406 protein-coding genes, 11 tRNA genes and 3 pseudogenes (2 of these 420 running past the window's edge) are annotated in these 461,373 nt (G+C 33.4%); 225 read left to right on the forward strand and 195 right to left on the reverse strand.

Annotated features, from left to right (window positions below):
• Positions 1–1,649, reverse strand: partial view of a S9 family peptidase gene (locus LNP27_RS05235; protein ID WP_229943511.1) — the 5' portion only. It extends 253 nt beyond the left edge of the window; the window shows 1,649 of its 1,902 coding nt (coding positions 1–1,649); it begins with the start codon at positions 1,647–1,649; its stop codon lies beyond the left edge, outside the window.
• A gap of 188 nt (positions 1,650–1,837) precedes the next feature.
• On the opposite strand from LNP27_RS05235, the gene LNP27_RS05240 reads away from it, so the two are divergent.
• Positions 1,838–2,950, forward strand: coding sequence for an NAD(P)/FAD-dependent oxidoreductase (locus LNP27_RS05240; protein ID WP_229943512.1), 1,113 nt, complete (start codon positions 1,838–1,840; stop codon positions 2,948–2,950).
• Positions 2,950–3,690: a monofunctional biosynthetic peptidoglycan transglycosylase gene (mtgA, locus tag LNP27_RS05245; protein WP_229943513.1), complete on the forward strand. Its 741-nt coding sequence runs from the start codon at positions 2,950–2,952 to the stop codon at positions 3,688–3,690. Before LNP27_RS05240 ends, mtgA begins: the two co-directional genes overlap by 1 nt.
• Before the next feature lie 248 nt (positions 3,691–3,938).
• Here mtgA and LNP27_RS05250 read toward each other — a convergent pair whose 3' ends face one another.
• A complete protein-coding gene (locus tag LNP27_RS05250) occupies positions 3,939–5,114 on the reverse strand; it encodes a dicarboxylate/amino acid:cation symporter (protein WP_229943514.1) in 1,176 nt (391 codons plus the stop codon).
• Positions 5,115–5,437: 323 nt separating this feature from the next.
• Between LNP27_RS05250 and LNP27_RS05255 the strand changes: the two genes are divergently transcribed.
• From LNP27_RS05255 to LNP27_RS05275, 5 genes are all read left to right on the forward strand, one after another.
• Positions 5,438–5,514: transfer RNA gene (locus tag LNP27_RS05255), tRNA-Ala, on the forward strand.
• 143 nt (positions 5,515–5,657) lie between these two features.
• Complete coding sequence (locus LNP27_RS05260) at positions 5,658–6,425, forward strand: enoyl-CoA hydratase/isomerase family protein (protein WP_229943515.1); 768 nt, start codon at positions 5,658–5,660, stop codon at positions 6,423–6,425.
• 6 nt (positions 6,426–6,431) lie between these two features.
• On the forward strand, positions 6,432–6,605 hold the full coding sequence (locus tag LNP27_RS05265; protein ID WP_229943516.1) for a hypothetical protein: 174 nt from the start codon (positions 6,432–6,434) through the stop codon (positions 6,603–6,605).
• Between the two features lie 39 nt (positions 6,606–6,644).
• Positions 6,645–7,109, forward strand: a complete 465-nt coding sequence (locus LNP27_RS05270; RefSeq protein WP_229943517.1) for a 6-pyruvoyl trahydropterin synthase family protein — start codon at positions 6,645–6,647, stop codon at positions 7,107–7,109.
• A gap of 4 nt (positions 7,110–7,113) precedes the next feature.
• Positions 7,114–7,866, forward strand: a complete 753-nt coding sequence (locus tag LNP27_RS05275) for a UDP-2,3-diacylglucosamine diphosphatase (protein ID WP_229943518.1) — start codon at positions 7,114–7,116, stop codon at positions 7,864–7,866.
• A gap of 2 nt (positions 7,867–7,868) precedes the next feature.
• On the opposite strand, the gene LNP27_RS05280 is transcribed toward LNP27_RS05275, so the two are convergent.
• The 7 genes from LNP27_RS05280 to LNP27_RS05310 form a co-directional block, all read right to left on the reverse strand.
• Positions 7,869–8,225: a hypothetical protein gene (locus LNP27_RS05280; protein ID WP_229943520.1), complete on the reverse strand. Its 357-nt coding sequence runs from the start codon at positions 8,223–8,225 to the stop codon at positions 7,869–7,871.
• Positions 8,226–8,285: 60 nt separating this feature from the next.
• Complete coding sequence (locus tag LNP27_RS05285; protein WP_229943523.1) at positions 8,286–9,569, reverse strand: MFS transporter; 1,284 nt, start codon at positions 9,567–9,569, stop codon at positions 8,286–8,288.
• The gene (gene recJ / locus LNP27_RS05290) at positions 9,569–11,257 is read right to left on the reverse strand and encodes a single-stranded-DNA-specific exonuclease RecJ (protein ID WP_229943525.1); all 1,689 of its coding nucleotides are present in this window, start codon (positions 11,255–11,257) and stop codon (positions 9,569–9,571) included. The genes LNP27_RS05285 and recJ overlap by 1 nt, the downstream gene beginning before the upstream one ends.
• A 72-nt stretch (positions 11,258–11,329) precedes the next feature.
• Positions 11,330–11,674: a HopJ type III effector protein gene (locus LNP27_RS05295; protein WP_229943527.1), complete on the reverse strand. Its 345-nt coding sequence runs from the start codon at positions 11,672–11,674 to the stop codon at positions 11,330–11,332.
• Between the two features lie 12 nt (positions 11,675–11,686).
• The gene (locus LNP27_RS05300; protein WP_229943529.1) at positions 11,687–12,739 is read right to left on the reverse strand and encodes a flavin monoamine oxidase family protein; all 1,053 of its coding nucleotides are present in this window, start codon (positions 12,737–12,739) and stop codon (positions 11,687–11,689) included.
• On the reverse strand, positions 12,736–13,455 hold the full coding sequence (gene rsmI, locus LNP27_RS05305; RefSeq protein ID WP_229943530.1) for a 16S rRNA (cytidine(1402)-2'-O)-methyltransferase: 720 nt from the start codon (positions 13,453–13,455) through the stop codon (positions 12,736–12,738). Before rsmI ends, LNP27_RS05300 begins: the two co-directional genes overlap by 4 nt.
• A gap of 78 nt (positions 13,456–13,533) precedes the next feature.
• Positions 13,534–14,541 carry a hypothetical protein gene (locus LNP27_RS05310; protein WP_229943531.1) on the reverse strand — a complete coding sequence of 336 codons (1,008 nt, stop codon included), beginning with the start codon at positions 14,539–14,541 and terminating at the stop codon, positions 13,534–13,536.
• A gap of 198 nt (positions 14,542–14,739) precedes the next feature.
• On the opposite strand from LNP27_RS05310, the gene LNP27_RS05315 reads away from it, so the two are divergent.
• Complete coding sequence (locus LNP27_RS05315; RefSeq protein ID WP_229943532.1) at positions 14,740–15,330, forward strand: thymidine kinase; 591 nt, start codon at positions 14,740–14,742, stop codon at positions 15,328–15,330.
• A 136-nt stretch (positions 15,331–15,466) separates the two neighbouring features.
• On the opposite strand, the gene rpoN is transcribed toward LNP27_RS05315, so the two are convergent.
• From rpoN to LNP27_RS05355, 8 genes are all read right to left on the reverse strand, one after another.
• Positions 15,467–16,933 (reverse strand): RNA polymerase factor sigma-54, encoded by a 1,467-nt coding sequence (gene rpoN / locus LNP27_RS05320; protein ID WP_229943533.1) that lies wholly within the window; start codon positions 16,931–16,933, stop codon positions 15,467–15,469.
• 86 nt (positions 16,934–17,019) lie between these two features.
• Positions 17,020–18,456 carry an asparagine--tRNA ligase gene (gene asnS, locus LNP27_RS05325; RefSeq protein WP_229943534.1) on the reverse strand — a complete coding sequence of 479 codons (1,437 nt, stop codon included), beginning with the start codon at positions 18,454–18,456 and terminating at the stop codon, positions 17,020–17,022.
• A 412-nt stretch (positions 18,457–18,868) separates the two neighbouring features.
• On the reverse strand, positions 18,869–19,243 hold the full coding sequence (locus LNP27_RS05330; protein WP_229943536.1) for a GreA/GreB family elongation factor: 375 nt from the start codon (positions 19,241–19,243) through the stop codon (positions 18,869–18,871).
• Between the two features lie 696 nt (positions 19,244–19,939).
• Complete coding sequence (locus tag LNP27_RS05335) at positions 19,940–20,467, reverse strand: DUF488 domain-containing protein (protein ID WP_229943537.1); 528 nt, start codon at positions 20,465–20,467, stop codon at positions 19,940–19,942.
• Positions 20,464–21,159 (reverse strand): SMUG2 DNA glycosylase family protein, encoded by a 696-nt coding sequence (locus LNP27_RS05340; protein WP_229943538.1) that lies wholly within the window; start codon positions 21,157–21,159, stop codon positions 20,464–20,466. The genes LNP27_RS05335 and LNP27_RS05340 overlap by 4 nt, the downstream gene beginning before the upstream one ends.
• Before the next feature lie 185 nt (positions 21,160–21,344).
• On the reverse strand, positions 21,345–21,755 hold the full coding sequence (gene uraH, locus LNP27_RS05345) for a hydroxyisourate hydrolase (RefSeq protein WP_229943543.1): 411 nt from the start codon (positions 21,753–21,755) through the stop codon (positions 21,345–21,347).
• Between the two features lie 17 nt (positions 21,756–21,772).
• Complete coding sequence (locus LNP27_RS05350) at positions 21,773–22,270, reverse strand: GlcG/HbpS family heme-binding protein (protein WP_229943545.1); 498 nt, start codon at positions 22,268–22,270, stop codon at positions 21,773–21,775.
• 377 nt (positions 22,271–22,647) lie between these two features.
• The gene (locus tag LNP27_RS05355) at positions 22,648–25,068 is read right to left on the reverse strand and encodes an efflux RND transporter permease subunit (protein WP_229943547.1); all 2,421 of its coding nucleotides are present in this window, start codon (positions 25,066–25,068) and stop codon (positions 22,648–22,650) included.
• Between the two features lie 195 nt (positions 25,069–25,263).
• On the opposite strand from LNP27_RS05355, the pseudogene LNP27_RS05360 reads away from it, so the two are divergent.
• Positions 25,264–27,572, forward strand: a pseudogene (locus tag LNP27_RS05360) (cation:proton antiporter domain-containing protein).
• Position 27,573: 1 nt separating this feature from the next.
• Positions 27,574–27,903, forward strand: coding sequence for a DMT family transporter (locus LNP27_RS05365; RefSeq protein ID WP_229943549.1), 330 nt, complete (start codon positions 27,574–27,576; stop codon positions 27,901–27,903).
• An 87-nt stretch (positions 27,904–27,990) separates the two neighbouring features.
• Here LNP27_RS05365 and frr read toward each other — a convergent pair whose 3' ends face one another.
• The 3 genes from frr to LNP27_RS05380 all read right to left on the reverse strand — a co-directional run bounded on the left by frr (position 27,991) and on the right by LNP27_RS05380 (position 30,153).
• Entirely contained in the window at positions 27,991–28,554 is a 564-nt protein-coding gene (gene frr / locus LNP27_RS05370) for a ribosome recycling factor (protein ID WP_229943550.1), read from the reverse strand.
• A gap of 44 nt (positions 28,555–28,598) precedes the next feature.
• Positions 28,599–29,306, reverse strand: a complete 708-nt coding sequence (gene pyrH / locus LNP27_RS05375) for a UMP kinase (RefSeq protein WP_229943551.1) — start codon at positions 29,304–29,306, stop codon at positions 28,599–28,601.
• A 67-nt stretch (positions 29,307–29,373) separates the two neighbouring features.
• Positions 29,374–30,153, reverse strand: coding sequence for a patatin-like phospholipase family protein (locus tag LNP27_RS05380; protein ID WP_229943553.1), 780 nt, complete (start codon positions 30,151–30,153; stop codon positions 29,374–29,376).
• Positions 30,154–30,258: 105 nt separating this feature from the next.
• Between LNP27_RS05380 and LNP27_RS05385 the strand changes: the two genes are divergently transcribed.
• Positions 30,259–30,864: a thioredoxin family protein gene (locus tag LNP27_RS05385; protein ID WP_229943555.1), complete on the forward strand. Its 606-nt coding sequence runs from the start codon at positions 30,259–30,261 to the stop codon at positions 30,862–30,864.
• 373 nt (positions 30,865–31,237) lie between these two features.
• Here LNP27_RS05385 and LNP27_RS05390 read toward each other — a convergent pair whose 3' ends face one another.
• From LNP27_RS05390 to LNP27_RS05410, 5 genes are read right to left on the reverse strand one after another with little or no spacing between them, the layout of a single operon-like run.
• Positions 31,238–31,777, reverse strand: a complete 540-nt coding sequence (locus LNP27_RS05390; RefSeq protein ID WP_229943556.1) for a hypothetical protein — start codon at positions 31,775–31,777, stop codon at positions 31,238–31,240.
• Positions 31,770–32,471 (reverse strand): tRNA pseudouridine(55) synthase TruB, encoded by a 702-nt coding sequence (gene truB, locus LNP27_RS05395; RefSeq protein WP_229943558.1) that lies wholly within the window; start codon positions 32,469–32,471, stop codon positions 31,770–31,772. The genes LNP27_RS05390 and truB overlap by 8 nt, the downstream gene beginning before the upstream one ends.
• A 6-nt stretch (positions 32,472–32,477) precedes the next feature.
• A complete protein-coding gene (locus LNP27_RS05400) occupies positions 32,478–33,287 on the reverse strand; it encodes an undecaprenyl-diphosphate phosphatase (protein WP_229943560.1) in 810 nt (269 codons plus the stop codon).
• The gene (locus tag LNP27_RS05405) at positions 33,288–33,530 is read right to left on the reverse strand and encodes a DUF3098 domain-containing protein (RefSeq protein ID WP_229943562.1); all 243 of its coding nucleotides are present in this window, start codon (positions 33,528–33,530) and stop codon (positions 33,288–33,290) included.
• 49 nt (positions 33,531–33,579) lie between these two features.
• On the reverse strand, positions 33,580–34,455 hold the full coding sequence (locus LNP27_RS05410) for a cell division protein FtsX (protein WP_229943564.1): 876 nt from the start codon (positions 34,453–34,455) through the stop codon (positions 33,580–33,582).
• Between the two features lie 170 nt (positions 34,456–34,625).
• Between LNP27_RS05410 and LNP27_RS05415 the strand changes: the two genes are divergently transcribed.
• Together LNP27_RS05415 and LNP27_RS05420 are read left to right on the forward strand one after the other, a co-directional pair.
• Positions 34,626–37,649, forward strand: coding sequence for a leucine--tRNA ligase (locus tag LNP27_RS05415; RefSeq protein WP_229944036.1), 3,024 nt, complete (start codon positions 34,626–34,628; stop codon positions 37,647–37,649).
• Positions 37,650–37,898: 249 nt separating this feature from the next.
• On the forward strand, positions 37,899–38,588 hold the full coding sequence (locus LNP27_RS05420) for a zinc metallopeptidase (RefSeq protein WP_229944037.1): 690 nt from the start codon (positions 37,899–37,901) through the stop codon (positions 38,586–38,588).
• 173 nt (positions 38,589–38,761) lie between these two features.
• Here the strand turns inward: LNP27_RS05420 and LNP27_RS05425 are convergent, their stop codons facing one another.
• Both LNP27_RS05425 and LNP27_RS05430 read right to left on the reverse strand, forming a co-directional pair.
• Positions 38,762–39,511, reverse strand: coding sequence for a uroporphyrinogen-III synthase (locus LNP27_RS05425; RefSeq protein WP_229943565.1), 750 nt, complete (start codon positions 39,509–39,511; stop codon positions 38,762–38,764).
• A 13-nt stretch (positions 39,512–39,524) separates the two neighbouring features.
• Complete coding sequence (locus LNP27_RS05430) at positions 39,525–40,196, reverse strand: DUF4271 domain-containing protein (RefSeq protein ID WP_229943566.1); 672 nt, start codon at positions 40,194–40,196, stop codon at positions 39,525–39,527.
• Between the two features lie 103 nt (positions 40,197–40,299).
• Here LNP27_RS05430 and LNP27_RS05435 point away from each other — a divergent pair, with 103 nt between their 5' ends.
• Genes LNP27_RS05435 through LNP27_RS05445 form a run of 3 tightly spaced genes read left to right on the forward strand, consistent with a single transcriptional unit; the run spans position 40,300 to position 42,882 of the window.
• Positions 40,300–41,025 (forward strand): polyprenol monophosphomannose synthase, encoded by a 726-nt coding sequence (locus tag LNP27_RS05435; protein WP_229943568.1) that lies wholly within the window; start codon positions 40,300–40,302, stop codon positions 41,023–41,025.
• Between the two features lie 12 nt (positions 41,026–41,037).
• Positions 41,038–42,378, forward strand: a complete 1,341-nt coding sequence (locus LNP27_RS05440; protein ID WP_229943569.1) for a dihydroorotase — start codon at positions 41,038–41,040, stop codon at positions 42,376–42,378.
• 12 nt (positions 42,379–42,390) lie between these two features.
• On the forward strand, positions 42,391–42,882 hold the full coding sequence (locus tag LNP27_RS05445) for a DUF4296 domain-containing protein (protein ID WP_229943570.1): 492 nt from the start codon (positions 42,391–42,393) through the stop codon (positions 42,880–42,882).
• Between the two features lie 7 nt (positions 42,883–42,889).
• Here the strand turns inward: LNP27_RS05445 and LNP27_RS05450 are convergent, their stop codons facing one another.
• Positions 42,890–43,897 (reverse strand): NAD-dependent epimerase/dehydratase family protein, encoded by a 1,008-nt coding sequence (locus LNP27_RS05450; protein ID WP_229943571.1) that lies wholly within the window; start codon positions 43,895–43,897, stop codon positions 42,890–42,892.
• Positions 43,898–44,139: 242 nt separating this feature from the next.
• On the opposite strand from LNP27_RS05450, the gene tyrS reads away from it, so the two are divergent.
• Complete coding sequence (tyrS, locus tag LNP27_RS05455) at positions 44,140–45,432, forward strand: tyrosine--tRNA ligase (RefSeq protein ID WP_229943572.1); 1,293 nt, start codon at positions 44,140–44,142, stop codon at positions 45,430–45,432.
• 1 nt (position 45,433) lies between these two features.
• Here tyrS and LNP27_RS05460 read toward each other — a convergent pair whose 3' ends face one another.
• The 4 genes from LNP27_RS05460 to LNP27_RS05475 all read right to left on the reverse strand — a co-directional run bounded on the left by LNP27_RS05460 (position 45,434) and on the right by LNP27_RS05475 (position 51,161).
• The gene (locus LNP27_RS05460) at positions 45,434–46,414 is read right to left on the reverse strand and encodes a LuxE/PaaK family acyltransferase (protein ID WP_229943573.1); all 981 of its coding nucleotides are present in this window, start codon (positions 46,412–46,414) and stop codon (positions 45,434–45,436) included.
• A 125-nt stretch (positions 46,415–46,539) separates the two neighbouring features.
• Positions 46,540–46,878 (reverse strand): T9SS type A sorting domain-containing protein, encoded by a 339-nt coding sequence (locus LNP27_RS05465; protein WP_229943574.1) that lies wholly within the window; start codon positions 46,876–46,878, stop codon positions 46,540–46,542.
• Positions 46,879–46,983: 105 nt separating this feature from the next.
• Positions 46,984–48,195 (reverse strand): hypothetical protein, encoded by a 1,212-nt coding sequence (locus tag LNP27_RS05470; RefSeq protein WP_229943575.1) that lies wholly within the window; start codon positions 48,193–48,195, stop codon positions 46,984–46,986.
• 185 nt (positions 48,196–48,380) lie between these two features.
• Positions 48,381–51,161: a TonB-dependent receptor gene (locus LNP27_RS05475; protein WP_229943577.1), complete on the reverse strand. Its 2,781-nt coding sequence runs from the start codon at positions 51,159–51,161 to the stop codon at positions 48,381–48,383.
• Positions 51,162–51,337: 176 nt separating this feature from the next.
• On the opposite strand from LNP27_RS05475, the gene LNP27_RS05480 reads away from it, so the two are divergent.
• Complete coding sequence (locus LNP27_RS05480; RefSeq protein ID WP_229943578.1) at positions 51,338–52,021, forward strand: response regulator transcription factor; 684 nt, start codon at positions 51,338–51,340, stop codon at positions 52,019–52,021.
• Positions 52,022–53,077 (forward strand): sensor histidine kinase, encoded by a 1,056-nt coding sequence (locus tag LNP27_RS05485; protein WP_229943580.1) that lies wholly within the window; start codon positions 52,022–52,024, stop codon positions 53,075–53,077.
• 92 nt (positions 53,078–53,169) lie between these two features.
• Here the strand turns inward: LNP27_RS05485 and pepT are convergent, their stop codons facing one another.
• Positions 53,170–54,420, reverse strand: coding sequence for a peptidase T (gene pepT / locus LNP27_RS05490; RefSeq protein WP_229943582.1), 1,251 nt, complete (start codon positions 54,418–54,420; stop codon positions 53,170–53,172).
• 663 nt (positions 54,421–55,083) lie between these two features.
• Between pepT and LNP27_RS05495 the strand changes: the two genes are divergently transcribed.
• Complete coding sequence (locus LNP27_RS05495) at positions 55,084–56,109, forward strand: quinone-dependent dihydroorotate dehydrogenase (protein WP_229943584.1); 1,026 nt, start codon at positions 55,084–55,086, stop codon at positions 56,107–56,109.
• Between the two features lie 65 nt (positions 56,110–56,174).
• On the opposite strand, the gene LNP27_RS05500 is transcribed toward LNP27_RS05495, so the two are convergent.
• Together LNP27_RS05500 and LNP27_RS05505 are read right to left on the reverse strand one after the other, a co-directional pair.
• A complete protein-coding gene (locus LNP27_RS05500; protein WP_229943587.1) occupies positions 56,175–56,885 on the reverse strand; it encodes a DUF3307 domain-containing protein in 711 nt (236 codons plus the stop codon).
• Positions 56,882–57,493, reverse strand: coding sequence for an RNA polymerase sigma factor sigma-70 region 4 domain-containing protein (locus LNP27_RS05505; RefSeq protein WP_229943589.1), 612 nt, complete (start codon positions 57,491–57,493; stop codon positions 56,882–56,884). Before LNP27_RS05505 ends, LNP27_RS05500 begins: the two co-directional genes overlap by 4 nt.
• 180 nt (positions 57,494–57,673) lie before the next feature.
• Here LNP27_RS05505 and LNP27_RS05510 point away from each other — a divergent pair, with 180 nt between their 5' ends.
• The 3 genes from LNP27_RS05510 (at position 57,674) to LNP27_RS05520 (ending at position 60,579) form a co-directional block, all read left to right on the forward strand.
• The gene (locus LNP27_RS05510; RefSeq protein WP_229943591.1) at positions 57,674–58,537 is read left to right on the forward strand and encodes a beta/alpha barrel domain-containing protein; all 864 of its coding nucleotides are present in this window, start codon (positions 57,674–57,676) and stop codon (positions 58,535–58,537) included.
• Positions 58,538–58,639: 102 nt separating this feature from the next.
• Positions 58,640–59,191 carry a hypothetical protein gene (locus tag LNP27_RS05515; RefSeq protein WP_229943593.1) on the forward strand — a complete coding sequence of 184 codons (552 nt, stop codon included), beginning with the start codon at positions 58,640–58,642 and terminating at the stop codon, positions 59,189–59,191.
• Positions 59,188–60,579 (forward strand): DUF5723 family protein, encoded by a 1,392-nt coding sequence (locus LNP27_RS05520; RefSeq protein WP_229943594.1) that lies wholly within the window; start codon positions 59,188–59,190, stop codon positions 60,577–60,579. Before LNP27_RS05515 ends, LNP27_RS05520 begins: the two co-directional genes overlap by 4 nt.
• Before the next feature lie 6 nt (positions 60,580–60,585).
• On the opposite strand, the gene LNP27_RS05525 is transcribed toward LNP27_RS05520, so the two are convergent.
• The gene (locus LNP27_RS05525) at positions 60,586–63,090 is read right to left on the reverse strand and encodes a cation-translocating P-type ATPase (RefSeq protein ID WP_229943596.1); all 2,505 of its coding nucleotides are present in this window, start codon (positions 63,088–63,090) and stop codon (positions 60,586–60,588) included.
• A 162-nt stretch (positions 63,091–63,252) separates the two neighbouring features.
• Between LNP27_RS05525 and guaB the strand changes: the two genes are divergently transcribed.
• A complete protein-coding gene (gene guaB / locus LNP27_RS05530) occupies positions 63,253–64,725 on the forward strand; it encodes an IMP dehydrogenase (RefSeq protein ID WP_229943598.1) in 1,473 nt (490 codons plus the stop codon).
• Positions 64,726–65,063: 338 nt separating this feature from the next.
• Here the strand turns inward: guaB and LNP27_RS05535 are convergent, their stop codons facing one another.
• The 8 genes from LNP27_RS05535 to LNP27_RS05570 all read right to left on the reverse strand — a co-directional run bounded on the left by LNP27_RS05535 (position 65,064) and on the right by LNP27_RS05570 (position 76,101).
• Complete coding sequence (locus LNP27_RS05535) at positions 65,064–65,831, reverse strand: carboxypeptidase-like regulatory domain-containing protein (RefSeq protein WP_229943599.1); 768 nt, start codon at positions 65,829–65,831, stop codon at positions 65,064–65,066.
• An 88-nt stretch (positions 65,832–65,919) separates the two neighbouring features.
• The gene (locus tag LNP27_RS05540; RefSeq protein WP_229943600.1) at positions 65,920–67,848 is read right to left on the reverse strand and encodes a DEAD/DEAH box helicase; all 1,929 of its coding nucleotides are present in this window, start codon (positions 67,846–67,848) and stop codon (positions 65,920–65,922) included.
• Between the two features lie 203 nt (positions 67,849–68,051).
• On the reverse strand, positions 68,052–68,630 hold the full coding sequence (locus tag LNP27_RS05545) for a non-canonical purine NTP diphosphatase (RefSeq protein ID WP_229943601.1): 579 nt from the start codon (positions 68,628–68,630) through the stop codon (positions 68,052–68,054).
• A 152-nt stretch (positions 68,631–68,782) separates the two neighbouring features.
• Positions 68,783–69,853: a glycosyltransferase gene (locus LNP27_RS05550; protein WP_229943603.1), complete on the reverse strand. Its 1,071-nt coding sequence runs from the start codon at positions 69,851–69,853 to the stop codon at positions 68,783–68,785.
• Positions 69,854–69,943: 90 nt separating this feature from the next.
• Positions 69,944–70,564: a hypothetical protein gene (locus LNP27_RS05555; protein ID WP_229943604.1), complete on the reverse strand. Its 621-nt coding sequence runs from the start codon at positions 70,562–70,564 to the stop codon at positions 69,944–69,946.
• Positions 70,565–70,639: 75 nt separating this feature from the next.
• Entirely contained in the window at positions 70,640–74,077 is a 3,438-nt protein-coding gene (locus LNP27_RS05560; protein WP_229943606.1) for a hypothetical protein, read from the reverse strand.
• Positions 74,078–74,271: 194 nt separating this feature from the next.
• Positions 74,272–75,528, reverse strand: coding sequence for an aspartate kinase (locus tag LNP27_RS05565; RefSeq protein ID WP_229943607.1), 1,257 nt, complete (start codon positions 75,526–75,528; stop codon positions 74,272–74,274).
• 63 nt (positions 75,529–75,591) lie between these two features.
• The gene (locus tag LNP27_RS05570; protein ID WP_229943608.1) at positions 75,592–76,101 is read right to left on the reverse strand and encodes a GNAT family N-acetyltransferase; all 510 of its coding nucleotides are present in this window, start codon (positions 76,099–76,101) and stop codon (positions 75,592–75,594) included.
• 172 nt (positions 76,102–76,273) lie between these two features.
• On the opposite strand from LNP27_RS05570, the gene fbp reads away from it, so the two are divergent.
• A complete protein-coding gene (gene fbp, locus LNP27_RS05575) occupies positions 76,274–77,293 on the forward strand; it encodes a class 1 fructose-bisphosphatase (RefSeq protein WP_229943610.1) in 1,020 nt (339 codons plus the stop codon).
• 53 nt (positions 77,294–77,346) lie between these two features.
• Here fbp and LNP27_RS05580 read toward each other — a convergent pair whose 3' ends face one another.
• Positions 77,347–77,778 carry a tellurite resistance TerB family protein gene (locus LNP27_RS05580; protein ID WP_229943612.1) on the reverse strand — a complete coding sequence of 144 codons (432 nt, stop codon included), beginning with the start codon at positions 77,776–77,778 and terminating at the stop codon, positions 77,347–77,349.
• Positions 77,779–77,956: 178 nt separating this feature from the next.
• Here LNP27_RS05580 and LNP27_RS05585 point away from each other — a divergent pair, with 178 nt between their 5' ends.
• The 3 genes from LNP27_RS05585 (at position 77,957) to LNP27_RS05595 (ending at position 80,629) form a co-directional block, all read left to right on the forward strand.
• The gene (locus LNP27_RS05585; RefSeq protein WP_229943613.1) at positions 77,957–78,550 is read left to right on the forward strand and encodes a HupE/UreJ family protein; all 594 of its coding nucleotides are present in this window, start codon (positions 77,957–77,959) and stop codon (positions 78,548–78,550) included.
• A 1-nt stretch (position 78,551) separates the two neighbouring features.
• On the forward strand, positions 78,552–78,983 hold the full coding sequence (locus LNP27_RS05590) for a deoxycytidylate deaminase (RefSeq protein WP_229943614.1): 432 nt from the start codon (positions 78,552–78,554) through the stop codon (positions 78,981–78,983).
• A 77-nt stretch (positions 78,984–79,060) separates the two neighbouring features.
• Positions 79,061–80,629, forward strand: a complete 1,569-nt coding sequence (locus LNP27_RS05595) for a S41 family peptidase (protein WP_229943616.1) — start codon at positions 79,061–79,063, stop codon at positions 80,627–80,629.
• Positions 80,630–80,659: 30 nt separating this feature from the next.
• Here LNP27_RS05595 and LNP27_RS05600 read toward each other — a convergent pair whose 3' ends face one another.
• The 3 genes from LNP27_RS05600 to LNP27_RS05610 form a co-directional block, all read right to left on the reverse strand.
• On the reverse strand, positions 80,660–81,265 hold the full coding sequence (locus LNP27_RS05600) for an FAD-dependent oxidoreductase (RefSeq protein ID WP_229943617.1): 606 nt from the start codon (positions 81,263–81,265) through the stop codon (positions 80,660–80,662).
• A gap of 5 nt (positions 81,266–81,270) precedes the next feature.
• Positions 81,271–81,471, reverse strand: a complete 201-nt coding sequence (locus tag LNP27_RS05605; RefSeq protein WP_229943618.1) for a hypothetical protein — start codon at positions 81,469–81,471, stop codon at positions 81,271–81,273.
• Between the two features lie 116 nt (positions 81,472–81,587).
• On the reverse strand, positions 81,588–82,166 hold the full coding sequence (locus tag LNP27_RS05610; protein ID WP_229943619.1) for a MarC family protein: 579 nt from the start codon (positions 82,164–82,166) through the stop codon (positions 81,588–81,590).
• 406 nt (positions 82,167–82,572) lie between these two features.
• Here LNP27_RS05610 and LNP27_RS05615 point away from each other — a divergent pair, with 406 nt between their 5' ends.
• The 5 genes from LNP27_RS05615 to LNP27_RS05635 all read left to right on the forward strand — a co-directional run bounded on the left by LNP27_RS05615 (position 82,573) and on the right by LNP27_RS05635 (position 88,652).
• Positions 82,573–82,893: a hypothetical protein gene (locus tag LNP27_RS05615; RefSeq protein ID WP_229943622.1), complete on the forward strand. Its 321-nt coding sequence runs from the start codon at positions 82,573–82,575 to the stop codon at positions 82,891–82,893.
• An 86-nt stretch (positions 82,894–82,979) separates the two neighbouring features.
• Positions 82,980–83,552, forward strand: a complete 573-nt coding sequence (locus tag LNP27_RS05620) for a DUF3109 family protein (protein WP_229943624.1) — start codon at positions 82,980–82,982, stop codon at positions 83,550–83,552.
• Positions 83,553–83,807: 255 nt separating this feature from the next.
• Complete coding sequence (locus tag LNP27_RS05625; RefSeq protein WP_229943627.1) at positions 83,808–84,785, forward strand: ribonucleotide-diphosphate reductase subunit beta; 978 nt, start codon at positions 83,808–83,810, stop codon at positions 84,783–84,785.
• A gap of 303 nt (positions 84,786–85,088) precedes the next feature.
• The gene (locus LNP27_RS05630) at positions 85,089–87,503 is read left to right on the forward strand and encodes a ribonucleoside-diphosphate reductase subunit alpha (RefSeq protein ID WP_229943628.1); all 2,415 of its coding nucleotides are present in this window, start codon (positions 85,089–85,091) and stop codon (positions 87,501–87,503) included.
• A gap of 366 nt (positions 87,504–87,869) precedes the next feature.
• Positions 87,870–88,652, forward strand: coding sequence for a trypsin-like peptidase domain-containing protein (locus LNP27_RS05635; RefSeq protein ID WP_229943629.1), 783 nt, complete (start codon positions 87,870–87,872; stop codon positions 88,650–88,652).
• Positions 88,653–88,747: 95 nt separating this feature from the next.
• Here LNP27_RS05635 and LNP27_RS05640 read toward each other — a convergent pair whose 3' ends face one another.
• Both LNP27_RS05640 and LNP27_RS05645 read right to left on the reverse strand, forming a co-directional pair.
• Entirely contained in the window at positions 88,748–89,050 is a 303-nt protein-coding gene (locus tag LNP27_RS05640; RefSeq protein WP_229943630.1) for a DOMON domain-containing protein, read from the reverse strand.
• Positions 88,999–89,445, reverse strand: a complete 447-nt coding sequence (locus LNP27_RS05645) for a carbohydrate-binding family 9-like protein (protein ID WP_229943631.1) — start codon at positions 89,443–89,445, stop codon at positions 88,999–89,001. The genes LNP27_RS05640 and LNP27_RS05645 overlap by 52 nt, the downstream gene beginning before the upstream one ends.
• Before the next feature lie 260 nt (positions 89,446–89,705).
• On the opposite strand from LNP27_RS05645, the gene LNP27_RS05650 reads away from it, so the two are divergent.
• The 3 genes from LNP27_RS05650 (at position 89,706) to LNP27_RS05660 (ending at position 92,276) form a co-directional block, all read left to right on the forward strand.
• Positions 89,706–90,149 carry a hypothetical protein gene (locus LNP27_RS05650; protein WP_229943632.1) on the forward strand — a complete coding sequence of 148 codons (444 nt, stop codon included), beginning with the start codon at positions 89,706–89,708 and terminating at the stop codon, positions 90,147–90,149.
• Positions 90,150–90,343: 194 nt separating this feature from the next.
• Complete coding sequence (locus tag LNP27_RS05655; protein WP_229943633.1) at positions 90,344–90,811, forward strand: RDD family protein; 468 nt, start codon at positions 90,344–90,346, stop codon at positions 90,809–90,811.
• A 121-nt stretch (positions 90,812–90,932) separates the two neighbouring features.
• Entirely contained in the window at positions 90,933–92,276 is a 1,344-nt protein-coding gene (locus LNP27_RS05660) for a deoxyguanosinetriphosphate triphosphohydrolase (RefSeq protein WP_229943634.1), read from the forward strand.
• Positions 92,277–92,333: 57 nt separating this feature from the next.
• On the opposite strand, the gene LNP27_RS05665 is transcribed toward LNP27_RS05660, so the two are convergent.
• Together LNP27_RS05665 and LNP27_RS05670 are read right to left on the reverse strand one after the other, a co-directional pair.
• Positions 92,334–93,380: a DUF3078 domain-containing protein gene (locus tag LNP27_RS05665; protein WP_229943635.1), complete on the reverse strand. Its 1,047-nt coding sequence runs from the start codon at positions 93,378–93,380 to the stop codon at positions 92,334–92,336.
• Positions 93,381–93,418: 38 nt separating this feature from the next.
• Positions 93,419–95,200 (reverse strand): 1-deoxy-D-xylulose-5-phosphate synthase, encoded by a 1,782-nt coding sequence (locus tag LNP27_RS05670; protein WP_229943636.1) that lies wholly within the window; start codon positions 95,198–95,200, stop codon positions 93,419–93,421.
• 84 nt (positions 95,201–95,284) lie between these two features.
• Here LNP27_RS05670 and LNP27_RS05675 point away from each other — a divergent pair, with 84 nt between their 5' ends.
• Complete coding sequence (locus LNP27_RS05675; protein WP_229943637.1) at positions 95,285–95,728, forward strand: nucleoside deaminase; 444 nt, start codon at positions 95,285–95,287, stop codon at positions 95,726–95,728.
• Positions 95,729–95,820: 92 nt separating this feature from the next.
• Here LNP27_RS05675 and LNP27_RS05680 read toward each other — a convergent pair whose 3' ends face one another.
• Positions 95,821–98,598, reverse strand: a complete 2,778-nt coding sequence (locus LNP27_RS05680) for an outer membrane beta-barrel protein (RefSeq protein WP_229943638.1) — start codon at positions 98,596–98,598, stop codon at positions 95,821–95,823.
• Between the two features lie 493 nt (positions 98,599–99,091).
• Positions 99,092–100,408: an adenosylhomocysteinase gene (ahcY, locus tag LNP27_RS05685; protein WP_229943639.1), complete on the reverse strand. Its 1,317-nt coding sequence runs from the start codon at positions 100,406–100,408 to the stop codon at positions 99,092–99,094.
• Positions 100,409–100,660: 252 nt separating this feature from the next.
• On the opposite strand from ahcY, the gene LNP27_RS05690 reads away from it, so the two are divergent.
• Positions 100,661–101,296, forward strand: coding sequence for a 4'-phosphopantetheinyl transferase family protein (locus tag LNP27_RS05690; protein ID WP_229943640.1), 636 nt, complete (start codon positions 100,661–100,663; stop codon positions 101,294–101,296).
• 127 nt (positions 101,297–101,423) lie between these two features.
• On the opposite strand, the gene LNP27_RS05695 is transcribed toward LNP27_RS05690, so the two are convergent.
• The 3 genes from LNP27_RS05695 to LNP27_RS05705 all read right to left on the reverse strand — a co-directional run bounded on the left by LNP27_RS05695 (position 101,424) and on the right by LNP27_RS05705 (position 102,775).
• Complete coding sequence (locus LNP27_RS05695; RefSeq protein ID WP_229943641.1) at positions 101,424–101,813, reverse strand: group III truncated hemoglobin; 390 nt, start codon at positions 101,811–101,813, stop codon at positions 101,424–101,426.
• A complete protein-coding gene (locus tag LNP27_RS05700; protein ID WP_229943642.1) occupies positions 101,810–102,100 on the reverse strand; it encodes a hypothetical protein in 291 nt (96 codons plus the stop codon). Before LNP27_RS05700 ends, LNP27_RS05695 begins: the two co-directional genes overlap by 4 nt.
• A 78-nt stretch (positions 102,101–102,178) precedes the next feature.
• Positions 102,179–102,775, reverse strand: coding sequence for a Crp/Fnr family transcriptional regulator (locus LNP27_RS05705; protein WP_229943643.1), 597 nt, complete (start codon positions 102,773–102,775; stop codon positions 102,179–102,181).
• A 57-nt stretch (positions 102,776–102,832) separates the two neighbouring features.
• Between LNP27_RS05705 and LNP27_RS05710 the strand changes: the two genes are divergently transcribed.
• The 5 genes from LNP27_RS05710 (at position 102,833) to LNP27_RS05730 (ending at position 109,183) form a co-directional block, all read left to right on the forward strand.
• Positions 102,833–103,609, forward strand: coding sequence for a phosphoglycerol geranylgeranyltransferase (locus LNP27_RS05710; protein WP_428979012.1), 777 nt, complete (start codon positions 102,833–102,835; stop codon positions 103,607–103,609).
• A gap of 6 nt (positions 103,610–103,615) precedes the next feature.
• Positions 103,616–104,239: a nicotinamide riboside transporter PnuC gene (gene pnuC / locus LNP27_RS05715; RefSeq protein WP_229943644.1), complete on the forward strand. Its 624-nt coding sequence runs from the start codon at positions 103,616–103,618 to the stop codon at positions 104,237–104,239.
• Positions 104,200–106,323: a DUF4301 family protein gene (locus tag LNP27_RS05720; protein WP_229943645.1), complete on the forward strand. Its 2,124-nt coding sequence runs from the start codon at positions 104,200–104,202 to the stop codon at positions 106,321–106,323. The genes pnuC and LNP27_RS05720 overlap by 40 nt, the downstream gene beginning before the upstream one ends.
• Before the next feature lie 10 nt (positions 106,324–106,333).
• The gene (gene arfB / locus LNP27_RS05725; protein WP_229943646.1) at positions 106,334–106,735 is read left to right on the forward strand and encodes an alternative ribosome rescue aminoacyl-tRNA hydrolase ArfB; all 402 of its coding nucleotides are present in this window, start codon (positions 106,334–106,336) and stop codon (positions 106,733–106,735) included.
• A 237-nt stretch (positions 106,736–106,972) separates the two neighbouring features.
• A complete protein-coding gene (locus LNP27_RS05730; protein WP_229943647.1) occupies positions 106,973–109,183 on the forward strand; it encodes a TonB-dependent receptor in 2,211 nt (736 codons plus the stop codon).
• A 55-nt stretch (positions 109,184–109,238) separates the two neighbouring features.
• Here LNP27_RS05730 and LNP27_RS05735 read toward each other — a convergent pair whose 3' ends face one another.
• The gene (locus LNP27_RS05735) at positions 109,239–109,652 is read right to left on the reverse strand and encodes a Rieske (2Fe-2S) protein (RefSeq protein ID WP_229943648.1); all 414 of its coding nucleotides are present in this window, start codon (positions 109,650–109,652) and stop codon (positions 109,239–109,241) included.
• A 161-nt stretch (positions 109,653–109,813) separates the two neighbouring features.
• Between LNP27_RS05735 and greA the strand changes: the two genes are divergently transcribed.
• The 3 genes from greA to LNP27_RS05750 all read left to right on the forward strand — a co-directional run bounded on the left by greA (position 109,814) and on the right by LNP27_RS05750 (position 112,004).
• Entirely contained in the window at positions 109,814–110,290 is a 477-nt protein-coding gene (gene greA, locus LNP27_RS05740; RefSeq protein ID WP_229943649.1) for a transcription elongation factor GreA, read from the forward strand.
• Between the two features lie 65 nt (positions 110,291–110,355).
• Complete coding sequence (locus LNP27_RS05745; RefSeq protein ID WP_229943650.1) at positions 110,356–110,745, forward strand: HIT family protein; 390 nt, start codon at positions 110,356–110,358, stop codon at positions 110,743–110,745.
• Positions 110,746–110,840: 95 nt separating this feature from the next.
• Complete coding sequence (locus LNP27_RS05750; protein WP_229943651.1) at positions 110,841–112,004, forward strand: transglutaminase domain-containing protein; 1,164 nt, start codon at positions 110,841–110,843, stop codon at positions 112,002–112,004.
• Positions 112,005–112,009: 5 nt separating this feature from the next.
• Here LNP27_RS05750 and LNP27_RS05755 read toward each other — a convergent pair whose 3' ends face one another.
• Positions 112,010–113,158, reverse strand: a complete 1,149-nt coding sequence (locus tag LNP27_RS05755) for a sensor histidine kinase (RefSeq protein ID WP_229943652.1) — start codon at positions 113,156–113,158, stop codon at positions 112,010–112,012.
• Positions 113,159–113,333: 175 nt separating this feature from the next.
• On the opposite strand from LNP27_RS05755, the gene LNP27_RS05760 reads away from it, so the two are divergent.
• From LNP27_RS05760 to aat, 3 genes are all read left to right on the forward strand, one after another.
• Positions 113,334–114,209 carry a flavin reductase family protein gene (locus LNP27_RS05760; RefSeq protein WP_229943653.1) on the forward strand — a complete coding sequence of 292 codons (876 nt, stop codon included), beginning with the start codon at positions 113,334–113,336 and terminating at the stop codon, positions 114,207–114,209.
• Positions 114,210–114,236: 27 nt separating this feature from the next.
• Complete coding sequence (locus LNP27_RS05765; RefSeq protein ID WP_229943654.1) at positions 114,237–114,614, forward strand: DUF3127 domain-containing protein; 378 nt, start codon at positions 114,237–114,239, stop codon at positions 114,612–114,614.
• A 131-nt stretch (positions 114,615–114,745) separates the two neighbouring features.
• Entirely contained in the window at positions 114,746–115,384 is a 639-nt protein-coding gene (aat, locus tag LNP27_RS05770) for a leucyl/phenylalanyl-tRNA--protein transferase (RefSeq protein WP_229944039.1), read from the forward strand.
• A gap of 43 nt (positions 115,385–115,427) precedes the next feature.
• Here the strand turns inward: aat and LNP27_RS05775 are convergent, their stop codons facing one another.
• The 5 genes from LNP27_RS05775 to rplM form a co-directional block, all read right to left on the reverse strand.
• Positions 115,428–115,991 carry a DNA-3-methyladenine glycosylase I gene (locus LNP27_RS05775; protein WP_229943655.1) on the reverse strand — a complete coding sequence of 188 codons (564 nt, stop codon included), beginning with the start codon at positions 115,989–115,991 and terminating at the stop codon, positions 115,428–115,430.
• 86 nt (positions 115,992–116,077) lie between these two features.
• Entirely contained in the window at positions 116,078–116,902 is an 825-nt protein-coding gene (gene tsf, locus LNP27_RS05780) for a translation elongation factor Ts (protein WP_229943656.1), read from the reverse strand.
• A gap of 141 nt (positions 116,903–117,043) precedes the next feature.
• Complete coding sequence (rpsB, locus tag LNP27_RS05785; protein ID WP_229943657.1) at positions 117,044–117,841, reverse strand: 30S ribosomal protein S2; 798 nt, start codon at positions 117,839–117,841, stop codon at positions 117,044–117,046.
• Between the two features lie 174 nt (positions 117,842–118,015).
• The gene (rpsI, locus tag LNP27_RS05790; RefSeq protein ID WP_229943658.1) at positions 118,016–118,402 is read right to left on the reverse strand and encodes a 30S ribosomal protein S9; all 387 of its coding nucleotides are present in this window, start codon (positions 118,400–118,402) and stop codon (positions 118,016–118,018) included.
• Positions 118,402–118,857, reverse strand: a complete 456-nt coding sequence (gene rplM, locus LNP27_RS05795; protein ID WP_229943659.1) for a 50S ribosomal protein L13 — start codon at positions 118,855–118,857, stop codon at positions 118,402–118,404. Before rplM ends, rpsI begins: the two co-directional genes overlap by 1 nt.
• A gap of 342 nt (positions 118,858–119,199) precedes the next feature.
• On the opposite strand from rplM, the gene LNP27_RS05800 reads away from it, so the two are divergent.
• Entirely contained in the window at positions 119,200–120,225 is a 1,026-nt protein-coding gene (locus LNP27_RS05800) for a LacI family DNA-binding transcriptional regulator (protein WP_229943660.1), read from the forward strand.
• 127 nt (positions 120,226–120,352) lie between these two features.
• On the opposite strand, the gene polA is transcribed toward LNP27_RS05800, so the two are convergent.
• A complete protein-coding gene (gene polA / locus LNP27_RS05805; RefSeq protein ID WP_229943661.1) occupies positions 120,353–123,214 on the reverse strand; it encodes a DNA polymerase I in 2,862 nt (953 codons plus the stop codon).
• Between the two features lie 360 nt (positions 123,215–123,574).
• Here polA and LNP27_RS05810 point away from each other — a divergent pair, with 360 nt between their 5' ends.
• Positions 123,575–124,810, forward strand: a complete 1,236-nt coding sequence (locus LNP27_RS05810) for a metallophosphoesterase (RefSeq protein WP_229943662.1) — start codon at positions 123,575–123,577, stop codon at positions 124,808–124,810.
• A gap of 74 nt (positions 124,811–124,884) precedes the next feature.
• Complete coding sequence (locus LNP27_RS05815; protein WP_229943663.1) at positions 124,885–125,181, forward strand: thioredoxin family protein; 297 nt, start codon at positions 124,885–124,887, stop codon at positions 125,179–125,181.
• 14 nt (positions 125,182–125,195) lie between these two features.
• Here the strand turns inward: LNP27_RS05815 and LNP27_RS05820 are convergent, their stop codons facing one another.
• Positions 125,196–125,837, reverse strand: coding sequence for a polysaccharide deacetylase family protein (locus tag LNP27_RS05820; RefSeq protein WP_229943664.1), 642 nt, complete (start codon positions 125,835–125,837; stop codon positions 125,196–125,198).
• Positions 125,838–125,964: 127 nt separating this feature from the next.
• The gene (locus tag LNP27_RS05825) at positions 125,965–129,276 is read right to left on the reverse strand and encodes a glycosyltransferase family 117 protein (RefSeq protein WP_229943665.1); all 3,312 of its coding nucleotides are present in this window, start codon (positions 129,274–129,276) and stop codon (positions 125,965–125,967) included.
• Between the two features lie 237 nt (positions 129,277–129,513).
• Between LNP27_RS05825 and LNP27_RS05830 the strand changes: the two genes are divergently transcribed.
• Positions 129,514–129,584: transfer RNA gene (locus LNP27_RS05830), tRNA-Gln, on the forward strand.
• Positions 129,585–129,671: 87 nt separating this feature from the next.
• Here LNP27_RS05830 and LNP27_RS05835 read toward each other — a convergent pair.
• Positions 129,672–130,496, reverse strand: coding sequence for a universal stress protein (locus LNP27_RS05835; RefSeq protein WP_229943666.1), 825 nt, complete (start codon positions 130,494–130,496; stop codon positions 129,672–129,674).
• 177 nt (positions 130,497–130,673) lie between these two features.
• Here LNP27_RS05835 and rimP point away from each other — a divergent pair, with 177 nt between their 5' ends.
• From rimP to infB, 3 genes are all read left to right on the forward strand, one after another.
• The gene (rimP, locus tag LNP27_RS05840) at positions 130,674–131,138 is read left to right on the forward strand and encodes a ribosome assembly cofactor RimP (protein WP_229943667.1); all 465 of its coding nucleotides are present in this window, start codon (positions 130,674–130,676) and stop codon (positions 131,136–131,138) included.
• Positions 131,139–131,151: 13 nt separating this feature from the next.
• Positions 131,152–132,405 (forward strand): transcription termination factor NusA, encoded by a 1,254-nt coding sequence (gene nusA / locus LNP27_RS05845; RefSeq protein WP_229943668.1) that lies wholly within the window; start codon positions 131,152–131,154, stop codon positions 132,403–132,405.
• 112 nt (positions 132,406–132,517) lie between these two features.
• Entirely contained in the window at positions 132,518–135,415 is a 2,898-nt protein-coding gene (infB, locus tag LNP27_RS05850; RefSeq protein ID WP_229943669.1) for a translation initiation factor IF-2, read from the forward strand.
• A 1,349-nt stretch (positions 135,416–136,764) separates the two neighbouring features.
• Here the strand turns inward: infB and LNP27_RS05855 are convergent.
• Positions 136,765–137,154: an SPOR domain-containing protein gene (locus LNP27_RS05855; RefSeq protein ID WP_229943670.1), complete on the reverse strand. Its 390-nt coding sequence runs from the start codon at positions 137,152–137,154 to the stop codon at positions 136,765–136,767.
• Positions 137,155–137,369: 215 nt separating this feature from the next.
• Here LNP27_RS05855 and LNP27_RS05860 point away from each other — a divergent pair, with 215 nt between their 5' ends.
• From LNP27_RS05860 to LNP27_RS15285, 26 genes are all read left to right on the forward strand, one after another.
• Complete coding sequence (locus tag LNP27_RS05860; protein ID WP_229943671.1) at positions 137,370–138,701, forward strand: c-type cytochrome; 1,332 nt, start codon at positions 137,370–137,372, stop codon at positions 138,699–138,701.
• A gap of 29 nt (positions 138,702–138,730) precedes the next feature.
• Positions 138,731–141,787, forward strand: a complete 3,057-nt coding sequence (locus LNP27_RS05865) for a TAT-variant-translocated molybdopterin oxidoreductase (protein WP_229943672.1) — start codon at positions 138,731–138,733, stop codon at positions 141,785–141,787.
• A 37-nt stretch (positions 141,788–141,824) separates the two neighbouring features.
• Positions 141,825–143,228, forward strand: coding sequence for an NrfD/PsrC family molybdoenzyme membrane anchor subunit (nrfD, locus tag LNP27_RS05870; protein WP_229943673.1), 1,404 nt, complete (start codon positions 141,825–141,827; stop codon positions 143,226–143,228).
• Entirely contained in the window at positions 143,221–143,745 is a 525-nt protein-coding gene (locus LNP27_RS05875; protein ID WP_229943674.1) for a DUF3341 domain-containing protein, read from the forward strand. The genes nrfD and LNP27_RS05875 overlap by 8 nt, the downstream gene beginning before the upstream one ends.
• Before the next feature lie 7 nt (positions 143,746–143,752).
• Positions 143,753–144,298 carry a c-type cytochrome gene (locus tag LNP27_RS05880; protein WP_229943675.1) on the forward strand — a complete coding sequence of 182 codons (546 nt, stop codon included), beginning with the start codon at positions 143,753–143,755 and terminating at the stop codon, positions 144,296–144,298.
• Positions 144,299–144,325: 27 nt separating this feature from the next.
• Positions 144,326–145,789: a cation-translocating P-type ATPase gene (locus tag LNP27_RS05885; RefSeq protein WP_229943676.1), complete on the forward strand. Its 1,464-nt coding sequence runs from the start codon at positions 144,326–144,328 to the stop codon at positions 145,787–145,789.
• A 19-nt stretch (positions 145,790–145,808) separates the two neighbouring features.
• A complete protein-coding gene (locus LNP27_RS05890) occupies positions 145,809–146,969 on the forward strand; it encodes a cytochrome c oxidase subunit II (protein ID WP_229943677.1) in 1,161 nt (386 codons plus the stop codon).
• A 30-nt stretch (positions 146,970–146,999) separates the two neighbouring features.
• Positions 147,000–148,796, forward strand: a complete 1,797-nt coding sequence (locus tag LNP27_RS05895) for a cytochrome c oxidase subunit I (protein ID WP_229943678.1) — start codon at positions 147,000–147,002, stop codon at positions 148,794–148,796.
• 78 nt (positions 148,797–148,874) lie between these two features.
• Entirely contained in the window at positions 148,875–149,897 is a 1,023-nt protein-coding gene (gene ruvB / locus LNP27_RS05900; protein ID WP_229943679.1) for a Holliday junction branch migration DNA helicase RuvB, read from the forward strand.
• A gap of 90 nt (positions 149,898–149,987) precedes the next feature.
• Positions 149,988–150,908, forward strand: coding sequence for a tRNA epoxyqueuosine(34) reductase QueG (gene queG / locus LNP27_RS05905; protein ID WP_229944040.1), 921 nt, complete (start codon positions 149,988–149,990; stop codon positions 150,906–150,908).
• Between the two features lie 188 nt (positions 150,909–151,096).
• Entirely contained in the window at positions 151,097–151,522 is a 426-nt protein-coding gene (locus LNP27_RS05910; protein WP_229943680.1) for a CBS domain-containing protein, read from the forward strand.
• A 157-nt stretch (positions 151,523–151,679) separates the two neighbouring features.
• Complete coding sequence (locus LNP27_RS05915) at positions 151,680–153,962, forward strand: NADP-dependent malic enzyme (RefSeq protein WP_229943681.1); 2,283 nt, start codon at positions 151,680–151,682, stop codon at positions 153,960–153,962.
• Between the two features lie 93 nt (positions 153,963–154,055).
• Positions 154,056–154,637 carry a Holliday junction branch migration protein RuvA gene (gene ruvA, locus LNP27_RS05920; protein ID WP_229943682.1) on the forward strand — a complete coding sequence of 194 codons (582 nt, stop codon included), beginning with the start codon at positions 154,056–154,058 and terminating at the stop codon, positions 154,635–154,637.
• A gap of 26 nt (positions 154,638–154,663) precedes the next feature.
• Positions 154,664–161,809 (forward strand): T9SS outer membrane translocon Sov/SprA, encoded by a 7,146-nt coding sequence (sov, locus tag LNP27_RS05925; RefSeq protein ID WP_229943683.1) that lies wholly within the window; start codon positions 154,664–154,666, stop codon positions 161,807–161,809.
• 92 nt (positions 161,810–161,901) lie between these two features.
• Entirely contained in the window at positions 161,902–162,282 is a 381-nt protein-coding gene (gcvH, locus tag LNP27_RS05930) for a glycine cleavage system protein GcvH (RefSeq protein ID WP_229943684.1), read from the forward strand.
• A 55-nt stretch (positions 162,283–162,337) separates the two neighbouring features.
• Positions 162,338–162,658 (forward strand): VanZ family protein, encoded by a 321-nt coding sequence (locus LNP27_RS05935; protein ID WP_229943685.1) that lies wholly within the window; start codon positions 162,338–162,340, stop codon positions 162,656–162,658.
• A 215-nt stretch (positions 162,659–162,873) separates the two neighbouring features.
• On the forward strand, positions 162,874–163,617 hold the full coding sequence (gene deoC, locus LNP27_RS05940) for a deoxyribose-phosphate aldolase (RefSeq protein ID WP_229943686.1): 744 nt from the start codon (positions 162,874–162,876) through the stop codon (positions 163,615–163,617).
• Positions 163,607–165,760, forward strand: a complete 2,154-nt coding sequence (locus LNP27_RS05945; RefSeq protein ID WP_229943687.1) for a capsule assembly Wzi family protein — start codon at positions 163,607–163,609, stop codon at positions 165,758–165,760. The genes deoC and LNP27_RS05945 overlap by 11 nt, the downstream gene beginning before the upstream one ends.
• A gap of 105 nt (positions 165,761–165,865) precedes the next feature.
• Entirely contained in the window at positions 165,866–166,768 is a 903-nt protein-coding gene (gene cyoE / locus LNP27_RS05950; protein ID WP_229943688.1) for a heme o synthase, read from the forward strand.
• Between the two features lie 2 nt (positions 166,769–166,770).
• On the forward strand, positions 166,771–167,358 hold the full coding sequence (locus LNP27_RS05955; protein ID WP_229943689.1) for a cytochrome c oxidase subunit 3: 588 nt from the start codon (positions 166,771–166,773) through the stop codon (positions 167,356–167,358).
• 42 nt (positions 167,359–167,400) lie between these two features.
• Complete coding sequence (locus LNP27_RS05960; protein WP_229943690.1) at positions 167,401–168,378, forward strand: cytochrome c oxidase subunit 3; 978 nt, start codon at positions 167,401–167,403, stop codon at positions 168,376–168,378.
• 19 nt (positions 168,379–168,397) lie between these two features.
• Positions 168,398–168,748: a cytochrome C oxidase subunit IV family protein gene (locus LNP27_RS05965; RefSeq protein WP_229943691.1), complete on the forward strand. Its 351-nt coding sequence runs from the start codon at positions 168,398–168,400 to the stop codon at positions 168,746–168,748.
• A gap of 75 nt (positions 168,749–168,823) precedes the next feature.
• Positions 168,824–169,465, forward strand: a complete 642-nt coding sequence (locus tag LNP27_RS05970; protein ID WP_229943692.1) for a GNAT family protein — start codon at positions 168,824–168,826, stop codon at positions 169,463–169,465.
• An 11-nt stretch (positions 169,466–169,476) separates the two neighbouring features.
• Positions 169,477–170,163, forward strand: a complete 687-nt coding sequence (locus LNP27_RS05975) for an SCO family protein (protein ID WP_229943693.1) — start codon at positions 169,477–169,479, stop codon at positions 170,161–170,163.
• A gap of 2 nt (positions 170,164–170,165) precedes the next feature.
• Entirely contained in the window at positions 170,166–170,705 is a 540-nt protein-coding gene (locus LNP27_RS05980) for a DUF420 domain-containing protein (RefSeq protein WP_229943694.1), read from the forward strand.
• Between the two features lie 91 nt (positions 170,706–170,796).
• Positions 170,797–170,946: a hypothetical protein gene (locus LNP27_RS15285; RefSeq protein WP_346432396.1), complete on the forward strand. Its 150-nt coding sequence runs from the start codon at positions 170,797–170,799 to the stop codon at positions 170,944–170,946.
• 12 nt (positions 170,947–170,958) lie between these two features.
• On the opposite strand, the gene LNP27_RS05990 is transcribed toward LNP27_RS15285, so the two are convergent.
• Positions 170,959–172,359, reverse strand: coding sequence for a DUF4403 family protein (locus tag LNP27_RS05990; protein WP_229943696.1), 1,401 nt, complete (start codon positions 172,357–172,359; stop codon positions 170,959–170,961).
• A gap of 195 nt (positions 172,360–172,554) precedes the next feature.
• Between LNP27_RS05990 and LNP27_RS05995 the strand changes: the two genes are divergently transcribed.
• The 3 genes from LNP27_RS05995 (at position 172,555) to tsaB (ending at position 176,046) form a co-directional block, all read left to right on the forward strand.
• Positions 172,555–173,991, forward strand: coding sequence for a TolC family protein (locus LNP27_RS05995; protein ID WP_229943697.1), 1,437 nt, complete (start codon positions 172,555–172,557; stop codon positions 173,989–173,991).
• A 7-nt stretch (positions 173,992–173,998) separates the two neighbouring features.
• Positions 173,999–175,300: an efflux RND transporter periplasmic adaptor subunit gene (locus tag LNP27_RS06000; RefSeq protein ID WP_229943698.1), complete on the forward strand. Its 1,302-nt coding sequence runs from the start codon at positions 173,999–174,001 to the stop codon at positions 175,298–175,300.
• Positions 175,301–175,377: 77 nt separating this feature from the next.
• Positions 175,378–176,046, forward strand: a complete 669-nt coding sequence (gene tsaB, locus LNP27_RS06005; protein WP_229943699.1) for a tRNA (adenosine(37)-N6)-threonylcarbamoyltransferase complex dimerization subunit type 1 TsaB — start codon at positions 175,378–175,380, stop codon at positions 176,044–176,046.
• A gap of 30 nt (positions 176,047–176,076) precedes the next feature.
• Here tsaB and LNP27_RS06010 read toward each other — a convergent pair whose 3' ends face one another.
• From LNP27_RS06010 to LNP27_RS06025, 4 genes are all read right to left on the reverse strand, one after another.
• Positions 176,077–176,907, reverse strand: a complete 831-nt coding sequence (locus LNP27_RS06010; protein ID WP_229943700.1) for a mechanosensitive ion channel family protein — start codon at positions 176,905–176,907, stop codon at positions 176,077–176,079.
• A gap of 80 nt (positions 176,908–176,987) precedes the next feature.
• Entirely contained in the window at positions 176,988–177,935 is a 948-nt protein-coding gene (locus LNP27_RS06015) for a hypothetical protein (RefSeq protein ID WP_229943701.1), read from the reverse strand.
• A 334-nt stretch (positions 177,936–178,269) separates the two neighbouring features.
• Positions 178,270–178,470, reverse strand: a complete 201-nt coding sequence (locus LNP27_RS06020; RefSeq protein ID WP_229943702.1) for a dodecin family protein — start codon at positions 178,468–178,470, stop codon at positions 178,270–178,272.
• Between the two features lie 103 nt (positions 178,471–178,573).
• Positions 178,574–179,473 carry a NifU family protein gene (locus tag LNP27_RS06025; RefSeq protein ID WP_229943703.1) on the reverse strand — a complete coding sequence of 300 codons (900 nt, stop codon included), beginning with the start codon at positions 179,471–179,473 and terminating at the stop codon, positions 178,574–178,576.
• A 155-nt stretch (positions 179,474–179,628) separates the two neighbouring features.
• Between LNP27_RS06025 and LNP27_RS06030 the strand changes: the two are divergent.
• Both LNP27_RS06030 and LNP27_RS06035 read left to right on the forward strand, forming a co-directional pair.
• Positions 179,629–180,627 (forward strand): annotated as a pseudogene (locus LNP27_RS06030) (PorP/SprF family type IX secretion system membrane protein).
• Between the two features lie 11 nt (positions 180,628–180,638).
• Positions 180,639–181,157 (forward strand): gamma carbonic anhydrase family protein, encoded by a 519-nt coding sequence (locus LNP27_RS06035; protein WP_229943704.1) that lies wholly within the window; start codon positions 180,639–180,641, stop codon positions 181,155–181,157.
• An 11-nt stretch (positions 181,158–181,168) separates the two neighbouring features.
• On the opposite strand, the gene murI is transcribed toward LNP27_RS06035, so the two are convergent.
• From murI to LNP27_RS06075, 8 genes are all read right to left on the reverse strand, one after another.
• Entirely contained in the window at positions 181,169–181,945 is a 777-nt protein-coding gene (gene murI / locus LNP27_RS06040) for a glutamate racemase (protein ID WP_229943705.1), read from the reverse strand.
• 114 nt (positions 181,946–182,059) lie between these two features.
• Positions 182,060–182,560: an OmpH/Skp family outer membrane protein gene (locus LNP27_RS06045; RefSeq protein WP_229943706.1), complete on the reverse strand. Its 501-nt coding sequence runs from the start codon at positions 182,558–182,560 to the stop codon at positions 182,060–182,062.
• Between the two features lie 21 nt (positions 182,561–182,581).
• Positions 182,582–183,796, reverse strand: a complete 1,215-nt coding sequence (locus LNP27_RS06050) for an OmpH/Skp family outer membrane protein (RefSeq protein WP_346432397.1) — start codon at positions 183,794–183,796, stop codon at positions 182,582–182,584.
• A gap of 36 nt (positions 183,797–183,832) precedes the next feature.
• A complete protein-coding gene (locus tag LNP27_RS06055) occupies positions 183,833–186,580 on the reverse strand; it encodes a BamA/OMP85 family outer membrane protein (protein WP_229943707.1) in 2,748 nt (915 codons plus the stop codon).
• Positions 186,513–187,253, reverse strand: a complete 741-nt coding sequence (gene uppS / locus LNP27_RS06060) for an undecaprenyl pyrophosphate synthase (RefSeq protein WP_229943708.1) — start codon at positions 187,251–187,253, stop codon at positions 186,513–186,515. Before uppS ends, LNP27_RS06055 begins: the two co-directional genes overlap by 68 nt.
• Positions 187,254–187,257: 4 nt before the next feature.
• Positions 187,258–187,926: a type IX secretion system protein PorG gene (gene porG / locus LNP27_RS06065; protein WP_229943709.1), complete on the reverse strand. Its 669-nt coding sequence runs from the start codon at positions 187,924–187,926 to the stop codon at positions 187,258–187,260.
• A gap of 162 nt (positions 187,927–188,088) precedes the next feature.
• The gene (locus LNP27_RS06070) at positions 188,089–188,973 is read right to left on the reverse strand and encodes an NAD kinase (protein ID WP_229943710.1); all 885 of its coding nucleotides are present in this window, start codon (positions 188,971–188,973) and stop codon (positions 188,089–188,091) included.
• 84 nt (positions 188,974–189,057) lie between these two features.
• A complete protein-coding gene (locus tag LNP27_RS06075; protein ID WP_229943711.1) occupies positions 189,058–189,717 on the reverse strand; it encodes a CBS domain-containing protein in 660 nt (219 codons plus the stop codon).
• Positions 189,718–189,831: 114 nt separating this feature from the next.
• Between LNP27_RS06075 and LNP27_RS06080 the strand changes: the two genes are divergently transcribed.
• From LNP27_RS06080 to LNP27_RS06090, 3 genes are all read left to right on the forward strand, one after another.
• On the forward strand, positions 189,832–190,545 hold the full coding sequence (locus LNP27_RS06080; RefSeq protein WP_229943712.1) for a pyridoxine 5'-phosphate synthase: 714 nt from the start codon (positions 189,832–189,834) through the stop codon (positions 190,543–190,545).
• 79 nt (positions 190,546–190,624) lie between these two features.
• Positions 190,625–192,898 (forward strand): TonB-dependent receptor, encoded by a 2,274-nt coding sequence (locus LNP27_RS06085; protein ID WP_229943713.1) that lies wholly within the window; start codon positions 190,625–190,627, stop codon positions 192,896–192,898.
• Positions 192,899–192,901: 3 nt separating this feature from the next.
• Entirely contained in the window at positions 192,902–193,756 is an 855-nt protein-coding gene (locus tag LNP27_RS06090; RefSeq protein WP_229943714.1) for a DUF4249 domain-containing protein, read from the forward strand.
• Positions 193,757–193,806: 50 nt separating this feature from the next.
• Here LNP27_RS06090 and LNP27_RS06095 read toward each other — a convergent pair whose 3' ends face one another.
• The gene (locus LNP27_RS06095; protein ID WP_229943715.1) at positions 193,807–195,162 is read right to left on the reverse strand and encodes a hypothetical protein; all 1,356 of its coding nucleotides are present in this window, start codon (positions 195,160–195,162) and stop codon (positions 193,807–193,809) included.
• Positions 195,163–195,407: 245 nt separating this feature from the next.
• Between LNP27_RS06095 and LNP27_RS06100 the strand changes: the two genes are divergently transcribed.
• The 7 genes from LNP27_RS06100 (at position 195,408) to LNP27_RS06130 (ending at position 201,086) form a co-directional block, all read left to right on the forward strand.
• Positions 195,408–196,166, forward strand: a complete 759-nt coding sequence (locus LNP27_RS06100) for an alpha/beta fold hydrolase (protein ID WP_229943716.1) — start codon at positions 195,408–195,410, stop codon at positions 196,164–196,166.
• Positions 196,167–196,218: 52 nt separating this feature from the next.
• On the forward strand, positions 196,219–196,563 hold the full coding sequence (locus tag LNP27_RS06105; protein ID WP_229943717.1) for a phage holin family protein: 345 nt from the start codon (positions 196,219–196,221) through the stop codon (positions 196,561–196,563).
• 320 nt (positions 196,564–196,883) lie between these two features.
• Positions 196,884–197,465 (forward strand): DUF3347 domain-containing protein, encoded by a 582-nt coding sequence (locus LNP27_RS06110; protein WP_229943718.1) that lies wholly within the window; start codon positions 196,884–196,886, stop codon positions 197,463–197,465.
• Between the two features lie 2 nt (positions 197,466–197,467).
• On the forward strand, positions 197,468–198,028 hold the full coding sequence (locus LNP27_RS06115) for an AraC family transcriptional regulator (RefSeq protein ID WP_229943719.1): 561 nt from the start codon (positions 197,468–197,470) through the stop codon (positions 198,026–198,028).
• Between the two features lie 85 nt (positions 198,029–198,113).
• The gene (locus tag LNP27_RS06120) at positions 198,114–200,606 is read left to right on the forward strand and encodes a heavy metal translocating P-type ATPase (protein ID WP_229943720.1); all 2,493 of its coding nucleotides are present in this window, start codon (positions 198,114–198,116) and stop codon (positions 200,604–200,606) included.
• Positions 200,607–200,651: 45 nt separating this feature from the next.
• The gene (locus LNP27_RS06125) at positions 200,652–200,789 is read left to right on the forward strand and encodes a hypothetical protein (RefSeq protein WP_229943721.1); all 138 of its coding nucleotides are present in this window, start codon (positions 200,652–200,654) and stop codon (positions 200,787–200,789) included.
• A 225-nt stretch (positions 200,790–201,014) separates the two neighbouring features.
• Positions 201,015–201,086: transfer RNA gene (locus tag LNP27_RS06130), tRNA-Glu, on the forward strand.
• A 197-nt stretch (positions 201,087–201,283) separates the two neighbouring features.
• Here LNP27_RS06130 and LNP27_RS06135 read toward each other — a convergent pair.
• The 6 genes from LNP27_RS06135 to LNP27_RS06160 all read right to left on the reverse strand — a co-directional run bounded on the left by LNP27_RS06135 (position 201,284) and on the right by LNP27_RS06160 (position 211,535).
• Positions 201,284–202,267, reverse strand: a complete 984-nt coding sequence (locus LNP27_RS06135) for a phosphotransferase (protein WP_229943722.1) — start codon at positions 202,265–202,267, stop codon at positions 201,284–201,286.
• A 70-nt stretch (positions 202,268–202,337) separates the two neighbouring features.
• On the reverse strand, positions 202,338–202,493 hold the full coding sequence (locus tag LNP27_RS06140; RefSeq protein ID WP_346432398.1) for a hypothetical protein: 156 nt from the start codon (positions 202,491–202,493) through the stop codon (positions 202,338–202,340).
• Positions 202,494–202,560: 67 nt separating this feature from the next.
• A complete protein-coding gene (locus tag LNP27_RS06145) occupies positions 202,561–203,070 on the reverse strand; it encodes a hypothetical protein (protein ID WP_229943724.1) in 510 nt (169 codons plus the stop codon).
• Between the two features lie 220 nt (positions 203,071–203,290).
• Positions 203,291–203,803, reverse strand: a complete 513-nt coding sequence (locus tag LNP27_RS06150; protein WP_229943725.1) for a hypothetical protein — start codon at positions 203,801–203,803, stop codon at positions 203,291–203,293.
• 643 nt (positions 203,804–204,446) lie between these two features.
• Positions 204,447–210,257 carry an anti-phage protein ProA gene (proA, locus tag LNP27_RS06155; protein ID WP_229943726.1) on the reverse strand — a complete coding sequence of 1,937 codons (5,811 nt, stop codon included), beginning with the start codon at positions 210,255–210,257 and terminating at the stop codon, positions 204,447–204,449.
• A 15-nt stretch (positions 210,258–210,272) separates the two neighbouring features.
• Entirely contained in the window at positions 210,273–211,535 is a 1,263-nt protein-coding gene (locus tag LNP27_RS06160) for a DUF2130 domain-containing protein (RefSeq protein ID WP_229943727.1), read from the reverse strand.
• A gap of 59 nt (positions 211,536–211,594) precedes the next feature.
• Here LNP27_RS06160 and LNP27_RS06165 point away from each other — a divergent pair, with 59 nt between their 5' ends.
• Positions 211,595–211,858 (forward strand): hypothetical protein, encoded by a 264-nt coding sequence (locus LNP27_RS06165; RefSeq protein ID WP_229943728.1) that lies wholly within the window; start codon positions 211,595–211,597, stop codon positions 211,856–211,858.
• A 66-nt stretch (positions 211,859–211,924) separates the two neighbouring features.
• On the opposite strand, the gene nhaA is transcribed toward LNP27_RS06165, so the two are convergent.
• Positions 211,925–213,076: a Na+/H+ antiporter NhaA gene (nhaA, locus tag LNP27_RS06170; RefSeq protein WP_229943729.1), complete on the reverse strand. Its 1,152-nt coding sequence runs from the start codon at positions 213,074–213,076 to the stop codon at positions 211,925–211,927.
• Between the two features lie 536 nt (positions 213,077–213,612).
• On the opposite strand from nhaA, the gene LNP27_RS06175 reads away from it, so the two are divergent.
• From LNP27_RS06175 to serB, 4 genes are all read left to right on the forward strand, one after another.
• On the forward strand, positions 213,613–214,938 hold the full coding sequence (locus LNP27_RS06175; RefSeq protein WP_229943730.1) for a trigger factor: 1,326 nt from the start codon (positions 213,613–213,615) through the stop codon (positions 214,936–214,938).
• A gap of 311 nt (positions 214,939–215,249) precedes the next feature.
• The gene (gene clpP, locus LNP27_RS06180; protein WP_229943731.1) at positions 215,250–215,924 is read left to right on the forward strand and encodes an ATP-dependent Clp endopeptidase proteolytic subunit ClpP; all 675 of its coding nucleotides are present in this window, start codon (positions 215,250–215,252) and stop codon (positions 215,922–215,924) included.
• A gap of 69 nt (positions 215,925–215,993) precedes the next feature.
• Positions 215,994–217,226 carry an ATP-dependent Clp protease ATP-binding subunit ClpX gene (gene clpX, locus LNP27_RS06185; protein ID WP_229943732.1) on the forward strand — a complete coding sequence of 411 codons (1,233 nt, stop codon included), beginning with the start codon at positions 215,994–215,996 and terminating at the stop codon, positions 217,224–217,226.
• Positions 217,227–217,388: 162 nt separating this feature from the next.
• Positions 217,389–218,618 (forward strand): phosphoserine phosphatase SerB, encoded by a 1,230-nt coding sequence (serB, locus tag LNP27_RS06190; RefSeq protein WP_229943733.1) that lies wholly within the window; start codon positions 217,389–217,391, stop codon positions 218,616–218,618.
• Between the two features lie 111 nt (positions 218,619–218,729).
• On the opposite strand, the gene LNP27_RS06195 is transcribed toward serB, so the two are convergent.
• The gene (locus LNP27_RS06195; RefSeq protein WP_229943734.1) at positions 218,730–220,256 is read right to left on the reverse strand and encodes a GH3 auxin-responsive promoter family protein; all 1,527 of its coding nucleotides are present in this window, start codon (positions 220,254–220,256) and stop codon (positions 218,730–218,732) included.
• A 140-nt stretch (positions 220,257–220,396) separates the two neighbouring features.
• On the opposite strand from LNP27_RS06195, the gene LNP27_RS06200 reads away from it, so the two are divergent.
• Entirely contained in the window at positions 220,397–221,191 is a 795-nt protein-coding gene (locus tag LNP27_RS06200) for a DUF2797 domain-containing protein (RefSeq protein ID WP_229943735.1), read from the forward strand.
• Positions 221,192–221,247: 56 nt separating this feature from the next.
• Here the strand turns inward: LNP27_RS06200 and LNP27_RS06205 are convergent, their stop codons facing one another.
• Together LNP27_RS06205 and sppA are read right to left on the reverse strand one after the other, a co-directional pair.
• Complete coding sequence (locus LNP27_RS06205) at positions 221,248–223,872, reverse strand: AsmA-like C-terminal region-containing protein (RefSeq protein WP_229943736.1); 2,625 nt, start codon at positions 223,870–223,872, stop codon at positions 221,248–221,250.
• A 185-nt stretch (positions 223,873–224,057) separates the two neighbouring features.
• Positions 224,058–225,818: a signal peptide peptidase SppA gene (gene sppA, locus LNP27_RS06210; protein WP_229943737.1), complete on the reverse strand. Its 1,761-nt coding sequence runs from the start codon at positions 225,816–225,818 to the stop codon at positions 224,058–224,060.
• Positions 225,819–225,954: 136 nt separating this feature from the next.
• Between sppA and folK the strand changes: the two genes are divergently transcribed.
• Entirely contained in the window at positions 225,955–227,091 is a 1,137-nt protein-coding gene (gene folK / locus LNP27_RS06215) for a 2-amino-4-hydroxy-6-hydroxymethyldihydropteridine diphosphokinase (RefSeq protein WP_229943738.1), read from the forward strand.
• 53 nt (positions 227,092–227,144) lie between these two features.
• Here folK and LNP27_RS06220 read toward each other — a convergent pair whose 3' ends face one another.
• Together LNP27_RS06220 and LNP27_RS06225 are read right to left on the reverse strand one after the other, a co-directional pair.
• Entirely contained in the window at positions 227,145–227,684 is a 540-nt protein-coding gene (locus tag LNP27_RS06220; RefSeq protein ID WP_229943739.1) for an RNA methyltransferase, read from the reverse strand.
• Positions 227,685–227,753: 69 nt separating this feature from the next.
• Positions 227,754–228,212, reverse strand: coding sequence for a DUF1573 domain-containing protein (locus LNP27_RS06225; protein WP_229943740.1), 459 nt, complete (start codon positions 228,210–228,212; stop codon positions 227,754–227,756).
• Positions 228,213–228,374: 162 nt separating this feature from the next.
• On the opposite strand from LNP27_RS06225, the gene mutS reads away from it, so the two are divergent.
• The 4 genes from mutS to LNP27_RS06245 all read left to right on the forward strand — a co-directional run bounded on the left by mutS (position 228,375) and on the right by LNP27_RS06245 (position 231,889).
• Positions 228,375–230,981, forward strand: a complete 2,607-nt coding sequence (gene mutS, locus LNP27_RS06230) for a DNA mismatch repair protein MutS (protein WP_229943741.1) — start codon at positions 228,375–228,377, stop codon at positions 230,979–230,981.
• Between the two features lie 149 nt (positions 230,982–231,130).
• Positions 231,131–231,203 (forward strand) — tRNA-Gly (locus LNP27_RS06235).
• Between the two features lie 77 nt (positions 231,204–231,280).
• Positions 231,281–231,366: transfer RNA gene (locus LNP27_RS06240), tRNA-Leu, on the forward strand.
• Positions 231,367–231,541: 175 nt separating this feature from the next.
• On the forward strand, positions 231,542–231,889 hold the full coding sequence (locus tag LNP27_RS06245) for a DUF1508 domain-containing protein (RefSeq protein ID WP_229943742.1): 348 nt from the start codon (positions 231,542–231,544) through the stop codon (positions 231,887–231,889).
• A 156-nt stretch (positions 231,890–232,045) separates the two neighbouring features.
• Here the strand turns inward: LNP27_RS06245 and LNP27_RS06250 are convergent, their stop codons facing one another.
• From LNP27_RS06250 to LNP27_RS06265, 4 genes are all read right to left on the reverse strand, one after another.
• Positions 232,046–232,279, reverse strand: a complete 234-nt coding sequence (locus LNP27_RS06250) for a hypothetical protein (protein ID WP_229943743.1) — start codon at positions 232,277–232,279, stop codon at positions 232,046–232,048.
• A gap of 182 nt (positions 232,280–232,461) precedes the next feature.
• Positions 232,462–234,636, reverse strand: a complete 2,175-nt coding sequence (locus LNP27_RS06255; protein ID WP_229943744.1) for a S46 family peptidase — start codon at positions 234,634–234,636, stop codon at positions 232,462–232,464.
• 23 nt (positions 234,637–234,659) lie between these two features.
• Positions 234,660–235,106 (reverse strand): GNAT family N-acetyltransferase, encoded by a 447-nt coding sequence (locus LNP27_RS06260; protein WP_229943745.1) that lies wholly within the window; start codon positions 235,104–235,106, stop codon positions 234,660–234,662.
• Positions 235,093–236,334 carry a 3-deoxy-D-manno-octulosonic acid transferase gene (locus LNP27_RS06265; protein WP_229944041.1) on the reverse strand — a complete coding sequence of 414 codons (1,242 nt, stop codon included), beginning with the start codon at positions 236,332–236,334 and terminating at the stop codon, positions 235,093–235,095. The genes LNP27_RS06260 and LNP27_RS06265 overlap by 14 nt, the downstream gene beginning before the upstream one ends.
• A gap of 232 nt (positions 236,335–236,566) precedes the next feature.
• Between LNP27_RS06265 and LNP27_RS06270 the strand changes: the two genes are divergently transcribed.
• Together LNP27_RS06270 and galE are read left to right on the forward strand one after the other, a co-directional pair.
• Positions 236,567–237,697: a DegT/DnrJ/EryC1/StrS family aminotransferase gene (locus LNP27_RS06270; protein ID WP_229943746.1), complete on the forward strand. Its 1,131-nt coding sequence runs from the start codon at positions 236,567–236,569 to the stop codon at positions 237,695–237,697.
• Positions 237,698–237,729: 32 nt separating this feature from the next.
• Positions 237,730–238,743, forward strand: a complete 1,014-nt coding sequence (gene galE, locus LNP27_RS06275) for a UDP-glucose 4-epimerase GalE (protein WP_229943747.1) — start codon at positions 237,730–237,732, stop codon at positions 238,741–238,743.
• A 356-nt stretch (positions 238,744–239,099) separates the two neighbouring features.
• Here galE and fabD read toward each other — a convergent pair whose 3' ends face one another.
• The gene (gene fabD, locus LNP27_RS06280) at positions 239,100–239,972 is read right to left on the reverse strand and encodes an ACP S-malonyltransferase (protein ID WP_229943748.1); all 873 of its coding nucleotides are present in this window, start codon (positions 239,970–239,972) and stop codon (positions 239,100–239,102) included.
• A 217-nt stretch (positions 239,973–240,189) separates the two neighbouring features.
• On the opposite strand from fabD, the gene LNP27_RS06285 reads away from it, so the two are divergent.
• On the forward strand, positions 240,190–241,833 hold the full coding sequence (locus LNP27_RS06285; protein ID WP_229943749.1) for a hypothetical protein: 1,644 nt from the start codon (positions 240,190–240,192) through the stop codon (positions 241,831–241,833).
• Between the two features lie 19 nt (positions 241,834–241,852).
• On the opposite strand, the gene LNP27_RS06290 is transcribed toward LNP27_RS06285, so the two are convergent.
• Both LNP27_RS06290 and LNP27_RS06295 read right to left on the reverse strand, forming a co-directional pair.
• Positions 241,853–242,188, reverse strand: coding sequence for a DUF6370 family protein (locus LNP27_RS06290; RefSeq protein WP_229943750.1), 336 nt, complete (start codon positions 242,186–242,188; stop codon positions 241,853–241,855).
• Between the two features lie 58 nt (positions 242,189–242,246).
• A complete protein-coding gene (locus tag LNP27_RS06295) occupies positions 242,247–242,609 on the reverse strand; it encodes a DUF983 domain-containing protein (RefSeq protein WP_229943751.1) in 363 nt (120 codons plus the stop codon).
• 90 nt (positions 242,610–242,699) lie between these two features.
• Between LNP27_RS06295 and LNP27_RS06300 the strand changes: the two genes are divergently transcribed.
• A complete protein-coding gene (locus tag LNP27_RS06300) occupies positions 242,700–243,563 on the forward strand; it encodes a helix-turn-helix domain-containing protein (protein ID WP_229943752.1) in 864 nt (287 codons plus the stop codon).
• Positions 243,564–243,652: 89 nt separating this feature from the next.
• On the opposite strand, the gene LNP27_RS06305 is transcribed toward LNP27_RS06300, so the two are convergent.
• The 3 genes from LNP27_RS06305 to LNP27_RS06315 form a co-directional block, all read right to left on the reverse strand.
• A complete protein-coding gene (locus LNP27_RS06305) occupies positions 243,653–245,521 on the reverse strand; it encodes a peptidase U32 family protein (protein ID WP_229943753.1) in 1,869 nt (622 codons plus the stop codon).
• A 313-nt stretch (positions 245,522–245,834) separates the two neighbouring features.
• Entirely contained in the window at positions 245,835–247,022 is a 1,188-nt protein-coding gene (locus LNP27_RS06310; protein ID WP_229943754.1) for a pyridoxal phosphate-dependent aminotransferase, read from the reverse strand.
• 109 nt (positions 247,023–247,131) lie between these two features.
• The gene (locus LNP27_RS06315; protein ID WP_229943755.1) at positions 247,132–248,223 is read right to left on the reverse strand and encodes a fatty acid desaturase family protein; all 1,092 of its coding nucleotides are present in this window, start codon (positions 248,221–248,223) and stop codon (positions 247,132–247,134) included.
• A 106-nt stretch (positions 248,224–248,329) separates the two neighbouring features.
• Here LNP27_RS06315 and rsmG point away from each other — a divergent pair, with 106 nt between their 5' ends.
• Positions 248,330–248,959 carry a 16S rRNA (guanine(527)-N(7))-methyltransferase RsmG gene (gene rsmG / locus LNP27_RS06320; RefSeq protein ID WP_229943756.1) on the forward strand — a complete coding sequence of 210 codons (630 nt, stop codon included), beginning with the start codon at positions 248,330–248,332 and terminating at the stop codon, positions 248,957–248,959.
• Between the two features lie 135 nt (positions 248,960–249,094).
• Here rsmG and pruA read toward each other — a convergent pair whose 3' ends face one another.
• From pruA to LNP27_RS06335, 3 genes are all read right to left on the reverse strand, one after another.
• Positions 249,095–250,723: an L-glutamate gamma-semialdehyde dehydrogenase gene (gene pruA, locus LNP27_RS06325; RefSeq protein ID WP_229943757.1), complete on the reverse strand. Its 1,629-nt coding sequence runs from the start codon at positions 250,721–250,723 to the stop codon at positions 249,095–249,097.
• 293 nt (positions 250,724–251,016) lie between these two features.
• Positions 251,017–251,403 (reverse strand): Co2+/Mg2+ efflux protein ApaG, encoded by a 387-nt coding sequence (apaG, locus tag LNP27_RS06330; RefSeq protein ID WP_229943758.1) that lies wholly within the window; start codon positions 251,401–251,403, stop codon positions 251,017–251,019.
• A gap of 83 nt (positions 251,404–251,486) precedes the next feature.
• Positions 251,487–252,746, reverse strand: a complete 1,260-nt coding sequence (locus LNP27_RS06335; RefSeq protein ID WP_229943759.1) for a type IX secretion system plug protein — start codon at positions 252,744–252,746, stop codon at positions 251,487–251,489.
• A 160-nt stretch (positions 252,747–252,906) separates the two neighbouring features.
• On the opposite strand from LNP27_RS06335, the gene LNP27_RS06340 reads away from it, so the two are divergent.
• Complete coding sequence (locus LNP27_RS06340; protein WP_229943760.1) at positions 252,907–255,717, forward strand: M16 family metallopeptidase; 2,811 nt, start codon at positions 252,907–252,909, stop codon at positions 255,715–255,717.
• 71 nt (positions 255,718–255,788) lie between these two features.
• On the opposite strand, the gene LNP27_RS06345 is transcribed toward LNP27_RS06340, so the two are convergent.
• Both LNP27_RS06345 and map read right to left on the reverse strand, forming a co-directional pair.
• Positions 255,789–256,559: a class I SAM-dependent methyltransferase gene (locus LNP27_RS06345; RefSeq protein WP_229943761.1), complete on the reverse strand. Its 771-nt coding sequence runs from the start codon at positions 256,557–256,559 to the stop codon at positions 255,789–255,791.
• On the reverse strand, positions 256,559–257,377 hold the full coding sequence (gene map / locus LNP27_RS06350; protein WP_229943762.1) for a type I methionyl aminopeptidase: 819 nt from the start codon (positions 257,375–257,377) through the stop codon (positions 256,559–256,561). The genes LNP27_RS06345 and map overlap by 1 nt, the downstream gene beginning before the upstream one ends.
• Positions 257,378–257,540: 163 nt before the next feature.
• On the opposite strand from map, the gene LNP27_RS06355 reads away from it, so the two are divergent.
• Positions 257,541–258,767: a DUF445 domain-containing protein gene (locus tag LNP27_RS06355; RefSeq protein WP_229943763.1), complete on the forward strand. Its 1,227-nt coding sequence runs from the start codon at positions 257,541–257,543 to the stop codon at positions 258,765–258,767.
• A 177-nt stretch (positions 258,768–258,944) separates the two neighbouring features.
• On the opposite strand, the gene gpmI is transcribed toward LNP27_RS06355, so the two are convergent.
• On the reverse strand, positions 258,945–260,462 hold the full coding sequence (gene gpmI / locus LNP27_RS06360) for a 2,3-bisphosphoglycerate-independent phosphoglycerate mutase (protein WP_229943764.1): 1,518 nt from the start codon (positions 260,460–260,462) through the stop codon (positions 258,945–258,947).
• A 141-nt stretch (positions 260,463–260,603) separates the two neighbouring features.
• Positions 260,604–263,021, reverse strand: coding sequence for a DUF5916 domain-containing protein (locus LNP27_RS06365; protein WP_229943765.1), 2,418 nt, complete (start codon positions 263,019–263,021; stop codon positions 260,604–260,606).
• Between the two features lie 367 nt (positions 263,022–263,388).
• Between LNP27_RS06365 and LNP27_RS06370 the strand changes: the two genes are divergently transcribed.
• The 3 genes from LNP27_RS06370 to LNP27_RS06380 all read left to right on the forward strand — a co-directional run bounded on the left by LNP27_RS06370 (position 263,389) and on the right by LNP27_RS06380 (position 264,919).
• A complete protein-coding gene (locus LNP27_RS06370) occupies positions 263,389–264,111 on the forward strand; it encodes a murein L,D-transpeptidase catalytic domain family protein (protein ID WP_229943766.1) in 723 nt (240 codons plus the stop codon).
• Between the two features lie 616 nt (positions 264,112–264,727).
• Positions 264,728–264,800 (forward strand) — tRNA-Gly (locus tag LNP27_RS06375).
• Between the two features lie 46 nt (positions 264,801–264,846).
• Positions 264,847–264,919: transfer RNA gene (locus LNP27_RS06380), tRNA-Gly, on the forward strand.
• 41 nt (positions 264,920–264,960) lie between these two features.
• On the opposite strand, the gene pepE is transcribed toward LNP27_RS06380, so the two are convergent.
• Positions 264,961–265,668, reverse strand: a complete 708-nt coding sequence (gene pepE, locus LNP27_RS06385; RefSeq protein WP_229943767.1) for a dipeptidase PepE — start codon at positions 265,666–265,668, stop codon at positions 264,961–264,963.
• A gap of 147 nt (positions 265,669–265,815) precedes the next feature.
• Between pepE and LNP27_RS06390 the strand changes: the two genes are divergently transcribed.
• The 8 genes from LNP27_RS06390 (at position 265,816) to LNP27_RS06425 (ending at position 272,718) form a co-directional block, all read left to right on the forward strand.
• The gene (locus LNP27_RS06390; RefSeq protein ID WP_229943768.1) at positions 265,816–266,571 is read left to right on the forward strand and encodes a carboxypeptidase-like regulatory domain-containing protein; all 756 of its coding nucleotides are present in this window, start codon (positions 265,816–265,818) and stop codon (positions 266,569–266,571) included.
• Entirely contained in the window at positions 266,561–267,289 is a 729-nt protein-coding gene (locus LNP27_RS06395; RefSeq protein ID WP_229943769.1) for a peptidase associated/transthyretin-like domain-containing protein, read from the forward strand. Before LNP27_RS06390 ends, LNP27_RS06395 begins: the two co-directional genes overlap by 11 nt.
• A complete protein-coding gene (locus tag LNP27_RS06400; RefSeq protein ID WP_229943770.1) occupies positions 267,276–268,055 on the forward strand; it encodes a hypothetical protein in 780 nt (259 codons plus the stop codon). The genes LNP27_RS06395 and LNP27_RS06400 overlap by 14 nt, the downstream gene beginning before the upstream one ends.
• Positions 268,056–268,070: 15 nt before the next feature.
• Positions 268,071–268,823, forward strand: a complete 753-nt coding sequence (bamP, locus tag LNP27_RS06405; protein WP_229943771.1) for a BamP family beta-barrel-assembly machinery protein — start codon at positions 268,071–268,073, stop codon at positions 268,821–268,823.
• Positions 268,820–269,323: a DUF6702 family protein gene (locus LNP27_RS06410; RefSeq protein ID WP_229943772.1), complete on the forward strand. Its 504-nt coding sequence runs from the start codon at positions 268,820–268,822 to the stop codon at positions 269,321–269,323. The genes bamP and LNP27_RS06410 overlap by 4 nt, the downstream gene beginning before the upstream one ends.
• Positions 269,324–269,387: 64 nt before the next feature.
• Positions 269,388–271,631 (forward strand): M1 family metallopeptidase, encoded by a 2,244-nt coding sequence (locus LNP27_RS06415; protein WP_229943773.1) that lies wholly within the window; start codon positions 269,388–269,390, stop codon positions 271,629–271,631.
• A gap of 113 nt (positions 271,632–271,744) precedes the next feature.
• Positions 271,745–272,146 (forward strand): Sec-independent protein translocase subunit TatA/TatB, encoded by a 402-nt coding sequence (locus tag LNP27_RS06420; protein ID WP_229943774.1) that lies wholly within the window; start codon positions 271,745–271,747, stop codon positions 272,144–272,146.
• Positions 272,146–272,718 carry a phosphatase PAP2 family protein gene (locus LNP27_RS06425; protein WP_229943775.1) on the forward strand — a complete coding sequence of 191 codons (573 nt, stop codon included), beginning with the start codon at positions 272,146–272,148 and terminating at the stop codon, positions 272,716–272,718. Before LNP27_RS06420 ends, LNP27_RS06425 begins: the two co-directional genes overlap by 1 nt.
• Positions 272,719–272,860: 142 nt before the next feature.
• Here LNP27_RS06425 and LNP27_RS06430 read toward each other — a convergent pair whose 3' ends face one another.
• Complete coding sequence (locus LNP27_RS06430; RefSeq protein WP_229943776.1) at positions 272,861–273,502, reverse strand: O-methyltransferase; 642 nt, start codon at positions 273,500–273,502, stop codon at positions 272,861–272,863.
• Positions 273,503–273,584: 82 nt separating this feature from the next.
• Between LNP27_RS06430 and rlmN the strand changes: the two genes are divergently transcribed.
• The 6 genes from rlmN to dnaG all read left to right on the forward strand — a co-directional run bounded on the left by rlmN (position 273,585) and on the right by dnaG (position 280,940).
• Positions 273,585–274,628, forward strand: coding sequence for a dual-specificity RNA methyltransferase RlmN (gene rlmN / locus LNP27_RS06435; RefSeq protein ID WP_229943777.1), 1,044 nt, complete (start codon positions 273,585–273,587; stop codon positions 274,626–274,628).
• 78 nt (positions 274,629–274,706) lie between these two features.
• Positions 274,707–275,684: a polyprenyl synthetase family protein gene (locus LNP27_RS06440; protein ID WP_229943778.1), complete on the forward strand. Its 978-nt coding sequence runs from the start codon at positions 274,707–274,709 to the stop codon at positions 275,682–275,684.
• A 245-nt stretch (positions 275,685–275,929) separates the two neighbouring features.
• On the forward strand, positions 275,930–276,490 hold the full coding sequence (locus tag LNP27_RS06445) for an RNA polymerase sigma factor (RefSeq protein WP_229943779.1): 561 nt from the start codon (positions 275,930–275,932) through the stop codon (positions 276,488–276,490).
• Positions 276,477–277,202 (forward strand): hypothetical protein, encoded by a 726-nt coding sequence (locus LNP27_RS06450; protein ID WP_229943780.1) that lies wholly within the window; start codon positions 276,477–276,479, stop codon positions 277,200–277,202. The genes LNP27_RS06445 and LNP27_RS06450 overlap by 14 nt, the downstream gene beginning before the upstream one ends.
• Before the next feature lie 30 nt (positions 277,203–277,232).
• Positions 277,233–278,825 (forward strand): hypothetical protein, encoded by a 1,593-nt coding sequence (locus tag LNP27_RS06455; RefSeq protein ID WP_229943781.1) that lies wholly within the window; start codon positions 277,233–277,235, stop codon positions 278,823–278,825.
• A gap of 129 nt (positions 278,826–278,954) precedes the next feature.
• A complete protein-coding gene (gene dnaG, locus LNP27_RS06460; RefSeq protein WP_229943782.1) occupies positions 278,955–280,940 on the forward strand; it encodes a DNA primase in 1,986 nt (661 codons plus the stop codon).
• Here the strand turns inward: dnaG and LNP27_RS06465 are convergent.
• Together LNP27_RS06465 and nadE are read right to left on the reverse strand one after the other, a co-directional pair.
• Complete coding sequence (locus LNP27_RS06465; RefSeq protein ID WP_229943783.1) at positions 280,937–281,566, reverse strand: response regulator transcription factor; 630 nt, start codon at positions 281,564–281,566, stop codon at positions 280,937–280,939. The genes dnaG and LNP27_RS06465 overlap by 4 nt on opposite strands.
• Before the next feature lie 93 nt (positions 281,567–281,659).
• Positions 281,660–282,460: an NAD(+) synthase gene (nadE, locus tag LNP27_RS06470; RefSeq protein ID WP_229943784.1), complete on the reverse strand. Its 801-nt coding sequence runs from the start codon at positions 282,458–282,460 to the stop codon at positions 281,660–281,662.
• Positions 282,461–282,560: 100 nt separating this feature from the next.
• On the opposite strand from nadE, the gene gldB reads away from it, so the two are divergent.
• Positions 282,561–283,517 (forward strand): gliding motility lipoprotein GldB, encoded by a 957-nt coding sequence (gene gldB, locus LNP27_RS06475; protein ID WP_229943785.1) that lies wholly within the window; start codon positions 282,561–282,563, stop codon positions 283,515–283,517.
• Complete coding sequence (gene gldC, locus LNP27_RS06480) at positions 283,517–283,852, forward strand: gliding motility protein GldC (RefSeq protein WP_229943786.1); 336 nt, start codon at positions 283,517–283,519, stop codon at positions 283,850–283,852. Before gldB ends, gldC begins: the two co-directional genes overlap by 1 nt.
• A 77-nt stretch (positions 283,853–283,929) precedes the next feature.
• On the opposite strand, the gene yihA is transcribed toward gldC, so the two are convergent.
• Entirely contained in the window at positions 283,930–284,550 is a 621-nt protein-coding gene (gene yihA / locus LNP27_RS06485) for a ribosome biogenesis GTP-binding protein YihA/YsxC (protein WP_229943787.1), read from the reverse strand.
• Between the two features lie 25 nt (positions 284,551–284,575).
• Positions 284,576–285,355, reverse strand: coding sequence for an alpha/beta fold hydrolase (locus LNP27_RS06490; protein ID WP_229943788.1), 780 nt, complete (start codon positions 285,353–285,355; stop codon positions 284,576–284,578).
• 379 nt (positions 285,356–285,734) lie between these two features.
• Between LNP27_RS06490 and mraZ the strand changes: the two genes are divergently transcribed.
• The 15 genes from mraZ (at position 285,735) to LNP27_RS06565 (ending at position 302,367) form a co-directional block, all read left to right on the forward strand.
• On the forward strand, positions 285,735–286,208 hold the full coding sequence (mraZ, locus tag LNP27_RS06495; protein ID WP_229943789.1) for a division/cell wall cluster transcriptional repressor MraZ: 474 nt from the start codon (positions 285,735–285,737) through the stop codon (positions 286,206–286,208).
• A complete protein-coding gene (rsmH, locus tag LNP27_RS06500) occupies positions 286,183–287,091 on the forward strand; it encodes a 16S rRNA (cytosine(1402)-N(4))-methyltransferase RsmH (protein ID WP_229943790.1) in 909 nt (302 codons plus the stop codon). The genes mraZ and rsmH overlap by 26 nt, the downstream gene beginning before the upstream one ends.
• Before the next feature lie 5 nt (positions 287,092–287,096).
• The gene (locus LNP27_RS06505) at positions 287,097–287,444 is read left to right on the forward strand and encodes an FtsL-like putative cell division protein (protein WP_229943791.1); all 348 of its coding nucleotides are present in this window, start codon (positions 287,097–287,099) and stop codon (positions 287,442–287,444) included.
• Complete coding sequence (locus LNP27_RS06510) at positions 287,435–289,438, forward strand: penicillin-binding transpeptidase domain-containing protein (RefSeq protein WP_229943792.1); 2,004 nt, start codon at positions 287,435–287,437, stop codon at positions 289,436–289,438. The genes LNP27_RS06505 and LNP27_RS06510 overlap by 10 nt, the downstream gene beginning before the upstream one ends.
• Complete coding sequence (locus LNP27_RS06515) at positions 289,435–290,898, forward strand: UDP-N-acetylmuramoyl-L-alanyl-D-glutamate--2,6-diaminopimelate ligase (RefSeq protein ID WP_229943793.1); 1,464 nt, start codon at positions 289,435–289,437, stop codon at positions 290,896–290,898. Before LNP27_RS06510 ends, LNP27_RS06515 begins: the two co-directional genes overlap by 4 nt.
• 21 nt (positions 290,899–290,919) lie before the next feature.
• Complete coding sequence (gene mraY, locus LNP27_RS06520; protein WP_229943794.1) at positions 290,920–292,149, forward strand: phospho-N-acetylmuramoyl-pentapeptide-transferase; 1,230 nt, start codon at positions 290,920–290,922, stop codon at positions 292,147–292,149.
• Between the two features lies 1 nt (position 292,150).
• Entirely contained in the window at positions 292,151–293,485 is a 1,335-nt protein-coding gene (gene murD / locus LNP27_RS06525; protein ID WP_229943795.1) for a UDP-N-acetylmuramoyl-L-alanine--D-glutamate ligase, read from the forward strand.
• Positions 293,486–293,505: 20 nt separating this feature from the next.
• Entirely contained in the window at positions 293,506–294,795 is a 1,290-nt protein-coding gene (locus LNP27_RS06530; protein ID WP_229943796.1) for an FtsW/RodA/SpoVE family cell cycle protein, read from the forward strand.
• A 22-nt stretch (positions 294,796–294,817) separates the two neighbouring features.
• Entirely contained in the window at positions 294,818–295,909 is a 1,092-nt protein-coding gene (gene murG / locus LNP27_RS06535; protein WP_229943797.1) for an undecaprenyldiphospho-muramoylpentapeptide beta-N-acetylglucosaminyltransferase, read from the forward strand.
• Positions 295,910–295,984: 75 nt separating this feature from the next.
• Positions 295,985–297,334, forward strand: coding sequence for a UDP-N-acetylmuramate--L-alanine ligase (gene murC / locus LNP27_RS06540; protein ID WP_229943798.1), 1,350 nt, complete (start codon positions 295,985–295,987; stop codon positions 297,332–297,334).
• A complete protein-coding gene (locus LNP27_RS06545) occupies positions 297,321–298,043 on the forward strand; it encodes a cell division protein FtsQ/DivIB (RefSeq protein WP_229943799.1) in 723 nt (240 codons plus the stop codon). The genes murC and LNP27_RS06545 overlap by 14 nt, the downstream gene beginning before the upstream one ends.
• A 6-nt stretch (positions 298,044–298,049) precedes the next feature.
• Positions 298,050–299,429, forward strand: coding sequence for a cell division protein FtsA (gene ftsA, locus LNP27_RS06550; RefSeq protein ID WP_229943800.1), 1,380 nt, complete (start codon positions 298,050–298,052; stop codon positions 299,427–299,429).
• A 59-nt stretch (positions 299,430–299,488) separates the two neighbouring features.
• Complete coding sequence (ftsZ, locus tag LNP27_RS06555; RefSeq protein ID WP_229943801.1) at positions 299,489–301,441, forward strand: cell division protein FtsZ; 1,953 nt, start codon at positions 299,489–299,491, stop codon at positions 301,439–301,441.
• 335 nt (positions 301,442–301,776) lie between these two features.
• Positions 301,777–302,226 carry a GatB/YqeY domain-containing protein gene (locus tag LNP27_RS06560; protein ID WP_229943802.1) on the forward strand — a complete coding sequence of 150 codons (450 nt, stop codon included), beginning with the start codon at positions 301,777–301,779 and terminating at the stop codon, positions 302,224–302,226.
• 67 nt (positions 302,227–302,293) lie between these two features.
• Positions 302,294–302,367 (forward strand) — tRNA-Arg (locus LNP27_RS06565).
• Between the two features lie 257 nt (positions 302,368–302,624).
• Here LNP27_RS06565 and rpmA read toward each other — a convergent pair.
• Positions 302,625–302,891, reverse strand: coding sequence for a 50S ribosomal protein L27 (gene rpmA / locus LNP27_RS06570; RefSeq protein WP_026709571.1), 267 nt, complete (start codon positions 302,889–302,891; stop codon positions 302,625–302,627).
• 22 nt (positions 302,892–302,913) lie between these two features.
• Positions 302,914–303,336, reverse strand: a complete 423-nt coding sequence (gene rplU, locus LNP27_RS06575) for a 50S ribosomal protein L21 (RefSeq protein ID WP_229943803.1) — start codon at positions 303,334–303,336, stop codon at positions 302,914–302,916.
• A gap of 234 nt (positions 303,337–303,570) precedes the next feature.
• Between rplU and LNP27_RS06580 the strand changes: the two genes are divergently transcribed.
• Together LNP27_RS06580 and LNP27_RS06585 are read left to right on the forward strand one after the other, a co-directional pair.
• On the forward strand, positions 303,571–304,896 hold the full coding sequence (locus tag LNP27_RS06580; protein ID WP_229943804.1) for a M16 family metallopeptidase: 1,326 nt from the start codon (positions 303,571–303,573) through the stop codon (positions 304,894–304,896).
• A gap of 11 nt (positions 304,897–304,907) precedes the next feature.
• Positions 304,908–306,956: an insulinase family protein gene (locus tag LNP27_RS06585; protein WP_229943805.1), complete on the forward strand. Its 2,049-nt coding sequence runs from the start codon at positions 304,908–304,910 to the stop codon at positions 306,954–306,956.
• A gap of 149 nt (positions 306,957–307,105) precedes the next feature.
• On the opposite strand, the gene LNP27_RS06590 is transcribed toward LNP27_RS06585, so the two are convergent.
• Positions 307,106–307,972, reverse strand: coding sequence for a DMT family transporter (locus tag LNP27_RS06590; protein ID WP_229943806.1), 867 nt, complete (start codon positions 307,970–307,972; stop codon positions 307,106–307,108).
• Positions 307,973–308,078: 106 nt separating this feature from the next.
• Here LNP27_RS06590 and LNP27_RS06595 point away from each other — a divergent pair, with 106 nt between their 5' ends.
• Positions 308,079–308,465, forward strand: coding sequence for a heavy-metal-associated domain-containing protein (locus tag LNP27_RS06595; protein ID WP_229943807.1), 387 nt, complete (start codon positions 308,079–308,081; stop codon positions 308,463–308,465).
• A gap of 135 nt (positions 308,466–308,600) precedes the next feature.
• Here LNP27_RS06595 and gldD read toward each other — a convergent pair whose 3' ends face one another.
• From gldD to mutY, 7 genes are all read right to left on the reverse strand, one after another.
• Positions 308,601–309,164, reverse strand: coding sequence for a gliding motility lipoprotein GldD (gene gldD, locus LNP27_RS06600; RefSeq protein ID WP_229943808.1), 564 nt, complete (start codon positions 309,162–309,164; stop codon positions 308,601–308,603).
• Between the two features lie 6 nt (positions 309,165–309,170).
• Positions 309,171–310,466: a gliding motility-associated protein GldE gene (locus tag LNP27_RS06605; RefSeq protein WP_229943809.1), complete on the reverse strand. Its 1,296-nt coding sequence runs from the start codon at positions 310,464–310,466 to the stop codon at positions 309,171–309,173.
• Between the two features lie 23 nt (positions 310,467–310,489).
• On the reverse strand, positions 310,490–310,930 hold the full coding sequence (locus LNP27_RS06610) for a single-stranded DNA-binding protein (RefSeq protein WP_229943810.1): 441 nt from the start codon (positions 310,928–310,930) through the stop codon (positions 310,490–310,492).
• A 105-nt stretch (positions 310,931–311,035) separates the two neighbouring features.
• Complete coding sequence (locus tag LNP27_RS06615; RefSeq protein WP_229943811.1) at positions 311,036–312,553, reverse strand: hypothetical protein; 1,518 nt, start codon at positions 312,551–312,553, stop codon at positions 311,036–311,038.
• Positions 312,554–312,596: 43 nt separating this feature from the next.
• A complete protein-coding gene (locus tag LNP27_RS06620; RefSeq protein WP_229943812.1) occupies positions 312,597–313,691 on the reverse strand; it encodes a peptidase associated/transthyretin-like domain-containing protein in 1,095 nt (364 codons plus the stop codon).
• Between the two features lie 12 nt (positions 313,692–313,703).
• A complete protein-coding gene (locus LNP27_RS06625; protein WP_229943813.1) occupies positions 313,704–314,489 on the reverse strand; it encodes a GLPGLI family protein in 786 nt (261 codons plus the stop codon).
• A 499-nt stretch (positions 314,490–314,988) separates the two neighbouring features.
• The gene (gene mutY / locus LNP27_RS06630) at positions 314,989–316,029 is read right to left on the reverse strand and encodes an A/G-specific adenine glycosylase (RefSeq protein WP_229943814.1); all 1,041 of its coding nucleotides are present in this window, start codon (positions 316,027–316,029) and stop codon (positions 314,989–314,991) included.
• Between the two features lie 133 nt (positions 316,030–316,162).
• On the opposite strand from mutY, the gene LNP27_RS06635 reads away from it, so the two are divergent.
• Together LNP27_RS06635 and LNP27_RS06640 are read left to right on the forward strand one after the other, a co-directional pair.
• Positions 316,163–316,453 carry an HU family DNA-binding protein gene (locus LNP27_RS06635; RefSeq protein WP_066080765.1) on the forward strand — a complete coding sequence of 97 codons (291 nt, stop codon included), beginning with the start codon at positions 316,163–316,165 and terminating at the stop codon, positions 316,451–316,453.
• Positions 316,454–316,841: 388 nt separating this feature from the next.
• Positions 316,842–318,386 carry an Rne/Rng family ribonuclease gene (locus LNP27_RS06640; protein ID WP_229943815.1) on the forward strand — a complete coding sequence of 515 codons (1,545 nt, stop codon included), beginning with the start codon at positions 316,842–316,844 and terminating at the stop codon, positions 318,384–318,386.
• Between the two features lie 370 nt (positions 318,387–318,756).
• On the opposite strand, the gene rpe is transcribed toward LNP27_RS06640, so the two are convergent.
• From rpe to LNP27_RS06680, 8 genes are all read right to left on the reverse strand, one after another.
• Positions 318,757–319,419, reverse strand: coding sequence for a ribulose-phosphate 3-epimerase (rpe, locus tag LNP27_RS06645; protein ID WP_229943816.1), 663 nt, complete (start codon positions 319,417–319,419; stop codon positions 318,757–318,759).
• Between the two features lie 395 nt (positions 319,420–319,814).
• The gene (locus tag LNP27_RS06650; RefSeq protein WP_007137700.1) at positions 319,815–320,678 is read right to left on the reverse strand and encodes a sigma-70 family RNA polymerase sigma factor; all 864 of its coding nucleotides are present in this window, start codon (positions 320,676–320,678) and stop codon (positions 319,815–319,817) included.
• Positions 320,679–321,044: 366 nt separating this feature from the next.
• The gene (locus tag LNP27_RS06655) at positions 321,045–321,500 is read right to left on the reverse strand and encodes a hypothetical protein (protein WP_229943817.1); all 456 of its coding nucleotides are present in this window, start codon (positions 321,498–321,500) and stop codon (positions 321,045–321,047) included.
• A gap of 219 nt (positions 321,501–321,719) precedes the next feature.
• Entirely contained in the window at positions 321,720–323,861 is a 2,142-nt protein-coding gene (locus LNP27_RS06660; RefSeq protein WP_229943818.1) for a polyribonucleotide nucleotidyltransferase, read from the reverse strand.
• A 239-nt stretch (positions 323,862–324,100) separates the two neighbouring features.
• Positions 324,101–324,367: a 30S ribosomal protein S15 gene (gene rpsO, locus LNP27_RS06665; protein WP_229943819.1), complete on the reverse strand. Its 267-nt coding sequence runs from the start codon at positions 324,365–324,367 to the stop codon at positions 324,101–324,103.
• Between the two features lie 122 nt (positions 324,368–324,489).
• Positions 324,490–325,476 carry an energy transducer TonB gene (locus LNP27_RS06670; protein ID WP_229943820.1) on the reverse strand — a complete coding sequence of 329 codons (987 nt, stop codon included), beginning with the start codon at positions 325,474–325,476 and terminating at the stop codon, positions 324,490–324,492.
• A gap of 73 nt (positions 325,477–325,549) precedes the next feature.
• Positions 325,550–326,518 carry an energy transducer TonB gene (locus LNP27_RS06675; RefSeq protein WP_229943821.1) on the reverse strand — a complete coding sequence of 323 codons (969 nt, stop codon included), beginning with the start codon at positions 326,516–326,518 and terminating at the stop codon, positions 325,550–325,552.
• A 31-nt stretch (positions 326,519–326,549) separates the two neighbouring features.
• Positions 326,550–327,005, reverse strand: coding sequence for a GAF domain-containing protein (locus LNP27_RS06680; RefSeq protein ID WP_229943822.1), 456 nt, complete (start codon positions 327,003–327,005; stop codon positions 326,550–326,552).
• 78 nt (positions 327,006–327,083) lie between these two features.
• Here LNP27_RS06680 and xrtF point away from each other — a divergent pair, with 78 nt between their 5' ends.
• The 9 genes from xrtF (at position 327,084) to LNP27_RS06725 (ending at position 335,987) form a co-directional block, all read left to right on the forward strand.
• On the forward strand, positions 327,084–327,632 hold the full coding sequence (gene xrtF, locus LNP27_RS06685) for an exosortase family protein XrtF (RefSeq protein WP_229943823.1): 549 nt from the start codon (positions 327,084–327,086) through the stop codon (positions 327,630–327,632).
• The gene (locus tag LNP27_RS06690) at positions 327,610–328,053 is read left to right on the forward strand and encodes an exosortase F system-associated membrane protein (protein WP_229943824.1); all 444 of its coding nucleotides are present in this window, start codon (positions 327,610–327,612) and stop codon (positions 328,051–328,053) included. Before xrtF ends, LNP27_RS06690 begins: the two co-directional genes overlap by 23 nt.
• Before the next feature lie 52 nt (positions 328,054–328,105).
• Positions 328,106–328,936: an ATP cone domain-containing protein gene (locus tag LNP27_RS06695; protein ID WP_229943825.1), complete on the forward strand. Its 831-nt coding sequence runs from the start codon at positions 328,106–328,108 to the stop codon at positions 328,934–328,936.
• Between the two features lie 40 nt (positions 328,937–328,976).
• Positions 328,977–330,332, forward strand: a complete 1,356-nt coding sequence (locus tag LNP27_RS06700) for an MBL fold metallo-hydrolase (protein ID WP_229943826.1) — start codon at positions 328,977–328,979, stop codon at positions 330,330–330,332.
• 373 nt (positions 330,333–330,705) lie between these two features.
• Complete coding sequence (locus LNP27_RS06705) at positions 330,706–331,920, forward strand: T9SS type A sorting domain-containing protein (protein ID WP_229943827.1); 1,215 nt, start codon at positions 330,706–330,708, stop codon at positions 331,918–331,920.
• 361 nt (positions 331,921–332,281) lie between these two features.
• Positions 332,282–332,683, forward strand: coding sequence for an HYC_CC_PP family protein (locus tag LNP27_RS06710; RefSeq protein WP_229943828.1), 402 nt, complete (start codon positions 332,282–332,284; stop codon positions 332,681–332,683).
• Between the two features lie 73 nt (positions 332,684–332,756).
• Positions 332,757–334,766 carry a TonB-dependent receptor plug domain-containing protein gene (locus LNP27_RS06715; protein ID WP_229943829.1) on the forward strand — a complete coding sequence of 670 codons (2,010 nt, stop codon included), beginning with the start codon at positions 332,757–332,759 and terminating at the stop codon, positions 334,764–334,766.
• A 55-nt stretch (positions 334,767–334,821) separates the two neighbouring features.
• The gene (locus tag LNP27_RS06720) at positions 334,822–335,163 is read left to right on the forward strand and encodes a heavy-metal-associated domain-containing protein (protein ID WP_229943830.1); all 342 of its coding nucleotides are present in this window, start codon (positions 334,822–334,824) and stop codon (positions 335,161–335,163) included.
• Between the two features lie 143 nt (positions 335,164–335,306).
• Positions 335,307–335,987, forward strand: coding sequence for a DedA family protein (locus tag LNP27_RS06725; protein ID WP_229943831.1), 681 nt, complete (start codon positions 335,307–335,309; stop codon positions 335,985–335,987).
• A 185-nt stretch (positions 335,988–336,172) separates the two neighbouring features.
• Here LNP27_RS06725 and groL read toward each other — a convergent pair whose 3' ends face one another.
• The 9 genes from groL to miaB form a co-directional block, all read right to left on the reverse strand.
• Positions 336,173–337,801 (reverse strand): chaperonin GroEL, encoded by a 1,629-nt coding sequence (gene groL / locus LNP27_RS06730; protein ID WP_229943832.1) that lies wholly within the window; start codon positions 337,799–337,801, stop codon positions 336,173–336,175.
• Between the two features lie 58 nt (positions 337,802–337,859).
• Complete coding sequence (locus LNP27_RS06735; RefSeq protein ID WP_035670228.1) at positions 337,860–338,135, reverse strand: co-chaperone GroES; 276 nt, start codon at positions 338,133–338,135, stop codon at positions 337,860–337,862.
• 137 nt (positions 338,136–338,272) lie between these two features.
• A complete protein-coding gene (secG, locus tag LNP27_RS06740) occupies positions 338,273–338,602 on the reverse strand; it encodes a preprotein translocase subunit SecG (RefSeq protein WP_229943833.1) in 330 nt (109 codons plus the stop codon).
• Positions 338,603–338,605: 3 nt separating this feature from the next.
• Positions 338,606–339,481, reverse strand: a complete 876-nt coding sequence (locus tag LNP27_RS06745; protein ID WP_229943834.1) for a tetratricopeptide repeat protein — start codon at positions 339,479–339,481, stop codon at positions 338,606–338,608.
• Between the two features lie 114 nt (positions 339,482–339,595).
• Positions 339,596–340,099, reverse strand: a complete 504-nt coding sequence (locus LNP27_RS06750) for an LptE family protein (protein ID WP_229943835.1) — start codon at positions 340,097–340,099, stop codon at positions 339,596–339,598.
• 77 nt (positions 340,100–340,176) lie between these two features.
• Positions 340,177–341,433: a sigma-54 interaction domain-containing protein gene (locus LNP27_RS06755; RefSeq protein WP_229943836.1), complete on the reverse strand. Its 1,257-nt coding sequence runs from the start codon at positions 341,431–341,433 to the stop codon at positions 340,177–340,179.
• 92 nt (positions 341,434–341,525) lie between these two features.
• The gene (locus LNP27_RS06760; RefSeq protein ID WP_229943837.1) at positions 341,526–341,783 is read right to left on the reverse strand and encodes a GxxExxY protein; all 258 of its coding nucleotides are present in this window, start codon (positions 341,781–341,783) and stop codon (positions 341,526–341,528) included.
• Between the two features lie 6 nt (positions 341,784–341,789).
• Positions 341,790–341,915: a GxxExxY protein gene (locus LNP27_RS15230; RefSeq protein WP_255673718.1), complete on the reverse strand. Its 126-nt coding sequence runs from the start codon at positions 341,913–341,915 to the stop codon at positions 341,790–341,792.
• A 57-nt stretch (positions 341,916–341,972) separates the two neighbouring features.
• Positions 341,973–343,418: a tRNA (N6-isopentenyl adenosine(37)-C2)-methylthiotransferase MiaB gene (gene miaB / locus LNP27_RS06765; RefSeq protein ID WP_229943838.1), complete on the reverse strand. Its 1,446-nt coding sequence runs from the start codon at positions 343,416–343,418 to the stop codon at positions 341,973–341,975.
• A gap of 490 nt (positions 343,419–343,908) precedes the next feature.
• On the opposite strand from miaB, the gene topA reads away from it, so the two are divergent.
• From topA to LNP27_RS06800, 7 genes are all read left to right on the forward strand, one after another.
• A complete protein-coding gene (gene topA, locus LNP27_RS06770) occupies positions 343,909–346,437 on the forward strand; it encodes a type I DNA topoisomerase (protein ID WP_229943839.1) in 2,529 nt (842 codons plus the stop codon).
• A gap of 3 nt (positions 346,438–346,440) precedes the next feature.
• The gene (locus LNP27_RS06775; protein WP_229943840.1) at positions 346,441–347,592 is read left to right on the forward strand and encodes a formimidoylglutamase; all 1,152 of its coding nucleotides are present in this window, start codon (positions 346,441–346,443) and stop codon (positions 347,590–347,592) included.
• A gap of 126 nt (positions 347,593–347,718) precedes the next feature.
• Positions 347,719–349,119: a T9SS ring complex lipoprotein PorK/GldK gene (gene porK, locus LNP27_RS06780; RefSeq protein ID WP_229943841.1), complete on the forward strand. Its 1,401-nt coding sequence runs from the start codon at positions 347,719–347,721 to the stop codon at positions 349,117–349,119.
• Between the two features lie 46 nt (positions 349,120–349,165).
• Complete coding sequence (porL, locus tag LNP27_RS06785; RefSeq protein WP_229943842.1) at positions 349,166–349,813, forward strand: type IX secretion system motor protein PorL/GldL; 648 nt, start codon at positions 349,166–349,168, stop codon at positions 349,811–349,813.
• Positions 349,814–349,860: 47 nt separating this feature from the next.
• Positions 349,861–351,402, forward strand: coding sequence for a type IX secretion system motor protein PorM/GldM (gene porM, locus LNP27_RS06790; protein ID WP_229943843.1), 1,542 nt, complete (start codon positions 349,861–349,863; stop codon positions 351,400–351,402).
• A gap of 48 nt (positions 351,403–351,450) precedes the next feature.
• Positions 351,451–352,341, forward strand: coding sequence for a type IX secretion system ring subunit PorN/GldN (porN, locus tag LNP27_RS06795; RefSeq protein ID WP_229943844.1), 891 nt, complete (start codon positions 351,451–351,453; stop codon positions 352,339–352,341).
• Between the two features lie 100 nt (positions 352,342–352,441).
• Complete coding sequence (locus tag LNP27_RS06800; RefSeq protein ID WP_229943845.1) at positions 352,442–353,494, forward strand: NAD(P)/FAD-dependent oxidoreductase; 1,053 nt, start codon at positions 352,442–352,444, stop codon at positions 353,492–353,494.
• 1 nt (position 353,495) lies between these two features.
• On the opposite strand, the gene LNP27_RS06805 is transcribed toward LNP27_RS06800, so the two are convergent.
• Positions 353,496–353,879, reverse strand: coding sequence for a DUF983 domain-containing protein (locus LNP27_RS06805; protein ID WP_229943846.1), 384 nt, complete (start codon positions 353,877–353,879; stop codon positions 353,496–353,498).
• A gap of 72 nt (positions 353,880–353,951) precedes the next feature.
• On the opposite strand from LNP27_RS06805, the gene LNP27_RS06810 reads away from it, so the two are divergent.
• Positions 353,952–355,859, forward strand: coding sequence for an ABC-F family ATP-binding cassette domain-containing protein (locus LNP27_RS06810; protein WP_229943847.1), 1,908 nt, complete (start codon positions 353,952–353,954; stop codon positions 355,857–355,859).
• A gap of 35 nt (positions 355,860–355,894) precedes the next feature.
• On the opposite strand, the gene LNP27_RS06815 is transcribed toward LNP27_RS06810, so the two are convergent.
• The gene (locus LNP27_RS06815; RefSeq protein ID WP_229943848.1) at positions 355,895–356,863 is read right to left on the reverse strand and encodes an App1 family protein phosphatidate phosphatase; all 969 of its coding nucleotides are present in this window, start codon (positions 356,861–356,863) and stop codon (positions 355,895–355,897) included.
• A gap of 63 nt (positions 356,864–356,926) precedes the next feature.
• Between LNP27_RS06815 and LNP27_RS06820 the strand changes: the two genes are divergently transcribed.
• The gene (locus tag LNP27_RS06820) at positions 356,927–357,817 is read left to right on the forward strand and encodes a diacylglycerol/lipid kinase family protein (RefSeq protein ID WP_229943849.1); all 891 of its coding nucleotides are present in this window, start codon (positions 356,927–356,929) and stop codon (positions 357,815–357,817) included.
• Here the strand turns inward: LNP27_RS06820 and LNP27_RS06825 are convergent.
• Positions 357,810–358,958, reverse strand: coding sequence for an 8-amino-7-oxononanoate synthase (locus LNP27_RS06825; RefSeq protein WP_229943850.1), 1,149 nt, complete (start codon positions 358,956–358,958; stop codon positions 357,810–357,812). The two genes, LNP27_RS06820 and LNP27_RS06825, sit on opposite strands and share 8 nt — an antisense overlap.
• A gap of 98 nt (positions 358,959–359,056) precedes the next feature.
• Here LNP27_RS06825 and LNP27_RS06830 point away from each other — a divergent pair, with 98 nt between their 5' ends.
• Both LNP27_RS06830 and LNP27_RS06835 read left to right on the forward strand, forming a co-directional pair.
• Entirely contained in the window at positions 359,057–359,341 is a 285-nt protein-coding gene (locus LNP27_RS06830; RefSeq protein WP_229943851.1) for a 4a-hydroxytetrahydrobiopterin dehydratase, read from the forward strand.
• A 279-nt stretch (positions 359,342–359,620) separates the two neighbouring features.
• A complete protein-coding gene (locus LNP27_RS06835; protein WP_229943852.1) occupies positions 359,621–360,475 on the forward strand; it encodes a leucine-rich repeat domain-containing protein in 855 nt (284 codons plus the stop codon).
• A 168-nt stretch (positions 360,476–360,643) separates the two neighbouring features.
• Here the strand turns inward: LNP27_RS06835 and LNP27_RS06840 are convergent, their stop codons facing one another.
• Positions 360,644–361,342: a pseudouridine synthase gene (locus LNP27_RS06840; protein ID WP_229943853.1), complete on the reverse strand. Its 699-nt coding sequence runs from the start codon at positions 361,340–361,342 to the stop codon at positions 360,644–360,646.
• A 500-nt stretch (positions 361,343–361,842) separates the two neighbouring features.
• Between LNP27_RS06840 and LNP27_RS06845 the strand changes: the two genes are divergently transcribed.
• Together LNP27_RS06845 and LNP27_RS06850 are read left to right on the forward strand one after the other, a co-directional pair.
• On the forward strand, positions 361,843–362,010 hold the full coding sequence (locus tag LNP27_RS06845) for a hypothetical protein (RefSeq protein ID WP_229943854.1): 168 nt from the start codon (positions 361,843–361,845) through the stop codon (positions 362,008–362,010).
• Positions 362,011–362,106: 96 nt separating this feature from the next.
• The gene (locus tag LNP27_RS06850; RefSeq protein WP_229943855.1) at positions 362,107–362,619 is read left to right on the forward strand and encodes a PRC-barrel domain-containing protein; all 513 of its coding nucleotides are present in this window, start codon (positions 362,107–362,109) and stop codon (positions 362,617–362,619) included.
• Between the two features lie 298 nt (positions 362,620–362,917).
• On the opposite strand, the gene LNP27_RS06855 is transcribed toward LNP27_RS06850, so the two are convergent.
• The 3 genes from LNP27_RS06855 to LNP27_RS06865 all read right to left on the reverse strand — a co-directional run bounded on the left by LNP27_RS06855 (position 362,918) and on the right by LNP27_RS06865 (position 363,491).
• A complete protein-coding gene (locus tag LNP27_RS06855; RefSeq protein ID WP_229943856.1) occupies positions 362,918–363,175 on the reverse strand; it encodes a GIY-YIG nuclease family protein in 258 nt (85 codons plus the stop codon).
• Positions 363,176–363,228: 53 nt separating this feature from the next.
• Positions 363,229–363,301, reverse strand: a tRNA-Met gene (locus LNP27_RS06860).
• Positions 363,302–363,418: 117 nt separating this feature from the next.
• Positions 363,419–363,491, reverse strand: a tRNA-Met gene (locus LNP27_RS06865).
• A gap of 117 nt (positions 363,492–363,608) precedes the next feature.
• Here LNP27_RS06865 and era point away from each other — a divergent pair.
• Both era and LNP27_RS06875 read left to right on the forward strand, forming a co-directional pair.
• A complete protein-coding gene (gene era, locus LNP27_RS06870) occupies positions 363,609–364,490 on the forward strand; it encodes a GTPase Era (protein WP_229943857.1) in 882 nt (293 codons plus the stop codon).
• 87 nt (positions 364,491–364,577) lie between these two features.
• Entirely contained in the window at positions 364,578–364,742 is a 165-nt protein-coding gene (locus LNP27_RS06875) for a hypothetical protein (RefSeq protein ID WP_229943858.1), read from the forward strand.
• Here LNP27_RS06875 and LNP27_RS06880 read toward each other — a convergent pair whose 3' ends face one another.
• Positions 364,743–365,240, reverse strand: coding sequence for a hypothetical protein (locus LNP27_RS06880; RefSeq protein WP_229943859.1), 498 nt, complete (start codon positions 365,238–365,240; stop codon positions 364,743–364,745).
• Positions 365,241–365,334: 94 nt separating this feature from the next.
• Here LNP27_RS06880 and der point away from each other — a divergent pair, with 94 nt between their 5' ends.
• Both der and LNP27_RS06890 read left to right on the forward strand, forming a co-directional pair.
• Positions 365,335–366,645, forward strand: coding sequence for a ribosome biogenesis GTPase Der (gene der, locus LNP27_RS06885; RefSeq protein ID WP_229943860.1), 1,311 nt, complete (start codon positions 365,335–365,337; stop codon positions 366,643–366,645).
• Positions 366,646–366,739: 94 nt separating this feature from the next.
• The gene (locus LNP27_RS06890) at positions 366,740–369,529 is read left to right on the forward strand and encodes an outer membrane beta-barrel protein (RefSeq protein ID WP_229943861.1); all 2,790 of its coding nucleotides are present in this window, start codon (positions 366,740–366,742) and stop codon (positions 369,527–369,529) included.
• A gap of 91 nt (positions 369,530–369,620) precedes the next feature.
• On the opposite strand, the gene LNP27_RS06895 is transcribed toward LNP27_RS06890, so the two are convergent.
• The 9 genes from LNP27_RS06895 to LNP27_RS06930 all read right to left on the reverse strand — a co-directional run bounded on the left by LNP27_RS06895 (position 369,621) and on the right by LNP27_RS06930 (position 377,419).
• A complete protein-coding gene (locus LNP27_RS06895; protein ID WP_229943862.1) occupies positions 369,621–370,622 on the reverse strand; it encodes a hypothetical protein in 1,002 nt (333 codons plus the stop codon).
• Between the two features lie 117 nt (positions 370,623–370,739).
• The gene (locus tag LNP27_RS06900; protein WP_229943863.1) at positions 370,740–371,852 is read right to left on the reverse strand and encodes a formylglycine-generating enzyme family protein; all 1,113 of its coding nucleotides are present in this window, start codon (positions 371,850–371,852) and stop codon (positions 370,740–370,742) included.
• Positions 371,853–371,935: 83 nt separating this feature from the next.
• On the reverse strand, positions 371,936–373,444 hold the full coding sequence (locus tag LNP27_RS06905) for a sulfatase family protein (protein WP_229943864.1): 1,509 nt from the start codon (positions 373,442–373,444) through the stop codon (positions 371,936–371,938).
• A 343-nt stretch (positions 373,445–373,787) separates the two neighbouring features.
• Positions 373,788–373,919 carry a hypothetical protein gene (locus LNP27_RS15235; RefSeq protein WP_255673719.1) on the reverse strand — a complete coding sequence of 44 codons (132 nt, stop codon included), beginning with the start codon at positions 373,917–373,919 and terminating at the stop codon, positions 373,788–373,790.
• A gap of 171 nt (positions 373,920–374,090) precedes the next feature.
• The gene (locus LNP27_RS06910) at positions 374,091–374,897 is read right to left on the reverse strand and encodes a TPM domain-containing protein (RefSeq protein WP_229943865.1); all 807 of its coding nucleotides are present in this window, start codon (positions 374,895–374,897) and stop codon (positions 374,091–374,093) included.
• Positions 374,898–375,335, reverse strand: a complete 438-nt coding sequence (locus LNP27_RS06915; protein WP_229943866.1) for a TPM domain-containing protein — start codon at positions 375,333–375,335, stop codon at positions 374,898–374,900.
• A 92-nt stretch (positions 375,336–375,427) separates the two neighbouring features.
• Positions 375,428–376,015, reverse strand: a complete 588-nt coding sequence (locus LNP27_RS06920) for a LemA family protein (protein ID WP_229943867.1) — start codon at positions 376,013–376,015, stop codon at positions 375,428–375,430.
• 46 nt (positions 376,016–376,061) lie between these two features.
• Complete coding sequence (locus LNP27_RS06925; protein ID WP_229943868.1) at positions 376,062–376,394, reverse strand: MerR family transcriptional regulator; 333 nt, start codon at positions 376,392–376,394, stop codon at positions 376,062–376,064.
• A 47-nt stretch (positions 376,395–376,441) separates the two neighbouring features.
• Entirely contained in the window at positions 376,442–377,419 is a 978-nt protein-coding gene (locus LNP27_RS06930; RefSeq protein WP_229943869.1) for a M23 family metallopeptidase, read from the reverse strand.
• Between the two features lie 335 nt (positions 377,420–377,754).
• On the opposite strand from LNP27_RS06930, the gene alaS reads away from it, so the two are divergent.
• From alaS to LNP27_RS06950, 4 genes are all read left to right on the forward strand, one after another.
• A complete protein-coding gene (gene alaS, locus LNP27_RS06935; protein ID WP_229943870.1) occupies positions 377,755–380,391 on the forward strand; it encodes an alanine--tRNA ligase in 2,637 nt (878 codons plus the stop codon).
• A 239-nt stretch (positions 380,392–380,630) separates the two neighbouring features.
• Positions 380,631–381,401 (forward strand): hypothetical protein, encoded by a 771-nt coding sequence (locus tag LNP27_RS06940; RefSeq protein WP_229943871.1) that lies wholly within the window; start codon positions 380,631–380,633, stop codon positions 381,399–381,401.
• Positions 381,402–381,552: 151 nt separating this feature from the next.
• A complete protein-coding gene (locus LNP27_RS06945; RefSeq protein WP_229943872.1) occupies positions 381,553–382,509 on the forward strand; it encodes a GSCFA domain-containing protein in 957 nt (318 codons plus the stop codon).
• 2 nt (positions 382,510–382,511) lie between these two features.
• A complete protein-coding gene (locus LNP27_RS06950; RefSeq protein ID WP_229943873.1) occupies positions 382,512–383,132 on the forward strand; it encodes a DUF4230 domain-containing protein in 621 nt (206 codons plus the stop codon).
• A 119-nt stretch (positions 383,133–383,251) separates the two neighbouring features.
• Here the strand turns inward: LNP27_RS06950 and LNP27_RS06955 are convergent, their stop codons facing one another.
• The 7 genes from LNP27_RS06955 to LNP27_RS06985 all read right to left on the reverse strand — a co-directional run bounded on the left by LNP27_RS06955 (position 383,252) and on the right by LNP27_RS06985 (position 391,215).
• A complete protein-coding gene (locus LNP27_RS06955; protein WP_229943874.1) occupies positions 383,252–384,991 on the reverse strand; it encodes an aromatic amino acid hydroxylase in 1,740 nt (579 codons plus the stop codon).
• Between the two features lie 275 nt (positions 384,992–385,266).
• Positions 385,267–386,400, reverse strand: a complete 1,134-nt coding sequence (locus LNP27_RS06960) for an esterase-like activity of phytase family protein (RefSeq protein WP_229943875.1) — start codon at positions 386,398–386,400, stop codon at positions 385,267–385,269.
• A 28-nt stretch (positions 386,401–386,428) separates the two neighbouring features.
• The gene (locus tag LNP27_RS06965; protein ID WP_229943876.1) at positions 386,429–386,827 is read right to left on the reverse strand and encodes a group III truncated hemoglobin; all 399 of its coding nucleotides are present in this window, start codon (positions 386,825–386,827) and stop codon (positions 386,429–386,431) included.
• 61 nt (positions 386,828–386,888) lie between these two features.
• Positions 386,889–388,133, reverse strand: coding sequence for a threonine ammonia-lyase IlvA (ilvA, locus tag LNP27_RS06970; RefSeq protein ID WP_229943877.1), 1,245 nt, complete (start codon positions 388,131–388,133; stop codon positions 386,889–386,891).
• Between the two features lie 216 nt (positions 388,134–388,349).
• Positions 388,350–388,892 (reverse strand): DUF4136 domain-containing protein, encoded by a 543-nt coding sequence (locus LNP27_RS06975; protein WP_229943878.1) that lies wholly within the window; start codon positions 388,890–388,892, stop codon positions 388,350–388,352.
• 38 nt (positions 388,893–388,930) lie between these two features.
• Positions 388,931–390,913, reverse strand: coding sequence for a urocanate hydratase (hutU, locus tag LNP27_RS06980; protein WP_229943879.1), 1,983 nt, complete (start codon positions 390,911–390,913; stop codon positions 388,931–388,933).
• A gap of 125 nt (positions 390,914–391,038) precedes the next feature.
• Positions 391,039–391,215, reverse strand: a complete 177-nt coding sequence (locus tag LNP27_RS06985) for a C1orf53 family protein (protein ID WP_229943880.1) — start codon at positions 391,213–391,215, stop codon at positions 391,039–391,041.
• A 123-nt stretch (positions 391,216–391,338) separates the two neighbouring features.
• On the opposite strand from LNP27_RS06985, the gene LNP27_RS06990 reads away from it, so the two are divergent.
• The 4 genes from LNP27_RS06990 to hemL all read left to right on the forward strand — a co-directional run bounded on the left by LNP27_RS06990 (position 391,339) and on the right by hemL (position 394,862).
• Positions 391,339–391,677 (forward strand): hypothetical protein, encoded by a 339-nt coding sequence (locus LNP27_RS06990; protein ID WP_229943881.1) that lies wholly within the window; start codon positions 391,339–391,341, stop codon positions 391,675–391,677.
• 66 nt (positions 391,678–391,743) lie between these two features.
• Positions 391,744–392,649, forward strand: coding sequence for a 1-aminocyclopropane-1-carboxylate deaminase/D-cysteine desulfhydrase (locus tag LNP27_RS06995; RefSeq protein ID WP_229943882.1), 906 nt, complete (start codon positions 391,744–391,746; stop codon positions 392,647–392,649).
• A complete protein-coding gene (locus LNP27_RS07000; RefSeq protein ID WP_229943883.1) occupies positions 392,642–393,544 on the forward strand; it encodes a glucosaminidase domain-containing protein in 903 nt (300 codons plus the stop codon). Before LNP27_RS06995 ends, LNP27_RS07000 begins: the two co-directional genes overlap by 8 nt.
• Positions 393,545–393,575: 31 nt before the next feature.
• Entirely contained in the window at positions 393,576–394,862 is a 1,287-nt protein-coding gene (gene hemL / locus LNP27_RS07005) for a glutamate-1-semialdehyde 2,1-aminomutase (protein WP_229943884.1), read from the forward strand.
• Between the two features lie 55 nt (positions 394,863–394,917).
• On the opposite strand, the gene LNP27_RS07010 is transcribed toward hemL, so the two are convergent.
• Both LNP27_RS07010 and LNP27_RS07015 read right to left on the reverse strand, forming a co-directional pair.
• Positions 394,918–395,352 carry a DUF4890 domain-containing protein gene (locus LNP27_RS07010; RefSeq protein ID WP_229943885.1) on the reverse strand — a complete coding sequence of 145 codons (435 nt, stop codon included), beginning with the start codon at positions 395,350–395,352 and terminating at the stop codon, positions 394,918–394,920.
• A gap of 147 nt (positions 395,353–395,499) precedes the next feature.
• Positions 395,500–396,732 carry a hypothetical protein gene (locus LNP27_RS07015; RefSeq protein WP_229943886.1) on the reverse strand — a complete coding sequence of 411 codons (1,233 nt, stop codon included), beginning with the start codon at positions 396,730–396,732 and terminating at the stop codon, positions 395,500–395,502.
• Positions 396,733–396,980: 248 nt separating this feature from the next.
• Here LNP27_RS07015 and LNP27_RS07020 point away from each other — a divergent pair, with 248 nt between their 5' ends.
• Entirely contained in the window at positions 396,981–398,795 is a 1,815-nt protein-coding gene (locus LNP27_RS07020; RefSeq protein WP_229943887.1) for a hypothetical protein, read from the forward strand.
• Between the two features lie 234 nt (positions 398,796–399,029).
• On the opposite strand, the gene lysS is transcribed toward LNP27_RS07020, so the two are convergent.
• Positions 399,030–400,727 carry a lysine--tRNA ligase gene (lysS, locus tag LNP27_RS07025; RefSeq protein WP_229943888.1) on the reverse strand — a complete coding sequence of 566 codons (1,698 nt, stop codon included), beginning with the start codon at positions 400,725–400,727 and terminating at the stop codon, positions 399,030–399,032.
• 255 nt (positions 400,728–400,982) lie between these two features.
• Here lysS and LNP27_RS07030 point away from each other — a divergent pair, with 255 nt between their 5' ends.
• Positions 400,983–401,714, forward strand: coding sequence for a hypothetical protein (locus tag LNP27_RS07030; protein WP_229943889.1), 732 nt, complete (start codon positions 400,983–400,985; stop codon positions 401,712–401,714).
• A 144-nt stretch (positions 401,715–401,858) separates the two neighbouring features.
• A complete protein-coding gene (gene lipB, locus LNP27_RS07035; RefSeq protein WP_229943890.1) occupies positions 401,859–402,560 on the forward strand; it encodes a lipoyl(octanoyl) transferase LipB in 702 nt (233 codons plus the stop codon).
• A 60-nt stretch (positions 402,561–402,620) separates the two neighbouring features.
• Here the strand turns inward: lipB and rnhB are convergent, their stop codons facing one another.
• A complete protein-coding gene (rnhB, locus tag LNP27_RS07040; RefSeq protein ID WP_229943891.1) occupies positions 402,621–403,280 on the reverse strand; it encodes a ribonuclease HII in 660 nt (219 codons plus the stop codon).
• 167 nt (positions 403,281–403,447) lie between these two features.
• Here rnhB and LNP27_RS07045 point away from each other — a divergent pair, with 167 nt between their 5' ends.
• The 22 genes from LNP27_RS07045 to LNP27_RS07155 all read left to right on the forward strand — a co-directional run bounded on the left by LNP27_RS07045 (position 403,448) and on the right by LNP27_RS07155 (position 431,536).
• Positions 403,448–406,588: a SusC/RagA family TonB-linked outer membrane protein gene (locus tag LNP27_RS07045; protein ID WP_229943892.1), complete on the forward strand. Its 3,141-nt coding sequence runs from the start codon at positions 403,448–403,450 to the stop codon at positions 406,586–406,588.
• Positions 406,589–406,599: 11 nt separating this feature from the next.
• Positions 406,600–408,069 carry a RagB/SusD family nutrient uptake outer membrane protein gene (locus LNP27_RS07050; protein ID WP_229943893.1) on the forward strand — a complete coding sequence of 490 codons (1,470 nt, stop codon included), beginning with the start codon at positions 406,600–406,602 and terminating at the stop codon, positions 408,067–408,069.
• A 330-nt stretch (positions 408,070–408,399) separates the two neighbouring features.
• A complete protein-coding gene (locus LNP27_RS07055; protein WP_229943894.1) occupies positions 408,400–409,269 on the forward strand; it encodes an ABC transporter permease in 870 nt (289 codons plus the stop codon).
• A gap of 1 nt (position 409,270) precedes the next feature.
• The gene (locus LNP27_RS07060; RefSeq protein ID WP_229943895.1) at positions 409,271–410,533 is read left to right on the forward strand and encodes an ABC transporter ATP-binding protein; all 1,263 of its coding nucleotides are present in this window, start codon (positions 409,271–409,273) and stop codon (positions 410,531–410,533) included.
• A 7-nt stretch (positions 410,534–410,540) separates the two neighbouring features.
• Entirely contained in the window at positions 410,541–411,428 is an 888-nt protein-coding gene (locus tag LNP27_RS07065) for an FkbM family methyltransferase (RefSeq protein WP_229943896.1), read from the forward strand.
• Positions 411,425–412,426, forward strand: coding sequence for a glycosyltransferase family 2 protein (locus LNP27_RS07070; RefSeq protein WP_229943897.1), 1,002 nt, complete (start codon positions 411,425–411,427; stop codon positions 412,424–412,426). The genes LNP27_RS07065 and LNP27_RS07070 overlap by 4 nt, the downstream gene beginning before the upstream one ends.
• Complete coding sequence (locus LNP27_RS07075; RefSeq protein ID WP_229943898.1) at positions 412,420–413,355, forward strand: glycosyltransferase family 2 protein; 936 nt, start codon at positions 412,420–412,422, stop codon at positions 413,353–413,355. The genes LNP27_RS07070 and LNP27_RS07075 overlap by 7 nt, the downstream gene beginning before the upstream one ends.
• Positions 413,356–414,492 carry a glycosyltransferase gene (locus tag LNP27_RS07080; RefSeq protein WP_229943899.1) on the forward strand — a complete coding sequence of 379 codons (1,137 nt, stop codon included), beginning with the start codon at positions 413,356–413,358 and terminating at the stop codon, positions 414,490–414,492.
• Entirely contained in the window at positions 414,476–415,498 is a 1,023-nt protein-coding gene (locus tag LNP27_RS07085; RefSeq protein ID WP_229943900.1) for a glycosyltransferase family A protein, read from the forward strand. The genes LNP27_RS07080 and LNP27_RS07085 overlap by 17 nt, the downstream gene beginning before the upstream one ends.
• The gene (locus tag LNP27_RS07090; RefSeq protein WP_229943901.1) at positions 415,495–416,580 is read left to right on the forward strand and encodes a glycosyltransferase family A protein; all 1,086 of its coding nucleotides are present in this window, start codon (positions 415,495–415,497) and stop codon (positions 416,578–416,580) included. The genes LNP27_RS07085 and LNP27_RS07090 overlap by 4 nt, the downstream gene beginning before the upstream one ends.
• Positions 416,581–416,607: 27 nt before the next feature.
• Positions 416,608–417,702 carry a glycosyltransferase family 4 protein gene (locus LNP27_RS07095; RefSeq protein ID WP_229943902.1) on the forward strand — a complete coding sequence of 365 codons (1,095 nt, stop codon included), beginning with the start codon at positions 416,608–416,610 and terminating at the stop codon, positions 417,700–417,702.
• A complete protein-coding gene (locus tag LNP27_RS07100) occupies positions 417,703–418,377 on the forward strand; it encodes an acylneuraminate cytidylyltransferase family protein (protein WP_229943903.1) in 675 nt (224 codons plus the stop codon).
• Positions 418,364–419,491: an acyltransferase family protein gene (locus LNP27_RS07105; RefSeq protein ID WP_229943904.1), complete on the forward strand. Its 1,128-nt coding sequence runs from the start codon at positions 418,364–418,366 to the stop codon at positions 419,489–419,491. Before LNP27_RS07100 ends, LNP27_RS07105 begins: the two co-directional genes overlap by 14 nt.
• A 201-nt stretch (positions 419,492–419,692) precedes the next feature.
• Entirely contained in the window at positions 419,693–421,087 is a 1,395-nt protein-coding gene (locus LNP27_RS07110) for a glycosyltransferase family protein (RefSeq protein WP_229943905.1), read from the forward strand.
• A 52-nt stretch (positions 421,088–421,139) separates the two neighbouring features.
• Positions 421,140–422,573 (forward strand): MBOAT family O-acyltransferase, encoded by a 1,434-nt coding sequence (locus LNP27_RS07115; protein ID WP_229943906.1) that lies wholly within the window; start codon positions 421,140–421,142, stop codon positions 422,571–422,573.
• A 192-nt stretch (positions 422,574–422,765) separates the two neighbouring features.
• The gene (locus LNP27_RS07120; RefSeq protein ID WP_229943907.1) at positions 422,766–423,644 is read left to right on the forward strand and encodes a hypothetical protein; all 879 of its coding nucleotides are present in this window, start codon (positions 422,766–422,768) and stop codon (positions 423,642–423,644) included.
• A gap of 99 nt (positions 423,645–423,743) precedes the next feature.
• Complete coding sequence (locus tag LNP27_RS07125) at positions 423,744–425,126, forward strand: hypothetical protein (RefSeq protein WP_229943908.1); 1,383 nt, start codon at positions 423,744–423,746, stop codon at positions 425,124–425,126.
• 1 nt (position 425,127) lies between these two features.
• Positions 425,128–426,279, forward strand: coding sequence for a glycosyltransferase family 4 protein (locus LNP27_RS07130; protein WP_229944042.1), 1,152 nt, complete (start codon positions 425,128–425,130; stop codon positions 426,277–426,279).
• Positions 426,280–426,456: 177 nt separating this feature from the next.
• A complete protein-coding gene (locus LNP27_RS07140; protein ID WP_229943909.1) occupies positions 426,457–427,572 on the forward strand; it encodes a glycosyltransferase in 1,116 nt (371 codons plus the stop codon).
• A complete protein-coding gene (locus LNP27_RS07145) occupies positions 427,572–428,651 on the forward strand; it encodes a glycosyltransferase family 4 protein (RefSeq protein WP_229943910.1) in 1,080 nt (359 codons plus the stop codon). Before LNP27_RS07140 ends, LNP27_RS07145 begins: the two co-directional genes overlap by 1 nt.
• On the forward strand, positions 428,648–429,991 hold the full coding sequence (locus LNP27_RS07150) for an O-antigen ligase family protein (RefSeq protein ID WP_229943911.1): 1,344 nt from the start codon (positions 428,648–428,650) through the stop codon (positions 429,989–429,991). The genes LNP27_RS07145 and LNP27_RS07150 overlap by 4 nt, the downstream gene beginning before the upstream one ends.
• Positions 429,992–430,141: 150 nt before the next feature.
• Complete coding sequence (locus tag LNP27_RS07155; protein ID WP_229943912.1) at positions 430,142–431,536, forward strand: sugar transferase; 1,395 nt, start codon at positions 430,142–430,144, stop codon at positions 431,534–431,536.
• 14 nt (positions 431,537–431,550) lie between these two features.
• Here the strand turns inward: LNP27_RS07155 and LNP27_RS07160 are convergent, their stop codons facing one another.
• Positions 431,551–432,690, reverse strand: a complete 1,140-nt coding sequence (locus tag LNP27_RS07160) for a lipoprotein N-acyltransferase Lnb domain-containing protein (protein ID WP_229943913.1) — start codon at positions 432,688–432,690, stop codon at positions 431,551–431,553.
• Between the two features lie 285 nt (positions 432,691–432,975).
• Positions 432,976–434,046, reverse strand: a complete 1,071-nt coding sequence (locus LNP27_RS07165) for a putative type IX sorting system protein PorV2 (RefSeq protein ID WP_487318929.1) — start codon at positions 434,044–434,046, stop codon at positions 432,976–432,978.
• Between the two features lie 216 nt (positions 434,047–434,262).
• Here LNP27_RS07165 and LNP27_RS07170 point away from each other — a divergent pair, with 216 nt between their 5' ends.
• Complete coding sequence (locus LNP27_RS07170) at positions 434,263–434,973, forward strand: CDP-alcohol phosphatidyltransferase family protein (protein ID WP_229943914.1); 711 nt, start codon at positions 434,263–434,265, stop codon at positions 434,971–434,973.
• Between the two features lie 6 nt (positions 434,974–434,979).
• On the forward strand, positions 434,980–435,843 hold the full coding sequence (locus LNP27_RS07175; RefSeq protein ID WP_229943915.1) for a glycoside hydrolase family 25 protein: 864 nt from the start codon (positions 434,980–434,982) through the stop codon (positions 435,841–435,843).
• 9 nt (positions 435,844–435,852) lie between these two features.
• On the opposite strand, the gene LNP27_RS07180 is transcribed toward LNP27_RS07175, so the two are convergent.
• The 5 genes from LNP27_RS07180 to LNP27_RS07200 all read right to left on the reverse strand — a co-directional run bounded on the left by LNP27_RS07180 (position 435,853) and on the right by LNP27_RS07200 (position 439,080).
• Positions 435,853–436,080: a DUF5808 domain-containing protein gene (locus tag LNP27_RS07180; protein ID WP_229943916.1), complete on the reverse strand. Its 228-nt coding sequence runs from the start codon at positions 436,078–436,080 to the stop codon at positions 435,853–435,855.
• Between the two features lie 56 nt (positions 436,081–436,136).
• Positions 436,137–436,877 carry an LPS export ABC transporter ATP-binding protein gene (gene lptB / locus LNP27_RS07185; RefSeq protein ID WP_229943917.1) on the reverse strand — a complete coding sequence of 247 codons (741 nt, stop codon included), beginning with the start codon at positions 436,875–436,877 and terminating at the stop codon, positions 436,137–436,139.
• A gap of 85 nt (positions 436,878–436,962) precedes the next feature.
• Positions 436,963–437,307, reverse strand: coding sequence for a carboxymuconolactone decarboxylase family protein (locus tag LNP27_RS07190; protein WP_229943918.1), 345 nt, complete (start codon positions 437,305–437,307; stop codon positions 436,963–436,965).
• Positions 437,300–438,115: a twin-arginine translocase subunit TatC gene (tatC, locus tag LNP27_RS07195; protein WP_229943919.1), complete on the reverse strand. Its 816-nt coding sequence runs from the start codon at positions 438,113–438,115 to the stop codon at positions 437,300–437,302. The genes LNP27_RS07190 and tatC overlap by 8 nt, the downstream gene beginning before the upstream one ends.
• Positions 438,115–439,080: a KpsF/GutQ family sugar-phosphate isomerase gene (locus LNP27_RS07200; RefSeq protein ID WP_229943920.1), complete on the reverse strand. Its 966-nt coding sequence runs from the start codon at positions 439,078–439,080 to the stop codon at positions 438,115–438,117. Before LNP27_RS07200 ends, tatC begins: the two co-directional genes overlap by 1 nt.
• A gap of 85 nt (positions 439,081–439,165) precedes the next feature.
• Between LNP27_RS07200 and recQ the strand changes: the two genes are divergently transcribed.
• Complete coding sequence (recQ, locus tag LNP27_RS07205; protein ID WP_229943921.1) at positions 439,166–441,361, forward strand: DNA helicase RecQ; 2,196 nt, start codon at positions 439,166–439,168, stop codon at positions 441,359–441,361.
• Positions 441,362–441,441: 80 nt separating this feature from the next.
• On the opposite strand, the gene LNP27_RS07210 is transcribed toward recQ, so the two are convergent.
• On the reverse strand, positions 441,442–441,681 hold the full coding sequence (locus tag LNP27_RS07210; protein ID WP_229943922.1) for a hypothetical protein: 240 nt from the start codon (positions 441,679–441,681) through the stop codon (positions 441,442–441,444).
• Between the two features lie 169 nt (positions 441,682–441,850).
• Between LNP27_RS07210 and LNP27_RS07215 the strand changes: the two genes are divergently transcribed.
• On the forward strand, positions 441,851–443,413 hold the full coding sequence (locus tag LNP27_RS07215; RefSeq protein WP_229943923.1) for an NAD(P)/FAD-dependent oxidoreductase: 1,563 nt from the start codon (positions 441,851–441,853) through the stop codon (positions 443,411–443,413).
• 106 nt (positions 443,414–443,519) lie between these two features.
• Here LNP27_RS07215 and msrA read toward each other — a convergent pair whose 3' ends face one another.
• Both msrA and msrB read right to left on the reverse strand, forming a co-directional pair.
• On the reverse strand, positions 443,520–444,146 hold the full coding sequence (msrA, locus tag LNP27_RS07220) for a peptide-methionine (S)-S-oxide reductase MsrA (RefSeq protein WP_229943924.1): 627 nt from the start codon (positions 444,144–444,146) through the stop codon (positions 443,520–443,522).
• A gap of 2 nt (positions 444,147–444,148) precedes the next feature.
• A complete protein-coding gene (msrB, locus tag LNP27_RS07225) occupies positions 444,149–444,709 on the reverse strand; it encodes a peptide-methionine (R)-S-oxide reductase MsrB (RefSeq protein WP_229943925.1) in 561 nt (186 codons plus the stop codon).
• 368 nt (positions 444,710–445,077) lie between these two features.
• On the opposite strand from msrB, the gene idi reads away from it, so the two are divergent.
• From idi to LNP27_RS07260, 7 genes are all read left to right on the forward strand, one after another.
• Positions 445,078–445,617 (forward strand): isopentenyl-diphosphate Delta-isomerase, encoded by a 540-nt coding sequence (idi, locus tag LNP27_RS07230; protein WP_229943926.1) that lies wholly within the window; start codon positions 445,078–445,080, stop codon positions 445,615–445,617.
• A 34-nt stretch (positions 445,618–445,651) separates the two neighbouring features.
• Entirely contained in the window at positions 445,652–446,062 is a 411-nt protein-coding gene (locus tag LNP27_RS07235) for a 6-pyruvoyl trahydropterin synthase family protein (RefSeq protein WP_229943927.1), read from the forward strand.
• On the forward strand, positions 446,062–446,520 hold the full coding sequence (locus LNP27_RS07240) for a peroxiredoxin (RefSeq protein WP_229943928.1): 459 nt from the start codon (positions 446,062–446,064) through the stop codon (positions 446,518–446,520). Before LNP27_RS07235 ends, LNP27_RS07240 begins: the two co-directional genes overlap by 1 nt.
• 29 nt (positions 446,521–446,549) lie before the next feature.
• On the forward strand, positions 446,550–447,518 hold the full coding sequence (locus tag LNP27_RS07245; RefSeq protein ID WP_229943929.1) for a type I phosphomannose isomerase catalytic subunit: 969 nt from the start codon (positions 446,550–446,552) through the stop codon (positions 447,516–447,518).
• 68 nt (positions 447,519–447,586) lie between these two features.
• The gene (locus tag LNP27_RS07250; protein WP_099713324.1) at positions 447,587–447,853 is read left to right on the forward strand and encodes a hypothetical protein; all 267 of its coding nucleotides are present in this window, start codon (positions 447,587–447,589) and stop codon (positions 447,851–447,853) included.
• A gap of 78 nt (positions 447,854–447,931) precedes the next feature.
• Positions 447,932–448,005 (forward strand) — tRNA-Thr (locus tag LNP27_RS07255).
• Between the two features lie 125 nt (positions 448,006–448,130).
• A complete protein-coding gene (locus LNP27_RS07260) occupies positions 448,131–448,586 on the forward strand; it encodes a hypothetical protein (RefSeq protein WP_229943930.1) in 456 nt (151 codons plus the stop codon).
• A 196-nt stretch (positions 448,587–448,782) separates the two neighbouring features.
• Here the strand turns inward: LNP27_RS07260 and LNP27_RS07265 are convergent, their stop codons facing one another.
• Positions 448,783–449,742, reverse strand: a complete 960-nt coding sequence (locus tag LNP27_RS07265; RefSeq protein ID WP_229943931.1) for a fasciclin domain-containing protein — start codon at positions 449,740–449,742, stop codon at positions 448,783–448,785.
• Positions 449,743–450,098: 356 nt separating this feature from the next.
• On the opposite strand from LNP27_RS07265, the gene LNP27_RS07270 reads away from it, so the two are divergent.
• Entirely contained in the window at positions 450,099–450,815 is a 717-nt protein-coding gene (locus LNP27_RS07270) for a toxin-antitoxin system YwqK family antitoxin (RefSeq protein ID WP_229943932.1), read from the forward strand.
• Between the two features lie 140 nt (positions 450,816–450,955).
• On the opposite strand, the gene LNP27_RS07275 is transcribed toward LNP27_RS07270, so the two are convergent.
• The 11 genes and pseudogenes from LNP27_RS07275 to LNP27_RS07325 all read right to left on the reverse strand — a co-directional run.
• A complete protein-coding gene (locus LNP27_RS07275) occupies positions 450,956–452,179 on the reverse strand; it encodes an alginate export family protein (RefSeq protein ID WP_229943933.1) in 1,224 nt (407 codons plus the stop codon).
• A 45-nt stretch (positions 452,180–452,224) separates the two neighbouring features.
• Entirely contained in the window at positions 452,225–452,893 is a 669-nt protein-coding gene (locus LNP27_RS07280) for an SCO family protein (protein ID WP_229943934.1), read from the reverse strand.
• Positions 452,890–453,696, reverse strand: a complete 807-nt coding sequence (locus LNP27_RS07285) for a formylglycine-generating enzyme family protein (protein WP_428979013.1) — start codon at positions 453,694–453,696, stop codon at positions 452,890–452,892. Before LNP27_RS07285 ends, LNP27_RS07280 begins: the two co-directional genes overlap by 4 nt.
• 26 nt (positions 453,697–453,722) lie before the next feature.
• Positions 453,723–454,004, reverse strand: a pseudogene (locus LNP27_RS07290) (c-type cytochrome); the annotation flags it as partial.
• A 134-nt stretch (positions 454,005–454,138) separates the two neighbouring features.
• Positions 454,139–455,608 (reverse strand): copper-containing nitrite reductase, encoded by a 1,470-nt coding sequence (gene nirK, locus LNP27_RS07295; RefSeq protein WP_428979017.1) that lies wholly within the window; start codon positions 455,606–455,608, stop codon positions 454,139–454,141.
• A gap of 116 nt (positions 455,609–455,724) precedes the next feature.
• On the reverse strand, positions 455,725–455,976 hold the full coding sequence (locus LNP27_RS07300) for a cytochrome C oxidase subunit IV family protein (RefSeq protein WP_229943936.1): 252 nt from the start codon (positions 455,974–455,976) through the stop codon (positions 455,725–455,727).
• A gap of 3 nt (positions 455,977–455,979) precedes the next feature.
• Positions 455,980–456,561 carry a cytochrome c oxidase subunit 3 gene (locus LNP27_RS07305; protein WP_229943937.1) on the reverse strand — a complete coding sequence of 194 codons (582 nt, stop codon included), beginning with the start codon at positions 456,559–456,561 and terminating at the stop codon, positions 455,980–455,982.
• A 20-nt stretch (positions 456,562–456,581) separates the two neighbouring features.
• Positions 456,582–457,547, reverse strand: a complete 966-nt coding sequence (locus LNP27_RS07310) for a DUF438 domain-containing protein (RefSeq protein WP_229943938.1) — start codon at positions 457,545–457,547, stop codon at positions 456,582–456,584.
• 7 nt (positions 457,548–457,554) lie between these two features.
• Positions 457,555–459,330 carry a nitric oxide reductase activation protein NorD gene (locus LNP27_RS07315; protein WP_229943939.1) on the reverse strand — a complete coding sequence of 592 codons (1,776 nt, stop codon included), beginning with the start codon at positions 459,328–459,330 and terminating at the stop codon, positions 457,555–457,557.
• A gap of 202 nt (positions 459,331–459,532) precedes the next feature.
• Entirely contained in the window at positions 459,533–460,312 is a 780-nt protein-coding gene (locus LNP27_RS07320; RefSeq protein ID WP_229943940.1) for a CbbQ/NirQ/NorQ/GpvN family protein, read from the reverse strand.
• Between the two features lie 174 nt (positions 460,313–460,486).
• Positions 460,487–461,373 carry the 3' portion of a cbb3-type cytochrome c oxidase subunit I gene (locus LNP27_RS07325; protein WP_229943941.1) on the reverse strand. Its footprint extends 463 nt past the window's final position, so 887 of the gene's 1,350 nt are visible here — the last part of the coding sequence; its start codon lies off the right edge, out of view; its stop codon occupies positions 460,487–460,489.

Below are 461,373 nucleotides of genomic sequence, written 5' to 3' on the forward strand. Positions count from 1 at the left end.
GCAGCAACATTATCTTTTTCCCAATAGGCTCCACCAAAATCCCAATTGTTAAAGAATACCTCTTCAGTAGTTCCGAACATGCTTTGAGTATTGAAAACGCCATCATGAGCAATGAATGTTTTGAAACGATTGTTGTGAATTCCTGCTAAATAAAATGCAGAATAACCTCCATAACTGGCACCAACACATCCCAAACGATCTGCATCAACGTATTTCTCTTTGGCAACATCGTCAATAGCTGATAGATAATCTGGCATTACTTGTCCACCCCAATCTTTACTAATTTGCTCATTCCATTCTACACCATGACCTTGCATTCCACGACGATTTGGCGCTACAACTACATAACCGTTAGCGGCCATCAACTGAAAATTCCAACGGAAAGAATAGCTTTGTGTTAATGGTGATTGTGGTCCACCTTGACAATATAATAAGGTTGGGTATTTTTTAGTAGCATCAAAATTAGGTGGAAGAATAACCCAAACTAACATTTTTTTACCATCAGTTGTAGTCACATATCTTCTTTCGGTTTTGCTTAACGCCAAAGAATTATAAGTGCTTGTATTTACATTAGTTAATTGGTTCCAATTTTTTTTCTTCAAATTATAAGAGAAAATTTCGGCAGCATGATTCATATCCGTTCTAGTTACAATCACGTTATCTCCAGAAAAACCTACGATTGAATTTACATCAAAATCACCATTTGTAATTTGGCGAACAGTAATGGCAATTCTAGTTACTCCAGGGAAATTAACTTCAAATAATTGTTTTGTTCCATCGATTGGTGCTACAAAATAGATTTTGCTTCCATCTTTACTCCACATAAAACTATCTACTGTTCCGTCCCAATTAGCAGTCAAATTCATTTTCATGCCTTTGAAACTTACAATTAGATCGTTTTTGTCCGCTTCGTAACCATCGCTCTTCATTTGTAACCAAGTCAAATTTCCTGTAGGAGAAAATTGTGGTCCCATATCATAACCAAGATTTCCTTCGGTTCTGTTTATCGTTTTTCCAGTTTCTAGATTGTACTCGTAAATGTCTGTATTGGTAGAAGTCGCGTATTGTGTTCCTGCTTTTTTCTTAGATACATAAAGAATACTTTTACTGTCTGGCGACCAAATATAATCTTCATCTCCGCCAAAAGGTTTTTGCGGACTATTGAAGTTTTCTCCTTTAAGAAGATCAATTCCTACAGCACCTTCTTTGTTTTCTTTATAAAAAACGTGATTAAATTTACCTTCATTCCAAGTGTCCCAATGACGATAATCTAGTGCATCGTAGATTTGAACATCTGATTTTTGTAAGTCAGGATAAAAATCTTTTCCAAGAACCTTGTCTATTTTTACTTCTTCGTTGTAAACAATATATTTTCCATCAGGAGAAATATTTTTGTCTTTCAGTAACGTTTTTGTATCCTTTACTTCAGTTGGTTTACCACCATTAATAGGTATAGTATACAGTTTGTTTTCTGATTTATTTTCAGCTACAGAGGGGTAATTTACTTGATAAACGATATTTTTTCCATCGTTAGAAAGACCTAAAGGAGTTATCCTTCCTAATTTCCAAAGCAATTCGGGTGTCATCACATTTTGTGCCATGGCGCTTAAACTCATCATTAATAATGGCATTAACAGTAATTTTTTCATTTTAAAAAAAGTTTTATTTCGAAGGATAAAATTAGCCAATTTTTTTCGATCTTTCTTGGTTTAAGTGAATGCTTTTTAGCCGCGATAGAAGCGGAAATCCTTTGTTTTTTTCTTTGAAAAAAAACAAAGATTATAGCGGATAGCGGGATTAGCTCCAGAAAATTATTATTTTTATAAAAATTTCAGATATGAATTTGAGTTATTGGGAATTGAAAAATTGGTTTACAAATGTAGATTATACTATCGTGGGAAGTGGGATAGTTGGTCTGCACGCCGCATTACGCTTGCGCGAAAGATTTCCAGAAAGCAAAATTCTAGTTCTAGAAAAAGGAATGTTGCCACAAGGCGCGAGTACTAAAAATGCTGGTTTCGCTTGTTTTGGAAGCATCTCCGAAATTATAGATGATTTAAAATCTCATTCAGAGGAAGAGGTGGTTCGGCTGATTCAAAAACGTTGGGAAGGATTACAATTGTTGCGAAGAAGGCTGGGTGATGCAACTATAGATTTTAAACCCTATGGAGGTTATGAACTTTTTTTAAAGGAAGATGAAAACGGTTACAATGATTGTATTAGAAAGCTACCTTTTATTAATGAAATTTTAAAGCCACTTTTTAAAAGTGATGTTTTTGCAAAGCAAATTGACCGTTTTGGGTTTGCTGGTATTCAGGAATATTTAGTGTTTAATCCTTTTGAAGCACAGATTGATACGGGTAATATGATGCAGGCATTGTTGAAAAATGCATTTTCTGAGAATATTTTAATTTTAAATCAACAAACGGTAACTGCTTATTTAGATAAAGGAAATGAAGTTGAAGTTACGCTTGATGATTTTACTTTTAAAACAAAAAAAATATTGTTTGCTACAAATGGTTTTGCGAATTTCTTGACTAATGCCGCTGTTCAACCTGCAAGGGCTCAAGTATTGATAACGGAACCTATTGAAGATTTAGACATAAAAGGAACATTCCACTTGGATAAAGGCTATTATTACTTTAGAAATATTGGCAATCGTATCTTACTTGGTGGCGGAAGAAACTTAGATTTTGTGACGGAAAATACTACCGAATTTGGTCAAACAGAAATAGTGCAAAATAAATTGGAACAATTATTAAAAGAAGTAATTTTGCCGAATCAAAATTTTCAAATTGCCCATCGCTGGAGTGGTATTATGGGTATTGGCAATAGCAAGAATCCGATTGTTTCTCAGTTATCGGATAACGTATATTGTGGAGTACGATTAGGCGGAATGGGTGTAGCGATAGGAAGTTTAATAGGAACAGAACTAGCAGATTTAGTATAATGGCAACGAAAATAACCTCAAAAAAAACAAAGCAACCCGTTACAAAAGAATCGACCTCTTTTATGAGCAAATTATCTCATTTTTTATTCAAAGCATTATTGTGGTTCCTTGGGATCTCCTTGTTTTTTGTCGTGCTTTTCAAATTTGTTCCTGTTCCATTTACACCTTTGATGGTCATTCGGGCTATCGAAAACAAAACGGCTGGCAAGGAATTACACTTTAGTCATGACTGGGAACCAATTAAAAACATATCCATGAATCTTCAAAAAGCGGTAATAGCTAGTGAGGATGGAACTTTTTTGACACATAACGGTTTTGATTTTAAGGCAATGCAAAAAGCTTATAAAGGAAATGAAAGAGGTCGAAGAATAAAAGGTGGAAGTACCATATCACAACAAACGGCAAAGAATGTATTTCTTTGGCAAGGACGCAGTTATCTTAGAAAGGGGTTAGAAGCTTATTTTACTGTTTTGATTGAAATCATTTGGGGCAAAGAACGCATCATGGAAGTGTATTTGAATAGTATTGAAATGGGCGATGGTGTTTACGGAGCGCAAGCAGCAACACAACATTGGTATCGTAAAGACGCAACTAATCTAACACCAATTCAAGCTGCAGGAATAGCAGCAATTTTACCTAATCCAAGAAAATTTAAAGCGACAAGCTCCTCTTCGTATATTAATAATAGAAAGTCTAAAATTGTTCGAATAATGAGAACTGTTGGGAAAATTGAGTATTAATTTCGGTTGTAATCCTGGCTTTTTTGAGCTTTTGTATATTAAAATTTACTATAAATTGAACTTTTTTTATCAATTGCTGTGTGCTATTCTCGATCAAATGTGCTGTTTTGTAAAAACACATGGTGATTGCTTATGGAAAAGTTCAAAGGAATTCTTTTAATTAAAACCTGTGAATAAACTTCAAAATCTCGGTGTTCCAGGATTTTGAAGTTTAAATCAAATATAGTTTGTACAATTGAGATATGGAATTATGAAATCAATTTTTCTTTAGTGATTCTGTCCACAACTAATGCAATGGCACCATCTCCAGTAACGTTACAGGCAGTACCAAAACTATCCATTGCAATATATAAAGCAATCATTAATCCGATCATCTCATCGTTAAAACCCAACATAGATTGCAATATTCCCACAGCCGCCATTATGGCTCCTCCGGGAACTCCAGGCGCGGCGACCATTGCAATTCCTAGCATAAAAATAAAACCAGCAAATAACGTAAAATCAAATGGCATTCCTTGTAAAATCATTAGTGCAATTGCACAAGATGTAATTTTCATAGTACTTCCAGAAAGGTGTATTGTTGCACATAACGGAATTACAAAACCAGCAATTTTTTCAGAAACTCCATTTTTAAGTGTTTGTTCTAAGGTAACAGGAATTGTAGCGGCTGATGATTGTGTGCCCAATGCAGTGAAATAAGCAGGCATCATTCTTAGTAATAATTTGAAAGGATTCTGCTTTGTAACTATGCCCGCAATAGTGTATTGTAGTAGTAATAAGATAATGTGTAAAGCGAAAATCACACCAATAATATTTATAAATACAGAAAGAATTGAGAATACTTTTCCGCTAAAGGACATGCTTGCAAATATACCTAGTATGAACAATGGCAATAGGGGAACAATTACATTTTCTATTAATTGCATGATGATTGTTTCAAAATCTTTTACCACTAATTTCAAGCTTGATTTTTCTTGATAGGACAATCCTAATCCAATTACAAAAGCAAAAACTAAAGCAGTCATCACATCTAAAGCTGGAGGGATTGTAATAGTGAAATAAGGAGTTAGTTCTGGAGCTGAACTTCCAATTTCAGCTGCAGTAGCAATATGAGATTCTAAAAGTTGTGGGAATATACCCGATGCAACAAAGTAAGTCATAAAGCCCGAAAATAAAGTCGAACCGTAAGCAATTGCAGCGGTGAGTAAGAGTAATTTACCAGCACCTTTTCCTAAATCGGAAATAGCTGGCATAATTAGTCCCATTATAATTAATGGAATCGCAAAATTTAAAAACTGTCCGAAAAAAGCATTAAAAGTGGTGAAAATTCTATTTACAGATTCCGGTAGATACAAGCCGAAAATAATCCCCAGTACGATGGCAACAAAAACTTTAAATAGTAGGTTTGAGAATAAACGCGTCATAATATATTGATTAGTAAAAGACTGTTAAAGTCTTATTTTAAATGATTTTTAAGTTTGCGAATATACTGCCAATGTTGCGAACAAGCGACTGATGATTGATTTTTCTTCAATTATTAACATTAATTATGTCTTTATAAATTGAATTTTATAACTCTTTCTATTTTTATATAATTGGTTGTTTCTGTTAAACGTCATCTCATTATTCAGTAATTTAATAGTTACAATCGTTTTAATTTTGAAAAATTTATAAGTACTACTTCATTCGATATTTAGGATATATTTTTAGTTTTAAAACAATAATATACTATATTTGCTACATAATTGGGGGATTAGCTCATTTGGCTAGAGTGCTTGCCTGGCAGGCAAGAGGTGATCGGTTCGAATCCGATATTCTCCACCACCAAGAGAATGAAAGGCTTTGCAATTTTGCAGAGCCTTTTTTATTCCATGTTTTAAAAGTGACTTGTATAAGGCACTTCTAATTCTTTATAAAAAAGGGGTCTTTCATCTTAATAGTTTTAATTTTAGACTAAAAATATTGATATGCCATCAGAAAATACAATTGGTTCTCTTACTACAACCATCGAAAATAAAATTGCTACAATTACATTTGGTCATCCTGCAAGTAATTCTTTTCCAAGAGAATTATTGGACAGATTGACAGCAGAATTCAATAGTTTAAGTTCTAATCAATTAGTTTCGGTTATTGTTTTGCAAAGTGAAGGTTCAGGCGCTTTTTGTGCTGGTGCCTCATTTGAAGAGCTTTTAGCGGTTTCTAACGAGTCAGAAGGAACTCATTTTTTCTCTGGTTTTGCTCATTTAATTAATGCAATGCGATCGTGTTCTAAATTGATTATCGGTCGCATTCATGGTAAAGCAGTTGGCGGTGGTGTGGGAATTGCGTGTGCTTGTGATTATACTTTGGCTACCAAAAATGCATCTATAAAACTTTCAGAACTCGCAATAGGAATTGGTCCATTCGTTATAGAACCTGCCGTTTCTAGAAAAATTGGAAAGACTGCAATGGCCGAAATGACTTTGGCAGCACATGAATGGAAATCAGCTGATTGGGCTTTCTCCAAAGGATTATATGCAAATACATTTGAAACTATCGAAGAACTCGCTGTTGCGATTACTGATTTTAGTTCCAAATTATCGAGTTACAACCCTGAAGCTTTGACAGAAATGAAAAAAGTTATATGGGAAGGAACCCAAGAGTGGGATACGCTGTTATTAGAACGCGCTGCTATTTCTGGGAGATTAGTCCTTTCAGATTTTACTAAAAATGCCTTATTACAATTCAAAAAGTAACTCATCATGACAATTCTTTCGCTTGTTCAAAAAGTAAATATTGAAGAAAAATTAAAAAATGCAACGGACAGTGGCTATCAAGTAGGTGTAATTATAGGATCTTTTATTCCTTTTGTAGTATTAGTTTTGTTAGCGTATTGGATGTACAGCAGTGCCAATAAAAGAGACAAAGAACTTTAATTAATTATTTATTAAATTTGTACCAAAATTAAAACTCCGATGAGCAATATCAGAATCACAAAACAATTTAGTTTCGAAACCGGACACGCTTTATATGGCTATGACGGGAAATGTAAAAATGTTCACGGGCATAGTTATAAATTGTCAGTAACCGTGATAGGATCACCAATTACGGATCGTTCTAATGTAAAATTTGGAATGGTGATTGACTTTACAGATTTAAAGAAAATTGTAAAAGAGGAAATCGTAGATCAATTTGACCATGCTACAGTTTTTAATGGCACAACGCCACACATAGAATTAGCTAACGAATTAATGACTCGAGGCCATCATGTTATTTTAGTGGATTATCAACCAACGAGCGAAAACATGGTTGTTGATTTTTCACAAAGAATCATCAATCGATTGCCAGAAGGAATCACTCTTTTTTCTTTAAAATTACAAGAAACTGATTCTTCTTTTGCGGAATGGTATGCTTCTGATAATATGAAATCTATACTATAACTTCATGCAGTTACCCAACAATAAAAAAATTTATTTCGCTTCTGATCAACACTTTGGTGCACCAACACCCGAATTGAGTTTTCCCAGAGAACAAAAATTTGTCGCTTGGCTTGACGAAGTAAAGAAGGATGCTGAAGCTATTTTTCTATTGGGCGATTTATTTGATTTTTGGTTCGAATATAAAACGGTTGTTCCAAAAGGATTTATTCGTGTTCTTGGCAAATTAGCCGAAATTCGTGATAGTGGTATTCCTATTTATTTCTTTGTAGGGAACCACGATTTATGGATGGAAGATTATTTCCAGAAAGAATTGAATATTCCCGTTTTTCATGACAATCAAGAATATACTTTTGGAGATAAAACATTCTTAATTGGCCATGGTGACGGAAAAGGTCCTGGAGATTTAGGATATAAACGGATGAAAAAGGTATTTACTAATCCTTTTTTCAAATGGCTTTTTAGATGGGTTCATCCAGATATTGGCGTTCGTTTAGCGCAATACCTTTCGGTAAAAAACAAATTAATTTCTGGTGATGAAGATGTTACTTTTCTGGGTGAAGATAAAGAATGGCTTATTTTATATTCCAAAAGAAAGCTAGAAACCAAGCATTATAATTATCTTGTTTTTGGTCACCGCCACTTACCAATGAAATTAACGGTAGGAGAAAATGCTGAATATGTCAATCTGGGCGATTGGATTAGCTATTTTACCTATGGCGTTTTTGATGGTGAAAATTTCGAAATCAAAAAATTCTAAAACTAATTCATTCCTACACCAAATAAATAATCGTCTAAATTAATTTTAAATAAAGTGCCTTCTACAAGGTCTTTTACTTTATTTAATTCTTCAATTGTAACGGCCAAATCAATTTGAGAAAAAGGTGTTTTTAATAAAAATTTGTAGCATTTACTCTTTAGTTCACAATCAGCACAATCACTGTTTACAATATAGCTTTCTTGAATACACTCTTTGAATTGTTCAAGTTCTAATTTGTTGCAGTAAAATCCCATCTCTCTGAAAACCAATTGTACTTTGTCAAGGATGATTTTATTATCTTTTCTCCAGTAAAAGGAAGTTCCAAAATCATTTATATAGATCTGTTTTATTGCTTGCATTTGATAAATTTTAAAACAAATATAGTTATTATTTATAATAATTATAAATAATAAAATAATTTATTCCCCGTTTTCGTGTTCCTCTAAATCTTTTCTCAAATCTAGTTTTCTAAAAGTAGGCGAAATAATTCCAGTAGTTAAAACGACAAGCAGCGTCATGCTTCCACCAAAAACAACTGCTGTTACAGTTCCCATTAATCGAGCAGTTAGACCACTTTCAAAAGCGCCTAATTCATTAGAAGAACCAACAAACATTGAGTTTACAGCTGAAACTCGACCACGCATATGATCAGGAGTTTTTAATTGTAGGATAGTTTGACGAATAACTACAGAGATTCCGTCGAAAACGCCACTAAAGAATAAAGCGATCAGTGAAACCCAGAAAATGGTGGAAAGTCCAAAAACAATGATACAAATTCCGAAAGCAAATATGGCGGATAGCAATTTTAGTCCTGCATTTTTACTCAAAGGAACATAAGCCGTGATAATCATGGTTAAAAATGCGCCCACCGCAGGAGCGGCTCTTAAAAAACCGAAACCTTCAGGACCTACTTTTAAAATGTCTTGTGCAAAAATAGGCAGTAAAGCGATAGCGCCACCAAAAAGAACGGCGACCATATCAAGTGTGATAGCTCCTAAAACTGTTTTATTATTGAATACAAATTTTATTCCTTCGGATAAACTTTGCATTACAGGTTCTCCAATTTTAGGATTCAGAATTGGTTTTTTCTTTATTTGTGACAATGCTAATAAAGCGAAAATTGAGCAAGCAAAAACAGTACACATCGACCAATGCACTCCTATAAGCGTAATAGAAAATCCTGCAAGTGCTGGTCCAGCTACTGAGGCAATTTGCCAAACAGAACTACTCCATGTCGCTGCATTAGGATATACTTTTTTAGGTACAAGTAAGGATAATAGAGAAAAGATGGTTGGTCCAAGAAAAGCCCTGACTAAACCACCAAGAAAGACCAAGAAATAGATAGAATATAAAATAGTTTGTGTCGATATATCCCCAATTACAACTGGCCAAGTCAGTAAAAATAATCCAAAACTGATGACAGAGAATGCTAAGATACATTTTACTAATAATCCCTTTTTTTCTTTCTGATCAACAATATGTCCAGCAAATAATGCCAATGAAATAGCTGGAATTACTTCCATTAAACCGATAATTCCTAAAGAAAGAGGGTCTTTAGTAATACTGTACACTTGCCATTCGATAATGATGAATTGCATCGACCAAGCAAAGACCATAGCAAAACGCAGCAGTAAAAAAGTATTGAATTCCTTAAATCGTAAAGCGGCGTATGGATCTTTTTTTAGTGGCTTTTCTGAGCTCATTACTTGATGCTTTTTAATCTTAGTTGGATAGAAACTTTTCCGTTCCACTCATTTTCGTCAATACAATACGCTACTTGAAAAGGTTTTTGGTTGGTAGTTAAATCAAATTTATCTCCTAGTCCAAAACCAATCGCCGCAATGCCTTCACTACCATTTTGTTTTACAAAAAGGCGTAAATGTTCCTCTTCCTGTCCCATTAGTTTTCCGTAGCCTGTATCTTTAACCTCTTTTGTCAAAAAAGTAGGAGTCATGTTCAAAGGTCCAAAAGGTTCAAATTGTTTCAGAATGCGGATTAATTTTGGAGTGATATCAGAAAAATTGATTTCAGCATCAATCGAAATTTCTGGAACCAACATATCGGGATGTATGGTTTTTTCGACCTCTTTTTCGAAAGCTTCTTTAAATAATAGATAGTTCTCTTCTTTTAAAGTCATTCCAGCTGCATACATATGTCCACCAAATTGCTCTAAATGTTCCGAGCAGGCTTCAAGTGCATTATAGACATCAAATCCTTTTACAGAACGAGCCGATGCTGCATATTTATCGCCACTTTTTGTGAAAACTAATGTTGGACGATAATAAGTTTCTATCAGTCGAGAAGCCACAATTCCGATTACACCTTTATGCCAATCTTCTTGAAAAACGACAGAGGTAAATCGCTCTTTCTCCTTGTTTTCATCGATTTGTTTCAAAGCCTCTTTGGTAATTAGTTTGTCTAAATCTTTGCGCTCTGAATTATAGGCTTCAATTTCGGAAGCAAATTGTTGTGCTTGTTCAAAATCAAATTCGGTTAATAATTCAACGGCATGATTACCATGTTTGATACGTCCAGCCGCATTAATTCTCGGTGCGATTATAAAAACGACATCGGTAATATCTAACGTTTGTTTTTTTATTTGATGGATCAATGCTTTTATTCCAGGTCTTGGATCGCTATTGATAACTTGTAATCCAAAATGTGCTAAGATCCTATTTTCTCCCGTCATAGGAACAATATCGGCAGCAATGGCGGCAGCAACTAAATCTAAGTAGGGAACTAGATCACTAATAGTTTGATTTCTGTTTATTCCTAAAGCCTGAATCAGTTTGAAACCAATGCCACAACCACACAATTCATCATAAGGATACGTACAATCATCCCGTTTTGGATCGAGAACGGCAACAGCATCAGGTAATGTATCTCCAGGTCTGTGGTGATCGCAAATAATGAAATCAATGTTTCGTTCTTTTGCGTAAGCGACATGATCAATCGATTTTATACCGCAATCTAAAGCAATAATTAATGAAAAACCATTGTCATCAGCAAAGTCAATTCCCATAAAGGAAACGCCATAGCCTTCTTTATAACGATCCGGAATATAAGTAGCTACATCAGGATGATAGCTTTTTAAGTAAGAAGAAACGAGCGAGACCGCCGTGGTTCCATCTACGTCATAATCACCGAAAACAAGAATTTGTTCCTTATTCTCTATTGCTTTTTCGATTCGCTTCACCGCTTTTTCCATATCCTTCATTAAGTATGGATCATGCAAATGGTCTAAAGAAGGACGGAAAAAATTCTTGGCATCCTCAAAAGTTTCAATGCCTCGTTGTACTAATAATTGCGCCACAAAATCTTCCACATTTAAGGCTTGCGCCAAATGTTTGATTTTCTCTTCGGAAGGTTTGGGTTTAATAGTCCAACGCATATGATTTTTGATTGAGGATTAACGATTTTTGATTTTAGATTTTGTATTCTGAAATCAAAATTATTAAATAGTTTACTTTAATTGTAAAGGACTTCCGTAAAATGCAATTCCTTCCCAACCCGTTTTCATAAAGTTACGAATGTTTTGGTGATTGGTTCCATCAGGATTTTTTAATACTTCATCGTAATAGTATGCTCCAAAACAAGATAATGTTGCTGCTTCAGATAAGTTTTGCAATTCCGCAAAAGCGAATAATTTACAAGAACCTGAATTCTCTCCCGCCACATTGTGTAATACTCCATTTTCGAAAGCTGTTGGTTCGAAAGTATAGTTTTCCTCAATTATCGCAATGGTTTCTGTGAAAGCAATAGTTTCAGGAGTTTTATTTAATTTTTCTAAAAAAGAATCTATGTTCATCTGCTTATTTCGTTAAAATTGTGAGACAATATTTTTGGCGGCCACTATTGCTCCTTCCATATATCCTGGATTTTGAGAAGCAGTTTCGGAACCAGAAATATATAATTTGTTGTTCAAAAATGGTGTTTTATAATCTGTGTGACCATTATTCTCATGTCCCATAACTAATTGTTCGTATGGGAAAAAAGTAAGTGGTTCTTCACGCCATATTTTTTCATGATATTCAATATAATTTTCGGCTTCGTTGCCAAAGAGTTTTATCAATTGGAGAATCACTTTTTCTTGTCGTTCGTCTTTTGACATTGTATAGGTGCCGCCGTTTAGAAATCCTTTTAAGGCAAATCCGGAATTGTCAGCTGTACTGTGATCGTACATTTCCTGAATGATGCTAGCTTGGCTATATAGCGCTCCAGAATAATTATTTTCTCTCCAAAATGGACTTGCATATTCTACAGCAAATTTTATCGATTCGCCCATCCACGTATGTGTTTTTTTGGCTAATTGCTGAATGTAATCAGGTAAATTAGGCTCGAATTTTATAGTTTGAACCAACAAATGCGGGGGTAAAGTACTGATGACTTTTTCTGCTGTATATTTAATTCCTTTGTAATCTGTAACTTCTAAGTAGTTATCAACTTCCTTTATAGTTGTTACTTTAGTGTCAGTTTTGATGTTTTGAATGCCAATTTTTTCAACTAATTTTTCAATTAATTTTGCTGTTCCACCAACTATTCGAAACGAAGATTCTTCACTATCTGAAATTTCAAATTTTTGTGGAGGCACAAAAGACATCGTTTCAAAAAAAGAAATACCTTGAGTGTGTTGTTTAAAATAGGGTATTTTAAACCCTTCTAATAATGCAATAAGATTTTGATGCGGTTTACTGAAGCAAGTGGCGCCCATTTCCATTGTTGCTCCGTTAGAACCAGTAAGAGTTTCTATACGGCCACCAATACGACTTTCAGCTTCCAATATAATAACTTCAAATCCTTTTTTTTGAAGCAAATAGGCCATCATTAAACCAGACAAGCCGGCACCGATGATTATAATTTTTGCATTATTCATATTTCTTCGTCTGGTGAAAATTTAGATTTTTTAGCTTCTTTAACGATGGTTTTACCAGCTACAACGACAACGATTTCTCCTCTTGGCGCTGTTTTTTCAAAATGAGCTAAAACTTCTTTTGCAGTTCCTCTTCGGTTTTCTTCATGCAATTTAGACAGTTCTCTAGAAACACAAATTTGGCGGTCTTCGCCAAAATAAGTTACAAATTCAGCCAGTGTTTTGACTAATTTATGAGGGGAAACATAGAGTATCATGGTTCTAGTTTCTTCGGCTAGTTCTAAGTAACGGGTTTGACGTCCTTTTTTCTCAGGTAAAAAACCTTCGAAAATAAATTTATCATTTGGCAACCCACTATTCACTAACGCTGGTACAAAAGCAGTAGCTCCAGGAAGACATTCCACAGTAATTCCATTTTCAACGCAGGCACGAGTCAGTAAAAATCCAGGGTCTGAAATCGCTGGAGTTCCGGCATCAGAAATTAACGCAATGGTTTCACCAGCTTTCAATCGGGAAATTAAATTTTCGATTGTTTTGTGTTCATTGTGCATGTGATGGCTGTGCATGTGCGTGCCAATTTCGAAATGCTTTAATAATTTTCCGCTCGTACGCGTGTCTTCCGCAAGAATCAAATCGACTTCTTTTAGAATCCGAATGGCTCGAAAAGTCATATCTTCAAGATTGCCGATGGGTGTAGGAACGATATATAATTTTGACATAAATGCTATATTAAATTTCTAATTCCAAAACGTTTTTTGAAATTATGGAACTGCTTGTTAAGCAAAGCTGAAATGAGTTTACAAGAATTTTTTCTCTATGATATCCATAAATCGTTCTTCATATTCTTGTTTCCCTTCCCAGTTATTATAGTCTGGCTTTACCATTTCCTGAACAAAATCTCTTGTTTCGTAGAAGGTGTCAAAAGTGATTAATTGACTTAAAACGCGATTATAATCCTCGCTGCTATTCCCGAAAAGATGTTTTATAAAAGCAAGTCTGTCATTTAAATCAATGTTAATTCCTTTAGATAATTTGTCGTTTAGAGACACTGCTTTTGGTTCTAATTTTTCAGTGTTTTCCGTTTGGATTTCCTCTAATTTTGGCGACTGAATTGGCTCGTCCACTTTCGGAGTTTCAATTACAACAGCAGTTGGAATGTTCTCAATTTGTTGCTTTTTGACAAAAAAAGTGTCATTGTAATTTCCGCCTAATAAATCTTCAAAAGAAATTTGTACCACTTCCGCTTTCTTAGGTGTTTCCAGTTCTGTTTCGATTTCGTCTACTGGAGATATTTGGAAAGCTGGAATTATTTCGTCTTCCTGAATTTCTTCAATTTCCCCTTGGGTTTCAGTTGCAACTTCCTCAATAGTTGTTGCTTCAGTTTTTTGTGAAGAAATTTCTTCAATTGCTACTTCTTCCTGCTCTTCTTCGGTTTCTATTTCATTTTCTTCCTGCCCCTCAGATACAGGCATTACCTCTTCTATTTCTTCTGATGCAGTTTCTGCTATTTCTTCAACAACACCATTTTTGGAGTCGGTTTCTTCAATAACAGTTTCTTCTATTTCAAATGAAGGCTCAGTAATTGTCTCAGGTCTATCAAAAATAGATGCAATTTTACTGTTTATTTCTGTGAGTCCAATAGTTGGTTTTACTTCACCAAAATTTTCATCTACAAATCGTAGTACAGCTAATTTCTCATATAATTTCTGAGTTTCTAAATACAATTGATTGATGTCAGATTTATTTTTTAACTGTAAAATTCTGTGCGCAATGCTGATTAAATCGGCTTCCAATTTTCTTTTCATAACTTTGAAATTATAGTGTGTTAGGCTGTTTTTTTTGAATATATTTCTTCCAAGGTACTATTTTAGCATGCGGAAGAAGTGACCTTTTAATAAAAATGTCATACTTTTGAAACGACGTAAAAGTATAAAATTTTTAAGTCGGATTCTCTAGCACAAAGTAATAAAAACTAATCATTTTTTAAGTTAGAAAAATATAAAATGTTTCTCGAAAATACAGTAAATCATAAAGAGCAATTTGGTTGGATCGAAGTCATTTGTGGGTCTATGTTTTCGGGTAAAACCGAAGAGCTGATTCGCCGATTGAAAAGAGCACAATTTGCAAAGCAAAAAGTAGAAATTTTCAAACCAGCAATCGACACGCGCTATGACGAAGAGATGGTTGTGTCGCATGATGCTAACGAAATTCGTTCGACACCAGTTCCTGCTGCTGCAAATATTGCTATTTTGGCACAAGGTTGCGATGTAGTTGGTATTGATGAAGCGCAGTTTTTTGATGACGAAATCGTGAAAATTTGTAACGATTTAGCTAATCAGGGTATTCGCGTTATTGTTGCTGGTTTAGATATGGATTTTAAAGGGAATCCTTTTGGACCAATGCCTGCGCTTATGGCTACTGCCGAATATGTAACTAAAGTCCACGCTGTTTGTACTCAGACTGGAAATCTTGCTAATTACAGTCATAGAAAAAACAATAGTGACAAACTTGTAATGCTTGGTGAAACCGAAGAATACGAGCCTTTAAGTCGTGCCGCTTATTATCATGCAATGCGTAAAGATTCAGAGAAATAATCCTCACTCAAGCCCTCTCCAAAGGAAAGAGAGACCAAATTAATGTTCTTCTTTGAATGTTGTAAATGATCACCCTGCTATAGATACAAACAATAAACCCGACAAGTTTTTAAAATCTGTCGGGTTTGCAAATAATTTATATCTTCTTCCTCATTCTAGCCACAGGAATATCAAGTTGTTCTCTGTATTTAGCAATTGTTCTTCGAGCAATAGGATAGCCTTTTTCTTTTAGAATATCTGCTAATTGATCATCTGGAAGAGGTTTTTTCTTGTCTTCTTCTTCTATAGTATTCTGCAGAATTTTTTTAATTTCTAAAGTAGAAACATCTTCTCCTTGATCGTTTTTCATTGATTCTGAGAAAAATTCCTTAATTAGTTTTGTGCCGTAGGGCGTTTCTACATATTTACTATTGGCTACACGTGAAATTGTCGAAATGTCAAGGCCTACCATATCGGCAATGTCTTTTAGGATCATTGGTTTCAGTTTAGTTTCGTCGCCATCTAAGAAATATTCTTCTTGATAATGCATAATTGCATTCATCGTTACAAAAAGTGTTTCTTGACGTTGTCGTATCGCATCGATAAACCATTTAGCCGAGTCTAATTTTTGCTTAATAAACTGAACTGCATCTTTTTGCTGTGCTGATTTATCACGTGAATCCTTATAAGTCTGCATCATTTCCTGATAATCTTTGGAAACGTGTAGAGTAGGAGCATTTCTGCCATTTAAGGTAAGTTCTAATTCACCATCTACAATTCTAATAGCAAAATCAGGAACTACATTTTCGGTAATTTTATTATTTCCAGTAAATGCGCCACCTGGTTTTGGATTTAGTTTTTCTATTTCGTGAACCGCCTTTTTAAGTTGTTCGTTTGAAACACTGTATTTTTGAATTAACTTATCGTAATGTTTTTTCGTAAAAGCATCAAATTGATTTTCGATGATATCAGTAGCAAGTTCTACATATTCTGTTGGAGTTTTATGCTTTAATTGCAGCAATAAACATTCTTGTAAATCACGTGCTCCAACACCTGAAGGTTCCAATTCATGAATGACTTGCATCATTTTTTCGACCATTTTCTCATCGGTGTAAATACCTTGAGTAAATGCCATGTCATCTACCATGTCAGCCACGCTGCGACGAATGTATCCCATATCGTCGATGCTTCCTACTAGAAATTCTGCAATTTCACGCTCTTCATCATTCAATATGAATGTGTTCAATTGATTGATTAAATCCTGGTGAAAACTTACTGGTGCCGCAAAAGGTGTTTCGCGATCTTCATCGTCGTCACTATAATTATTGGTTTGCGTTTTATAATCTGGAGTTTCGTCGTTACTTAGATATTCATCTATGTTAATGTCTTCGGCGTCAATTCGCTCTGATTCGGCGTCATCATAATCATCGTAATCTTCGTTTTCAAACTCGTCATTTTCGAATTCATCTTCCTCTTTTCCAGCTTCTAAAGCAGGATTTTCGTTCATTTCTTCTAATAAGCGTTGCTCAAAAGCTTGCGTAGGCAATTGAATTAGCTTCATCAACTGAATTTGTTGAGGAGATAATTTCTGTGATAATTTTAAATTTAAGAATTGCTTTAGCATTTTTATTGTTTAAAAAGTTTAAGATTTAAGGTTTAAGGTCGCAGAAAATTTAAACAACTTTAAACCTTAAAACTAGAAACAAATTTTTAAAATTCAGCGTTTTGTGGTGTTCTAGGGAAAGGAATTACATCTCTAATATTAGTCATTCCAGTAACAAAAAGTACCAATCTCTCGAATCCAAGTCCAAAACCAGAGTGAACTGCTGAACCAAAACGTCTAGTGTCTAAATACCACCATAGTTCTTCTTCGTCAATTCCTAATGCTTTCATTTTTTCAACCAAAACATCAAAACGTTCTTCTCTTTGAGAACCTCCTACGATTTCGCCAATTCCTGGGAAAAGGATATCCATCGCGCGAACTGTTTTTCCGTCTTCGTTCAAACGCATGTAAAATGCCTTGATATTAGCAGGATAATCAAACAGGATTACTGGGCATTTAAAGTGTTTTTCAACTAAATAACGCTCGTGTTCAGATTGCAAATCAGCTCCCCATTCGTTGATGATGTAGTTGAATTTTTTCTTTTTATTTGGCGTACAATCTCTTAATATATCAATCGCTTCAGTGTAAGAAACACGTTTGAAATTGTTATCTAAAACAAAATTTAATTTTTCCAAAAGTGCCATTTCGCTTCTTTCCGCGGCTGGTTTTGATTTTTCTTCATCTAATAAACGACCTTCTAAGAATTTTAAATCCTCAGGACACTTATCAATTGTGTATTTAATCACGTACTGAATAAAATCTTCAGCTAAGTCCATGTTGTCATTCAAATCATTGAAAGCCACTTCTGGCTCAATCATCCAAAATTCCGCAAGGTGACGAGAAGTATTTGAGTTTTCAGCTCTAAATGTTGGTCCAAAAGTATAAATTTGACCCAAAGCCATAGCAAAAGTTTCGCCTTCTAATTGTCCAGAAACCGTCAAGTTGGTTTCTTTTCCAAAAAAATCTTGTTTGTAATCTACTTTACCATCTTCGGTTCTAGGTGTTCCGTCAAATGGTAAAGCCGTAACTTTAAACATTTCACCAGCGCCTTCCGCATCAGATCCTGTAATGATTGGCGTATTTACATAGACAAATCCTTTTTGTTGAAAATAACCATGCACTGCGTATGACAATACGGAACGCACTCTCATAATCGCTCCAAAAATATTAGTACGCACTCTTAAATGCGCATTTTCACGCAAGAAATCAAGACTAGGTTTGTTCTTGGGTTGAATAGGGAATTTCTCCGCATCCGAATCTCCAAGGATTTCTAATTTTGCTACTTGAATCTCAAATTTTTGTCCTGCACCTTTGCTTTCAATCAAAGTTCCTGTTACAGATATTGCCGCTCCAGTGGTAATTCTCTTCAAGGTTTCGTCTGGCGTGTTCTCAAAATCTACCACACATTGAATATTGTCAATGGTTGAGCCATCGTTTAACGCAATAAATTGATTATTTCTAAAAGTTCTCACCCATCCTTTTGCATTTACTTCATGAAGTGTCGAGGTGCTGTTTAGTAAGTCTTTAACCTTTGTATGTCTCATTTTATGTGTATAGTTGATATTAAAAATTGTCTTGTAATTTAACTGCAAATATAATTGATTTGTTTCTATTTTTAAGTTGGGAATTGATGTAATCAGGAGCTATTTCCCGCTATTCGCTATATCCCCACCCAAAAGCGGGGGATGTCGCTACTAACGGGGCTATGTCGTGGCAGGAATTCGGCTATTTTGTAGGAAATTGTTTTTTTTTGTGGTTATCTGTTTTCTCAATATAAACTGCTCCAATTCTCATGCTAAAAGCATCTCACTAATCTAGGGTGCTTTTATGGGATTTAATTATGAAGTAAAAATTAAAGTAAAACAAGTTATAATTTTAAAACAAAAAAAAACAGTTTCAACATTAAATTTGAAACTGTTTTTTTTGGGTAATCTGGAATTGAAAAAGAGCTAGAAATTAGATTCTCTCTACTTTAAGTAGTTCGATTTCTTTTTCACCTTCTTCAAATGACCAAGTAAGTTTGTCCCCAGCTTGGTATCCTACTAATGCAAGTCCCATTGTTGACATGATAGACTCCGTATTGTTTCTTCTTTTAGCCTTGTCTGGTGCTACAAATGTAAAAACTTCTTCTTCATTATTATCAAGATATTTTACTGTTGCACGAGTATCAATATTCACAACATCTTCCGGAAGCTCTTTTCTAGTTACTTGTTTTGCACTTTTAAGTTGCGCAAGTAAAGTCGCCTCTTGAATTGGAGTTGCTTTTTTTCTTTTAACATGATCCTTAATCATATCATATATTCCTGTAGTTAAAATTAAACTTTTTGACATTTTGTTTTGTTTTATTGCAATTCTTTAGGAAGTTTTATTAAACCCAAATATCAAACACCCACACTATTGAAAGATGAGATTTGACCATGAAAAACTTCATCAAAAGATTGATGCGTTATTTTATAAAGATAAATTGAATAGTAAAGTAGTCCCTGTCTTGGGTAGCGACAGGGTTTAAGATATAAACTCTTTTGAGCTCTTTAAAAAAGCATCGTCTTGTTTATACTGCAAAGACATAACAAGACCCAACTTGTGAGATTTTTTATATAAAAAATAGGTATTGTTCATTGTGTTGCTTTTTGCTAAAGGCTAAGATAGATTAAATAATAGTGATTTCAAAACCTTTACTTGATCCGTTAGTGCTATTAACAATTCATTGGCAATTTTCAATATCCTTGTTAAGCTATATTTAAGAATTAGGGCGATTTTATAGTTTTAGTAGGCATTAATTCTTGGTTTAATACGTTCCTTTTGTGTGTTGCAATATGATCCTTCTTGCTGCTTTTTATTTTATATTGCAGTTCTTCTTCATTGGCGTGATGAATATACCCTTTATAAATAAAATCATTGGTGTGTATTTTAATGATTGTTCTAGTTGCAGCTCCCGCTTACTTTATCACCTATTTTGAATGTGGTTTTTATAAACTAATTTTTAATTAACCGGAATATTTTTGGCTACAGCCAAAAATAAAAATATTAATGCTGCTCAGCGTAAAGTAGTTCTCCATTTACAATTCTTGCTGGTGCTGTATATTTATGTTTTTGAACTTTATTGATTCCCATAATGTGCAATATGTTCCATCCTTTTACTTTTAAATAATCAGAAACCATCGAGCGATGGCATCTCCACCACAGCGCTTCAGAACACATGTAAGCTGTGGTTTGCTGTAAAGCGATTTCTTCTAATTTGATAATAGCAGTTGCAAATACAGCAGTTTCCATATAATCCGCGTAGCCTCTAAAAGATTCATTTTTCCAAATCGTGTTTTTAGAATCATTATTAGGTTTTCTTCGTCCGCCTAATTCAAGCATGGAAACGTATTGTATTCCCACTGCCTCTAACGCTATTTTTAAATTATGTTGATCAAATTGTGGAAATTTGCGAGAGCCAGGAAATCGGCGTATGTCCACGATAGTTTTAATGTCAAAAGATTGTAAAATTGCTATGAAAACTTCAATTTTGTGAGTTGAATGTCCTATAGTATAAGTTACATGTGGTTTCATAATATCTTATTTAAGGTTAAGATATACTTGTCAATATAAAGTTGTTTCTCTTTTGATTTGTATTGCTGGATATAACGTGGATGTTCTAATACTTTCAATTGGTCAAATAAATGCGCCTCTTTATTTAATTTCTGAATGAATATCGCATTTTTCTTTCCTAGTACATATACTTCAGAAGTGTCTAATCCTAAACTGATATGTTTTTTTAGCGTTAAAATCATGAAATCTTTAACCATTTCAAACAACTTATTATCATCATAGTAATTAGCATTAAGCCATTTTCCTTCTTTTGTTTTTTGAACAATAGCTAACGGAAATGGAGAATTTATATAAAACTGTTTGTAAAAAGCTGAAGCACCGCCATATTCCCGAATCATATCATACATAAAAACAGAAGATATTTCGTGCGTATGTGCCGAGTCCATTTTGATTCCGCAAATGGTTTCCAGTCTCTTAGTGTCTGTAAACGGCACTCCTGTTACACCAGCGCCATGACGACTAGGGTTTATGCCTACTATGAATTTTCTTTTTTCATAATCAGCATAAAATTTGTTATAAAACTGAATCATTACGTCCATGGTTTCAGGATTGTCCATATACGGATTTATTACTTGAAAGCCTTCTGGAAGTGCTTCTGAAAAAATCAGATTGCGGTTAAAATCGATGACATTATCTCCAAAATTTTTTGACATACAAATTCGAATTATTTTAGTAAAATTGTTTTCAATTAAAAAACTGGTCTCTCGTAAAGTTAGCGAAAAAAGATTTTACAAAAAAAAAGAGGATTCAAATTCCGAAGTTAATCGGGATTTGAATCCTCTCAATTTTATTGAAGCAGCAATGTTATATTGCACTTATTCACAATAATATTCGCAATTTAATTTCCTCTATAAGTGGAGTAACCAAAAGGAGAAAGTGTGATTGGAACATGGTAATGCTCATTATCTTTCAGTTCAAATACAATTTCGATAAAAGGATAAAAGGATTTCTGTCCCGCTTTTTCGAAATAAGGCTCTGTGTGGAATGTTAACTTATAAATTCCAGTATGATCTTTTCCGTCTGCCTTAATGAAATCTCCAATACGTCCGTTTTTGTCCGTAAGTTTTTCATCGATATTTGTCCACTTTGCATTCTTATCTTGTTTTGATAAAGTGATTTTAACATTAGGAGCTGGTTTTCCTTGTGTGATGTCAAGAATATGACTTGACAGTTGGTATTTTGCTTCTTGAGCAAATGAAATACTTGCAGTAGCAAGAAATAATACTAGTAAGAGATTTTTTATTTTCATTGTAATTTAATTAGAGATTATTGACTTATTTTAAAACCTAGATTTTCTACTGCTTTAATAGCTATGTTGTTGTCGTTTTCTGATCCACCGCCACCAGAAACGCCTATGCTTCCTACCAAATTTCCATCTTTCCAGATTGGTGTTCCTCCACCTAATAGCAGCAATTCAGGCAAAGTATTCAAATTTTTAGCATCTTTGCTTTCTTCAGCATTCTTCATCAGCTGCAAACTTGGGGTTTTAGTAGATAATGAGGTGTATGCTTTTCTTCGTGATGCTTCTGTGTTATGCGGACCCACTGAGTCACCTTTAAGCAACAAAATAGTAACACCTGACGAATTCAAAACAGCAACAGAAACTTTCTTGTTGATTTTTTGTGCTTCTAAGTTGGCTTGTTTTGCAATTTCTAATGCGCCTTCTTGATTTAATTCACTCGATTTTACTATGTATTGTGCTGATGCAGAATAAGCGAAGAGTAAAAAAAGAGCGCTTCCTAAGATTTTTTTTCTATTGTTCATACTATATAATTTGATTACTTAACGTTTCAAAAGACTACTTCTTCACTTAAAAAAGTTGATTTTAATAAAATACTTTGTTAACGCTCTGCAAAGGTAATTGGATTGTCTTTTGGAATGAATGCCTATTTTAAATAAGTTAACAGCTGTTAATGCAACTTTTATAGAACTTAAAAGCTTGTTTGTTTATTTGTATAAATTAAAGGAATAGGTTAGCGTGGCGCTATATAGCTGTATTATAGAGGTGTTTATAGCTGATTTGCTTATTTTAGAGCAGCACTAAATTGATTTAAATAATAATACAAGTCAGCTTACATCAATTTAGTGCTTTTATCATTTCACAATACAATCATAAAATTATAAAGCAATTTCGCTACATTCTATTTGGTTATATCCAGATCTTCATGATCCTTTTCATTTGGATTATTTAAAATATCAATAGTTGGTTCCATAAATTCTTGTTTGTTAGCTAAAGATTTATTTAGTGTTAAAACTAAACAAGGCAATAACATCAAGTTAGACAACATACCAAAGGCGAGCGTTACTGCAATCAAACCTCCAAGAGCGACAGTTCCGCCAAAATCAGATAACATGAATACAGAAAAACCAACAAATAAAACTACCGAAGTATAAAACATGCTTATTCCAGATTCCTTAATAGTAGCAAAAACGGATTTTTTAATTTTCCAATTATTTTTCTTTAACTCCTGACGATATTGTGCTAAAAAGTGAATCGTATCATCTACTGAAAGTCCGAATGCAATACTAAACACTAAAATGGTAGACGGCTTTAAAGGAATGCCAAAATAGCCCATTAATCCAGCAGTAATTACTAATGGCAGTAAATTTGGAATCAAAGAAACCACAACCATTTTGAAAGAACGGAACATGAAAACCATTAATAACGAAATCAAGAATACCGCAAATAGTAAAGAAGTAACTAAATTGTCTAGTAAGTACTGTGTTCCTTTTTCAAAAACTAATGCTTTACCAGTCATAACTACATTGTAGCGTTCTTTGGGGAAAACTTTATTAGCTTTCGCCCAAAGTTCGTTCTCGATTTTAGCCATATTTCCCGTGCCAATATCTCGCATAAAAGTAGTAATTCTAGCTACTTGTCCTGTGCTATCCACATAGCTTTTCATCAAGTTATCCTTGCTGTTTTTAGTAGCATTTTTAGCATAACTTAAAATAAAACTTTGCTCTTGTGAGGTAGGTAAGTCGTAATATTCAGGATTGCCGTTATAGTAGGCTTGTTTTGAATATTTAACCAAATTTAGTATTGATACAGGCTTAGAAAGTTCTGGAATTTCTTCTATAGTTTCTTGAAGTTCGTCCATTCGTTTTAAGGTAGACAAATTCATGACACCCTTTTTTCTTTTGGTATCAACCGTAATCTCAAGCGGCATTATTCCTTCAAATTCTTTTTCGAAAAATAAAATGTCTTTGTAGAAACTAGTATTCTTAGGCATGTCTTCGATTAAACTTCCAGAAGTTTTAATCTTTAGCGCACCTACTGTACTTACTACAAATATAATTAGGGCAACGATATATACGTACTTCCTGTTGTATTTTACTGTTTTTGCAATCCAGTTGATAAATACGCGAGTATAATTACGATTTAAATGCTCTAAGTGTTTTTGTTTAGGAACGGGTTGGTAACTGTAATAAATAGGAATCACTATTAAGCATAGAAAGAATAGTGACACAATGCTCAGTGATGATATAATACCAAACTCCTTTAATAATTGACTACTTGTGATTATAAAAGTTGCAAATCCGGCTGCGGTTGTTAGATTAGTCATTAAAGTTGCTGTTCCTACTTTAGTAATGACGCGCTGTAAAGCTCTTGCCTTATTTTTATGAGCACTGTATTCTTGTTGGTATTTATTGGTTAGAAAAATACAATTGGGAATGCCAATCACGATAACCAATGTTGGGACAAGTGCAGTAAGAACAGTAATTTGGTAATTAAATAGACCTAACAATCCAAAAGTCCACATAACACCGATAATTACAATTACAATCGCAATTAATGTAGCTCTGAACGAGCGGAAAAAGAAGAAAAATATTAGTGAAGTAAGTAATAATGAGGCACCAATGAATAAACTAATTTCGTTTACAATACTCAGCGCGTTCAATGTGCGGATGTATGGCATTCCGGAAACGCGTAAATCAATACCAGTCTCTTTTTCGAAAGCATCAATTTTTGGGATAAAATCTTTAACTATATAGTCCTTACGATGTGCCGTATTAACTATTTTTTTGTCTAAGTATATTGCTGAACGGATGCTACCACTCTTTTTATTAAAAAGTAATCCTTCATAAAAAGGCATGTTTTCAAACAAGTCTTTTTGGATGCTCTTCAAGTATTCCGGATTACTTGCTTTGTTGGTATCAATAAAAGGCAGGAGTTCAAAAGTTTTTAGACTATCATTTTTTTTAAGTTGCTTAAGATCGTTGACAGATATTACTAAGTCAACCTCTTTTTGCACTTTGATCTCTGACATTAATTTGTTCCAAGCAGCAAAAGCTTTTGGTGTGAAGAAAGCGTCATCTTTTACGCCAACAACAATTAGGTTGCCTTCTTCTCCAAATTTATCTAAAAAAGCATTGTATTCTTTGTTAACGATATGATCGTCCGGAAGTAAATTAGCCTCTGTAAATGAAAACTGTATGTTTTTCCACTGTAATGCTAAAAGAGCTGTTATCACGACAAGAATGGATAACATTAAAATTCTGTTTCTGAGGACAATTCGAGCTACTAGTTCCCAAAATCCTAAACTAAACCATTTAATCATAAATAATATTTAAAGGGTGCAAAGGTAGTTAAAACCGCTCTAAGTCATTGGTTTTGACGTATTTTTTTTTATAATTTTAGAATTTATTTCTTGTTGTTGTTTTTTTTTTACCTAAGAAAAATATTAGAATTTAAATGATATATTTGGATGCTCTTAGTCAGTATTTGAATTAGAGATTATTAGTGAAAATTGTGTATGAAAAAATATAAAAACACGGCTTTTTATTTCGGTGTAACAGGTGGTTTTTCTGCTTTAATTTATTGGATTATTAGTAAAGGCAAGTTGTTAGAAGCAAGTAAAACTATTGAAACTCCCGAAAGTGGCAACGGTTCTTGGAATGATTTTTTAGCTTCCATGCAGCATAATTTTCAAGATCCTCTAGCTATCCTTTTGGCACAAATTGTAACTATAATTCTTGTTGCTCGTTTTTTTGGATGGGTTTTTAAGAAAATTGGGCAACCGTCCGTTATCGGGGAGATTATAAGAAAATTGGGCAACCGTCCGTTATCGGGGAGATTATTGCTGGAATTGTACTAGGTCCTTCTTTGTTAGGTATGTATTTTCCAGAATTTTCAGCGGCTCTATTTCCGGTAGAATCTTTAGGGAACTTAAAGTTTTTAAGTCAGATAGGTTTGATTCTTTTCATGTTTGTAATTGGGATGGAATTATATATGAAAGTCTTAAAAAATAAGGCGAATGAAGCAATAGTGATTAGTCATGCCAGTATTGTAATCCCTTTTGCGCTGGGAATTGGTCTGGCTTATTTTGTATATGATCAATTTGCTCCCGAAGGAGTGAAGTTTCTTTCTTTTAGTTTATTTATGGGAATTGCGTTAAGTATCACTGCTTTTCCCGTTCTAGCTCGAATCGTGCAGGAAAGGGGAATTCATAAAACAAAATTAGGAGCGATAGTAATTACCTGTGCTGCCGCAGATGACATTACTGCTTGGTGTATTTTAGCAGTTGTAATTGCCATTGTGAAAGCCGGAACGTTCGTTAGTTCCTTGTATATTATTTCGCTTGCAATACTGTATGTGATGGTTATGATTTTCATCGTTAAACCATTTTTAAAAAGGATAGGTGATTTATACGGTTCAAAAGAGAGTATTGGTAAACCTGTTGTTGCTATCTTTTTCTTAGTATTAATTATGTCTTCGTACGCAACCGAGGTTATAGGGATTCATGCACTTTTTGGAGCATTTATGGCTGGTGCAATTATGCCAGATGTTCCTAAATTTAGATCTATTTTTATTGAAAAAGTCGAGGATGTTGCTTTAATTTTATTACTTCCTCTGTTTTTCGTTTTTACTGGTTTAAAAACAGAAATTGGATTGTTAAACGATCCATATCTTTGGAAAGTAACTGGATTTATTATTTTAGTTGCTGTTACTGGAAAATTTCTAGGAAGTGCTTTAGCCGCTAAATTTGTTGGACAAAGTTGGCGCGATAGTTTAACAATTGGTGCCTTAATGAATACTAGAGGTTTGATGGAATTAATCGTTTTAAACATTGGATTAGAACTTAAAGTGTTGACTCCTGAAGTTTTTACTATGATGGTTATCATGGCATTAGTAACAACATTTATGACTGGTCCAGCTTTAGATTTGATTAATTTTATTTTTAAAACGAAAGATGGCGATCAAGTTATTCAAGCCGCAAATTTTAGTAAATACCGAATCTTAATTTCGTTTGGAAATAATGAAAAAGGAAAATCCTTATTGCGATTAGCGAATAGTTTTATAAAAAAACAAAAAGGAGAATCTTGTATTACTGTTATGCACTTGTCGTTGAGTGATGAGGTGCATTCTTTTAATTTAGAAGATAAAGAGAAAATTATTTTTCGTCCTATTGTTGAACAATCAAAATTATTAAATCAAGAAATAAAGACAATTTTCAAAGCGGCAGTTGATATAGAGAGTGAAATTGCTGAAGTTGCAAATCAAGGAGATTACGACTTGTTGTTAGTTGGTTTAGGGAAATCAATTTTTGAAGGAACTATTCTGGGAAAAGTTATTGGATTCACAACCAGAATTATTAATCCGGATCGATTGATTGATAAGTTTACCGGAAAGGAAGGTTTGTTCGAAAACTCTCCTTTTGATGAAAGAACAAGGCAGATTATTTCGAAAACTAAGATGCCAATAGGGATTTTGATCGATAAGGATTTACAAGCTGTCGAACGTGTTTTTATCCCAATCTTTCGTACCGAAGATTCATTTTTGATCGAATATGCGCAGAAATTAATTTTTAATAACAATTCCGAAGTTGTAATTTTGGATGCAAATGGACATCTTCAAACTAATTTTGTTATGAAAAGCGCGCTCGATTCTTTAGAGCAGAAATACCCGAATAACATAAGTTTGATTTCTAGTCAAAAAATTGAAAAGGAATTTTTAGAGCAACAGGATTTAATGTTAATTAGTCTCGAAAGTTGGAAGCAATTAGTAGATTCAAGAATAATCTGGCTGAGTGAAGTACCTTCAGTCTTAATTTTAAAACAGTAATATGAATTGGATTTTATTGATTATTGGTGGTCTTTTTGAAGTTGGTTTTGCCACCTGTTTAGGGAAAGCCAAAGAAACTTCGGGTACGACATCAACGTTGTGGTTGTTAGGATTTTTAACATGTTTGGCGATAAGTATGCTATTGCTTTATAAGGCGACACAAACACTACCTATAGGAACGGCTTACGCGGTTTGGACTGGAATAGGAGCCGTAGGAACAGTGTTAGTTGGGATTTTTGTATTTAAAGAACCTGCTGATTTCTGGAGAATATTTTTTATCACAACACTAATTAGTTCAATAATTGGACTGAAATTTGTTTCAAATACGTAGGTTTTTGCGTGATTGAAAATGCAAAAAAAATCCGTCTTTAAAAACTTAAGTTTTATCAAGACGGATTTTTTAATTATTTCAAGTTGCTTAAACCTTCATGATTTCAGCTTCTTTTTGAACTAGCAGTTCGTCAATTTTTTTGATAAAAGCATTAGTTAAGTTTTGAACTTCTTCTTCAGCACTTTTGCAAATGTCTTCAGATGTTCCGTCTTTTTCTAATTTTTTAATATCAGTATTAGCATCTTTACGAGCGTTTCTGATACCTACTTTAGCATCCTCAGATTCTACTTTAGCTTGTTTAGCAAGTTCACGTCTTCTTTCTTCAGTTAATGCGGGAACACTAATGATAATTACATCGCCATTGTTCATTGGGTTAAACCCGATATTTGCAATCATAATTGCTTTTTCGATTGCTTGTAGCATGTTTTTTTCAAAAGGCTGCAAAGTAATTGTTCTCGCATCAGGAACGCTAATTTTAGAAACTTGTGAAAGTGGAGTTGCTGATCCGTAATAATCTACAAAAACACTCCCAAGCATTGCCGGAGATGCTTTTCCAGCACGGATATTCAAAAATTCCTTTTCTAAATGCGCAACAGAACCTGTCATAGATTCTTTGGTACTATCTAATATAAATTCAATTTCTTCAGTCATTTCTTTAAAATTTTAGCTCTTTATATTCTAAATCTATTTAATGATTAAATGTTTACTACGGTTCCTATGTTTTGTCCTTCGCAAATTTTTAATAGATTCCCTTCAGTGTTCATGTCAAAAACAACAATTGGTAGTTTGTTTTCTTGGCTCAAGGTAAATGCAGTGGTGTCCATTACATTAAGTCCTTTTTTAAGTACGTCTTCAAATGAAATAAAATCAAATTTAACAGCACTTGCATTTTTTTCTGGATCACAATCGTAAACTCCATCTACTCTTGTTCCTTTTAGGATAACATCAGCATTGATTTCTATTCCACGTAAAACTGCAGCAGTATCTGTTGTAAAATAAGGATTTCCTGTTCCTGCTCCAAAAATTACAATTCGCCCTTTTTCAAGATGACGGTCTGCTCTTCGTTTAATGTATGGTTCAGCGATAGACTCCATTTTTAACGCAGTTTGTAAACGGGTTTTCATCCCTTTTCCTTCTAATGCGCCTTGTAATGCCATTCCGTTGATAACAGTTGCAAGCATTCCCATGTAATCTCCTTGCACTCTGTCCATTCCTGCACTTGCTCCAGCAACTCCTCTAAAAATGTTTCCACCACCTATAACAATAGCGATTTCAATTCCTTTCTCGTGGATTTGCTTGATTTCATCAGCATATTCATCTAGTCTTTTAGGATCAATTCCGTATTGTAAATCACCCATTAAGGCTTCACCACTTAGTTTTAGAAGAATTCTTTTATATTTCATTTTGTGTTGTGTTGATTGGTGCAAATATAGACATATTCTGATTTTTAAAAATAGTGTTCCTTAAAATTTATAAATTAAGTTTTTCGTAGGATTCTTTTGCGGCTTCATAGCCAATTTTAAAAACCGCATCCATCTTAATTTTGTTAGTTTCAAAAGTGCTATAAAGCGACAAATCCTTTGGCTCAATAACCCAATCACAATTATTAAACTTATGCATATTTGAGTTTGCTGATAGTATGTCGAAAGCTCTAGTGGTAACTGCTTTTATCGAATTCAAATCTTTTGCTTCAATTTTTTGAATAGGACTTACATAGATACCTATTAGAGTTTCGCAGTGTCCTTGTAGGATATCCGTTGGAAAATGATTCAAAATGCCTCCATCACTGTATAAATTTCCTTTGATTTCGTACGGTGACATGATTCCAGGAAAGGCAGAAGAAGCTAATATGGCATCAACGATTTTAGTATCTGGACCAAAAACTTTTAATTTACCTCGTACCATATCGGTAGCAGTAATTTGTAACGGAATTTTTAATTCGCCTAATACGGCATCTTTAAAAATACTGTAAAAATAATGCTTGAATGATTCGGAGTCAATTAAGCCTGCTTTTTTAAAAGTGAGGTGTTTCCAGTGAAAAAGATAGATTGATTTAAAGAAGGTGAGAATTTCTTCGGGTGTTTTTCCCCAAGCGTATAATGCGCCAACGATTGAACCTGCACTCGTTCCAGCTATGCGATCTGGAATGATGTTTTGTTCTTCTAAAAACTTAATTACTCCGGCGTGTGCCAAACCTTTAGAACCGCCACCAGAAAGTATCAGTCCTATTGACTTTGTTTTTAAATCCATAATCTTTGTTTGGTATAAAATTACTCATTTTGTAGCTTTGAAAGTGATAAATATCACCTTTTAACCTCATTTTTATGGTAACTTTGTAAAAATTAATCTTGAATTATGAAAACTGCAATAGCTAAGGCATTATTTAATAGTCACCCTTATTTAGAATATAGAAAATTAGTTTCCGATTTATTATTGGAAAATAAATCAACAGGTAATGAACAATCGGATGATTTAACTAATTACAGTACACTGAACGAAACGAGAATGAATCGTTTAGATAAAACAATGAAAATAACAGATGAAAATAGTCTTAAACTAAAATCTTTAGAGAGAGAATATATCTGGTTGGTAATTTCGGAGGGCTGGTGCGGTGATGCCGCTCAATTGTTGCCAGTTGTTAATAAAATGGCAATAGAATCAGGAAAAATAGAGTTAAGAATTGTTTTGAGAGATGAGAATGAGGATTTAATGAATTTGTTTTTGACGAATAAATCAAAATCAATTCCAATCGTTATTATTGTTGATAAACAAACAGGAGAATTAATGGGCCATTGGGGGCCAAGACCTCAAGGTGCGATTGCTTTAATACAAGATTATAAAAAGGAGTTTGGTGTTGTTGACGAAACCGCAAAAACTAATTTACAACTGTGGTATTTACACGATAAAGGATTGAGTAGTCAGAAAGAAATAATTGATATGATGTTAGAAATAGAGTCGTAAACAATTATTTTTAGCAAATTAATATTTCAATGTAGTGATCGTATTTTATTTTTAAAATCAAATATTATTTCATAACTTAGTGATTTCTAACCAAGTCTATTATTTGATTTACTTTTTTATAGGTGTTTAAGTATTGTTTAACAATTTGAAAAACATCATTATGAAAAAATTATTCGAAAAAATTTATGATTACGTGTCCTATTTGCTATTCGGAGGTAAAAAAGTAGCAAATTATTAATCATGTTTCAATCTATTTAAAAAGGGAGAGTATGAATTAAAACTACTTTGATTTTTTACTAAAAAAAAACACATTGCAAATTCCTTTAGAGAGTTTGTAATGTGTTTTTTGTTTTTCTTAGTAGTCAAGCCTGATTTAAAAACTGATTAACGATATTCCTAAACTTATATTTCCGGAGGATTTTTGTTTATTTATAGGCAGAGCATAATGGTTCAGTTCGATAAAAAGTAATAAATCATCATTCTGTAGGCCTAGACTTATTTTTTTGTAGTCACCCATCAAATCTCCTCGACCTAAGGCTATAGCTTTTCCAAGCCCTAACTGTAGAGTAATTCTGCTTTCTTCTCCCACTTGTGGACTTAATCGAAAGTTGGCAAAAACAGGAACAACAACTAATTTGTCAGTCCATTCCCAATTGATTCCGCTGTGAATTCCTAGGCCAAGCCATTTTTTATAATGAACCCCATAACCCAGTTTTGTTCCTAAACCGTCAGGAACAAACCAAGAACCTTTTTTTTGGGTGTATTCATCTACGACATTCGCATCTGGATTTCCACGTAAAGCGATTGTAACGTCAAATTGCGTATAAATGAATTTGTTGCTTTGAGAATAAGCATTAAAACTTAATAGTATAAATAAAATTATAATTTTAAAGAATCTACGGGTTTTAAACATCCGTCGTCAAACTATCTTCAAAAGCGGTAACATCGATTCCGTCAATAACGTTGTAATCGCCAATTTTTGTTCGACGTAAAGCCGTTAAATGAGATCCTGAATTCATCGCTTTTCCAAAATCATACGCTAATGAACGTATATAAGTTCCTTTGCTACAAACTACCCTAAAATCGATTTCTGGAAGCGCAATTCTAGTTATTTCAAATTCGTGAATGGTAGTCTTTCTGAACGCAATTTCAATAATTTCTCCAGCACGCGCGTGTTCGTATAATCGAACACCATCTTTTTTTATCGCAGAATAAATAGGCGGTTTTTGATCTATTTCGCCAAGAAATTGTTTAATTGTTTCATGAATCAAATCCTCGTCAATGTGTGAAGTAGGATAGATTTGATCAATTTCAGTTTCTAAATCATATGATGGAGTAGTGGCTCCGATATAAAATGTTCCAGTATATTCTTTTGCTTGACCTTGAAGTTCAGTAATTCTTTTAGTAAATTTTCCGGTGCACACTAATAACAATCCAGTTGCTAGAGGATCTAAGGTTCCGGCGTGACCAATCTTAAATTTTTTTGGCAGACCAAGTTTGTTAATCAGCGCATATTTTAATTTATTAACTGCCTGAAAAGAAGTCCAATTCAAAGGTTTGTCAATAAGTATAATTTGGCCATTAAGATAATCTTCAACTGTATTCAAAGGAAATTATTTAAAATATGAAAAGTAAATCAATAGAAATAAACCAACAATGATTCGGTACCATCCCCAAGGTTTGAAACCGTATTTTTTGATAATTTCAATGAAAAATTTAATTGCGATAACGGCAACTATAAACGCAACGACATTGCCAATAAGGAATAACTGAATGTTCTCGTTAGACTTTAAAATCAATTCGTAACCCTTCATTTGTGAAGTTTCGTAGGTTTTCAAGAAAAGAGAATAACAAGTAACTGCCATCATGGTAGGTACTGCTAGAAAAAAAGAAAATTCTGCAGCTACATGACGCGTTAATCCTTGTTGCATTCCGCCAATTATTGATGCTGCTGAGCGACTTGTTCCTGGCATCATTGCTAAACATTGCCAAAAACCAATAGTTACTGCTTTTTTTATAGTAATATCTTCTTCTCTAACAACAGTTGGGTTTTTAAAACGACTGTCGATAAAAAGTAGAATTATTCCGCCTAGAATTAATACAATAGCAATAGGAATAGGATCTCCTAAAACGGCTTCGATCTTGTCATCAAATAATTTCCCTAATACTAGAGCTGGGATTACAGCACAAACGAGTTTAATATAAAAATTAAATTTAGTGAAATCGAAAAATTTCTTCCAGTACAAAGCAACTACAGCTAGAATGGCTCCAAATTGAATAGAAACTTGGAAAAGTTTTACAAAATCATCTTCTTGAATTCCAAAATAAGAACTAAGAAAAACCATGTGTGCAGTTGAGGAAATAGGAAGATATTCAGTTAATCCTTCTATTATAGCAATTAAAAATGCTTGTAAAGTATTCATTTATGCTTTTTTTGGATTTTTAAGAATGGCATAAATGGTTATCCCAAAACCTATTAAAACAGTGGTTGGTGCTAATCTAATTCTTCTGAAATTAAAGATAGCATCACTAAAAACATTTGGATCATCACTTCCGCCGCCTGACATTAGGATAAATCCTAAAGCGATAACTGCAATTCCAACTAGTAGAATTTTGTAATTTATGTTGTTAAATAGAAATTCAGATTTCTGTTCGTTATTTTTCATAATATCATTTAGAGGAATTAAGCAATCTCATTCCTAATTTTTAAATTATTTAATAAAGGTCGTCAGTTCTTAAATTCAAGAATCGTTGTGTTGCAGAATACGTGCTTAACCAAGTAATTAATACACCAACTCCTAAAACAGCTAGTAAAATCATTCCTATAGAAGCTTTATCATCTAATATACCAAGACCTGGAAAGTTGCTTTGTACATAAAGTAGTACTCCTATCAATGCTAAAACTGCTAAAACTGCTCCAATCATTCCTAATTTAATACTTCGCATTACAAAAGGTTTTCTGATGAAAGACTTTGTCGCACCAACCATTTGCATCGTTTTGATAATAAATCGATTTGAGTGAATAGATAAACGCAGTGAACTATTAATAAGTAGAACGGCGATTATAGCAAGAAATCCGCTGATTATTAAAATCCAAGAACTTACTTTTTTGATATTATCATTTACTAAATTCACTAATTGTTTATCGTAAACAATATCTGAAACCATAGCATTTTTACGTAAACTAGTTTCAATTTTTGCAATACTGTCCTTAACTACGTAGTCTGCTTTTAAGTGAATATCATATGAGTTTTGAAGTGGGTTTTCGCCAAGGAAGGTCATAAAGTCCTCGCCAATGATATCTGTATGCTGTTTTGCAGCTGCATCTTTTGCAACGAAATTGTAAGATTTTACAAAACGATTTGCTTTTAATTCCGTTCCAAAATTTTTCAAAATACTATCGTTAGCTTCATTTTTGAAAAATACTGTCATGGCAATATTTTCTCTGAAATCGTTAGCTAATTTTTTAGAATTTATGATAAAAAGACCTAAAATTCCCAATAGAAATAAAACTAAGAATACACTTAGTACTACTGAAAAATAGGAGGAAATTAATCGGCGTTTTTGAAAATTATCAAAGGAAGAGCTCATAGTTTATTGAAATTATTGGGTAAAAATAACAAAGAATTTCTTTATTTAAAGTTAATAACGCCCAAAGTTTCAACTTTCGTACAATAAACGTAAATTTGGCACCTGAAAATAGTCATTTCCAGAAATAAATGAAGCAAATGAGTAATTCTGTTACTCTGAATCCTATTATTATGAAGTACAACCCGAACGAAATTGAAGCCAAGTGGCAAAAATATTGGTTAGAAAATGAAACCTTTAAAGCCGAAAATAATTCAGAAAAACCAAAGTACTATGTACTAGATATGTTTCCTTATCCATCGGGAGCAGGATTGCACGTAGGACATCCACTTGGATACATCGCTTCTGACGTGTATTCTCGTTATAAAAGACACCAAGGTTTTAATGTTTTGCATCCAATGGGTTACGACAGTTTCGGATTGCCTGCGGAACAATATGCAATACAAACGGGTCAGCGTCCGGAAGATACGACTTCGGTAAATATTGACGGAGGCGTGGATAAAGAAGGAAATGAAATTGCCGGATACAGAAAGCAATTGGACAAAATTGGATTCTCCTTCGATTGGAGCAGAGAAGTGCGTACTTCAAATCCAGATTATTACAAACACACGCAGTGGATTTTTATCCAATTATTCAATTCTTGGTACAATAAAAACAGCGATAGAGCCGAAGATATTTCGACTTTGATAGCTATTTTTTCAGCAGAAGGAAATGCGAATGTCAATGCAGTTTGCGATGACAACATTCAAGAATTTGCTGCAAGTGAATGGACTGCTTTCGCAAAAGAACAACAAGAGAAGATTTTGCTGCAATATAGATTGACATATTTGGCCGAAACTGAAGTAAACTGGTGTCCGGGATTAGGAACCGTTTTAGCGAATGACGAAATTGTAAATGGTGTTTCAGAGCGTGGTGGTTTTACCGTAGTTCGAAAAAAAATGACGCAATGGAGTATGCGAATTTCAGCTTATGCAGAACGTCTCTTGCAAGGTTTGAATGACATTGATTGGAGCGAAAGCATCAAAGAAAGCCAAAGAAACTGGATTGGGAAGAGTGTTGGAGCGATGGTTTCGTTTAATGTGAAAAATCACAATGAAGTTATTTCTGTTTTTACAACTCGTCCTGATACCATATTTGGAGTAACGTTTATGACATTGGCACCAGAGCATGAATTGGTTGCAAAAATAACCACTCCAGATCAAAAAGGAGCTGTAGAATCCTACATCGAAAAAACATCAAAACGATCTGAAAGAGAACGTATGGCTGATGTAAAAACAATCTCGGGAGTTTTTACAGGAGCTTATGCTGAACATCCATTTACTAAAGAAGCAATTCCAGTTTGGATTGGAGATTATGTTCTCGCAGGTTACGGAACAGGTGCTGTGATGGCGGTTCCTTGCGGTGATGAGCGTGATTATGCTTTTGCCAATTTCTTCAAAGGTCAAAACGGAATGCAAGACATCAAGAATATTTTTGATAAAGATATTACTGAGGGCGCTTTCGGTTCTAAGGACGGATTTCAATTAATAGATTCTCATTTTTTAGACGGATTAGGATATAAAGAAGGAACTCAAAAAGTAATTGAAGGATTAGAAAAATTAAACCAAGGAAAAGGAAAAACCAATTACCGTTTGCGTGATGCCGTTTTTTCTCGTCAGCGTTATTGGGGAGAACCATTTCCAGTTTATTATGTGAATGGTTTGCCTCAAATGATTGATGCGAAATATTTGCCAATTGTTTTGCCAGAAGTAGAGAAATATCTTCCGACCGAAGATGGTTTGCCGCCATTAGGAAACGCAACTGTTTGGGCTTGGGACAATGTAAATAATAAAGTGGTTGATACGAATTTGGTCGATAACAAAACCATTTTCCCATTAGAATTGAATACCATGCCAGGTTGGGCTGGAAGTTCGTTTTACTGGATGCGTTATATGGATGCACACAACGAAAATGAGTTTGCTAGCAAAGAAGCCTTGTCGTATTGGGAAAGTGTCGATTTATATATTGGAGGAAATGAGCATGCAACAGGACATTTATTGTATTCTCGTTTTTGGAATAAATTCTTAAAGGATAAATGCTTTGCACCAACAGAGGAACCATTCAAAAAGCTGATCAATCAAGGAATGATTTTGGGAAATAGTGCTTTTGTTTATCGATTAAAAATTCAATTTTTAATTCAAAATGGAGGGAATACGGAAGATTTTACTAATATCTATCCAATTTTTATTTCTAGAAAATATAGAGATTTATTAACACATGGTCAAATTATTTCTGGGATTTCTGACAGATTAGACTCTTTACTTAAAATTTTAGAAACTGATTTTAGAAACGATTATAAAAACATACAAAGCTTTGAATCAATTATTTCATTTGATTCATTACATGTTGACGTTTCTTTTGTAAATTCTTCTGATGAACTGGATACACTTGCTTTTAAAAACTGGCGTTCAGATTATTCTGACGCAGAATTCATCACAGAAGAAAATGGAAAATACATAGTAGGTCGAGAAGTGGAGAAAATGTCAAAATCGAAATACAATGTAGTAACTCCGGATGATATTTGTAATGAATATGGAGCTGATACGCTGCGTTTGTATGAAATGTTCTTAGGACCATTGGAACAAGCAAAGCCATGGAATACCGCAGGAATTTCGGGAGTTTTTGGTTTTCTTAAAAAATTATGCCGTTTGTATTTTGATGATAATGGTATGGTTGTTACTGATGATGTACCAACAAAAGACAATTTAAAATCATTACACAAAACCATCAAAAAAGTAGCTGAAGATATTGAGAATTTCTCATTCAATACCTCGGTATCGCAGTTTATGATTTGTGTTAACGAATTGTCAACTCAAAATTGTCATTCTCGTGCCATTTTAGAGCCTTTAGCAGTTGTGATTTCGCCTTATGCACCGCATATTGCTGAAGAGTTATGGTCGTTATTAGGCCACGAAGGTTCAATTGCAACAGTTCCTTTTCCGGTTTTCGAACCAGCACATTTAATAGAAAGTGAAAAAGAATATCCTGTTTCTTTCAATGGAAAAATGCGTTTCACAATCAAATTGCCTTTGGATTTAACCAAAGAACAAATTGAGGAAATCGTAATGAAAGATGAAAGAACGCAAAAACAATTAGAAGGTAGAACACCAAATAAAGTAATTATCGTTCCAGGAAAAATTATAAACTTGGTGGGTTAGTACGACTATAAATTTGCTAAAGCTGTTAAAAGTATAAGTTTTTGACCACAGATTGTGCTAATTTTTATAAATTGGTATAATCTGTGGTTGTTTTTTTTTACTAATTAAACAAGAATTGATTCATTAGATTGATCGAAATGTTTTTTTAGTATCAATTTAACGAATGTCAATATGGCATTTTTTAAATTTGGTTCACAATTTGATGGTTTATTTGCAACTATAAAAATAAAAATAAAAAAAAACAGAAATATGGGAATGGGATATTTGATTCTTGCTGGAGCAATTATGCTTTTCAGCTGGTTAGTAAGTTCGAGGCTAAAAAGTAAATTCGAACATTATTCTAAATTGCAACTGCAAAACGGGATGTCAGGTGCTGAAATTGCTGAAAAAATGCTTGCTGATAATGGAATTCGTGACGTGAGAGTAATATCAACTCCAGGTCGTTTGACGGATCACTACAATCCTGCTGATAAAACAGTTAATTTGAGTGAAGCGGTTTATAATCAGCGAAATGCTGCTGCTGCTGCAGTTGCAGCGCACGAATGTGGACACGCTGTGCAACATGCTGTGGGTTATCAATGGTTAACTATGCGTTCTAAATTAGTGCCAGTAGTTAACGTAGCTTCGACGTACATGCAGTGGATTCTACTTGGCGGAATTTTGATGATGAAAACTTTTCCACAATTATTATTAGTGGGAATTATAATTTTTGCAGCAACTACTTTATTTTCAATTGTAACTTTACCGGTCGAATATGACGCGAGTAATCGTGCATTAGCTTGGTTAGAAAACAAAAGAATGCTTACAACACAAGAGCAAGCTGGCGCAAAAGACTCGCTAAAATGGGCTGCTAGGACTTACGTTGTGGCTGCTTTAGGGTCTATTGCAACGTTATTGTACTACGTGTCAATTTATATGGGAGGAAGTAGAAGAGACTAGTCCTTTACTATTCACAATTGCATAAAATCCAAACTCCACTTTGCTGGGGTTTGGATTTTTTTTATGCTAAAAAGTAAGAGATTTTTTTTAGAAAGAAATCTACAATTTTAAAACAAAAAAAAAGCCATTCGTATTAGGAGTGGCTTTGATTTATTTTAAAAAAAAATATTTTTTTATTTAGTTTTATTTGCTTCAACAATGTATTTTTCTAATGCCATTGTCATAGAAGGTGTTGAAGGCGTAGGAGCAAGAATATCAACTCTTAAACCATGATCCAATGCTTCTTTTTGAGTAGTACTTCCAAAAACTGCAATTCGTGTATTGTTTTGTTCGAAGTCTGGAAAGTTCATAAATAGCGACTTGATTCCTGTTGGACTAAAGAAAGCTAAAACATCATAATAAACATCAGCAAGATCAGATAAGTCACTCATTACTGTCTTGTAAAAAACAGCTGGTGTCCAATCTACTTTTAATGCATTAAGTGTTACTGTTGCGTCAGCATTTAATTGATCTGAAGCAGGTAGTAAGAATTTTTCGTCCTTGTATTTTTTTATCAATGGAGATAAATCAGCAAAATCTTTTGGTCCAACATAGATTTTACGTTTTCTATACACTACATATTTTTGCAAATAAAAAGCTATAGCTTCTGATTGACAGAAATACTTTAATCCTTCAGGTACTTTAAAGCGCATTTCATCCGCTACTCTAAAAAAGTGATCAACAGCATTTTTACTTGTTAAAATAATTGCAGAGTAATTATTAAGATCGACTTTTTGAAGTCTAATCTCTTTTGCATTAACTCCTTCTACATGAATAAAAGGTCTGAAATCAATTTTTACTTTATGCTTTTGTTGAAGTTCAAAGTAAGGTGAATTTTCGACCTTAGGTTCAGGTTGTGACACCAAAATTGTTTTCACTTTCATATTTTCACTTTTTCTAAGCATTTCCTTTTGTAAACCAATAATACATAAAATAATAGGGTGCTATTTCAAGAGCGCAAAGATATAAAATAAAGTAAAACAACTTACTGAATATTAGGTTTTGATAATTTTTTATTGAAATCAAATAAGTTAACATGTTTATTATCAATATTATAGCAATAATAAGAAGTGGAATATTTTTTGAAATTGAATCGTAATAGAAGAGAATTATGTTAAACGGCAGTATAAATAGCCCAATATAGGTTCTGTAAGTAACTTTTTGGAGATTGAATTGCTCCATAAATTCTTCAATATTAAACGATGTTGCGATTATTTTTTCGATCAAGTATTTGGATAAAATAAAGAAAACTAAAAGCGTGACTATCTGGATATATAATAGCCAATCTGTTTTTGAGGCATGGCCAAAATAACTAAGGGTTATTTGTATGAAAAAGGCAAGAGAAATAACTTGAACTAGAAACAGAGATAAGGTGAAGGTGCTTTTTAAATTGGTACTGTCTTTATAAACTTTAATATATTTGTTTGAATAAATTAGGTTCGCGAAATCAGCAAATCGATTTTCAAAAACAGATTTTGTAACTGCTATTATAGCAAATGATAAAACAAAAAGTACTGTTGCCCAGTCTTTGCTGTCTAATATTCTAGGATGAAGTATAGTTTCGATCATAACGCTGCAAAATTACTAATTTTTCTATCATTCTTTTTATTATAATTTTATTAAGGTACAAATGGCATAAAAAGTTTACTTTTGCGGTGAAATTAGACCATATATGAATGATTGTATTGTTATAATCCCTACCTATAACGAAATTGAAAACATTGAAAGCATTATTCGATCGGTGCTTTCGCAACATAAACTTTTTCATATTCTAATTATTGACGATAATTCACCAGATCATACTGCTGATAAGGTTATTTTACTTCAATCGGAGTTTAAGGGAAGGTTGTTTTTGGAAAAAAGAGAAAAAAAATCAGGTTTAGGAACTGCTTATGTTCATGGTTTTAGATGGGCATTAGAAAGAAAGTATGAATTTATTTTCGAAATGGATGCAGATTTTTCTCACAATCCAAGTGATTTAGAAAAACTATACAACGCATGTCATTTTGGTGATGCAGATTTATCAATTGGATCTCGATATGTTACCGGAGTAAATGTTGTAAACTGGCCATTAAGTCGAGTGTTGATGTCGTATTTTGCTTCAGTATATGTCCGACTGGTAACTGGAATGAAAATTCATGACGCAACAGCCGGTTTTGTATGTTACAAAAGAAAAGTTTTGCAAGAAATAAATTTAGATAAGATAAAATTTGTTGGTTACGCCTTTCAAATCGAAATGAAATACAGAACGTATTGTAAAAAATTTCAAATTGTTGAGGTTCCAATTATTTTTACTGATAGAACAAAAGGGCAATCTAAAATGAGTAATTCAATTATTGTTGAAGCTGTTTTTGGAGTTATTGCGCTTAGATTAAAGAAATTAGTTAACACATTATAAGAAATAAAAACGATGAACAGGGTTTTAATTAAGAATGCCAAAATAGTAAATGAAGGGGTGATTTTTGAAGGCGATGTATTAATTGAGGATGACTTAATTGTTGAAATTTCAGAGACGATCAGTGCTAAATCACCTGATTGTAAGATTATCGATGCTGAGGGAAATTATTTAATTCCTGGTGCAATTGATGATCAAGTACATTTTAGAGAGCCAGGATTAACGTATAAAGGAGATATAGAATCAGAGTCTAGGGCTGCAGTTGCGGGAGGAATTACTTCGTTTATTGAGCAACCTAACACGGTACCTAATGCCGTTACTCAAGAAATATTAGAGGAAAAATACCAGTTAGCTGCTGAAAAATCATACGCGAATTATTCGTTTATGATGGGAGCTACTAATGATAATTTAGATGAGGTTTTAAAAACGAATCCTAAGAATGTTGCTGGTATTAAAATATTTTTAGGTTCTTCAACTGGAAATATGTTAGTGGATAATGAAGCTACTCTTGAAAAAATATTTTCAAGTACTCCAATGCTTATTGCGGTACACTGTGAGGATGAAACTACAATAAAAAATAATTTAGAAAGGTATAAAGAAGAGTTTGGTGAGGATATTCCAGTTACAGCTCATCACTTGATTCGCAGTGAAGAAGCGTGTTATATCTCATCATCTAAAGCTGTTGCATTGGCAAAGAAAACAGGTGCACGTTTGCATATTTTCCACCTTTCGACTGCTAAGGAAATGGATTTGTTTACCAATAAAATCCCATTAGAAGACAAAAAAATTACTGCTGAGGTATGTATTCATCATTTGTGGTTTACTAATGACGACTATGCGACAAAAGGGAACTTGATTAAGTGGAATCCTGCTGTAAAAAGTGAAAATGACAGAAAAGTGCTTTGGGAAGCATTACTAGACGGTCGAATTGATGTGATAGCCACGGATCATGCTCCGCATACTTTAGAAGAGAAAAAACAGTCTTATTTAAAAGCTCCTTCTGGCGGTCCATTAGTGCAACATGCTGTTGTGGCTATGTTTGAGTCTTTTCATAGAGGACAAATAAGTGTAGAGAAAATTGTGGAGAAAATGTGTCACAATCCTGCCAAGATTTTCAAAATTGAAAAGCGTGGTTTTATTAAAGTAGGGTGTTATGCAGATTTAGTAATTGTAAATTCTGGATTACCTTGGAGTGTGAAAAAAGAAAATATTTTAGCTAAATGTGGATGGTCTCCATTTGAAGGGTTTACTTTTAAATCCAGAATTACTCATACTTTTGTAAATGGACAGTTAGTTTATACTGCGTTTAAAGTCAAAGATATTCGTGCAGGTAAACGCTTGTTATTTGAACGATAAAAGATAAGTTAGATGAGAAAAATAATCGTATTCTTAGCGGTATTAGCTCTTTTTGTAAGTTGTAAAGAGGAGCTAATAAAAAAACCAGAAAATCTTATTGACAAGAAGGTTATGGTAGATATTATCTATGATATTTCAATTTTAGATGCGATTCGAAATCAAAATCCAACGTCGATTGATAGTTTTAAAATTAATTCAAGAGATTTTATTTTTAAAAAATATAAAGTAGATAGCCTACAGTTTGTTAAAAGTAACGTGTATTACTCTGCTGATTATGAGAGCTACAAGCTAATGTTTGATGAAGTTGTAAAACGGGTAGATAAACAGAAAGTGGTTGCAGATTCCTTGGTTGTATTGGAACAAAATAAGAAAATAAAAAGCATTAAAAGCAAAAAACTTCCGAAAGCAGAAATAGCTATCGACACCGTCTCTAAAGCTAGAAAACCATTGGTGAGAAAAAATTTGGTAAAGGAATCGATTCTTAAAAAAGAGCCTTTAGAATAAAATATAATTAAGCTTTCAACTTTGAAATTACTTTGATATATTCCTTTATATCTGTAAATTCAATATGTAACGTGTCTTTTATTTTTTGATTGGAATATAGACTTTTTGAATAAGATGCTTTTGCCGTGGCTTTGGTAAATTCTCTTTTTTGTCCAAATACAATAGATAAAATCCAATCTATCCTCCAGACTAGTTCCATTAAATAAGGCTTCGCATGTTTTGTGGGTTTTTGCACTTGCAAAGCATCTGCGATACTATTTAAGATGTCTCTAAAAGTTATGTTGTTAGCAACTAGAGCAAATCGTTCGTTTTTGATATCGCTATTCATTAATGCGTTACAAATTCGCACTACATCGCTAACTGCTACAAATCCAGTAGTTCCAAGCGTGTAAAATGTCAGTCCTTCAACTACTTTTTTAAACAGTAATCCACTTCCTTGTTCTTGGAAACCTGGGCCAATAATTACACCTGGATTTATAATTAGTATTTTTAATCCTTCTTGTTGACCACGCCAAATCTCCATTTCGGCACCGTATTTAGAAATAGCATAATCGCTATGCGGTTTTTCTGGGTTCCATTCCGTTTCTTCGGTGATAATGGTTTCGTGTGCTGCTAAATCGCCAAGTGCCGCTATTGAGCTGAGATAACATAGTTTTTGAATGGAATTACTAAGGCAGAAATTGACAATATTAGCAGTTCCTTCAATATTAACTTTCCGAATTTTTTCTTCATCTTTTGGATCAAATGAAATAATTGCAGCACAATGATATACTTGAGTAATTCCGATAAAAGCAAGTTCCAAAGACGGAATATCAATGATGTCGGCTTGAATCCATTCGATAGCATCAAATAAATTGTTTTTTTTGTAAAGCTGAAACAACGACCTCGTTTTATTGATGCTTTCAGGAGTTCGGTATATGGCACGAATTTTCTCGCTCCCGATATTTCGAGATTCAATCAAATGAAGTAATAAATGTGCGCCTACTAAGCCTGTTCCTCCTGTTACTAAAATCATTTTGTAAATGTAATAAAATCATATGCAATGGCAATATCAAGGACAATAATCAATGGCAATTTTAAAAATTAAAAGTTTAAGCTCAACTTTATTTTAATTAGAATCTATTAGTTCTTTCCATGTGATTAATGATATTTATTTTTGAAATTGTCACTGAAATTGAATTTTGCCGCTGATATTATTATCTTTGCGAACACGAGGCCTTAATGGCTGAATTGACGAAAGTAAATTGATTAAAAAAGATGAAAAATTTTATTGAAGAAGTGACTTGGAGAGGAATGCTCCACGATGTTATGCCAGGCACAGAAGAACATTTGATGGAACAAATGCGTGTGGCGTATGTGGGTATTGACCCAACTGCCGATTCATTGCATATAGGGCATTTAGTTGGAGTAATGTTATTGAAGCATTTTCAATTGTCTGGACACAAACCATTAGCTTTAGTAGGTGGTGCAACAGGAATGATAGGTGATCCGTCAGGGAAATCTAACGAAAGAAATTTATTAGACGAGCCAACTCTACGTCATAACCAGGAAGCAATTAGAGCGCAATTGAGTCGTTTTCTTGATTTTACTTCGGATGCAGCAAATGCAGCTGAATTAGTAAATAATTACGACTGGATGAAGAATTTTTCTTTTCTGGATTTTATTCGCGATGTGGGTAAACATATCACTGTAAATTATATGATGGCCAAAGATTCAGTGAAGAAGCGTTTGACTTCTGAAGCTGCTGAAGGAATGTCGTTTACAGAGTTTACGTATCAATTAGTTCAAGGATATGATTTTTTGCATTTGTACAGAGATAAAAAATGTACGTTACAAATGGGTGGAAGTGACCAGTGGGGAAATATCACTACAGGAACTGAATTGGTGCGCAGAATCGCTAGTGGAAAGGCGTATGCTTTGACTTGCCCGTTGATTACAAAAGCAGATGGAACTAAATTCGGTAAATCTGAAGGAGGAAATATCTGGTTGGACGCAGCACGTACTTCACCTTATAAATTTTACCAATACTGGTTGAATACTTCAGATGTTGATGCTGAGAAATACATTAAGATTTTTACCTTTTTATCGAAAGAGGAAATAGAAGTTTTAACGGAGAAGCATAGAGAAACACCACATTTACGTTTGTTACAAAAACGTTTGGCTGAAGAAATTACAGTAATGGTACACTCAGCAGAAGATTTGGAAAATGCTATAAAAGCCTCAAATATTTTATTCGGAAATTCAACTTCAGATGATTTGAAACAATTGGACGAAGCTACTTTCTTAGATGTTTTTGACGGTGTTCCACAAGCTGAAATTGTAAGAACTGAAATAGAAACTGGAATTAATATAATTGATGTTTTAAACGAAAAAACAGGATTTTTTAAATCAAATGGTGAAGCAAGACGCGCTTTGACAGCTAATTCTATCTCAGTAAATAGAGAGAAAGTTGCAGAAGACTTTATACTTTCGAATAAAGATCTAATCAACAACCAATTTGTATTGTTGCAAAGTGGTAAGAAGAATTATTTTGTGGTTAGAATGGTTTAATTTACATTACCATCAAATTACAACCTCGAATATCCGAATTATCAAAACGTCCCAATACCTCGAAAGAGTTGTTGGGATTTTTTTTGCCCAAATCCTGAGTCGCTATAAAGGAACAAGAGTTAATATTAGCTAAGTCAATCACGTTGATTCCTCCTGTTTTTCCTTGAGGAATATAAGTCAAAGCATCTTCGGTATCGCGTATGAGTATTTGTATCCAAGAAGGGCATTCAAAAACCCCTTCGCGAAGAGAATAAGCTTGCGAAAGCAATTCGGTCATTCCGTATTCCGAATGAATAACCGATACGCCAAAGCCTTCGCAAAGTTGCTGATGCAATTCTTCTCGGATCATTTCTTTGCGTTTGCCTTTCATACCGCCAGTTTCCATGATGATAGTGTTCTGCAACTGAAATTGCTGTTTCTCGATTAGATCTAATAAGGCATAAGTAACTCCAATAAGAATTACATTTTGTCCTGCCTGATCTAATTCAATTAGTTTTTTAATCAATTCGTCATGATTGTGTAGGTAAAAACCACTTTCGGAATGATTGGAAAGTCGGATCAAATCTTCAACCATATAAATTAGAGAAGAACCTTCTCTTTCTAAATAAGAGGGTAACAAAGCTAAAACTACATAATTCTCTATGTTTCCATAAAACTGTGAGAAACCTTTACGGTAACTTTCTTCGTAAATTGAAGCATCAGTTACCAGATGTTTACTAGTTATTGTTCCAGTTGTTCCGCTGCTAGTAAAAGTTTCTTCAATAGCGTTAGTATTCGAAACTACGTTGTGACTTTTGAAAAATTGTATTGGCAAAAATGGAATTTGCTCTAGTGATTTCACTTTATGAGAATCTGTGTTCAAAAGTTCACAAAATTCACGATACACTATGTTGTTTTCGTACTGATAACGAAACACTTTTAAGGCAATCTTTTCAAATTGTTTTTGACTTGAAATAGCAAATATATCGGAGGTTGAAATCAAAATATTTTTTTTGCAAAAGTAATCAAAAAATGTCTTGGGTTTTTAGAAACGGATATTCTGATCGTAATTTATCCATAAAAAAAACTCTAAAATTAATTAGAGCTTTATTAATATTTTTTGGAGTATTATCGTATAATTAATTTCCGAGTAGCCGATGCTTCTTTTTCATTAATTTTTATAATGTAAACACCTGGACTCAAACTAGACACATTTAGTTCTCTTGAGCTCAATATCGTTTGTAGTACTTTCTTACCTAAAACATCAAAGATAATTATTTCTTTGTCAAAGTCATTTTTTGTAGAAATGTAAACTTTTCCATTACTCACAGGATTTGGGTACAAGTTTAAACCCTCTATTGTTGCGGTTTCTTGCGTTTTTGGTTGTTGCTTAATTTCTTGAGAACTAACGCTCATAGAAAATAAAAAAACCAATAAAGTAATAATATAAAAGTAGTTTTTTGCCATCAGATTAGTTTAAATAGTAAATATACAAAATAATATTCAAATATTGTACCAAAAAAAACATCCTGATTTCTCAGGATGTTTGATATAAATTAATCGGTGTGTTTTTTATAAATTCTCTAATAAATTAACGCCATCAACAATTGCCCATGCTCCAGGAGTCAATACTGCTCCAGAGGCTGATGTACTTGTTGTGAAGTTTGCAGGTAAAAATGAAACTGTAAAAAGTGCACCAGCACCCCATTGAGAAGTATTACTGTCTGTAATTTTTACATTTAGCATTTTTATTTTACCGGTAAGAACTTGATTAGTGTTTGTAGCAGCATCTTGTATTCTTACAGCAACAGCATTTGTTGTTGTAGTTCCTGAAGTTACACTATTTGTGTATCCTGAAATTACTACATTACTATATTCTCCATTTCCTTCTTTTTTGAATTGAATTGCATCAATTTCAAGTGGATTTCCAGCTTCAGTTGCAGTACCAGCAGCTCTTCTTAAAGTAATGTTAGATACTTTTGGGAAGAATGCATTGTTCACACTTTTTGACTCGATTTCCATTCCAAAATTTCCAGCTCCGGTTTGATAAGCATACCAGTTAGTATTTGCTTGACCTTGCCATCCATCTTGCCAGTCAAAAGAATCATCTGTGTTTCCGTAAGAAATAAGGTTTTTAGCACTTACAGTTCCACCGTAAAATTCAAAACCATCATCAGCTCCTTTGTAAGAAACAAGATTTTCTAATACAGTTCCTGAACCTACTGAATAAAATGAGAAACCATTCATCTCAGAGTTTCCGTCAAGGATTTTTTTACCTGCATATTCTACTCTTACATATTTCAAAGAACCACCATTATGAGCAGCATTTGTACCACCGTAAACAATGTTTGTTCCGTCTTCAGAAGTTGCGGTTGTAATAGGAGTTCCGTCAGCTGTTTTTCCAGAAACGATAGGAGCATCACCAAACATTATTATACCACCCCAAGAACCTGCAGTTTTAGATTTTTCAGTAAATACAACAGGTTCTGCTGCAGTTCCAGAAATATTTAATTTTCCGCCTTTTTCTACTAATAAAGCATCTGCACCGTCAGCTACATCAGCAGTGATAACTGAACCAGCTTCAAAAGTTAAAGTAGCATCACTTTTTACTCTAACAGTACCTTTTAGAATATATACCCCTTTTTTATAAGTTTTTGCTGCTGTGATATCTCCTGTGATTTCACCCGTTGCAGTCGGTGGAGTTGTTACTACATCGCCATCACTTGAAGTACAACTTGTAAAAACCAAGCTTAATAATGCAAGACTGAATACTAATTTTTTCATTTTTAATGATTTTAAAATTATAAGTTTTTTTGTTAATTATTTATGTCAAAAGTACTTCTGAGCTTCTGAAATTTAGTTATGTAATTGTTATTAAAGTATTATATAACAATGAATTTGATGTAAAGTTTATGTTACTTATGTAAACAATAAAAAAGAGCCATGACGGCTCTTTTTTATTGTTGTTTTTAAAACGTATATCCTATGTTAAAGGAGAAGCCCACACCTTTTTTGAATTCTCTTAAAATTAAAGAGTCTTCGGTAATATTTAAAGTGCTTTTGCTTCCCAGCTCTTTCTTATAACTTGGATTTAAGATGTTATCCACACCAAATTTAAGTTCGATACTTTTTGAAATTGAGTTCGTCCAAACAAAATCTAATTTACTAAATGATTTTTCGTAGATGTGATCAATTCCTGATGAACCTACAGCAAAAATACGATCTCCATAAACGTTGTAAACCAATGTCATTGAGTTTTTCCAATCTTTATTAAGGATGAAATCATACTTTAAATCAGAATTGATTAACCAGCTTGAAGCACCTTGCAGTTTACGGTTTGTACTGTTTTCTAGTTCATTCCCTTGTTTTTTAAGGTCAATTTTAACATCAGTACTCATTAATGATGTATTGAAACCTAAAGAGAAATTAGAAAGAGATTCGTTTATTCTGCTCAATTGGAAAAGCATTTCTATTTCGGCACCATAAATAACCGCTTGCTCTGAGTTTTTGAAAGTTGTGATTTGACCACCACTATTTGCAGTTGGTTTGAAAACTCTTTCAATTGGATCATTAATCATTTTTCCAAATACACCTACAGCAAACATTTCTTTGTTGTTAGGAAACAATTCATATTTGAAATCTACATTATAGTTTTCACTGTCTTTTAAATCCGGGTTTCCACTTTCTGAAGTTCCATCGGCATTGATGTAATTTATTGGTAACAACTCCATGGCAACTGGACGAGTTATTGTTTTTGCCAATGACACTCTCAAATTACTATTTTCATTCAAAATTCGTTTCGCGTTTATAGACGGTAAAATGTCAAGCTTGTCATCTGTCTTTTTGCGGTAAGCACTTCCAAAAGGATCCCCTTGTTCTCTGTATTTTATAGTACGAGTTGAACTTTCGCCTCTAATCCCAGCATTCAAATCCCATTTTTCTCCAAGATTCATAAACAAATTGAAGTATCCGGCATTAACAAACTGATTTAGTTTTACTTTATAATCTCCGTTAGACTCTTCTTGAACGTAAACAATTCCGTTATTGATGTCTTCGTTGATGTTTTGGCTAATTGTGCTTAAATCGGCAGTGTAGTTTTTCTCTAAATTTCTTCTTCCAGAAAAGAAACGGTAAGAAGATTCCATGTCATTCAACGAACTGTTGTATCCAATTGATAATTTGTTAGACTCTTCCTTGTCTCCAAATTTTAAATTATATTCTAAAAGTGAAGAGTAATAGAAGTTTCCTTTTACATCAAGGAATTGACGGTTCAAATTATTACCACCATAAGACATGTTTATTTGGCTATCACTTACTTTTACACCAGTGATAAATTTTCTATCCGGTTGTTGAAAAGAAGTTTTTACATAAGAACCTCCAGCTTTTAAACTGTGTTTTCCGTCTTCTGTTAATTTATAATCTCCGTACAATTGTGTGTTCCAATAGTTAGATTCTTCGTATTGGTTTAATCTGATAAGATTATTTGTCTGATTTGCTAAACTGTTTGTGTATCCTAACTGATCTTGAATTTTGCTTTCAGTCGCTTTAATCAAGAACGTATTAAAGTTTAAATTAAAACGGTTTGTCTTGTATTTTAAACCTGCTAAACCAGAAAAAGTAGTTTGGTAGCTGTATTGCGTATTGTATAAATTATTGTCGTAGTTCCCTTGTCCAAGATTAAAAGTTCTATCTACACCTTCTCTGTAAGAATATTTATTGTCAAAATTGAAAGACATGATGTAGCTAATGTTTCTTTCTTTTTCAAGATTGAATTTTTGAGCATGTAAAAATCCAATGCTAGAATTTAAAGGGCTTTTTGTATTGTTAACATCCCAAGATTTTTTACCAAATCCATTTTCATACTCAGCAGGAGAAAGTTTTTGTCCGCTTGGAACTGATCCAAAAATACTAGGAAGTGCTCTGTCGTTGCCAATTATTCCTAAAGTTCCCTTAGTAGAATTTGCATCATCAGAAAGTAAGAATTCTTGCAGATTATTGTTAGTTGTATATCCAAAACCAATATTCAGTTTAGTGATGTTTTTTGGTTGAGGTGTTTCAATGTTAACAGTTGCTCCTGCAAAATCTCCAGAAATATTAGGATTGAATGTTTTGTAGATATTTAATACTCCCACAACATCAGTAGGAAATAAATCTAACGGAATAATTTTCTTGAAAGGGCTGTTTGACGGGGATTGTAAATCGTTTATCAATAAGTTATTGTATCGGTCTTCTAAGCCTCTAATGAACAAGCCTCTACCGTCAACTTTAGTAATTCCGGTAATTTTTGTCAAACCTTCCTCAACATCACTAACTCCTTTTCGGGCCATTTCTTGAGCGCCAATACTTTGTTTAATTACGACAGCTTGCTTTTGATCTAGTAAAAGTGCTGTTTCCTTTTCTCTACTTGCCGTGTTTTTTACAACAACATCTTTCAGAGTATAGCTGCCAGAACCTAGTGCTTTGTTAATAGTTACTGTTTTATCAGCAGCTACTGTCACAGGAATCTCTACAGATTCATAACCTACGAAACTAAATTGTAAAGTGTAACTTCCAGGTAGTATTGTTATGGTATATTTACCATCAATATCAGTATTGGTTCCTATATTTGTTCCTTTGATAAGAACGTTAGCAAAAGGTAATGACTGATTATTAGCATCTTTGTCTGTTAAGATTCCGGCTATCGTTCCTTTATTCTGTGCGAAAGAAACAGCAGTTATAAATAACGTTAAAAATAGTAACTTGAATTTCATTTGGTTTAATTTTTTTGCAAAGTAACGCCTGAAATGTAAAATGTAAGTTACTGGCTTGTTATGGTTATGTTTTGTTTTAGGTCCAAAAATGAACCTAATATTAAATTACGGTTAACAGCTTTTCAATACCCCATTTATTGTTACATTTACAATTCAAAAACAATTTTTGGCGCTTTATGAAGAAAAAACACAGGAAGATTCTATTAGTAGACGACGAACCGGATATCTTAGAAATTGTAGGGTACAACCTCTCTGAGGAAGGATACCAGATCTTTACGGCGAGCAACGGGAAAGAAGCTGTAGCTATAGCTAAAAAAGAAATTCCAGACCTTATTATAATGGATGTTATGATGCCAGAAATGGACGGAATGGAGGCTTGTGAAAATATTCGTAAAATCCCAGAACTTAGCAATGTCCTTATTACGTTCTTGACTGCCAGAAGTGAAGATTACTCCCAAGTTGCCGGTTTTGATGCTGGTGCTGATGATTATATTACAAAACCGATTAAGCCAAAAGTATTAGTAAGTAAAGTAAAAGCGTTGCTTCGTCGTTTAAATGATAAGGAACATAATATTGATACACTTAATGTCGGTGGCATCGAAATTAATAGAGAGGAGTATAAAATTGTCAAAGATAATATCGAGATCGTACTACCTAGAAAGGAATTTGAGTTGTTCTATTTGTTAGCTTCAAAGCCAGGTAAAGTTTTTAAAAGAGATGAAATTCTAGATAGGGTTTGGGGTAATGAAGTAGTTGTAGGCGGCAGAACAATCGATGTGCACATCAGAAAATTACGCGAAAAAATTGGTGAAGAATTATTCAAAACAATAAAAGGGGTGGGCTATAAGTTTGAAGTATAGATGAATATCAATTTTAAAAAAACATATCGATTTGCTATAAAGTCAGCACTGTACATTACTCTTTTTTCTACAGGATTAGTTGGGTTTTTAACGCACTTATTTTTTACTTTCTCGTATCAGTTTTGTTTTACTTTTGGACTTTCTATTGCTACTTTTTCCTTTATTGTTATTCAGTATCGGGTGGAGCGGTTTATCTATAAAAAAGTAAAAAAAATCTATGATGATGTTGCACTGCTAGAATCTAGCACTTTTGTGAATCAGCCCATAACTACGGATATGGCAACACTAACTAGAGAAGTTAAAAAGTTTGCCACCGATAAAAAATTGGAAATTGAAACACTAAAAGTAAGAGAGGCATACAGAAGAGAATTTCTTGGTAATGTTTCTCATGAGCTCAAAACACCTCTTTTTATGGTTCAAGGTTATTTATCTACCTTACTTGATGGAGCGATGAGCGACAAAACAATTCGGAAAAAATACTTAGAACGCGCCGAAAAAGGGGTAGAAAGGCTCATATATATTGTACAAGATTTAGATATGATTTCTAAACTGGAAATAGGAGAGCTAAATTTAGAGATAACAACATTTGATATTGTTAAGCTTATTGAGAATGTCTTTGATTTGCTGGAAATGAAGGCTTCCAAAAAAGATATCTTACTCATGTTTGATATGAAATACAGCAGTCCCATAATGGTTGTAGGTGATCAAGAGAAGATTCAGCAAGTGGTTATGAATCTTGTGGTAAACTCAATTAAGTACGGGAAAGTCAATGGTTCAACTGAAGTAAGTATCGAGGATTTGACTGATAACAAAGTAATCGTTCGTGTGACAGACAACGGTGACGGTATTGTAAAAAAGAATATATCTAGACTGTTTGAACGTTTTTATCGCGTGGATAAAAGTGGCGCAAGGACAGAAGGTGGTTCTGGTTTAGGACTCGCTATTGTAAAGCATATTATTGAAGCACACGAGGAAAAAATTTATGTCGATAGTACATTTGGTGTAGGCTCTGAGTTTTCTTTCACACTTGAAAGAGCTAAATATAAAAAGAAATAAAAGTAAATAACTTGTCATAAAAAAACCGATTCAGTTAATTAACTGAATCGGTTTTTTTATGAATTAAAGATTAGAATAAAAGAGTTCTAACTTTATTTAGCAGTTTTTACAGCTGCGGTTAATTCAGCAATTTTTACAATTACTTCTACTGCTTTCTGCATGCTTTCTGCTGGAACATATTCGTATTTGCCATGAAAATTATGTCCTCCTGCAAAAATATTAGGACAAGGCAATCCTTTGTACGATAATTGAGAACCATCTGTTCCACCTCTAATTGGCTTAATTAGTGGTTTTATTCCAATTTCTTTCATTGCTTTTTCCGCAATATCTACAATATGTTTTACAGGTAAAACCTTTTCTTTCATGTTGTAATATTGATCGTTTATTTCTGCTACCGCTATGTCTTCACCAAATTGCTTCGCAAATTTCTTGTTGATTTTACGCGTAATTTTTTCGATAAATTCTTTTCTTTTTTCGAATTTTTTCTTGCTATGATCGCGAATAATTAGTTCTAAAACAGTTTCTTCAATATTCCCTTTTAAATGATGAACGTGGAAAAAACCGTCATAACCTTTCGTTTCTTCTGGTGTTTCTTCTGGTGGTAATTTACTGATGAAGGCGTTTGCAATCAACATAGAGTTAATCATCTTACCTTTAGCATAGCCAGGATGTACACTTTTACCTTTAAAAGTAATTTTTGCACTAGCAGCATTAAAATTTTCATATTCTAATTCTCCTACTTGGCTTCCGTCCATGGTATAAGCCCAAGAAGCTCCAAATTTCTCTACATCAAAATGATGCGCACCACGGCCAATTTCTTCATCTGGCGTAAAACCTACTCTGATTGTTCCGTGCTTAATTTCTGGATTATTGATAAGAAATTCCATTGCCGTAACAATTTCTGTAATTCCCGCTTTATCATCAGCGCCTAATAATGTTGTCCCGTCAGTTGTGATCAAAGTCTGCCCTTTGTAAAGCAATAAATCTTTGAAATAACTAGGTGATAAAACGATATTTTTTTCTGCATTTAAAATGATATCTTTTCCATCATAATTGGTTACAATTTGTGGTTTTACATTTGCTCCGCAAAAATCAGGTGAAGTGTCAAAATGAGAGATAAAACCAATAGTTGGTACCTCATGATCCACATTGCTTGGTAATGTTGCCATGATGTATGATTTATCATCTATCGTGACATCTTGCATTCCAATAGTTTTTAATTCCTCAACTAACTTGTTTGCTAAATCCCACTGTTTTTTTGTGCTAGGTGTGGTTTGTGAATTTGGATCAGATTCTGTGTCTATAATTACGTAACTGATGAAACGATCTATGATATGTTGCATGAATTTTATATGTTTTTAATTGTAACAAAGATATAAAATTGAAAAGGATAAGAAGGTAAGTCTCTAAATTATTAATTCTTTCCAAACGTACCGTAGGGGTCGTAAGGCGATGCAAGTATCTCTATATCGTCTATTTCACCATCTTTATCAATGTCAGTTTTCAAGGAAAAGATTAAATTATTTTCATCTAAAAACAGCACTCTATAGGTTAATGCAAGTTGAGTTCCAACGTATAGAAATATTTCATCCTCCTTAATTTTCCATTCTAAATTAGTGCTGTTATTAGTGCAATGATCATTTGTAAACACAGTTTCATTGAAATAATAGGGTTGTGTTGGACGATTTACAAATCCAAAAAAATCATTATAACACTTTGGATTATGCTCGAAATTGTAAGAGACGCTATTTATTTTTAACTTATCATACCGCCATCCTTTTAGTAAATAATCTACATTAAATGAAGGTTGATGTATCGTCCCTATTATTTCATTATCTGAGGAACAGGAAAAAGTAAATAAAATTAGTGCTAGTAAAATTGTTTTTTTTCATTTTGTATATTTTACTTCAATAATACAAAAGCAAAATGAATTAGATGTAATTATTCGATATTTTGTAGTTAAGCATCAACAATTTTCTATTTTTGCACAACACAACAACACACTCATGTATAAAACATTTATTCGTCCATTGCTTTTTAGATTTGACCCTGAAGAGGTTCATTATTTTACCTTTTCATTGATCCGTTTTTTATCAAAAATCCCTGGTTTTTCTGCCATTTCGAAATCACTTTATGAAGTAGAAGATTCTCGATTAGAGACTGAAGTTTTTGGATTAAAATTTAAAAATCCAGTGGGATTGGCAGCTGGTTTTGATAAAGATGCTAAGTTGTATAAAGAATTATCGAATTTCGGTTTTGGTTTTATCGAAATTGGGACACTGACTCCAGTTGGACAAGAAGGAAACCCTAAAAAACGTTTGTTCCGATTAAAAGAAGATTCAGCGATCATCAACAGAATGGGCTTTAATAATGGAGGGGTGAAGGAAGCAGTAGAGCGATTAAAGAAAAATAAAGGCGTATTAATTGGAGGAAATATTGGTAAAAATAAGGTGACGCCAAATGAAGCTGCCACGTCTGATTATGAAATTTGTTTTGAAGCACTTTTTGATTACGTAGATTATTTCGTAGTCAATGTAAGTTCTCCAAACACGCCTAATTTACGTGAATTACAAGAAAAAGAACCGTTAAAACAACTATTAAATACGCTCCAAAATAAGAATTTGGCTAAGCTAAAACAAAAACCAATACTTCTAAAAATTGCTCCAGATCTTACTGATTCACAGCTTTTGGATATTATTGAAATTGTAAATGAAACCAAAATTGCAGGTGTAATTGCAACTAACACGACACTTTCTCGTGAAGGACTTCAATCTGAAAATAAGTCAGAAATGGGTGGATTGTCTGGAAAACCACTAACAAGTCGTTCTACAGAAGTAATTCGTTTTCTTTCTGAAAAAAGCAATAAATCATTTCCTATTATAGGAGTGGGAGGGATTCATTCTGCTCAAGATGCTTTAGAAAAACTAGAGGCTGGAGCGAGTTTAGTGCAATTGTACACCGGCTTTATTTACGAAGGTCCAAAGTTGATAAAAGAAATTAATAAAGCATTGCTTGATAAAATTAATAAGTAATTTCAATTGAAATAGAGTTATACAGACTTTCAATTAATAATTTGTGTATTCTTACTTGATTTTTATTATGAGCTAATACGAATTCCGAATTCAACTAAAAGCCCAGTCAATAAAGCAATTCCGAAACTTAATAGTGTGCCAATTAATACGTATTCTGTTAGTTTTCGGTCTTTGGCTTCTTTCAGGTCTCCAAATCTAAAGATTGATTTAGCAGCTAGTAGAAAACCTATAGCTTCAAAATGTCCTGTCAGTATAAAACAAAAAATAAAAAGACGTTCTAGAATCCCGATGTAATTTCCCGCATTTTGAAGTGATTTGTCGTTGCTCTTATTTTCTGGTGTCCAAATCGAAATTGTATTTTTAATAATTAGCGATGTAGGTTTTGTAAGCAGAATTAGAGCTGTTAGTGTAATCCAGAGCTGACTGCTAATATTTGTGAAGTGTATCTCTGTTTTAGTGTACATTAAACTAATACAGATGAGTACAGCTAAATGCAAAAGTTGATCTATAGAAAACCAGTTGCGTTTTGTTTTTGCGTTTTGATAATGCAGTTTTAAAAAGTCTATAAAACCATGCAAAATGGCTAAAGCTAATGCAAACCAGCCGAAAGCTAATTCTCCAACTAAAATCCAAGCCAAAATAAAGTGTAAAAAGATGTGCAGATATAAGTAAATACTTTTGTGCTTTTTATTTTCTTTATCGGTAACCCATGAAGTAGGCTGCAATATAAAATCGCCAATTAAGTGTGCTAAAAGTAGTTTTACAAATACAATCATAATTCAAGTATTTTGATTTTTTTTCTAAAATACAAATCTAATTCTTTTATCAATTCGTAGTTAGCGCGCTTCTGTCTTCGGCTAACTGCTGCTTGGTTTATACCTAATAGCGTTCCGATTTCTTCTTGTGAAAGTGTAGGGTTTTGTGTCGCAACTAAAACAAATTCAGCGGATTGCTGTAGCCAATTATCCATAAAAGATAAGCTTAATTTTAGCATTAAATTTAATTCTTCGTCAAAAAATGCATCACCAGAATTGATTGCTAAATTCAGTTTCTTTTTTTTTAACGTGTCAAATGTTTCACCTGAACGGATAAAAGCACTTCCATTACTTTCTGTAATTTTTCTTGCTTTGTATGTTCTCTCGCCAAAACCTATGCTTATTCTTATATCTAAATTGATACATTTGAAAAATGCTTTAAGTTGATAAGCGACTAATAAGGCATCTTCAGGATTTCTAATTTCTAATTGAAATTCATCTCCACGGTAAATTTCCCAATCATTTGGAGATTTTCCAAATGTGTTTAAAAAAGCTTTTAAATCAGCCATCCATTTTTTGGAAGAAAGCTTTCTAGAATTGATTATATCAGCCGTAAGTATCGCATTCATAAGTCAAATGTAATGAAATTGTTTTGTAAAATTACAATTATTATCAAAAAGCGTAATATTATCAATTATTACTTAAAAGTGTAATATTTAATTTTATTACCTAAATGAGTAATAATTTGTTTTATGATAATATAAAAAACGATTTCGTAAAAACAATTTGTTTAGTATCTTTGGCTACCTATGGAGCCAATTAAAATTATAGAATGTCCACGTGATGCTATGCAAGGTATTAAGCCGTTTATTCCAACAGGAAAAAAGGTGACTTATATACAATCTTTGTTGCGTGTGGGGTTTGATAGTATTGATTTTGGTAGTTTTGTTTCGCCTAAAGCAATTCCGCAAATGCAAGACACAGCCGAAGTTTTAGCACAACTCGATTTGTCTAAAACTCGAAGTAAATTACTAGCGATTATTGCCAATACTCAAGGTGCTACATTAGCTTCTGTTCATCCTGAAATTCAATATTTAGGTTTTCCATTTTCGATTTCTGAGAATTTTCAGATGCGAAATACCCACAAAACCATAGCCGAATCATTAATCACACTACAAGAAATTCTGGAAATTGCTGATAAAGGCAACAAGGAAGTAGTTACATATCTGTCAATGGGTTTTGGTAATCCCTATGGTGATCCATGGAATGTGGAAATAGTAGGAGAGTGGACTCGTACATTAGCAGATATGGGAGTGAAAATCCTATCCCTTTCAGATACAGTGGGAAGTTCTACTCCTGATGTAATCTCTTATTTATTTTCAAATCTGATTCCAGCATATCCTCAATTAGAATTTGGAGCCCACTTACACACAACACCGGATAAATGGTTTGAGAAAATTGATTCGGCCTATAAAGTGGGTTGTCGTCGTTTTGATGGTGCTATTCAGGGTTTTGGCGGTTGTCCGATGGCTACTGATAAACTAACGGGTAATATGCCTACTGAGAAATTATTGTCGTATTTTACAGCGCAAAAAGAATTGACTAATATGAGTCCAATGAGTTTTGAAAGTGCTTATAACGAGGCTTCTATGTTATTTGGAGAATATCATTAAAAATGAATGCGTATATTTTTACTGATCTTCCGTTTTTAGAAAATAATATAGTTAATTTTAAGGTGTTCTTTAAAATATCCAAAATCACTTTTTTGAATAGTTATGAAATTACGAAAATTACATAGGTTTTTAGCGACAGTATTTTTGCTACTTTTTTCGTTTTCATGTGCTAGTGATTTAGACCTTGATCAGGTTAATGATTTGAAACTAGAACCTGTGGTTGTTGCTAATTTGGCCTATTTTAATATTGAAGCTAAAGATTTTGCTAGCAGTGGCTCAGGGGAAACAGTACTTAGTAAGGAAACTACATCAGATATTTTTAATGATTCGTTTTTTAGACGCCGAATTAAAAGAGTAGATATTCTGTTTGAACTTGAGAATACAATAAATAGAGCGTATATAGTAGATTTATTATTTTTTGACATAAACGGTAATGTAATTCACAATACTAATCTCAATATGCAGCCCTATACAGGTATAGAGAATAAAGTGGCTAAAACCGAAGTGTTTCAGGATGCTAACCTTGATATATTAAAACAAACTACAAAAATTGTTTTTAAGTTAAGGATGCTTGCAGGAACGTCATTGAGTCCAAGTAGTCCTGGTGGTTTGAAATTCCGTTCTGGTGTAACGGCTTATATTGTAGTAGAATGATAAAAATAGTATGGGTAGTTCTTCTCTTGTTTGTTATAAATAGCTTTTCACAAAATAAGCAAATCCTATATAATCTCACCTCTGTTCCTCAGTCCTTACTGACTAATCCTGGTTCCGACTTTAAATACGATTGGTATATTGGTGTTCCTTTGTTATCTGGAATTTCGGCAAATGTAGGTTCTAGTGGTTTTTCTGCTTATGATTTATTTTCTAGTAATGGTGTCGATTTTAATCTGAAATTGCGGAATGTAGTTTTCTCTGCTTCAGCTAACGATAAGCTCGCAATCAACGAACAAGTAGAATTTTTGAATGGTGGTTTTAGGATAGCGGGAGAACAAAATGATACTTATGTTTCGTTCGGGGTGTATCAAGAATTTGATGCGTTAAGTTATGTTCCAAAAGATTTAGCCATTTTAGCTTTGAAAGGTAATTACGAGTACGTAGGTAAAGTTTTTAATTTAGGCGATTTGAGTGCAAAAGCTGAAATGTTATCTGTTTTTCATCTTGGGTTTCATAAAAACATCAATGAGAAATTTATTTTAGGATTACGGGGAAAGATTTATTCTAGTATATACAACGCAACTTCTACTAATAATTCAGGATATATTTATACGATTTCTTCAAATACAGGTGTGTATGAACAAAGAATTTATTCTCAATTACAAATTAACACTTCTGGAATCGCTAAATATGATGATAAAGGTTATGAGGTTGATGTTGTAAAGGATATAACTAAAAGAGCTTTGTTAGGTGGTAATTTAGGTTTGGGTTTTGATGCTGGGTTTACCTATTATCCAGAGAAAAACGTACAACTTACTGCTAGTATCATAGATGTTGGTTTTATAAGACATACTAAAGAAGTGGAAAGTCTGTCCTTAAGAGGAGTGTATGAATACAAAGGGGTAGTGCCAAAATTTAACTCTGGCGAATCAATTGAAAATGCGTATGAAGAGCTTAAAGGTGCAATTCCTGCAGAAACTTTCTATTCAAACTATACCACTTGGAGACCAGCTAAATTTAATACTTCAATTCAATTTTCATTTGATGAGGACAGATCAGAGGATTGCGATTGTTTCAATTATACTTCCGAAAAGATTTATAAAAGTGCAGTTGGCGCACAGTTGTTTGCTATGACTACTCCAAGAACGCCATTTATTGCTTTTACAACTTATTATAGAAGAAAAATCTTCAATGCATTACAGATGAAAGCTACTTACACGCTAGATTCCTATTCGTATAAGAATATTGGTTTGGGTTTATCAAGCAACCTTGGTCCTGTGAATTTTTATGTTCTTGCAGATAATCTTTTAGAATACACAGATGTAACTAAAGCCAATAGTCTTTCTTTTCAGTTTGGTTTTAATGTTATTTTTAAAAATAGTAAATAGTAATTACTAGTTTGCATAATGCACTTTTCTCCTTTTAAGAGTTTTGTAAATTTCTATCCACAACACCGAAACAAAACCAATAATAATACTCAAACCGATTTGGAAAACAGAAACGCTTTCGAATTGGAAAAAACGTGCTAAAGCTGGAATAAATAGTAAGCACGCTATCATTATAATTGTTACACTTATTATCATTAAAACTAAATTGTTCTTGTAGCGTAAAGTGGTGAAAATCGAGTAATAAAAGGAACGATTGGTGAGTGTTAGGAAAATATTGGACGAAATTAGAGTCAAAAAAACCACGGTTCTTGTAGTAGCTTCAGAGCAATTTGTAGCGACACAATATTGATAGACAAACAATAAGCCGATTGTAATAATTATTCCTTGAATAATACTAATGGTAATTTCTTTTAGTTTAAAAAAGGTATTTGTCATTGGTCTTGGTTTCTCTAACATTAAATTGCGTTCCATCGGTTCGTTTTCATATATTATAGAACAAGTAGGTCCCATGATAATTTCTAAAAAGATAACGTGTACAGGCGAAAAAATATTGGGATACACCCATCCTAATGCTAGTGGTATAAAGACAATTAGAATGATTGGGATGTGTATGGAAATAATATACTGTATTGCTTTTTTTAAATTGCTGTATATTTTTCTACCCATGGCGATGGCATCTATCATTTTAGAAAAATCATCGTCAACAAGAACCAAATTAGCTGCTTGTTTAGCAATTTCGGTACCTTTTTTCCCCATGGCAATTCCAATATGAGCTGATTTTAAAGCTGGTCCGTCATTTACTCCGTCTCCAGTCATGGCTACAATTTGATTATTGTCTTTTAACGCTTTGATAATTTTGAGTTTTGCTTCAGGAAACATTCGAGTGAAAATGGCAGTTTCCATAACTCTTTTTCTTAGGGTTGATTCATCCATCACCATTAATTCATCGCCATTCAATGTTTTGTCTGCATTTCTAAAGCCTATTTGCTTGGCTATTGTAGCGGTAGTTTCTGCATTGTCGCCAGTAACTATTTTTAACTGAATTCCGGCATTGTATAATGTTTCGAAAACTGCTTTTATATTCCCTTTTGGAGGATCATAAAATGCAATTAATCCTTTAAAATCAAAATCAAATTCCTGCTGTTTTTTAGGATAATCATTTCCAGAAAATTTAGCAATACCTACACCTAAGACCCGATAACCTTCTAATGCCATTTTCGTCATCGCTGCTACAACTTGTTGGGTTTCTTTTTCTGATAAATTGGAAGTAGCAATTAAAGCCTCAGTTGCGCCTTTCGCAGCGATAATTCTATTTTCATTTTGATTTTCAAAAACATGAGTCATCATGGGTGGTTTTCCGTCTAATGGGTATTCATGTACTAGTTTAAAATTTGGTCGCTCGTCTGTTGTTTTTAATTTAGAATAAGCATCATGAAGTGCTATTTCCATTGCATCAAAAGGAATAGGTTCGCTTGCCCACATGGCAATAGTTAGTAATTCTACACTATTCTCATCGGAATAATTCTCTTTGATAGTGTCATCTGACAAAGTGTAGCATTGCGCCAGACTCATTCTGTTTTCGGTAATAGTTCCTGTTTTGTCCGTACAAATTACATCAGCGCTTCCTAAAGTTTCAACCGTTTTAGTTTGTTTTACAATAATTCCCATTTTCATTAATCGCCAAGAACCAAGTGCCATAAATGTGGTGAAAGCAACTGGAATCTCTTCGGGAATGATGCTCATTGCTAATGTCAGCGCTTTTAATAAGCTGTCTAGAATAGCTTTTGAATTGTAATAATTGATAGCCCAGACGAATCCAAAAACGACTAAACCTACAAGAGACATTTTTTTTACAAAGTTCCCCATCTGGACTTGTAAAGGTGTTTTTTCTTCGACAATATCTTCCAGGCTTTTTCCGATTTTCCCTAATTGGGTTTTATTTCCAATTGCGGTTACTTTGCAAATTGCTAAGCCACTTGTAACTATGGTTCCAAGAGAAACGGTATTGTTATCGGTAGTTTCGCTTTTAAAAACAGCCATTGATTCACCTGTGAGAATGGATTCGTTAACTGCAAAATCGTTAGACTGAATAATAATTCCATCAGCAGGAATGAAGGTGCCTTCTTCAGTTTGTATCAAATCTCCAACAACAATTTCTTCACTTGGTATTTCTGTTGTTTCGCCGTTGCGAAGTACTTTGCTTTTGGGTTGTGAAAGTTTTTTTAAATCGTTTATTGCAGACCTACTTTTCGATTCTTGGTAAAGTGAAATCGCAGATACTAATAGTATAGCGGCAGACATGAAAATTCCATTTCCATAATCGCCAGTAATAAAATAGATGCTGGTTGCTGTAACTAATAACAAGAACATAGGCTCTTTGACCATTTCGAATACTGAATTCCAAAAAACATTTTTTTTCTCCTGAATTATAGTATTCGATCCAAATTCTTTTCTGGCGATCACTACTTCTTCGCTTGAAAGTCCATTTAATTTTTGCTGATTTTCTAACATTTTGAATAAATTAATTGGAAATATTTATTGGAAAAGTTGTCGTAAAATGGCGTCAAATAATTGACTTTGAACTGCAATTTAATTATTTATTCGGTAAGAAGTCTGTTTTTCTCCTTAAGATTGTTTATATTTGCACGCAATTAAACACCAACTACAATTGCAATGATCGCACACAACTCTAAAATTATCGGTGAAGGATTAACTTACGATGATGTTTTATTAGTTCCCAACTACTCAAATGTGCTTCCACGCGAAGTGAGTATCAAATCTAAATTTTCAAGAAATATAACACTTAATGTTCCTATAGTATCTGCAGCTATGGATACTGTTACTCAAAGTGCTATGGCAATTGCCATGGCTCAAGAGGGAGGGATTGGTGTTTTGCATAAAAATATGACTATCGAGCAGCAAGCTGCTAAAGTTAGAAAAGTAAAACGCGCAGAGTCAGGAATGATTATCGATCCTGTTACATTACCATTAACTTCTACCGTAGCAGATGCCAAAAATGCGATGAAAGAATTCGGTATTGGTGGTATTCCAATTGTGGATGAAAACAAAATTCTAAAAGGAATTGTTACTAACAGAGATTTACGTTTCGAAAAAAATGGTGGAAGACCTATTGTTGAGGTAATGACTACTGAAAATTTGATAACTGTTCCTGAAGGTACTTCACTTGAAGAAGCAGAAATTGTTTTGCAAGGTCATAAAATCGAAAAATTACCAGTCGTAAATAATAAGTATGAATTAGTTGGTTTAATTACCTTCAGAGATATTACTAAATTGACGCAAAAACCAAACGCTAATAAAGATAAATTTGGACGTTTAAGAGTTGCTGCTGCCTTAGGTGTTACTGCTGATGCAGTAGAAAGAGCAACGGCATTAGTAAATGCGGGAGTTGATGCTGTAATTATTGATACAGCGCACGGACATACAAAAGGTGTTGTAGATGTTTTAAAAGCAGTAAAAGCTAAATTTCCAGACCTAGATGTTATCGTGGGAAATATTGCTACTCCAGAAGCTGCTAAATATTTAGTTGAAAATGGAGCAGATGGTGTGAAAGTAGGAATTGGACCAGGTTCAATTTGTACGACTCGCATCGTTGCTGGTGTTGGTTTTCCTCAGTTTTCAGCTGTTCTTGAAGTAGCTGCGGCTATAAAAGGTACTGGTGTTCCTGTTATTGCTGATGGTGGAATTCGTTACACAGGTGATATCCCTAAAGCAATTGCTGCAGGTGCTGATTGTGTAATGTTAGGTTCATTACTTGCTGGTACTATGGAATCTCCTGGAGAAACTATTATTTTTGAAGGAAGAAAATTCAAATCGTACCGTGGAATGGGTTCTGTTGAAGCGATGCAAGAAGGTTCAAAAGATCGTTATTTTCAAGATGTAGAAGATGATGTTAAGAAGCTAGTTCCGGAAGGAATTGTAGGGCGTGTGCCTTATAAAGGGGAATTGAATGAAAGTATGCAACAATTCATAGGTGGTCTTCGTGCCGGTATGGGTTATTGTGGTTCTAAAGATATTCCAACGTTGCAGGAAACAGGTCGTTTTGTTCGTATTACGGTAAGTGGAATCAATGAAAGTCACCCTCATAATGTGACTATTACTAAAGAAGCTCCTAATTATTCGAGATAAATTAAGCTCAAAATATTAAAAAGGCTGTTAAGAGTATTAAAACTCTAGACAGCCTTTTTTATTAGGAATTAGTCTCTTTTCGGAGCGTTTTTTTTATCTCTTTTTTCTTCTTTCTTTTCCTTTGCTGTTTTTAAAGGCTCTTTTTTCGCAGTTTTCTTTGCGTCTTGACTCTTTGCCATGATAATAGATATTTAAAATTAGTTTTATTGTAGGTAAATATATAGCATATTTTTTGATTTGGACTTAAGAATGATTTTGAAATAGAAATTCTCAACTACTTAGCGTAATTGAGAATTTTATAGGTTGAATTTTTAAAAAAAATGAGATTTTGTTTCTTTCTAATTTTTCTTTAAAACTTTATACTCTTCGTAACAACCGCTTATAGCATCCATAATTTGTAAATCATTTGCTGTTTGTATAAATGATTCAGAATAGTTGCAACGTTGCAGAATTTCAGCTATTTCGTTTTTGTCAACTCCTAAAAGAACAGCGATCATTTCTCTGTCAAACTTAGATTCTAAAAGATTCCTAACAGTGTCATCCTTTTTCATCTCTTTTAGCTTCTTGAGTTCTTTTGGGTTTTTACCAAAGAAGTTATAGAGGACATCTGCAGGATTGAATATGGATCCAAGGACTCTTCCAAAGGCATTTGGAGAATATTCTCCAGCTTCGTAGCCTTGGGTTAAACCCGAAATACTGTATCTGAAATTTTCTTTAACCGGTATGATTTTAGTATCTACTTCAAGGTATCCCGTAAGATTGAAAGGTCGGATAACCACTTCTTCTAGTGCAATGGCTTTTTCGGTAAGTTGTATTTTGGTACTTTTATTTTTTAGCCAGTCATTCGTAACACGTACGCGTAATGATTGAAATCCTAGACTGGTAATATGAAGTGTATCATTTACTTGGACATCGAGTTCAAAGTAGCCGCCTAAATCAGTAGTGGCGCCTCGCACTTTGTTGACATTGATAATGTTAACTCCAGACAAAGGTTCTTTAGTAGTATTGCTGATGATGATACCATTAACTTTCTGGGAAGGTTCTTTAACTTGCCCAATTGCAGTTATAGAAATGACTAAAAAAAAGAGAACTACAAAATATTTCATATGCTAATTTAAAACTTTAAAAGTAATAAATCAAGTTTGAATATTTTGTAGTTCTCTTATATAATTATAAGAAGATTAACATAGAATGTTAGTCTCTTCTTGGTCTTCTTGGTCTTGGTGAATCACCAAAGCTTTCAGAACGTCTAGGTGCTCTGTCAGAAGAACCTTCAGTTCTAGGTCTGTCAGATGTAAAACCACCTTCTCTTCTTGGAGCAGAAGAACTTCTTGGACCGAAACCACCTTCTCTTGGAGCTGAATTTCTATCACTTCTGAATCCGCCACCTGAAGAACCTTCTCTTCTTGGAGCAAAATTTCCTTCTCTTCTTGGAGCAGAACTTCTTCCACCACCAAAACTTCCACCAGAGCTTCTTCCGTTATGATCGCGTCTTCCGCCACCGTCATTTTTAGAAATTTCAACATTGATTCGACGTCCTTCTAGTTGTACGTTGTTCAATACTTCCATTACTTTATCAGTGTGTTCTGGGTCAGTGTTAAAGAAAGAGAAACCTTCTTTCACATCTACTTTGAAAACGTCATCGCGACCTAGGTCTAATGTTTCTTTCAAATAGTCTTTTAATGACATCCAATCGAAGTTATCTCTTGAACCTATGTTTACGAAATATCTTGTTGCACCACCATTGTTGTTTTCTCTTGGAGCACCATCTCTATCATCACGCTCGCGTCTTTCGCCAGATTGAGTAGAAATATCTCTAGTTTTCTTATAATAGTTGATAAAACGGTTGAATTCAACTGATACCATTTTCTTGATCAATTCCTCTTTCGATAAACCTTCAAGAACGCTATTAATTGCTGGTAAGTAGTTGTCAATTTCGTGATCAACTTCTGTATCTTTAATTTTAGTAGCTAAGTGTAATAATTGAATTTCGCAGATTTCAATTCCTGAAGGAATTGTTTTTTCTTCGAATTTTTGTTTGATAATTCTTTCGATAGAAGAGATCTTACGCAATTCACTTTTAGTGACAATTACGATAGAAGTTCCTAATTTACCAGCACGACCAGTACGACCTGAACGGTGGTTGTAAGTTTCGATTTCATCAGGTAACTGGTAGTTTACTACGTGAGTAATGCTATCAACATCAATTCCACGTGCTGCAACATCAGTAGCTACAAGCATCTGGATTTGTCTTCCACGGAACGATTTCATTACACCATCACGTTGCGCTTGAGATAAATCCCCGTGCAATGCAGCAGCGCTGTAGCCATCTTCAACTAATTTTTCAGCAACAGCTTGTGTATCACGTTTTGTTCTACAAAAAACTACTGAGAAAATGTCTGGATTAGCATCAGCTAAACGTTTCAATGCTTCGTAACGGTCACGTGCATTTACTAGATAAAATTCGTGAGAAACTGTTGACGAACCTGAATTTTTAGCTCCAACTGTAATTTCAATTGGATCCGTCATAAATTGTTTTCCAATACGTGCTACTTCAGCAGGCATTGTTGCAGAGAATAACCATGTGTTTTTGTCGTCTGGCGTAGTTGAAAGGATGTTTACGATATCTTCGTAGAAACCCATATTCAGCATTTCGTCAGCTTCGTCAAGAATACAATAGTTAATTTGAGAAATGTTAACCAATCCTCTATTAATCATGTCTTGCATTCTTCCTGGAGTTGCTACAATAATTTGTGCGCCTCTCTTTATGTCTCTCGCTTGGTCTGTAATGCTAGCTCCACCGTAAACTGCTACCACATTAATACCTTTTTCGTATTTAGAGTAGTTTTTAATTTCGTTGGTAATCTGCAAACAAAGCTCGCGTGTTGGAGATAAAATTAATGCTTGTGTGTTTCTGTTGTTAGCATCAATTTTTTGGATAACTGGAAAACCAAAAGCTGCCGTTTTCCCTGTCCCTGTCTGAGCCAACGCAACCATATCTGTATCTTTTTCCAATAATAGGGGAATCGCTTTCTCCTGTACTTCAGTCGGACTTTCAAATCCTAGATCTAAAATCGCCTTCAGTAACGATTCACTCAATCCTAATTGTTCAAATTTATTCATATGTATTTTTAAAATAGGGTGCAAAATTACTCTAAATTATTTATATATACTAATGGTATTTTAAGAATTAATGATTTATTGTGATTTGATTATCAGAATGTTATGTTTTTTATTAGGATTTTAGGTGTTTTCTTTAAGCAATTTTGTGCGAAAATACTATTTGGAATCGCGCACTTTGATCTAAAAAAACGGTTTTTTACTATTTATAGCGTCTTTTTTAGAAAATTTATCAATTTTTGTGTCGCTTTTCCTCTATGACTAATTTCGTTTTTTATTTCCAAAGATAATTCCGCAAAAGTTTCTTTGTAACCCAATGGTTGAAAGATGGGATCGTAGCCAAAACCTTTAGTGCCAGTTTTTTCAGGTGTTATTTCTCCTTCGGCAATTCCAGTAAACAATTCTTGTTTGCCATTTATATTCAATGCGATAACTGTTTTGAACTGCGCCTTTCTATTATTTTTATCGGATAAATTGTCTAATAATTTATTCATATTGTCATCAGAGTTGCGTTGCTCACCAGCATATCTTGCGGAGAATACTCCTGGTTCACCATTCAAAGCTGCCACTTCAAGCCCAGTATCATCAGCAAAACAATCGTATCCATATTTTTTACTAATATAATTCGCTTTCAAAATTGCATTGCCTTCAATAGTAGCAGCGGTTTCAGGAATTTCTTCATGACAACCAATTGCTTCTAAACTTAGAATTTGGATAGTTTCAGGAAGCATGCTTTGAATTTCGGAGATTTTATTTTTATTGCTGGAGGCGAAGACAAGTTGCATTTTCTTAGAATTTTATATTGGATATTTCAAAGGTACATTTTTTTACTTTTAGGTTAGGAATACCAGAATAAAATTAAAAAATTGGTAGTTTAACATCAACTTTTTTTAGATGTAAAAGGAGCTTAAGGTTGCTGTGGTTTGTGAAAAATTTATTATTCGGTCTCAAAAACCTGAAATAAACATTTCCAGTTGATTTCCGAATCAATTTGAGGTAGTCCTCTATAGTTATCAATTTCTTTGATATTCTCCATCGTAAAATCATCTTGAATTGCATAAGGAGCTAAACCTTCCGCTTTATATTTTTCAGCTAAATATTCCTGTTCGTATTGTCCAGGCGTTGGAATAAAAAAAGCCTTTTTTCTCAGTTTTACTAGATCCATTACGGTGGTATAACCAGAGCGACAAAGAACCATTTCACTTTCGTTAAAAGCTTGTTCTAATTCGATTGAGCTCATGAAATTATAATAGGTTACATTATCTACTTGTTCTTTTATTTGATTTTTTTCGACCACTCCTTTGATGAAGATTGTTTGTCCAGAAAAGTTTAAAATTTCTATTTTTAATTTTTCTTCTAAAATTCCTCTTTGGGGTTCAGGTCCAGAGAGAAGAACCATCAAGTCATATTTTTTATCTATTTCCTTTTTTTGCAACCGACTTAGTGGGCCAATGTATTTAAGGTTTAAGTTAGTCTTTTCTAAATGACCAAGTTCGCCAGTTAAATTAGGAGTGCCTTCCATGTCAGGAATCCAACATTCAGTATATTTTTTTATAATATTTTGGTGTATTTTACTCGTTAACCAAGCGGTATTTCCAGAAAGAACATTCAATTGATGTGTTATATAAACTGATGTAACTTTATTGCTAAAAGCGCCAAGTCTATTATCTGAAATAATTCCATTTATATTATATTTTTCGATCCAATTTTTAATGATTTTTTTCTCTTGCTGTATGGCTTTAACGGTTTTTAAACTATTTTTTAATAATTGCCATTTCAGATTTTCTCCTTTTTTGGAGTATTCTATTTTGTAAGAGGGAAGTTCTAAGATCTCCAAAGTAGGAAATTCTTTTTTTAAAAGTGCTAATGCAGCTCCGTCAGTTGCTAGTATGGGTTTGTATTGCTGTTCTAATAAAGCATTGATTATAGGGATGCATCGAGCTGCATGACCTAAACCCCAATTTAATGGTGCAATCAAGATTGTTTTTTTATTAGTAATTATATTCATTAATGCGATAAAGATATTTTTATTTCTACTTCAAAATAAAGGGGACGATTGTTTAGAAAGTCCCCAATTGTTAACTATTTTTAATTAGAATTAGTCTTGAATGTATGTTTTATTTCCGTTCTTATTGATGTAGTATTTTCCCCCTCGAGGTCCTGTATACACTTTTTTACCGTTATATTCTCCGGTGATTTTATCGGCTACTTTTGGTGCTTTCTCAGATGTCTCTTTGATTTTTGTGACAGCTTTTTTAGTAACAGTTTTGGTAGATGGTACTTCTTTTTTAATATTATTAGTTTTTTTCTCGACTTTAGCGGCTTTGTCCTCCACCTTAGCGGCTTTAGTTTTTACTTCACTTTTTGTTTTGTCTGCCTTTTCTTTTGTGTCAGCTGCCTTAGCTTTTGTTTCAGCTGCAGTTGCTTTTGCCTCTTTAGCTAATTTAGCTTCATTTGCTTTAATTTTAGCTGTGGTTTCGTTTACATCCGCTTTAGCTTTAGCGGCTTTCTCTAATCTTACTTCAGCTGCTTTCACTTTAGCATCGGCCTTTGCTTTCGCTGTTTTTTCTTTTGCATCAGCTACTGCTTTTGCAGCTTTCGCTTCCTTAGCTTTTACAGCTTTTTCTGTTTTTGCCTTCTTTTTTTCTAGCGCTGTTTCTTGTGCGTAAAAATTTGTAGATAAAAGGAATACAAAGCTCAATAATAATAGTTTTTTCATAGTGTTTTTTTTATTTTATTAATGCTTACTAGATATAAAATTAGTGACTATTTTATTAATTAAAATGTTAAAAATTTAAAAATAAGCTCTCAACTGCATGTTTCCTGTATGAATAGCTTTATTTGTTTCGCTTTTTCTTCCTTGATAAGTAAAATTGATGTCTAAAAACTGCGTAATGTTTTTTTGGAAAAGTAATTTCCATGTTAAATTTTGCCCTGTTTGCAATCCTTCCAGCATTTGAAATCCAACAGATGAATATTCATTTCCGTCAAATTTATTTTGGTAAAAAGAAACTTCACCGTTCATCGTAAACTTTTTATCACTTGCGTAAGAGAAAGCAGTCCCAAACCGATTTTGAATTAATTTTTCGAAAACACCTATCTGATTATTTTTATTTTGTAATTCATAAAACAGGTCTAGGCTGGTGTTTTTAGAAAATAAATAGCTAATCTTTGGCGCTAATTGATAGCCTGTAATCGTGTAATTTTTTTCGGGAAAACTCTCTGAGTCAATAGCTGTACGGATGGTTTTAGCAAAAAAACTTACTAGCCAACTTTTCTGGTATAAGTGTGCATATTGTAGTTGGTGGGAACTGTTTCTAGCTTCCTGTGAACCTATCGATAATAGATTTTTAGTCTTATTTTCGAAATAAGTATAAGTAATTGAGTGATTTTGTTTTCCACGATTATAAAACAAGCTGTTTCTTATGTTCGCGTTTAGTCCTAGAACATCATTATTGGATCCGGTGAAAGGATTTAATTCAAAATTACTGCCGTTATTTCGATTTTTTCTATCGATAATAAATGCAGTTTGATTGTAAAAATAGGATAGTAATTTCTTGAATCCTATTTCGTTTTGCCATTGATTTGGATTTAATGTTACTGATTGTGAAAATTTATTTTGATGCGTTCGTATATATATTCGATTAGGTAAAAAGACCCGAATGAATTTTGCTTGATCTATGAATGGCGACACTTCAAATTCTTGTAATTCCTGAATTCCGTTGTTATTATAGTCGTTCCAAGTGTAAACGCCTTGTCCTACCGGAACTTCTAAGTAAGTAAACTCTTGTTGCGGGATGCTTCCCGAGTTTGTTTCATAAACTGTAGTGCTTTGAATTAACTGATTAAAAAAGCGATCGGTGTAAATTATTCTTGAATTAAGTGAGGCTTCTTTTTTTCTAGAAGGATCCACAAAATGTAAAGTTCGGTAATTAGCATAAATAGATAAATCACTTTTTTTAGTTTGAATCAATTTAGATTTTAATTGAAATGTTTGCGAGGTATTTACTCTTTGGATTAATCCATTTTGTAGGCTGTCATTATTTCTCCTTAAATATCCTAATTCAACAAAAACTTTAGTACTATCACCTCGACCAGTATAAAATCCGTATTCGGTAAATTTTTGGCTTAAAGCCGAAAACTGATTCGTTATTTTATTCTTTTCCTGATTGTCTTCGAGTCTCAGACTAGAGCCTATCCAGTTTTTATCAAAATGGAAACGAATGTGAGATTGGTTTCTGATAAATTGAGACGACATAGTACTTGCATCACTTTTTAGTACACTTCCTTGAGTATTAAAAGTCCAGTTTTTTAACTGAAAACGGCCATTCAAAATATATCTCTTACCGGAAAAATTATCAGAGAAATCTAATTTTTCAAATTGATACAGCATCAACCCTTTGTCGAAGGTATTTGGTTTCGGATTCAAATATAGTTCTAATCCTGAAACTAGTAAACTTTGATTACCTATTCCTGCGGTTCCTATATTCCAGTCACGGTCAAATTCTATTGTATACAATCTTTCAACTGATCTAAAGTTACTTTGAATAAATTGATAATTAGTAAACGCATCTAAGGACCATTTTTTAGAAAACAAGCGCTGTTTGGCATTTATTTTTCCTGCTAAACCTTTATTGTCGCCATCATCTATAGATGAAAATAAGTTTTTATCATTGTTGCTAATGCCAATTTCAAAATCGACTGCTGTTTTTTCCGTGGGCTTATATTTCCCTAATAAAGTAGCAACTTGGATTTTTGTAGGCGCTATAAGTGGAATTATGGGTTCATAATTTCCTTGCGGAATTCCATTTATTGGCGCTATATATTCGTAAACTCGGGTGATAGTGGCTGAATTAGTTACAATATAATTACCATTATTTGGACCTACTAAAGTGAATCTAACATTGAATAATTCTTCAAGTTTGTCATTTGAATATTCATAAACCTCAACTGCATTAATGATTGTTTTACGATACAACACTTTATTTTCAGAGTAGCTATCTGAATAAGCAGAAGGAGCAACCATTGATTTCTGATTGTCTCCTGCATTAACTAATATTTGCGCTTGTTCTGCTGATAGATTTTGTTGCAAAGGCTGGTTTTTTTGATCATTTTCAGAATATATGTAGCCGCCAAAGGTCCATGATTTGCTTTCATGAGTAGCACCTGCGTATGTGACAAAACGGTTGTAATTTCGATCAGAATATTGATATTCTATCGCAATACGCATTTCAGAAGTAATGGTAAAAAGTGGGGTGAAAATAATTTCACCAGCATTATAATCTATAGTATAATCATTATTTTCTCCTCGTTTTAATAAAATTCCATTTACATAAACTCGCTCCGAGCCCGAAATAACTAGAACGTACAATTCTCCGTTTTGGCCTTTTAATTTATATGGACCTTGATTGCCTTCTTGTCCTGCAATGGTGCTTTTTGCGTACTGTCCGCGAACTAAAGCTGCAGATGCGAATACATTAGTTTTATTTGTTTCCGTACCAAAGTCGAAATTCGTTGCTAATCCTTGGACTTTTTTATTAAAGATCAAGAACTGTGATTTCTTATTTTCAAGATTAATATCTCCAGCGCGAATATTCCATTCGTTGCTAAATAACTCCATAAAAATATTGTCAAACTGATCTAGTTTTTGTGAATAGCCTCCATCTTGAAGCGGAATATTGCTGTCTTGAATCGAAGCTCTTAAGCTTAGTTTGTCTGATATTTTACCTGTGATTTGTAAATCTAAATTAGAGTTTAAAACCGAGTTTTGATTATTTCCTATAGTTATGCCACGCGTAATACTCCCAGAAGTATCCAAGCCGTCAAAAGGGATGTTTTTGTTTTTATTTTTATTTTTATCCTCGATTTTATATAATTCCCCTTTTTCAGCTTCATTACTTACCACTCTACTTGGATCATAAATGCGATATTCTTTAGTTAAAAATTGGGGAAACTTTAAATATTGAAGTGTAAGAGAATCTGAATCAAAGAAATTATTTTCCTTAAGTAGTAATGTCCCTTTTTTGAAGTTTACTTTGTAAAAGACAGTGTCTATTGGTTTTCCATTACTATCAAGTAGTTTGAAAAAACTTGAGTTAAGGCTCTCTTTTTCGATAAAAATCGTATCTAGAGTAGTACGAACTTTTTTAGTTTTGTATAGCGAATTAATTTCCTGTGCGTGAAGCCCAGAAAAATAACTGATTATAATCCAAAAAAGTAGTTTTTTTAACATAAATACATTAACTCCAAAGTATCAAAAGTAGTATTTATAATTTGATTATTTTTCGAAAGCCTTAATCGCGGTTCACGTCAACCTTTTCATGCTTTTTAAACTAATTAATGGTTCTGTATTCTGATTTTTTTCATACAAAAAAAGGGAACCAAAATAAATTTTGATTCCCAGTACAAAACAATATATAACAATTTTTAAACTTCTTTAGTTACCACTTGCATCGTCTCGCGACTCACTTGTTTTAATAAAACTAATTTGTTTTTTTCTACAGTTTGAGATGCAGCTTCATCAAAGTGTCTAATAGTGTATAATGTTACATTTTCATTATAATCTACTTTGAATTTTTTAGATAGAATAGCATTCATTTCTTTGAAATTGCCAAATTTATCTTCGACACAAACAGAAAAACTTATCGCAGAATTCTGAATTAGATTTACCTTTAGTTTGAATTGGTGAAACAAGGCAAAAATTTCACTTATATTTTCTTCCATTATAAAAGAGAAATCTATCGATGAAAGAGAAATCAAAAGTTGGTTTCTTTTTACGATAAAGCAGGGTAAATGTGGCTCTAAATCTGCTCCTCTAGAAACGCTGGTTCCTTTTAATAACGGATTGATAAACGACTTTACATATAAAGGAATTTCCTTTTTTTGTAAAGGTTGTAGCGTTTTTGGGTGAATTACTGTTGCGCCATAGAAAGCTAATTCTATCGCTTCTCTGTAGGATATTTGGTTCAGCAAGCTCGCATTTTCAAAATATCTTGGATCGGCATTCATTACTCCTGGAACGTCTTTCCAGATAGTAACACTCTCAGCATTCAAGCAGTAAGCAAAAATAGCAGCTGTATAATCAGAACCTTCACGACCTAAAGTTGTAGTGAAATTGTTTTCGTCAGATCCCAAAAATCCTTGGGTAATATTTAGCGTTTTTCTTTTTACGTTTTTAGAGATGTTTTTCTGAGTTAGATCCCAATCTACTTCTGCATCTCTGTAATTAGCGTCTGTTTTTATAAAATTACGAACGTCTAACCATTGTGTTTTGATCCCCATGAAATTCATGAAATGACTCAAGATAGTAGTCGAAATTAATTCTCCGTAGCTTACAATTTGGTCATAAACAAAGTTGTAATTTGGTGACTTATTGTGCGCTAAAAAATATTCTAAATCCGCAAATTGTGAATTTACAGCTGAGAAAACTTCATTTTTTTCGTCCTCAAATAAATCCATGAGGATTTGGTTGTGGTATTTTTTTACCTCTTGAACAGAAGAATTAAGTTCAGCAGATTTATCAAAATAATTTTTAATAACTACTTCAAGAGCATTAGTAGTTTTTCCCATTGCAGAAACTACTAATAACACATCTTCGTAGCCCACTTTTTGTAAAACGTCATACACGTTTTTAATCCCTTCAGCATCTTTTACTGACGCTCCACCAAATTTGAATACTCTCATAATCTTAAAAACTCCAATATTTTAAATTCCAAATTATACATTCCATTTAGTATTGGAATTTATTTAATTTCTTAATTTATTTTCTACAAAATAGTTGATTCCTGCTTCGTCCATTTGAACTACTTGCCAGTCTTTTAATATTTTGGCTCCAGATTTTTCATAAAATTCGATCGCAGGCGTATTCCAGTCTAATACGTTCCATTCCACTCTTCGAACATTATCTTTTTTGCCTTGTTTTAAAATTTCAGAATACAAAGCATACCCCAGTCCGGTTCCGCGCATTTTCTCTTTTACCACTAAATCTTCTAGATGGATTGTTTTTCCTTTCCAAGTAGAAAAACGGTAGTAATACAGTGCCATTCCTACAATTTCTTTAGTTCGTTCACCATTGTCTAAATCATGTTCAACTTCGGCAACAAAAACTTGAAATAAAGGATTTTGGCCAAAACCGTCACGTACTAAATCATGAACGGTAACAAGAACAGCATCTGGTTCGTTCTCAAAATTAGCTAATTCTTGGATCAGGCCTAATACAGCCTGCATGTCATCCCGATTTCCTTTTCTGATATTCATAAATCCTTAATTTTTATCGGTTTTTAATGAGTGAAAACCATAGTTTTTATTTCGAAAATTAGCATTTTTCAGAGCAAATATACAATACTGGCAAACTAAGTAAATATTATTCAATTCATTTTCACAAAAAAAACGATATTTGTGACTTCAAATTAACTACAACGATTTCGCTATGAAACAACGCAACAAAACACTAGGTGAATTTATCATCGAAAACCAAAATGCTTTTCTATATTCGTCAGGTGAATTATCTCGAATTATAAACTCCATCCGACTAGCTGCTAAAGTGGTTAATTATAAGGTTAATAAAGCTGGATTAGTAGATATAGTAGGTGCTGCAGGCGAGCAGAATATTCAAGGTGAAGATCAACAGAAGCTAGATGTATACGCCAATGAAGTTTTTATTCAAACTTTAATCAATAGAGAAATTGTTTGTGGCATTGCTTCCGAAGAAAATGATGAATTCATCACTGTAGAAGGTAGTGATAAAAGCCATAATAATAAATATGTAGTGCTAATGGATCCGCTTGATGGATCATCAAATATTGATGTTAACGTATCAGTAGGAACAATATTTTCTGTTTACAGAAGGGTAACTCCAATAGGTACGCCGGTTATGTTAGAGGATTTTTTGCAATCAGGAGTTAACCAAGTAGCTGCTGGATATGTAATTTATGGCACTTCTACCATGTTAGTTTACACTACTGGACATGGCGTAAATGGATTTACTTTAAACCCAGCTATTGGAACTTTTTATCTATCGCATCCTAATATGAAATTTTCTAAAGATGGTCCAATTTATTCTATAAATGAGGGTAATTATGTGCATTTTCCGCAAGGAGTAAAAGATTATATTAAGTATTGCCAAACTGAGGAGGAGGATAGGCCGTATACTTCTCGTTATATAGGAAGTTTAGTTTCAGATATTCATAGAAATATGATCAAAGGAGGGATTTATATTTATCCTACAAGTTCTAAGGCTCCTAAAGGGAAATTACGTTTGTTATACGAATGTAATCCTATGGCGTTTATTGTAGAACAAGCAGGAGGAAAAGCGTCGGATGGTTTTAGCAGTATTTTGGAAATTGAGCCAACTGAATTGCATCAACGTGTTCCGTTCTTTTGTGGCAGTTATAATATGGTTGAAAAAGCAGAGGAGTTTATGATGAAGGCTAAATTAAGTAAATACTAAAATTTTACTTATATAAAAAAAGCTTCTCGATTGAGAAGCTTTTTTTATATCTATTATTGATTCATGTTTGTCATTTCAAAGACAAAAGTATCTAAGTCAACTTTTTTATCTACTAGTTTCAGTGATTTGTCAACAATGTAATCTACGTTGTCAATATTAAATCCTAATGCTATACAAAATTTTCTCAGAAGTATTTCCTGCTTATCGCCTAAATGATGGTCAACATGAACTACACGAGCCAAGTCAAATAAACGCTCTAGTCGAAGTTCATGCGAATAGGGAGCGTTAATTGGGTATTTTAAAGGGTTTTCTAAAATCTCCTCATATTCTGCTGGAGAAATTTCTAAGCGAACTGATAGTTTGTCTAAAAATGTTTTTTCTTCTGCAGAAATTTTTCCATCAGTAAGTGCCACACGAGCAATAGCTGAAAAATGACCTTTATTCCTTAGTTGGAATCCGCTATCAAATAAATCTGAAAATGACATAGTTGTTGTTTTTTAACCCACAAAGATAAATCTATTTTTAAATTTATTGATTTTAATCTTTTAATTTTTTTCTTTCTAAAAAGTTCGCTTTTAAGTCAAGTTTATTTATGCATGCAAAACAATCATTTTCAAAATTAATCGTAAGTTTACAACCCCTTTATCAACCTAATTATTTGCTATGTCAGAATTTTGGATTTACTTTCAAATAGGATTAAAACATGTTTTAGATATTCACGCCTATGACCACGTTCTTTTTTTAATAGCGCTAGCAGTTCCGTTCTCTTTTGCAGACTGGAAGCGAGTAGTGCTCTTGGTAACTTTATTTACCATTGGGCATACGATGGCTCTTATGCTTTCAGTTTTTGAAATTGTGGCTATAAAAGTGAATGTTGTTGAATTGCTGATACCAATAACGATTTTAATAACGGCATTGTTTAATCTTTTTACGGCGGGAAAATCAAATAAGAAAGAAAGTATAAACCTAGTGTTTTTTATCACGCTTTTCTTCGGAATTATTCATGGTTTGGGATTTTCAAATTATTTCAAATCAATTCTCGGCGGAAGTACAAGTTCTAAAATACTGCCGTTAAGTGAATTTGCATTAGGAATTGAAGCGGCACAGATTGTGGTGGTTTTTGTGGTATTAGTGCTTTCTTATATCGTTCAAACTATTTTTAGATTCTCAAAAAGGGATTGGACACTGGTAATGTCAGCATTTGTGATAGGAGTGGTTATACCAATGATTGTTGAAAGCGAAATCTGGAATAGATAAAATGAACGAGAAAAAATTAAATAAATACGATAAAGCATACCTTAGAATTGCTAAAGAATGGAGTCTTTTGTCGTACTGTAAACGCAAGCAAGTAGGTGCTATTATTGTACGTGATCGTATGATAATCTCCGATGGTTATAACGGAACTCCAACAGGTTTTGAGAATTGTTGCGAGGATGATGAGGGATTAACTCGTTGGGATGTTTTGCACGCTGAGGCAAATGCAATATTGAAAGTAGCACGTTCGACACAATCTTGTGAAGGAGCAACCTTGTATATTACTTTATCGCCTTGTAAGGAATGTAGCAAATTGATTCATCAATCTGGGATAAAAAGAGTAGTGTATCACAGTGGATATCGCGACGATGCTGGAATCGCATTCTTGATAAAGGCAGGAGTTGATGTTGAGCATATTCCAGTATTAGAGGAGTAAAAGCAACTATTCTTTTACTTTAGTTTTTTAGGGAATAAATGCCGGTGTATTCCAAATAAAATAAATAGGATTTCCAAATGAAATTTAATACTAAATACCTACCCATTCTAATTTTTGCAGCGCTCGCTATGGGTGTTGTATTGGGTGGCATGCTGAATTTTCCTAACACAGCCGATTATTTAGTTAAAAACAACTCTAAAAGTAAACTCAACAAACTGATCGATTTTATAGACACTGAGTACGTGGATGAAGTGAATACTGATTCTATTGTAGATCTTACTGTCAATAATATTCTCGCAAAATTAGATCCTCATTCCGTTTATATGCCACCAAGTGAACAACTTCGCGTAGCTGAAAGTATGAAGGGGAATTTCGTGGGCATTGGAGTGAATTTTTATATGTATAAGGATTCCGTTGCGGTGATAAAACCAGTTGCTAATGGCCCTTCGGCAAAAGCTGGAATTGAATCTGGTGATCGTATTCTGTATGCGGGTAAAACGAAATTGTACGGACGAAAATTGCCAAGCGACAGTTTGTATACTAAGCTCAAAGGTACAGTAGGTTCTAATGTTGAACTTACCATTTACAGAAAATCAGTAGGAAAGCAGCTGAAGATTATAATTAAGCGCGATGTTATTCCGATTAACAGCGTAGATGCCGCAGTGCTTTTAGACGCAACAACCGGTTACATCAAAATCAATCGGTTTGCAGAAACTACTTATAGCGAATTTATGACTGGTTTGATAAAGCTTAAAGAGCAAGGAGCAAAAACGCTTGTTATTGATGTGCGCGACAATGGAGGTGGTTATATGGAAGAAGCAATTGCAATTGCAGATGAATTATTACCAAACAAACAATTGATTGTTTTTACTAAAAATAAAAATGGTAATGTTGATAAGACTTTTGCGACAGAAAAAGGTGTTTTTGAAAAAGGCAATGTCTTTGTTTTAATTAATGAAAATAGCGCGTCAGCGAGTGAGATCCTAGCTGGTGCTGTTCAAGATAACGATAGAGGTACTATTGTAGGACGTCGTTCTTTTGGAAAAGGATTGGTGCAACGGGAAATGGATTTTGCTGATGGCTCCGCTGTTCGTTTGACAATTGCTCGATATTACACGCCTACGGGTCGTTCTATCCAGAAGCCTTATTCAAAAGGGAGCGAAGCGTATTTTAAAGAGGCAGAAGCACGTTTTGATAATGGTGAGTTGTTTGAAAAGGACAGTATTAAGATTGCTAAAACAGTAAAGTTCAAAACTAAAAAGGGTAAAATTGTATATGGTGGTGGTGGAATTGTTCCTGACGTTTTTGTTCCTCTCGAGGTAGAGCACGGTAATGAAGGTACTGCTTATTTATTGCAGTCTGGAATTATTGGTAATTTTGCTTTTGAACAATTGGATAAAGATAGAAGCGTTTTTAAAGGCCTAACTTTTGAGCAGTTTAAAGCTAAAATGGATCAAACTGATGTGTATTTCAATTCTTTTCAGAAATTCGTTTTTGGCAATGGAGTAGATTTAAATTTTGGAAAAAATAAACCTTTAGTAAAACGATATTTAGTGGCTGAATTTGCCCGACAATTATTTGGTGAAAAATACTATTACGAAATCGTCTTGAAAGACGATGCGATGATCAAAGCTATTTTGAAGTAATTGTTTTCGAGTTTGAAAATTGATTCAATTCTATCGAATGCTGTCGTGCGAGTGAGTTTGTGTACCACCATTCCATAATGTTAGAATATCTGTGGCTACGGCAGCGCCACTTCCGGCCGCAATCGCTAATTGGCTTCTCCAGCCTGCGAGTGTTCCTATGACGTAAATTCCTTCAGCAACTTTGTGGTCGTTATTTTTGAGTTGAATTCTTTGTTTTTCAGGTAATGATTTTTGGTGTGGTTCTACATATTGAATCAAACCTTGGATATCAAATGTATTTGCTGCGCCAATCCCAACAACAATTAGCCTAGTTTTGTAACTTGATTTGTTTGTAGTAACAGTAAACTCAGGAAAATGCCCTTCTATTTTAAGGACTTTTTCGTTTGGAATTTGTGCAATATGCGGATAAGTAGTGCTAAGTTGCTCAGTACTTTCTTTTAATAAATCAGATCCTAGTTTTCCAGCAGGAATTCCGTACGCATTGTTGAATAGAGCTTCTTGAAGTGAAGATGCTTTGTGATGGGTGAAAATCCCAATTTTTTTATCGGTTACAAAAGGTTTCTTATTTGCAGAGCCCAAAACAAGTGAGCATGACATTCCGGAAACGCCTCCTCCAATAATTAAAACATCAAACATTAAGATTATCTTTCGTTAGTTTTCTCTTCGATTCTTTTAGATATTTTAAAAATCAAAAGAATCATTACAGCACAAAAAGAAGCTGCAATACCAATAAAAGCAACAACACTATCCCCTTGGAATGGATTTCTGAAATCAAGTAAAGTAACATTAAATAGGATTAGAGCGATTGCTAAAAACACTAATACGTTAGTAAAAATTTTCATAATACATTATTTTTTAGAAGTAACAGATAGTTTATTTTATGTCCTAAAATGAAAGTAAGTAGCATCTACTTAGTTTCAAGTTCTAACATAATTCGGTAAATTTAAGTAAATAAATGTTAGACAAACAAACCTTTAACATTCGCGGCGAATAATTTAACAGCTATAGCTAAAAGCACTACACCAAAAGTCTTTCTTATTACTCCAAGTCCATTTTTTCCTAACATTCTTTCAATTTTGGAAGAGGATTTTAAAACAATGTACACTATAATGATGTTGAGGATAATAGCAATTATGATATTTGCAGTATGAAATTGGGAGCGCAACGAAAGCAAAGTTGTCATAGTTCCCGCGCCAGCGATAAGCGGAAATGCAATAGGGACAATAGAGGCGGAGCTAGCTTCTTCATCGCGGTAAATGCGTATTCCTAAAATCATTTCTAGTGCAAGAAAGAATAAAACAAATGAACCTGCAACGGCAAATGAATTCACATCAATGCCTATTAACTTCAAAATTTCCTCTCCTATAAATAAGAAAGTGATCATAATTACTCCAGATACTAAAGAAGCTTTTTCTGATTCTATATGTCCAAATTTAGCTCTCAGACCAATGATAATGGGTATTGAGCCGATAATATCAATTACGGCAAAGAGCACCATTCCTACGGTTATAATCTCTCTTAAATCTAATCCTAACATATTCTTTCTAATTTGTTACAAAAGTATGTAAATTACTTTGGTTGTACGCTATGTTCATTTTTAATTTCTTGCCACGTTTCTCTGTTTGTTCTGGAAATTTTTTTGTTCCCAAGTTTCATTCTGATTTTCTTTAATGAATATTGCAACTATCTGTAAATCAATTTTTAAATGTGCATTTAATTTGAAATCTAGAATCATGAAAAAGATAGTAACTGTATTTAGTGTGTTGTTGTTACTTCAGTCTATACTAAATGCAGAAGCGTAAATTTTAAAGAAATTAACTAAAAAAAAATCCAAGATAAAGCGCTTTCAAAAGCAATTGAGAAAGATGCTTTGCGTAATGAGGATTCTAATACTTCGATAAATGGCAATTTGATGGACATGTTGTATGGTAAGAATAAAGTTGATGTTTCGATCATACCTAATTCCTAGCAAAGTCATTATGGGATTTAATTGGAAAAGTATTCAAGCTAAAAGTGCTGATTTTGTAATGGTTTTTTATTACACGAGTGAGGTTAAAGTGAGATTTTCAGATTTATTTAAAACACAACAAAAGCAGTCGATTTCAAATGCTTTGAAAAATTATTTTAAAGCTGTTGATAATCCTTTGATGATGACAATGGCAATGAAAGATTTTAAAAATAAAGCAACCGTAACTACAATGAAGGGCCTTGATTTAGTTAAAAAACTAAATGAATTCAAAAAATCAGACTATGCATTTATGTAGTTTGGTTATCAATTGATTCCGTTTTTGTTTTGGAATTTATGATTTGCTGGGGTACTTTTGTGAATTACTTTGAATACCTTTGCCAAATGTTTCAACTAGGAAAAACCATCGTCTCAGAAGACTTGCTCGAAAAAGATTTTGTATGCAATTTGACTGCTTGTAAAGGCGCTTGCTGTGTAGACGGCGACGCTGGAGCGCCATTAAGTATTGAGGAAACTCAAATCCTCGAATCTATATACCCAAAAGTAAAACCTTTTTTACGCAAAGAAGGAATTGCCGCTATTGAAGCGCAAGGAACTTGGATAACTGGTGTTGATGGTGAACTTGAAACTCCTCTTATTGATGGTAAAGATTGCGCTTATGTAATGTTTGATGGTAAAACTGCTTTATGTGGTATCGAACAAGCGTACAATCAAGGAATAATTGACTGGAAAAAACCTGTTTCTTGTCATTTATACCCAGTTCGAGTAAAAGATTTTACTGAGTTTGCAGCCGTTAATTACGACAAATGGGATATTTGTGATCCTGCTTGTTCGTTAGGGCAGGAACTTGAAGTTCCGGTTTACAAATTTGTCAAAGAAGCGCTAATTCGCAAGTTTGGTGAAGATTGGTACATGGAGTTAGAGCAAGTTGCTCAAGACTTAAAAAATCAAAAATAGAAATCTACTTTTTTCATTTTTTCTGATTTTATAAACCCTATATTTTACGGTGCTTTAGGTGTGTTGAGTTTATTCAATCGATTGAAAATCAATATTTTGAAAAACAACTTTAAATAATTTATATTTGTGTCCTTTGTTCAAAACTAGGGCGGATTGTGGATAAGTTTGGCTTTTAATTTCCGCAATATTTCACAACCTTTGTAAAGCTCAAAAAGCAAAATAAAACGTTAAACGCATAAAAAAATAACTACCGCAATGACACAAGTTGAACCAATTTTACAAGAGAATAAAAATCGTTTCGTAATTTTTCCTATCAAACATCATGATATTTGGGAGTTTTATAAATCAATGGAAGCTAGTTTTTGGACTGCGGAAGAAATCGATTTATCTCAGGATTTGAATGATTGGAACAATAAGTTGAATGATGATGAGCGATATTTTATCAAACATATTCTTGCGTTTTTTGCTGCTTCTGACGGAATTGTAAATGAGAATTTAGCCGAAAACTTTGTGAATGAAGTGCAATATGCTGAAGCTAAATTTTTCTATGGTTTCCAAATCATGATGGAGAATATTCACAGTGAAACGTATTCTCTACTAATTGACACTTACGTAAAAGACGAAGCAGAGAAAGATGATTTATTCAATGCTTTAGAAGTTTTTCCAGCTATCAAGAAAAAAGCGGACTGGGCTTTGAAATGGATTGAGTCGGATTCTTTTGCTGAAAGATTGATTGCTTTTGCAGCGGTAGAAGGAATTTTCTTTTCAGGAGCGTTCTGTTCTATTTTCTGGTTGAAAAAACGTGGCTTAATGCCGGGATTAACATTCTCTAACGAATTAATTTCTCGTGACGAAGGTGTTCACTGTGACTTTGCAGTGCATTTACATAACCACCACTTAGTTAATAAAGTTCCGAAAGAAAGAATTAGAAGTATCATCGTTGATGCTTTGAATATCGAAAGAGAATTTATTACAGAATCACTTCCGGCAAGTTTAATAGGAATGAATGCAGTATTGATGACTCAATATCTAGAGTTCGTTGCTGATAGACTGTTAGTGGAACTTGGTTGTGATAGAGAATACAATACTACAAACCCATTTGATTTTATGGACATGATTTCGCTTCAAGGAAAAACAAACTTCTTTGAAAAGAAAGTGGCTGAATATCAAAAATCTGGGGTGATGAATACTGATGTTGACGCTCAAAAAATATCTTTTGACGCTGACTTTTAGTCGATAGCCTTAAAGACACTAAGCCGCAAAGAAAAAAATGTTTTTGTCTAAGTTTATAGATTTAAAATGTTTATTTGTCCTGTTTACATCTTGATTTTAGACCGAATTTCTCCCTGCTACTGTAGCTCTAGCCCAGATAGCAGTGGAAATCCCACGCCTTTTGGCGTGGATTGCAACGGATAGCTGGAAACAGCTCCAAAAAAAATGAGGAAATGATGTAGCATGAGATTGCATTATTCCTCGCAAATACAAACAACCAAAAGCAGCAAAGGGATTTGTTGTTTTAAAAAAAACAAAAAATTTATGTACGTAGTAAAAAGAGACGGTCGCAAAGAGCCTGTAATGTTTGACAAAATCACAGATAGAATTAAAAAACTATGCTATGGTTTGAATGATTTAGTAGATGCTGTAAAAGTAGCTATGCGAGTGATTGAAGGACTGTATGATGGTGTTTCTACGTCAGAATTAGATAATTTAGCTGCCGAAACTGCGGCTTCAATGACCATTGCGCATCCTGATTATGCACAGTTAGCAGCGAGAATAGCGATTTCGAATTTACATTCGAATACAAAAAAATCATTCTCGGAAACAATGAACGATATGTTTCATTATGTAAATCCAAGAAATGGTCAAGACGCTCCTTTATTATCAGAGGAAGTTCATAAAGTGATCATGGAAAATGCTGAATTTTTAGACTCGCATGTAATATACAACAGAGATTTCAACTACGATTATTTTGGTTTTAAAACACTAGAACGTTCTTATTTGCTTAAAATAAATGGTAAAATTGTAGAGCGTCCGCAGCATATGTTGATGCGTGTATCTGTAGGGATTCACTTAGGCGACTTAGATTCAGTGATTGAAACATACGACTTAATGTCTAAAAAATTCTTCACGCACGCTACGCCAACATTGTTCAATGCGGGAACTCCAAAACCTCAAATGTCTTCTTGCTTCCTTTTAGCAATGCAGGATGATAGTATTGACGGAATTTATGACACGTTGAAGCAAACGGCTAAAATCTCGCAATCAGCTGGTGGAGTTGGTTTGTCTATTCATAATGTTCGTGCAACAGGATCTTATATTCGTGGCACAAACGGAACTTCAAACGGAATTGTTCCTATGTTGAGAGTTTTTAACGATACGGCAAGATATGTAGATCAAGGTGGTGGAAAACGTAAAGGTAGTTTTGCGATTTACATCGAAACTTGGCATGCTGATATTTTCGAATTCTTAGATTTGAAAAAGAATACTGGTAAAGAGGAAATGCGCGCTAGAGATTTATTCTTTGCCATGTGGACATCGGATTTATTCATGAAACGCGTACAAGAAGACAGCTATTGGACATTGATGTGTCCTAATGAATGTCCAGGTTTGTATGACGTACATGGTGAGGAATTTGAAGCGATGTACATTGGTTATGAAAAAGCGGGTAAAGGTAGAAAAACTATCAAAGCACATGAATTGTGGGAGAAAATTCTAGAATCGCAAATAGAAACTGGAACGCCTTACATGTTGTATAAAGATGCAGTAAATAGAAAATCGAATCAGAAAAATCTAGGTACTATTCGTTCGTCGAACTTGTGTACAGAGATCATGGAGTTTACCTCTAAAGATGAAATCGCGGTTTGTAACTTAGCGTCTCTTTCGTTGCCAATGTTTGTGGAAAACAAAAAATTCAACCACGAAATGTTGTACACCGTGACTAAACGTGTGACTAGAAACTTAAATAAAGTAATTGATAGAAATTATTATCCTGTAATTGAGGGAGAAAATTCTAATAAGCGCCACAGACCTATTGGTCTTGGAGTACAAGGATTAGCAGATGCATTTATTATGTTGCGTTTTCCGTTTACATCTGACGAAGCTAAAAAACTGAACCAAGAAATTTTTGAAACCCTTTATTTTGCTGCTGTAACCGCTTCTATGGAAATGGCAAAAGAAGAAGGTCCGTATTCTACTTTCGCAGGATCACCCATGTCTCAAGGGGAATTCCAGTACAATATGTGGGGAATGAAAGATGAGGATTTGTCAGGTCGTTGGGATTGGGCTTCATTAAGAAAAGAAGTGATGGAGCACGGTGTGCGTAATTCCTTATTAGTAGCGCCTATGCCAACAGCTTCAACGTCTCAAATTTTAGGCAACAACGAAGCTTTTGAGCCGTACACTTCTAATGTATATACACGAAGAGTACTTTCAGGAGAGTTTATCGTGGTAAACAAGCATTTATTGCATGATTTAGTAGAGCGTGGCTTGTGGAACGAAACCTTGAAGCAAGAATTAATGCGTAATAACGGATCAGTTCAAGATTTGAATATTCCGCAAGATTTAAAAGAATTGTACAAAACAGTTTGGGAAATGTCAATGAAAGATATTATTGATATGTCACGTCAACGTGGGTATTTTGTAGATCAATCACAATCATTGAACTTGTTTATGCAAAACGCCAATTACTCTAAATTGACATCGATGCATTTCTATGCTTGGCAATCTGGATTAAAAACGGGAATGTATTACTTAAGAACAAAAGCAGCGGTGGATGCGATTAAATTTACATTGAACAACGATAAAAAAGCAGAACCAATCGAAGTAGAAGCTAAACCGATACAAGTAGCAGTTCCTGCTGCTCCAGTGGAAATGAGCTCTGAGGAATATAGAACGATGATCGAAATGGCTAGAAATTCTGATCCTGAAGATTGCGAAATGTGTGGATCGTAATTTCACACTTTTCAAGAACGACGATTTTATATAATTAGAAAACTGCCGTTCTCCTTTTTGTGAGGAGAATGGCTTTTTTGTGACGAGCTGTTTCTTGAGGAGCTTTTCTAGTAGCTATTTCCTGCTATTTGTTTCAATCTTTTTCGCCGAACTACGGCAAAAAAGGATTTTCACTGCTATCAGGGCTAGGGGATTAGTATTATAAGACACATTTCTTTTGACAGTTATAATTTATGAAATAATTAATGTATGAGAAAAAACACATTAACACATAATTGTTAATCTAGCCAGAAGTAGTTTTGTATGCTATTTTATTCCCACTATTCAAATATTGTCCCAAATCAGAACCCAAAACAAACCGTAAAAATGAATAATAAAATCATAATTTTAGTACTAAACTTAATATTTATTTCATCAATGGAAGCTCAAAAATCAGAAAACAATATTATCCTAACAGCCGATCAATTGACAATATCAGTTGTAAATCTTAGGAAAGAAATAAGCCCTGGTAATGAGTCCACAGGGACTGGAAGTTTTATATCAAAAAATGATGAAATTTATATTGTAACAGCAACACATGTTTCTAAAAATATGGATGATTCAGCTTACGTAATAATTCAAGGTGAAAATAATTTACCAATTAAAATTGAATTGAAAAAATTATCAAATCCTATAAAGTGGATTGATCATCCAATTGCAGACTTATCAGTATTAAAGTTAAATCCGGAAAAAGAAATATTGGAAAAGTTTTTGCAAAACCGTTTTGTTCCATTTGAAATGATCGAAATCTCAAAAAAAGCAATATCAAGAAATACACAACTCACTATAATAGGTTTTCCTTTAGGTCTTGGAATTTATGGTCTTTTCTCACCTTTAACATATCGAACTTTTCCCTCTAGTAGTTTAATAGATCTTAATAGATTTGATAACAAAACTCCTCAAACTTTTATTATTTTAGAAAATCCAAGTATTGGCGGATATAGTGGCGGTCCAGTCTACGACCTATCAATTATAGAATCTGGAGTAATAAAATTGACAGGTAGCGGAACAAAATTACATGGATTTATACACGGAACTATTTCAGATGAGACTGGAGGAAAATTATCAGCTATTACTCCTGCTTATTATTTAACGGATATACTAAAATAAAAAAGGCTCTCGCTGGCGCAAGCGTCCCGCTTGTGCCCACAATCAAAATCAACATAAAGAAAGTCCCTAAAAAGAATTCTTTTTTACAAAAACAATTAATTCACAAACTTGAATTCTGCAAACTCAACTGGTTGATGAAAACCATATTTTTTGCTTTGGTACGGTTTTAAGGATTGGTATTCTTTACTTTGCCCGTAGTCAATTCGGAATAAATTTCCTTTCCATGTGGTTCCATTTTTTGGGGTTTTAAAATGGCCATTTGTAATTTCGTTTAAACTTGAAAACGGAATAGCAATTTCAACGTTAAATCCAGATTTAGTAATTTTAGATGCTGTTTGTAATCCTTTTATGTAACTGATAAATCCGATTTTCTTTTGGCACAGTCGCCTCCAAGGCATTGAATATGGATGTCGTAATTGCTGTTAAAAGCATTTACACCAATTTCAATATAGTTTTTAGCATCTCCAGCGGGATCAATAAAAATTTCTACTAAATCATCAGTGTTGAAAATAGGATGGTCTTTTTTTCTAGTAGTTCCTACAATTTCAGAATCAATGCAATTGTAGGCTATATATAAGAATTTTTTATCCCAAGAAAGAGATGCGATTGTTGATTGCGTTACTTTTTTTCCAGAGTTATGAATAACAAATTCTTGTGAAAAAGGGTTTTTCCAGTCCGATAAATCACCGTCAATAACTATTGGTTGGTTCGTTTGTTGAACTAAGATAGCTTGTGATTTAATTTGCTGCGCACTAACAATTAGAAATAGGAAAGCAATAAGGGTATATTTCATATTTTACTTAAATATGTTAATGTGGAGCATAGCTTTTATCAAATCAGGTTTTGGAACAGTTTTTTCAATCCAAATATATCTGTTTTTTGGCTACATTGTGGATTTTTGTTTAAAATAATGAGTATTAATAATGAATGTTTTTCTGTTATCTAAAGTTAATAAAACATGTACTGTATTTGAATTGCATAAATCTCTCTTAAAATAGTGTAACTATAAATGCCTCACGCTGAGATATATTTGTAATATCAAAAGACATTATTATGAAAGCAATTGAATATACAAACAAAGTAAGTAGGAATATTTTACATTTATTATATTCTACCTGTACTAATGATTTAGTTATACAGTCAAAACAAGCAAGTATTATTGAGGATTTTCTGTTTGCATTTTGCATCGAGTTCAATCGTCTGTTTATTGCTGATAGTCTTTTGATCAATGTGTTGAAAAAACAGCTAATCGCAAAAATGAAAATGAATTTTACTGAAGCAATTACTCTTTGTAAAAATAATATTATAGAAAATACGAGCGTTGTTTTAGAGTTTTTTAATGCTGATACTAAGTCTGGCGTTTTTAATACTGTGACGATGTTTGATAGAAGCAACATTGAAATTTTTTGGTTACCAAAGTTGTTCAACTCCTTATTTTTAAACACTAAAGAAACACTGCAGTTGATTCCCATTTATAAAAATAAAAATTGGCGGTAGAATTATGAAGTTTTATAGTTTTTGAGGCTATTACACGCTTGCTAATATAAGATTCTCGATTTTAATCTTTACTCTAATTGCCATTTATAGTTATGACAAACTAAAAGAGATTAGTCTTTATTTGTTGAAAATCATTATATTTGAGATAGTTAGTGGTTTTGAATCTTATTTTATAATATTAAAAAAAAACATAAATGGAAACTAAAGAATTTACAATTACCAATGATTTATTAGCTTCTAAATGGCAGCGATTCCTGAACTTTATCATTGACTTATTTGTAATTTATTTAGTGACTATTGGGATTGGTGCGACGATAAATATTATGGGACAATTAATGGGTAATTATAAAGTATCAGATTGGATTATCTCATTAACATTGCTCGAAAATATATTCTTTGGATTGATCGTTTTATTTTTTTACTACGCCATTATGGAAATGTATTTATCGAGAACCATTGGGAAATATTTCACCAAAACATTAGTGGTAAAACATAACGGTACCAAACCGGAAGTAAAAAGTATTATTGTTAGAACATTAGTTAGAGTGATTGCTTTTGAAGGATTCTCTTTCTTGAATGATAATGCAAGAGGTTGGCATGATACTTTATCAGTTACGTATGTAGTAAAGAAACATGAGTTTGTTGCAAAAATGAAGATGTAAGCAATTTATTTTCAAATTTTAAATAGGATAGCTGTCATTTTTGGCAGCTATTTTTATTTCAACTGGTTTCTTTTTCTTTATATTCGCTCCTTATAAATTTAGAATAATATATCTATCAAAAATGAACTGGGAACAACTTTTATCACTAAGAAGGCAAGGCGACAAAGGCAAAAGATTGCGTGTAGAACAAGACGATACGCGTTTGGGTTTTGAAGTAGATTATGACCGAATTGTTTTCTCTGCAGCGTTTAGAAGTTTGCAGGATAAAACACAAGTGATTCCACTTTCAAAAACCGACTTTGTACATACGCGATTGACGCATAGTTTAGAAGTTTCGGTTGTGGGACGTTCTTTGGGACGATTAGTTGGTAAAAAAATTATTGAAAAATATCCGCACTTAAAAGAAGTTCATGGTTTTCACATGAATGATTTTGGCGCTATTGTAGCTGCGGCTTCATTGGCGCATGATATTGGAAATCCACCTTTTGGACATTCAGGAGAGAAAGCTATAGGTGAATATTTTTCTATTGGAAACGGACAAAAGTACAGAGGACAAGTCACAGATAAAGAATGGCAAGATTTAATTGATTTTGAAGGAAATGCGAATGGTTTTTCAGTTTTAACAGCTAGCCGCCCTGGAATTGAAGGCGGTCTCCGAATTTCCTACGCTACTTTAGGTGCTTTTATGAAGTATCCAAAAGAAAGTCTGCCCAAAAAACCAACGAGGAATATTGCCGATAAAAAATATGGTTTTTTTCAAACTGATAAGAAGTTTTTTGAGGAAGTAGCTACTGATATGGGTTTGATTCCAAATAAAGATGGAAATGATATTGGTTTCGAAAGACATCCTTTGGCTTATTTAGTCGAAGCTGCTGATGATATTTGCTACACCATTATTGATTTTGAAGACGGAATAAACTTAGGTTTAGTTTCTGAAGATTTTGCGCTAGAATATTTGATTAAACTAGTAAAAGATAGCATTGATACTTCAAAATATAAAACATTAACTACTAAGGAGGATAGAATTAGTTATTTGCGTGCTTTGGCAATTGGTAGCTTGATTAATGATGCTGTAAAGGTCTTTGTTGAAAATGAAGAGGCTATTTTGAATGGTAAGTTTCCATATTCACTGACTGATAAGAGTAAGTACAAAGTACAGATGGATGATATTATTAATATTAGCGTCAATAATATTTATCAGAGCAGAGAAGTGATTGAGAAAGAAATTGTAGGTTACCAAATCATCCAAACGCTATTGGACAAATTCATAACGGCGTTTAATAATAAATACAACGGTAATGAGTCTAATTATGATTCGTTAATCTTGAAATTACTACCTGAGAAACATCATCTGGAGAAAGAAAACTTATATGAACGAATGCTTCATATCTGTCATTTTATTTCCATGCTAACGGATGGAAATGCTTTGTTGTTTTATAAAACGATAACAGCAGTTAAAAATTAAAACGCCATTTACGCAGTAAAAAAAAGTCCTGAAAATATTTTTCAGGACTTTTTTTTATTAGAAAACGTATTGCAAACCTACGCCAATCGCTTGTCGAACTTGTGCTTTTGGTCCTTCTGTTACTTGTACGCCAGCAACCTCTTTTTTTGATTTAATATCATCGTCGTAAATTACGTGTGCTCCAATATTTGCTCTTACGTATTGATTTACTACAAGCTCCACTTGTAAGTCGCAATTGACATCTACATTTCCAAAATGATTTAGATAATCAGAATATAAACTCAGACGATTTTCTAAAATAACATTCTTAACAACTTCTTTTTTGTACTTATTAGTAATTAAAAAACCAAATTCTGTTCTTGCTTTTTTTCCTTCGGTAATTAAATTTTTGTCTTCATCATAAATTGCTTTAGGTACTCCAAAAGCACCTTGATTAGCTAATGTTTGATCTAAAACTAATGTAGTTTTAAAAGTAAATGGCGAAATGTATAAGGTTCTGTTTTTTTCTTTATTAATGTTTTCAGCTCCCATTCCTAGGAAAATATATGCTGGTGCAAAGGGTTTTGAAATGGCTCTGGTAGTATTTGGATAGGCATAACCATTGGTAAATTGGGTACTAAAGTTAAATTTAGCCGAATGAAACCAGTTGGATTTAGGATTGTGTCTGTAACCAAATGTTGAATTAATTTGAAGAGCGTCATCCGTTTTTTTCATGTCTTGACCGTCTTGCTTGTTGACGCCATATCTAAAAATTAGTTCGTTTGACCAATTTGCATTAAGATTGGTATAATTCTTTGTGAACTGACCTTTCAATAATCCAGAGATTGAAGTCGTTCCACCCGCATTCCAGTTAAAAAAAGCTACTTCAGAAATATCAAAACCTAAAGTATTTTTGTTACTCCAGTGAGAAAATGGAAGAAAATGTGTCTTAGTCTGTATTTTTAATTTTTGCGACATGGGCTTAACTGCAGCTAATAAAATTTTTGCTGGTCTTAATGTATCGTAAATTGACAATTGAATGGAGTCTTTTACTTTTGTTTGCGAAAAACTATTGTATGTTACTGAAAATGTAAGCAATAATAAGAGGTATAATCGTATTTTCATTTAGGCGCGTTTAGGTTTAACTTGGCAAAATAATTATTTTAATAGTTTGAAAAAAGTATTTCAAGACTTTTAACGTCAATTTTGCAGTATTGTTGTAATTCGGCTACATTTCCTTGCTGAATAAATTTATCGGGAATGCCAAGAACTTTTATTTTTGATGTGTAATGGTGCAGAGCACTGAATTCAAGTATCGCACTTCCAAAACCACCTTGCACTATTCCATCTTCGATTGTGACGATATTTTCGAATGTTTTAAAAATAAAATGCAATTGATTTTCATCCAATGGTTTTACAAAGGCAAAATCATAATGAGCAATTGTTGCCGGATTTTTTATTTTGGCTAAAGCCATAGTTACATTGTTAGCAATCGTTCCATTTGAAAGAACAGCTACTTTAGAACCTTGTTTCATACAGCTGCTTTTCCCAATGGCTATCTCCTGATATTTTCCTAGATGAAGTGATTGCCAATCTTGAATGATACCGCGACCACGTGGGTATCGAATGGCGATAGGATGATTTAGTCCTAACTGTGCGGTGTACAATATGTTTTGTAGTTCGATTTCGTTTCTAGGTGAGTAAACAATCATATTGGGTATGCAACGCAAATAAGCTAAATCGAAAACTCCGTGATGGGTTGCGCCATCTTCACCCACCAAACCAGCTCTGTCAAGACAAAAAATCACAGGCAAATTTTGCAAAGCAACATCATGAATGACTTGGTCATACGCTCTTTGTAAAAAAGTGGAGTAAATATTACAATAGACTATCATTCCTTGAGTGGCCATTCCAGCAGCTAATGTAACGGCGTGTTGCTCCGCAATCCCTACATCAAAAGCGCGTTCTGGAAATTCATCCATCATAAAGTTCAATGAACTTCCTGACGGCATTGCTGGAGTAATTCCAATAATTTTTTCGTTTTTTCGGGCTAAATCTAACAGCGTAAGTCCAAAGACGTCTTGGTATTTTGGAGGAAGATTTTCTTCTATTTTCTTATGTATTTCTCCTGTAGACGCGTCAAATTTTCCAGGAGCGTGGTATTTTACCTGATCTTCTTCAGCTTGTTTTAATCCTTTTCCTTTTGTGGTAATTACGTGAAGGAATTTGGGACCTTTTATTTTTTGTAATCGTTTTAATTCCTTGATGACTGCAAAAATATCATGACCGTCAATAGGTCCTGAATAATCAAAATTCAATGACTTAATCATGTTATTTTGTCGAGGATTCTTTCCTTCCTTAACCGCAGTGAGGTATTTTTTTAAAGCGCCAACACTTGGATCAATCCCAATGGCGTTATCGTTCAGAATTACTAATAAATTAGCATCAGTAACTCCAGCGTGATTCAGTCCTTCAAAAGCCATTCCTGACGCTATGGAGGCATCGCCAATAACTGCGATATGTTGCTTGTCATAATCTCCTTTCAAATTAGAGGCAATTGCCATTCCTAAAGCAGCAGAAATAGAAGTAGAGGAGTGGCCTACGCCAAAAGTGTCATAGATGCTTTCACCTCTTTTTGGGAAACCAGAAACACCACCTAATTGTCTGTTGGTATGAAAGCTTTCTCTTCTTTCTGTTAGGATTTTATGTCCGTACGCTTGATGACCTACATCCCAAACCAATAAATCGTTTGGCGTGTCAAAAACATAATGCAACGCTATAGTAAGTTCTACAACTCCTAAACTAGCACCTAAATGCCCTTCTTTTGCCGCTACAACAGCTATGATAAAATTACGTAGTTCTTGCGCAACTTGAGGAAGTTGAGCTTCGTCGAGTAGACGTAAATCAGTTGGAGAATTTATGTTTTGGAGTAAATTAGCAGACATAAAGCAAATGTACGATTTGAAATTGTATTTTTACAATCGTTAAAAACTTGTTTCAAAAAGAATTAAAATTTTCCTTCCAACACTATGATAAATCCTTTCACTGACGAATATTTCATGAAAAAAGCTTTGCAAGAAGCAGAAACTGCTTTTGATAAAGACGAAATTCCTGTGGGTGCAATTATTGTAATTGATAATAAAATTATTGCAAGAAGTCATAATCTTACGGAGTTGCTAAATGATGTAACGGCTCATGCCGAAATGCAATCTATTACTGCTGCAGCTAATTTTCTTGGTGGGAAATATTTAATAGGATGTACACTTTATGTAACACTCGAGCCGTGCCAAATGTGTGCCGGCGCTTTATATTGGAGTCAAATTTCGAAAATTGTGTATGGCGCACGTGATGAAAATCGTGGTTTTGTAAAAATGGGAACGAAACTACATCCTAAAACCACTGTCGTTTCGGGAGTTTTAGCTGATGAAGCAGCCGATGTAATGAAACGCTTTTTTGCTGAAAAGAGAAAGTAGAATATATTCAAATTAGATTGATTTAAAACAAACAAAGCCCTTGACTTGGTCTCAAGGGCTTTGTTTTGCAATTATCTGAATTAATAATAATTTTACATGTCTATAGGTGTAGCTCTCATTCCGCCTCCTCTATTATTTCGGCCACCAGGAGGATTTTTCATTCCCGCGAAATTTTGAATTTTGTAGGTCAATGAAAACATAGCATAACGTTTCAAAATAGTATTTTCTTCGTCACGAATCGAAGTGTCTGAAATAGTTCGGGTGGTACTTTGGTTCTGATTTAAAACATCATATACTTTGATCTTTGCAACAAAATCTTTGTTGAAAAAACTGTATGACAAACTAGTGTTCCACAAGTAGAAATCTTTTTTGAATTCTGATGATAATCTTGAGTTATAAGTGTATCCAAAATCATTTCCCCACGTCCAATTTTTTGGCCAATAGCTCGTAGTTTGAATGTTGAATCTGTGAACGTAATTTGAACTCGAGTTAGTTAGGTAGTTTTCATATTGTGTTTCATTATAAGAGAAATTATAAGAAGGTGCTAGAGTGAAAAATTCGCCGTAATCATAGTTCATATAAATTCGAGGGCTTATTCCTGTTGATACTGCATCAAATAAAATCCCATCAGTAAAACCTTTTGAAGTAGAAAAACTACCATTTAATGAAATTCCGTAACGTAATAAGTTAGATTCTTGCTTGATCGATTTATTCCAACTTCCTCCTCCAGAAATAGCATAGGTTCCTGAGATGTTTTCGTAAGTTGTTGTTCTTTTTCTATCAACATCATAGATAGTAGATGTTATGATTTCGCTAGCGTAAAAATCAGCATTCGCGTACATATTATACCCTGAACGGGTACGGAAATCAAAGTTTCTGTAATTAATGTTAGCACTGTGCTTTTCGTTTGGTTTTAAATCAGGGTTTCCAGTTATGGTATTCAAAGGGTTTGACAAGTTGACAATGGGAAGCAACTGATTAGATGATGGTAACGAAACAGAATAATTGTATCTCGTTGTAAGTGTTTTAGAACGATCTATCTTGTATCGTACTTGTCCGCTTAAGTTAGGTAAAATGTACTTTTTATTTAAGTCGGTAGCTTGATTTAGATAATTTGAGAAATTATCATATTGTACAATCGAGGAGGAGGAATTAATGTCAACTGAGAATTTATTTTTCTCAAAACGAATTCCTGCTTTTGGAGTAATACTGTTTTGTGTCGAGGTTGTATAATTAGATTGAAAGATATTCAGGTCTGAGTATGCTTGATCTGTAGTGTTAAAATTATAAGTTTTTGCATCATTAACAGAATTGCTGTAATTGTATTCTAGTCCTATTTTGAATCGGATAGAATCAGTAACAGGCTCTGTATATTCAATTTCAGCTGAGTAAGAGTCGTTTGAATTGTCAGAAAGGTTGTTTTGATTTCTCTTATCGCTGGTTTGCGTAGTATAATAATTAGTTTCTGATTGTGTTATTCCGTTTGAATTTGATTTGGTGTTATTATTATTCAACACAACGCTTAAGTTTCTTGTCTTTTTTTCAAATGACTTATTAAAATTGATAGAATTACTAAAGTTGTTTGATTCGTTTTCTGAACTCGATTTTGATTTTGAATCATTTTTCAGTGTTCCATTTTCTTCGCGAGAACTATTTTCTGATTCAGAAAAATTATTTGATCTTGAATTAGAGAATCTTGGAGAAGCAAAAATTCGGATACTTGGAATGGCTTTATATTCTAATTCGAAACCAGCTTTGTTGCTCGTATTCTCATTTTTAGTTTTGGACTGCGATTCCGTGGTGAAATTCCCAGTTGGTAAGAAATTAATTGTTTTTGATTTAGATAAATTCTCTGTATCAGTATTCGAAAAATTGTAATTTCCAGAGGCTTGCAATCCTTTAGCCCATTCATCAGAATAATTTAACCCTATTAAATTTGATTGTGTTATTCCTTTACCTACAGCTCTATTGGTACCTCCTCTACTATTTCGGCCTCCTCCCATATTATCAAATACTTCATCCATAGAAAAACCAGGAGCGTTGATGTTATTAGAAGAACCTAAAAGGCTTATTTTTCTGTTGTTGTTAAATAGATTTACAATAAAACTAGATTCATAACGATCATCAGTTCCATATCCGCCTAAGAATTTACCAAAATAACCTCTGTTTTTCTCTTTATCAATAGTTAAGTTAATACTAGAATTATCTGAAGTTGATTCTGATTTAGAGTATTCTTCTTTTTTTGTTTTATAATCTGAAACCTGTACCTTATTAATCAGTTCAGCAGGTAGGTTTTTTAAAGCCATTGTACCATCACGGTCAAAGAATGGTTTTCCGTTAACTAAAACTTGGTTCACTTCTTTTCCGTTTACGGTGATTTTTCCATCACTGTCTACTTCAAAACCAGGTAGCTGTTTTAATAAAGTTTCTACATTTGAATCCGGACGAACTTTAAACAAAGATGCTTTGAATTCTATAGTGTCATTTTTTACTCTGATAGGCGGTTCTTCTGCAATTATAGTAACGCCAGAAAGCATATTTGCTGACTCTACAAGAGGAATAGTCTTAAATTCTCTATTAGCAGTAATCTCTTTTACTTCTTCCTTATGTGTTTCAAATCCCATATAGGTTACTTTCAAAAAAGTGGGTTTATCTTGTTTTTTAACATTAAAAACAAAATCTCCGTTTTTGTCAGTTAAAGTGTATTCTAACATTGTGGAATCTTTTACAGTTGTAAAATAAACAGTAGCTGATTCTAAAGGGAATTTGTCATTAGCCCCAATTACTTTACCTTTTATGGTGTATTTTTCTTGTGAAGTTGCGAATAGGGAAAAAAGTAAAAAGAATAGAATAGAGTAAGACTTTTGCATATTGAATTTATTTGACTTCCATTAAGATGTCAAATAGGTAGAAAGGTTTAATTATAAAGTTAAAAATTTGTTTAATTTTTAGAGTATTGGTGTGGAGTATTAGAGATATAGGATCTGCTCTTTTAAAAAGCGGATGTTTTTATTATAGGGATTTAAATTTAACGAAGAAGTATTTGTCGTTGTAAGTAATCGATAGTTGTTAACTTGCGCAGTTAGTTAAACACTACCGCATAAGGAAAAATTTCGTTGATTTCGGTAAAAATTATTTTGTAAAAAATAATCCAAATCATTGAAATTATCGCTAATATGAAAACTATTTTATCGGTATTGAATTCTAACTTTTTTACCATTGCGATTGTATTAAAACATTTGAACATGGGTTATTTCCTTAAATATCTGAAGATATAATTTGTTTTCTAAATATTAAAACCAAAAAACCCTCACATTGCTGCAAGGGTTTAGATTCTTCCTATCGTCAGAATGACAAATTGGATTAATATCTGTAATATTCTGGTTTGAATGGTCCAGCAACTTCAACACCAATATAAGCAGCTTGATCGTCACGTAACGTTTCTAATTCAACGCCTAATTTAGCAAGGTGTAGGAAAGCTACTTTTTCATCTAAATGTTTTGGTAACATGTACACGTCATTGTTGTATGCCGCGCTATTTTTCCACAATTCGATTTGAGCTAATGTTTGGTTTGTAAAGGAGTTACTCATTACAAAACTTGGGTGACCTGTAGCACAACCAAGGTTTACTAAACGACCTTCAGCAAGGATTAGAATATCTTTACCAGCGATAGTATATTTGTCAACTTGTGGTTTGATTTCAATTTTAGACGCACCGTGGTTTTTGTTCAACCAAGCCATATCAATTTCGTTATCAAAATGTCCGATGTTACAAACGATAGTTTTGTCTTTCATTTGTTCGAAGTGTGAACCTAGAACGATATCTTTATTTCCAGTAGTGGTGATGATAATATCAGCATTTCCAACAACTGTATTTAATTTTTTAACTTCAAAACCGTCCATTGCAGCTTGTAAAGCGCAAATTGGGTCAATTTCAGTAACTGTTACAATAGATCCAGCACCTCTAAACGAAGCAGCAGTTCCTTTTCCTACGTCACCGTATCCACAAACCACAACTCTTTTACCAGCAAGCATAATATCTGTTGCACGACGAACAGCATCAACTGCTGATTCTTTACAACCGTATTTGTTGTCAAATTTCGATTTAGTAACCGAGTCATTTACGTTGATAGCAGGCATTGGTAAAGTTCCAGCTTTTACTCTTTCATACAATCTATGCACACCAGTTGTAGTTTCTTCACTCAATCCTTTGATTCCAGCAACTAATTCTGGGTAACGGTCAATCACCATATTGGTCAAATCTCCACCGTCATCAAGAATCATGTTCAATGGTTTTCTATCTTCACCAAAGAATAAGGTTTGCTCGATACACCAGTCAAAATCCTCTTCGTTCAAGCCTTTCCAAGCGTAAACTTGAATTCCAGCAGCAGCAATTGCAGCAGCAGCTTGATCTTGAGTAGAGAAAATGTTACAAGATGACCAAGTAACTTCAGCTCCTAAATCGATTAAAGTTTCGATCAAAACTGCAGTTTGTATAGTCATGTGCAAACATCCTGCAATGCGAGAACCTGCAAGCGGTTGTTCGTCTTTATATTCAGCACGAAGCGCCATTAAACCTGGCATTTCAGCCTCAGCTAGTTCAATTTCTTTTCTTCCCCAAGCCGCTAGAGAAATGTCTTTTACTTTGAAAGCCACAAAAGGCATAGTTGTAGTACTCATTTATAGTATATTTGTAGTGTAAATTTTTTGCAAAATTACGTAATTAAGTTATGATTTTAAAAGGATTCCTAAATATTTATGAATTGTTTAATTTTGTAATCTTTTAAAAATCAGTAAAATAATTTTTTTAAACTGAATTGTTTTTAGTTTAAGGAGCTATTTCCCGCTTTACATTACAATCTTTTTTTCCTCGCAAAGGCGACTCAAAAAAGGATTTTCATTACAATCGGGGCTAGGGATCACGATACTAACATGCCATTATTCAAGACTATACACTACAACGCTACGACACAAATTCTAGTTTGGAAGATTACAGAAACTTTCGAAGAATTATTTGATACCGTAGTTTTAAACGAAAACAATAGTATCCGACTTGCCGGAATGAAATCACAATTACACCAACGCGCTTTTCTAAGCGTGCGCAAATTGTTTTATTTGGCTGGCTACACTGACTTCGATTTGTATTATGATGAATTTGGAAAACCGCATCTCAAAGATGGTAAATACATTTCCATTACCCATTCTCATGAGTTTTCAGCAATTATTCTCAGCAACGAAACTGTTGGAATCGATATGGAGTTGCAAAGAGATAAAATCATTAAAATTGCAGATAAATTCTGTGATTCCGAATTTCAATATTTAACTGATAACGAAGAGTATATTCGGAAACTTACAGTGATTTGGGGCGCTAAAGAAGCTATTTTTAAAATCCGAAATGAAAAAGGAATAAGTTTCAAAAATCATATCAAAGTCAATTCCTTTGAATTAGAAGCGAATGAAACTGTAGCCGAATTGCATTTTGATGATTTAACCAAGGATTTCAAAATCTATTTTGAAGAAATAGAGGGTTTTACTCTTGTTTACGCTTTTCAAGAAATTAAGGATTGATTTTTTGCCGCAAAGGCACAAAGGCTCATTGTCTTTTAGTTTTAAAAAAATCAAGATAATCTTAAATTTTGTGCCTTTGTGCCTTCGTTGCACTATTTCTTATCAAGTAATCTTCAATTGAAAACAATTACTCTTTTCGTCTGCTTTCAAAAATATTCATAAATAGGAAAGTACTCATCTTTTGAGCTCTGCGTTTTAGAATTTCAGCATTTTCGCCTATGAACATTTCGTCAATTGTTGCAAACCATAAATTCAGCCAAATTCCAAAAATGTTAGAAGTAATCTTCTGGTCAAATTTTTTATCTACTGCATTATGCGCTACAATTGGGTTTCCAGTAAATTTTCGGGCACCAAATATATTCATTTCCCAAAAATCAGTCAATTTATCTAAGTGTTCTTCCCAGTCTGTAATCGTTTCATTAAAGAAAAAACCAATTTCTGCATCAGCTCTGATCTTAGTATAAAAACGTTCCACAAGAAGTCTGAGGTCAGCGCGGTTTTCAATTTCTTTTATCATCGGATAATCAAAGTGTTTATAATAATAAAGAATACACTAGAAATTACGCTTAAGATTGTAAGGTTAAAAATAACTTTATGTTTCATCTGCGCTAAAATGGCGCAGTTTACAAACATGCAAATTAGTACAATTACGCCTAATTGAAACATTTGTATCAAACTTGTTCCATTTCTGAGTATATTCATTGCTGCTGCAGAGCCTAGACAACTTTGTCCAATAACGATTAAAGTTGAAAAACCAATAAAATTGTTATTGAAATCAGCGAGTGTTTTTTGATATAGTGACATACTAGTTAAATTTTTCGTTACTACAAATTTACAGCCACTTACATTCAATTTTTTATGACCTACATCATAAAGGAAAAATCAACGGTACACTTTTCTATTAATGATTTTTAGTTCGCCTTTTTTCTCTAATGTTTTTATGGTTCTGATAACAGTTTCTACGCGAAGACCAGTTAAATCACCCATTTGTTGTCGGGTCAAGTCGATGTGATAGCCATCTAGTTCTTTTTTAAAATTAAAATAAGTAATCGAATAGTCAAATAATTGTAAAAGACGGTGCTCCGAATCTTGAGTGGAAATCTCTGCAGCCATAACCGATTTATAATGCAGTCGTTGTGCTAGATTTTCAATCATAATGATGGAAACTTCGGGGTTTTCAGCCATTAGTTTCAGGAAATTAGCTTTAGAAACACATATTAATTCACAATCCTCTACTGCTTCAGCATTTGCGGGATAGGTTCTGTCTAAAAACAAAGGAGGTTCACCAAAACACTGCTTAACTGTGAAAAAGCCTTGAATAAATTCCCGACCTTCATCATTGAAATTATTCATTTTTACTGATCCAGAAATGATTTGATAATAATGTGTGGCTAACTTATCCTTCTCGAAAATGATTTCTGATTTTTTATACAACCTTCTTATGGCATCATATTTTTCGAGTATATCTATTTGAATCATGTGATTTTTAGGGTAAAGTTTCTGAATAGTTAAACAAAGATAAGTTTTCTTAAAGTAATGCTCACTTTCAAAAAAACGTATACTTTTACGCTGATTATGAAAAGTAAAGTGCAGCACATATACAGCCAAATACTAGAAGCTAAGGCGAAAAACCATAAGTTATTAGCGGTCTTACTAGATCCAGACAAAATTATTTGGTCTAAAATTGATTATTTAATTGATAGAATAAATCGGTCGCCTGCTACTCATGTTTTCATTGGCGGAAGCCACGTAGAAAGTAATAGTACAGATGAATTGATTTTAAAAATAAAACAAAATTGCCTGTTGCCAATCGTACTTTTTCCGGGAAATCCATCACAAATTTCGAAAGAAGCTGATGGAATTTTATTTCTTTCGCTCCTTTCTGGTAGAAACGCGGATTATTTAATAGAACATCAGGTGAAAGCTGCTCCAGTTTTAAAACAATCGCAACTTGAAATTATTTCTACCGGTTATATTCTAATAGAAAGCGGAAGTGAAACTGCGGTTGAGCGCATCAGTAAAACAAAACCAATTCATAGAGAAAATATAAATTTAGTATTAGCAACTTCTCAAGCTGGCGAAATGCTAGGCAATAAATTAATTTATTTGGAAGCGGGAAGTGGCGCTAAACAAGCCGTTCCCTTGAATGTGATTGAGTTAGTTTCTAGAAATATAGAAATTCCCTTAATTGTAGGTGGCGGAATTGTAAGTTTGCAAGGAATCGAAAATGCTTACAAAGCCGGGGCTGATTTAGTAGTGATTGGAACTGCTTTCGAAAATAATTTGGAATTTTTTAATTTTGATAAAATATAATCTTGTATGTTTGATTACTTTTTTGCTCAATATCATGATTATCCAGTGCATGAGGTTTGGTTAGAACTTGTTGGTGTGTTTTTTGGACTATGTAGTGTTTGGTATGCCAAAAAAGACAATATTTTGGTTTTTCCCACGGGATTAATTAGCACCTCCATTTACGCCTATTTGCTTTGGCAGTGGAGCCTTCTAGGTGATTCAATGATTAATGTTTATTATTTTATAATGAGTATTTACGGTTGGTATCATTGGACACGTAAAAAGGATGATGTAGATGAGTTCCCCATTTCGTTGATGACTAAAAAAGAGAAAGCAATGGCAGCTATTCTCTTTATAATCACAGTTGTTTTTGTTGTTCTTGTTTATCTTTATTTTAATAAATTTACCAGTTGGTATTCCTATCTAGACACAATATTAACTGGATTGTTTTTTGTAGGAATGTGGTTGATGGCAAAACGCAAGATTGAAAACTGGATATTTTGGATTGTTGGAGACCTACTTTCCATCCCACTATATTTGGCAAAGGGATATACTTTTACTAGTTTGCAATATATAGTTTTTACAATTATTGCCGTATATGGCTATTTAGAATGGAAAAAAATCTTAAACAACAACAGTCAGCAATTGTGAAAATTGCTTTGTTTGGTCCTGAAAGCACCGGCAAAACGACTTTAGCAAAACAACTCGCTGCACATTATGATACGGCTTGGACTCCTGAGTTTGCTAGAGATTATCTTCAGCAAAAATGGGATAAAGAGCAAAAAATATGCGACCTAAGTGATATGCTGCCCATTGCGTACGGTCAGGTGCAATTGGAAAATGAAAATTTGGCTGTAGCCAATAAATATCTTTTTTGTGACACTAATTTACTAGTAACAAAGTTGTTTTCGGAAGTGTATTATAATTATTGTGATCCATTGCTACAGAATGCAGCGCAAGAACATGAATATGATTTATTTTTCCTTACTGATATTGATGTGCCATGGGAAAAAGATGATTTGCGAGATAAACCAGAAGGAAGGGAATCTATTTTTGCGGTGTTTAAACAATCTTTAATCGATAATAACAAGCCATTTATAACACTTTCTGGAGATAAAGAGTTGCGTCTTAAAAAAGCAATTACGATAATTGAAGATTTAGCTAAAGCCAAAACGCTCGGTTTTACGTCGAGGGATTTTGTGCAAATGTACAATCACGGGATTTCGGTGGCGGCAATTCAAAAACAGTTAGAATTTTGCAAAAATGGAATTCCTAAAACCTCTTTGGTAGAACCCGCTGTGATAAAGAATGGAATTCTAAAGCTTTCCAAAATAGATTTAGAAATTAAAGCTGCCTTTTTCGATAGTAAGAAGGACGCATTAAAACTGTTAAAATTCGTTCCTGCTTCAGGCGCAGCGACGCGAATGTTTAAGTTTTTGATTGCTTTTTTAGAAGAATTTGACATTGAAAATGATACTATAAACGGATACATCAATAGGAAAAAAGACACTGAATTGTCGATGTTTATTATCGCGATGGATAAATTTCCTTTTTTTGATGCAGTTAATGAAAAGTTGCAAGCAGAATATCCTGAATATGATACTTTAACTGATGATTATAAAAATTATTACTTTATAAAATTACTACTTTCAACAGTTCATTTTGATTTTGGTAATAAACCAAAAGGTATTTTGCCATTTCATCAGTGTGAAAATAAAATCGCTACTCCAATAGAAGAGCATTTGTATGAATGCGGTATTTATGCTAGTTCAGGAGGAAATTCTAATTTGCATTTTACGGTTTCTGAAGCTCATCAACAGCAATTTGAAACTATAATAAGCTCGATAAAGAAGAAAGTCGAAATGGAGTCTAATACGACTATTGAAGTTTCGTATTCCTATCAAAACAAAAGTACTGATTCATTGACTGTTGATTCAAACAATAAAATATTTCGAGATAAAAATGGTCACTTGGTTTTCAGACCCGGCGGACATGGAGCGCTCATTAAAAATTTGAATAGGTTAGACGCGGATGTTATTTTTATTAAAAACATTGACAATGTAATGCTTAAAAGCAAAAGAAAAAGTGCATTGTGTAAAAAAGCTTTAGCAGGAATTCTTGTCGAATTGCAACAGCAAATATTTACGTATTTGAGATTGTTTGATGCTAAAGCTATAAACAATGATGAAGTAGGTGAGGTTACTACTTTTATAAAAAATAAATTGAGCGTAGAAATCCCTTCGGACTTTGATAGGTGGATAATAGAAAATAAAGTAGACTTTTTCAAAGCCGTTATGAACAAGCCTATACGCGTTTGTGGAATGGTGAAAAATGAGGGAGAACCTGGTGGAGGACCATTTTGGGTCAGAAACAGTCAGGGATTGGTTTCTTTGCAAATTGTTGAAAGTTCGCAAGTTGACTTATTTAATGAAGATCAAAAAAACATTCTTAATGCAGCAACACATTTTAATCCTGTTGACCTAGTTTGTGGCACTAAAAACTATAAAAACGAACTATTTGACTTGGATCAATTTGTAGATAATACGAGCGGATTTATTGTTGAAAAAACAGTAGCTGGCAAAAATATAAAAGCCTACGAGTTACCGGGATTGTGGAATGGAGCAATGGCTAATTGGTTGACTATTTTTGTCGAAGTGCCGTTGATTACTTTTAACCCCGTAAAAACAGTTAATGACTTGTTGAAAGCGGCGCATCAAAATTCGAAGTTAAAATAATTTGGTGCCAATGGAAATTGAAAAAATTATATCTGAATTAAATTACAAAGCCGTCCGAAGTAGTGGAGCAGGTGGACAAAATGTGAATAAAGTTTCGTCAAAAGTAGTTTTGAGTTTTGATTTGAGAAATTCTAAATTTCTTTCTGATGATGAAAAGCTGTTATTAGAAACAAATTTGTCTTCACGACTAACAACTGATTTGGTTTTAATTCTAAATTGTGATGAAGACCGAAGTCAATTTAAAAATAAAGAGATTGTTACAAAGCGTTTTTTAGAACTGATGAGAAAAGCTTTAATTGTGCCCAGAATCAGGAAGGAAACTAAGATTCCAAAATCTGCAATCAGAAAGCGGATTAAAAATAAAAAGACTATTTCCGAAATAAAGAAAACCAGAAAAAAGCCAGATTTTTAATTTTTTTGGAATTTGTATTTTGATTTTTGGAATTTTAAGGTTTATCTTTGCGCCGTCTCAAAGGGGTGCTCTAAATAACGAGCTGAGATCATACCCAACGAACCTGAGCAAGTAATGTTGCTAAGGGAAAAAACGACACAATCGTAGAGTGCACGCTATAATTTTGTCGTAAGAAACAATCATTTATTAATTTAACAAAAAGAATAATTCCCCCTTTTATTCGTAATTTTTTTACGGATGAAAACTATTTGCAATTTTTCTAGCCGCAAAGGCTCAAAGACACAAAATATAACTTTTTTAGTGTCTCTCTTCTTTTTTCTATCTATTATAGGTTCTTTCGCGCAAGTAAAAGACACTACTAAAGTCAACCAGTTAGACGAAGTTCTAGTTTCGGCAGTTCGTGCCACTACAAAAACGCCTGTTAGTTTTAGCAATTTGACCAAGAAAGATATCAAATCTCGTAATCTTGGTCAGGACATTCCTGTTTTAATGAATTATTTGCCCTCAGTTGTTACCACAACTGACGCCGGTAACGGAGTAGGATATACTGGAATCCGAGTTCGTGGTAGCGATGCCACGCGCGTCAATGTAACAATCAACGGAATTCCGTATAATGATTCCGAAAGTCATGGAACTTTCTGGGTAAACATGCCTGATTTCGCTTCTTCAGTAGAAAGTTTGCAATTGCAGCGAGGTGTGGGAACTTCAACCAATGGCGCTGGTGCTTTTGGTGCTAGTTTAAATATGTTGACTGATGCATATTCAAAGGAAAGTACGGGGGAAATCTCAAATTCGTTTGGGAGTTTTAATACTAGAAAACACACCGTTAAATTCAGTACGGGCTTGATGAACGATCATTTTGAAATTGCAGGACGTCTTTCGGCGCTAAAATCAGATGGCTATATTGACAGGGCTTTTTCTGATATGAAATCGTATTTTTTGCAAGGAACCTATTTTGGTAAAACTACTTTGGTTAAAGCTTTAGCTTTTGGAGGAAATCAAAAAACCTACCAAGCCTGGAATGGTTTAGAAGATTTAGATAAATTAGAAAATGACCGGACATTCAATCCTGCAGGAATGTTTACGGATGAATTTGGTGAAATTCGATTTTATGACAATGAAACCGATAATTACCAACAAGATCATTATCAGTTGCATTGGAACGAAAAAGTAGCTGAAAAATGGAGTACGAATCTCGCTTTTCATTACACAAAAGGTGTTGGGTTTTATGAAAACTACAAAGAAAATGCTAAATTCTCAGCCTACGGACTAACTCCAATACTTATTAATGGAACAACTATTAATAAAACAGATTTGATTCGTCAGAAGTGGTTAATCAATGATTTTTATGGAACTACTTTTTCGGCAAATTACAAAGAGGAAAAGCTCAATGTGATTTTTGGAGGAGGTTATAATAGATACGAAGGTGATCACTTTGGCAGAATAATTTGGGCGCGTTATGCCTCAAAATCAGAATTAGATGATCGCTTTTATGATGATTCTGCTTCTAAAACAGACGGAAATGTTTTTGCAAAAGCAAATTATCAAATCACTGAAAAGCTGAATTTATTCGGCGATCTGCAACTTCGAAACGTATCTTATAAAGCTGATAGTGCCGAAGCAGGCTTGGTCAACGATAGTTTTAATTTCTTCAATCCAAAAGCGGGTTTGAATTATGAAATTAATGCTAACAACGCATTGTATTTTTCGTATGCACGAGCGAATCGCGAACCCAATAGATCCGATTATGAAAACGGAAGTCCACGACCAGAGAAATTAAACGATTTTGAACTAGGATTGCGTCATGTAGATTCAAAAGTAAAATTGAATGCTAATATCTATTATATGGCATACAAAGATCAATTGATTGTAACTGGAGCTTTAGACGATGTAGGTGCGCCAATACGTGAAAATAGCGGTGATAGTTACCGTTTAGGAGTTGAACTTGATGCAACGATTTCGATTTTGGATAATTTATTTATTAGACCAAACGTAACAGTAAGTACCAATAAAAATAAAGATTTTTTCTTTAAGAGAGATGGTGTTTTAACTTCATTAGGAAATACAAATATTGCTTTTTCTCCTGATTTTATTGCGGGAAATATCGTGAGCTTTGTACCGGTGGAGAAACTTCAAATATCGTTTCTGTCCAAATTCGTAGGGGAACAATATATGGCAAACATAGATGCTGAAGGCTCTAAGCTGAAATCTTATTTTACAAATGATTTGAATGTTTCTTATGAGATTATTCCAATATCAGTTTTTAAATCGATTTATCTTTCTGCTTTAGTAAACAATATTTTCGATTATAAATACATATCGAATGGTTTTTTCTATACTTATGATGATGATTATACTAATCCTCCCGCGATTGCTACAAAAGAAGGAGCTGGTTATTACCCACAAGCGGGAATCAACTTTTTAGTAGGAATGACGCTGAAGTTTTAAAATTAAATACTCTATTCTACTAAAAAGGCTGAAAGTTATAAACTTTCAGCCTTTTTTAATTATAAACTCTAATCACATCACCGTTAACTTGAACACGATATTCTTTCAATGGATATTGTAATTTTCCTTGACCGCTAAACAAGCTGTATTCTTCTTTATCGCATGGGCAAACGAGAGTAATGCCTTTTAAAGTCATTGTTGAGCAGGAAGCTAAAGCCTGATTAGGGCAAGCAATATCAAAGGCTTTGTAGCCACTTCCAGTATTGAAAACTACAACACCACGCACTCCTTTTGCGGGAATTAAAACCGCATTACTCACAAACTTTAGATTTGAGTATTCAGGTAAATTTAAGTTGAGGTCTATAAGCACAGAATAATTAGGTAAGTACGGGTTATTACTCCTAATGCCAGAATCGCTACAAGATAAAAATAAAGGAAGGAGTAAAAAAAGGGCAGCGTATTTTTTCATTTTAAAATGTGTCAAACTATTAGCGAAACAAATTTAATTTATTTAACTTTGAATTATATATGATTAACATATAATTATAGACGAAAAAAAAATAGTAGTATCTTTGTGGAAAGAAATCCCGTTCCGATGGGATTTTTTCTATTTATATAAATAAGGAAGTTATGAGTACAGTATCGTATTACACCGCTGATGGTTTAAAAAAATTAAGGGAAGAGTTAGATTATTTAAAAAGCGTTATGCGTCCAAAAGCCTCAGCTGATATAGCAGAAGCAAGGGATAAAGGGGATCTTTCTGAAAACGCAGAATATGATGCCGCTAAAGAGGCGCAGGGAATGCTTGAAATGCGTATTGCTAAATTAGAGGAAGTACATTCTAACGCTCGTTTGATTGATGAAACCCATTTAGATCTTTCTAAAGTTTTGGTATTATCTAATGTGAAAATCAAAAACCAAACTAACGGAATGGAAATGAAGTACACTTTAGTTGCTGAAAGTGAAGCCGATTTAAAAGCTGGGAAAATCTCTGTAACCTCACCAATAGGGAAAGGTTTACTAGGAAAATCATTAGGAGAAGTTGCTGAAATTACGGTTCCAAACGGTGTTTTGAAATTCGAAATTTTAGAAATAACAAGAGACTAAACTAGTAGCAGTTTAGCAGCTCTTTTTCTAGTTATTATTCTATTCTAAACATAATTATTTTCACTATGTCAAGTATTTTTACCAAAATAGTTAACGGAGAAATTCCTTGTTACAAGATTGCTGAAGACGAAAACTTTTTGGCCTTTTTGGATGTAAATCCTAACGCTAAAGGGCACACGCTTTGTATTCCAAAACAAGAAATCGACAAGATTTTTGAAATTGAAGACGATTTGTATATTGGATTAATGCAATTTTCTAAAAAAATCGCAAATGCTTTAGAAAAAACGGTTCCATGTCTCCGAGTAGGAATGGCCGTTGTTGGTCTTGAAGTGCCGCACGCTCACGTACATTTGATTCCGCTGAATGAAATGGACGAAATGCGTTTTCAAAATAAAGTTTCATTATCTAAAGAAGAATTTGAAGTTTTAGCACAAAATATAAAAGAGAATTTATAGTATTTGTAGAAATAGAATAAATTGGTATGATTTTCGTTAAAAGGGAATAGGTGAAAATCTATTCCCTTTTATTTTATTTGAACCTACACATAATTATGAGAATTACAGTCTTACTCCTTTCTTTATTTTTTTCATTCCTAAGCTTTGGACAAGTCAAAACTGAATATAGTTATGTAGATGCCAAAATAGCTACTATTCCAGATTATGCAACTACTTCTACTACGTCAATTGCTAACTTTATTCAATCAAATTTTAAAAGTGATAGTGATAGAATTAGAGCTGCTTTTTATTGGACTGCTTCAAATATAAGGTATGACTTGAAAGACATGAATGTCACTAGATATAGTGAATCTAGAGAAGATAAAATTAATAGAGCATTAAAATCAAAAATGGGGGTTTGTAGTCACTACGCTGCAATTTTTAATGAGCTTGCTGAGAAAATGGGAATACAATCCTATGTAGTTGAAGGTTACAATAAGCAAAATGGTAAAGTGACAAATTTAGCACACGCATGGACTGCTGCAAAAATTGATAGTAAGTGGTATTTATTTGATCCTACTTGGGGCGCTGGTTATGTAAACAACGGGCGGTTTTTTAAGAAATTCAATAATTCCTATTTTAAGGTAGAGCCTAGCAAAATAATTAGTACTCACATGCCATTTGATTATTTATGGCAGTTCCTGAATTATCCTGTTACTAATGGAGAGTTTTATGAAGGGAAAATTCACGTAAATAAATCTAAAAAATATTTTGATTTTGAGAGAGAAATTGCAAAATATAATAATTTGTCTCAAACGGATCAATTATTTGAGTCAGCTCAGAGAATTGAGAAGAACGGATTGAAAAATGCTTTGATTATAGAGCGTTATGATGGGAAAAAGAAGCAGTTAGTTCATTCGCGTAAAAACACGAATATAGACAAGCTGAATTCCATTGTCATTGAAATGAATGAGGCTGTGGCATTGTTGAATGACTTTATTCATTATCGAAACCAACAATTTAAACCCACTTTCTCCGATGTTGAAATTAACAATATGATTCAAACGCCAAGACAGAAATTAGTGAAATGTCAAAATGATATTTACGCAATTGGCGATGTAGGTGATGAGAATAGGTCTAATTTATTAGTAATCAAAAAATCTATCATTACCACTTTGGCGAGAGCCGAAGAGCATGCTTTATTTGTACAAAACTATTTGAGTAAGTCTAAACTAGCACGGAAAACAATGTTCTCAAAGTCATCGTCGTTTAGGGTTTAATCACGCTAATTGCTTTTTTTATAACTTACTTGCATCGTAGTTCCTTTGCCTATTTCAGAATATAAAACTTTAATGATTCCTTTATGATATTCCTCTACAATTCTCTTAGTTAAGGAAAGTCCTAATCCCCAACCTCTTTTTTTAGTGGTGAAACCGGGTTCAAATATAGTACTAAACTGGTTTTTCTGAATTCCGGCGCCGGTGTCAGAAACATTTATTTTTACGTAGTCACCTTCTTGTTCAATTTCTAAGGCTAATTTCCCCTTTCCTTTCATAGCATCGATAGCGTTTTTTACAAGGTTCTCTATTGTCCAACTGTGTAAAGTTGGATTTAAAGAAACCATAACAGCAGACTGTGGTGCTTTAAATGAAAATTCAATTTGTTTTGAAAAGCGAGATTGTAAATAATCGTAGGATTGCTGTGTTTCTGAAACAATATCTTTAAGTTCTAATTTAGGTTCTGAGCCTATTTTCGAGAATCGATCCGTAATAGTTTGCAATCGGTCAATGTCTTTTTCGATTTCTAAAGTAGTGCTTTCAGCCACATCTTCTGATTTTAAAATCTCAACCCAGCCAATTAAGGAGGAAAGCGGAGTGCCTATTTGATGCGCTGTTTCTTTAGCCATTCCCGCCCATAGTTTGTTTTGAGTAGCCATTTTTGTAGTTCTGTAAAAATTGTACACTAAGCCGCCAAACAATACAATTATTAGTACTAATGCAATAGGGTAATATTTAAGTTTATTCAATAAGGAGGAGTTACCGTAATAAAGTTTCTGAAATTTTCCGGGGACGTATTCAATGACGATTGGGTCATTCTCGGCTTTTAGGTCATGTAGAAAATCGATGGCTTTTTGCGGATCTTTTATTATAAGTTCATCAATATTCACAGTATTTATAATACTGTCATTTTCTGTAAGTATAATTGGTATTGAGGTGTTATTGCTAAAAATCAGTAGCGGTAGTTCTACATCAGTGTTTTCGCCAGCGTTGATGAATGTCTTTTGTGCATTGGCCCAAAGATTCATTTTTAAACGTTCTTCATTTTTAAAAATTTGAAAAAAGGTATAGGTATTCCACAGAATTAAGGAAATTATAAAAAAAGAGGCGAAAATTATGACCCAGCGGGTTGTGTTTCTTCGTTCAGAAAACTTCATAAATAGAATTTTGAGGTATAAATATAACGAATTAAATAAGGAAGTATTTTAGTTTTGATTAAAGTATTTTATTTTGAAAAAATGAGCAAATAATTTCATCGTAATTGTAAAGTTCTATCTTTAAAATTTAATTGATTTGCCTACTTTTGTAACGATAAGCGATAAATTAATAAGTATGATTACTATTGACCCTAAAAGTATAGAAACGGCAAAATTACAAGGGTATTTGCAGGGCTCTGTTGGTCCGCGACCTATTGCCTTTGCGAGTACCATGGACGCTCAAGGCAATCCAAATTTGTCGCCTTTTAGTTTCTTTAACGTGTTTAGCGCAAATCCTCCCATTCTCGTATTTTCCCCAGCTAGAAGGGTACGAGACAACTCTATAAAACATACGTTGATCAATGCCGAAGCAACGGGTGAAGTGGTTATTAATGTCGTTAATTATGATATGGTGCAGCAAACCTCGCTTGCCAGCACGGAGTATGCAGCAGGTGTTGATGAATTTTTGAAATCCGGCTTTACGCCAATAGCATCTGAGGTAGTAAAACCTTTTAGAGTTAAGGAATCACCTGTTCAATTTGAATGTAAAGTGACTCAAATTATTGCGCTGGGAACAGAAGGTGGAGCAGGAAATCTTATTCTTTGTGAAGTAGTGCGAATTCATCTAGATGAAAGTATTTTAGATGAAAATGGGGCGATCGATCAGTATAAAATTGACTTAGTATCCAGACTAGGAGGTAATTGGTATTCTAGATCCAATCAAGGACTTTTTGAAGTGCCAAAGCCATTAACTACTTTGGGGATTGGAGTAGATGCAATTCCTAATTTCGTGAAGCACAGTACAGTGTTTACAGGAAATGATTTAGGCATGCTTGGAAATGTAGAATCCTTGCCAACTCTTGAAGAAATTACTATATTTGTAAAAGAAAATTTTGAAGTAAAAGGGGTGCTAAGTGCTGATGACGAAGAAAAAAAACACCAATTAGCTAAAGAATATTTGAATAAAAGTGAAGTACTAACGGCTTGGAAAGTACTTTTAGCAAAAAAATAATAGGTCCAAACAATTAAAATAGAGAAGATGGAAGTTACAGGAAAAATTAAAATGATTGATCAAACTAAAGAAGTTGGATCTGGCGGTTTCAAAAAGAGAGACATAGTTGTTACAACTGATGAGCAATATCCACAGCATATTCTAGTTCAATTTGTTCAAGATAAATGTGATTTATTAAATGGTTTTCAAGTAGGTGAGCCAGTAAAAATTGATATTAACTTAAGAGGTAGAGAATGGACAAATCCACAAGGAGAAACTGTTTATTTCAATACAATTCAAGGATGGAGAATAGCTAAAGCGCAAGGAGATGCTCCTGCGGCTCAAGCACCTCCAATGCCTGCTGCACAGGCTTTTGCTCCCGCAACAAACTTAAACGAAGAAGACGCAGACGATTTGCCATTCTAAGATATATTTTTTTAATTTTTAAAAACCAAATTCCAAATTTAGCCTGTCTGAAAATTGGAATTTGGTTTTTTTTATTAAATTGAATTTTGCATTATCGCTGATTTTTAATATTACTATTGAAATTGAACAAAGTGTATTACGTAACTAAAGATTTATTTTTCCCGCCTGTTTCCCAAGCCAACCGCGATGGGATTTTGGCTATTGGTGGAGATTTATCTACAGAGCGCTTGTTACTTGCCTACAAAAGTGGAATTTTTCCTTGGTTCGATCCAGGAGATCCTATTTTGTGGTGGTCTCCTAATCCCAGAATGGTTTTGTTTCTAGATGAGTTAATTGTTTCTAAGAGCATGCGAAGCATCTTGAATAGAAATGTTTTTACAGTTACATTTAATCAAAACTTTCGAGATGTAATTTCTAATTGCCAAAATGTCAAAAGGAACGGTCAAACCGGAACTTGGATTACTAATGACATGATTGAAGCGTATTGTAATCTCAACGAATCAGGAATTGCGAAATCAGTTGAAGTCTGGCAAAATGACGAATTAGTTGGTGGGTTATATGGAATTGATTTAGGAACTATATTCTGTGGTGAAAGTATGTTTTCATTAGTTTCAAATGCATCAAAAGTTGCTTTTATCACTTTGGTAGAACAATTAAAAAAGGAAAATTATAAATTACTTGACTGTCAGGTTTATAATCCACATCTTGAAAGTTTAGGTTGTCGTGAAATTAAACGTATAGAATTTTTACGAATTTTAAAAAGTGAATAGTTGGGCTTGCTATTTTGTCTGATTCAAGTTCAACTGTTACCTCTTACTGTTTTCTCGTCCAACAATCTTCCACATGATCATTCACCATTCCAGTAGCTTGCATGTGTGCATAAACAACAGTAGAGCCTACAAATTTGAATCCACGTTTTTTTAAGTCTTTGCTAATGGCATCCGAAAGTGAAGTAGTTGCAGTAACCTCTTTTAGTGTTTGGGGTTTATTGTCAATGGGTTTGCCATCAGTAAAAGCCCATATGTACGTTGAGAAACTACCAAATTCCTCTTGGATTTTGATGAAATTTTGAGCGTTAGTTACGGCAGAATATACTTTAAGTTTGTTACGGATGATCCCGGCATCTAAAAGCAATTCTTGGATTTTATCTTCTTGGTATTGCGCTATTTTTATGTAATCGAAATTATCAAAAGCGACTCTGAAGTTTTCTCTTTTTTTTAAGATAGTGTGCCAACTTAATCCTGCTTGGAAAGTTTCTAATATTAAAAACTCAAATATAGTGGCATCGTCATAAACAGGAACTCCCCATTCTTGGTCGTGGTATTTTCTGTATAAATCATCTTTTTCGCACCAAGTGCAACGTAGTTTACTTTCCATATATAGGTTTAGGATTCAAATATAAAAGAAAAATCCCATTTCAAATTGATTTGAAATGGGATTTTTAATATGAAGTTCAAGATAGATTATCCTAAAGCAGCTCTTTTGAAACCTGTAACAGTTAAGTTACCATCAACAGATTTTACATAAGCAGCAACGTTCATAGAACTATCTTTAATGTAATCTTGGTTTACTAAAGTGTTGTCTTTGTAAAAACGTTGGATTTTTCCTTTAGAAATGTTTTCTAACATTGCTTCTGGTTTACCTTCTTGACGTAACAAATCTTTAGCGATTTCAATTTCTTTTTCGATAACAGCAGCATCAACTCCAGCTTCGTTCAAAGCAATTGGGTTCATGGCAGCTGCTTGCATAGCAACGTTTCTTGCAGCTTCATCAGCACCAGCAACGTTAGCAGAAAGAGCAACTAAAGTAGCGATTTTGTTACCTGAGTGAATATAAGATCCAACGAAAGCACCTTCTAATTTCTCAAAAGTTCTGATTTCTAATTTTTCTCCAATAACTCCTGTTTGCTCAATTAATTTTTCAGCAACAGTGATTCCGTTGAAATCAGATGCTAAAAATGCTTCAATTGTATCATAGTTCAATGCTTGATTAGCCATTTCAGTAGCCATTTTTACAAAGTTCTCATTCATACCTACGAAGTCAGTCTCACAGTTTAATGTGATAACAACTCCAGCAGTTTTGTCAGCATTAACAACAGCAATTGCAGCACCTTCAGTAGATTCTCTATCTGAACGGTTAGCAGCTACTTTTTGTCCTTTTTTACGTAGGTTTTCGATTGCTAAATCAAAATCCCCGTCAGATTCAACTAAAGCTTTTTTGCAGTCCATCATTCCTGCGCCTGTAGCTGTTCTTAATTTATTTACGTCTGCAGCAGTAATTGTTGCCATGTTTTTTATATTTTAAATTAAAAAATAGTTTTAATAAAAAAAATCCAAACCTAAAATTCCAGTTTCCAATTAATAAATTAAATCATTGCTGAGGTTAATTTTTGGAATTTGGAATTTTAGAATTTGGAATTTCTTTTTGTTTTATTCTTCAGTTGCAGTTGGAGCAGCAGTTTCTACAGCAGGAGCAGCCTCTACAGCTTCAGCAGCAGGAGCAACAACTTCTGTAGTAGCTTCACCTTCTTTATCAGAACCTCTATCAGAAAGTCCTTCAGTAATAGCAGCTGTGACTAAAGTTAAAATTTTGTCAATTGATTTAGAAGCATCATCATTTGCAGGAATTACATACTCTACTTCACGTGGATCAGAGTTAGTATCAACCATTGCGAAAACTGGAATGTTTAATTTTTGAGCTTCTTTTATTGCGATGTGTTCTGCTTTAATATCAACTACGAACAAAGCAGCTGGTAGTCTAGACATGTCAGCGATTGAACCTAAGTTTTTCTCTAGTTTAGCACGAAGACGATCAACTTGTAAACGCTCTTTTTTAGAAAGAGTCATGAATGTACCATCTTTCTTCATTTTATCAATAGTAGCCATTTTTTTAACAGCTTTACGGATTGTTACGAAGTTAGTTAGCATTCCACCAGGCCATCTTTCAGTGATGTAAGGCATGTTTGCAGCTTTTGCTTTTTCAGCAACGATGTCTTTTGCTTGTTTTTTGGTAGCAACGAATAATATTTTTCTACCTGATGCAGCGATTTTTTTCAAAGCGTCATTTGCTTCTTCAATTTTTGCTGCAGTTTTATATAGATTGATAATGTGAATACCATTACGTTCCATATAGATGTAAGGAGCCATGTTTGGATCCCATTTTCTAGTCATGTGTCCAAAGTGAACACCTGCTTCTAGTAAGTCTTTAACTTCTATTTTGTTTGCCATTTTTGTTCTAGTTTACGTTCTGTTGATTAGCAATGCATAAATGGCGGTTTCCCGGCTATATACATTTAGATGCTAAACTATTTCCTACCTCGGTAGGAGAGCAACAACAACTGTGTTTTTAAATTCAATAATAAATTGATGCTGTCCTGTACATAGTGTACAAGACAGGTAATATTAACGTTTAGAGAATTGGAATCTCTTACGAGCTTTCTTCTGACCGAATTTCTTACGTTCAACCATTCTTGGATCTCTTGTCAATAAACCTTCTGGTTTCAATATCCCTCTGTTTTCAACATTTACTTCGCACATTGCACGAGCTAATGCCATTCTTACAGCTTCTGCTTGACCAGTTGAACCACCTCCATAAACATTAACTTTAACGTCAAAGTTAGTAGCGTTCTCTGTCATAGACATTGGTTGCATAACTTTGTACTGTAAAGTAGCTGTTGGGAAGTAAGTTGCGAATTCTTTTTTGTTTACAGTGATAACTCCTGTTCCTTCTGAAACATATACACGTGCAACAGCGGTTTTTCTTCTACCGATTTTGTGAATAACTCCCATTACTTAAGATCGTTAAGGTTAACTGTTCTCGGTTTTTGAGCGCCTTGTTTGTGCTCAGAACCTACAACAACATTTAAATTTCTGAAAAGTTCAGCTCCTAATTTGTTTTTAGGTAACATTCCTTTTACTGCTCTTTCTACTAATAATGCAGGGTTTTTTGATTGCAATACTTTAGCAGTTAAAGTTCTTTGTCCTCCTGGATAACCTGTGTGACGGATGTAAGTCTTCTCGTCCATTTTGTTTCCTGTAAGGTTGATTTTTTCTGAGTTGATAACGATTACGTTATCTCCACAGTCAACATGTGGTGTATAACTTGCTTTGTATTTACCTCTAAGGATCATTGCGATCTTTGAAGCCATACGTCCTAAGTTATGCCCATCAGCATCAACAACGATCCACTCTTTTTTAACGGTGGCTTTGCTTGCTGATTGTGTCTTGTAGCTTAATGCGTCCATAATATTATTTTAATTAAACATTCCATCCCCAATAAAGGGGTTGCAAAAGTACAATTAATTATTTTAAATGCAAATACCTTAAAAGATTATTTTTTACTTGTTTTAGTGCTGATTATCAAATGTATATTTAAAATATGTTTCTCTGTTCCAATTTAGGATTGAAGCAATTCGAATAATGTCTGCGTGATAGTAGAATAATTATTTAATTTTATTGAGTTTTTCTCAATTTTAACATCGAAATTATATATTATAATTGCTATTTTTGTCTATTGCATAAATATTATTCTTAATAGTACTATATTATGCCTTGTTACATATCATCAATTACAATAAATTTTCTTTATGAAAGCTAAAGCTACGTTAAAACAAATCGCAAAAGAACTTAATGTTTCTGTTTCAACAGTTTCAAAAGCACTAAATGATAGTCCGGAGATTAGTGAGTTAACTAAAGTTAAAATCAAAGAATATGCAAAACTTAAAAATTACAAACCCAATGTTATTGGTCTGAATCTTAAAAACAGAAAAACAAAAACCATTGGAGTTATTATTCCCAATATATTAAATTCTTTTTTTGCCAAAGTATTTAGTGGAATCGAAAAAGTAGCCGACGAAAAAGGCTATAATGTTATTATGTGTATTTCTAATGAGTCTCTAAAAAAAGAAATGCATACACTTGAGATGCTTAGTAATGGAACTATTGATGGTTTTATTGTCTCCGTTTCAGAAGAAGCTCAAAAAAAGCATCAGTACGACCATTTTTCTACTATAATTAATGATGGAACTCCTATTGTCATGTTTGATCGCATTGCCGAAGATATCGATTGTGATAAAGTTATAGTTGATGATTTTGATTCTGCTTTAGATTCGACGCAACATTTAATTAATCTAGGTTGTAAAAATATAGCCTTATTGTCTTCTATAGATAATTTAAGTGTTGGGAAATTAAGAGCAGAAGGCTATCTTAAAGCTTTAGAGGTAAATAAAATTGCAATAAAAAATGATATAATCTTAAGGACTGATTCAGAAGATGATTTGAATGAAAAAATAGAAAATTTTAATGATGATAATACTATTGACGGAATTTTTGCTCTGGACGAAACCGACTCAGTTGCTGCGTTAAAATTTGGTCTGAAAAAAGGATATAAAATTCCAGAGGAGCTTTCAATAATAGGTTTTGCAGATGGAATCTTAGCATCCAGAAGATTATCGCCACGACTGACAACAGTAAGTCAGCACGGAATAGAAATAGGTGAAGTAGCTGCTAAATTACTAATTGATAGACTAGAATCTAAAGAAGAACATATACCTTATGAAACGAAGGTTATTAAAACCAAGTTAAAAGAAAGAGAATCTACAAGAAAGTTGTAAAAAGTAAAAAACCATCGAAATGATGGTTTTTTTTGTGATTACTTTCATTGCTAGGAACGACGCAATGAAATTTAGTTTTAGTCCTTTCTCGTACTGAATTACTGAGCGCTGCCAACTGAATACTCTTTTAATGTGCTTCCAGCCAGTTTTTGCCTACTCCAATTTCTATGTCTAAAGGAACGTCTAGTTTGAAAGCATTTTCCATTTCATGCTTAATCATAGGTTGGATTTTTTCTAATTCTGAATTATGTACATCAAACACAAGTTCATCATGTACCTGTAATAACATTTTTGACTTCCAATTGTCCTCAATTAGTTTTTTATGAATATTGATCATTGCAATTTTGATAATATCAGCAGCTGAACCTTGAATTGGAGCATTTACAGCATTTCGTTCTGCACCACTTTTTACCATCATATTTGCAGAATTAATATCTTTTAAATAACGACGTCTTCCTAAAACGGTTTGTACATAACCATGCTCTCTGGCAAAATCAACTTGGTTTGCCATATACGATTTTAGCTTTGGATACGTTGCATAGTAGGCATCAATCAAATCGGCACTTTCTTTTCTCGAAAGTGAAGTTTGATTAGAAAGTCCAAAGGCGGAAACGCCATATATAATTCCGAAATTTACCGTTTTAGCATTACTTCTTTGTTCTTTAGTGACTTCATCTAATGGAACATTAAAAACTTTAGCTGCGGTGCTTTTATGAATATCTTCTTTATTTTGAAATGCTTTAATCATGTTTTCTTCACCCGATAAAGCAGCGATAATTCTAAGTTCTATTTGAGAATAATCGGCAGAAAGTAAGGTGTAGTTTTCGTCGCGAGCGATAAATGCTTTTCGAATCAATCTTCCTTTTTCTGTTCGAATTGGGATGTTTTGCAAGTTTGGATTGGTAGAACTCAATCGACCTGTAGCTGCAACTGTTTGCATATAATCGGTGTGAACGCGACCTGTTTTTTTGTCCACTTGATTAGGTAACGCATCAATATAGGTGCTTTGTAATTTTACCATTTGGCGCCATTCCAGAATATCACGAACAATTTCGTTGTCATTTGCTAAATAGGATAGTACTTCTTCACCAGTGGCATATTGACCAGTTTTGGTTTTCTTTTGTTTGGCTCCGCCAATTTTCATTTTATCAAAAAGAATATCACCTAATTGTTTTGGAGAAGCTAAGTTAAATTTCTCACCAGCAGTTTCATAGATTTTTTGTTCTAGAGCGTTGCTTTCAGCTGCCATTTCAACAGACATTTTTTTCAAGAAATCCTCATCTAAATTAATGCCTTCTAATTCCATTGCCGCTAAAACTGGAACTAAGGGAATTTCGATTTCATTAAATAATTTTTTAGTTTCGGCTTTATCTAAAATTGGACTAAAAATTTCTTTTAGTTGTAATGTTACATCGGCGTCTTCGGCAGCATATTCCTTAATTTGTTCTAAAGAAGCGTCTTTCATCGATAACTGATTTTTGCCTTTTTTACCAATTAAATCTTCAATGGGTTTTGGTGAATATTTTAAATAAGTTTCACTTAAAACATCCATATTATGTCGCATGTCAGGATTGATTAAGTAATGTGCAATCATCGTGTCAAATAATTTTCCTTTGATTTGAATACCGTATTTAGTCAATACTTTTAAATCATATTTTATATTTTGGCCAATTTTTTCAATGCCTTCGTTTTCAAAGAAAGGTTTGAATTTGTCAGCTAATAGTTGCGCTTCCTCGCGATTTTCAGGGAATGGAATATAAAATGCTTTTCCTTTTTCCCAAGAAAAAGAAATACCAACTAACTCCGCATTTTGAGCGTCAATTCCAGTTGTTTCGGTATCAAAACAAACAGCATTCTGATTGTTTAAGTTTTGTAAAAACAATTTCAAACCTAAATCACCTTGAATACTTTGGTAATTATGATCAGTAGTTTCTAATGTGGCATAAAATGAATTTGTATTTGGCTCATCAGATGTTTCATCAGAAAATCCGAATAAATCAAATTGATCTTCACTTGATTTTTTTGTAGAAACTTTTTTTGCAGGCTGTGGCGTTTCGCTTGACGTTACATTTCCGTTGGTGTCAATCTCGTCATATTCTTTACCTGTTCCAAAATATTTATCGAACTGTGCTTTCATCTGACGAAATTCCAATTCGTTGAATAATTCGTCTGTTTTTTCAACATCAGGTTTTGAAAGCTCAAAATCAGCTGCGTCAAAAGTTACAGGACAATCGAGCAGAATAGTAGCTAGTTTTTTAGACAAGATTCCCAATTCAGCATTGGCTTCAATTTTGTCTTTTATGGCACCTTTTAATTGGTGCGTATTAGCCAGAAGATTTTCCATTGAGCCATATTCTTTCAAGAATTTTTTTGCTGTTTTTTCACCAACTCCTGGTAATCCTGGGATGTTATCGGCAGCATCGCCCATCATTCCTAGAAAATCGATAACTTGTTCTGGTCGATCGATTTCAAATTTTTCTAAAACTTCTGGAATTCCCCAAATTTCGATACCGTTACCCATTCGTGCTGGTTTGTACATGAAAATATTTTCAGAAACCAATTGTGCAAAATCCTTATCAGGAGTTACCATAAACACTTTGAAGTCTTCTTTTTCAGCTTGTTTAGCCAAAGTCCCAATCAAATCATCAGCTTCAAATCCTGCAACTTCAATAATAGGAATATGCATCGCTTTCAATAATTGTTGAATGTATGGAACAGCAATCTTAATAGCTTCAGGTGTTTCGTCACGATGTGCTTTGTATTCTTGGTACATCTCGTAACGGTAGTCGCTTCCGCCTTTGTCAAATGCAACAGCTAGATGATCTGGTTTTTCACGTTTGATGACATCCATCAAGGCATTCATAAATCCCATAATAGCGGAAGTATCCATTCCTCTTGAATTGATTCTTGGGTTTTTTATGAAGGCAAAATAACCGCGGAATATGAGAGCGTAAGCATCAAGAAGGTATAGTCGTTTTTGTTCTGACATGAGTAATGTTTTTGATAGTTTTCAAAAGTACAAAATTGGTCACATAAAGAGCGGGCCTAGCTGGATATTTATGTTTAAATGCAATTTTAATAATGATTTTTAAAATTTTGCTCTTCGCAATTCGGTTATATATCATTTAGTGCGTGTTCATTGGATTGCTTTTTATTTTTGGCGAATGTTTTGTTTAACGAAAAGAATCACACGCGTGCAGATGGATGGGTCTTAAATCGCTTTTTTAGTCTATTTTATATTTTTAAATGAATAGATTCAATTTGGTTTAGCTTAATTTTAGTTAAATTTAGATTAATAAAAAGAGATAGTCTTTTCTTAATTTGTTATTTTGTTTAAAATCCAATTAAAATGATCTTTCGCGTTGTATTTCTTTTTTTATTTCTACTTATTATAGAAGTCTATTCTTTTCAGGCATTAAAAACTTTGATAAAATCAAAAAAAGTATTGTTTTTGATTGAGTGTGTGAGCTTAGTGTTTTTATGTTACATCATTTATACCGTTTTGCAATTTGATCGAAGTGTAGGACAAACACAGCAATTGATGAGTGGTATGGGGCTGTTGTTGATTATATATGTTCCAAAATTAATTTTGACACTCGTATTGCTGAGCGAAGATATTTTAAGATTAGGTGCGGGAATAGTTAATTATTTTGTGAATCGTGATAAGAAAGAAGATTTTTTTGCTTCTAGAAGAAAGTTTGTTAGTAAGGTAGGATTGGGTTTAGCTGCAGTTCCTTTTCTATCATTAATTTACGGAGTTACCGTAGGAAAATATAATTTTAAAGTAATCAAGCAGCGTATTTTTTTTCCTGATTTGCCTGACGCTTTTGATGGTTTTACCATTACACATATATCAGATGTTCATAGCGGAAGCTTCGACAATGCAGAAAAAATTAACTATGCCATAGATTTAATTAACGAACAGAATTCAGATTTGATTTTGTTTACTGGTGATATTGTTAATACGGCTGCTAAAGAAATGTATCCTTGGCTAGAGACATTTAATAGAATCAAGAAACACGAATATGGTAAATATTCGGTTTTAGGAAATCACGATTATGGAGAATATGTTACGTGGCCAACGGAACAAGCTAAAGAAGCTAACTTTGAAGCTATAAAAAATTTATACGGTCAAATTGGTTTTAAACTAATGTTAAATGAACATACCTTCATTCAGAAAGGGGATGATAGAATAGCGTTAGTAGGCGTCGAAAACTGGGGGCATAACTTTAAGCAAGTGGGCGATTTGATGAAAGCTGCTGGAGCGCTAAAGAAAGAAGAGTTTAAAATCCTGATGAGTCATGATCCGTCGCATTGGGATCGAGTTGTACAATATGATGAAAAAAACTTCCACTTAACACTTTCAGGGCATACGCATGGAATGCAGTTTGGCATCGAAATTCCAGGTTATTTTAAATGGAGCTTAGCACAATATGTGTACAAGCAATGGGCTGGATTGTATGAAAACCTGGGCAGGTATATTTATGTCAATAGGGGATTCGGATTTCATGCTTATCCAGGGAGAGTTGGTATTATGCCTGAAATTACAGTAATTCAACTAAAAAAAGGAGTTAATGTAGCATAATACGTTAAAAATGCTACATTTGTAAAATAGATATCTCTTTTTAATAAATTTTTAAAAATTAAACTTTAGGTTTTATGTCAAAATTTGGAGAACTTATAAATACTCAAGTGCCTGTGTTAATTGACTTTTACACAGATTGGAATGAATCTTCAGTGTCAATGCATCCTGTTATCAGAGATGTAGCAGCAGCTCTTGGTGATAAGGCAAAAGTTATTAAAATCGATGTAGATAAAAATCAAGAATTAGCTGATGCTTTACGCATAAAAGGGCTGCCAACATTGATGATTTACAAGCAAGGTCAGATGATTTGGAGACAATCTGGAGAGTTGGACGCTAATACTCTTATTGGGATTGTACAGGAGCAGTTGTAAAAACGGTTTTCCATTCATAAAGTCTTGCAATTAAAATTGCTTTTTTTTAGAAAATCCAGTGTTTTTGGCAAAACGTATTCAAGATTTTTGAATGCTTTTATACTATCGTGAAAAACTATTATACTTCCTGGCTCTATATGTTCTAATACGTTTTCTAGACATTTTTCCTTAGAAATAGTCGTGTCAAAATCAGCGCTAAGCACATCCCACATTATTATTTTATATCCTAATTTTCGCAGTGCTCTTGATTGCCTAGTTTTCAATTTACCATAAGGAGGTCTGAAAATTTTAGTGTTTAAATTGGAATCACTATATTTTTTAATTATATCTTCACACAACTTTATATTTTCGATATAAGCTACAGTGTTAGTTTTCCAACCGTTGTAATGGTTGAGAGTGTGGTTTCCTATAGCATGGCCGTCATTAATTACCTTTTTGAAGATATTTGGATTTTTGTTGATATTATCGCCAGTACAAAAAAAAGTAGCTTTAGCATTGTATTTTTTTAGCTCTGCTAAGACAAATTCTGTTATTTCGGGAACAGGGCCATCATCGAATGTGAGGTAAACAGTATTGTGTTTACTTGCGACACTCCATGTATAATTAGCGAAAATTTTTTTTATAATCCAATTTGTTTTAACCCAGTAGAATTTCATAGTTTACAAAAATGTGAATTACACTATTTGTAAAGTTATAGATTTCTAAATTAAAAATGGGCTAATTAGAAAACTTATATAGTAATAAATTTTCAAATTAGCCCATTTCAAATACTGCCTAATTTTACTATTCTAAATCACGTTCAAAACGCTCAAACATTTTAATGTAAGTGTTAAATACGATTTTATGTTTATTGTAAAATTCCATATCCTCATTATCTTTCATGGTATGCAGGAGGCTTCTGTAACGCTCAATATCGATGATGATAGGAGTCGCAATACTACTTTGGTCTGACGGTTTCATTTTGCCATAGTAGTTTAAGTTTTCCTGATACTTATTGATCAACTTATCAAGCAATTGATGTGCTTTAGTTTTATTCCCTATTTTGTAATAGCCATCAGCAAAAGGTTCAAGCAGCGAATAGTAGCCATATTGCTCTAAAGGCATTTTTGTCATAGCAAGATCGATGATATTTTTTGCTTTTTCGTTTTGACCTTCTTTAATCAGCTGATTCATTAATCTCGCAAGATTTGTTCTATAGGTAATGCTATTTCTTCTAGTCTCTGGGTCGTGATAGATTTTTAAACTTTCGCTATTTCCCCAGTCCCATTTCATAACCTTGGCATACATTTTATCACTATCAATTTGTCCCATCTCGAGAGGTCCGCCATCTTTAGGTAAAGCGGTTCGCACTGGGACTAATTTATAGACCATACCTTCAAGCTGCAGGTATTCTTTCATCCAGATATAATCTTCATTATCGAATGCGCCTCCACTAAAGTAAATAGGTCGTTTCCAGTTGTTATTAGCTACAATATCAAGCATCATTAACCTATTTTTATAAATGGCACTTCCTTTTATATCCACATCAATATAGGGAACAATAGAATCGTTGTATTTAGCAGAAACAACTTTATTTTTTATAATAATGTCTTTATCTACAGGGATCCTAATTTTATTAGTAGGGTAAAAATGTATCGTTTGGCCATTTTGAAGTTCAACCGTTGCTTTTGGATTTTTAATAAAAGCAATAAAATCTTTGATATCCCAACGGCTTTCCACTTTAGGAATATAAGCCACATAATCGCGATTATCACCTACATATTCGTCATGTGTGAAAGAAATAGGAAGTGGGTCTGATTCGTAAGTTTTAGTTTTCATTTGGTCGATATACCAATCCGTCATAAATAAACTAGTATTTACGATTTTAACATCTGTTCTAATGTTCTCAATTTCTTGAGCGTACCAAAGCGGGAACGTATCATTGTCGCCAATAGTAAATAAAATTGCATTTGCATCACAAGAGTTAAGATATGCTTTTGCCATTGCTACAGCGGTATATTTTCCGGAGCGATCGTGGTCATCCCAGTTCTGGGAAGCCATAAGTACTGGTGCAGCTAGTAAACTAGCAGCGATAACTATAGGTCCAGCAATTTTTGGTGCTACGTATTTCTTTACACTCTCGTAAAGCGCATAAACGCCAAATCCAATCCAAATTGCAAATACATAAAAGGATCCAACCAAGGCATAATCCCTTTCACGCGGTTCAAAAGGTCTTTCGTTTAAGTAAATTTTAAGTGCTATTCCTGTAAATAAGAACAGCGCTAGTAGTACATAAAAACTTTTTAAATCCTTGTTTGCATGGTACATTATTCCAATAAGTCCAAGGATGAAAGGAAGGAAGAAGTATACATTTCTACCTTTGTTGTTGAGTACATCAGAAGGGAGATTTTCTTGACTTCCTAAGTGTAGTGTGTCTATAAATGAGATTCCACTTAGCCAATTGCCGTCAAGGTAATCATAACGTCCTTGATTGTCGTTTTGACGACCAACGAAATTCCACATTAAATACCTCCAGTACATGTATCCAAACTGGTATTCAACCATAAAGCCTAGGTTGTCAACTGTTGTAGGTTTTTCAACTATTAAATAGTCACCATAGCTTTTTAGGAATTTAATATATCCTTCGTTGTCAATTTGCTTTTGTGCGTATGCTTGTCTAAACTCATTTATTGTCTTTTCAGTCTCTTGTTTAAGTTGTGCTATCGCTTTATTGTAATCTTCTTCGCTTAACTGGCTTGGATCTATACCGTATTTTTGTAAATCATCCTCGTAAGGATAGTTAGGATTCATTTTGAATGCAGGTGGATTTGTGAAATTCATATAGTTTTCCATGTGATCGCCGCTCCACATTCTAGGTAATATAGTTTTTTGATTATCATCTGTATTTTGCTCCGCATTTTTGAAATTATTTACAATAACGTATTTGCCAGTTTTATAATCTCTTTCATAGTTGGGTGCTTTATCCAGATAAGGATTGTTTTTGTCTAAACCTGAAAACGCTTCGGTGTACTGTGGGCCGTAAAATAGCGGATTTACTCCATATTGCTCTCTATTGTAGTATGCTAAAACTTCGCGCGCATCTGAAGGTTTATTCTCGTTGATTACCGTGTTAGCATTAGCACGTATTGGCAACATAAGCCAAGTAGAAAAACCAATTAGTATAAAAAGAATACAAAGTATTAAAGTGTTATAAGTTACAAGGCCTTTGTTTTGAGTGTATTTTAATCCAAAGTAAAATAAGGTAACTAGTAAAATTGTAACAAATATAGTTCCTGAATCAAAAGGTAATCCTAAGCTGTTAACCATGAAAACTTCGGTTAGACCGAAGAATCCCATAGTCATAGGAAGTAATAATTTGAAGATAAAAAGGAGAACAGCTATAACTACAATGTTTGCAATTATGAAGTTTTTTATTGTGACGTCTTTATAATTTTTGAAATAATAAAGAAAACCAATAGCTGGAATAGTCAATAAAGCCATGAAGTGAACTCCAAAAGAAAGACCTACAACCAGTGAGATTATTAGTAGCCATCTATTCCCTCTAGGTTTGTGCATGTCTTGTTCCCAGCGTAATCCCAGCCAAAATAGTAGTGCAATAAGTACGGATGCCATTGCATAAACTTCTGCTTCTACTGCGTTATACCAGAAGCTATCAGAGAAAGTATAGGCAAGAGAGCCAACAAATGAACTTCCTAGTATTACAATTTCATTGCTTTTGGTTAACTCATTCTTTGGTTCAGCTTGATGATCTGATGCTGAAAAACGAGTGACTAATTTTCTTAAAATCATTGACGATGACCAGAACATGAATAAGATCGTGAATGCGCTTGAGAAAACGGACATCATATTTACCATTAAAGCAATCTTTGTGACGTCTGTAGCGAACATTGCGAAGAAAGCTCCAATCATTTGGTATAAAGGTGCGCCTGGAGGGTGGCCGACTTCTAATTTTGCAGCGGTAGCAATATATTCACCACAATCCCAAAAACTCATTGTAGGTTCAACGGTCAAAGTGTAGGTTAATAATGCGATTCCAAATGTAAACCAACCAATAATTGTATTCCACTTATTAAAATTGAAACGAGCTTTATCCATGATTAAAATTTAATGTATATATAAGCTACAAAGAAAATGTTTTTTTGTTAATCGATGTAGTCATTAACAAAATTTTCTGGAAAAGTAACTTAATTTATTAACGTGTTGATTGTGAGAGATGTTTGTTGTTTTTTGAAATGTTTTTTTGAAAAAGTTCAATTTTTGTTCAAAAAAAGCTAAAAAAAGTTTGTGTAAACAATAATTTAGTTTAAATTTGCACTCGCTTAGCAGCAATGCTGGTCTATGGTGTAATGGTAACACAACTGTTTTTGGTGCAGTCTTTCAAGGTTCGAGTCCTTGTAGACCAACGTAAAACCCCTCTTTTGGAGGGGTTTTTTTATGGAGTAAATCTTAAGTGATACGATTTTCTTTTTGCAGATTGTAATTTAAGAAAATTAAATTTTGAAAGTAATAACGGGTTTTGTTGCGTGATTTACTAGGTCTTCGCTAATGCTTCCATTAAAAAAGTGAGCTAACCCAGTTCTACCATGTGTGCAAAGTCCAATTAGATCCGCATTTACTTTTTTAGAAAAATTAATGATTCCATTTTCTATATTGGTATCATTGAAAATATTTAAGGTGTAATTCTGAATCTCGAAATTTTTTACAAATTTTTTCATTTTTTTTTCAGCATCAATTGTGTTTTTGAAGCTATTGGGTGTAGAGATCATAACTAAAAATAGTTTAGCGCTAAAAATTTCAGCAAATTCAATCATTTTTTCAAACGGCTGTTTTGTTTCCTCTGAAAAATCGGAAGCGAATACAAAGTTTTCGAAATGCAACTCATTTATATTTTTTTTTAGAATCAGTACTGGTATCTCAGATAGTCGTACAACTTTCTCGGCATTTGAACCTATTAATAGTTCTTCAATGCCTGAAGTTCCGTGTGACCCCATTACTATTAAGTCGATTTTATTACTTTTAGTAAATGACATAATACCGTTAAAAGCTTTTTCGAATTGCACTGATGTACTTACTGTGATTCCCTCTAGATAGGGTTGTTCTGTCGTTTTTTGAAGTAAGTCATTTGCTTTATTTATAAACAGCATCACCTCGGGAACACTACTTCCTGTTGTCATTGCGTCGTTCATCTGGCCAGGTAGTTCTAATAAATGCAGTAAAAATATTTCAGCGTTATTTTTTTTAGCAAAAATAGCAGCTGCTTTTAATGCATTTTCAGCATATTCAGAAAAATCCATCGGAACTAATATACGTTTCATAATTAGCAGGTGTTAAATTGTCGTAAATATCGTTGTTTTGACTGCTAATAAAGGTAACAAATTATTTTACAGCATTCGTTTATTTTAGTTTATAAAAAAAAACACTATATTTGCACCGTTATTTATTAAAATCTAGATAATGAGGGGACTAATATGTCCCCTCTTTTTATAAAAAGTATGACATTTAAAGAAAAAGTAAGTACAGTATTAGCAGAATGCCTTTTAGAAAAGCCATCGATTTTTTTGATAGAGCTAGTAATCACTGATGCTTTCAAGGTTATCGTGAATGTAGATGGTGATGAGGGAGTCGCGCTTCAGGATTGTATTGATGTGAGTCGTTATATGGATGCACACTTGGATCGTGAAGAACAAGATTACTCATTGGAAGTCGCTTCAGTAGGGGTTGGGTCGCCATTGAAGTTAGTAAGACAGTATAAAAAAAATGTAGGGAGAACATTAATTGTTAAGACTGGAACAGAAACAATTGAAGCAGAATTAGTGGAAGCTACTGATGATTTTGTAATTTTGTCGTGGGAAGCAAGAGAACCTAAGAAGATAGGAAAAGGGAAGGAAACGGTTCAAAAAGAACTTAAACTACCTTATGGAAATATAAAAGAAGCAATTGTTACAGTAACATTTTAATTAAAGAATTCGCATGGAAAACTTAGCATTAATCGATTCATTCTCTGAGTTTAAAGATGATAAACTTATTGATCGTGTAACGCTTATGGCAATTTTAGAAGATGTATTTAGAAATGCCTTGAAAAAAAAATACGGATCAGATGATAATTTCGATATCATTATAAATCCTGATAAAGGAGATATGGAGATATGGCAAAGAAGGGTAATCGTTGCTGATGAAGACCTAGATTTTGATCACCTTGAGATTACTTTAACGGAAGCTAGAAAAATTGAGCCTGATTTTGAAATCGGTGAAGAGGTTTCTGAAGAAGTTAAATTAATTGACTTGGGAAGAAGAGCAATTTTAGCTTTGCGCCAAAATTTAATTTCAAAAATTCATGAACACGACAATACAAATCTTTACAAGCAATTTAAAGATTTAATTGGCGATATTTATACTGCTGAAGTACACCATGTGCGTCCTAGAGTTGTTATTTTAGTTGATGATGAAGGTAATGAGATCGTTTTGCCTAAAGAAAAACAAATTCCTTCTGACTTTTTTCGCAAGGGAGATAATGTTAGAGGAATTATTGAAAGCGTTGAATTAAAAGGAAATAAACCGCAAATTATTATGTCTAGAACTTCTGAGAAGTTTTTAGAAAAATTGTTTGAGCAAGAAATTCCTGAGGTTTATGACGGTTTGATAATGGTTAAGAAAGTAGTAAGAATTCCTGGTGAAAAAGCAAAAGTAGCCGTAGATTCTTATGATGATCGAATTGACCCAGTAGGTGCATGTGTGGGAATGAAAGGTTCTCGTATTCACGGTATCGTTCGTGAATTAGGAAATGAAAATATAGATGTTATCAATTATACTAGTAATATTCAATTGTTTATTACTAGAGCATTGAGTCCAGCTAAAGTTTCTTCGATCAAAATTAACGAGGAAACTAAAAGAGCAGAAGTTTTCTTGAAGCTTGAAGAGGTTTCAAAAGCTATTGGTCGTGGTGGGCATAATATTAAATTAGCTGGTTTATTGACTGGTTATGAATTAGACGTTATTCGCGAAGGTGATGTTGCTGGTGCAACTGCTGATGAGGATGATGTTGAATTAACTGAGTTTTCAGATGAAATTGAAGGCTGGGTTATTGAAGAGTTTGCAAAAATTGGTTTAGATACTGCAAAGAGTATTTTGAAACAAGATGTAGACGATTTAGTGAGAAGAACAGACCTAGAAGAGGAAACAATTCTAGATGTAATGAGAATATTGAAAGAGGAATTTGACAGTTAGTCACTAATTCTTCAACGATAACCATGCCGCTTTACAATAAATTCTTGCTCGGTAGGTATCGAGTTGGGAGTAAAGCGAGGAATAACAAAAAAGATAATAATAAAAAGGTTTTATGTCTGAAGAGAGAATTATTAGAATAAACAAAGTTTTAAGGGAATTGAATATTTCTTTGGAAAGAGCTGTGGATTATCTAAAAGATAAGGGGATTGCTGTTGAGTCAAATCCAAACACAAAAATTTCTGATGAAGTATACAAAGTCTTGTGCGGTGAGTTTGCAGGCGACAAAGGGAATAAAGAAGCTTCTAAAGAAGTAGGGGAAGAAAAAAGAAAAGAGAAAGAGGCTTTGCGTTTAGAACGTGAGAAAGAAATTGAGGACAAACGTAGAGCTGAAGAAGATCGCCTTAAACAACAGGAAGTTATAAAAGCGAAAGCAGTTATATCAGGTCCAGTTCAAGTGGGTAAAATTGACCTTAATCCTAAGAAAGCGACTATTATTTCGCCGGTTAAAGCGGTAGAAAAAGTGGAAATTCCAGTAGCTAAAGTTGCTGAAGTAAAACCAACTGTTACTGAAGTACCTGCTGAAAAACCTGCGCAAGAACAACCTTTAGAAGAAAAAGTTGTTTCAGATAAAAAAGTAGAAAAACCTATTGTAGGTATTAAAGAAGTGAAAGCGGAAACAGTATCGGAAGTTCCTGCTGAACCAAAAGTAGCTGCAAAAACTGAAGTAGTTAAAACGGATGAAGCGCCAGTTGATGAAACAATCACTACGCAATATCAAAAGTTGTCAGGGACTACTTTAACAGGTCAAATAATTGATTTATCTCAATTTAATAAACCAAAGAAGAAAAAAGAAGAGCCTAAGATTACTCCAAATAAACCGGGAGCTCCAGGATCTGCTGCTGCAAATGCAAATAAGAATAAACGCAAAAGGATTGCTCCTAAGCCAGGTGCTCCTAGACCACCTGCAACACCAGGAGTTCCTGGTGCGCCAAATCCTAACAAGATTACTCCTAATGTAGGAGGCGGTGGATTCAATGCGAATAGAAGTGCAAGACCAGGATTTGTTAAAGGAAATAGGCCTGCAATTGTTGCCAAAGTTGAGCCAACAGAAGAAGAAGTTAAAAATCAAATTAGAGAGACTTTAGAGAAGCTACAAGGTAAAGGTGGAAAATCTAAAGCTGCTAAATATAGAAGAGATAAAAGAGATACGCACCGTCAGAAATCTGATGATGAGCAAAGAGCTATCGATGAAGGAAGTAAAACTATTAAGGTTACTGAATTCGTAACAGTAGGTGAAATTGCAATCATGATGGATGTTCCAATTACTAAAGTTATTGGAACGTGTATGTCACTTGGAATCATGGTTACCATGAACCAGCGTCTTGATGCAGAAACTTTAACTATTGTAGCTGATGAATTTGGTTATGAAGTTGAGTTTATTACTGTAGATATTGAAGAAGCGATACAAGTTGTAGAAGACAAAGAAGAAGATCTAGTTTTTAGAGCGCCTATTGTAACAGTTATGGGGCACGTCGATCATGGTAAAACATCTTTACTGGATTATATCCGTAAGGAAAACGTAATTGCAGGTGAGTCTGGAGGAATTACACAGCATATTGGTGCGTACGGAGTAACATTAGATAACGGACAAAAAATAGCATTCTTAGATACTCCTGGTCACGAAGCGTTTACAGCCATGCGTGCACGTGGAGCTCAAGTTACAGATATTGCTATTATTGTAATTGCTGCTGATGATGATATCATGCCGCAAACAAAAGAAGCAATTAGCCACGCGCAAGCAGCTAATGTTCCTATTATTTTCGCTATCAACAAAATTGATAAGCCTAACTCTAATGTAGAGAAAATAAAAGAGAAATTAGCAGGTATGAATTTACTTGTTGAAGATTGGGGTGGTAAAATTCAATCACATGATATTTCTGCGAAAGTAGGAACAGGTGTTAAAGAATTATTAGAAAAAGTATTATTAGAAGCAGAGCTTTTAGATTTGAAATCAAATCCAAACAAAGCAGCTTCTGGTACCGTAGTTGAAGCTTTTCTTGATAAAGGGAAAGGATATGTTTCTACGATTTTAGTACAAAACGGAACTTTGAAAGTAGGAGATTATATGTTGGCTGGTAAGCATCATGGTAAAATTAAAGCTATGCATGACGAAAGAGGAAATATTGTAACTGTTGCAGGTCCTTCAACTCCGGTTTCAGTTTTAGGTCTTGATGGAGCGGCTACCGCTGGTGATAAGTTCAATGTGTTTGAAGAAGAAAAAGAAGCAAAACAAATTGCATCTAAACGTTCTCAATTAATGCGTGAGCAATCAGTACGTACACAACGTCATATTACGTTAGATGAAATTGGACGTAGAATTGCATTAGGTCAATTTAAAGAATTGAACATTATCCTTAAAGGAGATGTTGATGGATCAGTTGAAGCATTATCTGATTCATTCTCTAAATTATCTACTGAAGAAATCCAAATCAACATTATACACAAAGGTGTTGGTGCAATTACAGAAACTGACGTAATGTTAGCTTCCGCTTCTGATGCAATTATTATTGGATTTAATGTTCGTCCTGCTGGAAATGCAAGACAATTAGCTGATAAAGAAGAAATCGATATCCGTTATTACTCTATTATTTATGCTGCTATTGATGACTTGAAAGATGCAATGGAAGGAATGTTAGCTCCTGAAATGAAAGAAGAAGTTCTGGGTACAGCTGAGATTAGAGAGATATTCAAAATTTCTAAAGTGGGTTCAATTGCGGGTTGTATGGTTATGGATGGCAAAATTGTCAAAAATGCTAAAATGCGTATTATCAGAGAAGGAGTTGTTGTCTTTACAGGTGAGTTGTTAGCGTTAAAACGTTTCAAGGATGATGTAAAAGATGTAGCTAAAGGATATGATTGTGGTATCCAAATAAAAGGATATAATGATATTGAAGAGAGAGATATTATTGAGTCGTATCATGAAGTTGCTATTAAAAAGAAATTGAAATAGTATTTTACATATATAAAGTTAAAAATCCCGATTCGTCGGGATTTTTTGTGTTTTAAAATAAAGCTTATTTCAATTTGTTGAGAGTGTAAATTTATGACTCGAAAAAAAAAGTCTAAAATAAAAGTGTTGTTTTTTGATTACTAATTGTACAAAGTACGCCGCTGGAATACGGAAATTATTAAGCAGAATGACCATCATTTTTTTTGTTAATTGTGGGGATTTCCACTTTCTATATACTCAACAAAATAACAATTGCAAATGGTGTTTGTCTATGTACTAAAATAAAAATATTAAGTGATTCCATACGGGTGCAAAGTGGAGCAAACACTTTTATTTTATGTCTCTGTTTTTGTTACTATTTGTTCAGAAGAAATAGTAATGAAATTATCAAGCATTCTTAGTACTTAACTTCCAATACAAAGACTTCAAAATATTAAATTATTTGCTTGACTTGTTCATTATAGGGACGGTTTTTCCTCTTATTTAGATTGTAATTTTAGTAAGAGAAAGCCAAATATTTTTTTAAAATAGATTTTGTTTTTATTTAGCCGACATGCTATTCTATTTGAAACATATAAAGCTATTGATTTCTCACATAAACTACTCCCAGCGTGCGAAGTTAGTACCTATAGCGTTGTGTTACTTGCAAGAGTAGGATGAATATTAAATAGTATTTCTTAAAGTAATGAGAAGATAGTAGAAGCTTTTGTAACGAATTTTGTAAAAGGGAACAGTTGCCTTTTCGACCGAATTTGAGTTTAAAATACAGTGGTTCTTTTCTAATACTTCGCTATTTAACATAGAGTAATTAAATATGGAAGAACTCTTAGGTAAAATTTTATACCTTTTGGAGCTTAGCAGAAACGAAAGTCGGCTGTAGTAGAATCGAGGTAAAGAGTGGTAAATTATTTGAATGCAATGGATTTAATTCAATATAGGATCTGCATGATGCAACTATAAATTTTAGTGGTTGGGTAAGCGACGAAATTTTACATTTTTCCCTTGGATAAAAGTCATCTTAAAATTCGTATTGATAGACTTAAAGAAGATCTAACCGGGAAATTGCCTTCAAAGTCTTTGACGAATGAAGTGATAAAATGGCCGGTATTAGTACTTTTGTTGTAACTAAAAATATTTTTTTAACAACTTGATCAAGGAGGTTTGTAAAAGGAATGTTGTCTTCTATTTTATAAAAATTCGCAATTGTATAGTATCATTGATAGCCCAGCCAGTGACAAGTTGCATTTTGGTATTATGTTACCTAATATTCATTAAGCTTTCTGCTGAAAAAACTATTTGACAAGAAAAAACCACTTTTTACAGTGGTTTTCTCTGCTTAAATAAGTAATCTAATTCTTTGGTTTTATCAAATGAACGTTGCTGTATCTTTTTCTAAATTCAATTAAATTTCGTTCTGCCTCTATACGCGATTTATAATTTCCAACCCATACTTTGTAATTAGGTGTGAAAAAAAAGATTGTTCCGTCAGTATCTTTAAATTCTTGTCTAAATTCATTTAAGATGGTTTTTGCCTTTTCACTTTCGCCACTGTAAATTTGAATTTGATATCTGTCATTTATACTATTCGAAATATTACTTTTTCTCTTCTCATTTAGTAATTGTTCGAATTTAGAGTCTTGTTTTACAGTTATATTTGATGTTTGTGCATTGGCAAATAAACAAGGAATGCAAACAGTTAAGGTGATAAAGAAAGCTTTCTTAGTGGCTAAAATTCTCATAATGTGATTGTTTTTGTGTAAAAATAATATTTTAACATTGATGCCGAACGGTAAAAGTTATTTAGAATTGATATAAATTGAAATTAAGACTATTTTAAGGTTTTGAGAATAGTTCTTAAGTCGTATTTTTGTCGAAGTTTTAAAATAAAGGACTAGTTTTTATAAATCAATTAGAAAAAACTGTGCCAATTTTTATTAGATAATCATTATATAATATGAAAAAGGTGGGTAACCATAATTCGATCGCAAGGAAATTATTTTTAGGCTTGGCCTTATCGCTAATTTTTTCTTTAACTTCATTCGCTCAAGATGCTGCTCCTGCAGCTACTGATGATGCTGCGGCGCCTGCTGCAACTAGTGGTGGAGATGCTTTAAAAGGTAAAGAATTGTTTAATGCAAATTGTGCTGCATGTCACAAAATGGATGCTAAAGCTACTGGTCCTGCGCTAAGAGGTGTGGCTGACAAGTATGATACTCCGTGGCTTTACAAATGGATTAGAAACAGTTCTGAATTAATTAAATCTGGAGACGCTCAGGCGGTTAAAGTATTTAATGAAAACAATAAGGCAGTAATGTCTGCTTTTCCACAATTATCAGATACTGATATTGATGATATATTAGCTTATACATCAGAGCCTAAAGCTGAAGCTGCTGCTCCTGCTCCAGGTGTTGAAGCTGTTCCTGGAACTGCTCCTTCAGATAGTGGTGTGTCGAACAATATTATTTTAGGTGCATTAGCACTTGTTATGATTGTTTTGGTTGTGATGCTATTTTTGGTAAACAAAGTTTTATCTAAAGTTGCTAAAGTTAATGGAATTGAAGTTGCGCCGAAAACGCCAACAACTCCTATATGGAAAGCTTTTGCTAAAAATCAATTTTTAGTTTTAGTTACTGCAATCTTTTTGCTTCTTGCTAGTGCTTATTTTGTATATGGTTTCTTAATGCAAATTGGTGTAGATAAAGATTATGCGCCTATTCAGCCAATTCACTTTTCACACAGAATTCACGCTGGTGATAACGAGGTGAACTGTAAATATTGTCACTCTGCTGCTAGAGTAAGTAAAAATGCAGGGATTCCTTCGCTGAATGTTTGTATGAACTGTCATAAAAACATAGGAGAGGTTGCTGAAACTACTGCAACTCCAGAGTACAGCAAAGCATTCTACGATGAGCAAATCCAAAAATTATATACTGCTGTAGGTTGGGATTCAGAAACTCAAACTTACACTGGTAAAACGGAGCCTGTAAAGTGGGTTCGTATTCATAATTTACCTGATTTTGTTTATTTTAATCACTCTCAACACGTAACTGTTGCTGGAATCGAATGTCAAACTTGTCACGGTCCAGTTCAAGAGTATGAAATTCAAAAACAATTTGCTCCATTGACTATGGGTTGGTGTATTGATTGTCATAGAAAGACAGAAGTGAAGATGGAAGGGAATGAATATTACACTAAAATTCACGCTGAGCTTTCTAAAAAATACGGAGTTGAGAAATTGACTGCTGCTCAAATGGGAGGTTTAGAATGTGGTAAATGCCATTATTAATCAAATTATTAAGATTTTAATATTTAAATATGTCATCAAACAAAAAATACTGGAAAAGTGTTGAGGAACTAGACCAAAATAGTTCTATTGTTGAGGCGCTTAAAAATAACGAATTTGTTGAAGAGATTCCTACTGATGAGTTTTTAGGAAATAGCGATGCATTGTCATCATCTTCAACATCACGTCGTGATTTTTTAAAGTACGTTGGTTTTAGTACTGCAGCGGCAACGCTTGCGGCTTGCGAGGGTCCTGTAAACAAATCAATACCTTACGTTCTTCAGCCAGAGCAAATTATTCCTGGAGTTGCTGATTATTATGCAACTTCCGTTTTTGACGGATTTGATTTTGCTAACTTATTAGTAAAAACTCGCGAAGGTCGTCCTATTAAAATAGATAATAATACTATTGCTGGGGCTAAGTTTAGTGCTAATGCAAGAATTCATGCGTCTATATTGTCGTTATATGATAGTATGCGTTTGAAGGAGCCTAAAATTGGAGGAAAAGCTGCTAACTGGTCTACTGTTGATGCTCAAATTAAATCTAGTATAGCTGATGCTGCTGCAAAAGGTGGGCAAGTTGTACTTTTGACAAATACTTTAGCTAGCCCGTCAACTGAGAAGCTTATTGCTGACTTTTTATCTAAAACGGCAAACGCTAAGCATGTTGTTTACGATGCAGTTTCTGAATCTGAGGCATTAGATGCTTTTGAAGCAGTTTATGGAGAAAGAGGTTTAGTTGACTATGACTTTTCTAAAGCATCATTAATTGTTTCTGTTGGAGCTGATTTTCTTGGCGATTGGCAAGGTGGTGGTTATGATTCCGGATATGTTAAAGGTAGAATTCCTAAAGCTGGAATGATGTCTCGTCATTTTCAATTAGAGTCTAATATGACTTTGTCTGGTGCTGCAGCTGATAAGCGTGTTGCAATGTCAACTGCTAATCAAAAACAAGCATTAGTTCATATATATAATGTCGTAACTGGTTCTTCTGTAGGTGTGAGCTTAGATGCTGCCTATAAAGCAGAAGTAACTAAAGCTGCACAACAATTGAAAGCTGCTGGATCTAAAGGTTTATTAGTATCTGGTATTCAAGATAAAAACGCACAATTGTTAGTTTTAGGTATTAACCAAATGTTAGCAAGTGAGGCTTTCACTACGTCAGGAGTTAGACAAATTAGAAAAGGATCTAACGCAAATGTTGCTCAATTAATTGCAGATATGAAAGCGGGTAGCGTTCATACTTTGATTATGAGTGGTGTTAATCCTGTTTATACTTTGGCAGACACTAATTCTTTTGTAGAGGGACTTAAAAAAGTTAAAACTTCTGTTTCTTTTTCTTTAAAGGAAGATGAAACGGCTTTAGTTAGTACTATTGCTGCTGCTGTTCCTCATTATTTGGAATCGTGGAATGATTTAAGTATTACTAAAGGTACTTATAGTATTACACAGCCTACAATACGCCCGCTTTTTATTACAAAACAGTTTCAAGATGTTTTAATGTCTTTGACAGGTCAAGCGGGTACTTTTTATGATTATATCAAATTAAATGCTTCGTCTATAATTACTGGTTCTACTTGGAATAAAGTATTACATGACGGATTATATGTTGGTGCTTCTTCAACTCTTTCTGGTGGTTCAGCTGATTTTAGTGGTGCTGCTAATGCGCTAGCACAGTCAAAAGGGGTACAAGGATTAGAATTAGTATTGTATACTAAAACCGGTATGGGTGATGGGCAGCAAGCTAACAATCCTTGGTTGCAAGAATTCCCAGATCCTATCACTAGAGTTTCTTGGGATAACTACGTAACTGTTTCTAATGCTGATGCTAAGAAATATGAACTTCATAATGAAATCGTTGCTAATGGTGGTTTGAACGGAAGTTATGCCACAATTACTACAGCAGATGGTTTGAAATTAGAAAATGTTCCGGTAATCGTTCAGCCAGGACAAGCAGTAGGAACTGTTGGTTTAGCTGTAGGTTACGGTCGTAAAGCTGCGCTTAAAGAAGAAATGATGGTAGGTGTAAATGCTTACTCTCTATATAAAGGTTTCAATAATGTACAGTCTATAACTTTGGCTAAAGCTGGAGGAGAACATGAGTTTGCTTCTGTTCAAGGACAAAAAACATTAATGGGAAGAGGTGATATTATTAAAGAAACATCTTTAGAGATTTTTAATACTAAAGACGCTAAGGAATGGAATCCACAACCAATGGTTTCATTGGATCATAAACAAGTTGAAGCTACAACTGTAGATTTATGGGGTTCATTCGATCGTTCTACTGGTCACCATTTCAATTTATCTATTGACTTAAATGCTTGTACTGGATGTGGTGCTTGTGTAATAGCTTGTCACGCTGAAAATAACGTTCCGGTTGTTGGTAAGTCAGAAGTAAGAAGAAGTCGTGATATGCACTGGTTGCGTATTGACAGATATTATTCTTCTGAGAGCACTTTTGCAGGAGATAATGAAAGAAAAGAAAATATAGCAGGTTTGTCAAGTTCATTGTCTACTTTTAATGAAATGGAAGAGGCTCATGATAATCCTCAAGTTTCTTTCCAGCCTGTAATGTGTCAGCACTGTAACCATGCGCCTTGTGAAACTGTTTGTCCTGTAGCGGCTACATCTCACGGTCGTCAAGGTCAAAACCAAATGGCTTATAATAGATGTGTTGGTACTCGTTATTGCGCTAATAACTGTCCTTATAAAGTACGTCGTTTTAACTGGTTCTTGTATAACAAAAACAGTGAATTCGATTATAATATGAATGATGATCTAGGACGTATGGTTTTAAATCCAGATGTTAATGTTCGTTCTCGCGGAGTTATGGAAAAATGTTCTATGTGTATCCAAATGACACAAGCAACAATTTTGAAAGCTAAAAGAGAAGGAAGGGTCATTGTTGATGGTGAATTCCAAACTGCATGTTCAAATGCTTGTTCTAATGGAGCAATGAAATTTGGCGACGTAAATGATTCTGAAGCTGAAATTACTAAATTAGCAGCTGACGATAGAATGTATCATTTATTAGAGCATGTTGGAACAAAACCAAATGTGATTTATCACGTTAAAGTTAGAAATACCTAGTACAAAATAAATTAATTAAGAATCAATATAAAGGATTATGTCGTCTCACTACGAAGCAACCATTAGAAAACCCTTAGTTATAGGTGATAAAACGTATCACGATGTAACTGTAGATGTAGCTGCACCTGTTGAAGGGAAAGCAAACAAACAATGGTGGATTGTATTTTCAATCGCATTAATAGCCTTCCTTTGGGGATTAGGCTGTATTATATACACCGTCTCTACGGGTATTGGTACATGGGGACTGAATAAAACTGTTGGATGGGCTTGGGATATTACCAATTTCGTTTGGTGGGTTGGTATCGGTCACGCAGGAACGTTAATTTCTGCAGTATTATTACTTTTCCGTCAACGTTGGAGAATGGCGATTAACCGTTCTGCAGAAGCAATGACAATTTTCTCAGTTATTCAAGCAGGTTTGTTCCCTATTATACACATGGGTCGTCCATGGTTAGCGTATTGGGTATTACCAATTCCGAATCAATTTGGTTCGTTATGGGTAAACTTTAACTCACCTTTACTTTGGGATGTATTTGCGATTTCTACATACCTTTCAGTATCATTAGTTTTCTGGTGGACTGGTTTGTTACCTGATTTTGCAATGTTACGTGATAGAGCTATAACTCCGTTTAACAAAAGAGTATATTCGATATTAAGTTTTGGTTGGAGCGGTAGAGCAAAAGACTGGCAACGTTTTGAAGAAGTATCTTTAGTGCTTGCAGGTTTAGCTACTCCACTTGTACTTTCGGTTCATACTATTGTATCGATGGACTTTGCTACTTCAGTAATTCCAGGTTGGCATACTACTATTTTCCCTCCTTACTTTGTTGCTGGAGCAGTTTTCTCAGGATTTGCGATGGTTAATACCTTGCTTATTATTATGAGAAAAGTTTCTAATCTTGAAGCTTACATCACGGTTCAACATATTGAATTGATGAATATTGTAATCATGATTACCGGATCTATAGTAGGTGTTGCGTATATCACTGAATTATTTGTTGCATGGTATTCAGGAGTAGAGTATGAACAATATGCTTTCCTTAATAGAGCAACAGGACCTTACTGGTGGGCTTATTGGTCAATGATGACTTGTAATGTTTTTTCTCCTCAGTTCATGTGGTTTAAGAAATTAAGAACAAGTATTATGTTTTCATTTATAATTTCGATAGTTGTAAACATCGGAATGTGGTTTGAGAGATTTGTAATTATCGTAACTTCGTTACATAGAGATTATTTACCATCTTCATGGACAATGTTCTCACCGACATTTGTTGATATTGGAACTTTCATAGGAACAATAGGTTTCTTCTTTGTACTGTTTTTATTATATGCTAGAACTTTCCCTGTGATTGCTCAAGCGGAGGTTAAAACGATTTTAAAGGGAACAGGAGATAATTATAAAAGAGAAAGAGAAGCAAATAAAGATTCACACCATGAGTAATAAAGTAATTTACGCATTTTATAATGACGATGATATTTTGATGGATGCGGTAAAAAAAACCAGAGCAGCTCATCACCATATTGAGGAAGTTTTTTGCCCATTCCCAGTGCACGGTTTGGACAAGGCAATGGGGCTTGCGCCAACTAGATTAGCTATTTGTTCATTCATTTATGGATGTATTGGTTTATCATTTGCAGTTTGGATGATGAATTATATCATGATACAAGATTGGCCACAAGATATTGGTGGAAAGCCAAGTTTTAGCTATATTGAGAACATGCCTTCTTTTGTTCCAATTATGTTTGAGCTTACAGTATTTTTTGCTGCTCACTTAATGGTTATTACTTTTTATATGAGAAGTAGATTATGGCCATTCAAAGAAGCTGAAAATCCTGATGTTAGAACTACAGATGACCATTTCTTAATGGAAGTTGCAATAAAGGGTAATGAGGAGGAGATGGTATCTTTCTTTCAAAACACGGGAGCTGTAGAAGTTAAAGTAATAGATAAGCATTAAATTAGATATGAAAAGCGTATATAAAATAACACTTTTATTTGGTATAACTATTTTAGTTTCATCTTGCCATAATACATCGGCACCAAACTATCAATATTTTCCAAATATGTACGAATCTGTGGGTTATGAAACTTACTCTGAGTCGGATGCATTTAAAGATGGTAAAGAAGGTCAGCTTCCAGCTGAAGGATCAATAAATAGAGGTTTTGAGCCTTTTGAATACGAAAATTCTACTGCAGGTTATGAGTTAGCTAAAGCTAATCTTAAATCTCCTCTTGATTCTTTAACTACAAACCCAGAGAAAGGTAAAGAGTTATACGAGATTTATTGTATGACTTGTCACGGGTCTTCTGGTAATGGTAAAGGTAAATTGGTAGAGAAAGAGAAGTTCTTAGGGGTTCCTAGCTATGCTGATAGAGTTATAACTGCGGGTAGTATTTATCACGTTATAACTTACGGATTAAACTCAATGGGTTCGCATGCGAATCAATTGAATCCACAAGAACGTTGGTTAGTTGCTGACTATGTTCTAAAACTAAAAAGCGAATTATAATTGTTGAACAAACTGATCGTAATAGATATGTATACATTTTCAAGTAAATTAAAAACATTCTCTTTTATCTTAATGGCCTTAGGTTTATTAGGAATTGGATATGGTTTTTATACTGCACCAAAGGATATTCAAGAAGTTGAAAAAATTCTTGCCGCGCAAAGTCATGGTGGACATGGTGAGGCAGCACATGAAGCTTCGATGCCTACTGAAGCTTCTCACGAAGCTACCGCCGTTGATACCGATGTGATTAAAGGAGATGCTGCTGTAGCAGTTTTAACTACCGAAGACACTACTAAAGTCACAGAAGAAGTACAAATAGAGCCAATTAGTGCACAACCGATTGTAAAAAAAGAAAGTCATGTAGTTAGTGAAGAGGAAGCTCACGCTGAACATTTGAATCATGTTTTACATCAGTTGCAAAATAAGCCGTGGTCGGCATTTTATGTAGCATGTATCTTCTTTATGTTAATTTCTCTTGGTGTATTAGCGTTTTATGCTATTCAGTACGTATCTCAAGCAGGATGGTCTCCTGTTTTGTTTAGAGTTATGCAAGGTATTACTGCTTATTTACCTGTTGGATCTGTAATATTTTTTATTTTCTTAGTGCTATCAGGTCTTCATCTTAATCACTTATTTGTTTGGTTAGATCCTGAAGTGGTTGCCACTGATAAATTAATTGCAAATAAATCAGGTTATTTAAATTTTCCTTTTTGGATTATTAGAGCTGCTATATTTCTGATTGGTTGGAATCTTTACAATTATTACACTAGAAAAAATTGTTTAGCGCAAGATGAATCTAATGATAATAGTAATTATAAAAAGAACTTTAATATTTCGGCAATATTTCTTGTATTCTTTATTGTAACTGAATCTATAATGTCTTGGGATTGGATTATGTCTATTGACCCACACTGGTTTAGTACATTATTCGGGTGGTATGTTTTCTCAAGTTTCTTTGTTAGTGCTATAACTACAATTGCTTTAGTTACATTATACTTGAAATCTAAAGGAGTATTAGAATTTGTAAATACGAGTCACATACATGATTTAGCTAAATTTATGTTTGGTTTTAGTGTTTTCTGGACGTACTTATGGTTCTCACAATTCGTGTTAATATGGTATGCTAACATTCCTGAAGAAGTAACTTATTTTATTACTAGAATTGAAGTGTATAACCTTCCTTTCTTTGCTGCGGTAGTAATGAACTTTGTATTTCCTTTATTAATTTTAATTAATACTGATTTCAAAAGAATTACGTGGGTTTTAGTTATGGCAGGAATAGTTATATTGATGGGACACTATCTTGATTTCTTCCTTATGATTATGCCAGGAACAGTTGGTGATCAGTGGTTCATTGGTGTTTCAGAGATTGCATCAGTTCTTTTCTTCCTTGGATTGTTTATTTATGTTGTTTTTACAGCATTAACAAAAGCTCCTTTGTTACCGAAAAGAAATCCTTTCATTGACGAAAGTAAACATTTCCATTATTAATATTTAAAGAAGATAACAGATGACAAGTTTGTTGGTAATTATAGTTTTAGTTTTATTAGCTGTTGCTCTATGGCAATTGACTAAAATATTCGACCTAACGCAAGTTGGATCCAATGTAGATAAATCAGAAGTTGCGACTGATGATGATAATAATGTACAAGGTTATATCATGTTCGCCTTTATCGCATTTCTATATATCTTTACGATATATGGTTTATTTAAGTGGGGCCCATTAGTGCTTCATACTCCAGCATCTGAACATGGTGCAGAAGTTGATAATCTGATGAATATTACTTGGATTCTTATTTTTATAGTACAAGCTATTACTCAAGTGTTATTGCATTATTTTGCTTTCAAATACAGAGGTAAAAAAGATCAGAAAGCATTGTATTTTGCTGATAACAATAAGTTAGAAGCAGTGTGGAGCGTAATTCCAGCAGTGGTTTTAGCAGGTTTAATTTTATATGGTTTATATGCTTGGACAAACATTATGTTTGTTGATGAAGACGAAGATACAATTGTTATTGAGTTGTATGCACAGCAATTTAACTGGAAAGCAAGATATGCAGGTGAAGATAATGTATTAGGTAAAGCTAACGTAAGATTGATTGAAGGAGTTAATAGTCTTGGTGTTGATATGGCTGACCCGTACTCTCAAGATGACATCGTTGTAACTGAATTACACATTCCTAAAGGAAAAAAAGTTCATTTTAAAATGAGATCTCAAGATGTTTTACACTCAGCTTACTTTCCTCATTTTAGAGCTCAAATGAACGTAGTGCCCGGAATGGTAACTGAATTTGCTTTTACTCCGGTTTATACTACTGCAGAATACAGAGAGTTACCTTATATGATTGAAAAAGTAGCTCACATTAACGATCTAAGAGTTAAGAAGAGTGCGGAGTTAGTGGCAAAAGGTGAGACAGCTTTAGATCCGTATACTTTTGATTACCTTTTACTTTGTAACAAAATATGTGGTGCATCTCACTACAACATGCAAATGAAAGTTATTGTCGATACTCCTGAGGATTATAAAAAATGGATCAGTGAACAAGCGCTTTTAGTTACTCAAGTTAAAGAAGCTAGCGCTGCTGCTTCAGCTCCAGTTGATGGTGACGTGAAGGTCGATTCTACTAAAGGTGGTGATACCACGGCTGTTGTTAAAATGGCGATGAAATAATATAAATAAGAAAATTTAAAGTAAACATATATGTCAGCAGAAGGTCACGATCACGCAATGGATCACGAACACGAACACCACCATAAAGAAACTTTTATTACTAAATATATCTTTAGTACTGATCATAAAATGATTTCTAAGCAATACTTGATTACAGGTATTATCATGGGAGTTATTGGAGTACTAATGTCACTTCTGTTTAGAATGCAACTAGCATGGCCAGAAGAATCATTTAAAATTTTTAATTTACTTTTAGGTGATAAATTTGCTCCAGGTGGAGTTATGGCTAATGATATTTATTTGGCCCTTGTTACTATACATGGTACAATAATGGTATTCTTTGTTTTAACTGCTGGTTTGAGTGGAACATTTAGTAATTTATTAATTCCATTTCAAATTGGTGCTCGAGATATGGCGTCAGGCTTTATGAACATGGTGTCTTACTGGTTGTTCTTTTTGTCAGCTGTAATTATGTTATCATCATTATTTGTTGAGGCGGGTCCAGCTTCATCAGGATGGACTATATATCCGCCATTAAGTGCATTGCCACAGGCAATTCCAGGTTCTGGTGCAGGTATGACATTGTGGTTGATTTCGATGGCAATATTTATTGCTTCTTCATTATTAGGTTCATTAAACTACATTGTTACTGTAATTAATTTAAGAACTAAAGGAATGTCTATGACAAGATTGCCATTGACAATATGGACATTCTTTGTAACTGCAATTATTGGAGTAGTTTCATTTCCAGTTTTATTATCTGCTGCGTTACTTTTAATTTTCGATAGAAGTTTTGGAACTTCTTTCTTCTTGTCAGACATCTATATTGCTGGTGAAGTTTTGCATTATCAAGGTGGATCTCCTGTTTTATTTGAACACTTATTCTGGTTCTTAGGGCATCCTGAAGTATATATTGTTATTTTACCTGCAATGGGTATTGTTTCTGAAGTTTTAGCGACGGGTTCTCGTAAGCCAATCTTTGGATACAGAGCAATGATTATGTCTGTTTTAGCTATTGCATTTTTATCAACAATAGTATGGGGGCATCATATGTTTGTATCAGGAATGAATCCATTTTTAGGATCTGTATTTACTTTTACAACCTTATTAATTGCGATTCCATCGGCTGTTAAAGCATTTAACTGGATTACTACATTATGGAAAGGAAATTTACAATTGAATCCAGCTATGTTGTTTTCTATTGGTATGGTTTCTACATTTATTAGTGGTGGTTTAACTGGAATTATATTAGGAGATAGTACATTAGATATTAATGTACATGATACTTACTTTGTTGTAGCTCACTTTCACTTAGTAATGGGTATTTCTGCACTTTATGGAATGTTTGCTGGAGTTTACCACTGGTTCCCTAGATTGTACGGAAGAATGATGAATAAGAATTTAGGCTATATTCACTTTTGGGTTACTGCTATTTGTGCTTACGGAGTATTTTTCCCAATGCACTTTATTGGATTAGCTGGTTTACCTAGACGTTATTACACAAATACAAGTTTCCCTTTATTTGATGATTTACAGAATGTGAATGTACTTATTACTACTTTTGCTTTGATTGGTGGCGTTTTTCAATTGGTTTTCTTATATAACTTTTTCAGTAGTATATTCTTCGGTAAAAAAGCGGTTCAAAACCCTTGGAAATCGAATACTCTTGAATGGACTGCTCCAGTAGAACACATTCATGGAAACTGGCCTGGTGAGATTCCAGAAGTTCATAGATGGCCTTACGATTATAGCAATCCTAACCATGATGAAGATTTTGTACCTCAAAATGTACCAATGAAACCAGGTGAAGAAGTTTTACATCACTAGTTTCTTTAAATATTTAAAATGCCTTTCTATTCTGAAAGGCATTTTTTTTTACATGTAACTTTATTCTATCTTTGCTATATGAATGAAAATTTAGATCCAACATCAAACGGATACAATGCGGAAGAACTTGATCTTGAAAAAAAATTAAGACCACTTTCTTTTGATGATTTTGCAGGTCAAGATCAAGTATTAGAAAATTTAAAAATATTTGTTCAAGCGGCTAATCAGAGGAATGAAGCGCTTGATCATACTCTTTTTCACGGTCCTCCAGGTTTAGGTAAAACTACATTAGCTAATATACTTGCTAATGAATTGCAAGTAGGTATAAAGATCTCTTCAGGACCAGTACTTGATAAGCCCGGGGACTTAGCAGGTTTGCTAACTAATCTTGAAGAGCGCGATGTTTTATTTATTGATGAAATACATCGTTTAAGTCCTATTGTAGAAGAGTATTTATATTCTGCAATGGAAGATTTTAAGATTGACATAATGATCGAGTCTGGACCAAATGCGAGGACTGTGCAAATCAATCTCAATCCATTTACATTAATAGGCGCTACTACCAGATCGGGGTTGCTTACTGCTCCAATGCGTGCCCGTTTTGGGATAGCTTCACGTCTGCAATATTATACAACTGAATTGCTTACAGCAATCGTAGAACGAAGTGCTTCTATCTTTAAAATGCCTATATCAATGGAAGCTGCTATTGAAATTGCTGGTAGAAGTCGCGGTACACCCCGTATTGCTAATGCGTTATTGCGTCGTGTTCGTGATTTTGCGCAAATTAAGGGAAATGGAACTATTGATATTGAAATTGCTCGTTATGCTTTAAAAGCTTTAAATGTCGATGCTTTTGGTCTGGATGAAATGGACAATAAAATCTTAACCACAATTATTGAAAAGTTCAAAGGAGGTCCAGTTGGTTTGTCCACTTTAGCAACAGCTGTTTCTGAAAGTAGTGAAACTATTGAGGAAGTTTATGAGCCCTTTTTGATACAGGAAGGTTTTATTATGCGCACTCCCAGAGGTCGCGAAGTTACTGAGAAAGCTTATAAACATTTAGGAAAGATTAATTCTAATATTCAAGGTGGTTTGTTTTAAAATATTGTTTTTTAAAATAGGTCGAGCTTTTTGCTTTATCAGATTTTAATTGCTGCTTTTAATTTTTATATTTATCCTATAAATACGGTAATCATTTTAAAATCTCAATATACTCAATTCATCAAATCCGAGGCTAAGCGTCTCGGTTTTTTGTCTTGTGGGATATCTAAGGCTGGTTTTTTAGAAGATGAAGCACCACGTTTAGAAAATTGGTTAAACAATAATCGAAACGGGCAAATGTCCTATATGGAGAATCATTTTGATATGCGGCTAAATCCAACATTGCTTGTTGATGATGCTAAAAGCGTAGTTTCACTTTTGTTAAATTATTATCCAGAGGAAGTACAAAACTCGGAATCCTTTAAAATTTCTAAATACGCTTATGGGGAGGATTACCATTTTGTTATCAAAGACAAACTGAAGGAGTTTTTATTTTCAATTCAATCAAATATTGGTGAGGTGTCTGGTCGTGCGTTTGTGGATTCAGCTCCCGTTTTAGATAGAGCTTGGGCCGCTAAGAGTGGATTGGGGTGGATTGGTAAAAGCAGTAATTTAATCACCCAAAAAGTAGGCTCTTTTTATTTTATAGCTGAGCTCATTATTGATTTAGACTTAGAGTACGATAATCCGACTACAGATCATTGTGGGTCGTGTACTGCATGTATTGACGCCTGTCCCACAGAAGCAATTGTGGCTCCTTATACTGTTGATGGCAGTAAATGTATTTCCTATTTTACAATAGAGCTGAAAGAAAATATACCAACAGACATGCGAGGTAAGTTTGATGATTGGGCTTTTGGATGTGATATTTGTCAGGATGTTTGTCCGTGGAATAGGTTTTCAAAAGCACATAGCGAACCATTATTTAGTCCTAATCCTGAAATGTTATCGATGTCTAAAAAGGACTGGATAGAAATTACTGAGGAAACATTTAGGACTGTATTTAAAAAATCACCACTTAAAAGGGCAAAGTTTCACGGTTTAAAACGCAATATCGATTTTCTCAAGTAAAATTTATTTTACTTGATAGAAATATTTCTATTTATTTCAATATTCTTTATTGGTGATTTTTTTATTGTAAAACATAAAGAATTTATAAAGGAATTTATTTGTTTCGTGATTTATTTTCGTTCTATCTATGTTTTTATTGTTTTTATCTATATTTTTTTTAACTTTATCATTCACTAAATGAAGTAATTATGACAGTTAATCAAATTTTAAGTACAAAAGGAAAGGAAGTTTATTCGATACTTTCAACTAACACTGTATATGAAGCATTAACAGTGATGAGTGAGAAAAACATAGGAGCAATTCTTATTATTGAAGATACGATATTGAAAGGTGTTTTGTCTGAGCGAGATTATGCTCGCAAAATTGTACTGAAATCTAAGTCTTCTAAAAAAGCCTTTGTTCATGAAATTATGGAGACTGATGTGGTAACCGTAAGTCCATTGGACAATTTAGATTTTTGCATGGAGCTTATGAGTACTAAAAGAGTGCGTCATTTACCAGTTTTAGAAAATAATACTGTAATTGGAATCATCTCAATTAGTGATGTTGTAAAAGCGATAATTGATATGCAAAAAGATACTATTCAACATCTGAATTCATATATTACACAGTAAACTCAAATAACTTAAATTTTAATATAGCTGCAATTTTTGCGGCTATTTTTATTGTTATTTGCTAATTATCACCTAGTTTTTGTAAAAGAATAGTATAAAAGTTATCTTTTTAGAGCAAGTCTTCTATCTTTGCGATTGCGAATAAAATCTAAAATCCATGAATAAAGATAGTAAAAGAAGAGAAGCATTATTATACCATGCAAAACCAACTCCTGGTAAAATTCAAGTTGTTCCAACTAAGAAATATGCAACACAAAGAGATTTGTCTTTGGCCTATTCTCCTGGTGTAGCTGAGCCTTGTTTAGAAATTGCAAAAGACGTAAACAACGTATATAAATATACTGCTAAAGGAAACTTGGTAGCGGTAATCACTAACGGAACGGCAGTTTTAGGACTTGGTGATATTGGACCAGAAGCTTCTAAGCCGGTAATGGAAGGAAAAGGATTATTGTTTAAAATCTTTGCTGATATTGATGTTTTTGACATCGAAATTGGAACTAAAGATATCGAAGAATTTATTCAAACGGTTAAAAATATTGCGCCAACTTTTGGTGGAATTAACCTTGAAGATATTAAAGCACCGGAATCTTTTGAAATCGAAAGAAGATTAGTAGAAGAATTGAATATTCCAGTAATGCATGATGATCAGCATGGTACTGCTATTATTTCCTCAGCAGCTTTGTTGAATGCATTAGAGTTAGCAGATAAAAAAGCGGAGGATGTTAAATTAGTAGTGTCAGGTGCTGGTTCAGCTGCTATTGCCTGTGCTGATTTATATATTTTACTAGGTGTGAAGCTAGAAAATATTTTAATGTTTAATAGCAAAGGGTTGTTAACAAAAGATAATCAAAAACTGTCTGATTTACAATTAAAATATGCGAAGGACATTGAGCCTATTACTCTTGAAGAAGCATTAGTAGGCGCTGATGTTTTCTTAGGATTATCGACAGGAGATATCATGTCGCCACAAATGTTGTTAGGAATGGCTGATAATCCAATCGTTTTTGCAATGGCTAATCCTAATCCGGAAATTGATTACAATTTAGCGGTTGAAACACGTAAAGATGTAATTATGGCTACAGGACGTTCTGATTTTCCTAATCAGGTTAATAATGTTTTAGGATTTCCATATATCTTTAGAGGAGCGCTTGATGTTCGTGCTACAACTATCAATGAAGCTATGAAAATGGCGGCTGTTAAAGCATTGGCTTTGCTAACAAAAGAATCAGTACCAGAGCAGGTAAATGTGGCTTATGGAGCAACAAAACTGAATTTTGGTCGTGAATATATAATCCCTAAACCATTTGATCCTAGGTTAATTACTATTGTTGCTCCGGCTGTTGCCAAAGCGGCAATGGACAGTGGAGTGGCACTAAATCCTATAACAGATTGGAATAAGTACGAAGAAGAACTTATGGATCGTTTAGGAAATGATAATAAAATGCTTCGTTTGATTGTAAACAGAGCTAAAATGGATCCTAAAAAAATCGTTTTTGCAGAAGCAGATCATTTAGATGTTCTAAAAGCTGCTCAAATTGTTTGGGAGGAAGGAATTGGATTTCCAATTTTATTAGGGAACAAAGAAATTATTTTAGAATTAAAAGAGGAAATCGGTTTCGATGCTGCTGTTGAAATCATCGACCCGAAAACTGAAGAAGAAGAAGGTAGAAGAAATAAGTTTGCTAATACTTACTGGTCTTCTAGAAAAAGACGTGGTATTTCTTTCTTAGATGCACAAAAATTAATGCGCGAGAGAAACTACTTCGCTGCAATGATGGTCAATGAAGGGGAAGCAGATGCGCTAGTAACAGGTCATTCGAGAAGTTATCCTTCAGTGGTTAAACCAATGTTGCAGTTAATTGATAAAGCTCCAGGAGCTTCTCTAGTGGCTACTGCTAATATGATGATGACGGCTCGTGGGCCAATGTTTTTATCAGATACAGCTATAAACATTAATCCATCAGCTGATGATTTAGCTAAAATAGCTATCATGACTGCTACTACAGCAAGAATGTTTGGTGTAGAACCAGTAATAGCAATGATCTCATTTTCTAATTTTGGATCTTCAACTCACGAAAGTGCTAGTAAAGTTAGAGAGGCAGTCGCATATTTGCATAAAAATCACCCTGATATGATTGTTGATGGTGAAATTCAAGCTGATTTTGCTCTGAATCCTGAATTATTGAAATATAAATTTCCGTTTTCTAAGCTTGCTGGTAAAAAAGTAAATACGTTAATTTTTCCAAATTTAGATTCGGCAAACATCACCTATAAATTATTGAAAGAATTAAATAAGGTAGAATCAATTGGACCTATAATGTTAGGAATGGGAAAACCAGTTCACATCTTTCAATTAGGAGCTAGCGTGGAAGAGATGGTAAATATGGCTGCAATTGCAGTAATTGATGCTCAAGAAAAGCAAATAAAAAAAGCAAAATAAAGGCATCTGCAAGTAGAGAAAAGCATTGTTAAAATCCTGAATTTTAGTTAATCCTCTGTTAATTTTATTATATTTGGAGATAAATTATTATTCATGATAGCACATTTACAAGGTAAGTTAGTCGAGAAATCACCCACGCAAATAGTTATTGATTGTGGAGGAGTAGGTTACCATGTTAATATTTCTTTACACACTTATTCTTTATTGCCAAATACAGATTTTATAAAAGTGTATACGCATCTTCAAATCAAAGAAGATGCGCATACACTTTTTGGTTTTATGGAAAAGTCTGAGCGGGAGATTTTTAGATTGTTACTGTCCGTTTCTGGAATAGGAGCAAGTATAGCGCGAACTATGCTTTCGTCGCTAGATCCAAAACAAATTACTAATGCAATAGCCACTGCTGATGTAGTTACTATTCAATCTATAAAAGGAATTGGAAGTAAAACTGCCCAGCGAGTAATATTAGATTTAAAAGAAAAAGTATTGAAGCTGTATGACTTAGATGAAGTTTCTATGTCAAAAAGCAATACAAATCGAGATGAAGCGTTATCAGCTTTGGAAGTTTTAGGGTTTGTCCGAAAAGCATCTGAAAAAGTTATCGAAAAAATTGTCAAAGAAGACCCAGATGCTTCTGTTGAATCAATTATTAAAAAAGCATTAAAAAGCCTTTAGGAGGATATTTAAGAAACACGAGTTATATGCACAAAATTTGTATTTTTTTGCTTGTTTTATTTTGTGGCTATACAACACGCGCACAAGTAAAGGAAGTACTTCAGGATACCGTTAAGGCGGGGTTTTCTGTTGGGAAAATTCAGTTGAAAAACCCTCAAAGCATTCTTGCTGCTTATACTTATGATCCAGTGACGGATCGCTATGTTTATACCAATTCAGTAGATGGATTTTCCATCAATTACCCTATTATCTTAACGCCAAAAGAATATGAAAAATTAGTCTTAAAAGAATCCATGCGCGATTATTTTAAGAAAAAAGTAGATGCTGTTGATGGTAAAAAAGAAGGTAGCGAACTTGCAAAAAAGGATTTATTACCAAGGTATTATATCAAATCAGGTCTTTTTGAATCTATTTTTGGAAGCAACACTATTGATGTAAAGCCAACAGGGTCTGTAGAAATGGATATGGGAGTACGCTACACAAAGCAAGATAACCCTTCGTTTTCTCCAAGAAACAGATCTAATATGTCATTCGATTTTGATCAAAGGATCAGTATGAGTTTGATGGGAAAAGTGGGTACCCGGCTTAATGTTAATGCAAATTATGACACCCAATCGACCTTTGCTTTTCAAAATTTAATAAAATTAGAATATGCTCCTTCTGAGGATGACATCATTCAAAAAATTGAAGTTGGAAATGTAAGTCTTCCTTTAAATAGCTCGCTTATTCGAGGAGCGCAAAGTCTATTTGGTGTTAAAACAAAGTTGCAATTTGGAAAAACAACAATAACAGGTGTTTTTTCAGAGCAAAAATCACAGACTAAAAGTTTAGTAGCTGAAGGTGGGGGAACCATCGAGAATTTTGAAATGTTTGCATTGGATTACGATGCGGATAGACACTTTTTCTTGTCACAATATTTTAGAAATAGGTACGATAAATCGTTAGCAAATTATCCTTTTATTGATAGTAGAGTGCAGATTTCTAGAGTTGAAATTTGGGTTACTAATAAGCAAAATAGAGTAGCGGTTACTAACAACAACCTTAGAAATATTATTGCGCTACAGGATTTAGGGGAATCGCAATTGACGGGATTGCCAGATAGCGAAATTGTAGTTTTGAATCCTTCAGCTGGAATTTTTAATAATCTTCCAGACACGCCTTCAGACAATTCAAATAACGATTACGATCCAGCACAAATAAATACTGGTACTGGTTTGTTAAATCCTAATATTCGTGAAATTGTAACTGCGAATTCAGGTTTTAATGTTACAGTTAATGAAGGTCAGGATTACTCTAAATTAGAAAATGCGCGAAAACTAAACCCGAATGAATATACGTTAAATCCACAATTAGGTTATATCTCACTGCAGCAACGATTAGCTAATGATGAAGTTTTAGCAGTTGCGTACCAATATACAATTGGAGATAAAGTGTACCAAGTTGGAGAATTTGGAAATGATGGTGTTGATGCTACGGTGGTTACTGGAAATAGCCAGTCTACAACAGCTATTATTTCGCAAAGTTTGGTTTTGAAAATGCTAAAAAGTAATTTGACGAATGTCAAAAATCCTGTTTGGAATTTGATGATGAAAAATATTTATCAAATTCAAGGTGGTTACCAATTGCAGCAACCAGATTTTAGATTTAATATTCTCTATACTGATCCTTCACCATTAAATTATATTACAGAGGTTGCAGGAACACCCTTTCCCGCTAATCCATCAAAAGGGAATGAAGTAGCTGAAACTCCACTATTAAAAGTATTCGATTTAGATAAATTGAATTACAACAATGACCCGCAAGCGGGCGGCGATGGTTTTTTCGATTTCTTACCGGGCTTAACAATTGACTCACAAAATGGAAGAATAATTTTCTCAACCAAAGAACCTTTTGGTGAATTATTGTTTTCTAAATTAAAAAATGCTGGCTCAGCAGAAGATTATAGTAATACAGCAACCTATAATGAAAATCAAAGAAAATACGTTTTTAGAAGTATGTATCGTAACACACAATCGGGTGCGTTGCAGGATAGCGATAAAAATAAGTTTCTTTTAAGAGGGAAGTATAAATCAAGTGGTGGAGACGGAATACCTATTGGTGCATTCAATGTACCGCAAGGTTCTGTTGTTGTCACCGCTGCTGGAAGAATTTTAGTAGAAGGAATAGATTATAGTGTTAATTATCAACTTGGTCGTGTGCAAATTTTAGATCCTTCATTGCAAGCATCTAATACTCCTATCGAAGTTTCTTTGGAAAACAACTCCATTTTTGGTCAACAGACGAGACGATTCATGGGCTTGAATGTGGAACATAAAATATCTGATAACTTTGTAGTAGGCGGAACGTTTTTGAAAATGTCTGAAAAACCATTTACTCAAAAGTCAAGCTTTGGACAAGAATCAGTAAATAACACAATTTTTGGCTTCAATACTAACTTTTCTACTGAAGTTCCTTTCTTAACACGTTTGGTCAACAAGTTGCCTAATATTGATACTGATGTACCTTCTAATCTTTCGGTTAGAGGTGAGATAGCTTTCTTAAAACCAGATTCGCCTAAAACAGATAATTTTCAAGGAGAATCAACTATTTACGTTGACGATTTCGAAGGATCTCAATCTACTATTGATATGCGATCTGCGTATTCATGGAGCTTAGCTTCAACACCTGAAAGAAATGCAAGAAGCACTTATGATTTCAATGCTAGCGCCAATGATTTGAGTTATGGCTTCAAAAGAGCTAAACTGGCTTGGTACTCTATAGATCCCATTTTTTATACGCAAAAACCTTCAGGAATTTCAAATGAAGATTTGTCACTCAATAAAACCAGAAGAGTTTTTAGCAGAGAATTATATCCGGTTACTGACATCGCACAAGGACAAACTCAGGTTATAAGCACATTGGACTTAACTTATTATCCTTCGGAAAGAGGGCCTTATAATAACAGTTTAAATACTGCTAGTGATCCAATAAGTAATTTTGGAGGTATTATGCGTGCTATAAATTCAACAAATTTTGAACAAGGAAATGTAGAATATATTCAGTTTTGGGTTTTAGATCCTTATGTTGGAAAAGGAGAAACTCCGCTATCAAATTCTGGAAAGATCTATTTCAACTTAGGAGAAATTTCTGAAGATGTGTTAAAAGATGGAAGAAAACAATACGAGAACGGACTAGGACCTGATCAAATTCTTGCTAATCCAAGACCATTATGGGGTGATGTTCCTGCTTCTCAATCATTAATTTATGCGTTTGATGGTAATGTTGAAAATAGAAAGAATCAGGACGTAGGTTTAGATGGTTTGTCTAATAGCAATGAAGGCTCGGTATATACTAATTTTGCTTCGGAATTAGATCCAGCTGCTGATGATTATACCTATTATTTGAATACTAATGGTGGGATTACAGATAGATATAAAAACTACAATGGTACTGAAGGAAACTCGCCTGTAAATATCAATGATCCTAATCGAGGGTCAACTACTTTTCCTGATGTTGAAGATATCAATAAGGACAATACTATGAATACTATCAATGCGTATTACGAGTATAGTGTTGATATACAACCAGGGATGACCGTAGGGCAAAATAACATTACTGATATTAGAAACACGCAAGTGACTTTACCTGATGGTTCAAGTACTGACGCAAGATGGTTACAATTTAAAATACCGGTTTCTCAGCCGGAAAATACAATTGGAAATATTTCTGATTTTAGATCCATTCGTTTCATGCGAATGTTTATGACAGGATTTAGTTCAGAAGTGACTGTTCGTTTTGGAGCATTAGATTTAGTACGTGGTGAGTGGAGAAGATACACTAATACACTTGACTTTAACGATACAAATGTTGCAGATGATAATACTAATTTAGATGTTTTAGCTGTAAACATTCAGGAAAATAATGAAAGATGTCCTATTAACTATGTGACGCCACCTGGCGTGCAAAGAGAGCAACTATATAATAACAATTCTATAATCAATCAAAACGAACAATCATTATCGTTGAGAGTTTCGGGCGACGGATTAGAGCCGCAAGATTCTAGAGCAGTTTTTAAAAATGTAAGTATTGATATGCGTCAATTCAAGAAATTGAAAATGTTTTTGCACGCTGAATCATTGCCTAATGAAATTGCGCTTCAAGACGATCAGATGGTTGGATTCATTCGTTTTGGTAATGACTTTACCCAAAATTTTTATCAAATAGAGGTTCCTTTAAAGGTAACTGTAGCTAATTCTGTATCTAATTCTGATTGCGGACCTTTGAGTGCCGAAGCAGTTTGGCCAGATGCAAATGAGATTGACTTACCATTAGAATTACTGACTCGCATGAAAGTTTTAGCAATGAGCATTGACCCAAGCTCATTACCAATTGATGGGATTTATTACCCGGATGCTGATCCTAATAAACCAGAAGGTGATGGTAGCAGTACTTTACGATTAGGAATTAAAGGAAATCCTAATTTTGGATTAGTACGAACGCTTATGGTTGGTGTAAAAAACAGTGACCTTCGCAATGATATTAAAGGTGAGGTTTGGTTTAATGAACTACGCTTAGCTGATATGGATAATCAAGGTGGAATGGCTGCTTTATTAAATGTAGATACAAATTTAGCTGATTTTGCTACTGTTTCTGCATCAGGTAGAAAGAGTACGGTAGGTTTTGGAGCTTTAGAACAGGGACCAAACGAACGTAGCCGTGAAGATACTCAGTTGTATAATATTGTGACTAATCTAAATCTTGGGAAATTATTGCCAAAAAAATGGGGAGTAAATCTTCCTTTCAACTATGCGATAGGCGAAGAAATAATTACACCGGAGTATGATCCTTTCAATCAAGATATAAAACTAAAACAGTTGCTTGATAACACCTTTGATCAAGCTAAAAAAGATAATATAACTAATAGAGCTATTGATTATACAAAACGAAAAAGTATCAATTTTATCGGAGTTAGAAAAGAGCGTCAAGCAGAGCAAAAGCAACATATTTATGATGTAGAAAACTTCACTTTTTCTCAATCTTTTAACCAAGTGGAGCGTCATGATTTTGAAATAGAAGATTATGTAGATCAACAAGCAAATTCATCCGTGGATTATGGCTACACTTTTCAGTCTAAACCAATCGAACCGTTCAAGACGACTAAATTCATGAAGAAAAGTGCGTATTGGAAGTTACTAAGTGATTTTAACTTTAACTATTTGCCTTCTAATATTTCATTTAATAGTTCTATCCTTCGACAGTATAATCGCCAGCAATTTAGACAAGTTGAAGTGCAAGGAATAGGTCTTGATCCTTTATATCGTAGGAATTTTGCTTTTAATTATCAGTATGGTTTTAATTATAACTTGACAAAATCACTAAAATTGAATTATACAGCATCTTCAAGTAATATTGTAAAAAATTATTTGAATGAAGATAATGAGCCTATTGATAGTTTTACTATTTGGGATAGCTACTGGGATATTGGTGATCCAAACCAGCACATGCAACAATTAGTTGTAAATTATGAATTACCAATTAATAAAATTCCATTATTTAGTTTTGTTAAAGCGACCTACTCCTATACAGGTGATTACAGTTGGCAACGCACCTCAAACGCATTGTCTCAAATAGAAATCAATGGTACAGAATATAATTTAGGAAATACAATTCAGAATGCAAATTCAAATAATTTGAATGCTACGTTCAATATGGATATGTTGTACAAATATTTGGGAGTAGATAGAAGTGCGAATAAAAATGTGCCAAAACCTAAAATGGTTGCGCCAAAACCTGGTGAAAAAATAGTAAACACAAATGCAAGCCAAATTCAAAAGAACAATCCGTTTGTTGACGGCTTAATTGGTGTTTTGACGAGCATTAAGAATGTGCAGATGAATTATACTTACAATAGCGGTACTTTATTGCCGGGATATACGCCAGGTGTTGGGTTTCTAGGTTCGTCAAGACCAACATTAGGATTTATATTTGGTAGTCAAGATGATGTGCGTTATGAAGCTGCTAAAAACGGATGGTTAACGAATTATCCAGATTTTAACCAGAACTTCACGCAGGTGACTAATAAGTTATTTAAGGCTACAGCCAATATCGATTTGTTTCCTGATTTGAAAATTGATTTGTCATTAGACAGAGCTTTTTCTGAAAACTCTTCCGAGCAATATGATGTTACTAATGGTGTTTATAATCCTAGATCACCTTTTAGCACTGGTATATTTTCTATCTCAGCGGTGTTGATAAAAACGTCTTTCTCTGCAAGTGATGAATTTGGGTCGGCTGCTTTTGATGATTTCAGATCTAACCGTCTTACTGTAGCGAATCGTTTAGCAACTCAAAGAGGAATAGATATCAATAATCCTAGCAACAGAGATGCGGAAGGGTTTCCTATTGGTTACGGCAAAAATAATCAAGCCGTTTTGTTGCCTGCCTTTTTAGCAGCTTACTCAGGAGGAGATGCATCTAATGTTTCTCTTGGTATATTTAGAAATTTCCCTATACCAAACTGGGCTGTTAAATACAATGGTTTAATGCGATATGGAGTTTTTAAACAAAACTTCAAGCGTTTCTCATTGCAGCATAATTACAGAGCTTCTTATACTATAAATGCTTTCAGATCTAATTTTGAATATGACAATACGCCAAATGGAGTAGATGCTAGTGGTAATTTTTACAATCAAACCATTATGTCTAATATTAACTTAGTAGAACAATTTAATCCGCTTATCAGAATGGATTTTGAACTAAAAAGCTCTTTAAAAGTTCTGACAGAAATTAAGAAAGATAGAGCGTTGTCAATGAGTTTCGATAATAACTTACTGACTGAAGTAAAAGGAGTTGAGTACGTTGTAGGACTAGGGTATCGTTTTAAAGATGTGATTTTCTCGTCGAAGTTAGCTGATAATCCTAGTGGAATAATAAAAGGAGATATCAATTTTGCGGCTGATGTTTCATACAGAAACAATAGCACTATCGTACGTTATTTGGATTATGACAATAATCAATTAGCGGGTGGACAGAATATTTGGTCTTTGAAACTTAAAGCTGATTATTCTTTTAGTAAAAATCTAACCGCAATTTTCTATTATGACCACTCCTTTTCAAAAGCTGTCATCTCTACTTCATTTCCTCTGACCAATATTCGCTCTGGATTTACGCTGAGATATAACTTTGGAAATTAATTTTTTAAGTTTGAAGCAAGATTTGAATAGAAGATTATTACATTTGTAACAGAAATTTCAACAATCAATTATTAATTACAATTACAATTTAAATGAACATACCAGCAAATTTAAAGTACACTAAAGATCACGAATGGATTAGTATTGAAGGCGACGTAGCAACAGTAGGAATCACTGATTTTGCACAAAAAGAACTAGGAGATATAGTTTACGTTGAAGTAGAAACATTAGATCAGACTTTAGAGAAAGACGAAGTTTTTGGAACAGTAGAAGCGGTTAAAACAGTTTCTGATTTATTTCTTCCATTAGCAGGAGAGATTATTGCTTTTAATGATGATTTAGAAAGCAAACCAGAAAGCGTAAATTCAGATCCTTATGGTGCTGGATGGATGATTAAAATAAAAATAGCAAACATGGATGAAGTAGAAGGTTTACTTTCTAGTGATTCATATAAAGAATTAATAGGTGCCTAAACAACTTTATTTTTGGGCCGTTTTATTGTGGTCTGGAGTAATTACTTTTTTTTGTTTGGCAAAATTTAATAATGTTCCCTTAGGTAATGTTCCAAATTTTGATAAGGTAGTTCATGCTTTTTTCTATTTTGTTTTAACAACATTAAGTTTTTTGTTTCTAAAAAACAGGAAGAGTGGCGTAAGTACTTCAAGATATCTTATTTTTTCGTTCCTGTTTTCTGTTGTTTTTGGAATAGGAATCGAGATTATTCAAGGATACTTTACTGAAAATAGGCATGCAGATGTTTTCGATGTCATAGCAAATACATCAGGAGCGGCTCTATCAATACTGCTAATTGTTTTATTTGGTTTGAATAGAGTAAAATCAAAGTTTTAAAATATGAAAGTCCCGCTTTAGTGGGACTTTTTGTTTTTATTACCTTTCGTGTTAGTTCGCAGTTGTCTTTCGTATTGCCATTTTTACTAATTAATTGATAGTTTTATTTCTATTGTAAAAATAAATATTTTCCAAAGTATAATTTATAAAGAATGTTTAGATAAAATGTATTTTTGTGTTTTACAACCTCACATAATTCAGTAACAGTATATTCGATGGATATCAAGCAATATTTAGATTCGACCTATTTAAAAACAGCGGAACAAGCAGGAGTCACTGACGAAGAAAATATTTTAATAGCTCAGGAACTCATTCAAGAAGCTATTGAAGAAAATTTCAAACTTATTATGATTCGGCCAAATCGTGTTGCTTTGGCTAAGGCAATGATTTTGAAGGCTAAATCGACTGTGCAAGTTGGAACCGTGATTGATTTTCCGGAAGGTAAATCGGAGGTTGAAGAAAAGCTAAAAGAAGCAGTTCAAGCAATACATGATGGAGCAGATGATTTAGATTTTGTCTGTAATTATGAAGCCTTTAAAAAAGGGGATATTGATTTAGTTAAAAAGGAAGTTTTGCAGTGCACTCAGTTAGGTCTTGCTAATAAGAAGGTAGTAAAATGGATTATTGAAGTCGCAGCGCTTGCTGATAAAGAAATTATTCAATTATCAAGTTTGATAAAAAATGTGATAGTTTCTAATTTTGAGCAAGAACTTTTTTCTAGAGTTTTTGTAAAATCGTCGACAGGTTTTTATAAAACACAGAACGATTTGCCAAACGGTGCAACTGTTCCAGCGATAAAGATGATGTTAGAAAACGCATCACCGCTCCCTGTGAAAGCAGCAGGAGGAGTTCGTACGTATGGAGAAGCAATTGAAATGATTGAAATGGGTGTGAAGCGAATAGGAACTTCAGGCGCTAAAATGATTGCTAACGGTCAAAATTTTAATAATGAATATTAAATTGAAAAAGAAAACACGCATAAATAAAGGGATTTTTACATTATTTTTAGTTTTCTATTCCGTTGTTATTTCTGCTCAGGATATTACAAGCGTTACGGTTCAATCTAGTAATTCAGCAGAGCGTTTTCCTGTATTTTCTGATTGCGATACTTTACAATCTAAATCATTAGAAATATGCTTTTATAATAAAGTTCAGGATTTTGTATTTAATAATTATCAAGTTGCCGACTATTTAAAACAAAATAATTTTAAAGGAATTGTAAAAGTTCTTTTTGAAGTAGATGCCACTGGTGTTTTTAAAGTGCTGTATGTTGATGTAAGTGAGGAAGAATTAATTTTGGAAACTAAAAGAGTTTTTGGCCATTTCCCAAAAATTCAACCAGCAACTTATAATGGAAAGCCTACTTATGCTAAGTTTACTATGTCTATTTCAGTTCCTTTGAAATCTCGAGAGGTAATAGCAGAAGAAAATTTAGTGCAAACTCAATTTGTGCCAAATAAGACCAAAAAACTAACAGAGCTTGATAATATTGTTTATAAGAAGTTTGATAATCCAGAGTTTGAAAGTCATTTAAACATACCTTTTTCACATAGTTATTATTCGCATTTTGATGCTTCTTTAAATCAGATGGGAAGCAATAATCATACGGCTTCAAAACCATATACGTATGCTGAAGTTTCAAAATATTATAATTTACAAGCGGTTAATGCCTCTTTAAAAAAGAAAGGTGACACGTGGTGGGAGAGAAAATTATGGAATGAAAATACAGTTGAAATTAAGGGTGAAGACTATTGGTTTACGCTAAATCCTATCTTTGATTTACAAGTAGGAACGGCATCAAAAAGTAAAGTTTCCAGTACTTTTGTTAACACACGAGGAATAAGTTTCCGTGGCGGATTAGGTTCTATGCTTAATTTTACCACAACTATTTTTGAAAGTCAAGGACGTTTTGCCGATTATTATAATCGATATGCGGAGTCAATTAAGCCAGCAGGAGGTAATCCTGCAATAATTCCAGGAATGGGAATTGCAAAAGATTTTAAGACTGATGCGTATGATTTTCCATTGGCAGAAGCTAATTTGACTTTAGCTCCAAGTAAATTTATCGATTTGCAATTAGGATATGGCAGGAATTTCATCGGCGATGGATATCGATCATTGTTAGAAAGTGATGGTGCGAGTCCTTATCCTTACTTTAAGTTGAATACAAATTTTTGGAAAATAAAATACACGAATACGTATATGTGGCTCAAAGATGTTAGACCAGACGTGACAGTTGAGCGAACTTACGCCACAAAGTTTATGGCAAACCATTATTTGAGTTGGAATGTTTCTAATAGATTAAATCTTGGTTTTTTCGAATCAGTAATTTGGACAAATTCAAATGATAGAGGATTTGATGTGAGTTTTGTAAATCCGATAATTTTTTATCGTTCGGTTGAATTTGCTTCTTCTGCAAGAAGCGGTAATGCAGTTTTAGGGTTGACTTATAAATACAAATGGAGTAATCAAATTAATTTTTACGGACAATTTATTTTAGACGAGTTCTCTCTTGGCGATGTTAAAAAAGGGGATAACAGTTGGAAGAATAAATATGGTTATCAATTAGGCGCTAAGTATTATAATGCGTTCAAGGTAGATAATTTACTATTGCAATTAGAATACAATCACGTTCGTCCTTATGTATATTCGCACAGTATGCCAATCACGAACTATGGTCATAACAATCAGAGTATAGGTCATCAGTGGGGAGGTAATTTCCGAGAGTTAATTGCAATTGCTCGTTACCACAAAGGAAGGTATTTTGCTGATGCAAAAATAACTATGGGTACGCGTGGATTGGATTTTGACACTGCAGAGAATAACTTAAATTACGGTGGAAATATTTATAAAGATTACGATGAAAATAGAGCTTTTAATAGTGGTGTAAAAGTTGGGCAGGGTAATGAAACTTCGATCTTTATAGCTGATTTTCATGGAGGATATCTAGTTAATCCAGCAACTAATTTGAAATTATTCGGTAGTTTTATTTACAGAAGTTTTGATCCAACTAAAAACACAGCAACTACTTTTAATGAAAGCACAAGTTGGTTTAGTGTAGGTTTGAGAGCTGATATCTTTAATTGGTATTTTGATTATTAATTTATAATTGTGGTTTAAAGATTCTTTTTATGAATTGTTTTTTGCCAAATCCCTTTTGATAACCTACTTTTGCAAAAGTTTTTACAAAGCAAATAATCATTAGCATTGAACGCAACACAAAGTACCTTTTCATTAAAATCAGTTTACGTTGATTTCCGCGAGATTACAAAGGCTCGTCTAGCCGTTAGTGTAGTTTTTTCGTCTATAGCTGGATTCATGCTTGGGATATATGACTTTCATTCATTAGATTGGATGGTGTTGTTGAAGCTTGCTATCGGAGGTTATTGTATGGTAGGAGCTTCTAATGCTTTTAATCAAGTTATCGAGAAGGACTTAGATGCTTTGATGGATCGTACAAAAAACCGTCCTGTTCCGGCTGGAAGAATGTCTAAAAACGCTGCTCTTGTAGTGGCTAGTTTTTTGACTATTCTTGGAATTGTGTTGCTTTATACAATCAATCCAAAAACAGCAATGTTTGGAGCGATTTCAATATTTTTATACACAAGTGTTTACACACCTTTAAAAACGATAACTTCTTTGTCTGTTTTTGTGGGTGCTTTTCCTGGAGCAATACCGTTTATGTTAGGGTGGGTAGCTGCAACAGGGGAATTTGGAATCGAAGCAGGAACTTTATTCTTGATTCAATTCTTCTGGCAATTCCCTCATTTCTGGGCTATTGGTTGGTTTTTATATGAAGATTATGAAAAAGCAGGTTTCTTTATGTTGCCAACAGGTAAAAAAGATAAAGGCACGGTATTACAAATTATTTTGTATACAGTTTGGCTTATATTAGCTTCTCTTTTACCAGTCTTAGGCTTTACTGGTCGCTTTTACATTACGCCGGTTACTGCAGTAGTGGTGTTTTTATTAGGTCTTTGGATGCTGTTTTATGCGGTCCGATTATATAAGGTAAGAACGGCAAAAGCAGCTCGGACTTTAATGTTGGTTAGTGTTTTGTACATTACATTGTTACAATTAGTTTATATATTAGATAAATTTTTAAGATAGTTATGGAAACGATAATGATAGCAGAGGAACAAAAATCCAGAACAGCGAGATCATATAAATTGATATTGTTGTTTTCCATGGTAAGCATGACCATGATGTTTGGTGGTCTTACCAGTGCATTTGTAGTAAGTAAGTCGAGGGTAGACTGGTTGAAAGATTTTCAATTGCCATCGGCGTTTTATATTAGTACTATTGCAATTATTGGGTGTAGTTTGACTTTTTATTTAGCGAAGAAAGCTATAATGAAAAACAATCGCGCTAAAACAACAGTTTTTCTTTTGAGTACATTATTTCTAGGATTATTGTTTGTAGTTTTACAATTTGTAGGATTTCGACAAATTGTTGATGCGGGTTATTATTTTACAGGAAGTGGTAGCTCTATAACTTCTACTTTTTTATATGTTGTCACGATTGTGCACCTTATTCACCTTGCTGGTGGAGTGATTGCGCTATTAATTATAATTTATAATCATTTTAAACAAAAATACAACTCAGCTCAAACCCTTGGAATTGAACTAGGTGCGATGTACTGGCACTTTTTGGACTTATTGTGGGTATATTTGTTTTTATTTTTATATTTCTTTAAATAAGAAAAAAACGTAAATTTGTGAACTTTTTAACGAATAACTTATATGGAATCGACAGTTACTACTGCTAATATTGAAGAGAAAACTTGGGGAGGCAACAATGAGCCAATGGGGGCAAGTTATGGTAAATTAATGATGTGGTTTTTTATCGTATCAGATGCTTTAACTTTTTCTGGTTTCCTTGCCTCTTATGGCTTTTCTAGGTTTAAATTTAGTGAAACATGGCCTATTGCTGATGAAGTGTTTACTCACTTCCCTTTTATGCATGGCGTTTCTGCTCCTATGTTTTATGTCGCATTAATGACATTTATTTTAATTTTCTCATCTGTAACAATGGTTTTAGCAGTTGATGCAGGTCATCAAATGAACAAAGGCAAAGTTACTCTATACATGTTTTTGACTATTATAGGAGGTTTGATTTTCGTAGGTTCTCAAGCGTGGGAATGGAAAAACTTCATAAAAGGTGAGTATGGTGCTATTGAAACAAAAGGAGGTAGTTTGCTTCAGTTTGTGGATAAAGACGGTAAGCGTGTAGCCTTAGCAGACTTTGCTGTAAATTTACACGATGAAAGAGAGCAACTAACTAGAGATAAAGGAACATGGTTCATGGGCGAGTCAGCTTTGCCTTCATACTCTGTTGCTGAAGTACAAGCGGGTTTTAAAGCGCATCCTGAACTTTTGATTAGAACTGAGGTTTTGAATAAACAAAAACAAAAAACAATTCTTACTAGAGAAGAATCTGTTGCAAGGTTAGCTGACGCTCACTACGTAGTTGAGGGCGCTAACTTAGTTAGAAATGAATATGGTAATAAATTATTTGCTGATTTCTTTTTCTTTATTACAGGTTTTCACGGTTTTCACGTTATTTCAGGAATCATAATTAATATTATTATTTTCTTCAATGTGCTTATTGGAACATATGAGAAAAGAAAAAGTTATGAAATGGTAGAAAAAGTAGGTCTATATTGGCACTTTGTAGATTTAGTTTGGGTTTTTGTATTCACTGTTTTCTATCTAGTTTAATTTCAAAAAAGTATTTATCATGTCACACGAACACGTATCAAACATAGGTAGAATCTGGAAAGTTTTCGGAATATTGTCTGCCGTTACAATAGTAGAGGTTTATCTAGGAATAGTAAAGCCAGATTTCCTTTTTATGAATAACTTTTTAAGTATGAATTTGCTTAACTGGGTTTTTTATATACTAACAATCTACAAAGCATATTACATTGTATGGGCATTTATGCACATGGAAGGCGAAAAAAGTACTTTACGAAGTGCAGTGGTTTTCCCAGTAATTTTTCTGATTTTATATTTACTCTTTATTCTTTTGACTGAAGGGGATTATATTTTTGAGGTTTTTAAAAATTCTAGCATTAAATGGAATTTTTAACTAAATATTAATTCATTAAGAGGGTATTCGTTCTAGCGGATACCTTTTTTTATATGTTAAAATTGAAGTAAAGTAATGAAAAAAAATATTGTCCTATTCGTTCTTTTTATTTTACCTATTGTTGCCTATTTGTTTTTTGCTTCAGGCGTAAATGGCTATACCAAATTACCAACGTTGACTACAAACACAGCTGACTTCGGAAAATGGAAAACGCTTGATGGAAAAGAAATTACATTGACTGGTAAAGTTACTATCTTGGGTTTTTCTGGGACTAATCTTTTAGAAAACAGGGGTAACTTTTTTAACCTAAATCAAAAAATTTATCAAACCTATCATAAGTTTACAGACGTTCAGTTTGTTATACTTTGTCCCCTTGGAACTGAAGATGATGCTAAAAAAGTGGTGGATGCTTTTGCAATGTTTACTGATGTTGCGCAATGGCGCTTTGTTTTTGCATCGCCTGAGGAAATAAAAACTTATTATTCGCAATTGCAATTGGTTGAGCAGCTAGACGATAAGTTAGGAACTTCAAAAGTATATATCGTTGATAAGAATAGAAATCTGCGTGGTAGAAAGTTAGTAAAAGGTGCTAAAGAAGGTTATAATACGTTTCATCCTGCAGAGTTGAGTAATGAAATGTTAGATGATTTTAAAGTTATACTTTATGAATATCGCGCTGCTTTCAAAAAAAATAAAAACGCAAGTAGAAAAATTTAATTTGCACTATTATGTTTAAGAATAAATCCTACATAGGTATTTCATTTATAATTTTAATTTTCGGAATTTACGCTATTCCTAAAATTGTAGAAAAAATTAAAAATGATAAAATAGTGCAAGGAGATCGTCTAGATCGCGCTAAACCAAAGGCTGCTGATGATCAAAAATTAATCAAAATAGGTGCTGTGCCGAAATTTGAATTAATGAATCAGGATAATGTTAAGGTCTCAAATGATACATACAAAGGAAAAGTATACGTTTTAGAATTTTTCTTTTCTAAATGTCCAACTATTTGTCCAAAGATGAATGAAAGTATGCTTCTTATCGAAAAGAAATTTTTTGGTAATCCAAATTTCGGGATTGTTTCTATCACTATCGATCCAGAACATGATACGCAGGAAGTCTTAAAGGCTCATGCAGAATTGTTAGGTGTGAAATCTACTAATTGGAATTTTCTCACAGGCGACAAAGATTATATTTTTAACTTGGCTAACAAAGGATTTAATCTATATGCAGGTGAAAATAAAAAAGTTGCTGGCGGTTTTGAACACTCGGGATTGTTTGCGTTAATTGATAAAGATGGAACTATTCGTTGCAGAAAAGATCAATATGGGAATCCAATTTTGTATTATGACGGTTTGGATAAAAAGGGAGTTCGAGACATTCAACAAGATATTAATATTTTACTACAAGAATAAAGATGGAAGATAATTATTTAGAAAAGAAATATAATACGCTAATTATAGTAGTATCAATTATAATCCCTATTGTTGTTGCAATTCTTTTTGGCGTAAAACTAAAAGATTTTGGTTATGATGTTGCTCCTCTTTCTTTTTTACCGCCAATTTATGCTACCACAAACGGTTTTACAGCTGTTCTTTTAATTTCGGGAGTCGTGGCAATTAAGAATGGTAAAAGGAAATTACACGAAAGAATGATGACAAGTGCAGTTGCATTATCTATAGCTTTCCTCGTAATGTACGTCGCCTACCACATGACAGCTGATTCTACAAAATTTGGAGGAGTAGGTGCTATTAGGTATGTTTATTTTTTTATTTTAGTTACGCATATCGTTTTATCTATTGTAATTATTCCTATGGTTTTGATCACTTACGTTCGTGCATTGGGTAAAAATTTTGATAAACATAAAAAAATTGCGCGCATCACTTTTCCAATTTGGTTGTATGTCGCGGTTACTGGAGTAGTTGTTTATCTAATGATTTCACCTTATTATGTATAGTAAAACAAAAATTTATAGCAAGAAGTTTAAGGTTATTGCCACACTACTTCTTTGTAGTCTATTTTCAATATCAGCAAATGCGCAATGCGCTATGTGTCGCGCTGCATTAACAAGCGAAGGGAATACAACAAAAGCAGCCGCTATTAATGATGGAATAGTTTACTTAATGGCGATTCCATATATTCTTGTTGCGATAATAGGTTATATCGTTTATCGAATGAAAACCAAAAAAGCGACCTAGTAGTTCCTTTTTTTATTTCAATCCATTTACCGACACATTTACTAGACCTTTAACTTTTATAAAGGCAATAATTGCTTGGTTAGTCAACTGAATTTTTTGAAACTGTATCTCATCGATTTTTCCGTTGATGAATACGCCTTGCATAGGAGAGTAATTTTTTAAATAAGTCATCATGCTTTTTTGACCTTCTTCTAAGTTCGGTTTAAGAGAGTATCGGCAACTTTGCTCTATTTTTTTTAGTACAATTCCTTCTGCGAGCCAATTTGCAGTTCGCATTAATTTATTTTTTGTGTCTAATACGTAGTTCAATTGATCAAAAAATATTTCTTTGGTTTGTTCATTATATTTTGGAAAACCGGACAAATAAATTGTTCCATTTACAGAGCCTAAAAGATCTAGTGTAATTATCATTTTGCCGTTTTTGTGCCAGATAGCTACCTTTTGAACTTTTACTTTTTTTGACCCTGAGCCAAATTCCTGTCCGTAGAAGTTTTTAGTAATGATTTTTGAAGCCTCCGCGTAAGTTGAAATGGCAACAATATTAGCAGTAATATCTTCTGGAATTTTTGAGACAGACTTTATACTTATTTTGTTTGGGCTAAATTTTGATTCTGGTTGTTTTCCTATCAATGTCTCCATGTTGCATTTCATTCCCATGTCTAATACAAATGCGTCATTTTTTAATTTAGCATTAGTCGAGTAAATTTCGATAGGTACAATTCTAAGCCAACTTTCATATGCATCGTTCATTAAAAAAGGAGTGCAGATTTTTTCTAACGCGGATAGTACGTTAGGTTTAAAATCCAGAGATTTGGCTATAACATCATCAATTTTGTTTTCGATTTTTGATTTAAAAAGTTTTATGCCAGGATTGATTAAATAGGTAATGGGAACATTTTTTCCAAATACTGTCATGGTAGGGCTTTCATTCCAGTCTAGAGATTTTAGTTCGGTTTTAGTATTTAGTTTCCAATTTGATAGTGATACATCACTAAGAAGTGTTACAATACCATCTAAATAAAATTCACGAGTATCATACATTTCAACTCCCATTTTTTTGGTGCCAATTCTGTATTTTATAACTGCTTTTAGAGGTAAAATTGTTTTTATTTTCTGCCCTTTGTCTGCTAATATAGTGATAGGGGCTTGTTTCCAAATTTTCATTTCTATGTCATCATCTTCAATCGTGTTGTCTTCGTAAATTAAACCGCTTAGTGCTATATTTGTTTGATTTTCAATATCTTTCAGTTTTACATTAATTGGTAGATTTATAAAGGAAGCTACATTTTCATAAACTAAAGGCGTTGCGTCATCTGGTTCGGGTTTTAATGCGTCTATTTTATTAGTAGTTGCACATCCAGAAATTAATAGGAATGAGCAGATTAAATAAAGATTAGTAAAGATTTTTAGCATTTTTTGTTTAGTTTAGCGAAACAAATTTAGTGAAAGAATTCTTTTTTTAGGATTTTTTGTAACAAATGCTAAATTCGAAAGTCTAATTGTTTTATAAAAGATTAGTGTGCCATTTTTTTATAATTGCGCATTGAATTTTATTAGAAAAACTTAAATTTGTTTTGTGGCGGTACTGCGCTTTTATTCAAAAAAAATATGAAAAAAAGATTTTTTCTCAGTTTAATTACCGTTGTAGTTGCTAGCATGGCTATGCAGGGGCAAACTAAAAAGTGGACATTAGAAGAATGTGTGCAATACGCGATAAAAAATAATATTTCTATCAAACAAGTAGAATTAGATTCACAAACGGCACTAATTGATAAACGAGGTGCTTTCGGAAATTTTCTTCCTTCGCTTAATGCAAGTGCTTCACATTCTTGGAACATTGGTTTAAACCAAGACATCACAACTGGACTTCTTCAAAATCAAACTACACAGTTTACTTCTGCTGGTGCAAATGTTGGAATCGATATTTATAGAGGATTACAAAATCAAAACAATTTGCGCAAAGCAAATCTTGCGATAATAGCGAGTAAATATCAATTAATAAAAATGCAAGAAGATGTAGCTTTGAATGTTGCAAATGCTTTCTTGCAAGTGCTTTTTAACAAAGAAAACCTAAAGGTTCAGAAGGTACAACTTGAAATTAATGAAAAGCAATACAATCGATCAGAAGAATTAGTTAAAGCGGGATCCATTCCTCGTGGCGACTTACTTGATGTTAAAGCTACTGTTGCTTTGAACAATCAAAATGTAATTGTTGCTGAAAATGCACTTTTGATTTCTAGGTTAAGTCTAGCGCAGTTGCTTCAGCTTAAAGATTTTCAAAACTTTGATGTAGTTGATGATACTGATGCGAATGATGAGAATAACATTTTGTTACAATCGCCTGCGGTTATTTACCAAAAAGCACTAGAAAATAAAATCGAACTTAAAATTGCTCAAACTAATTTAGAGATATCTGAAAAAAATGTTGCGATTGCACAAGGTGCTTTTCAACCTACTTTGCAAGGATTTTATAGTTTTAATTCAAGGGTTGCTTACAGTGATAGGGTTGCTGGAGTGGTGCCAAATACTACTAATCCAACATCAGTTGTTGGTTTCGTAGAAGGAACAAATCAAAATGTATTGACTCCAAATTTCACAAGAGTTTTAGGTGGGCCTGCGCCATTTTTCGATCAGTTTAGTGATAATAAAGGACAGTCTTTTGGTATTCAGTTATCAGTTCCAATTTTTAATGGATTTTCAGTTCGTAATAATGTAGATCGTTCCAAAGTAAATTTAGAAAAGTCTAAAATTGCGTTAGAGCAGCAAAATTTAGATTTACAGCGTAATGTTTTTACCGCTTTTGCAGATGCAAATGGAGCGCTTAATACTTATAAGTCATCTGTTGTAGCACTTGAAGCAAGACAAGGCGCATACAATTATGCTAAAGAAAAATATGATGTCGGTTTAATGAATTCTTTTGATTTCAACCAATCACAAACTTTGTTAACTAATGCGCAATCAGAAGTTATTAGAACAAAGTATGATTATATTTTTAAAATTAAAATACTAGAATTCTACTTTGGAATTCCACTCATTAAAAATTAAATTAATTATGTCTAAAAAAACAATTTACATCCTAATTGGTGTAGCTATAGTACTAATTGCTGGTCTTGTAATACTTTCGAAAAAAGGAGTTATAGGTAATAAAGATGAGGGTACTGAAGTTGAAATAACTCAGGTTGCACCCATGACTATTGTTGAAACGGTTTCCGCTACAGGAAAAATACAACCGGAAATTGAAGTCAAGATTTCCTCAGAAGTGTCTGGAGAGATTATTTCTTTGAATGTCAAAGAAGGACAAGTGGTAAAAAAAGGAGATTTATTAGTTAAGATAAATCCTGATTTATATACTTCAGGCTATAATCGTTCTGTTTCTAATTTATCTGGAACTAAAGCAAATTTAAGTCAGGCTGATGCATCATTTAAAGAATCGAAGTCTAGTTATGATAGAAATAAAACACTTTATGATAAAGGAATAATATCTAAAGCTGATTGGGATAAAGCAGTAGGTGCGTATGAAGTGGCAAAGGCCGCTAAACAAACTGCTTTTTTTAATGTTCAAAGTGCATCAGCGACAGTTAATGAAGCAAAAGATAATTTGGGCCGTACTACGATCTATGCTCCTGCAGATGGAACTATTTCTATGCTGAATGTTGAATTAGGAGAACGTGTTTTAGGAACGCAGCAAATGACAGGGACTGAAATATTACGAGTAGCCAACTTAAATAATATGGAAGTAGAAGTAGATGTGAATGAAAATGACATCGTGAAAATTAAAGTAGGAGATGAGGCTAATGTTGAAGTTGACGCCTATTTGAAAAAGCAATTTAAGGGAACTGTCACTAGTATCTCGAATTCGGCTAGTTCTACTTTAACAGCGGATCAAGTAACTAATTTTAAAGTTAAGGTACGAATTCTTAAAGAATCCTATCAAGATTTATTAGAAGGTAAACCTAATACTTATTCGCCATTTAGACCTGGAATGACTGCAACTGTAGATATTATTACGCAAACGAAAAGCGATGTTTTAGCAGTGCCAATTAGTTCTGTAGTTGTAAAATCAGATACTACTGCTGTAAAAGATATTGTAATAGTTGATCCCAATGAAGAGCAAAAAGGAGTTCCAAAAATCGATAAGAAATTCGAGTGCGTTTTTGTAAAAGTAGGCGACAAAGCTAAAATTAGAATTATAAAAACTGGAATCCAGGATGATACTAATATCGAAGTATTAACAGGCCTGCAAAAAGGTGATGTTGTCATTATTGGACCTTATGCAACAGTTACAAAAGATTTGAATTCTGGAGATAAAGTAGCGCTTAAAACAGAAAATGACAAAGCAAAGAGTAAAAAGTAATCGATAGCAATATCAATTTTAAATCACAATTATAAGTTTTTTATAATTGTGATTTTCATTTTAAAAAAGAATCGAAAGTGGAATATATATTAAACATTGAGACTGCAACTAAAAACTGTTCTGTTGCTCTTGCAAAGGAAGGGAAAACAATTCTATGTAAAGAAATAGCCGAGGAAGGGTATTCGCATGCGGAGCGTCTTCATGTTTTTATTGAGGAAATTATAAAAGAGGCTGGAATTAGTTTAAACGATTTATCAGCGATTGCAGTAAGTCAAGGACCTGGTTCTTACACAGGATTGCGTATAGGAGTTTCTGCCGCAAAAGGGCTTTGCTTTGCTTTAGGAATTCCATTGATCGCCGTTGATACTTTACAAGTTTTGGCTTCGCAAGTAAATGTTACTGAAGGTTTGATTATTCCTATGATCGATGCACGACGAATGGAAGTATATAGCGCGATTTTTAATCCAAAATTTGATAAAAAAAGAGAGATTCTTGCGGAAATTATAGATCAGAATTCCTTTTCTGATATTGGAGAAAAACTATATTTTGTAGGTGACTGCGCTGAGAAATGCAAAGCGATATTAACCAAGGAAAATCATGTGTTTTTAGAAGATATTAAATATCCATCTGCTAAAGAAATGAGTGTTTTAAGTTTTGAAAAATTCAAAATAAACGACACTGTTGATGTCGCTTATTTTGAACCTTATTATTTAAAAGATTTTATGGTCACTACTCCAAAGAAATAAATTTTTATGAATTTCATATAGTATAGTGGTTTACACTATTTCTTTTTTTGAATATTCCATTATGTAAGGTTGGATGGTAATTCCCGCTGCGTCAAACGCTTTTTTGCAGTCTTGTAAAGTATCAGAGTACACAGCCCAGAAATCCTCATTTTTAGCCCATGGTCTAACCGCAAGTTGAATACCGCTATCCGTCAGACTCTTTACCGAGACTTCGGCTGCTGGTGTTTTTAATATTTTTGGGTTACTATTTAGCACTGAAGTAATTATTTCCTTCGCTTTTCTGATGTCTGTATTATAGGAGATGGCGATATTTAAATCTGCTCTTCTGTTTTCAAGAAGCGAATAATTGATGATGGTGCCATTGGATAAAGATCCATTAGGTATAAAAATGGTCTGGTTGTTACTAGTGGTTAATTTAGTGACAAATATTTGAATCTCACAAACAGTTCCTGACACTCCTTGCGCTTCAATGAAATTGCCAACTTTAAATGGTTTGAATAAAATGATTAGCATTCCGCCTGCAAAATTAGATAAAGATCCTTGAAGTGATAATCCTATCGCAAGTCCCATAGCACCAAGAATAGCAACGAAAGAGGAGGTGCCAATTCCCAGCTTGTCGATAAACGCTACAAATAATAGTATTCGTAATATCCAAAGTAAAATATCAGCTAGAAATTTAGTTAATGTAGGTTCTAAATCCCTGCTAATCATTAATCTTCTAATGAACCTATTAATTAGTCGAATAGCATAAAGTCCAACGAATAAAATTATAAACGCAGATATTAATTTTGGGGAATAATCAATTAACACTTTTATGAAATGGCTGGCGTAGTCTGTTATTTTTTCTGGATTTAAATTCATTTTTATTAAAATAGAAAACCTTCCCAAATGAGAAGGTTTGTGTTAGAAGTACAAAAATACAAATAATATTTTTTAATAAATTATTTTGTATCTTCTTCTGCTTTATTTATAGTTTTATTAGCAATTGACTCTGCCTCATTTGCAACATCATCTGCAGCAGGACTTATTGCATCAACTATGTTCTCTGCTTTGTCTGAAATAGTATTTTTTGTTTCGGTAGCAAGATCTGTCGCGTTAACTTTTAGATCGGCTACCTTGTCTAAAGCATCATGCTTAGTTTCATGAGCAATGTCTATTGTATCTTCTTTTAGAGCTTCTGCTTTGTCTGAAATAACTGTTTTAGCATCGTTTGATACATCTGCTGTACTGTTTTTTATTTCTTCTATTTTTTCTGCAATTTCAGTTGTAGCTTCATTAGTTATTTCGTCTGCTTTTTCTGTAATAACAGTTTTAGCTTCTGTGATAGAATCTACAGTTTCTGAAATAGTGAACTTAGCGTCATTTTTTATTTCTTGAGCTTTTTCTTTTATTGTCTCGGCAGCATCAGAAATAGTGGTTGAAGTAGTGCTTGAAAGTTCTTCTGCTTTATCTTTAGATAGTCCTGCTTTGTCCTTTACAACATCCATTATCTCTTCTATAGATTTTCCTGCCTTTTCAGAGTATTCACTTATCGTTTCTTCAGCTTGTTTAGCATAGTTTTCTGCTTTTTCAATTATTGGAGCGGCAGTTTCTTTTACTCTGTCTATGGTTTCATCCGCAAAATCTTCTGCTTTCTCTAAATATGGCGCTACTGTTTCTTTCGCTTTTTCGAATGTTTCGTTGGCGAAATTTTGTGCATTATCCAAGTGAGGCGTTGCGATGTCTTTAGCTCTTTGGATAGTATCATCTGCGAAATCTTCTGCTTTTTCTAAATAGGGTTCTGCAGTTTCTTTTGCTTGTTGAAAAATATTTTCTGCTTTGTTAGCTTCTTCATTGGCTGTTTCCTTAGATGCGCCAAATAGATTTTTAAAAAATGATAATAGTCCCATGTTATTTTTGTTTTTTTACTCTTACAATAATACTATTTTTTTTGATGATTACGTCACTAAGTATGTAATAATTTATTGATAATCAGTGTTAAAAGGTCTAGGGCTCCTTCTTTGGTTAAATAACAATTTTTAAAATTCAGTATAAAAAAATAAAGAAGTTTTTGAGTCATGTTTATTGCTTGTGAAAGAAGAGTACTATCTAATGATGTACTAATAATGTATCAATTTTATTTTTGAGGAGTTGAGTTTAGGAATGTTTATAAATGCATTAGCTACTTACTTAAATAAAAAAAGCGTTTCAAATGAAACGCTTTAAATAATATCTATAATAAATTTATTCTAGTTGGAAAGTAATTTTCATGTTTACTCGGAATTCCGTAATTCCGCCATTGCTGACTTTAGCACTTTGTTCTTTGACATAAACAGAACGAATGTGTTTTATAGTTTGTGATGCTTTTGCAACACCTGCACGTGCAGCATCTTCCCAACTTAACTCTGAGCTTGAAAGGACTTCTATAACTTTTAATACTGACATAGTTTTTGTTCTTTAGTTAATTATAAAAGTACAAATTAAATTAGCGTTTAGCTCTTAGCTTGATTTTTATTTAACATAAAAAACTGATTATCAGTGCTATTTTTTATCCGTTCGCTGCTTCAACTTTTATGCTTTCATCATTCAACATGCTTTTTAACATGTTTTCGATTCCGCTTTTTAGCGTGAAAGTAGAAGATGGACAACCGCTGCAAGCACCTTGTAAAATTACTTTTACCGTCTTATCTTCTTCATTGTACGATTCAAAAGCTATGTTTCCACCATCAGCTTGCACTGCTGGTTTTACATATTCTTCAAGTATGTTAATGATTTGTTGTGATGTTACATCTAGATTATCAAATGCTGCAGCCTTAGTGTCTTCTTCAGCTATTACTGTCGCAACGTAATTTTCGTCTAAAACAGTTCCGCCATTTTCAATATATTGTTTGATAAAACTTCTTAATTCTAAAGTTATTTCTTGCCAATCGTTAATCTCGTATTTAGTCACTGAGATGTAATTTTCATCAATAAAAATTTCTTTCACATAAGGAAAGTTGAATAGCTCCCTTGCTAGTGGTGACGCAGATGTTTGATCGATATTTTTAAATTCGATTGCATTTTTAGTAAGCATTTTGCTAACAACAAACTTTAATGCTGAAGGATTAGGAGTCGTTTCACCGTATACAGTAACAGGCTGTTTTTTTGTTTTATTCTCGTCGACGGTAATGATTGTTCCGCCATCTGTTAAAAATTTTTCTATTTGTTCTGCTACGGCATCTTTTACATCATCCCATTCCACAATGCTATACTTTTCAATTGCTATGAAATTACCTGAAATGTAAACTGTTTTTACAAATGGTAAATAAAATAATTGCTGAGCAAGTGGAGATGCTTTTGCGTCATCGATATTTTTAAATTCAAAACTTTCGTTCTGAGTGATAAAGTCTTGAAATTCAAACTTTAATATGGTTGGATTTTGGGTCTCTTTTACGGTAACTTTATTCATGGCTTTTCAAATTTTTACAAATTTAGTAAAGTTATTTTCTACGAATAACTATATTTGGTTTTTTAATGAATAAATTAACTTTAATTAGGACATTTGATTGTTTTTAGAGGACTTATTTAGAATTTAAATTGTTCATATTTATTTAAAGTATTTCAATGTCTCAAAATTTAAGAATTTTAGCTGCGATTTTCTTTGTAACTTACTGTTCTTTCGGACAGGAAGGAGTTCCGGTATATTCTGATTATTTATCAGATAATTATTATTTGATACATCCGTCAATGGCCGGAGCTGCTAATTGTGCGAAAATCAGGTTGACCGGACGCAAGCAGTGGTTTGATCAAGCGGATGCGCCAGAATTACAAACACTTAGTTTTAATGGTAGAGTTGGAGAGAACACTGGAGCTGGAGTCATTCTTTTTAATGATAAAAATGGGTATCATTCGCAAAAAGGTGTAAAATTCACTTATGCGTATCACTTGATGTTTTCTAGGGACGAAATTGATTTGAACCAATTGTCTTTTGGTATTAATGCTGGATTTATTCAAAGTCAGTTAGATGAAACGGAATTCATCCAATCGGGTGATTTTGATCCTATCATAAATGGTACAATAGTTCAGAAGGACGCGTACTTTAATGTCGATGTGGGAGCTTCTTACAATTTTCTCAATTTCTACGCTCATGCTACTGTTAAAAATGCGATCGAGACAAGGAGAGATATTTACACAGTGTACGAAAGTGATAATTTACGTAAGTATTTATTAAGTGCCGGATATGTCTTTGGCAATAGAGATAGGATGCTATGGGAGCCTTCTCTTTTGTTTCAGATGGTTGAAAAAACAGGAGAAAAGGCGATCGACATTAATCTCAAGACTTATAAAAATTTGGATTTTGGAAGAGTTTGGGGTTGATTGTCTTATCGAAGAAGTTTTGATGGTGCTCAATATAGTACTGGAAGCGGTATTTCGTCACAAAAACTACAGTATATTACACCAATAGTGGGTGTTAATTTTAAAAACTTTATGTTTGCTTACACTTATTCACAATTGTCAGGAGCGGTAAAGTTTGATAATGGTGGTTATCACCAAATTACTTTAGGAATAGACTTGTTTTGCAAACCTGTAAAATACGACTGTAACTGTCCTGCGATTAATTAATTATTATTTTTATGCTAATAAAATCTGTAAATGGCAAAACACCTACAATTCCTGAAGATTGTTATGTAGCCGAAAACGCGACTATTGTTGGAGATGTTACTTTTGGAGCAAACTGTAGTGTTTGGTTCAATGCGGTTATAAGAGGTGACGTGAATGTCATAAGGATAGGGGATAAAGTTAATATCCAAGATGGAGCGGTAATTCATTGTACCTATCAAAAACACCCTACAATTATAGGCAACAATGTATCTATAGGTCATAATGCAATTGTACATGGCTGCGTTATACTGGATAATGTGTTAATAGGAATGGGTGCAATTGTAATGGATAATTGTATTATAGAAAGTAATGCAATTGTAGCGGCGGGTGCTGTAGTTACTCAAAATACCGTTGTTGCTGCTGGGACAATTTGGGCTGGTGTTCCCGCCAAGAAAGTAAAAGATATTGACCAATCTAATTTTGCGGGAGAAATCGAGCGTATTTCTAATAATTACGTAATGTATTCCAGTTGGTTCAAAGAGGAAGAATAGTTCTTTTTGATCTAGAATTCTTTTTGTTCAACATTATATTTACATCCTAAAATTTCATTTAAGACTTTTGGATTTGTATTACTGTAAAAGGTAGGCTCATTATTGGTTGCCGATGTAAATCCTATTTTTTCCTTTAATAATTTTTGGGTTTGTTTCGCTACAGCTTGGCCAGAGTCTATAATGCGAATGTGTTCCGGAAGAATCTTCTTTATCTGAGGTATAAGGTAGGGATAGTGACTACATCCTAATACTAAATAGTCGATATTAGCTTTGATCATCGGTTGAAGGTACGATTCTAATAGTTGAGTCATTTCAGGTGATTCTATTTCACCATTTTCAATCAACTGAACTAATCCGTGTCCTACTTGTTCTATTATTTTAGTATCCTGATACTTTTCAGCGGTTTTATTAAAAAGCTCACTGTTCAAAGTGCCTTGAGTAGCAAGTATCCCTATGATTTGTGTTTTAGAGTGGGTTACAGCTGGCTTTATTGCAGGTTCAATTCCTATGAAGGGAATGTCATATTTTGCTCTTAATTCACGAATTGCGTTGGTTGTTGCAGTATTACATGCTACTACGATTAACTTGCATTTCATGTTAATCAGAAAATCTACATTTTTCATGCTTAACATTATAATCTCTTCTTTTGACTTTTGGCCGTAAGGAGCATTTTTGCTATCTGCAAGATAAATTGTTTTTTCGTACGGGAGTAGCTCATGTATAGCATTCCAAATAGAAGTACCGCCTATTCCTGAGTCGAAAATTCCTATAGCCTGATTGTTTTCCATTAAAACAAAGTTAAGTGCTCTTTGTTAATTTTCCTAAAAAAATATACGATCAAAAAAAAACCGCTCAAGCCAAAATTTTGGTTGAGCGATTTGTTTCATGAAAATTTCTATATGCTAGAAACCTAAATCTTTTTTTACATCTGCAGTCAAGTTTGGACCATCTGCAAGTAAAAGTGTAGATCCATCAAGTACGTATTGGAATCCTTTTGCTTTACCCACTTTTTGGATAGAAGCTCTTACTTTTTCCATTAAAGGCTTAACGATATCTGATTCTTTTTGTTGTAATTCTTTTTGAGCGTTGTCTCTATAGTCAACAATTCTTTTTTGCATGTCCTGAACTTCTTTAGAACGATCTCCATTTATTGCTTCAGTAACGGTTGCTGCTTCAGCTTCGTATTTTTTTAATTTTGCTTGGTATTCTTCAACCATTTTTTTGTAGTCAGCATCATAAGTAGTACTCAATTTCTCTAATTGTTTTTGAGCATCTAACATTGCTGGCATTTTCGTCATAATCTCACTTACATCAACATGAGCTGTCTTTGCTTGTGCGGTAATTGTTTGGTTTGCTCCTAACATTAAGATTGCAGCAATTAATAGAGTTTTGATTTGTTTCATTGTGTTTAAAATATTAAGTAATTAATTATTGTTTGTATTTTCTTTTAATTTTTCTTGTTTTGCTTTTTTTAAAGCCTCTCTTTCTTGTATCGTTTTTAATCTTTTTGCTTCCAATTCTTTTTTGCGATCTTCAATAATTTTTTTTCGATCTTCTACTGTCTTTGCTTGTACTTCCGCTTGTTTTTCTTTAGCTTCAGTAATAGCTTCTTTTATGGTGTCAGAACTTGCTGTTGGTACAACAGCGGCTTCTTTTTTAACATTTGCAGAAACCGTGCCACTTTTTTTTGCTTCTCTTTCTTCAAGAGTTTGCTGTCTTTTTTCTTCTAATTCTATTTTACGGTCTTCTATAACTTTCCTGCGGTCTTCTAAAGTTTTTGCTTGTGCTTCCGCTTTTTTTTGCTTAGCATCTTCAAAATTTTGCTTTCTCGCTTCGGCATCTTCTGCTGGGTCTACTTTCTTCGCGTTACTAGGTACTGTGCCATTTTTCTTAGCCTCGCGATCTTCTAGAATTTGTTTTCGTTTGTCGTCAAACTCTTTCTTTTTCTGCTCTTGCAATAATCTTCTATCCTCTAGAATTTTTTCTCTAGCTGCTTTTTTGTCATCTAAGAGCTTTTGTCTTTCTGCTAATGCTGGATTGTCATCGATTGCATCTTCTTTACTTTCTTTAGCTTCAAGTTCTTTTTGTTGCTTTTTAGTAAGTTGTTCTCTTTTATCTGTACGATTTAGTGCTTTTAAAACTTGTTCACTAATGTCAAATCTTTTTGCAGCAAATAACATTGTTAAGTCCGATGTTTTGTCAAATATGAAATCATATTTCAGTCGCTCTGCAATATCCTGAACTGCCGTGAATACTTGATCTTGGATGGGTTTTACTAAAACTGATTTTTGAGTAATCAAATCCCCATTAGCACCAAACCTTTTTTGTTGATATTCTAGATTTTCATTTTCAAGAAATGTAATTTCTGCTTCTCTTTCTTCAATTAATTCCTTTGTTAATAAAACTTTTTCTGCTTTTAATGCATCTTTTAGTTTGTTGATTTCTATTTTTTTAGTTTCAATTTCTAATTTCCACTTCTGAGCTTTTTGTTCTAATTGAATTTTTGCTTCACCATAATCAGCTACATTTTCTAAAATGTATTCCATGTCAATGTAGCCTAGTTTTGTACCTCTGGCTTGAGCGTTAATTGTAGCTGTTGTAATTAAGGCTAAAAATACATACAAAAATTGTTTTTTCATAAAGTCGCTCTGTTAGAAATTTTATTTCATTATTTTCTAGAATTGTTGTCCAATAATAAAGTGAGTTTCCCAACCATTTGGTTTAGTTTGTCCTGGTAAAGCGTCAAATCCGTGCCCGAAATCAATACCCAAAAGACCAAATGCTGGCATAAAAACACGTAAGCCAACTCCTGCTGATCGGCTTAAGTCAAAAGGATTATAGCTTTTGAAATCAGCATAAGACGAACCTGCTTCTGCGAATGCTAATGCATAAATGGAAGCCGATGATTTTAATGTTATAGGATAACGTAATTCCATTGAAAACTTGTTATATACGGTTGCCCCAATTTGTTGTCCAAATCTAGGATCATTTTTATCCTCAATTGTAGGTGTTAATGAATTGTTTGGATAACCTCTAAGCTGAATCGTTTCTCTACCATCCATCGAGTAGTTAGCTAAACCATCACCACCAAGGTAAAATCTTTCAAAAGGAACTGATCCTCTTTCTTGATTGTAAGAACCCATAAAACCAAATTCTGCTAATGCTCTAAGAACTAATTTACCATAAAGTTTAGTATAAGTATCCGCTTTAAATTTTATTTTATAATATTCTAACCAATTAAATCTTTTTTGATCCACTTTACTTACATCTTCAGCCGCTAGATTAAAGCTGTTTACCTTATTACCGTTAGCGTCTATGTAATCCCCAATGTTTACAATGTTTCCATTCGCATCAGGTACGTTTTGTCTGTCAACTGTATTCTTTAATTTATACTCTGCTTGATCGCCTAATGTTGCATAATTAACTCCATTAAATAATGAATATGGAGGTGTTAATTTAGCACTTAAACTAAATTCCGAACCATATGTTGGGAATATAGGATTAAGACCTTTACTACTTCTTGTAAGTCCTACTGTATAGGCTAGGTTTCTTGAAGTACCATTTCCGAATGTAAACAATCCAGTATTATAGTTATTTAAAGCATAATGCTGGTAACTTATCGCTTGTGATAATACAAAATAATCATCTGGCACCGTAAGTCTTTTAGCAATACCAACAGATAGCGTTAAGATATCAAAACTTTTTGATTTATCTGCTCTCTGAGTGATATAGTCATTCAAATATTGCTTACTGTAAGATAACGAGGTGCTAAATGATACTGGTTTTTTACCACCAAACCATGGTTCCGAAAAGGAAACACTATACGTTTGAAAGTATGTACTTGCTTGTAAACGCAAAGATACTTTTTGCCCATCACCCATAGGCAGTGGTTTATACGCTTCCTTGTTTAATAGGTTCCTAGCAGAGAAGTTGTTGAATGATAGACCAAGCGTTCCTATGAAACCACCACCGCCATAACCTCCTTGAAGTTCAATTTGGCTTGATCCTTTTTCAATAAGATTGTATTCAATATCGACTGTTCCTGCTCCTGAATCTACATTTTTAAATTTTGGATCAATTGCTTCCGGATCAAAAAATCCTAATTGACCAATCTCTCTTATTGTTCTTACTAATTGATCTTTACTGTATTTTTCACCTGGCTTAGTTCGTAATTCGCGGTATATTACACGGTCATTTGTTTTGTCATTTCCTACAACTGTGATTTTGTTGAAATAAGCAATTGGGCCTTCTGTAACTCTTATTTCAAAATCAATAGTGTCATTTGCTGTTTTTACTTCCACTGCATTTATGTTAGAAAATAAGTACCCATTGTTTTGATACAAGTTGGTAATATCTTCTGCATCTGGTTTAGACTTGTCAGCAATTCTTTTTTCAAGTAAAACCCCATTATAAGTGTCTCCTTTTTTAACTCCTAATATTTGAGAAAGTCCTTGATCAGTATAGATAGTATTTCCTAAAAATTTAATGTCTCCGAAATAATATTTATTTCCTTCTTCTACATTGATTTTTATGTCTAAAGCATTTTTTTCCTTATTATAAGCAACAGAATCGGAAACTATCCTAGCATCACGATATCCTTTTTCTTTATAAACTTCAATTACTTTTTCTAAATCTTTTTTGTACTTGTCTTTTATGAATTTAGATGCTTTTAAAACGCGAAAAACATTTTTTTGTTTCGTGTCTTTCATTGCTTTGCTCAAAGTCTTATTTGATAATTTAGTGTTACCTACAAAATCAATCTTGTGGATTTTTACTTTCTCACCTTTATCAATAGTAACAAGCATATTGACCTGGTTTGCATTTGCGGTATCCTTAACCGTGTTGATGTTTACTTTTGTGTTAAAAAAGCCATCTTTTTTATACTTATTTTCAATGTAGTTTTTAGTAGTTGTGATCAAGTTTTCATTGACTACTTTTCCTTTATTTAAGCTATTGTCTTTAATTAAAGCTTCTACTTTAGATTTTTTAACTCCTACAAATTTTACTTCGCTTAATTTAGGTAATTCAACGATGTTTAAATCAAGATAAATACTATCGTTTTGTATTCTGTTTACATAAAATGAGATTTCATCAAAAAGACCTAATTTTCCAAGTTTTTTGATGGCTGTACTAATTTCTTCACCAGGAATTGTTATTTGTTGTCCTTTTTGTAATCCAGAAAAAGTAACTACAGTTTGTGAATTGAAGCTAATGTCTCCAACTATTGCAACATCTGCTAAAATATATTTTTTGCCCTGATCAAAAGGAACTCTTTCTTGGGCTTTAACTGCTGTAAAACTTCCGAAAATTAATACAGTAAGGGCTATCTTTATACTTTTATTTAACACTAAAAAATTATTTAATTTGTTCACTTGTTTTTCCGAATCTTCGTTCTCTTTTTTGATAACTAATGATAGCCTCATATAAATCTTGTTCTTTAAAGTCTGGCCATAATATATCAGTAAAATACAATTCTGCGTAGGCAATTTGCCATAACAAAAAGTTACTTATTCTATGTTCTCCACTTGTTCGTATTAATAAATCTACGTCTGGTAAATTTTGCGTGTAAAGATGCTCATTAATAATGGAATCGTCAATAGTGTCTATTGAAATTATATTATTTTTAACTTTACTACATATATTTCTTACCGCATTGACAATTTCGTCTCTAGAGCCGTAGCTTAACGCTAAGGTTAGCGTCATTTTAGTATTGTTTTTCGTTTTTTCAATAACATCGAGAAGTTCTTTTTGTGCTGATTTAGGTAATTGCTCTAAATTACCAATAGCACTAAGCTTGATGTTGTTTTTCTGAAGTGTTGTTAATTCCTTTTTTAAGGAGTTTATAAGTACTCTCATTAAGGTTTCTACTTCCAGTTTTGGTCTGTTCCAATTTTCGGTTGAGAACGCATATAAAGTCAAAAACTCAATTCCTAGTTTCGCACTTGCTTCTATGATAACTTTTACTGATTTAGTGCCACTTTCATGGCCCAAAGCTCTTAAAAGTCCTTGCTGTTTTGCCCAACGTCCATTACCATCCATAATGATAGCAAGGTGTTTTGGCAGTCTTGTTGCGTCAATATTCTGTATTAAATTCATTTATTTATTGTGCACAATAACACGGTTTCTCGCCAAAAGTATACGTTAAAGTAACTCCTGTAAATACATACCAATCATTGTTATTTATATTTCCAAAATTTTCATAAAAACTTCCGTCTATATTGTCTGTCAGTGTATATCGTGCTCCAGTTTCTAAAGCAAGGATAAAGTGAGGTGTTATGTTACTTTTGATTCCTACAATCATTGGTATTGCAATTGATTTTCTTCTTTCTGTTCGTCCTTCTACGACTGAGCCTGGTAAGTCTAAATTGTATTTACTGAAAAAATAACTTACACCTGATGAAACATAAGGTGTAAGTTTAGTATTCAGTTGATGAAGATTAAAATCAAAAAAGTTGAATTCTAAACCTACTGAAAGCTCCTTTAAATCATTGTCAAATCGATATTCTCTAAGATTTCTGCTACTCTCTTGTGAAGCTCTATCATTTGAAGTGATTTGAGATTGTATATAAGACACTTTATAAGAATGTCTAGGACTTTTATTCCACTTATAGAGCAAACCAAAAGCAGCTTTGTTTGGCGATACATAAGTCGTAGGACCTATATCTCCTATATAGTTGCTTCCACCTAGAAAAACACCAACCTCATGTATCTGTGCTTGGGTATTAACTAGGGAAAAAAAGCAAATAAGTAAGTAGAAAATCTTTTTCATTAAATCAAAATTGCGTGCAAATATAATAATTATCATTTCGTTTCAATACCCATTGAGTTAAATCTCTCTTTTTTTTGCGGTTAGTTAGCTAACACAAAACGAGTACCTGTATTATTTAACGGTAAAACGTGATAAAATCGTATCGCAATGCACTTAAATGATTTAATTTCTCTTGTCCTCTCCCCAAAGTAATTTGTTACGCAATGTTTTTACAAAAGTTTCTTGCGGTATTTCTACCATATTAATTTGAAAAGGAGTTTTATTTAATGTCAAGATAGATTCATTTTTTACTGATGTAACTCTTGAGTCCAGGGAAACGAGATAGTTTGGTTCTCGTCCTGAAACTTTTAATCTGATTTCTGTATTATCCGGAACTACCAGTGGTCTCGTTGTTAGATTGTGTGGAGCAATTGGTGTAATAACTAAACTTTTTACGTCGGGAGTTAGGATTGGTCCACCGCAACTCAAGTTATAGCCCGTAGTTCCTGTTGGCGTTGAAATAATTAATCCGTCCGCCCAATAGGAGTTTAAATATTCGCCATTTAAGTAGGTGTCAATCGTGATCATGGCAGTAGTATCTTTTCTGCTAACCGTAATTTCGTTCATCGCAAAATTCATTTCTTCAATGGATTCATTAGGTGTTGAACAATTTATGCTTAGTAAGGCTCTTTTCGAAAGAGTGTACTTTTTATCTAAAACAGATTGCAGGAATGATGCAATGTTTTCTTTTTGCACACTTGCCAGGAAACCAAGTCTCCCTGCATTAATACCTAAAATAGGAATTCCAGAATCTCTTACTAATGTTGCTGCTCTTAAAATTGTTCCGTCTCCTCCAATACTGATTAGCATGTCAAAACTAGAATCAAGTTCTGTGTGTGAACTAAAAGTTTTATATTGATTCTCTACCAGCTTGCGCTCGTAAATCATGGATAAAAAATTAGCTTCAATGATCATTTCTACATTGTTTTTAGTAAAAAAAACAAAGATGTCGTTTATGATGGGTTGTGTACTGTTCTGATAATATTGACCGTAGATAGCTACTTTCATTTTTATTTAAATTAAATAATGAGATAATTAGAAATGAACATAATAGCGTGATTTGCCTATTGAAGCATTCCCAACTTCACTTTGTTATACATTAAGGTATTTATCGAGATATTCTGAGCGTTCCTTTAAATTGTTGATGTAATTATCTTCTTGATGTTCCGAAATGATTTCGTAGTCATATCTTCTAAAAGTTTGTACTATTTCATTAATGGCTCCCAAACTTATTTTCAAAGTCACTTCGACACTATTTACATCAGCTTCAGATATAAATATTCCTAAAACTTTACCATTATTGCTTTCTACAATTTGAGCGATTTGACTCATCGAATAATCTAGAACTGCTTTCTTAACAATAATAATTGCTCCTGGCTCTTTTAAAAATGGTGTCTCATGAAAAAATTTCATGATATCTTCTATTTCGTAATAACCTACATAAGCATTATTTTCGTCTAAAACAGGAACTAGATTAGTGTGGTTTTTTGCAAACACTTCCAATACATCTAACCAAATAGTTGTGGTTCGGGCAAAAAAACCTTCTAATGTGAAGCGATAATCCGTTACTTTTTTATCAAAATCAAATGTTTCAATATCTTCTGCGGCAATACTCCCAATGTAAATTCCCCCTTCGATTATTGGAAAATGTGAAAAGTGCATATCCTCAAAAAACGTTTGAACGTCAGATATGGTATCGTGACTATCAATCGCTTTAAAATCATTGGAAATATATTCTGTAATTTCTGTCATAAATCAATCCTCAATATTGGATGCAAAATAATCAAAAATAAGCAAAAACTCCTAGATTTTACTTTGTATTTTTGCTTCTAGTAAATTGTAGTATCAAAATAAAAATCAGTTTTTATGACAAAGTTAAGCGTTAACATCAATAAAATAGCCACTTTACGTAATGCTCGTGGTGGTAATGTTCCAGATTTATTAAAAGTAGCCACTGATATTCAGAAATTTGGTGCGCAAGGAATAACCATTCATCCGCGTCCTGACGAGCGCCACATTCGCTACCAAGATGCGCGCGATTTAAAACCAATTGTTTATACCGAGTTTAATATTGAAGGTAATCCCCAGCATAATTTTATTGATTTAGTTCTTGAATGTAAGCCAGAACAAGTAACGTTAGTGCCTGATGCCATTGGTGCCATTACTTCATCGGCGGGTTGGGATACGGTAAAAAACCAAACGTATTTAACAGAGATGATTCAAGAGTTTCAGCGTCATGGTATTCGCACCTCTATTTTTGTAGATCCTATTCATGAAATGATTGAAGGCGCTAAAAAAACCGGAACGGATCGAATCGAGTTGTATACAGAAGCTTTTGCGCATCAATACAGTCTTGGTAACGAACGAGGAATTGATCCTTATATAAATGCAGCGATTTATGCAAATGAGTTGGAGTTGGGAATCAATGCCGGTCACGATTTAAGTTTGGATAATATTCAGTTTTTTAAACAAAATATTCCCGGTTTACTCGAAGTTTCTATAGGTCACGCATTAATTTCCGAAGCTCTTTATTTAGGGTTAGAAAACGTGGTGAATATGTATTTGCAAAAACTAAAATAAGAAAAGAATTAAAACAATTGCAAGCTGATATAATTGGCTTGTAATTGTTTAATTTCGCACTTTTCTTAAAAATGATGTTTTGAAGCCAATTATTATCCTGTTTTTCTTATGTTTTTCGAACTTATTAGCGCAATCCAAGGCTACAATTGTTGGGGATGTGAAATCTGCTGAAAATGAAAGTTTAATAGGTGCAAACATTTCTTTCGATGCAAATAATCAGCATTTCTATGCTGTAAGTGATTCTCTGGGTCACTTTACTAAAAATCTTCCTTTAGGTTTTGTTAAAATCACTATCAATCATTTTGGTTATCTTGAAAAATCATTCCGTTTTGATTGTAAAAAAGATACCCTAATTTCGGTTGTTTTAGAAAGAGACATTTCAATTTTAAAAGAAGTGGTTATCGCTAATACTAAGAAAAACAGTATTACAAATCTTTCTGGCGGTAAATTGTCTTTTGATTTAAAAGCATTAGGGGCAGTTCCAACAGTTCTGGGAACAACAGATATAATCAAGATTTTACAACTAACACCAGGTGTGCAAAATTCTGGCGATGCCAATGGCTATTTGTATGTAAGAGGTGGTGATCCCGGGCATAATTCGATGTTGTATGATGGAACGCCAATTTATGGAATGTCACATTTATTAGGTATTTTTCCTTTTTATAATACAGACCATATTCAGGAAGTCGAGTTTGATAAATCAAGTGCGAATGCAAAACATGGAGGTCGTTTGAGTTCGACGACTTTATTGATTCCTAATAAAAAAGCACCTTCGGAGTTTATGGTTCAAGGTAATATGGGCATATTGGCTTCTCAGCTCACTTTGGCTGTTCCAATCCATAAAAAATCAGGTTTTTTTATCTCTGGCAGAAAAACATATATAGATGAAATTATTGCTCCAATATTAAATTCAGGTTCAAAAAGCAACGATGTTCAGGATATGAAATACAGATTTTCGGATGGGAATCTAACTTTTATTTCTGAAATTTCTAAAAGCAACTTGTTGACCGTTTCTGCTTTTTCCAGTGGTGATAAACTTCTTGTAAAAGACGGTAATTTAGCATTAAGAACCAGTTTAAAATGGGGTAATTTTGCGGCTTCTTCTAAGCTTGTTTCTACATTATCTTCAAAAATAACTCTGTCAAATGCGATTTATTTTACGCGATATACCAACGAATTAAGTATGGAGCAAGCTACCATTCAAATGGGCGTTTCTTCCTTTGTAGAAGATTTTGGATTTACAAATTCGATTAATTATTTGGTCAAAGAAACACCTTTCGAATCGGGTTTTCAGTATGCGTATCACAACTTGCAACCGCAAAAAATAGATATTGAAAACCTGAGTACGAGTACAAATCCCGCGCAAAATAGTTTAATTAAGGCTAATGAATTTGCTGTTTTTACAACTGCAAAACCCAAATTTGGAGATTATTTTGTAGCCGAATTAGGCTTGCGAGTGAACTATTATAATTCAGGTTCAAAATCGTATTTGCATTTTCAACCGCGTATGGTTCTGAATTATTATTTGGACACGAATTACTCCTTTTACGCATCGTATAACAGACAAAATCAGTATTTGAATTTAATAACGACTTCAAGTGTAGGGATTCCTACTGATTTTTGGGTCGCCAGTTCTGATGGAATTCCTGCACAATCTTCTAATGAGTTTTCAATTGGTTCAAACCAAACTATTTCGAAACGTTTTAGCTCCTCATTTGGCGCATTTTATCGTTCGATGAATCATTTACTGGAATATCCTTACGGTGTTACCCAGTTTAATGAAATTTCGACATTAAAAAAAGATTTGCTGGAAGGAAACGGAAAAGCGTATGGCTTTGAATTTATGCTGAAAAAAAATAGCGGAAAATTGAAAGGTTGGCTCAGTTATACCTTGAGTTGGTCCGACAGAAATTTCGAAAAACTAAATAATGGAAATACCTATTGTGCAAAATACGACCGTCGCCATAATTTAGCATTGGTTGGAACCTACGATTTAAATTCAAAATGGAATTTTGGTATCACGCAGATTTTCAGTTCAGGGAATCGTTTTACAATGCCAACTTCCTGGTATTTTATCAACAATAATCCGGTGAAAGAATATTCGGAATACAATAATGCACAAATGCCTAATTATATTCGAACGGATCTATCGGCGAATTATTTTTTTATAAAAACAGCCAAAAAAGAAAGCGCTCTCAATTTCTCTATTTATAATACCTTCAATATCGAAAATCCTATTTATGTTGTTTTGAATGTGATTGTCAATGAGGATAAAGATAGTGTGGTTGTGAAACCAGAAAAAAAGGTTTTGTATAAAATGCTTCCTTCGATAAGTTGGAGATTTAAATTTTAAAAGATGAAAAAATACAGTCTGTTTTTTTTGATGATTATAGCGTATAGCTGTACTAATGACACGTTTAGTGACGGAATTAAGTTAGAATCAAAACTAGCCGTTGAAGGCTGGATTGAAGAAGGAGATGTTCCGCAGGTAATATTATCCAGTACAATACCAATAAATGATGTTGTTGACTCTACAAATGTGTTGGATCACGTAATACGTTCGGCAAAAATAACGGTTTCTGATGGAGAAACGACAGAAGTGCTGAGAGTAAAAAGTGACGACAACAGAGTGCCTCCGTTTATATACTTTGGTAGTGAAATAACAGGAAAAGCTGGGAAGACTTATACGTTGAAAATAGAATACTTAAATAGAATTGTAGAAGCGACTACCTGTATTCCGAAATCGGTTTTGTTGACCACTGCAGCGTATAAAAAAAATAATGCAGCAGATACTACGGGCTATGTTTTTATAAAATTTGATGATCCTGTAAATGAAAAGAATTATTACCAAATTGCTACAAGAATAGACAAGCAAGAACCCATTTTTGTTCCCGCTTTTTATGGAAATCTTGACGATGAAAAATTCAATTCCAACTCCATTGCGATGCAGGTAAATAAGGGGATTTTACTTTTCCCTAAAACGAAGTTTAAGCCTTATTTTACCGATGGAGACTTGATTTTTGTGAAATTAAGAACCATGAATAAAGAAGCCTATGATTTCTGGAACAGCTGGCAAAACGAAATTGTAAACAGCAGAAATCCTATTTATCCATCGAATACAAGTTTGAAAACAAACATAAAAGGCGGGGTTGGTATTTGGGCGGGTTATGGACAAAGTACAATACTAGTTCAAACGCCTCCAAAAAAATAAAGCCGATTTGAATTATTTTCAAATCGGCTTTAAATCAATTTTAATTATTTCTATCTTTCAAAAGCTTTCAAGAAATCCTCAAATTTTGTTTCAAGTTTATCAAATCCTGTTGAAAAATAGGAGCTCATGGCAACTTCAGTGTTGTCGTTAAATTTTAAGTAAAGTACTTCGTCGTAATACTGAAAAGTAAACATCTCACCTTTACCATTGTTTGTCCAATATCCTCCATTAGTATAATATGCATCTTTAACCCATACTGGTAATTCAGTATTATAGCTGTCAGCTTTTTCTGAACGGTAAACAACTTCAGCTATCTTAGTGCCATCTTTTTTAGACACTAAAATCAGTTTCGTGTTTTTATTGGTATTAGCTACACTACCATCAGAATGTTTTTTATTATATGTATTTTGAGCGGTGTAATATGCTTTGTAGTCAGCTTTAGGGCTATTGTAATCAGGGTAATCAGGATAAGCCAAGCTTTTCTCTAAAGCTTCCTCATCTTTAGTTAGTGTAGCGATATCCATATCGGCTACAATGATAAAGTTATCCATGATTTGAACCAAACCATTTGCTTTACCTTGGTATTGAATAAGGTCTTCATCTTCTATTAAAGCATCTATATCAGCAGTGCTTCCTGCGGTAAATGAAACTAAATTTTTCCCGTTATAGGTAAAAGAAGATTTAGCCGTGTTTGCAGTCGCTTTCTTACTCCCGCTGATTTCATAAGTATAGCCATCGTTTAAAACCATTTTGAAGCTAGATTCATCAGGCGTTTCTACAGTACCTGTGTACTTTGCAGTTGTTGCAAAAGTAGCGGCTGGCTTAGCATCAATTGTTAAAGTTGCATCTACTGAAGTTGGTAAATAAAACTGATCATTTATTGTAGTTCCAGTTTGCCAATTATAACTGTCTTCCAGTTTTACTTTTATGGTTGAAGAAGTGCTTTTAGAAGATAATATTGCGTTATTAGCCTTTCCTGTTGCTGTTGCTGGAAAAATAAATTTTAACTCTGTACTTGAAACAGTTTTAACCCAGATTTTTGTTGAATTATTCCAAGTATAAATACCATATACATCAGAAACGTTCAATATTTCTGCTATTTCGTTACCGTTTTTTCCTCCAAAAACATCAACGCCATCAATGTTTAATAATTTTTCTAAATTCTGAATGGCTTCAATAGCTCCGGATGTTTTGGATTTGTCCATTTGAACAAGCATTACATTGGCTTCAGCCTCTAGTTTTACTTTTTGTTCTGCTGGAGTTAATTTTGAATAAGGCTGTTTAATAATGTTTGCAATTTGTTCCGTTAAGCTTCCTTCAGGAACATTAGTAGGTTCATCATTACTGCTGTAAGAGACGATAAGTTGCGAAACAATTACTGAAAACAAGAGTGTTTTTTTAATCATGATAAAAGGTTTAATTTAGGGGTTTAATCAATCTATTTGATTGGTATAGTTATGTTTAGATTTATTTGTTTTGAATTAAAACAAAAATCTAAATGTTTGCTCAAAATTAGTGCTATTTAATGATCTCACAATACCTACTTTTAGTGATATTTATTCGTAACCTAAATATTTGGAATATTCGTTGGATGAAATTAGTTTATTTATCTTTGTAAGATTTCTAAGTAATAAATTTTAATATCTTAAAAATGTTATATTCAAAAATAGAAGGTTCCGGTCAACCGCTATTAATCCTTCACGGCTTTTTAGGAATGTCTGATAACTGGAAAACACTTGCCACACAATTTGCGACTAATTTCGAAGTTCATACACTTGATTTGCGCAATCACGGTCGCAGTTTGCAGTCGGAAGAGTTTAGTTATGAAGTCATGGTTCAGGATGTTTTCGAGTATTGTCAAGCGAATAATCTTACAAAGATATTTATCATCGGTCACTCCATGGGTGGAAAAGTAGCGATGCTTTTAGCAACGAGACATCCAGAATTAGTAAGTAAATTAATTGTTGCTGATATTGGTCCAAAGTTTTATCCTCAGCATCATCAAGATATTTTAGCAGGACTTAATGCTGTGGATTTCTCTATTAAGCCAAGTCGAGCTGATGTGGAAGAAATCATGAAAAGGTTTATTCCAGATTTTGGAACACGCCAGTTTCTGATGAAAAATTTATATTGGCAAGAGCCAGGACAATTGGCTTTCCGATTTAATTTGGCTGTTTTTAATCACAAAATGGATGAAATTGGGGTGCCGCTTCCTGAAGCGTTGGTGTTTAGCAACCCAACTTTATTTATTCGTGGTGGAAGTTCCAATTATATTTTAGATAGTGATTTCGAAAACATAAAAGAGCATTTCCCTAAGGCAACTATAGAGACGATTCCAAATGTTGGGCATTGGCTTCACGCCGAAAATCCGGCAGAATTTCATCTAAAAGTGATGTCTTTTTTAGAATAAAATCATAATTTTAAATTTCACTATATTTATTAAAATTTTAAAACTTAAAAAAATGAATCTATTAATCAAAATTATAATTACAGCAGCTTTAGTTTTGCTAATATCAAACTTTATGTCAGGCGTTCGTGTGGAAAGTTTTACTACTGCATTATTTGTTGCAATCGTATTAGGATCACTAAATATTTTTATCAAACCAATATTGGTGATCTTTACATTGCCAGTTACAATCTTGACATTAGGATTGTTTTTATTGGTGATAAATGCGCTGATAATTATATTGTGTACTAATATCGTGGGCGGATTTAGCGTTGATTCTTTCTGGACGGCCCTGCTTTTTAGTATAATCTTATCTTTATTACAATCAATAATGAATGGAATATTAGGAGAAGGAAAATAGAAAATTGAAGTTTTACTATATCAAAATGCTTGTTTCTAAAAGATTCCAAGCATTTTTTTTAGCTATAAAACTAGATGGGGAATTGGATTTACTGTAAAAAATAATACCGCTGATTCTCAGATTTTAAAAATCTAATCATTACGAGAATCTACGGTATATTTCTGATAATTAATTTATGGCGAAATTTTGACGATTATTTATTTGAAAATGCTAAAGTATAAACGGAATAGTAATTTTGTTTTAAAATCATTAAATTTAGAGTCAAATATAATTTAATTCTAAATATTGCATTTTAATCTAATCTCAAAATCAATAAAACTATGATCACAATAAAAGACACATTAATAGCAATGATCGTATTGTTTTCAATATCCAATGCGAACGCAACAATCAAAAATCATCAATCAGCCAAATTTGAAATTGATAAACAAAACAGTTTGTCAAAACTTACGATAGACATTAATAAAACAGATAGTAAGTTAAATGTTGTTTTTGAAAATTATTTTTTATTAAAAGATGAATTAGTGAAAACAGATGGCGTAACGGCTGCTGCCAAAGCCAAAGCTTTATCTACTTCTTTGAATCAAGTAAAAATGAACGAACTCTCAAAGGATGTTCATAAAGTGTGGATGAAAGTAATGAAAGTCTTAATGGCTGATGCCAAAGGGATTGCAGTAACAGAAGACGTTAAAAAGCAAAGAGTACTTTTTGTGTCTTTATCCAAAAAGATGTATGATTTGGTAAAAGTAGCTAAGTTTGAAACTCCTGTTTATTATCAGTTTTGCCCAATGGCAAATGACGGTAAAGGGGCCAATTGGTTAAGTAAAGAAAATGCAATTAAAAATCCATATTACGGTTCTAAAATGCTAAAATGTGGTGAAGTTGTGGGAACAATAAAATAAAAATGCAGTTACATATAAAAAACATGGTTTGCAGCAGATGTATTATGGCGGTGGAGTCTGAACTGGAAAAGTTTGGACTTCATCCTATTTCTGTTGAACTGGGAATTGTAGAAATTTCTCAAAATTTAGACAAAGAGCAAGAACAGAAACTCAATTCAAAATTAGTTAATTTAGGTTTTGAAATTATCGATGATAGAAAAAGTAGAGTAGTAGAAAAAGTCAAAAACCTAATTACAGATTTAGTTTATTTTAAAGACAACAACTTCAAAACTAATTTGTCTGATTATATAGTAGCGGCCATAAGTCAAGATTATAGCTACATCAGTAATCTATTTTCGCAGCAAGAAAACGCCACTATTGAACACTATTATATTCTTCAAAAAATAGAAAGAGTCAAGGAATTACTAGTTTATGATGAATTGAGCTTGAATGAAATTGCTTTTCAGCTCCATTACAGCAGTCCATCGCATTTGAGTAAACAATTCAAAAAAGTTACCGGTTTTACTCCAACTGCCTTTAAAAATTCGAAAGAACAAAAACGACAACTTATAGAAAATCTATAAATGATGCACAACAGCACCATAATTGTATAAGTATATTTGTCATCGTTAATTGTAATTTTGTACCTCAATACAACTCCACATTATAATGACATATAAATATACAATTACAGGAATGTTTTGCGATGGTTGCCGAACCAAAGTAGAAAAAGCATTAAATGCTATGGAAGGGATAGAAGCGACGGTTACTCTAGAACCGGCTATTGCTACTATAACTATGCAAAAACCAATTCAGACCACTCAGTTTCAGGAAATACTTAGTGAAGCGGGAAAATATTCAATAAAGGTTTTTAATCCAAATGATTTAAAATTACCAGCAGAAGAAGTAGTCATTGAACACCCCAAAAATACAGCTGGAAAATATTACTGTCCTATGTTTTGTGAGGGCGATAAAGTCTATGACGATGCAGGCGATTGTCCTGTGTGTGGGATGGATTTAGTAAAATCACCTGATTTAACGACAGTAAAAATGCAATATACTTGCCCGATGCATCCAGAAATAGTACAGGATGGACCGGGTTCTTGCTCAATTTGCGGTATGGATTTGGTTCCAATGGAGCCCACAGATAGCGAGGAAAATAAAGCCTACAATGACTTGATGAAAAAAATGAAAATCGCACTACTTTTTACCGTGCCTATTTTCATAATTGCTATGTCAGATATGATTCCGAATAATCCTTTGATGCAAATCATGGATATGGAATACTGGAATTGGGTGCAACTAGCATTATCCTTACCAGTTGTTTTTTATGCAGCGTGGATGTTTTTTATTCGCGCTTGGAAATCAGTAGTAACTTGGAATCTCAATATGTTTACCTTAATCGGAATTGGTTCTGGTGTTGCTTTCTTATTTAGTGTTTTCGCTCTTTTTTTTCCAGATGTTTTTCCAGCAGAATTCAAATCCGAAGAAGGAAGTGTTCATTTGTATTTTGAAGCAACCACAGTGATATTAACACTAGTTTTATTAGGTCAATTATTAGAAGCTAGAGCGCACAGCCAAACCAGTGGTGCGATAAAAGAATTATTAAAATTAGCGCCTACAGAAGCTACTTTGGTGGCTGGTGGTGAAGACAAAGTAATAGCGATTCACGATATTAAAAAAGGAGATTTATTGCGTGTAAAACCAGGAGAGAAAATTCCAGTTGATGGTAAAATTACCGATGGAGAAAGTACCATTGACGAATCGATGATTTCGGGCGAACCTATTCCAGTGGATAAAAAAGTGGATGATGCCGTTGTTGCAGGCACCATAAATGGGAATAAATCATTTGTGATGGTGGCCGAAAAAATTGGTTCAGAAACCTTGCTTTCGCAAATTGTTCAAATGGTTAATAATGCGAGTCGATCGAGAGCGCCAATCCAAAAATTAGCTGATAGAATTTCGAAGTATTTTGTGCCAATTGTAGTTGTTGTTTCAATAATTACTTTTTTTGTTTGGGCAAAATTCGGACCGGAACCTAACGCTTTAATCTACGGGTTTATCAATGCCGTTGCGGTTTTGATAATCGCTTGTCCTTGTGCGTTAGGATTAGCAACTCCTATGTCTGTAATGGTGGGCGTAGGGAAAGGCGCACAGTCCGGAGTTTTGATAAAAAATGCCGAAGCGCTAGAAAATATGAATAAGGTAAATGTTTTAATTACTGATAAAACAGGAACTATTACTGAGGGGAAACCATCCGTGGAAAAGGTTTTTTCTACTACGAATCAAGAAAATGATTTGCTGCAAAATATCGCTTCACTGAATCAATACAGTGAACACCCTTTGGCGCAAGCCGTAGTTAATTTTGCGAAAGCGAAGGAAGTTTCATTAATTGAAGTCAAAGATTTTGAATCCATTTCTGGAAAAGGAGTAATAGGAACGGTAGCAAATAAAAAAGTAGCATTAGGGAATAAGAGTTTAATGGAACAAGTTGGAGCAACTATTTCTTCTGAAATTGAAAGTAGAATTATTGTAGAACAGAAGCTAGGTAAAACGGTCTCCTACATTTCTGTTGACAAACTAGTTTTGGGTTATGTAAGCATCACAGATGCCATAAAAACGACTAGTGTAGCTGCTGTAAAAGAATTGATGCGTCAAGGTGTTGAGGTAATTATGCTGACGGGTGATAACAAAAATACAGCAAAATCGGTAGCCGATGAATTGCAGTTGACTTCATTTATTGCGGGTTGTTTGCCAGAGGATAAACTCAATGAAATCAAGCGTTTGCAAGCCGAGGGTAAAATTGTGGCTATGGCTGGTGACGGTATTAATGATGCACCTGCTTTAGCGCAAGCGGATATTGGAATTGCCATGGGAACTGGAACAGATGTGGCGATTGAAAGTGCCAAAATTACTTTGGTAAAAGGTGATTTGCTAGGAATTGTTAAAGCTAAAAAGCTGAGTCATGCCGTCATGAAAAATATCAATCAGAACTTATTCTTTGCCTTCTTCTATAATGCGCTGGGAATACCTATTGCTGCGGGAGTTTTATATCCGGTTTTTGGAGTTTTACTTTCTCCGATGATTGCGGCTTTGGCAATGAGTTTTAGCTCTGTTTCCGTTATTGGGAATGCCTTGAGATTGCGAGGATTAAAATTGTAATAAAATAAAAATTAGTAATAGAGTATAAACCTAAACCTAAAAGCTATGAATAATAATGGAAATGAAGCAATGCACATGGAATCCTATATGTTTATGGGAATGCACATTTTTTGCTGGGTCTCTATTTTGGTTTTTGCGCTAATAGTATTGGCAGTGGCTCACCGCTATAGAAAAAGGAAATAATTTATTCAGAAATTTAGTGTTTGGATAAAAAGCTATTCCATTAAAAAAAAAAAGAATTGTGTCTATATTATAATAATAAGTGCAATTCTTTTTTACGCTAATTACCTATTATGAATTGATTGCATGTTTAATATGATAAAAAGAAAGTTTTTTATCTTTAGTTTTTGGATTTGACTTTGTGCATAGCAAAAATAGTTTTACTTTTGCAGTCGAAATGAAAAATAAGGCCCGTTCGTCTATCGGTTAGGACGCATGGTTTTCATCCATGTAAGAGCGGTTCGATTCCGCTACGGGCTACAATTTATAATTGGTGATTTGATTTTTATTCGAAAATAAAATTCACTAATTGAAGGTATAAATGAATTATCAATTTGACTTTTAAAAAAATAAAAAAAGCCTCGAAAAGTAAAATTTTCGAGGCTTTTTTTATTGATGGCTACTCCTTTTTTTTTGTATTTGAATAATGAAACACTTTAACTTTTTAGAAGTCTGGATTAATCTTTTAAATCATTGTATGTGATCCACGACTGCATTCTGCCAACATACATTTTTAAGTAATTTTCAGTCAAAAATATATTCGACCAGTCAAATCGTTGGGATTGTACACCAAGGTAGAAAATCCAAATTGCCGCAGCGGCTTCTGGAATTAATTTGATTTCCTCACCAGCAAGCGTTCGAATGCTTTGATAGCCCTTTAAAAACTGATCCTTTTTAAGTTCATATGCGACTTTATCACTTTCTATATGGAATAATTGTTTGCAAAAATACGCTACATCCAAAATCAACATGCCGCTACCACAAAAGTCAAAATCGAAAAGGGTGATTCCGTTTTGTTCTGTAACACTCATGTTGTCATACCAAATATCCAAATGGATAATCCCTTTTTGAACTTTTGTAAAGTCGATTTTTTCAAAAGTCTGACTTATTTTTTTGCTTTGTTTTTTTACAAACTGCATTTCTAAATTCGATTCTGGAAAATGATTTATAGCATATTTATAAGGCAATTCAAGTAAAGTTTCTGAGTTGTAAACTATACGTTTAGTGTTTTTGTTAGCGGTTACTGTATGGATTTTGGCCATTAGCGCACCAATCGAAAAACAAGTTTCTGGATCCATGAATCTTATTTTTCCACCTTCGGCAAAAGAGAAAAGTACCGCGTGACGCAATCCTTCGGGTGCATTTATGTCTTGTATGAATTCGCCTTTTTTGTCGGGAATAGGAAAAGAAATGCTAAGTTGGTTCTCCTTTAAGAGTTGCAACAATTTGATTTCTTCTTCAATTTCAGATTTCGATCGCCAGTTATAACAATACACGCGTAACACATATTTTGCCTCGTTGTCCATTATGAAATAAGTGTGATTCATTCCTGTTCTGTACAATTGGCAAGTGCAAGTTGGGCTCAAACCATATTTTTCTATGACCAATTTTCCTAAGGCTGTTGCGGACAAGATGGAGCGTGTAACTGGAAAATGTGTCATTTTTTTAATTTTTAACTGGATTGCAAAGCCACAGTATCAGATGTGATTTTGGGTAAGTGTTGGAACTAAATCAATCTTTTTTATCCTGTTGCTCTGTTTGAGTTCGTTTATTATGAGGCATGGTGTCTCCTATATTCATTCCAGTTGCCATTCCAATCATGAAGGCAGTTAGGATTAAAATTATTTTTCTTTTAGCCCAAAGAATAGGGCGCTTGGATTTCTCCAAACGGATTTTGTTGTTTTGTTTATACAAGCTGTTTAAGAGATAATCAAATAATTGGCAGTAATGGCTGTTACTTATTAATGTAATATTCCACTTTTACCAGTTTCACGGATTTTGTAAAACCTACATTTAAATTTAAAGCAAATTCCTTATCATAACTTATAATACAGCTTGACTTGGCTTCTAATTGTTCACAACCATTAGAGCGATAGCCACCTGTAACAACGACTCCATCAGCATCGGTTGTTAGGATTGGAAATCCTTTTACAATTTGATTACTCAAGTTGTTGATTTTAATTTTGTATTCTAGTCTTGAAGTGTTTTTTCCTGTGTCAGGTGTAAATGTAAACTGTTGGACTTCATAGCTAAAATCTTTAAGCCTTGCTTGTTCTTCAATTGGAGTTAGTACGTAATCGCAAGGCACTACTTGCTGGTATGCTGGTCGATACGAACTTCCTGTAGGTGTTTGTATTGTTAAGGCTGGAATTGTGATTTCCTTTGTGCAATTGTCATTATTGGTGCAACTTAAAACACTAAGGACTGAAAGGGTAATTAATGCTGATTTGGTGATTTGATTCATTTTTGATTAGTAGTTGATTTTTTAAAGATTTTATGTGTTAAGGAGCGGGACGCTTGTGCTTACAAATTAAATCATTATTTCTATTATAAAATATATAATTTCTAGCTAAATTTTAGGTCCATGCAAAGGAACTATTTTTATTATAAAACATTTAGAATAAGCATTTACCTTACTTTTAGTTTTATCGATCCGAAAATGCGTACAATATTTCAAGGGTTTTTTAAATTGTAATTATCTGGTATGATAAAACAATTCTTGTATGCTTTAAAAAATGTATTTCTAGATAGTCATTTTTAGTTAAATTAGTGCAATCGTCTTTGTTAAACAAAAACTTCTTATTTAGTTTTTTAGGTCTTTCAGTAATTATCATTTCAAACTGGTTATTTCCTCTCCAAGCTTTCTCTGTAATTTTAGTGCTGTAAACGTATTTGTAACCCTCTTCGATGTCTTTGTTTAGGCAAATAATTCCTTTATAATATAATGCATAGATTATAAGTCCCATGAAAAGAGCTGCGAAAATTACAGCACTTTCATAATCAATATGTCTTATAGGCATGTGTCTACGTAAAAGATCATATCTATTCCCCATAAATGGCGTTATTGGAATTATTAAAAAGATTATTAAACAGCCAATATAGGTTGCCTTTTTCTCTTTAGGTGCTATTTCATAAGTCAACAAATTGATATCTTCTTTAGAAAATATTTTTTTATCGATATTTATTTTTTGTTCCATTTTTTTGCGAAATTTTGTTTTTTGTAATGGATCAAACTTTATTTTAATTGATTCATTGTTAATAGAGTATATGTAGAGTTTAGCGGTTTGTCCCTTTATTTGATTCGCATTTATAATTAGAGAATATTAAAATTGCTATAAAATAGTTGATGGTTTTTTAATTTAGGTAGTATTTCTTTCGTAACGGAAATCAAAATCTAATGCTCCTTGTTTTTTATAAAAGTTAATTTAACTAAATTCTGCAATATCAACAAAGTTATTTTGAATTAAACTTTCAGCAGAACTAATGTCGATTTTTTATTATCCTGTGTAGATAACTAAAATCCATTTTTATGAATATAGAAAAAGTATTCTGATGTTTTAAGAGAAAAAAAACTCTCAAACAAGAGAAATGATAAGTTCCGGATTTGAGGAACTTTTATGCCTGCGGATTAAACGGGATGACAGAAAATATTTAAAAACGAAGCAGAAACTATAGAAAAAAAGGACAATAGATTCTCCTTTTGATCGCTATCAGGACTGTCAAAATTTTACCATAAATGCGGGTATTCCAGTTCCTTTCCTTACAGCTTTCATTTTTCTTGTGCAACTAGGGCTTAGGTGTTCTTCGGAGTTTTTCCTTTTGGTCGTCCAATATATTTGTTCATTTGTCAGCAAGTTTTATTCTATCGTTTTCCCTTTTAACCTTACCTTGGTTTACCGCTGTATCAATAACATTACGCAATAGCATATCAATCTGTTTCCCTACTTTGGCAAAACCAAAAGTCCGAGCTAAGTAACGAAACAGTTCATTTTCCTCAATACTCAAATTATTTCCTACAACCTCCTGTAATGCAACTAAAACTTCTTCAGGTGCAATGTCCTCCATGTTACGTTTTTCTAAGTCGTTACTACGGTAATATTTTAAAGAGGTGTTGTTGTTCCAATAAAATGGCTGATGATGTATTGTCTGTACTATATTCATCTCTTTGATAATTCCTTCCAAGTGCTTTTCCAATCTTACCCCTGCACGGCTGGTATTCCAACCTTGCAATACTTTTTTATACAATAAAATTTTGCTTATTGGAGCTTCAGTTTCCACTAATGTTTGTATCTGTTGTTTGATAGTGTTTCTGTTTTGAAACTCATATATCGTTTCACTATTGGCATTAGATACAGAAATTAAAACAGAAGAAACATAAGGAATTTGTTTACTTGTAATACTAATTTGTACAACATCTTCCTGCATTCCTTTAATTGGTTCAAATGCAGGTTCGACTATTGGTTCAGCAATACTTTCTATTGTAACTTCGGGATGCGTTTGCAGCTGCTTTACTTTGTCAATTATTACATCAATAATGTTATCTGAGTTTTCATGCCAATCAATTGTCCAAATGCGATGAATGTTCCAGCCTAACGCCTTAAGCACAGAAGGCATTACCATTTCTCTGTCATTGGTTGTGCGAGCATTATAGTAGTAATGACCGTCAACCACAATTCCCAAAATATATTGTTGCGGTTTATTTGGGTCAACAATTCCAATGTCTACTTTAAAACCCGAAGTACCAATATTACACTTTACCTCTAATCCTTTTTCCTGTAATTTTTTGCTAATAGATGCTGATAAGTGCTGCTTGTTAAAGGTTTCTTGAACATCTTCTGGACGAACGCTTAAATGCCCTTTATCTGCAAATTGCAAAAATGCTTTCAGACCCGCCACACCTTCGGCTGATGTTCGACTTAAATCTATTTGGTCTGCTTGCAATGTGGCGAATATATGCATTTCATATCGAGCACGAGTTACAGCTACATTTAATCTTCGCCAACCGCCATCACGATTTAATGGGCCAAAATTCATACTCATTTTACCTTCTTCATCAGGAGCGTAGCATACTGAAAACAGAATGATATCACGTTCATCACCCTGAACATTTTCTAAGTTTTTTACAAACAATGGTTCATTACTTTCATTGGCAAATTCTTCTAATTTCGGGTCAGACATAAAGAGCTTTTGTAACTTGTCTTCTATTAGATTCTGCTGTGTTTGACTGAATGTAACTACGCCCAAACTCAACTTCCGTTTTTGCGAATTGAGGTAATGCAATTTAATGTATTGCACAATCTCATCGGCTTCAAATTTATTGGTGCGCGTTTTTCCTTTGTCATAAAATCCCATGACATTATGATATTTCACTTTGCGGTTTAAATCATCATATGAAGGAAATGTTAGTAATTTATTTTCGTAATAATTCACATTACTAAAAGCAATTAAACTTTCATGTTTGCTGCGATAATGGCGTAATAAATATTTAGAAGGAACAGATAATGATAAGCAATCATCTAAAATGCTTTCTAAATCTTCCACATCCATATTTTCTTCATCCAATTTTACAGTGCTGAAAAATGAGGTAGGCGGCATTTGTTTCGGATCACCTACAATAACACATTGGTTTGCTCTTGCCAAGGCACTTACTGCTTCGCAGGTTGGTAATTGCGATGCTTCGTCAAAAATAACAATGTCAAAGTGTTTCGTGTTTACATCAAAATACTGTGCTACCGAAATTGGACTCATCAGCATACAAGGTGCAATACGCGGCAATAACACAGGAATTTGGTCAAACAGTTTTCTAATACTCAATCCTCTACCTCTATTTTTAATGGCGCGTTGTAAAATACCAATTTCGGAACTTTGCATTGCTTCTGCTGTAGTGTTGGGTAATTCTGCCGCTAACTTTACTCGCAATTCCTGTATTGTGAGATTTTGAAAGTCTTTGGCAATTTTTTTATACTGTTCAATTTTACTTTCAAACAAGCCTACATTGAACAAACTTAATGACTCATGTTGCGAAATAATGCGTTGTATCACGGAAGCGTGAACGGTGTAATTAAAGTAATCATTAATATTTTCAGAACCACACAATTTATTTTCATAAGCACTTATCAGCCATTGCAAACTCAAGCTCTCGCCTTGATTACGAAGTTGAACATAGTTTATCCAATTTCTTAATTGAGGGAGATGTACCTGTATATTTTGTAATTGAGCTACCCTTTCATTTAGCCAGTTTTCTTTTTGTTGGAAATTAATTCCTGTAAGCGTTTCGTAAATTTTATTTTGCTCGTTGAACGTTGTTGTTAGTTGTATAAACTCTGTAATTGCAGCAAAGTTACTTTGCTTGATTTCATCAGAATACTGCAGTTTTTTTTCTTGCCAAATTTGAACCAATTTACCAAGTCCATTACGCTCCCAGTTGTTTGTTATACTGCTCAGATGCTGAACCAATGTAGCTTTATTATTAATGTCGGATAAATCTGTTTGTTCTTCTTTAAACAAATTTTTCAAAGCCAATTGGACAACACTAAAACGGCTTTGTTGTAAAAGACTTTTCACTTCTTGCAATTGATTGTTAAAAGAAAAAAGTTCTTCTAATTCACCGTCATCATTAAAAGGCGTATTTCTAAAAACGACTAACTGCTTTTTGATTTTTCTTTTCTGTAACCATTTCGGCAAGAACCAACTTTGTTGTGCCTGTTTCCATTCTATTTCTATTGCTAAAATATTTGCAGATAAAACATTACGATTGTAATTTTTTAAAACATTTTTTAAAACAGTCAGATAGTGATCATAGGCCTTACTCCATTCTTCATACACATTATAGTTTTCTTTATCTGACAAATAAACTATCAGTTCCAAAGAAATATCAGGCAAATTTTGCAACGCATTTATTAACTTAATAAATTGTTGCCATTCTCTTTTAGATTGTATCGAAAAAGGTAAATGTATTGCCTTAGCTAATGATTGCGATTTACTTTGTAAATCAGGTAAAAATTGCAATAACTTTTGTGTTTGTAATAAAATCTCATCATTTACCGAAGGCGAATACTGTGGTAGATTCAAAGCCGTCAATGCATTTTCAGATGGATGTATGAGAAGCTTTGTAATGGATTGAAATTGTGGAAACCAATCCGTCCATTGTTGCCAAAGTGTTGAATTTAATTGTTGAAGAACAGTTTCAGAAATGAAATTTTTAGAAAAATTCTTGTCGCTGTAATTTTCTAAGGCAGTAATACTGTCATATAAACTCCAACCAAATTCTTGCTTTTGGTGTAATATATTTACATAATCACTAATCGCTTTTTTAGCAGCATCTAATCGTTGTGCTTCTTGTTGAAAATCGGCTGTTTCTGCAAGTTTAGCCGTTTCAATAGATTTTGACATTTGCACCAGCACATCCGACTTTTTAGATTTATTGGAATGTAATTCTAACGTAAATGGTGCGAGCCCAATTTGTTCCAATCGCCTATGCACAACATCCAATGCGGCTTTTTTTGCTGCTACAAATAATACTCTTTTTCCACGATACAAGGCATCCGCAATAATGTTGGTAATGGTTTGAGATTTTCCTGTTCCCGGAGGTCCATGCAAAACAAAACTACGTCCTTGCTGTGCGGCAAGCACCGCCTCCATTTGTGATACATCGGTTGGTATTGGCAATACTACAGACTGTGAGAGAACAGTATCAAAATCGTTTGCAGTATTTGCTTCGTTATTTTCATTGAATACTAATTTGCCCTCTACCAAACTACGCACCATATCGCTTTTTAACAACTCTTCCTGATGCATTACAATGTCTTTCCAGAGAATTAATTTGCTGAATGAAAAATTGCCTAAGACTAATTGTTCTTCAACGTCCCAACCTTTCAACTGCATAACTGCTCTGCGAAGTATCCCCATTACTTTTGCTACATCAACTCCTTTTTCATCAGTAGGAAGTTGTTCCAATGCTCCCAAATTTAGTTCATACTCTTGCCTAAGAAATTCTACCAAAGTAATGTTGATCATGGTCTCTTCTTCGCGACTTTTCAATACAAACTTACTGTTTACAGACCTACGACTAATTTCTACAGGCACTAGTAACACAGGTGCGTACCGTGCTTGCTCTGGAGTTTTTCTGTCATACCATTTGAGAAGCCCTACGGCAAGATATAGAGTACTTGAACCGTTTTCTTCTATTGCTTGCTTTGCATTTTTATGAATGTAAGTGAGAATACTATCTAAATCCTGTTGATGATAATGTGTTAGTAAACGATTGTACTTCAATTCATCATTTGCCAATTGGTATAATGGCGATGAGTGATGAAGTGGCTGATTAAACAAATTATACTTTCGCAAAACCTCTGCATTCGAGTTGGGCATAATAGAGAAACTTTTCCCATCGGATAATGTGTCCTCTAAATTACTTATGTCGATATCTACCAACTGTAGCATATTGCGGGTTACATGTAGATTCAGTAAGTTGTTACGAAGTGATAAATCTAAAAGCTTGCGTTCCCATATTTTTTGCTTGGTTTTTGGTTGTTTTCCTTGTAATAATTCGTCTTGATAAATGGTGCCAAGCTCAAAACGGTTTTCCATGGTAGCCGTTTCTGTTTGCTTTATTGCTTCTTCATCTAATTGCGTTCCTGTAGCATTTGTTAGCAAAGGTAACGGGCGAATACGGAGAGTTCTTGCACGTTTTATATCTACTGATAATAAAAAATCTTCTTTTTGTACTAACTGTGCTTCGCCCGTATTCAGTGCATCGCTAAACTTGATATTGTTTGCTTTACAAACACTTGTTGCTTCAACAGCTGCTATTTCACGAATGCCTTTAGAAAGACGTTTAGTTATAGCAGTTTTATCATCATTGATGGTTTCCGAAAATTTATCGTCTTGCAACCAACAGCCAACAAAAGCATGACCACGTACAATAATCAGAATTGGATTTAAGTCAACCGCTTCTAAACAAGCAGCAAACAATAAACTAATATCAATACAGTTTCCAAATTTTTCCAGCTGAATGGTATTCAATAAACGTAACCTTTGTCCTGTTTCTTCATAGCCTGGCGGCAAAGAACTGTATACAATTTCCTCGTTTTGAATAGCCGAATAAAATGCTGAGATGATTTGCAACACACGTTCAGGATCATTGCTCTGATAACCTTCAAATGCTGCTTTTAATCCTTGCTTTTCTAATATTTCAATTGCCTTTCTTTTAATGTGATAAATATAAGGATGATTGGGAGTAATATAAGCTGCGATCAGTTCAGGCAACATTTGAAATCCTCCAAAATGTTCTAGTGGATGAACATTTATAGAAATAGTTTCACTAATTAGTACTACCTCTTTTTCAATAACTTCTATAGTGATGTTTGCTTTTTCGGTTTCGGAAAGCTTGTTAAGAAAATCGCGGTTTACTTTTAAATTTTCTAAAGGAATTTTTACTTCTTTGTTAGCGGGAACGAGTGGAACACTGTAAAGAAATGGCTCAATGCACTTCAGATCAGCTGTTATCTTTATTTCAAGTTGAACAATATCTATTTCAGAAGTGTTTTCAATGGTCACCGACTGAATGGGCTTAATATCGTTCAGATACGAAGAAATATTTAAAAATGGTAATGTCTGTTTATGTAGTATAAGAGTAGATTGTTCTTGCATGATTTATTTAAGCTATTAAAGTTCGTCAAATTTTGCTTTCATCGTCGGGTTGCTGTGCGTTAGTTTTTTAATGGTTAAATCTTCCGTTTTTTCATTTGCAAGTTGAAGATTATTTTCAGACGACAACAAAGCAGCTTTGGTTTTTTCTAGTTCTTTTATGGTTTTATCTATTCCATCAATTGCATCTTTAAATTTACGACTTGCTAAATCATAATTTCGTGCAAACCCATCTTTAAACTTGTTTATTTTTTCTTCAAAATTGGTGATGTCAATATTTTGACTTCTTACCAACGCAAGTTCTGCTTTATACTGAATGGAGTTCATAGCCGCATTGCGGAGCAATGTTATAATCGGTATAAAAAATTGAGGACGCACCACATACATTTTACTGTATCTATGAGACACATCTACAATTCCCGAATTATAATATTCGCTTTCTGACTCTAAAAGAGATACTAGAACAGCGTATTCACATTTCTTCTCGTTACGGTCTTTGTCTAGTTCTTTTAGAAAATCCTCATTCTTTTTTTTGGTAGCAGTTTGATCTCCCTCATTTTTCATTTCAAACATTATCGAAATAATTTCGTTTCCCGCTTCATCAGTCTCTCTGTAAATAAAATCACCTTTACTCCCAGATTTTGAATCATTGTCTTTTTCAAAATAAGCTCTTTGAAAAGCTGTTGCTCTAAGTTTGTTAAACTCGGTCTCACAATGTTGCTCAAGTGTTTCGCCTATCATTTTTGTAGATAGTTTCAACTTCATATCTTTTCTAAGTGTAATTTCTTCATCCTTTAGCTTAATGATGTCGTCTTTTGTTTTTAGTTCAGACGAAAATTTTTCGTTTAATGATTTTTCAAGAAGTTGTTTTTCGGTGTCTTTTATTTTTAAATCGTTAGCCAAATTATCACGTTCTTTTTCAGCTTTTTGGGTGGCTTCGTTGACAGCAAGTTTTTTCTCAACTTCTGCATTTTCTATTTTGGATTTGAGTTGTAATAGCTCAGTTTCTTTTTGGGCTAATTTTTGAAACAATTCAATGTCCTTTTGAGCGTTGAGTTCAGTCAATTCCTTGTCTTTCTTTGCGAGTTGTTCTTGCGCAGAATACCTAACATTTGCCTCGGCTAATTTTACTGCACTTTCTTTCTCCTTTTCGGCAAGATTTAGTCGTGTTTGTATTTCTTCTTCAAATTGATGGTCACGAACCTGTTTAAGTATGTCAGCAAAACCAGCTTCGTCAACTTTAAAAGCTTTTTTACAATGTGGGCAAATTATTTCATTCATGTTGTTAAATGTTTTATTGTAGTGTCCTGTCAGTTTAATGATTGCACGGTCGCCAATAAATGACTGATAACTTCAGTATGCAACGCATCAATGGAATTTCGCGTAACCAAATGAGAATTTTTTCTTTAGAATCTATCATTACTCCCGTTAATCCCATCCGATTCAGCTATACTTATTCATTTTTTGAATTACCCGTTTTTTGCTGGATTTCTATCTTGATTTTTTCAGTTGTAATATTAGCAGCTGAATATTTGTATCTAAAAGGAAATAGTATCAATACGAATAGAATAGCGTTTGTTTTTAGTAGCCATTATGAGATTTAAATAGGAAAATAACTGTCTTAATGGTTATGTAAAATTTTATTGTTGACTTTTTTGTGTTTTTTAAAACTAAACTTCCTCTTTTGAATTATTTTTTAATGTAAATTTTAAGAAAAGGAATCCTAATAGTCCTGCGGTTATAGAAGCCAGTATTATCGCGATTTTAGAACTATTTATTAGTGCAACATCATCATAAGCAAGAATAGTAATGAAAATGGACATCGTAAATCCTATTCCTCCTAAAAATCCAACCCCTATAATATTTTTCCATTGCAATCCTTTTGGGAGTTTACACAATCCGAGTAAGGCTCCAGTAAAAGCAAAAGCTACAATGCCTAAAGGTTTACCTAAGATAAGACCTGTCAGAATTCCAATACTGTTTGCTTCGCCAAGTCCATTTTGCCAGTCTGTACCTATGGTAATGCTTGTGTTGGCAATAGCAAAAAGTGGTAGAATTATAAATGCGACGGGTTTGTGTAAGAAGTGTTGTAATACATAAGAAGTAGATTTTTCATCACCGTTGCCAAACGGAATTGCAAAAGCCAGTAGGACTCCTGTTATTGTAGCATGGACTCCTGAATTATACATAAAAAACCACATTGCAGCGCCACCTAAAAGGTAAGGAATTAGGTTTTTAACTTTGAGGCGGTTAAGTATTAGTAGTACTACAAAAACTGATAGAGCAAGTAATAAGTTAGTCCAGATGATAGTTTTTGTGTAAAATATTGCGATAACTATAATGGCAATTAAATCATCAATTACAGCTAGAGCAGTTAGGAATATTTTTAGTGATGTGGGAACTCTATTTCCTAATAAGGATAAAATACCAATTGCAAAGGCAATATCTGTTGCCATCGGGATTCCTGCTCCTGATTGAGTGGCAGTTCCAAAGTTAAATAATAGAAAAATACAAGCGGGAATGATAAAACCGCCCATTGCGCCAATAATAGGGAAAGAAGCATTTTTTATGTTAGAGAGCTCGCCTTTGTAGATTTCACGTTCTAACTCTAATCCTATTAGTAAAAAGAAAACTGCCATTAAAGCATCATTTATCCAATGGGTAATGCTATGACCACCCATATCGAACTGCCAAAAAGCAGTGTAACTAGAGTGTATAGGAGAGTTGGCTAAGGCCAATGAAATAATAGTGACAAAAAGCAGAATTAGACCTCCTGCCTTTTCACTTTCGTAAAACTCCTTGAATAATATAGATAACTTCATTTAGTATTGACTTTTTTTTGGTAAAGCAATAACTAAAAAAAAAGGGACAATTCCTATTCAAACCTAATATGATTAGAGTTTTATGATATTTGTGAATAGGTTTAAATAAAAGTTAAAGCGGTCATTTCGCATAAATTAGTACGTTCTAGTTGTTGTATTTTACTTTTTTTCTAAAATGATTAAAATCAATTACCTAGAAGATTAGTTTGGCAACAGTCACACATTTTTATAAATATATAATAATTATCTTATAAATTGTAAGCGGGCATTTATCGTTGTCACTTTCGCGTGAAGGATGGCAGTGGAGCTCTGTTTTGTTTTGTCCCGCAGGGCAAAACAATACAAGCGGGAACGAACAGCCTGAACCGAAGTTTTTACGAAGGGGCACGCCCAAAACAGTTGGCTTTTTAAACTGCGAATATTGACTAATAATAACCTAAAAGTCAATCCTGAAGGTTCGGGGATAAAAACTTGGTTGGCTTGTAAAAATTTTATAATTTTGCAGTCCGAATTTATAATGTAAATTAAAGAAGAAGATGGATATCAAAAGAGTAGCAATAGACGCTGTAAACGAGACAATTGTAATGACTGTAGTTCACATGGATTACAAAGGTCAAGTAGCAAAAAGAATAAACGAAAAAATGCCTTTGGCAACCGTTAAAGGATTTAGAAAAGGCGCTGTGCCTAAAGATCTTGTTGAAAAACAATACGGAAAAGCTATCAAACAAGAAGAAGTTCAGAAAGTGGTTGACTTAGCTCTTGAGCGTTTTGTGCAATCAGAAAGATTAAACCTTCTTGGAACTCCGCTTCCTAAAGTAAACGAGAATTTTTCTTGGGATGCTGAAGAATTGGTTTTTGAATATGAAATTGGACTAGTTCCTGACTTTACTTTAGATTTAGAAGGTAAAAACGACGTAGTAAAATATGTGGTTACTGCTGATGATAAATTAATCGATGGTCAAGTAGCACGTATCCAAAAACAATTTGGAACTGCAATTCCTCAAGAAGTTGTTGTTGCAGATTCAGATATTACTGGAACTTTCGCAAACGAAGAAGCTGGAATCAATAACGCAACTACTATTGCTTTGGATATGTTCAAAGACAAAGCGACTGCTGATAAATTCATCGGTAAAAAAGTAGGTGACGTTGTGACTGTAAATACTAAAGATTTATTTGAAGACGCGCATCAATTGATGGACGTAATGAAAATAGGCCATGATGATGTGCACACAATTGCTGTTGATGTAGATTTTACAATTGAAGCAATCAACGGAGCTGAACTTGCTGAATTAAACCAAGAATTGTTTGATAAATTGTTTGGTGAAGGTAAAGTAGCTACGTTAGACGAATTGAAAGCAAAAATCAAAGAAGATGCTGAGGCTCAATTCGCGCAACAAGCAGATCAAAAATTATTAGCTGATGTTCAAGATTTCTTGATCGAAAGCACAAAATTTGATTTGCCAGCTGAATTTTTGAAAAAATGGTTACAAACAGTAGGTGAGAAAAAATTGTCTCCTGAGGAAGCTGAAGTAGAATATGCAAGATCAGAAAGAGGATTGCGTTTTCAGTTGATCGAAGGTAGAGCAATGGCTACAAACGAAATCAAAGTTACTTTTGAAGACTTGAAAGCGTTCACTACAAAAAATATTCGTCAACAAATGGCACAATTTGGTCAAACAAATCCAACGGACGAAGAAGTTCAAGGAATTGTGGCTAGAGTTTTGTCTAACCAAGACGAGGTAAAAAGACTTTCTGAGCAAGTGGTAGGGGAGAAAATGCTTGAATTGTTTAAAGAAAAAGCAAATCCAACAACTAAAGAAGTTACTTACGAAGAATTTATTGCCGCTTCATACGGAGAATAATTTCTAAAAAAAATAAGTATATTTGAGCGTCAAAAGAAATATTTTTTGGCGCTCTTTTTATTTAAAATAATGTCAGGAGCCAATCCAGCTATCCGTTGCAAGTTTTTTCATTGTGTTTGCTTTTTTCTAAGCAAGAAAAGGAGCTTCTTCCAGTCGCTCTTTTCGGGCAAAAAAAAATGCAACACGATTTCAAAAAGCTTTTCACTGCTATCTGGGCTAAAAACGAGACATATTGACATTAACTATAAAGAGGTACGACCTTTGCAATAGTAAGGGAACTAGAGATAACGTAAAACTTAGAACAAATAAATATGAACTACGGTAAAGAATTTAAAAAGTTTGCTACAAAGCACCAAGGAGTTAATTCAATGTATTACGATAAAATCGTAGGTGCAATGACTCCTAAAAACATGACTCCTTATATTATTGAAGAACGTCAGTTGAATATTTCGCAATTAGACGTTTTCTCAAGATTGATGATGGATCGTATTATTTTCCTAGGAACAGGAATCGACGATCAAATTGCAAACATCGTTCAAGCACAATTATTATTCCTTGAAAGTGCTGATGCATCTAAGGATATTCAAATCTATTTGAATTCTCCTGGTGGAAGTGTTTACGCAGGATTAGGAATCTATGACACGATGCAATACATCAAACCTGATGTAGCAACTATTTGTACAGGAATGGCAGCATCAATGGGTGCAGTGCTTTTGTGTGCAGGAGCAGCAGGAAAACGTTCGGCATTACCACATTCGAGAGTAATGATTCATCAACCGTCAGGAGGAGCGCAAGGAGTTGCTACTGATATGGAAATCAACTTACGTGAAATGTTGAAATTAAAAGATGAATTATACCACATTATTTCACAACACTCAGGACAAACATTTGATAAAGTGCATGCTGATAGTGAGCGTGATTATTGGATGATTGCTGAAGAAGCAAAAGCATACGGAATGATTGATGAGGTTTTAATAAGAAAGTAAAATAGTTACAAGTTTAAGGTTTTAAGGTTGCTACGGGAATTTTAAATTTTAAACTTTAAACAAAAAAAGATGGCAAAAGTAGTATTAGAATGTTCGTTTTGTGGAAGAAAGAAACCAGAAACCAATTTATTGATTGCTGGAATCAATGCACATATATGTGATAAATGTATCGAACAGGCACACGGAATTGTTTTGGAAGAATTAAAAGCTGGCGGAAGTTCAAAACTCGTTGGTGATTTGATTTTGAAAAAACCAAAAGAAATCAGAGCGTTCTTAGATCAATATGTAATTGGACAAGATCAAACTAAAAAAGTAATGTCGGTTGCGGTTTACAATCACTACAAACGTTTGATGCAACAGCAATTAGACGATGAGGTAGAGATTGAAAAAAGTAACATCATTATGGTGGGACAAACAGGAACAGGAAAAACTTTGGTGGCAAAAACCATCGCTAAAATGTTAGATGTTCCTTTGGCTATCGTTGATGCAACGGTACTTACAGAAGCTGGTTATGTGGGAGAAGATGTCGAAAGTATATTGACTCGTTTGTTACAAGCTGCTGATTATGATGTTGCAAAAGCAGAACGCGGAATTGTATTTATTGACGAAATAGATAAAATTGCTCGTAAAAGCGATAATCCATCTATTACACGTGATGTTTCGGGTGAAGGAGTGCAACAAGCTTTATTGAAACTATTAGAAGGAACAGTTGTAAACGTGCCACCAAAAGGAGGACGCAAACACCCAGACCAAAAATTTGTTGAGGTAAACACACAAAATATATTGTTTATCGCTGGTGGTGCTTTTGATGGTGTAGAGCGAATTATCTCTAAACGATTAAATCGTCAGGCAGTTGGTTATTCTACATCTAAAAATGTAGATAATATTGATAAAGACAATTTGTTGCAATACATTATTCCAAAAGATATCAAAGATTTCGGATTGATTCCAGAGATTATTGGGCGTTTGCCGGTTTTGACACACATGGATCCTTTAGACAGAGAAACTTTGCGTGCGATTTTGACACAACCTAAAAATGCATTAATCAAACAATACGAGAAGTTGTTTTTGATGGATGAAGTAACTTTTACCATTACAGATGAAGCATTGGATTTTATTGTGGATAAAGCTTTAGAGTATAAATTAGGTGCTCGTGGATTGCGTTCTTTATGTGAAGCTATCTTAACGGATGCGATGTATGAACTGCCAAGTTCTGATGATAAAACATTAGAAATTGACGTTGAATACGCTAAAGAAACGTTGAATAAAAATTTATTGAAACGTTTGGAGATTGCATCTTAAAAATTGCATTTTTCTCAAAAACACAAACCCGTTCATTCAATTGAACGGGTTTTTTTATGCCGTTTTTACACTATTTGTTATTGTTTGAAAAAAGGAGCATTATTTTTTTTTATCAACGTCAGATTGTCGATTTTTGTCTATTCTAAAATAAATAAGTAGGGCATGCAGGTAGAAGATAAAGAGATAATTTTATTAAAAGTTTCAGGTCAAGACAAACTTGGTGTAACCGCGGGTTTAACCGCAGTTTTGGCAAACTATGATGCTATTATTTTAGACATAGGGCAAGCTGATATTCATGAAACCTTATCGCTAGGAATTTTATTCGAAATTGCAGCAGGTGCTTGTTCTGGTCCCGTTTTAAAAGATTTATTGTTCAAAGGTTATGAATTAGGGATAAAAGTAAAGTTTGTTCCCATTTCTATAGAAGATTATGAAAGTTGGGTCAAAACACAATCTAAGCAACGCTATATTATAAATATTCTAGGCGAAACATTAGCAGCAAAACAAATAGCGGCTGTGACCAGAATAATGTCAGATCAAAGCTTAAATATTGATTCTATCAAAAGATTAACGGGCAGAGTTTCTGTAGTTGATCATGACGAATATCCACGTTCTTGTGTGCAGTTATCGGTGTCTGGTATTTTGGCAGATAAGAAAGAGATGACTGCTAAATTTATGGATATTTCTAGATCTTTAGATGTAGATATTTCTTTTCAGGAAGATAATATGTACAGAAGAAACAGACGACTAGTTTGTTTTGATATGGACTCTACATTAATACAAACGGAAGTAATTGATGAGCTGGCAGAATTAGCAGGCGTAGGAATGCAAGTACGCACTATCACAGAATCAGCTATGAATGGCGAAATTGATTTTAAAGAAAGTTTCAAAAAACGTATGGCATTGCTGGAAGGTTTAAGTGAAGATGTTTTGCAAAATGTAGCGATCAATTTACCAATAACAAAAGGAGCGCATCGATTGATGAGAGCTTTAAAATACTACGGATATAAAACTGCGATTCTGTCAGGAGGTTTTACCTACTTTGGTAATTATCTACAAAAAGAATTAGGCTTTGATTATGTTCACGCCAACGAGTTAGAAATTATTGACGGTAAATTGACTGGAAATTATATTGGAGAAATAATTGATGGTGATAAAAAAGCGGAGCTTCTAAGAACTATCGCTGAAAAAGAGGGAATTCACATCAATCAAACTATAGCAGTAGGAGATGGTGCAAATGATTTACCTATGCTAAACTTGGCTGGATTAGGAATTGCTTTTCATGCAAAACCTACGGTGAAAGAAAACGCTGAAAGTTCAATTTCTAGTTTAGGTCTGGATGGTGTTTTATACTTATTGGGTTATCACGACAGACATATCGATATGATGTAGTTTTACTATTGAATGTCTACTACTAAAAATCGCTATATATCTGTAGCGATTTTTTTATTATTTCTAGAGAATACGCTACGAATTATCTTTAGTTTTTAAGAAACTAGTTAGTTATATAATTATACTAACCTGCATATTCTTCAACTGCTCTAAATAGTCTCTTTGATTGGATAATCTCGGGATTTTATGTTGTCCTCCTAATTTATTGCGATCTTTCAGCCAGTCGTAAAATAGATTTTTTCGGGCAATATTTACAGTCAAAGGATTTAAAGTCATATTGTTACAACGCTTAGCTTCGTAATCAGAATTTAATGATTGTATGGCTTCGTCTAATGTTTTTTCGAAATAGCTTATATCAACTGGATTTTCTTTAAATTCAATCATCCACTCGTGAGCACCTTTTTCCTTACCTTCCATGAAAACTGGTGCAACGGTATAATCTACTACTTGTGTGTTAGTTAATATGCACGCTTTAGCAATGGCCTGATCCGTATTTTCGACCATTAATTCTTCGCCAAAAACATTGATATGATGTTTGGTTCGCCCAGTAACCCGAATTCTGTAAGGATCCAATGATGTAAAACGAACTGTATCTCCTATTAAATAACGCCACAAACCAGAATTAGTGGTAATTACTAAAGCATAATTTTTGAACAATTCTACATCGGCTAATCGAATTACTTTTTGATTAGGTGTTCCAAAAGTATCCACTGGAATAAATTCATAAAATATTCCGTAATCTAACATTAACAATAAATCACTGGAATTATTCAAATCCTGAATGGCAAAAAATCCTTCGGAGGCATTGTATATTTCGTAATACTTGAAATCTTTTTTCGGCAGTATTTTTTTGTATTGTTCGCGATAGGGTTCAAAATTTACACCACCGTGAAAATACACTTCTAGGTTGGGCCAGATTTCAAGTAAGTTTCCTTTTCCAGTTTCTTCTAGCATTTTGTTCATCAAAACTAACATCCACGAAGGAACTCCTGCAAAACTCGTTACATTTTCATTTTTAGTTTCATTAATAATGGCAGCAATTTTACCTTCCCATTCACTCATTAACGAGATTTTGTTGCTTGGCGTGCTACTAAATTCAGCCCAAATAGGCATATTTTCGATTAGAATAGCAGATAAATCTCCAAAGAAAGTATCGTTGTCTTCATATATCTGTGAGCTTCCGCCCAATCGAAGGCTTTTACCAAGAAATAGTTGGGAATCTTCATTGTTATTTAAATATAAACACAACAAATCTTTACTTCCTTTATAATGACAATCTTCCAGCGCTTCGTTACTTACCGGAATAAATTTACTTTTAGCATTGGTCGTTCCACTGGATTTGGCAAACCATTTTATGGGTTCTTCCCAAAAAACATTTTGTTCTCCTTGACGCGTTCTTTCGATTAAGGGTTGCAGTTCTTCGTAAGTAGCGATCGGAATTCGCTCTGCAAAAGTAGCGTAGGAATTTATGGATGAGAATTCGTATTTCTTGCCTAAAACAGTGTTTTTTGAGCGCTGAATTAAATTCATAAGCAATTCTTCCTGAACTTCATTTGGATATTTCAAGAATAGTTCGATTTGATGGATTCGTTGTTTTAGAACCCATGAAGCAAACGAATTGATTATAGTTAGTGGCATGAACGGTTGTTGATTTTAGATTGTGGTTTGCTGATTTAGATTTGAATATTGACTGACAAATACTAACTTTACAACTTTACCAAAAATAACATTTTTTTTTAGATTTTAAAATCTAATATTAAATATCCCAACTTTACTATATGACTTACGAAGGTGTACTGACCAAAATGCAAACTGAATTTGGAAATCCAATTCAATATTATCTGGTTTTTGAAAATAGTTTTTTGAATGTGAACCAATTACTAGATAAAAATATTGAAATTAACTTTGTTGGTTACCAATGTTTAAATTGCGGGAAAAAGAAAAAAATATTCCGCCAAGGATTCTGTTATGATTGTTTTTATTCGAGTGCAGCAGTTGGAGATTGGATTATGAAACCGGAATTAAGTACTGCGCATCTTGGCATTGCCGACAGAGATTTAGTTTATGAAGAGAAAGTACAATTGCAGCCACATATTGTTTATTTAGCGTTGTCTAGCGAGGTAAAAGTTGGTGTAACCAGAAAAACTCAAATGCCAACACGATGGATTGATCAAGGTGCTAACGAAGCAATTTCGATTGTAGAAGTTCCTAATCGATACTTGGCTGGAATTACCGAAGTAGCTTTAAAAAATCATTATGCCGATAAAACCAATTGGCGGAAAATGCTAATTAATTCTGTGGAACACGTTGATTTGATTGCTGAAAGATTGAAACTTGAAAATTTAATTCCAACGGAAGTTCAAAAATATTTCTATTCTCAAAAAAATGATTTGTATGAAATGCATTATCCAGTTTTAGAATATCCTAAGAAAGTAAGCAGTTTAAGTTTAGATAAAACGCCACAATTTGAAGGAAAGCTCAAAGGCATAAAAGGGCAGTATCTTATTTTTGAAGATGGAACCGTTTTTAATGTCCGCAGTTCTGAAGGATATATTGTCAACATAAAAGTATAAAAAAAGGGCGAAAAAGTAATTTACTTTTTCGCCCTTTTTTTGTAGTAACAAAATAGTTAATTCACTTTTGTAGTGTCAGCTACTTTTTTCTTTTTGTTGAATAGTCCATTCAGCAAGTCAGTTGCCTTTGTTTTTACCTCTTCTTTAACTTTCGTTTTTACTTCCTCTTGCGTTTTAGGAAGTACTGTTTTAGTGGTGTCTCCCGGCTTTTTGTTTTTATTAATTAAGTCTGTCAATGCTGAGGTTCCTTGTTTTACTAATCTTTCTTTTTGCTGTTGTATCAGTTGATTAGTCAAGTTAGTAACTGCCGTTTTTATATCAGTTGAAATTTTCGGATTTGAAAAATTACCTGCTAAAATAGCACTTACAGGAATACTTTCTAATTTAACAGCGTCAGCAGGAGATAATTTTGCGATTAACTCATTGGCCTCCGAGCCTAAATATTTAGCGGGAACATCAAATTTTAAACTGTAATTCATACTTTGATCAAAACCATGTGTTCCACTTATCGTTGCTTTAATATCTTTATACTTGATGTCAAAAGGTTTAACATTGACTTTGCCATCCTTGAAAGTAATAGCCGCTTTTATATCATTCAAATTGATTTTGCTTACATCAATAAATTTTATGTTTGAAGCCACCGCAGTTAATAAAGTTGAATTAGCCGAATTTACTGTAGTTGAAAGGAGTTGACCCAATAAATCACCAGTCAAAGTTTTTAAATCAGGACTCATTGATTCCGTAAGATTTCCGTTTAATTTAATGGTGGAGTTTAATTTCCCATTTACGATTCCCGCAATAGGCGCAATTTTTTTCAACATGTCTAGTTGTGTGAAAGATTGTGCAATGTCGACTTGATTTAATTTTAAATCCATATCAAAAACAGGAACTTTACCTTTAGTAGAAACAGCTCCATTCACACCAATCGTTCCACCAAAAATAGAGGTTTTTACATTTTCTAAAGTAACTTTTTCGTCTTTAACAATAAGTTTTCCTGAAACATCTCTCAAGGTTAAATTATCATATAGTACAGTGTTGGCTTTTGCGGTAAGTGAACAATTCAGGAATGCTGGAATTTTCATTGCATCTGGTTTTTTACCATCGGCTTTACTATCATCTCCTGCAGTCATAAAATCAGCTACAGCTAACTGTTTAGAGTTCATGAAGAAGTTTCCTTTTAATTCTTGATTTCTAAAAATGAAGCCATAAAAATTCTCTAAAACACCCGTTATGCTAATGTCACTTTTACCGGTCGTTGCATCAAATTGTTTTAGATTGACTTTACTTGGATTAAACTGAACTAATGCAGTGCTTATGTTCATCGTTTTACCATTTTCGTCGGCATAATTAAAACCTGACAAACTCATTGTTCCGGCATTATTAATTTTTTGATACTCACTTTTCTCTACTGACGCCATATCAAATTTAGTAGTTACATCCGCTTTTAGAATTCCAGATAATGGTTTTGCTAATTTAATTGGATAAGCCTTGGTCAAGTTAGCTAAATTGATTGTCCCTTTTAAAGCGGCATCAACTATAGCATTTTCAGTAACATTAGTAATCTTTGCTTTAGCGTTGAAAACATCTTGATCGATTTGAAAAGAAAGTTGATCTAGATTAACGTAAGTATCGTTGAGAATTCCTGTTTCATTTATTATTTTAGTGTCTATAGTAATATTCTGAACAGTTTTTGGCAAATCAGGATATTTGAATGACGCATTTTTTGATGTGATATCAATATTAAATTTTGGAACCGTTGTTTCAGAATACAAACCTTTAGCAAAACCAATAATGGTAAAATCTCCCGTTGTTTTTACATTATCTAAACTAGCAGCATACGCAGAAGGAATTACGCCTAAGAAGTTTTTGAAAGAAGAAGTTGGTGTTTTAAATTTCAAATCATATTCCTGTCCTGCATCAACAAGCTGAATAAATCCGTCAAATTCTAAAGGCAATTGATTGATAAGTGCTTTATTTTCTTTAAAAGTATATTTGCTTTTTTCTAAATCGATTCCTAAAACAGCATCTAATGTCAAAGCTACATTTTTCATATAGTTGACTTTGTCCATGTCTAAAGACACCTTTGCAGTTGATTTTGTTACTAAATCTAATTTTGATGCAGCAAAATCTCCTGTTCCTTCATGGTTCAAGCTATCGATTACCATTTTTATTTTTGACGCTTCGTCGAAATACTTAAATTTGAAATTTTCAATTTTATAATTTTGAATATTTAAATTAAGCGGCTTGCTTTTTTTGTTGTCTTTACTTGTATTGTCTTTTAATGCAATGTCATAATTACCTACACCATCTTTATTGAAAATAATATTGATTAATCCATTTTTAGAACTAATTCCGTCAATTTTTATTCCTTCATTTTCGCCTTTAAACAGTTCTTTTATTGACATTTTTAAATTCAACTCGCCAAGAGAAACTAAAGTGTCGCCTGCAAAAGGGGCTTTATTGATAATGACCAGACTGTCAAGTGAAACGGTAGCGTTAGGGAAATTCTTGATTAAACTCAAATCAGCATCAGAAAAAGCAACTTTAGCATCTACTTTTTCATTTATAGCTTGGGCAATTTTAACTTTTATTTGATCCTTAAAAAAGTAAGGAATAGTAAATAAGGCGATTAAAAATATAATTATTAGGGCTCCAATAATCTTTAAAATTGTTTTTAGCATAATTTGATTGTCTTTAGATTTATAAATTTAGCAAAAATAGTGCCTAGTTTCTGCAAAAATAAGGATTATAGTTTAAGTAGTTTAAAATGCTTTTACTGCAAAATAAACTTTAGATCTTATTATTTTTTAAATGTAAAAATCCGCTTAAACTCGCGCTTAAACGGATTTTTATCTATATTTTAACCTTAGTTAATGTTTATTTCATAAGGCATTATGGCTTGTATTCCAGTTCGTGTTTGCAGTTTTTTAATTTCTTGCATGATACGGTAATTCTCTTCGCCAATTTCTTCTTTTATAAAACTTGATTTTGATTTTGCGAAAGGTAGATTAGCAAATAAATCATCAAAGTTTTTCTCGTATTCAGGATAGTTTTGAGTGCTGTATTTTTTTATTTTTGCTAACGAAGCTGCTTTTGCAATAGCGTCCTTCAATCCGCCAATTTCATCAACTAAACCAATTTTTAAAGCTTCAGAGCCAGTCCAAACTCGACCTTGAGCAATGGAGTCCACTTGCGCGAAAGTCATTTTTCTGCCTTCGGCAACGTGCGTTACAAAGGTTTTATAAATATGTTCTACTCCTTCTAATGTAACCGCTTTGAAGTTTTCATCAATTGGTACAAATGGGCTGTAATTAGCTGCATTTTCATGTGTTTTTACTTGCTCCGTACGTATCCCTATTTTAGTTGCTAATGGGGTGAAGTTTGGTAAAATTCCAAAGACTCCTATAGAACCTGTAATGGTGTTCGCTTCTGCAAAAATGGTATTTGCATTACAGGCGATGTAATAACCACCAGAGGCTGCATAGTTCCCCATAGAAACTACAATAGGTTTTACTTTTTTAGTTAATTCAACTTCTCTCCAAATCAAATCAGAGGTTAAAGCACTTCCACCGGGACTATCAATTCGAAGTACAATTGCTTTTACGTTTTTATTTTTTCGAGCTTGTTGTAAAGAACGACGCATTGAGCCTTCGCCAATAATATTGACATCACCTTCTCCACTCATGATTTCACCTTGAGCATAAATAATAGCGATTTGATCGTTGCTACTAGAGGATTGCGAAGTAGTGATGAATTTTTGTGTATAATCAGTAATGGATACTTTGTTGTAATCGTCATTATCAGCAACTTTCAGCGATTTTCTAATAGCGTTGTGATAGATGTCCTCGTAGGCTACAATGTCTACTAGTTTGTTTGCTTTAGCCATTTCAGGGGTTCTAGCTAAAAGTCCGTTGGCGATTTCGTTCAATTTTTCTACCGAAATATTCCTGCTTTTAGATATATCTGTCACAATAGAATTCCAAACTGAATTTAATAATGCTGTAGTTTGTTCTCTATTAGCGTCACTCATTTCATTTTCAAGAAAAGGTTCTACTGCACTTTTGTATTTTCCATGGCGAATCACTTCCATTTTTAAACCTGATTTTTCTTGAAAATCCTTGAAAAACATGATCTCAGCAGAAAGCCCTTTAAAGTCCATATCGCCCACAGGATTTATGTAAATTGTATTAGCTACAGAATTCAAGTAATATTCTTTTTGAGAATAGGAATTGGAGTAAGCCATAACGAACTTACCTGATTTTTTGAAATCTTCCAGTGCATTTCTCAACGCTTTACTTTGTGCCATTCCTAAAGAAGAGTTGCCATTTAAAATAGATATTCCCTTTATATCGCCATCAGTTTTTGCATTTTCGATAGCGTTTATAATGTCAGTTAATCCTATTTTTTTTCCTTCTGAAAAAATATTCACCCAAGGGTCCTTATATTTTCCAGCATAATCAGCACTTATTTTATCTAAATTCAATTCGATTACCGAATTACTTTTCACGGTAACAGTTTCTGAGTCACCACCAAAAATAGCCCCTATCATTAGTATTCCAAAAAAGAACAGCATAAAGAAAACGAATATCCCTATGATGGTAGCCATCACATTTCCTAAAAATCTCATATTTATATTTTTTTAATAAGTCTCAAACGACCTCACGATGTTACAAATTTAAGGGATATAATTCTAAAATTAGTTATTAACAGTCTCAATAAAGATACTCCTATTTTAAAATTGTTTTAGTTAATTTGCGTTTAATATGAAATCACAACATCAGGTCATTTTATCGCTGGGTACTAATGAAGGCAATCGATTAGAAAATATCGAAAATTGTATAGCATTAATTCACCAGGAAATAGGAACGGTCATTAAAGTTTCTAAATTGTATGAAAGTCCTTCTTGGGGTTTTGATAGTGATGCTTTTTACAATTGTGCTGTGCTTATTCACACAACAAGCTCCGCCCAAAAAATTTTGTCGCAGGTTTTAAAAGTAGAAAAAAAGTTAGGAAGAGTTCGCACGAATAAATTAGGATACCAATCCCGACTAATAGATATTGATTTAATTGCTTTTGATGAAGAAATTATCGAATCAGAAAAACTCAATATTCCGCATTCATTAATGCAGAACAGAAATTTTGTTTTGTTGCCACTTCAAGATTTGAATTTAGATTGGAAACATCCTGTTTTGAAAAAAACAATTTCAGAACTATTAAATGATTCTGAGGACGAAAGTGTTTGTAAAGTGGTTCAGCAATTAAAAAGTCCTTTGCAATCTATTGTTTTGGAGCAATTTAATTATGTTGCTTTTGAAGGCAATATTGGAGCAGGAAAAACAACTTTAGCTACTAAAATCGCAGAGGATTTTAATGCTAAAACTGTTTTAGAACGATTTGCTGATAATCCTTTTTTACCTAAATTTTATAAAGATCAAAACCGATATGCGTTTCCTCTCGAAATGTCATTTCTTGCAGATAGATACCAACAATTATCAGATGACTTAGCACAATTTGATTTATTTAAAGATTTTATTGTAGCTGATTATCACATTTTTAAATCATTGATTTTTGCTAAAATTACATTGGCAGAAGATGAATATCGTTTATATCGAAATCTTTTTGATATTATTTACAAAGAAATGCCAAAGCCTGATTTGTATATTTATCTGTATCAAAATTCAGACCGACTGCTGCAAAACATTAAGAAACGAGGAAGAAGTTATGAGCAAGAAATTCCTGCTGATTACTTAGAAAAAATCAATAGCGGTTATCTAGATTACATTAAATCCCAAACGGAACTTAATGTTTTAATCATTGATGTTTCTGATCGTGATTTCGTCAAGAATCAAGAAGATTATCTTTTTGTTTTAGAGGAAATTCAGAAAAAAATAGATAATTAGAAAATGTAAAGAGTTTGTTGTGTTGTTTATGGATGTTATAATCAATATAGTTTCTAATTTACTATTTGGTTAATTTTAGAAAATAAATCCCAAACAACAATTCCTGCACTTACTGAGATATTCAAAGAATGTTTAGTTCCTAGCTGTGGAATTTCAATACAACCATCGCAAATAGCAACTGCTTCTTGCGAAACGCCATAAACTTCATTCCCGAAAACTAAAGCATATTTTTTGTCTTTTTTGACTTCAAAATCTTGAAGAAAAATAGCACTTTCTACTTGTTCAATAGCAAGAGTCGTTACATTTTCTTTTTTTAAAGTCTCAATAACTTCAATAACACTATTCTTATGTTCCCAGGTTACTGTTTCGGTGGCGCCAAGAGCTGTTTTGTGAATTTCTTTGTTGGGTGGAGTGGCGGTGATGCCACATAAGTATATTTTTTCGATCAAAAAAGCATCAGCAGTTCTAAAAACAGAACCAATATTATGCAAACTACGGATGTCATCTAATACGAGAATAATAGGCGTTTTTTTAGATTCTTTAAAAGCTTCAATAGATTTTCGATCTAATTCACTGTTTTCAAGTTTTCTCATTTTATGGAGGTTATTCAAAAAAAAAGCTTCCTAAGTTACAGGAAGCTTTCATTTTATGTTTATTCAAATTTAGCTTTTTGGAGCATCCATGGCTAAAACATTTCCTTTTATTGTAAGCACTTTGGTTGGTTGTACAGCGTTAGTTGTCAAAGTGATGGTTTTTGTAAAAGCTTGACCGGCTCTTGAAGTGTCATAATTTACTCCAATAACTCCTTTTGCTCCTGGCGCAATTGGTTCTCTTGGGTATGAAGGCACTGTGCAACCACAAGAACCTTGAGCGTTAGTTATAATTAATGGCTTGTTACCATTGTTTGTAAATGTAAATTCACGTTTTCCATTAGAGTTGTAAGCAACTGTTCCATAATCGATAGTTTCACTTGCAAAAACCATTCCTGCTCCATTAATTTTTTGAGTAGGAGCTGCAGTAGTTTTTGCTTTTATCTTCTTAACAGCTTTTGATGTTTCTTGTGCATTAGAAGCGGTAACTCCTAAAACTAGTAGTAATCCTAGTGTAAGTATTTTTTTCATATTCTTTGTTTTTTGATTTGTATGGCAAATTTAAAGAAAAAATCATGCCAATACCTTAAATTCAACTTAAAACTAATTAATTTTTTTGAAACTCCGTTAATTGCCGATAAATCTATAAATTCGCTGATAGATTTTTTATTCATTTTTTAAAAGACAATTAAGTTGGCATCAAAAGAGAAACAGGTTAAGGAAACGCCGTTAATGAAGCAATATAACGAAATCAAAAGGAAGTATCCTGATGCTTGCTTGCTGTTTCGTGTAGGAGATTTTTATGAAACTTTTGGTGATGATGCAGTCCGTGCTTCTAAGATTTTAGGAATTACTTTGACTAAAAGAGGCGCTGGATCTGAAACAGAAACTGCTCTAGCAGGTTTTCCGCATCATTCTATAAACACCTATTTGCCTAAGTTGGTCAAAGCGGGACTTCGCGTAGCTATTTGTGATCAGTTAGAGGATCCTAAAATGACTAAAACTATTGTAAAACGAGGAGTTACAGAGCTTGTGACTCCAGGGGTTTCTATGAATGATGAGGTTTTACAATCAAAAACAAATAATTTTTTAGCAGCCATATATTTTGCTGGTAAATCGATAGGGATTTCCTTTTTAGATGTATCTACGGGTGAGTTTCTTACAGCACAAGGAAATGCAGAGTATATTGATAAGCTCTTGCAGAATTTTAATCCAAGTGAGGTATTAATTCCAAAAAATAATAAAAATGATTTCCGAGAAACATTCGGTGAAGATTTCCATAATTTTTATCTGGAAGATTGGATTTATAAAGAAGATTATGCTTTTGAAACCTTAACTAAGCATTTTCAAACTGTTTCGCTAAAAGGTTTTGGAGTAGAAGAGCTCAAAGAGGGAATTATCGCCTCGGGAGCAATTTTATATTATCTCTCAGAAACACAGCATAACCGAGTGCAACATATTACTAGTATTCAGCGCATAGCCGAGGATGCCTATGTTTGGATGGATCGTTTTACCATACGAAACTTAGAGTTGTATCACAGTTATAATCCTAATGCAGTTACATTATTGGATGTGATTGATAAAACGCTTTCGCCAATGGGTGGTCGTTTGCTGAAAAGATGGTTGGCTTTGCCATTGAAAGATAGTAATAAAATAAAAAGTCGTCATGAAGTGGTTTCTTACTTGAAAGACAATAAGGACGTTCTGAAAAATATTCAAAATCAGATCAAGCAAATATCAGATTTAGAGCGTTTGATTTCTAAAATTGCTGCTGGAAAAGTATCTCCACGCGAAGTAGTTTATTTGAGAGAGTCGCTGGATGCGATCATTCCCATTAAGAATTTAGCATTACAAAGTCCGCAAGAAGCGGTAAAAATTATTGGGGACAGTTTGCATAGTTGCGAATTGTTGCGTGAAAAGATCAAAACAGTATTGAACCAAGATGCTCCTGTGGCTATAGCAAAAGGAAATGCTATAGCTAAAGGGGTGCATGCGGAATTAGATGATTTGCGTGCCATATCGACATCGGGTAAGGAGTTTTTAGATGGTATTGAAAAACGAGAATCGTTAGCAACAGGAATTTCTTCTTTAAAAATTTCTTTTAATAACGTTTTTGGATATTATATCGAAGTTCGAAACATGCATAAAGACAAAGTACCTGCGGAATGGATTCGTAAGCAAACTTTAGTCAACGCCGAGCGCTATATTACGGAGGAGTTAAAAGAATACGAAACAAAAATTCTTGGTGCAGAGGAGAAAATTCACAAAATCGAAGCGGAGTTGTTTGAGCAACTAGTGAGTTGGATTACTACTTATATCAAGCCAGTCCAGATGAATGCTAATTTAGTGGCACAGTTGGATTGCTTGTGCTCTTTTACGCAACTCGCCATCGAGAATAAATACGTATGTCCTGAGTTAGACGAAACATTCGAATTAGAAATTAAAAACGGAAGGCATCCTGTTATTGAGAAACAATTGCCTGTGGGAACGCCGTATATTGCCAATGATGTTTTCTTGGATAGAGAAACGCAACAGCTTATTATGATTACCGGGCCTAACATGTCTGGTAAGTCGGCTATTTTACGCCAAACAGCGCTTATTGTGCTCTTGTGTCAAATGGGGGGTTTTGTGCCTGCAGAGAGCGTAAGAATGGGTGTTGTCGATAAAATATTCACTAGAGTAGGAGCGTCAGATAATATTTCGATGGGAGAATCGACTTTTATGGTTGAAATGAATGAAACAGCGTCTATTTTGAATAATATTTCAGACCGAAGTTTAGTACTACTGGATGAAATTGGACGAGGAACGAGTACTTATGATGGAATTTCAATTGCGTGGGCAATTGCAGAGTTTTTACATGAGCATCCTTCCAAGCCAAAAACGTTGTTTGCTACGCATTACCATGAGTTAAATGAAATGAGTGAGTCTTTACCTCGCATTCAAAATTATAATGTAGCTGTAAAAGAATTAAAAGACACTGTTCTTTTTATTCGAAAATTGGTAAAAGGGGGTAGTGCACATAGTTTTGGAATTCATGTGGCAAAAATGGCAGGAATGCCTCAGATCGTTATCTTGAAAGCGCAGAAGTTATTAAAGAAGTTAGAAAAGAATCACTCGAGCGACGCTTTGAATGGAATAAAAGATTCAAAAGAGGAATTGCAAATGAGTTTCTTCAATTTAGACGATCCTTTATTGGAAGAAATCAAAGATGAGATTTTAAATTTAGACATAAATACCATTACTCCAATGGAAGCGCTGATGAAACTGAACGAAATTAAAAGAATGTTGACTAAAAAATAATTATTTTTAATTTTAAATAAAAGGTTATCAGGAGGTTAGTTTTTTTATTAAAAGTTTTTATAAAAAAGGCTTGTTTAACTCAATAAAAGTCCTAAATTTGCATCCGCAATACAGAACAAGTATCGCGGTTCGTTCTAAGAATTGAAAATGCGAAAATAGCTCAGTTGGTAGAGCGCGACCTTGCCAAGGTCGAGGTCGCGGGTTCGAGCCCCGTTTTTCGCTCGAGACCACATAATGCTCGGATGATTGGTTTGATTTATTTTTATAAAAAATTAACCAACAACATAGCAGAATATCATGCTCGGATGGTGAAATTGGTAGACACGCTGGACTTAAAATCCAGTGAACAGCAATGTTCGTGCGGGTTCAAGTCCCGCTCTGAGTACTAAAGCCTCTTCTTTTGAAGAGGTTTTTTTTGTTTATAACATTCTGGAAGTTGTATGTTGAAAGCGCGGAAGAGTTTGTCTGTTTGGTTTTGTTATAATGTCTGAATTCTTCTCAAGAGTTAGTTTGCGTTACTAAAAGATAAACTAATTCAAGAATCTAAAATCTAAAATTTCATGGGTGCTTTTGTGATTAGTAAAAGATTTAATGATGAATATAAATTTGTTTTTACTTCAAGGAAAGGTAAGGTTGTTTTTACTAGTTTAAGTTATGAATTAAAGTTCGAATGCGAGGAAGATATTGAGAAGTTTAAGCGTGAGATAGATTCAGCGGATTTCTTAAAATTTAAGTCTTCCAGTGGGAAATTCTATTTTAAGTTGTTGTTAGGTGGCAATCATTTTGCAACTAGCAGAAAATACACTACGTCATTGCGTTTGCAAAAAGGAATTGATGAGATTTTAAGGTTTGGATCAACTTCGGAGATTTTAGATTTCTCCGTAGGCGATGTCGTCTTTTTGGATTAGTTGTATAAAATGAAAAAAGGAAGAGCGTTTTGAATATTCAAAACGCTCTTCCTTTTTTTAGAATATCTGCTATTTAGCGAGAATTAAATAATAGGTAATAAAAAAGCCATCTCGCTTGACGGGATGGCTTTAAAATTTTTAGAATTTAAGTTCTAATTATTTTTTTACTTCAGCAGCAGCTTCAGTAGCAGTAGCAGCAGCATCAGTTGCAACAGCAGCAGCAGAATCAACTACAGTAGCAGCAGAATCAACAACAGCAGCAGCAGAATCAACAACAGCAGCAGCAGAATCAACAACAGCGTTAGCGTCTTCAGCGTTAGCGTCAGCTTTTTTACATGATACAACAGTTAATACAGCAACAGCAGCTAAACTTAAAAATACTTTTTTCATCTTAATTTAATATAAAGGTTAATTATTAATTCGTGGCAAAGATATAAATTTTTTAATATGTAATTTATTTTTTTGATTTATTTTTTAAAAAATAATATCTTTTATCCACAACCGAACAAAATGCAATAATTATGCCATATTGTTCTATCGGTTGATCTCTTCTTATTTACGGCGTTTTACCACTATTTTTTACTTAAACTTTTCTTTTTCAGTGGTTTAGTTTTTTTAGGGTGAACTAGTTTTAATTCGCTAATTAAGTTTTTAGCACCAGCATATTTATCCATAATAAATAGAACATAACGGATATCAACCATTATATTTCTACAAATACTAGGGTCGTAATAGATGTCGCTCATTGTTCCTTCCCAAACCCTGTCAAAATTAAGTCCTATTAAGTTACCATAGGCGTCAATTGCTGGGCTTCCGGAATTACCTCCAGTAGTATGATTTGTTCCAATAAAGTTGACAGGCATTTTGCCATTATCTCCATATGGGCCATAATCTTTGGATTTATATAGCTCAATTAATTTTGCTGGAACATCAAATTCGTAATCTCCAGGTATGTATTTTTCCATTACGCCCTCTAAGTGTGTTATTGGAGTGTAAATGGTAGCGTCTTTTGGTTCATATCCTTTTACTTTTCCGTAAGTAACTCTTAAAGTACTGTTAGCATCGGGGAAAATTCGGCTATCCGTATTCAATTCTAGTTGAGCTTTCATATAAGTACGTTGCAATGCCGTAATCTCTAAGTTGATCTCATCGTATTTTGGTGCAATTTCTTTATTGTACTTATCTGATAATTCTTTTACTAAAATGAAAGCTGGATCAGCATTTAAGTTTGCTACAACAGTTTTTGCATCGCCTGAAAGTAGTTTTTTCAAGCTATCATAATCTTTAAGTTTGGATTTAATATAAATTTCTGAAGCTAAATTTTTAGCATTGATATTGGTCAAGCCCTTTGGTAAAAACTGTTTTGAAGGTTGATTTGCGTACAATTCAATTAATTGTTCAAAAACTTTTTCATCAACAGATGCGTTAAAGTTTTTGTAGAAATCAGCTAAAGTATTAATTAAATTAGTTTTTCTATCATTGAAAGCCTGTTCTCCTCTGGCGTTATATACTTGTTCTAATTGATATAATTTAAAACCAGTAGTTAGCAATTCAGTATTGCGTTGTACTGTTTCCATGAAGTATTCTCTTGCCAATGCATAAGGAGCAATCGCTGTGTAGTTTTTTTCGAAATCAGCTAATAGTGTTCCGTATTCTTTTTCTTTACCTGCTTTTGTTATTTTTTGCTGAAAAGCTTGTTCAGATTCTCTTTTTACAGCTACGGCATTTGATTTTTTTAATCCTTGCGTTTCTCCAATCCATTTCTTCCAATAATTAGCAATTCCAGCATATTTTGAAGCATATTGAATTTTGATAGCTTTGTCTTTTCGCATAAAACCATCAGCCACTTTCAAAGCTTTATCTCTAATCTCAATTTTTGCAGGATTTAGTTCGTTTACAATTTGTTCAATTGCAACAGCAGGTAAATACTCATTTGTTTTCCCTGGATAACCAAATACCAAAGTGAAATCATCCTCAGCTACACCGTCAAGTGAAATAGGTAAAAAGTGTTTTGGAGTGTAAGGAACATTGTCTTTCGAATATTTTGCTGGACGATTGTCTTTGTCAGCATAAATTCTAAATAAAGAAAAATCTCCTGTGTGACGTGGCCAAACCCAGTTGTCAGTATCAGAACCGAATTTCCCTATTGATGTAGGTGGAGCGCCCACCAAACGAACATCAGTAAACGTTTCCGTTACAAAAAGCATGTATTGATTTCCTTCGTAAAACGTACGAATTTTATTTTCTTGCCAACTTTCCTTTGGTAAAGAATTGCTTAAAGCTGAAATATTCTCTTGAATTTTTTTCTGTTTTTCTGCTTCGTTTGTAAGTGTAGCAGTTCCGTTCAATACAGCTGTTGTTACATCTTCAATTTTTACAATAAATGTTACAGTCAGATTTTCATTTGGTAATTCATCTTCCATTTTGTAGGCCCAAAAACCATCCGTAAGATAATCGTGATCTACAGTAGAGTGCGATTGAATTTGAGAATAACCGCAATGATGATTGGTTAAAATTAACCCTTTTGGAGAGATTACTTCTGAAGTACAGCCACCGTTAAAATGGGGAACGGCATCTTTGATGCTTGAGTTATTTACATCGTAAATCTCTTTCACAGACATTTTCATGCCTAGATTTTTCATTTCGGTTTCGTTCATTCCTTTTAGAAGCGAAGGAATCCACATCCCGCCTTGCTGGGCTTGTGTCTGAATGACAAATAATAATAGGAATAGTTTTAAAAATTTCATGATTATATATTTATTTTACAATTTTATCTAGTTTTGTATGCCATTAATTTTCGATTATGTAATTCAAAACCGCTGGCAATATACAATTTTTGTGCGTTTTGATTGTGGTTTTCTATTTCTAAGTAGATTAATTTTAGCGATAATTTTTTACTTTCTTCTATGATGAAGGCTACGGCTTGACTTCCAATTCCTTTACCACGCGCTTTTTCGGTCAGATATAATTCGTCTAAAAAAGCAATTTTGCCTTGATATTCAAAACTGAAAATAAAAGTTAGAATCACGTAACCTACAATTTCATCTTCATTTAAAATAAGCCATGACTTTCCTAAATTTTTATCTGCAATAAATTCATGAAATAAAGATTTGGAAATTTCGATATCAATAGGATAGTTGTCGATGGCGTAGAATTCCTGCATCATTTTTACAATGATATCTATGTCGGATATAACTAGTGGTTTAAATTGTATCATTCAAAATATATTTTAAAATTATAGCAGTAGCGCCTTTATTCATTTGGACAAAAGAGCTGCAAATATGCCCTTTTTCATTCCTGATATCATCATTTCTGATCAGGCTTGTAAAGGCTTCGTTTAATTCGTTCTCGTTTTTTATCACGCTGCATCCTTCCATATTAACTAAAGCAGTTGCTTCGGCAAAATGCGAATAGTTGGGACCAATAACAATTGGAACTCCAAAAGTGGCTGGCTCTAATATATTGTGAACTCCTGGATTCCCAAAACCACCACCTACATACGCAATGTCAGCATAGCTGTAAATCTTTGTCAGAATACCAATGGTATCAATAATAAAAACATCAAAATCAGCTAAATTTTTCCCTTCTTTTTCAGTAAATAAAACTGTTTTTTTAGTGATTCTGTCTCTTAATTGTTGAATTTGTTCTGTCTTGATATTATGTGGCGCAATTATAAATTTGATAGTAAAGGCATTCGAGTTGATGAAATCGATGAGGAGATTCTCGTCTTTTGGCCACGAACTTCCTGCAACTATTGTTTTTGTGTTGTCTTTGAATTGGGAAATAAAATCTAATGAATTGTCTTTTTCTAATATAGTAGCTACTCTATCAAAACGGGTGTCACCAGAAACTGATACATTGTTTTTGCCTAATTGTTGTAAAAGTTTTTTAGAACCTTCATTTTGTACAAAAAAGTAGGTAAAAGTATTTAAGGCTTTTCTGTAAAAGCCACCATACCATTTGAAAAACAGTTGGTTTTTTCTAAGAATTCCAGAAATTAAATAGGTTTTAATGTTTTGTTTTTTGAGTTCGGCTAAGTAATTAGGCCAATATTCATATTTAATAAAAAAGACTAAATCAGGATGAACTTTTTTTAAAAACTCTTGAGCGTTTTTCTTGGTGTCCAAAGGTAAGTAAACCGTAACATCAGCTACTGTATTGTTTTTTCGTACTTCATAACCTGATGGGGAGAAAAATGTAACAACAATTTTGTGAAGAGGAAATTGTTTTTTTATTTTTTCAATAACGGGTAAGCCTTGCTCGTATTCGCCTAAGGAAGCAGCATGAAACCAGATTGTTTTGTCAGAAGGTTTTATTTTTTGTTCCAATGTTGGAAAAACAACTGTGCGGCCTTCTACAAAAAGTTTCATTTTTGGGTTGAAAAGCGCTATGATTTTTAATAAAAAACCAGCAAATAGGACTACTAAATTATAGAGAAAAAGCATCATTTAAATTTTGGGGCTAAAATACGTTTTCTTTATTTTAATTTCTTCCAAAGAAAAATTTAAATTTGGCTTGTCAGTAGGTTATTTTTCGGTTTTATTGCAATAATAACTTTATTTTAATGAGGCTTTCATTGGTTGGAACTCATTAAATAACTATTTTTGTTATTCGTTTTAAGGAATAGTTTTTCGTGTTTAGAAACTACAGCCTTTCGAAATTTAAACAAAAAAATCAATGAAGAAAATTCAAATGGTTGACTTGAAAAGTCAATATGATAGAATAAAAGATACCGTTAATGCTTCTATTCAGGAAGTTTTAGATACCAATACCTACATCAATGGACCTCAAGTTCAGCAGTTCCAAAAATCTTTAGAAGATTATTTAGACGTAAAACATGTAATTCCTTGTGCTAATGGAACGGATGCGTTGCAAATTGCAATGATGGGTTTAGATTTAAAGCCAGGAGATGAGGTAATTACTGCTGATTTTACTTTTGCAGCAACTGTTGAAGTTATTGCTTTGTTGCAATTGACACCGGTTTTAGTTGATGTTGATATGTACAATATGAATATCTCTATCGAAGGAATTAAAAAAGCGATTACTCCAAAAACGAAAGCGATTGTACCAGTTCATTTATTTGGACGTGCGGCTAATATGGAGGCAATTATGGCTATTGCCAAAGAGCATAATCTTTATGTGATTGAAGATAATGCACAAGCGATTGGAGCTAATTGTAAATTTTCTGATGGAACGAAGAAGAAAGCTGGAACTATTGGACATGTAGGAGCAACTTCTTTTTTTCCTTCTAAAAATCTAGGATGTTATGGCGATGGAGGTGCAATCTTTACAAATGACGATACTTTAGCGCATAAACTTCGCGGAATTGTAAATCACGGAATGTACGAACGTTACCACCATGATGTGGTAGGTGTGAATTCTCGTTTAGATAGTATCCAAGCCGCCGTTTTGAATGCTAAATTACCTTTGTTAGATCAATATAACAAGGCAAGACAAGACGCAGCTAGAAAATACTCAAAAGTTTTTGAAGGTCATAAAAATATCATTTGTCCAGCGATTTGTGATATTTGTGATTGTCACGTTTTTCATCAATATACATTGCGTATTATTGCAGCAGATAGAAATGGGTTGATGCAACATCTATTAGATAAAGGGATTCCATGTGCAATTTATTATCCAATTCCATTGCATTCACAAAAAGCCTATTTGGACGCTAGGTATAAAGAGGAAGATTTTCCTGTAACGAATCAGTTAGTGCAGGAGGTTCTTTCTTTACCGATGCATACGGAGCTGGATGACGAGCAAATTAAATTTATTACTGATAGTATATTAGAATTTTTAAAATAATTAACTCTCTAAAAAAACAACAAATATAAAGGATGAAAGTACTAGTAACAGGTGGTTTGGGTTTTATTGGATCTCATACTGTGGTAGAGTTGCAAAACGAAGGTTTTGAAGTGATAGTTGTGGATAATTTATCAAACACTTCGTTGAACGTTTTAGACGGAATTAAGAATATCACTGGGCAAGTTCCAGCGTATGAAAATATTGATTTACGTGAAAAAGAGAAAGTACAGGATTTTTTCAAAAGACATCAGGATATTTCTGGTGTAATACACTTCGCAGCTTCAAAAGCAGTGGGAGAAAGCGTTGAAAATCCATTGTTATATTATGAAAACAATATTAACGCACTAGTTTATGTTTTGCAAGAATTGCAACAAAAACCAGAGGCTAGTTTTATTTTTAGTTCTTCTTGTACTGTTTATGGTCAAGCCAAAAAAATGCCAATTACTGAAGATGCTGAATTACAACAAGCCGTTTCACCTTATGGAAATACAAAAGCAGTAGGAGAGGAAATCATATCTGATACTGCGAAAGTGACAAATATAAATGCTATTTTGTTGCGTTACTTTAATCCTATTGGTTCTCATCCTTCAGCTGAAATAGGCGAATTACCTATTGGTGTTCCTCAAAACTTGGTTCCGTTTATCACTCAAACTGGTTTTGGGTTAAGAAAGGAATTAGCAGTTTACGGAGACGATTATCCAACTCCTGATGGAACAGCCGTACGCGATTATATTCACGTAGTAGATTTGGCGAAAGCCCACGTAATTGCTTTACAGCGATTATTAAATAAAAAAAATACTGCGAAAGTTGAGACTTTTAACTTAGGAACAGGAACAGGAAGTTCTGTTTTAGAGGTTATAAATACTTTTGAAAAAGTAAGTGGTAAGAAATTGCCATACAAAATTGTAGGACGTAGAGAGGGAGATATTACTTCAGCATACGCCAATACCGATAAAGCGAATAATGTTCTAGGATGGAAAGCACAATCTACCCTTGAAGAAGCGATGGCAAGTGCCTGGAAATGGGAACAGAAAATAAGAAGTTAAGCTAAGAAATTAGTTTTTAGCAGAAATTCAAAACCCCAAAGTATCTTAGATAATTTGGGGTTTTTTGGATTTACTTTTTAATGTCTTTCTTTAATTTTTCGGTAGCTTTATCTATTTTTTGGTTCTACTTCGGTACTGATTTCCTCCGAAGTATCTTCCATTTTTTCTTTTGTGTTGTCCTGATACGAAATCATTAAAATAGCAACAAATGCTAGTGTGAAAATTATTTTTTTTATTTTTTGGGTTTTAATGTTAATGGTTAGAATGATTTATTATGGTGTAATCCAAATATAATAAAAAAATCCTCACAAACTTAAGTCTGTGAGGATGTACTATATTTTGAAAAACTATTTTAATTAAGCATTTGCAGTCGCAGCTTCTTTGTCAATTTTTCCAATTAAACCAGCTAATACTTTTCCAGGTCCAACTTCAGTAAATAAAGTTGCACCGTCAGCAATCATTTGTTGTACCGATTGTGTCCATTTTACTGGAGCAGTCAATTGGATAATCAAGTTTTTCTTAATTTCCTCTGGTGATGAAACTGCGTTAGCAGTTACATTTTGGTAAACAGGACAAATAGGAGTAGAAAAAGTAGTTGCTTCAATAGCTGCCGCTAATTCTTCTCTTGCAGGCTCCATCATAGGCGAGTGAAATGCGCCACCTACTGGTAATAATAACGCTCTTTTTGCTCCAGCTGCTTTCATAGCTTCGCAAGCTTTTTCTACTGCTGTAGTTTCTCCCGAAATTACTAATTGCCCCGGGCAGTTATAGTTTGCTGCTACTACAATTCCGTCAATTGAAGCGCAAACTTCTTCAACAATGTTATCCGCTAAACCTAGAACTGCTGCCATAGTTGAAGGTTTTATTTCGCACGCTTTTTGCATTGCCAAAGCTCTTTGTGAAACTAATTTTAGACCATCTTCAAATGATAAAGTCCCATTAGCCACTAATGCCGAAAACTCTCCTAAAGAATGACCTGCTACCATTTCTGGATGAAAATCCTCTAATGTTTTTGCTAAAATTACCGAGTGCAAGAATACTGCTGGTTGCGTAACTTTAGTTTCTTTTAATTCTTCTGCAGTTCCCTCAAACATGATGTCTGTGATGCGGAAGCCTAATATTTCGTTGGCACTTTCAAACAATTCTTTTGCTAATGGAGAATTTTCATATAAGTCTTTGCCCATTCCTGTGAATTGCGCACCTTGACCTGGAAATACGTATGCTTTCATATTTACTTTTTTATTGTTTACTGATTCATTTTACTAAAAAAATGAATCGGCTGCAAAAATACTATTTTTTACGGTATTTGAAACAATGTGTTGGCTTTCCATTTCGCTAAAATTTTTTGAATGTAAAATTTTAAATCTCCAGCGTTATTCTAATTAAGTTTGCTTTGTTTGTAACAGATTTCGTATTTTTATACTAATGAGACATAAGAAGAAAGTTATGAAGAAAATTTTATCCCTTTTATCCCTTGCAGTTTTAGCCTTTGTATTGTTTTATATCAATTTACCAGTAATTAACTACGGTTTTACGGGCTTTGCTTTTATTTTATTAGTGTTAGTTATTGTTGCAATCGTATTTTCAACTGGGGTTACTGTTTCGCAAAAAACTAAACAAGTACAGCTTGCTGCTATGCCGAGTAAGTTTTTATATGTTTTGGCAGCAATACTTTTAGCTTATTGTATCGTACTTCCTATTGCTACTAGTTTGAAAATGTTTAGAACTGATTCCTATCAAAAGCTAATAGGTGATGTTAAAAATGGTGAAAAAATCACCAATCATATTGCGCCAATTTCTATTGATAAGATAAGAGTAGTGGATGAAAATCTAGCTTATCTTTTGGGAGAAAAAATATTAGGTTCACAACCTGCTTTGGGAAGTCAGGTAGAGTTAGGGAATTTTTGCATCCAAAAAGTGAATGATGACTTGTACTGGGTTGCTCCGTTACTGCATTCGGGATTTTTGAAATGGTTTAATAATCAAGAGGGAACTGCTGGATATGTTATGGTTTCTGCAACGAATGAACGTGATGTGAAATTAGTACAGCATGTAGGAGGGAAAGCCATTAAGATTAAATACCAGCCAGGTGCTTATTTTAGTAGTGAATTACATCGTCATACTTATTTTAATGGATATGCCAATGATGGCTTGACCGATTTTAGTTTCGAAATTGATGATGCTGGAAATCCATTTTGGGTGATTACTAAATATGCTAAAAAAATTGGTTTTTCAGGAAAAGACGCTACTGGAATTATTGTGGTTGATGCGCAATCTGGAGTGATAACTGAATATTCAATTGCCGAAACGCCAAAATGGGTCGACAGAATTCAGCCTTTGGATTTTATCGAACATCAATTGAATGATTGGGGAGAATATGTTCATGGATATTGGAATTTCTCTAATGCGGATAAACTTCGCACAACGGAAGGTTTGACTTTGGTTTACGGAAAAGATAACAAATCCTATTGGTACACTGGGTTGACTTCTGTAGGAAAGGATGAGTCTGCGGTAGGTTTTGTCTTAGTCGATACCAGAACAAAAGAAGCAACATTTTATAAGCAAAGTGGAGCGACAGAATATGCTGCTCAGAGCTCAGCCGAAGGGAAAGTTCAGGAAAAAGGGTATAAAGCTTCATTGCCTATCCCATATAATATCAATAATATTCCGGCTTATGTTATGACGCTTAAAGACGATGGTGGTTTAGTCAAAATGTTCGCTATGGTTGATATTTCAGATTATACCATTGTAGGCGTAGGTAACACCATGCGAGAAACATTGACGGCTTTTAAAAATGTCTATAATATGGCAGATAATAAAATAAATCCAAATAGTGTTTCCAATAAAAAAACAGTAAAATCAATTGTAACCCGAATTCAAAATGATGTTAAAAACGGAAACAGTTTTTATTATTTTAAGGTGAAAGATTATCCAAATATATTTGTGGGTTCTTCCCAAATATCGAATCAGTTACCCGTAACGATTATTGGAGATAGTATCGCCGTTTCTTTTGATTTAGATTTAGAAGAAGTCATCGATATTTCCACTTTTGAAAATATCAATTTGAAAGGGAGTATGAAATCAAAATAAAAAAAATGGCTTGCAAAAATTATTGCAAGCCATTTTTTTTATTTTTCGGTACTAGTTTAAACGAAGTAACTTTAAATCTATTGGCAACTATTTCTCCAACGACTTCGGCTTTTCTTATTTTAGCACAAAAGCCATCGTCCGCATGTGCATCTCCGTGAGAGTCGATTGTGGTTCCATCTACAAAATAGGTTTTTCCATCGATACGAACGGCTAAATCACAACCATATCCTTTCATCTCGAATTGGCATTGTCCGCAAGCGGCTTCTACAATTTGTGGTTTTATTTCTTCTTTTTTGTCCTGAGCATTTGTTAATAGGATTGAGAACAAGAATAGTGAAGTAATAATTTTTTTCATCTTTTTTTAATTTATTACGGCTAATATACTTATTTTTTATGTTCTCCTTGTCATCGTTTTAACGGGAATAGTTTTTGAATATATAAATCCATATTAATCTCGAGAGACGAATATTGAGCGAGGCTAATGCAAGAATAACAATGCCAATAATAGCAATAATTCTTAAATCGAAGGTTTTGTCAAAGAAAAACTGTGCTATGACATAAGTAGCAATACTCTGTGCCACAGTTAATCCATAACTAATATACATAGCGCCAAAAAAGAATCCAGGTTCCTTTTCGAATTTAAATTTACAATGGGAGCAAGATTTATTCATTGTTGGGAATCCAAACATAAAAAAAATGTTTTTTTCATTGAAAACCTTTCCTTCATGGCAATTTGGACAATGATTATTCAGAATATGGGTAATAATATGTGACATCTTTTTTTCTTTCAAAGGTATTTATTCTCTATATCTAAGATGTTTTCTATATTCGCTTATTATAGCACAATAAAGACATTGAGTTACATTATGAAAAAATATCCTATTTATCCTATTCAGCGCTTTAATTGTAATTCAGTTAACAGTGATTTGTATATTAGTAGTTTTAGGAACCACTTAATTAAGCATAGCTTTGTAGAAGAACCACATAGACATAATTCGTATGTATTGGTTTTTTTTACCAATGGATCAGGTACGCATGAAATTGATTTTAATAAATTTACGATTCAATCGGGAAGCATTTTTTTTATACAGCCCGGGCAAATACATCATTGGGAGTTATCTGATGATATAGAAGGATTTGTAATTTTCTATTCACAGGAAATGTATAATCTCTATTTTCGACAAAAAACTATTGAGGATTATCCCTTTTATTCTTCGGTATACAATACACCCGAAATGGTTTTTGATGAATCTAAGTTGAAGGCAATTTTACCCTATTTTGAAAGTTTGATTCTCGAAGCTCAAATGAATAAGATGCTTGGCAAAGATTTAATTATGAATTTATTAGATACTATTCACATTCATATTGCCAGAAAATATAGCGAAACGCATTTCGGTAACACGCATTCATATAATGTAAAAATTAAAAATTTTAAAATGCTTTTACAGCAAAATTATAAAACAGAAAAAGCACCTTTTTTTTATGCAACAAAACTTTCGATTACGTTAAAACACTTGAATAGAATTTGTAATGAAATCCTGCAAAAAACAACTACTGAGGTAATTACAGAAAGAGTTATTCTCGAGGCCAAAAGGATGCTGATTGATAACAAGTTTGTTATAAATGAAATTGCAACGGAGTTAGGTTATGATAATTATTCGTATTTTACAAGATTATTTAAAAGACATACTGGTATGACTCCAACAGATTTTCGTATTTCTAAAATGTAATTGCTTAATGGTTTTTTAGGAGTAATAAATGATTTAGTAAAATGGATTCATAAAAAAAACCGATACTCAGTAAGCATCGGTTTTGGTTTTTAATGGAAGTGATCTTCTTCAATTTCGAATTCAGCATCTTTTTCCCAAATTTCCATTTCGCAAGGTTTACAATTGAATTTCAATTTGTATTCCAGTTCGCCTTGTTTTAGTACTAAAGGTTCTTTTAACTTCTCGCCCATAATATCTTTTTGATGTATTGGACATTTTTTTAATTCGTATTTGATGCAATATTTAGTAGTCATTACACGTGATTTTCCTGGATCCCATTGTAATTCAAATGCTTTTTCAATTTCGGTAACGCCATGACGTTCGTAAAATTTGCGTGCAAATTTGTTAGATACATTGTACATGAAATCTAACTTAGTTTCTGGATATGGATGAGAAGTTTTAACCATTTGGTGTTCCTCAACTTTGTAACCAGCCAGACGAATTTCTGATAATTGTTCGAAAACAGTTCGTCTCATTTCATTGATTTTTGAAATAGGAAGGAACCAGTTTTGTGAAAACATCACATTTATTTCGTCAGCTACATAAGGAGTAAATCCTGTTTTAGCTAGTTGTGTTTTTATATTTTCGGCACTAGATTCGTTATTTTTAGTTTGCTCTTTGGCATGAACTAAATTTACAGTGCTCACGAAACCATCTTCATCAGTAGCGATTAATTCGAAACCATTTTCATTTTCAGTAAGCAATAAAGTAGTGCTTATTTTTCGAACAGCACTGTCTTCGCGCTCCACAATTTTGATAAAGGCAGCGTCGTTGTTGCGATAAATAAAAGTACCTTCTTTTAATTCCTTTAAAACATTTGGATAGGCTAAGCCATTTTCGACTTTGTTTACATAAATCCCATCTGCTTCGTTGTTTTCATTGATGTAGCATAGACCATCTCCATTGTTAAGTAATTCGCCGTTTTCAATTTGGTATGCATTACCAATTGTTTTGATCAATTTACCAATGTATTGTCCTTTTGATTTTGGACTTTCCCAAGAACCTATAGATTGGTCTCTTCCGTTTACAAAATAATCAGTGTACCCGCGATTGAAACTTTTGTTTAAAGCAGAATCGAAAGTAAAGGTGCATTTTCCCGAAGAAGCTTTAGCATAGCTGTCATTTCCTTCGAGAAAAGCATCCAGTTTTTGTCTCAGGTACGAAACATTGTTTTTTACATATACAATATCTTTCAATCGACCTTCGATTTTAAAAGAGCAAACTCCCGCTTCGATTAGATTTGGAATTTGGTCAGAAACATCAAAATCTTTGATAGAAAGTAAGTGACTATTTTTGATTAAAGTCTCACCGTGTCCGTCAATTAAGTTGTAAGGCAAACGGCAGTTTTGAGCACAAGAACCACGGTTTGCACTACGTTCTCCATTAGCAACACTCATGTAGCAGTTTCCACTAAAAGAAACACATAGTGCACCTGTTACAAAAAACTCCAATTCAACATCCGAAGCAGAGCTGATATCTTTGATTTGGTGAAGGTTTAATTCACGAGCCAAAACGACACGTTTCATTCCTGCATCTTTCAAAAATTTAATTTTATCAGCGTCTCGATTGTTCGCTTGTGTACTGGCATGCAGGACGATTGGCGGTAAGTCCATCTCCATAATTGCCATATCTTGAACTATAAGTGCGTCTACTTTAATATCATACAATTTCCAGATCATTTGACGGCAAGTTTCAAGCTCGTTATCGTATAAAATGGTGTTGATCACAACAAAAACTTGTGCATGGAATAAATGGGCGTATTTTACTAATGCAGCTACATCTTCGATAGAGTTAGTCGCATTAGAACGGGCTCCAAATTGTGGTGCGCCAATATACACTGCATCGGCTCCACTGTTAATGGCCGCCATTCCGTGAATTAAATCTTTTGCAGGAGCTAGTATTTCTATTTTCTTTTTCATCTAGTTGATGATAAATTGTTAATTTTTAAAACTTTAGTTTTTTTGAGCGTTCCCTCAAAAAAGTCTGCAAAGGTCTAATTAATTATTCAAGATTTCTAATGATTAGTATATTATTTGGGAATAATTAGTTTAAAAAAATCTTATTTTGGAGGTTTGAGTTTGAGTTGGTTTTTGATTTGTATACTGTTAAGCTAGATTAGGTATTTCTTAAGGGATTGAAATAGTGAAATATTGATGTCAACTCATCATGCTAAGAAATAAAAAAAGCCCCAAGAAAATCTTGAGGCCTTACTTGTATAGTTTGAATCTTGAATTATGCTACTGCTTCTTTTATTCTGCGTAAAGCTTCTTTTAAAATATCTTCGCTAGTTGCGTAAGAGAAACGGATACAGTTTGCGTTGCCAAATGCTTCACCAGTAACTGTTGCTACGTTAGCTTCGCCTAAAAGGTACATAGAGAAATCATTTGCATCTTTGATTAAAGTTCCTTTTAATGTTTTCCCGAAGAACGCAGAAACATCTGGGAATACATAGAAAGCACCTTCTGGAACGTTAATTTTCATTCCTGGGATTTCTTTGATTAATCCTACTACTAAATCTCTGCGGCTGTGGAACGCTTGAACCATTTCGTTTAATACTGAAGGATCAGCGTCAACAGCAGTTATTGTAGCACGTTGAGCGATACTGTTAGCCCCACTCGTTACTTGACCTTGAATTTTTGTACATGCTTTTGCAATAAATTCTGGTGCTCCAATGTAACCAATTCTCCATCCTGTCATAGCGAAAGCTTTTGCAACTCCGTTTACAGTAATTGTTCTTTCTAACATTCCTGGAATAGAGGCGATGCTACAAAAAGTTCCAGAGAAGTTGATGTGTTCGTAGATTTCATCTGCAACTACGTATACATGCGGGTGTTTTTCTAAAACTTTAGCTAATGCTGTTAGTTCTTCTCTATTGTAAACAGATCCACTTGGATTACAAGGAGAACTGAACCACATCATTTTTGTTTTTGGTGTGATAGCTGCTTCTAATTGTTCTGGTGTGATTTTGAAATCAGCTTCTACAGATGTAGGAACTTCTACAGGAACTCCACCTGATAATTTTACGATTTCGAAATAAGAAACCCAGTAAGGTGCAGGCAGAATTACTTCGTCACCATCGTTTAGCATTACTTGCGCAATGTTGTATAAGGATTGTTTTGCTCCAGTTGAAACAACAATTTGAGATGGTTTGTAATCTAAATTGTTATCTCTTTTGAATTTTCTGCATATTGCTTCTTTCAATTCAACATATCCTTCTACTGGAGAATAAGTGCTATAATTTTCGTCAATCGCTTTTTTAGCAGCTTCTTTGATAAAGTCAGGTGTGTTGAAATCGGGTTCGCCTAAACTTAAACTGATGATGTCTTTTCCTTGAGCTTTTAATTCTCTGGCTAAAGCAGCCATTGCTAATGTTTGTGAAGTAGCCAGGTTGTTAATTCTGTCTGAAAGTGGATTGTTCATTAAAAATTGTGTTGAATGCCCTGAATTTCTGTAAAAATAAGGGAGGTTAATACTAGTTATATGATTTTGATAAAAGACATTTTAGTGTGTTTATATCATTTTTTGTTGTTTATAATGCCGGTTTCATTCCCAATTCTTTCAAATGCTTAAAGTGTGCGATTACTGCACTTCGCATTGTTTCGTACTCGTAGTACGGCAAGTTGCACTCTTGAGCCGTTTCCTTTACAATTTTTGCAATTTTACCATAATGTACGTGACTAATATTTGGAAAAATATGGTGTTCAATTTGGTGATTTAAACCTCCAGTATACCAGTTTACGATTTTGTTTTTTGGAGCGAAATTAGTTGTGGTAAACAGTTGATGAATAGCCCAAGTATTATCCATTTCGCCTAATTCATTAGGAGAAGGATTCGTAGTTTCTTCAACAACATGAGCTAACTGAAATACAACACTAAGAATTAATCCAGCAGTATAATGCATAACAAAAAAACCAATAAGTACTTTCCACCATGTAATTCCTATAACGATAGGAAGAACAATCCAAATAGAAACGTAAATTATTTTTGTAATGATTAGCGTAGTCCATAGTACTTTTGGGCTTTTTGGCTCTCCATATGATAATTTTCTTTTAAGATAATTACGCATTTGTTTAAAGTCAGTCGTTATCGCCCAGTTAAATGTAAGTAATCCATAAAGAAATACAGAATAGTATTGTTGAAAACGGTGAAAGTTATACCATTTAGCATCTTTAGTAAAACGAATTACACGGCCTGCATCAAGATCTTCATCATGTCCAGGAATGTTAGTATATGTATGGTGTAAAACATTGTGTTGTACTTGCCAGTTGTGTACATTTCCAGCCAGAACATAAATAGTTCCTCCCATGAACTTATTTACCCAACTTTTGTTAGAATAAGAACCATGATTCCCGTCATGCATTACATTCATTCCAACTCCAGCCATCCCAATTCCCATAACGATGGTTAATAATAGATGTGCCCAAAAAGGCATACCAAGCGTTAGGATTAAAAAATAAGGAGCTAGGAAAACGGTAAAAAGAATTATTGTTTTTAAATACAATTTCCAATTTCCTGTTTTTTGGATCTTGTTTTCTTTGAAGTAGTTGTTAACCCGTGAGTTAAGTGTTCTGAAAAATTTCAGATTATCTTGCTTTGCAAATGTTGGTGCGTTATTAATCATAAGTGTGAAATAAGTTTCAAAGGTAATTATTATAAATTTTTGGATATGCAAAATTGAGATAAATATTTTAACTCTAAAGTGTTACTTTTGTTAAAAAAAATTAAAGATGGACGAGATTCTTAAGTATTTTCCTAATTTGACAGCTCTTCAGAGAGAACAGTTCGAAAAACTAGATTTTTTATACCACGATTGGAATGAAAAAATAAATGTTATTTCTAGAAAAGATATAGATGCTTTGTATACCAAACATGTTTTGCATTCTTTGGGAATTGCCAAAATAATGAAATTTGAACCTGGAACTTATGTATTGGATGTGGGGACTGGCGGTGGATTTCCTGGAATTCCATTGGCGATTCTATTTCCAGAAACTCGTTTTCATTTGATTGACATCATTGCTAAGAAGATAAAAGTAGTTCAAGGTGTTGTAGATGCTTTAGAATTGAAAAATGTTAAAGCAGAACAACTACGCGCTGAGAATGTCAAAGGGGATTTCGATTTTATAGTGAGCCGCGCTGTGACAAATATGCCTGATTTCGTTTCTTGGGTGAAAACCAAAATCAAGAAAAATAATAAGCATGAGCTTAAAAACGGAATACTTTATCTGAAAGGTGGAGATTTAACCGAAGAATTAAAAGATTTTCCAAAGGCCACAGAATATAATTTAGCTGATTTTTTTGAAGACGAGTTTTTTGAAACTAAAAAAGTAGTGCATTTGCCATTGAAGTTTGTGGTATAGTAAAAAGTCTTAAAGTCGAAAGAAAGGCAGAGTGAAAAAACGAAATGTAAAAAGCCGAATCTAAAAATTTAGATTCGGCTTTTTTATGATTGTAAAGTTCTTTAAGACTTTCGACTTTCAAACTTTAAGATTTATTTACTCTCCTAAAAAAGGGTATCTGTAATCTACTGGAGTTACAAAAGTTTCTTTTATAGTTCTTGCAGAAGTCCAACGCAATAAGTTTTGCATAGAACCAGCTTTATCATTTGTTCCTGATCCTCTTGCCCCACCAAATGGTTGCATTCCTACAACTGCTCCAGTTGGTTTATCATTGATGTAGAAGTTCCCTGCAGCATTTTGCAATTTTACTGTAGCTTCTTCAATTGCGTAACGATCTTGACTGAAAACAGCGCCGGTTAAAGCGTACTCAGAAGTAGTATCTACTAGTTCTAAAGTCTCTGCCCATTTAGCATCTTCATATACATAAATGGTTACTACAGGTCCGAATAATTCCGTTTCCATTGTAGTGTATTTAGGGTTTGTTGTCAAAATAACGGTTGGTTCAATGAAATATCCTTTAGATTTATCATAGTTTCCACCAATGATTACTTCAGCATCAGTATCTTTTTTAGCTTGGTCAATAAATTTTGCTAATTTGTCGAATGAAGCTTCAGAAATAACAGCAGTAATAAAGTTACTCATGTCTTCTGGAGAACCCATTTTCATCGATTTTAAATCGGTTTCTAATTGCACTTTCACAGCTGGCCACAAGCTTTGCGGAATATATACACGAGAAGCAGCACTACATTTTTGACCTTGGTACTCAAAAGCACCGCGAGAAATTCCTGTAGTTACCTGTTTTGGGTTAGCTGATGGATGTGCGATAATAAAATCTTTTCCACCTGTTTCTCCTACAATTCTTGGATATGTTTTGTATTTGCTGATGTTTGTACCAATTTTTGCCCAAATATCATTGAATACTCCTGTTGAACCCGTAAAGTGAACTCCTGCGAAATCTGGACTTGCTAATAACGTTTCCGTTACCATTCCTGAATCTCCCATTACCATATTGATTACACCATCAGGTAATCCTGCTTCTTTAAAGATTTGCATCAATAAGTTAGCTGAATATACTTGAGTTGCTGCCGGTTTCCAAACTACTACATTCCCCATTAATGCTGCACTTGCAGGTAAATTCCCAGCAATAGCAGTAAAGTTAAATGGAGTAATAGCATATACAAAACCTTCTAATGCTCTGTATTCAACACGATTCCACATGTCTGAATTAGATTTTGGTTGCTCGCTATAAATTTGGGTCATGTACTCTACGTTGAAACGTAAAAAGTCAATTAATTCACAAGAAGCATCAATTTCTGCCTGATAAATAGACTTAGATTGTGCAATCATTGTTGCGGCATTTATTTTAGCTCTATAAGGCCCAGCAATTAATTCAGCTGCTTTTAAGAAAATTCCAGCACGTTGTTCCCATGCCATTTTTGTCCAAGCTGTTCTAGTTTTTAGCGCTGTAGCAATAGCTCCTTCGATATGTGATTTTTCAGCTAGATGATAGGTTCCTACGATGTGTTGGTGATCGTGAGGCGCTGACATTGTTTTAGTGTTTCCAGTTCTAATTTCTTCGCTTCCAATGTAAAGAGGTACATCTATAGTAGCGTTCCACATTTCTTTGTAAGCTGCAAGTACAGCTGCTCTTTCTGGTGAGTTAGGTGCGTAGCTTTTTACAGGCTCGTTTACCGCTTTAGGTACATGAAAAAATCCTTTTAACATAGTTGTAAAATTATAAAATTAGAATATTGCGTTGTGTGTTTACTTATAAAACACAAAAGTACAAAGGATTCTTTAAAATAATGATGTTTTCAGTGCTAAAGTAAATACAATATTTAATGGTACTTGTGTTTTAGCCCTGATAGAAATGGAAAGCTTTTAATGGTGTCGTTATATTTTTTCTTGTAAAATAAGAGCGACTTTAGAAGCTCCTTATTTTACTTAGAAAAAAATAGACGAGAATATAAAAACTTGAAATGGAGAGCAGGACTAGCTCCTGAATTAAATTCTAAAATCTAGTTTAAGGCAAACGGAGCGCACAATCTAAAAGAGGGCACTATTACTTTAAAGTTTCTAGTGGAGGTGAAATTAATCATGTTAAAATGGCCTTTCATAGCACCATAAGGCGATGCTAGCAAGCAACCAGAGATGTAGGTATGTAGTTCTCCAGGTTTTAATACTGGTTTTTTTCCTATAACTCCTTCTCCGTCAATGGTTTCTATGTCGTTAAGAGAGTCAAAAATTTCCCAATGGCGAGAAATAAGTTGCACGGAATCTTTACTGTGGTTTTCAATAGTTATTTGATAACTAAAGGCAAAGTGAATCTTGTAGTTTTTGAAGTAGGTTCCTTCAAAACTAGTCAGTACTGATATTTTTATGCCTCGTGTTATTTGAGAAACCATAATTATTGATTGAATTCGTTTTTTGCTTGTGTCAAAATTACAAAAAATTGATGTTGCTTTGCCAAATTGCAAGAAAGATTTTTTTAGTTGATTATATTCAATGAATTGGCAGTTCCTTTACCAATAACTCTGTCATAACGGTCTATGCCGGCTCTGTAATACACTAAGATCGAATAATCATTTTCGGTTTGATAAAAATTACCGTCAATAGCATTTTCATAATCTATAACTCCTTTCTTATCAGCGATTGTGTATTGAAAGTTTGTAAATCCTTGTTTTATCAGAATAGCCTTTTCATAAAGTGCTTTTATGGGATTGTACTCCATTTTGTATTCAGAGGTAAAGCTGTAATTGTTGAACATACCGGTTACATAAATGTCTTTGTTACTTCTAAAAGTAGGTGCCGAAAGACTAAAATAAACCCATGCATAGTCCGCTTCTATTTCGCTATTTGCAGCATTAATGTTTTTAACTACAAAATTCCCATTGACGTCTTGGTTGTTAGTATATTGGAAATTAGCTCTAGCTGCACTTGTAAATAAACGAGATCCGTAAATTGCTTTATTGGCATCTATTTTCGCAATATTATTTGCAGCTGCTTTTATGTCTTTATTTTCAAAATACAAAAATTCGTTACCCGCCCAAAATTGGGTCTCAGTATCGTATTTATAGATTAAATCATTGCCAATAGTATATTGAGGAACTATATTTTGAATTACATTGTTAAGGTTGCCATTTTGCATCAAAACCACTTTTACATTTTTCATTGGGTTTTGAAAAGTAATGCTATTGGATCTCACTGTGAAATCTAGATTTTGCTTTGTTTCTATCGTGCTTACTACTCTTGCGCGTTTTACTTGGATGGGAACAGTAGCTTGATCTTCGTACAAAATTAGTTTTCGGGAGAATACGACATCTTTATTTTCGTCTAGAATTTTGATCATATAGTTTCCGCTTATTTTTAAACGCAGCGTAAACTGATTTGGAATAGATAATTTATAGTGCGAGTAGATTTGTAAGGTGTTGAAAGAGTTGGTATAATCTTGAATTCTTTGGTTGTCAAAACCTTCTACGTATTCGGCTTTAGGCAGTCCTGATGGATTCCAATTGTAGTCACAATGGACAATTTCGTAATAGTAATTTGCTTCATTGCCAAAGAGATCATCAAATTGTAGTTGAAAGCCCTCACCTAAATTCAAAATTGGAATTATATTTTGTTCGTTTTGTACAAATGAAATTGTTTTGATATTATACGGTGGTGCTACTTCTTTCTCTGCTTGCGCAAATAAGGCGTTGGCAGTGAGAACAAGAATTATAACTACTTTTAATAATAATTTAAACATTTTGTAGTGCTTTAGATTTTGTAAATATAAGGAATAGTCCTCTTTTTTGTGATTAATTTATTTTCAAATAAATAATTACGGGTGTGTTTTTCTTAATTTAAGCGTACTATTGTTACCAATTAGCGATAAGCTCATTTTTCTGACCTCACGTATATTATTTATGAAGAAAATCTATACTTTAATAATTGGCCTTTTGTTATTTCCAATATTTAGTTGTGCACAACAATTGGATTATTCAAAACCAATTCCTTTTGATTCGACCGTAAAAACTGGAAAGCTAGAAAATGGATTAACTTACTACATCAAGAAAAATGCCAAACCACAAAATAAAGTAGATCTCCGATTAGTGGTTAATGCAGGTTCGATTTTAGAAGGTGAGGATCAACAAGGATTGGCGCATTTTATAGAACATATGTGTTTTAATGGAACTAAGCGTTTTCCTAAAAATGAATTGGTTGATTATCTCCAAAGTATTGGTGTTAAGTTTGGGCAACATTTAAATGCATACACCAGTTTTGATGAAACCGTTTATTTTCTGCCGCTTCCATCTGATGATCCAGAAAAATTAGAAAAAGGATTTCAAATTATCGAGGATTGGGCCTTTAATACCGTGCTCACATCAGAGGAAATAGATAAAGAAAGGGGAGTTGTTCTTGAAGAATATCGATTAGGATTAGGTGCTCAAAAAAGAATGGAAGCACGTTACCTTTCTAAAATGATGTACGGCTCTCATTATGCGGAACGTTTGCCAATAGGCAAAAAGGAAATTTTAGAAAACTTCAAATATCAGTCATTAGTCAATTTCTATAAAGATTGGTATCGTCCAAATTTAATGAGCGTAATTGTTGTGGGTGATATAGATATAGCGGAAATGGAGAAGAAAATTACTTCCCATTTTTCAGGATATAAAAACCCTATTAATGAAAAACCACGAAAGATATATGAAGTACCCAATCATAAAGAAACTTTTGTAGCGGTCGAAAATGATAAAGAAGCGCCAGCTTCGCAGGTTTTATTACTTTATAAAGATTACGGCGCTCCCAAACCAGTTGTAAATATAGGAGATTATAAACATACTATTGTTGAAGGACTTTTTGCATCTCTTTTGAACAAACGATTGGAGGAACTTACTAATTCTGCAACGCCTCCATTTACGTATGGATATTCATTTTATGGAGGAACTTTTGCCAGAAACAAAAAGGGATATCAATCTATGGCAATGACTCAAGAGGATAAACAGTTAAGCGCCTTGAAAGTATTAGTTACTGAGAGCGAAAGAGTGAAGAAATTTGGTTTTACACAAGGAGAATTAGATCGATCAAAAGCCCAATTTCTTGCTTCTGTTGAAAAAGCTTACAAGGATAAAAATAAAATAAATTCAGTGAGTTATGTGGGAGTATATCAATCCAATTTCTTGGAAAACGAACCCGCTCCTGGAATAGAATGGACGTATCAAACCATGAAAAAATTGATACCCTTGATTGAGTTAAAGGATGTAAATAGTTTGATTACAGATTATTTAAAAGAAGATAATCGAGTTGTTATTCTTACTGGTCCTGAAAAAGAAGGTTTAAAAAAGGTTACAGAACATCAAGTTCGTGATGTATTAAAAATGGATACAAATGCCATTAGTCCTTATAAAGAGGAAGACGCTGCGGTTAGTTTAATTAGAAATGATGTTAAAGCGGGAACAATAGTGAAGCATGAAACTAATAGTAAAATTGGTACGAAAACATTGATTTTGTCTAACGGTGTGAAAGTTACTTATAAAAATACTGATTTCAAAAATGACGAAATCCTTTTTGAAGCCATCAGTTTTGGCGGAAGCAATATGTATTCTGATGCTGATATGAAAAAAGTTCAATTTGCTAATGGAGCATTGACCGAAGCGGGTTTCTCAGGATTGCAATTGAATAGTATCAATAAATTTATGACCGGAAAAATAGCGCGAGTAAAACCTTACATTGGTATAACAGCAGAAGGATTGAAAGGGAATGCAACGCCAAAAGATTTAGAATCCTTGTTCCAAATGACGTATGCTTATTTTACAAATTTGAATTTTGACCAAAGTGCTTTTGAAGGTTACAAGCAAAAACAAGAAGCTTTTTTTAGCAATATGCTATCGCAACCTAATTTTTATTTTCAGCAAGAGTTTTATACGTATTTGAATACAAACAATCCAAGATTTAATGGTTTGATACCTACTGCAAAAACTTGGCAAGAAACAGATTATAGCTTAGCATACAAAAAATACAAAGAACGATTTGCTAACGCAGCTGATTTTGAGTTTTACTTTGTTGGGAATATCGATGATAACACCATAGAATCGTATGCAACTAAATACTTAGCATCATTGCCTGCCTCTGAAAATCGAGAGAAAGCACTTGATTTAGGATATCGCATGTTAGCTGGAGATTTGAAAAAAGTAGTGAATAAAGGAATTGATCCTAAAAGTAATGTTTTAATTATGTATTATGGTGATGCTCAATATTCAGATAAAGATGCACTGACTATGCAAGCGCTTGGAGAAATAGTAACAATAAAACTAACAGAACAACTACGGGAAATTGAAAGTGGTGTTTATGCCGTTTCAGCAAAAGGCGCTCTAAATAAAGTTCCAAATAGCTCTTACAGTTTTACAATTGGTTTTCCTTGCGGACCAGATAATGCTGAAAAATTAACAGCCTCTGCTTTAGAAGAGCTTCAAAAAATTATTGATAATGGGCCAGACGAAAAAGATTTAGCTAAATTTAAAGAAGGAGAATTATCAGATTTTAAAAATAGTATCAAAGAAAATAGTTATTGGTTATCTAACTTTACAAGGTCGTACATTAATGGAAGTAGTCCTGAAGATGTTTTGGATTATGAAACTTTTGTAAATGCTATTGCAGCGAAAGATATTCAGAATATTGCTAAAAAATACCTAACTAAAGACAAAGCAATTGGTATTCTAATGCCAGAAAAAAAATAAATTCAAATGAATATGAGCTAAAAAAAAGCTGCTAGAACTATTAGTTTTAGCAGCTTTTTTTATGCATTAGCTTATTTAAAGCAAACAGGAATAATTTCTCCTTTTGCCAAACAATATTTCTCTACTAATTCAGGTGCAATTTTATTTGTATAATCTTCTTCAATTACTTTGAAACCAATACTTCTTAATTTATCGAAATAATCTCTTCCGTAAATACGAACATGATCATATTGTCCAAATATTTTAGCACGCTCTTTTTGATCAGTGATGGTGTCATCAGCAAAAGTAGTTGCTCGTGATAAGTCTTGAGGAATTTGCAAAATTGCCAATCCGCCAGGTTTCAAAACGCGATATAATTCTTGCATGGCTTTAGTGTCATCTGGAATGTGCTCTAAAACGTGATTACAAAGTATAACATCATACTGATTGTCCTCGAAAGGCAAATTACAAATATCTGCTTTTACATCCGCAAGCGGCGAAAATAAATCAGTTGTAGTATAATCTAGATTTTTCTGATTTCTAAATAACTTATAAAAAGCTTGTTCTGGTGCAAAATGTAACACTTTCTTTTTCTCTTTAGAAGTGAAAAAGTCGGTTTCTTCATTTAGATACAACCACAATAAACGGTGTCTTTCTAATGAAAGTGTACTTGGTGAAAGCACATTATTGCGTTGCGTTTCGTATCCATAAGGCAACATCGATTTAAAACTTTTTCCATCAATAGGATCGGTGTATTTGTCTCCTTTTAATGAAAAAGCAATTATTGGGCGTGCAACATAACTTAAACGAATAAGTAATGGGCGAGGAATGCTATTGAGAATAAGTTTAAAAAGTTTCTTCATTACAGAACTAAAGGAGTTTTTCTAAATTCATCTTCTTCATTACTTACAATTCCTAATGCTTTATAGATGTAAGCAAAAGTAGAAAGAATCTCTGGTTTGCCATCAATTATAGCTACATCATGCTCAAAATGGGCACTTGGTTTTCCGTCAGCAGTCGTAATTGTCCAACCGTCTTTATGTTGTTTGATGTTTCTGGTTCCAAGGTTGATCATCGGTTCGATTGCTACAACCATTCCTTCAACAAAAAGTTTTCCTCTACCTTTTTTTCCATAATTAGGCATTTCAGGATCTTCGTGCATTTTTTGCCCAACACCATGACCTACTAATTCGCGAACCACACCGTAGCCATGAGCTTCAGTGTATTTTTGAATAGCATTACCAACATCCTCTACGCGATTTCCAAGTTTGAATTCTCGGATTCCTACATATAAAGATTCTTTTGTAATCTGTAATAATTTTTTAGTCTCTGGCGCTACTTCTCCAATTTCAAAAGAGTAGGCGTGATCACCATGATACCCATTTTTGTAAGCACCACAATCTACAGAGATAACATCGCCACTCTCCAATGGTTTGTTATTTGGAATTCCATGAACAACTTGAGAGTTTGGACTCATACATAGCGAGTTTGGAAAATCGTAAAGACCTAAAAAACTTGGAACAGCCCCGTGGTCACGAATAAATTCTTCTGCTAGTTTGTCTAAATATAAAGTGGTAACTCCTTCTTTTATTTCAGAAGCAACCATTCCTAATGTTTTTGATACGATCAACGCGCTTTCGCGCATTAATTCTATTTCCTCACGTGATTTTACAATAATCATAATTCTATTTTTCAGTTTGCAAAAGTACAATTTTATAATTATTTATTTCGGTTTGATAAAGCAATTGTCAGATGTTACTTTATTAATAAATTAGGGTTGGTATAAAGAGTTATAAAAAACAAATCGTTAAATTGGTCTATTATAAAAAGTATAAAGTAGCGTAATGGATAATACTGAAACTAAAAAAGCGAATTTAAAGAACATGAAAAATATTGCCCTATGTGTTTTAGGGATTGCTGTCATAGTCTTTTTTGTAGCGCATCACTATAAAATAGGTTGGCTAAAAGCGATTAGCGAGGCGGCGATGGTTGGTGGAATTGCAGACTGGTTTGCCGTGGTGGCGCTGTTCAGACATCCTCTTGGAATTCCTATTCCGCATACGGCATTAATTCCCAACAATAAAGATGCTATTGGTCAGAATTTAGGCAGTTTTGTGTCTGATGAGTTTTTAATTAAAGAAAAATTAGAAGTGAAATTAGATGAATTTGACTTTGCATCAAAAGCAACTAATTGGCTGAAAGAGGACAAAAATGCGAATACAATTGCATCTTTGGTGGTTGAAAATGTAATTCCAGGAGTACTAAAAACTATTGATGATGCTGATGTAAAAAACTTTATTCAGCAACAATTTGAAATCAAAATGCAGGAATTAAATTTTGGTGAATGGATTGCATCAGGACTAGAAACCTTATCTAAAAGTGACAAGCAAGCACAATTAATAACAAATGTTTTGACCGTTTTAGCAACTGAATTGGAAGCTAATAAGGCAGAGATAAATGAAAAAGTTAAGAAGTCTACACCTTGGTATACTTTAGGAGTTGCTGATAAAAAAATTGCGGAAGGTGTTTTTAATGGACTTTACGAGTTTTTAGATATGGCAAAAGAACCCGATAGTTCAATTCGTCAAAAGATTGATTCTTATGTGTTAAAATTTATCGAAGATTTAAAAAGTTCGCCAGAAATGCAACTAAAAATAAGTTTATTAATTATTGAATTTACTCAAAAAGAAGAAGTTCAAGATTATATTGGTTCGATTTGGCAGGAAGTAAAAAACGCTGTTCTAGCTGATTTAGAAAATGGAGAGCAGTCCAAAATTAAACTGAATTTGTCGCGTATGATTGGAAACTTTGGTACAACAATTCAAAATGATATAGTGATGACAACCAAGATTAATAATTTTATAAAAATCGATTTACTAGGTATTTTACTTCGAAATAAAAAAGCTATTGGAGATTTAATTGCAAACTCTGTACGAAGCTGGGATAAAAAAGAAATTGCTGAAAAATTAGAGTTGGAAGTAGGGAAGGATCTTCAATTTATAAGAATCAACGGAACGGTAGTAGGCGGTTTTGTTGGGCTTATCATTTATTTAGTAGAGCAATTTATATAACGTTTGAAATGGTCTACTACGTTATTTGTAGAGATTTTTTTATGAGTTTATCACTCTGGAAGTGTGTCATTAAATTTCCTCTCGAGAGTTGAGAAGCTTTCAGTTTGGCAAAAATAGTAGCTTGTATTAAAAAAAAAATGCTGTCTTTTGGGACAGCATTTTTGTATGTAAGCATTCCTATAATAAAGAATGACACGTCATGACTTCTGGTTTTTCTATTCCCATTAATTCTAAGATTGTTGGGGCAATATCTCCAAGAACACCATCGTGGATTTCTTTTAAATCTCTGTCAACCAAAATAATTGGCACTGGATTAGTAGTGTGTGCCGTATTTGGACTTCCATCAGGATTAATCATCGTTTCACAGTTACCGTGATCCGCAATTACAATAGTAGTGTAATTATTTGCTAGAGCAGCTGTAATAACTTTTTCGACGCATTTATCAACTGCTTCGCAGGCTTGTATTGCAGCACTCATTATCCCTGTATGTCCTACCATATCGCCATTAGCAAAGTTAAGACAAACGAAATCTACTTCTCCTTTGTTTAATTCTGGAACTAATGCATCTGTTAATTCAAAGGCACTCATTTCAGGCTGTAAGTCGTAAGTAGCTACTTTTGGGGAGTTTTTTAGGATACGGCTCTCTCCTTCAAAAGGTAATTCTCGCCCACCAGAAAAGAAGAATGTAACGTGAGGATATTTCTCTGTCTCAGCAATACGAATTTGCTTTTTGTGCGCTTTCTCGATAACTTCGCCTAGTGTTTCTGTAATGTTATCTTTATTGTAAACGACTTTTACGTTATTGTAAGTTTCGTCATAATTAGTGAGCGTGACATAGTACAAATTAAGTTTGTGCATGTTGTGTTCATGACAATCCATTTGTGATAAAACTTCGGTCAATTCACGTCCTCTATCCGTTCTAAAATTGAAGAAAATCACAACATCATCTGCCTCAATTGTAGCAAGTGGTTTGTCAAATTCATCCACCATAACCGTAGGATGTATAAATTCATCGGTTACGTCTACTTCGTAACTTTCCTCGATAGAAGCAACCGCATCAGTAGAATGTGTTCCAACTCCGTTTACTAATAAATCATAAGCTAACTTTACTCTCTCCCACCGTCTGTCGCGGTCCATAGCGTAATAACGACCAATTAATGAAGCCACTTTTACAGAAGTGTTAGCTATATAATCTTGTAGATCTTGGATATAATGCTTGCCTGATTTTGGATCAACATCACGACCATCGGTGAAGGCATGCACAAAAACTTTTTGCAAGCCGTATTCTTGAGTTGCATCAATCAAACCTCGTAAATGTGAAGTATGTGAGTGTACACCACCATCAGATACAAGGCCTAAAAAGTGAACTTTTTTGTTATTTACTTTGGCATAAGTAAAGGCGTCCACTAATACGGGTTCTTTAGCTAAAGTATCATTAGCAACAGCGAGATTAATTTTAGCTAAATCTTGATATATAATTCTACCAGCACCTAGATTCATGTGTCCCACTTCACTGTTTCCCATTTGTCCTTCGGGCAGACCTACATTTAAACCATCGGTTCGAAGTTGAGCACTTGGGTAATTTTTGTATAAACTATTTATAAAAGGGATATAGGCATTATCGATAGCAGAAACTTTTGGATCTGGAGATTTTCCCCAACCGTCCAAAATCATAAGAATTACTTTTTTATTCATCACAAATTTATTTTAAGCAAAGATAAAGCATTTCTAAAAATCTTCTAGCCAATCAAAATCACTATTGCATATTCAGAGGTTAACAATAACAAAAAATGATTATTTTGTTGCAGAAGGTTCTCTTTTTTTTTATTAATGCATTTAGAATTTATTCTTAACTTGATTGTAATCTATGAAATAGCGTACACTGATTGAAAAAACATGATTTAAAGCATCATTTGTCAATAAATTAGTAACATTATTTCTAAAGTCTTTATTGATGTTTCTTTCAAAAGCACCTGCGTTATTTCGGTATAAAATAGAGAGTTGACTTCCGGGTGCAAACCACCACGAATAGGACAAATCGGTATTCCATGAGTAAAAACTTGAGTTTTTATTAGTTGTATATCCCGTATAATCAGTCAAGGTTCCGTTTTGTTCTAATGATAATACATTGCTATTTTCGGCAAATGACCAATAATAACGTAATGATATGTTGAATGTCATTTGGCTGTTTAGAGAATACTTTCCAGAAAATGAATTTGAATAAGTAATTACGTTTCTATTGGCGAAAATGATAGAATTTGGTGTAGACTCATTCAAATCATCATCAATACTGTCTATAAAACCTTTATTGTTATTTTGTCTAAAAAAATTGAAGTTGTAATTCATTGATAATTTATCATTGAAACGGTATCGTGGACCAACAGAAAAGCCGTAGGAATTCCTACCAGTTTCATTATAAACAGCATAAGAAGGATTGAAATCAAAAGCGAAGCTTTTATTGTAATTGGACGATATGTATATAAATCCACTAATTTTTGCAGGTATAATTACATACCTATCGGCTGTCCTAGATTCATAGTAGTCATAGGTTTCAATTGGATTAGCATCTATGCCTATACCAAAGTAATTGTTTTTTTTGGTGTTTGAATTAATTTGGAAATTGATGTTTCCTGTCTGAATTTTACCAGTCTCTTTTTGGAATTGTGAGTACGCATTTAGTCGCGCGTTGAAGCTATTGAAATACTTGCTTGGATTCAAGATTCGGTAGCTAGTATTGCCATAAATGCTATAATAATTGGTTTCAAAATTAATTCCTAAATCATTATTATCAAAATCCTTAGTGGTGATATCAGCACCAATGCCATAGCGGAATTTTCCACTGGTTTCAGAAAAATTCAATTGGGAATTAATTCCTTTTTTGTCTTCTATTGCATTTATATAACTGTATTTAAAGTCACCAGAAAGACTGTAGGTATTTTTTTTAGTATTTAAGTCCCAAACTAAGGCGCTCACATTTCCATCGCGAAAATTCCCATTTCGAGTTACATTTGTGTTCACGAATGAAATGGAGGAGTTTTTGCGGAAGCGTTGGTCTAAAACTAAAACACTATAATTGACTAGGGGTTCTACTATTTCTTTTCGGACTTGCTGAGTATCATTATTTCTGATGATTGCTGCAGTTTTTTCGGTAACGGCATTTAAAATACCTACTCCCAATCCGTTTTTAGTTCTTCCTGATATTTTTAAAGCATTAATAAGGTTTATGTTTGCGGGATTGTCAATAATTTCTTCATTACTTTCAGTTTCCGGATATTTAGTTGGAATTCCTCCAATACGTCTCGAGTAAACCAAATTTCCTTTGCTGAACAAATCTGTTCCCTCTGTAAAAAAAGGCCTGTTCTCATTAAACTGTTGTTCAAATGGACCCAAATTTAGAATTTGATCATCATATTTTGTTTGTCCAAAATCAGGAACAAGAATCATATCTAATGTAAAAGCATCATTTATTCCGTACTTTATATCCAGCCCACCTTTCAGCGTTCCGTTTGTTTTTTGACGGTTATTTGCATTTACATAAAAGGACGAATACGGCAAAAGAAAAAGTCTAGTAGGAGGTTTAATGTTTTCGATTCCTTCGAGGATTCCAGTTTGTTGGGTAAAAGTTCCCAATTTAGAATCAATAAAATTCCAAGTATATTTTTGTCGGTCTCTTTTAATTTCTCTGAAAAAATTAAGACCCCATGTCTGTTTGTTTTCACCCGAAAAGCGCAAAGCAGCATAAGGAATTCTCATTTCCACGACCCAACCTTTGTCTGTTATAACGGCTTTGCTTTTCCAAACAGCGTCCCAAGAATAATCCTCTCCATTAGTATCAGTTGTGATGCAATCAGCCTGACCGTCTGCGGCGTTTACAAAAAATTGAAAATCTTGTTGCCCGTCATTAAATCCATTGATGAATACGCCAAATAAATCTGATGTTCCAAAACTGTCGCGTTGCGTAATTTCTTTTAGAATTTTTTCAGGATTTTCATCGTACATTACTGCACCTATATAAATAGCGTCATTATCGTATAAAACTCGAATTTCGGTTTTTTTGTTTTCTGGAATCTTTTTTCCATTGTCCGGATCAAACATGATAAAATCCGTAGCTATTGGTACTGATTGCCAAATGGCTTCGTCGAGCTTTCCGTCGACTTCTATTTTTTCAGAAGTGAATTTAGTTTGTAAGATTTTTTTTTGGCTATAGCCAAAGACCGACAGCAATAGCGAACAAAATAACAGTTGATTTTTCATGTAACGATTGATTGATGATGATTTAAAAAAAAACTAAATAGCGTAATGGCAATGAATCAACATCTTGCGTAATAGTTTGTTTTAATAGACTCGCTTTTCTAGTGATTGTTACACTATTTGATTTAAGCTTTCAAAAGATGTTTACTGTTCTAAATTGTTTTTATTTTATTTTAACAGTGAAAAATAGGTTTTCATGTAGTGGAATAGTAAGCAGGTGATTTATTAACCATTAAATTTTGTAATATTTATCCAATAAGTTATAATAATATTCGTTGTAATATCAATAAAATTTTGTTAAACGACTTTTCAATTCTATTTTTTTAAGTACGTTTGCAATCCCAAACAATTAGTAACTAAAAGAGATTCAATGATTTATACAATAATTCCTACTATTTTTTTTCTATTAGCATCTTACACTTCAAATCCAGTAACTCCTTCACCAAATAATACGGTAAAACCTAAAGTTTATGCTAGAACTGTTGAGGTTACTGTCGAATCGAAAATTGAATCGGCCTATAATAATTTACATTCCGATAAATTTGCATTACCAAAATTAGAAAGCTTTGCTGTAGCATTGAAAGGATATTATGCCTTAAAAGAAAAAGGATTAGTTAAGAAAGAGATTCTAACCATAATCGATTTTAGTATGTCCTCTAATTCTAAAAGACTTTGGGTAATTGATTTAATTACGGGTGATGTGCTTTTTAATTCCCTTGTTGCACATGGTAGAAATACTGGCGAGGAATTTGCTTCTAATTTTTCAAATGCTAACGAATCTTATAAAAGTAGTTTAGGATTTTATTCAACAGGCGAAATTTACAATGGAAAACATGGAATGTCTCTGCGCTTAGATGGCTTAGAAAAAGGAGTTAATGATAATGCAAGAGCAAGAGGTGTTGTAATGCACGCTGCGGATTATGTGTCTGATTCTTTTATTAAAAACAATCATAGATTAGGAAGAAGTCAAGGTTGCCCTGCAGTTCCAGTGGCTCTATCTAAAAAAATTATTAATGTGATAAAAGATAAATCTTGTTTCTTTATTTATCACCCTTCAAGAGATTCTAAATTTAGTGCAAAATCAATTTCATAAATTATAGGTATTTCTAACTTCAATACTATTTTCAATGCCGATTAAGAGATTTTAAATCTCTTAATCGGCATTGAAGTTTTAAGTAGATATTGGCTTTTTAATATTCAAAATTTCAAATCTCACAATGAAATCTGATAACATTTATACAAAAGCGGATAATTTGCTTTTTCAAATTAAATTCTAAAATGTAGTTCGCCATCAATAGACCTTACTGTTTTGACTGAGGCTTTATAATTTTTAGTTAAATATTTACACTGTAAATCTAATTTTAGATCAAAAAAAAACGCGTTCAGTAATTAGCAAACTCGAAAAGAATAATTGAAATCATCTTTCCTCCTTTACTTTAATCATCCATATGATGTTTTTCAGACTGTTTTTAGATTTCAAGAACAAAATGGGTTACTAAAAATCGCTCAAAAAGGCTACTTGTTTACATTTTTAAGGCCGGTTTTTAAATTATTTTTGTTTAATTCAAAAGCTATAATATTTTCATAATAAATTATTTACGTATTTTAACTGCAATGTTAAACGTAGTTGTAATAGTAAGTTTGTGACTTTTTAGAAAAAAAACTTGCATTCAAACAAACTTATTAATTATATTTGCACCGTTGTTAATGCGAAAGTAGCTCAGTTGGTAGAGCTCCAGCCTTCCAAGCTGGTTGTCGCGAGTTCGAGCCTCGTCTTTCGCTCTAAGTTTCAAGATTTAGTTTGAAATTTTAATTTACTGTTTATAATGCGAAAGTAGCTCAGTTGGTAGAGCTCCAGCCTTCCAAGCTGGTTGTCGCGAGTTCGAGCCTCGTCTTTCGCTCTTCAAAGCCGAAACTTAATTGTTTCGGCTTTTTTTATGGGCTATTTTAAAAAACTTAGGTCGGATCCGGTTTCTAATTCTTCAGGACTATTATTTTGTTTAAAAAGGCGGGCAGTCAAATTCCCTTTTAAAGTGATTTTGTCACCTTTTACATCTAGCCAGCTGCCTTCTCTTAATCCTAAAACAGGTAGCGAATTATAAGCATGGAACTCTTTTATTCTGGTTTCACGTGTTTCACCCATATGATTGGAGTTGGGATCTGGATCTAAATAATGAGGATTTAAGTTAAAAGGAATTACACCTAATGTTTGAAAACTAGATGGATATACAATAGGCATATCATTAGTAGTTTGCATGGTAAGTCCACATATGTTACTACCAGCACTTGTCCCTAAATAGGGTGTTCCGTTTTTTATGACGTCAGAAAGGATTCCCATGATGTTGTTTTTATGCAATTGCGATACGAGCACAAAAGTATTTCCTCCTCCTGTAAAAATACCTTCAGCATTCTTTATTGCCAGTGCTTCCTCTTCAAACTCATGAATTCCGATTACTTTTTTATTTATTTTGGTAAAAGCCAAGCCAACTTTGGCGGTATATTCTTCATGAGAAATTCCGCCAGGTCGTGCATAAGGAATAAAAAGGATGGTCGTGCAGTTCTGAAAATGCAATTTTAATTCAGGTAATAAATAATCAAGATAATCTTCATTGGCAAGTGTCGATGTACTTGCGATCAGTATGTTTTTCATTTTTTAAATGACTTAAGTTATGCTAAAGGTATTGATACCGTTTTTATATTTCAAGTTTTTAATTAACATTTTTTTATCAAGTCGTTAGTAGTTAATTTAGAATGCATTAAGATACTTTTACGGAGTATCAATAAGCACTTTCAAAAAATGATTAGAATTGTGTATTTATTTTTGGCTTTTGCGGCAATGCAAGTTATAGCTCAAGAAAACCCTCGAATACTTTTGAAAGGAAGACTGACTGCTGATTTTTCTGTTTTGGAAGGTGTTTATGTGATAAATAAAAAAACGGAAAAAGCATCGATTACGGATCAAGAAGGTCATTTTAAGGTACAGGCAGTTGTTGGTGATACTTTATTGTTTTCGGCAACTCAGTTTCGAGAATTGAAAATGGTTTTGACGGCAAAGGATTTTGAACAAGAAATGATTCTTGTAAAAATGAAGCCTGTTGTAAATCAATTGCATGAAGTTATTGTGAGAAACGGTATTAATGCAGTTTCAATGGGGATAATTCCAAAAGGGCAAAGAGTATATACACCAGCGGAACGACGATTAAACACTGCTAATAACCTTAATGCCTCTGCAAATATGGGAACGATGATGGGAGGTTCTGTTTCGGCGGATCCTTTATTGAATTGGATTTCTGGAAGAACTAAGATGCTTAAAAAAGAAGTTGCTGTTGAAAAGAAAGAATCCTATTTGAGGCAGTTAGAAAATATGTTTTCTGATGACTATTTTATAAGTAAATTGAAAATCCCGTCGGAATATGTAAAAGGATTCGAATATTACATTGTGGATAATGAGCAATTTGTGAGGAATCTAAAATCTAAAAATAATGCAATGATTGCTTTTTTGTTAACAGAATTAGCAGTCAAGTATAAAGAAATTATCGCTAGTGAAAATTAAAATTACGCTACAGTTAGTACTGTTCTTTTTGGTTCAAGTTACTTTTGGACAAACAGAAAAGATACAGGAAATTCGAGGAAAAATCAGTGCCGACTCTGTTGCAGTTGACCGCGTTAATGTATTAAATCTAACTTCAGAAAAAGCAACAGTTTCAGATGCCTCAGGTTTTTTTGTATTGCCAGTAAAAACAGGTGATATACTGGTTTTCTCTGCTGTTAATCTAGAAACGCTTCGAAAAAAAATTGGTCTACAAGATCTATCAAAAGAGATTATCATTATACAGATGATTCCGAAAAGTATTATTTTGAAAGAGGTAGTAGTTAATGAATCGGCTATTTCAGCAGAGAGTTTAGGAATTATTCCCTACGGTCAAAAGAAGTACACTCCCGCTGAAAGAAAATTATATACAGCAACTTCTGGAGGAGGAATTGATGGATTGCTTAATGCTATTTCTGGACGCAAAGCCATGTTGAAAAAAGAAATTGCAGTCGAGAAGAAAGAACAATTATTAGCGCGAATTGATGTCCTTTTTGAAGATAAATACTATACTGAAACTTTAAAAATTCCTTCAGAATATATTAAAGGATTTCAATACTATTGTGTTGATGATGTTCCTTTTGCTAATGCTTTAAGTACTAAAAACAAAACTTTAGTAATGTTTTTGATTGTTAAACTTGCTGAAACTTACAACGAAATAATTGCTGTTGAAAATAAATAGAATTATTTTAGTTTTTTTATTGTTAGTGTGCCAAATTACTTTTGGACAGACTATGCATGAAAAGCTACTTCATGGAAAAATTACGGCAGATTCTGTTAGTGTCAATGGAATAAAAGTCTTAAATTTAAGGAATGAAAAGACAGCTGTTACTAGCCATGAGGGTGAGTTTTATATTTTTGCTAAAGTTAATGATGTTTTAGTTTTTTCAGCTTTAAATTTAGAATCCTATAGATTAGAAATTGGTACAAGTCTAATAATGTCGGAGTTGTTGTCAATAAAGATGTTTCCTAAAGTAACAAAATTAAGGGAGGTGATAGTTAATAAAAATCAGTTTTCAGTACTTTCATTAGGAATTGTGACCAAAGCTCCTGTTAACTATTCTCCAGCAGAGCGCAAATTGCAAACGGCTGGAGATTTTAAGCCAATTATGTTATTAGGTATGTTAGGAGGAGCGATGCCGCTTGATCCTTTGATAAATAAGATCAATGGAAGGACAAAAAAGCTGAAAAAATTAGTGGTTTTGGAAAAAAAAGAAATGAACATAAAGTTGATTTCTGAATTGTACGATGATGAATATTTTACAAATCGATTAGGAATTGGTACTGAGTATGTTAATGGTTTTAAATATTACATCGTAGAAAATGACAGTTTTTTAAAAGTTCTAGAATCCAAGAATAAAGAAAAAGTTTCTTTTTATTTGGTTAGTTTAGCTCAGGACTACAAAGCTTTATTAAACGAGGAAAGTCGTACGGACCTTAACAAATAACTTAAAACACCCCAAATGAAAAATAGAATCGGAATAATTTGTTTGATTTTCTTTACTCAATTTATTTTTGCTCAAAATGAAAATAGGCAGTCTCTGCACGGTCAATTTATAAATGAATTTGCTTTGGTAGATAATGGTTACGTTTTTAATTTGAATTCAAAAACGCGTACTTTTATTAGCGATCAAGGCTTTTTTGATATTTTGGCCAAAGCCAAAGATACTTTGTTAGTTTCAAGCGCTTCTTTTAAATCTAAAAAAATTATACTTCAAGATAAAGACTTTGCTAAACCTCTATTTGTTGTCAATTTAGAATCACAAACGACGTTGTTAAACGAAGTTTTAGTGAAAGGTAAAACAGAAATCAAGCCTGCAATACCCAGTTCGCAAGGAATTGTAGATATGAAATTTACAGATGATGTGAAATCTTCTCCTAAGAATAGAAGCATGTTATCGGATGGATCCATTGAGAACGGAATGGATTTTGTCAGAATGTACAAGATGGTTTCTAAATTGTTTAAAAAAGAAGCTGAAAAAGCAGTAGCTAATTCTAACGTACGTTTTTCAGAGGCGGTTTCAAAAGGAATAGATTCTTATTTTTTTACCAATACATTGAAACTAAAGAGTAATGAAGTTGGACTTTTTCTAGATTATTGTGAAAATGACCCAAAATCCAAAACACTTTTGCAAGAGAAGGATGAATTTATGTTGATTGATTTTTTAATCACCAAGAATGAAGAGTTTAAAAGATTTACTACTTTTGAAAAATGAAAAAAAGAATTTTAATAGTTTTTTTTGGATTGCTATTTTTAACATTAACATCTTTTAGTGTGCACAAGTTTTATGTGGCATTATACCAGGTTAATTATGCTCCAGAAAAAAAAATGCTTCAGATAACAACTCGACTTTTTATAGACGATTTAAATAATGCATTAGAAAAAAAACACCAAAAGAAAATCAATTTAGGTTCAGAAAAAGAAACGGAAGAGGATTTGAATCTTTTTAAGAAATATTTTGCTGAAAAATTTACTATTAAAGTTAACGGTCAAATAAAACCACTACTGTTTTTAAGCAAAGAAATGGAAGGTGATGTGCTCATTTGTTATTTTAGTTGTAAAGATATTCATAAAATTAATACACTAGAAATCTACAATTCGATAATTACAGATAATAATTCTGAACAACAAAATATTATGCATTTTAATGTTTCAGGAGTTAAGAATACCTTACTTTTAACCGAATCTAACTCAAAGGGATTGTTAAAATATTAATAAATTTAGATAATTTTGTTTAAAATTATTATTTTCACCCACTGAAATAACGACAACCTAACCTATGAGAAAATTATCCATACTATTATTTATTCCTGCTTTGTTATTGGCACAGGAAAAAACACCTTCGACAGCAACTAAGCAAACAGGTAGGTATGATAATAATAAGTTTAGCCAAATGTACGATTTGTTGGCAACACCAAACATGTTTCGCACGGCATCTGGAGCGCCAGGACCAGCTTATTATCAACAACAGGCAGATTATAAAATAGACATAGAGTTAGACGATAAAAACTCTAGTATTAAAGGATCAGAAGTGGTGACATACCATAATAATTCTCCTGATATTTTAGAGTATTTTTGGGTGCAATTAGATCAAAATCAAGCAGCTAAAACATCAGAAACACCATTGGCGGAAAGCCAAAGAATGGAGCAAGTTTTTCCAGCAGTAAACTTTGCTAATAAATTTTTGAAACAGGATCTAGAGCGCGGTTTCAATATTGAATCGGTAAAAGATGCTGCCGGAAAGCCTTTGTCGTATACCATCAATAATACCATGATGCGTATCAATTTAGTTACACCAATGAAACCGGGAGAGAAGTTTTCTTTTGCAATAAAATGGAATTATAATATTAATAATTACAGAGTAGAAGGTGGGCGTTCTGGATATGAATTATTCGAAAAAGACGGAAATAAATTGTACGTAATTGCTCAATTCTATCCTAGAATGGCAGTATATAATGATGTCGAGGGATGGCAAAATATGCAGTTCTGGGGAACAGGGGAATTTACATTGCCTTTTGGGAATTTTGATGTGAATATAACAGTTCCTGCAGATCACGTTATGGAAGCTACAGGAGATCTTATGAACAGAAGTGAAGTTTTTACTCCTGAGCAAGTAAAAAGATATAATTTGGCTTTGAAAACTTACGATAAGCCTGTTGTTATTGTTACTCAAGCAGAAGCAGAAGCAGCTGAAAAAGGTTTTTCTAACAAGAAAAAGACATGGAAATTTAGCGCCAAGAATGTTAGAGATTTTGGAATTTCCACTTCAAGAAAATTTATCCTTGATGCGATGGCAGTTAAATTAGGTGAGAAATCAGTTATGGCAGTTTCAATATATCCTAAAGAGGCAAACCCTTTTTGGGGAGAAACAGCAACAAGAACTGTAGCGCATACTTTAAAAAGTTATTCATCACACACTTTTGATTATCCTTATCCTAAGGCAGTTTCGGTATCTGCAGAAGATCAAGGAATGGAATATCCTATGATTTGCTGGAATTATGGTCGTCCTGATGAAAATGGAGTCGTAAGTGAGCGAATTAAAAATGGAATGATTGGGGTGACAATACATGAAGTAGGGCACAACTTCTTTCCTATGATTGTAAATTCTGATGAGCGCCAGTGGTCATGGATGGATGAAGGATTAAATACATTCATGCAGTATATGGCGGAACAGGAATTAGGGACCAATTTTCCTTCAAGTCGAGGACCAGCTAGCAAGATCGTTCCTTATATGAGTGGAGATCAAAAATTCTTAGAGCCTATAATGTCTAATTCTGAAACAATTGCTCAGTTTGGTGCCAATGCTTACGGCAAACCCGCTACTGGGTTGAATATTTTGAGAGAAACTATTATGGGAAGAGAATTGTTTGATCATGCTTTCAAAATCTATGCAAACAGGTGGAAATTCAAGCATCCAACACCGGAAGACTTTTTTAGAACTATGGAAGATGCTTCTGCAGTCGATTTAGACTGGTTTTTTAGAGGTTGGTTTTATTCTACTGATTTTGTTGATATTGGTATAAATGAAGTAAAACAATACTATGTTTCTGAAACGGCAACAACAGAATTAAAAAATGCAATAGTTCGAAGAGGTCGTTTTGGTGAGGAAAAAGGACCATTCGTGTATTTAGTACCAAGTACAAGTGGTGAGTTAGCTGCAAAAAATAAAAAAGCACTAAAAATTGAAGATATCAGTTTACTTGCAGATTATGTAAATACAAAATTTACAGCTGAAGAAAGATCAAAATTAAAATCGCCTAAATATTTCTACGAAGTAGAGTTTAACAAACCTGGTGGAATGTTGATGCCTATAATTGTTGAGTTAACTTATGAAGACGATTCGAAAGAAGTATTTAAATATCCAGCTCAAATTTGGAGAAAAAACAATGATACTGCTAAGAAAGTATATGCTACTGAAAAGGCAATCAAGAAAATTCAAATAGATCCTAAATTAGAAACAGCGGATATTGACGTTAGTAATAACACTTGGCCTAAAGAACAAGTAAAATCTAAATTTGACTAAAGAAAGGTACAATCTAAAAAGACTCTGCGAAGAGTCTTTTTTTTATTTTATGAAATATTTAAAAGCCCAAGATTCAAAATTTGGTATATTTGTAGCAATAAAAAACAAAACATATGTTTGGTATAGGTGGCGGCGAATTAATTTTCATCATGTTTATAGTATTGATGCTTTTTGGATCTGATAAGGTTCCTGAAATTGCGCGTACAATGGGTAAAGCTATGGCGCAATTGAAAAATGCTACAAATGATATAAAAAGTGAAATCCAAAAAGGAGCGGAAGCCAATGGATTTGACCAACAATCTTTATTTGATTTACAAGGCAATATAACATCCGAAATAAATAAAGTGAAAGACAATTTACTAGGCGATACTTCTCAATTCACGGATATAACTGGCAATATTAGTTCAGAGATTAATAAAGCAAAAGATAGTATGTTAGGAGAAGTAAACACATCTCTAGAAGGTACTAAAGAGGTTATAGAAGATGTTTCTGGCCCAATAAAACGCCAGATGTAATGTTAGAAAAAATACTTTCTTTAGATACAGAACTTTTTGTTTTTTTAAATGGTTTAGGTTCTCCTACGTACGATGGACTTTGGTTATTCATAACAAAGCAAAGCAATTGGATTCCACTTTTCTTGCTATTACTTTATGTTATTTATAAAAAATTAGGGGGTAAGCAAACTCTATATCTACTTTTATTTGTTGCTCTTTTAGTGACTTTTACGGACCAAATGACGAATGTGGTTAAAAACAATGTTCAAAGGTTACGTCCCTGTAATAATGTTGAAATTGCTTCATACATACGAATTGTGAAAATGAGTAATGCCTTTAGTTTTTTCTCTGGACATGCTGCAAATTCAATGGCTGTTGCTGCTTTTATATATTTTACTTTGCGATCTTATTTTAAGCACTTTGAATTGATTTTTTTGTGGCCATTTATCTTCGCTTATAGCAGAATTTATCTAGGATTACATTATCCAGGTGATATTTTAACTGGCTATTTTTTCGGATTTATTTTTGGTTTCTTGATGTTTAAATCATATAAAATTTTACAAAAAAAATATTTTCCACAACCCAATTTGTGATTTTTTAGGAGCTATTTCCTGCTGTGCGCTGTATCTTTTTATGAGTTTTCGAGCTAAGATTTCAAAAAACTCAGCCCGAAAACTCATAAAAAGGATGACACTTCCATCAGGGCTAAGGATTTGTTTTCGACAGAACTTTTGATTAGAGAACGCGACTCACGGTCAAACCATCACGAATGGGCAATAATACCGTTTCTACTCTCGAATCAGTTGCTAGTAATTCATTGTATTTCATCAATACTTTTGTGCTTAAATCATTTGGGTGTACTGGCTCTAGGACTTTTCCGCTCCATAGTACATTGTCTGACAGTATAATTCCTCCTTTATTCATTTTTGGTAAAATCAATTCAAAATAGTTGAGGTAGTTTTCTTTGTCAGCGTCAATGAAAACTAAATCAAATTTGGATTCAAGACTTGGGATAATATCAACTGCTTCTCCTAAATATTGAAAAATTTGCTTTCCCCAAGGTGATTTGTCGAAATGCTTTCGCTGAAAATCAACTAACTCTTCTTTGATGTCAATGGTGTGAAGCGTTCCGTTTTCTTTCATACCTTCGCACAAGCACAAAGCAGAATATCCGGTATATGTACCAATTTCTAGAATATTTATAGGACGAATAAGTTTAGAAAGCATACTCAAAACACGACCTTGAAAATGCCCGCTTAACATTCTTGGCAGCAAAATTTTTTGGTAGGTTTCTTTGTTTAATGCTGCTAATAAAGCAGGCTCCTTTTCAGAATGTTGCTCAATATAGTCCTCTAGTTCTTGGGAAATGAAATGCATTTTTTTTTGATTTTCTTGATTTTCTGCAAAGTTATCAAATTATCAAATCAAGAAATCAACAAATTGTCATTAAATTTGCACCATGGAAATTGATAAAAAAGACATACGAGCCTTATCGAAAGAACAATTGCGAGATTTTTTTATTGCCAATGGCGATAAAGCATTTCGCGGCAATCAAGTTTACGAATGGTTGTGGAGTAAAGGTGCGCATAGTTTTGAGGATATGACTAATGTTTCTAAGGGAACACGTACGATGCTTGAAACAAATTTTGTCATCAATCATATCAAGGTAGATACGATGCAACGCAGTGAAGATGGAACTGTGAAAAATGCAGTTCGTTTGCATGATGGATTAGTCGTTGAGTCAGTTTTAATACCTACTAACACGAGAACAACAGCTTGTGTTTCTAGCCAAGTGGGTTGTAGTTTAGATTGTAATTTTTGTGCAACAGCGCGATTAAAAAGAATGCGTAATCTTGAACCTGCTGAAATTTATGATCAAGTGGTTGCTATTGACAAAGAAAGTAGGTTGTACTACAATCATCCTTTATCAAATATTGTTTTCATGGGAATGGGAGAACCGCTTATGAATTACAACAATGTGTTGAAAGCAATCGAAATGATTATTTCACCAGAAGGTTTAGGGATGTCTCCAAAACGAATTATGGTTTCTACTTCAGGAGTGCCTAAAATGATTAAGAAATTAGCGGATGACGATGTAAAGTTCAAATTGGCCGTTTCTTTACACTCTGCTATTGATGAAATCCGTTCTAGAATAATGCCTTTTAGTGCTAATTTTCCTTTGGCTGATTTGCGGGAATCATTAGAATATTGGTACCGAAAAACAAAAAGCAAAATTTCCTACGAATATGTCGTTTGGAAAGACATTAACGATAATAAAGCTTCAATAGATGCTTTGGTGAAGTTTTGCAAATACGTTCCTTGCAAAGTGAATCTTATTGAATACAACCCAATCGATGACGGGGAATTTCAACAAGCTTCCGAAGAATCTATAAATGCCTATATAAAAGCGCTAGAAGCAAGTGGAATCGTCGTAAAAGTACGACGAAGCCGCGGAAAAGATATTGACGCAGCTTGTGGACAACTGGCAAATAAGGAAGCTTAATTTTTTCTTTTCTAAAAACGCTCAAAACACACTAAGCACTTGTAGGATTGTAGGCTAAAATTGTATCTTTGGATTCTAATGAATATTACTTCACAAATAAAACAGCCCATATTTAGAGAAATGGAACTTTTTGAAAAAAAGTTCTATGAATCGATGACTTCGCAAGTGGCTTTGTTGAATAGAATCACTTACTACATTGTAAATAGAAAAGGGAAGCAAATGCGACCTATGTTTGTTTTTCTTACCGCAAAAATGGTTTCTGGCGGTGTGGTAAATGAACGAACCTATCGCGGAGCTTGCGTTATAGAGTTGATTCATACGGCAACATTAGTTCATGATGATGTTGTAGATGATAGTAATCGGAGAAGAGGTTTTTTCTCTATTAATGCGCTATGGAAAAATAAAATTGCCGTTTTAGTTGGCGATTATTTATTATCAAAAGGTTTACTACTGTCTATAGATAATGGCGATTTTGATTTGCTTCGAATTATTTCTGTTGCTGTACGTGAAATGAGTGAGGGCGAGCTACTTCAAATAGAAAAAGCCCGAAGATTAGACATTACAGAAGATGTTTACTATGACATCATTCGAAAAAAGACAGCAACACTTATTGCTGCCTGTTGTGCTCTTGGTGCAAAATCAGTTATTGAAGATGAGTTTCAGGTTGAGAATATGCGAAAATTTGGTGAGCTGATTGGAATGGCTTTCCAAATAAAAGATGATTTATTCGATTATACTGACGAAGCCATTGGAAAACCTACTGGAATTGATATCAAAGAGCAAAAAATGACTTTACCGCTGATTCATGTCCTGAATACCTGTACTTCAAAAGAAAAAAGCTGGTTAATCAATTCCATTAAAAATCATAACAAAGACAAAAAAAGAGTTAAAGAAGTTATTGCTTTTGTAAAAGATAATAATGGTTTGGCTTACGCTGAAAATAAAATGGTCGAATTCCAGCAAGAAGCACTTTTACTTTTAAATAATTTTCCTGATTCTGAGTTTAAAGACGCTTTAGTCTTGATGGTCAATTACGTAATTGAAAGAAAAAAATAATTTATTTTAAAATAATTTTCTTATAAGCATTTGATTGTTAGTTTTTTATAAACTCCTCAATTTATCTTTAGAAAAAATAGAACATATCATGCAACCTTTTTGTACTGATAAGCGTCTATGTTTATAGAAGTCTGATTCAATATCATTTTTGGACGATACTTTTAATAACTTTAGTTGGAGTGTTATTATAAATTAGTTTCTCTGAGAGGTGTGATCGAAATGCAACTTTTCCATTTAAAATTTTTATGAAAGTAATCTACTTACATCATCAGGAAAATGAATTAATTAAGTTAGCCACCGAAAATAATCGGCAGGCTCAACAGCAAATTTATACTCATTTTTCTCCAAAAATGTTAAGTGTATGCCGTCAATATGTAAAGGATATTCATCAGGCTGAAGATATTATGATTACCGCTTTTATGAAAGTTTTCGTTAACATTAAAAACTTCGAAAATAAAGGAAGTTTTGAAGGTTGGATTAGGAGAATAATGGTCAACGAATGTATTTCTTTTATTCGAGTGGAGAAGAAGATAAAGTATATTGAAGATGAAACTTATTTTGAAGAGAGTTTTAATAACATCGAAAGTCAATTTTCAACAGATGATATTCAGTCTTTGATTGATAGTTTGCCGGATGGTTATAAAATGGTTTTTAATTTATATGCTATTGAAGGTTTTAAGCACAAGGAAATTGCAAGTATGCTGGAGATAAATGAGGGGACATCGAAGTCGCAATTGTCGCATGCTAGGAAAACACTTCAAACGCAGATTAACAAGTTAAAAAATTACGAGTATGGAACCGAATAAACTAGATCTTGAAATAAAACAAAAGTTGGACGCTAGAACGATTCAGCCTTCTGCGCAAGCTTGGGATCGATTGAGTGCTAAGCTTGACATTGCCGAAAAAACTAAAAGTAAGCGAAATTATAAATGGATATATTTTGCTGCAAGTTTTGTTGGTTTTTTACTGATAGGAACTGTTTTTTTTACTGTTTTGGATGCTGAAATAATAGATAACAATTTACCAGCAGTTGTTTTAGAACAAAAAAAGGATGTAAATAATTCTGACGAGTCAAAAGCTAATAATCCGAATGTTTCACCTCGTTCGACACAAAATAAAGTACTTAATGAACCCCAGTTTATTGCTAATAATAGTATTAAAAAACAGTCAATTGAACTTTTAAATAAAGAAGATACCGTTTCAATTATCAATCAATCAAAAGAGAATAACGCAGTTGTGAATGTTGCTGAAAATAGCAATTATCAATCGGTTAGTAAAAACAGATATATTTCAGCAGAAAGACTATTGGCGGAAATTAGTAATAATAAGGTGGATAAGACCTCTTCTAAAGTATCGACGGAAAGGTATAAATCAGGAATTGCAGTAAATGCAAATAGTTTATTGATAAATGCTGAATCAGAATTAAATCAATCTTTTAGGGAAACTGCAATAGAAAAAATAAATAAAAATTATAACAGTATAAAAGCCGTTTTGGCAAATAGAAATTATCAAGAATAAAAATCAATCATCAATCAAAAAACGAAAATCATGCAAAAAATTATTTTATTTACGGCTATTATGTTGGTCGCTATGGTCACAAAATTAAATGCTCAAAATAACGGAAGCTATAAATATGTTTTAGACTGGTCGTATTGGGAACCTGAATCACCAAATTATAATATGAGTTTTGAAAAAGATTCAGAGTTACTCGATCAGAATATTTTCACTATAAAATCAATTAAAAGTAAAATTGATGGTTTTGGAACTCTTATGAAAACTGTTCAGTCAGATTCATTCAAAGGGAAAACAGTAAAAATGAGCGGTTTTGTGAAAACTGAAAAAGTAAAATCATGGGCTGGACTCTGGATGCGTGTTGATTTTTATAAAGCTCAAGTTCTTGCTTTCGACAATATGCAGAATAGAGGAATAAAAGGTACAAACGATTGGATGAAATATGAAATTGTACTGTTTGTTCCAGAAGAAGCGACATCAATCTCATATGGAACTTTGTTGGACGGAACAGGTCAGGTTTGGTTCAAAGATATAACCCTAGATGTAGTTGACAATTCATTAGAAGAAACGGGTTCTATAAAAGGCAGAAAAAACAAAACAATTTCTTTTGAAAAACGAGCAAAAGCAATTGCTGATGAAATTAAGTCAATAACTGATGGTGAAAAAAAGGCATTAAAGTCTGAAGTTGAAGCTGTCGATCAGGATTTGTCAAAGGGATTGATCTCAAAAGAAAAAGCTGAAGTATTGAAGTTAGAGAAAGCATCAGTTCGTGCTGCTACTATTGAGTCAAAAGTTGCTATTGAGGAAGCGAAGCTAAATCAATTAATTCAAGACAGAGTTGATGGTAAATTAGAAGATGAAACTAGTAAAAATGGTGGTAGAATGATTATGCTTGGTGGAAGTAATACAGAAATTGGAAAAAATCAAACAGAAATTAACATTGCATCCTTGAAAGTATATGATGGTAATGAAGATAAGAAAAATCGTCAATCTAAGCGTACAACGAGTCAAATGGTTTTTGCGGCAGGTTTAAATAATGTGGTGACAAACGATAAAGTTGACAAATCTGATTTCAGGTATTTAGGGTCTCATTTCTATGAATTGGGTGTTACTTACAATAGCAGGATTTTAGAAAATGATAATCTTTTGCATGCAAAATATGGTTTGTCAGTGATGTATAATAATCTTCGTCCTACTGATAATCGCAGTTTTGTGGTCAATGGAAACCAAACTGATCTTGTTTTGAATACTAAAGATTTAAGCGATTCTCGTTTTAGAAATGTTTATTTAGTAGCGCCAGTTCATTTAGAATTTGATTTTTCAGGTAATAAAGATTCTAATGGAAAACCATTTTTCAGAACACATAATAGTTTTCGTTTAGGTGTTGGTGGATATGCTGGAATCAATTTAAAGTCTAAGCAAATTCTTAAATATGATGATAATAATCTTAATACTACTGAAAGGCTAAAAGGAGATTTCAATACTACTGATTTTATTTATGGCTTGAGCAGCTATGTAGGTTATAAGTCTACCAGTTTGTATTTAAAATATGATTTGAATCCTCTGTTTAAAGATAATGCTGTTAAGCAAAATAATGTTTCTTTAGGATTGCGTTTCGATTTTAATTAATATTTTGATTTAGTTAGTTACTTTAAAAAGTGCTTCGAGAGAGGCGCTTTTTTTACTTTAGATTTGGAAATAAGAAGTTTGATTTGTGTATTTTTGCAGTCCTTAAACAATTAAATTTTTCCTCATATTTTGATTTCAAAAGCCACGATAGATATTGTTTTCGAAACTGCTCGAGTAGAGGAGGTTATAGGTGATTTTGTTAATTTAAAACGTGCAGGAAGTAATTTCAAGGGTTTAAGTCCTTTTTCTGAAGAGCGTTCTCCTTCTTTTATGGTTTCGCCAGCCAAGGGAATTTGGAAAGATTTTAGTTCTGGGAAGGGTGGGAATTCTGTTGCATTCTTGATGGAACATGAACAATTTACGTATCCGGAAGCCATTCGATATTTAGCTAAAAAATACAATATCGAAATTGAAGAAACGGAGCAGTCGGATGAAGAAAAAGCAAATACTGACATTCGAGAGAGTATGTATTTGGTTTCTGAGTTTGCAAAAACCTATTTTCACAATACACTTTTAAATTCAGAAGAAGGCAAGGCTATAGGTTATTCTTATTTTAAAGAACGTGGCTTTACTAATGAAACGATCAAGAAATTTGGATTGGGATATTCACCTGAAGCTTGGGATGCTTTTACTAAAGAAGCGTTGGGAAAAGGGTATAAATTAGAATTTCTTGAAAGTACTGGATTAACTATCCCTAAAGACGACAGGCCATTTGACCGTTTCAAAGGGCGAGTTATGTTTCCTATTCAAAGTATGTCTGGAAGAGTCCTAGGTTTTGGAGGGCGTATTTTGACTAACGATAAAAAAGCAGCAAAATATCTGAATTCTCCTGAAAGTGATATTTACCATAAAAGTAAAGTTCTTTACGGTATTTACCATGCTAAACAATCTATTGCTAAACTAGACAACTGCTATTTAGTTGAAGGATATACGGACGTAATTCAGTTCAACCAAGCAGGAATTGAGAATGTGGTTTCGTCATCTGGAACCGCACTTTCATCAGATCAAATCCGATTAATCAATAGATTGACAAAAAACATAACCATGCTTTTTGATGGTGATGCGGCAGGATTGCGTGCTTCCATTCGAGGAATCGATTTGATTCTCGAAGAAGGGATGAATGTCAAAGTATGTACATTTCCTGATGGAGAAGATCCTGATAGTTTTGCTAAAAAAACCTCGCATGATGACTTAGTTATGTATCTTGAGAATAATGCTAAAGACTTTATACAGTTTAAAGCGTCGCTTTTAATGAATGAAGCTAAGAACGATCCTATAAAAAAAGCCGATTTGATTCGGGATATGGTAGTGAGTATTTCTAAAATTCCAGACCGCATTCAGCGAGAAATTTACATACAGGAATGTTCACGAATTATGGATATTTCGGAGCAAGTTTTGCAAAGTACTTTGGCACAGTTAGCACAAAAAGAGGTTGTCGATGTTGGTAAAAAACAAAAACAAGCACAAGATTCTGGGCAAAAAGCTTTTGAAGTTGTTAAAAATGAAAATCCAATAGGAACTGAAAAAGTTGATATTCTTTATCGCTTGGAAAGGAAAATAATAGAAATTCTTTTATTGTATGGAAACAAGATGGAAGAATTTGAAGATACTTTTTTGAAAACTAGTGAAGATGGCGAAATAGCAACTTTTACAGAAAAAAAGGAGTACAAAGTATATCAAAGAATTTATCTTAGTTTGCAAGAAGATGAGGTTGAACTTGCCAATCCTTTGTTTAGAGAAATATTCAATGACTTGATAAATTTTTATCATCAGCAGGAAAATTTTAGTTTAGAGCAATATTTAATGCGTCTCGAGCCTAATTTTGCTCAAGAGGTAACGGATATCTTAATGGAAGATGAGCGACTTGTTTTGCACGATTGGCAAGGGCAAAATATTTTTCCGAAATCAAAAAATGACACTATTGCACAGAATGTTTCCGAAACGATTCTAACTATGAGATGGTATTTGGTTGGGATGATTATCGAAGAATTAAAAAACTCTGTACTATCAGAATCAAATTCAGATAATACAGAGTCTATATCGATGATAATGGATTACAATGTTTTAATCCATTCTTTTTCTAAAAAACTAGGAAGAGTAATGTCTAGATACTAAACAATCTCTAATTTTTTAGCTTTGTCTACTAAATCTACAAGATTAGTAACGTTTAGTTTTGTAAGCAAACGCAGTTTGTAAGTACTGATAGTTTTTTCGTTGAGATTTAAAATTTCAGCAATTTCATGATTCTTTTTCCCCCCACTTAAATAACGTAATACTTCAACTTCACGATTAGATAGTTTGCGATACAAACGTTCACTCTTGCTTTGTTTAGCAATAAGCGCTAAGTTTTTCTTTACGGTTTCATTCATTATTATTTTGCCTTGTTGGACTTTAATAATGGAAATACCTAAAGTTTCTAGTTTTTCTGATTTATGCACAAAGCCAGAAACTCCAGCTTTTATGGCATTTGGCGCATAAATTTGTTCTGAAAGACCACTGTAGATAATAATCTTAGTTTTTGGAAAATTTTTCAAGATTGCTTTAACCTCAAAAATACTGGAAAGACCTTCCAGATCCAAATCCACGACTAATACATCAATGTCTTTTGTTTGTAATATATCTTGTACCATCGCGAAATTGCCGACATTGGCAACTATCGAAATGTCTGCATTGTCTTTGAAGTACGATTTTACCCCAAAATGCACGACAGGATAATTATCTGCAATACATACTTTGATCATAATTTTTTATTTTTAGAATTATTTGTAATTGGAACTGTAAATTTATAAATAAATTCTGTAAATAATTGCAAATCAATATAAAATATGAGTTGTTTAATATTTCTCGATATGACAAATTGGAATTGGAATCATTTTATGTTGATTATTTGTGTTTAATCTCTTATAAATTCCGAAAACAATTCTCTCTCTTCCAGAAAAATCATCACTATTTCTTTGAGCTTCATCTTGAAGCATTGCCCATTCTAATTCGTCGTAACTAGCTCCAAGTTGGTCCTCATCAGTTCTATCATCGCCAAATAATCCATCAGTAGGAGATGCTTCTAATATTGATTTTGGTATGTCTAAATAATTGCCTAATAAAAATACTTCTGATTTCATTAAGTCAGCAATTGGACTCAAATCTACTCCGCCATCGCCGTATTTTGTATAGAAACCAACTCCAAAATCTTCGACCTTGTTCCCCGTTCCTGCAACCAGTAAACCGTGAATTCCTGCGAAGTAATATAAGGTGGTCATTCGCAATCGCGCTCTGCTATTGGCAAGTGCTAAGTTTAATTTGGTAGTGTCTTCCTCTGTAGGAACTGCCATTTTAAATGTTTCAAAAGTACTAGTTAGGTCAGCTTCTACGCTACTCACATTTGGAAACCGTTGTTTTAATTGCTCAATATGTTCACGTCCTCTGGAAACATGACTTTCTGCTTGATGAATTGGCATTTCAACACATAAAACTTTTAAACCAGTTTGGGCACACAAGGTTGATGTAACTGCTGAATCAACTCCACCAGAAATACCTATCACGAATCCATTTACTTTTGAGTTTTCAGCATAGCTTTTTAGCCAGTTTACAATTTGAGTGTTTACTTTGTCAACTTGAATTGTACTTTTTTTAGTCATAATAATTTACGTTTTAAGAAGCAGGAATGTATATTTGCAAAATCAATTTGAAATGCGTTTGTTTCCAATGATTCTTTAGAAACAAATTTAATTAATATATATGAAAAAATATCTGTTTCTCGTAGCCTTTTGTCTCTTTGTTTTAGCTTGTAAAAAGGAAGATAAAGTAGAAAGTGCTGTGGCAGAAATTCCTCTGGAAATTAAAGTAGAACGTTTTGATAAAATATTTTTTGAAACGCCTCCAGAAGACTTAGAAAAAGTTAAAAAAGAATTTCCGTTTTTCTTTCCTGTTGGGAACGATAATAGCGTCTGGTTGGATAAAATGAGAAGTCCGCTTTGGAGAGAGGTTTACGATGAGGTTCAAAAGAAATACGGTGATTTTAAACCTGAAAAAGAAGTTTTAGAAACGCTTTTTAAACGTATCAAATATTACTTTCCAGAAACAAAAACACCTAAAGTGATAACAGTAATCTCAGAGATGGATTATAATAATAAGGTTATCTATGCAGACAGTCTGGTAATTGTTTCACTTGAATTGTACTTGGGGAAAAACCATAAATTTTATGAGTTTCCAAATTACTTAAAAGAAAATTTTGAGCAAAGACAAATCGCTCCGGATATCGTTACGAGTTTTTCTGCTAGTAAAATCCCAGGTAGCTCAGATAAGACTCTATTGGCTCAAATGATTTATTCTGGAAAGCAATTGTACTTGAAAGATTTACTCTTGCCTGATTATTTAGATGCTGAGAAAATAGGATATACAGCCGAACAAATAAAATGGTGTGAAGAAAATGAAAATTATATGTGGCGCTATATTATCGAAAGAGAAATGCTTTACAGTAACGATCAGAAATTAATACCAAGATTTATAAGTCAAGCACCATTTTCTAAATTCTATTTGGAGTTAGACAACGAGTCTCCCGGAAGAGTGGGAGCTTGGTTAGGCTGGCAAATTGTGCGAGCGTACGCAAAAAACAATGAAATCCCTATCGGAGATTTGTTGAAATTGAATGCAAAAGAGTTATTTGAAAAATCTAAATACAAACCCAAAAAATAATGTCGAATAAAAATACATCAGAAATTAAATTTCTAGTCGAATTAGATGATAATCGTGTTCCAGAAAAATTAATGTGGTCCGCTCAAGACGGCGGAGTTGAAGCTCAAGAGGCGAAAGCTATTATGTTATCCATTTGGGATAGCAAAGCTAAGGAAAGCATGCGAATTGATTTATGGACAAAAGATATGCCAGTTGATGAAATGAAAATTTTCTTTCATCAGACTTTAGTTGCTATGTCTGAAACATTCAAGCGTGCAACAGATGATGAAAAAATGTCGGACACTATGAAAGATTTCTGCGATTACTTTGCTGAGAAATTAGATCTAGTGAAATAAAAAGTAGTCAAAACAAAAAAATCCAAATTCCAATGTTAAATTAGAATTTGGATTTTTTTGTTTTAGAATTTCTAGCTTTAAAAACCGCTGTTGTTCTTAAAAACTTCTTGATTTACTTCGTCTATATAGCCTAATAATTCTTCTTTTCCTGTAGATTCAGTCGCTGACGTTACAAAATAAGGTGGCATTTCGGCCCAATTGTTAGCGTACATTTTCTTTTTGTAAGCGGCAACATGAGAGTCTATTTTTACTTTACTGATTTTATCAGCTTTTGTAAAGATGATGCAAAAAGGAATTTCGCTTTCGCCCATGTAAGACATGAACTCAATATCTATGGTTTGTGCTTCAAGACGAATATCTATCAAAACGAAGGCGCATACTAATTGTTCTCTTGTCTCGAAATAGTCAGTAATAAATTCTTGAAAAATAGACTTTGTCTTTTTTGAAACTTTGGCGTAACCATATCCAGGTAAATCGACAAGATACCAATTGCTGTTAATCAAGAAATGATTGATCAATTGCGTTTTTCCTGGTCTTCCAGATGTTTTTGCTAGTTTTTTATGATTTGTTAGCATATTTATCAAAGAGGATTTTCCCACATTTGATCTACCTATAAATGCGTATTCTGGCAAAAAGTCTTTTGGACATTTGCTTACTTCAGAGTTGCTAATAACAAATTCGGCGGTATTAATTTTCATTGCTTTGTGTTGTAAAATTCTCTCTTTATGCTTTTTGAACAGCTAAATGAGTGTTTGTTAACCAATCCTCTAATAAACGATTGAACTCTTCTGGATGTTCCATCATGGCTGCATGACCGCATTTGTCAATCCAGTACAAGCTAGAGTTTGGCAATAGATTATTAAATTCTTCTGCTACTTCAGGTGGTGTAACCTTATCATTTTTACCCCAAATGATGCAAGTTTGAACGTGCATTTTAGGTAAGTCTTTTGCCATGTTGTGACGAATGGCGCTTTTAGCGATCGTCAATGTTTTTATAAGTTTTATTCTGTCGTTTACAGACTCGTAAACTTCGTCAATCAATTCTTTAGTTGCTACTGCTGGATCGTAAAAAACATCTTCTGCTTTTTTCTTGATGTATTCGTAGTCACCTCTTTTTGGGTAGCTATCGCCCATAGCGCTTTCGTAAAGGCCAGAACTTCCAGTTATTATAAGTCCTGCTACTTTTTCAGGATACATTTTAGTATGGTATAATGCAATATGACCACCTAATGAATTTCCTAAAAGGATCACGCGATCTAATCCTTTGAATGTGATAAAATCCTTAACATATTTTGCAAAACTCTTTACATTAGTTTTTAAAATATTTTGGGTGTATATAGGTAAATCTGGAATGATTATTTTGTAACCTCTTGTAGAAAAGTGACTAGCAACAGCATCAAAATTACTAAGTCCTCCCATCAGACCATGTAAGATGACAATTGGTGTTCCTTCACCAGCTTCAAAATAGCTGTATCTACCTTCTTTTTTATAGTGTTTTTCCATGTTTTATGAAACCGAATTTTCAATTTTGACAAATATATGATTTAATAAATAAAAATTAATTCTTACAACAATTTTTAATTGGAAAAATAATGGAGTGTTAATGATGAATTCTCCTTTTTTGTCACAATAATTAGCTTTTTTTAACCTTTTTTGTTCTAATGATTGTGTTTGGCCACGCAAATATTTGTGTCTTCGTGAGTTATTTTTATTTTGTATTATTTTTCGTATAAAATAAATAAAAGAAGCCTAATACTCTGAGTGTTTAAAAATTAATCGTTTTTAGGTGTAAGTGGGTAAACTTATTAACAAAGTGGTATATAGTGGTAAATAGTGGTAATATTTTTTATATTTTTGCTCTATATCATCAAATACTTTTTTCTTGGATACAATTGTCGGGACATATGAATGTAAAGTCGATGCTAAAGGAAGGCTGCTTATACCAGCACCTTTAAAAAAGCAGTTGGCTACTTCACTTCAAAACGGATTCGTTTTGAAGCGTTCTGTTTTTCAACCGTGTCTAGAGTTGTATCCTATGAAAGAGTGGGATTTGATGATGCTTAAAATTAATAAGCTAAATCGCTTTGTAAAAAAGAACAATGACTTTATACGTCGCTTTACTGCTGGTGTAAAGGTGGTTGAAATAGATGCTTTAGGGCGGCTATTGATTCCTAAGGATTTAGTTTCTTTTGCTAGTATTAGTAAAGAGGTAGTTTTTTCTTCAGCAGTAAATATTGTGGAGATTTGGGATAAAGAGTTATACGAGAAATCAATAAGTGGTGATGATGTAGATTTTGCAGATTTAGCCGAAGATGTAATGGGTAATATAAATGACGACGACAATGGAATATCATAATCCTGTTTTGCTTCACGCATCAGTAGATGGTTTAAATATTAAGCCTGATGGCATTTATGTAGATGTTACTTTTGGTGGAGGAAGTCATTCAAAAGAAATTTTGAGTAGACTTGGTCCAAACGGAAAGTTATTTGCTTTTGATCAAGATGAGGATGCATTGGCAAACGCATTGGATGACGAAAGGTTTACGCTAATCAATGATAATTTTAGATTTATAAAAAGATTTTTACGCTTTTACGGAATAAAAAGTGTTGATGGAATTCTAGGTGATTTAGGTGTTTCATCGCATCAGTTTGATGTTCCTGAAAGAGGTTTTTCTACTCGTTTTGATGCAGGCTTGGACATGAGAATGAGTCAGAAAAATGATTTGAATGCTTATAAGGTTGTTAACGAATATGATGAAGACAATTTGAAAAGAGTGTTCTTAGATTATGGCGAATTAAAAAATGCACCAGTTTTAGCTCGAACTATATTAGAAGCAAGAGAGCTGAATCCTATCAAGACTACTGACAAACTAAAGGAGGTTTTGGCGAGACATTTGCCTGATCGAGTTAGAAATAAAATCTTGGCTCAGATTTATCAAGCCATCCGAATTGAGGTAAACCAAGAAATGGATGTTTTGAAAGAGTTCTTAGAACAATCGCTTGAAATTTTAAATCCAGAAGGAAGGTTAAGCGTAATCTCTTATCATTCATTAGAAGATAGATTAGTGAAAAGGTTTATGAAGAATGGAATGTTTGAAGGAGAACCTGAGCGTGATTTTTTTGGTAATTTCTCAGTTCCTTTTAAAAGTGTTGGTAAACTAATTGTTCCTGATGCTGCTGAAATTAAAGAAAATAATAGAGCTAGAAGTGCCAAATTAAGAATAGCTGAAAAGAAATAATAGCGATGAAAAACGGGGTTTACAGTTTGTTGAAAGCAAAGTTCTTGAATAATGAGGACGCATTGAAAAACTGGCGCTTTATTGTTTTTATAATTTTATTGGCCATTTTGATGATTGCTAATACACAGCGATTTGAACAGAAAGTCTTCAAAATTGTGGCGTTGACAAATCAAGCAAAAGAACTTCGTTCGGAATTTGTAGATAGACGCTCAGAATTAATGAAATTAAAAATGGAGTCTACTGTGTCTGCAAAAATGGTTGAAAAAGAAATTTTCCCATCGACAGTTCCTCCAGTAAAAATAAAAGTTAAAAAAGAAAAAGAGAAAACCTTTTTTCAAAAGTTATGGCAGTAGAAGATAAGCAAATATCATACAGAATTTATACGGTCGCTATTGGCATTTTTGTCATGGCAATGGCTATTGCTGTCAAATTAGCTAATATTCAATGGGTTGAAGGTGATTATTATCGAAAATTAGCGAAGGAAAGAACAGTCAAGAATTTTGTTATTCCTGCTAATAAAGGAAATATTTATTCTGCTGATGGAAGCCTTTTAGCTACTTCAATTCCTAATTATGAGATTCGTTTCGATGCTCTTGCTCCAAAGGCTGAAGCTTTTGAAAAAAATGTGAAGTCATTATCAGATTCACTTGCAACAGTTCTAGGCAAGTCTTCTAGTTTTTTTGAAAATGAACTACGAAAAGCCAGAGCTAACAAAAATAGATATTACTTGCTAGCTCGGAAATTAAGTTATACGCAGTATTCTAAAATCAAAGGATTTCCGCTATTTAATTTAGGTGCTTACAAAGGCGGAATCATTGTACAACAAGAAACGGTACGTGAGCATCCGATAGGTAAAATTGCTGAAAGAACTATTGGTTATGAGCGTACTTCGTCGAATGGGAAATCTGATGGAAAAGGAATTGAATGGGCATATAGAAAATATTTAAACGGTAAAGACGGGAAAATATTAAAGCAAAAAATTGCAAAAGGGCAGTGGAAACCTATCCGTGACCTTAATGAAGTAGATCCACAAGATGGCTACGATGTTATTTCGACAATAGATGTATACATTCAGGATGTTGCGCATCATGCTTTATTAAAGCAATTGCAAGAATTTGAAGCAGATCACGGTTGCGTAGTAGTAATGGAAACGGAAACTGGTCACGTAAAAGCTATAGCTAATTTAGGGAGAGCGAGTGATGGAACCTATTATGAAACTACAAACTATGCTGTAGCTGAATCTCATGAACCAGGATCTACATTTAAATTAGTCGATATGATGGCTGTTTTAGAAGATAAGGTGGCTGATACAAGTACGGTCTACAACACGTTTGGTGGAGAAATTCGTTATTCAGGTAAGGCTGTTCGTGATTCACATAGAGGAGGATACGGAAAGATATCTTTAGCTAGAGGATTTGAATTGTCTTCTAACACAGTAATGGTTCAAGCGGTTTATGATAACTATAAAAACCAGCCTTCTAAATTTGTTAAGCATGTTAATGCTTGGGGATTCAACAAGAGATTAAACATGGATTTTGAAGGGGAAGGTCGTCCTTTCATTCCGCAACCTTCAGACAAACGTTGGAGTAATATTTCGTTGCCATGGATGGCTTTCGGTTATGGAGTTTCTATTACACCTATGCAAACATTGACATTTTATAATGCTGTTGCAAATAATGGTGTGATGGTTAAGCCTCAGTTCATTTCTGAGATAAAAGAGTGGAACAAAACGATTGTAAAGGTTGAGAAAGAAGTTATCAATCCCAGAGTTTGTTCACCTGAGACAATAAAAAAATTAAAAGTAGTACTGGCTAACGTAGTTAAAAAAGGAACAGCATCTAAGTTGTACTCAAAAGACTTTTCTATGGCTGGTAAAACTGGAACAGCTCAAGTGAATTACGGAAAAAGAGACGGTACTAAAATGCATTATGCCTCTTCTTTTGTAGGGTACTTCCCAGCAGATCATCCTAAATATTCTTGCATTGTGATAGTTCATAAACCAAGTACGGCAAAAGGAGATTTTTATGGAGCTGGCGTTGCAGGACCTGTTTTTAAAAGGATTGCACAAAAAATATTTACTGATGCTCCATCTACAAATGAAATTAAAAACTTAGATAAAAAGATACCAAAACAAGAAAGCGATTACGATTCTTATTTTGCAAAAACACAAAATAAACTGAAGGTAATTCCTAATTTGAAAGGAATGTCAGGAATGGATGCAGTGGCTTTACTAGGTAATTTAGGTTTGAAAGTAAAAGTTGTTGGCGTAGGAAAAGTAAAAAAACAGTCACTAGAAGCAGGACAAAATTTAGTTAAAAATACAACGATACTATTAGAATTATCATGAGTACACTAAAAGATATATTGTATAAAGTAGCAATCGAGGCGGTAAAAGGACCAACTGATATTGCTATCAATAAAATAGATTTTGATTCTAGAAAAATCGAAGCTAATGATGTTTTTGTGGCTATTCGTGGTTCAATTTCTGACGGTCATGATTTTATAGAAAAAGCGATCCAGAAAGGGGCAACTGCTGTAATATGTGATGCTTTTCCGGATACTATTAATAATGAAGTTACTTACGTTCAAGTAAAGGACACCAATTCAGCTTTAGCTTTTATGGCTGCTAATTACTTTAGTGAACCTTCTAAAAACTTGAAATTAGTTGGAATTACAGGAACAAATGGCAAAACTACTATTGCCTCTTTATTGTTTCAATTATTCCAAAAAGCGGGTTTTAAAGTAGGTTTACTTTCAACGGTAAAAATTGTAGTTGACAAAGTGGAGCATAAAGCAACGCATACAACTCCTGATTCAATTACCATAAATCATTATCTAAAAGAAATGGTAGATAATGGAGTAGAGTACTGTTTTATGGAAGTGAGTTCGCATGGAATTCATCAAAAAAGAACAGAAGCTTTACATTTTGTAGGCGGGATATTTACAAATTTATCTCACGATCACTTAGACTACCATCCTACGTTTGCGGAATATAGAGATGTCAAAAAAACATTTTTTGATAATTTGCCAAAATCAGCTTTTGCATTGACAAATAGTGATGATAAAAACGGACAAGTGATGTTGCAGAATACTGCGGCAAGAAAACGTACCTATGCTTTGAAATCATATGCTGATTATAAAGCACAGATTCTTGAAAATCAATTGTCAGGGTTGCTACTGAAAATCAATGGAAATGAAGTTTGGGTAAAGTTAATAGGAACATTTAATGCATATAATTTATTAGCTATTTACGGAACGGCTGTCGAGTTAGGAATGGAAAGTTTAGAGGTTCTTCGTTTATTATCAGATTTAGAAAGTGTTTCTGGTCGTTTTCAGTTTATAGTTTCTGCTACTAATATTACTGCGATTGTTGATTATGCGCATACTCCAGATGCATTAGATAATGTGCTCAGGACAATCAATGACATTCGTACTACAAATGAACAATTAATTACAGTTGTGGGTTGCGGAGGGAATAGAGATAAAACAAAACGCCCAATAATGGCTGATATTGCTACAGCTTTGAGTGATAAGGCAATATTGACGTCAGATAATCCTAGAGATGAAGATCCTGAAGTTATAATTAGTGAAATGGAAAAGGGTGTCGCGCCTCAAAACTATAAAAAGTTACTGGCTATTACAGATAGAAAGCAAGCTATAAAAACGGCTTGCCAGTTAGCTCAGCCTAATGACATCATATTGATTGCTGGTAAAGGTCACGAGACATACCAAGAGGTGAAAGGCATTCGTCAGCATTTTGACGATATGGAAACGGTAAAAGAAATTTTAGAACAGCTTAATAAATAACCAAATAATCCATAACCTAATATGCTATATTATTTATTTGAATATCTAGACAAAACATTGGATGTTTCCGGTACAGGAGTTTTTCAGTACATTACTGTTAGATCTGCGTTGGCTTTTATGCTATCACTGCTATTATCCACTATTTATGGAAAAAGAATTATTCAGTTTTTGCAGAGACAGCAAGTTGGTGAAACCGTGCGTGAACTTGGTTTAGCAGGTCAAAATGAAAAAGCAGGAACACCTACTATGGGTGGATTAATCATAATTTTTGCTACGCTTGTTCCGGTTATGCTTTTTGCCAAGTTGCATAATATTTATATTGTTATGTTGATAGTTACTACACTTTGGATGGGAACTATTGGTTTTATTGATGATTATATTAAAATTTTCAAAAAAGATAAAGAAGGTTTAAAAGGGATATTCAAAGTTGTTGGGCAAGTCGGGCTGGGGTTAATTGTTGGTTCAGTACTCTATTTCAGTCCAGCAGTTACAGTACGACAAGATACTGGAAAGATTAATATTTTTAATGTAACAACTGAAAATGTTATCGCTCCAGCGCCAGTAGAGGAGAAATCGACTGTTACTACAATTCCTTTTTTTAAAAATAATGAATTTGACTACGCTGAATTATTGGCTTGGACAGGTGATGGTTATCAAAAATGGGCATGGTTGGTTTTTATCCCTGTTGTAATTTTTATAATAACGGCCGTATCTAACGGTGCTAATTTAACTGATGGAATAGATGGACTTGCTGCTGGAACTTCTGCGGTGTCAGTCCTCGCTTTGGGAATATTTACGTTTGTTTCAGGGAATATTATTTTTTCCAATTATCTAAATATAATGTATATCCCTAATTCAGGGGAAATGACCGTTTTTATAGCTGCTTTTGTTGGTGCACTCATCGGTTTTTTATGGTATAATTCCTATCCTGCTTCTGTTTTTATGGGTGATACTGGTAGTTTGACTATTGGAGGAATTATTGCAGTTCTCGCAATTGCCGTTCGTAAAGAAATGTTGATTCCATTATTATGCGGAATTTTTCTAGTCGAAAATTTCTCTGTGGTTCTTCAAGTTAGCTATTTTAAATACACAAAGAAACGCTTTGGCGAAGGCCGAAGAATATTTTTAATGTCGCCGTTGCATCATCATTATCAGAAAAAAGGATACCACGAAAGTAAAATTGTGACTAGATTTTGGATTGTTGCCATAATGCTAGCCATATTATCAATTATTACTTTAAAACTAAGATAGTATGAGGCTCGTAATTCTAGGCGGAGGAGAGAGCGGTGTAGGTACTGCAATTCTGGGTAAGAAAAAAGGATACGATGTATTTGTGTCTGATTTTGGAAAGATAAAAGGGAATTATAAAGAAGTTCTCCTTATAAATGGAATTCAATGGGAAGATGAAAAACACACGGAAGATCTGATTCTGAATGCTGATGTTGTAATGAAAAGTCCCGGAATTCCAGATAAATCACCAATAGTGAGGAAGCTGAAAGAGAAAGGAATTCCAGTCATTTCAGAAATTGAGTTTGCAGCACCTTTTACAAATGCAGCAATTATTGGGATTACAGGTAGTAATGGTAAAACGACAACTACGATGCTAACCCACCACTTGCTTAAATCGGCAGGATTAAATGTTGGATTGGGAGGTAATATAGGAAAGAGTTTTGCTTGGCAAGTTGCTGAAAATAAATATGATTCCTATGTGTTAGAGTTAAGTAGTTTTCAGCTGGATGGCATTAAGAATTTCAAGCCGCATATTGCCATAATTACAAATATTAGCCCGGATCATTTAGATCGATACGATTATAAATATGAAAATTATATTGATTCGAAATTTAGAATATCAATGAATCAAACTGAGGAGGATTACCTCATATATGACGCGGATGATGAAGCTATCGAACACTGGCTGAGCACGCACAAAGTAAAAGCAAAATTAATTCCTTTCTCATTGACTAAAACTTTCAACGAAGGAGCATACATAAACAACAACAGCAAAATGGAAATTAAAATCAGTCAAGACGAGTTTACAATGGATACAGAATACATTGCCTTAGAAGGAAAACATAACATGAAAAATGCAATGGCAGCAACATCTGTAGCAAAATTAATGCAAATAAGAAAGGCTACAATTAGAGAAAGTCTTTCAAATTTTCAAGGAGTAGAACACCGTCTTGAGAAAGTTTTGAAAATTCAAAATGTTCAATATATAAACGATTCAAAGGCAACTAATGTAAACGCTAGTTTTTTTGCTCTTGACAGTATGAATACACCAACTGTTTGGATTGTTGGAGGTGTTGATAAAGGAAATGATTACAATGAGTTGATGTCGCTAGTTCGTGAGAAAGTGAAGGCGATTATCTGTCTTGGTGTTGATAATAAAAAGATCATTGATGTTTTTGGAAATGTTGTTGACATTATGGTTGAAGTTGATAATATGAATGATGCTGTAAAAATGGCACAACGTTTAACTGAAAAAGGAGATTCAGTATTATTGTCACCTGCTTGTGCAAGTTTTGATTTATTTGAAAGCTATGAAGACAGAGGAAATCAATTTAAACAAGCGGTTAAGCATTTGTAGTCAATTTTAAAAATATAAAAATGAAGCAATTAATAGGTAATTTAAAAGGAGATAAAGGGATCTGGTCATTCGTGGCCTTACTAGCCTTATTTTCGTTTATGCCTGTTTTTAGTGCGAGTAGTAACTTGGCCTATTTAGGACATGGAACAGGAAATACTTTAGGGTATTTAATGAAACATTTAGGACATATTTGTTGCGGTTTTGCAATTATATATTTTATTCATAAAGTTCCTTATCATTATTTTAGATCAATATCAAAATGGATATTGCCGGTTGTATGGCTTATTTTGGCCTTTACAATGATAAAAGGAACAGTGATTGGTGGGGCAAATGCAAGTAGGTGGTTACAAATTCCATTTGTTGGTATTTCGTTTCAACCATCCGCTTTTGCGGCATTAGTATTGTTTGTTTTTGTAGCGCGTTATTTATCAAAAACAAGAGAGAAGCCTATTGATTTTGTAGAGTCTTTGAAAGAGTTGTGGCTGCCAGTTTTTATAACTTTAATGTTCATTCTTCCTTCAAATTTTTCTACTACAGCATTAATATTTTCGATGATATTAATGTTAGTATTTATTGGGAAGTACCCCATGAAATACATTGCAATCATTGTAGGCTCTGGGATTATCTTTCTTGCTTTCTTTATTTTGATTTCGAAAGCTTTTCCAGATGCCAAATTTTTTAATAGAGTAAGTACTTGGGAAAGCCGTATTGAAAATTTTAGCACTGATAAACCAGATGAAGATGATTATCAAATAGAGAAAGCAAAAATTGCTATTGCATCTGGTATGATTTATGGATTAGGGCCTGGTAAGAGTATTCAAAAGAATTTTTTACCTCAATCTTCTTCGGATTTTATTTATGCAATTATTGTTGAAGAATATGGCTTAGTAGGTGGATTACTCGTTTTATCATTGTATTTACTATTGCTTTTTAGATTTGTAGTTGCTTCTCACAAAGCCAATACGCTATTTGGAAAACTTGTAGTAATAGGTCTTGGTTTCCCCATGATTTTTCAAGCGATGATCAATATGGCTGTAGCAGTAGAGCTGCTGCCAGTTACGGGACAAACCTTACCCCTGATTAGTAGCGGTGGAACTTCTATTTGGATGACTTGTATCGCACTAGGAATTATCATTGGAGTAACCAAGAAAGAGGAGGAAATTACGCAGGAACTAAAAGATGCTGCTAAAAGGGAAGAAGCGCTTCAGAAATTAATCGATAGAGAATTAGAACAGGATGATGTTTTAGGCGAGGAGTATTCAATCGCTGACAATTCGAAAAATCCAATGCAGGCAGTTTTAAATAAATAATAAACGCAGTAATAAAAAGAAAATGAAACCATACAAATTCATATTAAGCGGTGGCGGAACTGGCGGACATATCTATCCGGCAATTGCTATTGCAAATGAATTAAAATCTCGTTTTCCAGATGCTGAATTCCTTTTTGTAGGAGCCAAAGATAAAATGGAAATGCAAAAAGTGCCTCAAGCTGGATATGCTATAGAGGGACTTTGGATTGCAGGGTTACAAAGGCGGTTGACATTTGATAATGCTGCTTTTCCAATAAAACTTTTAATTAGTCTGTGGAAATCGAGAAATATTATAAAAAAATTTAAACCAGATGTTGTCATTGGAACAGGCGGTTTCGCAAGCGGGCCACTTTTACAAATGGCAAATAGTTTGAATATTCCGACAGTTATTCAGGAACAAAATTCATTTCCAGGAATTACTAATAAGTTGTTGAGTAAAAAAGCAAACAAGATTTGTGTTGCTTACGAGAATTTAGAGCATTTTTTTCCGAAGGAAAAAATGATATTAACTGGTAATCCAGTTCGTCAAGATGTGTTAGATATAGATTCTAAAAGAAGTGAGGCAATTTCGTATTTTAATTTAGATGACAATAAAAAGACGCTATTAATTCTTGGCGGAAGCTTAGGCTCTAGAAGAATTAATCAGTTAATCGAAAAAGAATTAGATTTTCTACTAGCGCTAGGAATACAAATTTTTTGGCAATGTGGGAACTTTTATATGGCGGAGTACAAACGTTTCTCTGATAAAGAAGACGTACAAGTAGTTTCGTTTATTGATAGAATGGATTTGATTTACGCAGCTGCTGATTTTGTCATTTCTCGTGCAGGAGCATCGTCAGTATCGGAATTGTGCTTAGTTGGAAAACCAACAATTTTTATCCCTTCTCCAAATGTGGCTGAAGATCATCAGACCAAGAATGGCAAAGCAATTGTAGATAAAAAAGGGGCATTGCTGATTAAAGAAAACGAATTAGACGAAAAATTTGAATCGGTTTTTAATACGTTAATACACGATGAAAATTTGCAGACTAATTTGAGTTTAAATATGAAGAAATTAGCAAAGCCAAATGCAACAAAAGATATCGTTGAAGAGATAATAAAATTAATAAAATAGTCAGTCAAGAATTCAGAAATCAACACTAATGTTGAAAATTGAAAGTCCCATTGAAATTTTAAATTTAAATTGTAAATGAATTTGAACCAAATAAATAACGTCTACTTTATAGGAATCGGAGGAATCGGGATGAGTAATCTTGCGCGCTATTTCAAGAACTTAGGAAAAAGAGTTGTTGGATACGACAAAACACCGTCTGCTCTTACTGATGAATTAATTGCAAGCGGAATTTCTATTCACTTTGAAGATGCTATTGATTTAATTCCTAACGATTTTTATGTCGAAAATACGTTAGTGGTCGTTACGCCTGCAGTTCCTATTACGCATTCAGAGTGGAACTATTTCACAGAGAGAAATTTTGAAATAAAAAAGAGATCGGAAGTTTTAGGATTAATTACTAAAGATACTTTTTGTTTTGCAGTAGCTGGAACGCATGGTAAAACAACAACATCGGGCATTTTAGGACACATTATGTACGAAAGTGGAGCTGATGTCACTGCGTTTATTGGTGGAATAGTAGAAAATTACAATTCGAATTTAATAGGTAGTGGTAAAACAATAACTGTAGTCGAGGCGGATGAGTTCGATCGTTCTTTCCTGCATTTGCATCCTAATATTGCGTGTATTACATCAATGGATGCAGATCATTTAGATATATATGGGACTAGTGAAGCAATCGAGGAATCTTTCGTCGAATTTGCTAATAAAATTGAGGATAAGTCACATCTCTTTATCACAAATGAATTGCCAATTGAAGGTGTAATTTGTTCAGTGAATGAAGAGGCTATTTACAAAGCGTTTAATGTTAGAGTAGGAAACGGTAGTTACATTTTTGATGTGCAAACCCCTACGGAAGTGATTAAGGATTTACATTTTGGCTTGCCAGGACGACATAATTTAATGAATGCACTTATGGCTATTGCAATGGCTAATTTATTCGGCACCCCAACCGTTGAAATTGCAAAAGCCATCGCTTCATTTAAAGGAATTAAAAGAAGATTTTCATACCAAATAAAAACAGAGTCTAAAGTTTATATAGATGATTACGCACATCATCCTACAGAGATAAATGCTGTATATCAGGCGGTTCGAGAATTATATCCAGGACAAAAAGTGCTTGCTGTTTTTCAACCGCATTTATTCAGTAGAACAAAAGATTTTGCTGACGATTTTGCAAAAAGTTTATCAGCATTTGACGAAGTCATATTATTAGACATTTATCCAGCTCGTGAATTACCTATGGAAGGAATAAATTCGAAATGGCTTATGGATAAAATGACAAATAATAGTAAAAAATTAATTACAAAAAGTGATTTAGTTTCATCGATTTTAGCGAGTGATGCAAGTATTATTGTGACGATTGGTGCAGGCGATATTGGAGAATTAGTACCCACAATTAAAAAAGCGATAAATGAAACTCTTTAATTGGACAAATATTAGGCTATTGCTGATGTTCGTTGTGGTGATTTTTTTATTTTCATTTACGTCAAAACGAAATTTAAATAGAAAATTAACCAAATGTACAGTTGCTTTTGTAGGGGATAACGCTCCTTTTGTTAAGCAAGAAACGGTTAATAAATTGTTAATAGAATATAATAGTGAGGTGTCCAGCATTCAAAAAGTTAATTTAGATTTGAATAAGTTGGAAAAAAGCCTCAATTCGCAAGAAATGATTGAAAAATCAGACGTTTTTGTGAGCATTGATGGCGTGTTAAAAGCAGTAGTAAAACAAAAAACTCCTATTGCTAGAATTTTTGATAATGATGGTTCTTTTTATGTTGATTATAAGGGAAATAGAATGCCGTTATCAGCTAATTTTACAGCTAGAGTTCCGCTTGTTTTAGGAGAGATAAATAAAAATAACAATGACGATTTAGCTGAATTATTTCGCATAATTTATGATGATCCCTTTTTGAAGAAAAACATCATCGGAATTGAAATTATGACGGATGGTAGCTTAAAAATGCACAACAGAAATTTTGATTATCAAATAGATTTCGGTAAATTGAATAATGTTGAGCATAAGTTTAAAAATTATAAAGCTTTTTTTCAAAAAGCAGTTTTAGATAGTTCGTTGTATAAATATAAAAAAGTTGATCTCCGATTTACGGAACAAGTAGTTTGCACTAAATAATAGATAATGGAAAAAGAGAATATTGCAGTAGGTCTAGATATTGGGACAACTAAAATAGTTGCCATGATAGGTAAAAAGAATGAATATGGTAAACTTGAAATTTTAGGTATTGGAAAATCTAAAAGTTTGGGAGTGGCCAGAGGTGTTGTAAATAACATTACTAAAACCATACTATCTATACAGCAAGCAGTTCTAGAAGCAGAGAATAACTCTGGTTATAAAATAAAAGATGTGGTAGTTGGAATCGCCGGTCAACACATTCGTAGTATTCAGCATACAGACTACATTAGTAGACACAATCCTGAAGAAGTAATTGGAGGAAACGATATTCAACTCTTGATAGATCAAGTTAATAAATTGGCTATGTTGCCTGGGGAAGAAATTATCCACGTTTTACCTCAAGAATTTAAAATTGATGGTCAATCTGAGATAAAAGAACCTATAGGAATGTATGGCGGACGATTAGAAGCAAGCTTTCACGTTGTGGTTGGGCAAGCAGCATCAATTCGTAATGTAGGTAGATGTATTCAAAGTTCAGGAATTGAATTATCAGGATTAACATTAGAGCCATTATCATCAGCTGATGCGGTGTTAAGTCAGGAAGAAAAAGAAGCAGGTGTTGCGTTGATTGATATAGGAGGAGGAACTACTGACTTAGCCATTTTTAAAGATGGAATTATTCGTCATACTGCCGTAATCCCTTTTGGAGGTAATGTAATTACTGATGATATTAAGGAAGGATGTTCTATAATTGAAAAACAAGCCGAATTATTGAAAGTAAAATTTGGTTCAGCTTGGCCGGGAGAAAATAAAGACAACGAGATTGTTTCTATTCCTGGATTGAGAGGGAGAGAGCCCAAAGAAATTTCTTTGAAGAATCTTTCTAAAATAATTCATGCTCGGGTTGTAGAAATTGTTGACTTGGTTTTTACAGAAATAAAAGCGTACGGTCATGAAGATCCACGTAAAAAGTTAATCGCAGGAATTGTACTTACTGGTGGTGGAGCAGAGTTGAAGCACATCAAGCAATTAGTGGAGTATATAACGGGAATGGATACAAGAATTGGATATCCAAATGAGCATTTAGCTGGAAATTCAGACGAGGAAATCTCAAGCCCTTTATATGCAACTGTAGTAGGACTTGTAATGAAAAGTATTGAGAACAACACACAGAGTGCGGTTAGATTAGATGCTATTGAGCAACCAAAAGCACCTGTTTATAGACCGGCTGTTGTTCAAGCTCCAGTTGAAGAGGTTTATAAGCACGAAGATGAGGAGGAGCAAATTTCGAATGAAAAGCAAAATTCTACAGTTAATAGAATTCAGCGCAATTTCTTTGATCGTTACGTAGATAAGATCAAAGACTTTTTAGATAATGCAGAATAAAAGGTTAGGTCTAAAAAAAATAAGAATTAATAATATAGCAATTTCAAAAACCAAATAAAATGATGAGCGACTCAGAATTTGGAAGTATTTCATTTGATTTACCAAAGAATCAATCAAATGTAATAAAAGTTATAGGTGTAGGTGGAGGCGGAAGTAACGCTATAAATCACATGTTCAAGCAGGGAATAAAAGGCGTAGATTTTATCGTATGTAATACGGATTCTCAAGCTTTGCAGAGTAGTTCTGTGCCCAATAAAATTCAGTTAGGAGTTCACTTAACAGAAGGACTTGGTGCTGGAGCAAACCCTGATGTAGGACAGCAATCGGCTATTGAAAGTATTTCTGATATTGAAAAAATGTTGGACCGCAATACTAAAATGGTGTTCATTACTGCAGGAATGGGTGGTGGAACTGGAACTGGTGCTGCGCCGGTAATTGCACAATTAGCTAAAGAAAGAGATATTCTTACGGTAGGAATTGTAACATTACCTTTCTTATTTGAAGGCAAAGTACGTCAGGAACAAGCGTTAATTGGTATCGAAAAATTGCGCAAGCAAGTGGATTCGCTTATCGTTATCAATAACAACAAGTTAAGAGAAGTATATGGTAATCTTGGTTTCAAAGCAGGATTCTCAAAAGCAGATGAAGTTTTAGCAACAGCCTCAAGAGGAATTGCTGAAGTAATTACACATCACTACACTCAAAATATCGATTTAAGAGACGCTAAAACGGTATTGTTTAATAGCGGAACTGCTATTATGGGTTCGTCTGTTTCTGCAGGCGAGAACAGAGCTAAGGAAGCTATTATTGCGGCTTTAGATTCACCTTTATTAAATGATAATAAAATTACAGGTGCTAAAAACGTATTGTTGCTTATCGTTTCTGGTACTAATGAAATTACAATTGATGAAATTGGTGAAATCAATGACCATATCCAAGTAGAAGCAGGTCACAATGCTAATATAATCATGGGTGTTGGTGAGGATGAGTCGCTAGGGGATTCTATTGCAGTTACAATTATTGCAACAGGATTTGATATCGAGCAACAAAATGAAATTGTAAATACAGAGCCTAAAAAAATAATCCATACACTGGAGGATGAACAAAGAAGTGTTTATAACCTAAGTAATAAATCGGTCACTGCATTTGATTTGAATACTGAAACGCCAATTTCAAATTCAACTGAAAGAGTAGTATTTGATCTATTAGAAGATACAGTTGTAGCTCCTGCACCAGTTTTCGCTCCTGAGCCAGTAGTTACAGAGCCTACAGTCGTAAAAGATGACTTAGTGGTTATGTCTGAATTTATCAAAAATTTAGATGTTACTTTCGAAATTGTTTCTCCAATTACAGATATTGATTTTACAATTTCTTCACCTGCAGCTGAAGTAAAAGTACCACAACCAAAGGTGATCGAGAGACAAGAGCAAACTGCTTTTTCTTTTGATTTGCCACTTTTCAAAAGTGAGCCTGTCGAGCAAGTGCAAGAAAAAAAAGTTGCATTCGAATTAACGACTGATATTCATGATATGAAAGTCAATGATGCAGTACAATTTGTTCCTGTAACTGAGTTGAGTGACAAAGGTATCATCAAGTATTCTCTTGAAGAGTTTATGGACGAAGAGCCTGAATTTACAGCGAAGCCAGTTGCAAAAGCCCCTGAAGTTGTAATCCCAGCTGAACTGAACATCACTATGAAGCAAGTAGAGAAATCAGTACATACAGCAGCTGATTTCGAACCAATTTCTCCTATGGAAATGACTATTGAAGAGTCATTGCGTATGCGTGCAGATGAGAGACGTAAAAAACTAAAAGAATTCAACTATAAGTTTCATAACAATGTTTCTAAGATAGATGAGTACGAAAAAGAGCCTGCTTACAAACGATTAGGAATAGATATATCAAACAATCAAGCAAACAATTCAAACTCAAGAATCTCTGTTGGTACTGACAGTAATAATGATTTGCAATTGCGTTCAAATAATTCCTATTTACATGACAATGTAGATTAATGAATTCAAGTTTAAAAAAAATAACCCGAAAATTCAATTTAATTTTCGGGTTATTTTTTTATATAATTAGAGGGGCTCAATATATTGTCAGTTCCAGTAAATTTTTCTAAATTTGTCGGGCCTTAATCCAGCTGATATTACAAGCTTTTTATCGAAAATGCTTTTTTCTAAGTACTTAAAAGAGCTTCTAAAGTCGCTTTATAAGTCCAAGAAAAAATACATTTTCTCATAAAAAGGCTTTTCATTTACATCTGGGGCAGTACTTTAGTGTTCCGCTTAAAGTGTCGCTTAAAAAAAGGAAAATCCAATTTCAAAAATCTAAAATTCAAAATACAATGAGTTTATCAGTATTAATCATGGACGATATTAAAGCCGCCATGAGAGCAAAAGATACAGTAGCATTAGAGGCACTTAGAGCTATCAAATCTGAAATATTATTAGCACAAACAGCATCAGGATCAAAAGAGGAAATCTCTGCTGATGACGAAGTAAAATTGCTACAAAGATTAGTAAAAACGCGTAAAGAAAGTGCTAGAATTTTTACAGAGCAAAACCGTTTGGATTTGGCCGAACCAGAGTTGGCACAAATCGCAGTAATCGAAAAATTCTTACCAGCCCAATTAACAGAAACAGAAGTTGAAGCAGTAATTGCAAAAATCATCGCTGAAACTGGAGCGTCAGGAATAGCATCAATGGGAAAAGTAATGGGATTAGCTTCGACACAATTAGGTGGAACAGCAGAAGGAAAAACTATTTCTACAATTGTAAAGAAATTATTGGTTTAGGTATCAGTTGATTAACAATTTTAAATCACAGATCTAATATTATTAGTCAATAATCTAAAATCAAATTGGCTGCGTAGTTCAACTGGATAGAATATCAGATTTCGACTCTGAGGGTTGCAGGTTCGAACCCTGTCGCGGCCACTAGGAACTTAAAAAGCTTCTAAAATAACTTGTTATTATGCTTAAAACGCTCTATTTAGGGCGTTTTTTTATGTCTAAAATAAACGAGTCAGTATTTTTTAATCCAATCTCAGATTGTAAGTATTGAGTGTTCTTTTTTAGAAGCAGTTTGTTATGCTAGAGGCGACTCAATTAAAATATAATATGTCGCTCAAATTTCCATAAAAAAAAACCTTTAGATTTCTCTAAAGGTTTTTTTTGTCTCGAAAACAATTCAATTATGCTTCAACTTCAAATGGAAGTATAGATACATACGATTTGTTGTCTCTTTTCTTTTGGAACTTAACAACTCCATCTACTCTTGCGTGTAGTGTGTGATCTTTACTGATGTAAACATTTTCACCTGGATTGTGTTTTGAACCTCTTTGTCTTACGATGATGTTCCCAGCAATAGCAGCTTGACCACCAAAAATCTTAACGCCTAAACGTTTTGATTCTGATTCTCTACCATTCTTCGAACTACCGACACCTTTCTTGTGAGCCATGACGTATTAGTTTATTTTGTTATTATTCTTTAGTATCTTCTTTTTTAGCTTTAGCTACTTTTTTCTTAGGAGCTTCTGCTTCTTCTGTGCTTGCTTCAACTGCTGCTTTTTTAGGAGCTGCTTTTTTAGCACCTGCACCAGTAATACCTTCAATTACAATTTGAGTAAGATATTGTCTGTGACCGTTTCTCTTTTTGTATCCTTTTCTTCTTTTCTTTTTGAAAACGATAACTTTATCTCCTTTTAAGTGTTGTAACACTTTAGCTTCTACTGAAGCACCTTCTATAGCTGGGGCGCCTAAAGTGATTGCTCCGTTGTCATCTAATAAAAGAACTTTGTCAAATGAAACACTTGAACCTTCTTCATTAGTCAAACGGTTAACATAAACCTTTAAGTCTTTGCTTACTTTGAACTGTTGCCCTGCTATCTCTACGATTGCATACATACTGAATTGTTTTAATAATTTTTAAGGTTGCAAATATACAATTATAAATTTAACTTGCAATCTGTAAAATAAAAAATATTGATTATCTCTAATAGGCTGATTTATTGTGTTGTAATATCTTACTCGAGAAAGTAGAGATGAACAATTGTTAAAGTAGAGTTACGTGTCCTTTTTTGATGTAACAAAAACAGAAAAGCGCTACTTATTCAGGATATCAATAAAATTATTAACCTTATGAAAAAATCATTAATGGCGTTAGGTGCTTTGTTTATGCTAGGAGGAGTGGCTTCTGCTCAGAAAGTTACATTTGAGGAGTACAAGTTGGATAATGGCTTACATGTTATTTTGCACAATGACCCGTCCGCTCCTACAGTAATTACATCTGTTATGTATCACGTGGGTGCGAAAGATGAAAATCCAGAACGTACTGGTTTTGCACACTTTTTTGAACATTTACTGTTTGAAGGTACGGAGAATATAAAACGCGGCGAATGGTTTAAGATTGTTACTAGTAACGGTGGAGTGAATAATGCTAATACCACTGACGATAGAACATACTATTATGAAGTTTTTCCGTCTAATGGTTTAGAATTAGGATTATGGATGGAAGCTGAAAGAATGTTGCACCCTATTATTAACCAAATTGGAGTGTCAACGCAAAATGAAGTAGTAAAAGAAGAGAAAAGACTTCGTGTTGATAATCAGCCGTACGGAAGTTTTCTTGCAGAAGTAAAAAAGAATATATTTAAAAAACATCCTTATCGTTGGGCCACTATCGGTTCTATGGATCATTTAGATGCTGCTACATTAGAAGAGTTTCAAGCTTTCAACAAGAAATTTTATGTTCCTAACAATGCTGTTTTAGTTGTAGCGGGTGATTTTAAAAAAGAACAAGCTAAAGAGTGGATTCAAAAATATTTTGGACCTATCAAAAAAGGGGCTGCTATTAAAAGAGAAACTTTTGTTGAAGAGCCAATTACTCAAACAATTAGAGCTAAATTTGAAGATGCTAACATTCAAATACCTGCAATTGTAACAGCGTATAGAACGCCCTCTATGAAAACTAGAGATGCAAGAGTGTTAGATTTGATTTCTTCAATATTAACTGATGGGAAAAGTTCTAGATTGTACAAGAAAATTGTTGACGATAAGAAGATGGCTTTACAAATAGGTGCTTTTAGTATTAGTCAAGAAGATTATGGTACTTATATTATTTACGGCCTGCCTCAAGCTCCAAATACTGCAGAAGATATTCTTAAAGAAATGGACTTGGAAATTGTAAAACTACAAACCGAATTAATTTCTGAAAAGGATTTACAGAAGCTTCAAAATAAATTTGAAAACCAATATGTAAATGATAACTCAACTATCGAAGGAATTGCAGATAATTTAGCTTCTTTTTATTTATTGTATGGTGATGTAAACTTAATCAATACTGAAATTGATATTTATCATTCTATTACTCGCGAAGAGATTAGAGATGTTGCTAAAAAATATTTGAATCCAAACCAGAGATTAGTTTTGGATTATGTTCCATCAAAAGATAAAGCCCAAAACTAAGATATATCAAAATGAAAAAATCAATATTAATTTTATCAAGCTTGTTCCTAACGATAATTATGCAAGGACAAATCATCCCTCAGCCAAAACTTGGAGTAGCTCCGACAGTACAAATTGGAAAGCCATTGATCTTTGAGTTAAAAAATGGGTTAAAAGTTATGGTTGTCGAAAACCATAAATTACCTAGAGTATCTTTTAGTCTTACCTTAGATAATGATCCGTACATTCAAGGGGACAAAAAAGGAGTTGCTGAAATGACAAGCACGTTATTAGGTAGCGGAACTTCTAAAATTTCTAAAACAGCTTTTAACGAAGAAGTAGATTTTTTAGGTGCAAATATCAAATTTGGTTCAAATGGGGCTTCAGCAAGTACCTTATCTAAATATTCAGGTAGAGTTTTAGAATTGATGGGCGATGGTGCATTAAATCCAAATTTTACTCAAGCAGAATTCGACAAAGAAAAAGAGAAACTTATTGAAGGCTTAAAAGCTAATGAGAAAAGTGTATCTGCTGTCGCTAGACGTGTTGTCGACGTTTTGACTTACGGTAAAAATCATCCTTCGGGAGAATATTTAAGTGAAGCTACACTTAAAAATGTAACTCTAGAAGATGTAAAGTCAAATTACAGCACCTATTTTGTTCCCAATAACGCCTATCTTATTATTGTAGGAGATGTAAAATTTAAGGAAACCAAGAAAATGGTTGAGAAACTCTTTGGTTCATGGAAGAAAGCAATTGCTCCTTCTGTTATTTATAATGACCCAAAAGATGTTGCACAAACTCAAATTAACGTTATTGATATGCCAAACGCAGTTCAGTCTGAAATTGCTGTTGTAAATATCTCTAATCTTAAAATGACTGACCCTGATTATTTTGCTGTTTTGATAGCTAACCAAATCCTTGGTGGTGATTTTAACAGTTATATCAATATGAATTTAAGAGAAGTTCACGCTTGGACCTATGGCGCTGGAACATCTATTAATGGTGACAAACGTGTTTCTACTTTCAGTGCTTCGACACAGGTTCGTAACGCTGTAACGGATAGTGCGGTTGTTGAAATAATGAAGGAATATAAGAAAATCAGAACTGAAAAAGTTGCTGAAGATATGTTAGCTAGCGTAAAAGCGGGATATATTGGTCGTTTCGTAATGCAAATTGAAAAACCACAAACAGTTGCCGGATATGCATTAAGAATTCAATCACAAGGTTTGCCTGGTGACTTCTACGAAAACTACATCAAAAATATTAGCGCAGTAACTGCAGATGATGTTTTGCGAGTTGCGAATAAATATTTCTTAATAGATAATAGTAGAATTGTAATCGTAGGAAAAGCATCGGATGTAGCACCTGGTTTAGAAAAACTCAAAATGCCAGTTTTCTACTTTGACAAATACGGTAATCCAACTGCTAAACCAGAATTCAAAAAACCGGTTCCAGCTGGAGTAACAGCAAAAAGCGTTATAGATAATTACCTAAAAGTTATTGGTGGAGAAAAAGCAGCTTCGGCGGTAAAAACAATTGCTATGAGCGGTACGACAACTATTCCTCAAGCGCCATCTCCGTTAAGTTTTACTTCAAAAATTGATGCTAAAGGAAAGCTTATGGTTGAATTAGCGATGGGAACGATGAGCTTGATGAAACAAGTTTTAAATGACAAAGGTGGCTATGTAATGCAACAAGGACAACGTCAAAATATTGAAGGGGTAACACTTGCAGAAATGAAAGCGGCTGCTGTACCATTTGAAGAATTATCTCTTGCTAAAAAAACGGGATTAACAGTAGAAAGCATCGAATCAATCAATGGTAAAGACGCTTATGCTATCAAAAATGGCAAAACAACATTGTTTTATGATGTTACTTCAGGTTTAAAACTGGCAGAATCTAAAATAATGGAACAAGGTGGAAAGAGTATTACTCAAACTACTAATTATAGTGATTACAAAGAAGTAAAAGGAGTTAAAGTACCTTTTAATATTATACAAAATGTTGGTTTTGAATTAGACATAAAAATGTCTGATGTAAAAATCAATGAAGGTGTTTCTGATGCTGATTTTCTATAATCAATTTCAGAATTAGCAAACAAAGGCTGTCTATATAGATAGCCTTTGTTGTTTTATGCTCAAAATATAAATCACTTTTTAGCACCTAAAGTTTTAAAAACTACAGACTTCCTACTAAAAACCGAATACTGTTTACTGAATAATGAAAACTACTTCTTAGCGGATAGATAAACGCCAATAAGAATTATGAAAGCTCCAAAAAACTGAATAGGAGTAAGAGCTTCGTTATCTAATAGTCCCCATCCAAAAGCAACTACCGGAATCAAATAAGTGACAGAAGTGGCAAAAACAGGCGATGACATCTGGATCAATTTAAAGAACAATATATTTGCAATTCCTGTTCCAACAACCCCTAAAATAATAATAAATAAAACGGATTTTTGCACCTGTACTTCTTGAGCTACGTCAAAAAAACCGGAGAAAAACAACACTAAAAAAGCAGGAATAAATAATACGGTAAAATTACCCGTTGTAATACTAACCGGACTTAAATCATGTAGATGTCTTTTTATTAAATTTACATTTAAGGCATAGCATATTGAAGCAATTAAAACTAAGATGGCATAATAATGATTTTGTTCTGGATGGTTCGCAGCGCCATTTAAAACAAGTAGAATGCTTCCTGCTAAACCTATTAGAATTCCAAATATTTGATTTCTCTTAAATTGTAATCTAAATAGTAAAGCTCCTAAAACTAGAGTATTCAATGGAGTCAAAGAATTCAAAATAGAACTTATTGAGCTGTCAATTTCAGTTTGAGCTATTGCAAATAGATAAGCGGGTAAAAAAGTGCCAAAAAGTGAAGTTAAAGCAATATATTTCCATTTAGAAGCTGGAATTTTTGGAAGACTCTTAAATCCTATTAAAAGCAAAAAAACAGAAGCGAAAATAATTCGTAAAGACCCCAATTGTAATGGGTTTAAACCAACAAGTCCCTTTTTTATTAATATAAACGAGCTTCCCCAGACTAAAGACAGAGCCGTCAAATACACCCATTTTATATGCTTTGATTCCATAAAGATAATTTTGGCCAAAATTGTAACTATTTTGTGAAATACTCCGTCTTTTTTTGATTAATTTTGTAGTATAAATAATGAACTAAATCTTTTAAATTATACTAAAATGAATTTCAAAAAATCAATACTCACTTTAGCTTTCGCAAGTATTTTATTTGTAGGATGTAAGGAGAAAACTAATGAAACAGAAGTAAAGGAAATGGCTGAGACAACTGAAGCTGCTGCTCCAAAAGTTAAAAAAGAAATTGCAGCCGCTAATCTTCAAAAAGCAAGTTTCGCTATTGAAGGAATGACATGTGCTATGGGTTGTGCTAAAACGATTCAAGATGATTTAGCAGATCTTGACGGTGTTCAAGAGGCTACAGTGGATTTTGATACAAAATTAGCTACGGTGTCTTTTGATAAAACAGTTCAAACTACTGAAACGCTAACTAAAGTTGTTGAAGCTGCAGCTGATGGTAAAACGTATAAAGTTAAGGATATGAAAATCTAATATTTTTTTAATCTTTAAACAAAAAAAGCATTCGTTAGTCGCGAATGCTTTTTTTTTGTGAAAAATATCGAGATGATTTAAGTTTTTTTGTTTTGAAGCGCTATTGCACTTTATAGAATTATATTAATAAACAAATTATTTCCATTTCAGAGTCTCCATTAACCGTCGCATATCGTTTTGTATATAGCTTGCGGCTGGCATAATTGAGTCATAGTTAGGTTTTGCATAAAAATAAACGGAAGCAGTTATGAAGTTTTTTGTACTATCTGTTGCGTAAAATTGCGCATTTGTAGCTGCATTTCCTTCCACTTGATAAAACATTCCATATACTTTTTTGTCTGAATTCAAATACGGTTGCTCCAGAATATCATCCGCTTTTATCACGTGTTCATAAGTCAATTTTTGCGCATCACGCAACAGTTCATTAATATTTTTTGTGACTGGTTTATAGGTGAGATAAATGGTCGCTTTCATTTTTGGATACGTAATCGTGAAACCACAATCGGTCTCTTTTTTGATAATGGCATCTGAATTCATTTCGAAAGTATAAGGACATTCATTTTCAAAACTCATGTATTTTGCTTCTGGATAATCCAATCGCAAATAACTTGATGGTTTTGGCAGTACTTCGTTCTTACAACTAAAATTTAAGAATGTAGCGGAAATTATTATCGAAAAAGCGATTATCTTTTTTATCATTTTTACCTATTCAATCGTTACTTTTATTTGCTTAACTCTTTTCTGGTCAACGGTTTCTATCGTAAATAGACAATTTTCAAACGATATTTTCTGGTTTTTCTTTGGAAAATTACCTAAAATTTCAAGAATAAAACCCGCTAATGTTTCTGCTTCTCCTTTTCTGTTTTCGAATAATTCTTCATCAACATCAATGATACGATAAAAATCCTTTAGATTTATTTTTCCCTCAAATAGGTAGTTTTTATCATCAATTTTAGAAAAATTAATATGTTCATCATCAAATTCATCACTGATATCGCCCACAATTTCCTCGATTACATCTTCAAGAGAAACTAATCCTGAAGTTCCACCGTATTCGTCCACAACTATGGCAAGATGGCTTTTCATGCTCTGAAAATCCTTTAATAAGTTATCTAGCTTTTTATTCTCAGGAACAAAGAACGGTTCTCTCAAAAGGGATGCCCAGTCAAAATCATTAGTATTAATATATGGTAATAAATCTTTAACATATAAAACGCCTTCTATTTGATCTATATTGTCGCGATATACTGGAATTCTGGAAAATCCTTTCTCGATGATTTTTGGACAAATTTCTACAAAGGGTTCGTTTATTTCCAACGCAAAAATATCAATTCTAGGACTCATCACTTGCCGAGTGTCTGTATTACCAAAGCTTACAATGCCCTCTAAAATTTTTTGCTCTTCAGTGGATGTTTCATCAGAACCAGTAAGCTCAAGTGCTTGTGAAAGCTGGTCGACAGAGAAATTTGTTTTTTGTTTCCCTAATTTATTGTGCAAATAAATCGTAATCGCTCGCATTGGTAAGCTAATAGGAGAAAGTAATTTGTCCAGTAAACCAAGAGGGTAAGCCACTAGCATTACAAATTTTATTGCATTACGGCTTGCATAGACTTTAGGTAATACTTCTCCAAACAATATTATTAAGAAAGTGATGGAACTTATTTCCACAATAAATTTTAATAACGGAATTGTGATGGCTACGAAAATATTTTCGCCAACAAAGGAGAAGAATAATATTATAGTAATATTGATAAAATTATTAGCAATCATAAGTGTAGCTAATAGTTTTTTTGGTTTTTCTAAAAGTTTAGAAATTAAAGTTCCTTTAGAATTGTTATCCTGCGTTATTTGGACAACGTCATTTTGTGACAAAGAAAATAAAGCAACTCCGGCACCTGAGAGTAATGCGGAGCAAAATAATAAAAGGAGTATTCCTAAAACTCCAAATGCTAGATTAGTGTCAATAGCATATAAAAACGGCAAACTGGGCTCTGGGTCCAAATTGATAAAGATTAGTTAGACAATCAAAACGGCAAGTCATTTATTGGCAAGACGTTTTTTTCTGGCTCAAAATTAGTGTTTTTTGGGATATCAGCTGCAGGAATTTCTTTGTTGTTTTCGCTATCCTTTTTTGTAGAAAGAAAAGTAAATTCAGTTACTTGAATTTCGCTAGTATGCTTTGTACTTCCATCTTCTGCTTGCCATTGACGTGATTTTATGCGTCCTTCCGCATATATTTTGTCTCCTTTTGACAGGTATTTTTCGCAAAGTTCAGCCGCTTTATTTCGGACAACTAAGTTGTGCCACTCCGTAGAAGTGATTTTTTCGTTAGTTGTTTTATTGATGTACACTTCATTTGTAGCCAGTTGAAATCGACCAATACAATTTCCTCCTTCAAAATAATGCATTTTGATGTCGTCGCCAAGATAGCCTATTAACGTTACCTTATTTACTGTTCCGTTCATTTTAAAATTTGGTATTTATATCAAAGATACATTTTTTTGGAACTATTTAATTTAATTCCTTTTCAATATAATTATGAATCACAATTGGTAGAGTTTGAAATTAGATTAAAATGAGAAAGAAACACCGAAGTTTAAAAACCCCGACAATGAACTAAATTGAGTTTGCTCAAAATAAGAATTTTGGTTATCAACTTTTAAGCGAATATTATTATTCCTTATGTTTAGAATATTAACACCTCTTAGTGTAAAATTCCAATTTTTGAATTTATATTGAATACTAGGATTTATTTCTAAAATGTATTTTTGCAGTGTATTATTAGAAGAGAAATAAATGTACTTAGAGTCTAATTCCCAATTTAATTTTTCATTAAATACTAAACCATTTAGTTTTAGAAAAGCTGTAGTTTTACCTAAAGTGTTTTTTACATTATTAGAATTATTGATTGAATTATTTACAAGATATTCCCCACCAAAATTCATATTGAAGTCATTCGATTTAAAGTAAGACAAGAAACTAATTTCTGCTCTACTTTGAACAGCACTAAAGGTATTGCTCAAATTATTAATGAAAGATTCCCGATTAGAGTACGATTGCAGTGTTTCTAATTTTGCTGACCAAGGAATACTTTTCAATTTTTTTTCAAGAGTAAAAAACAAATACGAAGAATCATCTAAATCTATAAAATCATATTGTCTAATAGAAAGGTTGTTTGTGTTTATGAAATTAAATCCTATTTCTTTTAATTTATTAGTGTAAACCAGACCAAAAAAAGAAATGAAATTAGTTTGCAAATCCGTATAAGCGCCGTTTAGACTTATTGTGTTTTTTGGCAGCAACGCATCATAAAAAACAGCACCATTTTTTATAATAGTTCTATAATCTTCAATAAACAAACCTGGCATAATTTTATCTATTGAAACATTTGAAAAGTCTCTTTTGTAATTCAAACTAATATTCGCTTTCTTAGAAATTTCATAAGAAAAATTTACAAAAGGCAGAAAAGTCAGGTTGTTTTCTTTTTTAAAATCATATTGGAACTGTGCTTGAACAAACCTAAATCCTATAGAATAATTAAACTTATAGACCTTTTTTTTGCTAAAACTTGTTCCTATATAGTTCTTGGTGTTTAGTAAATTTAATTCTGAATTAAATTCCGGATTAGATTCATTTACAAAAATAGTTAAGGACTCATTATTGTTAGACGAGCCTGCATTTAAAGTAAAAGTCCCTAGTTTACTTTTAATTGTAAGTTTCGAATTAATCCCAAAAGAATTTGCATACCCATCCGTTTTTTGGAAAACCGCAAAATCATCCTTGAAATTTAAGTTCAAAAAAGAATCATTTGATTCTAAATCGATATTTTTACGATAACTTGTAAAATCGTTAAATAAATTATATTCAAATAAATAATTGTTGTTTAATTTTATTTTATGTGTAAAAAACTGACCAATATTAGTACTGGAACTTCCTTTGTTTTCATCAAAATTAGTCTGATTTGAGATTGATTGATTATCAATAACACTATTTTGATTATCCTTATTATAATTTACGGTCAAGATATAATTATAATAGTTTCTTTCATTGGGTTTTGATTCAAATTGAATTTTATTTGTATTAAACAACAATGCCCCTTCAACATTTGAATTTTTATCTATAACTATATCATTACCAGCAAAAAAAAGTTTGTTTTGACTTTAGAAATTCACTTTGTTTTACATAATTCAACATTGAAAACCCTTGGATTTTACTCGTTTTTGAAATTTTGTCGCTAAAATTAACTGAATAAAATTGAATGTCTTTTTTATTTACATTATCCGTAGAAAACAAAAACGAAGGTAAATTTTCCTCTACAGCCATTGAATTAGAAGCCGTTTCGTTTAATATTTCGCGTTGAACTCCTTTTTTTAATTCTAAATAATCATTGACTGTAAAAACCAAATTGTTAGTATTATTAATATCTGAAATAAAATTAACTTTAGCTTTACTGGCAAAATTATAGATATTAGTATGTTGTCTATAGCGCTTTTTATAGCCATACTCGGCTTCAACATCTCCTTTAATCGTGTTTTTATATGCTTCCTTTATAGAAACATTCAAAGCCGTTCTACTTGTATTATTAAATCCTACGATAGAAGATAAATTTTGAAAATTTTTTAAAACTTCTATCTTTTCAATCATTTCAGATTTTATATTTTCGGTAGCTAACTGATGCTGATTTCCATAGAATTCATCTCCTTCAATTAATAAATCGTCAATTTTTTTCCCCTTGTATTTTATCTTACCATTGTCGTCTATGCTAAGTCCTGGGAGTTTTTTTAGGACATCTTTTAGCTTCTGCTCGGATCCGTTAAGTAGTCTTTTTAGGTTAAATGTAATAGTATCGTTCTTTTCAGCAACATCCCGAAAATCAGCTTTAATGATAACCTCTTTCATGGCTACAACATCATTTTTTAAAATAATGTTTTTCTCAATAATTGAACTATTACCATCAATACTAAATTCAAAAATAAAAGGCTTATATCCCAAAAAGCTTGCCTTGACTAGAAAACTTTTAGTTTCAGCATCAGGACAAACCAATTCAAATTGTCCCAAATTATTGGACTGTTTGAAATCGATAAGTGCATTATCCAGTTTATTATACAATCGTACATTTACAAGTGACACTGGATTTTGCAATGAATCTTTTATTGTTCCTTTTATACTGGTTTGACTTTGAATTTGGAGGAATGAAAAAATAAAAAAAAACAATATGATTCGCATAAATGGTATAGCCTATTTTATAATAATCGTAGATCTGGTAGTGGTTGTATTTCCATTTACTGTAGTTGTAGAACTCGATTTCAATTTACTTACTTTCTCTTTTACGAAACTCTCTACTTCCGCCATGGTAACGGTTTCTTTTGGTGTTTCGGGTTTTACTATTATTATTGGATTTTCATCAATTTTCACACTAGTGGCTACAAACTCAATTCCTCCTGTGCTTAGATATAATATGAGCCCCGGAAGTCCATCAAATTTTTCCGGACCTGCACTTATCGCAATATCTTCAGTAAACCAAGCTGTAAAAAAATAACCAAACGCATCAGATGTAGCTTTTTTACAAGTGAAACCATTCATTTCTTTAGTTTCATTGGTGATTTGCCAATTCCAATTTAGTAAATGATCTTTACCAAAGAAATCTTTATTGCCATTAAAAAACCTAAAGAGTAGTTCATTACCAGCTATATCTTTATAGTAGTATTTCTCCTTTGTTTTGTCTGTTATTCTATAAGTAGCAGTATTTTTATGAACTCCCCCTCCATCATTTGTTTCATTTGCAATTTCATTTACTGAATTTTCGGTATTTTTCGTTTCGGAACTATTTTCATAAAGCGAAATTCCATTCTGATATTTTAAAGTATAATTATACGATGCTAAAATATGCTTTCTAGCAAATTCCAGTGTAGCTTCCAGCTTTTCTTTACTGATTATTCTTTTTTCCGAATAATTCACTGTAACTGCTTGCGAATATCCTATTAGAGACAGGAAGAAGAAAAATACTAAAGGTTTTATTTTCATTATATTTTCATTATTAAAAGCAAATTGTTTCTAGAAAACAATTTGCTTTTTGGTTTAGTTTAAAAAATTAAGTAGCAGATTTAATAACAAGTTGTTGTAGTTTCTACATCATATATTTCATAATAACCTTGCATATCATAACCCGATTCAACAAACCAATAATTTGTACGAGTAATACAGAAATCAACTAAAAGTTCTGAATCTCCGTCTTCTTCAGATAAGCTAACTTCTTTCGTGTTAATTTCTTTAATTTGATTAGGAATTAAAGTTTTTGTTCCTACCTCATTTGCACTAGCAAATAAAGAAACAGATAAAAATGCAAATAAAAAAATGGTTTTTTTTCATGGTTTAAAAGTTAAATTAACAAATTGATTCGTTTGGTATACCGAGAACAAATAAAAAATAATAAAACAATATAACCAAATGTTTTCTTACATTCTATTAAATTTAGTTAAAAAAAAACTTACAATAAATAGGAGTGGGTAATAAATTAGTAGAATTACATCTCTTCCTTTTCAATAAAATTATGAATGACAATTGGAAAAGGAAAAGTTTTCAGCGTTTCTTGATTTATCCCTTCCTTAATAGAACCGTCCAAAGTTACTTTCCAAAACTTAATATGTAAATGCTGGTGCGATAACTTATGGATAATGCTCTTGTCGGAAGTTTCTAAAATGCTTGAAATAGTATTTTCTTTAAAATATTCATTTTGTATTTGCTCTGAAACAAAATCAAAATTTTCTTCTTTTTCAGTTTCTAGTAATGGAAACTCATATAAATTATGCCAAATCCCTTTTGATGTTCGTTTTTGAATTATAGTGTTTTCATTTTCATCGGCAACAACCAAATAATTAAAGAATCGGTTCCTCACTTTTAGTTTTTTGGATTTCACGGGCAATTGATCGACTTTATTTTTTTGCAAAGCGGCGCAACTTTCGTTGAAAACACAAATGCCACAATTCGGACTTTTAGGAACGCATTGCAAAGCGCCAAACTCCATAATGGCTTGATTGAAAGTTGCAGGGTTGTCTTTTGGCATGACTTCGAAAGCCAAAGCAGCGAATTCCTTTTTGGAGGAAGCCTGAGCAATATCAGTCTCTACATCGAAATAGCGAGACAAAACCCGAAACACATTTCCATCAACAACAGGAACTACTTCATTATAAGCAAAAGAAGCTATTGCAGCAGCCGTATATTCGCCAACGCCTTTTAATTTTAACAAGTCTATATAGTTGTCTGGAAATATTCCGTTTAATTCTGTTGCGATATACTGAGCCGTTTTATGTAAATTTCGAGCACGTGAGTAATAGCCCAATCCTTGCCAGAGTTTTAACACTTTTTCTTCATTGGCTTTTGCCAAATCAAAAACGGTTGGAAAAGCGGTTGTAAAAGATAAAAAATAGGGCATTCCTTGAGCAACTCGCGTCTGTTGTAACATGATTTCCGAGAGCCAAATAGGGTAAGGGTTAGTCGTGTTTCGCCATGGTAAATCGCGTTTATTTTGTAAGTACCATTTTATCAGTAGGTTAGAGAAATTCATCTTTAAATATTAGACTACAAAAGTAAAAGTTTATGTGATTAAAATTTAATGAATTAGCTTGAATAATTGTTTTTTAAATTCCTATATTTGCAACCTCAAAAAAATAGTACAACATAATATAATAGGAAAGAAAATGACGAAAGCAGATATCGTAGCGAAAATTTCAGAGAAATTAGGTCTTGAAAAAGGGGATGTTCAGGCAACTGTGGAGACTTTTATGAATGAAGTAAAAAATTCATTAGAGACTGGAGACAATGTATATTTAAGAGGTTTTGGAAGTTTTATTGTTAAAACTAGAGCTGAAAAAACAGGTAGAAATATCTCAAAAAATACAACAATAAAAATTCCTGCACACAATATCCCTGCATTTAAACCTGCAAAAGTTTTCGTAGAAGGAGTTAAGACAAATAACGAAGCAAAATAATAATATTAATTAATCATAAAATCGATAAGATATGCCAAGTGGTAAAAAAAGAAAGAGACATAAGGTAGCGACGCACAAACGTAAAAAAAGAGCGAGAGCTAACCGTCACAAAAAGAAAAAGTAGTTTATAACTACTTTTTTCTTTTTAAAAGTTCATTGAAATTGAAAATTAGTAATCAGAGTTCAGTATTTAGTGCTCAGTTAGCTGCAAGCTGAATACTGTAAACTGTGACCTTGTTTTCTCCGGGTACAATACCTGTTAAATTATTGTTTAATCCATCCTTACAATTTAATTATAGATTGTAGATTGTAGATTGTAGATTTTTTTTAAAATCTTAACTCTAAAATCTTAATTCTAAAATCGAAAAGTGCGGATAAAAATTTACAGATGAATAAAGAATTAATCATTAGATCTAGTTCTGAAGCCGTAGATTTTGCCTTATTAAAAGATGGAAAACTAATTGAATTACACAAAGAAGAAGAAGAAAGTAACTTCCAGGTTGGCGATATTTTTATTGCTAAAATAAGGAAACCAGTTGCTGGACTTAATGCTGCTTTTGTAAATGTTGGCTATGAAAAAGATGCCTTTTTACATTATCACGATTTAGGACCTAATTTAGCTTCTCAACTGAAATTCATAAAACTTGTAAGCGCAGGTAAATTAAAAGATTTCTCCCTAAAAACCTTTCAGTTTGAAAAAGAAATAGACAAAGATGGTACCATTACTGATGTATTGAGTGCTAATCAATCTGTTTTAGTACAAGTCGTCAAAGAACCTATATCTACAAAAGGCCCAAGAATAAGCGCTGAGCTTTCACTTGCCGGAAGATTTATAGTTTTAGTTCCGTTTTCTGACCGCGTTTCTATTTCACAAAAAATAGAAGACAAAAAAGAAAAAGAACGTTTGAAACGATTGGTACAATCCATCAAACCAAAAGGATTTGGTGTTATTGTTCGCACAGTAGCCGAAGGCAAAAGTACAGTAGAATTAGAAAAAGATTTGCAGAACCTGCTTAGCAGATGGACTGCAATGTGTAAAAAATTACCAACTGCTCATCATCCGTCTAAAGTTTTAGGAGAACTCAATAGAGCTTCTTCAATACTAAGAGACGTGTTTAATGATACCTTTAGTGGTATTCAGATTGATGATGAAGAGTTGTACAACCAAACAAAGGATTACTTGCAAGAAATTGCTCCATCCAAACAATCAATTGTCAAGTTTTATCAATCTAAAGACACTCCCATTTTTGAGAAATATAACATAGAGAGACAAATCAAAACTTCTTTTGGAAAAACCGTATCCATGAGTAAAGGAGCATATCTTATTATTGAACATACTGAAGCGTTACACGTTATCGACGTAAACAGCGGAAACCGTTCTAATAAGGCTACCAACCAGGAAGATACAGCCATGGAAGTAAATATGATTGCTGCCGCTGAAATCGCTAGACAATTGCGTCTACGTGATATGGGCGGAATCATAGTTATTGATTTTATCGACATGTCTAATCCCGAAAATCGTAAAGTCTTGTTCGATTTCTTGAAAGAAGAAATGAGCGATGATAAAGCAAAACACAAGATCTTACCTCCGAGTAAATTTGGATTAGTCCAAATTACGAGACAAAGAGTAAGACCAGAAGTAAATATTAAAACTAGAGAAGAAGATCCTAACAATGAAAGTGGCGAAATTGAAGCGCCAATTCAAATCATTGATAAAATCAATTTTGACCTAGAAAGAGTATTAAAGAACCACAAAGATGTTGTGCTTAATGTACATCCATTTGTGGCCGCATACCTTACCAAAGGTTTTCCATCATTACGTTCAAAATGGTTTCTTGAACATAAAAAGTGGGTGAAAATCATACCTCGTGATGCTTACACGTATTTAGAATATCATTTCTACGACAAAAAAGAAAATATTGTTATAGAATAAAGTAAAAAACCGCCATTCGAAAGAGTGGCGGTTTTTTTGTGGCTTATGGTTATTACAGAATACAATAATATGTCTTTTTTTATAGCTTTTAACATTCAAAAGGATGGAATCATTCATAGAGGGAGGGAAGGAGGTATTCACCTCGATTGTAACCGAAATATGATTGCCTTAATTGTAATTTGTAGAAGCTATTCCAGCTATCCGTTACAATCTTTTGTGCTTCCCGGAGCTTCGCGAGGTACAAAAGGGTTTTCTCGTCTAGCTAGGATAGGTTTTAGTTTTTAGATGGTGTTTCTTAATAAGAATATTATTTAATTAGGTTTACCAAAAAACTATTGTAAAAAAAATGGCGCCTTGAGCGCCATTTTTTTTAGAAACTAGTTAGTTTCTTTAAATCGTGTATTGTTTGTGTTGGATTTTCAGCTTTAAAAACAAAACTTCCTGCTACTAGAACATCGGCTCCGGCTTCAACAAGTTGTTTTGCGTTTTTGTTTGTAACGCCGCCATCAACTTCAATAAGTGTTGTAGCTCCTTTTTTAGTGATTAAATCTTTTAATTTTTTAACTTTTGCATAAGTGTTCTCAATAAAAGATTGACCTCCAAAACCTGGATTTACACTCATGATGCAAACTAAATCAATATCATTAATTACGTCTTCTAGTAAATCAATGTTAGTATGTGGATTAATTGCTACTCCAGCTTTCATTCCTTCCGCTTTAATAGCTTGCAACGTTCTGTGAAGGTGCGTGCATGCTTCATAATGTACGCTTAATACATTAGCGCCTAATTCAGCAAATGTTTTAATGTAGCGATCAGGATCAATTATCATCAAGTGAACATCAACCGTTTTTGTTGCGTGCTTTGTAATTGCTTCTAAAACTGGCATTCCGTAAGAAATATTAGGAACAAAAACACCATCCATGATGTCAATGTGAAACCAGTCAGCTTCAGAATTGTTAATCATTTCAATGTCGCGTTGTAAATTTCCAAAATCAGCGGCTAATACTGATGGGGCAATAAGTGTGTTCTTCATTGTGTAGTTGTATTGTTTGTGCAAAAGTAGTTTTTTTAGAGCAATTGGCGAAAGTTTTTTATCGGAAGAGAAAGCTCGTTAGTTGGGTGTTTTGCTTGCGTAAGGGATTGCAGTGAAAATCCTTTTTCTTTTATGTAGCGATAGTAGAATAAAGGAAAAAGATTGTAACGTAAAGCCCGACCCGAAGTTTTTACGCAGGGATACGCCATAAAATAGAAAAAAGAAATCAGATTAAAAAAACAAAACTCCGGAAACTCGAGCATTTGCGAACTGACCGGATTTTTGCTGAAAAAGCAAAACTCCGGTAATCAGCCGGAGTTTCAATCATCAATCAAAAAACGAACAGTCAATCAAACTGTTGTTTACTGTGTAATTCCATTGCTGGAATTGATATATTATCCTAAATATGTTTTAAGGATTTTACTTCTTGAAGTGTGTTTCAATCTGCGGATTGCTTTTTCCTTGATTTGGCGCACACGCTCACGAGTAAGGTCAAAAGTTTCTCCAATTTCCTCTAAAGTCATTGGGTGTTGATCACCTAAACCAAAATACAAACGAACAACATCAGCTTCTCTTGGTGTTAATGTTTCTAATGAACGCTCAATTTCAGTACGTAAAGATTCGTGGATTAATTCTCTGTCTGGATTTGGAGACTCACCTGAACGTAAAACGTCGTAAAGGTTAGAATCTTCTCCTTCTACAAGAGGTGCATCCATTGATAAGTGACGACCAGAGTTTTTCATAGACTCTTTTACATCATTTACAGTCATGTCAAGCTCTTTTGCAATTTCCTCAGCAGATGGTGGACGCTCATTAGATTGCTCTAGTAAAGCGTACATTTTGTTGATTTTATTGATAGAACCAATTTTATTCAAAGGCAAACGAACGATACGAGATTGTTCAGCTAATGCTTGTAAGATAGATTGACGAATCCACCAAACCGCGTACGAAATGAATTTGAAACCACGTGTCTCATCAAAACGTTGTGCTGCTTTTATTAATCCTAAGTTTCCTTCGTTAATTAAATCAGGAAGTGTAAGTCCTTGATTTTGGTATTGTTTAGCCACCGAAACAACGAAACGTAAATTAGCTTTTGTCAATTTTTCTAGGGCTTTTTGATCCCCAGCCTTAATTTTTTGAGCCAATTCTACTTCTTCGTCTGCTGTAATAAGATCAACTTTTCCAATTTCTTGTAAATATTTGTCTAATGATGCAGTTTCACGATTCGTTACCTGCTTGGTGATTTTAAGTTGTCTCATGTTTTTGTCTCCTCAGTTTTAAGTGTACAAGTAGTTATACGTATGGAGTTGCAAAAAAGTTACACTAATTTGAAAATAATTTTTTAGAATATTTTTTGGGCGTTATCACAAGGGTTGGGTTATCCACCCCCTTTTTTTTAATTCCCTAAAAATCGGGTCTTAAAAAAAGAGCTCCGCTACACACGAGCGAAGCGAACTGGCGTAGCAATCCCTAACGCGATTTACGGAAAATAGGAAATTTTATTTTCAAAAGACAATTTCTGAAAAAAAAATAGGACAAGATTTAATTTAATTGTTTTTCTATTTCAAAAATCCATTCGCTCTAATCTCTTTATGTATGGCAGCAATATTATCAGGAAATTCGCCTTAAATTAACCAATTTACGTCTAATTCGTTGTCAATAGCAGTGCGCATAAGAAATGGATTGTCGTAAATTAGTTTTCCTAAAGCAGAAAGGTCTTCTTTGAAATCTAAAAAATAATCTTCATCAATTGCTTTTATTAAAAGTAAAATTTTAAATGTTCTTGAAATAATGTAAATACACAAAGTATACGCTTTAAAATAAGTTGAAGATTGAATCCTTTCATTATTAATACGTAAAAGATGGATTAGCATTTTCATGTTTAAACTTATTTCCCCAAATTTATCTTTGGTGATTTTTACATGATTCGTGATTTCGCCGCTTAAAAACCGTGTGTCTTGAAGTAAATAGCCAACAGAGTAAAACCGTTCTGAAAAATAGTTGATTTTCTTTAGTATTTCTGTTTCAAAAGCGATTCTCTTCTCTTCAACAGTTTCTGTATCTACAAGTTCAAAATGCAAGCGGTTAGCTAAATCTAGATCTCTTTTTTAAAGTCTAAAGATTAATTTGTCTTTCTCGTTACTTGGCAACTCTTGTATTGCTTTTTTGAATTCTTTAGAAAACATGCTTTTTTAGTTTAGAATTTAAATATATTATTTTTATGTTAAAAACAAAAACCCCAATTCAACTAAATGAATTGGGGTTTTCTATAAATAAACCTTTAGTAAACTAAGATCTGATTACTCTTTTTTCTCCTCACGAGGAGGTCTTGGTAAAAGTGCTTTTCTTGACACTTTTTCTTTTCTAGTTTTCGGATCCATACCTAAGTATTTCACTTGGAAAACATCGCCCATGTTTACAACATCAGCAACATTTTCTGTACGTTCCCAAGCTAGTTCAGATACGTGTAACAAAACTTCATTTCCTGGAGCTGAAGTATATTCTACAACTGCACCAAAATCTAGCATTTTGATTACTTTCACTTCGTAAGACTCATTCATTTGAGGTTTGAAAGTGATTGACTTAATTTTAGCCAATACTGCTTCAATTCCAGCAGGATCAGTTCCTAAAATTTCAATAACTCCTTCTTCAGTAGTTGGGTCTTCATTGATAACTATTGTAGTTCCAGTAGCTTTTTGTAATTCTTGAATCACTTTTCCACCAGGTCCAATTAATGCACCAATAAACGCATTAGGAATTCTTCTTGTAATAATTTTTGGAGCATACGCTTTAACATCTGCTTTTGGCGCTGCTAAAGTTTCGATTAATTTGCCAAGGATATGCAAACGACCATCACGAGCTTGCGCTAATGCAGCTTCCATAATCTCGTATTTCAATCCGTCAATCTTGATGTCCATTTGACAAGCAGTGATTCCTACAGAAGTTCCAGTTACTTTAAAGTCCATATCTCCTAAGTGATCTTCATCACCAAGAATATCAGACAATACAGCAAAACGCTCTCCGTCAGTAATCAATCCCATTGCAATTCCAGATACAGGACGAATCATTTGGATACCAGCATCCATTAATGATAATGTTCCAGCACAAACTGTTGCCATAGAAGATGAACCGTTAGATTCTAATACTTCAGATACTACACGAATTGTGTAAGGACAATCAGCAGGAATCATGTTTTTCAACGCTCTTTGAGCTAAATTTCCGTGACCTACTTCTCTTCTTGAAGTTCCTCTTAAAGGACGTGCTTCACCAGTTGAGAAAGGAGGGAAGTTGTAATGTAAGTAGAATTTTTCTTCACCTTGTTCTGATGGAGAATCAATTTGGTTTGCTTCTCTAGATGTTCCTAAAGTGGCTGTTGCTAATGCTTGAGTTTCTCCACGAGTAAACAATGCAGATCCGTGTACAGATGGCAAGTAATCTACTTCACACCAGATTGGTCTGATTTCTGTAGTTTTTCTTCCGTCTAAACGTGTTCCTAAATCTAGGGTTACGTTACGAACTGCTTCTTTGTTTGTTTTTTTGAAATATTTAGAAACTAAGTCTCCGTCTGCTGCTAATTCTTCTTCAGTGAATAATGCTTTAACTTCTTCTTTAACTTCATCAAATGCAGCTGTACGCTCCTGTTTAGAAGAGCCTTTGCTTGCAATAGCATAAATTTTATCGTAAGATGCATCTTTTACTTTAGCGTAAATAGCTTCGTCTTCTTTTTCTCCTTCGTACGTACGAACTTCTTTTTTTCCAAAAGCAGCTTGCAAACGCAATTGAGCAGAAATTTGATTTTTGATGTGTTCGTGAGCGAATTTAATTGCTTCTAACATTTCAGCTTCTGAAATTTCTTTCATCTCTCCTTCTACCATTGCGATAGAATCCATAGAAGCTCCAATCATCATATCAATATCTGATAATGCTAATTGAGCGCGGCTTGGGTTGATGATGAATTTTCCGTCGATACGACCAACTCTTGCTTCAGAGATCAATGTTTCAAAAGGAATGTCAGATAAAGCCAAAGCTGCTGATGCTGCTAAACCTGCTAGAGCGTCTGGCATTACATCTTCGTCATAAGACATTAACTGAATCATAACTTGCACTTCTGCATGATAATCATCTGGGAAAAGCGGACGCAATACACGGTCAACTAAACGCATTGTTAATACTTCGCTATCACTTGGTCTTGCTTCTCTTTTGAAGAAACCACCTGGGAAACGTCCTGCTGCAGCAAATTTTTCACGATAATCTACCGTTAACGGTAAAAAATCGATTCCTGGACTTGCTTTTCTTGAAGAAACAACTGTACCTAAAATAACAGTTTTTCCTATTCTTACTACTACAGATCCATCCGCTTGTTTAGCTAGACGACCTGTCTCGATTGTGATGTTTCTGCCATCACCTAAATCGATACTTTCTACAAATAATTGTGGAATCATAAATTTAATTTATTAGTTAAACATGGGTTCTAGTTGTGTTGTAGTTGTTGTTTTGCGTAGTTAATGCCTAAAACCCAATGAAAAACCGAACTTTTTTTATTTGTCAATTACCAAGTGATAATGTGACTTTATGGAGAAGTCTTGATTCTAATCCCTTTTGTGTCAGGACAAAAATAGAATTTTGAGACTCTAAATTGTAAAATAAAAAAGAGGCACTTACGCACCTCTTTTTATATTGATTATTTTCTGATATTCAATACTTTGATAATTTCACGATATCTGTTGATTTCAGTCTTTTTCAAGTAATCTAACAAAGATCTTCTTTTACCTACTAACAATACTAACGAACGCTCTGTATTATAATCGTGACGATTTTTTTTCAAGTGCTCAGTCAAGTGAGTGATTCTGTAAGTGAATAAAGCAATTTGCGCTTCAGCTTTTCCAGTGTTTGTTTTTTCTCCGTGTTGTGCGAAGATCTCTTCTTTAATCTCTTTAGTTAAATACATTCCAATATTTGTTTAATGATTTTTATGTATGTCATACATCTATTGTAAGACGGGTGCAAATGTAGATAATAATTATTAGTTATTAGTTATAAATTCAGATTATTTTGAATGGGTATTTCGTTCTATCGTGGTGGGTTGGTAGTACGAATTGTTATGGGTAGAGAATATATGGTTCTGATGGGAATTCCTCTAATTTTTCCCGGTAACCAATTTTTAGCAGCATTTATAATGCGGATTGCTTCTGTTCCTGTTCCATAACCTATATCTCTGATGACTTTTGGCTCAATTAATTTTCCTTCTTTGTCAACGACAAAAGTCAAATAGATTTGGCCTTGAAGGCCTTGTACTTTTGGAGTGTTGTAATTTTGGCCGATATACTTATAGAAACTGTTAATTCCATTTTTAGCCATCGGTTTTTGCATAACTTCGGTATAGTTGTAGCTTATATTGTTTTCGTCGGTGCTTGTTCCGCTAATCAATTTACCATTTTCGTAGCTTTCTGTAAATGTGATTTTTAATTTTAATGATTTACCTGTCCAAATACCTTCTCTAACGCCATTTTTTATTTCGCCCTTTTCACCAAAAAAAAATATCTCGTTTTTATCAATTCTAGTTAATTCACTTTGATTATCGTAAGTTCCATTACCATCAATGATGTTTTGATTATTATTCTCATCCCAATACTGTATGACTTTCTCAGTGCTTTCTTTTTTAATTGGATCAAAAGTAAATTCTTTTACAAACTGCATTTTTCCATTTTCGTACCATTTGAATTGTTGTCCATTCAAATAAGTGGCAGTGTAGTTTGAGGCAACTTTTTTATTGCCATTTTCGTAGTAAGATATAGCGTTTCCATCTAAAATGATCCTGTCCTTATCCTTTGTTGCTCCCCGTAATGCTATTTTACCAGAACTATAATATTCTGAGAAATCATAACGCTCTTTGTTAGAGTTATAATCTTTAATAATTCGATAGTATTTATGGTTTCCCTCTGCAGTTTCATTTTTTAATGAATCTAGAAAAATTTTTAGGCTGAAATTTTTAGTTGATTGCGCGTAGGTTAAGCTTGTGATTAGTATTAATGTAATTATGCGTAACTTGTTTTTCATAAATGGTATTGTAATTTGACAAATAAAATAAACTAGAAGGATGTTGTTTGTAATAGGAATAAAACTTAAATATTTAAAAGGTTCTATTAATTGCTGTTATTATAATTGGTAAGCTGTGTTCCTTTGCTGTCTCTATACCTCTAATTTTTGCAGGAATCCAGATGCCGCAGTTTTTTAATGTATTTAGAACTTCTTTGTCTAATGTTTCATCAAGTCCTTTGAAAACTTTTAAATTAGTTAAATTTCCATCTTTTTCAACGGTAAATAAAAAGTAAATCTTGCCTGAAAGCTTAGTTTTTTTGACTACTTGAGATTTCATTAAAGCTTTTGAAATATGAATCTGAAAATCTTGAAATCCTTTTTTGGGTTTCCCTTCTTCGATTAACCTTTTATAGGATAACTTTCTTCCAGTTGAGTCAATGATTTTTCCTGAAATAAATTTACCATTTTTGTATAAATCAGTAAATTTTAATCCAGTGTATTCAGGTGAGCCTGTCCATTGTCCGTCTTTGAGTCCGTTTTTAACTTCTCCTATTACAGGGATTCCTGTTATGTCATATGTTTCATATTCCCCATTCCCATCAATTACTTTATGTTGGCGCTCTTTATTCCAAAACTGGACTATCTTATACCTCTCTTCAAATCCTATAACGTTTTCAATAAATTCAATTTCAGATTCAATAGTGCCATCTTCAAAAAAACGAAATTCTTTACCAATTTGTCTATTACTTTTGTAATTTGAAATTGATTTTCTAAGTCCGTTTTCGTGATAAAAAATAAATGTACCGTTTTTTTGAAGTTTATATTTGCTAGAAGAGAGTCCCTTCATTTGTATACTTCCCGATTTGTAATAATCATTAATTTCGTAGTGATCGCTGTCAGAAGAGTAGTTTCTAATAATTCTATAAGATGTGTGGTTCCCCTCTGAAGTTTCATTCCCAGATGAATCGAGAAAAATTTTTCCACTTATATTTTTAGGTGATTGTGAAAATACTAAGCTAGTAATAAATAATAGTATAAATCTGTAGAGTTTGTTTTTCATATCCGCTTAAAAATAAATTACCTTTTGGAATTTAAAACAACTTTGCAATTTCTTGATTTACAAATTCTAAAAAGCGTTCGTCTTTCTCTGTAAAAGGATCGATTACGTGACTGTCTATATCAATTTGACCTATGTTTTCTCCATTTACAAATAAAGGGACTACAATTTCAGACTTTACCGTAAAACTACATGCGATATAATTATCTTGTGCGGCTACGTCAGGAACTACAAAATTATTGTTAGAAACTGCCACTTGCCCACAAATTCCTTTGCCAAAAGGGATTACGGTATGATCTGTTTCTGCTCCTACATAAGGGCCTAAATGCAAAGTTTTGGTGTCTTGATTAGCAAAATAAAATCCAACCCAGTTGTAATAGGAGATAGAATCGCTAAGCAATTGACAAATAGTTAATAGCTTTTCATCGCGTGAAAGGTCTGTGTTTAAAGTTATTTCGGTTACTTTTGGTTGTAATTCTTGAAATGTCATCGTTTTGTTTTTATTTTGTAAAAGTATTTAAAAGAAGTTTCGAAAATTACATATATTTCTTTAGAAAAAAGACTGACCTTGAAAAAATATTTTATCATCTACAAGCCCTTTCTAGTTTTTCTAGCTAGCTTTTTTTTGACATATATCATTTTGACTTTCTTGTATCGAAACTACCTTAGTAATTTTGAGGAAAATAAATTAGATTCAATCACAAAAATAGTTGGTAGAAATACGGAGCAGGTTTTGCTATTGTTTACTAATGATGCTTCCGTTCAGGAAGTTGCACCAGAACCTTATTTAAGACTCGTTTACCACCAGAAATATGTAGCCCGACTAGTTGAAGGTTGTAATGCTGTAAGTGTGATTATATTATTTGTTTCTTTTGTAGTTGCTTTTTCAGGAAAATTAATAGCAACACTACTTTTTATTTTTGGCGGAAGCCTGCTTATTTATTTGTTAAATGTTCTCAGGATTGCTGCTTTAAGTGCTCTTATTTTCTATTTTCCCAAACAAGAGTCGTTATTGCATGGTGTTATTTTTCCATTATCTATTTATGGTGTTGCTTTTATTTTGTGGTTAATCTGGGTCCGTAAATTTTCAAAGTATGCTTCAAAAAACACTAAATAATAAACTCCGAATAGTACAACTAATTATTTTGGTAGTACTATTAGCTTTGATTCGTGCTTTTGAAAATGAATTATTTTATGATCCTTTTTTAGCTTTTTTCAAGCAAGACTTTACCAATTTATCTTTACCAAAGGTGGACTCCTTTCTGCTTTTCTTAGGTTTGCTTTTTCGATATGCACTAAATACTGCTTTGTCATTAGGAGTTATTTATATTATTTTTAAAGAAGTGACTATGGTGAAATTTGCTTTGGTACTATATTGTTTTTTCTTCTTGATTTCCACAATTGCTTTTTTCTATATCGTGCTTTTTACCACTGAAAATTACAATTGGATTCTTTTTTATGTTCGAAGGTTTCTCATTCAACCCATTTTTCTCCTCTTATTTATTGCAGGATTTTATTATCAAAAACTCAGCAATTAGCTACTATTTTTTCGTATCTTTATTTGTGTAATTTATTTATTATCAAATATATATGAAAATAGTTAAGCATTCTGGCGATATTGTTGAGTTTAGTCCTGATAAGCTTAGAAGCTCACTGATGAAATCTGGGGCTAGCGCGAGTGTTATTGATGACATTATGAAAAGGATTCAAAACTCAATCTACGAGGGAATTTCTACTAAGAAAATCTACAAAATGGCTTTTGCTTTATTGAAAAAAAAAGCTAATTCTCATGCAGCACGCTATAATCTTAGAGAAGCGATTCGTTTATTGGGACCTGCGGGTTTTTTCTTCGAAAAATATATAGAACGCCTTTTTGCATCTGAGGGGCATAAAACATTGACAAATTTAACTTTATTCGGGAAGTGCATTTCTCATGAAGTTGATGTCGTAATCAAAAAAAATGACGTTGTTGCAATGGTCGAATGTAAATTCCACATGGGTAGAGAGGCCGTTTCTGATGTGAAAGTTCCTATGTATATCTTGTCTCGATTTAATGATTTAAAAGAAAGGAAGCATCCCATCTTTACTGAAAAAGATATGGTTTCTAAATGTTGGATAGTTACTAATAATCGGTTTACTACAGATGCGATTGATTTTGCTAAATGTACAGGGCTAAACCTCTTGAGTTGGGATTATCCTCACAACGATAATTTAAAAACAAAAAATGACACTAACGGATTGTATCCCATCACATGTTTGACCACTTTAACACTTGCCGAAAAAGATAGATTATTGAATTTAGATATTATTGTAGTGCGGGAACTAGCTTATAGTTCGGAGTTATTAGAGAAAATTGGTTTGAGTCCAATTCGTATCAAAAAAGTTTTGCGAGAAACATCAGAGTTGTGTAGAAATATTTAAAAAGAGAAATGTTGCAATAGTTTAATTTAAATCGAACAAAATGAAAGTCACATTTATAGGAGGTGCTGGAACTGTTACAGGTTCTAAAACATTAATTGAAAGCAAAGGAATTCGGATTTTAATTGATTGTGGTTTGTTTCAAGGGATCAAGCCTTTACGTGAACTGAATTGGGGGCCATTGCCTGTTTTGCCTTCAACTATAGATTTTGTTCTATTGACTCATGGTCACTTAGACCACTGTGGATGGTTACCAAGGTTAGTTAATCAAGGTTTCAAGGGTAAAATTTATTGTACTAGTCCCACGGTAGCTATTACGAAACTCATTCTATTGGATAGTGCTAAGATCCAAGAAGAGGAAGCTAATAAAGCGAATGATGGAAAATATTCTAAACATGAAACTGCTGAGCCTCTTTACACGGTGGAACAAGCAGAAAAAGTCTTTCCTCTTTTTAGGGTGATCAAAATCAATGAGCCTATTCCTTTAGATGCTGAAATTGAAGCAGTTTTTACAAATGCAGGACATATTCTAGGAGCTTGTACCATTGCGGTAACGCTTGAAAATAAGACTTTAGTTTTCTCAGGAGATATTGGTCGCGATGATGATTTATTAATGTTTTCGCCAATTAAACCTAAAAAAGCGGATTATGTTTTTCTCGAAAGCACTTATGGAAACCGACTTCATCCACATTCTGATACCAAAGCGGAGTTAGAAATGTATATTAATAATACAATCAACGTGGGTGGTACAGTCATTATTCCCAGTTTTGCGGTTGAGCGAGCGCAAGTGATTATGTATTTGTTATGGCAGCTAAAGCAAGAGAGAAAAATCCCTGATGTTCCCTATATCATTGATTCACCAATGGGAATTAGTGCTTTGAATATTTTTAGAGATAATCCGAAATGGCACAAATTATCTCCTGACGAATGCAATAAAGTGAGTGAAATGTTTATACTGGTTTCTGATTATCAGGAAACGAACGAGATTATTTTAGATCCCCGACCTAAGGTGGTTGTTGCTGCCAGCGGAATGATCACGGGCGGTAGAGTACTCAGTTATTTACAACACTATATTGTAATTCCAGAGACAACTATAATCATGGTTGGCTATCAAGCAGAAGGAACACGTGGCAGAAAATTATTAGAAGGATCAAAGGATATTAAAATTTATGGTCAGTATTATCCTGTAAAAGCAAAAATTCTAGAAATTCAAGGATTGTCAGCGCACGGAGATCAAAAAGACTTACTGAACTGGCTTTCTGAATTAGAAAATAAACCAATAAAAGTGTTTTTGGTTCATGGTGAAAACCAACCTGCGGATGAATTGCGTATAAAAATCCAAGAAAAATATGGTTTAGCTTGTAAAATTCCATTGATAGGACAAGAATTTGAATTGTGATTTCTTTAATTAAAATAGTTTTAACTCGTTTTCATCGCTTGTTTTACCTAATCTGGCAGAATTTTCTATAATTATAGTTGAATCATATTGTATTTCTTTCCGAATTTTTTCCATGAGCATCGCTTTGAATTTTGCTTACCCCTGATCTTTTAAGATATCTTTTTTTAATTTTCATCGTGCAGTAGATTCTATTTCTCTGAGGTTTAATTATTTGGTTAAACCTGAGATTCGAACGAAAAAAAATAAAGATTTAATTTATTTTATATGAATTCTGAAAGAAAAATACACATAAAGTGCTGATATAAAGTATTTTAATGTAATTTTATAGTGCGACAAAGTACTTTGTTTTTTTAATTTTTAAAGAAAATAGACTATGAAAAAAATTACATTACTCATGTTTATCGTTTTTTGGGCGATTGCATTGCAAGCACAAAACAAATTATTATCGTCTATTGACGAGTATTATGACGGCACTTCTTGGCAAATTTATGCTGGAAACAATTACGAATACGATAGTAATAACAATCTAACTAAGGAAACATATTATAATTATGACTTTCTAACTGGATTGTGGAAAATTTCTTATACAACATCTTATGCCTATGATGGTAACAATAGGGTGATACAAACAATAGATCAGAATTGGATTTCGGCCACTAATAAACTTGAAAATTCATATAGAGAAACTGCAACTTATGTAGGTGGGAAATATGCAGAGTCAATAGGCGAAGAATGGGATGATTCAAGTTTAAGTTGGGTGTACAAATGGAAAGATGTTTTCAGCTATAATGCTAGTAATTTGATTGAAAGCTCCTTATCCTATAAATGGGATGGTTTACAATGGGTAATCGATTTTCGTGGAACTTTAACTTATAATGGTAGTACTAAAATAAGTGCTTTATTAGAGGAAAAATGGGTTAGTTCACAGTGGGTTAATTCAACCAAGACACTACTTACTTATGATGCAAACAATAAAATTGTAACGAACAGAACTGCTGAGTGGGATGTTTTTAATGATATTTTTAAAGAAAATGATGGAACAGACTATGTTTTGGATGCAACCGGCAACAGAATTAGCGAAACTAATGTTTTTACTTATAATAATGTAGCTAATAATTACAAAAAAGAGTATAGCTATGACTCATCGAGTCTTATGTCTAGCTTTGCTAATCCTTTTAAAGATAAAACAGGAATTGATTATCTTTTTGAAGACTTTCCGCATGTAAATAAGCCTTTAGGGTATAATTATTTTACTTATGATAATGCAACAAGTACTTATGAAAATACGAGTAGAACTAAGTATGATTATACGAATTCTATTCTTTTGGCTACAGAACGATTTGAAAAAGCAAATGCGACCATAACTTTATTCCCAAATCCAACGAGTGATTTGCTAAATATTGAATTAGCAGTTTTCTCACCAGCGACACAAATAATAATTACTGACATACTGGGGAAAAAAATTTATTCTCAAAAAGTAGAATCTGTTAATACAGCTGTGAATACTAGTGGCTACGCCAAAGGTGTTTATTTAGTTGCTATTATAGATAGTAATAATAGGGATGTAAAAAAACTGGTGATAAAGTGAGGTTTCTGAAAATAACTTTTGGAAAAGCTTTAGCGTATTAGATAGATGGATAATTACAAACAAAAAAACTCTTTCGGCTATAAAGCCTGATAGAGTTTTTTTTGCTTCTTCGATAAATCAAAAGTTGTTTAACTATGGTTGTGTTTGAATGTGTATTGTCTTTTCAATGATGAAAATTTTAAAATAGATTTGTAACATACAGCTCGTTTTCCTGAAAACCTACCTTTGTTTAATGACTATTTGACAATCAGCAATAACTGTGTTTTTGATTTTGAAACACCACTAATTGGGCAAGAATTTTGAATTGTGATTTTAACAATCTTTTAGTTTTCCGAATCGGTTTATTTACTAATTTTGCAACATGAATATTAAAAAATGCACTGGTCTATTTTTAGCTTTTCTACTGTTGGTTTCCAATGTGGGATTAGCTTTTAATGTGCATTATTGTGGAGGAGAAATCGCATCGGTTTCTGTGAAACCAATTGCTTATCAGAAAGCTGAAAAATCCTGTTGCTCGAAAAAAGTTGAAAAAGAAGAAAGTTGTTGTAAAGACAAAGTCGTTAATTTTCAAAAAAAATCAGACAACACGGTACTTAAAGTATTCTCGATCGATTCTCCTTTTTACTTCATTATAAAGGAATCGCAAACCTTTGTTTTTTCTTCGGAAGCAAATTTAAAAAGCGCTCAAGCCACATCTTATTTTTGTGCTGCTAATGCGCCTCCACTCTTTAAGTTGTATAGTCAATATATTTTTTACGCCTGATTTTAATGTTTTAAAAGTCGGATCACTTCTTGTGATCTCAATCTACTTTTCATAAACATTAAATAACTTTATAATGAATAAAATAGCAATGCTCTTTATTGCGATTTTTGTATCATTTCCTGTTTTCGCTCAAGAAAATTTGAAAGAAATAAAAATCACAAAAAAGCGAAAAGGAATTCAAAAGTCATACACCGTAACCGGAAATACTACAATTATAACGAGTAAAGAATTGCTGAAAGCAGCTTGTTGTAATCTCGCCGAAAGTTTCGAAACAAATCCATCGATTGATGTCAATTTTACAGATGCATTGACAGGAACAAAACAAATCAAAATGTTGGGATTAACAAGTCCTTATTTGATGATTACTGAAGAAAATGTTCCTTCTGTTAGAGGCGCTTCGCAAGCCTATGGTTTGTCATTTACACCAGGAACCTGGGTTGAAAGTATCCAGATAACCAAAGGTGCAGGAAGTGTAGTGAATGGTTACGAAAGTATTTCGGGACAAATAAATACTGAGTTAATAAAACCGATTAGTGATATTCCGTTTTTCTTGAATGCGTACGGTTCTACTGATTCTCGATTTGAGTTGAATACGCATTTCAATACTAAATTATCAGATAAATGGAGCAGCAGCTTGTTTTTGCATGGCAATACTCGGGTTTCTAAAACTGATATGAATAGTGATGGATTTCTAGATAATCCATTGGCAAAACAAATTAATGTTCTCAATAGATACCAATATTATAATGAAGAAAAAGGTCTTGTAAGTTTTATTAATTTCAGGTATATGAATGATAAAAAGCAAACTGGAGAATTAGATTTTGATAAAAATACAGATCGAGGCACTACCAATTATTGGGGTTCTGAGATTAATACGGAAAGGCTAGATCTTTCAACAAAAGTGGGTTATGTTTTTAAAGATATGCCGTATCAGAGTTTAGGATTCCAAAATGCTTTTAATATTCATAATCAGCATTCTTATTTTGGTTTAAACCAATACAATATCAAACAAAGTAGTTATTATTCGAACTTAATTTTCAACTCCATAATTAGCAATACGATGAATAAGTTTGCTACGGGTTTGAACTTTACGTATGACAAATACCAAGAATTTGTAAACGTAAACGACTACAGTAGAATTGATAACTCTGTTGGAGCTTTTTTCGAATACACCTATGACAATGATGATGATTTCAGTTTAATCCTGGGTGGTCGAATAGATAATCACAACCGTTTAGGAACATTTGTTACGCCTAGACTTCATGCACGTTACAATCCATGGGAAAAAGCAGTTTTACGTTTTTCAGCAGGAAGGGGAAAACGTTCTGCTAATATTTTTGCTGAAAATCAACCGTTATTTGCTAGTGCTAGAGCATTCGAAATTTTAGATACTAACGGTAAAGTTTATGGATTAAATCCGGAAATTGCATGGAATTATGGAGTTAGCTTTGCACAAAAGTTCTCGCTTTTTGGTAAAAATGCCGATGTTGGTTTTGATGTGTACAGAACTGATTTCCAAAACCAAGCGGTAGTTGATTTGATGCAAAGTCCACAGCAAGTTTTGTTTTATAATTTAAAAGGGAAATCTATTGCAAATACGATGCAATTCGAATTTAATTATGAATTAGCAAAACACCTTAATTTGCGTTCTGCCTATAAATTTTACGATGTAACAACTGATTATCTTTCGGGAACGTATCAAAACCCGTTGCAAGCAAAACATAGATTTTTTGGTAATTTAGAATATGAAACCCACATTGGAGAAAAAGGAAAACAATGGAAATTTGATTATACATTTAATTGGATTGGTCAACAGCAATTGCCAAATACGATGTCAAATCCTGTGAATGATAGATTACCTGAATTTTCACCATCCTATTCGTTGATGAATGCTCAAATCACTAGAACATTTTCTTCAACTTTCGAAATGTATATTGGTGGAGAAAACATAGGAAACTACAGGCAGGAAAAATCAATTCTTGGTAGTGATAATCCTTTTGGCTCCACTTTTGATGCTACGATCGTATATGCTCCAGTTTTTGGTCAAATGTATTATGCTGGACTGCGTTTTAAAATTAAATAGTCAATTGCAAAGGCAGTTAAAAAAGTCAATTTCAATAACAATTAAAAATAAAAAAATGAAAAATTTAATTACAATTTTTTTACTTGTTTTAGTCGGGTTTACAACTCAAGCACAAGAAAAAAAGAATAAAAATGCTAAATATGTTACTGAGGTGAATGGCAATTGTGAGCAATGTCAAAAACGAATTCAAAAAGCGGCTTATGCAGTTCCTGGAGTAAAATCAGCATCTTGGAATATTGAAACGCATCAGCTAAGTTTAATAATTAACGAAGAAAAAACAACCGCATTAGGTGTGAAAAAAGCAATTGCAAAAGTGGGACATGATACAGATGAAGTGAAGGCGACAAATGAAGATTATGAAAATCTACATCATTGTTGTTTGTATGAGAGAAATTAGTTATCGAATCCAAGGTTTCCAGCCTTGGATTTTTTCTTTAAATTATTTAGTTAATAAAACTTTAAATTGCCTCATTAAATTGTCGTTGAACTAAATTATTATTACTTTCACGAACTTATACACCTTAACAAAAAAATACATTTATGAATAATTTTGACTGGACTCAGTTAATCAACCCAGAGTTTTATATTTCAATGAGTATTGGGGGAGTTCAAATTGGCTTATATATCGTTTTATTTATAGTATTTGCAGAAACTGGTCTTTTTGCAGGTTTTTTTCTTCCAGGTGATAGCTTGCTTTTTTTAGCAGGAATTTATAGTGGTGAGTTGATGGCTAATGTTATTTATATCCCTAGTGATTTTATGAATGTTTTGTTACTTTCACTATTAGTTGCTCTTATGGGAATTTTAGGGAATATGGTTGGATATTGGTTTGGAGCCAAAAGCGGTTATTACTTATTTAAAAAAGAAGATACTTTTTGGTTTAAGAAAAAATATTTACTTCAATCAAAAGATTTCTTCGAAAAATATGGAGGCAAAGCTATTATTTTTGCCCGTTTTTTACCAATTTTTAGAACATTTGCACCTATAATAGCAGGAATTGTATCAATGGATAAAAAGAAGTTTATGTTCTTTAATATATTAAGTTCTTTCTTATGGTCTTTTATTTTAATTTTTGCGGGTCATTATCTATATGGTATTTTCTTAAAGCAAGGGATTGATTTAAAACACCATATTGAATATATCATTATCATTATCGTATTGATTTCTACATTTCCGGTGTTGGTAAAATTGCTAAAAAAGAGACCTGCTGATAAAGTATAGTTTAAATAGAAAAGTCCGAAGATTGAATCTTCGGACTTTTTTTTGTTCTATCAAGAGTATAAATTTTTATTCTTTGTTATTTTGATGCTCTAGTTGGATTATAATTTCTCTAATATTGTTGTTTAAAGCAAAAAAATCCGTTTACTTAACGTAAACGGATTTAATATATAATTTTGGATAGATTGTTACATCATTCCTGGCATACCACCACCCATTGGGTTTCCGCCACCATTATCTTCTTTGATGTCGATCAAAGCGCATTCAGTAGTCAATATCATTCCCGCAACCGAAGCAGCGTTTTCTAAAGCTACACGAGTCACTTTTTTAGGATCAATAATTCCTGCTTTCAACATATCAACGTACTCATCTGTTTTTGCATTGTATCCAAAATCACCTGTTCCTTCAGCTACTTTAGCAACCACGACTGAACCTTCAAGACCTGCATTTTCAACGATAGTTCTTAATGGAGATTCTACAGCACGAGATACGATTTGGATTCCTGTAGCTTCATCAGCATTGTCAGGTGTGATAGTAGAAAGCGCATTTTTAGCTCTTAAAAGTGCAACACCTCCACCAGCAACAATTCCTTCTTCAACCGCTGCACGAGTTGCGTGAAGTGCATCATCAACTCTATCTTTTTTCTCTTTCATTTCTACTTCAGAAGCAGCTCCTACGTAAAGAACAGCAACACCACCAGCTAATTTAGCCAAACGTTCTTGCAGTTTTTCTTTGTCATAATCAGAAGTAGTAGCTTCCATTTGACCTTTAATTTGGTTCACACGATTTTTGATCATGTCAGCTTCACCAGCACCACTTACAATTGTAGTGTTGTCTTTATCGATAGTTACTTTCTTAGCAGTTCCTAACATTTCTAAAGTGGTGTTTTCAAGGGTATAACCTCTTTCTTCAGAAATTACAGTTCCACCAGTTAAGATAGCAATATCTTCAAGCATCGCTTTTCTTCTGTCTCCAAAACCAGGTGCTTTTACAGCAGCGATTTTCAAGGCACCACGTAATTTATTTACCACTAATGTAGAAAGTGCTTCGCCATCAACATCTTCAGCAATAATTAATAATGGCTTTCCAGATTGTGCAACTGGTTCCAAAACTGGTAATAATTCTTTTAAAGAAGATACTTTTTTGTCATACAAAAGGATGTAAGGACTTTCCAATTCTACTTCCATTTTTTCTGAATTGGTAACAAAATATGGAGAAAGATATCCTCTGTCAAATTGCATTCCTTCCACAACATCTACATAAGTATCAGTTCCTTTTGCCTCTTCAACAGTGATCACACCTTCTTTTCCAACTTTTGCGAAAGCAGTAGCGATTAACTCACCAATTACTTCGTCATTATTAGCAGAAATAGAAGCAATTTGCTTGATTTTTTCAGAGTCGCTTCCTACTACTTTAGCTTGCTTAGCTAGGTCAGCAACAATAGCCTCAACCGCTTTGTCAATACCGCGTTTCAAGTCCATAGGGTTTGCACCAGCTGCAACGTTTTTCAAGCCTTCTTTTACGATAGCTTGAGCTAATACTGTAGCAGTTGTTGTTCCGTCTCCGGCTAAATCATTGGTTTTGCTCGCCACTTCTTTAACCATTTGAGCACCCATATTTTCTAATGGATCTTTCAATTCAATTTCTTTTGCAACAGTAACACCATCTTTAGTAACATTTGGTCCACCAAAAGATTTTCCAATAATTACATTACGACCTTTTGGTCCAAGAGTTACTTTTACTGCATTTGCTAATGCGTCAACACCACGTTTTAATCCGTCACGTGCTTCAATATCAAATTTTATATCTTTTGCCATTTCTTGTTTTATTAAATTTTAGTTGTCTTAATACTTAATTCTTTCGACTTAATACTAATTATATTATCGCAAGAATATCATCCTCACGCATAATTAAATAATCTTTTCCTTCTAGTTTCAATTCAGTTCCAGCATATTTTCCGTAAAGTACAGAATCTCCAATTTTTACTGTCATTGTATGATCTTTTGTACCATTTCCAACGGCAACAACAGTTCCTTTTTGTGGTTTTTCTTTTGCTGTATCTGGAATAAAAATCCCTGACGCAGTTTTTGTTTCAGCCGCAACGGGCTCGATAAGAACTCTGTCTGAAAGTGGTTTGATGTTTAAAGCCATGATTTTATATTTATTTTATAGTTTTAATGAATGCTTATTGGATTTCAGAAATTGTGCCAGCCTACTAAAACTGACACATTTGCTTAAAAAAAATGCCAGCTTTGACAAGCTGGCATTTTTAAAATAGTATATATAATTTATTTTGCTGGAGTTGGTACAGCAGGTGTATTTTGTACAGGTGCTACTGGAGCAGTTGTAGGGGCATTGTTGATGATTTTTGAATCAGTATCACTCAATGAACCAGTAAAACTTAAGCTTGAAAGAAGGATAAGTGCAATCAGTATAGTTGCTAATGTCCAAGTACTTTTATCTAAAAAGTCAGTTGTTTTTTGTACTCCTCCCATCATCTGAGAACCGCCTAGTGTAGAAGATAATCCGCCACCTTTAGGGTTTTGAACCATTATAACCACGATTAATAGAAAACAAACTATAGTTATTAAAACTAAAAAAATTGAAAATGTGCTCATTGTTTAATTATTGTTATGTTGTAAAATCTTTATATCCGTTATGCGGTCTGCAAAGAAACTACTTTTTTCTGGATATTTCAAAATTAATATTTCATAAGCTTGAATCGCTTTTTGATATTTTTTTTGTTCCAAATAAACCCTTGCTAAAGTCTCTGTCATCAGGTAAGAATTGTCAGAAGCATTTAGGTCAAAGCTAACTGTAGAGGGTACTCCGTGCTTGACTGGTGGAATTTTCGGACTGTTTTCTATGAACTTATCGATTAACGCTAACTTTTTTTGTTTGTCGGGATCAATAATAGGTGCAGTTTGGTTGTTATCTAACTCGTTTTCTCTTTTTATAGGTTGAGTTCTTGAAAGCTGAAGCCATTCTTGAAAGGAATGTTGTTCTTTTTTAGAAAAATCTAAAGGTTGACCTATCTCCAGTTTTTCTTCAACTGTTTTTGAAGTTTCTTCAATTTTTATATCTGCAGGTTCTTTAATTTGTACAGGTGAAGCTTCTTTTATTGAAGTTAGTATCGATTGCTCCAATTTGTTTATTTTAATCGCTTGCTTTTCCTCAGGAACTAGGATTTCGCTACCATGGACGTAAATATCAAGAATCTCAAGTGCTTTTCTTTCGTATAAATTTTTATCAATTGAGATAAAAGTATCTGAAGTAATAAAATCAAATAAAACTGATCTATCCGTTGTATATGCTGCTGTAGTTTTTAAAGCTGCATTGTATTTATAACTGTTCTGATTGTATAATCCTTTTAACTGAATTGCACGCGCACTTTGAAAATACGGAAATTCTTCTAATACTTTCGCTAAAGCTTCTGTTTGCTTTTCGTGAATTAGATCCGGTTTGTTAATTAAATAAGTATAATCAGTAACATTCATATTTTTGAGTAATCAGTTTGTAGTGCTTGGTGCTCAGTAATCAGATTTTAGTGTTCAGTAATGTTAGTGTAGTTAACGGAATAGTAAAAATTGTCAACTACCTAAGTGGCTCATTTACCATTTAGCTAAAGATTCATTGAATATATCTTGCGTTATTCTTTCGAAAATATCTTTCAAGGCAGAGTTTAATGTAGCGCCTGTCAATTGCTGTTCAGCTGGGTAATCATAGAAAAATGAGAATGATTTTTCAAAATCGTCTTTTTCCGTTTTCTTATTGGTAAAACGAACAATTATTCTGATGGTTAATCGATTTTGAGCAGCTCTTTGATCTGCAGTAGCAGTCATCGGACTAATTCTATAATCTACAATTTCTCCTTCGTACGATAAATCAGCACCATTTTTAACTAAATTCAGATTTGTCTGGTTCTGAATCAAATCTTGAAGTTCTAATGTAAATCTTCTATCAATTCCTGGTTCGATTAGTTCCGCATTATTTTGAAAAAAGCCAACTTGAAATGTTTTGGCGTCAATTTTTCCGGTTCCCGTAAAGTTATAAACGGAACAGCTATTTGTTACCAATAAAACGATGAAGAGTGCTAAGAAATGTATTTTTTTCATATTAATTTAGTAAAAGGCTGGTGGCTTTAATTTACTTTTCAAAAGTAACCTTATTTTGGGATTTTGAATTTATTATTTTATAAATCAAATTGCTTTATTTTTCGATATAATGTTCGTTCAGAAATCCCTAATTCATCTGCTGCGGCTTTTCTTTTTCCTTTGTTTTTTTCTAATGATTTTTTGATCATTTCAATTTCTTTTTGCTCTAATCTTAAAGTTTCTTCTTCCTCTATAGTTTCTGCAAAAAGATAGTTATCATCATTTTCTTGATATAAATCTTGATTGTTTTGAGAGGTAATCAAAGCGCCTCTTGGTTCTTCTTCAAAATCAATTTCACTATCATTTTCTTTAGATCCGTATATTTTTTTAATCAAATTCTGATTTGCCTCTTGTACTTTAGAACTTCCGTTTTGAATCAGTTCCAATGTTAGTTTTTTCAAATCATTCAAATCACTTTTCATATCAAAAAGTACTTTGTATAAAATTTCTCTTTCTGTACTAAAATCACTTTCGCTCTTTTTATCCTTAATTACAGATGGTAGATTACTGCCTTGTTCTGGAAGATACGACTGTAAAGTCGCGGCAGATATGTCTCTATTGGTTTCTAAAACAGATATTTGTTCAGCCACATTTCGCAATTGACGAATGTTTCCACTCCATCTAAATTTCTGTAATACGGGAATTGCATTATCGTCTAATTTCAAAGGTGGCATTTTATACTTATGTGCAAAATCAGCTACGAATTTTCTAAATAACAAATGAATATCATCTTTTCGATCACGCAAAGGTGGTAATACAATATCAACTGTGCTTAAACGGTAATACAAGTCCTCTCGGAATTTGCCTTTTTCGATAGCATCAAATAAATTCACATTTGTAGCAGCTACAATTCTCACATTCGTTTTTTGAACCTGTGATGAACCCACTTTGATAAATTCTCCATTTTCTAGAACACGAAGCAAACGCACTTGTGTAGTAAGAGGTAATTCGCCCACTTCATCTAGGAAAATAGTTCCTCCATCAGCCACTTCAAAATAGCCTTCTCGAGTATTTGTTGCACCTGTAAAAGCACCTTTCTCATGTCCGAAAAGCTCACTATCAATAGTTCCTTCCGGAATTGCACCGCAGTTTACAGCAATATATTTCCCATGCTTTCTATGTGAAAGCGAATGGATAATTCTAGGCATATTCTCTTTACCCACACCGCTTTCTCCCGCAACTAGTACCGTAATATCAGTGGGAGCAACTTGAATTGCTTTTTCTATCGCACGATTAAGCTTTGGGTCATTCCCAATAATCTCAAATCGTTGTTTTATGTTTTGAACTGTTTCCATATGTCATTGCGAGGAGTTGCAAGGCACAAAGCAAAGCAATCTCATTATTATTTCTTAACCACAAATTACACAAATTTTCGTAAATTGTGTTTTTAACTGTTTATAAGTCTTTTATGAACTAAAGATTTGTTTTGGAAGTTTGCGATTATTCCAATGGGAGTATCTGCTAACTTCATATAATTTAGGATTTGTGCAAGATGATCATTGCTAATCTCTTTTACTGATTTTACTTCAAGTACAATATCATCATAAACGACAAAATTAGCATGAAATTTATGCGGTAGAATAATTCCTTTGTATTCTACATTATATTCTTTTTCTCTTTCGTAAGGAATATTATTGTTTTTCAATTCTATTTATAAAGCGTCTTTATATACAATTTCTACCAAGCGTGGGCCAAGTATTCTATGCAATTCCATGCAAAGACCTACTATTTCATAGTTTTCATTTTTCTTGTAGTAATATTCATTAGTGTCGCTCATATTCGATTTTTATAAGAATGAATTTGCGGAAATTTGCGTAATCTGTGGTTGTACTTTTTAATTCATCTCACTCAATCCAACAGCTTCTCCCTTTAAAGTTCCACTAGTACAACTCAAGATTTTCACATTCACAAAATCACCAATTTTATAATTCTCTTTTGGGAAAACCACTGTAATACTCTGTGAATTTCTTCCAGAAAACTCCTCAGTTGATTTTTTTGACACTTTTTCAACCAAAACTTCAACAGTTTGTCCAATGAATTCCTCAGAGCGCAACCAAGCATGTTTTTGTTGCAAATCGACAATTTCTTGTAATCTTCGTGCTTTAGTTTCTTCTGGCACATCATCTTCCATTTTTCTTCCTGCCAATGTTCCCGGGCGTTCTGAATACGAATACATATAACCAAAATTATATTTCACATATTCCATCAAACTCAAGGTGTCGTGGTGATCTTGCTCAGTTTCCGTTGGAAAACCAGAAATCATATCTTGCGAAATCGAACAGTTAGGAATGATACTTCTTATTTTATCAATCAAAGTCATGTATTCTTCACGCGTATGTAAACGGTTCATTTCTTTTAGAATTCGGTTACTTCCTGATTGAACAGGTAAATGTATGTGCTTACAAATATTAGGATGTTTGGCAATGACATGCAATATGCTTTCGTGCATGTCCTGCGGATTTGAAGTCGAAAATCGGATTCTCATTTTTGGGAAACCTACTGCAACCATTTCCAGCAATTGGTCAAAATCTACTGCCGTAGCTTTTTGCATTTCAGTAGCATTGTCAAAATCTTTTTTCAATCCGCCACCGTACCATAAATAACTGTCTACGTTCTGGCCTAAAAGGGTTATTTCCTTAAAACCTTTTGACCACAAATCCTGAATTTCTTTCATGATACTTTGTGGCTCACGGCTGCGTTCTCGTCCGCGAGTAAAAGGTACTACACAAAACGTACACATATTATCACAGCCACGTGTGATAGAAACTAGTGCGGTAATTCCGTTACTCATCAATCGAACAGGAGAAATATCGCCGTACGTTTCGTCTTTAGACAAAATAACGTTTATAGCATCTCTTCCTTCCTCAACTTCGCTCAATAAATTAGGTAAATCTTTGTACGCATCAGGACCTACAACTAGATCTACTATTTTTTCTTCTTCCAGGAATTGACTTTTCAAACGTTCTGCCATACAACCTAGGACTCCCACTTTCATTTTTGGATTAATACGTTTAACAGCATTGTATTTTTCCAGTCTTTTACGAATTGTTTGCTCTGCTTTATCCCGAATAGAACAGGTGTTTACCAAAACCAAATCAGCTTCTTCAAGTTTTTGTGTCGTATTATATCCGTTACTCGATAATATGGAAGCTACGATCTCACTGTCCGAAAAATTCATCGCGCAGCCGTAACTTTCTATAAATAGTTTTTTAGTATTCTCAGGTTTATGTTCTAGGACAAGACTCTCGCCTTGTTTGCTTTCTTCAATAATCTTTTCCATCATCTAGTTTAAAGTGCAAATATAAGTGAATTCAAATAAATATGACAAGATGTCAGACTAAGAATTAACAAAAATTAAGGGAATTGATGTGGCGCTTTTATAATCGATCTAAAATCAAATATCGTTTTTCTAAATTCTAAAATCATCGGCAGCTATTTCCAGCTTTCCTTTGCAAGTCCTCACTAAAAAAGTAAAGTTTCCAAAGTCCTAGAAAGAGCTTCTTGAAGTCGCTTTTCTAGAACTGGAAACTTTTACTTTTTTAATTCTGGGCTTTTTACTTCAATCTGGGCTATGGGATTTCAGTTAATAAAATAATAAAGGGTTAGAAATATGCTTTTTGATCACATTAATTAAGGATTAAATATTTCTGAAAATTATTGAATTTACGATATCTCAAAGTTTTATTTCAACGCTTATTTTGACTTTTAAAATTTAAAAAACTCAAAATTTAAAAAAATCATATACTTTTGCCGACACAAACAAACGGGATATGGCAAAGAATTTAGTAATAGTAGAGTCACCAGCAAAGGCAAAAACAATCGAGAAATTTTTGGGAAGTGATTTTCAAGTGGAGTCCAGTTATGGGCATATAGCCGACTTGCCTTCAAAGGAAATTGGTGTAGATGTTGAAAATGGTTTCAAACCTAAATACGAAGTTTCTGCTGATAAAAAGGCTTTAGTTACTAAATTGAAAGGATTAGCTAAGAAAGCTGATATGGTATGGTTAGCAAGTGATGAGGATCGCGAGGGTGAGGCTATTTCTTGGCATTTAGCCGAAGAATTAAAATTAGACAAAAGTAAAACAAAACGTATTGTATTTCACGAAATTACTAAAACTGCGATTCTAAAAGCGATTGATAATCCACGTGAAATTGATTATAATTTAGTCAATGCGCAACAAGCGCGACGTGTATTAGATCGATTGGTTGGGTATGAATTATCTCCGGTACTTTGGAGAAAAATAAAAGGAGGACTTTCTGCCGGACGTGTTCAATCGGTTTCGGTTCGTTTGATTGTGGAACGTGAAAGAGAAATTCACAACTTTAATGCTGTTGCAACATATTCTGTTGTGGCGGAATTCACTAACGAAGCTGGAAAGTCATTTAAAGCTAAACTTCCTAAAAATTTCAATACTAAAAAAGAAGCTGAAGATTTTTTAAATAAAAATATAGGTTCTACATATAAGGTAGCTGATTTAGAAACGAAGCCTACCAAAAAATCGCCAACTGGTCCATTTACAACTTCTACTTTGCAACAAGAAGCAGCGAGAAAATTGTATTTGCCTGTTGGAATTACCATGCAACTCGCACAACGTTTGTACGAAGCGGGACTTATCACGTATATGAGAACGGATAGTGTGAACTTATCCAAAGATGCGATGGAGGCTGCTCAGGCTGAAATTATCAAATCGTATGGAAAAGAATTCTCTAAACCACGAACATTTGTCAATAAAAGTAAAGGCGCACAGGAAGCACACGAGGCGATTCGTCCTACGGATATGTCTCGTCATACGGTAGATATTGACAGAGACCAAGCGCGTTTGTATGATTTGATTTGGAAAAGGACGTTGGCTTCGCAAATGAGTGATGCGCAATTAGAACGTACCAACGTGAAAATTGAAGCAAACAATCACAGTGAAATTTTCACGGCATCTGGAGAAGTGTTGCTTTTTGAAGGTTTCTTGAAAGTGTACTTGGAAGGTCATGATGACGATGAAGAAGAGCAAGAAGGAATGTTACCTGCAATGAAAGTCAACGAAAAATTACAAAATAATTACATTACTGCGACAGAGAGATATTCTCGTGCAGCTGCAAGATATACTGAAGCTTCCTTGGTGAAAAAATTAGAAGAATTGGGTATTGGTCGTCCTTCTACTTATGCACCAACGATTTCTACGATTATCAATAGAAATTATGTAGAGAAAGGAAATCTTGACGGACAAGAACGTAATTATACGCAATTGACGTTACAATCCGGAAAAGTAGGAGAGAAGCTATTGAAAGAAAATACCGGTTCTGATAAAGGGAAATTAGTTCCTACCGATATTGGAACAATTGTTACAGATTTCTTAGTTAAGAATTTCGGAAATATTTTAGATTATAATTTCACTGCAAAAGTGGAACAGGATTTTGATGAAATTGCTGAAGGAAATATCGTTTGGACGAAAATGATGCAAGAATTCTATGATCAATTTCACCCAATCGTGAAAGATGTAGAAGCGAATGCGGATAGAGAAAGTGGGGAGAGAATTTTAGGAATAGATCCAAAAACAGGGAAACCGGTTTCAGTTCGTTTAGGGAAATTTGGACCCATGGCTCAAATAGGTGCTGCTGATGATGAAGAGAAAAAGTTTGCGAGTTTGATGAACGATCAAAACATTGGAAACATCACTCTCGAAGAAACATTGAATTTATTTTTATTACCAAAAAATTTAGGTGAATATAAAGGAGAAGAAGTTGAAGTGAGTAATGGCCGTTATGGTCCTTATATTCGTCACGGTGCTGCTTTTGTTTCTTTGCCAAAAGGTGAAAATCCATTAGATGTAGATTTTGAAAGAGCTCAGGAATTAATCGATGAAAAAGCACTAGCCGATGCACCGATTGCAGTTTATAAAGGTGAAGGTGTTCAAAAAGGTGTGGGTCGTTTTGGTCCTTTTATCAAATGGGACGGCTTGTTTATCAATGTAAGTAAGAAATATAATTTTGATAATTTGTCTCAAGCAGATATTGAAGCGTTGATAGAAGATAAATTGCAAAAGAATATTGATAAGGTTTTGCATAACTGGGAAGAAGAAGGAATTTTAGTTGAAAAAGCCCGCTGGGGTCGTTCAGTTATTACAAAAGGTAAAATCAAAATTGAATTAAGCAAAGATGTTGATGCTACAAAATTGACATTAGAAGAAGTTCAGGAAATGATTGCCAAGAAAACGCCGGCTAAAAAAGCAGCTGCTAAAAAAGCACCTGCGAAGAAAGCACCTGCTAAGAAAGCAGTAGTTAAGAAACCCGTAGCAAAAAAGTAAAAAATGGAATTTGATTTTCTTAAACCCCTAGATGATGAGATCCTAGAATATATTGATGGATTGACTTCTCAGCAACTAGGAAGTAAAATTGTTTTACATACTAACGAGCAATTTCCTGATTTAAATAAAATTAAAATTGCAATTATTGGTGTTTTCGATAATCGCGGCGATAAAAATGCAATTTCGGATATTGACTTAATTCCTGTACGAAAAGAATTGTATGGCTTGTTTCCTGGAAATTGGGATGCATCTATAGCTGATCTAGGTGATATATTGGCAGGTAATTCTATTCAAGACACTTATTTTGCTGTAAAGAAAGTTGTAGCAAGTTTAATCAAAAAAAAAATTATTCCAATAGTAATTGGAGGTTCTCAAGATCTTACCTATGCAATTTATAGAGGTTATGACGATTTAGAGCAAATGGTTAATTTAGTTTCCATTGATAATAAGTTCGATTTTGGAAAAGAAGACGAAACGATGTCTTCAACTTCATATCTGACCCAGATAATTATAGATGAACCCAACAATCTTTTTAATTATTGTAATATAGGGTACCAAACTTATTTTAATTCACAAGAAGAGATTGATTTAATCGAGAAACTTTATTTTGATGCTTACAGGTTGGGAGAAGTTTCTAATAACATTGCTATTTCAGAACCTGTTTTTAGAGATGCTGATTTAGTGAGTATTGATTTAAATTCAATAAAGTCAGCTGATTCTGGTAATTTTGTTTCATTTCAACCTAATGGTTTCAACGGGAAAGAAATATGTTCTTTAGCTCGATATGCTGGGATAAGTGATAAAGTATCATCTTTCGGACTTTTTAATCATAATAATTTGGCGCAAGAATCAGTGCTTATAGCTCAGATCATTTGGTATTTTATAGAAGGATTTCATTATCGTTCGAATGAGTATCCTTTTGGTAGTAGAGAAAATTATTTAAAATATATTGTACCCCTGGAAGAAGAGGAGTTGATTTTTTATAAAAGCGACAAAACAGATCGTTGGTGGATCGAAATACCATTTATTTCCAATGGTAGTAATAAACTAAAAAGAAATACGTTATTACCATGTTCTTATGATGAATATTTATTAGCGTGCAATCAAGAATTACCAGAAAGATGGTGGAAAGCGCAAAGAAAAAACATCATTTAGAGTATTTTTTTATCTATTTATGATTCTTTTATAAAAAATATTTTGTTTAGTTCAAAAAAATTGTTTTTTTAAAAAAAAATAAATACGTTTACAGCCTTAAAAATAATGAATAGAAACCAAATTTACATGAAGAAGTTCATAGCTTTTGCGACAATTTTAACTCTTATAATTAGCTGTGGTAAATCAAGCGATAAAGGAGAATTAGTTGGTATTAATGGAGGAAAATGGCATCCCGAGAAGCCATACGGTATGGCATTAATTCCTGGCGGTGCTTTTATCATGGGTAAATCAGATGCTGATTTAGCTAACGTTGAAGACGCTCCTACAAAAACAGTTACCGTTCGTTCTTTCTACATGGATGAGACCGAAATCACCAATAGTGAGTATCGTCAGTTTGTTGAGTGGGTAAAAGATTCAACAATCAGAGTTAAGTTAGCTATTCTTGCTGATATGAGTGGGTTAAAACCTGGATCAGGTAAAGGCAAAAATGCGGGTAGTATTGGTGACTATGCATTTGATGATTCAGATCCTGCAAAGATGACCGCTTATGATAAATATATGTATGATAATTATTATAGTATAGGTACTGTTGATGATGAATATGCAGGTAGAAGACTAAATAAAAAAATAAAATTAATCAAAGATACAAAGTTGTATCCTGATGAGTATTACACTGAAGTAATGGATTCTATGTACATTCCTATAGAGGAATCATACAACGGGCTTCGTACTATGGATGTAAATAAATTGAAGTTCCGTTATTCTTGGATGGACATTCAAGCTGCTGCTAAAGCAAAAGAAGGAAAGAGAAAAGAATTTATTAAAACAGAAGAGGTAAAAGTTTATCCAGATACTACAGTGTGGATTAAGGATTTTGCTTATTCTTACAATGAGCCGATGCACAATGATTATTTCTGGCATAAAGCATATGGTGACTATCCAGTAGTAGGTGTTAAGTGGACTCAGGCAAAAGCTTTTTGTGCTTGGAGAACTTTAAATAAAAACACATACATCAAATCAAAGAAAAAAGGTCGCGACTTAGTTAACAGTTTTAGATTGCCTACGGAAGCTGAATGGGAATATGCTGCCAGAGGTGGATTAGAATCTGCTACTTATCCTTGGGGAGGTCCTTATACTAAAAATGACAGAGGGTGTTTCTTAGCGAATTTCAAACCTAATAGAGGTGATTATGCTGCTGACGATGCTTTGTACACTGTTGAAGCAAAGTCTTTTGAACCTAATGGTTACAACTTGTATAACATGGCAGGAAACGTGTCTGAATGGACTGATTCCTCTTATGATTCAAATGCGTATGAATACGTTTCTTCAATGAATCCAAATGTTCAAGATGGATCTAATCAGCGTAAAGTTTTACGTGGTGGATCATGGAAAGATGTTGCTTATTTCCTACAAGTAAGTACCAGAGATTATGAATATGCCGATTCAGCAAGGAGTTATGTTGGTTTTAGAACTGTTCAAGATTATATGGGGGTTCAAACTACCGTAAACAAAAAAAATAAAAAGTAAAAAATAAACCAAACCAAATCTATTAAGTAAATAAACAAAAATTATTATGGCATTATTGAGCAAAAAAACGATGAATTTCGCATACGGTATGGGAGCAGCAGTTGTAATCCTTGGAGCATTATTCAAAATAACACATATTGAATTTGGATTTTTAACTGGTAACTTAATGCTTACTGTAGGATTAGTAGTAGAGGCAGCTATTTTTGCTCTTTCTGCATTCGAACCAGTTGATAAAGATTTAGACTGGACTCTAGTGTATCCAGAATTAGCTAATGGCCAAGCTAGACCTGCAGCTAAAAAAGTTGAAGTAGCAACAGAAACACAAGGAATGTTATCTCAAAAATTAGATGCCATGTTGAAAGACGCTAAAATTGATGGAGAATTAATGGCTAGCTTAGGAAATAGTATCAAAAACTTTGAATCAGCTGCTAAAGGTATTGCGCCAACTGTTGATTCTATTGCATCTACAAAAAAATATAGTGAAGAATTGACTTTGGCTGCTGCCCAAATGGAATCTTTAAACAGTCTATATAAAATTCAATTACAAAGCGCTTCAAGAAATGCTCAGATCAATGAAGAAGTTGCTGAAAATAATCTAAAATTAAAAGATCAAATGCAATCTTTGACTTCTAATCTTACGTCTTTGAACAGCGTATATGGAGGAATGCTTTCTGCAATGAATAATAAAGGATAATTAGTTTCAAGCAATTAAATTAACAACAAACTAATTATTAAAAAAATATGGCAGCAGGAAAATTAACCCCTAGACAGAAGATGATTAACCTAATGTACTTGGTTTTCATCGCGATGTTAGCATTAAATATGTCCAAAGAAGTGTTATCTGCTTTTGGATTAATGAATGAAAAATTTGAAAGTTCTAACTCTTCAGCTGAATTGTCTAACACTCAGATGTTAGCTGGTTTAGATGCTAAAGCATCTGAAGCAGGTGGAGAATTTGCAGCGGCCTCAGCCACTGCGCACAAAGTAGAAGAAATAACTAAGAATTTTTACAACTATATTGGAAAGATAAAGTCGGATGTTTTAGTAGGAACTGAAGTTGATCCTGAAACAGGGAAATTGCCTTATGAGGCAATGGACAAGGGTGATAACATCGATAATTTATGGTTTAGTGCAAGTGGCTATTCCGCTAAAGGAAAAGAAGTTATAGCAACTATCGAAAAATATAAAGCTGATATGAAATTAACTTTAGGTGATAATAAAAAATTAGCACCTATTTTAGCTGAGGTTGATAGTAAATTTGACCTTTCGAAAGTTAAAAACAAAGATGGTATCGCGATTGATTATTTAGATTATCATTTTAAAGGTTTTCCAGCTGTTGCATCGTTAGCAAAATTATCTGCTTGGCAAAATGACGTTAAAAAAACGGAAACAGATGTTTATAATACTTTATTAGGTAAAGCTGCTGTTGCTGCTGCATCTTACAGCAATTATGAGGCAATTGTAGTTCTTGATAAAAATGCTTATTTTCAAGGAGAAAAAGTGACAGGAAAAGTAGTTTTAGGTCGTTATGACAAAAATACTAAACCAACATCATTTTCAGGTCCGGGACAAATAGTAAATGGTCAGGCTGTAATTTCTATGACTGCTGGAGGTGTTGGTGAGCAAGCTATAAATGGTCAGTTTACTTTTATGGAGGATGGAAAAACAGTTCCACTTAAATTTAAAGGGAACTATGTTGTTGTGCCTAAACCAAACTCAGCTACAATTTCTGCTGATAAAATGAATGTGGTTTATAGAGGGGTTGTCAATCCTATATCTGTTTCATTTGCAGGTATTAGTGCTGATAAAGTATCGGCTTCAGCTCCAGGTTTGAGCTCAGCTGGTAAAGGAAAGTATAATTTATCGCCAGGTGGAGGTGACCAAGTAACTATTGTTGTTACAGGAACTTTGCCAAACGGTGAAAAAGTATCGGATAAAAAACAGTTTAGAATTAAAGGTATTCCTGGTCCAACAGGAACTATTAGAGGAGAAACAGGTATTGTAAAAGGGCCTAAATCAAATCTTGAAATTGCTACTATAGGTGCTAAATTAGAAGATTTTGATTTTGAAGTTGGTTTGAATGTTGTTGGCTTTAATCTTAAAATTACTGGTCAACCTACTGTTGTAGTACAAGGTAATAGATTGAATGCTCAATGTAAAGCGGTGCTTTCAAAAGCAGGAAAAGGAGATCAAGTTACCATTTCTGAAATTAAAACAAAACTTGTTGGAGCGGGAAGCTATTTGTTGCCAAGAACTGCACCAGTAATTTTTGAAATACAATAATAAGTAGGTTTATTTTAACTTACTTCAATATCTTATTTAGATAACATTATGAACATAAGAAATTTTTTAATCGCTATTTTCTCTATTGCTGGAAGTTTTGCGTCATTTGGTCAATCAAATTTGCTTAACGCAAAAACTCCGGATCAAATAGGACTTAAAACTAAAGCACAACTAAATTCTGATAACGATAAACCGTTAGCATACGGTTATGTGCATGATAGGGATGTTTTGATGGGTAAGACAGTATGGGAGATTATTGACTTAAGCGAAAGAATTAACTTTGCGCTGTATTTTCCTATTGATGCTGCGAATATTGGTTCAGATAGAAGATCTTTATATGATGTATTGACTAAGGCAATGAAAAGTGGGGAAATTACGGAGGTATATACCGACAGTTATTTCAATACTAAAAAATCGTTAAAAGATATTGAAGGCTCATTAAGCCGAATAGATACTACTGATGCTGGTAGAGAGCAAATAAATGCAGGCAAAAAAGTCTCTGAAGAGTATGTTTTAAGACAAGATTTAACAGCTGCAGATGTTACTCAGTATAAGATAAAAGGGTATTGGTATTTTGATAAGCGTCAAAGTGAATTAAAATATCGCTTATTAGGGATTTGTCCTGTAACTCCAGATGTTTACACGATGAACAATGATGAGAAAGATTATATTGAGTTATTCTGGGTATTTTTTCCAGCTGCGAGAGAAGTATTGCATGAAGCAAAAGCCTTTAATGAAAAAAATTCAGCAATGCCAATCTCGTTTGATCAAATTTTGAATTCAAGACGTTTTAATAGTGTTATTTACAAGGAAGAAAATGTATATGGTGATAGAAATATCGACGATTATATGAAAAATAATGCTCAAAATCAGTTGCTTGAGTCGGAGAGAGTCAAAGAGAAAATTCGAAATTTCGAATCTGATATGTGGAATTATTAAATTTTATTTTAAATACATAAATCAAACTCTTACTGTAACGGTAAGAGTTTTTTGGTTTTAATACGCTTATCTTTGTTTATTTATAAAATTGAATATTGTAATGATTGATTATTTAATAGTAGGTTCTGGTTTAGCTGGGATTTCATTCTCAGAAGTTGCTTTGCAAAATGGTAAATCCATACTTGTTTTGGATAATGACTCACAAAATTCTTCTAAAATTGCAGGTGGACTTTATAATCCAGTTATTTTAAAACGCTTCAGCGAAGTGTGGAAAGCTAAGGAACAGTTAGATGTAATGGCTGATTTTTACCCTGCTATTGAAAAAAAGATAAATTGCAAAGTAGATTTCAAAAGCCCTATTTTGAGAAAGTTTTTTTCGGTTGAGGAACAGAATAACTGGTTTGCCGCTTCGGATAAAATTGCATTAGCTCCATTTCTATCTTCGCAAATCATTTCAAAAAAATATCCAAGTATAGATTCGCCTTTCGGTTATGGTGAAGTTTTGCAAACTGGTTATGTAGATACCGCTTTGCTTTTAAATAAATACAGAGAATACTTAAAAAAAATCAATTTATTTCAAGGGGAAAGTTTTGATTACGAAGCTTTACAGTTTGAAGCAAATGCTATTCGTTATAAAGATGTTCAAGTGAAGCATATCGTTTTTGCAGAAGGTTTTGGCATGCATGCAAATCCATACTTTCAAGATTTACCATTAGATGGTACCAAAGGAGAGCTTTTTATAATAAAAGCACCTGAACTAGATTTGGATGTGATTGTAAATACTAGCGTGTTCATTTTGCCACTTGGTAATGATTTATTCAAAGTTGGCGCTACTTATAACTGGAAGGATAAGACTGACTTACCTACTGAAGAAGGAAAAGCAGAGCTAGTAGATAGAATTAAAGAAATTATAAACTGTGATTTTGAAATAATATCGCATTTTGCTGGCGTGCGTCCTACGGTTAAAGATAGAAGGCCGCTAGTAGGAACACATCACGAACATCTAAATATTCATATTCTTAACGGTTTAGGAACACGTGGGGTAATGCTTGGGCCTGCAATGGCTAAAGCATTATTTGATTATATTGAATTTCAAATTCCGTTAGATCCTGTTATTGATATAAAAAGATGCAACAAGAAAGTCCGAAAATAATTTAGTTTAAATTCGTTTTTGGATCGTAAGAGACAAACATATTGATGTAAATATTCCTCGACAACCTTAATACTATGGCAAATGAAAGTACAATCGCAGCAATAATAACAATAAATGCAACTTTAAGGCTTGCGCCAAAAATCAAAAACGAAATGATAAAAGCGGCAATTCCTATAGCAACGTTTAGTCCATAGCTAACATACATTGCGCCATAAAAAAAAGAAGGTTCAATTTGGTATCGCAAACCACAATGACTGCAGTTCTCATTCATTTTTAATATTTTATCTAAATGAAGCATGTTTTGATCGCAATACATACTCTCATTCTGACATTTAGGACAAGTTCCTGTTAAAATACTATTTAATTTGGATCCTTTTTTTAACATTTGCAAAAAATTTAATTTTTCCTTTTTAGAAGTACAAATTTACGGATTCAAAAAGGAATAAAATCACAATACATGCTTAATATACATAATTTATCTGTTTCTTTTGGCGGTACTTATTTATTTGAAGAAGTTACCTTTCGACTGGGTGCTGGAGACAGAGTTGGTCTTGTAGGAAAAAACGGTGCTGGTAAATCTACCATGCTTAAAATTTTAGCAGGAGATTTCAAACCAGATTCTGGTCAGATTGCTACAGAAAAAGAAGTTCGTATGGGTTTCCTTCGTCAAGATATCGATTTTGAACAAGGGAGAACTGTTTTAGAAGAAGCCTATGAAGCATTTACAGACATTAAAATTGTAGAAAAAAAGCTAGAGCAAATTAATCATTTATTGGTTACTCGTACTGATTATGAAAGTGAGGAGTACAGCCAGATTATAGAAGACTTATCTGATTACACGCACCGATTTGAATTACTTGGTGGTTATAATTATGTAGGTGATACTGAGAAAATTCTTCTTGGTTTAGGATTTAAGAGAGAAGTTTTTGATAATCAAACCGAAACTTTTTCTGGTGGATGGAGAATGCGTATTGAATTAGCTAAATTATTATTACAAGCTAATGACGTATTGCTGCTGGATGAGCCCACGAATCACTTGGATATCGAAAGTATCATTTGGTTAGAAAGTTTCTTGCGTAATTATGCTGGAGTAGTCGTGATCGTATCGCACGATAAAATGTTCCTCGATAATGTGACAAATAGAACTATCGAAATTTCACTTGGAAAAGCGTACGATTTTAATAAACCATATTCAGAATATTTAGAATTGCGTCATGAAATTCGTGAAAAGCAATTAGCAACGCAAAAGAATCAAGCGAAGAAAATTGAAGAGACTGAGAAGTTAATTGAAAAATTCCGTGCGAAAGCCTCTAAAGCCTCGATGGCACAATCTTTAATCAAAAAATTAGATAAAGTTGAGCGTATCGAAGTTGATGAAGATGATAATTCAGTGATGAATATTACATTTCCAGTTTCAAAAGAACCAGGAAGAGTCGTAATTGAAGCAGAAAATGTTACTAAGAGTTACGGCGATAAAACGATTTTAAAAGATATTAATCTTTTAGTAGAGCGTGGAAGTAAAATCGCTTTTGTTGGACAAAATGGTCAAGGGAAATCGACTTTTATCAAAGCGATAGTGGATGAATTTGAATACCAAGGAAATATTAAACTAGGGCATAATGTGCAATTAGGCTATTTTGCTCAAAACCAAGCGGAATATTTAGATGGTGAAATTACCTTGCTTCAAACCATGGAAGATGCAGCAGCAGATACGAATCGAATGAAAGTACGCGATATGCTAGGTTCATTTTTGTTTAGAGGTGATGATGTCGAGAAAAAGGTGAAAGTGCTTTCTGGAGGCGAAAGAAACCGTTTAGCGCTATGTAAATTGCTTTTGCAGCCCATCAACGTTTTACTGATGGATGAGCCTACTAATCACTTGGATATTAAATCTAAGAATGTTTTGAAAGCAGCTTTGCAAAAGTTCGGTGGAACCTTATTATTGGTATCTCACGATAGGGATTTCTTGCAAGGAATGTCAAACTTAGTGTATGAGTTTAAAGACCAAAAAATAAAGGAATATTTAGGAGATATCAATTATTTCTTGGAACAACGCAATATGGAGAATATGCGTGAAGTGGAGAAGAAAGATGCTCAAAAATCGGTTTCGCCAAAAGAAAGTAATAAGACTTCTTACGAAGATCAGAAAAAAGGGAAGGCTTTGCAAAACAAATTAAGTAAGGTTGAAAGTCAGATCAAGCAATTAGAAAGAGACATTCAGCATGATGATAAAATGCTAGCTTCTAATTATGACAAGCATATTGAGGATGCTAAGTTCTTCACGGCATACAACAAGAAAAAAGCAGAACTAGATAAATTACTATTGGATTGGGAAATCGTTCAAGAAGAAATTGACAATGCATAAATAAAACTTAAGAGCTCTAATTTAGGGCTCTTTTTTTATTCAATTATACCAATAGATTTGGAGTGTTCAATTGCTTCGATACTATGTTTAAAATAGCAAACTGAAACTTGTAAGGTCTCTAGATTTTGCAAAATAGCATTTACTTTTTCTTTTTGGCTTGAGCCTGTTTGTCTGATGTAAACTGCTTTTACAGTCACTGGGAAAATTTTACAAATTGCTTCGTACAAAAAAGCGTCTTGCTGCGAATCGTCGCCAAGTAGCACATATTCTAGATTAGGATAGAACTCTAATATGTGTTTGATTTTTTCAAATTTATGATTGTGGTCTCCATTGCCAGTCCAGAAAAAATCGGCCAGACTCGTTTTGATATCCTTTAAAAGTAAAACTGCTTTAGGCAGACGGTGCATTTCGGTAAATTTTGTTATGAATCGATATAAGTTCCATTCACTACTGGAGACGTAAAAAAAAGCATTAAATTCTGTTTTGTTATCTCGACCCGCAGTACTTAAAGATTGGTAGTGCGCAACAACATCATCGTAAATCTTGCGTTTATTTATATTTTTAAACAGTAATACATATAGTTTTTTTAATGGATTTCGAGTGTGCGAAACTAAAAAGGTGTCGTCTATATCAGATATAATTCCTAAGTTCCCCTTGTGTGGCCTAATGTAGCTCTCTTTTGTAACTATAACTTCATTTTTATGAACAATACTCACATTATAATCAATCCATCCATAAGTGCTGCTTTGGTCTAGAGGAACGCAAAATTTAAAATAGCCATCTTTTAAAGTTTTGGTATGAATTTTTGAATTGTCATGCTCTAAATAAACATCTGCATTTGCTTGCGTTTTTAGTTGAAACATTTTAATAACTGAAGTGGCATTTTTTAGATTCTTTTTTTGAAAATTATATTCCGTTTTCGTTGTTGGCTTAAAGACATGTCCCATGACAATTAATTCTTGTTCATTTGCGTAGCCGCGATATAATTTTAAAATTGGTTTCATATATTGTATTACTTTTGAGAGAAGTTGAATTTAGTGGTTTTAAATAATAAAATGAAATAAACTTTGAAAAAAAATAGTATTTTAGTTGTAAATCCCATTTCAGGAGGACTTAATAAGTTAGAACTTATCGAGGCTTGCACTGCTTTTGCTGTAGAAAAAAATATAAATTTGGTTATTTACGAAACATCAGGCGATTCAGATGATAAGGCTATCGAAGATTTGTATCTTGACTTAAAACCGGAGCGAATTATAGTTGCAGGTGGCGATGGTACTATAAAAATGGTTGCTGAAGCTATGGAAAATCACGATGTAATTATCGGAATTTTGCCTGCTGGTTCTGCTAATGGGTTAGCTGTCGATTTGAATTTACCACAGACCATTGCTGAAAATTTAGAAATTGCTTTTCACAATGATTTCATGGAAATGGATATGATTTCCATTAATGGAAACAAAAGCATTCATCTGAGTGATTTAGGGCTAAATGCTGAAATGATTAAGAATTACGAAAATAGTGATATACGTGGGAAGTTGGGTTATGTTTTGCAAACCGTTAATACCCTAATTGATTTAGAAGATCCTTTCGTTGCAACGATTACAGGAGATTTTCCAACGATAGAATCTGAAGCAAGAATGATTGTCATTGCTAATTCCCAGAAATACGGAACTGGAATTTCCATAAATCCAAATGGACTGATGGACGACGGAAAGTTTGAGTTGGTTATTCTAAAAAACGTGGACTTGATGGTTCTTGGTAAAATCATAACAGGCAACATGCCTTTAGACAAGAATGATGTAGGAATTATTTCGACTGATAAAGCGGTAATAACAACAAATTTTCCAGTTTGCTTTCAAATTGACGGAGAATATTGCGGAACAGAAACAAAACTTAGTATTGAAATTCTCCCCAAACAAATGAAAGTTGCAATTCCTAAGCCTTTGAGTAAAATCACTTAAAAGGATTTCGCTGCTGCCAGATGGTTTTAGGTTCTAAATACTTGAATATTATAGACATGTATGGATTTACTAACGGATTAGTATGGGATATGAGTCCATACATTTTTATTGGTTTTGCTCCAACAGAGCTTTTGATTTCCAAAGCTGTTCGTGCAAATACAATTTCCTTGAAATCTTTTTTAATAGAATAAGCAATCATGTCGTAAAGCATGTTCAAGTACAGCATGTTTTCACGTTGAATACTGTCATCATATCCTAGGAAATAGGTGTCCATTACTTCACCGTTCTTTATTAAAGTGTTGAAACCAATTAGTTTTTCGCCAATAAAGTAGCCATAGAAGAGAAATTTTTCTTTAAAGATTTCTTTAAAAATTCTAAAATGATTTTTAGGAAGGAAAAAAGTATTAAAAGGGGCATTTTTTGCTACGTGAAAATACAAATCATTAATAGTATCTTCTAATCGAATAATTTCTTCGAGATTTAGTTTCCTTTTCTCTATTCCGCTCGCTTTTTTTCGGGAACGTTTGTATTGATCTCTATATTTTTTTGAAAGAGAATCAATATAATCTTGTTCTGACTTCCAATTTTCATGGATTGAAAAAACCATATTGGGTTGCGTTGAAAACTGATAATACTTTTTGAAAGCAGGTGTTTCAAAATGTTTAATTTCCTCGCTACTAAAATCTTTGTAGGTCGTTATGTGGATTGTAATTCCTTTCGATTTAAATATTTTTTTCAACTGATTTGTCGCGTCATATAAGGCCTGAGTGGCTTTCTTTTTATCAATTGAATTTGCAAAAGCATAAGCATTTTGACCTGTCAGCATATTGTTTCCGATGATTAAAACATGGGAAGCAAAGTTTCTAAAAACGATATTCCGAATCGCAGTTTTAACACATTTATCTCGGTCTCCGAATGATTCTAATTTGTTCAAATTTAGAAATTGAGAAACAGCAATACCAACTAATATTTCATTATCGAAAATGCCAATATAATTACAAAGCATGTTCTCAGGAGATGATTGCTCTAAAACCTCAAGATAACTTTTAGATAAAAAAACGGTTGAAACTGCTAAATTATCCCAGTAAGGAGGAAGCTCAGCGGTAGAATTATAAATGGTAAAAGAATAAAATGAATTCAAATTTCAGAATGATATTTTTTTTAAAATAATCAATAAAATTAAAGTGTTTTTAAAGATCTCGAAATTAACTAACTTTATGGAAATAAAATATAGAAATCATGAAAAAATATTCTGAAGAAAACATCAAGTCTGAATTGAAAGAACTTAACGAGTGGAGATTTATCGACAATAAACTTGAGAAGAAATTTAAATTTTTAGATTTTTCAGAAGCATTGGGGTTTATTGTTAGAGTAGGATTATTGGCCGAAAAAAATAATCATCATCCAGAGTTGTTCAATGTTTATAATAGAGTTATAATTCGCTTGACTACTCATGATGCTGATGGTGTTACTGATAAAGATATTGATTTAGCTCAAGACATAGAGAAGATAGTAGGAAAATAGTGTCTGAAGGATAGGTAAAACAATCAATTTGCAGAGGTAACAATTTGATTTTTGTATTTAAGATGTAGGAATTTCAATTTTATACTAGCTTGTAAACAGTAGTGATTATTTTTTTTAAAAGTGAATGTGAGGAGATCAAATAATTTATTTTCAATTAAGAAGTAATTTTAAAGTAAGTTATTTCTGTTAAATAAAATATAATTATGTTGTTTGACGATTTTATTTGCTCATAAAAGAGAATATAAGTAGTTTAGAGGTAAGAAAGTAAAACTCTAAATTATGAAAAAGTTATCTACTGCATTTTTAACTATCTTATTTTCCATTTCGATGCTTGCAAATGTTTCTGAAATAGAAAAAGATGCATTGGTGAAATTGTTTGAATCAACGAATGGTAAACAATGGAATGTTAAATGGGATTTATCCACATCCGTTGCGACATGGTATGGTGTTAAAGTTGAGGATGATAAGGTAGTTTCTGTTCATTTGCAAAATAATAATCTAGTGGGTGAAATCCCTGCTGAAATAGTAAATTTAAAAAATCTTCGAGAATTAGATTTACACAAAAATCAAATATCAGGCATAATCCCAACTAACATTGGTTACTTAAGGGAATTGAAAGTTTTAAACCTGTCCTTCAATAGATTGTCAGGAGTAATTCCCGCTTCTGTTTGTGAAATGACAAATTTGAAGAACTTAGAATTGTATATGAATTCACTTTCAGGTGAGTTGCCGATGCAAATAGGTGCTTTAAAACATTTAGAAACATTATCATTGTTCAATAACGAAATAGAAGGTAGGATTCCAAATTCGCTTTATGAAATTACAACAATAAAAATACTATTGTTGAATAGTAACAAACTTGTAGGTGAATTAAGTAAGGATGTAAAGAAATTGACATCACTTGAGAATTTAAGTTTGTTCGATAATAAAATGAATGGTGCTGTTCCGATGGAATTAGAGCGATTAAATAGTTTAAAAGAAATGAATATTTCTTATAATAAATTTAATGGTTTTGTCTCTAGAGATTTAGCTATTTTGGATACTTTGAATATGACAATGTTGAATGATGAAGGGTTAGCAGTGCTTTTAGATGTAAAAGCGGATAGAAATACAGCTATTGCTTCAGAAGATTAATTTTTTTTTCGTAATTGGTTAAAACCTGTTTGGCTTGTTGCTAAGCAGGTTTTTTTGTGTCTTACAATGAAATACTCTATTTTAAGAGGGAAAAACCTGTAGATCTCTGAAGCTTTTCTAGTACGGGAAGCGATGAAATGTCTAACCCATTTTTTGAGGATTATTATCCTATTTATACATATTCAAATCTAGATTGAGAATAGTGCCTACTCTGCTAAACTCTTCATTAATCTTTGCATTCAAGATTATTTGCTCGTTTTTTATTGGATGATTAAAAATTAACTGGTGTGCATGAAGCATCATTCCTTTCAGATCATGATTTTCTAGCCATAATTTATTTTGTTTGTTACAACCATGTGGACGACTTCCTAAAATGGGATGAAAAATATGTTTGAAATGTTTTCGTAATTGATGCATGCGTCCAGTTTCAGGAATCGCTTCGACCAAACAATATCGTGATGTGGGCTTATTATTAAATTCTAACGCAATTTCGGTATTTTGCAAACGATGAAAGTAAGTTATTGCATTTTGTTTTATATCATCATCATTGGTTAAATCATAATCTATCGTTAGTTCATCGGGTGACCAACCACGTAAAATTGCCAAATATTTTTTTTCGACTTCGCGTGTGGCAAAACGATCATTCATAATTTTTAGAACCTCTTTGTTTAATGCAAATAACAAGACACCTGATGTTTTGCGGTCTAACCGATGAATAGGGTAAACATGTTGTCCTCCTATTTGATTTCGCAGTTCTTGTATAGCATACACTTTTGCGTCCCGCGCATAAAATGATTTGTGAACCAATAATCCACTAGGTTTATTGATTGCTATAATATATTCGTCTTGATAAAGAATTTCTAACATTTGGCAAAAATAAAAGAGATTTTGTTTACAATCATTCGTGTGACTTATTTATTTTTATTGTTATATGGGAGTTGTGTCAGATTGCTATGTGAATATCTTTTGATTTTGTGCAGAGAATCTTTAAATGGTTAGTAAAAAAATATATTCATTGGATCATGTTTATATGTTTTTGAAAGTAAATAAATGAAAAAAGGCTTCTTACGTATCCTAAATACTTTATGATCATTCATAAAATCTTCTAGTTTTTATATTATTTTATAGTGGTTTTTAATTCAAGTAAATTTTGACTCCAATCTCAATCTTTGTTTAAGATTAAAATAGCGTTGATGGTATTTTTGAATATCAACTTCAATTTTCGCAAAAGAGATTCAATATGTAATTTTTAGGTTGCTGGGAATTATGTAACTTATAGTTGAAATTAAATAGTTTATAATCTATTCTGCTTTGTACCTTTAATTATCATATAAGTGAAACATTATTAATTATAAAGAAAAATAGTTATGGCAGAAATTAAAATAGAAAAAAAGAAGCCAATATGGCCATGGATTATTGCAATATTGGTACTAGCAGCACTTATTTATTTCATCTTTTTCAAAGACAATGGAGTGCAAGTACAAAACACAACAGTGATCGAAAATAGTACAAGTGTGGATACTACTGCAAATTAATTATTAAAGTTGCGGTAATAACTACACTCTTTTATGTGAATTCTTTAAAAAGATTTAGAAAATAAATAAATTGATACTACTAAAATAATAGAACGTATGGAAAATGACAATAGAAATTTATACCGACTAGATGAACTTTCTGATTATAAAGTGTCCTCAGACTATTCGGACGTAAGAGGTTGGAAAATTGTAGATGCAGAGAACCGAACTATAGGTAAAGTCGACAATCTATGGGTAAATAAAGATATGCAACGCGTAGTTTATTTAGATGTCAATGTCGATAAAGGATTAATAGAAGAAAGCAAAAATGAGGTTCATGAGGCTATAACAAACGAAAGTGTAAATGAGTTTATGTACAAGGATGGAGACAGCCATATTATTATACCGATTGGATCTGTGACCATAAATAAAGACACAAAAATAGTTATGGCTAATAGTATAGATTATAATACTTTTAGAAAAACAACACGATATAATCGAGAGCAAAATTTTGACAGGAATTATGAGAAAAAAGTATTTGATTCTTATTATCCGAATCATGAATCAAACGAGGTTTCTGACAGCGATAATGACGATTTTTATAACCGCAGAGAATTTGATGGGCACTAATTATTCTTCTTTTTTAGCAGTAAACCAATATGCTTTCAAATTTATTAAAAAAGGTCAAACATTTAAGAATGTTTGGCCTTTTTTTGGTTTCATAACAAATTGCATGATGTTTAAAACAACTAAATGTCTATTAATACTGTGTGAAGATGTCCTAATTCCATAATTGCAATCATAATCATTTATGCTTATCAAAAAGTATATACAAACAAAAAAAGCTCCAGATTTCTGTGAAGCTCCTCAAGTAGTCCGCCGCGGCGGAGACTCGAACCTGAGTCCGCCGCGGCGGATATGAGCTCTCCTAACTATTATTTTTGAATAAAATTTTGATGAACTTTCTTCCACTTCCTGTTTTTAGGAATTTTTCTCTTTTCATTGCTTCGGATTTTAAATCAAAAAATTCGACATGAATCACTTTCCAAGGTCTAAATTTTAAAGTATAACCTTTGATTCCAAGTTCATTGTGAGATTTGAAACGCTCTATTAGATTAGAGGTAAATCCAGTATAGTTTTTGTCAAATTTTTCAGAATATAAAATGTAAACTACCAATTCTTCCATTATAAAAAGCTTTAAAATGAAAAAACCATTAACGAAAGTTAATGGTTTTTTAGTAGCGGGAACAGGACTCGAACCTGTGACCTTCGGGTTATGAGCCCGACGAGCTGCCTACTGCTCTATCCCGCGCTATGTGTTTTGCAATCTTGGTTGAACTTGTGTCCGCCTTGGCGGATATGAGCCCGAATAGCTGCCTACTGCTCTATCCCGCGATGTGCGTTTTGTAATCTCAATAAGGCTACTTAGTAGCGGGAACAGGACTCGAACCTGTGACCTTCGGGTTATGAGCCCGACGAGCTGCCTACTGCTCTATCCCGCGTTGTTTCGGGTGCAAATGTACAACTAAATTTAAGAAAGTCAAACATAAATTTAAAAAAATGTTTTATTTCATCTATTGACTTGATATAACTACCTTTGCAAAATAAATTATATTAAAATGTCACATAAAGCAGGTTTTGTAAATATCATAGGAAATCCAAACGTTGGGAAGTCCACCTTAATGAATGCATTCGTGGGAGAAAGATTGTCTATCATTACATCTAAAGCGCAAACAACACGTCATAGAATTCTTGGAATTGTAAACGGAGAAGATTTTCAATTAATCCTTTCGGATACTCCGGGAATCATCAAGCCAGCATACGAAATGCAAGCATCGATGATGAACTTCGTTAAGTCTGCCTTTGAAGATGCTGATATCTTGATTTACATGGTTGAAATTGGTGAGCAGGATTTGAAAGATGAAGCTTTTTTTAATAAAATCATTCATGCTAAAATTCCTGTCCTTTTATTATTGAATAAAATTGACAATTCTAATCAAGAACAATTAGAAGAGCAAGTGGCTTTCTGGACTGCTAAAGTTCCAAATGCTGAAATTTTCCCAATATCAGCTTTGCAAAATTTTAATGTTCCTGAAGTTTTTGGAAGAATTATAGAATTGTTGCCAGAATCTCCACCTTATTATCCAAAAGATCAACTGACTGACAAACCGGAACGGTTCTTTGTAAATGAAACCATACGTGAAAAAATATTGTTGAATTACAGTAAGGAAATTCCTTATGCGGTAGAAATCGTTACTGAAGAATTTTTCGAGACGGATGATATTATCAGAATCCGCTCGCTGATTATGGTAGAAAGAGATACTCAAAAAGGAATTATAATAGGCCACAAAGGAGCGGCGCTTAAGAAAGTAGGAATGGAAGCTCGTGTTGATTTAGAGAAATTCTTTGGTAAGCAAATACATATTGAACTATACGTGAAGGTCAACAAAAACTGGAGAAGTAATGCTAATATGTTAAAAAGGTTTGGTTACAATCAGTAATTTAGTGTTCAGTGTTCAGCTTATTAGTGTTCAGTAAAAAGTAGCTGGCTGTAAAATATATAAAATCAGTATAAGAGTTTTTCTCTAATGCTGATTTTTTTTTTTAGCCCAGATCGAAATGAAAACCCCGCAGTGAAAAAAGGTATTGTTGCTGTGGTTGCAGAGCGACCGGAGGAAGCTCCTGCAAGCGCATTGCAACAACTCCTTTATGAACGAGGAGTTGCAATGGAGTGCTGGATTAGCTCTTTATAATTATGACTCGAGAATTTCTAAGAATACTTTTTCGAGCTCGTGTGTTTGATTGTTTCCATTGCTTCGGATTTGTTTTGCAATAAAATAAAGTAGGAACCAAAAGATGACCATTAGCACAAGTACAACTAAATCCAAAGTGTAACTTTTGTTTAAAACAGAGTTGGAGTAGGCAATGCCGCTGAAAATCAAAAATACTCCTGCAATGATAAAATGTAGAAACATAAAGAATGTCCATAAGGTGGGATCTGGACCAAATAGACCTCGAATGTGTGTTTCGTTTTCACTTTTAGCTTCTAGTTCTAAATGTAAATGGGGCGAATAATAGGATTTTTTGTCGCCTTTTATATTTATCCAAATATGAGTTCCTCTTGTTTTTACGGCATAATCAGTTGGATTTGATTTTGCAAAATCTGCGAATTTTTGACTTAAAATAGAGGTGTTTATCATCACATCTTTGTAAAACCGTAAGCGAAGTCGCAGTTCATTATTAGTATCCATAAAATTAAAATTGGTTAGTCCGCGCTAATATATCAAAAAAATTGATAGTCAATCGATTTAACACTACCTTTGCAAAATATTTGAATAAATACTTATGAATAACATTGTTGCGATAGTAGGAAGACCTAATGTGGGGAAATCAACCCTTTTTAACAGGCTGATACAAAGAAGAGAAGCTATTGTAGATTCAGTTTCTGGAGTTACCAGAGATAGAAACTATGGTAAAAGCGAGTGGAACGGAAAAGAGTTTTCTGTGATTGATACGGGAGGTTATGTACGTGGTTCTGATGACGTTTTTGAAGGAGAAATCCGCAAACAAGTAGAATTAGCCATTGACGAAGCCGACGTAATTATATTTGTAGTTGATGTTGAAGAAGGAATAACACCAATGGATGATGTTGTTGCCCGATTGTTACGCAAAGTGACTAAGCCAGTTCTTTTAGCTGTAAACAAGGTAGATAATGCCATGCGCGAGAAAAATGCTATTGAATTTTACAACCTTGGTTTAGGAGAATATTATACGTTTGCAAGTATATCTGGAAGTGGAACAGGTGATTTATTGGACGCATTGATTGATGCTTTCCCCGTAAAACCAGAACCGGTTCAAGAAGAAGTAGTTTTGCCACGTTTTGCAGTTGTAGGTCGTCCTAATGCTGGGAAATCTAGCTTTATAAATGCGTTGATTGGTAAAGAACGTTTTATGGTAACGGATATTGCGGGTACAACTCGTGATGCTATTGATACAAAATTTGACCGTTTTGGTTTTGAATTTAACTTGGTTGATACTGCGGGAATTCGTCGTAAAGCTAAAGTTAAGGAAGATTTAGAATTTTATTCGGTTATGAGATCGGTTCGTGCGATTGAGCATGCTGATATTTGTATCTTGATTATTGATGCTACTCGTGGTTTTGAAGGTCAAGATCAAAGTATTTTTTGGTTGGCTGAAAAGAACAGAAAAGGAGTTGTCATTCTTGTAAACAAATGGGATTTAGTTGAAAAAGAAACTATGTCTACACGTGATTACGAAGATAAGATTAAAGAAGAGTTAATGCCATTTACGGATGTGCCTATTCTTTTTGTTTCTGCTTTAACAAAACAACGTTTATTGAAAGCATTAGAAGCAACAGTAAAAGTGTATGAAAATAGACAACAACGTATTGCTACTTCAAAATTCAATGAGTTTATGTTGAAAGTAATTGAAGCATATCCGCCACCTGCGACTAAAGGTAAGTACGTAAAAATTAAATATTGTATGCAATTGCCAACGCAAACGCCTCAGTTTGTGTTTTTTGCTAATATGCCACAATATGTAAAAGAACCGTACAAACGTTACCTTGAAAATAAAATTAGAGAAAACTGGGACTTCTCAGGAGTGCCGATTGACATCTATATCAGAGAAAAATAAATGTTAAATTTAATGTAAGAAATTACATTCTGTAAGAATAAATAACTTAATTCGCTGTTGATTTTGAAATCATTAACAGCGAATTTTTTTATTTATGAAAAAAAAGTACTTTTTTATTCTGTCGTTCTTTTTAAGCGTTGCGTCATTTGCACAAAACAACATTACTATTAAAGGTAAAATCTTAGATAAAAATAGCCAAAATCCTATCGAGGCTGCTACTGTTTTCCTTACTTCGGTTAAAGACTCCACTGTTATCGATTATACAATATCAGATAAAAATGGTTTCTTTAAAATGGATACCAAAAAAATCACTAAACCCTTCTTCTTGAAAATTTCTTATTTGGGTTACGAGACTCTTAAAAGGGAAATGGCATCTATTTCAGAAAGTAAAGACTTTGGAGTTTTGTCATTGATAGAAAATCCAAATACCTTAAATGAAGTGGTTATAAAAAACGATGCGCCACCTATTCGAATTAAAAAAGATACCCTAGAATTTAATGCTTCTTCATTTAAAGTCCGCCCTGATGCGAATGTGGAAACTTTATTGAAACAATTACCTGGAGTAGAAATAGGGACTGATGGTAAAATCACCGTAAACGGAAAAGATGTAAATCAGATTTTAGTAAATGGAAAACCATTCTTTGATAAAGATGGTAAAATTGCATTGCAAAGTTTGCCTTCGGATATTATCAATAAAGTCCAAATTACAGATACTAAAACCAAGAAAGAGGAATTGAGTAAGGAAGCTTCGACTTCTAATAACGCTAGTATTAATTTAACTATCGATGAGAAGAAAAACAAAGGTTTCTTTGGACGATTTATGGGCGGTTATGGTACGGATGATCGTTATGAGAGCAGTGCTTTAATGAATTATTTTAAAGGCAAAAGAAAAATAAGTGTGCTGGCTTCGTCCAATAATATCAATTCCACAGGTTTCTCTATGGATGAAATTTTTGATAATATGGGTGGTGGTAGAAATAGTTCTATGTCCTACAACTCTAATGGTGGTGCATTTTCAGTTAATGGAAATCGTTTTGGTGGTGGTAGCGGAATTACCCGATCCAATATGGTAGGTATAAATTATGCTGATGAACTGATAAAAGATATGGAAACTAGCGGAAGTTATTTCTTCTCCAATTCAAATTCTGATAATTTAAACAGAAGTAAAGTAATTACTTTTTTATCAACAGGAAACATTACTAAGGAATCAGAAGCGACAACACACGGTGAGAATTTTGGACATAACTTAAGTTTTCAAGTAGAATATAAAATAGATTCGACTGCGACAATTTTTGTTGGACCAAAATTCATGAAATCGAATTCAAAATTCAGTAATGATTCTTTTGAAAAATCTTTCAATGACAGCGGACAACTGGTAAATGATAGTAAAGCTCAAGTTTTTGACGATAGTGATAGAGGAAGTTTCAGCAATGCGATTAACTTCAATAAAAGATTTAAACGTATAGGTCGTTTTTTAAGTGCGTCATTCGATAATGATAATTCAAAAGAGGAATTAAGCTCTTTAAATAAAAGTAACACCATATTTTATCAAGGTACAAATGCAAACATAGTTCGCGATCAGATTAGAAAAAACAGAAATATAGTTGATAAATATGTTGCTGAAATAGAATATTCGGAGCCAATAACGGATTCTTTGAATGTAAAAGTTGGAATGAACTACAGTAACGAATTCAAATCTGATGATAGAAACACATTTGACTTTAATGCGGGTTCTCAATCGTATTCTGATTTAAATCCAGAGTTAACTAACTATTTGACATCGTCTACTAAATCATTTCGTCCTCAAGCAGGCTTTTCGTTGAATAAGAAAAAATATGATGTAAGTGCTACTGTAGGTCCTTCGATCTCACAATTTGACAACAATTCATTTTATCTGGGTTTGCCTACAACTTTATCTAAAAATTATGTGTTGCCGTATGCGAATGCGAGAGTGGGATATCGTTTTACTAAATCAAAATCAATCTATTTGAATTATAGTTATGATGTTGATTTTCCTAATGCTAACCAAGTTTTGCCTGTGGAAGATTTGTCAAATCCGTTGAGCACTGTTGTAGGAAATGTAAATTTAAAACCGAGCAGCAATCAATGGGGTTATTTTAGTTTCCGAAATTTTGATTATGCTACTCGTTCTGGTTACTCTATTTATATTGGAGGGAATTTATATGGTGATCAAGTAGTTTCTTCAACACTTTATGATGCTAATATTAAGAGCAGTACAACTTTTGAAAACGTTTCTGGAACCTATTCGGGATGGTTTGGAGCAAACTGGAATAAGTCAACAAAAAGAGAAGCCCATAGTTTTAAATATGGTGTTGGTTTTAGCGGTAATTACGGTTTGTCAAAAGGATTTGTTAACGGAGAAATGTTTGAAGCCAATACATTAAGACTGAATCCAAGAGCCAACTTTACGTATGATTACGGGGAATTACTTTCGATAGCGCCTACCTATAATTTTACTTATAATGATTCAAAATATACCAATTATAGAACAACGGGTGCTTCAAGTGTGATTCATCGTTTTAATATACAAACAACAAATTACTGGCCAAAAAACTGGGTTTTCGGGAATGATTTTGGATATACCTATAACTCTAATATTGCAGATGGTTTTAAGAAAGATTTTTATTTATGGAACACTAGTTTAGCATATAGTTTTTTTGATAAAAAAATGACGGCAAAAGTAAAGGTTTATGATTTGTTAAATCAGAATCAAAGTGCTACTAGAACTATTTCGCCAACTAATATTCGCGACGAAGAAAATACAGTTTTAAAGAGATATGTAATGTTTTCATTAACTTATAAACTGAATAAGTTTGGTATGAAGGAAAAGCCTTCTGGAGGTAATAGAATGATTTTTCACTAGAATAAATACACTTTCTTTATATAATTATTGTGTAGAAACGAAAAAGTCCCGACGAAAATCGGGGCTTTTTTATGGAAAAAAGTGATGTATATTATTTACAATTAATCTTAATTTTAATAGAGTAGTTTGGATCTATTGGTTCATTTGTTTGAGCTAAGCGTTGCGAGCCTGTATTTGCAGGACAAGCTATATCGTTTGTCGCATCATAAATGATTTTTTTTCCAGAGGCAATCAACTCTTTTGGGACATAGATTTGGACTTTGGTTCGTGAATATCCCGAAGGAAAATATCGGATGTAATAGCCATCAGGATGCAAAGTCCAAATGCCGCTAGGTACATCAGTTCTTTCAGGAGCCATGCCTGCTATTATAGCATATTTCTCCATATCAGCATAGGTGTAATTACCTGAAGCAACTAGTTGACGGATTTTGTTTTCGGCTTCAAAAACACTTTGTATTCCATCAGGAAGTTTAGATTTAGCTTTATTCATCAAACTCGCAGGTAAAACGCCTAACATTCCACCTTCAAGTTGTGTTAATTCTAGCGGACTTAACAAAGAAACAGCTGTAAGTTTTACTTGCCCACTATAATCCGCAAAGCGTGCTCTAGCAATAATAGTCCAAAGAAGAATCTGGATATCATGCTGACTAATTTCTGGATGATTTTCAGCTTTTTTGAGAATGGTTGTTACAATTTCTTGTTTTGGACCTAGAGTAGGAGCATACATATAACCATCACCTTTTGAAGGTTGAAATGTTCCCGCATGAAGACAATAACTTTTATTAGTCATTTCAAAAAAACCATCACATAATATATAACCGCCTGTAATCGCTTTAGGAAGTAAGTATAAAGGTTGTGCGTTTTTCACCATTATTAAATCAGGAAATTTGGATTCTGATATATTTACATCTTCAAAAGAGGTTGTGATTGCTGCGGGTTTTTTGAGAACATCATCAAGGCCTAGTTTTTTTGCTCCAAGGGAAGTTCCTACTTCTAGTGCTTTTTCTTTCCATCCGCTAAACTGCGAATAGCTAGTCAAAGTGTAGAATAAGAGTAGCATGGAAAATATTGAAATTAGTTTTAAATTTTTCATTTTAAAAAACTTTAGTTTATAATACACAAATATAAAATTAAAACAAACAATAATGGTTTCTAAATATGTAAAAACTTATAAGTCATAATATTACAGATTATTTTAATTTGACACTTTTTATTTAATGTCTGCCACGCATCTAAAACCGGTATGATTTAAACCTGTATCAGGAGATGATTTCATTCTTGCTGTTACTCGATATCCTTTGCAGTAAGAAGCATTACATAAAAAAGAACCTCCTCTAACCACTCTTTTAGGAACAGTTGGTTCCATTGGATCATAACTTTTAGAGGGTCCCTTTGGATTGTTTGTCGTGCTGCTATACAATTCTTTGTAATATTCAGGAGTGTACCAATCGCTACACCATTCCCAAACATTTCCTGCCATATCATATAATCCGTATTTATTAGGTGCAAATGATTTTACTGGAGCGGCTCCAACGAATTTGTCTTGATTTGTATTAAGATAGGGGAATTTTCCTTGCCATATATTTGCTTTTGGTTTTCCTCTTTCTGGATCTTCATTTCCCCAAGAATATTTTTGATCGTTCAATCCGCCTCTTGAAGCAAATTCCCATTCCGCTTCTGTTGGTAATCTTTTACCTGCCCATTTTGCGTAAGCATTAGCATCATCCCAAGAAATATGCACTACAGGATAATTTTCTCTTCCTTTAATGCTACTTTTAGGACCTTCTGGATGTTTCCAACTTGCATCTGTTGTCCATTTCCACCATTTTGAAGCGTCATTCAAATCGACGGCTGTTTTTGTAGGAGTAAAAACTAATGAAGAGGCTACTAATAGAGTCTCATCAGGTCTTGGAGTTCCTGCAGGCAATTGTTTTTTTATTTCTTCCCAATCTGGTTTTATCTCAGCGGTGGTAACATATCCAGTTGCTTTTACAAATTTTTCAAACTGAGCGTTTGTCACTTCGGTGGCATCCATCCAAAAGCTATTTAATTTTACCTTATGTTGCGGGTACTCATCTTGTCTGCCTTCATCATCAGAGGCGCCCATCAGAAATTCACCAGCAGGAATTTGTACCATTCCGTCATAGGAAACTGTTGTTGATAAAGCTATTGAATCCGAATTATTGGGTGCTGAAAACCTTGATGGAAGAGAGGATTCACAACTCATAGTTTCAGCTGAGCCCATTGCGGTTTTGTTTTCTTCTTTTTTGCCACAGGCACTTAGCGAAATCAATATTACAAGGATAATCGTTTGATATTTCATATTATGTTTTATTATCCAGTTTTCTTAAATTAGAAAAATTTGAAATGTTTAGCTTTTAATTTATTTACAAAAATAATTAATCTTTAGTCTTTTTGAGCTTTTATTTTTTGCAATAAGCTTGCCAATTCATTCGTGATTTCTGGCTTTTGTGCCGCAAGATTATTTTTTTCTCCAAGATCATTTTGTAAATCATACAATTGCGGTAAAGGATTATTTCCTAATTCAGTATTGGTTAATACATTTATTGTTGGGCCTTTATTTGGCTCGATATATTTCCAATGATCTTTTCTAATTGCTAAAGAGTTGATTCCTTGTTCAACAAGTACAGTTCTTCCTTTGGTTGATTTGCCTAACAACACGTTTAGCATATCTTCACTGTCAGTGATTTCAATATCCTTAGGTTTTATATTTAGCATTTTGGAAAAAGAGGACATAAAATCAATTTGGCTAACCATTGCGTCAGAAACTGCTGGTTTCGTTTTTGAAGGCCAACTTACAATCAATGGAACTCTTGTTCCACCTTCGAAAGTGCTGTATTTTCCACCGCGTAAAACACCAGCAGGAGTATGACCGTTTAACTTTGAAACTGCTTCATCTTCATAACCGTCATCGAGTACTGGTCCATTATCACTGCTGAAAATAATCATAGTGTTTTTGGCTATGCCTAAACTTTCCAGTTGTTTCATGATTTCCCCTACCGTCCAGTCCATTTGTAAGATAGCATCGCCGCGATATCCCAGATTACTTTTTCCTTTAAACATAGTTGAAGGCATTCTAGGAACATGCGGCTCTGTTAAGGTGTAATAGAGAAAGAAAGGTTGTTTTTTATTATTTTCAATAAATTCTTTGGCTTTCGCCAAAAAAGTCAAAGGCATTTCTTCATCTGTCCATCTAGCTTTGTTGCCACCGCTCATGTAGCCAATGCGACCAATTCCATTTACGATTGTGTTGTTATGACCATGATTGAGTGAAGAGCGCATTTTTAATAGTTCTGGATTTTCTTTTCCAGTTGGATCATTACCCACTTTTTTATAATAATCCACCTGAATAGGATCGCTGGAATCTAAAGCAACAACTTTATGGTTCTCAACAAAAACGCTTGGTACACGATCTGCAGTTGCTGGAAAAATAAAAGAATAGTCAAAACCTACTTCATTAGGGCCAGGTTTTAGTTCACCATTCCATTCTTTTTCGAGTTGATCACCTAATCCCAAATGCCATTTTCCAACTATCCCAGTTTGGTATCCCGCTTTTTGAAATAGGGAAGGTAAGGTGGTTTTGTCTGTTGGAACAATTAGCGCTGCATCGCCAAGTAAGATTCCAGTTCCGGCTTTTCGCCAAGCATAAATTCCGGTCATCAGCGCAAAACGAGAAGGCGTACAAGTTGCTGAGGTTGCATGTGCATTGGTGAACCGAATTCCTTGTTTTGCTAGTTTGTCAATATTTGGCGTACTGATTTTGGTAGCGCCATAGCAACTTAGGTCTCCATAACCTAAATCATCAACATAGATTAGAACGACATTAGGTTTTTGCTGCGAAAAAATGGAGCTTGATAGTAAGCAGCAGATGATTATAGATTTGATTTTATGCATATTTTTATTTCGAAAAGATTTATAATTATCCTTATTTTAGCTTGATAAACGCTGGAATTTTATAGTATAAGAATGATACTCTATTCTTGTTAAAAGTTTCAATTTCTTTATCCTGTATTATTGAGTAATTATGATAAGGTGAAATTTATTATTCTAAATAATTGACAGTGAGTTCCAAAAATATGACAATTACTTAATAATATATACTAGTTCCTACCAGTTTGTTTATGAGCGTCACTATAGTACAGCATTAAAAAGTAGTAACACCACTGAAGAAGTCTACAGCGATTATAAATTTGAAATAGTATTTAGAATTGCTTTAAAGAATAATAAAAATTACTAATTATTGCTCTTCCTCTAGCGTATTTTTGGGATGGTTTTCATACCAGTCTTTAAATGTTTTAGTGCTAGAATAATGATTTTTCAGGACTTTATAGACCATAAATAACACTAATATTTGTCCTATTATAAACATAGTTGTTAATCTTGGTATAGCTATGTTAGTTTGACAAAGGAGTGACTTTTTTTTGTAATATTAGTGACTAAGTTTATGAGAAACTGTTTGAGCAAGAAAAACTTTGATTTATGAATAAAAAAAGAGCTGCAAATTTGCAGCTCTTAGATCATTTTTTTTGAAAATCATTGGTTACCAGCCTCCGCTAGATCCGCCACCAGAGAAACCTCCGCCGCCAAATCCTCCACCGAAGCCACCTCCGCCAAATCCACCGCCAGAGGAACTTCCACCGAAACCACCTCCGCCACTTCGACCAAGGTTGCTCAAAATGATCACATCCAATAAGCTTGGACCGCCACCACCACTATTTCCAGAATTACCACCACCGCCTTTATTTCTTGATAGTAACACCAATATAACGACGATAATAATTATGAACGGAAGAACTGGAAAATCATTTTTTTGTTTTGCTTTTTTTCGTTCACCTTTATATTTCCCTTTAAAGACATCAATTAGTGCATCGGTTCCTTTGTCTAGTCCTTTGTAAAAACTCCCAGCCTTAAACTCAGGGATGATAATATTTCTTATAATTTCACCACCAAGACCTGCTGTAAGTCGATCTTCTAATCCGTAGCCTGGATTTATCGCTATTTTTTTTTCGGCTTTAGCCAATAATACAATAACTCCATTGTCATCTTTCTCAGTTCCGCCAATTCCCCAAGTTTGCCCCCATCTGGTTGCAACTTGACTCACGTCGTCTCCTTTTAGACTTTCAATTGTTATTACGACAATTTGAGTGGTAGTCGAATCTGAATATTTGATTAGTTTTTCCTCTAATTGCGCCTTCTCTGTTGCACTTAGCACATTAGCGTAATCGTAAACCGAAGTCTGTAAGCTAGGTTTTTCGGGAATTGTAAATTGTGCAAAGCTAATCTGTGTAAGTAATAAACAAACAAATAACTTTAAGAAGATTAAGGCATTCTTTTTATGTAGTAACATTTATCCTTTTGATATTTCGTTAGATAATTCATTCGTATCGCCCTCTAAATAAGGGAAGTACTTTTTTAATTGCTCTCCCGCTTTAGTGATTCCATCAATAAGTCCTTGTTTGAAATTACCATTTTTAAAATGTGAAACAATAACGTCTCTTGTAGAGTTCCAGAATTCATAAGTAACAAGATCATTGATGCCTTTGTCTCCACAAATTACAAAATTGCGATCTTTCACTGCGACATAGATCAAAACCCCATTTTGAAGTTCAGTTTCGTCCATTTTTAGTTCATGAAAAACTTCCAATGCGCGATCATAAGGATCAAGAGATGTTGTTTTTTCTAAATGAACTCTTATCTCGCCAGAAGTATTTTTTTCAGCCATACAAATGGCTGCGACGATTTGCTGTTCTTCTTCTTTGGTTAAAAAATCTTCTACTTTTGACATGGGAAAAATTTATGAATGAAGACTAACGATTTTTGATTTCAAAAATAATAGGTGAAATCAAAAATCGTTAATCAAAAATCTGAAATAGTTATTTAGAATTTTACTTCAACTGGCTTATCAGCACCTTCAACAGCATTGAAATAAGCTTTTTCTTTAAATCCAAACATGCCTGCAAATAAGGTGTTTGGGAAAGTTTTAATATGAGTGTTGTAAGGTTTAACAGCTTCGTTAAAACGTGTTCTTGCTGTCAAAATTTGATTTTCTGTGCTTGCTAACTCGTCTTGTAATTTCAAGAAATTAGCATTGGCTTTCAAATCAGGATATTGCTCAACAGTTACTAATAAACGAGACAGTGAACTGCTTACGCCGCTTTGCGCTTTGTTGAATTCTGCTAATTGTTCTGGTGTAATATTAGCCGGGTCAACTGTTACTTGTGTCGCTTTGGCACGTGCTTCAATTACAGCAGTCAAAGTTCCTTTTTCAAATTCAGCAGCACCTTTTACGGTATTTACTAAATTCCCAATAAGGTCATTTCTTCTCTGGTAAGCCGTTTGCACGTCACCCCAAGATTGTTCTACGGTTTGATTTAATGTTACTGCTGTATTGTTAATTCCCTTAACAAAGCTGTAAATTCCAAAAATTACTACTGCTCCAATAATCCAAGGCAAAAATCTTTTCATGTTTATTTAATTTAGTGTTTATTATTTATTTTTATTTAATGTAATTCTAAAGTTCGTTTTTAATATTTGTTAACTGCGTTTTTATAGTTTCTAACTTTCTAATAATATCAAATTTATCTAAAGTTTTCTTTTGGCCTTCTTTCAAATGTGTTTTTGCGCCTTCCAGCGTAAAACCTCTTTCTTTTACAAGATGATAAATCAATTGTAAATTTGTAATATCCTCAGGAGTAAACATTCTGTTACCCTTCGCGTTCTTTTTTGGTTTTAAAATATCAAATTCATTGTCCCAAAAACGAATCAGCGAAGCATTTACATTAAATGCTTTTGCTACCTCACCTATACTATAATATCTTTTATCTTTTGAAAGTTCGATATGCATGTTTGTTGTACTTTATAATTTTTCTGCTCTTTAATTATCCTAAAACATTAATCGAGCGATTGATTTTCTTGATTTGCGAGATGCGCGATAGCGACATACTCCACAGCTGATATATTTCCGTAATAAAAATTAAGCGGATTGACTACTTTTCCATTTTTATGAACCTCATAATGTAAATGAGGAGCTTCAGACCGACCAGTACTACCTACATATCCTATGATGTCACCACGATTTACTTTCTGTCCAGCTTTAGCATTGTACTTGCTTAAATGGGCATACAATGTTTCGTATCCAAACCCATGCCGAATAACAATATGATTTCCATATCCAGAAGCATTATTGTCTGCTCTTTCAATGATTCCATCACCTGTTGCATAAACGGGAGTTCCAGTCTTTGCTGAGAAATCCATTCCTTCATGCATTTTTTTTACTTTAGTAAAAGGATCCGTTCGATATCCAAAACCGGATGCTAAATTTTTTAAATTCTCATTTCGTACCGGCTGAATGGCAGGAATGGCTGATAAAAAATCACTTTTTGCTTCAGCTAATTTCAAAATGTCATCTAATGATTTCGACTGAATCTCTAATTCTTTGTTTAGCACATCAATTCTTTTTGTGGTGCTCATCACCAACTGCGAATTATTATATCCTTCTAACTTTTTGTATCTATTTACGCCAGGTAAACCAATGTTTCTTATCGAATCTGGTATAGATTTTTTATTAAAATAAGCGCGATACACATTATTATCTCGCTCTTCAATCGCGTCAACAACGCTGTTTGCCTGATCTAATTTCTTGTTCAAAATAGCATAATTCAACTTCAAATTTTCAATTTCTCGTGCTTGAAGCCTATCTTTTGGCGTTTCAAAATAAGGAGTGTTCAATAAAATGATAAAGCTTAAAAAACCAAACAATGCCGAAGCTACTAAAAATAGCACCGCAACACCGAATTTTTTTCTTTTTCGTGTTTTTATTTTTCTATAGGCTAGATTTTCAGAATCGTAATAATATTTTACTTTCGACATATTTTAAAATACCCTATTTTTGCACACTGTAAAAAGGTTAGACGAACAAATTTAATAAATGTTTCATTTGTAATGTCCTTTTTTCAATAATAAAAAAAGTAATGTGCCTAATCCAGCTATCCGTTGCAAGTTCGCTGTTTAAAATATTTTTTTTCTAATGAGCCAGCAGGAGCTTCCTCCAGTCGCTCTGCAATCTCAAGGAAAAATAAATTTTAAATCAGCAAAGCTTTCCACTTCTATCTGGGGCAAAACAAATTAGATAATTAGATAATTACGAAATTTCCGAATTTTCACATTTTCTAATTATCATATTGACTAATTTTCTAACTAAAAATATGAAATCACAAGACGTACGTAAACAATTTCTGGATTTTTTCGCATCACAAGGACATTTAATTGTTCCTTCAGCACCCATCGTTCTTAAAGATGATCCAACGCTGATGTTCAACAACTCAGGAATGGCACAATTTAAAGAATATTTTTTGGGGAACGCCACGCCAAAAAGTAATAGAATTGCCGATACTCAAAAATGTCTTCGTGTTTCAGGAAAACACAATGACTTAGAAGATGTAGGTTTTGATACCTATCATCATACGATGTTTGAAATGCTAGGGAACTGGTCTTTTGGAGATTATTTCAAAAAAGAGGCAATTAACTGGGCTTGGCAACTTTTGACAGAAGTGTATAAAATACCAAAAGAAAACCTATATGTTTCTGTTTTTGAAGGAAGCGAAGAAGAAAATGTGCCTTTTGATCAAGAAGCTTGGGATATTTGGAAAGAATTAATTTCTGAAGACCGAATCATTCTTGGAAATAAAAAAGATAATTTCTGGGAAATGGGTGATCAAGGTCCTTGTGGTCCTTGTTCAGAAATTCATGTTGATTTACGTACTGCTGAAGAAAAAGCACTAGTTTCAGGAAAAAGTTTAGTCAATAATGACCATCCACAAGTGGTGGAAATTTGGAACAACGTATTTATGGAATTCAACCGTAAAGCCGATGGTTCTTTAGAAAAATTACCTGCCAAACATGTTGATACCGGAATGGGATTTGAGCGTTTGTGTATGGCATTGCAAGGAGTGACTTCTAATTACGATACTGATGTTTTTACACCTCTTATTGAGAAAGTAAGTCAAATTACAGGAGCAAAATACACTTCAAATGAAGTTGTTAATGTGTCAGAATCTCAGAATAAAACAAATATTGCCATTCGTGTAATTGTAGATCACGTACGTGCAGTTGCATTTGCAATTGCTGACGGACAATTACCCTCTAATACTGGTGCTGGATATGTAATCAGAAGAATATTGCGTCGTGCTATTCGTTACGGATTTACATTTTTAGATACAAAAGAGCCTTTTATAAATCAATTAGTTGCTGTTTTAGCAAATCAAATGGGAGAATTTTTTCCGGAAATCAAATTGCAAGAAACTTTTGTTACTAATGTGATTCGTGAGGAGGAAGCTTCATTCTTGAGAACATTAGATCAAGGGTTACAATTATTAGATAATGTAGTTTCTAAAACGACAGGAACTGAGGTTTCAGGAGCTAAAGCATTTGAATTGTATGATACTTTTGGTTTTCCAAAAGATTTAACAGCTTTAATTTTGAAAGAAAAAGTAATGTCTTTCAATGAAGGTGAATTTGATGCTTCAATGCAAGCTCAAAAAGCACGTTCTCGTGCTGCATCAGAAGTTTCAACCGAAGATTGGTCTGTTTTAATTCCCGGAAATGTAGAAACATTCGTTGGCTATGATCAAATCGAAAACGAAATAAAAATTACTAGAATTCGTAAAGTTGATAGTAAAAAAGATGGTGTTTTATATCAAATAGTTTTAGATAATACGCCATTTTATCCAGAAGGTGGAGGGCAAGTAGGTGACAAAGGAACATTAGTTTCGGCAAATGAAACTATTGAAATCATTGATACTAAAAAAGAAAATAACTTAATCCTACATTTTACAAAACAACTTCCAGAGAATATTGAAGCTAGTTTTGTGGCTAAAGTAAACACAGAATTAAGGACTTTAACTTCTAGAAATCACTCGGCTACACACTTAATGCACCAAGCTTTAAGAAGTATTCTAGGAACGCATGTGGAACAAAAAGGTTCTTTGGTAAATCCAAACTATTTGCGTTTTGACTTTTCGCATTTTGCTAAAATGACTGATACAGAATTGCAACAAGTGGAAGATTTTGTTAATGCTAGAATCCAAGAGCAATTGCCATTAATTGAAAGAAGAAATATTCCTTTTGCACAAGCAGTAGAAGAAGGAGCAATGGCTTTATTTGGTGAGAAATATGGCGATCATGTTCGTGCAATTAAATTTGGCGAAAGCATGGAATTGTGCGGTGGAATTCACGTAAAAAATACTGCTGAAATATGGCATTTCAAATTGGTTTCTGAAGGAGCAGTTGCCGCAGGAATTCGCCGTATTGAAGCAATTACAAGTGATGCAGTAAAAGCATTTTATGCTACGCAAGAAAACACATTGAATGAAGTGAAAGTAGCTTTGAAAAATCCACAAGATATTTTGAAAGCGGTTCATTCGATGCAAGAAGAAAATAATAAACTAGCGAAGCAAATTGAAGCCTTGATGAAAGACAAGGTTAAAGCAATGAAAGAAAACCTAGTTGCTGAAATTCAAGAAATCAATGGTGTTCAGTTCCTAGCTAAAATAGTAGATTTGAATCCAGAAGGCGCAAAGGATTTGGCTTATGAATTAGGAAACTTAGGTAATAATCTATTCCTAGTTTTAGCTACAGCTGATGACGAGAAACCAATGCTTACTTGTTATATTTCTAAAGAATTAGTTGTACAAAAAAGTCTAAATGCAGGCCAAGTGGTTCGAGAATTGGGTAAATTTATCCAAGGCGGCGGTGGCGGTCAGCCTTTCTTTGCAACAGCAGGAGGAAAGAATGTAAACGGTATTCCAGAAGCGCTAGAAAAAGCAATTGATTTTGTGAAATAAATTACACTTATTTTTATAGTAAAAGCCCTTTTAGAACTTGATTTTAAAAGGGCTTCTCGTTGATGCCAATTTATTATGGTTTAAAAGTCAAAGTTCAAGATAAGTTTATAAAAGCGGTCGTTTATCCGAGATTAATGGAGTACAGCGATTAACATTGTAGTTGTCGTATAATTGATTCAATTTTGCGTTTTTTGTGCCGAAATGGACAAATAAAACACCTCCAAATTTATTTAGTACCTATGAGAAAAGAAAAATTTTTATATTCAATTTTGACAATGTGTTTGTTTGCTTTTTGCTCCTGTTCAACTGATACTGCTTCTAATGTAAAATTGTTAAAAAAGACAATTTCGACTGCTTCAAATGGAACTTCAGTAACAACTGTATTTACTTATGTTGCTGATGAAATTGGAAGTATTGATGATGCAAATACTCATGTTGATTTTACATATTCCGATGGTTTGATAGTAAAAAAAGTTACTACTGATAAAGAGAGTTCATTAGTTGAAACTGTTGAATACACTTATAATGCGGGTGAACTAATACGTGCTGAGTCGCTAAATAAGTATAAAATAAATTATATATATAATTCAGATAATACGATTTCATATCAAAAAACGAAAATTGTATCGGAAGATCAAGAAGTAAAGGAATTTCATGGAATTCTGTTTTTTGAGAATGAAAATCTCATCAAAGACGAACGTATTCTGGATAATACAGCAACAGGAACTGTTTCGAAATACAGTCTGAATTTCGATTACGATTCAAAAAAAAATCCTTTATTTAATATAGCTGGGTATAAGAAATTATTAGATTGTAATCAGGCTATCTCAACAAACAATAGTTTGATAATCACAGAAAATACAAGTATTGATAAAGATGACCAAATAATTTCATCTGCTAAAATGTATAAAAATTCCTTTACTTACGATTCAGACGGTTATCCAAAAGAGCAAGTCTGTGAACCGACTATTTTTAATTCTGGATATGTCAAAATACAGTATTTCTATTAACTAATTTATTACTATAAATTACTCAACCATCCTCTTAATAGTTAAATATTGAGAGGATTTTTTATTTTATGATTTCATTACATAATCAAAAAAGTATTAAACGTCTTTTAATTGATTAAAATTATTCAAATTTGCAGTAAACAATATTACCATGCAGTTCAGAACCCAAATTCCTATTAATAAAAGTTATATTCCTATTGATTACAATTCTATGATTGTTTCTCTTGGTTCTTGTTTTGCGGTTAATATGGCAGAGAAACTGGACTATTATAAATTTAAGAATCTATGTAACCCGTTTGGGATTTTATTTCATCCCTTAGCTATTGAGAAGCTTGTTGATTTTGCAGTTTCTGAAAAGCAATTTACGGAAAAGGATATCTTTTTTCATAATGAACTTTGGCATTGTTTTGATGTGCATTCGGATTTAAGCAATCCTGATAAAGAGGAATTATTAGTTTCATTAAATACGATCGTCCAATCCACTAAAGTAGTATTAAAGCAAGCTTCGCATATCCTAATTACTTATGGAACTGCTTGGGTCTATAGAAATATAGAAAGTGCAACTATTGTAGCTAATTGTCATAAAGTACCTCAAAAGCAATTTGAAAAATCAATTTTATCACCGGATAATATTCAAAAATCTATTGAGAATACTATCCAATTAATTGAAAGTATAAACTCAAAGTGTACTATTATTTTTACGATATCTCCAGTGCGCCATATCAAAGATGGTTTTTTCGAAAATCAATGGAGTAAAGCAAATTTAATTTCGGCAATTCATCAAGTTTTAATAGCTAAACACTTTATACTAAATACTACTTATTTTCCTAGCTACGAAATCATGATGGATGAACTACGTGATTATCGTTTTTATGGCGAAGATATGTTGCATCCCAATCAAGTAGCTATTGATTATATTTGGAAACGTTTCAAAGAAACTTCAGTTTGCGATATTGTTTTTGGAACAATGGATGAGGTAGAAAATATTCGGAAAGGTTTGTTTCATAGACCATTTAATCCAAAATCGGAAAGTCATTTGAAATTCCTTGCTAAATTGAATGAAAAAATAACTAAATTGGAGACGCAATATCCATTCATGAAATTTTAATTATGTTAAAAAGATTTTTTATTTTTATTGGAGTTATAATCACAGTTGTCCTACTCTTTAAATATTGTGAATTCAAGAAATCAGATGATTCCACAACTATTGATGGTGCTGGTTTAATACAACAGCAAATTCTAAATGTAGGAAAGCTAATTGTTACCGAAGGACATTTCTCAGAAGTGATTACGTATAAAAACCAAGAGAAGTATTTGTTAAACATGCTTTCTTTTGAGAAAAAAGCATTAGTTGTTGTAAATGCTGATGTAACCGTTGCGTATGATTTGCATAAAATGAAATACGATATCGATGAAAAAAACAAAACCATTACGATTGTTTTTATTCCGAAAGAAGAAATAAAAATTAATCCCGATATCAAATTTTATGATGTAGAGCAAAGTAAATTGAATCCGTTTACTGGTGATGATTACAATAAAATAAATAAGTCAGTTAAAGCTAATTTAGCTAAAAAAATAGAAAGTTCAACTTTGAAAACTAATGCTCAAAATAGATTAATTAGCGAATTATCCAAACTGTTAATTACTACTAGCAATCTGGGTTGGACTTTGAAATACGAAGGCAAAGTGATTGAGAGCGAGAAAGAATTTGGACAACAAATCAAATTATAATTACGAAGAAAACCACAGATTGGCAAGTTCTAGATAATTCTAATAATTTGCGAATCTGCGGTTTATTCTAAATAGAATTAATTTCTTTAAATTAATCTGTGAAAATCTTTGCTAGATTTTTAAATTAAATTCAGTCCACCCGTAATTAAGTGCGCTACTTCTGATCGTCTTTGCTTTAAACTTTCAAGATAATTCATCACTTCTTTTAGAAGTTGTGGTTCGTTTCTATCTTTTAATAATTCCACAATCTCAACAGACAATAACCAATCATTAGGATGCTCTTCTTTCAGTTTTTTTAAAATTGGAGCTAAAGAAGTGTTGATGTCTTTTGATTCTCTAATCATTCGTACCGTTTGATAAAGTACCTCTAAATCATCACGTTCTGCGGTATGCTTTGCTTTGATAGTTTTGCTTGAAGGAATATGTGAAATCAAATCAAAACTATTTGCATCAGCAGGACCTGAAAAAGCGGATACTACTTTTTTACCAACTGCCATGTCGTAAATTCCCCATTCAGGTTGAAATAAAATAGTTTCACCATGCGTCACAGTACAATTTTTAAAACTGATTAAAATAATTTGGCCATGCAGATTTCTCGAGCCAGTAATGATTTCTCCTTTTACTGTAATATCACCTTCAAAATCTAATATCACCGTTTTATTTTCGGTAATAGAATAGGCGCTTAGATCTCTTGGACTCATGTCTTCAATAGCAAGATTGATACCTTTTAGTTTCCCAATAGGGCTTCCAAAACCTTCTAAATGCTTGATGGTTCCGTGTCCTACTAATTCTTTTTCTCTATACGATAATGCAGTTTTACCCGTAGTTTGAATATATACAGGCTTGCCTTCAGCTTCAATCACATTAGTGAAAATACCCGAAATTTGAATTCCTGTACTCAGTTCAATTGTTCCTAAAGCATTTGATTGTATCAATTTATTTATTCCCGATAAGCCTCCTGTGCGCAATGCCATTTTATTAGCAAACTCCTCAAGGATTAAACTTAAATATGCAAAATCTGGAGTTACATACAGTTGAGGTTGCAATTGTGTAATATCAAAACCCTTATTCGCTGCTGATATATCATAAGAGATTTTCTTTACTTTATCCGTCATGCAATGTGCACTTTCACCAATTGACGAAAGTAAACCAGCGCCAAATATTTTTGGATTTTCAACAGTTCCAATTAAGCCATATTCAACGGTCCACCAATGTAAGTTTCTAATTTGCGCCATTTCAGACAATTCGCCCATATTATTCTGTAAATCTTCCACTGCTTTTTCGGCAGCGTTAATATCGGCTTGTGGAGTTCCTTCTGCCTCTTTCAAAATAGAAAGGAGTCGGATCGCTTCATACATTTCGTAATCTTTGTGCGAGGAAATGGCTTTACAACCTATTTCTCCAAAACGACGCAGGTATTCCGCATATTCCGGATTGGCAATTATAGGGGCGTGACCAGCACCTTCGTGAATAATATCTGGTGCAGGCGTGTATTCTATATGTTCAAGTTGACGAATGTCCGAAGCAATAACTAGTACGTTATAAGCTTGAAACTCCATGAAAGCATTCGGCGGAATAAATCCATCAACAGCAACAGCTGCCCAACCAATTTCAGTAAGAATTCGGTTCATCCCATACATACTAGGAATATTGTCTACCTCAATTCCTGTTTTTTTAAGTCCTTCTAGATAGGAGCTGTGTGCTACTTTTGACAAGTAATTCACATTTTTGCGCATTACATAACGCCACACCGCTTGGTTTATGGGTGTGTAATCCCTATAATCTTGAGGCTTAATAAATTGTCGTAAGTGCTTTGGCAATCGGTCTAATAACGGATTGCTTTCTATAGTTGTGCTCATCTCGAAAACGTTGTAGTTTTGGTCAAAAGTACAACTTTAAGGAGCTATTTCCAGCTATTCGTTATAAGATTTCGCAAAAAAATAACATTTTTGTAAGCCCTATAAAGAGCTTCTTACAGTCGCTTTTTTAGGGCAACAAAAATTGTTTTTTTTGCAAAATGCTTTCCACTGCTATCCGGGCTAGGAGAATTGAGTATTTGCTTTTAGTAAATAATGTATTGCAGATTCTAGTTGAAAAGGATAATTCAATTACAAAAATATATAAATCCGGATTCCTATTCTTCTACTTCAAAAAGTAACACTTGTGTTTTTTGAATTGCTGAAAAATTATTATCAGAAACAAAAATTAAGGAACGATTTCCGTTGGCTAATTTTGGACCAAAAGTCAATCCCTCAATATTATCCGTAAAAATGCCTAAATCATCCATGTTAAGTATCAATTTCTTAGAGGCTAATTCTATTTTTTGATTCAGTAAAGATCCGTAATCTTTTACATTAGTCGCTTTTTTAAAATCACATAAAAACACTTTTATAGTACAGGCTTGCGTTCCTGTAGAATAGGAGCGCTCCAGTACGAGCAGTTGATTTTTGCTATAATACTGAATTGCCGCAACTCCATTTACTGAAAAAGCACCTTTAGGTTTCGGTTCATGTGCAACAGCATCTAATCGATACCCGTATTGCGCTGTATTTTCTTTTGTTTTTACATTAAATTGATACAGCCTAATTAGACCACCTTTGCTTGTAGTCGCTTGATCTCCGTCTTCAAATAGTGGTTCCTCTAGGCTAGTATATAAAGTTTTATAATTTTTGTCAAAAGTAATTCCTTCAAGAGTTCCATTATTTCTAGGTCCTTTTTTTTCTTTCTGGATTTCTAGATTGGATGGTAGTTTTAATTGAGATTTAAAATTTCCTTTTAAATCCATAAAAGTAATCGAAGGGTTTTGTAAAATGGTCTTTTCAGCTGTTAGTACTCGAGCACCTTCGCTACTCCAAATCAATGAATTTGTTTTAGGGTTGTATCGAATGTCTTCTGGATCTGCAGAAGTTTCAGGTGTGGTCAGCCAACTACCAAAAGTTTTACCTTCTTCGTTTTTTAACGTATTGGTGTCTTGAAAATTGATCACTTGTAGTCTGTCGTTATTTAAGAGAATCTTTGCAGTGTAAAATCGGGAAAGATTTTCTTGTGATCTCTCATCGCAAATGATATAATAAAGATCATTTTTTTTATCGTAATCAATTCCAGAAAGTCCTCCAATTTTAGTGTTTTTGAAATCTTGATTGAATGGTATTTCAATTGAATTGATGAATTTTAATTGCGGAGTTGAATTGTTTTGACTTACTTGTTTTAAATTTGAACAAGAAATAAAAATAGTGATAGAGAAAAAACCAATAAGAAGTTTACGCATGGCAATTGTTCTTTTTTAGAAGTAATACTTAGTGATGTGGATTGTTTTTTGCTGCATTACGGAAATAATCAATTTTATAATTGAACATTTCCGCCATATTTCTAGCGCGTAATTTTGCTTCATCCGCAATTGGGCCTAGAAATAGACTATCGGTAATTGCTGTGAAGATTTCCATCCAACGGTCAAAATGTTCTTTTTCAACAGGCAGTTGTTTGTGAGGAGGAAATGGACTGCCAGAATACGAGTGGACTTCTAGTAGAATAGTTTGCCAAAAACGATACATTTTTTCTAAATGTTCTGGCCAGCGATTGCCAATTTTTTCGTTAAAAATTGGACCAATAAATTCATCTTTCTGTATGGTAGAGTAGAAGGTATCAACCAATAATTTGATGTCTTCTAAGTTTTTTATGTCGGTAAGTGTTGTCATGTTTGGGTTTAAAAAAAAGCCTACGCAAAGGTAGGCCATTATTAGGGAAAGGGAAATTGTTTTATCCAATTAATTGGTTAAACAAATCCTGTCTCTCGTTGAGGTATTTATATTCGAATCCTTTAGTTGTCATTTTAGTTTTGATTGCTATTACGTCGTTTTTGTTCTTTAATTCTAATCCTACGATTGCTGGACCTACTTCTCTACTGTTCTTTTTGGTAAACTGAAAATAAGTAATGTCGTCTTCTGGTCCCAGTATGTCATTTACAAATTCCTTCAAAGCGCCTGGACGTTGCGGAAACTGTATCATAAAATAGTGCATCAATCCTTCGTACAATAAAGAACGCTCTTTTATTTCGGCAGTTCTTTCGATATCATTGTTGCTACCGCTTACGATGCAAACTACGTTTTTACCTTTTATTTTATCTTTGTAAAAGTCCAAAGCGGCAATAGATAACGCACCAGCTGGTTCAACTACCATAGCTTCCTCGTTGTATAATCGCAATATTGTCGTGCATACTTTTCCTTCAGGAACTAAAATAATGTCGTCGAGGTTATCTTTGCATATTTCAAATGTGATGTTTCCTACTTGTTTTACAGCAGCGCCATCAACAAATTTGTCAATAGTTTCTAAAGCTGTATTAATTCCGTTAGCGATAGAGGTTTTCATTGATGGTGCTCCTTCAGGTTCAACTCCTATAATTTTAGTGTTTGGGCTCAGCTCTTTAAAAACCTCTGATAATCCTGCTGCTAATCCGCCACCGCCAATCGCTACAAAAACATAATCAATAGGTTCTTTATATGATTCAAGGATTTCTAAACCTACTGTTCCTTGTCCTGCAATTACTTTTACATCATCAAAAGGATGAACGAATATGATGTTGTTTTTTGCAGCGTCTTCAGCTGCTTTTGCGTAAGCATCATCAAATGTATCTCCTACTAAGGCAATTTCTACAAAGGATTTTCCAAATAATTGTACTTGTTTTACTTTTTGCTTAGGCGTAGTTTTTGGCATGTAAATTTTGCCCTTTATCTTCAGTAAATTACAAGAGTAAGCAACTCCCTGGGCGTGATTTCCAGCACTTGCACAAATCACTCCTTGGTTTCTTTCTTCGTTGGTTAAAGTGCTCATTTTGTTGTATGCACCTCTTATTTTATAGGAACGAACGACTTGCAGGTCTTCTCTTTTTAATAAAATATTCGAATCAAATTCTTCTGAAAGATTTAGACTTTGTATTAATGGAGTGGGTGATACAACTCCGTTCAGTTGTTTTTTAGCGGCGATTACTTGTTGGAATATCTTCATAATTAATTTTTTAGAAGCTTTGATTTTGGTCAAAAAAAAACCTCCCGTAATAGGAGGTTTGATAAATGTATTTGTTTTACTAATTTATATAACACTCCGTTATTATTGTTGAATAATAATGATAATAATAAGGATAATGGTGTTAAATAAATTTGGCATTCTCTTTTGTTTGAATGACAAATGTATAGATAATTTGATTAATTCGACTAAAAAATATTATTTTTTTACGTTTGACGGAGGGAATTGCTCTAAAATTTTAGTCACAAACTCATTGATAACTTTTTCTTTTTCATTGCGATTATTTGTTAAATAACCCACGCCTTCACCTTGCCAAACTAATTCTTTTTTCTTAGCATCAATCAAATCGATGTATAAAGTTCCTTCAGTTGAAGAAGTTACGGAAGTGCTGCGACCACCCCATAAATAAGGATTCCAGCCATAGCCCCAACCATAACCAAATCCAGCATTATATTGGTTTACATCAATGCGTTCTCTTTCTTTAGTAAAAATGTTGATTAGTAAATCTGGGTTTTCACTTTTAGTCATTCCTTTTTTGCTTAGTTCCGCATCAACAGCATAGAGGATTCTTTTCTTATCTAATTCAGAAATTTCGATTTTATCAATTCCTTTTTTGTGAAAAGCATACGTTTTGTATTGACTAAAATCTACTTTGTTATCATAATCAGAATATACTTTTACAGAGCTGCAAGAAGCAAATACTAAAAGAAGGAATACGGGAAGGAGTTTTATTGCTTTCATAATATATTTATTTGGTTATTAAAGTTACATTCAAAATTCTAGAAATCCAATAAGTCATCAGCTACAATAGTAGGGAGGGTCACTTTTAATAAAGGTTGCGTCTCCATAGCTCTTTTTATTGCGAAAATTGCTCCGTCATTCCTTGCCCAACTTCTTCTTGAAATCCCATTATTGACATCCCAGAAAAGCATTGATGCTAAGCGCTTTGAAGCTTCTTTAGAACCATCAAGAACCATACCAAATCCTCCATTAATTACCTCGCCCCAGCCAACGCCTCCACCATTATGAATGGATACCCAAGTAGCGCCACGAAAACTGTCTCCAATTACGTTTTGTATGGCCATGTCAGCAGTGAAACGAGATCCATCATAAATGTTTGAAGTTTCTCTGTATGGTGAATCGGTTCCAGAAACATCGTGGTGATCTCTGCCTAAAACTACGGTTCCTATTTCGCCTTTGGCAATAGCCTGATTAAAAGCTTCTGCAATTTTTACTCGACCTTCTGCATCAGCATAAAGTATTCTAGCTTGTGATCCAACGACCAATTTGTTTTCCTGCGCACCTTTTATCCATTGGATATTATCTTGCATCTGTTGCTGGATTTCAAGTGGAGCAGTTTTTGCCATTTCTTCTAAAACTTGACAGGCGATAGTATCTGTTTTTGCTAAATCTTGAGGTTTTCCCGAAGCACAAACCCATCGGAACGGACCAAAACCATAATCAAAACACATAGGTCCCATAATGTCTTGTACGTAACTTGGATACTTGAAATCAATTCCATTTTCTGCCATTACATCAGCACCTGCACGTGAAGATTCTAATAAAAAAGCATTTCCATAATCAAAAAAATAAGTTCCTTTCGCAGTGTGTTTGTTGATTGCAGCTGTATGTTTGCGCAATGTTTCTTGGACTTTTTCCTTGAATAAATCGGGATTGTTGGCCATCATTTCATTAGCTTCTTCAAATGAAATACCAATAGGGTAATAACCTCCTGCCCATGGATTGTGAAGTGATGTTTGGTCACTTCCTAAATCAATATGTATGTTTTCTTGATCAAATTTTTCCCAAATATCGACAACGTTTCCTAAATAAGCGATAGACACTGTTTCTTGATTGGCTTTCGCCAAAGCGACTCTTTTTACTAATTCGTCAATGTTTTCAATGACTTCATTTATCCATCCTTGACTGTGACGAATATGAGTTATTTTTGCATTGACTTCTGCACAAACCGTAATGCAACCCGCGATATTACCCGCTTTTGGTTGTGCGCCGCTCATGCCTCCCAATCCTGAAGTTACAAATAAACCTCCTTTTGGTGTTTTTTTAATCTTTCTAAATCCGTTTAAAACAGTTATGGTTGTACCGTGAACAATTCCTTGTGGACCAATGTACATGTAACTTCCTGCTGTCATTTGTCCGTATTGAGAAACGCCTAAAGCATTCATTTTTTCCCAGTCATCCGGTTTAGAGTAATTTGGAATTACCATTCCGTTAGTTACCACAACTCTTGGTGCTTCCTTATGAGAAGGGAATAATCCCATAGGATGTCCGGAATACATGGTCAATGTTTGCTCATCTGTCATTTCAGCTAAGTATTGCATGGTCAATAAATATTGTGCCCAGTTTTGGAAAACGGCTCCATTACCACCATAAGTAATCAATTCATGAGGATGTTGCGCCACAGCATAATCCAGATTGTTTTGAATCATTAACATGATCGCTTTTGCCTGTTCTGCCTTTCCTGGATATTCATCAATAGGTCGCGCTCGCATTTCGTAATCAGGACGTAAACGGTACATGTAAATACGACCGTAAGTTTCTAATTCGTTCAGAAATTCTTTCATTAATTCAGCATGATGTTTTGAGTCAAAATAACGCAAGGCATTGCGAAGTGCTAGTTTTTTCTCGTCAGCTGAAAGGATTTCTTTGCGCTTGGGAGCATGATTGATGGCCGTGTCGTATGGTTTAGGTTGTGGTAAAACCGATGGAATTCCTTGTTGTATTTGTTCTTTGAAAGTCATTTTTTTCTGTGCTATTTGTTTGCATAAGGGATTGAACAATTGTTTGAGCGCTATTTTGTGTTGCGTAGCGGAACAGAAAAAACGAGTGTGAAAGCCCATTTTGCTGCGGCAAACACGCCCAAAACCTACTTATTGATACTGCCCGTTTTTTTATTAAAACCGTACGGACAATGGCGGCATCCGTTTTTGCAGCAATATCCTCTTTTTAAATGGTGTTTTTCGGTAAAGCATTTGTAGCCTTCGGGCGTGAAATAAAAATCTTCGCCCTCTGTTAGTTTATTTTCACTACTTTGGTCATTCATGTTTGAGGTTGTTGTATTGTGTAATTATTTCGCTTTATAAAATATTATAAGCCAATTTCAAGAATTAAGTTTTTCATCAAATAAAGCCAATTTGTTCATACAAATTTATAAATTTTATAGCTAATGTTTCTGATTGTTGCTAAATATTTAATTCCGAAGGGATTTAGTGGATTAACCGTATTTCCGTTTGTATTTGTAAAGCATTCGATCGATAAAGCGAACTCTTTTTTTATAAATCACGAAAAAATTCACTTGCGCCAACAATTGGAACTTTTAATTTTTCCTTTTTTTATTTGGTACGCAATAGAATATGTTTTTCGTTTGTTCCAATATAAAAACGCCTTTTTAGCCTATAAAAATATTTGTTTTGAACGTGAAGCTTACGATAATGAATCCAATTTAAAATACTTAAAAACTCGTAAATTTTTCAAATTCATAGATTATTTGACGGTAAAAGTCTAATAAAATAATACACAAGTGACAAAGATTGTGCTTTAGTTGTTTATAAATTTTACCTTTGCCAAAATAATGATTAGCTTGAATCAACATATAAATTTAGAATTACCAAACGGTATTTCGCTGTACATCAAAAGAGAAGATTTGATTCATCCTTTTGTTTCTGGAAATAAGTTTAGGAAGCTTAAATACAATTTGCTTGAAGCAAAAACACAGAATAAAGATACATTATTAACTTTTGGAGGTGCTTTTTCAAATCATATTGCCGCAGTGGCATATGCTGGAAAAGACAAGGGATTTAAAACGATAGGAATTATTCGTGGGGATGAATTGAGAGATAAAATCTCAGAAAATCCAACCTTGCAATTTGCTGAAAACTGCGGAATGCAATTCGAATTTGTAAGTAGAGAGGAGTATCGACTAAAAGGTGAAAATCATTTTTTAGAGAAACTAAAAATGAAATTTGGTGATTTTTATCTTATTCCAGAAGGTGGAACAAATGAATTAGCAATAAAAGGTTGTGAAGAAATTCTAACTGAGAATGATGCTGATTTTGACTTTATTTGTTGTGCTATAGGAACTGGTGGAACCATATCAGGTATTATCAATAGTGTTTTGGATCATCAAAAAGTTTTAGGTTTTCCATCGCTAAAAGGTGATTTTTTGCAAGATGAAATTCGTAATTTTGTAGAAAATCAAAATTGGGAATTCATTACAGACTATCATTTTGGCGGTTACGGGAAAGTAAGTGAAGAGCTAATTGCATTTATTAATCAGTTTTATGCTGAAACTAAAATTCCTCTTGATCCTATTTATACAGGAAAGATGGTTTTTGGCGTTATAGATTTGATTAGTGAGAACTATTTTCCGGCAAACTCTAAAATTTTATTGATACATACTGGAGGAATCCAGGGAATTCAAGGAATGAATATTAAATTAAAAAAGAAACAATTACCAACAATAGCAATTCATGTGTAAAAAAATCCTACTTATTTTTGTCCTACTTACACTCATAGGTTGTAATGCTTCAAAACCAGTTATTGTAACTACAAAAAAAGCACCTTCAAAACCAAAATCTGAAATCGTCAGAAGTTCTAAAAAGAATAGTACAAGAAATTCCACCAGTACAAGATCGAGTACTTCAAGCTTAGCTAAAAAGAACAATGAATCCGAAGTGATTGTTTCCACCTCAAAGACTACCGTAACTACTGATATTATTAGATTGTATATTTATCAATTCAAGGATGTTGCCATGAGCAATATGAAGAATTATGGTATTCCCGCTAGTATTATTTTAGCGCAGGGAATTTTAGAATCAGGTGCTGGAAAAGGCGATTTAGCGTCAAGATCAAATAATCACTTTGGAATAAAATGTCACGCAGGTTGGACTGGCGAAAGTGTGAGACACGATGATGATGCAGCGCAGGAATGTTTTAGAAAATATGATAATCCATCAGAATCTTTCAAAGATCACGCTTTGTTTCTTACGGGAAGAAGCCGATATGCTAAACTTTTCACACTTTCAAAAAGCGATTATAAAGCTTGGGCTCGCGGATTAAGAGCCGCAGGTTATGCTACTGATCCTAAATATCCAGATAAATTAATCTCGTATATTGAACGCTATGGTTTGAATGAGTATGATAATATGGCTTTAGATTCAAATTATGTTCCTAATGAAAAACAGCTTGTTCAGGATTTAACTGTAAGTACTAAAAGAGTTGTGAGTAGTAATTTAGGTTCTTATGTAGTTCAAAAGGGAGATACTTTATATTCCATTTCGCGAAAATTCGAATTGCGTGTGGAGGAGTTGAAACAAAAAAATAATCTAGTAGACAACACCATTTCAATTGGACAGCGATTGGTAGTAAAGTAATTTAAAATAACAATAATTTATAATTCAGTAGATGTTATATAAAAGAAGTAGTCAGCTTTTTGCTGAAGCAGAAAAAGTAATTCCAGGTGGTGTGAACTCACCAGTACGAGCATTTAAAGCCGTAGGAGGAACACCAATTTTTGTAAAAAGTGCCAAAGGTGCATATATGTACGATGAAGATGGAAACCGATTGATTGATTATATCAATTCATGGGGACCAATGATTTTAGGACATGCTTACGAACCGGTAGTTAATGCTGTAATTGAAAAAGCAAAACTAGGGACTTCATTTGGAATGCCAACAGAATTAGAGACTCAAATTGCTGCTTTGGCCGTTTCTATGGTACCCAATATAGATAAAATTAGATTTGTAAATTCCGGCACAGAGGCTTGTATGAGTGCTGTAAGGTTAGCTCGTGGTTTTACAAAAAAAGATAAAATAATCAAATTTGCAGGTTGTTACCACGGACATTCTGATTCGTTCTTGATTCAGGCAGGAAGTGGTGCTATTACTTTTGGTTCACCTAATAGTCCTGGTGTAACGGCAGGAACTGCTAAAGATACTTTGCTAGCAACTTATAATGATTTAGAAAATGTAGCGGCTTTAATTGAAGCTAATAAAAATGAAATCGCAGCTATTATTGTGGAACCAGTTGCAGGAAATATGGGTTGTATTCCTCCAAATAAAGGATTTTTAGAAGGTTTACGTCAATTATGTACTGACAATGGAATACTGTTAATCTTTGATGAGGTAATGACAGGGTTCAGATTAGCAGCTGGTGGTGTTCAGGAATTATTGAACATAGATGCTGATATTGTTTGCTTCGGAAAAGTAATTGGTGGTGGTTTGCCAGTAGGTGCTTTTGCAGCTCGTGCAGAAATCATGAATTATTTAGCGCCTCTTGGACCTGTTTATCAAGCAGGAACATTGTCTGGGAATCCATTGGCTATGGCTGCTGGATTAGCGATGTTACAAGCATTAGATGCTGATCGCGCGATTTTTAAAAGATTAGAAGAGAAAACAGCTTATTTACATGCAGGAATTGAAAAGGTTTTGAAAGCTAATAATGTTATTTTTACAATCAACAGAATTGGATCTATGATTTCTGTACATTTTGATGAAAATCCTGTGACTGATTTTAAATCAGCTTCAAAAGGAGATAACGAAAGTTTCAAGAAATTTTTTCACGGATTGTTGAATGAGGGGATTTATATTGCGCCATCTGCTTATGAAACTTGGTTTATTACTGATGCACTTTCGTATGAGGATTTAGATTTCACTATTCAAGCGATTGATAAAGTCTCTAAAACATTATAAGGCTGTCAAGAGTAAAAAAAAAGCTTCGAAAAATTTTCGAAGCTTTTTTTTATTTTTAATTGTCATTTCTGTTACCCATTCTTTCTTTCATTCGAGTTTCATTTCTCTCTCTCATTTTTTCCTGATCTGCTTTCCAAGTTCCGAATTGTGCTGGAGTTAGAATAACTTTCATTTTATCTTCCATGATTTTTCTGTCGTCTTGCATCTTTTTTACTGCTGCTTCACGTCTTGCTTTCATTTCTTCTTTAGAAAGCTCTTTTCTGTCCATTTGGTTTTGTCTATTAACCGTTTGAGAGGCTAATAGTTGTTTTACTTGTTCTTGTTGTTGCGCATTAAGCGTTAATTCAGTAGTTAGTCTCTTTAGTTGTCTTTCTTGGCGTTCTTCTGGAGTCATTCGTTCCATATTTGCTCTATTTGGTGTTTCTTTTTTTTCCTGAGCATAAGTGGTCATTCCTGCAACTAATAATGCTGCGATAATTAATTTTTTCATTTTTATAGTTTTAAAGTTATAGCTATAAGACAATGATTAAGTTAAAAAGTTTAATCATTAACAAAAAAATAATAAAAACAATAAAAAATGAATTGGACTAAATCACAATCAAAGTTGTTTAACTTCAAGTACTTGTTTTAAAATTTATTATAATGCAGGGTGGTTTTTAGTTTTTTTGATAGAGAAAAAGGTAATTAATCCAATGCCAAATAATAAGAGTAAGGCAACAGCAAAAAGAAGTTCATTAGTGTAAGGAAGACTTGGAAAGCCAAACGGAATTATGCCTTGAATTCCTAAAACGAGTTCGTTTAAAAAAATACCGATTGAAAATACTATTAAACCTATTTTTATGTTTTTGTTGATGCTAATGAAATGATTGGCATAAATGTAAAACAATAAAAATAACGAGTTTATTGCTAATAGAACTAAGTGTAGATACGCGATTACTATTGGTCTGTAAATAAATACTATTTCGCCCAAAGCTGGAATAGTAGAACTTAACTGAAGGATGAATTTTAAACTTAGCGCTAGGTAAGTAAAAACTAAAATGCCTTGTAACAATGGTCCGAAGTTTTTAAGAAACTCTTTTTGAGTTTTAATTAAAATAAGCAACAATTTAAACCATACATAAACTTGAATTAAAGCTGCTATAACCGCTAATATATATATCCAGCTAGGAATTTCTAGCCATAGTAATGATAAAAAATAAGCTGGAATACAGGCTATTGCAAACAATCTAAATGCTATTTCATAAAAAGGATTATCAGATTTTTTTAGTTTGAAAAATGAAAAAAGCAAACCCATACAAGCAAAGAAAAACCAACCGTTATACTGAAAATGAAGGTAATAGTAGATGGAAGATAGTTTTAAATGCTCCACGGCAGTTTTTGTAGCCATCATATAGGCAAGATAAAAAGTACCTAACGAAGAAATAGTATTAAAAATTAAGGCTGCTCTAAACCAATTTATTGCTGCTAAATCCTGATCCAATTTTTTTAGATCTTTTAGGTATAAATAACCGAAAGCATACGAAACTAGAATGGAAGCTGTTGAGAAAAAGATAGAAGCCATCGCATAGCCCTGAATTATAAAAAAGAAGAGCATCCCATAAGCGCAAATCAAATTAGCAATAATTATTTTTTTGTATTTATTCAGTTGCAAATTGGGAATTTTTTCTTGAAGAAAATAAATCATCAAAACCATTAAGGTGTGTGTAAGCCAACCTGCAAATGCAAAATGAGAATGAGAATGTATGAGATGCGATTGATCGAAAAATGGAAATTCAAAACCTAATTTATAACGCATGGTAACTCCAAGTAAAGCCACAATGAAAAGGTTTATTAAGGAGAATTGTAGCCAAAACTTTAGATTTAGTTTCATTGTAAAGGACATTTATTTAATATAAATTTAGTTTTTCTTGATGCTACGCGGAACTCTAATTTTAAAAATAATTGCTCCCAAAATACTGAGATGATGGACTCTCATTAATCTGAATTAAAAGCCAACCAATCACTAATTCAAAAAAGGAGCTAAGGTATTCTAGTAAAGGACAAAAAGGTATGATATTTATCAGTTTTTAAACGAATTTGTTTTTCGAATTTTGTCGTCTATATATTAAATTAATTTATATGACAACACGTAAACCACTTCATACCTTTCATATTCCGGTTATGGGACTTGCCTATACGATTGATAGTCCAATTCGAGTGGCAAAGTATGGCATATCTTCTGTAATTTCGATTATGGATGACGAACTTATCGAAAAAATGAACGCTTTTTACAGCGAAAAATTTAATCATCCTTACAAGGAAATTACCCAAAAAATACACGATTACCGTGCAGAGCGTATTACTTCGTATTTGAACTTAGTAGATAAAATTGTGAAAGAAAAATTTGAAAACTTCAAAACTGAATTGTCTGAAAGTAAATCGGCTTTGGAAAATTACATTACAATGCTTTCTGATAAATCAGGTATTAAAGAAGGATTGCAAAACTTCGTTGACGAAGGTTTAGCTTTCAAGGATAGTATCAAGAATTATTTAGAGGAGCATCTATATTCTGGTGATATTGATGTAAATATCATGACTAAACTGGATAAGGATAATTTTATAAATGACGAGCAATTGCCTATTGAGTTTAATGATGCGCATGCTGCACTTCGTGGTTTTGCTAACAGTACATTAGAATCTTCAGTAGTGCTTTCAGCAGGGATGAATCCTAGATTGTATAGTTATTTTGAAAACTTCGCAACCTTTTTTCCTGATACGAATAATCAACTAAAAAAGAGGATTACTTTAAAAGTTAGTGATTTTCGTTCAGCGATGATTCAAGGGAATTTTCTAGCTAAAAAAGGACTTTGGGTTTCAGAGTATCGTATTGAATCTGGCCTTAATTGTGGTGGCCATGCTTTTGCAACTGAAGGTTATTTGCTAGGACCTATTTTAGAAGAATTCAGGGACAAAAAAGAGCAATTAATTCAATCAGCTCATGAATTGATGGTGAAAGCTTTGGTACAAAAAGGCCTGCATGTTCCAGATCAACCACTGGATTTAAAAATCACTGTGCAAGGAGGTGTAGGAACTGCTGAAGAGCACGATTTCCTATTAGAAAAGTATAATGTTGATTCTGTGGGTTGGGGTTCGCCATTTTTATTAGTTCCCGAAGCTACTTCAGTAGATAAACACACTAGAGCTTTATTGGCTGGAGCCAAAGAAGAAGATTTGTATCTAAGTCATATTTCTCCATTAGGAATTCCATTCAACACCTTAAGAGGAACTACGAACGAAAAATTCAAGCAAAAACGAATCGAAGATAATAAAGCAGGAAGTTCATGTCCAAAACGTTTTTTGGCGTTAAGCAAAGAATATGAGGCTAAAGGAACTTGTTCCGCTTCAAAAAAATTCCAAGATTTAAAATTATCCGAATTAGCAGAGCAACAAGAAACGCTATCAGCTGAGATTTTCGAAAAAAAGAAAAACGGTATTACGGAGAAAGCGTGCCTTTGCGTTGGTTTAGCAAATGCTTCGTATCTTGAAAATGACATAAAAATTAAAGGTCAAGCACAAGGAGTTATTATTTGTCCAGGACCCAATATGGCTTATTTTGATCATGAAGTTTCGCTTTCTAAGATGATGCAACATATTAACGGGAAAGCATCTGTATTAGGAGATGAGAACCGTCCAAATCTATATGTCAAAGAATTAAAGATGTATTTGGATTATTTGAAAAATGAAATTGAATCTGTTTCTAATGAAATTACTGCGGGACAAATTAAAAAATGGCATGCTTTCAAAAATAATTTGATTAGCGGAATTGGCTATTATGAAGACTTGTTTTCAAATAATACTTTTTTCGAAAAAACTAAAAAGGAAATTTTAAATCAGTTTGAAGCGTATAAAAAAGAATTAATCAAAATTGAAATACCAGAGCTACAATTAGCGTAGTAATGAATAGATCGTAATTGCTCACAATTTTTCTAAATGGATAGCATTCAAAATATGTAACAGTTTTTAAACCAGATTTTGAATTTACAAACGAAGTAAGTGACCTTTTTTGGTGATTTATGATGCTAAATTTGCAAAATTCAAGAAATTCTTTAGATATCCAAAAGATACAAATAAACAAGAGGCTGTCATTTACGGACAGCCTCTTGTTCTATAAATAGAGGTATTTAAAAATTACCCTTTCAATCGACATGATTTTACATCAGCATCAACTACAACTTCTGTCAGTCCAAGTCCTGATAAGTTTTTCATGGCTTTGTCCCATTTTTTACCGCTCAATTCTGATTTGGTTTTTAATAATCCAAATTCCATTTGGTTCTCATTAGCTTGTAATATAGAAACAATTAATTTCTCGTCTTCTTCAAGTTGAACTTGTTTTTTCTCAGGTCTCATTTGTGGGAACAACAATACTTCTTGAATCGAAGCATTATTTGTTAAATACATAATCAAACGGTCCATTCCTATTCCCATTCCTGATGTAGGAGGCATACCGTACTCTAAAGCTCTCAAGAAGTCTTCATCGATAATTCCAGTCGCTTCATCATCTCCTTTTTCAGCCAAACGCATTTGGTCTTCAAAACGTGCTCTTTGGTCAATTGGATCATTCAATTCTGAATAGGCATTGGCTACTTCTTTGCCACAAACCATCAATTCGAAACGTTCTGTCAATTCAGGATTGTCACGGTGCTCTTTACAAAGTGGCGACATTTCCTTTGGATAATCAGTGATGAAAGTAGGTTGAATATAATTTCCTTCGCATTTCGCACCAAAAATCTCATCAATCAATTTTCCTTTACCCATTGTAGTATCCACGTCAATTCCCATGCCTCTTGCAGCATCAAAAAGTTCTGCTTCACTTTTTCCTGAAATATCAAAACCAGTAAAATGTTTGATAGAATCTGTCATTGTCACACGAGCGTAGGGCGCCTTGAAATTAATTTGGTGTTCACCAAAAGTAACTTCCGAAGTTCCATTTACAGCAACAGCACAATATTCAAGTAGCTCTTCAGCAAATTCCATCATCCAGTTGTAGTCCTTATAGGCTACATATATCTCCATAGCAGTAAATTCAGGATTGTGCGTTCGGTCCATTCCCTCGTTACGGAAATTTTTGGAAAACTCATAAACCCCTTCAAAACCGCCTACAATTAATCTTTTTAAATACAACTCATTCGCAATACGCATATACAACGGAATGTCAAGCGAATTGTGGTGTGTGATAAACGGACGCGCCGCAGCACCACCAGGTATAGGTTGCAAAACAGGAGTTTCTACCTCCAGGTATCCAGCGTCGTTAAAGAATGTACGCATGGCATTGAACAATTTAGTACGCTTAATAAAAGTCGCTTTTACATGTTCATTAACCGTCAAATCTACATAACGCATTCTGTAACGCAATTCAGCATCATTAAATGCATCATGCACTTTTCCATCTTCATCTACCTTAGGCAATGGCAACGGACGCAATGTTTTACTCAAGAAAGTAAATTTATCCACACGAATACATTGTGCACCCACTTTAGTAGTAAATAATTCCCCTTCAATGCCTATAAAATCACCTAAATCAGTTAATTTCTTGAAAACTTGATTGTACATTGTTTTATCCTCTTCTGGACACAAAACATCCCGATTTACGTATAATTGAATACGTCCTTCGCTATCTTGCAATTCAGCAAAACAAGCTTTTCCTTGATCTCTCACACTCATCAATCGCCCAGCAACAATGACCTTCTTTCCTTCTTCAAAAGATTCCTTTATCTGCTTTGAAGTGTGATTTACAGGAAAAAGATTGGCAGGATAAGGATTGATTCCTAGGTTGCGTAGGGCTTGAAGTTTTTCTCTTCGGATGATTTCTTGTTCTGATAAGGCCATTTGATGCTGTTTTTTAAGAGCGCAAAGATACTGTATAAGTACCAAAGTAGCAAAATGCTAAAGTTTTTTTGGGGCTATTTCCAGCTTTACGGTGCAATCTTTTTATTCGCGTAGGCGAATAAAAAGATTTCTACTGCAAATGAAATTCACTGAACTCCAAAATAAATAAAGTATTGTGAAGTAATCTGGGTTATAAATCCCACAAAACACTTATATTCGTTTCTTATTCGTGATCTCTAAAAAAAAAACAAATAATTGAAAATAAAAAATTGTGTGCACCTGTTAATTCTTTTGCTAGTAGTTAGTTGCCAAGTAACGGAAACCTTACATATCAATGATGACGGCAGCGGCAAAATAGAAACGGCTTCCCTTCGCGATGAGCAAAGTTATATGCAGTTAGTGGGAGATAATTATGGCATTGAAGAAAAATTTGTTGATACAAGCTACGTTTTTAACGATTATATCACTCAGTATGCGGAGAATTTCTCCAGACTTCCATTAGCGGAAAAAGAAGTCTATAATAAATTCAAAGATGTGAATGTTCATATCAAAAAAAGCTCCTTCGACAAAGAATTCCGAACTACGATTTGGCAAGATTTCAAAAAAATAGAGGATGTTGTTGATCTTCAAAAAACCGAAAACTACGCGGATAATTTAAAACATAATTATGCACTATCCGCCGAAGAGCATTATTATGCCATTCGATACACCTTTGATGGAACTATTTTTAAGCGAGTAGTTGACATCACTGATCCAGTAGAATTAAAGAAACAGCACGACATTATTTCAGAAAGGAAAATACAATTTTCTAATTTTAAAATCACGCAATCGTACGTTTTAAACTATCATTTTCCGAGAAAAATAAAATCAGTTTCCAATCCAAATGCAAAAATCAACGAAGACAGAAAGTCTTTAATGCTACAATTTATTTTAACGGATTGTTTGCAAAGTCCCGAAATTACAGCTTTTGAAGTGGTATTGGAATAGAAAAATAGTAAAACCATATCAAAGCTTTTTTTTATCAAATATATTGTGTCTTTGAGACTTTGTGGCATAACAGAATAATTAATTGTATTTTTGCATTTCACAAATAAGCGAACAGAAAAATTAATCTGTTCCTAGCAATAACAGATGAATAAAACGATTCAACTTCAAGATTTAGGAAAGAAAGACTACAAAGCAACTTGGGAATACCAAGAGGAATTATTCAAAGGAATTGTTGATCTGAAAATAAAAAATAGGAGAGAAGAACTTCATCTAGAGACTCCGAACTATTTCTTATTTGTGGAACACCCTCACGTATATACATTGGGGAAAAGCGGTGATTTATCTAATTTGTTATTATCTGAAAACCAACTCGAAGCTAAAGGAGCAACTTTTTACAAAATCAATCGTGGTGGTGATATTACCTATCATGGACCTGGACAAATTGTAGGATATCCCATTCTGGATTTAGAAAATTTCTTCACTGATATTCATAAATATTTGCGTTTTATTGAAGAAGCGATCATTCTAACTTTAGCGGAATACGGAATAAGTTCTGGTCGCAGCGAAGGGGAAACTGGCGTTTGGTTAGGTGTTGGAACTCCATTTGCTAGAAAAATTTGTGCAATGGGTGTTCGTGCCTCACGTTGGGTAACTATGCACGGATTTGCATTAAATGTCAATGCGGATTTGGGTTATTTTGATAATATCATTCCATGTGGGATTCGTGGAAAAGCGGTAACTTCTTTAAATGTAGAACTTGGTGTTGAGAAAGTAAACGAAGAAGAAGTAAAAGAAAAAATATTGAAACATTTTACGACTTTATTTGAATCGGAATTTGTTAGTTAATCATACGCATTGTATGTGTCATTATCTCCTTGCCGGCTCGCGAGCACAGTCGAGACGCTTCTATAGCTCTAGCTGTAACTGCTCCGGCAATAACCTAAAACTCGTGCGGTGGTATTTGGTTACACCATATTTCCTAATCGCTTCTCGATGCTCTTTCGTGGGATAGCCTTTGTTTTTTTTCCAGTTATACATGGGAAATTCCTCATGAATGGCATTCATATACTCATCCCGATAGGTTTTAGCTAAAACGGATGCCGCTGCAATACTCAAAAATTTAGAATCTCCTTTTATAATACTAGTGCTTGGAATGGAAGTTAGAATCTCTAGCTCAGCTTCAGTAAAAATTTTGCCACTTTCATTTTTGATTCCTTTTTTTCTTAAAAAAGGAGTATTTCCGTCCACAATTATGTACTCGGGTAACGGATTTAATTTCAAAACACACTCTTGCATTGCTTTTATCGAGGCATTTAATATGTTAATTGCGTCAATTTCTTGGGGTTCAAGATGAGTTATCGCAAACGTTATAGCTTGCTCTTCAATTAGGGGTCTTAGTAGCTCTCTAGTTTTTTCAGAAAGCTGCTTACTGTCATTCAAAATTTTATTAGTAAAATTTACGGGAAGCATCACTGCTGCTGCTGTTACGGGGCCTGCAAGACAACCGCGTCCAGCCTCATCTGTGCCAGCTTCTAGACTTTTTGAAGAGAAAAAAGGGCTTAACATTAGTGTTTTTTTTATTGCAAAGTACGTGTTTTAATGCCGTTTTTATGCTGTATTTTTGACTGATTTATTTTTTTTTACGTTAAAATAAATAATTTTTGTTATTAATCATTGTTTATTTAAGATTTTATTAAGAAGTTTGCCGCCTAACCAATTCAAATTAATAAAAAATGAGATTAAAATTCAAATGGATTTTTGCGTTACTGATGGCGATGTCTATGCAGTTTTCTTTTGCACAAGAAAAAACTGTTTCGGGTGTTGTTTCAGATCAAACTGGTCCAATTCCAGGAGTAAATGTTGTTGTTAAGGGAACAAGTAATGGTGTTCAAACTGATTTTGATGGAAAATACGCTATCAAAGCAAAAACAGGTGATGTTCTAGTGTTCTCTTTTATAGGAATGAATAATTCAAATGTTACTGTAGGTGCTTCAAATACAGTAAGTGTTAAAATGACATCAGACTCTCAAAACCTTGAAGAAGTAGTTGTTGTTGCTTATGGTAAAGTTAAAAAGTCTGAATATACAGGTTCTGTTGCTTCAATAAAAGCTGCTGATATTGAAAACCGACCATTAACAAACGTTTTAGGAGGCTTAGACGGTGCCACTTCTGGTATTCAAATTCAAAGTTCAGCAGGTCAGCCAGGCTCAGCTCCAGCAATTAGAATTAGAGGCTTTAGCTCTATTAATGGATCTAATACTCCATTGTATATAGTAGATGGAGTTCCTTACACTGGTGATATTAGTACAATTAACAGTTCAGATGTTGAAAGTTTGAACGTGTTAAAAGATGCATCATCAACATCTTTATACGGATCTAAAGCTGCTAATGGTGTAATTATTATTACAACCAAAACGGGAAAATCTACAAAAGATAAATTTTCTTTAAACGTAAGTACAGGTTTATCTTCTCGTTCTATTCCAGAATATGATAGAGTAAATGCTAATCAATACTATCCATTAGAGTGGGAAGCTCTTAGGAATAGTAGGCCTATGGGTACACCAGTCCAGATGGATGCTGCAAATCTTTTTGCGACTAATAATATCGCTGGTTTACTAGTGACAAATCCTTTTAATGTTGCTAATAATCAAATTGTAGGAACTGATGGTAAGTTGAATCCTAATGCGTCTTTATTATATCCTGAAGATTTGGATTGGGAAAAACAGTTGACTAGAGCCGGTGTGAGAAGAAATGTTGATTTTTCTTATCAAGGTAAGTCGGAAACTTCTAATTATTTTGTTTCGTTAAATAACTTAAATGAACAAGGTAGTATTTTGAAATCTGATTACGAAAGAACAACTGCACGTATTAACATTAATTCAAAATTTAAAGAGTGGTTTAGAACAGGTTTAAATTTATCTGGAGCTCTTACAAGTTCTAATCAAGCTGTTGACGGAGCTAACAATTCCTCCTCTTTTAATAATCCTTTTAGAACAATTAGATACATGGGGCCAATTTATCCTGTGTTTGATCATAATCTTGATGGAAGCTATTTGTTAAACGGTGCTGGTGAAAGAGTGTATTCAACTTTGAGAGGACCTCAAGCCTCTAATGGACGTAATATTATTTACGAAACATTGAATGATAGTGACAGTAATGAGTCTATTGCTTTGTCAGCAAGAACTTTCGCTGAATTTAAAATTTTGAAAGATTTTACCTTCACTACAAATTATGCTATTGATAAAAGGTCACTTAATACATCAGATTATAAAAACATTCTAATAGGTGATGCGCAAGGAGTAGGTGGAGCTTCTAAAGAAAATTTTGTTACAACAGGAGTAACTTTTAATCAACTTTTAGAATATTCTAAATCTTTTAATTCACATAATTTTACTGTATTATTAGGTCATGAAAGTTTTGATTATGAGACAAATTTAGTTACTGGAACTAAAAGAGGACAGGTTGTGAATGATAACTCAGAATTAATTAATTTTGTAACTGTTACAAATTTAGATTCATATAGTAGAAATTATTCTACTGAAGCTTATTTCTCAAGACTTGGATATGATTACGATGGTAAATATATACTTTCAGCTTCTATCCGTAGAGATGGCTCATCAAAATTTGCTAAAAATAACCGTTGGGGTAATTTCTGGTCTTTTGGTGCAGCATGGAATATTAGTAAAGAAAATTTCTTATCTGAAGCTTCTTGGATTAATGACTTAAGACTTAGAGGTTCGTTTGGTGAAGTTGGTAATGATTCTCATATTAGTAATGCAGGTTTAAGTTTTTATGTTAGCCAACCAACTTACGCATTAGGATATGATAATGATTCTGAAGGAGGTATTGTCGCTAATGGTATTGGAGCGCCAAATTTAAAATGGGAAAAAAATACACAATCAGATGTTGCTATTGAATTTGCTGCCTTCAAAAATAGATTTAGCGGTTCTGTGGAATATTATAATCGTAAAACAGACGGTTTAATTTTTGAAGTTCCAAACCCTTTATCACTTGGCTTGGATAATAGAGTTGAAAATATCGGTTCGATGTTTAATAGTGGTATAGAGGTTTCTTTGAACGCTACATTTGTAAAAACGAAAGATTTCTCTTGGAATTTTAATGTGAATGCATCAACACTTAAAAATGAAATCACTGCATTGCCTCAAGCAGAAATTATCAATGGTACAAAGAAATTTTCAGTAGGAAGTTCAATATATGATTATTGGTTAAGAGATTGGTATGGTGTAGATGCTACAGATGGTTATGCTTTATACAAATCTGATCCAGCTAAAATTGTTGCAGGTGATGTAGAGCAACGCGTGGTAAACGGTGAGAATGTAACAACGAATCACACAAAAGCACTATACATTTATGCAGGTTCTGCCATTCCTGATTTGTTTGGAAGTTTCTCAAATACATTTAAGTATAAAGGATTAGAATTGAGTCTTATGTTTACTTATCAGTTGGGCGGACAAACATATGATAGTAATTATGCTTCTTTGATGCATACTGGAAGTGAGTATGGTTCTGCTTTAAGTACAGACATCTTAAATAGGTGGCAAAAAGCAGGTGATGTAACAAACGTTCCTAGATTAGATGTTGGTAGAAATACGCAGTCATCAGCAGCATCTGACAGATGGTTAGTTGATTCTGATTATTTATCGTTTAGACAAGCGAACTTATCTTACAACATACCAGCAGATTTGATTTCGAGATTGGGTGTAGATAATGTTAAATTCTTTGTAAGTGGTGAAAATTTAGCATTGTACACAAAGAAAAAAGGAATGGATCCAACTCAAAACTTTAATGGTACTACTCAGAACAGATTTTCTCCTTCAAGGATTGTTTCTTTAGGCCTTAATATAAACTTTTAATTTTAACTAGTATGAAAATTAATATTTCAAAATACATAATCGCGGGTTGCTCGATGATCTTATTAGGATCGTGTTCAAGCGATTTTCTTGAGCAATCTCCCACTGAATTTATCAGTGAAGGTGCTGCAACTGCAGACACTAAAGCGTTGTTTTTATCTTTGAACGGAATACATCGCTCGATGTATATAAGATATGAGGATCAAGGGCAAACAGGTGTAGGTGGTATTATGCAACAAATGGATATTGCAGGTGAAGATTTAGTTTACACTGCATCAAATTTATGGTATAGAAGTGTTTATGACTGGACTGCAGCTTCAAATGAGAATTCTGCTGAGATAAGATTTCCTTACAGAACGTTTTACCAAATTATCAGAAACTCAAATGCTATAATTAATAATGCAGATGCTGCTAAAGGACCTCAAGAAGATAAGAATGTGACAAAAGGACAAGCTCTTTTGTATAGAGCGTTCAGTCACTTCCAATTGGTTCAAATTTACGCTAAAAGATATGTAAATGGCGCGCCTAATACTCAAGATGGTGTACCACTTGTTTTGACAACTCAAGATATAGTGGGTAGATCTTCAGTTGAAGATGTTTACAAGCAAATAAACGCTGATATCGATGAAGCTATCGATTTGTTAAAGGGATATAAAAAGCCTAATAATTCTCATTTAGATTCAGGAGTGGCTCATGGATTAAAAGCTCGTGTTAATTTAGTACAAGGAAATTGGGGGATTGCTGCTGATAATGCAAGTAAAGCTAGAGCAGGAAAAAATTTAATGACAATTGCTGAGTACACTAGCGGATTTAATAATTATGCCAATCAAGAATGGATGTGGGGAAGTCATATTGTAGAATTACAAACTGCCTATTTTGCAAACTTTGGAGGATACATGTCTCGTAACTTTAGTTCGACTGTTATTAGAGCTTGTCCTAAAGCAATTAACAGTAAATTGTATGATTTGATTCCTACAACTGATGTTCGTGCTGCTATTTTTAGTAAAACTGGTCAACATCCAAACATTGTATTGGTTTCTAATGCGCAAAAATTTCCTTACACGAGTCAAAAGTTTTTGTCTGTAAGTACGGGTGATAGTCGTTGTGACGTGCCTTATATGCGTGCTGCTGAAATGTATTTGATAGAAGCTGAGGCTAAAGCTAGATTGGGTGCTACTGATGCAGCGCAAGTTCTTTTTGATTTTGTCAAAAAAAGAAATCCTTCCTACGTACTATCTACTAAAACTGGTCAAGCATTGGCTGATGAAGTTATGTTTCAAAGAAGAATTGAACTATGGGGAGAAGGATTTAGGTTTATGGACTTAAAAAGAACAAATTCCGCTTTAGACAGAAGTGGCGCAAATCATAATTCAATTTACACTGGAAATGTTACAACTGTGCCAGCAAATGATAAAAGATGGCAATGGCTAATACCAAGAAGTGAAATTAATGCAAATCCTTTAGTCAAACAAAACGATTTATAGTTTTAACTATATTAGTTGAGATTTCATCAATTTTTATAAAGTGATTATTTGTTTCGTAAAAAAAGCATCTAATACATCATTTTAAAGCAGCTATAAGAATTTATTCTTGTAGCTGCTTTTTTTTTTCGATAAGTTTGAAAAATGATAATACCTCAACTTTTTATAAGTATAAGTCCGCCTAAGAATTGTAATATATGAAGTGTTTTTACTCGAATATTAAATCCAAATTATATATATTTGTCTGGTAATGAAAGCCTTTGTAAAATAAAGAAAATGAACATTACTGCGGATATGCGGTATCCATCAATAGTCTGATTTGAGTAACATTCAATGAACCATTTAGAACAAAAAAATACCACTTGGTTGTTTGAAATAACACCAAAAAATAAATTCTTCTCGCTGAATCTTAATGAGGTTTGGCAGTATAGGGATTTGTTGCTTCTTTTTGTAAAAAGAGATATTGTAACGGTTTACAAACAAACGGTTTTAGGCCCGCTTTGGTATTTGATACAACCGCTGTTTACCTCTATTACATTTACTATTATTTTTAATAATTTAGCCGGTATAAATACAGGAACCGTACCTCCATTTTTGTTCAATTTGGCAGGAATCACGGTTTGGAATTATTTCACTGCCTGTCTTACGGGAACTTCTAATACTTTTGGTGCCAATGCAGGAATTTTTGGAAAAGTATATTTCCCCCGCATTATTGTTCCCATTTCAATTGTGATTTCTAACTTGTTGAAATTTGGAATCCAATTTGGCATTTTCATCGCTTTTTATTTATTCTACTATTTTCAAGGAGCAGCAATAAGCTTAAACGGCCTGGTTGTTTTTTTTCCATTGCTAATTCTAGTAATGGGGATTTTAGGACTGGGATTAGGAATGTTTATTTCTTCTTTGGTAACCAAATACAGAGATTTTAGCTACTTAATTGGCTTTGGCGTGCAATTGCTGATGTATGTTTCGGCAGTCGTTTATCCTATGGCATTGGTTAAGGAAAAAATGCCCGAATATGCCTGGTTGGTGCAATACAATCCGCTCGCTAATATTATAGAAACTACCCGTTATATGTTATTAAATGTAGGATACCTCTCTTTTTGGGGATTAGGATATACATTTCTGGCGACAGTTTTGATTTTCTTAGTTAGCGTTTTGATTTTTAATAGAACCGAGAAGAGTTTTATAGATACTGTGTAAAATGAAAGATATTATATTAAAAGCCGAAAACATCTCCAAGCAATACCGCCTCGGTCAGGTAGGAACAGGTACGCTTAGTCATGATTTGAACCGTTGGTGGCATCAGGTTCGTGGAAAGGAAAATCCCTATTTAAAAATAGGCGACACTAATGATCGAAGCACTAAGGGCGAAAGCGATTATGTTTGGGCTTTGCAGGATATCAATTTTGAAGTGGAGCGCGGCGAAGTACTTGGTATTATTGGTAAAAACGGTGCAGGAAAATCGACTTTGTTAAAAATTTTATCAAGAGTGACGGCTCCTACTACGGGAAACATTAAGTTTGGCGGTCGAGTGGCTTCGTTACTGGAAGTGGGAACTGGTTTTAATGGCGAAATGACAGGAAGAGAAAACATATACCTAAATGGTGCTATTCTTGGGATGACCAAAAAAGAAATTGCCTCTAAGATTGATGAAATTATCGATTTCTCGGGTTGTGAGCGCTATATTGACACTCCTGTAAAACGCTACAGTTCGGGAATGACCGTACGACTGGCTTTTGCCGTAGCGGCGTTCCTAGAACCTGAAATTCTTATCATTGATGAGGTTTTGGCCGTGGGTGATGCCGAATTCCAAAAAAAAGCCATTGGCAAAATGCAGGATATTTCTAAAGGTGAAGGTAGAACGGTGCTGTTTGTGAGTCATAATATGGCGGCGGTGAAGAGTTTGTGTACGAGAGGGATTGTTTTGGAGAATGGAAAAGTGATTTTTGAGGGCGGGATTGATCAGACAATTAGTAAATATCTTCAAGCAGAAAAAGTCAATATAAAATTGAAAGATATAAAAATAAGAACCGGAAACAAAAAAGTCCTTTTTGAAAATGTTAAGGTATTTGGCGCTGAAGAAAGTGTAACTCCAATAACAGGAGGTGAAATGACAATTCTATTTGAAATCGAAAATGGAGAAATGTTAGATTCAAAAAATATTCGTTTTGATATGAGAATTGAAGATAATTTTGGTCAAAGATTAGCATGGGTGAGTTCAAGTTTAAAAGAAATTGAAAATATTAATAATACAAATCAAATAAGGCTCACTTTTTTAAAAAACCCGTTTGATAAAGGTGTTTATTTCGCTACAATATATTTAGGAGTGAATAATGAAGATGCTGATCTAATAGAAAATGCTTTTTCATTTGAAGTTGAAGAGGGAGATTATTTTTTACCTGGAAAAAAAATACCGCAAGGGCAAAGCAAGCTTTTTGTTAATTTTGAAGTTGAATATTTATAAAAAGCCCATGAGAAAATACTTATACAGTCTAATACATAAATTAGGTTACAAAATTGAAAACAAGAATAAAATCAAACAAAACCAAAGAGATTCTTTAAATAAATTTAATGTTAAAGAAAATTTTGATTTATTGTTTAGCGCGAGAAAGTTTGTTTTAGCATTAGACGAAGCTTATGATAATTTATCTATAGTAAATCACAAGGAAGGCTTTTTAGTTAGTATTTTAAATATGTCTATTTATGTGGAAAGCCCAGAGGAATTTTTTATTTTGAGTGAGGTTTTTATCGAAAATGATTATAATTTCAAAAGTGAATCTAAAGCTATAATAATTGATATTGGTGCGAATATTGGTATTTCTTCGCTTTTTTTTTCAAGACTAGCTTATGTTGAGAAAATTTATGCATTTGAGCCTGTCAAAGATACTTTTGATCAGGCAAAATATAACTTCCAAATTAATGAAAAAATTCATAAGGTCGAATTGATTAAAAATGTTGGTTTAGGTGATATAGCTAGAAAAGAGATATTTATTTATGATAAATTTATAAAGGGCAATACTGGTGTTCGAGGTTTACTAAGTCCGAGCTATTCAAATAATAAAAATATTTCTGAAATAGAGGTTGAGATTTGTGATGCTTCTCTTGAAATTTCTAAAATTTTAAATGAGAATGATAATAAAAAAATCATTGTAAAAATGGATTGCGAAGGGGCTGAATATGAAATATTTAAGAACTTGGTTGAATCAGGAACAATTAATCAAATAGATATTTTTATGCTTGAATGGCATGATAAGGGCTCTCAAGTCATTGAAGAAATTTTATCAAAGTCAGGATTTGATTTCTTTTCTAGAAATTTATCTCCTATTTCAGGAATTATTTATGCCTTTAAAAAGGTATGAATTCATTAGTCTCCATAATAATTCCAACGTATAATAGAGCTCATTTGATAAAAGAAACAATTGAAAGTGTTTGCTTGCAAACTTATTGCAATTGGGAATGTATTATTGTGGACGATGGTTCAACTGATGAAACTTTAAATGTTATTAAGGAATATGAAGTAAAAAATAAAAAAATTAAAATTTATTCTCGTCCTACGACCAAAAAAAAAGGAGCAAATAGTTGTAGAAATTATGGTGTTGAAAATTGTCTTGGGGATTATCTTTTGTTCCTTGATTCGGATGATATTTTAAAGGAGGATTGTTTAGAAACTAGATTAGGAGTTTTTGAAAAATTTCCATCTTTGGACTTTGCTGTTTTTTCGATGGGGTTAATCAAAAACAATAGGTTCGAAAATTATAAATATCCTGATTTGACTGATGCTAGTAGAGAAAAATTGATTGGTCTATTCATAACGGGGCCATTGCCATGGAATATGACAAGACCTTTATGGAAAAAAAACTTTTTTTTAACGCAAACTGGATTTAATGAGGAATTAGATATGTTTGATGATGATGAGTTTAATTTGAGAGTGGTGTATGATTTTAATGTTAAATTCAAATTTATAGAAAGTACCGATTGTTTTTATAGAATATATGAAGAAAACTCTTTGAAATATAAAGATGAAGTATTTATTGAAAAGTTATTCAAAAGCCATTTAGAATTATTAAAGACACTTAATCAATTATTTAATTCTAATGAAAAGATAAAATTTAAAAAAGAATTACAGCAAAATTTTCTTGGAATAATGAATGGTTTTTTACTTGACACTCGTTTAAGTAAAAGAGAATATAAATTGAATATTTTATTTTTTTATAGAAATTTCAGATCGTCATTACCGTTTAATTTTTTTTTGGGACTAAAATATTTTGCTCTTCAATATCCTTTAGAAAAGAAAGGAAGTTATAGAATAAATAAATTCTTAGATTCAAAAATTAATTATTTTATTGAAAAATGTTAATCTCCATAATAATACCAACATACAACAGAGCTCATTTAATAGGTGAAACGCTCGATAGTATTCTTACGCAAACGCACTCTAATTGGGAATGTATTGTGGTAGATGACAGTAGTACAGATGCTACTGCTGAAGTCATGAGGGAGTATGTTAAAAAAGACAATCGTTTTCAATACCACCAAAGACCTGATAATAAAAAAAAAGGCCCCAACTCCTGTAGAAATTATGGTTTTGAAATGAGTAATGGTGAATATATTAAATGGTTTGATAGCGATGATGTAATGCTACCTTATTTATTAGAGAAGCAAGTTTTGTCTTTTGCAAAAAATGTAGAAATGAGTGTTTGCAAACTGAGTTATTTTGATTTTGAAAAAAGGATTTCAATTAGAGAAAACATAATTTTTTCAAAAAATTTAATTGAAGATTACTTAATTGGAAATGTAACATTTTATATTTCGGGACCACTATGGCAACGAATTTTTTTAAAAAAACAAAAGCAATTGTTTGACGAAAGTCTAACGAACTTGGACGATTGGGATTTTAACCTTAGAATGTTTTATCAAAAACCTAATATAACATACAGTAATGAGGTTTTGATTTTATATAGAGTACAAGCTGATTCTCTTTCTCAGGAAATTAATAAACTTACTTTTAACGAGATACAATCAGAGTTTGAGGCGAGAAGAAAACATTTGAAATTATTGAAGATTAATAGGCTTGCAAGTCCAAGTATTTTACAAAATTATATTAAAGATAGATATAAGTTTATTTTGAGAGAAGCAATGATTATAAAAGATAAAAAAAAATATTATTACTTGAAAATGCTTGTAATCTTACAATTAAAAATGTTCGATTTCAGAGGTTTTTTTAAAACTATATATGGCTTTACAGTTTTTAGTCTTTTTAATAAAGGGTATAAATTATTAAAATAAATGAAAATTCTTTTTATTTCCATGCCTTCCGTTCATGTAATCCGTTGGATAGAAAATCTAAAAGATAGTTCATTTGAATTATATTGGTTTGATGTTTTAGGAAGAGGTCGATTAGAAACTTTAGATTCTGTTTGTCAATTTCCGGATTGGAAAAAACGAAAAATAGCTACTGTAAAAGGGGAATATTTTTTAAGTAAGAAAGCACCTCGTATTTATAAAAAAATAGTTCCGTTTCTGGAAGTCACTGCCAATGAAGCGCTAGAAAAAATCATTATAGAAATTCAACCTGATGTTGTTCATAGTTTTGAAATGCAAAGTTGTTCGTACCCTATTTTAAAAACAATGCAAAAATACCCACACATTCCATGGCTCTATTCGTGTTGGGGTAATGATTTGTATTATTATCAGCAATTTTCAACACACTTAAAAAAAATAAAACAAGTTTTACAACGAGTAGATTTTTTGCACACGGATTGCAATAGGGATTTTACTTTAGCCAAAAAAATAGGTTTTCTTGGGAAACATGTTGGTGTGATTCCTGGAGGTACGGGATATAAACTAGCGGAATTAGAAAAATGTAAACTGCCCGTTGAGGAAAGAAAAATTATCTTGGTCAAAGGTTATGAAAATGAGTTTGGAAGAGGGCTAAACATTATAAAAGCTTTACAACAATTAAAGTTAGATTATGAAATTATAGTTTTTGGCTCGCACATAAATGTAATTAATTACATAATAGCTAATCAACTTGACTTTAAATTTTTTGACAGGCATGGGCTTTCTCATCAAGAATTAATGGGGTTAATGGGTAAATCATTACTATATATCGGTAATAGTATTTCAGATGGAATACCCAATACCTTACTTGAAGCACTTATAATGGGTGCATTTCCGATACAATCAAATCCTGGGGGAGCTACTGCCGAAATAGTCGAAAATGGGGTGAATGGTTTTTTGATTGAAAATCCGGAATCGATTATGGATGTCCAGAATATTATTTTGAAATTTCTATTATCACCCCAGCTTGCAGAAAATGCTGTCAAAATAAACAGTAAATTAGCTCAAGACAGATTAGATTATAAGACCAATAGAGTAAAAGTAATTTCAATTTATAATTTGATTAATGAGACTAGGTTTTAATCCACATAAAGACGAACCTCAGCAAGAATCTGATTGTTTTCATCAGGTTGTTGTTCCTGTTTATATACCTAATGAAGAAGGTTATTTTAAAGATAGTCTTGAAATATTCAAATTATGTCTTGATTCACTATTTAAAACTATTCATAAAAAAACATACATTACTATTGTAAATAATGGCAGTTGTGATGTAGTTATTGCTTATCTAAATAAGTTATTTTTAGATGGGGAAATTCAAGAAATTATCAATACCAGTAATATTGGCAAATTAAATGCAATTCTAAAAGGAATTGTGGGGCATGATTTTTCTTTGGTTACGGTTACAGATGCTGATGTGTTATTCTTACCAAATTGGCAAAAGGCAACTTATGCTGTTTTTGAGGCTTTTCCTAAAACGGGTGTTGTTTGTCCCACACCATCTTCAAGATCTTTACGAACTTATACGGCAAATATATATTGGGATTTGTTTTTTTCAAAAAGACTACATTTCTCTAGAGTTGAAAATCGAGATGCCTTAAAAATGTTTGCTCATAGTGTTGGGAATCCGGCGTTTTATAACGAGATTCAATTACAAAAGTATATGACAGTTACTCATAATGATAGTAAAGCAGTGGTAGGTGCAGGACATTTTGTGGCAACCTATAGAGCTAGTATTTTTAAAAATAGCAGTATTAAATACTCAAATTATAAACTTGGGGGAGATAGTGAGAGCAAAATTTTAGATCTACCAGTCGTGAAAAAAGGTTTTTGGCGTTTGTCTACTGCTAATAATTATGCGTATCACATGGGAAATTGTATTGAAGATTGGATGATTGAGGAAGTTTCAAAATTAGAAAAACCTGATCAGATTCTTGATTTTAAATTAGAGACGACCCAGTGCAATGCAAAGTGGCTTTATTTTTTTAAAACAAAATTATTTGGAAAGTTTATTTTAAATAAAAAAATAATGACGTTTTTTTTAATTTGGAAAGGACTAAGAAAAGAAGACGCCAAAAACTATTTGAAATGATAACCATTATTTATCCCTATCGCAACAGAGAATTAGCTAGAATTAAGCGGTCTTTAGATTCATTACAGCATCAAGATAATCTAGATTTCAAAGTGTTATTTGTAGATTATGGTTCTACTATTCCGTTTGCTGATTCCGTTAAGGACTTAGTTTTGAGTTATAGTTTTGCAACGTATCAGTATAGTTACAGCCTTAACCAACCGTGGTCAAGGTCTAAAGCCATCAATATTGGTTTAAAAAGGGTTCAAACACCTTATGTATTTATCGCAGATATTGATATTATTTTCCGAAATGATTGTATTGCTATTCTAAACAATCTAGCCAATTCAGCTAGATGCTATTATTTTAAAGTTGGTTTTTTGAGTGAACCAGAAACTAGTGTGACAAAAAATTTTTCTGAATATCAAATTTCATTTTCTAGTGAAATAGGTGCTCAAGGGCTTTCATTATTTCCATTACAACCCGTTAAGGGAATTCATGGATTTGATGAGTTTTTGCATTTCTGGGGAGCCGAAGATATCGATATTCATAACAGATTGACTAGAACTGGAATTGAAAGCCTCTTTTACAATGATCAAATTTTACTGTTGCACCAATGGCATAAAAGCTATCGAAAAGGGGAAACGGATGTATTGAAAAAGGAGTTACAATTGAAAGGCGTTGTTCAGTTAAACCACCAACACTTAATTTCCAACCAAAAGAAAGGGGTAACAATGGCTAATTATAAAACGTGGGGAGAAACCGTTTCAGCAACTACTTTTAACGAATTAAATGATTTTGATACCCACATAGTAATCAATAATACAAAGGAAAGTGTAACTCATTTTTTATTTGTTGAATTGCCACAGTTTCAAAACGGAATTTTATCAGTTTGTTTTAAAGAAGATTCATTTGAAAATTCGATTAAATATAAATTAAAAAAAATTGCAGGTAAAAAAGTGCCCAATTATTTTAGTTTAAAAGAAATAAATGACATGTTGTTATTGCACATTATTTCGTTTTATCATCAATTGCCATACACTTTTACAATTAGCGATGATTTAAAAAGTATCTGTTTCAAAATAAAAAAGGAATCAGTCTAGAAAATACTATTTTTACAAAAAAAACAAATGCCGAAAGTAATTCTAATATCGCAATTTCCACTTCCTTATGCTCATATAGGTAGCTGGACTGTGATGTATTATAATTATTTGAAAGCAAATCATCAAATAGATTATATTATTTGCAAAGAGCCGAAATCACGTATTGACACCGTAAAATACGAGTTTGTTTCGCCTAATACGATTTTAAAAATCAAACAGAAATTTTTCAAACAACCGTATCTGGCTTATTTTGATGCTTTAAAAAAAATAGTGAAAAAGAATCAGAAATATATCATTCAGGTTGTTGATAATTTTGGGATTATAAAACCATTGCAAGAATTTTTGATGCAAAACGGATTGCGACAAAATAGTCAAATTCAGTTTTTTTACCATGGATTTCCTCCTTTTTATGAAAATTTTGGAGGAAGATATTTTTTTGAATCTATTGATGAAATGGTGTTACTTACTCATGACAGTTACAAAGCGCATAAAGATTATTACACCGTTTTGCCAACACGATTTTCTGTATTGCATAATGGAATTGACACTTCAAAATTTAAAAAAGTTACATCCGAACAAAAACAAATTCTAAAGGAGGAAGCAGATTTACAAGATAAAAAAGTATTTATCTGGTGCTCAAAAGACCTCCCTAAAAAAGGACTAGATTTTATTTTAGATGTGTGGAAAAAGATACACTTACACCATAAAAACACAGTTCTTTTGGTTGTAGGAGCAACTCGAAGCAGCCCAGTTGATGGCGTTCGTTTTTTGGGTAAAATTCCAAATCAAGAACTTCCTAAGTTGTATCAAATGGCAGATTGTTATTTGTTTCCCTCTTTATGTCATGAAGGATTTGGTTTAGCTTTATTAGAGGCTTTGCATTCAGGTTGTTATTGTATTGCATCGGCTTTAGGCGGTATCCCTGAGGTATTGCACTATGGAAAGTTAGGAAAGTTGGTAATCAATCCTCATTTTCAACAGGAATGGGAAGCGGCTATTTTAGAGTTTTTAAATCAAAAAGAAGATACTGCAATTGTAATCCCAAATTTTTTATATACTACTCAAAGCTGGAATTCAGGTATGAATGCAATTATTGATAATGCAAAAAAAAGGATGCAGTAAATGAAAAACATAGCTATCATTCCCGCGCGTGGAGGGTCAAAACGCATTCCCGAAAAGAACATACAGTTTTTTGCAGGATTACCTTTATTAGTGCATTCTATTATTTATGCACAACAGAATGAAACGCTAATTGATGAAATTTATGTTTCAACAGACGATTCCACTATAAAGGCCACTGCATTAGCTCATGGAGCTAAAGTCATCGATAGGCCGGCATCACTTTCTGGTGATCTAGAACCAACTATTTCAGCCATGAAACATGTTTTGCAAGTGCTTGATAGCCGCGATGTAGAAAATGTAGTTTTGCTGCAACCTACAAACCCGTTGCGTCCGCAAAACTTGTTGAACCAGGCTTTTGAGACTTACAACAAATCAAATTGCGATAGTTTATTTACAGTTTCTAGAAATCATCAAAAATTTGGAAAAATAATAGGACATAAATACCATCCTTTTAATTACAATATAGGACAACGCAGTCAGGATTTAGAGCCTTTGTACTTTGAAAATGGCTTACTGTATATAACAAAAGCAGATTTGATTTTGAAGGATATTATAATTTCAGAAAATGCCTATCCGCTGGAGGTAGATCATGTTTTTGCAAAAGTTGATATCGATACCTTTGAAGATTTAGATTATGCAGATTTTATAAATAAGATGGTAAATGACAAAAGATAGTTTGTATTTGCCAAATCTTAACGGAGTTCGTTGTATTGCTGCTTTTATGGTTATACTGAGTCATATTGAGTTAAATAAGTCATATTTTGGCATTGGTAATACTTTTCATAATGTAAAAGTCTTTGGGAAACTAGGTGTGACTTTATTTTTTGTTTTAAGTGGTTTTTTGATTACATACTTATTGCTGCATGAAAAAGAAAGATACGGTAAGATTAAAATTAGTTTTTTTTATTTTAGAAGGATTCTACGAATTTGGCCTCTTTATTACTTTATAGTGCTACTTTCTTTATTCGTATTACCTTATTTCAATCTTTTTAAAATACCTCATTTTCGTTTGGAATTCGACACAGATATTCAATTTTTTATAACATGTTTCTTATTTGCTTTTTTTCTGCCAAATTTGTTGATTAGTATAAAGTTAATACCTTTTGCAACACAAACATGGTCTATCGGGACTGAGGAACAATTTTACGCTATTTGGCCAATAATAATAAATAGGATTAAAAATCTAAAAAAAATGTTTTTGTTTATAATTTCATTTTATTACATCGTGATTATTTGCATTAATTTATCTTTATTTGATAGTATAAAATACATTGTTTTGATCAGGGAATATTGTAATATGCTTCAACTAGATGCATTGACTTTAGGATCTTTGGGAGCTTATAGTTTTTACAAAATTGATAAATCTATTGAATTGATAACAGCTAATGTAAGTTTAATTTTGTCAATTTTTGTTTTAACAATGGCTTTATTATATGATGTAGAAGTACCTTTTTTTAATTCACTTTTTTATGCTTTGTTGTTTGTAATTTTAATAATTAATTTGGTTTACAAAAAAATACTTTTAAGAGTGTTGGAAAATCAGTTTTTTAACTATTTGGGTACTATTTCTTATGGTTTATATATGTATCATCAAATTGCCATTGTATTATGTATAAATGTGCTTTTGAAGTTTCATATCATGAATGATGTAGCTTTATATGTTTCGTCAATTGTTATCACAGTTTTAATTGCTGGTCTTTCACATAAATTTTTAGAAAAACCTTTTCTTACCTTGAAGAATAAATGGTCAGTTTTTAATTCCAATATTTTTCCTGAAAATAAGTACTAATTTTTTGTAATTTAGTCTTTTATACCTCAAGCGAATAATACGTTATCAAATTGAATTTTAGTTGTTTGTATAAGTCTTATTTATGGATCAATCTATCTGGATTTCATAAAGTTTGATGCGAATCGTTTACTTTATTTTTCAACTCCAACTAGAATAACGATATTTGGTCCGTAAATAATCAAAACAGTTTAAATATTTTTAATGCCAAACAAGAAGATTTTTATATTACTACCCGATGGTGTAGGACTGCGGAATTTTGCCTTTTCTAACTTTTATCAATTAGGGATTGATGAGGATTTTGCTATTACCTATTGGAATGCTACCCCATTTGATTTAAAAGATTTGGGATTTGAGGAAATTAAAATTCAAAATTCAGCATCGCATCCGTTTACTGAACTATATAAAAATGCACGTAAGCATATTGAGTTAAGCAAAAGTGTAGCTAGAAATAAAGATACTGTGTATGATTCGTATCGCTTTCCGTTTGCTTATGATGGTATAAAAAAAGCATTAAAAAGCGCATTTACCCAATTTCTGATCATTACCCATTCTACCGAAAGAGGTTTATCGCACATTCGGGAGCAAATAAAAAACAAGGAACGCAAAACTTTACACTATCGTCAAAGTGTGAAAACCTTACAAAAGGAACAACCCGCTTTGGTTTTTTGTACAAATCAACGTCCTATGACTGCTATAGCGCCTGTATTAGCAGCTCAAGATTTAGGAATTCCTACAGCTACTTTTATTTTTTCATGGGACAATATCCCGAAAGCGACGATGGTGGTCGAAACTGATTATTACTTTGTATGGAGTGATTATATGAAGCAGGAGTTGCTTTCTTATTATCCTTATATTAATCAAGATCAAATTTTTATTACTGGAACACCACAATTCGAGTCTCATTTTGATTCTAGTCAATTACGATCCAGAGTGGCGTTTTTTGAACAAAACAAGCTGGATTTAGATAAAAAATACATTTGCTATTCTGGCGATGATGTTACAACAAGCCCGAATGATCCAAAATACCTAGAAGATGTTGCAATTGCCATTCGGAAACTGAATAAAAGAGGACATTTGCTTGGTATTGTTTTTCGTCGTTGTCCAGTTGATTTTTCTAGTCGTTTCGATAAAGTATTGGATGATTATCAAGACGTAATTACTGCGGTTGCACCACTTTGGGAAAAAGTAGGTGCGGAGTGGAATACTATTCTCCCTACTCAAGCTGATGCTGATTTGCAAATAAATACGATTGCCCATACTGAAATGGTAATTAATTTAGGTTCCTCTATGGTTTTTGATTATGTGGCTCATAATAAGTCTTGTGCTTTTATAAATTATGATGTTGCAAGTAAAAATTTGAAGAATTGGTCTGTGAAAAAAATATACGATTATGTTCATTTTCGGTCCATGCCAAATAAAACTGCTGTTTTATGGATAAACAATCCAGAATCAATAGCCGGAATAATCGAGAGCGTAATTGTGGATGATCGACCGTCTATTAAAAGTGCACAGCAGTGGTTTGAAATCATTAACCAACATCCTCCAGCCGAAGCTTCGAGCCGAATTTGGACGTCTATTAAAAAAATTATTTCTTAATAATAATTCCGTTCTTTGCGTTTTTAATTAGTAATGAATTTTTTGCGTTCCTATGTTTTTTAATTCCTTCGCTTTTGCTGTTTTTCTGCCGATAGTATTCGTATTGTATTGGTTTGTTTTTAATAAAAACAAGAATACCCAAAATGCAGTCCTCATTATAGCGAGTTATTATTTCTATTCTTGTTGGGACTGGCGTTTTTTATTCTTGTTGGTTTTCTCTACGTTTTTAGATTATTATACAGGCATTCGCATTGAAAAAGCCAAGACTGCAATGGGTCGAAAATTATGGTTTTGGATGACGATCACCATAAATCTCGGATTTTTAGGCATCTTTAAATACTATAATTTTTTTGCGGACTCATTTTCAAATTTACTGAATGGGTTTGGGATGCAAACAAGTCCTTTACTACTCAACGTAATTCTGCCTGTGGGTATTTCCTTCTACACCTTTCACGGCTTGTCATACGTAATTGACATTTATTTAAAAAGAATAAAAGCAGAACATAATTTTGTCGATTATTCGCTGTTTGTCAGTTATTTTCCATTGCTGGTGGCGGGACCTATTGAAAGAGCGACTCATTTATTGCCTCAGGTGAAAGTTAAAAGAACTTTTAATTTTGAAAAAGCCAAAGAGGGAATTTACCAGTTTATTTGGGGATTAGTCAAAAAAGTGGTTATAGCCGATACGTGTGCTACCTATGCCAATGCCATTTTTGATAATCATGAATCTATGAATTCGCTATCGTTAATTTTGGGAGCAGTCTATTTTGCGTTTCAAATTTACGGAGATTTTTCGGGCTATTCGGATATGGCTTTGGGGATGTCTAAATTGTTTGGAATCGACTTACTCCGTAATTTCAATTATCCGTATTTTTCCAGAGATATCGCTGAGTTTTGGCGGCGTTGGCACATCTCACTTTCGTCCTGGTTCCGAGATTATTTATACATTCCATTAGGAGGAAGCAATGGTGGCAATGCGATGAAAATTCGTAACACGTTTATTATTTTTCTGGTGAGCGGTTTTTGGCATGGTGCCAATTGGACTTTTATAGCTTGGGGGTTTATTAATGCGTTGTATTTTTTACCGCTATTGCTCTTAAAAAGAAATCGCTCCAATATAGAAATGGTTGCGCTACAATGGGATTGGAGTTCCATTAAAGTTTTTTTGAATATCCTAAGCACTTTCGCATTGACGTGTTTCGCTTGGATATTTTTCCGTGCTAAATCAATAGGCGAAGCTTTTGATTATATTGGAGGTATTTTTGGTAACAGAAGTTTTCAGTCTCAATATTTAGAAAACGAACGCTATAATTATGAAATTCTGCTTTTAATTGGTGCTTTTGTACTAGTAGAATGGAATTATAGAACGCAAGTGGAGCCTATTTCAGGAAGATACGGCACATTAAAAGTAGCGTTATGTATTGCAGCGATTATAGCGCTAGGAACTTTTTCTGATTACAAAGAATTTATTTATTTTCAGTTTTGATTTCCAATCGAGTGCAGTCGAGATTATTTTGAAAGAAGATAGGTAATTATTGCTTTTAGATCGACTTTAATTCTATTGCCAAATCGAGCGCAGTCGAGATTGTTTTAAAAGAAGATACGTCATGATAGAACGAGTTGAATTATCAAATTGTTTGTTTTTAATGATTTGAAAAAACACTAATAGAATTTACAAATGAAACAGTTTTTAATTTATACAGCCAAAATTCTCTTACTAACCTTTTTACTGCTAGTGATTTTAGACATTGTATATACTCAAGTTTATTTGAATTCCTCCTATAGAGGGAAAATAGACTATGTTTACAATTCAAATGCTAGAGAATATGATGTGGTAGTTTTGGGTTCCTCCAGAGCCAATAATCATTTTGTAACGGCACTGTTTGAAGAAAAACGAATAAAAGCTTTTAATTACGGAATGAGTGGCGGACATTTGTTTGAAGCCGATTTATTGCTGAAACTAATGGTAGAGCGAAAATATAAAATTAAAAACCTAATATTAGAAACAGATTTAAATCTGTCTAATGAAAGTCGGTCTGATGCTGTTACTGCTAAGTTTTTACCTTATATTCATCTTTCAGAGCCGATACAAAAACAGTTTTTAAGTGAACCGGATTTTAGGCTAATTTATTACGTTCCTTTTTATCGCTATATAAAATTTGATAACGCAATTGGTTTTCGGGAAATGTATAACCGTTTGATTCATGAGCAGACTAACACACTCAAAAATGGAGGGTTTTATGCGTTGCAAAATAAAAAAGGAAATATGAAAAATGATATCAGGGCTTTAAAACCAATTCACAATAAATATTATGAAGAGATAAAAGAAATTTGTAAAACCAATGATATCAATTTGATTGCCATTATGACTCCTATGTGCAGTAACACAAAGGGTTTGGATTATTTTGAAAAAGTAAATAAAATATATCCTGAAATTCATAATTATGAGAATGTAGTGCTTGAAGATAAGTATTTTTCCTCTTGTGGTCACATGAATGACGCTGGTGCAAAACTGTTTACTGCTAAAGTTATTAAAGATTTTTTTAGTAATTATTAAAGAATGGATTGTTATTAGTGTATTTTAGAATTCCGTAATTATTAGAAATTGAAAATAAAAAAAAGTTAGTGAAAATGCTTTAACTGTGGTATGATTAAAATGATAAAAAAAGAAAAAATAATGTTGCTTTTTCCAGACGGTGTTGGTATTCGAAATTACCTTTACTCTGATGTTTTTAAGGGGGCCAAAGAGGAGTTGGTTTTGCTACATGATTTTGATGAAGCTACGATTAAAACATTGAAAGAGAACGTTATTTTTTCCGAAGACCTGCGTATTCCTGTATACAAAGAAACGATAAAAGAAAAGTTTTTACGAGAGTTAATTTGTCTTTCTAGATTGTATTGTAATAGTAAGAAAGTAGCCAATTTAAGTTTGTTAACTAATTGGAATTGGAAACAAAATACACTATCAAAAAAAATATTTTATACTTCGATTGAAATCACAGCTTCATTTTTTAAGAAATATTCTAGTATTCTAAAATTAGAAAAATGGTATCAAAAAGCAATTCGTAACACTAATTTTTATGGAGAGGCAAAATCAATTTTAGAAATAATGGGGCCTAAAATAATTTTTTGCTCTCACCAAAGAGCCTTGAAAGCGGCTCCTTTTTTTGCAGCTGCAAATGATTTGGGTATTCACACAACTACGGTTATTTATTCTTGGGACAATTTACCAAAAGCCAGATTAGCATTGCGTGCGGACAGCTATTTAGTTTGGTCTGAAAACATGAAAAAAGAAATGGAATTGTATTATCCTGAAATTCCAATTACAACAATTCATGTTACGGGCACGCCTCAATTTGAGTTTTACGATGATCCAAGAAATGTTATGGAAAAAGAAACTTTTTTTAAAAAATATAAACTGGACCCTTCAAAGAAAATTATTTGTTTTTCAGGTGATGATATCAAAACGTCTCCTGACGATCCAAGTTATTTAAAAGACATTGCAGAGGAAATTACTAATGCTGGTTTGCATGGAGCTTATCAAATTTTGTTGCGCAGATGTCCTGTAGATGTATCGGGTCGATTTGATGAAGTGGTAAAGAGGTATAGCGATTTAATTCGTGAAGTTCCACCTTTATGGTATTATAATTCCTCTAAAGATTGGACATCTGTCTATCCCTTAGAAGAGGATGTGAAATTATTGGTGAGCACCGCTTTTTATTCAGATGTAGTAGTAAATGTAGGTTCTACGATGGCTTTCGATTTTGGAATGTTCAACAAGCGATGTATTTTTATTAATTATGATCAGCAAAATAAAACAGTAAAAGATTGGTCCGTAAAAACAATTTATCAATATCAGCATTTTAGAAGTATGCCTTCTCATAATGCCGTTATTTGGTTGAATAGTAAAGAAGAAATTGTTGAGAAAGTAACTAATAGTGAATATGATTCTAACTATATGAAGCTTTGGAAAGAAATTGTGATTGGTGATCACTTGAATGCATCACATAGTATTAAAAATAAACTTAAAATTGATTGATATGCACATCTGTTTCTTAACTAATGAATATCCTAAAAAAGGCTTTCCACACGGTGGTATAGGTAGTTTTGTGAAGACTATTGCTGCTGCATCGATTCAGGATAATATTAGGGTAAGTGTGGTTGGTATCAATTATACCAATGTTGATGAAAATGAAACAGATAATGGTGTGTTTATTTATCGCCTTAGAAAAAACAGTGTTAAGGGACTAACATGGTATTTGAATTCAAAAGCAATTAATAAAAAAATAGAGGAAATTCATAGTCAGCATTCGATTAATATTATAGAAGCTCCAGAATTGGGTTTTGCTTTTATCAACAAAATAAAAGGAATTAAATACATCATTCGCTTACATGGTGGGCATCATTTTTTTGCTGAAGGTGAAAATAGAGGGATAAACAAATGGAAAGGTTTTCAAGAAAAACGTTCATTTAAAAAAGCCGACGCTTTTATAGCTATCTCACAATATGTTAAAAAGCACACCGAACAGTATTTAAGTTATAATAATAAGACAGTAACATGTATTAATAATCCTATAGATACATTATTATTTAGCCCTGTAGAAGGGAAAGAAATAACCAGAAGAATTGTTTTTGCCGGGACAGTGTGTGAAAAAAAAGGGGTACGACAATTAATTCAAGCGTTTTCTTTGGTCAAAAAACAATTTCCACAAGCTACATTGGACATTTATGGTAGGGATTGGTTTTACCCTGATGGAAGTTCTTATGTAGCGATGTTAAAAAAAACTGAACTCCCTAAATTAGGAGAGATTGCGCAAGATATCCATTTTCATGGCGCAATAGGATATAATGAGATTCCTTTAAAATATGCAGAAGCAGAAGTTTGTGTGTTTCCATCCCATGTAGAAACTCAAGGCTTAGTAGCTCCAGAAGCTATGGCAATGGAGAAGGCGGTTGTTTTTACTAAACTTGGACCAGGTTCGGAAACTATAACAGATTATGAAACGGGATTGCTGTGTGATCCGCATAATCCCAAAGATATTGCAGACAAAATTGGTTGGTTTTTCTTAAATAAAGAAAAGTCGGCACATATTAGAATTGAAGCCAGAAAATTTGTTTTACAGAATTTTGGAATTGATAACATTGTTAATCAGAATAAGATATTTTTCGAGTCATTAATATTGAAAAAGTAGAGTTAAAATTGTTTTCATGATGTTTTATTTAAAATAGCATTCCATAACGATACTTTTGACATTGATTCGATTTAGCAATATATTTACAACGCACAAACGCAAAGAAGCGCTTACAGAAGCATTGGGAAGAACCATGGGTTGGTGGAGTTTAATTTTTAATAAGCCTAAAGAAAACTAATGAAATTTGCCGTTATCACGCATGTTCCTCATATCGTAGTGCATAACCAACATTTTGCTTACGCGCCTTATGTGCAGGAAATGAATGTTTGGGCAAAGCAAGTGACAGAATTAATTGTTGTTGCACCAATTTCATTATCGGAGAAAACTGCAATTGATAGTGCTTATAATCATCCTAAAATTACATTGATAGCCATTGACACATTTGATGTATTGACTTTAAATAACCTCTTGCTAGCGATACTAAAAACACCTAAAATTAGTTGGCACATATACAAAGCAATGTGCTCCGCTGATCATATTCATTTGCGTTGCCCAGGAAATATGGGATTACTAGGATGTTTAGTTCAAATCCTTTTTCCAGCTAAACCAAAGACAGCTAAATATGCCGGTAATTGGGATCCAAAAGCAAAGCAGCCATGGACGTATAAACTTCAAAAATGGATTTTATCCCATACATTCATAACACGCAATATGCAAGTATTGGTCTATGGCGAATGGAAAAATCAGTCCAAAAATATCATTCCGTTTTTTACAGCAACCTATGCTGATGCCGATAAAAAAAACATTCAGGAAAAAGCATTGAATCAAACTATTCGTTTTGTTTTTGTTGGTGCTTTGGTAGCTGGAAAAAATCCTTTGTATGCAATTCAATTAGTCGAAAAACTGGTTTATAAAGGTTTTGATGTTAGGTTAACTGTTTTTGGTGAAGGAATAGAACGTGATCACTTAGAGCGCTATGTTGCTTTGCATGATTTAGCTGAAATTGTTTTTTTTAAAGGAAATCAAAATCAAGAGGTGGTAAAAATAGCCTATCAAGAAAGTCATTTTGTAGTTTTACCTTCTAAAAGCGAAGGTTGGCCTAAAGTGATTGCCGAGGGAATGTTTTGGGGTTGTGTTCCAATAGCCACAAAAGTATCATGTGTGCCTTTTATGTTGGACTTTGGCAAAAGAGGAATTTTAGTAGAGATTAATATTGAAAGCGATATTATGCAAATCGAAAATATTTTAATTGATCAGGACCGCTTTGATAGCATGCAAAATAATGGCGCAGTATGGTCCAGAAATTATACGATGGACTTTTTTGAATCGGAAATTAAAAAAATGATACTCTAATGCGCATTATTCAACTTATAGATTCTCTTGAGGCGGGTGGTGCTGAACGTATGGCGGTAAGTTATGCGAATGCATTGGCGGAAAAAATTGAATTTTCAGCTTTAGTAGTAACTCGAAAAGAAGGTCCTCTTTTAAATCAGATCGAACCAAAGGTTTCTTATTTATTTTTAAATAAAAAAAGGACAATAGATTTTAAAGCAATATACAGTCTGAGAAGCTTTGCAAAGAAAAATAAGGTTACAATCATTCATGCTCATAGTACCTCGTTTTTTTTAGCGTTTTTAGTGAAAGTAGCGTTTCCTTCAATTCAGTTGATTTGGCATGACCATTATGGTGATAGTGAATTTTTGGGTAAAAGACCAACGCTGGCTTTACGATTACTAATGCCTTATTTTAAAGGAATTATAGCAGTAAACCATAATCTCCAAATTTGGAGTAAGCAAGAATTAAAATCAAAAAATGTAATTTATCTTCCTAATTTTCCTTCCAACGAAAAAAAAGTGGCTAGTAAGACTTTTTTAAAAGGAATAACGGGCAAACGAATACTTTGTTTGGCAAACCTAAGGGCTCAAAAGAATCATTTTTTACTACTTGATGTGGCCAAGAAGTTAAAAGAATCGCACCCTGAATGGACCTTTCATCTTGTTGGAAAAGATTTTGAAGATCTATATTCCCAGAAAATTAAGAATCGTATTGTTACTTTTGATTTAGAAAAAAATGTGTTTCTTTACGGTACCAAAGACGATGTTGGAAATATTATAGAACAATCAAATATAGGAATACTAACATCAGATTCTGAAGGATTGCCTGTATCATTATTAGAGTATGGATGGCATAAAAAAGCGGTTGTCGTTACAAAAGTAGGAGAAGTTTCTTCCTTGGTGACAAATGAAAGCAATGGATTTCTAGTAGAGGTTCGACAGACGCAATTGTTCTATGAATCTGTTGTGAAATTGATACTCAATGAAACTTTGAGAAATGACTTTGGTATTGCGCTGTATAATGCAGTTGTTAAAAATAATTCTGAAGAAACAATTCTGAAGAAGTATTTAAATTGGTTGCAAAATATTTATAAATGAAAAAAGAGGATCAATCTTATCTCTATTTAATTCTTATCCATCTCATAATTGGCGTGGTGGTTTTTTTGCTTCCTTTTACTGCTAAAATATATGGATATTCCATATTTATTTTTGGTGTTATTTATATCATTAAAAACCAAAATAGAAATAACGAAGTACTTATTGCCGCGGCTTATGTTGTAGGAAGTGAGGTTTTTTTGAGGATGACTGGAGGCAATCCTTTATACGAGATTTCAAAATATGGGGTGATGTCCTTTATACTAATGGGGATGTATTACAGCGGTTTTTCTAAAGGCGCAGTTCCGTATTGGATTTTTCTGTTGTTATTAGTGCCAGGTGTGGTGATGAGTGCTTTTGTGTTGAATTTTGATACTAATATTCGGAATGCAATAGCCTTTAATATTTCGGGACCCGTTTGTTTAGGATTGGCTTCCCTTTACACCTTTAGACGTAAAATAGCATTGGAGGAAATAAATACTATTTTACTCAGTATGGGACTGCCTATCGTTACTTGCATGGTGTATTTGTCCTTGTATACACCCAACGTACAGGAAGTGATAACGGGAACCGAATCTAATTTTCAAACTTCAGGTGGTTATGGTCCTAATCAGGTAGCTACTGTTTTAGGTTTGGGGATGTTTATTTTTTTTTCCAGATTGATACTGGATTCTAAAACTAAATTCCAAATTATAATCAATCTAATAATCGCTTTAAATATTACGTATAGAGGAATGGTGACTTTCTCCAGAGGTGGAATGATTACTGGATTCTTGATGATTGTTTTGTTAGTGGTGTTTTTATACTTTAAATCGAACTATACTGGAAAAGTAAAGTTGAATTATATCATTATGCTACTTGTATTTGCTATGCTGGGAACATGGGCATACACTTCTTTTCAAACGGGTGGTTTAATTGATAAACGATATGCCAATCAAGACGCCGCAGGAAGAGTTAAAGCGAGTCAGTTTACAGGTAGAGAGGACGTAGCTCAAAATGAGATAAACACCTTCTTGAAAAATCCAGTTTTTGGTGTAGGTGTGGGTAAAGGAGCTGAAGTAAGAGAGGATGAAACTGGCATACAAGTGTTGTCCCATGATGAAATTACTCGAATGCTTGCTGAGCATGGTGCATTAGGAATAGTAGGGTTGCTAATTTTATTTTTTACACCTTTAGTTTTATATTTAGAAAATAAGTTTAATATGTTTTTGTTGTGTTTTGTTGCTTTTTGGTTTTTAACCATAAATCATGCTGCAATGCGAACCGCTGCACCGGCCTTTGTATATTCCTTGTCCTTACTTAATGTTCGGTTGGCTTTTAATAGAAGTGGCAAAAGTGATTAATATTTTAACTTGCGGGAAGCGACTTTTTTTTGAAAATTATATTTTGTAATCAGCCGCACTACTAAATCGAGTTTTTTTATCGTAATTAAGTTTTCTTGATTTTTTTTAGCTGCAAAAGCATTACATTGCGATTAAAATTATAAATACCACATGTTTTCAGTAGATAAAATGCATTTTGAAATATCAGAGCGAAAGTTGATTCTTCGTCTTTTTGACGTTCTTTTTGTTTTGTTTGCTTTGTATGTGACGGGACAGTTATTTGCTTTTGACTATTTTGTCTTTTCTACGACCAATTATTACTGGATTTTAGTTCTCGCCTTGTACATTAATGCGTTTGGTACAATATTCGAAATGTACAATCTTCAAGTAGCTAGTAACCAGTATCAAGTCTTAAAAAGTACGCTAATTACCGCTTCTACAACTGTTTTAGTGTATTTATTGACTCCTGTTTTTTCACCAAAATTACCTTCTAATCGGCTACAAATCTTATTGTTTTTCCTGGTTATGTTTGTGGCTTTGTATACATGGAGAATATTATATGTGAAATTTTTGGCCTCGACTCGATTTTTTCAGAATGCAATATTAATATTTGATCAAGAACGGGTAGAAGAGTTAGTTAAGGGTTTGGAGAACATTGATCCTCACTATAAAATTATTGGTTTTGTAAATACTGACGGCAAAGAACAAGAGATTGAAGAGCTTCAGAATGCAAAGTATGTGCAAAGAAGTGATCTATTTACTTTTGTAAAAAATAATGGTATATCGGAAATTGTAATAGCATCAAAAATAACGGATGGAATTACTGCTGATTTGTACCAACAATTACTCCGTTTACTGGAATCTGGTACAATAATTAGAGAGTATAATCAGGTTTACGAAAGTAAGACTCAGCGAATTCCTGTGCATTATATGTCTAGAGATTTCTATAGTTTTTTTCCTTTTAGCCGTAGCAATCAAAACAAATTATACCTGCTAATTGTTCGCCTTTCCGAGATCATAATTTCTATATTTGGTTTAGTGTTGGGTGCGATTTTATTTCCAATTATTATGATTGGAAACGCTATTGGGAATAGAGGTAAGTTGTTGTACTCACAACCACGTGTTGGTAAAGACGGTCTTGTTTTTGAGATTTTAAAATTTCGAACTATGGTAAAAAACGCCGAAACTAATGGAGCTGTTTTTACCGCGATCAACGATTCTCGCGTAACTGCTTTTGGAAAATTCATGCGTAAAACTCGAATAGATGAATTTCCTCAGTTTATCAATATTTTAAAAGGCGATATGGCCGTTATAGGACCACGACCAGAACGTCCTTTTTTTGTAAAAGAAATTGCTCAAATTATGCCTTTCTATGAAACTCGGCATGTTGTTAAACCAGGACTGACGGGTTGGGCACAAGTGAATTATTCATACGGTGAAACAATTAATGACAGCTTAATAAAGTTACAATACGACTTGTATTATATCAAACACCGAAGTATATACCTAGATTTGAATATCGTCTTTAAAACCATAACTACCGTGTTGTTTTATAGAGGTCAATAGAATTCTGATAATCACTAGATAATTATAGGAATTCGCTTTTTATTTTGAATTGCTATTCTAACTAAAAGAATTGAATTTGTAATTATCAACGGCAATACTATAGCAAAATATGCTTTATTAATTACAAAGAAGAGATAAACGACAAGCAAAATAATAGTAAATAACGCCAGGTTATAAATCCCTTTTTTGTTTTTCGTCCCATATAAATAAAGTAATCCTAATAGAGTAGGATTAAACAGCAAAATATTATAGTTATAACCTAATTCTAAGTGCTGTGAATAAAAGCCAAAAAACGTAAAGAATAGCCCTAAAATTCCCATGATGCTGAGGTAAAACAAAGAAACACTTTTCTTGTTGATTAAAACAATAAGCAAAAGGAAGAAAATATAGGTATAAACATTATTCCACCACGAAAATGGAGTTTCATTTTTGAATTCAAGTAACGTTTTGTTTTCTTTTACCAAAGGGTGGTTTTCAAAAGAAACTTTACTTAGACTCTTTTGTAATTCGTAAGGTAGAAATATTTTTGTCCCAAGTTGGTCTACTTTTTTTCCGAAAATAATACTCGTGCCTAATTTCTCGTAAAAATGCCCATCGAAATACGGGTATAAAATAGTTCTGTAGGTTACAGCAGTCCCTTCTTTTTTAACGATGGTATTAGCATTCAATGTCTTGTTTATAATGTCAACAACCATCGAGGTGCAATTTTTATCGATAAATTTATAAGTGTAATAGCTTTCGCCAGATGCTAACGAATTATTAAGATTGTCAAATAACTTTTGCTTTAGCGTAGCAGGAATATTCAGTTCCTGCTCGTAAACGGATCTTTTTTCATATTGATATTGATTGATAAAATCAGTGAAAGAGTGTACTACAGCAAAGTATTGTAAGTCACCTTTTGTAAACTTCATTACAAAATTAGGCGTATTAAAATCAAAAGCGCCATAATTGTACACAACATCAATTGCATTAACACTGTCTTGAACTCTTATTGCAGTGTGGCCAAAAAGCGAATACGATTCATTTCCCGTTCCGCAGGTGATAACGCTTACATGTGTATCTGGTGAAAGCACAATATTTTGCCCAAAACTAATAATCGAAATGATTAGAAATAGTAGCGAGAATGAAATTTTTTTTAATGATGCGAAATTCATTGATGTAAATTTTAATAGATAAGCATTTGGATTTTAATAGACTAATTCAAATATTTGATTTTCGTTTACGCATGTAAAACAAATTGTAACAGCTTTTTTCTGAAATTAAACACTTCTTTCTTCGATTTTCATACAGTCTTAATCTGATTTAGTAACACATAATCTTCAAGTAATCTGATCTATTATTACCAAGTTAAAATCTTAGATTTCTTAAATGTCTTGCATGTTTTTAAAAAAGACATGGAACTGTACGTTTCTAATTAACTAATTGTTTCTAACAGAAAATTAATTTCTAAACAAACCCAAATCAACTTTGATTGAAAAAATATTTGAATATAAAGCGGCACTTTGATTGCCTAAATCCGTTAATGCATAATCGATTTGAACGCCTTTGTATTTGAATCCTAATCCTATATTTGGCTGAAAACCCACCTTTTCAGTACTATCTAATTGTTGTATGTTCTGAAAGTTACCTACGCCTGCGCGAACAAAAACCAAATCAGTATAGCCAAATTCCAGCCCTAATGCGGGATCGATACTCACAGTATTAGTCGAAATAATAGCATTGGTTTTTGTAAATTGCATATTCATATTGGCTGCAGCCAAAATACTGTAATCGTACCTAATGATAAATTTTTTGGCGATTCCTAGCTGTGCTTTCGGTGCCGTAATCTCTGTGTTTTCTGGTAAATCTTGATTTTGTCCGGGAATGGCATCCGCAATTTTCTGATATTCTTTCTCGTCAATATTCCATACATTGTATGTGGTAGTAATATCGCGAAGCATCAGGCCAAATTGCCAGTTGTTTTTTTCGAATTGGATTCCAGCATCAAATCCAAAACCCCAAGAATTAGCAAACTTGCCTATAACTCTGCGGATTATTTTGGCATTTACTCCATATCGAAAACCCGGAACAGAAAGTTTTCGAGCATAAGAAAAAGTGAAGCCATAATCAGCAGCTGAAAAAAGACTAATTCGGTTGTAATCAATATTTCCTTGGCTATCGATTAATTCGGTAGTATTTAAAATATCATCGACACCAAAACGAATTAAAGAAACGCCCCAAGCGCTGCGGTCATCAATAGGGCTGGCGTAAGCCAAATAATCGTATTGCGCGATATTAGCAAAATAACTAGCGTGCATTACAGATACTTGATGGTCTTCCAGATGGATTAGTCCTGCAGGATTCCAATATCCAGCATTGACATCGTTAGATGAAGCGACAACCGTATTAGACATACCTAATGCAGCGGCATCTACGCCAATATTCATAAATTCATTAGAGTATTTCCTAACAGCTTGACTGTAAATAACAGCAGAAATTAGAAGAAATAGAAATAAGAAAGATTTTTTCAAATGAACATTTTTTTACAGACGAGAGAACTGTTTAATTTTCATCAAAAATATAGTTTTTTTGTGAGCTTACATCTTCGTTTTAGCAAATTAATGGCAAAGTGAAATTCTCTATTAAAAAACGCATTTCTCCTTCACTTATTATATTAAATTTGTCACCTTTGAAGCACTGTTTCAATTACAATCAAAAATGAATTTGAAAGAATAAATAATCTACTTATGAATATTAAAAAACATATCCCAAATTTAATCACATTACTCAATCTGTTTTCAGGTTGTATTGCTTTAATTTTTGCTTTTAAAAGTGATTTTGCAATGGCTTTTTATTTTGTTTCTCTCGGAATATTTCTTGATTTTTTTGATGGATTTTTTGCTCGATTATTCAAAGTGTCGAGTCCGCTTGGATTACAATTAGACTCTCTAGCTGATATGGTTACTAGTGGCGTAGTGCCTGGTTTAGTAATGTTTCAAATGATGAGTAGTAATACCTCTACAGAAGGCATTATGCAGTTTTTTCCATTTTTAGGATTTATAATTGCATTAGGGTCTTGTTATCGCTTGGCTAATTTCAATATAGATACGCGTCAAACGGATTCATTTATTGGTTTACCAACACCTGCTAATGCACTTTTTATTTTAAGTTTGCCCTTAGTTTTACAATTTTCAGAATCCTTGTTTGTTCTCGAACTTTTAACAAATCAATGGTTTTTACTTATAATTACACTCTTAAGCGCTTATATGTTGAATGCCGAGATTCCATTATTTTCATTAAAAATAAAGAAATTTAGTTTTAGACAAAATGCGTTACAAGTTATCTTTCTCATATTGTCTGTTCTATTGTTGATTTTCTTTCGATATTTAGGGATTCCTTTATTGATTCTCCTATATGTTTTGCTTTCTGTAGCGAATAATAAGGTGCTTCAAAAGTAATTTTGAATGAGAAAAAAAGTAGTTAGTAAAAGGACTTCGGTAGTGCGTAAACGCCAAAGAAAGAAAGGTGTTTTCTCAGGTAAGTTACTGCGTTATTCGATTATTTTATTCCTAATTGCTTTGATAATAGGTGTAGGTTTTCATTATCAGAATGGTTTAGCTTATTATTTTAGTTTTAAGTCGAATCGAGTGATCAAAGCAGAAAGTGAAGCCAAACGCATTTCTGATGTTCGCAATTTTCAAGTTTTAGAAAAACATGAAGGTAAGAGTATTGGTATTGATGTCAGTGAGTATCAAGGAAAGATAAGTTGGTCATATGTTGATACAATCGAGAAAAAATATCCATTACACTTTGTTTTTATTCGTGCGACAGTTGGGAAAGACCGCCCGGACAGACAGTTTGAAAGGAATTGGCGTGGCGCCAAAGAAAATAAAATGATTCGTGGTGCTTATCATTATTATCGCCCAAATGAAAATTCGCTCGAGCAAGCAGAACTTTTTATTACGACTGTTACGCTTGAAAAAGGAGATTTACCGCCTGTTTTAGACATTGAAAAATTACCTAAAAATCAATCTATCGCTAATCTTAAGTTGGGTTTGAAGCGATGGCTACAAACGGTAGAATCGCATTATGGTGTGAAGCCTATCATTTATACAGGTGAACGCTATTATGATGATTTCTTAAAAGAAGAATTTAGTGATTATCTTTTTTGGATTGCAAATTATAACTTCTACAGAGAGGAAATTGACTCAAACTGGCTTTTTTGGCAATTTACAGAGAAAGCCTCCATACCAGGAATCAAAGGTAATGTTGATGTCAATATCTATAATGGAGATTTACAACAATTGCAATTTATTACGGTAGAGTAGGTGCAGTATTTATTGTTTTTGTAAAGCTAATGTGATAATCAATACTAACGCGATCAATAAAACGCTTACAGACATTGGATTAGCAAAATTCACAGTCCAGCCCATCCATGCAATTCTTTTGGGCGGAAAAATACGATTGTCTTTTTTATTATAATAGAAAATTCCCCAAATCCAATTGTGTGGGTCTTGGTGCCATTCTCTTTTGGTCTCTTCTGATGGTTTTTGTTTGTTTTCCATTTTTTTTAAGAAATTAAGATTGGTACACTTTAAAAATTGAATGTTTTTAAACAGAATTAAAACTCAAGTTTTTTCTTTCTTAGCTCAAAGTTTTGTCCAAGATATACGCGACGTACCATTTCATCCTCCACTAATTCCTCCGGTATTCCAGCTTTAAGAATTCCTCCTTCAAACATTAAATAGGTTTTGTCTGTAATTGCAAGGGTTTCTTGTACGTTGTGATCTGTAATCAAAATACCTATATTCTTGTTTTTTAGTTGGGCTACAATGCGCTGAATATCCTCAACAGCAACTGGGTCAACACCTGCAAAAGGTTCGTCTAGTAGTATGAATTTAGGATCGGTAGCAAGACAACGTGCAATTTCCGTACGACGACGTTCTCCTCCAGAAAGTAAATCACCTCGATTCGTACGAATGTGTTGCAAACTAAACTCATCGATTAAACTTTCCATTTTGGCCTCTTGTTCTGCTTTGGAAAGTTTTGTCAATTGCAAAACACTCAATATATTATCTTCAATGCTTAATTTTCTAAAAACAGATGCTTCTTGTGCTAAATAACCTATTCCTTGTTGAGCTCTTTTGTACATAGGATAATCTGTAATATCTAGATCATCTAAAAAGATATTGCCTGAATTTGGTTTAACCAACCCAACAATCATATAAAAAGAGGTAGTTTTTCCAGCACCGTTTGGGCCTAAAAGTCCAACGATTTCTCCTTGATTCACTTCCACCGAAATGCCTTTTACAACACTACGTCCTTTATAAGTTTTGACTAGATTTTCGGCTCTTAATTTCATGTTTATAGGTTTAATCGTTAACTAAAACCAAAGAAACGAATTTCGCTTCTTTGGTTTTAGTTTTTAACTTCAATTTTAGAATTTTCTAATTATTTTCTAATGCTTCCCAGAATTCGTATGCTCTGCGCAAATGAGGTACTACAATAGTTCCACCTACTAGCGTGGCAATTCCCATTGCTTCCATCATTTCTTCTTTAGTTACACCTTCCTTATGGCTGGTTTCTAAGTGATACTTTACGCAGTCGTCACAACGCAAAACGGCTGAAGCTACAAGACCTAGTAATTCTTTCGTTTTTACATCTAACGCTCCCGCAGCATACGCATTAGTGTCCAAGTTGAAAATTCTCTTTACAATTTTATTATTGTCTGCCAATAATTTCTCGTTCATTTTAGAACGGTATTCGTTGAATTCTTCTATTATATCAGCCATTTATTTTGTTTTGATTTTTCACTACTATTTTTGAAATTAAAATGCTCACTTCATATATTATAAGCATAGGGATTGTAACAATTATTTGGCTTACAACATCTGGCGGAGTCACAATTGCTGCAACGATTAAGATTATAATAACAGCATATTTCCAGTATTTTCTTAAAAATTCTGGTGTTACTAAACCTAGTTTAGTCAAGAAATAAATAATTATTGGTAATTCGAAAAATAATCCACAAGCGATAACACTCGTTTTGACCATCCCGATATACGAATCAATGCTAAATTGGTTTTTTACTACTGCACTGACAGAAAAAGTGGCAAAAAAGTTAACGGACATCGGCACTATGACATAATAGCCAAACAGAACGCCTAAGAAAAATAGTAAGGAAGACGAAAAAATAAAAAGTTTGGCATGCTTTTTTTCGGTTTCATATAAGGCAGGACTGATAAACTTCCAAATTTCCCATAGTATAAAGGGAAAGCCAAGAATGAAACCTGCGGTTATACAAGTCCAAATCAAGACATTAATTTGTCCCTCAACATTCGTGTTTTGGATAATAAATGGCATCTCGGTCACACAAATATTTTCAGCAAAACCTAATTGATTGGATAAATCACAGAAAAATCGATAGGTTATAAAATTTGGACTTGTAGGGCCAAAAATAATTTCATCGAAAATATAATCACTTACAAAAAAAGTGAAAGTTGCCACAATTAATATTGCAATTGTACTGCGAACCAATAACCATCGTAATTCTTCAAGATGGTCTAAGAACGACATTTCGTTTAAGTTTTTTTTAGCCATTATACGATTCCTTCTTTTAAAATGTCATGTAAATGTAGTACGCCTTTATAATCGCCACCATCAACAACAACTAATTGTGTTATGGAGAAATTTTCCATTATGTTCAACGCGTCCACTACCATCGCATCAGACGAAGTTATTTTTGCGTTCTTTGTCATAATATCAACTGCGGTCAAATCAGCAAAAGTATCTCTCTCATTTAGCATTCGTCTGATATCACCGTCAGTAATAATGCCTATTACTACATTATTGTCCACTACAGCAGTTACGCCAAGGCGCTTTTCTGATATTTCAAAAATAACTTCCTTAATAGATGCATTTGGAGGTACCATTGGTTTTAAGCTATGTTCCAGCATATCTTTTACGCGAAGTAATAATTTCTTACCTAACGCGCCGCCAGGATGGTAAACTGCAAAATCTTCGGGTTTAAAATCACGCATTTCCATCAGGCAAACAATAAGTGCATCACCCATAACTAATTGTGCGGTAGTGCTGTTTGTAGGCGCTAGATTGTTTGGACATGCTTCAGAATCGACTGTAGTATTCAGAATAATATCAGATCCTTTTGCTAAAAAAGAAGCGATATTACCTGTTATTGCGATCAAAGTGTTTCCAAATCGTTTCAACAAAGGAACTAGAACTTTAATTTCTGGACTGTTGCCACTTTTTGAAATGCAAATAATCACATCTTCGCTTTGAATCATGCCTAAATCGCCATGTATTGCCTCCGATGCGTGCAAAAATAGCGATGGTGTACCAGTAGAATTGAATGAAGCAACCATCTTTTGAGCAATAATGGCACTTTTCCCTATGCCAGTTACGACTAGTCGTCCCTTAGAATTATAGATTCTTTGCGTGGCTTCAATAAAGTTTTCGTCCAGAAAATCAGCTAGTTTCGCTATAGATTGGCTTTCCGATAGAATTGTGTTTTTGGCGCTAGCCAATATGTTTTCTTTAGTAATCAAAACAGAATAATTAAAATTTGTATGTGTAAAAGAAATTTGTATCTTTAGATGTTGCAAATTTATACAAAATACCACGTAATAAAGAATGAATCCAAACGAAATTGACATACACAAAGAATTAAAGAAGTATTTTGGCTTTAGCCAATTCAAAGGATTGCAGGAACAAGTCATAAAAAGTATACTGAACCAGCAGAATACCTTTGTGATTATGCCCACAGGAGGAGGAAAATCGCTTTGTTATCAATTGCCTGCTTTAACTCAAGAAGGAACTGCTATAGTAGTTTCGCCTCTAATTGCTTTAATGAAAAATCAGGTAGATGCGATCAGAAGTTTATCTTCGGAAAATGGAATCGCCCATGTGCTAAATTCTTCACTTACAAAAACTGAAATTGCTCAAGTTAAAAAAGATATTACATCAGGATTAACTAAATTGCTGTACGTTGCGCCTGAATCATTAACTAAAGAGGAATATGTCAATTTTCTTAAAAAGGTTACTATCTCTTTCGTAGCCATTGATGAAGCCCATTGTATATCAGAATGGGGACATGATTTTAGACCAGAATACAGGAATCTTAAGCATATTATTAAACAATTAGGCGATGTTCCTATCATTGGCTTGACCGCTACTGCTACTCCAAAAGTGCAAGAGGATATATTGAAAAATCTTGATATGACTGATGCGAATACTTTTAAAGCATCTTTTAACAGACCTAATTTATACTACGAAGTACGTACTAAAACTAAAAATATCGAATCGGATATTATTCGTTTCATAAAACAACACAAAGGAAAATCAGGTATTATTTACTGTTTGAGCCGCAAAAAAGTAGAGGCTATTGCCGAGGTTTTGCAAGTCAACGGAATAAGTGCTGTACCTTATCATGCAGGATTAGATGCAAAAACTCGTGCTAAACATCAAGATATGTTCCTTATGGAAGATGTAGATGTAGTGGTAGCAACGATCGCTTTCGGAATGGGAATTGATAAACCCGATGTGCGTTTTGTGATTCATCATGATATTCCCAAATCTCTTGAAAGTTATTATCAAGAAACGGGACGTGCAGGCCGTGACGGTGGCGAAGGGCATTGTTTAGCCTATTACTCTTATAAGGATGTCGAAAAATTAGAAAAATTCATGTCGGGAAAACCAGTTGCTGAGCAGGAAATAGGCTTTGCTCTGTTGCAGGAAGTCGTGGCTTACGCCGAAACTTCTATGTCAAGACGCAAGTTTTTACTCCACTATTTCGGTGAAGAATTTGACGATGTTACTGGCGAAGGTGCTGATATGGATGATAATGTTCGCAATCCGAAAACAAAAGTTGAAGCTCAAGATCAAGTTGTGAAACTTCTGCAAGTTGTACGAGATACTAAACATTTATACAAATCTAAAGAAGTTGTTTTTACTTTAATTGGACGTGTAAATGCAGTCATAAAAGCGCATAGAACTGATGTACAATCATTTTTTGGTTGTGGTGTAGGCCACGATGAAAAATACTGGATGGCTTTGTTGAGACAAGTCTTAGTTTCAGGTTATTTATCAAAAGATATCGAGACTTACGGAATTGTAAAAATCACAAAAAAAGGATTGGATTTTATCAAAAATCCTGAATCTTTTATGATGTCTGAAGATCATGAATATAATGAAATTGTTGATGGTGCTATTGTAACAGCAGCTAAGTCAACAGCCGTTGCTGATGAGGTACTTATGGGTATGTTGAGAGACTTACGAAGAAAAGTAGCTAAAAAAGTGGGTGTTCCTCCTTTTGTAGTTTTTCAAGATCCTTCGTTAGAAGATATGGCTTTAAAATATCCTGTTTCGCAAGAAGAAATGATTAATATCCATGGAGTAGGGGAAGGAAAAGCTAAGAAATACGGCAAAGAATTTCTTGAATTAATTAGCAGGTATGTTGAAGATAATGACATTGTAAGACCTGATGATTTAGTAGTAAAATCAACTGGTGTTAATTCTGTCAATAAATTATATATTATACAGAATATTGACCGCAAACTCGCTCTTACAGATATTGCTTCGGCAAAAGGTTTAAGTATGGATGCTCTGATAAAAGAAATGGAGCAAATTGTTTATTCTGGAACTAAGTTGAATATTAAATATTGGATTGACGATATGCTTGATGATGATCAGCAAGAAGAAATTCACGATTACTTTATGGAATCAGAGTCTGATAATATAGAAGCTGCCCTAAAAGAATTTGATGGCGACTATGATCTTGACGAATTACGTTTGATGCGAATTAAGTTTATTAGTGAAGTAGCGAATTAAAAAGAAAGAAATTTTAATACATATAGATTCCAAATTCTAACTACTTATATTGTTAGAATTTGGAGTTTTTTATTTGGAATTTATCCTTCATAAACTTCACCTCGATGTGGTTTTAAAGTATTACGAACAGCAATCATATTTTCGTCCGTTACTACCATAAAGGCTATAGCATACATTTCATTGATTATTTGAAAACCGGTGATATTAATTGGTAGTTTTTTTATGGTAATGTATTCCTTTAAGTGAATTTCATGATGCTCAGCAGTTTTTGCGGAAGCTGGTCCACGGAAATCCCAGATTAGTTTTATTTTTCTAGACATATTTTTATGAATTATAAAGGTTCTTTCTTTTAATCTCCAAAGTTACAAAGTCTAATTTGAAAAAGCATTTCGGATTCAAGAACTAATTTCACTTCAAAATACTACTTTTGCACTTTGTTTTCGTTATTTGAATAAACAAAATAACAAAGCAATGATTAAACAATAAAAAATGCCACACGAACTTCTATTACAAGTTACTCCCGAAATTGCTGCCAACGAATTGTTGCTAAAAGAATATTTGTCAAAACAAATCAAAGTTGCTGTCAATGAAATTCAGCATGTTTCTATTTTGAAACGATCTATTGATGCGCGTCAAAAATCAGTAAAAATAAATTTAAAAGTTTTAATTTTTTTAAAAGGAGAAACTTTTCAAGAAACTAAATTCCAGCTTCCTGACTACAAAAATGTTTCGAATGCGCAAGAAGTAATTGTTGTGGGCGCTGGACCCGCAGGATTATTTGCCGCTTTACAATTGATAGAAGTGGGTTTGAAACCAATAGTTATAGAGCGCGGAAAAGATGTTCGTGGACGTCGTCGCGATTTGAAAGCGATCAATGTAGATCATGTTGTAAACGAAGATTCTAATTATTGTTTTGGCGAAGGTGGTGCAGGAACTTACTCTGATGGGAAATTATATACTCGTTCAAAAAAACGAGGCGATGTAACTCGAATTTTGGAATTATTTGTTGCTTTTGGTGCTACTCCAGATATTTTAATAGATGCTCATCCGCACATAGGGACGAATAAGTTACCTCAAATCATTCAAGACATTCGCGAGAAAATTATTGAATTTGGAGGGCAAGTTTTATTCGAAACAAGACTAACAGATATTCTAATAAAAAATAATGAAGTGCAAGGAATTGTTACTCAAAAGGGAGATACAATTCTTGCTAACAAAATAATTCTTGCTACAGGCCATTCTGCCCGTGATATTTATGAATTATTGGATAAAAAGGAAGTTTTTATTGAAGCAAAGCCTTTTGCCTTGGGAGTAAGAGCGGAACATCCACAATCATTAATTGATAGTATCCAGTATAGTTGTGATTACCGTGGTGAACATTTACCGCCCGCGCCTTATTCTATTGTAAAGCAGGTAAATGGTCGCGGAATGTATTCGTTTTGTATGTGTCCAGGTGGAGTTATTGCGCCATGTGCGACAAGTCCTGGCGAAGTGGTTACTAACGGTTGGTCACCTTCTAAACGTGATCAAATTACCGCTAATTCTGGGATTGTAATAGAATTGAAATTGGAGGATTTTAAACCATTTGCTAAATTTGGCGCTTTGGCTGGAATGGAATTCCAAAAAAATATTGAGCAGAAAGCATGGCATTTAGCGGGAGAAAGTCAAAAAGTTCCTGCACAGCGTATGATCGATTTTACTCAAAACAGAGTTTCAGCCGATATTCCTAAAACATCGTATGTTCCTGGAACTACTTCGGTGGAAATGGGGCAGGTTTTTCCCGGCTTTTTAAGTCAAATTTTAAGAGAAGGTTTTACGGAATTCGGTAAATCGATGCGTGGGTACTTGACTAATGAAGCGATACTTCATGCACCTGAATCTAGAACATCATCGCCTGTACGAATCCCTAGAGATTTATATAGCTATGAGCATTTGCAAATAAAGGGTTTGTATCCGTGCGGAGAAGGAGCAGGTTATGCAGGTGGTATTATTTCGGCAGCTATTGATGGTGAAAAATGTGCATTGATTATCGCTGAAGTTTTAAAAAAATAATAAAAATCATATTCTTCTAAATCAAATTTTTTTTGAAGAAATGCTGTATTAAATAAAATAGGAAAACCGTCTTGCTTTTTTTGCGAGACGGTTTTCTTGTTTTATCCTATTTTTTATTTTTCAATCGGTCTTTAAATAATTTTTCAAACTTTTCTATTTTAGGCTGAATAACTAATTTACAATACGGCTGACTTTTATTGTTTGCGTAATAATTCTGCTGGTAATTTTCAGCTTTATAAAATTGGGTTAACGGTTCTAGTGTTGTTACAATTGGACTGTCGTAAATTTTTCCTTTTTTAAGCGCATTAATTATTGATTGAGCAGCTTTTTTTTGTTCTTCATTTTTATAAAAAATAGCGGAGCGATATTGTGTTCCCACATCAGCGCCTTGGCGATTTAGAGTAGTAGGATCATGCACGGTAAAAAAGACATTGAAAATTTCGTCCAAATTAGTAACGTTCTTGTCGTATGTAATCTGAACTACTTCAGCGTGACCTGTTTTTCCAGTTGAAACTTCTTCATAAGTAGGATTTGGCATTTTTCCACCCGCATATCCTGAAACTACTGATTTTACTCCATCTAAATTTTCATAAATAGCCTCAACACACCAGTAACAGCCACCAGCTATAGTGATGGTTTCAAGATTGGATTGTTTTACCTTTTTATCTGTTGTGTTTTTTTGTGCGAACAAACTAAATGTTGTCAATATGCACATTAAAAATATTTTTTTCATAATTATTTCGTGTCAGGTATAAAGTCAAGAGCAATTGAATTCATGCAATATCTTTTTCCAGTTGGTTCAGGTCCGTCGTCAAAAAGATGCCCTAAGTGACCATCGCATCGTCCGCAAAGTGCTTCAATTCTTTCCATTCCAAGGGAATTGTCCGTTTTGAAGACTACACTATTTTTGCTTTCTTGTTCAAAGAAACTTGGCCAACCGCAAGTGCTAGAAAATTTTGCGCCAGAGCGGAATAATTTGTTGCCACAAGCTGCACAGTAATAGGTTCCTTTGACGTCAGTGTTCCAGTATTTTCCTGTAAAAGGTCGCTCTGTATCCGCCTTACGAGTTACGTCATACACATCTTCGGGTAAAACTTTTTTCCATTCAGCATTGCTAATGTTTAGTTTTGTCGTATCGGTATTTGAATAATAGGGATTCCCAGGTTTTTCTATTTTATTTTCCATAGTTATGGCGTTTTTTGTATTTTTCTGTTTTTTTATATTCTGACCACACGCGGTAAACATGAATAAAGGAAGCATTAATAAAAGACTGAAAAATTGAGTTTTTGTTTTCATAATTAGTATATTTTTTTTTGTTGAATTAGCAAAGTTGTTAGCAGTGCATTATTCGTTAAATTTCTTTGTGTTAAACTCACATTCTCTTTGTTTTCAAAGCAAAGATAAACTGATAATGCGTTGATGTAAGTGATATGCGCTATAATTTAATATTGATTTAAGTAAGGTTTAACTATTTGTATTTACGTTTATATTGCGAATTTGGTTTTTAAATTTAGCTATATTATCAAGTTTTAGTAGTCTTCTAGTTAAGAATTCCTTTATAATCAAAAGCTTGTTGATTAGTGAACGTGAACAAAACGAAACAGAACGTTAAAGGCTGGTTCGCTAATTTTCTTTTTTGTATTTTTGAAGTGAAATACATTGATATGATAGAAGAGAACGTAATTTTAGTTAATGAAAGTGATGAGCAAATAGGATTAATGCCAAAACTTGAAGCACATGAAAAAGCAGTTTTACATCGTGCCTTTTCTGTTTTTATCTTAAACAGTAAAAACGAAATCATGTTGCAGCAGCGTGCGCATCACAAATATCATTCGCCTTTGTTGTGGACAAACACCTGCTGCAGTCATCAGCGCAACGGAGAAACAAATATTCAAGCAGGCAGTCGAAGATTATTTGAGGAAATGGGTTTTAAAGTAGCACTTAAAGAACTTTTTCATTTTATATACAAAGCGCCTTTTGATAATGGTTTAACGGAACATGAATTAGATCATGTTATGATTGGGTACTATAATGATGCACCAGTAATTAATCCGGATGAAGTTGAAAGTTGGAAATGGATGAAAATTGAGGATGTTAAAAAAGATATGGAAATTTATCCTGAGCTATATACGATTTGGTTCAAAATAATTTTTGATGAGTTTTATCACTTTTTAGAAGAAAGCAGAAGTCCTTTAGCGACATAAGGTTACTAATATAACAGCTAACGTAAACCATTTTATGAGAGTTACTATTTCAAGAAAAGCCCATTTTAATGCGGCACATAGATTATATAGAAAAGATTGGAGTTTCGAACAAAATGATGCGATTTTTGGTAAGTGTAATAATCCTAATTTTCATGGACACAATTACGATTTGATTGTAAGTGTGACGGGTGAAATTGATCCAGAAACGGGATATGTTATGGATGTTAAATTTCTTAGCGATATTATTAAAGAAGATGTAGAAAATCAATTTGATCATAAAAATCTAAATTTAGATGTTCCGGAATTTCAAGATTTGAATCCAACTGCAGAAAATATTGTAGTTGTTATTTGGAATAAAATAAGAAAAAGAATTAAACCTGAATTCGATTTAGAAGTCGTTTTGTACGAAACCCCTCGAAATTTTGTAACCTATAAAGGAGAATAATGGAATTGAAAATAGGAGATAAAATCCCGAATTTTACCGCTAAAGATACTAACGGTAATGATTTTGATAGTCAGAATATCGTTGGCCAAAAACCATTAGTGATTTATTTTTATCCAAAAGATAATACTCCTGGTTGTACTACTCAAGCATGCAGTTTTAGAGATCAATACGAAGATTTTAAAGATCTTGGTGCTGAAGTTATAGGTATTAGTAGTGATACGGTTGCTTCGCATTTAAAGTTCAGCAAACAATATAAATTGCCGTTTATCCTTTTGTCTGATTTTGATAAAAAAATCAGAAAATTATTTGGAGTTCCTACAGGAATGTTTGGTTTGCTGCCAGGACGAGTGACTTATGTAACTGATAAAAATGGTGTTGTTCAAATGATTTTTGATAGCATGTTAGCTGCAAAGCATATTCCTAAAGCGCTCGAAGCAATTAAAAAATTAGTTGTTTAATTTTGTCAAGATAAAAAAAATAAAAGTAGATGAATTCAAAAATATATCCTTTACAATTTAATCCCATTTTAAAAGAAAGAATTTGGGGTGGCGAAAAGCTAAAAATAGAACTTAACAAACCAATCACGTCTAATATTACTGGCGAAAGTTGGGAAATATCGACTGTAAAAGGGGATGTTAGTATTATTGCTAACGGAGATTTAAAAGGTAAGTCATTGATGGATGTTATTAATGACAATCCAAATGAGATTTTAGGAACTGAAGTATATGCTCGTTTCGGGAAGGAATTTCCATTACTTTTTAAATACTTAGATGCTCGCGAAGATTTGTCAATTCAGGTTCATCCAAATGATGCTTTAGCTAAAAAGCGCCATGATTCTTTTGGTAAAACTGAAATGTGGTACATCATGCAGGCTGATGAAGATGCGCGCATAATTGTTGGTTTCAAAAAAAATTCGAATGCAGCTGAATATTTAGAAAATCTAGAAAATAAAACTTTACTCTCTATTTTAGATGATGTGAAAGTTAAATCAGGAGATGTTTTCTTTTTAGAAACTGGTACTGTTCATGCAATTGGAGCTGGTTTAGTTGTTGCAGAGATACAACAAACATCTGATATTACGTATCGATTGTATGACTTTGATAGAGTAGATGCTCAAGGCGCTACAAGAGAGCTGCACGTTGATTTAGCTCTAGAAGCAATAAATTATAATGTAGTAGAAACGAAAAAAGACTATACTAAAGATTTAAATAAGTCTAACCCGGTAGTGGAATGTCCTTATTTTACGACTAATTTTATTCCACTAGACGGAAAGATTGCTGTAAATAAGAATGGTAAAAGTTTTACTGTTTATATGTGTATCGATGGACAATTTGAAATAGAATATAATGATGCTGTTTATAAATATAAAAAAGGAGATACGCTATTAATTCCAGCTGGAATAAGTCAATTGATTATCAGCGGAAAAGCTTCAATTTTAGAAATTTACATTTCATAGCCCGTAATAGAAAGATTATGTGTACTTTTGCACACGCAAATGAAAATTCAAATTTTAAAAAAATAAAAATGGCAAACGTTAAGAATTTAAAAAAAGACATCAACTACGTTTTAGGAGATATTATTGAAGCAGTTTACTTGTTCGAAATTTCTACAACTGGAAAACCAACAACAGAAACTAATGATTTAATTGATGAGGCTATTGCTGCTTTTGACGCTTTGATCACTAAAGTGAACGCAAAAAAAGTTGAAAACAAAAAAGCACACTTCAAACAAATCAATGTTGAATTGGAACAAACTGCTAATCAATTGATTGCTAAAATCAACGAATTGTAGTTGAAAAAAAAGCAAAAAAAGTTTGAATTTCTTTTGGAAATTAGAAATTCACCCTTATATTTGCACCCGTAATGAGTCGCCAGCGTAGCTCAGTTGGCTAGAGCAGCTGATTTGTAATCAGCAGGTCGTGGGTTCGAGTCCCTCCGCCGGCTCTTAATAAAACCACTTAACTAAAGTTAAGTGGTTTTTTGTTTTTAGTAGAATCGTAATTAATTTGTTTTTATGTTATGTCTTAATTTTTTTGTTAAATTTGAAATCTAACTTAAAACTAAAAATTATGGACGAACAATCAGTTATTGGAAATTTCGAGATGAAGCTTAATGAGTCGGCAAAAGACTTTTTGAAAGAAACTGCAAAATGGGCCTACTTTTTATCTATCATTGGATATATAGGAATTGGTTTTATTGTTTTAATAGCTTTATTTGCTGGAACAATATTTAGTGGTATGGGTAGAACAAGTTCAATGTTAGGCTTTGCGGGTTCTTCTTTTGGGATTTTTATCACTTTCCTTTACATAGTAATGGCGGTGGTTTATTTCTTTCCTGTCTATTATTTAAATAAATTTGCTGCTAATGCTAAAGCAGCGTTACGAGATAATGATTCAGAAGTATTGATTACTTCTTTAGGATATTTAAAATCGCATTATAAATATATTGGAATTATGACGGTGATTATTTTTTCACTCTATCTTTTTATGTTTTTTGGAATGTTTATTACAAGGTTATTGTTTTAATGGTAACTATTAAATATTTTTTTTCTTTAGATCTGATTAATTCTGTTTAAATCACTGAAAACCAAAAAAAAAACTATCTTACTTCAAAAGATTTTTTTATATAAAAAAGATGGATTATAAACCATGAGGTTTACAGTCCGTCTTTTCAAAATTTGACTTATTTAAAAGTCGGGAATTAACAACTAACCTATTTTTCTTAGAACGTTGGTAAAAGTACTTTGTCAATTGCGTGAATTACTCCATTTGAACATTGCACATCAGTTATAATAATGTTGGACACTCTATTCCTAGCATCTTTTATTTTTGCACCACCTGTTAATTGAATAGTAAATGTTTGTGCTGGTGTTAAAATTGGAGTTACTATTTGCCCTTCTGTCAAAGTTGCTGCTAGTACATTTGCGCCGCTTACTACATGATATTGTAGCACTTTAGTCAAGTTAGCTGCTGATACGCTAGCAATTCCACCAGGAGCTAGTTCTGTATTTAGAGCAGTAAAAGCTGCGTTAGTTGGTGCAAATACTGTAAATGAACCTGTTCCTGATAAAGTGCCTACGAAATTTGGCTGTCCTGAACCTGTTAAAGCGCCTACGAGAGAAGTGAAATTTTTGTTAGCAAGAGCATGTGTTACAACTGTTGGTAATCCAATTACTGCATCAACTACATGTATAACTCCGTTAGAAGCCATTACATCAGCGGTAGTAACTGTAGCCACGCCGTTTAATTTGACACCTGATGTGATATCAACATACATGCTTAAATTATTAGTGGCAGAAGCACTTCCTTTAGCTAATGTTTTAATATAAGTTGTCGTCAAAGCTGTCGATTTTACTGAGCCACTTACGACGTGGTTTAATAAAATTTGTGTCAATACATCTTTAGGTACATCATTAATAGTTGCGTAGGGAGTTGTTTTCAAAAAGGCAGTAAATGCTGCATCTGTTGGTGCAAAAACTGTAAATGGACCAGCTCCTTTTAAAGTTGTTGCTAAATCTGCACGGGTTAATGCTTGTACTAAAATTTTTAAATTTTCATTTTTAACTGCTAATCCTGTAATGGTATTATCTACTGGCATAGGGTCGTCATTATTATCGCATGATACGAATCCAATTGCGATAAGCATAAGTGCTAATACTTTTAATTTTAATAGATTTTTCATAATGTTTGTTTTTTGTTTAAATAGGTTTAAATAGTTGTTTTTCTGTAACTGTTTATAAAATTACAATAAAGATTAAACAAAAATAATATTTTATGAATTACTTGTTATTTGTTTAACCTCTATTAGTTAGTTACTTAGCGTGCTTGTATTGTGATATGTGCCTTTTTGAAATATTTTTTGTAAAAAGTGTTTTAAGAAAAATTAAACAATATATAATAGTGATTTTTTTATGCAATTAAGGTAGTAAGTACATTGGCTTTTAAATGAGCTGATTTGCATCATTCTAATTTTATAGATGGTTTACAATAAAAAGGACTTAAATTTGTTTGAATAATGTGAATTTTAGAACTATCCAAATGAAAAATAAAAGAATATTGTTTTTGTGTCTGTTTGTACTAATGCAGTTATCTGTCTTTAGGGTTAGCGCTCAAACTGATTTTAATAAATTAGACGATAAAGGACTGAAGAACGGTCTTTGGAAAGGAGCGTATGAAGAATCAAAACGACCACGTTATGAAGGAACTTTTGTGCATGGAAAAGAAATTGGCATTTTCAAGTTTTATGATGATACTAAAGCTAAAACTGTAATAGCAACTAGAGAGTTTGATCCTAAAGATAATTCAGCTTATACTATCTTTTACAATCAGAAAAATAGTAAAGTGAGTGAAGGAAAAGTGGTAAACAAACAATTTGAAGGACTATGGAAATATTACCATTTAGATTCACAATCAATCATGTGTACTGAAAATTACAGTAAGGGAAAACTAGAAGGTTTGCGTACTTCCTTCTATATTAACGGTAAAATAGCAGAAGAAATCATGTACAAAAATAATTTAAAAAATGGTTTTTATAAAAAATATACAGAGAAAGGTGATGTGCTGGAAGAATCTAATTTCAAGAATGATGTATATGAAGGGTTAGCGATCTTCCAGGATGGTAATGGTATTATGGTCTCAAAAGGTCAGTTTGTTAATGGTAAGAAAGAAGGGATTTGGCAGTTTTATGAAAAAGGCAAAATGATCAAAGAAGTAAATATGAGCTTTTCGGCTAACGAGATAAAGTCAAAAAAGTAGCCGTATTTATCTTTATAAAGTATCCATAGCATTTATTAAAAATAGTAGATGCTATTTTTTCAGCATAAACTTTTACCCGAATAAAAAAGGGGCAATCAAAGTGTATTGATTGCCCCTTTTTGTTGAATTAATAAAAGGTATTATTTTGAAGTGAAAATTCTTGGACTAAATGAGACCATTACCCAAACCCAATTATTGGTGTCTGATGCATTAGCAACAGTCTTAATGCGCTCTAAGGTTGATGAGCCAAACATTTGTGAATATCCTGCCATAGCAACAATATCTTTTTGAACAGTATAAGCAGCGGTCAAATCTAACTCTGTTCCTAGATAAGCATCCATTTTTTGGCTAGTTGCGTTTAGTACTGTATTTGGTGCATTAAAGATATGCGGTATACATGCAAATTGCCATTTATTAAAAGTATAGTTTAATTTTAGGTAGGTATCATTTAAACCAACACTGTTTTGGTGATTTCCAACGTAAAAATAATCCATAAAACCATTAAAGCCATGGTTAGTACCAAAAAGAGGAGTGAACGATTTATTATTTGAACTAAAATCATTTTGATCTTTCCCTGAAAGGTATTCATGTCCTAAACCAACTTTAAATTCTTTTGAAGCTTCGTAGCCAAAATAAGCTCCAGCATACCAAGCATTAACGTTTTTGTCAGCTGATTCCCCTGTTTGACCATAAACACCTAAATTGATGTCCCATTGTTTTTCCTTAAAAGTAAGGTACGTCCCAAAGGTTTGTTTATAATCTACTTCTAAATCTGTAGGTGTTTTTTGAAACTCATAACCTGTATTCAAAAGTAATAAACTCATTCCTACTTTGTCTAGTTTGGTATGATACCAAGCATATTGCATGGATTTATAGTTAGTTGTATAAGGCGTTTTTGGAGCAACTAGATTTTCTGCATTGGCGTTTAACGCAAATCCTAAATCTAACTGATTGCTTTTACGATGGAATGAGATCAAGGCTGCATCATGGTTTTGGCCTTGTTGTGACCAGTCAATTTCGCCTAATATACGTTGGTTGTCATAGGATATAACTTGGCGTCCTATACGTGTTGACCATTCAGGATTCAAATCATATTGTGCCCAAGCTTCAAAAATAGCAATTCCATTTTTGTCTGACGCTGTTGTTGTCGCAACATCTCCCCAAGTACGAACATTTTGTAGCGTTAACTTGGTTTTTAATTTATCTTGGCCAAAATTAAAATTAAGGCGAGACCGCTGTGATATGAATGAAGTAGCCTCTTCGCCGTTTGAAATTAAATTTTTATACCCATTTCTGTACTCAAAACGTGGTCTTAATTGTAAATTGGCGTCAAATTCTTGGGCGTAAGTTATTGCGCTTATCATTATTAGAAATGATAAACTAATTTTTTTGAAAGATTTCATGGTGGATTAGTTTAGCTTGTTAGCTTCTTCTGTAATTTTACTTATTGTTGGATCTGAATTTACACCCAGACCTTCTTGCTGATAGGCAAGTTCTCCTTCAGCGTTAAATACACTTATAATATTGGAGTGAGAAAAGTCGATGGGATCTATTTTTTTGTAGTTTACTGCTAGAACCGCGGCAAACTCGCGTGTATTTTCTTCTGTGGAACGAAGGAAAACCCATTGATCTCCAGTCATTTTATTTTCAGCGGCAAATGCTTTTAGTCTTTTAGGAGTGTCCACTTCAGGATCAATACTCACAAGCACAAACTTTACATTGTCTTTTTTCTTCGCAGGTATGCGTTGTTCGATGTTCCTCATATCGGCTACAAGTCTTGGACAAGCGGCTTTACAAGAGGTATAAATCATTACCATTACTAGTACTTTACCTTTCAGGTCCTTCATTTCGAGATTTTTACCATCTTGATTAGTCCATTGTGAAGGAAGGTTGTAAATGGATAAATCTGAAATTGGTTTATCTTCATCTTTGTCTTTTTCTACTCTTTTATTACATGATTGAAGTGATATAAATATAGAAGCTACTATTAAAAAAATTAGTTTAGTGCTACTGAAATTAATTTTGAAGAATGCTTTACAATCTCCTATTACACTTGAATTGGATTGGTTTAATTTCATTTTTTTGATTTTTGAGTTGGTTTTACACCCTCTTTTATGTCTTTTGCACATCTGAAGCCAAGATTTCTTGTACTGTAATTGGCCTTAAGACTTCCTCTAAAGGCATAACGCATAAAGGCTGCATAATTCATTAAATCGGTTGCATTTACTGAAGCGCTTCCGCAAAATAGATTTTTGTCTGAATCTTTGTCTTTTCTGGATTCACCAGAAAGAAAAATACTATTGAAATCAGAAGTCCATTCCCAAACTAATCCATGCATATCGTAAACACCCCAATAGTTTTTGAAGGTTGCTCCTACAGGATTAGCATAAGTATTTGGTTTCTCATACCAAGACATTATGTATTTATTAAAACTTTCTTTAGTGCGGGCATCAATTCGTTTTTCATCTGCCATGGCTACATATTCCCATTCGTCCATAGTAGGTAATCTGCCTCCTTGCCATTCGCAATATTTTTTGGCTGCGAACCAAGATACATTTGTTACTGGAGCATTAGGTAAATTATTTTTTCCGAAATTGAAATCGCTTTCCCATTGTGATAGATAGCTTTTATCGGCAAAAATTCCTTTGATTTTAGAACGGCTGTACTGAGGATTTTTCTTTACAAATTCGAGGAATTGAGCATTGGTAACCGGATATACATCAAGATAAAACGCCTTGACTTGAACTGGTGTTTTAGTTGTGGCACCATAAAGGGGAACAAATGTTCCCCCTTTGATAGTTACCATTTTAGCTCCTTGAGCCAACAGCGATGTTGCTATTAATAATAGAAATAATGATAAAACTATTTTATTTTTCAACATGGCTATTTTTTTTAATTTTAAATGTATTATTTTCTTTGTGCTTTGACCATGGCTGGTGTTACAACAGTTTTGTTATTACCCCAACTTGCGTAAACATAAGTCATTGCGTCAGCAATTTGTTGATCGCTTAAAGCTTGTGCAGGCATTTCAGCATTGTATTTTTTGCCATTCACTGTAATAGGTCCTTTAAGTCCTTTTACAACTCCCTTAATTGATCTGTTTACATCTTTGTTTAAGTAATCTGATTTAGCTAAAGGAGGGAAAGCGCCAGGTATTCCTAAGCCTGTTGCTTGGTGACAAGCTACACAAACTTGGTTATAAATTTTTTTCCCTTTATCTACATTTTGGCTATATCCTTGTAAAGCCAAGGCCATCATTGCGATTGTAAAAAAGTACTTTTTCATTTTCTTATTTTTTTAGTATTGTTTTATTTAATTATTTATTATTCATGAATGTCTTTCACTTTTTGAACTGGTTTAGCCCTAAGTTCTTTTACTTTTGCTGGAGTTACCACAGTTTTGTTATTTCCCCAACTGTTATATACGTAAGTTAAAACATCAGCTACTTCATCGTCAGTAAGATTTTGACTTGTCATCACGTTATTGTATTTTTTACCATTTACAGTAATCTCACCACTCAATCCATGTAAAACTGCATTTACAGCTCTGTCAGCATTAGCATTCAAATAATCTGATTTGGCTAACGGAGGAAAAGCGTTAGGAACTCCTTGCCCTTCAGTTTGGTGACATGCTGAACATGTTCTTCCATACAATGCTTTACCAGATGTAACTTGTTGTGCAACTGTTTTAGTAACAGCTACTTTTGGTGCGCCATTTACTTTTGGCATATTTTGAATTGTTCCACCTTCAGGTAAATAAATTCCTTCTTGTATTGTTCCAGAATATACTTTTTTGTTTTCTTCTCCTTCTACTTTTAACATTCCAAGCGCTCCTTTGTTGAATGCTCTAAAGATAGAGTGATCCACCAAAATAAATGTTCCAGGAACCTCAACTTTAAATTCTACTATTGCAGCACCACCAGCTGGGATTAATGTAGTTTGAACATTTTTATTAATCAAATCTCCACCTTCAACGTGCACTCTATCAAATATTTCTCCAATTGCGTGAAACGATGATACTAAGTTAGGTCCACCATTACCCATATAAATACGTACAGTTTCTCCTTTTTTAGCTGTCAATGATTTATCACCTGTTAGCGCTCCTACTTTTCCGTTAAATACTACGTAATCAGGTTGTTCTTTAATAGCTTTATCCATGTCAAATGGTTGATTTCCAGGTTCTCCATAAGCGCCTTTGGTATAGAAATCGCCTTGCATGATGTAGTACTCCTTGTCCACTGGAGGTAATCCACCTTCTGGCTCTACTAAAATCAAACCGTACATTCCGTTTGCAATGTGCATACCTACTGGAGCAGTTGCGCAATGGTAAACATATAACCCAGGATTTAATGTTTTAAAATTAAATACTTTTTCGTGTCCTGGTGCAACAAGTGAAGAAGTTGCTCCACCACCTGGTCCTGTAACAGCATGTAAATCGATGTTGTGAGGCATTTTGTTATCTGGGTGGTTTTTTAGGTGAAATTCTACTTCATCACCAACACGAGTTCTAATAAAACTTCCAGGAACTGATCCGCCAAATGTCCAGTAGGTATATTTTACACCATCTACCATTTCGCCTTCTTTTTCAGTAATCTCCATGTTAACTACTAGTTTCATAGCAGGGCGATCGCCAACTGGTTTTGGTACAAAAGGTGGAGCTGTAAGTTCAGCAACTTTTTGACCATCTACTTTAATGCTTTCATAATATTTTGCATCTTTTTCTTCTTTTTTAGAACATGAAAAAAGTCCGATAGCGAGAATAAGTACTGCAGCAATTAACCTGCTTTTTTGCATAAAATTGAATTCGTTTCTCATAATAATTAGGTTTGAATTTATCTTGATTTATAATGTAAAAGTAGTGGAGGAATTTGTCTTTTATCATGACATTTGTCATGTTTTAATGTTTTTTTTTAAAGGTTAATTCTTAATAATACAACAGATAAAACGATCAATAATAGTACAAGAATTAAACTCATTTTCCAAAAGGAGTTCGCTTTTTTCAATTCCATAAATTGAAAAGAAACATATATAAATTTAAGAGCTGACAATCCCATAATTAAACCAATAACAATAGGTGAAAGCGTAACAAAGTTAGAAATTAAAGCGGTACATACCGTCAAAAAAATCAATAGTCCGTAGCTGAAAATTAGTGTGTTTTTCATTTTTTAGTATATTAAGTATAGAACTGGAAATAATAGAAGCCAAATTAAGTCACACATATGCCAGAAAGCAGCACAAGCTTCGACGTCTGTAACTTCTGTGTCAGAGTTTTTCTTCATCATACCTTTCTTTGTCCAGATTAATATAACTAAACCCATAATTACATGAATCAGATGAAATCCAGTCAGTAACCAATAAAAAGCAAAGAAAGTATTGGTTTCTAAAGTAATTCCAGATTCAATTTTATGGTAATATTCAACGCTTTTTAGAATTAAAAATAGTAGCCCGCCAAGCATTGTTAATTTAAAATATAAAGATGATTTTTTTAAGTTTTTCTCTTTAAATTCATGTACTGCGCTAGCCATGAAAAAGCCACTAGTCAAAAGAAAAATTGTATTTATAGCTCCAAAGGTACTATTAAGCTGCATGCGAGATTCATGAAATAAAGCTGGTTCTTCACTTCCGTAAATTGCAAAAGCGATCAGTGCCATCCCGAAGGTTATGAGCTCCAGAAATATTATAATCCACATTAGTATGCCTCCTGGAGGAAAATATAAATTCTTGTAATTTATTTTAAGTGTTTCCATTTTACTTTTTTTAATTTAGATTATTCCCAATCTAATAATCTTTTTTCCCCTTCAATTTTTTTGATATCCGTAATATCTTGTGACATTTCAATAACTCCTTTGTAGTTTTTATCATTATCTCTAACAGCAAAATAGCGGATGTAGATTAGTCTTTCTTTATAATTGATCCAAAAAGATGATTCACTTTTAGTTCCTTTTCTAAATTCATCTAAGATTTTAAGAACTGTTCCTACGCTTTTTGGCGGATGACAAAACTTTACTTCACGACCTATAATTCCAGCGCTTCTAGGAAAAACACGCTCTTCGCCACGGTTGTAAAAAATTACTTTGTCATTCTCATCAACATAAGTAAGATCTAATGGCATAGTTCTAAAAAGTAAATTCACTTGTTCCACGGTCATATGTCCTTCGTCATAATGCGAAGTGTTTTCTAAAGAAAAAGGTAATTCTCTCTGCGTGAAATCTTGGCTAGGATTTATATATTCTTGGTTTGGATAAGGAACGGGAGGCTGCGTAAGCATCCAGCCAATTTCTTCTTCGCCAGCACGCATTGTAATCCAATCATTCTCTTTTAGTAAATCGAGCGCATTGGGGAATAAAACCGTTTCTTCAATATGTAGTAAGCGATTGATACCATCGACTAAAAATGGAGTATTGGTGCTTATTTTTTCGGGATTATTAGTTTTTAGATAATAGCGAATCAGTCTAAACTGTTCTCTTAAATTATCATGAAAAGACCACATTCCTTGGGAAGGACCATTCCAACCTTTTTTTTCTAAGAATGGAAAAAGCTGATTTTCCTTTCGAGCAAATCGTTTTTCAATCGTATAAAGCTGATTGAATATATTGGTATATTTTTGTATTTCTGTGATGGGACTAGTTGTGGTTAACTCTGCTAAAAGAGTTCTAATAATCTCTTTTTCCTGAAAATACACCTGTATAGGATGACCTTCTGGAAGTGCTATGGTATTTGCAGTAGGATTCATTATATATTTATTTTTGATGTTTAATTTTTTCGTACAACTTAACCAGCGATTGTAATAATTCCACTGGAGTTGTCAGTATTTGATAGTGATTTTGACCAAACATTTGTGGTAAGTAATACTTAGCTTGGGCTTCAATTGCTAATGCGTAAGAGTTAATGTTTCTTCTATTCAATTCGCGAAGCGCTTGTTTTACGTCGTTAACACCATATTTACCTTCGTATTTGTCGTAATCATTAGGCTTTCCGTCCGAAATTAGAATAACCCATTTATTTTTAGTGTTTCTGGTATCAAGACGTGCACCTGCATGGCGCAAAGCAGCGCCAATTCGTGTATAACCGCTAGGTTCTATTGCGCCAATTTTATGCTTGGCACTATTCCAATTTTCGTCAAAATCTTTTACAGTTAAATATGTCGAGAAATTACGTGTTTTAGAGTAAAAGCTATCAATAGAAAAATCGATATTAAATTCGTTTAGGATTTCTCCAAAGAGAATAGAAACTTCTTTCTCTATATCAATGACACGATTCCCTGCGGCATAACCATCGCTTGACAAACTGATGTCTAGCAGAATTAATATGGATAAATCTTTGTCTTTTTTTCGGTTTGAAACATATATGTTTTCCGACGGTGTTCGTTTAGAATGAACATCAACATACAAATCTGTAATGGCATCAATATCAAATTCATCTCCTTGCAACTGGCGTTTTTGCTGTTGCATTCGATTATTGACATTGGTTAACATTTTACGCAAACCTATTAAAGTTGATGCGTTTTTTGCAATCGTTTTTTTGTAATAATTGCTATCTGTTTTCTGTTGTGATTTAGGATATACTTTACAGAAGTTCTCTTTGTAAATGCGTTTGCTAAAATCCCATTCGCTATAAGTAAGATGAAATCCTTTGGCATCTATTTCGGCACTTTCAGATATCGAAGTATTCTCCACAAAATCGGATTGATACACGGAATGTGCCGTATCATCAACACGAACCGTATATTTCATATTAAGTTCTTCCAATGCTTCTTGATGGTCTTCTAGTTCATCTGAACCATCAAAGTCGCGCCATGTTCCATTGAATTCTTCAGCAGTTTCCGCTTTTTCAAAATTGTGAAGCAACACATAATCCTCTTGTTGTTTTTTATCTAATTCAACAGTGATTACTTCCTCGACCGCATTTGATTTTAATGTGGTCAGTGGTTTGTTTTCGTTCGCTTTTTTAGTCAGGTCAGAGAAATTTTCTAGAACTGAGTCTGATTTCACCTCTTTATCATTCTGCATCCATTTACCATATATCCAAGAGAAATCAGCTTCTATCTTTTCAGTTGCTTTTGCTGCATAATGCTGTTTTAATTGCGTGTGAAATTTTTTATCAATAGAAAATTCGTCAAATAAAATAGCTAGAATTTCTTCTGCAGTTTCAAGTGCTTTTTGTTGTGATAATTCAAGAGGTGGTTCTTTTTCCGCTGAAGTCCAGTTCAAATTCAATCGCTGTTGAACACTTAAGTATAAAATTCTGAAGAGGTAAAAAGTGAGGTTTTCTTCTTTCGATGGTAATTCTGCATAAGAAATTGGAAGGAAAAAGTTATTGTTTTTATAACCTCCTTCACGTTCCGCGGGAAAAATTTCAATTGGATTTCCAGTCAAGGCTCTAGCAAGAATAGTCAATCTGGGCTTTATAGCATTCAGGGTGACTGTTCTGGCAAGAATTTCGGGACGTACTTTTTTACTTTTCTTTAAGTGTTTAAAGAACTTCCCAACTATGTATTCATCTATTTCGAATCCCATTTTTTTAGTATTCAGTGTTCAGTATTCAGTGTTCAGTGTTCAGTGTTCAGTGTTCAGTGTTCAGTGTTCAGTATTCAGTATTCAATGTTCAGTGCTCAGTATTCAGTTTTCAGTGCGCAGTAGCTATTGATTTGCATTCAGTTTAAATTTCTATTTCACTGCGTTCAACTGAACACTATAAACTGTTAACTGAACACTACTTTTATATCATCAAATCACACAAATCTTTCAATGCTTGCACGGTTTGTAAATCATCTGATAATGGTTCAACTACGGCTGCGTGAACAGACAATCTTTTTGGAAGTCCACTATGAATAATTTTTGCAGCATCGATTAAAAGTCTTGTTGAAACGGTTTCAGTCAAACCTAATTCAGTTAAATTTCTTATTTTATTACCAATGGCTACCAGTTTCTTAGCTGTATCAGCATCGATTTTTGTTTCGTTAACTAAGATTTCTATTTCAATTTTTGGCTCCGGATATTCAAATGATACCGCAATGAAACGTTGGCGTGTAGAAGGTTTTAGCTCTTTAAAACCACGTTGGTATCCTGGATTAAAAGACGCGACTAACATAAAATCTTCATGCGCTTTTACGGTTTCGCCTAGTTTGTCTATAAATAATTCTCGCCTGTGATCCGTAAGAGAGTGAATGGCTACGATTACATCTGGACGTGCTTCAGCAACTTCATCTAGATATATGATTGCTCCTTCTTTTACGGCAGTGGTTAAGGGACCATCAAGCCAAACAGTTTCTGCTCCTTTGATAATAAATCGTCCAATTAAATCTGTTGAAGAAGTTTCTTCATGGCAGCTAATGGTGATAATTTTCTTATCTAATTGATGTGCCATAAATTCTACGAAACGAGACTTCCCTGTTCCTGTAGGTCCTTTTAGTAAAAATGGAATTTTGTTCTGAAAAGCGTGGTTAAAGACATCTATTTCTTTACCAACGGCGTGATAATAAGGTGTTTTTTCTAACATTTTATTTTTATTTTTTAAAAAAAATCCAGAACACAATAACAGTTGTTTTTTCGGAAATGCAATTCTAAAAAACGGTAGTTAAAGCATTCTGGAAATTTTATATTCAGCGTTTAATTGCAGCGTATGTATTTGAGAATCAAATGACGCTATTTTCTAATTCTGATTTATTGATCGCTATTCGTTACTTTCATTATCAGCTAGTAGCGCTTCATCTGAAGGCAATCCGTATTTAACGAAATCATAGATAAATAGACCAATTCCTGTAGCGAACATTGTCGCACAAATAAGCAGCACTACAAAGTGAATACTGATTTCGTTTTGTACATCCATGAAATCCATTTTCATCTTACGTTCCATATAAACTTGTGCTACTCCTGCAACACCAAAGGCTACAGTCATTCCTAGCATTCCTATATTAGACAGCCAGAAAGCAGCCATTCCTTGTGTGCTTTCATAACGTTTACGTCCTGTCAAGTTAGGTAGCGCATAGCTTATAATTGCTAAAACAATCATTGCATAAGCGCCCCAGAAAGCGTAGTGACCGTGCATTGCTGTAACTAAAGTACCGTGTGTGTACAAGTTTGTTTGTGGTAAAGTATGTGCGAAACCTAGTAATCCAGCACCTACGAATGATACAATAGCAGAACCAATAGTCCAGAACAATGCAATTTTGTTTGGATGACTTTTTTCACCTTTTCTATACATGTTCACAGCAAATAATGCCATGGCTAAGAAAGCTAAAGGTTCTAGTGCTGAGAAAATTCCACCAACAACTAACCAAATTTTATTTACACCAATATAATAGTAGTGATGCCCAGTACCTAAAACTCCTGAAAGGAAAGTAAGACCAACGATTACGTACAACCATTTTTCGATTACCTCTCTATCCACACCTGTTAATTTGATTAATAAGAATGAAAGGATACCTCCCATAATTAATTCCCAAACACCTTCAACCCATAGGTGAACAACCCACCAACGGAAGAATGAATCCATTACTTGGCTGTCAAACCAGATCATTCCAGGTATATAAAGCAGTGCAGCAAAGAACAATCCCATGG

Source organism: Flavobacterium galactosidilyticum, assembly GCF_020911945.1.
In the GTDB taxonomy this organism is placed as follows: domain Bacteria; phylum Bacteroidota; class Bacteroidia; order Flavobacteriales; family Flavobacteriaceae; genus Flavobacterium; species Flavobacterium galactosidilyticum.

Coding starts and splice junctions, on each gene's coding strand:
- LNP27_RS06440 (WP_229943778.1), top strand. CDS start 274,707: ATGAATATTACTTCACAAATAAAACAGCCCATATTTAGAGAAATGGAA.
- LNP27_RS05705 (WP_229943643.1), bottom strand. CDS start 102,775: ATGATTCAAATAGATATACTCGAAAAATATGATGCCATAAGAAGGTTG.
- LNP27_RS05480 (WP_229943578.1), top strand. CDS start 51,338: ATGAAGAAAAAACACAGGAAGATTCTATTAGTAGACGACGAACCGGAT.
- LNP27_RS06345 (WP_229943761.1), bottom strand. CDS start 256,559: ATGAAGAAACTTTTTAAACTTATTCTCAATAGCATTCCTCGCCCATTA.
- proA (WP_229943726.1), bottom strand. CDS start 210,257: ATGCAAGAACAATCTACTCTTATACTACATAAACAGACATTACCATTT.
- rpe (WP_229943816.1), bottom strand. CDS start 319,419: ATGAAGAACACACTTATTGCCCCATCAGTATTAGCCGCTGATTTTGGA.
- rlmN (WP_229943777.1), top strand. CDS start 273,585: ATGGAAATTGATAAAAAAGACATACGAGCCTTATCGAAAGAACAATTG.
- LNP27_RS05765 (WP_229943654.1), top strand. CDS start 114,237: ATGGAAGTTACAGGAAAAATTAAAATGATTGATCAAACTAAAGAAGTT.
- rpsB (WP_229943657.1), bottom strand. CDS start 117,841: ATGGCAAACAAAATAGAAGTTAAAGACTTACTAGAAGCAGGTGTTCAC.
- LNP27_RS07065 (WP_229943896.1), top strand. CDS start 410,541: ATGAGAAAATACTTATACAGTCTAATACATAAATTAGGTTACAAAATT.
- LNP27_RS06035 (WP_229943704.1), top strand. CDS start 180,639: ATGCTAATAAAATCTGTAAATGGCAAAACACCTACAATTCCTGAAGAT.
- LNP27_RS06560 (WP_229943802.1), top strand. CDS start 301,777: ATGAGTTTATCAGTATTAATCATGGACGATATTAAAGCCGCCATGAGA.
- sov (WP_229943683.1), top strand. CDS start 154,664: ATGCACAAAATTTGTATTTTTTTGCTTGTTTTATTTTGTGGCTATACA.
- LNP27_RS05435 (WP_229943568.1), top strand. CDS start 40,300: ATGAATGATTGTATTGTTATAATCCCTACCTATAACGAAATTGAAAAC.
- LNP27_RS05265 (WP_229943516.1), top strand. CDS start 6,432: ATGACAATTCTTTCGCTTGTTCAAAAAGTAAATATTGAAGAAAAATTA.
- LNP27_RS06355 (WP_229943763.1), top strand. CDS start 257,541: ATGGATAATACTGAAACTAAAAAAGCGAATTTAAAGAACATGAAAAAT.
- LNP27_RS07045 (WP_229943892.1), top strand. CDS start 403,448: ATGAGATTAAAATTCAAATGGATTTTTGCGTTACTGATGGCGATGTCT.
- LNP27_RS05610 (WP_229943619.1), bottom strand. CDS start 82,166: ATGTTAGGATTAGATTTAAGAGAGATTATAACCGTAGGAATGGTGCTC.
- serB (WP_229943733.1), top strand. CDS start 217,389: ATGCAGGTAGAAGATAAAGAGATAATTTTATTAAAAGTTTCAGGTCAA.
- LNP27_RS06045 (WP_229943706.1), bottom strand. CDS start 182,560: ATGAAACAAATCAAAACTCTATTAATTGCTGCAATCTTAATGTTAGGA.
- LNP27_RS07150 (WP_229943911.1), top strand. CDS start 428,648: ATGAAAAAAGAGGATCAATCTTATCTCTATTTAATTCTTATCCATCTC.
- LNP27_RS05590 (WP_229943614.1), top strand. CDS start 78,552: ATGAACGAGAAAAAATTAAATAAATACGATAAAGCATACCTTAGAATT.
- LNP27_RS06925 (WP_229943868.1), bottom strand. CDS start 376,394: ATGCATATCGAACTTTCAAAAGATAAAAGATATTATAGTATAGGTGAG.
- LNP27_RS05885 (WP_229943676.1), top strand. CDS start 144,326: ATGTATACATTTTCAAGTAAATTAAAAACATTCTCTTTTATCTTAATG.
- nusA (WP_229943668.1), top strand. CDS start 131,152: ATGGAAAACTTAGCATTAATCGATTCATTCTCTGAGTTTAAAGATGAT.
- nrfD (WP_229943673.1), top strand. CDS start 141,825: ATGTCGTCTCACTACGAAGCAACCATTAGAAAACCCTTAGTTATAGGT.
- LNP27_RS06025 (WP_229943703.1), bottom strand. CDS start 179,473: ATGAATAAAGTTACCGTAAAAGAGACCCAAAATCCAACCATATTAAAG.
- apaG (WP_229943758.1), bottom strand. CDS start 251,403: ATGGTTTCTCAAATAACACGAGGCATAAAAATATCAGTACTGACTAGT.
- LNP27_RS06710 (WP_229943828.1), top strand. CDS start 332,282: ATGAATATTAAAAAATGCACTGGTCTATTTTTAGCTTTTCTACTGTTG.
- LNP27_RS05635 (WP_229943629.1), top strand. CDS start 87,870: ATGAATAATAAAATCATAATTTTAGTACTAAACTTAATATTTATTTCA.
- secG (WP_229943833.1), bottom strand. CDS start 338,602: ATGAGCACATTTTCAATTTTTTTAGTTTTAATAACTATAGTTTGTTTT.
- LNP27_RS06755 (WP_229943836.1), bottom strand. CDS start 341,433: ATGGAAACAGTTCAAAACATAAAACAACGATTTGAGATTATTGGGAAT.
- LNP27_RS06415 (WP_229943773.1), top strand. CDS start 269,388: ATGAGAAAATTATCCATACTATTATTTATTCCTGCTTTGTTATTGGCA.
- LNP27_RS06700 (WP_229943826.1), top strand. CDS start 328,977: ATGAAAGTCACATTTATAGGAGGTGCTGGAACTGTTACAGGTTCTAAA.
- tatC (WP_229943919.1), bottom strand. CDS start 438,115: ATGGCTAAAAAAAACTTAAACGAAATGTCGTTCTTAGACCATCTTGAA.
- frr (WP_229943550.1), bottom strand. CDS start 28,554: ATGACTGAAGAAATTGAATTTATATTAGATAGTACCAAAGAATCTATG.
- LNP27_RS05880 (WP_229943675.1), top strand. CDS start 143,753: ATGAAAAGCGTATATAAAATAACACTTTTATTTGGTATAACTATTTTA.
- gldD (WP_229943808.1), bottom strand. CDS start 309,164: ATGATAAAAAAGATAATCGCTTTTTCGATAATAATTTCCGCTACATTC.
- ftsA (WP_229943800.1), top strand. CDS start 298,050: ATGGAAAAAGAGAATATTGCAGTAGGTCTAGATATTGGGACAACTAAA.
- LNP27_RS06680 (WP_229943822.1), bottom strand. CDS start 327,005: ATGACATTTCAAGAATTACAACCAAAAGTAACCGAAATAACTTTAAAC.
- lipB (WP_229943890.1), top strand. CDS start 401,859: ATGAATAAAACGATTCAACTTCAAGATTTAGGAAAGAAAGACTACAAA.
- LNP27_RS07305 (WP_229943937.1), bottom strand. CDS start 456,561: ATGGAAACACTTAAAATAAATTACAAGAATTTATATTTTCCTCCAGGA.
- rpoN (WP_229943533.1), bottom strand. CDS start 16,933: ATGCTAAAGCAATTCTTAAATTTAAAATTATCACAGAAATTATCTCCT.
- ahcY (WP_229943639.1), bottom strand. CDS start 100,408: ATGAGTACTACAACTATGCCTTTTGTGGCTTTCAAAGTAAAAGACATT.
- LNP27_RS06890 (WP_229943861.1), top strand. CDS start 366,740: ATGAAAAAAAAGTACTTTTTTATTCTGTCGTTCTTTTTAAGCGTTGCG.
- LNP27_RS05280 (WP_229943520.1), bottom strand. CDS start 8,225: ATGCAAGCAATAAAACAGATCTATATAAATGATTTTGGAACTTCCTTT.
- LNP27_RS06285 (WP_229943749.1), top strand. CDS start 240,190: ATGAAGAAAATTTTATCCCTTTTATCCCTTGCAGTTTTAGCCTTTGTA.
- fabD (WP_229943748.1), bottom strand. CDS start 239,972: ATGAAAGCATACGTATTTCCAGGTCAAGGTGCGCAATTCACAGGAATG.
- LNP27_RS05620 (WP_229943624.1), top strand. CDS start 82,980: ATGTTTCAACTAGGAAAAACCATCGTCTCAGAAGACTTGCTCGAAAAA.
- LNP27_RS07095 (WP_229943902.1), top strand. CDS start 416,608: ATGCCGAAAGTAATTCTAATATCGCAATTTCCACTTCCTTATGCTCAT.
- LNP27_RS06845 (WP_229943854.1), top strand. CDS start 361,843: ATGGCAGAAATTAAAATAGAAAAAAAGAAGCCAATATGGCCATGGATT.
- LNP27_RS05445 (WP_229943570.1), top strand. CDS start 42,391: ATGAGAAAAATAATCGTATTCTTAGCGGTATTAGCTCTTTTTGTAAGT.
- LNP27_RS06830 (WP_229943851.1), top strand. CDS start 359,057: ATGAAAAAATATTCTGAAGAAAACATCAAGTCTGAATTGAAAGAACTT.
- LNP27_RS07310 (WP_229943938.1), bottom strand. CDS start 457,547: ATGAATCCTACTGCAAATACCATAGCACTTCCAGAAGGTCATCCTATA.
- LNP27_RS05405 (WP_229943562.1), bottom strand. CDS start 33,530: ATGAAAAATAACGAACAGAAATCTGAATTTCTATTTAACAACATAAAT.
- LNP27_RS06090 (WP_229943714.1), top strand. CDS start 192,902: ATGAAAAAATACAGTCTGTTTTTTTTGATGATTATAGCGTATAGCTGT.
- rpsI (WP_229943658.1), bottom strand. CDS start 118,402: ATGGGAGTTATTCACAAAATCGGTAGAAGAAAAACCGCTGTTGCACGT.
- LNP27_RS06220 (WP_229943739.1), bottom strand. CDS start 227,684: ATGAGAAAACTTGAAAACAGTGAATTAGATCGAAAATCTATTGAAGCT.
- ilvA (WP_229943877.1), bottom strand. CDS start 388,133: ATGAAGATATTCCAACAAGTAATCGCCGCTAAAAAACAACTGAACGGA.
- LNP27_RS05600 (WP_229943617.1), bottom strand. CDS start 81,265: ATGTTTGATGTTTTAATTATTGGAGGAGGCGTTTCCGGAATGTCATGC.
- LNP27_RS05505 (WP_229943589.1), bottom strand. CDS start 57,493: ATGAATGCGATACTTACGGCTGATATAATCAATTCTAGAAAGCTTTCT.
- LNP27_RS05645 (WP_229943631.1), bottom strand. CDS start 89,445: ATGAAATATACCCTTATTGCTTTCCTATTTCTAATTGTTAGTGCGCAG.
- LNP27_RS05485 (WP_229943580.1), top strand. CDS start 52,022: ATGAATATCAATTTTAAAAAAACATATCGATTTGCTATAAAGTCAGCA.
- LNP27_RS07100 (WP_229943903.1), top strand. CDS start 417,703: ATGAAAAACATAGCTATCATTCCCGCGCGTGGAGGGTCAAAACGCATT.
- porG (WP_229943709.1), bottom strand. CDS start 187,926: ATGAAAAAGATTTTCTACTTACTTATTTGCTTTTTTTCCCTAGTTAAT.
- porL (WP_229943842.1), top strand. CDS start 349,166: ATGGCATTATTGAGCAAAAAAACGATGAATTTCGCATACGGTATGGGA.
- LNP27_RS05510 (WP_229943591.1), top strand. CDS start 57,674: ATGGAGCCAATTAAAATTATAGAATGTCCACGTGATGCTATGCAAGGT.
- LNP27_RS06990 (WP_229943881.1), top strand. CDS start 391,339: ATGTTTCTGATTGTTGCTAAATATTTAATTCCGAAGGGATTTAGTGGA.
- LNP27_RS05270 (WP_229943517.1), top strand. CDS start 6,645: ATGAGCAATATCAGAATCACAAAACAATTTAGTTTCGAAACCGGACAC.
- LNP27_RS06625 (WP_229943813.1), bottom strand. CDS start 314,489: ATGAAAATAAAACCTTTAGTATTTTTCTTCTTCCTGTCTCTAATAGGA.
- gpmI (WP_229943764.1), bottom strand. CDS start 260,462: ATGAATAAAAAAGTAATTCTTATGATTTTGGACGGTTGGGGAAAATCT.
- infB (WP_229943669.1), top strand. CDS start 132,518: ATGTCTGAAGAGAGAATTATTAGAATAAACAAAGTTTTAAGGGAATTG.
- LNP27_RS06270 (WP_229943746.1), top strand. CDS start 236,567: ATGAAGAAAATTCAAATGGTTGACTTGAAAAGTCAATATGATAGAATA.
- LNP27_RS05615 (WP_229943622.1), top strand. CDS start 82,573: ATGTTTCGATCATACCTAATTCCTAGCAAAGTCATTATGGGATTTAAT.
- LNP27_RS07235 (WP_229943927.1), top strand. CDS start 445,652: ATGAGAGTTACTATTTCAAGAAAAGCCCATTTTAATGCGGCACATAGA.
- LNP27_RS05690 (WP_229943640.1), top strand. CDS start 100,661: ATGCCATTATTCAAGACTATACACTACAACGCTACGACACAAATTCTA.
- LNP27_RS06635 (WP_066080765.1), top strand. CDS start 316,163: ATGACGAAAGCAGATATCGTAGCGAAAATTTCAGAGAAATTAGGTCTT.
- LNP27_RS07315 (WP_229943939.1), bottom strand. CDS start 459,330: ATGGGATTCGAAATAGATGAATACATAGTTGGGAAGTTCTTTAAACAC.
- lysS (WP_229943888.1), bottom strand. CDS start 400,727: ATGGCCTTATCAGAACAAGAAATCATCCGAAGAGAAAAACTTCAAGCC.
- LNP27_RS05275 (WP_229943518.1), top strand. CDS start 7,114: ATGCAGTTACCCAACAATAAAAAAATTTATTTCGCTTCTGATCAACAC.
- LNP27_RS05580 (WP_229943612.1), bottom strand. CDS start 77,778: ATGTCATTTTCAGATTTATTTGATAGCGGATTCCAACTAAGGAATAAA.
- LNP27_RS05240 (WP_229943512.1), top strand. CDS start 1,838: ATGAATTTGAGTTATTGGGAATTGAAAAATTGGTTTACAAATGTAGAT.
- LNP27_RS06205 (WP_229943736.1), bottom strand. CDS start 223,872: ATGCTAAAAACAATTTTAAAGATTATTGGAGCCCTAATAATTATATTT.
- sppA (WP_229943737.1), bottom strand. CDS start 225,818: ATGAGATTTTTAGGAAATGTGATGGCTACCATCATAGGGATATTCGTT.
- LNP27_RS05560 (WP_229943606.1), bottom strand. CDS start 74,077: ATGTTAAAAAAACTACTTTTTTGGATTATAATCAGTTATTTTTCTGGG.
- LNP27_RS07015 (WP_229943886.1), bottom strand. CDS start 396,732: ATGAAACTAAATCTAAAGTTTTGGCTACAATTCTCCTTAATAAACCTT.
- murG (WP_229943797.1), top strand. CDS start 294,818: ATGAAACCATACAAATTCATATTAAGCGGTGGCGGAACTGGCGGACAT.
- LNP27_RS06580 (WP_229943804.1), top strand. CDS start 303,571: ATGAAAAAATCATTAATGGCGTTAGGTGCTTTGTTTATGCTAGGAGGA.
- LNP27_RS06995 (WP_229943882.1), top strand. CDS start 391,744: ATGATTAGCTTGAATCAACATATAAATTTAGAATTACCAAACGGTATT.
- LNP27_RS05520 (WP_229943594.1), top strand. CDS start 59,188: ATGATAAAAATAGTATGGGTAGTTCTTCTCTTGTTTGTTATAAATAGC.
- LNP27_RS05380 (WP_229943553.1), bottom strand. CDS start 30,153: ATGGATTTAAAAACAAAGTCAATAGGACTGATACTTTCTGGTGGCGGT.
- LNP27_RS07085 (WP_229943900.1), top strand. CDS start 414,476: ATGAGACTAGGTTTTAATCCACATAAAGACGAACCTCAGCAAGAATCT.
- LNP27_RS06430 (WP_229943776.1), bottom strand. CDS start 273,502: ATGCATTTCATTTCCCAAGAACTAGAGGACTATATTGAGCAACATTCT.
- LNP27_RS06910 (WP_229943865.1), bottom strand. CDS start 374,897: ATGTTACTACATAAAAAGAATGCCTTAATCTTCTTAAAGTTATTTGTT.
- recJ (WP_229943525.1), bottom strand. CDS start 11,257: ATGCGTTGGACTATTAAACCCAAACCTTCCGAAGAGAAAATCAAACAT.
- LNP27_RS05300 (WP_229943529.1), bottom strand. CDS start 12,739: ATGAATAATGCAAAAATTATAATCATCGGTGCCGGCTTGTCTGGTTTA.
- LNP27_RS05945 (WP_229943687.1), top strand. CDS start 163,607: ATGAATATTAAATTGAAAAAGAAAACACGCATAAATAAAGGGATTTTT.
- fbp (WP_229943610.1), top strand. CDS start 76,274: ATGAAACAACGCAACAAAACACTAGGTGAATTTATCATCGAAAACCAA.
- LNP27_RS05665 (WP_229943635.1), bottom strand. CDS start 93,380: ATGAAAATACGATTATACCTCTTATTATTGCTTACATTTTCAGTAACA.
- LNP27_RS07260 (WP_229943930.1), top strand. CDS start 448,131: ATGGACGAACAATCAGTTATTGGAAATTTCGAGATGAAGCTTAATGAG.
- LNP27_RS06450 (WP_229943780.1), top strand. CDS start 276,477: ATGGAACCGAATAAACTAGATCTTGAAATAAAACAAAAGTTGGACGCT.
- LNP27_RS05340 (WP_229943538.1), bottom strand. CDS start 21,159: ATGTCAAAAAATTTTGGAGATAATGTCATCGATTTTAACCGCAATCTG.
- msrA (WP_229943924.1), bottom strand. CDS start 444,146: ATGAAAAAAATATTTTTAATGTGCATATTGACAACATTTAGTTTGTTC.
- murC (WP_229943798.1), top strand. CDS start 295,985: ATGAATTTGAACCAAATAAATAACGTCTACTTTATAGGAATCGGAGGA.
- LNP27_RS05975 (WP_229943693.1), top strand. CDS start 169,477: ATGTTTAAGAATAAATCCTACATAGGTATTTCATTTATAATTTTAATT.
- LNP27_RS07130 (WP_229944042.1), top strand. CDS start 425,128: ATGCACATCTGTTTCTTAACTAATGAATATCCTAAAAAAGGCTTTCCA.
- LNP27_RS05865 (WP_229943672.1), top strand. CDS start 138,731: ATGTCATCAAACAAAAAATACTGGAAAAGTGTTGAGGAACTAGACCAA.
- LNP27_RS07105 (WP_229943904.1), top strand. CDS start 418,364: ATGACAAAAGATAGTTTGTATTTGCCAAATCTTAACGGAGTTCGTTGT.
- pruA (WP_229943757.1), bottom strand. CDS start 250,723: ATGTTAAAAGGATTTTTTCATGTACCTAAAGCGGTAAACGAGCCTGTA.
- LNP27_RS07240 (WP_229943928.1), top strand. CDS start 446,062: ATGGAATTGAAAATAGGAGATAAAATCCCGAATTTTACCGCTAAAGAT.
- LNP27_RS05965 (WP_229943691.1), top strand. CDS start 168,398: ATGTCACACGAACACGTATCAAACATAGGTAGAATCTGGAAAGTTTTC.
- porM (WP_229943843.1), top strand. CDS start 349,861: ATGGCAGCAGGAAAATTAACCCCTAGACAGAAGATGATTAACCTAATG.
- LNP27_RS05750 (WP_229943651.1), top strand. CDS start 110,841: ATGAGAATTACAGTCTTACTCCTTTCTTTATTTTTTTCATTCCTAAGC.
- map (WP_229943762.1), bottom strand. CDS start 257,377: ATGATTATTGTAAAATCACGTGAGGAAATAGAATTAATGCGCGAAAGC.
- LNP27_RS05400 (WP_229943560.1), bottom strand. CDS start 33,287: ATGAATACTTTACAAGCATTTTTAATTGCTATAATAGAAGGATTAACT.
- pnuC (WP_229943644.1), top strand. CDS start 103,616: ATGTTTGATTACTTTTTTGCTCAATATCATGATTATCCAGTGCATGAG.
- LNP27_RS06370 (WP_229943766.1), top strand. CDS start 263,389: ATGATTTATACAATAATTCCTACTATTTTTTTTCTATTAGCATCTTAC.
- LNP27_RS05680 (WP_229943638.1), bottom strand. CDS start 98,598: ATGCAAAAGTCTTACTCTATTCTATTCTTTTTACTTTTTTCCCTATTC.
- rimP (WP_229943667.1), top strand. CDS start 130,674: ATGACATTTAAAGAAAAAGTAAGTACAGTATTAGCAGAATGCCTTTTA.
- LNP27_RS07275 (WP_229943933.1), bottom strand. CDS start 452,179: ATGATAAGCGCAATAACTTACGCCCAAGAATTTGACGCCAATTTACAA.
- LNP27_RS06465 (WP_229943783.1), bottom strand. CDS start 281,566: ATGATCAAAGTATGTATTGCAGATAATTATCCTGTCGTGCATTTTGGG.
- LNP27_RS05670 (WP_229943636.1), bottom strand. CDS start 95,200: ATGTCTGCTAATTTACTCCAAAACATAAATTCTCCAACTGATTTACGT.
- LNP27_RS05970 (WP_229943692.1), top strand. CDS start 168,824: ATGAAAAAAAATATTGTCCTATTCGTTCTTTTTATTTTACCTATTGTT.
- LNP27_RS05855 (WP_229943670.1), bottom strand. CDS start 137,154: ATGAGAATTTTAGCCACTAAGAAAGCTTTCTTTATCACCTTAACTGTT.
- LNP27_RS06110 (WP_229943718.1), top strand. CDS start 196,884: ATGATCACAATAAAAGACACATTAATAGCAATGATCGTATTGTTTTCA.
- LNP27_RS06010 (WP_229943700.1), bottom strand. CDS start 176,907: ATGAATTTAAATCCAGAAAAAATAACAGACTACGCCAGCCATTTCATA.
- LNP27_RS06750 (WP_229943835.1), bottom strand. CDS start 340,099: ATGAAAAAAATACATTTCTTAGCACTCTTCATCGTTTTATTGGTAACA.
- LNP27_RS06265 (WP_229944041.1), bottom strand. CDS start 236,334: ATGCTTTTTCTCTATAATTTAGTAGTCCTATTTGCTGGTTTTTTATTA.
- LNP27_RS05335 (WP_229943537.1), bottom strand. CDS start 20,467: ATGAAACCACATGTAACTTATACTATAGGACATTCAACTCACAAAATT.
- LNP27_RS06070 (WP_229943710.1), bottom strand. CDS start 188,973: ATGAAAGTAGCTATCTACGGTCAATATTATCAGAACAGTACACAACCC.
- LNP27_RS05960 (WP_229943690.1), top strand. CDS start 167,401: ATGGAATCGACAGTTACTACTGCTAATATTGAAGAGAAAACTTGGGGA.
- porK (WP_229943841.1), top strand. CDS start 347,719: ATGAAGAAGTTCATAGCTTTTGCGACAATTTTAACTCTTATAATTAGC.
- LNP27_RS06920 (WP_229943867.1), bottom strand. CDS start 376,015: ATGAAAAGATTTTTGCCTTGGATTATTGGAGCAGTAGTAATTTTTGGA.
- LNP27_RS05760 (WP_229943653.1), top strand. CDS start 113,334: ATGATTACTATTGACCCTAAAAGTATAGAAACGGCAAAATTACAAGGG.
- LNP27_RS05755 (WP_229943652.1), bottom strand. CDS start 113,158: ATGAAGTTTTCTGAACGAAGAAACACAACCCGCTGGGTCATAATTTTC.
- LNP27_RS06075 (WP_229943711.1), bottom strand. CDS start 189,717: ATGACAGAAATTACAGAATATATTTCCAATGATTTTAAAGCGATTGAT.
- LNP27_RS05910 (WP_229943680.1), top strand. CDS start 151,097: ATGACAGTTAATCAAATTTTAAGTACAAAAGGAAAGGAAGTTTATTCG.
- LNP27_RS06310 (WP_229943754.1), bottom strand. CDS start 247,022: ATGAACAATCCACTTTCAGACAGAATTAACAACCTGGCTACTTCACAA.
- LNP27_RS05980 (WP_229943694.1), top strand. CDS start 170,166: ATGGAAGATAATTATTTAGAAAAGAAATATAATACGCTAATTATAGTA.
- LNP27_RS05500 (WP_229943587.1), bottom strand. CDS start 56,885: ATGATTGTATTTGTAAAACTACTTTTAGCACACTTAATTGGCGATTTT.
- gldC (WP_229943786.1), top strand. CDS start 283,517: ATGTCGAATAAAAATACATCAGAAATTAAATTTCTAGTCGAATTAGAT.
- LNP27_RS06305 (WP_229943753.1), bottom strand. CDS start 245,521: ATGAAAAAGAAAATAGAAATACTAGCTCCTGCAAAAGATTTAATTCAC.
- LNP27_RS07175 (WP_229943915.1), top strand. CDS start 434,980: ATGAGAAAAAAAGTAGTTAGTAAAAGGACTTCGGTAGTGCGTAAACGC.
- LNP27_RS07215 (WP_229943923.1), top strand. CDS start 441,851: ATGCCACACGAACTTCTATTACAAGTTACTCCCGAAATTGCTGCCAAC.
- LNP27_RS07140 (WP_229943909.1), top strand. CDS start 426,457: ATGAAATTTGCCGTTATCACGCATGTTCCTCATATCGTAGTGCATAAC.
- LNP27_RS06335 (WP_229943759.1), bottom strand. CDS start 252,746: ATGTTTAAATTATTATTAAAAGTAGTTATAATTCTTGTTCTCACTGCC.
- LNP27_RS06545 (WP_229943799.1), top strand. CDS start 297,321: ATGAAACTCTTTAATTGGACAAATATTAGGCTATTGCTGATGTTCGTT.
- LNP27_RS07270 (WP_229943932.1), top strand. CDS start 450,099: ATGAAAAATAAAAGAATATTGTTTTTGTGTCTGTTTGTACTAATGCAG.
- murD (WP_229943795.1), top strand. CDS start 292,151: ATGAGGCTCGTAATTCTAGGCGGAGGAGAGAGCGGTGTAGGTACTGCA.
- LNP27_RS06050 (WP_346432397.1), bottom strand. CDS start 183,796: ATGAAAAAACAATTTTTGTATGTATTTTTAGCCTTAATTACAACAGCT.
- LNP27_RS06705 (WP_229943827.1), top strand. CDS start 330,706: ATGAAAAAAATTACATTACTCATGTTTATCGTTTTTTGGGCGATTGCA.
- arfB (WP_229943646.1), top strand. CDS start 106,334: ATGGAAATTGAAAAAATTATATCTGAATTAAATTACAAAGCCGTCCGA.
- LNP27_RS05390 (WP_229943556.1), bottom strand. CDS start 31,777: ATGTTTAAAACCCGTAGATTCTTTAAAATTATAATTTTATTTATACTA.
- LNP27_RS06900 (WP_229943863.1), bottom strand. CDS start 371,852: ATGAAATATCAAACGATTATCCTTGTAATATTGATTTCGCTAAGTGCC.
- LNP27_RS06660 (WP_229943818.1), bottom strand. CDS start 323,861: ATGATTCCACAATTATTTGTAGAAAGTATCGATTTAGGTGATGGCAGA.
- LNP27_RS07320 (WP_229943940.1), bottom strand. CDS start 460,312: ATGTTAGAAAAAACACCTTATTATCACGCCGTTGGTAAAGAAATAGAT.
- nhaA (WP_229943729.1), bottom strand. CDS start 213,076: ATGAAGTTATCTATATTATTCAAGGAGTTTTACGAAAGTGAAAAGGCA.
- LNP27_RS06620 (WP_229943812.1), bottom strand. CDS start 313,691: ATGCGAATCATATTGTTTTTTTTTATTTTTTCATTCCTCCAAATTCAA.
- LNP27_RS05430 (WP_229943566.1), bottom strand. CDS start 40,196: ATGATCGAAACTATACTTCATCCTAGAATATTAGACAGCAAAGACTGG.
- der (WP_229943860.1), top strand. CDS start 365,335: ATGAATAACATTGTTGCGATAGTAGGAAGACCTAATGTGGGGAAATCA.
- nadE (WP_229943784.1), bottom strand. CDS start 282,460: ATGACTAAAAAAAGTACAATTCAAGTTGACAAAGTAAACACTCAAATT.
- LNP27_RS06390 (WP_229943768.1), top strand. CDS start 265,816: ATGATTAGAATTGTGTATTTATTTTTGGCTTTTGCGGCAATGCAAGTT.
- nirK (WP_428979017.1), bottom strand. CDS start 455,608: ATGCAAAAAAGCAGGTTAATTGCTGCAGTACTTATTCTCGCTATCGGA.
- LNP27_RS06610 (WP_229943810.1), bottom strand. CDS start 310,930: ATGAACGGAACAGTAAATAAGGTAACGTTAATAGGCTATCTTGGCGAC.
- LNP27_RS06290 (WP_229943750.1), bottom strand. CDS start 242,188: ATGAAAAAAATTATTACTTCACTATTCTTGTTCTCAATCCTATTAACA.
- LNP27_RS06200 (WP_229943735.1), top strand. CDS start 220,397: ATGACTTACGAAGGTGTACTGACCAAAATGCAAACTGAATTTGGAAAT.
- LNP27_RS05365 (WP_229943549.1), top strand. CDS start 27,574: ATGAATTGGATTTTATTGATTATTGGTGGTCTTTTTGAAGTTGGTTTT.
- LNP27_RS05835 (WP_229943666.1), bottom strand. CDS start 130,496: ATGAAACGTATATTAGTTCCGATGGATTTTTCTGAATATGCTGAAAAT.
- polA (WP_229943661.1), bottom strand. CDS start 123,214: ATGTCAGAACAAAAACGACTATACCTTCTTGATGCTTACGCTCTCATA.
- clpP (WP_229943731.1), top strand. CDS start 215,250: ATGAACTACGGTAAAGAATTTAAAAAGTTTGCTACAAAGCACCAAGGA.
- galE (WP_229943747.1), top strand. CDS start 237,730: ATGAAAGTACTAGTAACAGGTGGTTTGGGTTTTATTGGATCTCATACT.
- LNP27_RS06895 (WP_229943862.1), bottom strand. CDS start 370,622: ATGAAAAATTTAAAACTAATTTCAATATTTTCCATGCTACTCTTATTC.
- msrB (WP_229943925.1), bottom strand. CDS start 444,709: ATGAAAACAAAAACTCAATTTTTCAGTCTTTTATTAATGCTTCCTTTA.
- LNP27_RS05890 (WP_229943677.1), top strand. CDS start 145,809: ATGACAAGTTTGTTGGTAATTATAGTTTTAGTTTTATTAGCTGTTGCT.
- LNP27_RS06505 (WP_229943791.1), top strand. CDS start 287,097: ATGAAAAACGGGGTTTACAGTTTGTTGAAAGCAAAGTTCTTGAATAAT.
- LNP27_RS07000 (WP_229943883.1), top strand. CDS start 392,642: ATGTGTAAAAAAATCCTACTTATTTTTGTCCTACTTACACTCATAGGT.
- rsmG (WP_229943756.1), top strand. CDS start 248,330: ATGGACGAGATTCTTAAGTATTTTCCTAATTTGACAGCTCTTCAGAGA.
- LNP27_RS05410 (WP_229943564.1), bottom strand. CDS start 34,455: ATGAGCTCTTCCTTTGATAATTTTCAAAAACGCCGATTAATTTCCTCC.
- LNP27_RS07190 (WP_229943918.1), bottom strand. CDS start 437,307: ATGGCTGATATAATAGAAGAATTCAACGAATACCGTTCTAAAATGAAC.
- LNP27_RS05605 (WP_229943618.1), bottom strand. CDS start 81,471: ATGAAAATTTTTACTAACGTATTAGTGTTTTTAGCAATCGCTCTAATC.
- porN (WP_229943844.1), top strand. CDS start 351,451: ATGAACATAAGAAATTTTTTAATCGCTATTTTCTCTATTGCTGGAAGT.
- LNP27_RS05570 (WP_229943608.1), bottom strand. CDS start 76,101: ATGAATATCAGAAAAGGAAATCGGGATGACATGCAGGCTGTATTAGGC.
- LNP27_RS06055 (WP_229943707.1), bottom strand. CDS start 186,580: ATGAGGCTATCATTAGTTATCAAAAAAGAGAACGAAGATTCGGAAAAA.
- rsmI (WP_229943530.1), bottom strand. CDS start 13,455: ATGTCAAAATTATATATCGTTCCTACACCCATCGGCAATCTTGAAGAT.
- LNP27_RS06915 (WP_229943866.1), bottom strand. CDS start 375,335: ATGTCAAAAGTAGAAGATTTTTTAACCAAAGAAGAAGAACAGCAAATC.
- alaS (WP_229943870.1), top strand. CDS start 377,755: ATGAAATCACAAGACGTACGTAAACAATTTCTGGATTTTTTCGCATCA.
- LNP27_RS15230 (WP_255673718.1), bottom strand. CDS start 341,915: ATGAGCGACACTAATGAATATTACTACAAGAAAAATGAAAACTATGAA.
- LNP27_RS06255 (WP_229943744.1), bottom strand. CDS start 234,636: ATGAAATTTTTAAAACTATTCCTATTATTATTTGTCATTCAGACACAA.
- LNP27_RS06160 (WP_229943727.1), bottom strand. CDS start 211,535: ATGAATGAAATAATTTGCCCACATTGTAAAAAAGCTTTTAAAGTTGAC.
- LNP27_RS07125 (WP_229943908.1), top strand. CDS start 423,744: ATGATAAAAAAAGAAAAAATAATGTTGCTTTTTCCAGACGGTGTTGGT.
- LNP27_RS06675 (WP_229943821.1), bottom strand. CDS start 326,518: ATGAAAAACAAACTCTACAGATTTATACTATTATTTATTACTAGCTTA.
- LNP27_RS06300 (WP_229943752.1), top strand. CDS start 242,700: ATGAAAAAATATCCTATTTATCCTATTCAGCGCTTTAATTGTAATTCA.
- LNP27_RS06965 (WP_229943876.1), bottom strand. CDS start 386,827: ATGACAACACTTACCGACATAAAAAACTTAGAAGACATCAAATTATTG.
- LNP27_RS07300 (WP_229943936.1), bottom strand. CDS start 455,976: ATGAAAAACACACTAATTTTCAGCTACGGACTATTGATTTTTTTGACG.
- LNP27_RS06585 (WP_229943805.1), top strand. CDS start 304,908: ATGAAAAAATCAATATTAATTTTATCAAGCTTGTTCCTAACGATAATT.
- LNP27_RS05495 (WP_229943584.1), top strand. CDS start 55,084: ATGTATAAAACATTTATTCGTCCATTGCTTTTTAGATTTGACCCTGAA.
- rplM (WP_229943659.1), bottom strand. CDS start 118,857: ATGGACGCATTAAGCTACAAGACACAATCAGCAAGCAAAGCCACCGTT.
- LNP27_RS06295 (WP_229943751.1), bottom strand. CDS start 242,609: ATGTCACATATTATTACCCATATTCTGAATAATCATTGTCCAAATTGC.
- LNP27_RS06120 (WP_229943720.1), top strand. CDS start 198,114: ATGACATATAAATATACAATTACAGGAATGTTTTGCGATGGTTGCCGA.
- LNP27_RS05815 (WP_229943663.1), top strand. CDS start 124,885: ATGTCAAAATTTGGAGAACTTATAAATACTCAAGTGCCTGTGTTAATT.
- LNP27_RS06530 (WP_229943796.1), top strand. CDS start 293,506: ATGAAGCAATTAATAGGTAATTTAAAAGGAGATAAAGGGATCTGGTCA.
- LNP27_RS05800 (WP_229943660.1), top strand. CDS start 119,200: ATGAAAGCTAAAGCTACGTTAAAACAAATCGCAAAAGAACTTAATGTT.
- LNP27_RS05475 (WP_229943577.1), bottom strand. CDS start 51,161: ATGAAATTCAAGTTACTATTTTTAACGTTATTTATAACTGCTGTTTCT.
- recQ (WP_229943921.1), top strand. CDS start 439,166: ATGAATCCAAACGAAATTGACATACACAAAGAATTAAAGAAGTATTTT.
- LNP27_RS07110 (WP_229943905.1), top strand. CDS start 419,693: ATGCCAAACAAGAAGATTTTTATATTACTACCCGATGGTGTAGGACTG.
- LNP27_RS06775 (WP_229943840.1), top strand. CDS start 346,441: ATGGAATTTGATTTTCTTAAACCCCTAGATGATGAGATCCTAGAATAT.
- LNP27_RS15285 (WP_346432396.1), top strand. CDS start 170,797: ATGTGTCGCGCTGCATTAACAAGCGAAGGGAATACAACAAAAGCAGCC.
- LNP27_RS05700 (WP_229943642.1), bottom strand. CDS start 102,100: ATGTCACTATATCAAAAAACACTCGCTGATTTCAATAACAATTTTATT.
- LNP27_RS06640 (WP_229943815.1), top strand. CDS start 316,842: ATGAATAAAGAATTAATCATTAGATCTAGTTCTGAAGCCGTAGATTTT.
- LNP27_RS06510 (WP_229943792.1), top strand. CDS start 287,435: ATGGCAGTAGAAGATAAGCAAATATCATACAGAATTTATACGGTCGCT.
- LNP27_RS05535 (WP_229943599.1), bottom strand. CDS start 65,831: ATGAAATATTTTGTAGTTCTCTTTTTTTTAGTCATTTCTATAACTGCA.
- LNP27_RS05655 (WP_229943633.1), top strand. CDS start 90,344: ATGGAAACTAAAGAATTTACAATTACCAATGATTTATTAGCTTCTAAA.
- rpmA (WP_026709571.1), bottom strand. CDS start 302,891: ATGGCTCACAAGAAAGGTGTCGGTAGTTCGAAGAATGGTAGAGAATCA.
- LNP27_RS06135 (WP_229943722.1), bottom strand. CDS start 202,267: ATGACACATTTTCCAGTTACACGCTCCATCTTGTCCGCAACAGCCTTA.
- LNP27_RS06595 (WP_229943807.1), top strand. CDS start 308,079: ATGAATTTCAAAAAATCAATACTCACTTTAGCTTTCGCAAGTATTTTA.
- LNP27_RS07210 (WP_229943922.1), bottom strand. CDS start 441,681: ATGTCTAGAAAAATAAAACTAATCTGGGATTTCCGTGGACCAGCTTCC.
- LNP27_RS07180 (WP_229943916.1), bottom strand. CDS start 436,080: ATGGAAAACAAACAAAAACCATCAGAAGAGACCAAAAGAGAATGGCAC.
- LNP27_RS05315 (WP_229943532.1), top strand. CDS start 14,740: ATGTTTCTCGAAAATACAGTAAATCATAAAGAGCAATTTGGTTGGATC.
- LNP27_RS06105 (WP_229943717.1), top strand. CDS start 196,219: ATGAATCTATTAATCAAAATTATAATTACAGCAGCTTTAGTTTTGCTA.
- LNP27_RS07050 (WP_229943893.1), top strand. CDS start 406,600: ATGAAAATTAATATTTCAAAATACATAATCGCGGGTTGCTCGATGATC.
- LNP27_RS07055 (WP_229943894.1), top strand. CDS start 408,400: ATGAACCATTTAGAACAAAAAAATACCACTTGGTTGTTTGAAATAACA.
- LNP27_RS05710 (WP_428979012.1), top strand. CDS start 102,833: ATGCTCACTTTCAAAAAAACGTATACTTTTACGCTGATTATGAAAAGT.
- ruvA (WP_229943682.1), top strand. CDS start 154,056: ATGATAGCACATTTACAAGGTAAGTTAGTCGAGAAATCACCCACGCAA.
- LNP27_RS06165 (WP_229943728.1), top strand. CDS start 211,595: ATGACTGATAACTTCAGTATGCAACGCATCAATGGAATTTCGCGTAAC.
- LNP27_RS06425 (WP_229943775.1), top strand. CDS start 272,146: ATGTTAGAAAAAATACTTTCTTTAGATACAGAACTTTTTGTTTTTTTA.
- LNP27_RS06835 (WP_229943852.1), top strand. CDS start 359,621: ATGAAAAAGTTATCTACTGCATTTTTAACTATCTTATTTTCCATTTCG.
- topA (WP_229943839.1), top strand. CDS start 343,909: ATGGCAAAGAATTTAGTAATAGTAGAGTCACCAGCAAAGGCAAAAACA.
- LNP27_RS07010 (WP_229943885.1), bottom strand. CDS start 395,352: ATGAAAAAATTAATTATCGCAGCATTATTAGTTGCAGGAATGACCACT.
- miaB (WP_229943838.1), bottom strand. CDS start 343,418: ATGGAAAAGATTATTGAAGAAAGCAAACAAGGCGAGAGTCTTGTCCTA.
- LNP27_RS06880 (WP_229943859.1), bottom strand. CDS start 365,240: ATGGATACTAATAATGAACTGCGACTTCGCTTACGGTTTTACAAAGAT.
- LNP27_RS05450 (WP_229943571.1), bottom strand. CDS start 43,897: ATGATTTTAGTAACAGGAGGAACAGGCTTAGTAGGCGCACATTTATTA.
- LNP27_RS06490 (WP_229943788.1), bottom strand. CDS start 285,355: ATGGAAAAACACTATAAAAAAGAAGGTAGATACAGCTATTTTGAAGCT.
- LNP27_RS05640 (WP_229943630.1), bottom strand. CDS start 89,050: ATGCCTTGGAGGCGACTGTGCCAAAAGAAAATCGGATTTATCAGTTAC.
- LNP27_RS05775 (WP_229943655.1), bottom strand. CDS start 115,991: ATGGAAAGTAAACTACGTTGCACTTGGTGCGAAAAAGATGATTTATAC.
- LNP27_RS05540 (WP_229943600.1), bottom strand. CDS start 67,848: ATGAATAAATTTGAACAATTAGGATTGAGTGAATCGTTACTGAAGGCG.
- LNP27_RS05820 (WP_229943664.1), bottom strand. CDS start 125,837: ATGAAATTCTACTGGGTTAAAACAAATTGGATTATAAAAAAAATTTTC.
- gcvH (WP_229943684.1), top strand. CDS start 161,902: ATGAACATACCAGCAAATTTAAAGTACACTAAAGATCACGAATGGATT.
- LNP27_RS07250 (WP_099713324.1), top strand. CDS start 447,587: ATGGCAAACGTTAAGAATTTAAAAAAAGACATCAACTACGTTTTAGGA.
- LNP27_RS05895 (WP_229943678.1), top strand. CDS start 147,000: ATGTCAGCAGAAGGTCACGATCACGCAATGGATCACGAACACGAACAC.
- LNP27_RS06690 (WP_229943824.1), top strand. CDS start 327,610: ATGCTTCAAAAAACACTAAATAATAAACTCCGAATAGTACAACTAATT.
- LNP27_RS05955 (WP_229943689.1), top strand. CDS start 166,771: ATGGAAACGATAATGATAGCAGAGGAACAAAAATCCAGAACAGCGAGA.
- deoC (WP_229943686.1), top strand. CDS start 162,874: ATGGATATCAAGCAATATTTAGATTCGACCTATTTAAAAACAGCGGAA.
- LNP27_RS06410 (WP_229943772.1), top strand. CDS start 268,820: ATGAAAAAAAGAATTTTAATAGTTTTTTTTGGATTGCTATTTTTAACA.
- LNP27_RS05595 (WP_229943616.1), top strand. CDS start 79,061: ATGAAATTTAATACTAAATACCTACCCATTCTAATTTTTGCAGCGCTC.
- LNP27_RS06315 (WP_229943755.1), bottom strand. CDS start 248,223: ATGATTAATAACGCACCAACATTTGCAAAGCAAGATAATCTGAAATTT.
- LNP27_RS05420 (WP_229944037.1), top strand. CDS start 37,899: ATGGGAATGGGATATTTGATTCTTGCTGGAGCAATTATGCTTTTCAGC.
- LNP27_RS07115 (WP_229943906.1), top strand. CDS start 421,140: ATGTTTTTTAATTCCTTCGCTTTTGCTGTTTTTCTGCCGATAGTATTC.
- LNP27_RS07080 (WP_229943899.1), top strand. CDS start 413,356: ATGAAAATTCTTTTTATTTCCATGCCTTCCGTTCATGTAATCCGTTGG.
- LNP27_RS06000 (WP_229943698.1), top strand. CDS start 173,999: ATGTCTAAAAAAACAATTTACATCCTAATTGGTGTAGCTATAGTACTA.
- LNP27_RS05550 (WP_229943603.1), bottom strand. CDS start 69,853: ATGAATATAATTACTAATAAAAAAACAATCTTGATTGCACCATTAAAT.
- LNP27_RS15235 (WP_255673719.1), bottom strand. CDS start 373,919: ATGTTTATAATAGGACAAATATTAGTGTTATTTATGGTCTATAAAGTC.
- LNP27_RS06850 (WP_229943855.1), top strand. CDS start 362,107: ATGGAAAATGACAATAGAAATTTATACCGACTAGATGAACTTTCTGAT.
- LNP27_RS06875 (WP_229943858.1), top strand. CDS start 364,578: ATGCTGATTTTTTTTTTTAGCCCAGATCGAAATGAAAACCCCGCAGTG.
- LNP27_RS05465 (WP_229943574.1), bottom strand. CDS start 46,878: ATGGCAAAAAACTACTTTTATATTATTACTTTATTGGTTTTTTTATTT.
- LNP27_RS06940 (WP_229943871.1), top strand. CDS start 380,631: ATGAGAAAAGAAAAATTTTTATATTCAATTTTGACAATGTGTTTGTTT.
- lptB (WP_229943917.1), bottom strand. CDS start 436,877: ATGAAATTAAGAGCCGAAAATCTAGTCAAAACTTATAAAGGACGTAGT.
- LNP27_RS05630 (WP_229943628.1), top strand. CDS start 85,089: ATGTACGTAGTAAAAAGAGACGGTCGCAAAGAGCCTGTAATGTTTGAC.
- LNP27_RS07145 (WP_229943910.1), top strand. CDS start 427,572: ATGCGCATTATTCAACTTATAGATTCTCTTGAGGCGGGTGGTGCTGAA.
- LNP27_RS07280 (WP_229943934.1), bottom strand. CDS start 452,893: ATGAAATTAAACCAATCCAATTCAAGTGTAATAGGAGATTGTAAAGCA.
- LNP27_RS06125 (WP_229943721.1), top strand. CDS start 200,652: ATGAATAATAATGGAAATGAAGCAATGCACATGGAATCCTATATGTTT.
- LNP27_RS06445 (WP_229943779.1), top strand. CDS start 275,930: ATGAAAGTAATCTACTTACATCATCAGGAAAATGAATTAATTAAGTTA.
- LNP27_RS05745 (WP_229943650.1), top strand. CDS start 110,356: ATGTCAAGTATTTTTACCAAAATAGTTAACGGAGAAATTCCTTGTTAC.
- LNP27_RS05915 (WP_229943681.1), top strand. CDS start 151,680: ATGAATAAAGATAGTAAAAGAAGAGAAGCATTATTATACCATGCAAAA.
- LNP27_RS05585 (WP_229943613.1), top strand. CDS start 77,957: ATGTCAGAATTTTGGATTTACTTTCAAATAGGATTAAAACATGTTTTA.
- LNP27_RS06590 (WP_229943806.1), bottom strand. CDS start 307,972: ATGGAATCAAAGCATATAAAATGGGTGTATTTGACGGCTCTGTCTTTA.
- ruvB (WP_229943679.1), top strand. CDS start 148,875: ATGAATGAAAATTTAGATCCAACATCAAACGGATACAATGCGGAAGAA.
- LNP27_RS05555 (WP_229943604.1), bottom strand. CDS start 70,564: ATGAAAAAACTATTATTATTGAGCTTTGTATTCCTTTTATCTACAAAT.
- LNP27_RS05660 (WP_229943634.1), top strand. CDS start 90,933: ATGAACTGGGAACAACTTTTATCACTAAGAAGGCAAGGCGACAAAGGC.
- LNP27_RS05440 (WP_229943569.1), top strand. CDS start 41,038: ATGAACAGGGTTTTAATTAAGAATGCCAAAATAGTAAATGAAGGGGTG.
- LNP27_RS06150 (WP_229943725.1), bottom strand. CDS start 203,803: ATGGAACAAAAAATAAATATCGATAAAAAAATATTTTCTAAAGAAGAT.
- LNP27_RS06115 (WP_229943719.1), top strand. CDS start 197,468: ATGCAGTTACATATAAAAAACATGGTTTGCAGCAGATGTATTATGGCG.
- LNP27_RS05525 (WP_229943596.1), bottom strand. CDS start 63,090: ATGTTAGAAAATCAGCAAAAATTAAATGGACTTTCAAGCGAAGAAGTA.
- murI (WP_229943705.1), bottom strand. CDS start 181,945: ATGGAAAACAATCAGGCTATAGGAATTTTCGACTCAGGAATAGGCGGT.
- LNP27_RS06020 (WP_229943702.1), bottom strand. CDS start 178,470: ATGTCAGTATTAAAAGTTATAGAAGTCCTTTCAAGCTCAGAGTTAAGT.
- LNP27_RS05470 (WP_229943575.1), bottom strand. CDS start 48,195: ATGAAAAAATTAGTATTCAGTCTTGCATTATTAAGCTTGGTTTTTACA.
- LNP27_RS06985 (WP_229943880.1), bottom strand. CDS start 391,215: ATGAATGACCAAAGTAGTGAAAATAAACTAACAGAGGGCGAAGATTTT.
- tyrS (WP_229943572.1), top strand. CDS start 44,140: ATGAAAAATTTTATTGAAGAAGTGACTTGGAGAGGAATGCTCCACGAT.
- LNP27_RS06670 (WP_229943820.1), bottom strand. CDS start 325,476: ATGAAAAACAAGTTACGCATAATTACATTAATACTAATCACAAGCTTA.
- LNP27_RS07075 (WP_229943898.1), top strand. CDS start 412,420: ATGTTAATCTCCATAATAATACCAACATACAACAGAGCTCATTTAATA.
- LNP27_RS06100 (WP_229943716.1), top strand. CDS start 195,408: ATGTTATATTCAAAAATAGAAGGTTCCGGTCAACCGCTATTAATCCTT.
- LNP27_RS06905 (WP_229943864.1), bottom strand. CDS start 373,444: ATGCATAAAATCAAATCTATAATCATCTGCTGCTTACTATCAAGCTCC.
- LNP27_RS05285 (WP_229943523.1), bottom strand. CDS start 9,569: ATGAGCTCAGAAAAGCCACTAAAAAAAGATCCATACGCCGCTTTACGA.
- hutU (WP_229943879.1), bottom strand. CDS start 390,913: ATGACTTTCAAAGAACAAATACAACAAGGAATTCCATCGGTTTTACCA.
- LNP27_RS06365 (WP_229943765.1), bottom strand. CDS start 263,021: ATGAAAAATCAACTGTTATTTTGTTCGCTATTGCTGTCGGTCTTTGGC.
- pepE (WP_229943767.1), bottom strand. CDS start 265,668: ATGAAAAACATACTGATCGCAAGTACATCGACACTTGCCAATGAAGAT.
- LNP27_RS05250 (WP_229943514.1), bottom strand. CDS start 5,114: ATGACGCGTTTATTCTCAAACCTACTATTTAAAGTTTTTGTTGCCATC.
- rnhB (WP_229943891.1), bottom strand. CDS start 403,280: ATGTTAAGCCCTTTTTTCTCTTCAAAAAGTCTAGAAGCTGGCACAGAT.
- uraH (WP_229943543.1), bottom strand. CDS start 21,755: ATGAAAATAAAAAATCTCTTACTAGTATTATTTCTTGCTACTGCAAGT.
- hemL (WP_229943884.1), top strand. CDS start 393,576: ATGTTATATAAAAGAAGTAGTCAGCTTTTTGCTGAAGCAGAAAAAGTA.
- LNP27_RS05810 (WP_229943662.1), top strand. CDS start 123,575: ATGATCTTTCGCGTTGTATTTCTTTTTTTATTTCTACTTATTATAGAA.
- LNP27_RS07090 (WP_229943901.1), top strand. CDS start 415,495: ATGATAACCATTATTTATCCCTATCGCAACAGAGAATTAGCTAGAATT.
- ftsZ (WP_229943801.1), top strand. CDS start 299,489: ATGATGAGCGACTCAGAATTTGGAAGTATTTCATTTGATTTACCAAAG.
- era (WP_229943857.1), top strand. CDS start 363,609: ATGTCACATAAAGCAGGTTTTGTAAATATCATAGGAAATCCAAACGTT.
- LNP27_RS05730 (WP_229943647.1), top strand. CDS start 106,973: ATGAAAACTATTTGCAATTTTTCTAGCCGCAAAGGCTCAAAGACACAA.
- LNP27_RS07020 (WP_229943887.1), top strand. CDS start 396,981: ATGACAACACGTAAACCACTTCATACCTTTCATATTCCGGTTATGGGA.
- LNP27_RS06175 (WP_229943730.1), top strand. CDS start 213,613: ATGGATATCAAAAGAGTAGCAATAGACGCTGTAAACGAGACAATTGTA.
- LNP27_RS05695 (WP_229943641.1), bottom strand. CDS start 101,813: ATGATAAAAGAAATTGAAAACCGCGCTGACCTCAGACTTCTTGTGGAA.
- clpX (WP_229943732.1), top strand. CDS start 215,994: ATGGCAAAAGTAGTATTAGAATGTTCGTTTTGTGGAAGAAAGAAACCA.
- LNP27_RS06855 (WP_229943856.1), bottom strand. CDS start 363,175: ATGGAAGAATTGGTAGTTTACATTTTATATTCTGAAAAATTTGACAAA.
- LNP27_RS05330 (WP_229943536.1), bottom strand. CDS start 19,243: ATGTCAAAAAGTTTAATTTTAACTACAGGAATATATGATATGATTAAG.
- LNP27_RS05425 (WP_229943565.1), bottom strand. CDS start 39,511: ATGAAAGTGAAAACAATTTTGGTGTCACAACCTGAACCTAAGGTCGAA.
- LNP27_RS06650 (WP_007137700.1), bottom strand. CDS start 320,678: ATGAGACAACTTAAAATCACCAAGCAGGTAACGAATCGTGAAACTGCA.
- LNP27_RS07155 (WP_229943912.1), top strand. CDS start 430,142: ATGTTTTCAGTAGATAAAATGCATTTTGAAATATCAGAGCGAAAGTTG.
- LNP27_RS06800 (WP_229943845.1), top strand. CDS start 352,442: ATGATTGATTATTTAATAGTAGGTTCTGGTTTAGCTGGGATTTCATTC.
- LNP27_RS06515 (WP_229943793.1), top strand. CDS start 289,435: ATGAGTACACTAAAAGATATATTGTATAAAGTAGCAATCGAGGCGGTA.
- pyrH (WP_229943551.1), bottom strand. CDS start 29,306: ATGAAATATAAAAGAATTCTTCTAAAACTAAGTGGTGAAGCCTTAATG.
- LNP27_RS07120 (WP_229943907.1), top strand. CDS start 422,766: ATGAAACAGTTTTTAATTTATACAGCCAAAATTCTCTTACTAACCTTT.
- mutY (WP_229943814.1), bottom strand. CDS start 316,029: ATGAATTTCTCTAACCTACTGATAAAATGGTACTTACAAAATAAACGC.
- LNP27_RS06815 (WP_229943848.1), bottom strand. CDS start 356,863: ATGAAACCAATTTTAAAATTATATCGCGGCTACGCAAATGAACAAGAA.
- LNP27_RS06950 (WP_229943873.1), top strand. CDS start 382,512: ATGTTAAAAAGATTTTTTATTTTTATTGGAGTTATAATCACAGTTGTC.
- LNP27_RS06245 (WP_229943742.1), top strand. CDS start 231,542: ATGGGTGCTTTTGTGATTAGTAAAAGATTTAATGATGAATATAAATTT.
- rsmH (WP_229943790.1), top strand. CDS start 286,183: ATGACGACGACAATGGAATATCATAATCCTGTTTTGCTTCACGCATCA.
- LNP27_RS05565 (WP_229943607.1), bottom strand. CDS start 75,528: ATGAGAGTATTCAAATTTGGTGGAGCGTCAGTAAAAGATGCTGAAGGG.
- LNP27_RS05515 (WP_229943593.1), top strand. CDS start 58,640: ATGAAATTACGAAAATTACATAGGTTTTTAGCGACAGTATTTTTGCTA.
- greA (WP_229943649.1), top strand. CDS start 109,814: ATGAGTACAGTATCGTATTACACCGCTGATGGTTTAAAAAAATTAAGG.
- LNP27_RS06805 (WP_229943846.1), bottom strand. CDS start 353,879: ATGTTAAAAAAAGGATCCAAATTAAATAGTATTTTAACAGGAACTTGT.
- LNP27_RS06975 (WP_229943878.1), bottom strand. CDS start 388,892: ATGAAAGCAATAAAACTCCTTCCCGTATTCCTTCTTTTAGTATTTGCT.
- LNP27_RS05990 (WP_229943696.1), bottom strand. CDS start 172,359: ATGCTAAAAATCTTTACTAATCTTTATTTAATCTGCTCATTCCTATTA.
- LNP27_RS06420 (WP_229943774.1), top strand. CDS start 271,745: ATGTTTGGTATAGGTGGCGGCGAATTAATTTTCATCATGTTTATAGTA.
- LNP27_RS05625 (WP_229943627.1), top strand. CDS start 83,808: ATGACACAAGTTGAACCAATTTTACAAGAGAATAAAAATCGTTTCGTA.
- LNP27_RS05310 (WP_229943531.1), bottom strand. CDS start 14,541: ATGAAAAGAAAATTGGAAGCCGATTTAATCAGCATTGCGCACAGAATT.
- LNP27_RS05995 (WP_229943697.1), top strand. CDS start 172,555: ATGAAAAAAAGATTTTTTCTCAGTTTAATTACCGTTGTAGTTGCTAGC.
- uppS (WP_229943708.1), bottom strand. CDS start 187,253: ATGAATTTAATACAGAATATTGACGCAACAAGACTGCCAAAACACCTT.
- LNP27_RS06095 (WP_229943715.1), bottom strand. CDS start 195,162: ATGATTAAAAAAACACTCTTGTTTTCAGTAATTGTTTCGCAACTTATC.
- LNP27_RS06810 (WP_229943847.1), top strand. CDS start 353,952: ATGCTTAATATACATAATTTATCTGTTTCTTTTGGCGGTACTTATTTA.
- mtgA (WP_229943513.1), top strand. CDS start 2,950: ATGGCAACGAAAATAACCTCAAAAAAAACAAAGCAACCCGTTACAAAA.
- LNP27_RS05735 (WP_229943648.1), bottom strand. CDS start 109,652: ATGAAAAAATACGCTGCCCTTTTTTTACTCCTTCCTTTATTTTTATCT.
- LNP27_RS06080 (WP_229943712.1), top strand. CDS start 189,832: ATGACAAAGTTAAGCGTTAACATCAATAAAATAGCCACTTTACGTAAT.
- LNP27_RS06250 (WP_229943743.1), bottom strand. CDS start 232,279: ATGAAAAAAGTATTTTTAAGTTTAGCTGCTGTTGCTGTATTAACTGTT.
- guaB (WP_229943598.1), top strand. CDS start 63,253: ATGATCGCACACAACTCTAAAATTATCGGTGAAGGATTAACTTACGAT.
- bamP (WP_229943771.1), top strand. CDS start 268,071: ATGAAAAATAGAATCGGAATAATTTGTTTGATTTTCTTTACTCAATTT.
- LNP27_RS07170 (WP_229943914.1), top strand. CDS start 434,263: ATGAATATTAAAAAACATATCCCAAATTTAATCACATTACTCAATCTG.
- mraY (WP_229943794.1), top strand. CDS start 290,920: ATGCTATATTATTTATTTGAATATCTAGACAAAACATTGGATGTTTCC.
- LNP27_RS05860 (WP_229943671.1), top strand. CDS start 137,370: ATGAAAAAGGTGGGTAACCATAATTCGATCGCAAGGAAATTATTTTTA.
- gldB (WP_229943785.1), top strand. CDS start 282,561: ATGAAAAAATATCTGTTTCTCGTAGCCTTTTGTCTCTTTGTTTTAGCT.
- LNP27_RS06735 (WP_035670228.1), bottom strand. CDS start 338,135: ATGGCTTTAAACATCAAACCACTTTCAGACAGAGTTCTTATCGAGCCC.
- LNP27_RS06455 (WP_229943781.1), top strand. CDS start 277,233: ATGCAAAAAATTATTTTATTTACGGCTATTATGTTGGTCGCTATGGTC.
- LNP27_RS07070 (WP_229943897.1), top strand. CDS start 411,425: ATGAATTCATTAGTCTCCATAATAATTCCAACGTATAATAGAGCTCAT.
- LNP27_RS05545 (WP_229943601.1), bottom strand. CDS start 68,630: ATGCAACTTGTCTTCGCCTCCAGCAATAAAAATAAAATCTCCGAAATT.
- pepT (WP_229943582.1), bottom strand. CDS start 54,420: ATGCAACATATCATAGATCGTTTCATCAGTTACGTAATTATAGACACA.
- LNP27_RS07245 (WP_229943929.1), top strand. CDS start 446,550: ATGAATTCAAAAATATATCCTTTACAATTTAATCCCATTTTAAAAGAA.
- idi (WP_229943926.1), top strand. CDS start 445,078: ATGATAGAAGAGAACGTAATTTTAGTTAATGAAAGTGATGAGCAAATA.
- LNP27_RS07160 (WP_229943913.1), bottom strand. CDS start 432,690: ATGAATTTCGCATCATTAAAAAAAATTTCATTCTCGCTACTATTTCTA.
- LNP27_RS07285 (WP_428979013.1), bottom strand. CDS start 453,696: ATGTTGAAAAATAAAATAGTTTTATCATTATTTCTATTATTAATAGCA.
- LNP27_RS05385 (WP_229943555.1), top strand. CDS start 30,259: ATGAAAACTGCAATAGCTAAGGCATTATTTAATAGTCACCCTTATTTA.
- LNP27_RS06955 (WP_229943874.1), bottom strand. CDS start 384,991: ATGAGCACAACTATAGAAAGCAATCCGTTATTAGACCGATTGCCAAAG.
- LNP27_RS05875 (WP_229943674.1), top strand. CDS start 143,221: ATGAGTAATAAAGTAATTTACGCATTTTATAATGACGATGATATTTTG.
- rplU (WP_229943803.1), bottom strand. CDS start 303,336: ATGTATGCAATCGTAGAGATAGCAGGGCAACAGTTCAAAGTAAGCAAA.
- LNP27_RS05350 (WP_229943545.1), bottom strand. CDS start 22,270: ATGAACAATAGAAAAAAAATCTTAGGAAGCGCTCTTTTTTTACTCTTC.
- LNP27_RS06015 (WP_229943701.1), bottom strand. CDS start 177,935: ATGGGACTATTATCATTTTTTAAAAATCTATTTGGCGCATCTAAGGAA.
- tsf (WP_229943656.1), bottom strand. CDS start 116,902: ATGGCAACAATTACTGCTGCAGACGTAAATAAATTAAGAACAGCTACA.
- asnS (WP_229943534.1), bottom strand. CDS start 18,456: ATGAGACATACAAAGGTTAAAGACTTACTAAACAGCACCTCGACACTT.
- LNP27_RS05260 (WP_229943515.1), top strand. CDS start 5,658: ATGCCATCAGAAAATACAATTGGTTCTCTTACTACAACCATCGAAAAT.
- LNP27_RS06260 (WP_229943745.1), bottom strand. CDS start 235,106: ATGATACAATTTAAACCACTAGTTATATCCGACATAGATATCATTGTA.
- LNP27_RS05355 (WP_229943547.1), bottom strand. CDS start 25,068: ATGATTAAATGGTTTAGTTTAGGATTTTGGGAACTAGTAGCTCGAATT.
- LNP27_RS05415 (WP_229944036.1), top strand. CDS start 34,626: ATGAAGTACAACCCGAACGAAATTGAAGCCAAGTGGCAAAAATATTGG.
- LNP27_RS05650 (WP_229943632.1), top strand. CDS start 89,706: ATGAAAGCAATTGAATATACAAACAAAGTAAGTAGGAATATTTTACAT.
- LNP27_RS06695 (WP_229943825.1), top strand. CDS start 328,106: ATGAAAATAGTTAAGCATTCTGGCGATATTGTTGAGTTTAGTCCTGAT.
- LNP27_RS06945 (WP_229943872.1), top strand. CDS start 381,553: ATGCAGTTCAGAACCCAAATTCCTATTAATAAAAGTTATATTCCTATT.
- rpsO (WP_229943819.1), bottom strand. CDS start 324,367: ATGTATTTAACTAAAGAGATTAAAGAAGAGATCTTCGCACAACACGGA.
- LNP27_RS07265 (WP_229943931.1), bottom strand. CDS start 449,742: ATGAAAAATCTATTAAAATTAAAAGTATTAGCACTTATGCTTATCGCA.
- LNP27_RS05825 (WP_229943665.1), bottom strand. CDS start 129,276: ATGGATAAAGCTCGTTTCAATTTTAATAAGTGGAATACAATTATTGGT.
- LNP27_RS06340 (WP_229943760.1), top strand. CDS start 252,907: ATGAAGAAAATCTATACTTTAATAATTGGCCTTTTGTTATTTCCAATA.
- LNP27_RS06930 (WP_229943869.1), bottom strand. CDS start 377,419: ATGTCGAAAGTAAAATATTATTACGATTCTGAAAATCTAGCCTATAGA.
- yihA (WP_229943787.1), bottom strand. CDS start 284,550: ATGAAAATTAATACCGCCGAATTTGTTATTAGCAACTCTGAAGTAAGC.
- LNP27_RS07060 (WP_229943895.1), top strand. CDS start 409,271: ATGAAAGATATTATATTAAAAGCCGAAAACATCTCCAAGCAATACCGC.
- LNP27_RS06225 (WP_229943740.1), bottom strand. CDS start 228,212: ATGAAAAAAATACTTACACTAGGATTACTACTAGTTTTAGGAGTTACC.
- LNP27_RS06720 (WP_229943830.1), top strand. CDS start 334,822: ATGAAAAATTTAATTACAATTTTTTTACTTGTTTTAGTCGGGTTTACA.
- LNP27_RS06145 (WP_229943724.1), bottom strand. CDS start 203,070: ATGAATCAAATCACCAAATCAGCATTAATTACCCTTTCAGTCCTTAGT.
- LNP27_RS05675 (WP_229943637.1), top strand. CDS start 95,285: ATGATAAATCCTTTCACTGACGAATATTTCATGAAAAAAGCTTTGCAA.
- LNP27_RS06745 (WP_229943834.1), bottom strand. CDS start 339,481: ATGAATGTTACTGATTATACTTATTTAATTAACAAACCGGATCTAATT.
- LNP27_RS05295 (WP_229943527.1), bottom strand. CDS start 11,674: ATGAACATAGATTCTTTTTTAGAAAAATTAAATAAAACTCCTGAAACT.
- LNP27_RS06840 (WP_229943853.1), bottom strand. CDS start 361,342: ATGTTAGAAATTCTTTATCAAGACGAATATATTATAGCAATCAATAAA.
- LNP27_RS06725 (WP_229943831.1), top strand. CDS start 335,307: ATGAATAATTTTGACTGGACTCAGTTAATCAACCCAGAGTTTTATATT.
- LNP27_RS06960 (WP_229943875.1), bottom strand. CDS start 386,400: ATGCGTAAACTTCTTATTGGTTTTTTCTCTATCACTATTTTTATTTCT.
- LNP27_RS06715 (WP_229943829.1), top strand. CDS start 332,757: ATGAATAAAATAGCAATGCTCTTTATTGCGATTTTTGTATCATTTCCT.
- groL (WP_229943832.1), bottom strand. CDS start 337,801: ATGGCAAAAGATATAAAATTTGATATTGAAGCACGTGACGGATTAAAA.
- LNP27_RS05720 (WP_229943645.1), top strand. CDS start 104,200: ATGGAAAAAAATCTTAAACAACAACAGTCAGCAATTGTGAAAATTGCT.
- folK (WP_229943738.1), top strand. CDS start 225,955: ATGAAATCACAACATCAGGTCATTTTATCGCTGGGTACTAATGAAGGC.
- LNP27_RS06195 (WP_229943734.1), bottom strand. CDS start 220,256: ATGCCACTAACTATAATCAATTCGTTTGCTTCATGGGTTCTAAAACAA.